Origin of the sequence: Streptomyces sp. NBC_00223, assembly GCF_036199905.1 — a bacterium.
Classification (GTDB): Bacteria; Actinomycetota; Actinomycetes; order Streptomycetales; family Streptomycetaceae; genus Actinacidiphila.
The window spans coordinates 4,587,501-5,048,873 of the sequence record NZ_CP108109.1 but is presented as its reverse complement, the minus strand read 5'-3'; the positions used below and the strand labels follow the sequence as shown (position 1 = coordinate 5,048,873).

General features: G+C 71.0%; 397 protein-coding genes, 4 tRNA genes, 5 rRNA genes, 8 pseudogenes and 1 CRISPR repeat array (1 of these 415 cut by a window edge). Of the genes and pseudogenes, 163 read left to right on the top strand and 251 right to left on the bottom strand.

Annotation, left to right across the window (positions count from 1 at the left end; translation table 11 throughout):
• Positions 1-418: 418 nt before the first annotated feature.
• From OHA30_RS21390 to OHA30_RS21330, 13 genes and pseudogenes are all read right to left on the bottom strand, one after another.
• On the bottom strand, positions 419-1,873 hold the full coding sequence (locus OHA30_RS21390) for a DHA2 family efflux MFS transporter permease subunit (RefSeq protein WP_328915467.1): 1,455 nt from the start codon (positions 1,871-1,873) through the stop codon (positions 419-421).
• An 89-nt stretch (positions 1,874-1,962) separates the two neighbouring features.
• A complete protein-coding gene (locus OHA30_RS21385; protein ID WP_328915466.1) occupies positions 1,963-2,520 on the bottom strand; it encodes a TetR/AcrR family transcriptional regulator in 558 nt (185 codons plus the stop codon).
• Positions 2,521-2,711: 191 nt separating this feature from the next.
• Positions 2,712-2,903, bottom strand: a complete 192-nt coding sequence (locus OHA30_RS21380; RefSeq protein WP_328915465.1) for an MbtH family protein — start codon at positions 2,901-2,903, stop codon at positions 2,712-2,714.
• Positions 2,900-6,181, bottom strand: coding sequence for an amino acid adenylation domain-containing protein (locus OHA30_RS21375; RefSeq protein WP_328915464.1), 3,282 nt, complete (start codon positions 6,179-6,181; stop codon positions 2,900-2,902). The genes OHA30_RS21380 and OHA30_RS21375 overlap by 4 nt, the downstream gene beginning before the upstream one ends.
• An 814-nt stretch (positions 6,182-6,995) precedes the next feature.
• On the bottom strand, positions 6,996-7,268 hold the full coding sequence (locus tag OHA30_RS21370) for an acyl carrier protein (protein WP_328915463.1): 273 nt from the start codon (positions 7,266-7,268) through the stop codon (positions 6,996-6,998).
• Positions 7,265-10,354, bottom strand: a complete 3,090-nt coding sequence (locus OHA30_RS21365; RefSeq protein WP_328915462.1) for a non-ribosomal peptide synthetase — start codon at positions 10,352-10,354, stop codon at positions 7,265-7,267. The genes OHA30_RS21370 and OHA30_RS21365 overlap by 4 nt, the downstream gene beginning before the upstream one ends.
• 149 nt (positions 10,355-10,503) lie before the next feature.
• Positions 10,504-11,988, bottom strand: a complete 1,485-nt coding sequence (locus tag OHA30_RS21360) for a class I adenylate-forming enzyme family protein (RefSeq protein WP_328915461.1) — start codon at positions 11,986-11,988, stop codon at positions 10,504-10,506.
• A gap of 80 nt (positions 11,989-12,068) precedes the next feature.
• Positions 12,069-13,463 (bottom strand): condensation domain-containing protein, encoded by a 1,395-nt coding sequence (locus OHA30_RS21355; RefSeq protein ID WP_328915460.1) that lies wholly within the window; start codon positions 13,461-13,463, stop codon positions 12,069-12,071.
• A 310-nt stretch (positions 13,464-13,773) separates the two neighbouring features.
• A complete protein-coding gene (locus tag OHA30_RS21350) occupies positions 13,774-14,202 on the bottom strand; it encodes a MaoC family dehydratase (RefSeq protein ID WP_328915459.1) in 429 nt (142 codons plus the stop codon).
• A gap of 143 nt (positions 14,203-14,345) precedes the next feature.
• Positions 14,346-14,792, bottom strand: a pseudogene (locus OHA30_RS21345) (FAS1-like dehydratase domain-containing protein); the annotation flags it as partial.
• Positions 14,793-14,948: 156 nt separating this feature from the next.
• The gene (rpmG, locus tag OHA30_RS21340; RefSeq protein WP_004571794.1) at positions 14,949-15,113 is read right to left on the bottom strand and encodes a 50S ribosomal protein L33; all 165 of its coding nucleotides are present in this window, start codon (positions 15,111-15,113) and stop codon (positions 14,949-14,951) included.
• Positions 15,114-15,196: 83 nt separating this feature from the next.
• Positions 15,197-15,269 (bottom strand) — tRNA-Met (locus tag OHA30_RS21335).
• A 47-nt stretch (positions 15,270-15,316) separates the two neighbouring features.
• Positions 15,317-15,389 (bottom strand) — tRNA-Thr (locus OHA30_RS21330).
• A gap of 217 nt (positions 15,390-15,606) precedes the next feature.
• On the opposite strand from OHA30_RS21330, the gene OHA30_RS21325 reads away from it, so the two are divergent.
• Together OHA30_RS21325 and OHA30_RS21320 are read left to right on the top strand one after the other, a co-directional pair.
• Positions 15,607-16,833 carry an amidohydrolase family protein gene (locus OHA30_RS21325; protein WP_328915458.1) on the top strand — a complete coding sequence of 409 codons (1,227 nt, stop codon included), beginning with the start codon at positions 15,607-15,609 and terminating at the stop codon, positions 16,831-16,833.
• A 9-nt stretch (positions 16,834-16,842) separates the two neighbouring features.
• Positions 16,843-17,505, top strand: a complete 663-nt coding sequence (locus OHA30_RS21320) for an NAD(P)H-binding protein (protein ID WP_328915457.1) — start codon at positions 16,843-16,845, stop codon at positions 17,503-17,505.
• Positions 17,506-17,594: 89 nt separating this feature from the next.
• Here OHA30_RS21320 and OHA30_RS21315 read toward each other — a convergent pair whose 3' ends face one another.
• Entirely contained in the window at positions 17,595-18,560 is a 966-nt protein-coding gene (locus tag OHA30_RS21315) for an aldo/keto reductase (RefSeq protein ID WP_328915456.1), read from the bottom strand.
• Between the two features lie 126 nt (positions 18,561-18,686).
• Positions 18,687-18,768, bottom strand: a tRNA-Tyr gene (locus tag OHA30_RS21310).
• 236 nt (positions 18,769-19,004) lie between these two features.
• Between OHA30_RS21310 and OHA30_RS21305 the strand changes: the two genes are divergently transcribed.
• The gene (locus OHA30_RS21305; protein WP_328915455.1) at positions 19,005-19,493 is read left to right on the top strand and encodes a YajQ family cyclic di-GMP-binding protein; all 489 of its coding nucleotides are present in this window, start codon (positions 19,005-19,007) and stop codon (positions 19,491-19,493) included.
• A 61-nt stretch (positions 19,494-19,554) separates the two neighbouring features.
• Here OHA30_RS21305 and OHA30_RS21300 read toward each other — a convergent pair whose 3' ends face one another.
• The 13 genes from OHA30_RS21300 to OHA30_RS21240 all read right to left on the bottom strand — a co-directional run bounded on the left by OHA30_RS21300 (position 19,555) and on the right by OHA30_RS21240 (position 31,850).
• On the bottom strand, positions 19,555-20,016 hold the full coding sequence (locus tag OHA30_RS21300; protein ID WP_328915454.1) for a peroxiredoxin: 462 nt from the start codon (positions 20,014-20,016) through the stop codon (positions 19,555-19,557).
• A 79-nt stretch (positions 20,017-20,095) separates the two neighbouring features.
• Positions 20,096-20,488: a YccF domain-containing protein gene (locus OHA30_RS21295; RefSeq protein ID WP_328915453.1), complete on the bottom strand. Its 393-nt coding sequence runs from the start codon at positions 20,486-20,488 to the stop codon at positions 20,096-20,098.
• The gene (gene htpX / locus OHA30_RS21290) at positions 20,488-21,348 is read right to left on the bottom strand and encodes a zinc metalloprotease HtpX (protein ID WP_328915452.1); all 861 of its coding nucleotides are present in this window, start codon (positions 21,346-21,348) and stop codon (positions 20,488-20,490) included. The genes OHA30_RS21295 and htpX overlap by 1 nt, the downstream gene beginning before the upstream one ends.
• A 151-nt stretch (positions 21,349-21,499) precedes the next feature.
• On the bottom strand, positions 21,500-23,059 hold the full coding sequence (locus OHA30_RS21285) for an NADH-quinone oxidoreductase subunit N (RefSeq protein WP_328915451.1): 1,560 nt from the start codon (positions 23,057-23,059) through the stop codon (positions 21,500-21,502).
• Complete coding sequence (locus OHA30_RS21280; protein ID WP_328915450.1) at positions 23,059-24,693, bottom strand: complex I subunit 4 family protein; 1,635 nt, start codon at positions 24,691-24,693, stop codon at positions 23,059-23,061. Before OHA30_RS21280 ends, OHA30_RS21285 begins: the two co-directional genes overlap by 1 nt.
• A 6-nt stretch (positions 24,694-24,699) precedes the next feature.
• Entirely contained in the window at positions 24,700-26,688 is a 1,989-nt protein-coding gene (locus OHA30_RS21275; RefSeq protein ID WP_328915449.1) for an NADH-quinone oxidoreductase subunit 5 family protein, read from the bottom strand.
• Positions 26,685-27,071, bottom strand: coding sequence for an NADH-quinone oxidoreductase subunit NuoK (gene nuoK, locus OHA30_RS21270; RefSeq protein WP_328915448.1), 387 nt, complete (start codon positions 27,069-27,071; stop codon positions 26,685-26,687). Before nuoK (OHA30_RS21270) ends, OHA30_RS21275 begins: the two co-directional genes overlap by 4 nt.
• Positions 27,071-27,679, bottom strand: coding sequence for an NADH-quinone oxidoreductase subunit J family protein (locus OHA30_RS21265; protein WP_328915447.1), 609 nt, complete (start codon positions 27,677-27,679; stop codon positions 27,071-27,073). The genes nuoK (OHA30_RS21270) and OHA30_RS21265 overlap by 1 nt, the downstream gene beginning before the upstream one ends.
• A complete protein-coding gene (locus tag OHA30_RS21260; protein WP_328915446.1) occupies positions 27,676-28,293 on the bottom strand; it encodes a NuoI/complex I 23 kDa subunit family protein in 618 nt (205 codons plus the stop codon). The genes OHA30_RS21265 and OHA30_RS21260 overlap by 4 nt, the downstream gene beginning before the upstream one ends.
• Positions 28,294-28,295: 2 nt before the next feature.
• Positions 28,296-29,258, bottom strand: coding sequence for an NADH-quinone oxidoreductase subunit NuoH (gene nuoH / locus OHA30_RS21255; RefSeq protein ID WP_328915445.1), 963 nt, complete (start codon positions 29,256-29,258; stop codon positions 28,296-28,298).
• A complete protein-coding gene (locus tag OHA30_RS21250) occupies positions 29,255-30,853 on the bottom strand; it encodes an NADH-quinone oxidoreductase subunit C (protein ID WP_328915444.1) in 1,599 nt (532 codons plus the stop codon). Before OHA30_RS21250 ends, nuoH (OHA30_RS21255) begins: the two co-directional genes overlap by 4 nt.
• Positions 30,850-31,470 carry an NADH-quinone oxidoreductase subunit B gene (locus OHA30_RS21245; protein WP_328915443.1) on the bottom strand — a complete coding sequence of 207 codons (621 nt, stop codon included), beginning with the start codon at positions 31,468-31,470 and terminating at the stop codon, positions 30,850-30,852. Before OHA30_RS21245 ends, OHA30_RS21250 begins: the two co-directional genes overlap by 4 nt.
• A complete protein-coding gene (locus OHA30_RS21240) occupies positions 31,461-31,850 on the bottom strand; it encodes an NADH-quinone oxidoreductase subunit A (protein WP_328915442.1) in 390 nt (129 codons plus the stop codon). The genes OHA30_RS21245 and OHA30_RS21240 overlap by 10 nt, the downstream gene beginning before the upstream one ends.
• Before the next feature lie 219 nt (positions 31,851-32,069).
• Here OHA30_RS21240 and OHA30_RS21235 point away from each other — a divergent pair, with 219 nt between their 5' ends.
• Positions 32,070-33,272 (top strand): sensor histidine kinase, encoded by a 1,203-nt coding sequence (locus tag OHA30_RS21235; RefSeq protein WP_328915441.1) that lies wholly within the window; start codon positions 32,070-32,072, stop codon positions 33,270-33,272.
• A 159-nt stretch (positions 33,273-33,431) separates the two neighbouring features.
• Positions 33,432-34,781 carry a sensor histidine kinase gene (locus OHA30_RS21230; protein ID WP_328915440.1) on the top strand — a complete coding sequence of 450 codons (1,350 nt, stop codon included), beginning with the start codon at positions 33,432-33,434 and terminating at the stop codon, positions 34,779-34,781.
• A 120-nt stretch (positions 34,782-34,901) separates the two neighbouring features.
• On the opposite strand, the gene OHA30_RS21225 is transcribed toward OHA30_RS21230, so the two are convergent.
• On the bottom strand, positions 34,902-35,858 hold the full coding sequence (locus OHA30_RS21225) for a quinone oxidoreductase family protein (protein ID WP_328915439.1): 957 nt from the start codon (positions 35,856-35,858) through the stop codon (positions 34,902-34,904).
• A gap of 155 nt (positions 35,859-36,013) precedes the next feature.
• Between OHA30_RS21225 and OHA30_RS21220 the strand changes: the two genes are divergently transcribed.
• The 3 genes from OHA30_RS21220 (at position 36,014) to OHA30_RS21210 (ending at position 39,825) form a co-directional block, all read left to right on the top strand.
• Positions 36,014-36,673, top strand: a complete 660-nt coding sequence (locus OHA30_RS21220; protein WP_328917938.1) for a response regulator transcription factor — start codon at positions 36,014-36,016, stop codon at positions 36,671-36,673.
• A 148-nt stretch (positions 36,674-36,821) separates the two neighbouring features.
• Complete coding sequence (locus OHA30_RS21215; RefSeq protein ID WP_405785484.1) at positions 36,822-38,771, top strand: 2-oxoacid:acceptor oxidoreductase subunit alpha; 1,950 nt, start codon at positions 36,822-36,824, stop codon at positions 38,769-38,771.
• Positions 38,764-39,825 carry a 2-oxoacid:ferredoxin oxidoreductase subunit beta gene (locus OHA30_RS21210; RefSeq protein ID WP_328915438.1) on the top strand — a complete coding sequence of 354 codons (1,062 nt, stop codon included), beginning with the start codon at positions 38,764-38,766 and terminating at the stop codon, positions 39,823-39,825. Before OHA30_RS21215 ends, OHA30_RS21210 begins: the two co-directional genes overlap by 8 nt.
• Before the next feature lie 128 nt (positions 39,826-39,953).
• Here the strand turns inward: OHA30_RS21210 and OHA30_RS21205 are convergent, their stop codons facing one another.
• On the bottom strand, positions 39,954-40,307 hold the full coding sequence (locus OHA30_RS21205) for a winged helix-turn-helix transcriptional regulator (RefSeq protein WP_328915437.1): 354 nt from the start codon (positions 40,305-40,307) through the stop codon (positions 39,954-39,956).
• Between the two features lie 111 nt (positions 40,308-40,418).
• Between OHA30_RS21205 and OHA30_RS21200 the strand changes: the two genes are divergently transcribed.
• Complete coding sequence (locus OHA30_RS21200) at positions 40,419-41,279, top strand: SDR family oxidoreductase (protein WP_328917936.1); 861 nt, start codon at positions 40,419-40,421, stop codon at positions 41,277-41,279.
• A gap of 114 nt (positions 41,280-41,393) precedes the next feature.
• A complete protein-coding gene (rarD, locus tag OHA30_RS21195; protein ID WP_328915436.1) occupies positions 41,394-42,416 on the top strand; it encodes an EamA family transporter RarD in 1,023 nt (340 codons plus the stop codon).
• Here rarD and OHA30_RS21190 read toward each other — a convergent pair.
• From OHA30_RS21190 to OHA30_RS21170, 5 genes are all read right to left on the bottom strand, one after another.
• Positions 42,413-42,826: an SRPBCC family protein gene (locus tag OHA30_RS21190; protein ID WP_328915435.1), complete on the bottom strand. Its 414-nt coding sequence runs from the start codon at positions 42,824-42,826 to the stop codon at positions 42,413-42,415. The two genes, rarD and OHA30_RS21190, sit on opposite strands and share 4 nt — an antisense overlap.
• A 123-nt stretch (positions 42,827-42,949) precedes the next feature.
• Positions 42,950-43,951, bottom strand: coding sequence for an ABC transporter permease (locus OHA30_RS21185; protein WP_328915434.1), 1,002 nt, complete (start codon positions 43,949-43,951; stop codon positions 42,950-42,952).
• Positions 43,938-44,903 carry an ABC transporter ATP-binding protein gene (locus tag OHA30_RS21180; RefSeq protein ID WP_328915433.1) on the bottom strand — a complete coding sequence of 322 codons (966 nt, stop codon included), beginning with the start codon at positions 44,901-44,903 and terminating at the stop codon, positions 43,938-43,940. Before OHA30_RS21180 ends, OHA30_RS21185 begins: the two co-directional genes overlap by 14 nt.
• A 54-nt stretch (positions 44,904-44,957) precedes the next feature.
• Positions 44,958-46,313, bottom strand: a complete 1,356-nt coding sequence (locus OHA30_RS21175; RefSeq protein WP_328915432.1) for a LolA family protein — start codon at positions 46,311-46,313, stop codon at positions 44,958-44,960.
• A 311-nt stretch (positions 46,314-46,624) separates the two neighbouring features.
• On the bottom strand, positions 46,625-47,644 hold the full coding sequence (locus tag OHA30_RS21170; RefSeq protein WP_328915431.1) for a polyprenyl synthetase family protein: 1,020 nt from the start codon (positions 47,642-47,644) through the stop codon (positions 46,625-46,627).
• Positions 47,645-48,017: 373 nt separating this feature from the next.
• Between OHA30_RS21170 and egtA the strand changes: the two genes are divergently transcribed.
• From egtA to OHA30_RS34070, 5 genes and pseudogenes are all read left to right on the top strand, one after another.
• Complete coding sequence (egtA, locus tag OHA30_RS21165; protein WP_328915430.1) at positions 48,018-49,313, top strand: ergothioneine biosynthesis glutamate--cysteine ligase EgtA; 1,296 nt, start codon at positions 48,018-48,020, stop codon at positions 49,311-49,313.
• Between the two features lie 63 nt (positions 49,314-49,376).
• A complete protein-coding gene (gene egtB, locus OHA30_RS21160; protein WP_328917935.1) occupies positions 49,377-50,744 on the top strand; it encodes an ergothioneine biosynthesis protein EgtB in 1,368 nt (455 codons plus the stop codon).
• Positions 50,744-51,352, top strand: a pseudogene (locus tag OHA30_RS21155) (hypothetical protein); the annotation flags it as partial. The gene egtB and the pseudogene OHA30_RS21155, both read left to right, overlap by 1 nt.
• 327 nt (positions 51,353-51,679) lie before the next feature.
• Entirely contained in the window at positions 51,680-52,657 is a 978-nt protein-coding gene (gene egtD, locus OHA30_RS21150; protein ID WP_328917934.1) for an L-histidine N(alpha)-methyltransferase, read from the top strand.
• Between the two features lie 272 nt (positions 52,658-52,929).
• Complete coding sequence (locus OHA30_RS34070; RefSeq protein WP_405785489.1) at positions 52,930-53,073, top strand: lantibiotic dehydratase; 144 nt, start codon at positions 52,930-52,932, stop codon at positions 53,071-53,073.
• Positions 53,074-53,434: 361 nt separating this feature from the next.
• On the opposite strand, the gene tgmC is transcribed toward OHA30_RS34070, so the two are convergent.
• From tgmC to OHA30_RS21135, 3 genes are read right to left on the bottom strand one after another with little or no spacing between them, the layout of a single operon-like run.
• On the bottom strand, positions 53,435-54,634 hold the full coding sequence (gene tgmC, locus OHA30_RS21145; protein ID WP_328915429.1) for an ATP-grasp peptide maturase system methyltransferase: 1,200 nt from the start codon (positions 54,632-54,634) through the stop codon (positions 53,435-53,437).
• Positions 54,612-55,610 carry an ATP-grasp ribosomal peptide maturase gene (gene tgmB, locus OHA30_RS21140; RefSeq protein ID WP_328915428.1) on the bottom strand — a complete coding sequence of 333 codons (999 nt, stop codon included), beginning with the start codon at positions 55,608-55,610 and terminating at the stop codon, positions 54,612-54,614. Before tgmB ends, tgmC begins: the two co-directional genes overlap by 23 nt.
• A gap of 3 nt (positions 55,611-55,613) precedes the next feature.
• Entirely contained in the window at positions 55,614-55,880 is a 267-nt protein-coding gene (locus OHA30_RS21135) for a putative ATP-grasp-modified RiPP (protein ID WP_328915427.1), read from the bottom strand.
• Positions 55,881-56,035: 155 nt separating this feature from the next.
• Between OHA30_RS21135 and OHA30_RS21130 the strand changes: the two genes are divergently transcribed.
• Positions 56,036-57,403 (top strand): Tat pathway signal protein, encoded by a 1,368-nt coding sequence (locus tag OHA30_RS21130; protein WP_328915426.1) that lies wholly within the window; start codon positions 56,036-56,038, stop codon positions 57,401-57,403.
• A 13-nt stretch (positions 57,404-57,416) separates the two neighbouring features.
• Entirely contained in the window at positions 57,417-57,710 is a 294-nt protein-coding gene (locus OHA30_RS21125; protein ID WP_328915425.1) for a DUF6087 family protein, read from the top strand.
• 22 nt (positions 57,711-57,732) lie between these two features.
• Here the strand turns inward: OHA30_RS21125 and OHA30_RS21120 are convergent, their stop codons facing one another.
• Complete coding sequence (locus OHA30_RS21120) at positions 57,733-57,903, bottom strand: hypothetical protein (RefSeq protein ID WP_328915424.1); 171 nt, start codon at positions 57,901-57,903, stop codon at positions 57,733-57,735.
• Positions 57,904-58,280: 377 nt separating this feature from the next.
• Between OHA30_RS21120 and fxlM the strand changes: the two genes are divergently transcribed.
• The 3 genes from fxlM (at position 58,281) to OHA30_RS21105 (ending at position 60,920) form a co-directional block, all read left to right on the top strand.
• Positions 58,281-59,504, top strand: a complete 1,224-nt coding sequence (gene fxlM, locus OHA30_RS21115) for a methyltransferase, FxLD system (RefSeq protein WP_328915423.1) — start codon at positions 58,281-58,283, stop codon at positions 59,502-59,504.
• Positions 59,505-59,625: 121 nt separating this feature from the next.
• Positions 59,626-59,895 (top strand): hypothetical protein, encoded by a 270-nt coding sequence (locus tag OHA30_RS21110; RefSeq protein WP_328915422.1) that lies wholly within the window; start codon positions 59,626-59,628, stop codon positions 59,893-59,895.
• A 218-nt stretch (positions 59,896-60,113) separates the two neighbouring features.
• Positions 60,114-60,920: a class I SAM-dependent methyltransferase gene (locus OHA30_RS21105; RefSeq protein WP_328917933.1), complete on the top strand. Its 807-nt coding sequence runs from the start codon at positions 60,114-60,116 to the stop codon at positions 60,918-60,920.
• A 49-nt stretch (positions 60,921-60,969) separates the two neighbouring features.
• Here OHA30_RS21105 and OHA30_RS21100 read toward each other — a convergent pair whose 3' ends face one another.
• Positions 60,970-61,632, bottom strand: a complete 663-nt coding sequence (locus OHA30_RS21100; protein ID WP_328915421.1) for a hypothetical protein — start codon at positions 61,630-61,632, stop codon at positions 60,970-60,972.
• Between the two features lie 58 nt (positions 61,633-61,690).
• Entirely contained in the window at positions 61,691-62,104 is a 414-nt protein-coding gene (locus tag OHA30_RS21095) for an ATP-binding protein (RefSeq protein WP_328915420.1), read from the bottom strand.
• A gap of 240 nt (positions 62,105-62,344) precedes the next feature.
• Between OHA30_RS21095 and OHA30_RS21090 the strand changes: the two genes are divergently transcribed.
• Both OHA30_RS21090 and OHA30_RS21085 read left to right on the top strand, forming a co-directional pair.
• The gene (locus OHA30_RS21090) at positions 62,345-63,217 is read left to right on the top strand and encodes a helix-turn-helix domain-containing protein (RefSeq protein WP_328915419.1); all 873 of its coding nucleotides are present in this window, start codon (positions 62,345-62,347) and stop codon (positions 63,215-63,217) included.
• Complete coding sequence (locus tag OHA30_RS21085; protein WP_328915418.1) at positions 63,214-63,453, top strand: DUF397 domain-containing protein; 240 nt, start codon at positions 63,214-63,216, stop codon at positions 63,451-63,453. Before OHA30_RS21090 ends, OHA30_RS21085 begins: the two co-directional genes overlap by 4 nt.
• A 98-nt stretch (positions 63,454-63,551) precedes the next feature.
• Here OHA30_RS21085 and OHA30_RS21080 read toward each other — a convergent pair whose 3' ends face one another.
• The 17 genes from OHA30_RS21080 to OHA30_RS20995 form a co-directional block, all read right to left on the bottom strand.
• Positions 63,552-64,748, bottom strand: a complete 1,197-nt coding sequence (locus OHA30_RS21080; protein WP_328915417.1) for an MFS transporter — start codon at positions 64,746-64,748, stop codon at positions 63,552-63,554.
• Positions 64,749-65,022: 274 nt separating this feature from the next.
• Complete coding sequence (locus OHA30_RS34065; protein WP_405785494.1) at positions 65,023-66,258, bottom strand: polysaccharide deacetylase family protein; 1,236 nt, start codon at positions 66,256-66,258, stop codon at positions 65,023-65,025.
• 112 nt (positions 66,259-66,370) lie between these two features.
• Positions 66,371-67,582 carry a glycoside hydrolase family 11 protein gene (locus OHA30_RS21065; RefSeq protein ID WP_328915416.1) on the bottom strand — a complete coding sequence of 404 codons (1,212 nt, stop codon included), beginning with the start codon at positions 67,580-67,582 and terminating at the stop codon, positions 66,371-66,373.
• 684 nt (positions 67,583-68,266) lie between these two features.
• Positions 68,267-69,913, bottom strand: coding sequence for an NADH-quinone oxidoreductase subunit NuoN (gene nuoN, locus OHA30_RS21060; RefSeq protein ID WP_328917931.1), 1,647 nt, complete (start codon positions 69,911-69,913; stop codon positions 68,267-68,269).
• Positions 69,914-69,933: 20 nt separating this feature from the next.
• Positions 69,934-71,532 (bottom strand): NADH-quinone oxidoreductase subunit M, encoded by a 1,599-nt coding sequence (locus tag OHA30_RS21055; protein ID WP_328915415.1) that lies wholly within the window; start codon positions 71,530-71,532, stop codon positions 69,934-69,936.
• 6 nt (positions 71,533-71,538) lie between these two features.
• Positions 71,539-73,443, bottom strand: coding sequence for an NADH-quinone oxidoreductase subunit L (nuoL, locus tag OHA30_RS21050; protein ID WP_328915414.1), 1,905 nt, complete (start codon positions 73,441-73,443; stop codon positions 71,539-71,541).
• Between the two features lie 13 nt (positions 73,444-73,456).
• Entirely contained in the window at positions 73,457-73,756 is a 300-nt protein-coding gene (nuoK, locus tag OHA30_RS21045) for an NADH-quinone oxidoreductase subunit NuoK (RefSeq protein ID WP_328915413.1), read from the bottom strand.
• Entirely contained in the window at positions 73,753-74,652 is a 900-nt protein-coding gene (locus OHA30_RS21040; RefSeq protein ID WP_405785498.1) for an NADH-quinone oxidoreductase subunit J, read from the bottom strand. Before OHA30_RS21040 ends, nuoK (OHA30_RS21045) begins: the two co-directional genes overlap by 4 nt.
• Positions 74,649-75,299, bottom strand: coding sequence for an NADH-quinone oxidoreductase subunit NuoI (gene nuoI, locus OHA30_RS21035; protein ID WP_328915412.1), 651 nt, complete (start codon positions 75,297-75,299; stop codon positions 74,649-74,651). The genes OHA30_RS21040 and nuoI overlap by 4 nt, the downstream gene beginning before the upstream one ends.
• Positions 75,292-76,665 carry an NADH-quinone oxidoreductase subunit NuoH gene (gene nuoH / locus OHA30_RS21030; RefSeq protein WP_328915411.1) on the bottom strand — a complete coding sequence of 458 codons (1,374 nt, stop codon included), beginning with the start codon at positions 76,663-76,665 and terminating at the stop codon, positions 75,292-75,294. Before nuoH (OHA30_RS21030) ends, nuoI begins: the two co-directional genes overlap by 8 nt.
• Positions 76,662-79,145, bottom strand: coding sequence for an NADH-quinone oxidoreductase subunit G (locus tag OHA30_RS21025; protein ID WP_328915410.1), 2,484 nt, complete (start codon positions 79,143-79,145; stop codon positions 76,662-76,664). The genes nuoH (OHA30_RS21030) and OHA30_RS21025 overlap by 4 nt, the downstream gene beginning before the upstream one ends.
• A complete protein-coding gene (nuoF, locus tag OHA30_RS21020) occupies positions 79,142-80,476 on the bottom strand; it encodes an NADH-quinone oxidoreductase subunit NuoF (RefSeq protein WP_328915409.1) in 1,335 nt (444 codons plus the stop codon). Before nuoF ends, OHA30_RS21025 begins: the two co-directional genes overlap by 4 nt.
• Positions 80,476-81,225, bottom strand: a complete 750-nt coding sequence (nuoE, locus tag OHA30_RS21015; RefSeq protein WP_328915408.1) for an NADH-quinone oxidoreductase subunit NuoE — start codon at positions 81,223-81,225, stop codon at positions 80,476-80,478. The genes nuoF and nuoE overlap by 1 nt, the downstream gene beginning before the upstream one ends.
• Complete coding sequence (locus OHA30_RS21010; RefSeq protein ID WP_328915407.1) at positions 81,222-82,556, bottom strand: NADH-quinone oxidoreductase subunit D; 1,335 nt, start codon at positions 82,554-82,556, stop codon at positions 81,222-81,224. The genes nuoE and OHA30_RS21010 overlap by 4 nt, the downstream gene beginning before the upstream one ends.
• Positions 82,556-83,278 carry an NADH-quinone oxidoreductase subunit C gene (locus OHA30_RS21005; RefSeq protein WP_328915406.1) on the bottom strand — a complete coding sequence of 241 codons (723 nt, stop codon included), beginning with the start codon at positions 83,276-83,278 and terminating at the stop codon, positions 82,556-82,558. The genes OHA30_RS21010 and OHA30_RS21005 overlap by 1 nt, the downstream gene beginning before the upstream one ends.
• A complete protein-coding gene (locus OHA30_RS21000; protein WP_328915405.1) occupies positions 83,275-83,829 on the bottom strand; it encodes a NuoB/complex I 20 kDa subunit family protein in 555 nt (184 codons plus the stop codon). The genes OHA30_RS21005 and OHA30_RS21000 overlap by 4 nt, the downstream gene beginning before the upstream one ends.
• A gap of 27 nt (positions 83,830-83,856) precedes the next feature.
• Positions 83,857-84,216, bottom strand: a complete 360-nt coding sequence (locus OHA30_RS20995; protein ID WP_103887024.1) for an NADH-quinone oxidoreductase subunit A — start codon at positions 84,214-84,216, stop codon at positions 83,857-83,859.
• Between the two features lie 596 nt (positions 84,217-84,812).
• On the opposite strand from OHA30_RS20995, the gene OHA30_RS20990 reads away from it, so the two are divergent.
• Positions 84,813-85,730, top strand: coding sequence for a C40 family peptidase (locus tag OHA30_RS20990; RefSeq protein WP_328915404.1), 918 nt, complete (start codon positions 84,813-84,815; stop codon positions 85,728-85,730).
• Positions 85,731-85,965: 235 nt separating this feature from the next.
• On the opposite strand, the gene OHA30_RS20985 is transcribed toward OHA30_RS20990, so the two are convergent.
• The 3 genes from OHA30_RS20985 to OHA30_RS20975 all read right to left on the bottom strand — a co-directional run bounded on the left by OHA30_RS20985 (position 85,966) and on the right by OHA30_RS20975 (position 89,902).
• A complete protein-coding gene (locus tag OHA30_RS20985; protein ID WP_328915403.1) occupies positions 85,966-87,252 on the bottom strand; it encodes a geranylgeranyl reductase family protein in 1,287 nt (428 codons plus the stop codon).
• A 144-nt stretch (positions 87,253-87,396) separates the two neighbouring features.
• The gene (locus OHA30_RS20980; RefSeq protein WP_328915402.1) at positions 87,397-88,836 is read right to left on the bottom strand and encodes a hypothetical protein; all 1,440 of its coding nucleotides are present in this window, start codon (positions 88,834-88,836) and stop codon (positions 87,397-87,399) included.
• Positions 88,837-89,203: 367 nt separating this feature from the next.
• Entirely contained in the window at positions 89,204-89,902 is a 699-nt protein-coding gene (locus OHA30_RS20975; RefSeq protein WP_328915401.1) for a demethylmenaquinone methyltransferase, read from the bottom strand.
• Positions 89,903-90,092: 190 nt separating this feature from the next.
• Here OHA30_RS20975 and OHA30_RS20970 point away from each other — a divergent pair, with 190 nt between their 5' ends.
• On the top strand, positions 90,093-91,484 hold the full coding sequence (locus tag OHA30_RS20970) for an IS4 family transposase (protein ID WP_328915400.1): 1,392 nt from the start codon (positions 90,093-90,095) through the stop codon (positions 91,482-91,484).
• Between the two features lie 668 nt (positions 91,485-92,152).
• Here the strand turns inward: OHA30_RS20970 and OHA30_RS20965 are convergent.
• The 6 genes from OHA30_RS20965 to OHA30_RS20940 all read right to left on the bottom strand — a co-directional run bounded on the left by OHA30_RS20965 (position 92,153) and on the right by OHA30_RS20940 (position 96,416).
• Complete coding sequence (locus OHA30_RS20965; RefSeq protein ID WP_328915399.1) at positions 92,153-92,602, bottom strand: imidazolonepropionase-like domain-containing protein; 450 nt, start codon at positions 92,600-92,602, stop codon at positions 92,153-92,155.
• 9 nt (positions 92,603-92,611) lie between these two features.
• Positions 92,612-93,802: a cyclic dehypoxanthinyl futalosine synthase gene (gene mqnC / locus OHA30_RS20960; protein WP_328915398.1), complete on the bottom strand. Its 1,191-nt coding sequence runs from the start codon at positions 93,800-93,802 to the stop codon at positions 92,612-92,614.
• Between the two features lie 222 nt (positions 93,803-94,024).
• On the bottom strand, positions 94,025-94,321 hold the full coding sequence (locus OHA30_RS20955) for a WXG100 family type VII secretion target (RefSeq protein ID WP_328915397.1): 297 nt from the start codon (positions 94,319-94,321) through the stop codon (positions 94,025-94,027).
• A gap of 86 nt (positions 94,322-94,407) precedes the next feature.
• Positions 94,408-95,061, bottom strand: a complete 654-nt coding sequence (locus OHA30_RS20950; protein WP_328917929.1) for a hypothetical protein — start codon at positions 95,059-95,061, stop codon at positions 94,408-94,410.
• A 59-nt stretch (positions 95,062-95,120) separates the two neighbouring features.
• On the bottom strand, positions 95,121-95,435 hold the full coding sequence (locus tag OHA30_RS20945) for a hypothetical protein (RefSeq protein ID WP_328915396.1): 315 nt from the start codon (positions 95,433-95,435) through the stop codon (positions 95,121-95,123).
• Between the two features lie 120 nt (positions 95,436-95,555).
• A complete protein-coding gene (locus OHA30_RS20940) occupies positions 95,556-96,416 on the bottom strand; it encodes a menaquinone biosynthetic enzyme MqnA/MqnD family protein (protein WP_328915395.1) in 861 nt (286 codons plus the stop codon).
• Positions 96,417-96,821: 405 nt separating this feature from the next.
• Here OHA30_RS20940 and OHA30_RS20935 point away from each other — a divergent pair, with 405 nt between their 5' ends.
• A complete protein-coding gene (locus tag OHA30_RS20935; protein WP_033177709.1) occupies positions 96,822-97,025 on the top strand; it encodes a cold-shock protein in 204 nt (67 codons plus the stop codon).
• A 407-nt stretch (positions 97,026-97,432) separates the two neighbouring features.
• Here the strand turns inward: OHA30_RS20935 and OHA30_RS20930 are convergent, their stop codons facing one another.
• The 5 genes from OHA30_RS20930 to OHA30_RS20910 all read right to left on the bottom strand — a co-directional run bounded on the left by OHA30_RS20930 (position 97,433) and on the right by OHA30_RS20910 (position 100,994).
• The gene (locus tag OHA30_RS20930) at positions 97,433-97,759 is read right to left on the bottom strand and encodes a DUF4229 domain-containing protein (RefSeq protein WP_328915394.1); all 327 of its coding nucleotides are present in this window, start codon (positions 97,757-97,759) and stop codon (positions 97,433-97,435) included.
• Positions 97,760-97,907: 148 nt separating this feature from the next.
• On the bottom strand, positions 97,908-98,429 hold the full coding sequence (locus OHA30_RS20925; RefSeq protein ID WP_328915393.1) for a GNAT family N-acetyltransferase: 522 nt from the start codon (positions 98,427-98,429) through the stop codon (positions 97,908-97,910).
• A 57-nt stretch (positions 98,430-98,486) separates the two neighbouring features.
• Positions 98,487-99,650 carry an aminofutalosine synthase MqnE gene (mqnE, locus tag OHA30_RS20920; RefSeq protein WP_328915392.1) on the bottom strand — a complete coding sequence of 388 codons (1,164 nt, stop codon included), beginning with the start codon at positions 99,648-99,650 and terminating at the stop codon, positions 98,487-98,489.
• 86 nt (positions 99,651-99,736) lie between these two features.
• The gene (locus tag OHA30_RS20915) at positions 99,737-100,189 is read right to left on the bottom strand and encodes an Lrp/AsnC family transcriptional regulator (protein WP_328915391.1); all 453 of its coding nucleotides are present in this window, start codon (positions 100,187-100,189) and stop codon (positions 99,737-99,739) included.
• Positions 100,190-100,274: 85 nt separating this feature from the next.
• Positions 100,275-100,994: a UbiX family flavin prenyltransferase gene (locus OHA30_RS20910; RefSeq protein WP_328915390.1), complete on the bottom strand. Its 720-nt coding sequence runs from the start codon at positions 100,992-100,994 to the stop codon at positions 100,275-100,277.
• 229 nt (positions 100,995-101,223) lie between these two features.
• Here OHA30_RS20910 and OHA30_RS20905 point away from each other — a divergent pair, with 229 nt between their 5' ends.
• Both OHA30_RS20905 and OHA30_RS20900 read left to right on the top strand, forming a co-directional pair.
• Positions 101,224-101,757: a rhomboid family intramembrane serine protease gene (locus tag OHA30_RS20905; RefSeq protein ID WP_328917928.1), complete on the top strand. Its 534-nt coding sequence runs from the start codon at positions 101,224-101,226 to the stop codon at positions 101,755-101,757.
• Positions 101,758-102,025: 268 nt separating this feature from the next.
• Positions 102,026-103,141, top strand: coding sequence for a hypothetical protein (locus OHA30_RS20900; RefSeq protein WP_328915389.1), 1,116 nt, complete (start codon positions 102,026-102,028; stop codon positions 103,139-103,141).
• A gap of 176 nt (positions 103,142-103,317) precedes the next feature.
• On the opposite strand, the gene mqnP is transcribed toward OHA30_RS20900, so the two are convergent.
• Together mqnP and OHA30_RS20890 are read right to left on the bottom strand one after the other, a co-directional pair.
• Complete coding sequence (mqnP, locus tag OHA30_RS20895; protein WP_328917927.1) at positions 103,318-104,226, bottom strand: menaquinone biosynthesis prenyltransferase MqnP; 909 nt, start codon at positions 104,224-104,226, stop codon at positions 103,318-103,320.
• Between the two features lie 85 nt (positions 104,227-104,311).
• A complete protein-coding gene (locus OHA30_RS20890) occupies positions 104,312-105,769 on the bottom strand; it encodes a menaquinone biosynthesis decarboxylase (protein WP_328915388.1) in 1,458 nt (485 codons plus the stop codon).
• A gap of 146 nt (positions 105,770-105,915) precedes the next feature.
• Between OHA30_RS20890 and OHA30_RS20885 the strand changes: the two genes are divergently transcribed.
• Positions 105,916-106,317 carry a PLD nuclease N-terminal domain-containing protein gene (locus OHA30_RS20885; protein ID WP_328915387.1) on the top strand — a complete coding sequence of 134 codons (402 nt, stop codon included), beginning with the start codon at positions 105,916-105,918 and terminating at the stop codon, positions 106,315-106,317.
• A 3-nt stretch (positions 106,318-106,320) separates the two neighbouring features.
• Here the strand turns inward: OHA30_RS20885 and ccsB are convergent, their stop codons facing one another.
• From ccsB to hemL, 7 genes are all read right to left on the bottom strand, one after another.
• Positions 106,321-107,409: a c-type cytochrome biogenesis protein CcsB gene (gene ccsB / locus OHA30_RS20880; protein ID WP_328915386.1), complete on the bottom strand. Its 1,089-nt coding sequence runs from the start codon at positions 107,407-107,409 to the stop codon at positions 106,321-106,323.
• Complete coding sequence (locus tag OHA30_RS20875) at positions 107,406-109,301, bottom strand: cytochrome c biogenesis protein ResB (RefSeq protein WP_328915385.1); 1,896 nt, start codon at positions 109,299-109,301, stop codon at positions 107,406-107,408. Before OHA30_RS20875 ends, ccsB begins: the two co-directional genes overlap by 4 nt.
• A 4-nt stretch (positions 109,302-109,305) precedes the next feature.
• Positions 109,306-110,079: a cytochrome c biogenesis CcdA family protein gene (locus OHA30_RS20870; RefSeq protein WP_328915384.1), complete on the bottom strand. Its 774-nt coding sequence runs from the start codon at positions 110,077-110,079 to the stop codon at positions 109,306-109,308.
• Between the two features lies 1 nt (position 110,080).
• Complete coding sequence (locus OHA30_RS20865) at positions 110,081-110,689, bottom strand: TlpA family protein disulfide reductase (protein ID WP_328915383.1); 609 nt, start codon at positions 110,687-110,689, stop codon at positions 110,081-110,083.
• 83 nt (positions 110,690-110,772) lie between these two features.
• Positions 110,773-112,161, bottom strand: coding sequence for a hypothetical protein (locus tag OHA30_RS20860; RefSeq protein ID WP_328917926.1), 1,389 nt, complete (start codon positions 112,159-112,161; stop codon positions 110,773-110,775).
• A 242-nt stretch (positions 112,162-112,403) separates the two neighbouring features.
• Positions 112,404-113,051, bottom strand: coding sequence for a histidine phosphatase family protein (locus OHA30_RS20855; protein WP_328917925.1), 648 nt, complete (start codon positions 113,049-113,051; stop codon positions 112,404-112,406).
• Between the two features lie 80 nt (positions 113,052-113,131).
• Positions 113,132-114,439, bottom strand: a complete 1,308-nt coding sequence (gene hemL, locus OHA30_RS20850; protein ID WP_328915382.1) for a glutamate-1-semialdehyde 2,1-aminomutase — start codon at positions 114,437-114,439, stop codon at positions 113,132-113,134.
• A 106-nt stretch (positions 114,440-114,545) separates the two neighbouring features.
• Here hemL and OHA30_RS20845 point away from each other — a divergent pair, with 106 nt between their 5' ends.
• Entirely contained in the window at positions 114,546-115,148 is a 603-nt protein-coding gene (locus OHA30_RS20845; protein WP_328915381.1) for a hypothetical protein, read from the top strand.
• Positions 115,149-115,368: 220 nt separating this feature from the next.
• On the opposite strand, the gene OHA30_RS20840 is transcribed toward OHA30_RS20845, so the two are convergent.
• Positions 115,369-117,438: a glycosyl hydrolase family 28-related protein gene (locus OHA30_RS20840; RefSeq protein ID WP_405785507.1), complete on the bottom strand. Its 2,070-nt coding sequence runs from the start codon at positions 117,436-117,438 to the stop codon at positions 115,369-115,371.
• Between the two features lie 432 nt (positions 117,439-117,870).
• Here OHA30_RS20840 and OHA30_RS20835 point away from each other — a divergent pair, with 432 nt between their 5' ends.
• The 5 genes from OHA30_RS20835 to OHA30_RS20815 all read left to right on the top strand — a co-directional run bounded on the left by OHA30_RS20835 (position 117,871) and on the right by OHA30_RS20815 (position 123,694).
• On the top strand, positions 117,871-118,539 hold the full coding sequence (locus OHA30_RS20835; protein WP_328915379.1) for a cyclodeaminase/cyclohydrolase family protein: 669 nt from the start codon (positions 117,871-117,873) through the stop codon (positions 118,537-118,539).
• Complete coding sequence (locus OHA30_RS20830) at positions 118,536-119,411, top strand: bifunctional 5,10-methylenetetrahydrofolate dehydrogenase/5,10-methenyltetrahydrofolate cyclohydrolase (protein ID WP_328915378.1); 876 nt, start codon at positions 118,536-118,538, stop codon at positions 119,409-119,411. The genes OHA30_RS20835 and OHA30_RS20830 overlap by 4 nt, the downstream gene beginning before the upstream one ends.
• Positions 119,412-120,241: 830 nt before the next feature.
• Positions 120,242-121,018 (top strand): SDR family oxidoreductase, encoded by a 777-nt coding sequence (locus OHA30_RS20825; protein ID WP_328917924.1) that lies wholly within the window; start codon positions 120,242-120,244, stop codon positions 121,016-121,018.
• The gene (locus OHA30_RS20820) at positions 121,015-121,821 is read left to right on the top strand and encodes a hypothetical protein (RefSeq protein ID WP_328915377.1); all 807 of its coding nucleotides are present in this window, start codon (positions 121,015-121,017) and stop codon (positions 121,819-121,821) included. The genes OHA30_RS20825 and OHA30_RS20820 overlap by 4 nt, the downstream gene beginning before the upstream one ends.
• 694 nt (positions 121,822-122,515) lie before the next feature.
• Positions 122,516-123,694 (top strand): methyltransferase domain-containing protein, encoded by a 1,179-nt coding sequence (locus OHA30_RS20815; protein ID WP_328915376.1) that lies wholly within the window; start codon positions 122,516-122,518, stop codon positions 123,692-123,694.
• 50 nt (positions 123,695-123,744) lie between these two features.
• Here OHA30_RS20815 and OHA30_RS20810 read toward each other — a convergent pair whose 3' ends face one another.
• Positions 123,745-124,938 carry an RtcB family protein gene (locus OHA30_RS20810; RefSeq protein WP_328915375.1) on the bottom strand — a complete coding sequence of 398 codons (1,194 nt, stop codon included), beginning with the start codon at positions 124,936-124,938 and terminating at the stop codon, positions 123,745-123,747.
• Positions 124,939-125,183: 245 nt separating this feature from the next.
• Between OHA30_RS20810 and OHA30_RS20805 the strand changes: the two genes are divergently transcribed.
• From OHA30_RS20805 to OHA30_RS20795, 3 genes are all read left to right on the top strand, one after another.
• Complete coding sequence (locus OHA30_RS20805) at positions 125,184-126,053, top strand: hypothetical protein (RefSeq protein WP_328915374.1); 870 nt, start codon at positions 125,184-125,186, stop codon at positions 126,051-126,053.
• A 167-nt stretch (positions 126,054-126,220) separates the two neighbouring features.
• Complete coding sequence (locus tag OHA30_RS20800) at positions 126,221-126,919, top strand: DUF3558 domain-containing protein (protein WP_328915373.1); 699 nt, start codon at positions 126,221-126,223, stop codon at positions 126,917-126,919.
• A gap of 119 nt (positions 126,920-127,038) precedes the next feature.
• On the top strand, positions 127,039-128,616 hold the full coding sequence (locus OHA30_RS20795; RefSeq protein WP_328915372.1) for a DUF2637 domain-containing protein: 1,578 nt from the start codon (positions 127,039-127,041) through the stop codon (positions 128,614-128,616).
• A gap of 157 nt (positions 128,617-128,773) precedes the next feature.
• Here the strand turns inward: OHA30_RS20795 and lysS are convergent, their stop codons facing one another.
• Positions 128,774-130,510, bottom strand: a complete 1,737-nt coding sequence (gene lysS / locus OHA30_RS20790; RefSeq protein ID WP_328915371.1) for a lysine--tRNA ligase — start codon at positions 130,508-130,510, stop codon at positions 128,774-128,776.
• Positions 130,511-130,726: 216 nt separating this feature from the next.
• Here lysS and argS point away from each other — a divergent pair, with 216 nt between their 5' ends.
• The 4 genes from argS (at position 130,727) to OHA30_RS20770 (ending at position 134,904) form a co-directional block, all read left to right on the top strand.
• Positions 130,727-132,496, top strand: coding sequence for an arginine--tRNA ligase (gene argS, locus OHA30_RS20785; protein ID WP_328915370.1), 1,770 nt, complete (start codon positions 130,727-130,729; stop codon positions 132,494-132,496).
• A 134-nt stretch (positions 132,497-132,630) separates the two neighbouring features.
• A complete protein-coding gene (locus tag OHA30_RS20780) occupies positions 132,631-133,086 on the top strand; it encodes a hypothetical protein (protein WP_328915369.1) in 456 nt (151 codons plus the stop codon).
• Between the two features lie 139 nt (positions 133,087-133,225).
• Complete coding sequence (locus OHA30_RS20775) at positions 133,226-133,948, top strand: SDR family NAD(P)-dependent oxidoreductase (protein ID WP_328915368.1); 723 nt, start codon at positions 133,226-133,228, stop codon at positions 133,946-133,948.
• Between the two features lie 122 nt (positions 133,949-134,070).
• On the top strand, positions 134,071-134,904 hold the full coding sequence (locus tag OHA30_RS20770; RefSeq protein WP_328915367.1) for a DUF4253 domain-containing protein: 834 nt from the start codon (positions 134,071-134,073) through the stop codon (positions 134,902-134,904).
• 43 nt (positions 134,905-134,947) lie between these two features.
• Here the strand turns inward: OHA30_RS20770 and OHA30_RS20765 are convergent, their stop codons facing one another.
• From OHA30_RS20765 to OHA30_RS20720, 10 genes are all read right to left on the bottom strand, one after another.
• The gene (locus OHA30_RS20765; RefSeq protein ID WP_328915366.1) at positions 134,948-135,493 is read right to left on the bottom strand and encodes a hypothetical protein; all 546 of its coding nucleotides are present in this window, start codon (positions 135,491-135,493) and stop codon (positions 134,948-134,950) included.
• Between the two features lie 145 nt (positions 135,494-135,638).
• Entirely contained in the window at positions 135,639-136,907 is a 1,269-nt protein-coding gene (locus OHA30_RS20760) for a type II toxin-antitoxin system HipA family toxin (protein WP_328915365.1), read from the bottom strand.
• Positions 136,894-138,621, bottom strand: a complete 1,728-nt coding sequence (locus tag OHA30_RS20755) for a DUF262 domain-containing protein (RefSeq protein WP_328915364.1) — start codon at positions 138,619-138,621, stop codon at positions 136,894-136,896. Before OHA30_RS20755 ends, OHA30_RS20760 begins: the two co-directional genes overlap by 14 nt.
• A 118-nt stretch (positions 138,622-138,739) precedes the next feature.
• Entirely contained in the window at positions 138,740-139,726 is a 987-nt protein-coding gene (hemB, locus tag OHA30_RS20750) for a porphobilinogen synthase (protein ID WP_328915363.1), read from the bottom strand.
• Positions 139,727-140,244: 518 nt separating this feature from the next.
• The gene (locus OHA30_RS20745) at positions 140,245-141,921 is read right to left on the bottom strand and encodes a bifunctional uroporphyrinogen-III C-methyltransferase/uroporphyrinogen-III synthase (protein WP_328915362.1); all 1,677 of its coding nucleotides are present in this window, start codon (positions 141,919-141,921) and stop codon (positions 140,245-140,247) included.
• On the bottom strand, positions 141,918-143,054 hold the full coding sequence (hemC, locus tag OHA30_RS20740) for a hydroxymethylbilane synthase (RefSeq protein WP_328915361.1): 1,137 nt from the start codon (positions 143,052-143,054) through the stop codon (positions 141,918-141,920). Before hemC ends, OHA30_RS20745 begins: the two co-directional genes overlap by 4 nt.
• On the bottom strand, positions 143,051-144,406 hold the full coding sequence (locus OHA30_RS20735) for a glutamyl-tRNA reductase (protein WP_328915360.1): 1,356 nt from the start codon (positions 144,404-144,406) through the stop codon (positions 143,051-143,053). Before OHA30_RS20735 ends, hemC begins: the two co-directional genes overlap by 4 nt.
• Positions 144,403-145,113, bottom strand: a complete 711-nt coding sequence (locus OHA30_RS20730; protein ID WP_328915359.1) for a redox-sensing transcriptional repressor Rex — start codon at positions 145,111-145,113, stop codon at positions 144,403-144,405. Before OHA30_RS20730 ends, OHA30_RS20735 begins: the two co-directional genes overlap by 4 nt.
• 131 nt (positions 145,114-145,244) lie before the next feature.
• The gene (locus OHA30_RS20725; protein ID WP_328915358.1) at positions 145,245-145,925 is read right to left on the bottom strand and encodes a 3'-5' exonuclease; all 681 of its coding nucleotides are present in this window, start codon (positions 145,923-145,925) and stop codon (positions 145,245-145,247) included.
• Between the two features lie 178 nt (positions 145,926-146,103).
• Positions 146,104-146,352 (bottom strand): glutaredoxin family protein, encoded by a 249-nt coding sequence (locus OHA30_RS20720; protein ID WP_328915357.1) that lies wholly within the window; start codon positions 146,350-146,352, stop codon positions 146,104-146,106.
• A gap of 83 nt (positions 146,353-146,435) precedes the next feature.
• Between OHA30_RS20720 and OHA30_RS20715 the strand changes: the two genes are divergently transcribed.
• From OHA30_RS20715 to OHA30_RS20705, 3 genes are all read left to right on the top strand, one after another.
• Positions 146,436-147,386, top strand: a complete 951-nt coding sequence (locus OHA30_RS20715; protein ID WP_328915356.1) for an HAD family hydrolase — start codon at positions 146,436-146,438, stop codon at positions 147,384-147,386.
• Positions 147,387-147,815: 429 nt separating this feature from the next.
• Positions 147,816-148,616, top strand: a complete 801-nt coding sequence (locus tag OHA30_RS20710) for an ECF subfamily RNA polymerase sigma factor, BldN family (protein ID WP_328915355.1) — start codon at positions 147,816-147,818, stop codon at positions 148,614-148,616.
• 213 nt (positions 148,617-148,829) lie between these two features.
• Positions 148,830-150,188, top strand: coding sequence for a DUF5667 domain-containing protein (locus tag OHA30_RS20705; RefSeq protein WP_328915354.1), 1,359 nt, complete (start codon positions 148,830-148,832; stop codon positions 150,186-150,188).
• A gap of 69 nt (positions 150,189-150,257) precedes the next feature.
• Here OHA30_RS20705 and OHA30_RS20700 read toward each other — a convergent pair whose 3' ends face one another.
• From OHA30_RS20700 to OHA30_RS20650, 11 genes are all read right to left on the bottom strand, one after another.
• Positions 150,258-151,514 (bottom strand): lysophospholipid acyltransferase family protein, encoded by a 1,257-nt coding sequence (locus OHA30_RS20700; RefSeq protein WP_328915353.1) that lies wholly within the window; start codon positions 151,512-151,514, stop codon positions 150,258-150,260.
• Between the two features lie 62 nt (positions 151,515-151,576).
• Positions 151,577-152,629, bottom strand: a complete 1,053-nt coding sequence (locus OHA30_RS20695; RefSeq protein WP_328915352.1) for an NAD-dependent epimerase/dehydratase family protein — start codon at positions 152,627-152,629, stop codon at positions 151,577-151,579.
• 192 nt (positions 152,630-152,821) lie between these two features.
• Positions 152,822-152,920: a 30S ribosomal protein bS22 gene (locus OHA30_RS20690; RefSeq protein ID WP_003948845.1), complete on the bottom strand. Its 99-nt coding sequence runs from the start codon at positions 152,918-152,920 to the stop codon at positions 152,822-152,824.
• Between the two features lie 150 nt (positions 152,921-153,070).
• Entirely contained in the window at positions 153,071-153,283 is a 213-nt protein-coding gene (locus OHA30_RS20685) for a helix-turn-helix domain-containing protein (RefSeq protein WP_328915351.1), read from the bottom strand.
• Positions 153,284-153,412: 129 nt separating this feature from the next.
• On the bottom strand, positions 153,413-154,246 hold the full coding sequence (locus OHA30_RS20680) for a phosphatase (RefSeq protein ID WP_328915350.1): 834 nt from the start codon (positions 154,244-154,246) through the stop codon (positions 153,413-153,415).
• A 173-nt stretch (positions 154,247-154,419) separates the two neighbouring features.
• Positions 154,420-155,592: an acetoin utilization protein AcuC gene (locus OHA30_RS20675; protein WP_328915349.1), complete on the bottom strand. Its 1,173-nt coding sequence runs from the start codon at positions 155,590-155,592 to the stop codon at positions 154,420-154,422.
• Complete coding sequence (locus OHA30_RS20670; RefSeq protein ID WP_328915348.1) at positions 155,561-156,775, bottom strand: MFS transporter; 1,215 nt, start codon at positions 156,773-156,775, stop codon at positions 155,561-155,563. The genes OHA30_RS20675 and OHA30_RS20670 overlap by 32 nt, the downstream gene beginning before the upstream one ends.
• A 111-nt stretch (positions 156,776-156,886) precedes the next feature.
• On the bottom strand, positions 156,887-157,576 hold the full coding sequence (locus OHA30_RS20665; RefSeq protein WP_328915347.1) for an HAD family hydrolase: 690 nt from the start codon (positions 157,574-157,576) through the stop codon (positions 156,887-156,889).
• Between the two features lie 73 nt (positions 157,577-157,649).
• A 5S ribosomal RNA gene (gene rrf / locus OHA30_RS20660) occupies positions 157,650-157,766 on the bottom strand.
• A gap of 89 nt (positions 157,767-157,855) precedes the next feature.
• A 23S ribosomal RNA gene (locus tag OHA30_RS20655) occupies positions 157,856-160,981 on the bottom strand.
• 246 nt (positions 160,982-161,227) lie between these two features.
• Positions 161,228-162,753: ribosomal RNA gene (locus OHA30_RS20650) — 16S ribosomal RNA — on the bottom strand.
• The 16S, 23S and 5S rRNA genes sit together here, the layout of an rRNA operon.
• A gap of 735 nt (positions 162,754-163,488) precedes the next feature.
• Between OHA30_RS20650 and trpS the strand changes: the two genes are divergently transcribed.
• On the top strand, positions 163,489-164,496 hold the full coding sequence (gene trpS, locus OHA30_RS20645; protein ID WP_328915346.1) for a tryptophan--tRNA ligase: 1,008 nt from the start codon (positions 163,489-163,491) through the stop codon (positions 164,494-164,496).
• Between the two features lie 61 nt (positions 164,497-164,557).
• On the opposite strand, the gene proC is transcribed toward trpS, so the two are convergent.
• The 3 genes from proC to OHA30_RS20630 form a co-directional block, all read right to left on the bottom strand.
• Positions 164,558-165,370: a pyrroline-5-carboxylate reductase gene (proC, locus tag OHA30_RS20640; protein ID WP_328915345.1), complete on the bottom strand. Its 813-nt coding sequence runs from the start codon at positions 165,368-165,370 to the stop codon at positions 164,558-164,560.
• A gap of 143 nt (positions 165,371-165,513) precedes the next feature.
• Positions 165,514-166,251, bottom strand: coding sequence for an ABC transporter permease (locus OHA30_RS20635; RefSeq protein WP_328915344.1), 738 nt, complete (start codon positions 166,249-166,251; stop codon positions 165,514-165,516).
• The gene (locus tag OHA30_RS20630) at positions 166,248-167,084 is read right to left on the bottom strand and encodes an ABC transporter ATP-binding protein (protein WP_328915343.1); all 837 of its coding nucleotides are present in this window, start codon (positions 167,082-167,084) and stop codon (positions 166,248-166,250) included. Before OHA30_RS20630 ends, OHA30_RS20635 begins: the two co-directional genes overlap by 4 nt.
• Positions 167,085-167,200: 116 nt before the next feature.
• Between OHA30_RS20630 and OHA30_RS20625 the strand changes: the two genes are divergently transcribed.
• Positions 167,201-167,668: a hypothetical protein gene (locus OHA30_RS20625; protein WP_328915342.1), complete on the top strand. Its 468-nt coding sequence runs from the start codon at positions 167,201-167,203 to the stop codon at positions 167,666-167,668.
• A 110-nt stretch (positions 167,669-167,778) separates the two neighbouring features.
• Here the strand turns inward: OHA30_RS20625 and dnaE are convergent, their stop codons facing one another.
• Together dnaE and OHA30_RS20615 are read right to left on the bottom strand one after the other, a co-directional pair.
• Entirely contained in the window at positions 167,779-171,336 is a 3,558-nt protein-coding gene (gene dnaE / locus OHA30_RS20620) for a DNA polymerase III subunit alpha (RefSeq protein ID WP_328915341.1), read from the bottom strand.
• A 163-nt stretch (positions 171,337-171,499) separates the two neighbouring features.
• A pseudogene (locus OHA30_RS20615) lies at positions 171,500-171,844 on the bottom strand (glycosyltransferase family 2 protein); the annotation flags it as partial.
• A gap of 218 nt (positions 171,845-172,062) precedes the next feature.
• Here OHA30_RS20615 and OHA30_RS20610 point away from each other — a divergent pair.
• Together OHA30_RS20610 and OHA30_RS20605 are read left to right on the top strand one after the other, a co-directional pair.
• Positions 172,063-172,860 (top strand): inositol monophosphatase family protein, encoded by a 798-nt coding sequence (locus tag OHA30_RS20610; RefSeq protein WP_328915340.1) that lies wholly within the window; start codon positions 172,063-172,065, stop codon positions 172,858-172,860.
• A gap of 241 nt (positions 172,861-173,101) precedes the next feature.
• Positions 173,102-173,632, top strand: coding sequence for a Uma2 family endonuclease (locus OHA30_RS20605; RefSeq protein ID WP_328917923.1), 531 nt, complete (start codon positions 173,102-173,104; stop codon positions 173,630-173,632).
• Positions 173,633-173,651: 19 nt separating this feature from the next.
• Here the strand turns inward: OHA30_RS20605 and ilvD are convergent, their stop codons facing one another.
• From ilvD to OHA30_RS20585, 4 genes and pseudogenes are all read right to left on the bottom strand, one after another.
• Positions 173,652-175,505, bottom strand: a complete 1,854-nt coding sequence (gene ilvD / locus OHA30_RS20600; RefSeq protein ID WP_328915339.1) for a dihydroxy-acid dehydratase — start codon at positions 175,503-175,505, stop codon at positions 173,652-173,654.
• Positions 175,506-175,724: 219 nt separating this feature from the next.
• Positions 175,725-176,342, bottom strand: coding sequence for a TetR/AcrR family transcriptional regulator (locus OHA30_RS20595; RefSeq protein WP_328915338.1), 618 nt, complete (start codon positions 176,340-176,342; stop codon positions 175,725-175,727).
• Complete coding sequence (locus OHA30_RS20590) at positions 176,339-177,202, bottom strand: sugar phosphate isomerase/epimerase family protein (RefSeq protein WP_405785521.1); 864 nt, start codon at positions 177,200-177,202, stop codon at positions 176,339-176,341. Before OHA30_RS20590 ends, OHA30_RS20595 begins: the two co-directional genes overlap by 4 nt.
• 157 nt (positions 177,203-177,359) lie before the next feature.
• Positions 177,360-178,280: pseudogene (locus tag OHA30_RS20585) on the bottom strand (Ppx/GppA phosphatase family protein); the annotation flags it as partial.
• 97 nt (positions 178,281-178,377) lie between these two features.
• Here OHA30_RS20585 and OHA30_RS20580 point away from each other — a divergent pair.
• Positions 178,378-179,172 carry a hypothetical protein gene (locus OHA30_RS20580; protein WP_328915337.1) on the top strand — a complete coding sequence of 265 codons (795 nt, stop codon included), beginning with the start codon at positions 178,378-178,380 and terminating at the stop codon, positions 179,170-179,172.
• A 31-nt stretch (positions 179,173-179,203) separates the two neighbouring features.
• Here OHA30_RS20580 and OHA30_RS20575 read toward each other — a convergent pair whose 3' ends face one another.
• Entirely contained in the window at positions 179,204-180,865 is a 1,662-nt protein-coding gene (locus OHA30_RS20575; protein ID WP_328915336.1) for a BACON domain-containing protein, read from the bottom strand.
• A gap of 270 nt (positions 180,866-181,135) precedes the next feature.
• On the opposite strand from OHA30_RS20575, the gene radA reads away from it, so the two are divergent.
• Complete coding sequence (radA, locus tag OHA30_RS20570) at positions 181,136-182,512, top strand: DNA repair protein RadA (RefSeq protein WP_328915335.1); 1,377 nt, start codon at positions 181,136-181,138, stop codon at positions 182,510-182,512.
• Between the two features lie 180 nt (positions 182,513-182,692).
• A complete protein-coding gene (gene disA / locus OHA30_RS20565) occupies positions 182,693-183,853 on the top strand; it encodes a DNA integrity scanning diadenylate cyclase DisA (protein ID WP_405785524.1) in 1,161 nt (386 codons plus the stop codon).
• Between the two features lie 140 nt (positions 183,854-183,993).
• On the opposite strand, the gene OHA30_RS20560 is transcribed toward disA, so the two are convergent.
• Positions 183,994-184,776 (bottom strand): hypothetical protein, encoded by a 783-nt coding sequence (locus OHA30_RS20560; protein WP_328915334.1) that lies wholly within the window; start codon positions 184,774-184,776, stop codon positions 183,994-183,996.
• Positions 184,777-185,013: 237 nt separating this feature from the next.
• Here OHA30_RS20560 and OHA30_RS20555 point away from each other — a divergent pair, with 237 nt between their 5' ends.
• From OHA30_RS20555 to OHA30_RS20535, 5 genes are all read left to right on the top strand, one after another.
• Complete coding sequence (locus OHA30_RS20555) at positions 185,014-186,066, top strand: A/G-specific adenine glycosylase (RefSeq protein WP_328915333.1); 1,053 nt, start codon at positions 185,014-185,016, stop codon at positions 186,064-186,066.
• Positions 186,067-186,409: 343 nt separating this feature from the next.
• Complete coding sequence (locus OHA30_RS20550; RefSeq protein ID WP_328915332.1) at positions 186,410-186,940, top strand: SigE family RNA polymerase sigma factor; 531 nt, start codon at positions 186,410-186,412, stop codon at positions 186,938-186,940.
• Entirely contained in the window at positions 186,928-187,701 is a 774-nt protein-coding gene (locus OHA30_RS20545) for a hypothetical protein (RefSeq protein WP_328915331.1), read from the top strand. The genes OHA30_RS20550 and OHA30_RS20545 overlap by 13 nt, the downstream gene beginning before the upstream one ends.
• A 4-nt stretch (positions 187,702-187,705) precedes the next feature.
• Complete coding sequence (gene cseB, locus OHA30_RS20540; protein WP_328915330.1) at positions 187,706-188,404, top strand: two-component system response regulator CseB; 699 nt, start codon at positions 187,706-187,708, stop codon at positions 188,402-188,404.
• A 3-nt stretch (positions 188,405-188,407) separates the two neighbouring features.
• Complete coding sequence (locus tag OHA30_RS20535) at positions 188,408-189,652, top strand: HAMP domain-containing sensor histidine kinase (protein WP_328915329.1); 1,245 nt, start codon at positions 188,408-188,410, stop codon at positions 189,650-189,652.
• 120 nt (positions 189,653-189,772) lie between these two features.
• Here OHA30_RS20535 and OHA30_RS20530 read toward each other — a convergent pair whose 3' ends face one another.
• Positions 189,773-191,338 carry an MDR family MFS transporter gene (locus OHA30_RS20530; protein ID WP_328915328.1) on the bottom strand — a complete coding sequence of 522 codons (1,566 nt, stop codon included), beginning with the start codon at positions 191,336-191,338 and terminating at the stop codon, positions 189,773-189,775.
• A gap of 213 nt (positions 191,339-191,551) precedes the next feature.
• On the opposite strand from OHA30_RS20530, the gene OHA30_RS20525 reads away from it, so the two are divergent.
• Positions 191,552-192,172, top strand: a complete 621-nt coding sequence (locus OHA30_RS20525) for a TetR/AcrR family transcriptional regulator (protein WP_328915327.1) — start codon at positions 191,552-191,554, stop codon at positions 192,170-192,172.
• Between the two features lie 19 nt (positions 192,173-192,191).
• Here the strand turns inward: OHA30_RS20525 and OHA30_RS20520 are convergent, their stop codons facing one another.
• Positions 192,192-192,920, bottom strand: coding sequence for a M23 family metallopeptidase (locus tag OHA30_RS20520; protein WP_328915326.1), 729 nt, complete (start codon positions 192,918-192,920; stop codon positions 192,192-192,194).
• Between the two features lie 363 nt (positions 192,921-193,283).
• Between OHA30_RS20520 and OHA30_RS20515 the strand changes: the two genes are divergently transcribed.
• From OHA30_RS20515 to OHA30_RS20505, 3 genes and pseudogenes are all read left to right on the top strand, one after another.
• Positions 193,284-193,634: a trypco2 family protein gene (locus OHA30_RS20515; RefSeq protein WP_328915325.1), complete on the top strand. Its 351-nt coding sequence runs from the start codon at positions 193,284-193,286 to the stop codon at positions 193,632-193,634.
• A 372-nt stretch (positions 193,635-194,006) separates the two neighbouring features.
• A pseudogene (locus tag OHA30_RS34060) lies at positions 194,007-194,121 on the top strand (NACHT domain-containing protein); the annotation flags it as partial.
• A 53-nt stretch (positions 194,122-194,174) separates the two neighbouring features.
• Positions 194,175-194,324 carry a hypothetical protein gene (locus tag OHA30_RS20505; protein WP_328915324.1) on the top strand — a complete coding sequence of 50 codons (150 nt, stop codon included), beginning with the start codon at positions 194,175-194,177 and terminating at the stop codon, positions 194,322-194,324.
• 43 nt (positions 194,325-194,367) lie between these two features.
• On the opposite strand, the gene OHA30_RS20500 is transcribed toward OHA30_RS20505, so the two are convergent.
• Positions 194,368-196,887: an ATP-dependent Clp protease ATP-binding subunit gene (locus tag OHA30_RS20500; protein WP_328915323.1), complete on the bottom strand. Its 2,520-nt coding sequence runs from the start codon at positions 196,885-196,887 to the stop codon at positions 194,368-194,370.
• A gap of 494 nt (positions 196,888-197,381) precedes the next feature.
• Here OHA30_RS20500 and OHA30_RS20495 point away from each other — a divergent pair, with 494 nt between their 5' ends.
• A complete protein-coding gene (locus OHA30_RS20495) occupies positions 197,382-197,966 on the top strand; it encodes an SCO3374 family protein (RefSeq protein WP_328915322.1) in 585 nt (194 codons plus the stop codon).
• On the opposite strand, the gene OHA30_RS20490 is transcribed toward OHA30_RS20495, so the two are convergent.
• The 4 genes from OHA30_RS20490 to OHA30_RS20475 form a co-directional block, all read right to left on the bottom strand.
• On the bottom strand, positions 197,897-198,235 hold the full coding sequence (locus tag OHA30_RS20490; protein WP_328915321.1) for a histone-like nucleoid-structuring protein Lsr2: 339 nt from the start codon (positions 198,233-198,235) through the stop codon (positions 197,897-197,899). The two genes, OHA30_RS20495 and OHA30_RS20490, sit on opposite strands and share 70 nt — an antisense overlap.
• Before the next feature lie 133 nt (positions 198,236-198,368).
• Positions 198,369-198,887: an amino-acid N-acetyltransferase gene (locus OHA30_RS20485; RefSeq protein ID WP_328915320.1), complete on the bottom strand. Its 519-nt coding sequence runs from the start codon at positions 198,885-198,887 to the stop codon at positions 198,369-198,371.
• A 9-nt stretch (positions 198,888-198,896) separates the two neighbouring features.
• Positions 198,897-199,292, bottom strand: a complete 396-nt coding sequence (locus tag OHA30_RS20480) for a BlaI/MecI/CopY family transcriptional regulator (RefSeq protein ID WP_328915319.1) — start codon at positions 199,290-199,292, stop codon at positions 198,897-198,899.
• Between the two features lie 69 nt (positions 199,293-199,361).
• Entirely contained in the window at positions 199,362-199,538 is a 177-nt protein-coding gene (locus OHA30_RS20475; protein ID WP_328915318.1) for a hypothetical protein, read from the bottom strand.
• 558 nt (positions 199,539-200,096) lie between these two features.
• Between OHA30_RS20475 and OHA30_RS20470 the strand changes: the two genes are divergently transcribed.
• Both OHA30_RS20470 and OHA30_RS20465 read left to right on the top strand, forming a co-directional pair.
• Positions 200,097-200,891, top strand: coding sequence for a hypothetical protein (locus tag OHA30_RS20470; RefSeq protein WP_328915317.1), 795 nt, complete (start codon positions 200,097-200,099; stop codon positions 200,889-200,891).
• 351 nt (positions 200,892-201,242) lie between these two features.
• Positions 201,243-201,872 (top strand): hypothetical protein, encoded by a 630-nt coding sequence (locus OHA30_RS20465; protein WP_328915316.1) that lies wholly within the window; start codon positions 201,243-201,245, stop codon positions 201,870-201,872.
• 70 nt (positions 201,873-201,942) lie between these two features.
• Here the strand turns inward: OHA30_RS20465 and OHA30_RS20460 are convergent, their stop codons facing one another.
• The 6 genes from OHA30_RS20460 to OHA30_RS20435 all read right to left on the bottom strand — a co-directional run bounded on the left by OHA30_RS20460 (position 201,943) and on the right by OHA30_RS20435 (position 208,164).
• Positions 201,943-202,620, bottom strand: a complete 678-nt coding sequence (locus OHA30_RS20460; protein ID WP_328915315.1) for a hypothetical protein — start codon at positions 202,618-202,620, stop codon at positions 201,943-201,945.
• Positions 202,621-202,755: 135 nt separating this feature from the next.
• Positions 202,756-203,550, bottom strand: a complete 795-nt coding sequence (locus OHA30_RS20455) for a type III pantothenate kinase (RefSeq protein ID WP_328915314.1) — start codon at positions 203,548-203,550, stop codon at positions 202,756-202,758.
• 6 nt (positions 203,551-203,556) lie between these two features.
• Positions 203,557-204,588 carry a carboxylating nicotinate-nucleotide diphosphorylase gene (gene nadC / locus OHA30_RS20450; protein WP_328915313.1) on the bottom strand — a complete coding sequence of 344 codons (1,032 nt, stop codon included), beginning with the start codon at positions 204,586-204,588 and terminating at the stop codon, positions 203,557-203,559.
• Positions 204,585-206,429 carry an L-aspartate oxidase gene (locus tag OHA30_RS20445; protein ID WP_405785532.1) on the bottom strand — a complete coding sequence of 615 codons (1,845 nt, stop codon included), beginning with the start codon at positions 206,427-206,429 and terminating at the stop codon, positions 204,585-204,587. The genes nadC and OHA30_RS20445 overlap by 4 nt, the downstream gene beginning before the upstream one ends.
• Positions 206,426-207,274, bottom strand: a complete 849-nt coding sequence (gene panC / locus OHA30_RS20440; protein WP_328915312.1) for a pantoate--beta-alanine ligase — start codon at positions 207,272-207,274, stop codon at positions 206,426-206,428. Before panC ends, OHA30_RS20445 begins: the two co-directional genes overlap by 4 nt.
• The gene (locus tag OHA30_RS20435; RefSeq protein WP_328915311.1) at positions 207,271-208,164 is read right to left on the bottom strand and encodes a Rossmann-like and DUF2520 domain-containing protein; all 894 of its coding nucleotides are present in this window, start codon (positions 208,162-208,164) and stop codon (positions 207,271-207,273) included. The genes panC and OHA30_RS20435 overlap by 4 nt, the downstream gene beginning before the upstream one ends.
• A gap of 1,093 nt (positions 208,165-209,257) precedes the next feature.
• Here OHA30_RS20435 and OHA30_RS20430 point away from each other — a divergent pair.
• Complete coding sequence (locus tag OHA30_RS20430) at positions 209,258-210,400, top strand: threonine aldolase family protein (protein WP_328915310.1); 1,143 nt, start codon at positions 209,258-209,260, stop codon at positions 210,398-210,400.
• 28 nt (positions 210,401-210,428) lie between these two features.
• On the opposite strand, the gene OHA30_RS20425 is transcribed toward OHA30_RS20430, so the two are convergent.
• From OHA30_RS20425 to cdgB, 4 genes are all read right to left on the bottom strand, one after another.
• Positions 210,429-211,415, bottom strand: a complete 987-nt coding sequence (locus OHA30_RS20425) for a quinone oxidoreductase family protein (protein WP_328915309.1) — start codon at positions 211,413-211,415, stop codon at positions 210,429-210,431.
• A 92-nt stretch (positions 211,416-211,507) separates the two neighbouring features.
• Complete coding sequence (locus OHA30_RS20420; protein WP_328915308.1) at positions 211,508-212,194, bottom strand: response regulator transcription factor; 687 nt, start codon at positions 212,192-212,194, stop codon at positions 211,508-211,510.
• A 136-nt stretch (positions 212,195-212,330) separates the two neighbouring features.
• Positions 212,331-213,533: a sensor histidine kinase gene (locus OHA30_RS20415; protein ID WP_328915307.1), complete on the bottom strand. Its 1,203-nt coding sequence runs from the start codon at positions 213,531-213,533 to the stop codon at positions 212,331-212,333.
• Positions 213,534-213,661: 128 nt separating this feature from the next.
• Positions 213,662-215,317: a diguanylate cyclase CdgB gene (gene cdgB, locus OHA30_RS20410; RefSeq protein ID WP_328915306.1), complete on the bottom strand. Its 1,656-nt coding sequence runs from the start codon at positions 215,315-215,317 to the stop codon at positions 213,662-213,664.
• Positions 215,318-215,659: 342 nt separating this feature from the next.
• Between cdgB and OHA30_RS20405 the strand changes: the two genes are divergently transcribed.
• Positions 215,660-216,172 (top strand): flavin reductase family protein, encoded by a 513-nt coding sequence (locus OHA30_RS20405; RefSeq protein ID WP_328915305.1) that lies wholly within the window; start codon positions 215,660-215,662, stop codon positions 216,170-216,172.
• Between the two features lie 201 nt (positions 216,173-216,373).
• Here OHA30_RS20405 and arfB read toward each other — a convergent pair whose 3' ends face one another.
• Positions 216,374-216,808 carry an alternative ribosome rescue aminoacyl-tRNA hydrolase ArfB gene (gene arfB, locus OHA30_RS20400; RefSeq protein ID WP_328915304.1) on the bottom strand — a complete coding sequence of 145 codons (435 nt, stop codon included), beginning with the start codon at positions 216,806-216,808 and terminating at the stop codon, positions 216,374-216,376.
• Positions 216,809-216,939: 131 nt separating this feature from the next.
• On the opposite strand from arfB, the gene OHA30_RS20395 reads away from it, so the two are divergent.
• The 4 genes from OHA30_RS20395 to OHA30_RS20380 all read left to right on the top strand — a co-directional run bounded on the left by OHA30_RS20395 (position 216,940) and on the right by OHA30_RS20380 (position 219,820).
• Positions 216,940-217,515 carry a TerD family protein gene (locus tag OHA30_RS20395; RefSeq protein ID WP_328915303.1) on the top strand — a complete coding sequence of 192 codons (576 nt, stop codon included), beginning with the start codon at positions 216,940-216,942 and terminating at the stop codon, positions 217,513-217,515.
• Positions 217,516-217,658: 143 nt separating this feature from the next.
• Positions 217,659-218,147: a hypothetical protein gene (locus tag OHA30_RS20390; protein ID WP_328915302.1), complete on the top strand. Its 489-nt coding sequence runs from the start codon at positions 217,659-217,661 to the stop codon at positions 218,145-218,147.
• 172 nt (positions 218,148-218,319) lie between these two features.
• A complete protein-coding gene (locus OHA30_RS20385; RefSeq protein ID WP_328915301.1) occupies positions 218,320-218,775 on the top strand; it encodes a tellurite resistance TerB family protein in 456 nt (151 codons plus the stop codon).
• 19 nt (positions 218,776-218,794) lie between these two features.
• On the top strand, positions 218,795-219,820 hold the full coding sequence (locus OHA30_RS20380; RefSeq protein ID WP_328915300.1) for a helix-turn-helix transcriptional regulator: 1,026 nt from the start codon (positions 218,795-218,797) through the stop codon (positions 219,818-219,820).
• A gap of 1,146 nt (positions 219,821-220,966) precedes the next feature.
• Here OHA30_RS20380 and OHA30_RS20375 read toward each other — a convergent pair.
• The 4 genes from OHA30_RS20375 to OHA30_RS20360 all read right to left on the bottom strand — a co-directional run bounded on the left by OHA30_RS20375 (position 220,967) and on the right by OHA30_RS20360 (position 228,178).
• On the bottom strand, positions 220,967-223,873 hold the full coding sequence (locus tag OHA30_RS20375; RefSeq protein WP_328915299.1) for a helix-turn-helix transcriptional regulator: 2,907 nt from the start codon (positions 223,871-223,873) through the stop codon (positions 220,967-220,969).
• Positions 223,874-224,191: 318 nt separating this feature from the next.
• Positions 224,192-226,366, bottom strand: coding sequence for a M4 family metallopeptidase (locus OHA30_RS20370; protein WP_328915298.1), 2,175 nt, complete (start codon positions 226,364-226,366; stop codon positions 224,192-224,194).
• Between the two features lie 395 nt (positions 226,367-226,761).
• Positions 226,762-227,727 (bottom strand): hypothetical protein, encoded by a 966-nt coding sequence (locus OHA30_RS20365; protein ID WP_328915297.1) that lies wholly within the window; start codon positions 227,725-227,727, stop codon positions 226,762-226,764.
• Positions 227,728-227,746: 19 nt separating this feature from the next.
• On the bottom strand, positions 227,747-228,178 hold the full coding sequence (locus tag OHA30_RS20360) for a hypothetical protein (RefSeq protein ID WP_328915296.1): 432 nt from the start codon (positions 228,176-228,178) through the stop codon (positions 227,747-227,749).
• 184 nt (positions 228,179-228,362) lie between these two features.
• Here OHA30_RS20360 and OHA30_RS20355 point away from each other — a divergent pair, with 184 nt between their 5' ends.
• A complete protein-coding gene (locus OHA30_RS20355) occupies positions 228,363-231,701 on the top strand; it encodes a CHAT domain-containing tetratricopeptide repeat protein (protein WP_328915295.1) in 3,339 nt (1,112 codons plus the stop codon).
• A gap of 154 nt (positions 231,702-231,855) precedes the next feature.
• Here OHA30_RS20355 and OHA30_RS20350 read toward each other — a convergent pair whose 3' ends face one another.
• A complete protein-coding gene (locus OHA30_RS20350) occupies positions 231,856-233,631 on the bottom strand; it encodes an RCC1 domain-containing protein (RefSeq protein ID WP_328915294.1) in 1,776 nt (591 codons plus the stop codon).
• A 561-nt stretch (positions 233,632-234,192) separates the two neighbouring features.
• Between OHA30_RS20350 and OHA30_RS20345 the strand changes: the two genes are divergently transcribed.
• The 4 genes from OHA30_RS20345 to OHA30_RS20330 all read left to right on the top strand — a co-directional run bounded on the left by OHA30_RS20345 (position 234,193) and on the right by OHA30_RS20330 (position 240,607).
• The gene (locus OHA30_RS20345) at positions 234,193-234,990 is read left to right on the top strand and encodes an aminoglycoside phosphotransferase (protein ID WP_328915293.1); all 798 of its coding nucleotides are present in this window, start codon (positions 234,193-234,195) and stop codon (positions 234,988-234,990) included.
• Positions 234,991-235,280: 290 nt separating this feature from the next.
• Entirely contained in the window at positions 235,281-236,174 is an 894-nt protein-coding gene (locus tag OHA30_RS20340) for a hypothetical protein (protein WP_328915292.1), read from the top strand.
• Between the two features lie 1,011 nt (positions 236,175-237,185).
• Positions 237,186-239,420 carry an MMPL family transporter gene (locus tag OHA30_RS20335; RefSeq protein ID WP_328915291.1) on the top strand — a complete coding sequence of 745 codons (2,235 nt, stop codon included), beginning with the start codon at positions 237,186-237,188 and terminating at the stop codon, positions 239,418-239,420.
• Between the two features lie 404 nt (positions 239,421-239,824).
• Positions 239,825-240,607, top strand: coding sequence for a transmembrane-type terpene cyclase (locus OHA30_RS20330; protein WP_328915290.1), 783 nt, complete (start codon positions 239,825-239,827; stop codon positions 240,605-240,607).
• A gap of 117 nt (positions 240,608-240,724) precedes the next feature.
• Here the strand turns inward: OHA30_RS20330 and OHA30_RS20325 are convergent, their stop codons facing one another.
• The 4 genes from OHA30_RS20325 to OHA30_RS20310 are packed head-to-tail and all read right to left on the bottom strand — an operon-like array spanning position 240,725 to position 244,384.
• Complete coding sequence (locus OHA30_RS20325; RefSeq protein WP_328915289.1) at positions 240,725-241,027, bottom strand: hypothetical protein; 303 nt, start codon at positions 241,025-241,027, stop codon at positions 240,725-240,727.
• A gap of 41 nt (positions 241,028-241,068) precedes the next feature.
• Entirely contained in the window at positions 241,069-243,486 is a 2,418-nt protein-coding gene (locus OHA30_RS20320; protein ID WP_328915288.1) for an ATP-binding protein, read from the bottom strand.
• A gap of 3 nt (positions 243,487-243,489) precedes the next feature.
• A complete protein-coding gene (locus tag OHA30_RS20315; protein ID WP_328915287.1) occupies positions 243,490-244,122 on the bottom strand; it encodes a DUF6879 family protein in 633 nt (210 codons plus the stop codon).
• Positions 244,115-244,384, bottom strand: coding sequence for a hypothetical protein (locus OHA30_RS20310; RefSeq protein WP_328915286.1), 270 nt, complete (start codon positions 244,382-244,384; stop codon positions 244,115-244,117). Before OHA30_RS20310 ends, OHA30_RS20315 begins: the two co-directional genes overlap by 8 nt.
• Before the next feature lie 442 nt (positions 244,385-244,826).
• Here OHA30_RS20310 and OHA30_RS20305 point away from each other — a divergent pair, with 442 nt between their 5' ends.
• The 4 genes from OHA30_RS20305 to OHA30_RS20290 all read left to right on the top strand — a co-directional run bounded on the left by OHA30_RS20305 (position 244,827) and on the right by OHA30_RS20290 (position 248,164).
• A complete protein-coding gene (locus OHA30_RS20305; RefSeq protein ID WP_328915285.1) occupies positions 244,827-246,059 on the top strand; it encodes a helix-turn-helix domain-containing protein in 1,233 nt (410 codons plus the stop codon).
• Between the two features lie 95 nt (positions 246,060-246,154).
• A complete protein-coding gene (locus OHA30_RS20300; protein ID WP_328915284.1) occupies positions 246,155-246,643 on the top strand; it encodes an ATP-binding protein in 489 nt (162 codons plus the stop codon).
• 184 nt (positions 246,644-246,827) lie between these two features.
• Positions 246,828-247,022 (top strand): hypothetical protein, encoded by a 195-nt coding sequence (locus OHA30_RS20295; protein ID WP_328915283.1) that lies wholly within the window; start codon positions 246,828-246,830, stop codon positions 247,020-247,022.
• Between the two features lie 374 nt (positions 247,023-247,396).
• Positions 247,397-248,164 (top strand): helix-turn-helix domain-containing protein, encoded by a 768-nt coding sequence (locus OHA30_RS20290; RefSeq protein WP_328915282.1) that lies wholly within the window; start codon positions 247,397-247,399, stop codon positions 248,162-248,164.
• 130 nt (positions 248,165-248,294) lie between these two features.
• Positions 248,295-248,689: a CRISPR direct-repeat array (repeat unit 29 nt; unit sequence GTGCTCCCCGCACGCGCGGGGATGGTCCC).
• A gap of 76 nt (positions 248,690-248,765) precedes the next feature.
• Here OHA30_RS20290 and OHA30_RS20285 read toward each other — a convergent pair.
• Positions 248,766-250,049, bottom strand: coding sequence for an NtaA/DmoA family FMN-dependent monooxygenase (locus tag OHA30_RS20285; RefSeq protein WP_328915281.1), 1,284 nt, complete (start codon positions 250,047-250,049; stop codon positions 248,766-248,768).
• Positions 250,050-251,207: 1,158 nt separating this feature from the next.
• On the opposite strand from OHA30_RS20285, the gene OHA30_RS20280 reads away from it, so the two are divergent.
• Positions 251,208-252,737 (top strand): SulP family inorganic anion transporter, encoded by a 1,530-nt coding sequence (locus OHA30_RS20280; protein WP_328915280.1) that lies wholly within the window; start codon positions 251,208-251,210, stop codon positions 252,735-252,737.
• Between the two features lie 144 nt (positions 252,738-252,881).
• Here OHA30_RS20280 and OHA30_RS20275 read toward each other — a convergent pair whose 3' ends face one another.
• A complete protein-coding gene (locus OHA30_RS20275; protein ID WP_328915279.1) occupies positions 252,882-254,114 on the bottom strand; it encodes an ROK family transcriptional regulator in 1,233 nt (410 codons plus the stop codon).
• Between the two features lie 201 nt (positions 254,115-254,315).
• Here OHA30_RS20275 and OHA30_RS20270 point away from each other — a divergent pair, with 201 nt between their 5' ends.
• The 15 genes from OHA30_RS20270 (at position 254,316) to ispG (ending at position 273,530) form a co-directional block, all read left to right on the top strand.
• Positions 254,316-255,335 carry a substrate-binding domain-containing protein gene (locus OHA30_RS20270; protein WP_328915278.1) on the top strand — a complete coding sequence of 340 codons (1,020 nt, stop codon included), beginning with the start codon at positions 254,316-254,318 and terminating at the stop codon, positions 255,333-255,335.
• Positions 255,332-256,339 (top strand): ABC transporter permease, encoded by a 1,008-nt coding sequence (locus OHA30_RS20265; RefSeq protein ID WP_328915277.1) that lies wholly within the window; start codon positions 255,332-255,334, stop codon positions 256,337-256,339. The genes OHA30_RS20270 and OHA30_RS20265 overlap by 4 nt, the downstream gene beginning before the upstream one ends.
• Entirely contained in the window at positions 256,336-257,190 is an 855-nt protein-coding gene (locus OHA30_RS20260) for an ATP-binding cassette domain-containing protein (protein WP_328915276.1), read from the top strand. The genes OHA30_RS20265 and OHA30_RS20260 overlap by 4 nt, the downstream gene beginning before the upstream one ends.
• Positions 257,187-257,894, top strand: coding sequence for a nucleoside/nucleotide kinase family protein (locus OHA30_RS20255; protein ID WP_328915275.1), 708 nt, complete (start codon positions 257,187-257,189; stop codon positions 257,892-257,894). Before OHA30_RS20260 ends, OHA30_RS20255 begins: the two co-directional genes overlap by 4 nt.
• The gene (locus OHA30_RS20250) at positions 257,891-258,658 is read left to right on the top strand and encodes an SDR family NAD(P)-dependent oxidoreductase (RefSeq protein ID WP_328915274.1); all 768 of its coding nucleotides are present in this window, start codon (positions 257,891-257,893) and stop codon (positions 258,656-258,658) included. Before OHA30_RS20255 ends, OHA30_RS20250 begins: the two co-directional genes overlap by 4 nt.
• A 129-nt stretch (positions 258,659-258,787) precedes the next feature.
• Positions 258,788-260,905: a transketolase gene (gene tkt / locus OHA30_RS20245; RefSeq protein WP_328915273.1), complete on the top strand. Its 2,118-nt coding sequence runs from the start codon at positions 258,788-258,790 to the stop codon at positions 260,903-260,905.
• Positions 260,906-261,582: 677 nt separating this feature from the next.
• A complete protein-coding gene (locus OHA30_RS20240; protein ID WP_328915272.1) occupies positions 261,583-262,578 on the top strand; it encodes a 4-hydroxy-3-methylbut-2-enyl diphosphate reductase in 996 nt (331 codons plus the stop codon).
• A 177-nt stretch (positions 262,579-262,755) separates the two neighbouring features.
• Positions 262,756-263,823 (top strand): polyprenyl synthetase family protein, encoded by a 1,068-nt coding sequence (locus tag OHA30_RS20235; protein WP_328915271.1) that lies wholly within the window; start codon positions 262,756-262,758, stop codon positions 263,821-263,823.
• A gap of 188 nt (positions 263,824-264,011) precedes the next feature.
• A complete protein-coding gene (locus OHA30_RS20230; protein ID WP_328915270.1) occupies positions 264,012-265,097 on the top strand; it encodes a hypothetical protein in 1,086 nt (361 codons plus the stop codon).
• Positions 265,087-266,031, top strand: a complete 945-nt coding sequence (locus OHA30_RS20225) for a sugar phosphate isomerase/epimerase family protein (RefSeq protein ID WP_328915269.1) — start codon at positions 265,087-265,089, stop codon at positions 266,029-266,031. The genes OHA30_RS20230 and OHA30_RS20225 overlap by 11 nt, the downstream gene beginning before the upstream one ends.
• A complete protein-coding gene (locus OHA30_RS20220; RefSeq protein WP_328915268.1) occupies positions 266,028-267,491 on the top strand; it encodes a M20/M25/M40 family metallo-hydrolase in 1,464 nt (487 codons plus the stop codon). Before OHA30_RS20225 ends, OHA30_RS20220 begins: the two co-directional genes overlap by 4 nt.
• Positions 267,491-268,678, top strand: a complete 1,188-nt coding sequence (locus OHA30_RS20215) for an Ldh family oxidoreductase (RefSeq protein ID WP_328915267.1) — start codon at positions 267,491-267,493, stop codon at positions 268,676-268,678. The genes OHA30_RS20220 and OHA30_RS20215 overlap by 1 nt, the downstream gene beginning before the upstream one ends.
• On the top strand, positions 268,675-269,661 hold the full coding sequence (locus OHA30_RS20210) for a Gfo/Idh/MocA family protein (RefSeq protein ID WP_328915266.1): 987 nt from the start codon (positions 268,675-268,677) through the stop codon (positions 269,659-269,661). Before OHA30_RS20215 ends, OHA30_RS20210 begins: the two co-directional genes overlap by 4 nt.
• A 162-nt stretch (positions 269,662-269,823) precedes the next feature.
• Positions 269,824-272,187 carry a 1-deoxy-D-xylulose-5-phosphate synthase gene (dxs, locus tag OHA30_RS20205; protein WP_328915265.1) on the top strand — a complete coding sequence of 788 codons (2,364 nt, stop codon included), beginning with the start codon at positions 269,824-269,826 and terminating at the stop codon, positions 272,185-272,187.
• Positions 272,188-272,372: 185 nt separating this feature from the next.
• Entirely contained in the window at positions 272,373-273,530 is a 1,158-nt protein-coding gene (gene ispG / locus OHA30_RS20200) for a flavodoxin-dependent (E)-4-hydroxy-3-methylbut-2-enyl-diphosphate synthase (protein ID WP_328915264.1), read from the top strand.
• Positions 273,531-273,836: 306 nt separating this feature from the next.
• Here the strand turns inward: ispG and OHA30_RS20195 are convergent, their stop codons facing one another.
• Positions 273,837-275,711: an AMP-binding protein gene (locus OHA30_RS20195; RefSeq protein ID WP_328915263.1), complete on the bottom strand. Its 1,875-nt coding sequence runs from the start codon at positions 275,709-275,711 to the stop codon at positions 273,837-273,839.
• Entirely contained in the window at positions 275,708-278,017 is a 2,310-nt protein-coding gene (locus OHA30_RS20190) for an ATP-binding protein (protein ID WP_328915262.1), read from the bottom strand. The genes OHA30_RS20195 and OHA30_RS20190 overlap by 4 nt, the downstream gene beginning before the upstream one ends.
• 219 nt (positions 278,018-278,236) lie before the next feature.
• Here OHA30_RS20190 and OHA30_RS20185 point away from each other — a divergent pair, with 219 nt between their 5' ends.
• Genes OHA30_RS20185 through dxr form a run of 4 tightly spaced genes read left to right on the top strand, consistent with a single transcriptional unit; the run spans position 278,237 to position 282,849 of the window.
• The gene (locus OHA30_RS20185; protein WP_328915261.1) at positions 278,237-280,207 is read left to right on the top strand and encodes a 2-oxoacid:acceptor oxidoreductase subunit alpha; all 1,971 of its coding nucleotides are present in this window, start codon (positions 278,237-278,239) and stop codon (positions 280,205-280,207) included.
• Positions 280,200-281,276 carry a 2-oxoacid:ferredoxin oxidoreductase subunit beta gene (locus tag OHA30_RS20180; protein ID WP_328915260.1) on the top strand — a complete coding sequence of 359 codons (1,077 nt, stop codon included), beginning with the start codon at positions 280,200-280,202 and terminating at the stop codon, positions 281,274-281,276. Before OHA30_RS20185 ends, OHA30_RS20180 begins: the two co-directional genes overlap by 8 nt.
• Positions 281,273-281,593, top strand: coding sequence for a ferredoxin (fdxA, locus tag OHA30_RS20175; RefSeq protein ID WP_328915259.1), 321 nt, complete (start codon positions 281,273-281,275; stop codon positions 281,591-281,593). Before OHA30_RS20180 ends, fdxA begins: the two co-directional genes overlap by 4 nt.
• Positions 281,590-282,849 carry a 1-deoxy-D-xylulose-5-phosphate reductoisomerase gene (gene dxr, locus OHA30_RS20170; RefSeq protein ID WP_405785535.1) on the top strand — a complete coding sequence of 420 codons (1,260 nt, stop codon included), beginning with the start codon at positions 281,590-281,592 and terminating at the stop codon, positions 282,847-282,849. The genes fdxA and dxr overlap by 4 nt, the downstream gene beginning before the upstream one ends.
• A gap of 231 nt (positions 282,850-283,080) precedes the next feature.
• On the opposite strand, the gene OHA30_RS20165 is transcribed toward dxr, so the two are convergent.
• Complete coding sequence (locus OHA30_RS20165) at positions 283,081-283,263, bottom strand: hypothetical protein (protein ID WP_328915258.1); 183 nt, start codon at positions 283,261-283,263, stop codon at positions 283,081-283,083.
• 855 nt (positions 283,264-284,118) lie between these two features.
• Here OHA30_RS20165 and OHA30_RS20160 point away from each other — a divergent pair.
• Positions 284,119-285,075, top strand: coding sequence for a helix-turn-helix transcriptional regulator (locus tag OHA30_RS20160; protein ID WP_328915257.1), 957 nt, complete (start codon positions 284,119-284,121; stop codon positions 285,073-285,075).
• Between the two features lie 61 nt (positions 285,076-285,136).
• Here OHA30_RS20160 and OHA30_RS20155 read toward each other — a convergent pair whose 3' ends face one another.
• From OHA30_RS20155 to OHA30_RS20050, 22 genes are all read right to left on the bottom strand, one after another.
• Positions 285,137-285,904 (bottom strand): 4'-phosphopantetheinyl transferase family protein, encoded by a 768-nt coding sequence (locus OHA30_RS20155; RefSeq protein ID WP_328915256.1) that lies wholly within the window; start codon positions 285,902-285,904, stop codon positions 285,137-285,139.
• A gap of 19 nt (positions 285,905-285,923) precedes the next feature.
• Complete coding sequence (locus OHA30_RS20150; protein WP_328915255.1) at positions 285,924-286,211, bottom strand: acyl carrier protein; 288 nt, start codon at positions 286,209-286,211, stop codon at positions 285,924-285,926.
• Between the two features lie 223 nt (positions 286,212-286,434).
• Positions 286,435-287,886, bottom strand: a complete 1,452-nt coding sequence (gene pcaB / locus OHA30_RS20145) for a 3-carboxy-cis,cis-muconate cycloisomerase (RefSeq protein ID WP_328917919.1) — start codon at positions 287,884-287,886, stop codon at positions 286,435-286,437.
• Between the two features lie 83 nt (positions 287,887-287,969).
• Positions 287,970-289,937, bottom strand: coding sequence for an FAD/NAD(P)-binding protein (locus OHA30_RS20140; protein ID WP_328915254.1), 1,968 nt, complete (start codon positions 289,935-289,937; stop codon positions 287,970-287,972).
• A gap of 318 nt (positions 289,938-290,255) precedes the next feature.
• Entirely contained in the window at positions 290,256-291,500 is a 1,245-nt protein-coding gene (locus tag OHA30_RS20135; protein WP_328915253.1) for a benzoate/H(+) symporter BenE family transporter, read from the bottom strand.
• A 518-nt stretch (positions 291,501-292,018) separates the two neighbouring features.
• On the bottom strand, positions 292,019-292,447 hold the full coding sequence (locus OHA30_RS20130) for a DUF3099 domain-containing protein (RefSeq protein WP_328915252.1): 429 nt from the start codon (positions 292,445-292,447) through the stop codon (positions 292,019-292,021).
• Positions 292,448-292,722: 275 nt separating this feature from the next.
• Positions 292,723-292,965: a DUF6059 family protein gene (locus tag OHA30_RS20125; protein WP_328915251.1), complete on the bottom strand. Its 243-nt coding sequence runs from the start codon at positions 292,963-292,965 to the stop codon at positions 292,723-292,725.
• A 297-nt stretch (positions 292,966-293,262) separates the two neighbouring features.
• The gene (gene qcrB, locus OHA30_RS20120; RefSeq protein WP_328915250.1) at positions 293,263-295,062 is read right to left on the bottom strand and encodes a cytochrome bc1 complex cytochrome b subunit; all 1,800 of its coding nucleotides are present in this window, start codon (positions 295,060-295,062) and stop codon (positions 293,263-293,265) included.
• Positions 295,059-295,685 carry a TetR/AcrR family transcriptional regulator gene (locus OHA30_RS20115; protein WP_328915249.1) on the bottom strand — a complete coding sequence of 209 codons (627 nt, stop codon included), beginning with the start codon at positions 295,683-295,685 and terminating at the stop codon, positions 295,059-295,061. The genes qcrB and OHA30_RS20115 overlap by 4 nt, the downstream gene beginning before the upstream one ends.
• Before the next feature lie 283 nt (positions 295,686-295,968).
• A complete protein-coding gene (locus tag OHA30_RS20110) occupies positions 295,969-297,303 on the bottom strand; it encodes a protoporphyrinogen/coproporphyrinogen oxidase (RefSeq protein WP_328915248.1) in 1,335 nt (444 codons plus the stop codon).
• Positions 297,304-297,325: 22 nt separating this feature from the next.
• Positions 297,326-298,951, bottom strand: a complete 1,626-nt coding sequence (locus tag OHA30_RS20105; protein WP_328915247.1) for a class I adenylate-forming enzyme family protein — start codon at positions 298,949-298,951, stop codon at positions 297,326-297,328.
• A 137-nt stretch (positions 298,952-299,088) separates the two neighbouring features.
• Positions 299,089-301,347: an MMPL family transporter gene (locus OHA30_RS20100; RefSeq protein ID WP_328915246.1), complete on the bottom strand. Its 2,259-nt coding sequence runs from the start codon at positions 301,345-301,347 to the stop codon at positions 299,089-299,091.
• 37 nt (positions 301,348-301,384) lie between these two features.
• Entirely contained in the window at positions 301,385-302,386 is a 1,002-nt protein-coding gene (locus OHA30_RS20095) for an alpha/beta hydrolase (protein ID WP_328915245.1), read from the bottom strand.
• A 77-nt stretch (positions 302,387-302,463) separates the two neighbouring features.
• A complete protein-coding gene (locus tag OHA30_RS20090; RefSeq protein WP_328915244.1) occupies positions 302,464-303,969 on the bottom strand; it encodes an FAD-dependent oxidoreductase in 1,506 nt (501 codons plus the stop codon).
• Complete coding sequence (locus OHA30_RS20085; protein WP_328915243.1) at positions 303,960-305,045, bottom strand: NAD-dependent epimerase/dehydratase family protein; 1,086 nt, start codon at positions 305,043-305,045, stop codon at positions 303,960-303,962. Before OHA30_RS20085 ends, OHA30_RS20090 begins: the two co-directional genes overlap by 10 nt.
• Positions 305,042-306,286 carry a nucleotide sugar dehydrogenase gene (locus tag OHA30_RS20080; protein ID WP_328915242.1) on the bottom strand — a complete coding sequence of 415 codons (1,245 nt, stop codon included), beginning with the start codon at positions 306,284-306,286 and terminating at the stop codon, positions 305,042-305,044. The genes OHA30_RS20085 and OHA30_RS20080 overlap by 4 nt, the downstream gene beginning before the upstream one ends.
• A gap of 125 nt (positions 306,287-306,411) precedes the next feature.
• Positions 306,412-308,028 (bottom strand): AMP-binding protein, encoded by a 1,617-nt coding sequence (locus OHA30_RS20075; RefSeq protein ID WP_328915241.1) that lies wholly within the window; start codon positions 308,026-308,028, stop codon positions 306,412-306,414.
• 90 nt (positions 308,029-308,118) lie between these two features.
• Positions 308,119-309,117 (bottom strand): UbiA family prenyltransferase, encoded by a 999-nt coding sequence (locus OHA30_RS20070; protein WP_328915240.1) that lies wholly within the window; start codon positions 309,115-309,117, stop codon positions 308,119-308,121.
• A gap of 40 nt (positions 309,118-309,157) precedes the next feature.
• Positions 309,158-310,015, bottom strand: coding sequence for a class I SAM-dependent methyltransferase (locus tag OHA30_RS20065; RefSeq protein ID WP_328915239.1), 858 nt, complete (start codon positions 310,013-310,015; stop codon positions 309,158-309,160).
• Positions 310,016-310,104: 89 nt separating this feature from the next.
• Positions 310,105-311,223 (bottom strand): DegT/DnrJ/EryC1/StrS family aminotransferase, encoded by a 1,119-nt coding sequence (locus tag OHA30_RS20060; protein ID WP_328915238.1) that lies wholly within the window; start codon positions 311,221-311,223, stop codon positions 310,105-310,107.
• Complete coding sequence (locus OHA30_RS20055; protein ID WP_328915237.1) at positions 311,220-312,494, bottom strand: DegT/DnrJ/EryC1/StrS family aminotransferase; 1,275 nt, start codon at positions 312,492-312,494, stop codon at positions 311,220-311,222. Before OHA30_RS20055 ends, OHA30_RS20060 begins: the two co-directional genes overlap by 4 nt.
• Complete coding sequence (locus OHA30_RS20050; protein WP_328917918.1) at positions 312,491-313,492, bottom strand: 4-(cytidine 5'-diphospho)-2-C-methyl-D-erythritol kinase; 1,002 nt, start codon at positions 313,490-313,492, stop codon at positions 312,491-312,493. The genes OHA30_RS20055 and OHA30_RS20050 overlap by 4 nt, the downstream gene beginning before the upstream one ends.
• Positions 313,493-313,963: 471 nt before the next feature.
• Between OHA30_RS20050 and OHA30_RS20045 the strand changes: the two genes are divergently transcribed.
• The gene (locus OHA30_RS20045) at positions 313,964-315,001 is read left to right on the top strand and encodes an AfsA-related hotdog domain-containing protein (protein ID WP_328915236.1); all 1,038 of its coding nucleotides are present in this window, start codon (positions 313,964-313,966) and stop codon (positions 314,999-315,001) included.
• A 288-nt stretch (positions 315,002-315,289) separates the two neighbouring features.
• Positions 315,290-318,490, top strand: coding sequence for an AfsR/SARP family transcriptional regulator (locus OHA30_RS20040; protein WP_328915235.1), 3,201 nt, complete (start codon positions 315,290-315,292; stop codon positions 318,488-318,490).
• Here the strand turns inward: OHA30_RS20040 and OHA30_RS20035 are convergent.
• Positions 318,459-319,013, bottom strand: a complete 555-nt coding sequence (locus tag OHA30_RS20035) for a carboxymuconolactone decarboxylase family protein (protein WP_328915234.1) — start codon at positions 319,011-319,013, stop codon at positions 318,459-318,461. The two genes, OHA30_RS20040 and OHA30_RS20035, sit on opposite strands and share 32 nt — an antisense overlap.
• Before the next feature lie 124 nt (positions 319,014-319,137).
• Here OHA30_RS20035 and OHA30_RS20030 point away from each other — a divergent pair, with 124 nt between their 5' ends.
• On the top strand, positions 319,138-319,431 hold the full coding sequence (locus OHA30_RS20030; RefSeq protein WP_328915233.1) for a hypothetical protein: 294 nt from the start codon (positions 319,138-319,140) through the stop codon (positions 319,429-319,431).
• 54 nt (positions 319,432-319,485) lie between these two features.
• On the opposite strand, the gene OHA30_RS20025 is transcribed toward OHA30_RS20030, so the two are convergent.
• Entirely contained in the window at positions 319,486-320,625 is a 1,140-nt protein-coding gene (locus OHA30_RS20025; protein ID WP_328915232.1) for a Gfo/Idh/MocA family protein, read from the bottom strand.
• 187 nt (positions 320,626-320,812) lie between these two features.
• Entirely contained in the window at positions 320,813-323,254 is a 2,442-nt protein-coding gene (locus tag OHA30_RS20020) for a carbohydrate-binding protein (protein ID WP_328915231.1), read from the bottom strand.
• A gap of 345 nt (positions 323,255-323,599) precedes the next feature.
• Here OHA30_RS20020 and OHA30_RS20015 point away from each other — a divergent pair, with 345 nt between their 5' ends.
• The 6 genes from OHA30_RS20015 (at position 323,600) to OHA30_RS19990 (ending at position 330,650) form a co-directional block, all read left to right on the top strand.
• Positions 323,600-324,535, top strand: a complete 936-nt coding sequence (locus tag OHA30_RS20015; RefSeq protein ID WP_405786073.1) for a carbohydrate ABC transporter permease — start codon at positions 323,600-323,602, stop codon at positions 324,533-324,535.
• Positions 324,536-324,583: 48 nt separating this feature from the next.
• Positions 324,584-325,435, top strand: a complete 852-nt coding sequence (locus OHA30_RS20010) for a carbohydrate ABC transporter permease (RefSeq protein WP_328915229.1) — start codon at positions 324,584-324,586, stop codon at positions 325,433-325,435.
• Between the two features lie 157 nt (positions 325,436-325,592).
• Positions 325,593-326,948, top strand: coding sequence for an ABC transporter substrate-binding protein (locus OHA30_RS20005; protein ID WP_328915228.1), 1,356 nt, complete (start codon positions 325,593-325,595; stop codon positions 326,946-326,948).
• Positions 326,949-327,095: 147 nt separating this feature from the next.
• A complete protein-coding gene (locus OHA30_RS20000) occupies positions 327,096-328,598 on the top strand; it encodes a glycoside hydrolase family 36 protein (protein ID WP_328915227.1) in 1,503 nt (500 codons plus the stop codon).
• 81 nt (positions 328,599-328,679) lie between these two features.
• A complete protein-coding gene (locus OHA30_RS19995; protein ID WP_328915226.1) occupies positions 328,680-329,840 on the top strand; it encodes an ROK family transcriptional regulator in 1,161 nt (386 codons plus the stop codon).
• 297 nt (positions 329,841-330,137) lie between these two features.
• Positions 330,138-330,650, top strand: coding sequence for a hypothetical protein (locus OHA30_RS19990; protein ID WP_328915225.1), 513 nt, complete (start codon positions 330,138-330,140; stop codon positions 330,648-330,650).
• Here the strand turns inward: OHA30_RS19990 and OHA30_RS19985 are convergent.
• Positions 330,581-330,823 carry a MazG nucleotide pyrophosphohydrolase domain-containing protein gene (locus tag OHA30_RS19985; RefSeq protein WP_328915224.1) on the bottom strand — a complete coding sequence of 81 codons (243 nt, stop codon included), beginning with the start codon at positions 330,821-330,823 and terminating at the stop codon, positions 330,581-330,583. The two genes, OHA30_RS19990 and OHA30_RS19985, sit on opposite strands and share 70 nt — an antisense overlap.
• A 197-nt stretch (positions 330,824-331,020) precedes the next feature.
• Between OHA30_RS19985 and OHA30_RS19980 the strand changes: the two genes are divergently transcribed.
• Together OHA30_RS19980 and OHA30_RS19975 are read left to right on the top strand one after the other, a co-directional pair.
• The gene (locus OHA30_RS19980) at positions 331,021-331,743 is read left to right on the top strand and encodes an SDR family NAD(P)-dependent oxidoreductase (protein ID WP_328915223.1); all 723 of its coding nucleotides are present in this window, start codon (positions 331,021-331,023) and stop codon (positions 331,741-331,743) included.
• 145 nt (positions 331,744-331,888) lie between these two features.
• Positions 331,889-332,890, top strand: coding sequence for a hypothetical protein (locus OHA30_RS19975; RefSeq protein ID WP_328915222.1), 1,002 nt, complete (start codon positions 331,889-331,891; stop codon positions 332,888-332,890).
• A 163-nt stretch (positions 332,891-333,053) separates the two neighbouring features.
• Here OHA30_RS19975 and OHA30_RS19970 read toward each other — a convergent pair whose 3' ends face one another.
• The 3 genes from OHA30_RS19970 to OHA30_RS19960 form a co-directional block, all read right to left on the bottom strand.
• Positions 333,054-333,602: a Uma2 family endonuclease gene (locus OHA30_RS19970; RefSeq protein ID WP_328915221.1), complete on the bottom strand. Its 549-nt coding sequence runs from the start codon at positions 333,600-333,602 to the stop codon at positions 333,054-333,056.
• Between the two features lie 477 nt (positions 333,603-334,079).
• Positions 334,080-335,828 carry a DUF4209 domain-containing protein gene (locus OHA30_RS19965; RefSeq protein WP_328915220.1) on the bottom strand — a complete coding sequence of 583 codons (1,749 nt, stop codon included), beginning with the start codon at positions 335,826-335,828 and terminating at the stop codon, positions 334,080-334,082.
• Between the two features lie 157 nt (positions 335,829-335,985).
• Positions 335,986-336,795 (bottom strand): class I SAM-dependent methyltransferase, encoded by an 810-nt coding sequence (locus OHA30_RS19960; protein ID WP_328915219.1) that lies wholly within the window; start codon positions 336,793-336,795, stop codon positions 335,986-335,988.
• Positions 336,796-336,852: 57 nt separating this feature from the next.
• On the opposite strand from OHA30_RS19960, the gene OHA30_RS19955 reads away from it, so the two are divergent.
• Positions 336,853-337,569 (top strand): GntR family transcriptional regulator, encoded by a 717-nt coding sequence (locus tag OHA30_RS19955; RefSeq protein ID WP_328915218.1) that lies wholly within the window; start codon positions 336,853-336,855, stop codon positions 337,567-337,569.
• Between the two features lie 219 nt (positions 337,570-337,788).
• Positions 337,789-338,721, top strand: a complete 933-nt coding sequence (locus OHA30_RS19950) for an ATP-binding protein (RefSeq protein WP_328915217.1) — start codon at positions 337,789-337,791, stop codon at positions 338,719-338,721.
• A gap of 405 nt (positions 338,722-339,126) precedes the next feature.
• On the opposite strand, the gene OHA30_RS19945 is transcribed toward OHA30_RS19950, so the two are convergent.
• Both OHA30_RS19945 and OHA30_RS19940 read right to left on the bottom strand, forming a co-directional pair.
• On the bottom strand, positions 339,127-340,557 hold the full coding sequence (locus tag OHA30_RS19945) for a DUF3631 domain-containing protein (protein WP_405786074.1): 1,431 nt from the start codon (positions 340,555-340,557) through the stop codon (positions 339,127-339,129).
• A gap of 134 nt (positions 340,558-340,691) precedes the next feature.
• The gene (locus tag OHA30_RS19940; protein WP_328915216.1) at positions 340,692-340,904 is read right to left on the bottom strand and encodes a helix-turn-helix transcriptional regulator; all 213 of its coding nucleotides are present in this window, start codon (positions 340,902-340,904) and stop codon (positions 340,692-340,694) included.
• A 483-nt stretch (positions 340,905-341,387) separates the two neighbouring features.
• Here OHA30_RS19940 and OHA30_RS19935 point away from each other — a divergent pair, with 483 nt between their 5' ends.
• Entirely contained in the window at positions 341,388-342,632 is a 1,245-nt protein-coding gene (locus OHA30_RS19935) for a tyrosine-type recombinase/integrase (RefSeq protein ID WP_328915215.1), read from the top strand.
• A gap of 131 nt (positions 342,633-342,763) precedes the next feature.
• Here OHA30_RS19935 and OHA30_RS19930 read toward each other — a convergent pair whose 3' ends face one another.
• The 3 genes from OHA30_RS19930 to OHA30_RS19920 all read right to left on the bottom strand — a co-directional run bounded on the left by OHA30_RS19930 (position 342,764) and on the right by OHA30_RS19920 (position 344,376).
• Positions 342,764-343,645, bottom strand: a complete 882-nt coding sequence (locus OHA30_RS19930; RefSeq protein WP_328915214.1) for a trypsin-like peptidase domain-containing protein — start codon at positions 343,643-343,645, stop codon at positions 342,764-342,766.
• A gap of 182 nt (positions 343,646-343,827) precedes the next feature.
• Positions 343,828-344,187: a hypothetical protein gene (locus OHA30_RS19925; RefSeq protein WP_328915213.1), complete on the bottom strand. Its 360-nt coding sequence runs from the start codon at positions 344,185-344,187 to the stop codon at positions 343,828-343,830.
• A 115-nt stretch (positions 344,188-344,302) separates the two neighbouring features.
• Positions 344,303-344,376: transfer RNA gene (locus OHA30_RS19920), tRNA-Thr, on the bottom strand.
• Between the two features lie 199 nt (positions 344,377-344,575).
• Here OHA30_RS19920 and OHA30_RS19915 point away from each other — a divergent pair.
• The 3 genes from OHA30_RS19915 (at position 344,576) to OHA30_RS19905 (ending at position 347,474) form a co-directional block, all read left to right on the top strand.
• Positions 344,576-345,697 carry an ABC transporter ATP-binding protein gene (locus tag OHA30_RS19915; RefSeq protein WP_328915212.1) on the top strand — a complete coding sequence of 374 codons (1,122 nt, stop codon included), beginning with the start codon at positions 344,576-344,578 and terminating at the stop codon, positions 345,695-345,697.
• A 417-nt stretch (positions 345,698-346,114) separates the two neighbouring features.
• Positions 346,115-346,528 carry a hypothetical protein gene (locus OHA30_RS19910; protein ID WP_328915211.1) on the top strand — a complete coding sequence of 138 codons (414 nt, stop codon included), beginning with the start codon at positions 346,115-346,117 and terminating at the stop codon, positions 346,526-346,528.
• A 190-nt stretch (positions 346,529-346,718) separates the two neighbouring features.
• Positions 346,719-347,474, top strand: coding sequence for a nucleotidyltransferase family protein (locus OHA30_RS19905; RefSeq protein ID WP_328915210.1), 756 nt, complete (start codon positions 346,719-346,721; stop codon positions 347,472-347,474).
• Positions 347,475-347,815: 341 nt separating this feature from the next.
• Here the strand turns inward: OHA30_RS19905 and OHA30_RS19900 are convergent, their stop codons facing one another.
• The 7 genes from OHA30_RS19900 to OHA30_RS19870 form a co-directional block, all read right to left on the bottom strand.
• On the bottom strand, positions 347,816-349,498 hold the full coding sequence (locus OHA30_RS19900; protein ID WP_328915209.1) for a DoxX family protein: 1,683 nt from the start codon (positions 349,496-349,498) through the stop codon (positions 347,816-347,818).
• 256 nt (positions 349,499-349,754) lie between these two features.
• Positions 349,755-350,714, bottom strand: a complete 960-nt coding sequence (gene rlmB, locus OHA30_RS19895; RefSeq protein WP_328915208.1) for a 23S rRNA (guanosine(2251)-2'-O)-methyltransferase RlmB — start codon at positions 350,712-350,714, stop codon at positions 349,755-349,757.
• 102 nt (positions 350,715-350,816) lie between these two features.
• The gene (gene cysS, locus OHA30_RS19890; RefSeq protein WP_328915207.1) at positions 350,817-352,211 is read right to left on the bottom strand and encodes a cysteine--tRNA ligase; all 1,395 of its coding nucleotides are present in this window, start codon (positions 352,209-352,211) and stop codon (positions 350,817-350,819) included.
• 93 nt (positions 352,212-352,304) lie between these two features.
• On the bottom strand, positions 352,305-352,694 hold the full coding sequence (locus OHA30_RS19885) for a PPOX class F420-dependent oxidoreductase (RefSeq protein ID WP_328915206.1): 390 nt from the start codon (positions 352,692-352,694) through the stop codon (positions 352,305-352,307).
• 70 nt (positions 352,695-352,764) lie between these two features.
• Entirely contained in the window at positions 352,765-353,232 is a 468-nt protein-coding gene (gene ispF, locus OHA30_RS19880) for a 2-C-methyl-D-erythritol 2,4-cyclodiphosphate synthase (RefSeq protein ID WP_328917916.1), read from the bottom strand.
• 256 nt (positions 353,233-353,488) lie between these two features.
• A complete protein-coding gene (gene ispD, locus OHA30_RS19875) occupies positions 353,489-354,220 on the bottom strand; it encodes a 2-C-methyl-D-erythritol 4-phosphate cytidylyltransferase (protein ID WP_328917915.1) in 732 nt (243 codons plus the stop codon).
• Between the two features lie 313 nt (positions 354,221-354,533).
• On the bottom strand, positions 354,534-355,016 hold the full coding sequence (locus tag OHA30_RS19870) for a CarD family transcriptional regulator (RefSeq protein ID WP_033174074.1): 483 nt from the start codon (positions 355,014-355,016) through the stop codon (positions 354,534-354,536).
• A gap of 578 nt (positions 355,017-355,594) precedes the next feature.
• Between OHA30_RS19870 and OHA30_RS19865 the strand changes: the two genes are divergently transcribed.
• A complete protein-coding gene (locus tag OHA30_RS19865) occupies positions 355,595-356,221 on the top strand; it encodes a DUF461 domain-containing protein (RefSeq protein ID WP_328915205.1) in 627 nt (208 codons plus the stop codon).
• A gap of 173 nt (positions 356,222-356,394) precedes the next feature.
• Here the strand turns inward: OHA30_RS19865 and OHA30_RS19860 are convergent, their stop codons facing one another.
• Both OHA30_RS19860 and OHA30_RS19855 read right to left on the bottom strand, forming a co-directional pair.
• On the bottom strand, positions 356,395-357,075 hold the full coding sequence (locus OHA30_RS19860; protein WP_328915204.1) for a response regulator transcription factor: 681 nt from the start codon (positions 357,073-357,075) through the stop codon (positions 356,395-356,397).
• Positions 357,072-358,361: a sensor histidine kinase gene (locus OHA30_RS19855; RefSeq protein ID WP_328915203.1), complete on the bottom strand. Its 1,290-nt coding sequence runs from the start codon at positions 358,359-358,361 to the stop codon at positions 357,072-357,074. The genes OHA30_RS19860 and OHA30_RS19855 overlap by 4 nt, the downstream gene beginning before the upstream one ends.
• A gap of 182 nt (positions 358,362-358,543) precedes the next feature.
• On the opposite strand from OHA30_RS19855, the gene phoU reads away from it, so the two are divergent.
• Positions 358,544-359,224, top strand: coding sequence for a phosphate signaling complex protein PhoU (phoU, locus tag OHA30_RS19850; protein ID WP_328915202.1), 681 nt, complete (start codon positions 358,544-358,546; stop codon positions 359,222-359,224).
• A gap of 256 nt (positions 359,225-359,480) precedes the next feature.
• The gene (locus OHA30_RS19845) at positions 359,481-359,675 is read left to right on the top strand and encodes a hypothetical protein (RefSeq protein ID WP_328915201.1); all 195 of its coding nucleotides are present in this window, start codon (positions 359,481-359,483) and stop codon (positions 359,673-359,675) included.
• A gap of 109 nt (positions 359,676-359,784) precedes the next feature.
• Here the strand turns inward: OHA30_RS19845 and OHA30_RS19840 are convergent, their stop codons facing one another.
• The 3 genes from OHA30_RS19840 to mshA form a co-directional block, all read right to left on the bottom strand.
• On the bottom strand, positions 359,785-360,543 hold the full coding sequence (locus OHA30_RS19840; protein ID WP_328915200.1) for a phosphoglyceromutase: 759 nt from the start codon (positions 360,541-360,543) through the stop codon (positions 359,785-359,787).
• 92 nt (positions 360,544-360,635) lie between these two features.
• Positions 360,636-361,211, bottom strand: a complete 576-nt coding sequence (locus OHA30_RS19835; RefSeq protein ID WP_328915199.1) for a YbjN domain-containing protein — start codon at positions 361,209-361,211, stop codon at positions 360,636-360,638.
• Complete coding sequence (mshA, locus tag OHA30_RS19830; RefSeq protein WP_328917914.1) at positions 361,204-362,544, bottom strand: D-inositol-3-phosphate glycosyltransferase; 1,341 nt, start codon at positions 362,542-362,544, stop codon at positions 361,204-361,206. Before mshA ends, OHA30_RS19835 begins: the two co-directional genes overlap by 8 nt.
• Before the next feature lie 259 nt (positions 362,545-362,803).
• On the opposite strand from mshA, the gene OHA30_RS19825 reads away from it, so the two are divergent.
• A complete protein-coding gene (locus OHA30_RS19825; RefSeq protein ID WP_328915198.1) occupies positions 362,804-363,670 on the top strand; it encodes a class I SAM-dependent methyltransferase in 867 nt (288 codons plus the stop codon).
• Positions 363,671-363,946: 276 nt separating this feature from the next.
• The gene (locus tag OHA30_RS19820; protein WP_328915197.1) at positions 363,947-365,314 is read left to right on the top strand and encodes a PP2C family protein-serine/threonine phosphatase; all 1,368 of its coding nucleotides are present in this window, start codon (positions 363,947-363,949) and stop codon (positions 365,312-365,314) included.
• A gap of 24 nt (positions 365,315-365,338) precedes the next feature.
• Here the strand turns inward: OHA30_RS19820 and OHA30_RS19815 are convergent, their stop codons facing one another.
• From OHA30_RS19815 to OHA30_RS19805, 3 genes are all read right to left on the bottom strand, one after another.
• Entirely contained in the window at positions 365,339-365,698 is a 360-nt protein-coding gene (locus tag OHA30_RS19815) for a DUF2516 family protein (RefSeq protein WP_328915196.1), read from the bottom strand.
• A gap of 112 nt (positions 365,699-365,810) precedes the next feature.
• Entirely contained in the window at positions 365,811-366,437 is a 627-nt protein-coding gene (locus OHA30_RS19810; protein WP_328915195.1) for a hypothetical protein, read from the bottom strand.
• A complete protein-coding gene (locus OHA30_RS19805) occupies positions 366,434-366,937 on the bottom strand; it encodes a helix-turn-helix domain-containing protein (RefSeq protein ID WP_328915194.1) in 504 nt (167 codons plus the stop codon). Before OHA30_RS19805 ends, OHA30_RS19810 begins: the two co-directional genes overlap by 4 nt.
• Before the next feature lie 153 nt (positions 366,938-367,090).
• Here OHA30_RS19805 and OHA30_RS19800 point away from each other — a divergent pair, with 153 nt between their 5' ends.
• The 3 genes from OHA30_RS19800 to OHA30_RS19790 all read left to right on the top strand — a co-directional run bounded on the left by OHA30_RS19800 (position 367,091) and on the right by OHA30_RS19790 (position 370,152).
• Positions 367,091-367,636, top strand: a complete 546-nt coding sequence (locus OHA30_RS19800; RefSeq protein ID WP_328915193.1) for a hypothetical protein — start codon at positions 367,091-367,093, stop codon at positions 367,634-367,636.
• A 147-nt stretch (positions 367,637-367,783) separates the two neighbouring features.
• Positions 367,784-369,268 carry an AAA family ATPase gene (locus tag OHA30_RS19795; protein ID WP_328915192.1) on the top strand — a complete coding sequence of 495 codons (1,485 nt, stop codon included), beginning with the start codon at positions 367,784-367,786 and terminating at the stop codon, positions 369,266-369,268.
• A complete protein-coding gene (locus OHA30_RS19790; RefSeq protein WP_328915191.1) occupies positions 369,268-370,152 on the top strand; it encodes an HNH endonuclease in 885 nt (294 codons plus the stop codon). The genes OHA30_RS19795 and OHA30_RS19790 overlap by 1 nt, the downstream gene beginning before the upstream one ends.
• A 396-nt stretch (positions 370,153-370,548) precedes the next feature.
• Here OHA30_RS19790 and OHA30_RS19785 read toward each other — a convergent pair whose 3' ends face one another.
• On the bottom strand, positions 370,549-371,301 hold the full coding sequence (locus OHA30_RS19785) for a hypothetical protein (RefSeq protein WP_328915190.1): 753 nt from the start codon (positions 371,299-371,301) through the stop codon (positions 370,549-370,551).
• 57 nt (positions 371,302-371,358) lie between these two features.
• Positions 371,359-371,826, bottom strand: a pseudogene (locus OHA30_RS34055) (TniQ family protein); the annotation flags it as partial.
• A 158-nt stretch (positions 371,827-371,984) separates the two neighbouring features.
• Between OHA30_RS34055 and OHA30_RS19780 the strand changes: the two are divergent.
• Entirely contained in the window at positions 371,985-372,356 is a 372-nt protein-coding gene (locus OHA30_RS19780) for a DUF262 domain-containing protein (protein WP_328915189.1), read from the top strand.
• Here OHA30_RS19780 and OHA30_RS19775 read toward each other — a convergent pair.
• Positions 372,349-373,449 carry an ISAs1 family transposase gene (locus OHA30_RS19775; protein ID WP_328913296.1) on the bottom strand — a complete coding sequence of 367 codons (1,101 nt, stop codon included), beginning with the start codon at positions 373,447-373,449 and terminating at the stop codon, positions 372,349-372,351. The genes OHA30_RS19780 and OHA30_RS19775 overlap by 8 nt on opposite strands.
• A 291-nt stretch (positions 373,450-373,740) precedes the next feature.
• On the opposite strand from OHA30_RS19775, the gene OHA30_RS19770 reads away from it, so the two are divergent.
• The 3 genes from OHA30_RS19770 to OHA30_RS19765 are packed head-to-tail and all read left to right on the top strand — an operon-like array spanning position 373,741 to position 375,183.
• Positions 373,741-374,538, top strand: coding sequence for a hypothetical protein (locus OHA30_RS19770; protein ID WP_328915188.1), 798 nt, complete (start codon positions 373,741-373,743; stop codon positions 374,536-374,538).
• 2 nt (positions 374,539-374,540) lie between these two features.
• Complete coding sequence (locus OHA30_RS34050; protein WP_405785538.1) at positions 374,541-374,882, top strand: MAE_28990/MAE_18760 family HEPN-like nuclease; 342 nt, start codon at positions 374,541-374,543, stop codon at positions 374,880-374,882.
• Positions 374,872-375,183 (top strand): MAE_28990/MAE_18760 family HEPN-like nuclease, encoded by a 312-nt coding sequence (locus tag OHA30_RS19765; RefSeq protein WP_328917913.1) that lies wholly within the window; start codon positions 374,872-374,874, stop codon positions 375,181-375,183. The genes OHA30_RS34050 and OHA30_RS19765 overlap by 11 nt, the downstream gene beginning before the upstream one ends.
• A gap of 71 nt (positions 375,184-375,254) precedes the next feature.
• Here the strand turns inward: OHA30_RS19765 and OHA30_RS19760 are convergent, their stop codons facing one another.
• Positions 375,255-375,776 carry a hypothetical protein gene (locus OHA30_RS19760; RefSeq protein WP_328915187.1) on the bottom strand — a complete coding sequence of 174 codons (522 nt, stop codon included), beginning with the start codon at positions 375,774-375,776 and terminating at the stop codon, positions 375,255-375,257.
• 86 nt (positions 375,777-375,862) lie between these two features.
• Here OHA30_RS19760 and OHA30_RS19750 point away from each other — a divergent pair.
• Positions 375,863-377,331 (top strand): annotated as a pseudogene (locus OHA30_RS19750) (IS3 family transposase).
• On the opposite strand, the gene OHA30_RS19745 reads toward OHA30_RS19750, so the two are convergent.
• The 11 genes and pseudogenes from OHA30_RS19745 to OHA30_RS19695 form a co-directional block, all read right to left on the bottom strand.
• Positions 377,328-378,080 carry a TniQ family protein gene (locus tag OHA30_RS19745; RefSeq protein ID WP_328915186.1) on the bottom strand — a complete coding sequence of 251 codons (753 nt, stop codon included), beginning with the start codon at positions 378,078-378,080 and terminating at the stop codon, positions 377,328-377,330. The pseudogene OHA30_RS19750 and the gene OHA30_RS19745 sit on opposite strands and share 4 nt — an antisense overlap.
• Positions 378,080-379,186, bottom strand: coding sequence for a TniB family NTP-binding protein (locus OHA30_RS19740; RefSeq protein ID WP_328915185.1), 1,107 nt, complete (start codon positions 379,184-379,186; stop codon positions 378,080-378,082). The genes OHA30_RS19745 and OHA30_RS19740 overlap by 1 nt, the downstream gene beginning before the upstream one ends.
• A 160-nt stretch (positions 379,187-379,346) precedes the next feature.
• Complete coding sequence (locus OHA30_RS19735) at positions 379,347-380,792, bottom strand: hypothetical protein (RefSeq protein ID WP_328915184.1); 1,446 nt, start codon at positions 380,790-380,792, stop codon at positions 379,347-379,349.
• A complete protein-coding gene (locus OHA30_RS19730) occupies positions 380,729-381,619 on the bottom strand; it encodes a hypothetical protein (protein WP_328915183.1) in 891 nt (296 codons plus the stop codon). Before OHA30_RS19730 ends, OHA30_RS19735 begins: the two co-directional genes overlap by 64 nt.
• Complete coding sequence (locus OHA30_RS19725; RefSeq protein WP_328915182.1) at positions 381,616-382,269, bottom strand: TnsA-like heteromeric transposase endonuclease subunit; 654 nt, start codon at positions 382,267-382,269, stop codon at positions 381,616-381,618. The genes OHA30_RS19730 and OHA30_RS19725 overlap by 4 nt, the downstream gene beginning before the upstream one ends.
• Positions 382,270-382,673: 404 nt before the next feature.
• Positions 382,674-382,982 (bottom strand): annotated as a pseudogene (locus tag OHA30_RS19720) (integrase core domain-containing protein); the annotation flags it as partial.
• 4 nt (positions 382,983-382,986) lie between these two features.
• Positions 382,987-384,336, bottom strand: coding sequence for an IS30 family transposase (locus OHA30_RS19715; RefSeq protein WP_443045133.1), 1,350 nt, complete (start codon positions 384,334-384,336; stop codon positions 382,987-382,989).
• Entirely contained in the window at positions 384,254-384,640 is a 387-nt protein-coding gene (locus OHA30_RS34045; RefSeq protein WP_405785541.1) for a DDE-type integrase/transposase/recombinase, read from the bottom strand. The genes OHA30_RS19715 and OHA30_RS34045 overlap by 83 nt, the downstream gene beginning before the upstream one ends.
• Positions 384,637-385,785 carry an ISAs1 family transposase gene (locus OHA30_RS19705; RefSeq protein ID WP_328915180.1) on the bottom strand — a complete coding sequence of 383 codons (1,149 nt, stop codon included), beginning with the start codon at positions 385,783-385,785 and terminating at the stop codon, positions 384,637-384,639. Before OHA30_RS19705 ends, OHA30_RS34045 begins: the two co-directional genes overlap by 4 nt.
• Positions 385,786-386,230: 445 nt before the next feature.
• Positions 386,231-387,151, bottom strand: coding sequence for an IS3 family transposase (locus OHA30_RS19700; RefSeq protein ID WP_328915179.1), 921 nt, complete (start codon positions 387,149-387,151; stop codon positions 386,231-386,233).
• A complete protein-coding gene (locus tag OHA30_RS19695; protein ID WP_328915178.1) occupies positions 387,148-387,456 on the bottom strand; it encodes a transposase in 309 nt (102 codons plus the stop codon). The genes OHA30_RS19700 and OHA30_RS19695 overlap by 4 nt, the downstream gene beginning before the upstream one ends.
• Before the next feature lie 121 nt (positions 387,457-387,577).
• Here OHA30_RS19695 and OHA30_RS19690 point away from each other — a divergent pair, with 121 nt between their 5' ends.
• Positions 387,578-388,105: a hypothetical protein gene (locus OHA30_RS19690; protein ID WP_328915177.1), complete on the top strand. Its 528-nt coding sequence runs from the start codon at positions 387,578-387,580 to the stop codon at positions 388,103-388,105.
• On the top strand, positions 388,098-389,204 hold the full coding sequence (locus tag OHA30_RS19685; protein WP_328915176.1) for a DUF262 domain-containing protein: 1,107 nt from the start codon (positions 388,098-388,100) through the stop codon (positions 389,202-389,204). Before OHA30_RS19690 ends, OHA30_RS19685 begins: the two co-directional genes overlap by 8 nt.
• Positions 389,205-390,019: 815 nt before the next feature.
• On the opposite strand, the gene OHA30_RS19680 is transcribed toward OHA30_RS19685, so the two are convergent.
• The 5 genes from OHA30_RS19680 to OHA30_RS19660 form a co-directional block, all read right to left on the bottom strand.
• Positions 390,020-390,349, bottom strand: a complete 330-nt coding sequence (locus OHA30_RS19680; protein ID WP_328915175.1) for a deoxyxylulose-5-phosphate synthase — start codon at positions 390,347-390,349, stop codon at positions 390,020-390,022.
• Positions 390,350-390,742: 393 nt separating this feature from the next.
• Positions 390,743-391,474, bottom strand: coding sequence for a M15 family metallopeptidase (locus OHA30_RS19675; protein WP_328915174.1), 732 nt, complete (start codon positions 391,472-391,474; stop codon positions 390,743-390,745).
• A 54-nt stretch (positions 391,475-391,528) separates the two neighbouring features.
• Positions 391,529-391,900: a hypothetical protein gene (locus OHA30_RS19670; RefSeq protein WP_328915173.1), complete on the bottom strand. Its 372-nt coding sequence runs from the start codon at positions 391,898-391,900 to the stop codon at positions 391,529-391,531.
• A gap of 7 nt (positions 391,901-391,907) precedes the next feature.
• Positions 391,908-392,813: a hypothetical protein gene (locus OHA30_RS19665; RefSeq protein WP_328915172.1), complete on the bottom strand. Its 906-nt coding sequence runs from the start codon at positions 392,811-392,813 to the stop codon at positions 391,908-391,910.
• Positions 392,810-393,910, bottom strand: a complete 1,101-nt coding sequence (locus OHA30_RS19660; RefSeq protein WP_328913296.1) for an ISAs1 family transposase — start codon at positions 393,908-393,910, stop codon at positions 392,810-392,812. Before OHA30_RS19660 ends, OHA30_RS19665 begins: the two co-directional genes overlap by 4 nt.
• A 585-nt stretch (positions 393,911-394,495) precedes the next feature.
• On the opposite strand from OHA30_RS19660, the gene OHA30_RS19655 reads away from it, so the two are divergent.
• A complete protein-coding gene (locus OHA30_RS19655) occupies positions 394,496-395,644 on the top strand; it encodes an ISAs1 family transposase (protein ID WP_328915171.1) in 1,149 nt (382 codons plus the stop codon).
• Between the two features lie 109 nt (positions 395,645-395,753).
• On the opposite strand, the gene OHA30_RS19650 is transcribed toward OHA30_RS19655, so the two are convergent.
• Positions 395,754-396,650 (bottom strand): alpha/beta hydrolase, encoded by an 897-nt coding sequence (locus tag OHA30_RS19650; protein ID WP_328915170.1) that lies wholly within the window; start codon positions 396,648-396,650, stop codon positions 395,754-395,756.
• Between the two features lie 119 nt (positions 396,651-396,769).
• Between OHA30_RS19650 and OHA30_RS19645 the strand changes: the two genes are divergently transcribed.
• Complete coding sequence (locus tag OHA30_RS19645) at positions 396,770-397,804, top strand: helix-turn-helix domain-containing protein (RefSeq protein WP_328915169.1); 1,035 nt, start codon at positions 396,770-396,772, stop codon at positions 397,802-397,804.
• 330 nt (positions 397,805-398,134) lie between these two features.
• Here OHA30_RS19645 and OHA30_RS19640 read toward each other — a convergent pair whose 3' ends face one another.
• Positions 398,135-398,500, bottom strand: a complete 366-nt coding sequence (locus OHA30_RS19640; protein ID WP_328915168.1) for a MerR family transcriptional regulator — start codon at positions 398,498-398,500, stop codon at positions 398,135-398,137.
• A gap of 23 nt (positions 398,501-398,523) precedes the next feature.
• Positions 398,524-399,561: an MDR family NADP-dependent oxidoreductase gene (locus tag OHA30_RS19635; protein WP_328915167.1), complete on the bottom strand. Its 1,038-nt coding sequence runs from the start codon at positions 399,559-399,561 to the stop codon at positions 398,524-398,526.
• A gap of 340 nt (positions 399,562-399,901) precedes the next feature.
• Between OHA30_RS19635 and OHA30_RS19630 the strand changes: the two genes are divergently transcribed.
• A complete protein-coding gene (locus OHA30_RS19630) occupies positions 399,902-401,182 on the top strand; it encodes a M14 family zinc carboxypeptidase (protein ID WP_328915166.1) in 1,281 nt (426 codons plus the stop codon).
• A 125-nt stretch (positions 401,183-401,307) separates the two neighbouring features.
• Here OHA30_RS19630 and OHA30_RS19625 read toward each other — a convergent pair whose 3' ends face one another.
• Positions 401,308-402,480: a ThiF family adenylyltransferase gene (locus OHA30_RS19625; RefSeq protein ID WP_328917912.1), complete on the bottom strand. Its 1,173-nt coding sequence runs from the start codon at positions 402,478-402,480 to the stop codon at positions 401,308-401,310.
• A gap of 308 nt (positions 402,481-402,788) precedes the next feature.
• Here OHA30_RS19625 and OHA30_RS19620 point away from each other — a divergent pair, with 308 nt between their 5' ends.
• Positions 402,789-404,105, top strand: coding sequence for a M14 family zinc carboxypeptidase (locus OHA30_RS19620; RefSeq protein WP_328915165.1), 1,317 nt, complete (start codon positions 402,789-402,791; stop codon positions 404,103-404,105).
• A 25-nt stretch (positions 404,106-404,130) separates the two neighbouring features.
• On the opposite strand, the gene OHA30_RS19615 is transcribed toward OHA30_RS19620, so the two are convergent.
• The gene (locus tag OHA30_RS19615; protein WP_328915164.1) at positions 404,131-405,207 is read right to left on the bottom strand and encodes an aspartate-semialdehyde dehydrogenase; all 1,077 of its coding nucleotides are present in this window, start codon (positions 405,205-405,207) and stop codon (positions 404,131-404,133) included.
• Between the two features lie 97 nt (positions 405,208-405,304).
• Positions 405,305-406,159 (bottom strand): dihydrodipicolinate synthase family protein, encoded by an 855-nt coding sequence (locus OHA30_RS19610; protein WP_328915163.1) that lies wholly within the window; start codon positions 406,157-406,159, stop codon positions 405,305-405,307.
• Positions 406,160-406,242: 83 nt separating this feature from the next.
• Between OHA30_RS19610 and OHA30_RS19605 the strand changes: the two genes are divergently transcribed.
• The gene (locus OHA30_RS19605) at positions 406,243-406,653 is read left to right on the top strand and encodes a GNAT family N-acetyltransferase (RefSeq protein WP_328915162.1); all 411 of its coding nucleotides are present in this window, start codon (positions 406,243-406,245) and stop codon (positions 406,651-406,653) included.
• Positions 406,654-406,720: 67 nt separating this feature from the next.
• Here the strand turns inward: OHA30_RS19605 and OHA30_RS19600 are convergent, their stop codons facing one another.
• Both OHA30_RS19600 and OHA30_RS19595 read right to left on the bottom strand, forming a co-directional pair.
• Positions 406,721-407,971: a GNAT family N-acetyltransferase gene (locus tag OHA30_RS19600; RefSeq protein ID WP_328915161.1), complete on the bottom strand. Its 1,251-nt coding sequence runs from the start codon at positions 407,969-407,971 to the stop codon at positions 406,721-406,723.
• Between the two features lie 214 nt (positions 407,972-408,185).
• Positions 408,186-408,764 (bottom strand): RsiG family protein, encoded by a 579-nt coding sequence (locus tag OHA30_RS19595; protein WP_328915160.1) that lies wholly within the window; start codon positions 408,762-408,764, stop codon positions 408,186-408,188.
• A 332-nt stretch (positions 408,765-409,096) separates the two neighbouring features.
• On the opposite strand from OHA30_RS19595, the gene dtd reads away from it, so the two are divergent.
• Positions 409,097-409,522 carry a D-aminoacyl-tRNA deacylase gene (gene dtd, locus OHA30_RS19590; RefSeq protein ID WP_328915159.1) on the top strand — a complete coding sequence of 142 codons (426 nt, stop codon included), beginning with the start codon at positions 409,097-409,099 and terminating at the stop codon, positions 409,520-409,522.
• 60 nt (positions 409,523-409,582) lie between these two features.
• On the opposite strand, the gene ygfZ is transcribed toward dtd, so the two are convergent.
• The 7 genes from ygfZ to OHA30_RS19555 form a co-directional block, all read right to left on the bottom strand.
• Positions 409,583-410,551, bottom strand: coding sequence for a CAF17-like 4Fe-4S cluster assembly/insertion protein YgfZ (gene ygfZ, locus OHA30_RS19585; protein WP_328915158.1), 969 nt, complete (start codon positions 410,549-410,551; stop codon positions 409,583-409,585).
• 25 nt (positions 410,552-410,576) lie between these two features.
• Complete coding sequence (locus tag OHA30_RS19580) at positions 410,577-411,014, bottom strand: Fur family transcriptional regulator (RefSeq protein WP_328915157.1); 438 nt, start codon at positions 411,012-411,014, stop codon at positions 410,577-410,579.
• Positions 411,015-411,218: 204 nt separating this feature from the next.
• Positions 411,219-411,782 carry an FABP family protein gene (locus OHA30_RS19575; RefSeq protein ID WP_328915156.1) on the bottom strand — a complete coding sequence of 188 codons (564 nt, stop codon included), beginning with the start codon at positions 411,780-411,782 and terminating at the stop codon, positions 411,219-411,221.
• A gap of 199 nt (positions 411,783-411,981) precedes the next feature.
• A complete protein-coding gene (locus OHA30_RS19570; RefSeq protein WP_328915155.1) occupies positions 411,982-412,917 on the bottom strand; it encodes a hypothetical protein in 936 nt (311 codons plus the stop codon).
• Complete coding sequence (locus OHA30_RS19565) at positions 412,917-413,708, bottom strand: hypothetical protein (protein WP_328915154.1); 792 nt, start codon at positions 413,706-413,708, stop codon at positions 412,917-412,919. Before OHA30_RS19565 ends, OHA30_RS19570 begins: the two co-directional genes overlap by 1 nt.
• A 113-nt stretch (positions 413,709-413,821) precedes the next feature.
• A complete protein-coding gene (locus OHA30_RS19560; protein ID WP_328915153.1) occupies positions 413,822-414,727 on the bottom strand; it encodes a hypothetical protein in 906 nt (301 codons plus the stop codon).
• A 27-nt stretch (positions 414,728-414,754) separates the two neighbouring features.
• Positions 414,755-415,501, bottom strand: a complete 747-nt coding sequence (locus tag OHA30_RS19555) for a hypothetical protein (RefSeq protein ID WP_328915152.1) — start codon at positions 415,499-415,501, stop codon at positions 414,755-414,757.
• Between the two features lie 93 nt (positions 415,502-415,594).
• Here OHA30_RS19555 and OHA30_RS19550 point away from each other — a divergent pair, with 93 nt between their 5' ends.
• Positions 415,595-415,957 (top strand): DsrE family protein, encoded by a 363-nt coding sequence (locus OHA30_RS19550; RefSeq protein WP_328915151.1) that lies wholly within the window; start codon positions 415,595-415,597, stop codon positions 415,955-415,957.
• Positions 415,958-415,975: 18 nt separating this feature from the next.
• Here the strand turns inward: OHA30_RS19550 and OHA30_RS19545 are convergent, their stop codons facing one another.
• The 8 genes from OHA30_RS19545 to OHA30_RS19515 form a co-directional block, all read right to left on the bottom strand.
• Positions 415,976-416,377 carry a DUF3099 domain-containing protein gene (locus OHA30_RS19545; RefSeq protein WP_328915150.1) on the bottom strand — a complete coding sequence of 134 codons (402 nt, stop codon included), beginning with the start codon at positions 416,375-416,377 and terminating at the stop codon, positions 415,976-415,978.
• A 163-nt stretch (positions 416,378-416,540) separates the two neighbouring features.
• Entirely contained in the window at positions 416,541-416,831 is a 291-nt protein-coding gene (locus OHA30_RS19540; RefSeq protein ID WP_328915149.1) for a DUF1416 domain-containing protein, read from the bottom strand.
• A 20-nt stretch (positions 416,832-416,851) separates the two neighbouring features.
• On the bottom strand, positions 416,852-417,688 hold the full coding sequence (locus OHA30_RS19535; RefSeq protein WP_328915148.1) for a sulfurtransferase: 837 nt from the start codon (positions 417,686-417,688) through the stop codon (positions 416,852-416,854).
• A 147-nt stretch (positions 417,689-417,835) separates the two neighbouring features.
• Complete coding sequence (locus OHA30_RS34040; protein ID WP_405786077.1) at positions 417,836-417,916, bottom strand: putative leader peptide; 81 nt, start codon at positions 417,914-417,916, stop codon at positions 417,836-417,838.
• A 170-nt stretch (positions 417,917-418,086) separates the two neighbouring features.
• Positions 418,087-418,782 (bottom strand): LmeA family phospholipid-binding protein, encoded by a 696-nt coding sequence (locus OHA30_RS19530; protein WP_328915147.1) that lies wholly within the window; start codon positions 418,780-418,782, stop codon positions 418,087-418,089.
• A 163-nt stretch (positions 418,783-418,945) separates the two neighbouring features.
• On the bottom strand, positions 418,946-420,544 hold the full coding sequence (locus OHA30_RS19525) for a hypothetical protein (RefSeq protein ID WP_328915146.1): 1,599 nt from the start codon (positions 420,542-420,544) through the stop codon (positions 418,946-418,948).
• Between the two features lie 2 nt (positions 420,545-420,546).
• The gene (locus tag OHA30_RS19520; RefSeq protein WP_328915145.1) at positions 420,547-420,831 is read right to left on the bottom strand and encodes a MoaD/ThiS family protein; all 285 of its coding nucleotides are present in this window, start codon (positions 420,829-420,831) and stop codon (positions 420,547-420,549) included.
• A 123-nt stretch (positions 420,832-420,954) separates the two neighbouring features.
• Entirely contained in the window at positions 420,955-421,815 is an 861-nt protein-coding gene (locus OHA30_RS19515) for an alpha/beta hydrolase (protein ID WP_405785543.1), read from the bottom strand.
• Between the two features lie 55 nt (positions 421,816-421,870).
• Here OHA30_RS19515 and OHA30_RS19510 point away from each other — a divergent pair, with 55 nt between their 5' ends.
• The 15 genes from OHA30_RS19510 to pstB all read left to right on the top strand — a co-directional run bounded on the left by OHA30_RS19510 (position 421,871) and on the right by pstB (position 438,630).
• Positions 421,871-422,011: a hypothetical protein gene (locus tag OHA30_RS19510; protein WP_328915144.1), complete on the top strand. Its 141-nt coding sequence runs from the start codon at positions 421,871-421,873 to the stop codon at positions 422,009-422,011.
• Positions 422,008-422,802, top strand: coding sequence for a response regulator transcription factor (locus tag OHA30_RS19505; protein ID WP_328915143.1), 795 nt, complete (start codon positions 422,008-422,010; stop codon positions 422,800-422,802). The genes OHA30_RS19510 and OHA30_RS19505 overlap by 4 nt, the downstream gene beginning before the upstream one ends.
• Positions 422,803-422,845: 43 nt before the next feature.
• Positions 422,846-423,871: a LacI family DNA-binding transcriptional regulator gene (locus OHA30_RS19500; protein WP_328915142.1), complete on the top strand. Its 1,026-nt coding sequence runs from the start codon at positions 422,846-422,848 to the stop codon at positions 423,869-423,871.
• A 261-nt stretch (positions 423,872-424,132) separates the two neighbouring features.
• Positions 424,133-425,347: a S1C family serine protease gene (locus OHA30_RS19495; RefSeq protein WP_328915141.1), complete on the top strand. Its 1,215-nt coding sequence runs from the start codon at positions 424,133-424,135 to the stop codon at positions 425,345-425,347.
• Positions 425,348-425,437: 90 nt separating this feature from the next.
• Positions 425,438-426,178, top strand: coding sequence for a response regulator transcription factor (locus OHA30_RS19490; protein ID WP_328915140.1), 741 nt, complete (start codon positions 425,438-425,440; stop codon positions 426,176-426,178).
• Entirely contained in the window at positions 426,175-427,599 is a 1,425-nt protein-coding gene (locus OHA30_RS19485) for a sensor histidine kinase (protein ID WP_328915139.1), read from the top strand. Before OHA30_RS19490 ends, OHA30_RS19485 begins: the two co-directional genes overlap by 4 nt.
• 142 nt (positions 427,600-427,741) lie before the next feature.
• Positions 427,742-428,938 carry an MFS transporter gene (locus tag OHA30_RS19480; protein WP_328915138.1) on the top strand — a complete coding sequence of 399 codons (1,197 nt, stop codon included), beginning with the start codon at positions 427,742-427,744 and terminating at the stop codon, positions 428,936-428,938.
• Positions 428,935-429,870 carry a mycothiol synthase gene (mshD, locus tag OHA30_RS19475; RefSeq protein ID WP_328915137.1) on the top strand — a complete coding sequence of 312 codons (936 nt, stop codon included), beginning with the start codon at positions 428,935-428,937 and terminating at the stop codon, positions 429,868-429,870. Before OHA30_RS19480 ends, mshD begins: the two co-directional genes overlap by 4 nt.
• A gap of 358 nt (positions 429,871-430,228) precedes the next feature.
• The gene (locus OHA30_RS19470; protein WP_328915136.1) at positions 430,229-432,448 is read left to right on the top strand and encodes an RNA degradosome polyphosphate kinase; all 2,220 of its coding nucleotides are present in this window, start codon (positions 430,229-430,231) and stop codon (positions 432,446-432,448) included.
• 4 nt (positions 432,449-432,452) lie between these two features.
• Positions 432,453-433,475 carry a CHAD domain-containing protein gene (locus tag OHA30_RS19465; RefSeq protein WP_405785544.1) on the top strand — a complete coding sequence of 341 codons (1,023 nt, stop codon included), beginning with the start codon at positions 432,453-432,455 and terminating at the stop codon, positions 433,473-433,475.
• Positions 433,472-433,900 carry an NUDIX hydrolase gene (locus tag OHA30_RS19460; RefSeq protein WP_328915135.1) on the top strand — a complete coding sequence of 143 codons (429 nt, stop codon included), beginning with the start codon at positions 433,472-433,474 and terminating at the stop codon, positions 433,898-433,900. Before OHA30_RS19465 ends, OHA30_RS19460 begins: the two co-directional genes overlap by 4 nt.
• 593 nt (positions 433,901-434,493) lie before the next feature.
• The gene (pstS, locus tag OHA30_RS19455) at positions 434,494-435,660 is read left to right on the top strand and encodes a phosphate ABC transporter substrate-binding protein PstS (protein WP_328915134.1); all 1,167 of its coding nucleotides are present in this window, start codon (positions 434,494-434,496) and stop codon (positions 435,658-435,660) included.
• 108 nt (positions 435,661-435,768) lie between these two features.
• The gene (pstC, locus tag OHA30_RS19450; protein ID WP_328915133.1) at positions 435,769-436,749 is read left to right on the top strand and encodes a phosphate ABC transporter permease subunit PstC; all 981 of its coding nucleotides are present in this window, start codon (positions 435,769-435,771) and stop codon (positions 436,747-436,749) included.
• The gene (gene pstA, locus OHA30_RS19445) at positions 436,746-437,822 is read left to right on the top strand and encodes a phosphate ABC transporter permease PstA (protein WP_405785545.1); all 1,077 of its coding nucleotides are present in this window, start codon (positions 436,746-436,748) and stop codon (positions 437,820-437,822) included. Before pstC ends, pstA begins: the two co-directional genes overlap by 4 nt.
• Positions 437,823-437,853: 31 nt before the next feature.
• Positions 437,854-438,630: a phosphate ABC transporter ATP-binding protein PstB gene (gene pstB, locus OHA30_RS19440; RefSeq protein ID WP_328915132.1), complete on the top strand. Its 777-nt coding sequence runs from the start codon at positions 437,854-437,856 to the stop codon at positions 438,628-438,630.
• Positions 438,631-438,876: 246 nt separating this feature from the next.
• Here pstB and OHA30_RS19435 read toward each other — a convergent pair whose 3' ends face one another.
• Complete coding sequence (locus OHA30_RS19435) at positions 438,877-439,872, bottom strand: inorganic phosphate transporter (RefSeq protein ID WP_328915131.1); 996 nt, start codon at positions 439,870-439,872, stop codon at positions 438,877-438,879.
• A gap of 5 nt (positions 439,873-439,877) precedes the next feature.
• Positions 439,878-440,498, bottom strand: a complete 621-nt coding sequence (locus tag OHA30_RS19430; protein ID WP_328915130.1) for a DUF47 domain-containing protein — start codon at positions 440,496-440,498, stop codon at positions 439,878-439,880.
• A 192-nt stretch (positions 440,499-440,690) separates the two neighbouring features.
• Here OHA30_RS19430 and OHA30_RS19425 point away from each other — a divergent pair, with 192 nt between their 5' ends.
• The gene (locus tag OHA30_RS19425) at positions 440,691-441,017 is read left to right on the top strand and encodes a metal-sensitive transcriptional regulator (RefSeq protein ID WP_328915129.1); all 327 of its coding nucleotides are present in this window, start codon (positions 440,691-440,693) and stop codon (positions 441,015-441,017) included.
• A gap of 31 nt (positions 441,018-441,048) precedes the next feature.
• On the opposite strand, the gene OHA30_RS19420 is transcribed toward OHA30_RS19425, so the two are convergent.
• Together OHA30_RS19420 and OHA30_RS19415 are read right to left on the bottom strand one after the other, a co-directional pair.
• A complete protein-coding gene (locus OHA30_RS19420; protein ID WP_328915128.1) occupies positions 441,049-441,216 on the bottom strand; it encodes a hypothetical protein in 168 nt (55 codons plus the stop codon).
• Between the two features lie 188 nt (positions 441,217-441,404).
• Positions 441,405-442,328, bottom strand: coding sequence for a hypothetical protein (locus OHA30_RS19415; RefSeq protein ID WP_328915127.1), 924 nt, complete (start codon positions 442,326-442,328; stop codon positions 441,405-441,407).
• Between the two features lie 96 nt (positions 442,329-442,424).
• Here OHA30_RS19415 and OHA30_RS19410 point away from each other — a divergent pair, with 96 nt between their 5' ends.
• Together OHA30_RS19410 and OHA30_RS19405 are read left to right on the top strand one after the other, a co-directional pair.
• Positions 442,425-442,577, top strand: coding sequence for a hypothetical protein (locus OHA30_RS19410; protein ID WP_328915126.1), 153 nt, complete (start codon positions 442,425-442,427; stop codon positions 442,575-442,577).
• Between the two features lie 252 nt (positions 442,578-442,829).
• A complete protein-coding gene (locus OHA30_RS19405; RefSeq protein WP_328915125.1) occupies positions 442,830-444,437 on the top strand; it encodes an FAD-binding oxidoreductase in 1,608 nt (535 codons plus the stop codon).
• Between the two features lie 311 nt (positions 444,438-444,748).
• On the opposite strand, the gene OHA30_RS19400 is transcribed toward OHA30_RS19405, so the two are convergent.
• From OHA30_RS19400 to OHA30_RS19385, 4 genes are all read right to left on the bottom strand, one after another.
• A complete protein-coding gene (locus OHA30_RS19400) occupies positions 444,749-445,774 on the bottom strand; it encodes a hypothetical protein (RefSeq protein WP_328915124.1) in 1,026 nt (341 codons plus the stop codon).
• Positions 445,759-446,427 carry a hypothetical protein gene (locus OHA30_RS19395; RefSeq protein ID WP_328915123.1) on the bottom strand — a complete coding sequence of 223 codons (669 nt, stop codon included), beginning with the start codon at positions 446,425-446,427 and terminating at the stop codon, positions 445,759-445,761. The genes OHA30_RS19400 and OHA30_RS19395 overlap by 16 nt, the downstream gene beginning before the upstream one ends.
• Positions 446,428-446,575: 148 nt before the next feature.
• Entirely contained in the window at positions 446,576-447,265 is a 690-nt protein-coding gene (locus OHA30_RS19390) for a phosphatase PAP2 family protein (RefSeq protein WP_328915122.1), read from the bottom strand.
• A 283-nt stretch (positions 447,266-447,548) separates the two neighbouring features.
• On the bottom strand, positions 447,549-448,550 hold the full coding sequence (locus OHA30_RS19385) for a C40 family peptidase (protein ID WP_328915121.1): 1,002 nt from the start codon (positions 448,548-448,550) through the stop codon (positions 447,549-447,551).
• 256 nt (positions 448,551-448,806) lie between these two features.
• Here OHA30_RS19385 and OHA30_RS19380 point away from each other — a divergent pair, with 256 nt between their 5' ends.
• The 6 genes from OHA30_RS19380 (at position 448,807) to OHA30_RS19355 (ending at position 456,403) form a co-directional block, all read left to right on the top strand.
• Positions 448,807-449,115, top strand: a complete 309-nt coding sequence (locus tag OHA30_RS19380) for a hypothetical protein (RefSeq protein ID WP_328915120.1) — start codon at positions 448,807-448,809, stop codon at positions 449,113-449,115.
• A 171-nt stretch (positions 449,116-449,286) separates the two neighbouring features.
• The gene (locus tag OHA30_RS19375) at positions 449,287-450,141 is read left to right on the top strand and encodes a hypothetical protein (protein ID WP_328915119.1); all 855 of its coding nucleotides are present in this window, start codon (positions 449,287-449,289) and stop codon (positions 450,139-450,141) included.
• 100 nt (positions 450,142-450,241) lie between these two features.
• Complete coding sequence (locus tag OHA30_RS19370) at positions 450,242-451,558, top strand: hypothetical protein (protein ID WP_405786078.1); 1,317 nt, start codon at positions 450,242-450,244, stop codon at positions 451,556-451,558.
• Positions 451,555-453,099 carry an SCO6880 family protein gene (locus OHA30_RS19365; protein ID WP_328915118.1) on the top strand — a complete coding sequence of 515 codons (1,545 nt, stop codon included), beginning with the start codon at positions 451,555-451,557 and terminating at the stop codon, positions 453,097-453,099. The genes OHA30_RS19370 and OHA30_RS19365 overlap by 4 nt, the downstream gene beginning before the upstream one ends.
• A 135-nt stretch (positions 453,100-453,234) precedes the next feature.
• Entirely contained in the window at positions 453,235-454,707 is a 1,473-nt protein-coding gene (locus tag OHA30_RS19360; protein WP_328917907.1) for an ATP/GTP-binding protein, read from the top strand.
• A 4-nt stretch (positions 454,708-454,711) separates the two neighbouring features.
• Positions 454,712-456,403, top strand: a complete 1,692-nt coding sequence (locus tag OHA30_RS19355; RefSeq protein ID WP_328915117.1) for a type IV secretory system conjugative DNA transfer family protein — start codon at positions 454,712-454,714, stop codon at positions 456,401-456,403.
• A 62-nt stretch (positions 456,404-456,465) separates the two neighbouring features.
• Here the strand turns inward: OHA30_RS19355 and OHA30_RS19350 are convergent, their stop codons facing one another.
• Positions 456,466-457,593, bottom strand: a complete 1,128-nt coding sequence (locus OHA30_RS19350) for a LacI family DNA-binding transcriptional regulator (protein ID WP_328915116.1) — start codon at positions 457,591-457,593, stop codon at positions 456,466-456,468.
• Positions 457,594-457,853: 260 nt separating this feature from the next.
• On the opposite strand from OHA30_RS19350, the gene OHA30_RS19345 reads away from it, so the two are divergent.
• Positions 457,854-458,852 carry a hydroxyacid dehydrogenase gene (locus OHA30_RS19345; RefSeq protein ID WP_328915115.1) on the top strand — a complete coding sequence of 333 codons (999 nt, stop codon included), beginning with the start codon at positions 457,854-457,856 and terminating at the stop codon, positions 458,850-458,852.
• Between the two features lie 76 nt (positions 458,853-458,928).
• On the opposite strand, the gene rrf (OHA30_RS19340) is transcribed toward OHA30_RS19345, so the two are convergent.
• Together rrf (OHA30_RS19340) and OHA30_RS19335 are read right to left on the bottom strand one after the other, a co-directional pair.
• A 5S ribosomal RNA gene (rrf, locus tag OHA30_RS19340) occupies positions 458,929-459,045 on the bottom strand.
• 89 nt (positions 459,046-459,134) lie between these two features.
• Positions 459,135-461,373, bottom strand: a 23S ribosomal RNA gene (locus OHA30_RS19335); it runs 887 nt beyond the window's last position.

Below are 461,373 nucleotides of genomic sequence, written 5' to 3'. Positions count from 1 at the left end.
GCTTCGCTCGCCCGTGCGGGCGGGATGTCGGCTTTCTGTCCTCCAGTGGGTGGCGACCTCGCCGTCGGCGGCGGTCGGTTCGTACGGGGTGGCCAACTGGCAGGTCGAGACAACGTGCGCGTTTCTCCGGTCGGACGTTTTCCATCACCCCCCGCGACCGTTCGCCGCCAACCGGCCGAAGGGGACGGGGAGGAGGTGTCCCCGCAGAACTGCGAACGCAACACCGGCGGTGAAGCCGAAAACGAATCGGAAACGTTCGCAGTTCGAGGAGATACCTCCGGACTGGCCCCGACCCGCCCACGGGTTGCACCCGCAGACGGAAACGCACTCGCACGGGTGGGCGGGCGGGTCAAAAAAGCCCCCCACGGCCAGTGGGCGCTCCCGCGCAGGGGACCCGCGGGAAGCGCCCAAAGACGTCTCACGCAACGCGTTCCAGAACCCGTTCCGGCGAAGCCACCCCCACCCCCGGAACACGGGGATAGCACGCCGCCGCAACCACCCCGGCAACCAAAACCCCCGCCCCAACCCAAAGCGCCGGCACCAACCCGTCCACGTACTGCGCCCCGGACCCGTAACCCCCACGCGCCGAGAAGATCGACCCGAGGACCGCGATACCGAGCGCCCCACCGATCTCGCGCAGCGCGTTGTTCGCGCCGGAGGCGATCCCCGTCTCCTCGCCCCGCACGGACTGCATCATCAGATTCGTCGCGGGCGCGATGAACAGCGCCATTCCCGTCCCGCTGATGACCAGCGCGGGCAGCTGGGCCACGTAGGAGACGTCCGGCGAGACGATGACCGCGAACCAGGCGAGTCCGATCGCCTGGAGCGCGAGTCCGAGGGCCGCGACCCACCGGCCGCCGATCCGGTCGGAGACGTACCCCGCGATCGGGGAGACGATCATCGGCATCCCGGTCCACGGGAGCATCCGCAGCCCCGCCTCGGTGGGGCTGTAGCCGATCACGGTCTGCAGGAACTGACTCAGCAGGAAGATCGACCCGAACATACCGACGAACATCAGCGTGCTGGCCGCGTTGACCGAGGCGAAGCCGCGGTTGGCGAAGAGCCGCATGGGCAGCATCGGCCGCCGCGCGACGAACCCGTGCCGGACGAACGCGGCCACCAGCAGCGTCCCGCCGATCAGCCCGGCCAGTACGCGTCCGCTGGTCCAGCCGTGGGAGGTCGCGTTGACCAGCGCGTAGACGACGCCGAAGAGGCCGAGGCTGATCAGCAGGGTGCCGCGGGCGTCGAGCCGGGCGCCGGGCGCGGTCGACTCGTTGAGGCGCAGGCGGGCGAGCGGGATGAGGGCGACGCCGATCGGGACGTTCAGCCAGAAGATCCAGTGCCAGGAGATGTGCTCGGTCAGGCTGCCGCCGATGAGGGGTCCGCTGGCGACGGCCAGACCGTTGACGGCGCCCCAGATCCCGTACGCCATCCCGCGGCGCTCGGCAGGCACGGCCGCGGTGAGCAGGGTGAGGGTGAGCGGCATCATGACGGCCGCCCCGACGCCCTGGACGGCACGTGCGGCGATCAGCTCGTTGATGCCGGGCGCGAGGGCCGCGGCGGCCGAGGACGCGGTGAAGATGGTCAGGCCGACCAGGAAGAGCCGCCGCCGTCCGAAGCGGTCGCCGAGCGAGGCGCCGAACATCAGGATGACGGCGAAGGTGAGCGTGTACGCGTTCACCGTCCACTCCAGGTCGGACAGCGCGCCGCCGAGGTCCTCGCGGATGGAGGGCAGCGCGGTGGTGACGACGAGGTTGTCGAGCGCCGCCATGAATCCGGCGACGCTGGTGATGATCAGCGCCCAGGCGGCGCTCGCCGGCCGCGTACTGCCCGGCCGTGCATCGCCCGGCGGCTTGGCTGATGTTCCGTTCATCGGGTCTTCCCCCTACGGATTAGTTATTGATGACTAACTTTCCTGCGCAAAACGAAGCCGACCACCCGGACGAGTGACCTCTTCGCGTCCTAGGCGGTGGGTCGGGCAACCACATAGAAACCGTTCCAGTTGGGATGCCCGGCCGGAAAACCCAGCGACACCAGGGTGTTGATGAGCATCCCGTATGCCAGGAAGGTCGTCGTCTCGTCGACATCGGCCCCCAGCTCCAGGTGCACGGTGTCCCACAGCCCCTGCCACTGCCGCCGTACGGCCTCGCCGAACTCGTGGTCCCCGGCCGCCTCCTCGGCGGCCACCGCGGCGTACGTCTGCATCTGCATCAGCAGCCGCTCGGGGTCCTCCTGGATCAGCCGCTGGTACGCGGTGGCCATCGCGGGCAGCTTGTCCTCGGCCGGCAGATCCTTCGCCGCGTCGTGGAAGACCTGGCGGGTGGTCTCCAGGCAGTAGGTCGCGGCCGCGAGGAAGATGGCCTGCTTGTTCGGGAACAGCCGGAAGAGGTAGGGCTGCGAGACGCCCACCCGGCGGGCGATCGCCTCCGTGGACGTGCCCCTGTAGCCGCCGTGGGCGAACTCGCTCATCGCCGCGCGGATGACGCTCTCGCGTCGCTCCTCTGCACTCATCCTGACCATGGAGACAAAGTTATTGGTCAATCACTTCCTCTGTCAAGACCGCCTCGGGCCCCCTCCGGATACGCGGCCAGTCGCAGGCGCGAAACGCCCACGGCCCCGGGGGGACCTTCGCGGGGTGGAGGTCGGGGGAGGGGCGCTCGTCGTGGAGGGCGGGGGCGGGCCGAAAAGCGGGGGGACGTAGCCGCCCCCGCTCAGCGGGCGCTGAGGGGGCGGAGGTCGGTCCAGATCTCGTCGATACGGGTCAGGCACTCCTCCCGGGTGCCGCGGAAGCCCTCGGGCCGCCAGCCCGGCGGCAGGTCACGGTCCGCCCACCACACCGAGTGCTGGCCCTCGTCGTTCGATACGACCAGATACACGTCGTCCGATCCGCTCATCCCGCTCATCGCCCGCTCCTGTCCGCGCCCACCGGCTCCGCGTTCAGCGCCGCGGCCGCCTCGACGTCGTCGAGCCCGTCGATCTCCTCGACGAGCAGTTCCTCGATCCGTCCGGCCAGCCCGTCCAGGCCCGGCCGGTCGAACACGTCCCGTATCTGGAGGTCCACCTCGACCAGCGCCCGGACCCGGGCCACCACCCGGGTGACCAGCAGGGAGTCCCCGCCCAGCTCGAAGAAGTCGTCGAGCGCGCCGGCCTTCTCCACGCCCAGCACCTCCTGCCAGATCTCGGCCACCAGCGCCTCGGCGTCCGTGCGCGGCGCCACGAACTCGGCCGTCCGCGCCCGCCGGGAGCGGGCCACCGCCAGCAGCACGGGGACGTCGAGCTTGCCGTTGGCGGTCAGCGGCAGCGCGGTGACCACGTCCACGGCGGCGGGCACCTGGTAGGCGGGCAGCCGCTCGGCCAGGTGGTCACGCAGGGCGGTCCCGGCGGCCGGGTCGCCGCCGCGTACCACCGCGAAGGCCAGCAGCGCGCCCTCGTGGGCGAGTACGGCGGCCCTGACCACGTCCGGGTGGCCCAGCAGCACGTTCTCGACCTCGGCGGGCTCCACCCGGTAGCCGCGGATCTTGACCTGGTCGTCGCCGCGGCCCAGGAACTCCAGCGTGCCGTCCGTACGCCACCGGGCCCGGTCGCCGGTCCGGTAGAGACGGCCGCCGGGCGCGCCGTACGGGTCGGGCAGGAAGAGGTCGGCGGTCAGGTCCGGGCGCCCGAGGTAGCCGAGGGCCAGGCCCGTACCGCCCAGGCACAGCTCCCCCGGCGACCCGGGCGGCACCGGGCGCAGCCGCTCGTCCAGCACGTAGGCCCGTACGCCCGGCAGCGGCCGGCCCAGCGGCGGACGCCGCAGGGTGTCGGCGGCGCCGAGGTCCGCCGAGGTGGCGATGACGGTGGCCTCGGTGGGGCCGTAGGTGTTGACCAGGCGTACGGCGTCCCCGTGCAGCTCCCGCCACTGGGCGACCGAGGCCGCGGTGACCTCGGAGCCGCCGAGTACGACCAGCCGCAGCGCGGGCGGCCAGGCGACCGTGTCGCCGAGCAGGCCGAGGGAGACCAGCTCCTGCCAGTGGGCGGTGGTCAGGTCGAGGACGGTGAGCGCGGCGCCGGCCGGGGTGCGCAGCAGATCGGGCAGCATCCGGCCGCCGCCGGGGACCACGACGCAGCGGGCGCCCGAGATCAGCGCGGGCCAGATCTCCTCCACGTGGGTGTCGAAGCCCGCGGAGGCGCACTGGGCGACCCGGTCGGCGGGGGCGAGCGCGTAGCCGTCGGGACCCGCCATCCAGTGCACCCGGGCGGCCACGGCCTCGTGCGGGACGACCACGGCCTTGGGTTCGCCGGTGGTGCCCGAGGTGTAGAGGACGTACGCGGGCCGGCCGGGCGCGGGGGCGGCGGGGGTGAAGCCGGGCAGCGGCTCGGCGGGCAGGCCGTCCGCGCCGACGGGCAGCTCGTCCCCGTCGCCGGCGGGCAGTTCGTCCTCGTCCCCGTCGCCCGCGCGCAGCTCGTCCGCGTCGCCGAGCGTCAGCCGCGCGCCGCCTCGGTCGAGCATGAGGCGGACGCGTTCGGCGGGCAGCGCCGGGTCGATCGGCAGGTAGGCGGCGCCGGCCTTCCAGACCGCGAGCAGGCGGACGATCAGCTCGGCGGAGGGCTCGGCGTGGACGGCGACCACGCCGTCCCTTACCCCGGCGGCGGCCAGCCGGGCGGCCAGGGCCGTGGAGCGCTCGTCCAGCTCGCGGTAGGCGATCCGGGTGTCCCGGTACTCCACCGCGCAGGCGTCCGGGGTACGGGCGGCCTGCGCGGCGAACGCCTCGGGAACGGTCGGCGCGTGCGCGGGCAGCGGTCCGCCGTCGGCGAACCCGGCCTGCTCGGCGAGGTCGTCGCCGACCGGCTCCCCGGCCGGGCGGTGCGGATCGGCGACGGCCGCGGCCAGCAGGTCGACATAGCCGCGGGCCAGCCGGTCGACGGACTCCGCCTCGAACAGCTCGCGGTCGTAGGCGAAGGAGGCCACGTACGCGTCGCCGTCCCGCCACATGTCCAGCATCAGGTCGAACTTGGCCTGGTCGTAACCCGATTCGACCGGCTCCAGGACAACGCCCTTGGGGGTGCGGCCGGTCGCGCCGGCCGTCTGCCGCTGACTCTGGAGGACCAGTACGGTCTGGAAGAGCGGTGGGCGGCTGCCGTCGCCGCGCAGCCCGAGGGCCGAGACGACCTGCTCGACGGGCAGATCCGGGTGGGCGAAGGCGCCCATGACGGCGGAGCGGACCCGGCGCAGCAGGGTGGCGAAGTCCGGACGGCCGTCGAGGTCGGCGCGGATCACGACGGTCTTGGTGAGGTAGCCGAGCACGGCTTCGTGCTCCAGCCGGTGACGGCCCGCGAGCGGGGTGCCGACGCCGAAGTCGTCCTGCCCGGTCCAGCGCGACAGCAGGGCCTGGTAGGCGGCGAGCAACACCATGAAGACGGTGGCGCGTTCGGCGCGCGCGAGCTGTTCGACCGCCGCGGTGAGGTCGGCGGGCAGCCGTACGACCGAGAACGCGGCCCGGTGCGCGGGGTCCTTGGGCCGCGGGCGGTCCAACGGCGGTTCGAGCACGGGGAGTCCGGCGAGCCTCCCGGTCCAGTACGTCAGGGCCTTCTCGCCGTCCGGTCCCGCGAGCCGGACCGTCTCGGAGACCGCGTACGGGCCGAACTGGGCTCGTTCGCCAGGAGCTTGGGGGTCCGGACGGTCGGCGAGGGCGTCCTCGTAGCACTCCATCAGCTCGTCGAGGAGCAGCCCGAGGGACCAGCCGTCGGTGACGATGTGGTGGATCGGTATCGCCAGCACATGGTGGTCGGGCGCGGCGGTGAGCAGCACCGGGCGCAGCAACGGCGGGCGGGCCAGGTCGAAGGGGGCGTTGACCCAGCGGCCGAGCAGCGCGGCGAGCGCGGCCGGGTCGTCGGCCGTGGCGGGGTCGACGTCCAGGTGCTCCAGCGGGATGCCTCGGGGCGCCAAGACGTACTGCCCGACCTCGCCGGTGCCCGGGTCGGCCGCGAAGCGGGTGCGCAGGATCTCGTGCCGTGCCTCGACACGGTCGAATGCCTGCTGGAGCGCGGGGACGGAGAGCGGGCCGCGCCAGCGCATGGCCGGGTAGACGTTGTAGCCCGCGTCGTCCGGGTGGATCTGCTGCGTCAGCCAGAGCCGTCGCTGCTCGGGGGTGACGGGGTAGTCGGCGGATACGGTGCCGCCGCCGTCCTCGGTGCCGGTCACCGGTGACCTCCTGGTGGTGTGCGGGACGCTGCGCTGGGCGGGGTGATGCGGTGCGGGTCCGGGCCCGGACCCGGGCCCGGACCGGGGCGCCGGTGGCGGGCGCGCGACGGCACGGGCACTCCGGCCCGGCGGGCCGCGCCGGCCGGGTGGTGGCGCCGGGCGGCCGGGCCACAGCCGCCAGCCACGCGGAACGCTGCTCTGAGCAGGGCGGTACACGAGTACGAGCCAGAACCTGGGCACCCATGACATGCGTGCGTCGGCACGGACACTCCGGCCAGGCGGCCTGCGCGGGACGTGCGGCCCCGCCAGACGGCCGAGCCACGGCCGCCGCACTCGCCAACCACGCGGAACGCTGCGCTGAGCGGGGTGACGCGCGGGTAGGGGCCCGAACCCGGGCGCCCATGACGTGCGCGCGTCGGCCCGGACACTCCGGCCAGGCGGCCTGCGCGGGACGGGCGGCCCCACCAGACGGCCGAGCCACGGCCGCCGCAGCCGCCGACCACGCGGAACGCTGCTCTGAGCAGGGCGGTACACGAGTACGAGCCAGAACCCGGGCGCCCATGACGTGCGCGCGTCGGCGCGGACACTCCGGGCCGACAGGCCGCGCCGGACGGGCCGGAGAGACCGGCCGGGCGGAGGCACCAGGCGGCCAGGCCGCGGTCGCCGCGGCAACCCACCACGCGGGGCAGGCAGTCGCGCGACCGTGCGGGCCACGCGGGCCGGGCCACCGGGGGCCGCATCAGGGTCCAAGGCGTCGATCGCCCGGCGGGCGGTCCCGCCGGGCGGCCAGACGGCAGGGGGCCGCGCGTCGCGGTCATCGCGCTCCCCCGGCCCGGCCGTCGAGGTACGCGGCCACCGTGGCAAGGCTCTCCAGCACGTCGTCCTCGCCGTCGAGGTCGAGCAGCACGTCGAAGTACGCCTCGACCGCGTCCACCAGCCGCAGCTTGCCCAACGAGCCGACGCCGAGCGCCTGGAGCGGCACCTCGGGCCTCGACAGCAGCTCCGCGGGCTTGACTTCACCGTCCGTGGCGGCCGCGGCCAGCTCCGCCAGTACCTCCAGCACGCCCTGCTCCTTCGCGTCGGTCACAGCGCGGCCTCCACGACCCGGGCGATGCCCGTCACGGTCGGGGTGTCGAAGAAGACGTCGAAGTCCAGCTCCACGTCGAAGCGTTCACGGATGCGCACTCCGATCTGAATGATCGTCAGAGAGTGCCCGCCCAGGTCGAACAGGTCGTCGTCCGGGCCGACATCGGGCGTCCCCAGCACCTCGGCCCAGATCGCCAGCAGTTCCCGGGTGACGTCGCTGTCAGCGCCCCCGGGCGAGGACTCGACAGGCGCCGCAGTGGCTGTCGGCAGCGCCTTGCGGTCCAGCTTCCCGTTGGGCGTCAGCGGCAGCGCGTCCAGCGGGACGAAGAGCTGCGGCACCATGGCCGCCGGCAGCCGCCGGGCCAGGAAGGCCCGTATCTCCGCGCCCTCGGGCGGCGGCGCCCCCTCGCCCACCAGGTAGGCGATCAGCCGTGCCTCGCCCTGGGGGTCGGGCTCGGCCACGACGGCCGCGCCCGCGATGTCCGGATGTTCCAGCAGGCGGGACTCGATCTCGCCCACCTCGATCCGGTGGCCGCGCATCTTCACCTGGTCGTCCATTCGTCCGAGGAAGTCCACCTCCCCGGCCGCGTTCCACGCGGCCAGATCTCCGGTGCGGTAGAGCCGAGCGCCCGGCGGCCCGAAGGGGTCGGGCACAAAGCGGTCGGCGGTCGGGCCCGGCCGCCCGAGATAGCCGTCGGCGAGGCCGTCGCCGCCGATCAGCAGCTCGCCGGGGACGCCGACGGGCGCGGGCCGCAGCCGTTCGTCGACGACATGGACCCGGGTGTTGCCGATCGGCGTCCCGATGCTCACCCGTTCCGGCCGCTCGGGGACCTCCCACCGGGTGGACCAGATCGTCGTCTCCGTGGGCCCGTAGACATTGAGCAGCCGGGCGGTCGCCGCGCGCAGCTCCCGGGCCAGCGCCAGGGGCAGCGCCTCGCCGCCGACCAATGCGGTCAGGCCGGCCGGACCGGTTGACTCCTCCAAGGCGGCCCGCCGCAGACCGCCGGCCAGCAGCACCCGCCAGCCGGACGGCGTGGCCTGCGCGTGCGTGACCCCTTCCGCCGCGATCAGCCGCAGCAGGGCGGGCCCGTTGAGCGCCATCCCGTCGGGTACGACCACCAGCCGCCCGCCGGTGATCAGCGGGAGAAACGTCTCCAGGCCGGAGATGTCGAACGACAGCGAGGTCAGCCCGAGCCATACGTGCCCGGGGCCGGAGTCCAGATCGGCCGCGAAGGAGGTGAGCAGATTGACCAGCGCGCGATGCCCGACGGCCACGCCCTTCGGGCGCCCGGTGGAGCCGGAGGTGTAGAGCACATAGGCGAGTCCGGCGGGTTCGGTCGGCGGCAGGGACGCCGAGTCGTCCGCCGAGTGCGCGGCTCCAGCACTCCCTGGGCCCGGTACGTCCAGCCGCAGCACGCCCGGCGCCCGCGCGGCCAGCCGAGGTTCCAACTCGCCGTCCGCGAGCAGCAGCGCCGCGCCCGAGTCCGCCAGCACGTAGGCCAGCCGGTCCGCCGGGTACGCCGGGTCGAGCGGCACGTACGCGGCCCCCGACCGCAGTACGCCCAGCAGCGCCACCACCGCCCGCTCGGTCCGGTGCAGATGCACCCCGACCAGCGCGCCCGGTCCGATCCCCGCCGCGCGCAGCCGTACCGCCAACTCCACCGAGCGCGCCCGCAGTTCCGCGTACGTCAGTCCGCCGCCGGGGCCCGTGACGGCGAGCGCGTCGGGGCGGGCGGCGGCCTGGGCGTCGAAGAGGTCGACCACCGTACGGTCGGCCGGGTAGTCCCGGCCTGTGGCGTTCCATTCGCGCAGCAGCAGGCGCAGTTCGGGTGCGGCGGGCAGCGGCAGGTCCGCCACCGGCAGGTCCGGGTCGGCCAGCGCGGCGCCCAGCAGCGTCTCCAGGTGCCCGGTGATCCGCAGGGCCTGCTCGCGGTCGAGCACCCCGGCCGGGTACTGGAGGCTCAGCTCGCAGCCCTCGGGGCCCTCGACCGCCTGGAGGTGAAAGGTGTTACGGGCCGTCCGGTTGAAGACCATCCAGCGCACCCGGGTCCGTACGCCGGGGAATTCGGGCGCGGCGGCACGTCTGCGGTAGCCGAGGGACGCCGGGGTGAGCCCGGTCCTGGGCGTCAGTCCGGCGACGACCGCGCCCGGCGGTACGGCCCGGTGCCGGTTGGCCTCGCGCAGTTCGGTGTGCAGGGCGTGGACGAGTACGGCGAAGCTGTGGCCGCTCCCCGCGGGCGCCCGCAGCGGCAGTTCGTTGACGAACGGGCCGATCAGAGCGCGCTGTTCGGGCCCGCGGGTGGACATGGCGACGGAGACGGCCGGATCGGTGTTGCCGTAGCGGCGCAGCAGCGCGTGTACGGCGGCGAGCAGGAGTTCGAACCGGCTCGCGGACAGCCGCCGCGCGGTCGCGGTCAGCGCGGTGTCGAGCGCGGCCGGCAGCGTCCACTCGACCTCCGCGCCCGGCGCCGCGGTCACCGATCCGTGCCGGGCGCCCGGGAGCAGCAACGGTCCTGGCTCGGTCCACCGCCGGTCGAACCACCGCCGGGCGTCGGCGAGTTGCTGTTCGGTGAGGGCCGCTTCCGGCGGAGGCGCGGCGGGCCGGGCGGGGGCCGCGGAACCGGTGAGGGCAGCGGCGTAGTGTCCCGCCAGCGCGTCGGCCAGGACGTCCTTCGACATGCCGTCGAACACCGCGTGGTGGGCGACGACCAGCAACTCCGCTCCCCCGTCGGCGAGTTCGAAGAGCGTGAACCGGATCAGCGGTCCGGCCGACAGGTCGAAGGGCACGGCGACCGCGTCCGCGATCCGCTTCTCCAGGCCCGCCGGGTCGTCCCCGGCGCAGTCCACCCGGACCGGCTCGGCCGTACGGCCGCACGGGCGCGGCACGAGGACACCTTCCACCTCGGCGAAGGCCGCGTCCAGCAGGGGGTGGTCGCGTACGACCGCCGCGCAGGCGTCCGCCAAGGCCCGCCGGTCCAGGCCGACTTCGAAGCCGATGCGCAGGGCCATGTGGTAGGCCGCGCCCACCGGGCCGCATCGCTCGGTGAACCAGATCCCCCGCTGAGCGGAGGTGGCGGTCGGTGCCATGCTGAACGCTCCTTGCTGAGCCGATCGGTACGGGGACGTGCGGTGCTCATGTGCGGGTGCATGACGGCCGGTGGCGGGCGGTGGCGACCGACGGGGCCGGCCGGCCGTCGGCGGCCGGACCAAGGACGTACGCCCCCGAAGCGGCGGCGCTACGCCGGTGCCCGCTCCAGCAGTTCGCGGACACGGTTCTTCAGCGGCTTGCCCACCTCGTTGCGCGGCAGGGCGTCGAGGGCGACCAGCCGGGACGGGATCTCGTGCGCGGCCAGCCGGTCGGCCAGGAAACGCCGCAGCGCCGCCGGGTCGAGCGCGCTCCGCGTCACCACCGCCGCCGCGACACTGCGCCCGAGCACCGGGTGCGGCAGCCCGACGACCGCCGCCTCCAGGACATCGGCGTGTTCGAGCAGCGCCGCCTCGACCTGGAGCGTCGAGACCTTGAAGGCCCCCGACTTGATGATGTCGCTCTCCCGGTCGACCAGGTGCAGATAGCCCTCCTCGTCCAGATAGCCGACGTCGCCCATCCGCACCCAGCCGGGCGCGAAGACCCCGAGCCCGGCCTGCCGGTCGCGGTAGTAACTGCGCTGCGCGCCCGGCGTCCGCAGCAGCACAAGACCCACCTCGCCGGCCGGCAGCGCCCGCCCGTCGGGGCCCGCGACCCGGACCGCTCCCCGGACCGCGCGGCCGAGAGCGTCGGGCCTGCGCGGGTCGTAGACCATCGCGGTCTGCGCGGGCGCGGCCTCGGTGGAGGTGTAGTAGTTGACCAGGGTGGCCCGGGGGAAGGCGGCCGCGAGCCGGGCGGCGAGCGCGGGCGGCAGCGCGGCGGCCGTCGAGCCGAGCAGCCGTACGCAGGACAGGTCGTGGCGGGTGTGGGCGCCGGAGTTGAGGAGTTCGGCGGCCATCGCGGGGACCAGGAAGACGCTGCCGACCTGCCGCTGCTCGATCAGGCGGGCGAACCTGCCGGGTGTGAAGCGGCCCGCGACCAGGGCGGCCGGGTGCGCGTACACCGCGTTGAGCAGCATGTTCTGCCCGGCGTTGGTGCCGACGGGGAAGGTGTGCAGAAAGTGCGCGGAGTGCGCCAGCGGGCGGTGCTTGAGGCCGGTCCGCAGACCGTAGGTGAGATTGGCGTGGGTGGCGGCAACTCCCTTGGGGCGCCCGGTGGTTCCCGAGGTGTAGAGCACCTGGGCCAGATCCTCGGGGCGGACGCACGGCAACTCGTCCACGCCGCGGCCGGCTTCCAGTTCGGCGAGCGGCAGCGCCCAGCGCCCGCCGCCGGAGACCCGCGCGTGCCGGCCGAGCAGCACCGCGGACGCGCCGCTGTGGTCGAGTACGTAGGCGACGGCCTCCGCGGGCTGGCCGTCGGAGACCGGTACGGCCACCGCGCCCGCGAGCAGGGTCCCGCAATAGGCGACGGCGTAGTCGAGCCAGTCCCGGGTGCCGAAGACGAGCGCCACCCGGTCCCCGGCGTGTACACCCTTGGCCAGAAGCGCGCCAGCCACCCTTTGGGAGCGCTCCCACCAGTCGGAGAAGCCCAGTTGGGCTCCCGTGTCGGAGCACAGGGCGATCCGGTCGGGCTGCGCGCGGACGCGGTCCCGCAGAAGGTCGCCGAGCGTGATCCCGGCGACGACAGTCGTACTCACAGCTGTGATGCCCCCTCATGCACAACCCGCATCAGCCAAGCGTTCGTCTTGCGCGGTTCCGTCCCGACCCGGGCCCGCCGTCAGAGCGGCGCGGACAGGGCCACATCGCCGTCGGCGGCCGACACGACCAGGCGCTCGACCCCGAGTGCGAAGTCCCGCATGCCCTTGACCGGCAGATAGCCGGTGTCCGCCGTGACCTGGAGGGACAGACCCCCGGGCGCGTCCGCGATGTGCAGACAGAAACGGCATCCCAGCCGTTCCAGCGGCGACAGCGGCCGCAGTCGCGTCCTGTCCAGCAGCTCGCGCGGACGCGCCCGTTCCCGGGTCGCGGCGCCCGGGCCCCGGCGTTCGGTCCGAAGGTCGTTGACACAGCAGTACGGGTGGACCGGCGCGCCGCGTACCGCCGACTCCGCCGCGACGACGCGCTCCCGGTCGCGCTCGTCGTAGTCCCCGTGCCGGTAACCGGCCAGCGTGGCCCGGCCCGCCCGGCGCTGGAGCTCGTCGAAGGTGTCGGCGCCGTCCACCTCGACCACCAGCAGGGCCTCCATGGAGAGCGTGCTGACCATTTCCCGGACCGTGGCGCCCACCCGGTTGCCGCTGATCGCCAGCAGCGCGCAGATCCGATGTCCCGTCAACTCCCGCAGTGCGGCGGCAGAGGCGGCGATCAGCGTGGTGGCCGTACTCACCGACGCCCGGGCGGCGACCCCGGGCAGCGCCTTCGCCAGCGCCGGGGAGATCAACTCAAGGCGCTGGAAGCGGGGTTGCTCCGGAGCGAAGTGCTCCTTCTCGAACATGGAGACGGGGATACGCTGATGGGAGCGCTCCCACCAGCGGGCCGACGCCTCGGCTCTCCGCCGTCCGTCGGGCGACTCCTGGTGACGGGCGAGGTCCAGCGGCTGCACGGCGCCGGGCGCGGGGGCCAATGTGCCGTCCAGCGCGGCGGCCAGGTCGCGCATCACCACACCGCTGCCCGTGTAGTCGGTGGCGACATGGCAGAAGCCCATCACCACCGCGCGCGGCAGGTTGTCGGCGCCGGCCACGATGCCGATCCGGACCGGCCACGCGTCGGTGTAGTCGTAGCCGCGGGCGCAGTAGAGAGCAGCCAGGCGCTGAGCAACCGCCGCGACGGTGTCGTTGTCCTTGTCGGCGGCCGGACCCGGCGTCCCGGTCCCCACCAGGTCGACGGTCATCTCCCCCGCCGCGTACAGCTGTTGACGGGGTTCGTCCGCGCCCGGGACCAGCCGGGTGCGCAGGGCCTCGTGCCGCTCGACCACCTGTCGCAGCGCGGCCAGCACCTGCGGCACGGTGAACGCCCGATTGCCGTCGAGCCGCAGCGTACGGCTGGAGTTGAAGTAGTGGTCGCCCGGCCGGGTCCGCTCGATCGCCCGCCAGATGGCCCGCTGACCCCAGGTGAGCGAGGCGGTTCCAGTACGGCCGCCCGCGAACTCCAGCGCGACTCGGGACCTGCTCCGCACGGCGCCACCGTGTCCCGCCCCCTGATCCGCGAGGTACTCGGCGGGCACGGCTGACTGCGCTCTCGACACGCCTTCGGCAGGAGCGGTCACCATGCCGGGGACCATACCGGAGGGCCCCACACCCGCCAAATCCGTTCCAGAACAAGGGCGTTGGCCCAGGTCAGGGCGAGTTCAGGGACATTTTCCGGCACTGGACCACCGGCGGAGCGGACGCCCTCGCCGGGGTCCGCCATCGCCTGCCGTGCCCCTGCCGCCACTGGTGTCCCAGCCGCCGCGCGGGCATCGGCCGAGCCGTACCGCAGCCCTGGCCTCAGCCGAGCTGGACCACCGCGCGGGACTTGCCGAGCACCTTCTGGCCCGCGGAGGTCGCCGTGAGGTCGACCCGGACCCGGCCGTCCTCCAGCTTCGCGCCGACCTTCGCGGTCACCTCGATGAGCGCGCCCTTGTCGTCATTGGGGACGACGACCGGCTTGGTGAACCGCACGCCGTACTCGACCACCGCCGAGGGGTCGCCGGTCCAGTCGGTGACGACCCGGATCGCCGAGGCCATGGTGAACATGCCGTGGGCGATCACATCCGGCAGACCGACCTCGCGGGCGAACTTCTCGTTCCAGTGGATCGGGTTGAAGTCGCCGGACGCGCCCGCGTAGCGGATCAGCGTGGCCCTTGTCACCGGGAAGCTGCCCGCGGGCAGTTCGGTGCCGACCTCGACGTCCTCGTAAGCGATCTTCGCCGCCATCACGCCTCCCCGCCCGCCGTGTCGCTCTTCGCCGCTGCCGCTACCGGTTCCGGTGCTGCTTCCGGTGCCGTTTCCGCCGGAGCCCTGGACTCGTCCGCCGGGTTCTCCGCCGCCGGGTTCTCCGCCGCCGGGCTGTCCGCCGGGTCTTCGGCGGGTCGTACGACCAGCTTCATCCACGTCGTCACCACGTGCTCGCCCGACGCCTCGTGGACCTCGCCGCGGATGTCCAGGATCTCGTTGCCCGCCATCGACTTGATCGCCTCGATCGTCGAGGTGACCGAGAGCCGGTCGCCGGCCCGTACCGGACGCTTGTACGCGAACGACTGGTCGCCGTGCACCATGCGGCTGTAGTCGAGACCGAGTTCGGGGTCCATCAGGACCGCGCCCGCCGCCCGGTAGGTGAGCATGAAGGCGAAGGTCGGCGGAGCGATCACATCCGGGTAACCGAGCGCCTTGGCCGCCTCCGGGTCGGTGTACACGGGACTGCCGTCGCCGATCGCCTCGGCGAATTCGCGGATCTTCTCCCGGCCGACCTCATAGGCGGGCTCGGGCGGATAAGTCCGCCCCACGAAGGACTGGTCCAGAGCCATCGGCAACCTCCGGGTACATGAACGTCGAAATATGCCACGAGGCCGTCCCCCAGTGATGACACGGGGACAGCCTCGCGATGATGTTACGGATCGTGCGGGGATGCTACGGCCTGCCGTGTACGTCTGGTGACGTACGGTGGCGTGGACTACAGAGCGTCAGCGCGTCTCGCGGTGCGCGGTGTGCGCGTTGCAACGCGGGCAGTGCTTCTTCATCTCAAGACGGTCCGGGTCGTTACGCCGGTTCTTCTTGGTGATGTAGTTCCGCTCCTTGCACTCCACGCAGGCCAGCGTGATCTTCGGGCGGACGTCGGTGGCGGCCACGTGAGTGCTCCTTGACGAACGGGGTTATGAACATAGGAATAGTAGCCGATCGAGGGACCGATCCCGCAATCGGCTACGTAGAGTAGCGGCGACCGGACTTGAACCGGTGACACAGCGATTATGAGCCGCTTGCTCTACCGACTGAGCTACGCCGCTGCGACGAACTGGCCCCCGCCGACAAAGGCGGGGAACCGATCCATCAGAGCCCCAATACGGAATCGAACCGTAGACCTTCTCCTTACCATGGAGACGCTCTACCGACTGAGCTATTGGGGCGAGCGAGGAAGACATTACACGGTCCGCGGCGATACGTGAAATCCGTATCCCCCAGGGCACATCGGGCCCCGCGGACACCTTCCCCACGACCCTCACCAGTACGACTAATGCCCTCCTGCCGAGCGTGCGCCGCGCCGACCCCTAGGCTCGGACCCCCGACCCCGTCGCCCGTGATCCTGCCTCCCACCGCCCGCCAGGCCCGCACCGGAGGAGCGCGATGACCGACAGCCCCCGCGGCACCGCCGCGGAGACCGCCACCCTGCTGCTGTGCGGCGCCCGGCTGACCGACGGCCGGACCGTCGACGTACGGCTGAGCGGCGCGCGGATCGAGGCCGTCGGCACCGCGGGCAGCCTCGCCGCCCCGGCCGCCCGGCCCTCCGACGGCACCCGCGTCGACCTGCGCGGCTATCTGCTGCTGCCCGCGCCCGTCGAGCCGCACGCCCATCTCGACCTCGCCCTCACCGCGGGCGGCCCGCCGTCAGGCGACACCGAGGACGTACAGCGCCGGGCCACCGAGGCCGCGCTGCTCCAGCTCGGCCACGGCGCCACCGCCGTGCGCAGCCACGTACGGATCGGCGACGTCCAGGGGCTGCGCGCCCTGGAGGCCGTCCTCCAGGCCCGGCAGGCGCTGCGCGGGCTGATCGACGTGCAGGCCGTCGCGGTGCCCCGGATGCTGACCGGCGTCGCCGGCGCGGACGGCCTGGCGATGCTGCGGGACGCGCTCAAGATGGGCGCCGCGGTGGTCGGCGGCTGCCCGGACCTCGACCCCGACCCGAGCGGATATGTGGAGGCCGTGCTGACGACGGCCGCCGAGTTCGGGCTGCCGGTCGATCTGCACACCGCCGCCGGTGACGCCGCGCGACTGGCCCGGCTGGCCGCGATGGCCGGGGGGCTGCGGCCCGGGGTCACCCTCGGCCCCTGCCACCGGCTCGGCACGCTGGGCCCCGACGCGGTGGCCCGTACCGCGGAACGGCTGGCGGCCGCCGGGATCTCCGTGGTCGCCCTCCCGCAGGGCGGCTGCGGGCTGATCGACCGGGGCGGCGTCGCCCCCGTGCGCCGCCTCCGCGCGGCCGGGGTACGCGTCGCCGCGGGCAGCGGCGCGCTCGGCGACCTCTCCAACCCGGTCGGGCGCGGCGACCCGCTGGAGGCGGCCTTCCTGCTGGCCTCGCACGGCGAGTGCGGGCCGCAGCGGTCGTACGGTCTGATCAGCGGTCAGGCGCGGGCCGTGCTGGGCCTTCCGGAGGTACGGGTGGAGGCCGGCTTCCCCGCCGAACTCCTCGCGGTACGCGGCGACAGCCTCGCGGGCGTGCTGTCGCTGGCGTACAGCCGTGTCGTCATCCACCGCGGCCGGGTGGTCTCCCGGACCAGCGCGGTGCGCGAATACTGCGACTCGGCGAGCGAAGTCGCCCTCGACCTCCCACGGCAGTCCCATCGCGAGGCGTAACGTCGGACCATGCGTACGGTGATCGCGGGTGGACACGGGAAGATCGCGCTGCGGCTGGAGCGGCTGCTCACCAGCCGCGGGGACACCGTGGTGGGGCTGATCCGCAACCCCGCCCAGGCCGACGACCTGCGGGCGCTGGGCGCCGAGCCGGTCGTCCTGGACCTGGAGTCGGCGACGGTGGACGAGGTGGCCGGGGTGCTGCGCGGCGCCGACGCGGCCGTCTTCGCGGCCGGCGCGGGTGCGGGCAGCGGCACCGAGCGCAAGCAGACGGTCGACCACGCGGCCGCCGTCCTGCTCGCGGACGCCGCCGAGCGCGCGGGCGTACGCCGGTTCCTCGTGATCTCCTCCATGGGCGCGAACGCCCAGGCCGAGGGCTCGGACCCGGTCTTCACGGCCTATCTGCGCGCGAAGGGCGCGGCCGACGACGCGATCCGCGCGCGTACGGGCCTGGACTGGACGATCGTGCGCCCCGGCGCCCTGACCGACGCCGACCCGACCGACCGGATCGCCCTTTCCGCCACGTCCACCGGGCGCGGTTCCGTCCCGCGCGAGGACGTGGCGACGACGCTGGTGGCGCTGCTGGACGAGCCGGGGACGGCCGGACTGACGCTGGAGCTGATCTCCGGCGGTACGGCGGTACGGGAAGCGGTGGGCGCGGTGGCGCGGGGCTGAGAGGCTCGCGGGCTTTGTGACGTACGGCTGACGGCCCGCGCCGCCGGACGCGGCGCGGGCTGTCGGGACCCCAGGACGACGCCTGGACGTCAGCTGTAGAAGTTGCGCTGCCAGCGGTGCTTGGCGAGCAGGGCCAGCCGGTCGGCGTCGAGCAGGCGCCCGTCGCTGACGGCGGCGTTGCGCTCGGCGTTGCGGACGCTGCGCATGCCGGGGATGACCGTGGAGACGGCCGGGGCGCTCAGCACGAAGCGCAGGGCGGTCTCGGCCAGTTCCTCGCGGGCGATGCCGAGTTCGGCGGTGATCGCGTCCGCATGGCGCTCGACCTCGGCGGGCCGGTCGCCCTTGAAGTAGTTGTTGCGGAAGTCGCCCTCGGGGAAGGTCGTCCCGGCGGTGACCGCTCCGGTCAGACCGCCCTCGTCCAGCGCCACCCGGACGATGACGCCGACGCCGTGCTCCTGGCAGGCGGGGAAGAGCGCGTCGGCCGGGGCCTGGTCGAAGATGTTGTGGATGACCTGGACGCTGTCCACCGCGCCGCTGCGGACCAGGGCGAGCGCGTTGTCCGGCTGGTGGTCGTTGATGGACACACCGAAGAGGCGGATCTTGCCTTCCTCCTTGAGCGCGGCGATCGTCTCCAGCCAGTCCCCGCGGCCGACCCACTCATCGCTCCACACGTGGAACTGGAGCACATCGAAGTGGTCGAGCCCGCTCGCCCGCAGGCTCGTCTCGACGCTCTGCCGGATGTGGTCGCCGGGGAAGGTCTCCGCCGGGTCGAGGCCGTCGGGCGCGGGCCACTTCCCGTTGCGCGGCGGCACCTTGGTGGCCACCAGCACCTCACCGGCCGGCCGCTCCCGTACGGCCTTGCCGACGATCCGCTCGCTCTCGCCGTAGCCGCGGGCGGTGTCGATGAAGTTCACCCCGAGGTCGAGCGCCCGGTGCAGGGCGCGCAGCGACTCGTCCTCGCTGGCCCCGATCCAGGCGGACTCGCCGATTCCCCAGGCTCCGTAACCGATCTCGGAGACGGAAAGCCCGCTTCGTCCCAGTGTTCGATACCGCACACGTCCTCCTCGAAGCCCTGTTCGGACAACCCGCCCGACCCTGACGTCCGCACCCGCCCCGGAAGGCGAGCACAGCGAAGAGGGCCCCCGCTCCGCGCTGTCGCGAATCGAGGACCCTCTCTCATGTGGCGGCACGTGGATTCGAACCACGGTAGGCATAGCCGACGGATTTACAGTCCGTTCCCATTGGCCACTCGGGCATACCGCCATGAGCTGACGCCCCGGACTTTCCGCTGTGGTGCGCGCGGTGGTCCGTGGCGACGACGTAAACGATACCCGATACGCGGGGGTGGTTCGCCACCGGATTGATCAGGGCTTCGGCGGGGTCGGGTGACTAGGCTGGACCGGCGGCGGTCCCCGGTGGGGCCGCAGGTGTCCGGAACCGATGGAACCGGCAGAACCGACAGAACAACCGACAGAACACAGCCAAGGAGCCCACTGAAGATGGCCGACTCCAGTTTCGACATCGTCTCGAAGGTCGAGCGGCAGGAGGTCGACAACGCCCTCAACCAGTCCGCCAAGGAGATCTCCCAGCGGTACGACTTCAAGAACGTCGGGGCGTCGATCTCGTGGTCGGGCGAGAAGATCCTGATGGAGGCGAACTCCGAGGAGCGCGTGAAGGCGATCCTGGACGTCTTCGAGACCAAGCTGGTCAAGCGGGGGATCTCGCTGAAGTCGCTGGACGCGGGTGAGCCGCAGCTCTCCGGCAAGGAGTACAAGATCTTCGCGACGATCGAGGAAGGCATCTCGCAGGAGAACGCCAAGAAGGTCGCGAAGATCATCCGTGACGAGGGTCCGAAGGGCGTCAAGGCCCAGGTGCAGGGCGACGAACTGCGGGTCAGCTCGAAGAGCCGGGACGACCTCCAGGCCATCCAGGCCCTCCTGAAGGGCAAGGACCTGGACTTCGCCCTCCAGTTCGTCAACTACCGCTGACGCACGGCCCGGGGCGGCGGCCGATCACCGCCGCCCCACAGGTGGCCGGTCCGCGGGATCCTCAGGACGCGGGCTGGAGCTGCTTGACGATCGTCAGGGCGTCGTCGACATGGGCGCCGATGTTCGTCATCGAGGAGAACGCGTGCCGGATGACGCCCTCCTGGTCGATCACGAAGGTGATCCGGCCGGGGACCACGCCCAGCGTGGTGGCGCCGTACTGCCGGCGCACCGCCCTGTCCCGGTCCGCCAGCAGGGTGAACGGCAGCTCGTGCCGCCCGGCGAACTTCTCGTGCGACTCGACCGAGTCCGAGCTGACGCCGATCACCTCGGCGCCGGCGTCGGTGAAGCTCTCGTAGCTGTCGCGGAAGCTGCACGCCTCGGCCGTGCAGCCGCGGGTGTTGTCCTTGGGATAGAAGTAGAGGACGACCACCTTTTCGCCCAGCCGGTCGCTGAGCGTCACCTGCTTCCCCGTCTGGTCGGGCAGTGTGAAGTCCGGTGCCTTGTCGCCGACCCGCAGGGTCATGCCCATCTCCTTGGCGTCATGAGGGACAGGGGGAACAGTGAATCAGGGGGCCGAGTGGACCCGCAGAGCGCGCGGGCCCTCAGCGCGTGGCGAACGGCTGGTCGGTCGGCACGATCTCCTTGCCCAGCGGCATCAGCGACAGCGGAATGAGCTTGAAGTTCGCGATGCCGAACGGGATGCCGATGATCGTGAGACACAGCGCCAGGCCGGTGAAGATATGGCCGAGCGCCAGCCACCAGCCGGCCAGGATCAGCCACAGCACATTGCCGACGAGCGAGCCGGCCCCGGCGTCGCGCCGCTCGACCGCGGTGTAGCCGAACGGCCAGAGGGCGTAGATCCCGATCCGGAAGGCCGCTATGCCGAAGGGGATGCCGATGATCGTGATGCACAGGACGAGCCCGGCCAGGAAGTAGCCCAGGCACATCCACAGTCCGCAGAGCACCAGCCAGATCACGTTCAGGACGGTCTTCATCAGGAGCGGCCTGCCATCTCTTCGAGACGGGCGATGCGCTCGGCCATCGGAGGATGGGTCGAGAACAGCTTCGACGCGTCGCCGGGGCGGAAGGGGTTGGCGATCATCATATGACTGGTGGTCTCCAGTCGCGGTTCGGGCGCCAGCGGCCGCTGCTTGGTCCCCACGTCGAGCTTGCGCAGCGCGGAGGCCAGCGCCAGCGGGTCGCCGGTGAGCCGGGCGCCCGAGGCGTCCGCCTCGTACTCCCGCGAGCGGGAGACGGCGAGCTGGATCAGCGAGGCGGCCAGCGGGCCGAGGATCATCAGCAGCAGGATGCCGAGGATGCCGGGGCCGTCGTCGTCGTCCGAGCGGCCGAAGGGGATCAGCCAGGCGAAGTTGGCCATGAAGACGATCGCCGAGGCGAGGGCGCCGGCCACCGACGAGATGAGGATGTCCCGGTTGTAGACGTGGCTCAGCTCGTGGCCGATGACCCCGCGCAGCTCGCGCTCGTCGAGTATCCGCATGATGCCCTCGGTGCAGCAGACCGCCGCGTTGCGCGGATTGCGGCCGGTCGCGAACGCGTTGGGCGCCTCGGTCGGCGAGATGTAGAGCCGGGGCATGGGCTGACGGGCACTCGTCGACAGCTCGCGCACGATCCGGTAGAGCGCGGGTGCCTCGAACTCGCTGACCGGCCGGGCCCGCATCGCGCGCAGGGCGAGCTTGTCGCTGTTCCAGTACGCGTACGCGTTCACGCCCAGGACGAGGACGAGCGCCACGACGAGCCCGGTCCGGCCGAAGAAGAAGCCGCCGATGACCAGGACGATCGCGGACAGACCACCGAGGAGTACGGCGGTCTTCAACCCGTTGTGCCGGCGGTGCACGGTGTGCCCTCCTAGGTGTGCGGCGGGGGGAACCTCCCCCTTCAGGAGAACCTCCTGCTCTGGTCAACGCCACCCGAGCGCCGCTGGTTCCCTCGCGCGCACACAGCGCGACCACCGCACATGCCTCGCCGGGCCCACCCGTACCACCGGATCAGAGCAGCGTGCCCTGCGCGTACCGCAACACGATCTGTGGCGCCCCGGACAGCACGAGCCCGGCGGCCGCGGTCAGCGCGATGGCCACCACCAGGCCGATGGGCGTACGGGCGGCTGACACGACCGCGCCCCCGCCGGCCGGCACGACGCCCCCGGACGGCACGGTCTGACCGCCGGTCACCGCGCCCGCCGGCTCTTGCGGCCGGGCGAAGAGCAGCGCCGTCCACCGCAGGTAGTACACGAGTGCGATCACGACGTTGACGGCCATGATCACCGCGAGCCAGCCGTGCTGGGCGCCGACCGCCGACGAGAAGACGGCGACCTTGGCGAACAGGCCGATCACGCCGGGCGGCAGCCCCGCCAGGCACAGCAGGAAGAAGCCGAGCGCGAGGGCGGCGGCCGGCCGGGACGCGTACAGGCCCCGGTAGTCGTTCAGCCGGCCCGCGGGCGCGCCGCGGGTGACCAGCGCGGCGACGGCGAAGGCCCCGAGGTTCACCACGCCGTACATCAGCGCGTACGCCACGGTGGTGCCGATCTCGTGCGCCGGGCTGTGCGCGGAGGACGCGGCGGCCATGGGCACCAGCAGATAGCCCGCCTGACCGATCGAGGACCAGGCCAGCAGGCGTACGGCGCCGCGCTCGGCGCCGGGGCTCTGCCGCAGGGCGCCAACGTTGCCGACGGTCATGGTGAGCGCGGCCAGTACGCCCAGGGCCGGGCCCCAGACGTCGTCGTACGGCCGGAAGGCGATCACCGTGACCAGGATCAGCCCGGAGAAGCCGGCCGCCTTGCCGACCACCGACAGATAGGCGGCGATGGGCAGCGGCGCGCCCGCGTAGGTGTCGGGCACCCAGAAGTGGAAGGGCGCGACGGCGAGTTTGAAGGCGAAGCCGACCAGGGTGAGGGCGGCGCCGACCTTCGCCAGGGTGTCGAGCTGCGCGGGCACGTGGGTGAGGCCGTCGGCGACGGCGTCCAGGTGGACGGTGCCGGTGGCCGCGTAGACGAAGCTGATGCCGAGCAGCGAGACGGCGGTGGCGGCCACGGAGGAGAGGAAGAACTTGAGCGCGGCCTCGCTCGCCAGCCGGTCGCCCTTGCGCATGGCGACCAGGGCGAAGGCGGGCAGCGTGGTGACCTCCAGGGCCACGATCAGGGTGATCAGGTCCCGGGAGGCGGGCAGCAGGGCGCCGCCCGCGGCCGAGGAGAGCAGCAGGAACCAGTACTCACCGGGCGGCGGGTCGTCGGTGCCGTCGGCGGCAAGGGACAGCAGGGCGGTGAGCAGCGCGCCGCCCAGTACGAGGACCTGGACGACGAGGGTGAAGTGGTCGGCGGCGTACGAGCATTCGGCGCCGGGAGTCTGGCAGAAGGTGCTGCGATGGCCGTCCCGCAGCGGGATCAGGGTGAGTCCGGCGGCGACGAACCCGGCGACGGTGAGCCATCCGAGCAGGACCTTGCGGTCCTTGGCGAGGAAGAGATCGGCGACCAGCACGGCCACCGCGAGGGCCGCGGGGATCACCACCGGGGTCAGGGCCGTCCAGTCGACGGACTGCACGAGGGACGGCATCAGTTGCCTCCGAGCAGGGTGCGTACGGCCGGATCGCTGAGGCCGAGCAGGACGGCGGGCCACAGCCCGGCGAGGACGGTGAGGACGGCGAGCGGCGTCCAGGCGGCGAACTCGAAGCCGAGGACGTCGGCGAAGACCGGCCGCGGCTCACCGGGACCGCCGGTGGTCGCCCCGGCCGACGGGCCGGACGCGTCGGCCGTCGGGTCCGCGGCGGCGCCGATGGTCTCGCGGTCGCCCATGCACACCCGCCGCACCACGGTCAGCAGATACGCGGCGGTCAGCAGCGTGCCGAAGGCGGCGACGGCGGTGAAGGTGAGGAACGCGGGCCGGCTCAGGCCCGCGCCGGGCTTGAAGGCGCCGAACATCGACAGCATCTCGCCCCAGAACCCGGCAAGACCCGGCAGTCCGAGCGAGGCGACGGCCGCGAAGGCGAGCAGCCCGCCGAGCCGCGGCGCCCGGCCGTAGAGCGCGGCCCCGGTGCGGCCCGCGAGCCGGTCGAGGTCGGTGGTGCCGTAGCGCTCCTTGACCGCGCCGATCAGGAAGAAGAGCAGTCCGGTGATGAGGCCGTGGGCGATGTTGGCGAAGAGCGCGCCGTTGACGCCCGTGCGGTTCATCGAGGCGATGCCGAGCAGCACGAAGCCCATGTGGCCGACGGAGGAGTACGCGATCAGCCGCTTGAGGTCGCCGCCGTTGCCCCGCCGCGCGAGCGAGAGGCAGGCCAGCGAGCCGTAGACGATGCCGACGACCGCGAACGCGGCGAGGTAGGGGGCGAAGGTGCGCATGCCGTCGGGCGCCATCGGCAGCACGATCCGGACCAGGCCGTACGTGCCCATCTTCAGCAGCACGCCCGCGAGCAGCACGGAACCGACGGTCGGGGCGGCGGTGTGGGCGTCGGGGAGCCAGCTGTGCAGCGGCCACATCGGGGCCTTCACGGCGAGGCCGAGACCGATGGCGAGGACCGCGATCAACTGCGTGGAGTGACTGAGCGACGACCCGTTGTCAGTGGCGAGTGCCACCATGTCGAATGTGCCCGCTTTCACGCCGATGAGAAGCAGGCCGAGCAGCATGATCACGGAGCCGAGGAGGGTGTAGAGGATGAAGCGCAGGGCCGAGCGTTCGCGGTCTCCCCCGCCCCAGCGGGCGATGAGGAAGTACATCGGGATGAGGACCATCTCGAAGGCGAGGAAGAACAGCATCAGGTCGAGCACGGCGAAGGTGGCGAGCGTGCCCGACTCCAGCAGGAGCAGCAGGGCGACGAAGGCCTTCGGGCTGCCGCCGGCCGGCGGTCGGAAGTAGGAGTGGAGCGCGCACAGGAAGGTCAGCAGCGCGGTCAGGACGAGAAGGGGGAGCGAGATGCCGTCGACACCGAGGTGGAGATGGACACGGAGTGCGGGAATCCAGTCGAGGTCGGTGCCGGCCTGCATCTTCCCGGGGTGGTCGTGGTCGAAGCCGGCCGCGAGCACGATCGAGAGGACGAGTACGGCGCCGGTGACGGTGACGCCGTGCCGCAGCACCGCCTGGCCGGGGTCACGGCCGCGCAGACCGGGCGGGGGCGGCAGCAGGGCGCCGACCGCGCCGAGCAGCGGCAGCACCACGATCGCCGCGAGGACGTACTGGAGTGCGGTGTCGTTCACTGGATCTCACGCTCCGACGGCGACAAGGACGGCGAGGACGACCGCACCGGCCAGCAGCGCGCTGAGGTAGGTCTGGACGTTTCCGGTCTGGGCCTTGCGGACGGCCTTGCCGAGCAGCTTCGGCGTGCCCGCGGCGCCCCGGACATAGGTCTCGATGACCTCGCGGTCCAGGAAGCGCACGAGGTCGGCGGCAGCGAGCACCGGCCGGACGAAGAGCGTGCCGTAGACGGCGTCGAGGTGGAAGCCGCGGGCGGCGTGCCGGTGCAGCGGGCCGAGCAGCAGCCGGCCGGGGTCGCCCAGGTCGTCGGAGCCGGCGACGCTGCCGTAGATCTCCTCGTGGGTGGCCAGGGCCTCGGCCTCGATGAGGGCGGGTTCCGCGTCGGGGTCGGTGGAGACGACGGCACCGATCGGCCGGGCGTGGCGGATGGCGGCGGTCGCCTTCCAGGCGCCGTAGGTGATCAGCACGCCGACCAGGGCGAGACCGGTACCGAGGACGGAGGTGACGAGGGTCGGGCCGAGCGAGCCGCGGTCGAACCAGTCGGGCAGCTCGCGGTAGGCGAGCCCGCCGAAGGCGATGGTCGGGACGGCCAGCACCCACAGCACGGTGGTCATCACGACCGGCTGGCGGCCGTGGTCGGCGATCTCGGGGCCGCTGCCGCGGAAGGCCAGGAGGAACAGCCGGGCGGCGTAGCCGGCGGTGAGCACGGCGGCGACCAGGCCCGCGACGAGTACGGTCCAGCCGACCGCCGACGGCACATGGGCGGTGTCGCCGGCGGAGGCGTGCTCGGCGGCGCGCAGCACGGACTCCTTGGAGAAGAAGCCGGACAGCGGAGGGAGGGCCGCGAGGGCGGCGAGGGCGATGCCCATCGTCCACATCGCGTCGGGGACGCGCTTGTTCAGCGACCCCATACGGGACATGGCGGTGAGCGAGTTGGTGCCGGCGGCGTGGATGACGACGCCCGCGCCGAGGAAGAGCAGCGCCTTGAAGGCGCCGTGCGAGAGGAGGTGGAAGACGGCGGCGTCGCGGTTGCCGACGGCCAGGGCGCCCGCCATGTAGCCGAGTTGGCCGATCGTGGAGTACGCGAGCACCCGTTTGATGTCGTCCTGCGCGAGGGCGGCCAGACCCGAGCCGACCATGGTGACGGCGGCCATCGCGGCGAGCACGGCCAGCGCGGCGGCGGACGCGGTGAACACCGGCAGCAGCCTGGCCACCAGGTAGATGCCGGCCGCGACCATGGTCGCGGCGTGGATCAGCGCGGACACCGGGGTGGGACCGGCCATCGCGTCGGGCAGCCAGGTGTGCAGCGGGAACTGCGCGGACTTGCCGGCGACCCCGGCGAGCAGCAGCAGCGCGATCACGGTCGGGTGGTGGAGCCGCCCCTGCGCGGCGGCGCCGACGATGCCGCTGATCCGGAAGGTGCCCGCGTCGGAGGCGAGCGCGAACACGCCGATCAGGAAGGGGACGTCACCGAGCTTGGTGACCAGGAACGCCTTGATCGAGGCCGCGCGCGCGGTCTCGGTCTCCCAGTAGTGCCCGACCAGGAAGTACGAGCTGATGCCCATGACCTCCCAGCCGACCAGCAGCACCATCAGGTCGCCGGAGTAGACGACCAGGAACATCGCCGCGGTGAACAGCGAGACCAGCGCGGCATACGACGGATAGCGCGGGTCGTCGCGCAGATAGGAGACGGAGTAGAGCTGCACACAGGTGGCGACCAGGCCGACCAGCACGGCGATCAGGACGGCGAAGCCGTCCAGGTGCAGGGCGAGGTCGATCGGCACGGAACCGGTGGTGGCCAGCCGGTGGGCGGCGTCGGTCGGCGTGCCGGTGCCCTGCCGGGCGGCGACGATCGCGGCGAGCACGAAGGCCGTGGCGGTCGGCAGGACGGCCAGCGGCCGTACGAAGCCGGGCGCGCGCCGGCCGAGCAGGAGTCCGGCGGCCGCGCCGAGGAAGGGCAGGAGGGGGACGAGCGCGGCAAGGGCGATCAGGGTCACGCGGCGGCCTCTGCCTTCTCGTCGTCCGCTGCCGCCGCGGGCCCGGCCGGTCCGGGGCCGGGGTCCTCGGGCTGCCCGTGGTCGGCGAGGGCGGTGAGGCGGTCGATGTCGGAGCTGCCGCGGTTGCGGTAGACGAGCAGCACGATCGCCAGGCCGAGCCCGATCTCCGCGGCGGCGATGGTGATGGTGAATAGGGTGAGCGCCTGGCCGGCGTGGAGGGTGTCGCGCAGCCAGATGTCGAAGGCGACCAGGTTGAGGTTGACGGCGTTGAGCATCAGCTCGACGGACATCAGGACCAGGATCGCGTTGCGGCGGGCGAGCACGCCGTAGACGCCGATGGAGAAGAGCAGGACGGCGAGGACGGCGGGATAGGCGAGGTGCATCAGTTCTCCTTGCCGTCGGCCGAGGCCGAGGCCGGGGGCTGGGCCTGAGCCTGGGCCTGGGCGGTCGTGCCGTCGCGCCGGGACAGCACGATCGCGCCGACCAGCGCGGCCAGCAGCAGCACCGACAGCGCCTCGAACGGCAGCACCCAGTGCCGGAACAGGCTCTCGCCGGTGGCCCGGGAGGACCCCTGGGCCACCCCGTGCAGATCGATCCAGGTCGACCGGAAGGCGTCCACGACCACCCACACCAGGGTGCCCGCGGCGGCGACGGCCACCGCCAGGGCGACCCAGCGGTTCTCCGAATCGGCGTCCGGGGAGCGGCCGATGGGCGCCCGGGTCAGCATCAGGCCGAACAGCAGGAGGACGACAACGGAACCGACGTAGATCAGCACCTGCACCCACGCGATGAACTCCGCGGTGAGCAGCAGGTATTCGACGGCCAGCCCGCCGAGGGCGACGACCAGCCACAGGGCGGCGTGCACCAGCTGACGGGTGGTGACGGTGAGGACGGCGGCGCCGAGGGCGGCGAGGCCGACCAGTACGAAGGTGATCTCCACGCCGGTCGGCGAGAGGAAGCCCGGGTGGTGGGCGGCGGCACTGAGGTTCACGCCTCCCCCTCCCCGTTCTCGCGCGGCGCCGACTCGGGCTGCGTCTGCTCGGCCGTCTCGGCCGTCTCGGACCGCGCTGCCCGCTCGGACTCCGCGGCCTTCGCCGCCTTCTCGGCGGCCTTGCGTGCCGCCGCGATCTCCTTCGGCTCCTCGGCCGCCGGGTCGAGCGCGGGCGGCGCGGGTACCGTCCACATCCACTCGCGCAGCTTGTCGCGCTCATGGGTGAGGTCGAGGATGTCCGTCTCGGCGTACTCGAACTCCGGCGACCAGAACAGCGCGTCGAAGGGGCACACCTCGATGCAGATGCCGCAGTACATGCACAGCGAGAAGTCGATGGCGAACCGGTCGAGGACATTGCGGCTGCGCTCGCGCCCGCCGGGCGCGGCGGCCGGCACCGTCTCCTTGTGGGAGTCGATGTAGATGCACCAGTCGGGGCACTCACGGGCGCACAGCATGCAGACCGTGCAGTTCTCCTCGAAGAGCGCGATCACCCCCCGGCTGCGCGGCGGGAGTTCGGGCAGCGCGTCGGGGTACTGGGCGGTGACCGTGCGCTTGGTCATCGTCCGCAGGGTGAGGGCCAGGCCCTTGGCCAGACCGGATCCGGGGATACCCATGGCTACGAGATCACCACCTTGACGACGCCGGTCAAGGCGATCTGGACGAGGGCGAGCGGGATGAGCACGGTCCAGGCGAGTTTCTGCAACTGGTCCTCGCGCAGCCGCGGGTAGGTCACCCGCAGCCAGATCACCACGAAGGCCAGCAGCCCGGTCTTCACCAGCGTCCACAGCCAGCCGACGCTGCCCGACCACGGCCCGTGCCAGCCGCCGAGGAAGAGCACGGTGGTCAGCGCGCAGAGCACGACGATCCCGGCGTACTCGGCGAGCAGGAAGAGCGCGAAGCGCAGCCCGGTGTACTCGGTGTAGGCGCCGAAGATGATCTCCGAGTCGGCGACCGGCATGTCGAACGGCGGCCGTTGCAGCTCGGCGAGCCCCGCGGTGAAGAAGACCAGGCCGCCGATCAGCTGCCACAGCGTCCACCACCAGTGGTACGACGCCACGATGCCGGGCAGCGAGAGGGTGCCGGCCGCCATCGCCACGGAGGCGGCGGCCAGCAGCAGCGGCAGCTCGTAGGCCAACAGCTGGGCTGCCGTGCGCAGGCCGCCGAGCAGCGAGTACTTGTTGGCCGACGCCCAGCCGGCCATGAGCGAGCCGAGGACGCCGACGCCCATGACGGCCAGTACGAAGATCAGCCCGGCGTCGATGGTCTGGCCCACGAAGCCATGGGGTCCGACCGGGATCGCGATCAGCACGAGGAGGTACGGCAGCAGGGCCACGGCGGGCGCGATCTGGAAGACCCGGCGGTCCGCGTCGGCCGGGACGATGTCCTCCTTCTGGGCGAACTTCACCCCGTCCGCGACGAGTTGGGCCCAGCCGTGGAAACCGCCCGCGTACATCGGGCCGAGCCGGCCCTGCATATGGGCCATGACCTTGTGCTCGGCCTGCCCGACCAGCAGCGGGAAGACCAGGAAGACGACAAGGAGGGCGACGAGCCGCAGCAGCACGTCGAGCGTGTCGTTCACTTGTCCTCGCCTCCTTCAAGGGGCTCCTCATCGGCGGACGTACCGCTACCGGCCTCGCCCCCACCGGACGACTCGGGCCGCGCTGGGGGTTCCGGAGCCGCGGACTCCTCCGAGACCTCTGCGGGTTCCGGGACCGTCGGGGTCGCGGGCTCCTCGGGGACAGCCGGGCTCCCGGCGCCCGCCGGAGGTTCGGAGGCCGCGGACTTCCCCGGGACCTCCACAGGTTCGGGGGCCGCCGGGGCCGCCGGCTCCTCCGAACCGGCCGCAGATTCCGAGGTCGCGGACTCCTCGCGGACGGCCGGGCTCCCGGCGCCCGCCGGGGGCTCGGAGGTCGCGGACTCCTCCGGAACCTCCACGGGTTCCGGGACCGCCGGGGTCGCAGACTCCTCGGGGACAGCCGGGCTCCCGGCGCCCGCCGGGGGCTCGGAGGCCGCCGTCTCCTCCGGAACCTCCGCAGGTTCGGGGGCCGCGGACTTCTCCGGGACCTCCACGGGTTCCGGGGCCGCGGACTCCTCCGGGACCTCCGCAGGTTCGGGGGTCGCCGGGGCTGCCGGCTCCTCCGAACCGACCGCAGATTCCGGGGGCGCGGGCTCCTCGCGGACGGCCGGGCTCTCCGGGGCCACGGACTCCTCGGCGGCCTGGGCGCCGGACGCTTCCGGTGTCCGCGCGGGCTGCGCGGCCGCAGGCCGCTCCGGCGCCGGGGCGTCGCCCGGCTCGGAGCGCCGTCCGCCGAACGGCTCGTCGGCTTCCCGCGCCGGAGGCGTCTCGCGGGGCTGCTCCCACGGCGCGTCCGGGGCCCGCCTGCGCGGCTCCCGGGACGGCGCCGAAGCGCCGGGCGCCGCTTCCGTACCGGCTTCCGTACCGGCGGCCTGGCTCGCCGAGCCGTCGGCCACGCTCCGGCTGCGGCGCGCCGGCCGCTCCCCCGCGGCGCCAGCCGCACCCGCACCCGCACGACCTGCGGCGCCAGCCGCACCCGCACCCGCGGCCCGCGGGGTGCGGGCCGGGCGGGCGGGGGCCGGGGGCAACTGCCCCTTGAGCGGCCCCCACTCGTTCGGGTCGGGGACGCCCGGCGGCTGCATCTGCCGCCGCTTCGGCCCGCCGTCGTGCGACTCGCCCGGCTCCTTCGCGCCGGGCCACGCCTTCGCGACCCGGGCGGCCAGCACGAAGTCCTTCCGCAGCGGATGCCCCTCGAACTCCTCGGGCAGCAGCAGCGGTACAAGCCCGGGGTGCCCGGTGAAGTCGACGCCGAACATCTCGTACGTCTCGCGCTCGTGCCAGCTCGCGCCCGGGTAGATCCCGGTCGCGGTGGGCAGCGCGGCGGCCTCGTACGGCACGGTGGTACGGATCAGCAGCCGCCGTACGCCGCCGGTCAGCCGGACGACATGGGCGCAGACCCGGAAGCCCGTGCCGGGTTCGTCGACCGCGCTGAGCCAGTCGAAGAACGTGCAGCCCAGAACGGTCCTGGCGGTCTCCAGGGCGGCGGTCCAGGAGGCGGCGGGCACGTCGACGGTCAGCAGGTCGTACGCCTGCTGAGCGCTCGCGCCCTCGCCGAACACCGCGTCAGCGCCCTCGGGCAGCTGATCGAACCCGCTCACCGCCCACCCGCTTCCGGCCCGGCCGGCGGCGTGACGAGACCGCTGGTCAGCGCGGCGGCCGAGGGCCGCGAGCCGCCCGTGGCGTAACGCTCGCCCAGCGACTCCCGGGCGATCTTCTCCTGGAGCTTGAGGATGCCCTGGAGCAGAGCCTCGGGCCGCGGCGGGCAGCCGGGCACATAGACGTCGACCGGGATGATCTGGTCGACGCCCTTGGTGACGGAGTACGAGTCCCAGTACGGGCCGCCGCAGTTGGAGCAGGCGCCGAAGGAGATGACGTACTTCGGTTCGGGCATCTGCTCGTACAGCCGCTTGACGGCCGGGGCCATCTTGTCGGTGACCGTGCCGGAGACGACCATCAGGTCGGCCTGGCGCGGGCCGGGCGCGAACGGGATGACGCCGAGCCGGATGAAGTCGTGCCGGGACATGGACGCGGCGATGAACTCGATCGCGCAGCAGGCCAGGCCGAAGTTGAAGACCCACAGGCTGTAGCGGCGGCCCCAGTTGAGGACCACCTTCATCGGCTCGGGCGCCAGCCGGGCGAGCGGCCCGAGGCGGCGCGGCTCCGGCAACGGCTCGGGGCCGGCGGCGGCTGTGAGGTCCACGGAGTTCAGGTCCATTCGAGTACGCCCTTCTTCCAGGCGTAGAGCAGCCCGACCGCGAGGAAGCCGATGAAGACGAACATCTCGACCAGCGTGGTGGCGCCGAAGCCCGGCGCGGCGAAGACCGTCGCCCACGGGAAGAGGAAGATCGCGTCCACCGCGAAGATCACATAGAGGAACGAGTACACGTAGTAGCGGATCTGGGTGTGCGCCCAGCCCTCGCCGACCGGGTCGACCCCGCACTCGTACGTGAGCATTTTCTCGCGCGTCGGCACGACGGGCCGCAGCAGTCGGCCGGCCGCGAACGCGACCGTCACGAAGAGCACACCGACGACCGCGACCAGCCCGACGACCGAGTAGCCGTGGAAGTAGTCCACGTCCGTCCGCACCTCGTTCACTCGTGTACCGGTGGTGTCCAGCGATCCGGGTGGATCTTTAGACGATTTATACGGAGGGAGTCTAGGCCCTGGCCTCACGAGCGGACGCAGGCGTCCACCGTTGGTCCCGGCGGGGGCGTACGGCGGGCGGCCGGAGAGCCCTGAGCGGGGGATAACCCCACCCCGACCCGCCCACGCACCCCATGGCGCCGTCCGCCCTCCGCCCGGCAGGCTGGGGTCATGAACACCTCGCCCCAGCCCCGGGCCTCCACCGTGTCGCCCGAGCCGCTGCCGCCGCCGCGCTTCGCGCTCGACCGTGTGACGTGGAAGGAGATCGGGTATCTGCTGCTCAATCTCCCGCTGTCGATCATCGGATTCGTCTATGTCGTGACGATGATCTCGATCGGCCTGGGACTGTCCGTCACGGTGATCGGGCTGCCGCTGCTGGCCATGGGGCTGATCGGCTGCCGGCTGCTCGGCAGGCTGGAGCGGGCGCGGGCCCGTGATCTGCTGCATGTGCACGTGGACGAGCCGCGCCCGCTGCGGCGGAGCACGCTGGGCTTCCTGCCGTGGCTGTGGACGACTTTGAAGGACCCGGTGGCGTGGCGGCACGCGCTGTACTTCGCGATCCGCCTGCCGTGGGGCATCGTGACCTTCACCATCACCCTGGTCGCGCTGTTCGTGGCGTGGCCGGTGCTGCCGTTCCTGACCCGGGGCCTGACGACCGTGGACCGGGGACTGGTCCGCGGGCTGCTCCAGCCGTCGGACGAGCTGGAGCGGCGGATCGCGGAGCTGGAGTCGGACCGCGGGGTCGTGGTCGACCACGCGGCGGCCGATCTGCGGCGGATCGAGCGCGATCTGCACGACGGCGCCCAGGCCCGGCTGGTCGCGCTCGCCATGGACCTCGGCCTGGCCAAGGAGAAACTGCTCGAAGACCCGGAGGCCGCGGCGAAGATGGTCGACGAGGCGCACGGCGAGGTGAAGGTCGCTCTCCAGGAGCTGCGCGACCTGGCCCGCGGCATCCACCCGGCGATCCTCACCGACCGGGGTCTAGACGCGGCCCTGTCGTCGGTCGCCACGCGCTGCACGGTCCCGGTCGCGGTCACCGTCGATCTGGGGGCCCGGCCGGCGGAGGCGATCGAGGGCATCGCGTACTTCACGGTCTCCGAGCTGCTGCAGAACGTCAGCAAGCACAGCGGGGCCCGTAAGGCGTCCGTGGACGTCTGGCGGGCGGACGACCGGCTGATGATCCAGGTACGGGACGACGGGCGCGGCGGGGCCGATGTCTCGGCCGGTTCGGGGCTCGCGGGTCTCGCGGAACGGCTGGGCTCGGTGGACGGGCTCTTCGTGGTCGGCTCCCCGGTCGGCGGCCCGACCGTGGTGACGGCGGAACTGCCGTGGCGGGACCGGGAGTTCCGCAAGTCCGGTGCGCCCGGCCGCTGAGGGGCCGTTGACGACGGCCAAGCGCTGACGGCCGGTCCCGGCGGGGGCCGGCCGTCGCGGCTTGCCGAGGGGCCGGGCCCAGGAGGTAGGGGTATCCCCACCCCCAAGACGCCGATCCGCACCATGGGTTCGGGGCCGCCGTACGGCCAGTGTGGAGGTATGACGAGCAGAGCGGAAAGGACGGTCCCCACCATGGCGTACGGCTTCCCGCCCGAGGAGCGCGAGCACCGGCTTCCCCTGGCGCTGCGGGCACCCTTCGAGGCGCGTACCTGGCGGGAGCTGTGCTACCTGCTGCTGAACCTGCCGATGGGGATCATCGGCTTCACCTGGACCGTCACCATGCTGTCGCTCGGCGCCGGGCTGCTGATCACCTTCATCGGACTGCCGGTGCTGGTGCTCGCGCTGGGCGGCTGCCGGGTGGTCGGCCGCGTGGAGCGGGCCCGGGCGCGCTCACTGCTGTGGATGGAGATCGACGAGCCGGGTCCCGTACGGACCAAGCGCCGCGGCTTCCTGTCGAAGGTCGGCGGCCAGCTCGGCAGCGGCGTCAACTGGCGGCACACGATCTACTGCCTGATCCACTTCCCGTGGGGCGTGTTCACCTTCTCGGTGGCGATCAGCTTCTTCGTCAACGGCTGGGTCTTCCTCACCTACCCGCTGTGGAAGTGGGTGTTCCCCGCCTACACCAGCCATGACGGCATTCAGGTGTACGGCAGCTCCGACCACCGGCACGACTGGTATCTGGACAGCCCGCTGGACCTGGCGATGTGCGCTGCCATCGGGCTGGTGCTGGTGCTGCTCACCCCGTGGCTGGTGCGGGGCATGGCCCATGTGGACCGGCTGCTGGTGTCCGGGCTGCTCGGGCCGTCGCGGCTGGACAGCCGGGTCACCGAGCTGGAGTCGGACCGCGGGGTCGTGGTCGACACGGCGGCGGCGGACCTGCGGCGGATCGAACGGGACCTGCACGACGGCGCCCAGGCCCGGCTGGTCGCGCTCGCCATGGACCTCGGCCTGGCCAAGGAGAAGCTGCTGGAGGACCCCACAGTGGGCGCGGCGATGGTCGAGGAGGCGCACGGCGAGGTGAAGATCGCGCTCCAGGAGCTGCGCGACCTGGCCCGCGGCATCCACCCGGCGATCCTCACCGACCGCGGGCTCGGCCCGGCGCTCTCGGCGGTGGCCGCGCGGTGCACGGTGCCGGTGACCGTGTCGGTGGAGCTGCTGGCCCGGCCGGTGCCGGCTATCGAGGGGATCGCGTACTTCACGGTCTCCGAGCTGCTGCAGAACATCAGCAAGCACAGCGGCGCCTCACGGGCGGGGGTCGATGTGTGGCAGGTGGAGGACCGGCTGCTCCTTCATGTCACGGACAACGGGCGCGGCGGCGCGTCGGTGGCGGCGGGATCGGGGCTGGCCGGGCTGGCCGAACGGCTCGACTCCGTCGACGGGGTGCTCGTCGTGGACTCGCCGGTGGGCGGGCCCACCCGGATCACGGCCGAGCTGCCGTGGCGGGCCTAAGGACGGGTGTACGGACGGGCGTACGGACGGGCGTACGGACGGGTGCGGGGTCGGGCGTCAAATCCTCGCGGCCGCCCGGACCGGACGCGCGCGCCTCGGGCGGCGTCCTCACCCCCGTCCTCACCCCACCGCCAGGAGCGTCTTGCCCACATTGCGGCCCGCCTGAAGGGACTCGTGGGCCTCGCGGGCGGAGGTGAGCGGGAGTTCGGCGGTGATGTCGAGGGAGATCGTGCCGGACGCGAGCAGCGAGAGGGCGGCCAGCGCGTGGGCCCGGACGGTCGCGGGGCTGCGGCGGCCCAGGTCGCCGATGTTGTAGCCGGTCAGGGAGCGGTTCTGCCTCCAGAACGGGAGCACAGGCAGCGTCAGGTCGGGGTGCCGGGCCGCTTCGCCGTAGACCGTCAGACGGCCGAAGGGCGCCAGGACCTCCAGGCTGGCCAGCCGGGTGGGGCCGCCGATCGGGTCGAGCACCACGTCCACCTCGGGCACGTGGTCCACGAAGGCGTCCCGCAGATGCACCGCGTCGTAGCCGAAGCGCTTGGCGTACGTGGCCTTCGTCGACGAGCCCACCGTGCCGTACACCGCGGCCGCGCCCAGCGCCCGGGCGATCTGGGCGGCCACCGAGCCGACCCCGCCGGCCGCCGCGTGGATCAGCACCGAGTCCCCCGCGACCAGCCGCGCCGCGCCCGCGAGGACGCCGTACGCCGTGGTCAGCACCAGCGCCGCGCCGCCGCCGTCGCGCAGCGAGATCCCGTCCAGCGGGAAGGAGAAGTCGGCGGGCGCGACCGCGTACTCCGCGTAACCGCCGCCGTCGGGGAGATAGGCGGCGACCGGGTCGCCGACGGCCAGCCCGGTGACGCCGGGCCCGAGCGCGGCGATCTCGCCGGAGACCTCATGGCCCGGTACGGCGGTCCCGCGCGGAGCCCCGAAGTCGCCGAGGCGGTGCTGCACCTCGCCGTAGTTCACCCCCGCGTAGGCGACGCGGATCAGCACCTGACCTGGGCCGGGCTCGGGTACCGGAAGCTCCACGGTCCTGAGCACTTCAGGGCCACCGTTGATGTCGAAACCGACCGCGCGCACACGCACTCCTCTCCCCTGCGGACCGCCGGATCGCGGCCTCCGCATTTTGCCGGGCGCAACCTTGCCCACCGAAACCGTATTCCCCATTCCCCCGCTGATGCTGGGATGCTGGAGGAGTCAGTCGGAAATGGGGGCGGAAAAGGGTGGAGGACAGGGTGCGGGTGGTCATCGCCGAGGACTCGGTACTGCTTCGGGAGGGCCTGACCCGGTTGCTCACCGACCGCGGCCATGACGTGGTGGCGGGTGTGGGCGACGCCGTGGGGCTGATCAAGGCGGTACGCGACCTCGCCGACCAGGGCGCGCCGCCCGATGTCGTGGTCGCCGATGTCCGGATGCCCCCGACGCACACCGACGAAGGGGTCCGCGCGGCCGTCCAGCTGCGCCGCGACCACCCGGGCGTGGGGGTGCTCGTACTGTCGCAGTACGTGGAGGAGCAGTACGCGACCGAGCTGCTGGCAGGCAGCACCCGCGGGGTGGGCTACCTCCTCAAGGACCGGGTGGCCGACGTCCGCGAGTTCGTGGACGCGGTGGTCCGGGTCGCCGAGGGCGGCACCGCGCTGGACCCCGAGGTGGTCGCGCAGCTACTGGGCCGCAGCCGAAAGCAGGACGTGCTGGCCGGGCTGACCCCGCGCGAGCGGGAGGTGCTGGGCCTGATGGCCGAGGGCCGGACGAACTCCGCGGTCGCCAAGCAGCTCGTGGTCAGCGACGGCGCCGTCGAGAAGCACGTCAGCAACATCTTCCTGAAGCTGGGCCTGGCGCCGAGTGACGGAGATCACCGCCGGGTGCTCGCGGTGCTCACGTACCTGAACTCGTAACTGTTTTCAGCCTGTCGCGCCGCGGCGGGGCCGATCGTCGGCACGCCGTCGTCCCCCTTTCCTTCCAGATAGCGGGACGTACGGGGAAGGTGACCCTTACCGACGTACGATGCAGGGTGAGCCGCCGCCTCGAAGGAGGTCCGTTTCAGTGACCAGCCAGGTCAGTCCCCTCACCGAGGGACAACCGCCCGTCGCCGCACAGGTGCTCGGCGAACAGCGCAAACCGGCCAAGGAGACCAAGCGTCTCGATCGGGTGATCATCCGGTTTGCCGGGGATTCCGGTGACGGGATGCAGCTCACCGGTGACCGCTTCACCTCGGAGACCGCGTCGTTCGGCAACGACCTGTCGACCCTGCCGAACTTCCCCGCCGAGATCCGCGCCCCCGCAGGCACCCTCCCCGGCGTGTCCTCCTTCCAGCTCCACTTCGCCGACCACGACATCCTCACCCCCGGCGACGCACCCAACGTCCTCGTCGCGATGAACCCCGCCGCCCTCAAAGCCAACCTCCACGACCTCCCCCGCGGCGCCGAGATCATCGTCAACACCGACGAGTTCACCAAACGCGCCATGACCAAAGTCGGCTACACCGCCAGCCCCCTGGACGACGGGTCCCTGGAGGCGTACTCCGTCCACCCCGTGCCGCTGACGACACTGACACTGGAAGCCCTCAAGGACAGCGGACTGGCCCGAAAAGACGCCGAACGCGCCAAGAACATGTTCGCCCTCGGCCTGCTCTCCTGGATGTACCACCGCCCCACCGACGGCACCGAAGCCTTCCTCCGCAAAAAATTCGCGAAGAAACCCGACATCGCCGAAGCGAACATCCTCGCCTACCGCGCCGGGTGGAACTTCGGCGAGACCACCGAGGACTTCGCCGTCTCCTACGAAGTCCAGCCCGCCACCAGCGCCTTCCCCGCCGGCACGTACCGCAACATCTCCGGGAACCTCGCCCTGTCCTACGGCCTCATCGCCGCCTCCACCCAGAGCGAACTGCCGCTGTATCTCGGCTCGTACCCGATCACCCCGGCCTCCGACATCCTCCACGAACTCAGCCGCCACAAGAACTTCGGCGTCAGAACGTTCCAGGCCGAGGACGAGATCGCCGCCATCGGCGCAGCCCTCGGAGCCGCCTTCGGCGGCGCCCTGGCCGTCACCACCACCTCCGGCCCCGGCGTCGCACTCAAATCCGAGACCATCGGCCTGGCCGTGTCCCTGGAGCTGCCGCTGCTGATCATCGACATCCAGCGCGGCGGCCCCTCCACCGGCCTGCCCACCAAAACCGAACAGGCCGACCTCCTCCAGGCCATGTACGGACGCAACGGCGAAGCCCCCGTCCCCATCATCGCCCCCGCAACCCCCGCCGACTGCTTCACCGCAGCGCTGGAGGCCGCCCGCATCGCCCTGGCCTACCGCACGCCGGTCTTCCTGCTCTCCGACGGCTACCTCGCCAACGGCTCCGAACCCTGGCGCATCCCCGAAGTAGCCGAACTCCCCGACCTGCGGGTGCAGTTCGCCACGACGCTGAACCACACCGAGGCGGACGGCAGCGAAACCTTCTGGCCCTACCTCCGCGACCCCGAGACCCTCGCCCGGCCCTGGGCCGTGCCCGGCACCCCCGGCCTGGAACACCGCATCGGCGGGATCGAGAAACAGGACGGCACCGGCAACATCAGCTACGACCCCGCCAACCACGACCTCATGGTCCGCACCCGCCAGGCCAAAATCGACAACATCAAAGTCCCCGACCTTGAAGTCGACGATCCCGGTGGGGAGGCCCGCACGCTGGTGCTCGGGTGGGGCTCGACCTACGGGCCGATCACCGCAGCCGTCCGCCGTATCCGCGCAGAAGGCGGCCACGTCGCCCAGGCACACCTGCGCCACCTCAACCCCTTCCCCGCCAACCTCGGCAACATCCTGGCCGCCTACGACCGCGTCCTCGTCCCCGAAATGAACCTCGGCCAGCTCGCCCACCTCATCCGGGCCAGATACCTGATCGACGCCCACTCATACACACAAGTCACCGGACTGCCCTTCAAAGCCGAACAACTGGCCCGGGCCATCACGGAACTGAGCCCCGAGGGGAGTGCGCATGTCTGAGGCACTGGCACTCGTGCCCAAAGCCGAGGCCAAACAGAGCATGAAGGACTTCAAGTCCGACCAGGAAGTCCGCTGGTGCCCCGGATGCGGCGACTACGCCATCCTCGCGGCCGTCCAGTCCTTCATGCCCGAACTGGGACTGGCCAAGGAAAACGTCGTGTTCATCTCGGGGATCGGGTGCTCGTCCCGTTTTCCCTACTACATGAACACCTACGGCATGCACTCCATCCACGGCCGCGCCCCCGCCATCGCCACCGGCCTCGCCACCTCACGCCGCGATCTGAGTGTGTGGGTCGTGACGGGAGACGGCGACGCCCTGTCCATCGGCGGCAATCATCTGATCCACGCCCTGCGGCGGAACGTCAACCTCAAGATCCTGCTCTTCAACAACCGGATCTACGGACTGACCAAAGGCCAGTACAGCCCCACCTCCGAAATCGGCAAAATCACCAAATCGACACCGATGGGCTCACTGGACGCACCCTTCAACCCGGTGTCGCTGGCGATCGGCGCGGAGGCGTCCTTCGTGGCCCGCACGCTGGACTCGGACCGCAAGCACCTCCAGTCCGTGCTGCGCGCGGCCGCCGCCCACCAGGGCACGGCACTGGTGGAGATCTACCAGAACTGCAACATCTTCAACGACGGCGCCTTCGACGCGCTGAAGGAGAAGGAGACCGCGCAGGAGGCCCTGATCCGCCTTGAGCACGGGCAGCCGATCCGCTTCGGCGCGCCCGCCGAGGACGGTCTGGGCAGCAAGGGCGTGGTACGCGACCCGGCCACCGGTGACCTGCGGGTGATCGATGTGACGGTCGAGGGCACGGCCGGGGTGCTGGTGCACGACGCGCACGCCTCCTCGCCGACGGCCGCGTTCGCGCTGTCCCGGCTGGCCGACCCGGACACCCTGCACCACACGCCGATCGGGGTGCTGCGGGACGTCGACCGGCCGGTCTACGACACGGACATGGCCGAGCAGTTGGAGCAGGCCGTGGTCCGGCAGGGCAAGGGCGACCTGTCGACGATGCTCGCCGGCAGCGACACCTGGACGGTCGTCTGACCGCGTCTCCGTGGGTGCCGTACGACGACCGACGCCCGGCCCGGGTCAGCCCCGGCCGGGCGTCGTCGTGTGCGGCGACCGGCCGCCCGTACGCGCTCAGGCCGTACGGCCTCGGGCGGCAGCCACGCTCAGGCCGTACGGGCGCGCCCCTCGTCGTACTCCCGCTGGGCCGCCGCTATCTCCGTGACGTGGGCCTCGGTCCACCGGGCGAGCGCCTGTACCCGGCCCGCGGCCTGTTCGCCGAGCGGGGTCAGGTCGTAGTCCACGTGCGGCGGGATGACCGGGCGCGCCCGGCGCCGTACGAAACCGTCCCGTTCCAGGGTGCGCAGCGTCTGGGTGAGCATCTTCTCGCTCACCCCGCCGATCCGCCGCCGCAGTTCGCCGAACCGCAGGGTGCCGTCGAGCAGTTCGCACAGCACCAGGACACCCCAGGTGCTGGTGACATGCTCAAGAACGGCCCGCTCAGGGCAGATTACCTTCATGTATGTACCCTACTTCAAAGTGGGTACTTTCCAGAAGTTAGCGCCAGGGTTACGGTGATCATGCGCGCGCCGGACAACGGCGCGATGATCCTCGTCACGGGAGTGAACACCATGAGCATCGTCGTCACCGGAGCCACCGGGCACCTGGGCCGCCTCGTCGTCGCGGACCTGCTCGCCCGCGGGGTCGCGGCCGGGGAGATCGCCGCCGTCGTACGGGACGCGGACAAGGCCGCCGACCTCGCCGCGCAGGGCGTCCAGGTGCGGGTCGCCGACTACGACCTGCCGGAGACCGTCAAGGACGCCTTCCGGGCCGGCGACCGGGTGCTGCTGATCTCGGGCAACGAGGTCGGCCGGCGCATCCCGCAGCACACCGCGGTGGTGGACGCGGCGGCCGAGGCGGGCGTGGCACTGCTCGCGTACACCGGGGTGCTCGGCGGCCCGGAGGCCGACTTCGCGCTGGCCGACGAGCACAAGGCCACCGAGGCGTACATCCTCGACTCGAAGCTGCCGTACGTCTTCCTGCGCAACGGCTGGTACACCGAGGTCTACACCGCCAACATCACCGCGGTCCTGGAGCACGGCGCCGTGATCGGCAACGCGGGGGACGGCCGGATCGCCTCGGCCGCCCGCGCCGACTACGCGGCCGCCGCGGCCGTCGTCCTGGCGGGCGAGGGCCACGAGAACACGGTGTACGAGCTGAGCGGCGACACGGCCTGGAGCCTGGCCGACTACGCGGCGGTGATCGCGGAGCTGAGCGGCCGCGAGATCACGTACCAGAACGTCTCCGCCGAGCAGCGCAAGGAGATCCTGGTCAGCGTGGGGGTGCCGGAGGACTTCGCCGCGGTCCTGGTGGACGTGGACCGGGCGATCGAGCGCGGGCTGCTGGCCGCCACCAGCGGCGACCTGGCCCGGCTGATCGGCCGGCCGACCACGCCGCTGCGCGAGACCGTGGCCGCCGCGCTCCAGGCCTGATCCGGCGCTCTCCCACGGGCTGTCATGACCGTTGTGTGGAACGGGCATGACAGCCCAGGCGTCTCCCCGGTACCGTCTGAGAGCCGCGCGCGGACGCACGGCGGGGAGGTCGGCATGGGCGAGCAGCGCGCGGGACTGGTCTACGGCTTCGTGGCCTATGGCCTGTGGGGTCTCTTCCCGCTCTTCTGGCCGTTGCTCGAACCCGCCGGCGCGCTGGAGATCCTGGCCCATCGGATGGTGTGGTCGCTGGTGGTGGTCACCGTGATCCTGCTGGTGCTGCGGCGCTGGGCGTGGATCAGGGAACTGATACGCCGGCCCCGGCGGTTCGGACTGCTGGCGGTGGCGGCCGCCCTGGTCTCGGCGAACTGGGGCATGTACATCTGGGGCGTCAACTCCGGCCATGTGGTGGAGTGCGCGCTCGGCTACTTCATCAATCCGCTGGTCACCATCGCGCTGGGTGTCCTCGTCCTGCACGAGCGGCTGCGGCCGGTGCAGTGGGCGGCGGTCGGCATCGGCGCCATGGCCGTGGTCGTGCTGGCCATCGGTTACGGGCGGCTGCCGTGGATCGCGCTGAGCCTCGCCTTCTCCTTCGGTCTCTACGGGCTGGTGAAGAAGAAGGTCGCCATGGGCGGTCTGGAGTCGCTGGCGGCGGAGACCTCGGTGCAGTTCTTCCCCGCGCTGGCCTTTCTGCTGGTGCTGGGGCTGCGCGGGAATTCGACCTTCACCCACCACGGGCCCGGGCATGCCTCGCTGCTGGCCGCGTGCGGGCTGGTCACCGCGGTGCCGCTGATCTTCTTCGGCATGTCGGCGACCCGGCTGCCGCTGTCCACGATCGGGCTGATGCAGTATCTGACGCCGGTCTTCCAGTTCCTGATCGGCGTACTGCACTTCCACGAGGCAATGCCGGCGGAACGCTGGGCGGGCTTTCTGCTGGTGTGGGCCGCGCTCGTCATACTGGCCTGGGACGCGCTGCGGTCCGCCCAGCGCTCCCGGAGCGCCCTGACCCGCACGGCGGCCGCCCCGCCGGACACGCGGTCCGAGGGGGCAGGGCCTGCCGAGGCGGCCGGGCGGTCCGAGGGGGCCGTCGAGCCCGCCGAGCCGCCGGTCGGCGGGACCGCGCGTCCGGCCGAACTCTAGGCGCGGCCCGCGGTCAGCCGGCGGGTGATCGCGTCCAGCGCGGACTTCCAGTGCTCGCGCTGCCGGGCGCGCTCCTCCGCGTCGGCCAGCCGCTCCTGGTGGAAGCGCAGCACCGTGCCCGAGCCGGAGGGGGCCATCGCGACCTGGACGGTCGTGTCGTGGGTCCAGCCGGCCGGGCGCCAGGTGAGGCGTATCCGGTCCTGCGTCTGGTAACCGCGGATCTCGCCGCGGGTGCCGTCGGCCGTCTCGTACTCCTCGCCCTTCTCGGTGGGGAGGGCGACCTTCCCCAGCCACAGGGCCAGCCCCTCGGGGCCGACGAGGAAGTCCCAGACCTCGGCGGGCGACAGCGGCAGAATCCTGGACACGCCGATTTCCCAGCCCGCGTCTCGGGTCAGCCCGGTCGGTGCCATGACTCGCTCCCTTCACTCGGTGCCACGGGCGGTGACGGGGATCACCCGTCATGTCCCTCCATCATGGGACCCACCACTGACAACGCCGCCGCGGCCGACGGCGGACCCCACCCCCCTGGGGTATCACGCGGTGATGTCCCGGGAGGTGAACCGCGCCCACGCCGCGGAACCGAACACCGCCGCGTACACCGCCTGAAGGCCCAGGTTCCTGCCGATACCGCCCCACTGCACGGGGTCACGCAGGATGTCGGCGAAGCTCAGCCAGTAGTGCGGGAAGAGATACGGCTGGACGACGTGCAACTGCGGGATGGTGTCCACGATCTGCACGGTGATCAGCAGCCCGACCGTGGTGGCCATGGCGCCGATCCCGCTGTCGGTCAGCGTGGAGACGAACAGTCCGAGGGCACCGACGCCGATCAGCGAGGCCGCGACGAGCACCGCGATCAGCAGCGCCCGCAGCAGGCCGGCGGAGAGCGGGATCGTGGTCCCCGACAAGGTGGTGACCCGGCCGACCGGGAAGAGCGCGGCGCCGACGACCAGCGCGGAGACGGCCACCACCAGCGTGGCGGCCAGACAGAAGACCAGTACGGAGGCGTACTTGGCGAGCAGCAGCCGGGTGCGGCCTGCCGGGGCGACCAGCAGATAGCGCAGGGTGCCGCCGCCTGCCTCGCCGGCCACCGAGTCCCCCGCCACCACGCCGATCGCCATCGGCAGGAAGAACGGCAAGGTCGCGGCGAGCGCGGCGAAGGTCAGGAACAGGCCGTTGTTGCTGACCTGTTCGATGAACGCGGGCCCGTCCCCGTTGCCGCCCCGGCCGGCCGAGCCGCCGCCGCGGGTCTCGATCCGCACCGCGATCCCGACCAGCAGCGGCACCCCGGCGAGCACGGCGAACAGCGCGAGGGTCCGCCACCGCCGGAAGACGGTCACCAGTTCGGAGCGGAACAGCCCCAGCGACCACAGCAGCCGGGGGGCGCGTACGGCGACGGGCGGGTTCGGGCCGCCGCGGTCCTGGTCAGCGTGGTCCTGGTCGCCGCCGTCCTCGGGCACGGCCCGGGCGCCGGGCTCCTCCGCCGTCGTACCCCCCGTCGTACCCGCCTTCGTACCCGCCGTCTCAGCCCGCGACATCGAAACCCTCTCCGGTCAGGGCCACGAACGCGTCCTCCAGCGAGGCCCGTTCGAGGCCGAAGCCGCGTACCCGCACGCCGGCCGCGACCAGGGCCGCGTTCAGTTCGGCGAGGTCCGGCGGGTCGGCGGGCAGTTCGCCCGTGACCCGCCGCTCGTCGGTGACGAGGTCCGCGACGCCGTGTTCCCCGAGCACCCGGGCCGCTTCGGACAGGTCGGGGGTGGTCACCGCGAGCCGCCCCCGGGCGCCCGCGGACAGCTCCGCGACCGGCCCCTGCGTGATCAGCCGGCCGCGGGCCATCACGGCGGCGTGGGTGCAGACCTGCTCGATCTCGTCCAGCAGGTGCGAGGACAGAAAGACCGTGATGCCGTCCCCGGCCAGCTCCCTGACCAGCGAACGGATCTCCCGCATGCCCTGCGGGTCGAGGCCGTTGGTCGGCTCGTCGAGCACCAGCAGCTCACGCGGCTGGAGCAGCGCCGAGGCCAGCCCGAGCCGCTGCTTCATGCCCAGCGAGTACGCCTTGGCCTTCTTCCCGGCCGCCGCCGTCAGCCCGACCCGGTCGAGGGCCGCGCCGACCCTGGCCTTGCGGGTACGGGGGTCAGCGGTCGGGTCGGCCGCGTCGTACCGCAGCAGGTTGTCCCGGCCGGACAGGAAGCCGTACAGCGCGGGGCCCTCGATCAGGGCGCCCACCTTGGGCAGTACGGTCCTGGCGGCGCGGGGCATCGGGCGGTCCAGCACCCGGGCGGTGCCCGCGGTGGGCTCGATCAGGCCCATCAGCATCCGGATGGTGGTGGTCTTCCCCGAACCGTTGGGCCCCAGGAAGCCGAACACGCTGCCGCGCGGCACCCGCAGATCGATGCCGGCCACGGCGAGCGTGCCCCGGTACTGCTTGGCGAGCCCGCGGGTCTCGATCACCACGTCGCCCCGCGGTGCCGCGGCGGGTGACTGTCCCATCGCACTCCCTCGCAACTCTCCCCTGCCTCGCGCACGGCTCCCCGCCGCGCCGCGCTACCGTCCCGCGTCGGCCGCGTCCGTCAGCGCGGACTGGGTGACCGCGCCGACGTAGAGCGTGCCCTTGTCGGTCAGCAGCGCGTTCACCAACCGGGTGTGGAAGAGCGTGCCGGTGCCGAAGGAGCCGCTGACCTGCTTGCCGAAGCTGTTGAGCAGGGAGTCGGCGCCGCCGCCCTTGCCGTTCTTCTCCGCGCCGGACGGCAGCCCGCCCGGAGCCTTGACGACGACGATCGAGTCCCAGCCCTGGCCGATGACCCGCGGCTGGGCGGCCGCGTCGCCCGCGAGGCCCTTCGGCCCCTTGGTGACGACGTCGCTGTCCAGGCCCTTCTGACCCTTGGTCACCACGTCACTGTCGAAACCCTTCGGACCCTTGGTGACGACATCGCTGTCCACGCCCTTCTGACCCTTGGTGACGACGCCCTCCGTCACCTTGACGCCCTTCGGCGGGGTGAAGGTGAAGGTGCTCGCGGACGGCTTGGCGAAGCTGACCCGGGTGAAGCCGATGTCGAAGACCGCCTTGCCGCCGTCCCTCGGGGTCAGGGTGAACTTCAGCGGCACGCCCGTCTTCGCGTCCACCGCGATCCGGATCGCCCCGACCGTGGTCGCGTCGGCGTGCTGCGGGCGGATCAGCAGCTGATACGCGCTGTGGCCGGCCACCCGGGCGGTGCCGTCCACGGTGATCGAGGCCGTGCCGTCGGCCGCCTTGAGTACCTGCCGGGCCGCGGCGGCCGGGGTGGTCGGGAAGTCCTCGGGCAGCTCGCGCTGCCGGTCGGCGCTTTCCGCCGCGGGCAGGGTCTCGTGGTACGCCTGGTCGGACGCGCTGTCGTACGCCCACAGCTGTGTGCCGTTGTGGATCAGGCTGTACTCGGCGGCGGGCTCGATGATCGAGACCTTCTGCCGGTCGGGTCCGTCGGCCGCGACATGGAGCTGGTGGCTGCCCGCGAGCAGTTGGGTGAGCTGTGCCTGCGGCGCCGCGGGCGAGGTCTTCCCGCCGCCAGGACCGCCGCCGTCGGAGGCCCCCGCGCCCCCGAACAGGCCGCTCGCCGCGCCGCTAGACAGCCCCGCCGGCAGCCCGAGGTCCGTGGTGATCCGCACCGAGCCGTCCACCGTTTGACTGTCGGACGCGGCGATCTTCGTCAGCAGCTGCTCCGCCGTGATCGAGGGCAGCGAGGGGTCGCCCGCGTCGGCGAGCGCGGGGACGAGGCTGATGGTCGCGGCGGCCACGCCCGCCACGGCGACGGGCACGGCATAGCGCGCGAGCCGGCGGCCGCGCGGCCCTCCCGCGCCGGGACCCGGCGCCTCTCCCCCGTCGAGCCCGGGCTCGTCGTACTGTGCCGGTTCGATCCGTGCCATGGGATGTCCACCTCCGTTGAGAGCGGCGGTCGGTTGCCTCGCACTCGCCCCACTTCCCAGGCCATTGTCGCCCGGTCCGCCGTGAAGTGGTGTTCCCCATCCCATCAAACCGGCCAACCGGACACATCAGCCGACGGACGCAACCTCGTGTACTCCCGGGGGATGACGTACCCCGAGGCGTCACCCGGGAAGGATCAGGGGCCGAGCGGGAACCCGCACCCCGAACAGCCGCGCCCCGAACAGCCGCGCGCGGAGCGACCGCGCGAGGAGCAGCGCGCGCGGAGGCCGTACGGGACCGGCCCCCGAACGGCTCAGCCCGCCCGGTGGACCACCGCGTCGCACAGCGCGGCCAGCGCGTGCTTGGCCGGGTTGTCCGGCAGCGGGGCGAGCGCGGTCCTGGCCTCGTCGGCGTAGCGCACGGTGTCGCGGCGGGCCTGCTCAAGGGCCGGGTGGGAGCGCAGCAGCTCCAGCGCCTCGGCGTGCAGCCGGTCGTCGGTGAGGTCGCCGTCGAGCAGTTCGACGAGCCGCCGGTCGACGGCCGAGACCATGCCACCGGCCTGCGCGTACCAGCGCCGTACGTGCAGGACCGGCAGGGTCGGGATGCCCTCGCGCAGGTCGGTGCCGGGGGTCTTGCCGGACTCGTGGCTGTCGCTGGCGATGTCCAGGACGTCGTCGGCGAGCTGGAAGGCGGCGCCGATCCGCTCCCCGTACTGGGTGAGGACGTCCACCACGGACTCCTCGGCGCCGGACATCATCGCGCCGAACCGCCCGGACACGGCCATCAGCGAGCTGGTCTTGCCCGCGATGACCTCCAGGTAGTGGTCGAGGGGGTCGCGGCCGTCGCGCGGGCCGACGGTCTCCATGATCTGACCGGTGACCAGGCGTTCGAAGGCCTCGGCCTGGACGCGTACGGCCTCGGGTCCCAGGTCGGCCAGGATGTGCGAGGCGCGGGAGAAGAGGAAGTCGCCGGTGAGGACGGCCACCGAGTTGCCCCAGCGGGAGTTGGCGCTCGGCACTCCGCGGCGGACATCGGCCTCGTCCATGACGTCGTCGTGGTAGAGCGTGGCCAGGTGGGTCAGCTCCACGACGACGGCGGCCGGCACCACGCCGGGCGCGTGCGGGTCGCCGAACTGTGCCCCGAGCATCACGAGCATGGGCCGGAAGCGCTTGCCCCCTGCCTGGAGGAGGTGTCTGGCGGTGTCCGTGATGAAGGGGACGTCGCTCTTGGTGGCCTCCAGCAGGCCCTCCTCGACGGCCGCGAGACCGGCCTGGACGTCCGCATCAAGGGTCTCGTCCCACACGCTCAGCCCGAAGGGCCCGACGACGGTCACGAGGGGTACTCCTGTCGCTGATCTGACATCTGGCGGTCTGAGCTTCGGCGGGGTCCGCGGCTTTTCCCTTACTGCTTACACCGGCAGAGTAGCCGGTCGGGTCTGGATCACCGCCGGGGCATGGCCCTGTACCGGGCCGTAGGCGATCACCGCACATATAATCCGTAATGACTGAATTGATGCCATATGCCCCACCCAAAAGGATGATGCGGAGGAGGAAGGGAATGAACGGCTGATTTCGAATGCTTGACCGAGATGCGTTCACCGCTACGCACGCCCGTCCGGCCCCTCGTCCAACTACACTCGCGACAGCAGCATGTGACATGTCCTCGCTTCGGGTGATTCCCGACATGAAGAGAGAGGAGGTGGATCGATGGCAACCGACCTTGGAGACCTCACAAAGGACCTCAAGGAAGACGAAGCGGAAGCCCACGTGCGCGGGGTGTGCTTCAAGACCGGTCCGCCCGCACGCACCGGGGTGGAGCTGGAGTGGCTGGTCGAAGACCGCTCCGACGCGCGAACACTGATATCAGTCGACCGGCTGGACGCGGCACTCGCGCCGGTCGAGGCCCCCGGGGCGCTCCCCCGGGGCAGCAGACTCACCCGTGAACCGGGTGGCCAGGTGGAGCTGAGCTCCCCGCCCGCGCCCACCCTCGCCGCTTGCGTCGAGGCGATGGCCGCCGATCTGGCCGTACTGCGGCAGGCCCTGGACAGCGCCGGACTCGTTCTCGTCGGCCGAGGGCTCGATCCCTACCGTGAACCGCCCCGCGTGCTCGACCATCCCCGCTACCGGGCGATGGAGGACTACTTCGACCGCGAGGGCCCCTGGGGCCGTACGATGATGCGCCGTACGGCGTCCCTCCAGATCAATCTGGACTCCGGCGACGACTCGGACGACGTGTCCGGCTACCGCCGCCGCTGGGAGCTGGCCCACCGGCTCGGCCCCGTACTCGTCGCGGCCTTCGCCAACTCCCCCTTCCAGAGCGGCCGTCCGACCGGTTGGGTCTCCACCCGGCAGGCCAACTGGTCCCTGATGGACCCCGGCCGCACCTCCCCGCCGCCGCACTCCGCCGACCCCCGTACGGCATGGGCCCGCTACGCGCTGGACGCCCGGGTGCTGTGCGTACGGCCCGACGGCGGTGACGCGGCCGGCCCGCCGGGCGACCCCGCGGCCGACTGGTCCGCGCCGCCGGGGCTGACCTTCCGCGGCTGGCTGCGCGGGGTCCAGGGGCTGCGGCCGCCGACCCTCGGCGACCTGGACTACCACCTCAGTACGCTCTTCCCGCCGGTCCGCCCGCGCGGCTGGCTGGAGCTGCGGATGATCGACGCCCAGGACGGCGACGGCTGGATCGTCCCGACCGTCCTGGCGGCCACCCTGCTGGACGACCCGGTGGCCGCCCGCACGGCCTACGCCGCGACCGCGCCCCTCTGCCAGGGCGGGCATCCGCTGCCCTCCCCGCAGATGTGGCGCCGCGCGGCCAGGCTCGGCCCTGCCGCCCCCGAGCTGGCCAAGGCGGCCCGCATCTGCTTCGCCGCGGCCGAGAACGCGCTGGCGCGCTCCGGCGCGCCCGAGGCCCTGCGCAGGGCCGTCTCCGACTTCGCCGAGCACTATCCAGAGCGAGGCCGATGTCCCGCCCACGACCAGTCCGACGCGCTCAGCCGCGCCTGACCTTCCGGAAGGCTTGTCGTGACAGACCCCCGCACCACGTACGACAGCACTGCCCGAAGCAGCATCACCCCTGACCCATCCGCAACTTCCACCCCTCGTTCACCTTCGGACCCGTCCGCGCGCGCCCTCGCCGCTCTGGAGACCGCCCGGCGCCGGACCCTCGCGCTCACCGACGCCGTGACCGACGCCGATCTCACCGCGCAGCACTCCCCGCTGATGTCCCCCCTGGTCTGGGACCTGGCCCACATCGGCAACCAGGAGGAGCTGTGGCTGGTCCGGGAGGCCGGCGGCCGCCCCGGACTGCGCCCCGACCTCGACCACCTCTACGACGCCTTCCAGCACCCGCGCGCCGACCGTCCCGCGCTGCCGCTGCTCGGCCCCGCCGACGCCCGCGCGTACGTCGCCGCCGTCCGGGCCGAGACGCTCGACGTGCTCGCGACGGCCGACACCGGCCAGGACAACCCCGAGCGGCTGCTCGCCGGGGCCTTCGTCTTCGGGATGCTCGCCCAGCACGAGCAGCAGCACGACGAGACGATGCTCGCCACCCACCAGCTGCGCCAGGGCCCTCCCGTACTGGACGCGCCCGCCCCACCACGGGCCGAGGGCGCCGCCGCGCTGCCGCGTGAAGTCCTCGTCCCCGGCGGTCCGTTCACCATGGGCACCAGCACCGATCCGTGGGCGCTGGACAACGAACTGCCCGCGCACACCGTCGACGTACCCGCCTTCTGGCTGGACACCGTGCCGGTCACCAACGCCGCCTACCAGGAGTTCATCGCCGCGGGCGGCTACCGCGACCCGAAGTGGTGGACGCCCGAGGGCTGGCGCCACGTCCAGGAGGCGGGCCTTGAGGCGCCGCTGTTCTGGTCCCGGGACGGCGGCGGCAGCGGCGACTGGGTCCGGCGGCGGTTCGGCCACGTCGAGCCCGTCCCCGGCGACGAGCCCGTGGTCCACGTGTGCTGGTACGAGGCCGACGCCTACGCCCGCTGGGCCGGCCGGCGGCTGCCGACCGAGGCCGAGTGGGAGAAGGCCGCCCGCCACGACCCCGCGACCGGCCGTTCCCGCCGCTACCCGTGGGGCGACGCCGACCCGGGACCCGAGCACGCCAATCTCGGCCAGCGCCATCTGCGGCCCGCGCCCGCGGGCGCCTATCCGGCAGGCGCGGCCCCCAGCGGCGCCCGGCAGCTCGTCGGCGACGTCTGGGAGTGGACGTCCTCGGACTTCTCCCCCTACCCGGGCTTCGCCGTCTTCCCCTACAAGGAGTACTCGGAGGTCTTCTTCGGGCCCGACTACAAGGTGCTGCGCGGCGGCGCCTTCGGAGTGGACCCGGTCGCCGCGCGCGGTACGTTCCGCAACTGGGACTACCCCATCAGGCGGCAGATCTTCTCCGGCTTCCGCACCGCGCGCGACACGGCCCCAGGGGAGGCCGGCTGATGTGCCGTCATCTCGCTTACGTGGGGCCGCCGGTCCCGCTGGCGCGGCTGCTCACCGAGCCCGAGCGCGGGCTGTACGAGCAGTCGTGGCGGCCGCGGCGGCAGCGGTACGGGACGGTGAACGCGGACGGGTTCGGCTTCGGCTGGTACCCGGTCGGCGCCGGGGCTCCGGCCGATGCCGGGGGTCCGGTCGGCGCCGGGTCTCCGGCCGGCGTAGGGGGTCCCGCCGGGGACGACGTCGGCTTTCCGCAGCCCGCCCGCTACCGGCGGGCCGTCCCCTTCTGGGCGGACGCGAACGTCCCGGATCTGGTCCGTACGATCCGCAGCGGCGCCGTACTCGCCGCCGTGCGCTCGGCCACCGAGGGCACCACGCAGGACGAGAGCGCGGCGGCGCCCTTCCGGGACGGGCGCTGGCTGTTCAGTCACAACGGCGCCGTCGCCGACTGGACCCGGCTGCCCACCCCGGGGCTGTCCTCGGCCGAAGTGCTCGCGGCCGAGGCGCGCAGCGACTCGGCGCTGCTGTGGGCGATGGTCGCGGGCCGGCTGCGGCGGGGCGAGGCGCCGGGCGGGGCGCTGGCCGCGGTGGTCCGGGAGGTCGCCGCGGCCCGCCCCACCGCCCGGCTCAACTTCCTTCTCACCGACGGCCGTACGGTCGCCGCCACGGCCTGGGGGGACACGCTCTGGTACCGGGCCGGGCCCGGGGCCGTACTGGTCGCCTCCGAGCCGGACGACGCGGCGGCACTGCCGTTCCCGTACGACCGGCCGGGCGAGGCGCCGGAGGGCGCGTACGACCGGCTGGGGGGAACGTACGGGCAGTGGCGCGAGGTGCCCGACCACTCGCTGCTGCTGGCCACCACCGGGGGCGTACGGCTCGTGCCGCTGCGCCCGCCGGTACCGCCGCGATCCCCCCGCACCCCAGGCAAGGAGCCGCTTCCCATGTCCGAGAGCCGCTTCACCCTCGACGACCGGCTGCCCGCCGGTTACTTCACCGACACCCTCCACGCCGATGTCCGCGGCGGCCTCGGCTCGGCTCCGCGCACGCTGCCGCCGAAGTGGTTCTACGACAAGCGCGGCAGCGAGCTGTTCGAGCGGATCACCGAACTGCCCGAGTACTACCCGACGCGGGCCGAGCACGAGATCCTGACCCGCCGGGCGCCCGAGATCGCCGCGCTGACCCGGGCGAGCACCCTGATCGAGCTGGGCTCGGGGTCCTCCCGCAAGACGCGGCTGCTGCTGGACGCGCTGACGGCGGGCGGCTCGCTCCGGCGGTACGCGCCGCTGGACGTGAGCGCGTCCGCGCTGGAGGAGGCGGGCCGGGCGATCTGCCGCGACTACCCCGAGCTGCGGGTGACCGCGACCGTCGCCGACTTCGAGTCCGGCATCGAGCTGTCCGACGAGCCCGGGCCGCGGGTGCTCGCCTTCCTCGGCAGCACCATCGGCAACTTCGACACCGTTCAGCGGCAGGTCTTCTACCGCACCCTGTCACTCACCCTGAGCAGCGACGACGTGCTGCTGCTCGGCGCGGACCTGGTCAAGGACCCGGACGTCCTGGTCCGCGCCTACGACGACGCGGAGGGGATCACGGCCGAGTTCAACAGAAACGTCCTGCATGTCCTCAACCACGAACTCGGCGCGGACTTCGCACCCGACGCCTACGAGCACGTCGCCCTGTGGAACGCGGACGAGGAGCGCATCGAGATGCGGCTGCGCGCCCGCGCCCCGCAGACCGTCAAGATCCCCGATCTCGATCTGTCGCTCGACATCGCGGCGGGCGAGGATCTGCGCACGGAGCTGTCCTGCAAGTTCCGGCGGGACGCGCTGACGGCGGAGCTGAAGGAGGGGGGCTTCACGGTCCGCCACTGGTGGACCGACTCCGCCTCACGCTTCGCCCTGCTCCTGGCGGTCCCCAACTAGCGGGGGCCCTTCGGCCTGGGGATACGGGAACCGTTCGCCGCAGGCGAGGCGGTTCCCCGCCCCAGCCGGGCGGCTCGCCCCCAAGGTCTGGGGCACTGGCAGCGGCGGTCGGCCCCACCACATATGGGGCCGGCCGCCACCTCTGTCCACTACCCAGCCGCCAGGCAGCGGGCGGGTCAGGAGCCGACGCTGCCCCATCCCGGCGCTCGGCACACGATGCCTCCCCTGGCGCGTCTGCTGCCGGAGATCCCCCGCTCCGCCCACCCCAGGTGATGTCCTCCGACTGGGGCGCCGCCTCCGGCCTGCCGTTCCTGCCCTCCTTGCGCTACGGCCGCAGCATCCTGGCCCCCGCCCACTGGCGCCCGCACCCGGCTGACCTGCCTGGTTCCACGGCGCCACCGGGCGACTGGGGGTAGGGCCCTGGACACAATGCGCGAACGACGGCGCCTTCCTTGCAGCATCGCGGTCGGCTCCGGTGACCAGCGCCCTCGCCTGGTCCGCACGCCACACGACGGCGCAGGAGGCGATCGACCGATGACGGTACTGAATGCCGTGCAGCAGACTGCCGGCCGCAGGCATGGCCGACCGGATCGCCGACGCCCTGACCGTGCCACCACCGTCGGAGCATGGCGACGACTACAGCTCGGGCAGCTCCCGCCGGCGCGACCAGTCACTGTCCAGGGGCGCCGCGGGCGCCGCCGTCCTGGCCTATCTCGTACGGCTGACCGATCCGGTGGCGGCCGCCGAGTGGTTGGCCTCTGAAGTGTGCGGCCCTGCTCAGGGCCTCGGCAGAGGGAGGTCGGGCATCTGTGGGTGGCGCAGGTGCTGCCCGCCGTCGTCGAGGTGCAGCCGAAACGTCTCCGGGCCCGGTCGCCCCGCCGCGTCGTAGGCACTCAAGACCGTTTCGATGCGGTCCCACAGCTTGACCGGGCCGCCTTGTCGTACCTGCCAGGTGCCGTCGCTTGGGGTGAGGGTGGCGGCGGATCCGGTGATGACGTCGACGAGGTGCACCACCTCGCCGACCGTGGTCATCTGTGCGTTCGGTGACGCGCTTTGGGCGAGGAACCGCAGATGGAAGGCTTCCTCTGTGGCGGCGGTGATCCGCTCCGGGCTGTGCTTCGACTTGCGACCGGTCTCGGGGAGGCCGGCGGCCCAGTGGGCGGGGTTCCCGAACGCCGGGGCGGCATGCGTGCGCGCGGACATGAAGGAGACGGTGCCGCTCAGCAGTGGTCCTTCAGCAGTGCCGTCGCCCCCGACGGTCAGCAGGACTCGGGCGAATCCGTAGAGCCAGCCGCTGAGGGTCAGCAAGATCTTCCCTCCGGGCCGGGTCTGGGAGATGAGGGCCGGAGGGACGGCGCGGAAGGAGCACGCGGCCACGATCCGGTCAAAGGGTGTCTCGGGCCAGTACCCGTACAGCCCGTCGGCGACAGCGAGCGTGGGGGTATAGCCCAGGCCGAACAGTGCGTTCGCCGCCGTCCCCAGGCGGTGCGGGTCCACCTCGATGCTCGTGAGGTTGGCGGAACCGAGGCGTTCGCACGCGAGCGCGGTGGAGTAGCCGGTCCCGGTGCCGATCTCCAGCACCGTGTTCCCCTCGGTGATATCCGCGTCCGCCCACATCCGCAGCACGAGCGACGGCAGGGTGGACGACGAGGTCGGGGCCCCGCCGTGTCGGACGGTCGGCTGCTTCCAGTCCACTTCGGCGCCGTCGAACTGGGTGATCAGCGTGGTGTCGGAGTATGCGGCAGCCAGCCACCGGCCGTAGTCGAGCTCGGCGGTGACCGGCTCCCACACGGTCATCCCCTGCCCGTCACGCTCGTTGGCGGGCAGGTAGAAGCCCGGCACGAACCGGTGCCGGGGCACCGTCTCGACCGCCTGGTGCCAAGCCGGATCGGCGAGAACGCCATCCGTGGCGAGGGACTTCGTCATGGCCTCGCGCAGGCGGGCCGCGTCGGTCTCAAGGTCGGCGGGCATGGTCATGGGCCGTCGCTTCCTTTTTGCTCAGGATGTCGGCGAACGCCTCGGTGATGGCCGGGGCTTCGGGCAGCCAGCCCCATTGCCCGTTCGGATTGCATTCGATGGCCGTCCAGGATTCGGGCAGCCGTTCGTCTCCGGTGAGGGCGAAGTCGAAACAGCCGAAGGCCAGGCCGAACGAGGCCAGGTAGCTGTGCAGCGCGGCCTCGATCGGCGCCGGGACGCCGACCGGTGTGTGGATGAGGTTGTTCCAGTCGCCTCGGCGCCAGTCCAGGGCGCTGTCCGGCGCCTCAATCCGGCTGGCGAACGCCTGCCGCCCGACCACGGTGACCCGTGCGTCGCCGGTCTTGGGGACCTCGGCCTGGAACAAGTGCGGCATCACGGTGAGCGAGTCGTCGAAGGTGTCCGGATCGACGCGCTGGGCCCAGATCGCTCCGGCGTGCCCGTCCTCACCTGCGGGCAGGCCGCGGAACGGTTTGTAGATGATGCGGCCGTGCTCAGCGGCGAACTTCCGCGCCTGCTCGGCGTCGTTGGTGACCAGCGTCGCCGGGATGATGAGACCGAGTTCGGCGAAGCGTCGCAGTTGGGCGGGCTTGAAGTCCGCGCGGCTGACGGCGGCCGGGTGGTTCACGTGCCGCGCGCCGCGCAGGCTGTGCAGGATGCCGCTGAGGCCGTGTCGCGCCTCGGTGGTAGCGAAGTCGCGCTGCTGGGCGGGCAGGTGTGCGAACCGGGCGGAGTACGGAGTGGGGCGGCGGTAGTACACCGCCGCCACCTCCCCCAGTTCCACCTCGCGGCTTGTCGTACGCAGCCGCCCGCCCCATGCCCGTACCCCGGCGCCGATTCGGGCGCCGAAGCTCAGTCCGGGCCCGATATCGGCCGGGTCGACCCGGGCAACGGGCACGTCGCGCTTGTTGAGTGCGGCGATGACCAGGTCTGCGGTGACGTCCTCCAGGGACGTGACGACCAGAACGAGGGGAGCCACTGGTCAGTCCGACTCGTAGTCGGTGGTGTTGTCGTCCTGGCTCTGCGGCTGCGGATTCTGCCCGTCGCCGCCGCCGGACACCGAGGCAGTGCCCTTGGTCTTGTTGGTGCCATGCCTACCCATCTCCACCACCTGGTCGGCGGCGTCGGTATAGCGGGCGGTCTGCGTGGCTCCGTCCAGGGTCACTGCCGCGTACGGCGGTGGGCCCACGGGCAGCCGGTCGGTGACCAGCCGCATCGCCCACGGAGCCTCGGGTGCAAGCGTCGCCATACGAAATCCCCTTCCTTCACATCAGGCGGGTATCCGGACGGCTCCCGCCTGAACAGAATCTGCCCACCGCACGCACTCTGACCAGTAGCGTAGGTGTCGCGAACCGTCGCGGAAAAGACACGCTCCGTGACATCACGTCGGGAGGGCGAGTACCTGTGGCCAGTAGGACCAGCAACCCGCACCTCGCCCTGTGGATCGCCGCGACCGGCCTGTCCCACGGCGAGATCGCCCGTCGGGTCGCCGCCGAAGCGGTTCGCCAAGGTCACCGCCAGATCACCCCGGACGCCACCCGCGTCCGCCGCTGGATCGACGGCGAACGCCCCCGCCCTCCGGTGTCCGCTTTGCTCGCCGCCGTGCTCTCCGAGACGGTCGGCCAGCCGCTCACTCCCGGTGATCTCGGCCTCACGGCGGCCGGAGCCGTTCTGGATACGATCCAAGTCCCGCTGCTGACCGAAGCAGCCGCCCAGACTCTGGCCGGATGGACGCAGATGGACCTGTTCATGGACCGCCGAGAAACCCTCAAGCTCGCTGTTGGAGCCCCGCTGATCCTCGCCGCCGAGCGGATGTTGGGTGGCATAGCCCGGCCCTTGAACCGGGCCCAGCAGGGATTCGGCACCGACACCGTCACCGCGCTCGAAGAGGTCACCGCGTTCTTCACCCGAGCCGACGCCACGAAGGGCGGCGGACTGTACCGCTCCGCGATCGTCGCCCAGCTCGCCGAAGTCGCCCGCCGCATTCAGGACGGCGTTCCGGCCGGCCTGCGGGCCCGGGTCTTCGCCGCGACCGCCGACCTGGCCGCGCTCGCCGGATGGGTCAGCCACGATTGCGGCCGGTATGCGACGGCACAGCGCTACTGGAGCTACGGCATCTACGCGGCGGGCGAGGCCGGGCAGCGCGACCGAGGGGTGGAGATCGTCACCCGCATGTCGCACCAGATGATCTACCTCGGTCGCCCGCGCGATGCCCTCGGCCTCCTCGAAGTGGCCGCTGCGAAGGCTGACCGACCTGCGGTGAAGGCCCTGCTCGCCTCGCAGACCGGCCGGGTGCATGCGGCCCTCGGTGATGAGCACCAGGCCGAGACGCATCTGGGCACTGCCGACGATCTTTTGGCAGACGGCCTGGGCGAGGTGCCCCCATGGGTGGCGTACTTCGACGCCGCCGAACACGCCGGCGCCCGTGCTGTCTCCGCCCGCGACCTCGCCGCACTCGGCCGTCCCCACAGTCCCGCGAGCGTCTACTTCCACGACGCGCTGGAGCTGCGGGCCCCTGGCTTCGACCGGGTCCGTGTCATGGACCGCGTCGGGCTGGCCGCCGCGCTGTTCGACGAGGGCGAGGTCGAGCAGGCCGCAACTGCTGCCCAGCGGACGCTGGACGACGCTGCCCGTATCGACTCGGCGCTCGTGGCCTCCCGGCTCAACACCCTGCTCGACGCCATCCGTCCTTACCGCAGTCCCTTGGTCGAGGAGGTCCGGGGACGGGCGAGGGACCTCACCGCCGCCAGGCCGACGACAGTCGCGGCCTGAGACCATCGGAAGCATGGGCAAGCACCGCCGACCCGGGCCACCGAACCAGCCGTCTCGCGCCACCCCGCACGTCGACCCCGCCGATCCCTTCACGCCGTACGAGAAACGGCGCCGCCCGCCCTTGGATCAATATCGCCGCGACCGACCGCTGCACGGCGGTGCCGGCCACCTCCGGCCCGACGAGCCCAGGGCCCTGGAGGAGTGGGATGGCTTCACCTACACCCCTGCCGGGACGGCGCCCGACCTCGCGACGGCCCAGGCATGGGTGCATGCGCTGGAATTCGGCACTGTGGACGGCGAGGAGTAGAGGACGCTCTGAGAGGTTCACGTCATTTGGCGTCATGATTCTGGTCGCGCATCATGTTCCGCAGGGCCTGCCGGGCCGAGATCAGGTCGTCCTGGGCCTCGGTGAGCGCGGCTTGCAGGCGGTCCCGGTCCCCCTCGGCGAGGGTCAGCTTGTGGACAAGCTCCTGGGCCGGTGGCTGGAGGACTGGCGCCAACAGGCACCGGCGGACCCCTGGTGGCCCCTGGTGGCCCGAGCGGATCAGCCTGCCCGAACTTCACGCCGTCCGACCCCGTCAGGACGGGCCGCTGCGGCCCTCGTGGTGCTACGGCACCCCGGGCCTGGCCCGCCGCATTCGAGGGCGCTGGAGCCGCGCTCGCCGATCTGGCCAGACACGGGCACCTCACCCGAGGACTGCGGGCCGTGCTCACCGATCATCTGCTGTTCACCTTCAACCGGCACGGCGTCTCCGCAACCCACCAGGGCACCCTGGCCGCCGCGGCGAGCCACGTGATCCTCCACCGGGCACCGCTACCCGGACCTCAGCTGCGGAGCGGCCACAACCACCCTGTACGCACCGCTACAGTCGGGCCCGTGACGACGCACCCCACCGACGGCGCGGCCCTCGATCCGCATGAACTGATCGAAGCCCTCATCACCAGGATCGACCGCCTCGGGAGCTTCCGCACTCCCCGGGTCAGGGACGCCTTCCGCGCCGTACCCCGGCATGTCTTCCTGCCCGGCGTGGACCTGGCAACCGCCTACGCGCCCAAGCCCGTGGTGACCAAGCGCGCCGAGGACGGCAGCGCGATCTCCTCGGCCTCCAGCCCCAGCATGGTGGCCACCATGCTCGAACAGCTCGACGTCCAGCGGGGCCACCGCGTCCTGGAGATCGGCACGGCCACCGGTATCAACGCCGCCCTCCTGGCGGAGCTGGTCGGCCCGACCGGCTCGGTGGTGACCATCGAACTCGACGACGACCTCGCCGCCGGCGCCCGCATCGGCCTGGCCTCTGCCGGATACGACCAGGTCGAAGTGATCTGCGGTGACGGTGCCCTCGGCGATCCCAGCGGCGGGATGTTCGACGGAATCATCGTCACCGCGGGAGCCTGGGACATCTCCACCGCCTGGTGGCAGCAGCTCGCGATCGGCGGACGTCTGGTCGTGCCGCTTCGCCTGCACGGCAGCGGTCTGACCCGCTCGCTCGCCTTCGACCGCACCGAAGACGCCCGAATGCTCAGCCAGAACGCCGAAGTCTGCGGATTCGTGCCCCTGCGCGGCGCCTCGGAGATGAGCGAACGCCATGTCCGCCTGGCCGACGAGGTCATCCTCAAGATCGACGCTGACGACCTGCCCGACGAGGCCGCCCTCGCCCAGGCCCTGACCCACCCCGCCCGTGATCGGTGGACCGGGATCGAAGTCCGCCACGATGAACCTGCCGCCCACCTCGACCTGTGGCTCGCCACCGTCCCCAGCGGCCTGTGTTTCGGTCGCCTGTCCGTCAGCTCCTCCGCCCGTGCCCTCGGTCTGGCCGACCCTGCCATGCGATGGGCCGGGGCGGGCCTGTACGAGGGCGGCACCCTCGTCTACATCACCGCCCGCCCCGTCAGCGCCGAGGCCAACGAACTGGGCCTCACCGCGCACGGCCCGGACAGCGGCAAGCTCATCGGCCAGGTGTCCGACCTCCTGCACCGCTGGAGCCGGGAACGGCCCGCACAACCCGTTGTCACGGCCCACCCCGCCGTAACACCCGACGACCAACTCGCCCTTGGCGCCCGCGTTACCCGGCCTGAGACCCGCCTGACCATCAACTGGTGACCGAGCGCGATGCCGCACAGCGGCTCCATTCCGGCAACTGGGGCCCAGGTCAGCCAGTCCTGGGCCCCAGGCGGCCCCAAACCCCGGAACCTGTTGTTGGAACTCTTCTTGAAGTGGTTCCGTGAACAGCTTCGACCCCGGCGGCAGGCTCACACAGTCCGTCTCCGTCTCCTTCCACGAGGAGACGCTCGCCGCCGTCCGCGACCGTGTGGGCGAGCGCGGTCTGTCCGCGTACGTCGAGAACGCGGCGCGGCGCCAGATCGAGGGTGACGCGCTCGACGCGCTCATCCGCGATCACGAGGAGCAGCACGGTGGGATCACCGAGGAGGAGATCCTGGCCGCGGAGGCCGACCTGTTCGGGCACGGCACCTCGTCCCGAGATGCCGCGTGAGCGGCAGTTGGGTCCTCGACAGCGAAGCGCTCTCCCAGGTGCTGCGGTCCGACCGGGCCATGGTCGTACGGCTCGCCGTCGCCCGTAAGCGCGACATCCGCGTGACGGCGGCGCAACCCGTCAAAGGTCCGGATCATCTCCCTCTGACCGCCCGGCCCGCCCGACGGGGCCGGGTGGGCGCCGGGAACGGCGGTGGGGTGGGTGGGAGTTGGGTGGGGGTGGCGGGTTTTGACGAGTTCGAGCGGCGGGCGTGGGGTGGGCGGGCCGAGGCGTACGGGCGGAGCTTCGGGCTGCTGTGCGCGCACACCGTGCCGAGGTTGCTGGACGTGGCGGGGGTCGGCGTGGGGGTGCGGGTGCTGGATGTCGGCACCGGTACGGGGACGGTCGCGGCCGCGGCGGGCGCGCGCGGGGCGAAGGTCACGGCGGTGGACGCGGAGCCTTCCATGGTGGTGGCGGCGGGCCGGGCCGCCCCCTCCGCCGAGGTGCGGCTCGCCGTACTGCCCGAACTCCCCTTCGCCGACGACGAGTTCGACGCTGTCGTGGGCAACTTCGTGCTCAACCACGTGGGCCGGCCCGCCGCCGCCCTCGCCGAGCTGCGCCGCGTCACCCGGCCCGGCGGCCGGATCGCCCTGACCGTCTGGGCCTCGCCGCCCGCTTCCGGTCAGGCCCTCCTCGGCCGGGCCGTCCAGGCGGCAGGCGTCACCCGGCCCGCCGACGCGCCCAGGCTCGCCGCCCAGGACGACTTCCCCCGTACGGAGACGGGCTTCGCGGCGCTGCTGGTCGACGCGGGGCTGGCCGCTCCCGCGTGCGAGACGCTGGCCTGGACACACCACGTCGACGCCGAGGCGTGGTGGTCGGGGCCGGCCGCCGGGATCGCCACCATCGGTCAGATCGTCACGGCCCAGCCCCCGGCGGTCATCGCGTCCATCCGCGCGCACTACGACGCGCTCTGCGCGCCCTTCCGCACCCCGGCCGGCCCCCTCGCCCTCCCCCACACCGCCCTCCTCGCCCACGCCACCGCCTGAGACCGCCCGCCCCGAGCCGCGCGCCCCGGTCCCAAGTCAGGCCCAGGGGCTACTGCGGAGGTGAGGTGGTGCAGCGGGTGAGGTGGAGGACGGCTTGGGAGGCGAGGAACCAGGGGGCGGTGGGGTGGCCGTAGGGGAGGTAGTCGTCGGCGGAGGGGGTGAGGCCGCCGTCCGGCGCCGGGGTGAGATAGCCGCCGAAGACGCCCCAGACCCGGGGCTTGCGGGACCGGACGAAGAGCGCGTCGGTCAGATGCGGGCAGTGGCGTAAGGCGAGAGCGGCGCAGGGGCGGCAGACCGGGGGCTTGGTGGTGAGGGCGTCCTCGTGCGCGTCCGGCGCGGGGTCGGCCGGACCGGCCGGGCGGGGGAACAGGAAGAGCCAGCCCCGGGACGTACGGTCGGCCGGTCCGCCACAGACCTGGCACAGCAGGTTCAGCATCGCGTGCCGCTGCCGATGGGAGTGCATCGCGGGGTAGTTGGGGCGGCCCTGGCCGGGTGCGTGGCGAAGGCGCGCCCAGAGCACGCCGTTGCGGTCGCGGTCGGCCGGGGTCTCGTCGCGGTACGCCAGCCCCGAGCCGTCGGGACGTACGGTCAACGCGCCCCCGACGGTGGCCTTTTCGCCGCTCCACGCGGCGGCGTACGGGACCGGCAGGTTCTTCGGTCCCCAGGACAGCGGCCCGGGCGGCGGGGCGGTGACGGTCTGGGCGTGGTGCATCGGATCGGGTTCCTTCCTATCTACGGGAGCGGACAACAGGGAGGCGAGCGGCGGCAGTTCAGCCCGTGTCCGGACGGGACAGCTCTCCCCAGACCCGTTTGCCCCGGGGCAGCGCGTCCGTTCCCCACCGGGCGGTCAGCGCCTCCACGACCAGCAGTCCGCGTCCGCACACCTCCCCGTCCCCCGCGCGTCGGGGAACGGGCCGGGCGTGAGAGCGGTCCGTCACGCAGATCCGTACGGCGCCGGGCCCGGTGCGGACGACGGCCACCCCGACATTCCGGCAGCGCGTGTGCCGTACGGCGTTGCCGGCCAACTCCGAGACCACCAGGGCGCCGTCCTCGGCGAGTTCGTCCAGCCCCCACGCCGCCAGCGCCACCCGTACGATCCCCCGGGCCTCCGCGACGCACGACGCCGTGCGTCGCAGTGTCGCGGAGTACGTCAGTAGTCTGGTCGAGTCGATCACCATGGCCATTGCCCTCACCTCTGCTCTCGGAGGCACGGAGGCCGACCCCTGGGGGCCTGCCGAATTCCTGTGTTCCACCACGGTGACTGCCCTTTATCGAGCACACAAGAGAATCAGCTCTGAATCACCCACCAATAGAAAAGTCACACTATTCAGCGCTCACACATTGACTGGCACGGTGTCCGAGATCTATGCCATGCTTCTCATATCGCCACGAAATACGGGCAGTTCAGCCGGAAGGGCATGCACATGGCCGCACAGCACAGACCAACCGCGCGTCGGATCGCACTCGGCCACGAGCTGCGCGAAATGCGTAGGCGAGCCGGGCTCAGCATCCAGGAAGCGTCGAACGGAATGGCGTTCAGCGACACCAAGTTGCAGCGGGTCGAGACCGGTCTGCAAGACCTGCGCAGCGCTGCGGACTTGCGCAAACTACTGTCCCGCTACGGCGTCACCGACGAGGAGGACGTCGAACGGCTCGTCGCGACCCAACGGGAGGCGTCCAGCCAGGAGTGGTGGACGCCGCACGTGGCCAACATGAGCCCGGGGATGCCGCGCTTCCTCGGCATCGAGTCGGCGGCGCAGGAGATCCGGGCGTACCACCCGACCATCGTCCTGGGCCTGCTCCAGACCGAGGCGTACGCCCGGGCGCGGTATCTGGCCGCCAAGCCCCTGGACGAGACGACGACCGAGTTCGTCGACGACGGCGTACAGATCCGGATGAGGCGGAAGGAGGCGTTGACCCGTGAGGAAGAGCCGCTACGGCTGTGGGCGATCCTCTACGAGCCCGCGCTGCGGCACATCATGGGCAGCACCGACATCATGCGCGAGCAGTACGACGAGATCGCCAGGCTCGCGAGCCTCGACAACGTGACCGTCCAGGTGCTCCCGCTCAGCATGCGCGGGTACCTGTTCGACCACGACTTCAGTATTCTGTTGCTTGGTGGCAGGCTGCCGACCACGATCCAGCTGGACACGGCGCTCGGAACCGTGTCGATCGCCGACAAGCCCCGTGAAGTCGGGCGGTTCTCCCGGCACTTCGAGTCAATGTCCAGGTCTGCTCTGCCGCCGGAGGACACCCCGAAGTTCCTGCATCACCTAGCGCGAGAGATCACGGAATGACGACTCACCTCCGTACTGTTGCGGCTCCGGCGCTCGCCGGTGTCGCCGACTGGTTCAGGTCCTCCTACAGCAGCGCGGGCAACAACTGCGTTGAGGCGGCGGACCTGACCCGTACCGCGTACCGCGCCGTCGCGATCCGCGACTCCAAGGACCCCGAGGGCCCGGCGCTGCTCTTCCCGGCCGACGCGTTCGCCGCTTTCGTCGCGGACACGCGCGCGGGCCGCTACGACCTCTGAGACGCACGCCAGCACCCGCACCCGCGCACCGAAACGGCCCGCTTCCGCAGCACGGAAGCGGGCCGTCAGCGATGGGCCCGGCGCTGTCGTGGGTGCCTTTACCGGGCGGCGTCGGGGTTGGTCCGGCCGAAGCGGGGGAGCGTGGTGGTGGCCGGGAGGGACGAGGCCAGTGTGGGGAGGGCCGCCGCGACGAAGCACAGCCAGAGCGGAAAGCGGCCCAGGGCCAGGCCCGCGGCTGTCGTACCGCCGGAACTGCCCGCGTTGAAGGCGCTGTTGACCCATGTGCCCGCCCGGACCCGGGTCTCCGGCGTGGCGCACTCGTCCGCGGCCATGTAGGCGGTGGACAGCGTGGGGGCGACGAAGAGGCCGGCGCACCCCACCGCGACGGCCAGCGGGAAGATGCCGGGGGCGAGCCCCGCGGCGCCCAGGGACACGGACAGGGCGACCGCCAGGAGCGGCAGGCGCTGCCGGCTCGTCAGCCGCCAGGCGCGGGCGCCGTAGGCCAGGCCGCCGACCGCGCTGCCGACGGAGAGCGCGGCCTGGATCCAGGCCACCGCCGCGATGTGGTGGTGGCGTTCGGCGAAGGCCACCACCAGCAGATCCAGCGCGCCCAGGGACACGCCGACCCCGCCTGCCACCACGGCGGGCGCGAACGGCCCCGTGGCGCCGACCGGTGCCCCCGGACCCGGCTCAGCCGGTCCGGCGGCTTCGCGGTCGGACCGGTCGCGTCGCGTGATCGGCGCGTACGCCAGGGCCAGGGAACCGGCCAGCGCCAGCAGCGCGCTGACGCCGACCCCGAGCGCCGGGTTGCCGAACGCGATGAACAGCCCCGCTACCAAGGGGCCGACGACGTAGAGCAGTTCCTCGGCGACGGTGTCCAGGGAGAAGGCACGCTGCCGCATCTCCCGGTCGGGCATCAGGTCGCTCCACAGAGCTCGCATCACGGGTCCGAGCGGCGGCGCGCAGGCCCCCGCCGAGAGCGTGAGCGCCACGAGCGCCCACACAGGGGTGCCCGGACCCCAGGTCGCGACGGTCAGCGCGGCGAGCAGCACCGCGTACGCCACGGCCATCACGGGCAGTACGCGCCGCGGCCCCCGCCGGTCGATCAGGCGGGCGCGCAGCGGGGCCAGGAAGGAGGTGCTGAGGCCGAAGCAGGCCAGCGCGGTGCCCGCCCAGGCGTAGGAGCCGGTCGCCCGGCTGAGCGCGACCACCAGGGACAGGAAGATCAGGCCGTACGAGAAGCGGCCGACCAGCGCCGCGCCGAAGGTGCGCGGCACATGCGGCTGCCGGAGCACAGCGGAATAGGAAGGTTTCCCCGAAGGAGAGGACATGCGGATTCCCTCATCGAAAGGGCCCGTTGCGGGCGCCGGGGTGAGCAGGCGTGGGAGAGGGCCACAGGGGCCGTCCACGGCCTACGCACGGATGAGGAACACACGCGCTACTTTACCTCGCACCCCCGGTCGCCGCCCTCGACGCTGTCCCGCGGCTTCGGGAACAACGGGCCCGGACGGGGAAAGCGCTGTGGCGCGGCGGCTGGGGGCCGTCGCGCCACAGGTGGTGCAGGGGAGGTCAGCTCGCGGTGCAGGTGGCGCCGTTCAGGGTGAACGAGGTCGGCTTGCTGAAGGTCGAGCCTGTCCAGGTGCCCTGGTAGCCGAAGTTGGCTGTGCCGCCGTTGGCCGGGATCTGGCCGTTGAAGGAGACGTTGGTCGCCTTCACCGCTCCACTGCTGGGCGAGATGTTCGCGTTCCAGACGTTGGAGATCGTCTGGCCGCTGGGCAGCGTGTAGCCGAGGGTCCAGCCATTGACCGCCGTCGAACCGGTGTTGGTGATCGTCACATCGGCTGTGAAGCCACCCGGCCACGAGTTCGGGTTGTACGTCACCTTGCACCCGCCCGGAGTGCCACTGCCACCAGTGGTCGAACCACCCGTGGTCGTCCCGCCGGTCGTGGAACCGCCCGTCGTGGTCCCGCCGGTGGTCGTACCACCCGTCGTGGTCCCGCCGGTCGTCGTACCGCCCGTCGTGGTGCCACCCGTGGTCGTACCGCCCGTCGTGGTGCCACCCGTGGTCGTACCGCCGGTCGTCGTACCGCCCGTGGTGGTGCTGCCACCGTCGGGGGCCACGGCGCGGCCGGTCTGCGGGGAGATCATGCCCGCGCACAGGCCGCGGTTGGCGAGCCCCTGGGCGATGCGCGGGATCGCGGTCAGCGTGTTGGCCGGCCACTCGTGCATGAGGATGATCTGGCCGTTCTGCAACTGCGCGTTGGCCTGCACGATGGCGTCGACGCTCGCGCCGTTCCAGTCCTGCGAGTCGACGTCCCAGATGATCTCGGTCAGCCCGTACTTGGACTCGACCGATTTCAGCGTGGAGTTGGTCTCGCCGTACGGCGGACGGAACAGCTTCGGCGTGCCGCCGCCCGCGTTGGCGATGGCCTGCTGCGTGGAGCCGACCTCGGAGTCGATCTGGGCCTGGCTCTCCTGGATCAGGTGCGGGTGGGTGTAGCTGTGGTTGCCGATCCACATCCCGGCGTTGAGCTCCGCCTTGACCTGGGCCGGGAACTGGGCCGCGTACTGGCCCTCGTTGAACACCGTGGCCCGCAGCCCGTTCTGCTTGAGGGCGTTGAGGATGGCCGGGGTGTGGTCGTTGGACGGGCCGTCGTCGAAGGTGAGGCCGACGTAGCCGTTGCAGGTCGCGGCGTGCGACTCGGTGGCGTTGACGTTGACGGCGACGGTGCCGGCTACCGCCAAGGCGGCGGCGGCCAGTCCCGTGACCAGGGAACGTAGCGACAGATGAGCTGTGATGGGCATAGGGGTTCCTACTCCTGGCGGCGGCAGACCGCGGTGGGGGGAAAGTCGGGCGGCCGAGGAACGGTGGTTCCTCGGCCGCCCGGGGGAAGTGCTGTTCGGAAATGACGAGCCGTCAGCCGTTGGTGCAGGTGGCGCCGTTCAGGGTGAACGAGGTGGGCTTACTGAAGGTCGACCCTGTCCAGGTGCCCTGGTAGCCGAAGTTGGCTGTGCCGCCGTTGGCCGCTACCTGGCCGTTGAAGGAGACGTTGGTCGCCTTCACCGCTCCACTGCTGGGCGAGATGTTCGCGTTCCAGACGTTGGAGATCGTCTGGCCGCTGGGCAGCGTGTAGCCGAGGGTCCAGCCATTGACCGCCGTCGAACCGGTGTTGGTGATCGTCACGTCCGCCGTGAAGCCACCCGGCCACGAGTTCGGGTTGTACGTCACCTTGCACCCGCCCGGAGTACCGCTGCCACCAGTCGTCGAACCACCCGTGGTCGTCCCGCCCGTGGTGGTGCCGCCGGTCGTGGTGCCGCCGGTGGTGGTGCCGCCGGTCGTGGTCCCGCCCGTGGTCGTCCCGCCGGTCGTCGTGCCACCGGTCGTCGTGCCGCCCGTGGTGGTCCCGCCGGTGGTGCTGCCGCTGCCTCCGGCGGTGACGGTGATGTTGGAGCTGCCGCTGCTCTGGTAGCCCTCGGTGGCCAGGATCTGGTAGTTCGGGGTGCCGAGGTTCAGGCCGGCTGTGGCCCACGCGTTGAAGAAGTTGGCCGTGGTGATCGTGCCACCCGTGCGCTTCGCCTGGCGGATCGCCCAGTACTGGTAGAACGTCGCCGTGCCCTGGATCGAGGGCTGGTTGACGCGCTGCGTCCGGTACAGGTCGTACGTACTACCGTCGCTGTTGACCGAGCCCAGCTTGGTGGCGCCGGAACTCGGGTTGTAGGTGCCGTAGTTGTCGACGATGTAGTACTCGATGAGCGGGTTCGTGGTCCAGCCGTAGAGGGCCAGGTAGCAGTTGCCGTTGCAGTTCCACGAGCCCGAGTAGGTCACCGACTGGGTCGTGCCCGGGTTCCAGCCCGTGCCGGCGACGACGTTCTGCGCGGCTGTGTTCCAGGTGAGTTGGTAGTTGCTGCCCGACCCCAGCGTCATCGTGGCGCCGCTGGCCTGCTCCCAGAACGAGTAGAAGTAGCCGTTGTTGGTGCCGGTCGCGTTCGAGGTGATGGTCGTGGCGGCGTTGGCGGTGCCGGGCACGATCGCCGCGACCACGGCCAGTGCCGCGGCGCAGGCGAAGCTGATGAGCAGCCTGATATGACGGAGCCTGCCGCTCCTGGGGTGGAACAGGGCCTTCTTCATGTGCGTGCTTCCTCCTTGTGGGGGCTGGCGTGGGGGCCAGTTGGCATGGCACGACTACGCGGGCGCTCGTCGGTGAGCGTGGGGCGGCGGCGACCGCGCAACGGTGTCGTGCGACGCGGGCGGAACGTGACCGGTCGTCGTGTGCACGACGACCGGGGAACCGGTGGAGCCGGGTCGAAGTGGCGGCCCGGATCGGCAGCCTTTTGCGGGCTACCGACGGCGAACAGTGTTGGTCCGACCCGTCGGACTGTCAACACTTTCGGCAAGAACTTCGAAAGCATCGCATGCGTCAAGATTCCGCCAAGTCGGCTTCTTACCAGGTCAGTTGGCCTTCGTGGTCGACCGGGCCAAGGACGGGCATGGAAATACCCGGGTTCCGAGACCGGAATCCGGGACAGCGTTTCCGAAAGTTTCGAAAGGATTTCGGATCATCACGGCGGCTGCGTCGGGACCGTACGCGGAGGTGCCGGGGCGGCCGTACAGACGGACCGGAGGGACCGTACGCGGAGGTGCCGGAGGGACCGTACGAGAGGCCCGGCGCCCCCGTACCGGCGGGCCGGGGCGGGGCTCCAGGAGGGCCCGTGCGGCACGTGGAACGGCCCGGACACACCGCTGCCCGGGTGCCCTCTCGGAAGAGGGCACCCGGGCAGCGGGAGGAGCGGGAGCGGGCGTACCGCCGCGGCCTCAGCGGACGAAGATGCTCGCCTTGTCCGCCAGGTCGAGGAAGTACTGCGGCGCCAGACCCAGGACGACGGTGACGGCCACGCCCAGCGCGATCGCCGTCGACGTCAGCGGGGACGGGACGGCCACCGACGGACCGTCCGCCTTCGGCTCGCTGAAGAACATCAGCACGATCACCCGGATGTAGAAGAACGCCGCGATGGCCGACGAGATCACACCGACGATGACCAGCGGCATCGCGCCGCCCTGCGCGGCCGCCTTGAAGACCGCGAACTTCCCGGCGAAGCCGGAGGTCAGCGGGATACCGGCGAAGGCCAGCAGGAAGACCGCGAAGACCGCCGCGACCAGCGGCGAGCGCCGCCCGAGCCCGGCCCACCGCGACAGGTGCGTCGCCTCGCCGCCGGCGTCGCGCACCAGCGTGACCACGGCGAACGCGCCCAGCGTGGTGAAGGAGTAGGCCGCGAGGTAGAAGAGGACCGACGAGATGCCCTGCTTGTTCGTCGCGATGACGCCCGCGAGGATGAACCCCGCGTGGGCGATGGACGAGTACGCCAGCAGCCGCTTCACATCGGTCTGCGTGACGGCGATGATCGCGCCGAGCAGCATCGTGGCGATGGCCACACCCCACATGACGGGCCGCCAGTCCCAGCGCATGCCGGGCAGCACCACGTACAGCAGCCGCAGCAGCGCCCCGAAGGCCGCCACCATCGTGCTGGTGGCCATGAAGCCGGTCACCGGCGTGGGCGCGCCCTGGTAGACGTCGGGCTTCCACATGTGGAAGGGCACCGCGCCGACCTTGAAGAGCAGTCCGGCCGCGACCATGGCGAGGCCGATCAGCAGCAGCGCGTCGTTCCCTGTGGTGTTCGCCAGGGCCGGGGTGATCTTCGCCGTGCCGTCGATCACCGAGGAGATCCCCGAGTACGAGACCGTGCCCGAGTAGCCGTAGAGCAGCGCGATGCCGAAGAGCAGGACCGCCGAGGAGAAGGCGCCCAGCAGAAAGTACTTCATGGCGGCTTCCTGCGACATCAGCCGGTTGCGGCGGGCCAGCGCGCACAGGATGTACAGCGGCAGCGAGAAGACCTCAAGGGCGACGAAGAGCGTCAGCAGGTCGTTCGCGGCCGGGAAGACCAGCATGCCGCCGACCGCGAAGAGCAGCAGCGGGAAGACCTCGGTGGAGGTGAACCCGGCCTTGACCGCGGCCTTCTCCTGGTCGCCGCCGGGGACGGCCGAGCCCTGCGCGGCGAAGGAGTCGACGTGCCGGCCGTGGGCCTTGGGGTCGAGCCGCCGTTCGGCGAAGGTGAAGACCGCCACGATCGAGACCAGCAGGATCGTGCCCTGGAGGAACAGCGCCGGGCCGTCGACCGCGACGGCCCCCATGGCCGCGATGTGCGCCTTGGTCGTGCCGTACCCCTTCTCCGCGAGAGCGACGACGGCCGCGAAGGCGGCGGCCAGGCCGATCACGGAGAGGGTGACCTGCGCGGTGTAGCGGGAGCGCCGCGGCAGGAACGCCTCGAAGAGGATGCCGAGCATCGCCGCGCCGAAGACGATCAGGACCGGCGAGAGCTGGGCGTACTCGATGTGCGGGGTGGGGATCTTGTCGACCACGGGCGCCGCTGTCGTCCACAGGCTGTGGACGGAGGCGGTGCTCACGTCGACGGATGCGGATGCGCTCACTTCTTCGCCTCCAGCGCGGGCTTGGGGTCGGTCTTGTGCACGTCGGAGAGCGTGTGCTTGACCGACGGGTTGACGATGTCCGTCACCGGCTTCGGGTACACGCCGAGGAAGAGGAGAAGCGCGATCAGCGGGGCCACCACGACCAGTTCACGTACCTTGAGGTCGCCCATGCCCTCGATCCCGGCCTTGACGGGACCGGTCATGGTCCGCTGGTAGAGCACCAGCACGTACAGCGCGGCCAGCACGATGCCCAGGGTCGCGATGATCCCGAGCACCGGGTAGTTGCTGAACGTGCCGACCAGCACCAGGAATTCGCTGACGAAGGGCGCGAGCCCCGGCAGCGAGAGGGTGGCGAGGCCGCCGATCAGGAAGGTGCCCGCGAGCACCGGGGCGACCTTCTGCACGCCGCCGAAGTCCGCGATGAGCCGCGAGCCCCGCCGGGTGATCAGGAAGCCCGCGACCAGCATCAGCGCGGCCGTCGAGATGCCGTGGTTGACCATGTAGAGGGTCGCGCCGCTCTGGCCCTGGCTCGTCATCGCGAAGATGCCGAGGATGATGAAGCCGAAGTGCGACACGGACGCGTACGCGATCAGCCGCTTGATGTCCCGCTGGCCGACGGCGAGCAGGGCGCCGTAGATGATGCTGATCACCGCGAGCACCAGGATCACCGGCGTGGCCCACTTGGACGCCTCCGGGAAGAGCTGGAGGCAGTAGCGCAGCATCGCGAAGGTGCCGACCTTGTCGACGACCGCGGTGATCAGGACGGCGACCGGCGCGGTGGACTCGCCCATCGCGTTGGGCAGCCAGGTGTGCAGCGGCCACAGCGGGGCCTTCACCGCGAAGGCGAAGAAGAAGCCGAGGAACAGCCAGCGCTCGGTGTCGTTGGCCAGGTGCAGCTTCCCGGAGGCGCGCGCGGCCAGGATGTCCTGGAGCGAGAAGGTGCCCGCGCCGAGCTGGTCGGCGGTGACCGCGTACAGCCCGATGACGGCGGCCAGCATGATCAGTCCGCCGACCAGGTTGTAGAGCAGGAACTTGACCGCGGCGTACGAACGCTGCCGGGCCGCCTCCTCCTCGCCCGCCGCGTGCGCGCGGTCGCCGAAGCCGCCGATGAGGAAGTACATCGGGATGAGCATGGCTTCGAAAAGGATGTAGAAGAGGAAGACGTCGGTGGCCTCGAAGGAGAGCACCACCATGGCCTCGACCATGAGGACCAGCGCGAAGAAGCCCTGGGTGGGCCGCCAGCGCCGGTTGGGGGCCGTGGAGTCCTCCAACGAGTCGGCGTCGTGCCAGCCGGCCAGCATCACGAACGGGATCAGCAGCGCGGTGAGCGCGACGAGGACGACCCCGATGCCGTCCACGCCCAGGTCGTAGCGCAGGCCGAAGCTCTTGACCCAGGCGTGCGACTCGGTCAGCTGGTAGCGGTCACCGCCCGGGTCGAACCGGACCAGCGCGATCGCGGCCAGCGCCAGCGTGCCCAGCGAGAAGAGCAGCGCCGAGTACTTGGCGGCGGTCTTGCGCCCCGCGGGCACGGCCGCCGTGACGACCGCGCCGACGGCCGGGAGGGCGGCGGTGACAGTAAGGAGAGGAAAGGACATCAGTTATCAGACCGCCCTCATGAGAAGGGTCGCGGCGACCACGACCGCGGCGCCACCGAGCATGGAGACGGCGTAGGACCTGACGTAGCCGTTCTGCACCTTGCGGAGGCGGCCGGACAGGCCGCCGACCGAGGCGGCGGTGCCGTTGACGACACCGTCGACCAGGGAGTGGTCCAGGTAGACCAGGGCGCGGGTGAGGTGTTCGCCGCCGCGGACCAGGACCACGTGGTTGAAGTCGTCCTGGAGCAGGTCGCGCCGGGCCGCCTTGGTCAGCAGCGAGCCGCGCGGGGCGACGGCCGGGACGGGCCTGCGCCCGTACATCAGCCAGGCGATGCCCACGCCGACGACCAGCACGACCATGGTGGCGGCCGTGACCGTACCGGCGCCGACCGGCGAGTTGCCCTCGCTGTGGCCGGTGACGGGTTCGAGCCACTTCAGGAAGCGGGAGTTGATGCTGAAGGCGGCGCCCGCGAAGACCGAGCCGACGGCCAGGATGATCATCGGGATGGTCATGGACTTCGGGGACTCGTGCGGGTGCGGCTGGTGGCCGTCCGCGTCCGGCACCCAGCGCTTCTCGCCGAAGAACGTCATCAGCATCACGCGCGTCATGTAGAACGCGGTGATCGCGGCGCCCAGCAGGGCCGCGCTGCCGAGGATCCAGCCCTCGGTGCCGCCCTTGGCGAAGGCCGCCTCGATGATCTTGTCCTTGGAGAAGAAGCCGGACAGCCCGGGGAAGCCGATGATCGCCAGGTAGCCGAGGCCGAAGGTGACGAAGGTGACCGGCATGTACTTGCGCAGGCCGCCGTAACGCCGCATGTCGACCTCGTCGTTCATGCCGTGCATCACCGAACCGGCGCCGAGGAAGAGCCCGGCCTTGAAGAAGCCGTGCGTGACCAGGTGCATGATCGCGAAGACATAGCCGATCGGGCCGAGCCCGGCCGCCATGATCATGTAGCCGATCTGCGACATCGTGGAGCCGGCCAGCGCCTTCTTGATGTCGTCCTTGGCGCAACCGACGATCGCACCGTAGAGGAGCGTGACCGCGCCGACGGTGACGACGGCGGTCTGCGCGTCCGGGGCGGCGTTGAAGATCGCGCCCGAGCGGGTGATCAGATAGACGCCCGCGGTCACCATGGTGGCGGCGTGGATCAGGGCCGAGACCGGGGTCGGGCCCTCCATCGCGTCGCCGAGCCACGACTGGAGCGGTACCTGGGCCGACTTGCCGCACGCGGCCAGCAGCAGCATGAAGCCGATGCCGGTCATGGTGGCGTGCTGCGCGGACCCGGCCTGCGCCGCCCCGGGCAGGACGTCGGAGAAGGCGAAGGAGCCGAAGGTGGTGAACATCAGCATGATGGCCACCGACAGCCCAATGTCGCCGACCCGGTTGACCAGGAACGCCTTCTTGGCCGCGGTCGCCGCGCTCGGCTTGTGCTGCCAGAAGCCGATCAGCAGGTACGAGGCCAGACCGACGCCTTCCCAGCCCGCGTAGAGCAGGAAGTAGTTGTCGGCCAGCACCAGCAGCAGCATCGCCGCGAGGAACAGATTGAGAAAGCCGAAGAAGCGGCGACGGTTCTCGTCGTGCTCCATGTAGCCGATCGAGTAGATGTGGATCAGCGTGCCCACACCGGTGATCAGCAGCACGAAGGTCATCGACAACTGGTCGAGCTGGAAGCCGACGTCGGCGCGGAAACCGCCGACCGGCACCCAGGTGAACAGATGCGAGTGCAGGGCGCGGCTGTCGGCGGCCTTGCCCAGCATGTTCGTGAACAGGGCCACGCCCAGCGCGAACGACACCAGGGCGAGCAGCGTGCCGAGCAGATGGCCGAAGCGGTCGAGCCGCCGGCCTCCGGTCAGCAGGATGCCCGCGCCCAGCAGCGGCGCCGCGACGAGCAGTCCGATCAGGGTTTCCACTGGCGCAGCCCCTCTACAGCTTCATGAGATTGGCGTCGTCGACCGAGGCCGAGTGGCGGGAACGGTACATCGACACGATGATCGCGAGTCCGACCACGACCTCGGCGGCGGCCACGACCATCGTGAAGAAGGCGATGACCTGGCCGTCGAGGTTGCCGTGCAGCCGGGAAAAGGTGACGAACGCCAGGTTGCAGGCGTTCAGCATCAGCTCGACGCACATGAAGACGACGATCGCGTTGCGCCGGATCAGCACCCCGGTCGCACCGATGGTGAACAGCAGTGCCGCCAGGTAAAGGTAGTTCGCCGGATTCACTTGGCACCCTCCTCGGCGGCGGACCGGCCGGTGTCACGCGTGGAGCCCGTGGAGCCCGGGGCGGTGGCACGCGTGGAGCCGAGCGCCTTGCGCTCCGGCTCGCGCTCCAGCCACTCCCCGGAACGCTGGTCGAGTTCGGCCAGCCGGCGCATCGCGTCCTGGGACACGTCGCGGATCTGGCCGCGCTCGCGCAGCGTGGTGCTGACCGACAGCTCCGCGATCGAACCGTCGGGCAGCAGCGCCGGGACGTCCACCGCGTTGTGCCGGGCGTACGTGCCGGGGGCCGGCAGCGGAGTGACCTGCTTGCCCTCGCGCACGCGGTCCTCGGACAGCTGCCGCTGGGTGCGGCGTTCCTCGGTGCGCTCGCGGTGGGTGAGCACCATCGCGCCGATCGCGGCGGTGATCAGCAGGGCGCCGGTGATCTCGAACGCCCAGACGTAGTTGGTGAAGACCAGCTTGGCCAGGCCCTGCACATTGCCCGCGGAGTTGGCGCCGCCGACTCCGGTGAAGGTGTGCAGCGAGGCGTTGGCGATCCCGGCGATCAGCAGGATGCCGAAGCCGAGCCCGCTCAGGGCGGCCAGCCAGCGCTGCCCCTTGATGGTCTCCTTGACCGTGTCGGCGGCGGTGATGCCGACCAGCATGACCACGAAGAGGAAGAGCATCATGATCGCGCCGGTGTAGACGATGATCTGCACCACGCCCAGGAAGTACGCGCCCTGGGCCAGGTAGAAGACCGCCAGGACGATCATGGTCCCGGCCAGCGACAGCGCGCTGTGCACCGACTTCTTCATCAGTACGGTGCCGAGCGCGCCGATCACGGCGACCGTGCCCAGGACCCAGAACTGCACGGCCTCGCCGGTGGAGGTCTGCGACGCGGCGGCGGCGAGCGACATCATGCCTCCGCCCCCGTTCCCGCGGGCGTGGAACCACCGGGGGCCACCGTCTCGGCGTCCTGCGCGGCGGCGTCCTCGGCGGGCAGCGTCTCGTCCAGCTTCTCGCCCTTGGAGACGGCGACCTGCCGTACAGTGCCGGGCGCGGCCTCGGTGACCGCGCCGCGGTAGTAGTCGCCCTCGTCCATGCCGGGGAAGATCGAGTGCGGCGACTCGACCATGCCCTCCTCAAGACCGGACAGCAGCTGTTCCTTGGTGAAGATCAGCGACTCGCGGGTCCGGTCGGCGAGTTCGTACTCGTTGGTCATCGTCAGCGCCCGGGTCGGGCACGCCTCGATGCACAGCCCGCACAGAATGCAGCGGGCGTAGTTGATCTGGTAGACGCGGCCGTAGCGCTCGCCCGGGGAGTAGCGCTCCTCCTCGGTGTTGTCCGCGCCCTCCACGTAGATCGCGTCGGCGGGACACGCCCAGGCGCACAGCTCGCAGCCGACGCACTTCTCCAGGCCGTCGGGGTGCCGGTTGAGCTGGTGGCGGCCGTGGAAGCGCGGTGCGGTCGGCTTCTTGTACTCGGGGTACTGCTCGGTCAGCCGCTTCTTGAACATGGCCTTGAAGGTCACGCCGAAGCCTGCGACCGGGTCCAGGAACTCAGGCATCGCCGTCCTCCTTGTTCTCCTGCTCCGGAGCGTCCGGGCCGGATGCGCCGACGAGTTGGGGCTGCGCCCGGCTGGGGCGCCTCGGCACCCGCTCCGCCTGCTGTCCCGGCAGCGGCGGCACGGGATAGCCGCCCGCCATCGGGTCGAACCTGTCGGGCGGTGCCAGCGGCCCGCCCGCGCCCGATGCCTTCCGCTTCTCCTCGCGGTCCCGGAAGACGTCCACGATCAGCGAAATCAGCAGCAGAGCGACCACCACACCGCCGATGTACAGCACGATCTTGGTGAAGTCGTAGTTCTCGTTGCGCATCGCGCGGACCGCGGCGACCAGCATCAGCCAGACCATCGAGACCGGGATGAGCACCTTCCAGCCGAGCTTCATCAGCTGGTCGTAGCGGACCCGGGGCAGGGTGCCGCGCAGCCAGATGAAGAAGAACAGCAGCAGCTGGACCTTGATGACGAACCAGAGCATCGGCCACCAGCCGTGGTTCGCGCCCTCCCAGAAGGTGGAGATCGGCCAGGGGGCCCGCCAGCCGCCGAGGAAGAGCGTGGTGGCGACCGCGGAGACCGTCACCATGTTCACGTACTCGGCGAGCATGAAGAGCGCGAACTTGATCGAGCTGTACTCGGTGTTGAAGCCGCCGACCAGGTCGCCCTCGGACTCGGGCATGTCGAAGGGCGCGCGGTTGGTCTCGCCGACCATCGTCGCGATGTACACCAGCAGCGAGACCGGCAGCAGGATCGCGTACCAGCGGTCGTGCTGCGCCTCGACGATCTGCGAGGTCGACATCGAGCCGGAGTAGAGGAAGACCGCCGCGAAGGACAGGCCCATCGCGATCTCGTACGAGATCATCTGCGCGGACGCGCGCAGACCGCCGAGCAGCGGATACGTGGAGCCCGACGACCAGCCGGCCAGCACGATGCCGTAGATGCCGACCGAGGCCGTGGCCAGGATGTAGAGCATGCCGATCGGCAGGTCGGTGAGCTGGAGCGCGGTGCGCCGGCCGAAGATCGACACCTCGTTGTCGGCCGGGCCGAAGGGGATCACCGCGAAGGCCATGAAGGCGGGGATCGCGGCCACGATCGGCGCGAGGACGAACACCACCTTGTCCGCGCGCTTGACGGTGATGTCCTCCTTGAGCATCAGCTTGATGCCGTCGGCGAGCGACTGGAGCATGCCCCAGGGGCCGTGCCGGTTGGGGCCGATGCGCAGCTGCATCCAGGCGACGACCTTGCGCTCCCACACAATGGAGAACAGCACGGTCAGCATCGCGAAGGCGAAGCAGAACACGGCCTTGATGACGATCAGCCACCACACGTCGTGGCCGAAGTAGGACAGGGTGCTCGCCGCGGCGAGTTGAGTGGTCATGACCGGGCCTCCGCAAGTGCCGCGCCGATGCCGACGACCTGGCCCGGGCGGGCCCCGGTGTCGGAGGTGACGCCGCCGCCGGTCGAGTTGAGCGGCAGCCACACCACCCGGTCCGGCATGGGAGTGATGGCCAGCGGCAGCGTCGTCGTCCCCTCCGGTCCGGTGACGGTGAGCGGGTCGCCGTCCGCGACCCCGGCCTCGGCGGCGGTGGCCGCGGAGAGCCGGGCGACGGCCGCGTGCCGGGTGCCGGCCAGCGCTTCGTCGCCGTCCTGGAGCCGGCCCTGGTCGAGCAGCAGCCGGTGCCCGGCGAGTACGGCCTGACCGGCCTCGGGGCGCGGCAGCGGCACCGACGTCTCCAGCGGGGAGCCGGCGTAGGGGCCGGCCCATCCGGCGAGACGGTCGAGTTCGGCGCGGGCGGACCGTACGTCCGCCAGGCCGAGCGACACGTCGAGGGCGTCGGCGAGCATGGTCAGCACCCGGGCGTCCGGGAGCTGGTGCCGGGTGACGGCCTGGTCGGGCTTGATCGCGGTCTCGAACATCCGGGCCCGGCCCTCCCAGTTGAGGAAGGTGCCCGGCTTCTCGGCGACCGCGGCGACCGGCAGCACCACGTCGGCGCGCTCGGTGACCTCGCTCGGCCGCTGCTCCAGGCTGACCAGGAAGCCGACCGCGCCGAGCGCGATCCGGGCCCTGGCCGGGTCCGGCAGGTCCGCGATCTCGACTCCGCCGATCACGAGCGCGCCCAGTTCGCCGATGGCCGCGGCCTCGACGATCTGACCGGTGTCGCGGCCGAATCCGGTGGGCAGCGTGGGCAGCCCCCAGACCCGGGCGACCTCGTCGCGGGCCCGCGGGTCGGTGACCGGACGGCCGCCGGGCAGCAGCCCGGGCAGCGCGCCGACCTCGACCGCGCCCCGCTCGCCCGCCCGGCGCGGAATCCACGCCAGGGCCGCGCCGGTGGCGGTGGCCAGCCGCAGCGCGGCGGTCAGCCCGCCGGGCACGGCCGCGAGCCGTTCGCCGACCAGGATCACGGAGCCGGGGGCGCGCAGCGCCTCGGCGGCCTGCCGTCCGGTGTCGTCCAGACCGACGCCGCCGGCCAGCGCGTCCAGCCACTCCGCCTCGGTGCCGGGGGCGGCGGGGAGCAGGATGCCGCTCGCCTTGTCCAGGCCGCGGGTGGAGTGGGTGGCGAGCGCGTAGGTCTGCTGCTTGTGCTTGCGGTGGGCCTTGCGCAGCCGCAGGAAGACCCCGGGGGCCTCCTCCTCGGCTTCGAGCCCGACAAGCAGCACCGAGGGGGCCTGCTCCAGCGAGCGGTTGGTGACGCCACTTCCGTCGAGATCGAAGCCGCGGCCCGCCACCGTGGCGGCCAGGAAGTCGGCCTCCTCGGCGGAGTGGGCGCGGGCCCGGAAGTCGACGTCGTTGGTGCCGAGCACGACCCTGGCGAACTTCGCGTAGGCGTAGGCGTCCTCGACGGTGAGCCGGCCGCCGGCCAGCACGGCCGCCCGGCCGTGGGCGGCGGAGAGCCCGGCCGCGGCGGCGGCCAGCGCCTCGGGCCAGCTCGCGGTGACCAGTTCGCCGTCGGCGTTACGGACCAGGGGGTGGGTCAGCCGCTCGGGCCGCTGTGCGTACCGGAAGCCGAAGCGGCCCTTGTCGCACATCCACTCCTCGTTGACCTCGGGGTCGTCGGCCGCCAGCCGCCGCATGACCTTGCCGCGGCGGTGGTCGGTACGGGTGGCGCAGCCGCCCGCGCAGTGCTCGCACACCGACGGCGAGGAGACCAGGTCGAACGGGCGGGAGCGGAAGCGGTAGGCGGCCGAGGTGAGCGCGCCGACCGGGCAGATCTGGATGGTGTTGCCGGAGAAGTACGACTCGAAGGGGTCGCCCTCGCCGATGCCGATCTGCTGGAGCGCGCCGCGTTCCAGCATCTCGATCATCGGGTCGCCGGCCACCTGGTTGCTGAACCGGGTGCAGCGCGCGCACAGCACACAGCGCTCACGGTCGAGCAGCACCTGGGTGGAGATCGGCAGCGGCTTCTCGTAGGTGCGCTTGCGGCCCTCGAACCGGGTGTCCGGGTCGCCGACCTGCATCGCCTGGTTCTGCAGCGGGCACTCGCCGCCCTTGTCGCAGACCGGGCAGTCCAGCGGGTGGTTGATCAGCAGCAGCTCCATCACACCGCGCTGCGCCTTCTCGGCGACCGGCGAGGTGAGCTGGGTGGAGATCACCATGCCGTCGGTGCAGGTGATGGTGCAGGACGCGACGGGCTTGCGCTGTCCCTCGATCTCGACGATGCACTGGCGGCAGGCACCGACGGGGTCGAGCAGCGGGTGGTCGCAGAACCGCGGGATCGCGATCCCGAGCAGTTCCGCGGCCCGGATCACGAGGGTGCCCTTGGGCACCGAGATCGCGATGCCGTCGATGCTCACGGAGACCAGGTCTTGGGGCGGCACCGCCTGCCCCCCTCCGGAGGGTGCGTTGGTAGTGACGGTCACGCGTGGGCCTCCGTACGGGACTTGTCGGCCCAGGCGGTGGAGCGCGCCGGGTCGAAGGGGCAGCCCTTGCGCTCGATGTGCTCCTCGTACTCCGCGCGGAAGTACTTCAGTGAGGAGAAGATCGGTGCGGCGGCGCCGTCGCCGAGCGCGCAGAAGGACTTGCCGTTGATGTTGTCGGCGATGTCGTTGAGCTTGTCGAGATCCGATTCGAGCCCGCCGCCGCTTTCGATGGACCGCAGCAACTGGACCAGCCAGTAGGTGCCCTCGCGGCACGGCGTGCACTTGCCGCACGACTCGTGTGCGTAGAACTCGGTCCACCGGGTGACGGCCCGCACCACGCAGGTCGTCTCGTCGAAGCACTGAAGTGCCTTGGTGCCGAGCATGGAACCGGCGGCGCCGACGCCCTCGTAGTCCAGGGGGACGTCGAGGTGCTCGTCGGTGAACATCGGGGTCGAGGAACCGCCCGGCGTCCAGAACTTCAGCCGGTGGCCCGGCCGCATGCCGCCGCCCATGTCGAGCAGCTGCCGCAGGGTGATGCCGAGCGGGGCCTCGTACTGGCCGGGGCGGGCGACATGGCCGGACAGCGAATAGAGCGTGAAGCCCGGGGACTTCTCGGTGCCCAGGGATTTGAACCAGTCCTTGCCCCGGTGGATGATCGCGGGAACAGAGGCGATGGACTCCACGTTGTTCACCACCGTGGGGCACGCGTAGAGCCCCTCGACGGCGGGGAAGGGCGGCCGGAGCCTCGGCTGGCCGCGCCGGCCCTCCAGGGAGTCCAGCAGCGCGGTCTCCTCACCGCAGATGTACGCGCCGGCCCCGGCGTGCACGGTGAGTTCGAGGTCGAAGCCGCTGCCCTTGATGTTCCGGCCGAGGTAGCCGGCCTCGTACGCCTCGCGGACCGCCTCGTGCAGTCGGCGCAGCACCGGGACGGTCTCACCGCGGAGGTAGATGAAGGCGTGGTTGGAGCGGATCGCGTAACAGGCGATCACCATGCCCTCGATGAGGGAGTGCGGGTTCGCGAAGAGCAGCGGGATGTCCTTGCACGTCCCGGGCTCGGACTCGTCGGCGTTGACCACCAGGTAGTGCGGCTTGCCGTCCCCCTGGGGGATGAACTGCCACTTCATGCCGGTGGGGAAGCCCGCGCCGCCGCGACCGCGCAGACCGGAGTCCTTCACATACGCGATCACGTCGTCGGGGGCCATCGCGAGGGCCTTGGTCAGGCCCTCGTACCCGTCGTGTCTGCGGTAGGTGTCCAGGGTCCATGACCGCGGATCGTCCCAGAACGCCGACAGTACGGGCGCGAGCAGCTTTTCGGCCGGTTCGACGGTCATCACTCGCCCTCCTCCTCATTGGCGTCGTCCCGGGGGGACTCGGCGCGCTGCGGTACGACCCGGGCCGGGACCTCGCCGCGGTGCAGCCGCAGGCCCGCCAGCGACGCGGGTCCCGCGCCGCCGCTCGCCTCGACGGCGCCCTCGCGCTCGTCGGGGAAGCCGGCCAGGATGCGGGCGGTCTCCTTGTACGTGCACAGGGGCGCGCCGCGGGTCGGGCGGACCTCGCGGCCGGCGATCAGGTCGTCCACCAACTGGCGGGCGGACTGCGGGGTCTGGTTGTCGAAGAACTCCCAGTTGACCATCACCACGGGGGCGAAGTCGCAGGCCGCGTTGCACTCGATGTGTTCGAGGGTGACCTTGCCGTCCTCGGTGGTCTCGTCGTTGCCGACGCCGAGGTGCTCCTTGAGGTCCTCGAAGATCGCGTCGCCGCCCATGACCGCGCAGAGCGTGTTGGTGCACACGCCGACCTGGTAGTCACCGGACGGCTTGCGCCGGTACATGGTGTAGAAGGTGGCGACCGCGGTGACCTCGGCGGTGGTGAGGTCCAGTTGCTCGGCGCAGAAGCGGATGCCGGTGCGGGTGACGTACCCCTCCTCGGACTGCACGAGATGCAGCAGCGGCAGCAGGGCGCTGCGGGCGCCGGGGTAGCGGGCGATCACCTCCTTGGCATCGCGGTCCAGCCGGGCCCGGACGTCGGCCGGGTAGTCGGGCGCGGGCAGCGCGGGGATACCGAGGGAGACCTCGTTCATCGGTCGACACCTCCCATCACGGGGTCGATGGACGCCACCGCGACGATGACGTCGGCGACCTGGCCGCCTTCGCACATCGCCGCCATGGTCTGCAGGTTGGTGAAGGAGGGGTCGCGGAAGTGGACCCGGTAGGGCCGGGTGCCGCCGTCGCTGACCACGTGCACGCCCAGCTCGCCCTTGGCGGACTCGATGGCCGTGTACGCCTGGCCGGCCGGGACCCGGAAGCCCTCGGTGACCAGCTTGAAGTGGTGGATCAGGGCCTCCATCGAGGTGCCCATGATGTTCTTGATGTGGTCGAGCGAGTTGCCCATGCCGTCCGGGCCGAGCGCGAGCTGCGCGGGCCAGGCGATCTTCTTGTCCTCGACCATCACCGGGCCCGGCGCGAGCCGGTCCAGGCACTGGTCGACGATCCGCAGGCTCTGCCGCATCTCCTCCAGGCGGACCAGGAAGCGGCCGTAGGAGTCGGCGGTGTCGGTGGTCGGCACGTCGAACTCGTAGTTCTCGTAACCGCAGTACGGGTCGGCCTTGCGCAGGTCGTGCGGGAGGCCCGCGGCGCGCAGGATCGGACCGGTGGCGCCGAGCGCCATGCAGCCGGCCAGGTCCAGGTAACCGACGTCCTGCATCCGGGCCTTGAAGATCGGGTTGCCGGTGGCGAGCTTGTCGTACTCCGGCAGGTTCTTGCGGAACGTCTTGACGAACTCGCGGACCAGATCGACGGCGCCGGGCGGCAGGTCCTGGGCCAGGCCGCCGGGCCGGACATAGGCGTGGTTCATCCGCAGGCCGGTGATCAGCTCGTAGATGTCGAGGATCATCTCGCGGTCACGGAAGCCGTAGATCATGATCGTGGTGGCGCCCAGCTCCATGCCGCCGGTCGCGATCGCGACCAGGTGCGAGGCGATCCGGTTGAGCTCCATCATCATCACCCGGATCACGGTGGCCCGCTCCGGGACACGGTCGGTGATGTCGAGCAGCTTCTCCACGGCCAGGCAGTACGCCGTCTCGTTGAACAGCGGCGTCAGATAGTCCATGCGCGTCACGAAGGTGGACCCCTGGGTCCACGTCCGGAACTCCATGTTCTTCTCGATGCCGGTGTGCAGATAGCCGATGCCGGAGCGGGCCTCGGTGACCGTCTCGCCGTCGATCTCCAGGATCAGCCGCAGCACACCGTGGGTGGACGGGTGCTGCGGGCCCATGTTGACGATGATCCGCTCGTCGTCGGCCTTGGCCACGGACTCGGCGAGTTCGTCCCAGTCGCCGCCGGTGACGGTGAAGACCCGGCCCTCGGTGGTCTCCCGCTCCTCGGCCTGCGCGGGTGCGTGTGGTGTGGACATCAGCTGTACGACCTCCGCTGGTCGGGAGCCGGGATCTGGGCGCCCTTGTACTCGACGGGGATGCCACCGAGCGGGTAGTCCTTGCGCTGCGGATGACCGGGCCAGTCGTCCGGCATCATGATCCGCGTGAGCGCCTGGTGCCCGTCGAAGACGATGCCGAAGAAGTCGTAGGTCTCGCGCTCGTGCCAGTCGTTCGTCGGGTAGACGGCGACCAGCGAGGGGATGTGCGGGTCGGCGTCGGGCGCGCCGACCTCGATCCGGATCAGCCGGCCGTGGGTGATCGACCGCAGGTGGTAGACGGCGTGCAGCTCGCGGCCGGTGTCCCCGGGGTAGTGCACCCCGCTGACGCCGGTACACAGCTCGAAGCGGAGCGCCGGGTCGTCGCGCAGGGTGCGGGCGACCCGGACCAGGTGCTCGCGCGCGATGTGGAAGGTCAGCTCGCCGCGGTCCACGACGGTCTTCTCGATCGCGTCGGCCGGGGGGAGTCCCTGCTCCTCCAGCGCGCCTTCGAGTTCGTCGGCGACCTCGTCGAAGTAGCCGCCGTACGGCCTGCTGGAGGCGCCGGGCAGCCGGACGGTGCTGACCAGGCCGCCGTAGCCGGAGGTGTCGCCGCCGTCGCCGGCGCCGAACATGCCCTTGCGGACGCCGATGACCTCACCGGAACCGCCGCGCTGGGTCGGCAGGTTCTCGGCGGAGTCAGGGGTGGCAGAAGGATCAGTCACCGCAGGAGCCCCTTCATCTCGATCGTCGGGAGCGCCTGACGAGCCGCTTCCTCCGCCTCGCGGGCGGCCTCTTCGCGGTTCACGCCGAGCTTGCCGTGCTGGATCTTCTCGTGCAGCTTCAGGATCGCGTCGAGCAGCATCTCGGGCCGCGGCGGGCAGCCGGGCAGGTAGATGTCGACGGGCACGACATGGTCGACGCCCTGCACGATCGCGTAGTTGTTGAACATCCCGCCGCTGGAGGCGCAGACGCCCATCGAGATGACCCACTTGGGGTTCGGCATCTGGTCGTAGACCTGCCGCAGCACCGGGGCCATCTTCTGGCTCACCCGGCCCGCGACGATCATCAGGTCCGCCTGCCGCGGCGAACCGCGGAAGACCTCCATGCCGAACCGGGCCATGTCGTACCGCCCGGCTCCCGTGGTCATCATCTCGATGGCGCAGCAGGCGAGGCCGAAGGTGGCCGGGAACACCGACGCCTTACGTACCCATCCCGCCGCGGTCTCCACCGATGTGAGCAGAAATCCGCTCGGCAGTTTCTCTTCGATACCCATGGGTTGTCTCCTGGTCCCCTCGGTCCCCTAGTCCCATTCCAGGCCGCCGCGCCGCCACACGTACGCGTAGGCGACGAAGACGGTGAGCACGAAGAGGAGCATCTCGACGAGCCCGAACATCCCCAGGCGGTCGAAGGTGACGGCCCAGGGATAGAGGAAGACGATCTCGATGTCGAAGACGATGAAGAGCATCGCCGTGAGGTAGTACTTGATCGGGAAGCGCCCGCCGCCTGCCGGTTGCGGAGTGGGCTCGATGCCGCACTCGTACGCTTCCAACTTGGCCCGGTTGTACCGTTTCGGCCCGATGATCGAGGCCATGAAAACGGAGAAGATCGCGAAGCCGGCCGCGAGGCCTCCCAGCACGAGGATGGGCGCGTAGGCGTTCACCGTCCCCCGCTCCTTCCAGTCGACAGTGACTGACATATACGGACCGCGACTCGGTCGGTGTCCCGCGTCACGAAAACGCGAAGATCGCGTCTATGTGAGGCAGTTCACAAGCCCAAGTCGTCTGCATCCTATGCCTCCCGGTCTGTGATCTGCGACACGGGGTACCTCCCCGTCTTTGTGATCTCCACCACCAGGCCAATGATCATGAAGTCGGATGAGCGGTGATCATGGTGCCGTTGCGTCACAAACGATCACTTCATGCCACACGCAAGGGCGTCACCGCTGGTCAGAGCGGTGGGCGCATTATCAAGCGGCCTTCCGACGAGGCAAATTGGCCCTGGACGAAATCGCGTGATAGCTCGGCCCGGCTCCGCCGAACGGGGCCGTGGGGCCCGGAATTGGCCCGCGTGAAACTGTGCACGAGCGCATAGGTAACCGGTCGGGGTAAACCCTCCCAAAGCGCCCGCCAACCATGATCAGGAAACGGTCATTTGGGCCGTGAACACGTCAACTGTGGCGCATCCCACCTTTATTGAACGGAACCATTCGTTCCTGTTATCCAGAGACGCATGTCCCCGAACACACCACGGACTCCCATGTCCGACACGCATAGCCATACCGGCCGCCGACGGCACGCGGCGCCCGGCAACCCGAACTGGGTACGCCGGGCCGGACTCGTCGGCGGCGTCGTCAGCGCGCTCGCTCTGTGCGGCGCGGCCGCTCCGGCACTGGCCGACAACGGCCACCGCTCCCCCAAGGCACACGGCTCGTCCGTCGCCTCCGCCCATACCCACGCCAAGGCCGGGATCGCCCCGCTGTCCACCGCGGTCTCCGCCCAGCGGGCCGCCGAGGCCGTGGAGCACGACTCGATACGGGCGTCCCTGGTGGCCGCCAAGGAGCGTGCCGCCACCGACGCCAGGAAGGCCGCGGCCGAGCAGAAGGCCCGCGACCTGAAGGCCGCGGCCGCCGCCAAGGCCGAGAAGGCCGCCAAGGAGCGCGCCGCGGCCGCCCGAGCCGCCGCCTCGCGCTCCGCCCAGCGGGCCCGGCTGACGGTGACGCCGGTCGCGTCCTCGTCCCCGAGCCCGACCGCCACGGTGACCCCCGCGGCCACCACCGCCCCCGCACCGACGGACACCGCCACGGCGGCGCCCGCCTCGACCGACAAGGCCGCGAGCCTCATCGCGTTCCTCAAGGCCCAGCTGGGCAAGCCGTATGTCTACGGCGCGTCCGGACCCGACTCGTACGACTGCTCCGGTCTCACCCAGACCGCGTTCGCGAGCGTCGGCGTCGACCTCCCGCGCACCTCGCAGGAGCAGTCGACGGTCGGCACCCCTGTGTCCATCAGCGCCCTCCAGGCCGGCGACCTCATCTTCTGGGGTGGCGAGGGCAGCGCCTACCACGTGGGCGTCTACATCGGTAACGGCCAGTACCTGGACGCGGCGAACCCGTCCACGCCTGTCGCCATCCACCAGTTGGCCGACTACATGCCCGACTGGGCAGTCAGGGTCCTCTGAGACCGCGTCGCACGGCAGCGGGAGGATTTCCGCACACCGGCGGACGGCCGCCGCGGCCCCGGGAGCCGCGACGGCCGTCCGCCGCTCCACGCGCGCCCGGACCGGCCCCGGAACTCCCGGCGCCTACGGCAGGGGTTCCGCCCGGGTGCGGGACTGCGGGACGGCCGACGTGCGGTGAGGGCGTCCGGGGTGGCCGGGGGGACGACCGCGAGTTCGCGCGGCAGCGAGCGGGTCCCTACGCGCGCGGGGTGATCTTGGTGAGGCCGTTGATCACCCGGTCCATCGCGTCGCCGCCCATGGGGTCGGTCAGGTTGGCCAGCAGCTTCAGCATGAACCGCATCAGCATGGGGTGGGTGAGGCCGCGCTGTGTGCACAGCTGGAGGACCTTCGGGTTGCCGATCAGCTTCACGAAGGCGCGGCCGAGCGTGTAGTAGCCGCCGTAGGTGTCCTTGAGGACGCGCGGGTAGTTGGCCAGGGCCAGTTCGCGCTGGGAGGAGGTCGCCCGGGCGTGCGCCTGGGTGATCACATCGGCGGCGATCTGCCCGGATTCCATCGCGTAGGCGATGCCCTCGCCGTTGAACGGGTTGACCAGCCCGCCCGCGTCGCCGACCAGCAGCAGCCCGCGGGTGTAGTGCGGCTGGCGGTTGAAGGCCATCGGCAGGGCGGCGCCGCGGATCGGCTGGGTCATGTTCTCCGGGGTGTAGCCCCACTCCTCGGGCATGGACCCGACCCACGCCTTGAGCACCTCGCGCCAGTCCAGCTCGCGGAAGGCCGAGGACGAGTTGAGGATGCCGAGGCCGACATTGGACGTACCGTCACCGAGGCCGAAGATCCAGCCGTAGCCCGGCAGTTGGCGCGGCTCGCTGCCCCGCCGGTCCCACAGTTCGAGCCAGGACTCCAGATAGTCGTCCTCGTGCCGGGGCGAGGTGAAGTACGTACGGACCGCGACGCCCATCGGCCGGTCCTCGCGGCGGTGCAGACCCATCGCCAGCGACAGCCGGCTGGAGTTGCCGTCCGCGGCGACCACCAGGGGCGCGGAGAAGGTGACCGGCCGCTTCTCCTCGCCGAGCTTCGTCTCGACCCCGGTGATCCGGCCGGTACGGGGTTCGACGACCGGAGCGCCGACGTTGCAGCGCTCGTACAGCCGGGCGCCGGCCTTCACCGCCTGCTGGGCGAGCAGTTCGTCGAAGTCCTCGCGCTTGCGGACGAGTCCGTAGTCCGGGTAGGAGGCCAGCTCGGGCCAGTCCATCTCCAGCCGCAGGCCGCCGCTGATGATCCGCAGGCCCTTGTTGCGCAGCCAGCCCGCTTCTTCGGAGATGTCGATGCCCATCGAGACCAGCTGCTTGGTCGCGCGCGGGGTGAGGCCGTCGCCGCACACCTTCTCGCGCGGGAACGCGGTCTTCTCCAGCAGCAGGACATCGAGGCCCGACTTGGCGAGGTAGTACGCGGTCGTCGAACCGGCGGGCCCGGCGCCCACGACGATCACGTCGGCGCTGTGCTCGGACAGGACGGTGTCGGTCACGGTGGGACTCTCCCGTTTCGGCGAGGGGCTGCGGGGTGCCAGATGCGGGCCGCGATTCGGCTCGGGTACGAGTCTATGAGGACGCCGCCCCGGGCGCGGCGGCGGCTCTCACGGAACGGCGGTCGTACCGGACCCGACGGCGGGTCACTGGTGGCGCGGGCCCTTCTTTTTGAGCCGGTCCGGCTCCACGACGCCGAGGTCGTGAACGGTGGGGCCGGGGGGCGCGGCCTGCCGCGGAGGTACGTACGGCTGGGGGCCGGGCGCGGCCTGCCGCGGAGGCATGAACGGCTGGGGGCCGCCGACCGGGGCGGGTCGAACACCCAGCACCCGGGCCACGTACGGTCCGACGAGCACACCGCCGAACGCCCACAGCAGGCAGAAGCCCAGCGCCGCGGGCAGGCTCGTCCCCAGCGTGACATGGCCGCCGCCCATCATTCCCAGGCCGCCGGAGCCGTTGCTCGACAGGCCGCCCAGCGCGACCAGCACCGTGAACAGCGCGGTGAACACCCCTGCCACCGCGAACTGTTCGCTCCGGACGCGGGAGCGCCGTACCGCCAGCACCCCGATCAGCAGCGCGCACAGAACGCCCCCGGCGACCACCGCGGCCGTCGACCAGCCGTTCCACACGTGGTCGAGTTCGGACAGACCGAAGGAGAATCGTATGGGAGGGCCCCCGATGGTGATCTCGTTCAGCTTGAACGGCGCTCCCCACGCCAGCCCCAGCCCTGACAGCCCGGCGTTGGGCAGCAGGAGCGCGGTACCGGCCAGACCCCAGCCGCCGGCCGAGTCGTAGTGGTCGGCGACCACCAGGAAGACGATCGCGCCCGCGAGGAGGACGGTGATCAGCAGGGCGAGCGAGGCCGTGCGCAGCGCGCGGTAGAAGGCCGCCAGACCCGGGCGGGTGGCGAGCCAGGTGTGCGGGGCCGGGCCGCAGAGCACCAGCAGGGCCGTCGCCAGGCTGATCAGGAAGGTCCACAGTGCCACCAGGAAGGGCCCGGAGTGCACATGGACGCGGGCGATGGTCGGCTGCCCGACCAGCGCGAGTACGAAGGCGGCCGCCGCGCTCAGCAGCGCGACCCGCACCGCCGCCTCGGGGCCCGCCTGCCGCTTGCGCATGGCCCGCAGGGCGACGACCAGGGCCACGACCCACAACAGGGTGATCGTCAGCGGCAGTACGGACAGCGTGGAGCCGGCGATCCCGTAGGAGTCGGACGAACCGGATGAACCGGAGAGGCCCGAACCGTCGTCGTAGAGGCCCGAGTCGGAGTCGTCGTAGCCGAAGTACGAGTCGTCGTTGCCGTCGTAGCCGCCGAAGTCACCGGAGTCGCCGGAGTCGCCGGGGAGGGAGGAGGTGACGTTCAGCGTGCCGCCGAGGCCCTGCACGAACAGCGCGAGGGCCAGCCGGGTGCGGCCGCCCCAGCCGACCACGTACCCGGGCAGCACGGAGCCCAGGCGGGCGCCGACCACCACTGCCAGCGCGAGGACGCTCAGCGCGGGCGCGGCGGCGACGGCCGCCGGCCTTCCCCAGTCACCGCTGACCACCCGCCGCGCGAACAGCCCGGCGGGCGAGGGACCCGTGGGCACGGGCGGCGGGGCGGGCGTGTACGGCGGGGGCGGCGCGGGGGCGTACGGCGGCGGGGTGTACGCGGCGGGTGGGGCTGTCGGCGGCCCTGCCGGTGGCGTGGTGGGCGGCGGTACGTGTCCGGCCGGAGGCACGGTGGGTGGCGACGGGGTCTGCCCCGGGAGGGCGGGCGCGGTCAGATCCCTGCCGCACCGCGAGCAGAAGCGCGTGTCCGGCGCGTCGGACACGGAATTGCCGCAGGCGGGGCAGTAGGGCATGGACGACTCCGGGGGCGGTCGGGAGACGGCTGGACCTGCCGTCCTTCCCTCAGACACCGCACCCTACGGGCCCGGCTCCCTCGCCCGCCCCCGAAATCCCTTACCCGCGCGGTCAGTCCGCGGACTTGGTGCCGCGGTGGAGGGCGACGATGCCGCCGGTCAGATTGCGCCAGGCGACTGCGGTCCAGCCCGCGCCCTGGAGCCGCGAGGCGAGACCGCGCTGGTCGGGCCAGGCGCGGATGGACTCGGCGAGGTAGACGTACGCGTCCGGATTGCTGCTCACCGCTGTGGCGACCGGCGGCAGGGCGCGCATCAGGTACTCGGTGTAGACGGTGCGGAACGGCCGGTAGGTGGGGTGGCTGAACTCGCAGATGACCAGTCGGCCGCCGGGCTTCGCGACGCGGCGCATCTCACGCAGGGCGGCGTCGGTGTCGTGGACGTTGCGCAGCGCGAAGGAGATGGTGACCGCGTCGAACACGCCGTCGGCGAACGGCAGTCGGGTCGCGTCGCCCGCGGTCAGCGGCAGCTCGGGGTTCCGCTTCTTGCCCTCGCGGAGCATGCCGAGGGAGAAGTCGCAGGGGACGACGTCCGCTCCCGCGGCGGCGAACGGCAGGGAGGAGGTGCCGGTGCCGGCGCCGAGGTCGAGCACGCGCTCGCCGGGGCGTACGGCCAGGGCCTGGGCGACGGCTTTGCGCCAGAGGCGGGCTTGGCCGAGGGAGAGCACGTCGTTGGTGAGGTCGTACTTGGCCGCCACGTCGTCGAACATGGCGGCGACTTCCTGGGGCTGCTTCTCCAAAGAGGCTCGGGTCACGTGACCCACCCTATGCGTCCCCCCGCCGCCCCGATCCCCCGCCCCAACCGGGCGCCCCCGCCTGGGGGTACCCCCAATGCCGTCAAGTTTGGGGGTTGGGTTGTTGGGGTTGGGGTGTTTGTGGGACAGCGGGGGCAGGGCCCCGCTACGGATATGGGTGTCGAGTCCGGATCCGTGGAGGGGCCCTGCTGTGTCTGAGTCTGTCATTACTCGTTCGGTGGCCGCAGGTGCCGGGTGTTTCGCGCCGGGGCATCTGGGGCCGTTGACGTGGCTGCTGCCGTTCTCCGTGGTCGATGAGGTTTTGGCGCGGACGGGCCGGGTGCAGCGGCGGGTGCGTGATCTGCCGGCCCGGGTGGTGGTCTATCTGCTGGTCGCGCAGGGGTTGTGCGGGTCGGTGTCCCTGGGGGCGGTGTACCGGATGGCGGGTGCCGCGCTCGGTGGCGCGGGGTTGCCGGACCCGACCCGGCAGGGCCTGCACGCGGCGCGGGTGCGGCTGGGGTCGCGTCCGCTGCAGTTGCTGTTGCGCGAGTTGTGCCGTCACCCGGCCGCGGTGCCGCAGCCGTGGCGGGGCCTTGAGGTCTGCGCGGTCGACGGCACGGTCCTGGCCGTCCCGGACAGTGCGGCCACCCGGGCCTGGCTGGGCAAGCACAAGCACCGCTACGGCACGGCGGGCTATCCGCTGGTGCAGGTGATCGCCTTGGTCTACTGCTCCACCCGCACCCTGGCCGATGCGGTCTTCGGCCCGGTCTCAGGCCGGGAGTTCGTTCCGGCCCGGCGGCTGCTGCGCAGCCTGCACACGGGAATGCTGGTCCTGCTCGACGCGGGGTTCGACGCGGCCGGGTTCCTGTCGGATCTGGTCGCCACCGGGGCCGACTTCACGGTGCGGCTGCCCCGCACCGCCCGCCTGCCGGCCCTTCAGCGCTACCCCGACGGCTCATGGCTGACGCTGCGGGCCGGCCGCGAAGTCCGCGCGATCGCCGTCACCGTCCAGGTCACCACCGACCAGGGCACCCGCACCAGCACATGGCTGCTGGCCACCAGCCTGCTCAACTGGCGCACCCATCCCGCCGACGCGATCGCCGCCTGTTACCACGACCGGTGGGAAGTCGAGGAAACGTTCTGCTCGGTCAAGTCCACGATGCTCGGCGGCCGGGTCCTGCACTGCACCACCCCAGCCGGCCTGGCCCAGGAGATCCATGCCCTGCTGATCAGCTACCAGCTCCTGCGCCTGGTCATGGCCCGCGCCGGGACCGCCGCAGGGCTGCCCTGCACCGCGATGGGCTTCACCCTGGCCCTGCGTGAAACCGTCAACGGCATCACCACCGCCACCGAGATCGACGGTCCCCCAGACGCCCGACTGCTCGGCGCGGTCGGCACCTACCTCCGCGACCACCCACTACCCCCACGCCGCCTGCGGATATACAACCGCCTCGTCAAACGATCCCTGTCCAAATACGCCGCCGGCAAGATCGGCAACGGCAAGAAACGCCAGACCGTCCCCACCGGCACCGCCCACATCACCGCAACCATCAACCACAACAGCCCAAACTCCCACCCCCACCAGCCCAAACGCCAAACTTGACGGCATTGGGGGTACCCCCAGCACCCCTCAGCCGAGCGGCCCCCTTAGGGGCGCGAGGAACTGCGCGGGCAACCCACCACCGGCCGATGGCCCGGCAACGACAGCAACAGCCCCTCCGGGCCGGTGGCCGAGTGCAGCCGCGCCGTGGCTGATCGCGCAGTTCCTCCCCCAGGCTCCGCCCGGGGGTACCCCCAGCGCCCCTCGGCCGAGCGGCCCCGTTAGGGGCGCGAGGAACCGCGCGAGCAACCCACCACCGGCCGGCGGCCCGGCAACGACAGCAACTGCCCCTTCGGGCCGGTGACGAACCACAGCCGCGTCGTGGCTGATCGCGCAGTTCCTCCCCCAGGCTCCGCCCGGGGGTACCCCCAGCGCCCCTCAGCCGAGCGGCCCCGTTAGGGGCGCGAGGAACTGCGCGGGCAACCCACCACCGGCCGGTGGGTCCGGATACGACAGAAACAGCCCCCTCGGGCCGGTGACGAACCACAGCCGCGTCGTGGCTGATCGCGCAGTTCCCCGCGCCCCTAAACGGAACGTCCCCAGCGCCCCCTAAACGGGACGTTTCCCTTAGGGGCGCGAGGAACTGCGCGAGCAACCCACCACCGGCCGACGGCCCGGCAACGACAGCGACTGCCCCCTCGGGGCGGTGACGGACTGCGCGCCCCTGCGGGCTAGGTGCGGCGGAAGAGGAGGCGGCCGGCCAGGACTGTGGCGACGCAGTTGCCCGCCGCGTCGAAGGCGGCGAGGTCGGCCCGGGCGGCGGGCGCGAGAGGGGGGCGGGGGCCGAGGGGCCCGACCAGGGCCACGCCCACCCGCGCGGCGGCGGCCCGTTCCGCGGGATCGGTCACGACCGCATCCCGCACCGCACAGGCGCCAAGAGCCAAAACCGCGTGCACCCGCTCCCGCGCCGTCGGCGCGTCCGGCAACGGACCTTCGTGCACCGACGCCGGCCCGAGCGTCCCGGGCCAGCGCCGCACCCGCGCCCCCGGATGCGCCGCGCTCAGCTCGGCGAAGGACCCGACCGCGGCGATCCGCTCGCCCTCCACCAGCACCGCCCCGGCGGCCACGGACGGCTGCCCGCCGCCGGGCAGCAGCACGTCCGCCGTGTGCAGCGTCAGCACGCGCGTCCCTCAGCGCTCGACGAGCAGCTTGAGCTCGGGGTGGGCCGTACCGCCCTCGATCGCGGTCGAGGACAGGTGGGAGACCACGTGGTCGTCGACCGGGTCGTTCGCCGGGTCCTCGTGCACGACCAGGTGCTCGTACGTCGTCGCGCGCTGCGCCGGCACCCGCCCGGCGGCGCGGATCAGATGGATCAGCTCCATCCGGTTGGAGCGGTGCTTCGCGCCGGCCGACGAGACCACGTTCTCCTCCAGCATCACCGAACCGAGGTCGTCCGCCCCGTAGTGCAGCGAGAGCTGGCCGACCTCCTTGCCGGTGGTGAGCCAGGAGCCCTGGATGTGGGCGACGTTGTCGAGGAAGATCCGGGCGATGGCGATCATCCGCAGGTACTCGAAGAGCGTGGCCTGCGTCTGGCCCTTCAGGTGGTTGTTCTCGGGCTGGTAGGTGTACGGGATGAAGGCCCGGAAGCCGCCCGTACGGTCCTGGACGTCACGGATCATCCGCAGGTGCTCGATGCGCTCGGCGTTGGTCTCGCCCGTGCCCATCAGCATCGTGGACGTGGACTCGACGCCCAGCCCGTGCGCGGTCTCCATGATCTCCAGCCAGCGCTCGCCCGACTCCTTGAGCGGCGCGATGGCCTTGCGCGGCCGGGCGGGCAGCAGTTCCGCGCCCGCGCCCGCGAAGGAGTCCAGGCCCGCCGCGTGGATCCGGCGGATCGCCTCCTCGACGCCGACCCCGGAGATCTTCGCCATGTGCTCGACCTCGGACGCGCCGAGGGAGTGGATCACCAGCTGCGGGAACTCCCGCTTGATCGCGGCGAAGTGCTCCTCGTAGTACTCCACCCCGTAGTCCGGGTGGTGACCGCCCTGGAACATGATCTGGGTGCCGCCCAACTCGACGGTCTCGGCGCACCGCCGCAGGATGTCGTCGAGCCCGCGGCTCCAGCCCTTCTCCGTGTCCTTGGGCGCGGCGTAGAACGCGCAGAACTTGCACGCCGTCACGCAGACGTTCGTGTAGTTGATGTTCCGCTCGATGATGTACGTCGCGATGTGCTCGGTGCCCGCGTAGCGGCGGCGCCTGATCGCGTCGGCGGCGGAGCCGAGCGCGTGCAGCGGCGCGGAGCGGTACAGGTCGAGCGCCTCTTCCGGCGTGATCCGGCCGCCGGCGGCGGCCCGGTCGAGGACGGCTGCGATGTCGCTCACCGGAGAGGTCGGAGAAGTCACCGGGGCTGTCCCTTCGGAGGGTCTGGGGTGGCGGGCCGGAGGGGCCTGAGCCGGTTCTGGTCGGACCCGGCCCAGCGTACGCCAGCGGCCGCCACCGACTACGGCCCCCCGACGGACGGGTGCGCCGCGGCGGGGACAGTGGCCGCCGCGGCGCGCACCCGTCTGCCGGGGGGCCATAAAGGAATCGGGCAGCGGCCGCTCTCAGCCGTGCAGGCCCTTGGCCAGCTGCTCGTCCGCCTGCTGGAACGCGTCGGCCGCGCTCTCCAGGAACTTCGCCATGCCGTCCAGGCCCTCGATGGTCTTGGTGGCACCGGTGTTGAACTCGCTGTAGGACTGGTCGAACTGCTTCGAGGAACGGTCCGTCACATAGCCGCCGTTGACCAGGTCCTGCACGAACTTCTGGAGCGTGCTCAGCTTCTCGGTGATCTCGTGCTGACCGCTGCGCAGCTTGGTGGCCGCGTCACGCATGTCCTGGTACGTCACATTCACGTTAGCCATGGCGGCTTGACTCCTCGTTCGACGTGCCGCAGGGCCGACCCCCGTGGCTCCTGAGTTGCAGGCTGATCCGATGGTCTGCGGATGATTTAACTTACAGGTGGGGACGTGGCGGTCGCAGCCCCCGGTTCCCGGTACCTGAAGGTCCCGGTGACGGCGTCGAAGATGTCGAAGAAGGAGTCCGCGAGGTCGATCACGGAGCTGCCGGCGGCCACCAGCGCGACCTGGTCCGCCCGTCCCGGCAGCGGGATGAACGTCTGCATCAGCACCGTACGCACGGCCCGCGCGTCGCCCGGCACGGTCACGTCCTCGACGCCGTACGTCCTGGCCGCGAGGCCGGTCTCCGGGATCTCGACGGTGGTCACCTTGCGCCAGGTGTCGCCCTCGCGCGCCGCCTCCTTGGGGCGCAGCCCGGCCACGATCGACGCCGGGTCGGCGGCCGGCAGCCGGCCCTCGGGGGTACGCGCGCCCACCAGCGAGACGGTGACGGTCGCGGTCAGCGGCAGCGCGTCGAAGTTCTGCGCCATGCAGCCGACGTAGACGGCGCCGCTCTCGTACGCGTCGCGGGCGGCCTTGCGCAGGAAGCGGCCCAGGACGTCCCGGTGCGGGGCGAGCGCGGGGTTCTCCTTGACGCGGCGGGCGAGCATCCGGCGTACGGAGTCGTCCCGGGTGGCCGGGTGCAGGTCGAACTCCCACCAGCTCATCGGCACGGTGAGCGAGAAGCCCTCCCGCTCGACGGGCATCACCCGTACGGAGGCGGGCACTTCGGGGCCGGGGCGCTCGCCGGACGGCCGGGCGGCGCTCACTTGCCGTCCCCTTCGGAGGACTTGGCGAGCTGGTCGGCGAGATCCTTGTCGGCCTTCTGGATCTCCCGCACGGCGGTGGCCGCCATCTTCGACAGACCTTCGAGCTGCCCGTCGATCTCCTTGCGGCCGTCCTTCCAGTTGTGCTCGAAGCTGTCGAGCGCGTCGGAGACCTTCGCCGAGCCGAGCTTGGCCTCATAGGCGTCGAAGAGCTTGCGGGTGCCGTTCATCGTCGTGCGCACGGTGTCCAGGTTGTGCGCGAAGTCCTCAAGTCCCGTCAGGTCGACCGCCAGCCGGTCCGGCTTCCCACCCATGGTGTCCCTCCCCCGTCCCTCGGCGGCTCCGCACGCCCGCGTGGCGGCCCGCTCCCACGACCGTACCGAAGTCCGGCCGTGAGCGTCCCGCCCCCGGGGGGAGGTCCTACGGCGGGACCGTCAGCGGCCGGGCAGGAGCTCGACGCGGGCCTGGGCGGGGAAGCCGACGCGGCGGGCGAACTCGGAGATGCCGGTCAGCTGGTCGGCGCCCAGGGAGAAGTCGAGGGTGGTGTAGTAGCGCCGCAGCAGGTCCTCGTCGAAGGACTCCCAGCGGGCGCTCTGCTCGGCGACCTTGTCGACCTCTTCGAGGGACAGGTCGCGGGAGGCGAGGAAGGCGCGGTGGACCTCGTGGACCGCCTCGGGGTGCGCGGCGAGGTAGTCGCGGCGCACGGCCCAGACGGCGAAGACGAAGGGCAGCCCGGTCCAGTCCTTCCACATCTGCCCGAGGTCGTGGACTTCGAGGCCGAGCCGCGGGGCGTCGTGCAGGGACGCGCGCAGGGCGGCGTCGCCGATCAGTACGGCGGCCTGGGCCTCGTGCATCATCAGCGCGAGGTCCGGCGGGCAGCGGTAGTAGTCGGGCGTGACGCCGTAGCGCTCGGTGAGCAGCAGCTCGGCGAGCCGGACCGACGTACGGCTGGTGGAGCCCAGGGCGACCCGCTGGCCGTCGAGCCGGTCCAGCGGCAGCTGGCTGACGATCACGCACGACATGACCGGGCCGTCGCAGCCGACGGCGATGTCGGGGAGAGCGACCAACTGGTCGGCGTGGCGCAGATACTCCATGAGGGTGACCGGGCCGATGTCCAGGTCGCCGTCGATCAGCTGGGCGCTGAGCTTCTCCGGGGTGTCCTTGGTCAGCTCCAGGTCGAGCAGGGCACCGGTTCTGGCGAGACCCCAGTAGAGGGGGACGCAGTTCAGGAACTGGATGTGGCCGACCCGGGGGCGGGTGAGGCCGGGGTCGCCGTCACGCACAGAGGTGTCCATATCGCGGACGCTACTCCTGGGGCGGGCCGCCGCCGCGCCGGGGTGTCCCGGCGTGCCGCGCGCCCGGGTATCGGGGCCGGCGTACGCCCCGCGTACTCGATCGCTCACAATCCGGCCTTCGCGCTCATTTGTGGGAGTGCGCAATCGGGTCGGGGAAACCGCTGGACAAGCCCCGCGCACCACCCGCGCAAGGCCCCTCAGGGAGGGCGCTCACGACCCGTAAAAACGGATCTTGAGGCTCTTCCCCGGCCCAGACCCCACATGCTAGGCTCATCGCAAGTTGCAGTTTGGTTTCCTTGCAGTACAAAGCCTGCGGATCATGTAACCCGCGGGCTTTTGTAGTTTTCAGACATTGCAGTAGCAGGTTCTGGAGCAGGGCAACCCTTTGGGCCCAAGGAGGGCTTTATGGCTACCGGAACCGTGAAGTGGTTCAACGCTGAAAAGGGCTTCGGCTTCATCGCCCAGGACGGCGGCGGCCCGGATGTCTTCGTTCACTACTCCGCGATCAACGCCTCCGGCTTCCGCTCCCTCGAGGAGAACCAGCCGGTGACTTTCGATGTCACTCAGGGCCCGAAGGGTCCGCAGGCGGAGAACGTCACCCCGAACTAGTCGTCGACTAGTCCGGAAGGTCGGCGCAAGCATCGCGCCCAGAACCTGCAGTACCAAGGGGCCCCGCATTTCCTTTGCGGGGCCCCTGCCTTTTGCGGTACACAGCCGCCCGTGCCGCCCGAAACCCGTCCACAACGGCGGCGGTTCGGCGGTTTTCCCGGTACGGCTCCCCGATGTCCTCCCGGCGTCCGCCCGAAGTCCGTCGCGAGGACACGGAAGCGGCCGAAAGCACCCGGAACTCACCGATCGACTCGGCACGCGGGACAGCGGAGTTGACGGCGGAGTTCGCGTCGCCCCGGGCCTTCCCGAGTTCCCCGGGCGGCCCTTGATCACGGATGCGCCGGAAGGGGCGCGCGGCGCCCTTGTGACGCCTGCGCCGCCCGCGCGGCGGGCGGTCCGGGCGGACGTCAGACGGCGTGCGGCTCGCTGTCGCGAGCGCCCCCGCGCGCGGCGTCGTCGGCCTCGTCCTCGGCGCTCGCGCTGGCGGCGAGGTTGGCCGCGAGGTTCTGCCGGGTGCGCTCCACCCGGCCGGAGACCTGGACGGCGGCCTGCTCGCGTACGCCCCGCAGCAGCACCCAGCTGAGCGGCGCGGAGACGAGGAGCGAGAGCAGCGCGACCCACAGGTAGTTCGAGTCACCCAGCCCGGCCGGCAGGACATGCAGCCGGACCAGGCCCCAGATGACCCCGAAGCTGGCGACGATGAGGCCGAAGCGCAGTGCGGTGTAACGGAGCATGCGTCCAGTGAAGCACGCCGCTCTCCCGGCCGGTCGGCCACCCCAAGGTGCGGCGGCGGCCGCGTCGCCCGGCACGGCCCCGCGGACGCCGGCGGAAGGCCGCCGGGAAGGCCCTCAAGGCGCCCTCAGGGCCTCGCCGGAAGGACGTTCAGAGCGTCAGCAGCATGTAGATGTCGTCGCGGTCGTCGCCCGGCGAGACACGGATCGCGCCCGGTACCCGGCCGACCTCCTTGTAGCCGCACGTGGCGTAGAAGAGGTCCACGCCCGTGCCGCCCCGGCAGGTGAGCCGGATCGCCTCTATGCCGTGCAGTTCCCGGGCGGCCCGCTCGACCGCGGCCATCAGCGTCCGGCCGTACCCCTGCCCCTGCCGGCCGGGGTGGACCATGACCGTGTAGAGCCAGACCCAGTGGGTCATCAGCCGGTGGCCGTTGTACGCGAGGAAGGCGGTCGCGGCGACCTCGCCGTCCTCGTCGCGCCCGACCAGCAGCCTGCGCCGCCCGGCCGTGACCTCGGCGAGCGAGCACTCCAGGTCGGGGCGGATGTCGTCCTCCGTCACCGGGGGGACGAAGCCGACGGCACCGCCCGCGTTGGACACGTCGATCCAGAGCGCGAGGATGTCGTCCTTGAGCTCGTCGTCGATCACCGGGTCCAGCTGGCACGTGAGGGACATGCCAGCATCGTAAACATCACCGATCCATACCCCGGCCCGTACGCAGTGTCACGCTGGTCACACCCGCATCGGCTGCGGCGACTCACGGCGGGCGTCGTCCGGGCCCGGGTACTCCCTGATCGTCTCGTAACGGGTGTTGCGCTCCACCGGACGGAAGCCCGCGTCGCGGATCAGTTCGAGAATGTCGTCCCTGGTCAGCTTGTTGGGCGTGCCGTAGTCGTCCGCGTCGTGGGTGATCTTGTACTCCACGACCGAGCCGTCCATGTCGTCGGCGCCGTGGTTGAGCGCGAGCTGCGCGGTGGACAGGCCGTGCATGACCCAGAACACCTTCACATGCGGCACGTTGTCGAAGAGCAGCCGGGAGACCGCGAAGGTGCGGAGCGCCTCGGCGCCGGTCGCCATCGTGGTCCGCGCCTGGAGGGTGTTGCGGACCTTGCCGTCCTTCATGTCCACGAAGTCGTGCTGGTAGCGCAGCGGGATGAAGACCTGGAACCCGCCGGTCTCGTCCTGGAGTTCGCGCAGCCGCAGTACGTGGTCCACCCGGTGCCTGGGCTCCTCGATGTGGCCGTAGAGCATGGTGGCCGGGGTCTTGAGGCCCTTGGAGTGCGCCAGCCGGTGGATCCGCGACCAGTCCTCCCAGTGCGTGCGGTGGTCCACGATGTGCTGGCGGATCTCCCAGTCGAAGATCTCGGCGCCGCCGCCGGTCAGCGACTCAAGGCCCGCGTCGATCAGCTCGTCGAGGATGTCGGAGGCCGACAGCCCGGAGATCGTCTCGAAGTGGTGGATCTCGGTGGCGGTGAATGCCTTGAGCGAGACCTCCGGCAGTGCTTCCTTGAGCGCCTTGAGCGAGCGCGGGTAGTAGCGCCACGGCAGCGTCGGGTGCAGGCCGTTGACGATGTGCAGCTCGGTGAGGTTGTCGCCCTCCATGGCCTTCGCCAGCCGGACGGCCTCCTCGATCCGCATCGTGTACGCGTCCTTCTCGCCCGGCTTGCGCTGGAACGAGCAGTACGCGCAGGACGCGGTGCACACATTGGTCATGTTGAGATGCCGGTTGACGTTGAAGTGGACGACGTCACCGTTCTTCCGCGTCCGCACATGGTGGGCGAGGCCGCCCAGCCAGGCGAGATCGTCGGACTCGTAGAGGGCGACACCGTCCTCACGGGTCAGCCGCTCACCGGCGTGGACCTTCTCCTCCAGCTCGCGCTTGAGCCCCGCGTCCATCCGCTCCTCCTCCTGCCGAACCGAACCGTTCGACAGTACGCCACCGCCGCCGGACGGGATTCCGGGGGCACGGCCCCCGGGCCCGCTCATTCGTCGGGCAGCGCGCCGACCCGGTTCTCCCACTTGGTGGAGAGCACGATGGTCGTACGGGTCCTGGCCACGCCCTTCGTACCGGACAGCCGGCGGATCGTGTGCTCAAGCCCGTCCACGTCGCCGACCCGCACCTTGAGCATGTACGAGTCGTCGCCCGCGATGAACCAGCAGTCCTCGATCTCGTCCAGGTCGCGCAGCCGGCCCGCCACGTCCTCGTGGTCGGCGGCGTCCGAGAGCTGGAGGCCGACCAGCGCGGTCACCCCGAGGCCGAGCGCGGCGGGGGCGACGGTGGCACGGTAGCCGGTGATCACCCCGGCCTGTTCCAGCCGGTTGATCCGGTCGGTGACGCTCGGGCCCGACAGTCCCACGAGCCTGCCCAGCTCCGCGTACGACGCCCGGCCGTTCTCGCGCAACGCCTGGATGAGCTGCCTGTCCACCGCGTCCATCAGTTTGGACCCTCCCGTTCGTCCCGTGACTGCGCTGTCCGGAAATGAATCTAAGGCATAAACGGGTGCATGCCCTGCACATCTATTATCCGGTGGCCGTCCGGCCGTCGCCGGACCCGTCCTGAGCGCCCTCGGGCGCCCGGCCGCCGCCCAACTCGCCCCGCCAGCGCCGGTAGAGGGTGTGCGGAACGCCCGCCGCGTCCAGCGCCCGTCCGGCCACGAAGTCCACCAGGTCCTGGATGTGCGTGGCGCCCGCGTAGAAGGCCGGTGAGGCGGGCAGTACGACCGCGCCCGCGTCGTCCAGCGCCACCAGATGCCGCAGCGTCTGGCCGCCGAGCGGGGTCTCGCGCACCGCCACGACCAGCGGCCGGCGCTCCTTGAGGGTCACGCTCGCCGCGCGCTGCAACAGGTCCTTGGACAGCCCCAGCGCCACCCCGGCCACGCACGCCGTGCTCGCCGGCACGATCAGCATGCCCTTGGCCGGATAGGAGCCGGAGGACGGACCCGCCGCCAGATCGCCGGCCGGCCAGAACCGTACGGACCCCAGCGCGCCCGGGGCATGACGGAAGGCGTCCGGGGAGCCGTCTGCGCCGCGGGCCAGCCAGCGGGCCAGATCCTCGGCCCAGTGGGCGTCGCGGAAGGCGGCGCCGGTCTCGTCCAGCAGCGTGAGGCGGGCCGCCCGGCTGATCACGAGGTCGACGGCCTCGCCCGCGTCGAGCAGCGCGCGCAGCACCGCGGCCGCGTACGGCGTGCCCGAGGCGCCGGAAACTCCCACGACCCAGGGCCTGCGCTTGGTGTCCTCCACGCGGTCGAGCGTAACGGCGTGGCCGAACGCCCGCCGATCCGGGCGCCGGAGCGGGAACCGAACCGGGGTCCACGCGCGTTGTTGACATTGAGGCCACTGGACCGCCAGGGGGGATTCGGTGACATACGGACAGACCGCTCGACGATCCACCGGGCCGGGGGATCGGTTCACCGACGTCCTGCTCTCCCCGCTGCGCGCGGGGGGCCGGGCCACGGCGGCCGCGGCGCTGATGCTGTCGTGGGTGGCGCTGCTGTGGGTGCTCGAAGCGATCGACGTGATCGCCGGGCACCGGCTGGACACCTTCGGCATCGTGCCGCGCAAGGGCAGCGAGCTGCTGGACATCGTGCCGTCCGCGTTCACCCATTTCGGCTTCGGCCATGTGGCCTCCAACAGCCTGCCGTTGCTGGTGCTCGGCTTCATCGCCGCGCTGCGCGGCATCGGCCGCTTCCTCGCGGTGGCCTTCGTCATCATCGTGATCGGCGGATTCGGGGTGTGGCTGATCTCACCGGCGCACACCAACACCGCCGGCGCCTCCGGGCTGATCTTCGGCCTCTTCGGCTATCTGCTGGTCCGCGGCTTCGTGGACCGGCGGGCGCTGGACATCGTGGTGGGCCTGGCGGTCGGCGCGCTCTACGGGTCGATCCTGTGGGGGGTCCTGCCGACCGCCCAAGGGGTGTCCTGGCAGGGCCACTTGTGCGGGCTGATCGGCGGGGTGGCCGCCGCCTTCCTCTTCCGTGAGCGCACGGTGGCCGTCTCGCCCTGACCGTCCGCGCTCCCCCATCCCGGCCGTCCGCGGCCCCGAACCCCGATCCGTACACACCCCGGACCCCGACCGTCCGCGCCCTTTGCGGGCCGACTCCGAGCGGGGGCGTTTCCGCGCCTTCCGGGTCCCGGCAGCCAACCCGCCGGAAAACCACCACGAAAACCCCCGTGAGTTCACAGACCGTGCACAGCTACCCTCAGAGCGAGGGTGGTCCAGACCCATCGTCACCATTTTTCCGTAAGCGTCCAAGGAGTTCGTCATCATCACCATGCGCAAGGGCCTCGCTGCCGCCGGAGTGGTCGCCCTGATAGCCACAGGGTCCGCCGCTTGTGGTGCGGACACCCCGACCACGCCGCAGGGCAAGGTCACGAACGCGTTCGAGAAGCTCAGCAACCAGAAGTCGCTCACCCTGGAGCTGGCCTTCGACGGGTCGGCCGAGCAGATCTACTCGGCCATGAAGGACGAGGACGACTTCACCAAGGACGACGCGAAGGTCCTGTCCGACCTGCGGCTGTCACTGGCCGTCAGCTCCGGGAAGTCGTTCAACCTCCTCAAGGGCACCGAGAAGGGCAGCTCGGGCTACTTCAAGCTGGCCACCGACGAGTCGCGCGACAAGGGCCTGTTCGAGGTCAAGGTCGTGGACGAGAAGGTGTACCTGCGGGTCGACATCAAGGGTCTGGAGAATCTGAGCCCCAGCGCCGCCAACTCCTCCGGCGTCAAGGAGTTCAACGAGTTCCTGGACGGCGCCGACGACCTGCCCTCCTCGCTGGCCTCCGTCAAGGCCGCCCTCAAGGGCGAGTGGATCAGCATCGACCCCAAGGCCTTCGCCGAGTTCGCCAAGAGCATGAGCAAGGACATGGGCGACGGTGCGGACTCGCCGCTCGCCGGACTCCCGGACACCAAGGCGCTGGACGCCAAGAGCCAGAAGAAGGCCGTGGCCGCGCTCCGGGCGGCCTTCGCGCACAACGCCACGTTCGCCGACCTCGGCAAGCGCGACGGCGCCGACCATGTGAAGGTCACCGTGCCCGCGCGGCAGTTCGCCAAGGAGTTCGTGAACGGTCTCGGTTCGCTCACCGACCAGATCCACGACTTCAAGCTGTCGGACGTGGACAAGGTGCCGAACAAGTCGTTCTCGGTCGACGTGGCCATCAAGAACGGCATCGTCACCGGGCTCACCTTCGACATCGCCCAGCTGGACACGGAGGCCACCGGCAAGCTGCCGCTGACGCTGTCCCTGGACAACAACGTCGCTCCGATCGCCGCCCCCGAGGGCGCCAAGCTGCTCAACCCGCAGGACCTGCTCGGCCTGGCGATGTCGGGCTTCAGCAGCTCGGAGGACAGCGACTCGGGCTCGGGCTCGGACTCGGACTCGATCTTCGGCTGAGCCGGGCCCGTGGTACCGCCACCCTGACATGGGCGCGGCCCCGGCGGGAGATTCCGCCGGGGCCGCGCCCTTGCCGTATACGGCCCGCGGGGGCCGCCTGTGCTCCGTACGGCCCGCGGGGGCCGCCTGTGCTCCGTACGGCCCGTGGGGGCCGCCCTGCCGCGTACGACCGCCCGCTACCAGCCCAGCCCGCGCGCGACCAGATCGAGCAGCGCGAAGACGAAGAGCGTGATGCCGATGATCCCGTTCACCGTGAAGAACGCCCGGTTGAGCCGGCTCAGGTCGTGCGGCTTCACGATCGAGTGCTCGTAGAGGAAGGCCCCGGCCACCACCGCCAGGCCCACCCACCAGAAGGCGCCCGCGTCCGTCGCCAGCCCGTACCAGACGAGCAGTCCGGTGGTGACGACATGGCAGACCCGGGCGCCGTACAGCGCGGCCGGGATGCCGAAGCGCGCGGGCACCGACTTCACTCCGTGCGCCCGGTCGGCGGCCACGTCCTGGCAGCCGAAGATCAGGTCGAACCCGCCGATCCACACGCCCACCGCGAGCCCGAGGATCACCGCGTCCCACGACCAGGTACCGGTCACCGCGAGCCAGGCCCCGATCGGGCCCATCGCCTGCGCCACCCCGAGGATCGCGTGCGGGAAGTGGGTGAACCGCTTGCCGTACGGATAGACCACCATCGGCACCACCGCGACCGGCGCGAGCGCCAGGCACAGCGGGTTGAGCAGCGCGGCCGCGCCCAGGAACACCACGACGGCGACCAGCGCGCCCGTCCACGCCGACCGTACGGACAGCGCCCCGGTGACCAGCTCACGGGTCGCGGTACGGGGGTTGCGGGCGTCGATCTCGCGGTCGATGATCCGGTTGCACGCCATGGCGAAGGTCCGCAGACCCACCATCGCGACGGTGACCAGCAGCAGATCGGCCCACCGCACCGAGCCGCTGTCCCGGAACATCGCGGTGAGCGCCGCGATGTACGCGAACGGCAGCGCGAACACGGAGTGCTCGATCATCACCAGCCGCAGGAACGCGGACACGCCGCCGTTCACCGGCCGCGGCCCGGGTCGGCCGCTCTCAAGAATCGCCTCGCCGCTCACAGCCCCGGATCATCCCCGTACGCACGGGGAGCAGGTGCGGCGTGTCCTGTCCTCATCATCGGCTCTTGCCTCACAGCCCGTATTCCTTCCAGCGTTTGGTCACCCGATCGTGGGTCTCCGGGTCGGAGACCACCATCTCCGGCCAGCCGCCGTCACGCGTGTAGCCCTCCTCGGGCAGTTTGCGCGTCGCGTCGATGCCCGCCTTGCCGCCCCAGAACTGCTGGTACGACGAGTGGTCCAGGTGGTCGACCGGGCCCTCGACGACGGTCAGGTCCCGGGCGTAGTCGGTGTTGCCCAGCGCCCGCCAGGCCACCTCGTGCAGATCGTGCACATCGCAGTCCGCGTCCACCACGACGATCAGCTTGGTAAGCGACATCATGTGGGCGCCCCAGATCGCGTGCATCGTCTTCTGCGCGTGCTTGGGGTACTTCTTGTCGATCGAGACGATCGCGCAGTTGTGGAAGCCGCCCGCCTCCGGCAGGTGGTAGTCCACGATGTCCGGCACGATGATCTTGAGCAGCGGCAGGAAGAACCGCTCGGTGGCCCGGCCCAGCGGCCCGTCCTCGGTCGGCGGCCGGCCGACCACGATCGACTGGAAGAGCGGGCGCCTGCGCATCGTCACGCAGTCGACGGTCAGCGCGGGGAAGGGCTCCTGCGGGGTGTAGAAGCCGGTGTGGTCGCCGAACGGCCCCTCCGGCAGCGTCTTCCCGGGCTCCAGCCACCCTTCGAGCACCACCTCGGCCGCGGCCGGCACCTGGAGCGGCACGGTCTTGCAGTCCACCATCTCCACCCGCTTGCCCTGCACGAACCCGGCGAAGAGATATTCGTCGATGTCCCCGGGCAGCGGCGCGGTCGAGGCGTACGTCACGGCGGGCGGGCAGCCGAAGGCGATGGCGACCGGCAGCCGCTCCCCGCGGCGCTGGGCGACCTGGTAGTGGTTGCGGCTGTCCTTGTGGATCTGCCAGTGCATGCCGATCGTGCGGCGGTCGTGCCGCTGGAGCCGGTAGAGGCCGAGGTTGCGCACTCCGGACTCGGGGTCCTTGGTGTGCGTCAGCCCGAGGTTGAAGAAGGACCCGCCGTCCTGCGGCCAGGTGAAGAGCGCGGGCAGCGTCTCCAGGTCCACGTCGTCCCCGGTGAGCACGACCTCCTGGACGGGCGCGTCCCCTGACTTCACCTTCTTCGGCGGCACGTGCATCATCCCGGCGAGCTTGCCGAACGCCTCGCGCACCCCGACGAAGCCGTGCGGGAGTTCGGGCTTGAGCAGCCCGGCGATCTTGTCGCTGATGTCGGAGTACGCGGTCAGACCGAGCGCCTTGAGCAGCCGGCGGTCGGTGCCGTAGACGTTCATCGCCAGGGGCGCGACCGAGCCGCGGACGTTCTCGAAGAGCAGCGCGGGGCCGCCGGCCTTGTTGACCCGGTCGGTGATCTCCCCGACCTCCAGATACGGGTCGACCTCGGCGGTGATCCGCTTGAGGTCGCCGTCCTTCTCCAGGGCCCGGAGGAACGAGCGGAGATCGTCGTAAGCCATGCGCCACAGTCTTCCATCCCGCCCGAGCGGCCGACGCCCGGGCCGTCCGTGCCCCGCGCGGCGGGCCGGTCGTACCGGCTGGCTACCCTGGTGCACTGTCGTGGGGGCGGTCGGCGCCCCCGAATTCCCGGGGGGAATCCCAACTCATGCTGCGGTACACGCCGTACCTGCTGGTCCTCGCACTATGGATCTACGCCTTCGTGGACTGCCTCAACACCCCCGAGCGGGAGGTGCGCGGGCTGCCGAAGGTGGTGTGGGTGCTCATCATCCTGTTCTTCGGCGAGGTCCTGATCGGGCCCATAGCCTGGCTGGTCGCGGGCAAGCGGCGGGCCGGACAACCCGCGCCCGCCGGTGCCACCCCGTCCGAGTGGCACCGCGAGCACCGCCAGGAATGGATCGCGCCGGACGACAACCCGGAGTTCCTGCGCTCCCTCAAGGAGGAGAACCGCAAGGACGAGGCCATGCTCAAGGACTGGGAGGCCGATCTGCGCCGCCGCGAGGAGGAGCTGCGGCGGCGCGAGGGCGGTCCCTCCTCCGACGGCGAGTAGGGCTCAGACCCCGGCGTAGGAGTGCTTGCCGGTGACGAAGATGTTCACGCCGTAGTAGTTGAACAGGAAGCACGCGAAGGCGATCAGCGCCAGGTACGCGGCCTTGCGGCCCTTCCACCCGGCGGTCGCGCGGGCGTGCAGATAACCGGCGTACGCGACCCAGGTGATGAACGACCAGGTCTCCTTGGGGTCCCACTCCCAGTAGTGGCCCCACGCGGCCTGCGCCCAGATCGCGCCCGCGATGATGGTGAACGTCCACAGCGGGAAGACCAGGGCGTTCATCCGGTAGGAGAACTTGTCCAGGGTCGCGGCGGCCGGCAGCCGCCGCAGCACGTCGCCCCAGCGGCCGTTCTGCTCGCCGCCCTCGGTCAGCGCCACCTCGTAGCGGTCACGGACCAGGTAGAGCACCGAGCCGACGGCCGCCAGATAGAAGACCGCGCCGGAGATGATCGCGCACGATACGTGGATCCACAGCCAGTACGAGTGCAGCGCGGGCACCAGCTGGTCGCTGGAGGTGTAGAGCACCGACAGCGCCAGGCCCAGGTCGAGCAGGACCGAGGTGGTCAGGAAGAGCCCGATCCAGCGGACGTCCTTCTTCAGGGCGAGCAGCACCAGATACGCGCCGACGGCGACCATGCCGAACGTCGTCGAGAACTCGTACATGTTGCCCCAGGGGGCGCGCTGCACGGAGGCCGCGCGGAAGACGACGCCGCCCAGGTGCAGCAGCCAGGCCAGCACGGTGAAGGAGACCGCGATCCGGCCGTACAGATCGCCCTTCTCGGTGCCGCCGGCCGCGCCCGGGCCGTCCGCGATGCCGCGGTCGCTCGCCGAGGCGCGGGTGATGACCTTGGGCCGCTCCAGGGTGGTGGTGCCGCCGCCGCGGGCGTCCTTCACCGTGACCGAGGGGACCGCGCCGCCCGCCGCCGCCTGGGTGACGAGGGCGGCCGACTGGACGGCGACCTTGCTGCGACCGCCGAAGACCCACTCGGCCAGATGCCCGAGGAAGGCGAGCGCGTAGACGAACATCGCCGAGCGGATCAGATAGTTGCTGTAGTTCGCGAAGTTCTCGTTGACCGCGGCCGCGATGTTCACGCGCGGGCTCCTTCGTCGTCTGTCAGGGAAGTGGGGTCTGCCGCGCCTTCGGGGGTGCGCGGGCCGGGATCACCGTCGTGCTCCGCCGGGTCCGGTTCCGGTTTCAGGGGGGCGTCGGGCACGAGCTGCATGGCCACGTCGCCGATCTCGTCGGCGATCCGCGCCGACTCGCTGCGGCCGAGACCGCCCAGCTCGACCAGGGTGTCGCCGTCGGCGCCGCGGACCGCGCGCACCCAGATCCGGCGGCGCTGGATGAACAGCGACATCGCCAGGCCCAGGATCGCGCAGGCACCGCTGATCAGCGCCGACTCATTGCCCGCCTGGTGGGAGATGGTGAAGCTGGCCCAGGTCTTGACGCCGTCGAAGGTCAGCGAGCCCTCCCCGTTCGGCAGGGGGATGACTCCGCCCGGCTTGATGACGAGGGCGTTGACGCCGGTCTTCGTGCCGAGCTGGTACTGCTTCATGCCCGTCAGGTCGAGCTGGTAGACGTTCTGCGCGACGCCCGTCTCCATGCCGAGGTCACCGTGGTAGGCGGTGAGCCACAGCAGCGGCTGGGCCAGGTCGGGGAAGAGCGAGATCGGGCCTCGGCTGGGGTCGCCGGTCGGGGTGAAGAAGCCCTTGAACGCGATCTGGTCGGGCTTGCCGTTCTTGTCGATCGCGTCCGGGACCTTGACGACTCCGGTCGACGTCAGATTGCTGTCCTGCGGCAGGAAGGGCACCGGGCCCTTGTAGGCGACCTGGCCCGACCCGTCGCGGACGGTCACCACGGGCGCGTATCCGTGCGCGATCAGATAAACCTTCTCGCCGCCGATGCTCAGCGGGTGGTTGACCTCGATCGAGCCCTTGACGGGCTTGCCGTCGACACCGTTCCAGTAGTGGATGTTGGCCCGGAACGTCCGGGCGGTGCCCTTCTCCGGACCGGAGGTGGCGTAGGAGGCGGAGAAGCTCTCCAGGTCGAAGCCGAACGGCTGGAGGTCGTCGGCGTCGTAGAGCGTGCCGGGCGCGAAGTCGTCGTAGAGCGTCACGTTGTTGACGAAGCTCTCGCCCTCGACGAGCAGCCGGCCGCCCTCGGCCTTGTTGAGCGAGGTGACCGCGAAGGAGATCAGCAGGCCGAAGAGCGCCACATGGAAGAGCAGATTGCCGGCCTCGCGCAGATAGCCCTTCTCGGCGGCCACCGAGCCGCCGTCCTCGGCCAGGCTGGTACGGAACCTGCGCCCGCGCAGCGCCTTGCGGGCCGCCTCGGTGACCTGCTCCGGGCTCGCGTCGGTGCGCCAGGTGCTGTACGCGGGCAGCCGGGTCAGATGGCGGGGGGCGGCCGGCGGCCTGGCCCGCAGCTGTCCGACGAACTGCCAGGTGCGCGGGACGATGCAGCCCGCGAGCGAGACGAACAGCAGGATGTAGATCGCCGAGAACCACGGCGAGCTGTACACGTGGAACAGGCCCAGCCGGTCGTACAGCGGGCTGACGTCGGGGTGCGCCTTCCGGAACGCCTCGACCTTGAGCGCGTTGCTGTTCTGCGGGATCAGCGAGCCGGGGATCGCGGCCAGCGACAGCAGGAAGAGCAGGATCAGGGCGATCCGCATCGAGGTGAGCTGCCGCCACATCCAGCGCGTCCAGCCCAGTACACCGAGGCCGGGGGTGCTGTTCAGGGTGTCGACGGGCTGGGTGCTGAGCTGCGCGCCCGCGGCGCCGAGGCCGTCGGCGGGCTCGGCGTCCACGCCCGTACCGCCGCCGGTCGCCGGGCCGCCGACGGCCCCGGCGGCACCGGCGGCACCGGCGGCACCGGTGGCCGCAGCGGTCTCAGCCGTCTCGGCGGCCCCTGTGTCCCTGGCGTCCCTGGTGTCCTCAGGGGCAGGCCCTTCGTCACGGCCCGGCTTGTGCGTGATGCTCATGGGTTCAGATCCCTGGGGAGAAGCCGGTTGACCAGACCTGCATCTGGTTGGTGATGTGGTCCCAGACGCCGGTGACGAGCAGGACGCCCACCGCGACGAGCATGCTGCCGCCGATCCGCGTGACCCACGCGTAGTGGCGCTTGACCCACCCGAAGGCGCCCAGCGTACGGCGGAAGGCGACGGCGGCCACGATGAACGGCACACCGAGGCCGAGGCAGTAGAAGACCATCAGCAGCGCGCCCCGCCCGGCGCTGGCGTTGGTGAACGACAGGCTCTGCACGGCGGCGAGGGTCGGCCCGACGCAGGGCGTCCAGCCCAGGCCGAACAGCACGCCCAGCAGCGGCGCCCCGGCCAGGCCCATCGCGGGCTTGAAGTGGAAGCGGAACTCGCGCTGGGTGAGGCCGCCCACGAATCCCATGAAGGCCAGGCCGAGCACTATGGTGATCGCGCCGAAGATCCGGGTGAGGACCAGCCGGTGCACCTGGAGTTCCCAGCCGAAGTTGCCGAAGAGCGCGCCCCCGGAGACGAACACCGCGCTGAAGCCGATGACGAACAGCAGCGCGCCCGCGACCATCCGGCCCCGCTTGGCCTCGGCCAGATCGGTGCCGGTCATCCCGGTCACGTACGACAGATAGCCCGGCACCAGGGGCAGGACGCACGGCGAGAAGAAGGAGATCAGCCCGGCCAACATGGCGACCGGTACCGCGGCCAGCAGGGCTCCGTTGAGCACCGTGTGCGTGGGGTCGACCGCGAGGACGGTCAGCGCGCTGTCCGGCACGTCACTTCTCCGCGGCGATCGGGTCGATCAGCTGGTTCAGCTCGTCCACGCTGAGGGCCTTGAGCGCCCGGGCCGCGAGCCGCCCCTGCCGGTCGACGACGAGGGTCGCGGGCAGCGACTGCGGGTTGAGGCTGCCCTTGGGGAAGCGCAGGATCTGCTTGCCGTACGGGTCGTACAGACTCGGGTACGGGATCTTGAAGCGGCTGTCGAAGCGGGCGCCGTTGGAGGGGCTGTCGTCGCGGGTGTTGATGCCGAGGAACTGCACGCCCTTGGCGACGTCGGCATTGGCCACCTGGGCCAGGTTGGGCGCCTCGGCGCGGCAGGGGGCGCACCAGGAGCCCCAGATGTTGATGACGACGACCTTGCCCCTGTAGGCCGCCAGGCTGTCCTGGCCGCCGGCCACGGTCGGGCCCGACAGATCGGGGGCCGGCTTGCGGTCGGCGGGCTTGATGAAGCTGATCTGGCCGCTGCCGCCGACGAAGTTGGAGTTGTCGGCCCCGGACGACATGCCGGTCGAGCAGGCCGCGATCGTGAGCGCCAGCGCCGCGGCCCCGACCAGCGCCGCCGCGCTGCGGAGAGAACGGCGTCGGAGGGCGCGCGTAGGACTCATGTGAAAAGTTTCGCATGGGTCTTCGGGCGATCTTTCCCGCCCCCGACGCCAACACCAAAAACGGCAATTGCCCCAAGTAAGGATCAGGTAGCCGCGGTGGCCCCGGCCGTCGCGGTCCCGGTGGCGCCCTGGGTGACCGTGCCCTGGTCGGGGGCGTCACCCGAGCCCGAACCGCCGCCCGTGGCGCCGGGGCCGGTGCCCGGGGCCACGGTGGGCGCGCCCAGGAACTGCGCCCAGCCGGCGCTCGGCTTCTGGCCGACCTCCAGCGTGCGCAGCTTGTCGAGCACCGCCGGGTCCTGCGCGTCCAGCCAGTCCACGAACTGCCGGAAGGAGACCATCCGGACGTCCTGGTGGCCCTGCGAGGCGATGTGCTTAAGCGTTTCTTCAACGGCGTCCATATAGATGCCGCCGTTCCACTGCTCGAAGTGGTTGCCGATGTAGAAGGGCGCGCGGTTGGTCTCGTAGGCCCGCTGGAAGCCCGCGATGTACGAGGCGGTGGCCTGCGAGCGCCAGCCGGGGTAGTTGCGCGGGTCGGAGGAGGTGGCCGCGTGGGACTGGTTGGCCAGCATGTTGTAGTCCATCGAGAGCACTTCGAACTTGTGCCCGGGGAACGGGATCAGCTGGAGCGGCAGGTCCCACACGCCCTGGCGCTTGGCGGGCCAGATCTGGTCGCCGCCCGGGGAGCTGCAGTCGTACCGCCAGCCCAGCGCCGAGGCGGTCGGCAGCAGGTTGTCCTGGCCGAGCAGGCACGGGGTGCGGCCGCCGACCAGCTCATGCGCGTAGTCGAAGGGCAGCGGCTCCTCGTCGTGCCAGCCGGTGTTCGTCTTCCACTGGGTGACGAAGGACACGGCCTGGTCGATCTCGCTCTTCCAGTCCTCGGGCGTCCAGCGGCCGACGCTGCCGCTGCCCGCGCAGAAGTGGCCGTTGAAGTGGGTGCCGATCTCATGGCCCTCCGCCCACGCCTGGCGGAGGTTGTCCAGCGTCATCCGGATGTGCTCGTCCTTGAGGTATCCGATGTCGGAGGCGCCGAGCGGGCTGTTCGGGGGCGCGTACCGGAGCTTCTTGTCCTCGGGCAGCAGATAGAGGCCGGACAGGAAGAAGCTCATCTTGGCGCCGTGGTCGTTGGCGAGCTTGCGGAAGCGGGGGAAGAGGCCGTTGCCGATCTCGCCCGCGCCGTCCCAGGAGAAGATCACGAACTGCGGGGGCGTCTGGCCGGGCTCCAGCCGGTCGATCGCCGGCTGGCCGTTCTGCGGGCCGGTGTCGGCGGTCGAGCCGTCACCGATCAGCCGGATCTCCGCGGGGGCGGGCGCGGGGGCCTTGCGGCCGGTGCCGCCGGAGTGCCGGCCGGCCGCGGACCCGCTCGGCGACGGGCCGGACAGTCCCCCGGTGTGCGAGCCGCAGCCCGTGACGGCCAGCGCGGCGGCCGCTCCCGCGGTGGTGGTCAGCAGAGTTCTTCGGCTCATGGCACCCATGTGCAGTCCCCGTCTCTCGGCTTCTCCGGCGTACTCGGTGGAGAGCGGTGTGGTGGTCACCCCCCATGACGTTCACAGGTTCCTCATGGTTACGACCCACTCGGCAAAACTTCGCAGACTGCCCCCTAACGGCCCACCGACGTCACCGCATCGCCCGTCCGTACTCCCCCTTTCAGGTGAAAACCCCCTCCCTGAAGAGGGAGGGGGTCGCGGTAGTCGCTTCCGGAACGCGGGGGCCGCCGCTATGCTCCGGCCGCCTTCTGGCCGCCCTTGACCGGCTTCGCGCCCGCCCGCAGATGCGCCGGTACCAGATCGATGGCCGGTTCGCTGTAGCCGACCGAGACGATCCGGTTGCCCTGGAAGGTGAAGCTGGTGAGGCTGGCCAGCGTGCACTGCCGCCGCCGCGGGTCGTGCCACAGCCGGCGCCGCTCGGCGAAGGACCGGACGACCCAGATCGGCAGCTGGTGGCTGACGCACACCGCCTCGTGCCCGCGGGCCGCGTCCCGGGCCGCGCCGAGCGCGCCCATCATCCGTACGACCTGCTCGACATAGGGCTCGCCCCAGCTGGGCTTGAACGGGTTGACCAGGTACTTCCAGTTCGCGGGCTTGCGCAGCGCGCCGTCGCCGACGCCGAAGGTCTTGCCCTCGAAGATGTTCGCGGCCTCGATCAGCCGGTCGTCGGTGGCCAGGTCGAGGCCGTGCGACTTGGCGATCGGCGTGGCCGTCTCCTGGGCGCGCTCCAGCGGCGACGCGACGACATGGGTGATGTCCCGCCCGGCCAGGTGCTCGGCGACCCGGTCGGCCATCTGCCGGCCCAGCTCGGACAGGTGATAGCCGGGGCTGCGGCCGTAGAGCACACCGCCGGGGTTGTGCACCTCGCCGTGCCGCATCAGATGGACGACGGTCAGTTCCGCGTGCTGTTCCGCGTTCTGTTCCGCGTTCAGTTCTGCGTTCTGCTCTGCGTTGCTGCTCATGCGGTGGCCTCCGCTGCGGCACGTGCGGCGGCGGGCAGCGCGGCGGCGATCCGCTCCACGGCCCGCTCGTCGTGTGCGGTCGACACGAACCAGGACTCGAACGCGGACGGCGGCAGGTACACGCCCCGCGCCAGCATCGCGTGGAAGAACGCGGTGAAGCGGAAGGCCTGCTGCCGTTTCGCGTCCTCGAAGTCACGGACCTCGTCGTCCGTGAAGAAGACGGAGAACATATTGCCCGCCGTCTGCACCCGGTGGGCGACCCCCTCCTTGCCGAGCGCCTCGCTCACCAGCCCGCGGACCTCGGCGGACACCGCGTCGACGGTCGCGTACGCCGCCGCGTCCAGCAGCCGCAGCTGGGCGAGGCCCGCGGCGGTGGCGATCGGATTGCCCGACAGCGTGCCCGCCTGGTAGACGGGCCCGGCCGGCGCGAGCAGCGCCATCACGTCCGCGCGGCCGCCGAACGCCGCCGCGGGGAAGCCGCCGCCCATGACCTTGCCGAAGGTCATCAGATCGGGGCGCACCCCGTCGATCCCGTACCAGCCCGCCGCGCTGACCCGGAAGCCGGTCATCACCTCGTCGGAGATGTAGAGCGCGCCCGCGTCCGCGCACGCCTGCTTGAGCAGCGCGTTGAAGTCGTCACGCGGCGGCACGACACCCATGTTGCCCGGCGACGCCTCCGTGATGACGCAGGCGATCTCCCCGGGGTTCGCGGCGAACGCGGCCCGTACCGCCTCGATGTCGTTGTACGGCAATACGATCGTGTCCCCGGCCTGGGCGCCCGTCACCCCAGGGGTGTCAGGCAACCCGAAAGTGGCAACCCCGGAACCCGCGGCGGCCAGCAGCGCGTCCACATGACCGTGATAGCAGCCCGCGAACTTCACCACCTTCGCCCGCCCGGTGAATCCACGGGCCAGCCGGATCGCCGACATGGTCGCCTCGGTGCCGGACGACACCAGCCTTACCCGGTCCAGCGGCTCGACCCGGGCCACCATCGCCTCGGCGAGCGCCACTTCACCCTCACTGGGCGTGCCGAAGGAGGTACCCTTGGTCACGGCGGCCTGTACGGCCGCGATCACCTCGGGGTGCGCGTGGCCGAGGATCATCGGCCCCCACGAGCACACGAGGTCGACGTACTCCCGCCCGTCGGCGTCGGTCAGCCAGGGGCCGGCACCGGAGACCATGAACCGGGGCGTGCCGCCCACGGCACGGAACGCCCGTACCGGAGAGTTCACGCCTCCTGGCGTCACGGCCGCCGCGCGGTCGAAGAGTTCCTGGGACACTGGTGCTTCGTACGGATAGCTCACAGGCACACTCTCTCAAACGCCGGGCGTTGCGCGGCAACGTCTCAACACGGCATCTGAGACGATGATCGGGTTGCATGGTTGGGTCAGCGGATGGTCGGGTAGTGGAATGCAGCAGCGTGGTGGCGGACCGGGCGAAGGGTCGGGCGATCGCGAACCCGAGCACACCCGCCCGACCGGCAGGCGTCGCCGTCCCGCCGACCACGCACCAGACAATCGTTCATACGAAGCGGCCGAGCGTCGTTCAACCGCAGAGGGCAGGAGCAGGGGTGGCCGAGTGGGGGTGACCTACAAGTACTTCGGCGCACCCGACGGTGCCACCGCGGCACGCGTTCCGATCTCCATGCGCCCCGAGGAACTCGGCGGCGACGAACTCGGCCACGGCATGTACACCAAGGTCAAGCCGGAGACGATGGCCGCGATGGTCCTCACCGGCATCGAGGGCATACCTCCGTCGAAGGTCCCCCCGCTCGAACTCGTCGTGCTGCACCCCGACTACGCGGTGGTCCGGCTGCCGGCCTCCGTCGTCGACCCGCTGCGGACCGCCAACGAGGAGTCCCTCGGCGCCGCCGCCTTCATCTGGTCGACCGTCCCCGACCGGCGCGGGCCGCGCGACGCGTTCGTCATCTACCAGATGCTGCACGAGTGGCAGGACTTCGCCCGCCGCTGCGAGGAGTCCGGCCACCAGCTCTACTGCCTGGTCTGGCCGTAGCGTTCTGCGGCTTCCGCCCCTTTCGCCACTGGCGGGTCACCGCAGCGTCTCATAGACGCACGAGCGCCCCTTCCCTACGGTCGGTGTGCCGCCGCGCGCAGGTCCCGTACGACCCCGTCCCGCCCTCGTACGCCCCCGTTCACACGTGCGGCCGCCCGGGGAACTGGGTTCCCCGGGCGGCCGGTTGGGATCACACGTCGGTTTTCAGCTCAGGACGGGGTCACCAGGCCGTGGGGGCCGGAGGGACCACCACCGGCGGGCGGTCGTCGCAGGTGATCGTGTTGGGCAGCTCCCACGAGGCCAGCCACGGGCCGGTGGTGCCGCCGCCGTCGTTGCCGCCGAGGTCGGTCACCCCGAACTCCGAGCCGGAGGGCGCGAAGTTGAACGAGCCGCAGTTGTTGACGCCGACCGCGCCGACGTTGCGCGCGTCCACGTTCTGGAAGGTGGCGCCGCCCGCGGTCCGGGCGCTGAGCACCGACGTCCCCGTGCCGTCGACCTTGATGTCCTTGAAGTGGACATTGGTGATCGAGTACTGGTCCTTCACCGGGAAGTCGGAGACCAGCATGATCGCGTTGTAGGTGTTGTCGAGGAAGTTGTCCCCGGTCACCTGGATGTCCGCGTCGATGTTCTTCTCCAGCGCGTAGAACCAGATGGCCCCGAGGCCGATGTTCCAGTTCAGCTCGTAAGTGCCCGCGCGGACCGTGGTGTTGTTGGTGATCCACAGATGTCCGGTGAACGCCTCGGCGCCGAAGCGCGAGCCGACCTGGATCGCGCTGCCCTCCCTGATCGGGTCGGCGATCAGGTTGTTGGAGATCGTGTTGTCCGTACCGCCGTAGACGGCGACGCCGTTGGCGAGCACGGGCGTCTGCACGGTGTTGTGGTCGATCGTGTTGTTCGCGTCCTCGGTCTTCTCCGACCACAGCGCGATGCCGTCGTCACCCGAGTTGCGGACGAAGTTGTTCGAGATGGCCGAATTGGTCACGCCGGTGTGGAAGTTGATGCCGTCGGCGATCTGGTCGACGATCTCGTTGTCGGTGATCTTGAGGTTCTTCATCGGGCCGTCGAACCACATGCCGACCTTGGTGTGCTGGATGTACAGGCCGTCGATGGTCGAGTTGCTCAGCGAGCCGCCGATGCCGTTCACCTGGTCGGTGTCGATGCGCTCGCGCACATCGCCCTGGATGGCGAAGCCGGACAGGTGGACGTTCGAACTGCCGCCCGCAGAGGCGTCCTTGCCGTAGAAGCCGACACCGGTGTGCACCGAGCCGTCGGCGGCCGGCTTGCTCAGCGTGACCTGGTGGCCCTTGATGATCGTGTACCAGTTGCCCGCGCCCTCGATCGTCACGTTGTCGACGACGATGTGCCGGTTCACCTGGTACGTGCCCGGCGGGATGTAGACCTTGAGGTGGGTGAGCTTGGCGAAGGCGATGGCCTTGTCGATCGCGTCCGCGGAGTCACGGCGGCCGGTCGGGTCGGCGCCGAAGGCCAGCACGTTCGCGGCGATGAGGTCGATCTTCGGGGCGCCGACGAGCTGCGAGTCGAGCAGGTCGACGGTGGTCGTCGCCGCGCCCGCCGGGACGGTGAGCCGCACCTTGTCGCCCGCGCGGTACGTACGGCCGAGCAGCAGCCGCTGCTCGTCGTAGAAGTGGTTCGGGCGGTACGGCTTGGCGAACGTCGGGGTGGGCGTGGTGTCCTGCGGGACGCAGGCGCACTCGGTGACCCAGTAGTCGGGGTGCAGGATGTCGGCGCTCGGGTCGTTCGAGAACGGGTACAGGTTGTACAGCCACGCGTACTGCGAGGTGAGCGTCAGGGACTGCTTGGCGCCGCCGTTCACCGTCACGTTCAGCGGCGAGGTGATGCCGCCGCCGTTCGCCGCGTCCGGGATGCTGTAGCGGACGTTGATCGCGTTGGCCGCGCTCGGCAGGGTGAACTCGACGTACTGACCGGCCTTCAGGGTGACCGCCTTGCGGCCGGACGCCTCCGCGGGGAGCGTGTACGCGTCCCGGCCGGAGATCACCGTGCCGTTGGTCGCCGCGTTCTCCGCCTCCTGCTCGGCGAAGTCGACGTTCGCGCCCCGGCCCGTGACGAGCGACGGGGCGAGTGCCGCGCGGGTGACCGCGGTGGCCGAACCGGCGCCCTGCGAACCGCTGGTGCCCGTGGCGAAGGCCGGGCCGCCGGCCAGGACGCCGAGACCGGAGGCGACCGCCGTCACCGTCGCGACCACCATCGCGGCTCTTCGGCGCGGCCGGCCGGACCGACTGGTCACAGCACCTGTGATGCTCCGTGACATCGAATGCTCGATTCTCTCGGGAGGGTGAACGCCTGAGGCGCTCAACGCGGAGCGACGCCTTCAGGGTGAGGTGACATTAGGGCGCGCGCGGGCCGTTCCACAAGATTGCTGCGAGATGATTTCGCGCGTTTGACGATTAAGTTCGTTGGTCCGTCGGAATCTTTCATCCCAACCGTCAGTCGTTGCGAATCGGGCCCCAGGGGACCCAGGAGTCAGTCGGGTACGGGGCCGGATGGAGCAGGGCGGGTGAGCGGCGGTCGTCGTGGAGTCCGGCCCGCGGTCGTGGTGGAGCCCGGCCCGCGATTGCCGTGGAGTCGGGCCCGCGGTCGTCGTGGAGTCCGACCCGCGGTCGTCGTTGGGTCCGGCCCGGCGCGGCGGCCGCGCCCGTGGGTCCTCACGCCCGTAACTGGCCCGCGCCCGTAGGATCTTGGCGTGAACAGCCACGACGGTGACACGGCGGAAGGCGGCCCCGGGGTGCAGGTGCATGACGAGACGGTCGGCGGCTATCTGGAGCGGCTCGCCTCCCGCGAACCGGCGCCGGGAGGCGGCGCGGCGGCCGCCCTGCACGCGGCGCAGGGCGCGGCGCTGCTCGGGATGGTCGCCCGCTACACGACCGGCGAGAAGTACGCGGCCCACGCCGGGAAGGTCGCCGCGATCACGGCGGAGAGCGACGAACTCCGCGGCCGGGCACTGGAGTTGGTGCAGGAGGACGCCGAGGCGTTCACGGCCGTGACGGACGCGTACAAGCTGCCGCGGGCCGACGACGACCAGAAGGCCGCCCGCTCCCGGGCCATCGCGGCGGCCCTCGCCGGGGCCGCGCGCCCGCCCGCCGAGGTGATCGCGGTCGCGGCCCGGATCGTGGCGCTCGCCGAGGAGTTGCTGCCCGTCGGCAACCCGAACGTCGTGACCGATGTCGCCGCCGCCACGGAGGCGGCCCGCGCCGCGGCCACCACCGCCCGGGTGAACGTCGAGATCAACCTCGGCGGTATCAAGGACGAGACGGTACAGAGCGAACTGGCCGCCGCCGTCGCCGAAGTGGACACGCTCGCGGCCCGCGCGCAGGCCGTGACCGAGGCCGTACGCAAGGAGATCACCCGATGAGCGGGACGACCGGTTCCACCGGGGCCGCTTCGGCTGGGGCCACGCTTCTCAAGGGCGCCGCGCGCGCCGAGTCCCTGCGCGCCGAAACCCTCCGCGTCGCCAAGGAGTTGGCCGACCTCGGCGTCCAGCCCCGGCTGGCCGTGGTCGTGGCCACGGACGACGAGTCGTCGGCCTGGTACGTACGGTCCATCGCCCGGGCCGCGGCCAAGGTCGGCATCGAGTGCGACACCGTACGGCTGCCGTCGGACGCCGAACCGGCCGCGATCCGGGCCGAGTTGGTACGGCTCAGCGCGGACGCCTCGGTGCACGGGATCATCCTCCAGACGCCGTTGCCGCCGGGTGCCGTCGCCGCCGAACTGGCCGACGCCATCGCCCCGGAGAAGGACGTGGACGGCGCCAACCCGCTGAGTCTCGGCCGGTTGGCGGCGGGCCTGCCCGCCTTCGCGCCCGCGACCGCCGAGGCCGTCGTCAGCCTGCTGGACGCGCACGGGATCGAGTTGTCCGGCCGCCGGGTGGCCGTCGTCGGGCGTTCCACGGTGGTCGGCAAGCCGCTCGCCCACCTGCTGCTCGACCGCGACGCGACCGTCACCGTCTGCCACTCCCGTACGACCGACCTCGCGGCCGTGACCTCCGCCGCGGACATCGTGGTCGCGGCGGTCGGCCGGGCCGGGCTGATCCGCGCGGAGCATGTACGGCCGGGCGCGGTCGTGGTGGACGTCGGCACGAACCCCACGCCGGAGGGCGGCCTGACCGGCGACGTGGACGCGGCCTCGGTGGGCCCCAAGGCGGCGGCCCTGTCCCCCGTCCCCGGCGGCGTCGGCCCGATCACGACGGCTCTCCTCCTCCACCACACGGCCTCGGCGGCCCGCTGACCACCACCCCGGCCCTGGCGGGCCGGCCCGCCTTCCGCGCGGGGGCGGTGCGGTTCGCTTCCGCGGGAGACCGTACGCGGCACGAGGTCGATCGCCACGGCGGGCGACGGACCGCCCCTTGACGCGGGCGAAGGCACCTCGCTGTCCGCACGGACAGCGCGCGGGCGCCGGGCCTGCGGTTCACCCCTGCGCGGAAGGCGCTTCCCCCGGAGGCCGTACGCGGCACGGCATCGAACAGCACGGCGGTCAGCGCACCGCCCGTTGACGCGGGCGGAGGCGCGTCGCCGTCCCCACGGACAGCGCGCGGGCGCCGGGCCTGCGGTTCGTCCCCTGCGCCGAAGGCGCTTCCCCGGAGGCCGTACGCAGCACGACGTCGATCGCCACGGCGGGCGACGCACCGCCCCTTGACGCGGGCGGAGGCACCTCGCTGTCCGCACGGACAGCGCGCGGGCGCCGGGCCTGCGGTTCACTCCTGCGCGGAAGGCGCTTCCCCGGGCAGGCCGTACGCGGCACGGCATCGATCAGCACGGCGGCCAGCGCACCGCCCCTTGACGCGGGCGGAGGCGCGTCGCCGTCCGCACGGACAGCGCGCGGGCGCCGGGCCTGCGGTTCGCCCCCGCGCGGAGGGCGCCTCCCCCGAGGCCGTACGCGCACGGCGTCGATCGCCACGGCGGGCGACGCACCGCCGCGTCGTGCTGCGGGCTTTGAGCGTCTGGCGGACCCCTACTGTCCGCGGACGCCCCCTCCGACCGGCGGGAACGCCGCATATGCTGGCCGTCGAGGCCGTCATGGCCACCAGAGCCGTCGAGGTTCCCGAAAGGCAGCGCGACATGAGCCCCCGCCCCCGTACCGCAGTGGTGACCGGCGCGAGCAGCGGCATCGGTGCCGCGACCGCCCGCGAACTCGCCGAAGCCGGCTTCCACGTCGTGCTGACCGCCCGCCGCGTCGACCGCCTGGACGCCGTCGCGAAGGAACTGCGGGCCGGCGGCCACAGCGTCGACGTCCACCCGCTGGACGTCACCGACCGGGCGGCCGTGGACGCGTTCGCCGCCGCCCTGGACGGTCACCCGCCGCTGCACGTCCTGGTGAACAACGCGGGCGGCGCCATCGGCACCGAGCCGGTCGCCACCGCGGACCCCGCCGACTGGCGCACGATGTACGAGGTCAACGTCCTCGGCGTTCTGAACGTCACCCAGGCCCTGTTGCCCGCGCTGACCGCGTCCGGCGACGGCACGGTCGTCGTCCTGTCCTCGACCGCGGGCCTGGCCACGTACGAGGGCGGCGGCGGCTACGTGGCCGCCAAGCACGGCGCGCACGTCATCGCGGAGACGCTGCGGCTCGAGCTCAACGGGAAGCCGGTCCGGGTGATCGAGATCGCCCCGGGCATGGTGAAGACGGAGGAGTTCGCCCTGACCCGGTTCCGCGGCGACGCCGAGCGGGCCGCCTCCGTCTACGCGGGCGTGGCCGAACCGCTCACCGCGGACGACGTGGCGGAAACCGTCGCGTGGGCCGTGTCCCGCCCCGCCCACGTCAACGTCGACCTCCTCGTCCTGCGCCCGCGCGCCCAGGCGTCGAACTCCAAGGTCCACCGCGAGCCCACGCCTTGATATCCGACCCGGAGGAGGGGGACGGCCTCGACGGCCCCGGTCCCGGTCCCGGTCCCGGTCCCGGGGAGCCCGGCGTTCCGGCCACGCACGGCGGCGCCGCCGACGCCCAAGTCCCTTACGCCTCCGACGTGGTGGCCGACTCGCGGGCGGAGCCCCGCCCGCCCCGCCCGTGGAGGTGGGCGCTGGGCGGCGCGGCCGTCGCGGCGGCGCTCTGCGCGGGCGTCCTGTCCCTCGCCCCCGACGGCTGGCGCGACAGTACGCCCGACCTGCACGGTTACCGGCTGGAGGCGAACCCGTGCGGCGGCACCAAGGTGTTCGTCCCGCTGGCCCGCGCGGTCAAGGCCCAGGACACCACCTCGGGCGTCGCCTCCATCGCGCGCGGCACCGTACTGGACCGCGCCCGCTGCGTCTGGTCGGCCTCGGTGCCGGGCAAGGACTGGTCCTCGACCTTCACGGCCGTCGTCGGCGTCGAACTGCACCGGAAGACCGATCCGCGGGCCGAGTTCGAGGACCAGCGGTACTGGGACGCGGCGTCGCTCGACCGCGCCGAGCGGATCACCCCGGCCAAGGGCGTGGGCGACGAGGCGTATCTGCTCGTCCTGCCCAGCGGGGCACAGCAGTTGAAGGTCCTGCACGGCGGCGCGGTCCTCACCGTCACACTCTCCGTGACCACGATCTGGAGCAACCCCGAGTTGGCGGACCCGGACTTGATCCTGAACGGCACCCCCACCCCCGCGCTGACCCCCCTGCGGCCCGCGCTCATCGCCTCGGCCCGTACGGTCCTCGCCGCCCTCCGCGCCTGACGCCCGCCATCACCGCTGCCCGGCCGACCGGGCAGCGGCAAGGGGACCGGGTCGTACGCAGTGGGCGGTGTCCGGGGCCCGCCGCTGGGCCATCTCGCCGGCCTGATCGTCCTCGTGCCTCGCCTGTCCGGAGGGCACGACGGGCCAGATCCCGGGCAAGAAGATCGTCGGCACCCGAACCGTGCGCGAGGGCAACCCATAACCAGCGGCCAGAGCCCCCACCCGCCGCCCGCCTGCCGAGGCCGTGAACGAGCTCTTGCGGACGCGTCAGTCAGCGCGTCTTTTCAGCCGAAATGCTCTGCATGACCGTCCCGCTTGGCACTGTCGGTCAATGTGCCACGTAACGTGATAGTTCACCGACCGCATAGGGCGAAGTCCGGTGCGGAAGACTCGATGTGATGCCACGACACCCGGTCGCGGTCGCCGCGAGCCGTACGACTCGGGGCCGGGCGCACCAGAGCCTCGCTGCGCGGAAGCTCCTGTCCCGGTCGGTGTCAGGCCGCAGCACCCCGTCCGGCGCTCCGCCCGGCGGGTCCATATTTCCACGACGGGAGGGCCCGGGGATGGTCGGACCGACGTGCTGGAACGGGGGTGACGGGGACGGCGCGGACAACCTGCCGGGCCAGCCCTGGACGCCGCCCCCACCGCCACCCCCGGACGGTGAATCACCGCCCGGGGACGGAACGCACCGCAAGTGACGCTCTCCTCTGAGCAGGAAAACCGCGCCGGCGACGAACTGGCGCGGTTCCTCCTCGAAGCCGGAGCTCTGACGCCCGAATGGGCCGAGACGTTCAGGGCCGTACCGCGCTCCCTGTTCCTGCCCGACCTGATGTGGGCTTACGACATGGCCGCCGGCCGGAGTGAGCCGGTCATCCGCGGTGACGACCCCGAGGCATGGCACCGGGCCGCGTACGCGAACATTCCGCTCGTCACCCAGTGGGACGACGGACAGCACACCGGCACCGAGCCGGGGACCGTACCGACCAGCTCGGCGAGTATGCCGTCCGTCGTGGCCGCCATGCTGCGTGAGCTGGACGTGCGCGACGGCATGCGGGTGCTCGAAGTCGGCACCGGAACCGGATGGAACGCCGCCCTGCTCGCCCGGCGCTTGGGCGGGTCCCGTGTGGTCAGCGTCGAAATCGACCCCACCGTCGCCGGACAGGCCCGGGAAGCGCTGAAACGCGTCGGCCTCAACCCCGAAGTGATCCACGGCGACGGCGAGGACGGGTGGCCGGACGGGGCACCGTACGACCGCGTGGTCGCCACAGCCGGGGTCCGGGCCGTACCACCGCGCTGGTTGGAACAGACCCGGCCGGGCGGCACCGTTCTCGTCCCCTGGGGCACCCACTACAGCGACCAGGACGCGCTTGTCCGGCTCACCGTGGACGAGCGCGGCCAGGCGTCCGGCCCGTTCCTGCGGATGGTCGAGTTCATGAAGCTGCGGGCGCAGCGCCTCGACTGGGCCCGCTTCCGCGCGTACGTCCCCGCCTTCCCCGGCGACGCCGACGAGTCCCGTACCCGCCTCACGCTGTCATCTCTGGGCGGCCGCTACGAGCCCGCGTGGTTCGTGGCAGGACTGTGCGTGCCCGACTGCGCCCACGTCGTCAACCCGTCCGGCGAAGGGGCGGGGCGGGCCTGGTTCTTCGACCTGACAAGCCGGTCGTGGGCCGCCGTCGAATTCCGCGGCGGTGAGCCGGACGCCACGGTCCACCAGTCCGGGCCGCGGCGTCTGTGGGACGAGGTCGAGCGCGCCCTGACGTGGTGGGCCGGGCGGGGCAGTCCCGGCATCGACCGGTTCGGCCTCACGGTCGGCCAGGACGGGACCGCTCGCCCCTGGCTCGACCGTCCGGCGCAGACGCTGGCGTTCGCCTGATCCCGCCGGGCCCCCGGCGCGGGGGCGCGGCGGGGGCGCGGCGGGCGGGGTCAGCCCTTGACGCAGACGATTTGCTTGAGCTTCGCGACCACCTGGACCAGGTCGCTCTGCTGGGCGATGACCTTCTCGATCGGCTTGTACGCGCCCGGGATCTCGTCCACCACGCCGGAGTCCTTGCGGCACTCGACGCCCCGCGTCTGCTCCTCCAGGTCCCGCGTCGTGAACCGCTTCTTCGCCGCGTTGCGGCTCATCTTGCGGCCCGCGCCGTGGGAGGCGGAGTTGAAGGCGGCCGCGTTGCCCAGACCGCGGACGATGTACGAACCCGTACCCATCGAACCCGGGATAATCCCGAGGTCACCGCTGCCCGCGCGGATCGCGCCCTTGCGGGTGACCAGCAGGTCCATCCCGTCGTAGCGCTCCTCGCTCACGTAGTTGTGATGGCACGAGATGACCTGGTCGAAGGTCACCTTCGCCTTCCGGAACTCACGGCGCAGCACATCCTGCAGCAGCGCCATCATGATCGCCCGGTTGTACTTCGCGTACTCCTGCGCCCAGAAGAGGTCGTTGCGGTAGGCGGCCATCTGCGGGGTGTCGGCGATGAAGACGGCGAGGTCGCGGTCGACCAGGCCCTGGTTGTGCGGAAGGCGCTGGGCCTCGCCGATGTGGAAGTCGGCCAGCTCCTTGCCGATGTTCCGCGAGCCGGAGTGCAGCATCAGCCACACGGCGTCGGACTCGTCCAGGCACACCTCGACGAAGTGGTTCCCCGAGCCGAGCGTGCCCATCTGCTTGACCGCCCGCTCCTCGCGGAACTTCACCGCGTCCGCCACGCCGGCGAACCGGTCCCAGAAGTCGGACCAGCCGGCCGTCGCCATGCCGTGGAAGGAGCCGGGCTCCACCGGCTCGTCGTGCATTCCTCGGCCCACCGGGATGGCCTCTTCGACCTTGGCGCGCAGCCGGGTGAGGTCGGCCGGCAGATCGGCCGCGCGCAGCGAGGTCTTCACCGCGCTCATCCCGCAGCCGATGTCGACGCCGACCGCCGCCGGGCAGACCGCGCCCTGCATGGCGATGACGGAGCCGACCGTGGCCCCCTTGCCGTAGTGGACGTCGGGCATGACGGCCAGGCCCCTGATCCAGGGCAGCGTGGAGACGTTGCGCAGCTGCTGCATCGCGACGCCCTCGACCGTGGCCGGGTCGGCCCACATACGGATGGGCACCCGGTCGCCCGGTACCTCGGTGTACGGCATGAGTTTCCCCCAGTGATGATCCGGCGGTGACGGCCGGCAACGACGGTCCGGCGGCAAACGGCGGGGTTCCGTATACGTCCTTTACGCCGGAACCACCGGAATCACCGGATACGTGAATGCGTCACCCGATAAACCGCCCCGACGGGCGGATTCGGTACGACGTGCGGTAGACATTGTGTCCACGGCTCGCTCATATGCGCCAAAGATTTTGTGAAACCCTGTGGAACGAGAGAGGGGCCCGCCCAGTGCGGTCTACGCGAAGACTGCCGGCCGCCGCCGGCGCGGCCCTGGTGGCCCTGGCCATCGCCGCCCTCGGCGCCTGCACCGGTTCCGGTTCCCCGGACAGCTCCGCGCCCGACGGCAAGGCCGCGACGATCGACGGCGCCACCGTCTCGCCCGCGCCCCCCGGCAAGTACCAGACGCTCCCCCAGCCGTGCATCGCCGTCGATCTCGACGCGCTGAAGAAGCTGGTCCCGGGCGCGGCGGACTACGCGGGCAGGGAGTCGCTGACGTACGACACCGACCGCCGGGTGGGCTGCACCTGGAAGGGCACGGACAGCGACGGCACGTCCCGCTCGCTGACGATCGACTTCGAGCGCGTGGTGTCGTACGACCCCGCGGTGAGCGACGAGGTGCAGGCGGAGTCGGACTTCGACCGGCAGGCCGCGGCGGCCTCCATCTCGCTGACCCCGGCGGGCGGCAATCCCGAGACGACCCCGCCGACCACCCCGGTGAACACTCCGCCCACGAATCCGGCGGACAACGCGACCGCCGACGCGGCCGGCTCCGACAGCGGCCCGACGACCGACGACGCGGTCACCGACCCGGCGACGGCTGGCCCCGACGGTCCTGACGGCGCCGACGCCAACAGCCCAGACCTGGCCCCGCGGCTCCTGACGGATGTGGGAAACGCCGCATTCATCAATGACGTCCTCAAGGCCCGCACGGCCGCCTCCCACCGCGATGTGACGCTGGTTTTCCGCACGGCGAACGTCCTTGCGACCGTCAGCTACTCGGCGTCATCAGCTCATGACGTGCAGCGATTGAGTAGCGCTGACCTGCAGAAAGGCGCCAAGCAGGTCGCGGAGCAGCTGGAGCACCGGGTCGAGCAGTAGTCGGGGGCCCGGCGCCGGACCCCGTAGGCTGGACGGCCGAGCGTACGGAAGCCGCGTACAACCGCCCACAGCCGCGTACGCACCGGCACCGCGCGCCGGGCACCGGAAGAAGAGCGCGTCACCGCGGCAGGCCGGTGGGCGCGCGCACAGAGGCAGGTAAAGGACCCATGGAACGACGTCGACGCACCGTCCCGCGCCCCGCCGTGCTGCTCGCCTGCGCGGCGGCCGTGCCCGCGCTGCTGATCGCCGGGTGCTCCTCCGGCTCCGGTTCCGGCTCGAAGGACGCCACCGCGTCCGCGTCGGGAAGCGCCTCGCCGACCCCGACGCTCGCCCCGGAGCGGTTCACGACGCTGCCCGACGCCTGCAAGACGGTCACCAAGGCCACCGTGACCGCGCTGGTGCCGAAGACCAAGAGCCTCAGCGGCACCGAGACCCAGACCTCGGACATCAAGGCGCGCGGCGGCTGCTCCTGGACCGGCAACGGCAAGGACGGCTACCAGTACCGCTGGCTGTCGGTCAGCATGGAGCGCTACTCCTCCTCGACCGCGCTGGGGTCCGCCGAGGACCAGGCCAAGAAGCGGTACGCCGCCGAGGTCGCCTCCCTCGGCAAGGCGCCGGGCTTCACCGCCGCCCCGGTCACCGGCGTCGGCGACGAGGCCAGTTCGGTCGGCGGCAAGGCCACCGTCGCCAAGGTCACCTCGCAGAACGGCACGGTGGTGACTCGTACCGGCAATGTCGTGCTCATCGTCGAATTCAACGGCGCCGGCCTCGAAGGCAAGAAGAACCCGACCGCCCAGACCGTACAGAGCGGCGCACAACGGGCGGCCAAGGACGCGCTCTCGGCGGTCGCGGCGGCGAACGCGTAACGACTCACCGCTCAGCTACCCCGCTATCCGTCCGTTTGTCCGACGAACGGGTGGTCGTATCTTCACCCCCGTATGGCAGTCTGGGGCCGCCAGTTGCCAAGGGGCAGGAGGGGTCGCGGGTGGCCGCGATACGTTTGACCAGGACTCACCGGATACTGATCGGTGTGGTCATCACCGGCGCGGTGGTGATCGCGGGGATCGGTTTCGCCGGTTCGTACGCCGCGGTGCGTACGCTCGCCCTGCACAAGGGCTTCGGCTGGTTCGCGAACGTCTTCCCGATCGGTGTGGACGCCGGCATCGTCGTGCTGCTCGCACTCGACCTGCTGCTGACCTGGCTGCGCATCCCGTTCCCGCTGCTGCGGCAGACCGCCTGGCTGCTCACGGCCGCGACCATCGCCTTCAACGGCGCCGCCGCCTGGCCCGACCCGCTCGGCGTCGGCATGCACGCGATCATCCCGGTGCTCTTCGTCGTCTCGGTCGAGGCGGCCCGGCACGCGATCGGCCGGATCGCCGACATCACCGCCGACAAGCACATGGAGTCGGTCCGCATCACCCGCTGGCTCCTCGCGCCCCTGCCCACCTTCCGGCTGTGGCGGCGGATGAAGCTGTGGGAGCTGCGGTCGTACGAGGAGGTCATCCGGCGCGAGCAGGACCGGCTGGTCTACCGGGCCCGGCTGCGCGCGCGGTACGGCGTCGCGTGGCGGCGCAAGGCCCCCATCGAGGCGATCATGCCGCTGCGGCTGGCCCGCTACGGGGTGCCGCTGTCGGAGACGGCGGCTGACGGGCTCTTGGCGGCGGGCATCGAGATCAGCGGGCCGGTCAAGCAGCTGGAGGCGGCGCCGGTGGCGGAGGCCGCGTCGGTGGCCGAGCAGGCGAACGCGGTGGCCGAGGCCGCGCAGGTGGCCGAACCCGCAGCTCCCGCTGCCGCGCCGGAGCCCACCCGGGCGCAGGTGCCGCCCGCGCAGGGGCAGGCGCCCGAAGCCGTAGCCGGACCCGTGCCCGTGCCCGTGGAGCAGCAGGGGCCGTACGAGCAGTACGGACCGTACGGGCCGGAGGAGCAGCACGAGCCGCCGTACGACGAGTTCGACCAGTACGCGGCCTACACCTATGAGCAGCAGCAGGCGTACGCCGAGCAGTGGCAGGGCGCGCCGCACGACAGCCCCTGGTTCGCGGCACAGCAGCACGCTCGGATGGAGGCGCAGTTGCAGGCGCAGCGGATGGAGGCGGAGTTCCAGCAGCCGGTGATGGTGCCCAACGGCCCCAACCGCACCCGCCCGCTGGGCAGCGTCGGCCTCAACGGCGTGAACGGCAACGGGGTGCCGGGGCCCGGGGTGAACGGCCACTTCGCCGACCCCGGACCCGGGTACGAGCCGGGCCCCGCCTACGAGCCCGCGCCCGAGCAGCTGCGGCAGCCGGAGCCGCTGCCCGAGCCGGAACCCGAACCGGAGCCGGAGCCGGAGTCCGGGCCCGAACACGGCCTCAACCTGCCGGAGGGCATCTCGGAGACCGAGGCGTTCTACGGGGCCTACCGCAACTACGTCCGCGAGCAGGGCAACTTCCCCAACGCCCGCCAGTTCGCGCGCTGCCTCTCGGCCACGTACGGCGGCACGCCCCCGGAGGAGCGCAACCTCGTCGCCTCCATCCGCGACTTCCGCTACCGCTTCCAGTCCGAGTCGGACACCGAGCAGATCCCGTAACGCCGGACGGGCACGGAACCGAGCCCGCCCGGCGCCTGAGGGCAAAACAGGCCGCCCGGCGCTTGGGGGAAATCAGCCCGCCCGGCGCTTGAGGGCAGAATCAGCCTGCCCGGCGCTTGAGGGCGGACCGAACCAGGTCCGCCCTGCGTCGGAGGGCCTACAGCCCGGCCCCCAACAGCTGACGCACCCGCTCCTCCCCCACCGCGAGCAGCAACGTCGGCAGCCTCGGCCCCGTGTCCCGCCCGACCAGCAGTTCGTACAGCAGCGCGAAGAACGCCCGCTGCGCCACCTTCAGCTCGGGCGTCGGCTTCGCGTCGGGCGCCAGCCCGGCCTGCACCTTCGGCACGGCGTACACCAGCGTCGTCAGCCCGTCCAGCGACCAGTGCGAGTCCAGTCCGTCGACCAGGAGCTTGAGCGCGCCCCGGTCGGACTCCTCCAGCGCCTCCAGCCGGGCGACGTCCGGCTCGGCCCGCACCACGGTCCGCTGCTCCGCGGGGATCTGCGTCGAGATCCAGTTCTCCGCGCGGTCGAGACGCGGCCGCACCTCGTCCAGCGACGACAGCGGGTTGGCAGGGTCCAGCTCGGAGAGGATCCGCAGGGTCTGCGCCTCGGCGCCCGCCGTGACATCGGCGACGGAGGCGAGCGTGCGGTAGGGCAACGGCCGCGGTGTGGACGGCAGTTCACCGGCCGAGGTGCGTACCGCCCGGCCGTACGCCGCCGCGTCGGCGGGCAGCGCGGAGCCCTCCGCGACCTTGCGGGACAGCGCGTCCCACTCGTCGTAGAGCCGCTGGATCTCCTGGTCGAAGGCGATCTTGAACGACTGGTTCGGCCGGCGGCGTGCGTAGAGCCAGCGCAGGATCTGCGGCTCCATGATCCTCAACGCGTCCCCGGGGGTCGGCACACCGCCCTTGGACGAGGACATCTTCGCCATCCCGGAGATGCCCACGAACGCGTACATCGGCCCGATCGGCTGCTTGCCGCCGAAGATCGGCCCGACGATCTGCCCGCCGACCTGGAAGGACGAGCCCGGCGAGGAGTGGTCGACGCCGGACGGCTCGAAGATCACGCCCTCGTACGCCCAGCGCATCGGCCAGTCGACCTTCCACACCAGCTTGCCGCGGTTGAACTGGGAGAGCAGGACCGTCTCCCCGTGCCCGCAGGCACAGGTGTACGTCAGCTCGGTGGTCTCGTCGTCGTACGCGGTGACCGTGGTGAGGTCCTTGCCGCAGGCGGCGCAGTAGGGCTTGTACGGGAAGTAGCCCGCGCCGCCGCCGCTGCCGTCGTCCTCCTCGGCGGCCCCGGAACCCTCTTCCGCCTCCAACTCGGCGGCGTCCACCGGCTTCTGGCCCTGCTTCTTGGCGCCGGGGCCGGCGGTCTTCTTCGTGCGGTACTGGGCGAGGATCGCGTCGATGTCGGCGCGGTGCCGCATTGCGTGCAGCACCTGGTCCCGGTACACCCCCGAGGTGTACTGCGCGGTCTGGCTGATCCCCTCGTACACGACGCCGAGTTCGGAGAGGGCGTCGATCATCTGGGCCTTGAAGTGCTCGGCCCAGTTCGGGAACGGGGAGCCCTCCGGGGCGGGCACCGAGGTCAGCGGGCGGCCGATGTGCTCGGCCCAGGACTCGTCCACGCCCGGCACGCCCGCCGGGACCTTGCGGAAGCGGTCGTAGTCGTCCCAGGAGATGAGGTGGCGGACCGCGTGGCCGCGCCGCCGCACCTCGTCGGCGACCAGGTGCGGGGTCATGACCTCGCGGAGGTTGCCGAGGTGGATGGGCCCGGAAGGGCTGAGGCCGGAGGCGACGACGACAGGTTTGCCCGGGGCACGTCGCTCCGACTCGGCGATCACGTCGTCGGCGAAACGGGAGACCCAGTCGGTCTCGGTGCTCTGAGCCACGGTCCTCTTCTTCCTGGGGCTTCGTACAGGGGGGCGCCGGGAAGGCCCGGCACAGCCTTCATTCTCCCAGACCGGCCGCCCGCGCTCGTCCACCCCTGTGGACAAACTCCGCCCTGTGGATAACTTGAGCGGCCACCGCGAGGCCCGTGGGACACTGGGATCTCGCCTCGTCGTGAGGCGAAGCCCGGCGTTCCCGACACACGAAACGGCACCTCCATGGCCTCGGTCCCGACCCTCTCCGCTTCGCTCCAGCAGCGCGTCTCCGCCGCCCTCACGGCCGCGGTGCCGTCGGCCGACGGTGCCGACCCGCTGCTGCGCCGAAGCGACCGGGCCGACTTCCAGGCCAACGGTGTGCTGGGCCTGGCCAAGCGGGCGAAGGCCAACCCGCGGGAGCTGGCGGCCGCCGTGCTCGCCGCCCTGCCCACCGACGACCTGATCGCGGAGGTCGAGGTCTCCGGCCCCGGCTTCCTCAACATCTCGGTCGCGGACGCGGCGATCACCGCGAATCTGGCCAGGCGCGCCGAGGACGACCGGCTCGGGGTGCCGCTGAAGGCCGACCCCGGCGTCACCGTCATCGACTACGCGCAGCCGAACGTCGCCAAGGAGATGCACGTCGGCCATCTGCGGTCGTCCGTGATCGGTGACGCGATCGTGAAGATCCTGCGGTTCGGCGGCGAGACGGTGATCCCGCGCCACCACATCGGCGACTGGGGCACCCAGTTCGGCATGCTCGTCCAGTATCTGATCGAGCACCCGCACGAGCTGGACCACACCGAGGACAAGGCCAGCGGTGAGGAGTCGATGTCCCGGCTCAACCGGCTCTACAAGGCGTCGCGGACCCTCTTCGACTCCGACGAGGAGTTCAAGGGCCGGGCCCGGCGCCGGGTGGTCGACCTCCAGGCGGGCGACCCGGAGACCCTCGCCCTGTGGCAGCGGTTCGTGGACGAGTCGAAGATCTACTTCTACTCGGTGTACGACAAGCTGGACATCCCGATCGTGGACGAGGACATCGTCGGCGAGTCCGGTTACAACGACATGCTGGTGGAGACCTGCGAGCTGCTGGAGAAGGCCGGCGTCGCGGTGCACTCGCACGGCGCGCTGTGCGTCTTCTTCGACGACATCAAGGGCAAGGACGGCGAGCCGGTCCCGCTGATCGTCCGCAAGGCCGACGGTGGTTTCGGCTACGCGGCCACCGACCTGTCCGCGGTCCGCAACCGCACGGCCGATCTGCACGCCTCCACCCTGCTGTACGTGGTGGACGCCCGGCAGTCGCTGCACTTCCGGATGGTCTTCGAGACCGCCCGGCGGGCGGGCTGGCTCACCGACGACGTGACGGTCAGGCACCTGCCGTTCGGCACCGTGCTCGGCAAGGACGGCAAGCCGTTCAAGACGCGTGAGGGCGAGAGCGTCCGGCTGGAGGACCTGCTGGACGAGGCGGTCGAGCGGGCGACGGCCGTGGTCCGGGAGAAGGGCGAGAAGATCGGCCTGACCGAGGAGGAGATCGTCGACAACGGCCGGCAGGTCGGCATCGGCGCGGTCAAGTACGCGGACCTGTCCACGTCACTCGGCCGGGACTACACCTTCGACCTCGACCGGATGGTCTCGCTCAACGGCGACACGAGTGTGTACCTCCAGTACGCCTACGCCCGTACGCGGTCGATCTTCCGCAAGGCCGGGGCCGACCAGCTCCCGGCCGCGCACCCGGAGCTGGCCCTCGCGCCGGCCGAGCGGGCGCTCGGGCTGCACCTGGACGCCTTCTCGGACACGCTCGCCGAGATCGCCACGACGTACGAGCCGCACCGGCTGGCCTCGTACCTCTTCCAGCTGGCGTCGCTGTTCACCACGTTCTACGAGCAGTGCCCGGTCCTCACGGCGGACGGCGGCGCGGACCAGGTCGCCAACCGGCTCTTCCTGTGCGACCTCACCGCCCGTACCCTCCATCAGGGCCTCGCCCTCCTCGGCATCCGCACCCCCGAACGGCTGTGAACGCCGACCCGCCCCCGGCTGAGGCCGGGGGCGGGTCGTGGGCCGGGGGTCGTGGGCCGGAGTCAGCTGCGGCGGGGGCCGCGGCTGGTGAAGAGGGCGGCGCCCGCCGTGAGGACCAGGGTCGCGCACAGGTCGTGCGGGGGCGGGCGGGCCAGAGCCAGGGCGTGGTCGAGGTGCCGGTGAGGGCGACCTCGAAGAGCACCGTGCAGGCCAGCGGCCCGAGCCCGGCCGTCGCCCCGCCGACCAGGGCCGCGCAGAGCAGCCCGGCGCCGGTCAGCCCGGCCACGTTGCGCGCCACCGCCGCCGTACCGCCGGGCAGATCCGCGCCGACGGACGCGGCGAGAAGGACGCCGACCGCCACGGCCGTCACCACCAGCACGGTCAGCAGCCGCAGCCACGGCAGCCGCCGGCCACGGCGCGTGTCGGGAGAACAGCTCCCGCAGCGCACCGTCATCGCCCTCCGCCATCAGGGCGATCAGCTCGTCGTCGTCCATCACCACGTCTATTGCACCCCGGACACCCCGGGCCGATCCGGTTCACCCGGCCCCGGAACAGAGCGTTTTCGCACACCCCGGCGCCCGCGGCGGTGACGCGCGGGCCGCCGTACGCGCTGGGGAGCGTGGCCTCGGCCAACTGGGCTGTCTACTCTGAGTCCATGAACAGACAGACCGGTCTGTTCATCACATGAACCGCCCCAACAGGCCCCGCCCCCAGCCAAGGAGCACCCCCATGTCGGAGCAGTCCCCCACCGCCCTCGTCACCGGCGCCACCTCCGGCATCGGCCGCGCCGTCGCCGTACGCCTCGCGAAGGACGGCTTCACCGTGATCGCCGTCGGCCGTGACGCCGAACGCGGCGCCGCCACCGTCGACACGATCACCGGCGCCGGCGGCCGCGCCCGCTTCGTCGCCGCCGACCTCACCTCGCCCGACGACATCACGCGCCTGGCCCGCGACGCCGGCGACATCGACGTCCTGGTCAACAACGCAGGGAAATCCGTCTGGGCCCCGACCGAGGAGCTGTCGGTCGAGGACTTCGACGCGATGTTCGCGGGCAACGTCCGCGCGCCCTTCCTCCTCGTGGCCGCCTTCGCGCCCGCGATGGCCGCCAAGGGCGCCGGCAGCATCGTGAACATCAGCAGCATGGCGGGCAGCTTCGGACTCACCGCGGGCGCCGCGTACGGCGCCACCAAGGCCGCCGTCAACTCGCTGACGCAGGCGTGGACCGCCGAGTACAGCCCACGGGGTGTCCGGGTGAACTCGGTCGCGCCCGGGCCCGTCTACACCCGCCCGGAGGGACGCGCCCTGTTCGACGCGCTGGGAGCCACCACGGCGATGGGCCGGGCCGCCCAGCCGGAGGAGATCGCCGAGGTCGTGGCCTTCCTGGCGTCACCCGCGGCCGGGTACGTCACGGGCGCGATCGTGGCGGTGGACGGCGGCCGTACGGCGATCTGACCGCCGCGGGGCACGGCTTCATGACGCGGACCCGCCGCGCGGCACGGGCGGGCACGGGCGAGTACGGGCGAGTACGGGCCCAACTCGCCGCGCTGTCAGTGCTTACGGCTACCGTCACCACCATGGCGATGCTCCCCAACCCCCTGCCCCGCCTCGCGGACGACCCGACCGGCGCGACGCTCGGCCTGGACCTGCCCCCGGGTACCCTGATCGACGCCACGGAGGACGGGCCCCGGCCCGAAACCGTCCTGTGGCACGCCAACGGCCCTGCGGCGCCCGGCGCGTGGTCGGAGCTGCTGGCCGCGCGGTCGGTCGGCCTCCTGCCCGTCCTCGTCGAGAGCGACAAGCAGCTCGGCGGGAAGTTCTCCGACTGGGACCTCGAACCCGGGATGATGTCGTATCCGGGCGACCACGACCCCGAGGAGGTCCTCGCGGGCTTCTGGACCTGCTACACGGGTGACGAGGACGTCGAGGACGAGAACACAGGCGAGTTGCTCGCCCCTTACGGCCAGGAGTGGCCGGGCCTCGCCGAGGAACCGGAGACCTTCGACGCCGAACCGGACGACCGGGCCGCGGAGATCACCGCCTCGATGGTCGAGACCGGCTGGCTGGACGACCCCCGGATCGCCCTCGTCCACGCCCGCCGCAGCGCCGACATCCCGGCCGCGATCGGCTGGACCGGCCCGCTCAACCACGAGAACGACGTGGCCCGCCTCTGCGCCGTCCTGCGCTCCTGGGAGGACCGCTACGGCATACGCGTCATCGCGCTGTCCGTCGACCGCCTCACCGTCTCGGTCGCGGCCCCGCCCGCCACCCTGGAGGAGGCCGAGGCCCTGGCCGCCGAGCACTTCGCCTTCTGCCCCGACAACATCACCCAGGGCAACCAGGAATCACTGCGCGAGTACGCCCGCAAGGCCGTACTCGGCATGCACGCCTGGAACTTCTGGTGGGACTGAGCCGCACCCCGCACTGACCCGCGCCCCTGACGCCGAGGGCGGCTCAGTGGACGACGACGACCGTGGAGCCGTTGACCGTGTTCTTCCAGATCGCGGTCGCGGCGTCACGGTGGACGCGCAGAGCGCCGGTGTGCAGGGAGGGGTCGGGCGCGGCGATCTTGTCACTGACCGGCGCGGAGAAGGCGACCCAGGTCTCGGCGGTGTACTCGAAGTACACGATGTGCTCGACGGCCACCCCGTCGCCGCCGACCCCGGTCGGGTGCCGGCCGGTGACGTAGTGCGTACCGATCTTCGCGGGGACCGTGCCCGCCTGGACGGGGAAGGTGGTGATCTTCCCGGTCGGCGGCACGACCCACACCCGGTGCTGGCCCAGCGAGTAGACGATCCGCTTGCCCGTCCCGGAGTGCGCGGGGACGGCGGGCGGGGGCGGCGGGGTGTGCGGATGGGTCATGGTGGGCCGGGGCGTGGGAGCCGCCACCGGGGGCTTGGCCGGGACACCGCTGGCCTGGAGCGCGAGGACGGACACCCCGACCATCGCGGCCGCGGTCAGACCCGACACCACGGCCCAGGAGGGTATGCCACGGCTCATCAGAAGACCCCACTACTCGCTCTACAGCCGCTGGGCGACTTCGGTGGCCCAGTACGTCAGGTTCGTCAGGTCCGGGAGGACATCGAATATCCCTGTCATCGTACGACCCCGGTTGGTCCGGTCGTTCGCTTCTCCCGTGCGGAGTTCAGCCGGAGGCCAGGAGAATGCCCACCCGCGTGGTGATCCACCGATCGATCGATTCCAGCAGACCAGGGGTGGCTGCGAGGATATCCCGATGCTCCGGCCAGTGGGCCCGCACCCGCTCCGTCACCTCGACGGCCACGTCGGAGAGATGCGCTCCGGTCACTCCGAGTCGCTGGTCGAGACGTGCTTCAAGTCGGGAGAAGGAAGCCCTGCGCACGGTCTCGAAGCGTTTGCTTCCGTCCAGCTTCAGCCCCAGGTTCTCGGGCTCGTCCGCAGGCGCGTAGCCGACGGTCGAAACCAGGTCGTACACAGGTGAGAGCGTCGGCACCCGCTGATCGGGATAGATCAGCGACCAGTTCTTGAGGTGAGCGTCACCGTTTCCGATCACCACCGAGAAAGCGATACGGCGTACGGCCTCGCGCAGTGCCTCCAGATCGCTCCCGCGATACGCGATGGCCGCGACCGTTTCGAAGCTGCTCCGGTACTTCTCCACCGGCCCCGGATATTTGTTCCGCACCTGTGCGAAGTCCTCAATGTGCACAGCGGTACGGTGGTCGTCCGGCAGCCGGTCGAAACGGCGGACGCCGTAGGCCCATACCTCGCCGTTCGGCCACATGCGGTCCGGTACATGACCGAGTTCGTCGCGGTGGACAAGGCGTACCTCGGGCGCCCGAATGCCCACGGAACGGGCCAGCGACATCATGGCGAACTCGTTGCGGGGAACGTCGGGGTGCCGGTAGTCCGGGAACTTGACCAGCCAGTCCCCGTGCTCGGCGCCCGCCGGCACGGTCAGACGGTCGCCCTGCGCGAGCATGGACAGCTTCAGCGCCACTCCGGCAAGGGAGAAACGCCACGGGGTGTCCTGGTGAAGTGCGCTCCGGGCGCCGGACCCGCCGGACCGTTCACCGTCCGGCCAGTGCCATTCCTCGTCGGGACCCTCAGCGGGCATGACCTGGACCGCGCCGGGAAGATCGTGGCCGACCTGGGCGAGGAGCTCCATCTCCCGGTCCAGGGAGACCTCGCGGTCGTGCGCGATCCACTCGCGCAGCGGCCCCTCGGGGAGCAGGTTGGAGAACCACGGCGGCAGACGGAGCGCCGACGCGTACGGCTTGCCCAGGTTCTCCTCGAAGTAGAGCCCGAGAACAGGTCGGCGACTGTCGTTGAGGTAGGCGTCGTTGAGCACGAACCGGGTGTAGTCGCCTTTCTGGCAGAGCGTCCCGATGCGCTTGCCGTGAAGCAGCACGGCATGGAACTTCTCATCCGGTGGCATCGGGCAGCTCGGTCCATTCGTCGGCGTCGTCCGCGTCACTGTCGAAGTCCAGTTCCTGGAGCGCGGGGGTGTCCTCGTACTCCCACTCCGCCATGCGCGACAGGAAGTTCTCCAGCTGGGCCTCGACGATCTGCTGCCGCTTCCGCAGAAACCCTTCGGCGTCACCGGCTCTGAGATGTCGGACAGCCTCGTCGTCGAGGCAGTAGGAGTGAAGGACGGCGTCCCAGGCAGTGTCGTCGAGGGCAAGCGGCCGCTGAGTGAATCGCGCCGGGAATTCCTGCGCGGGATCGGTGGCGCTGGGCAAGAACAGTCGGTTCGCGGCCCAGAATCTGAGCGAGGGGTCGATACCGCGGGGGAAGATCCGATACACCAGATCGGCTGCCGTCGTCCGGTCGACGAGCGCGCCGGCGAGGTCCCCGAAGTCGTACGCCTCTCCGGTGAACGGCGAACGCGGACGAAGCTCCCACCACGAGCACAGAATGATCTTCGACACCGCCTCATTGGTACGGAACCGCTGCGCACTCGGGACATAGGGCGTCGCGTCCTTCATCGAATGCAGCAGATCCCGCACCGAACGCTGCTCGTCCTGCGGATAAATGCAGGAACACAGCACACGGGCGAGGGATGTGAAGCTCCCCTTGAAGACCGCCGGTCCGGCCAGCACCACGCGCCAGTAAAGGCGGCGCAGCAGTTGCAGATGCCGCTCTTCCGGCTCGGGAAAATGCGCGAAGAACCGCGCGAATACAACAATCAGCGCCTTGTACGGCACCATGGAGAGGTGCGGAACCCCGCCGGTCTCCTGCAGAAAAGTGACAGCGCGGAGGAGCGCCTTCATTCCCTCGGCATACGCGGTGTCCCGGCTCTCCCCCGGGAAGTCCGACTTCGTACGGCGTCGCGTGTCGTCGAACTCCAGCCGGATCTCACGGGAGGGGTCGGGTCCGCGGCGAGCCAGCATCGCGTGCAGCACGGTGTCGTCGTCGATAATGCCGAAGCCGGTGAGCCCGTCAACTTGCGCGGCGATACTGGCGATGGTGAGCCGGTCGTCGGCCCCCTCCTCGTCACCGGCGAACAGCGAGGAGAAGATCTCCGCCCGGCTCAGCCGCTTTCCGAAGTTGTTCATCCGGTCGAAGATGTCGGTGAGGACGTCCTGGTCCTCCTGCTTGACCAGATACACCGGGATCTTGAACTGCCGCAGCCGCTTGGCGATCTGTCGGGCGACCGGGAAATACTCCTTGGCGCTCTTGCCCGTGGTGTCGAAGTAATCGAGGAGCGCGTCGAGGTCGAAAAGAACATGTACAGCGATCTGATGGGGCTGCGGATGCGCCGGACGCGCGATGAAGCTCTTCTCCGCCAGGTCGTAGAAGACATTGAACGGCGCGTGGAGATTTCCCTCGGGGTGGAGGGCGTTGGCGAGGCTGGTGATGCGCTGCTGTCCGTCCACCACCCACAGTGCGTTCTCGGACTCCTGGGCGTCGATGGACAGCGCGCCGAGCGTAATGCGCCCGGCGGGGGAATGCCGCACCCAAAGAAGAAGGCTGCCGATCGGATAGCCCCGGACGATGCTGTCGAAAAGTCGCAGCACATCGTCGGTCCCCCAGCGGAAGCTCCGCTGAAAATGCGGCACCCGCACCTGGCCGGCCCACGCACGCGGAATCAGGTCATCGAGTTCATATGTGTCAGCGCTGGGCTGGGTGTCGAGACCCGCAGTATTCATGGACATCGCCTTGAGGAGGAGACTGGGCCGTAAGGTACACATTGGCAGGCCCATGGGGAGCTATCAATATATTTCCCCGGGCTCCGTCAGCCAGCGGTCACCCGGCCTCCCGGCGCGGCTAAAGCCGCTGGGCGACTTCGGTGGCCCAGTACGTCAGGATCATGTTCGCACCGGCGCGGCGGATGGACGTCAGGGTCTCCATGATCGTACGGTCACGGTCGATCCAGCCGTTCGCGGCGGCGGCCTCGACCATCGCGTACTCCCCCGAGATCTGGTAGGCGGCCACCGGTACGTCCACAGCGTCGGCGACCTTCCGGAGTACGTCAAGATACGGCAGCGCCGGCTTGACCATCACCATGTCGGCGCCCTCGTCCAGGTCGAGGGCGAGTTCGCGCATCGACTCACGGAAGTTCGCGGGGTTCTGCTGATACGTGTTGCGGTCGCCCTCGAGCGAGGAGTTGACCGCCTCCCGGAAGGGACCGTAGAAGGACGAGGCGTACTTCGCGGTGTACGCCAGGATCGCCACGTCCTCGCGGCCGATCTCGTCCAGTGCGTCGCGGATCACACCGACCTGGCCGTCCATCATGCCCGACGGGCCCACGACATGGACGCCCGCGTCGGCCTGGACCTGGGCCATCTCGGCGTAACGCTCCAGCGTCGCGTCGTTGTCCACCCGGCCGGCCTCGTCGAGCACGCCGCAGTGACCGTGGTCGGTGTACTCGTCCAGGCACAGGTCCGACATCACCACGAGCGCGTCGCCGACCTCGGCGACGACGTCCCGGATGGCGACCTGAAGGATCCCCTCCGGGTCGGTGCCCTGGCTGCCGACGGCGTCCTTGACCTCGGGCACGCCGAAGAGCATCAGGCCGCCGACGCCGGCTTCGGCCGCCTCGGAGGCGGCCTTGCGCAGGGTGTCGCGGGTGTGCTGGAACACACCGGGCATGGAGGAGATCGCGACGGGCTCGCGGATGCCCTCGCGGACGAACATCGGGAGGATCAGCTCGGCGGCGTTCAGCCGGGTCTCCGCGACGAGGCGGCGCATGGCGGGGGTCGTACGGAGGCGCCTCGGGCGCGCGACGGGGAATTCGCCGTAGCGGCTGCTCATGGCTGCGCCCTGCCTTTCGTCGGTTTCAGGGGGCACTTCACGGTACGCCCGTGCGGGCGGTGCGGATTCCGACGGGGCGTCGGTTCAGGGGGCCGCGGGGGCCCTCCGGGCGGGGGTTCGGTACGTTGCCGGGTGCCGGTCCGTCGGGGCTTGTCGCGCAGTTCCCCGCGCCCCTGGCGGGGCCTGCCCCGGGCGGGTTCGGTGCGTTGCCGGGTGACCGCGCGTCGTGGCTTGTCGCGCAGTTCCCCGCGCCCCTGGCGGGGGCCGCCCCGGACGGGTTCGGTGCGTTGCCGAGGGACCGCACATCGTGGCTCATCGCGCAGTTCCCCGCGCCCCTGACGGGGGCCGCCCCGGACGGATCCGGTGCGTTGCCGAGGGACCGCACATCGTGGCTCATCGCGCAGTTCCCCGCGCCCCTAAGGCTCGCGCCCGTTCGGCCTCGCGGCCCACCGGGCCCCCGCGCCCCTATGGCTCGCGGCCCCGGTGGGGCCCCGCGCCCCTGGCGGGGCGCGGGGGGGTCAGACGCGGGGGCGGCGGCGGGCGCCGGGGCGGCGCTCGCTGGGGCGGGTGACGGCGTCGCCCGCCGCCTCCGCCGCCTCACGGCGGGCGGTGCCGAAGTCGGCCAGCGCCTGCGCCAACGCGTGGACCGACGGCTCCGGCGCCATCACGTCCACCCGCAGCCCGTGCTCCTCGGCCGTCTTGGCCGTGGCCGGCCCGATGCACGCGATGACCGTCACGTTGTGCGGCTTCCCGGCGATCCCGACCAGATTCCGCACCGTCGAGGACGACGTGAAGAGCACCGCGTCGAAGCCGCCTCCCTTGATCGCCTCCCGGGTGTCCGCCGGCGGCGGCGACGCCCGGACCGTCCGGTAGGCGGTCACGTCGTCGACCTCCCAGCCCAGCTCCACCAGACCGGCGACCAGCGTCTCCGTGGCGATGTCGGCCCGCGGCAGGAACACCCGGTCGATCGGGTCGAAGACCGGGTCGTACGGCGGCCAGTCCTCCAGCAGCCCGGCCGCCGACTGCTCACCGCTGGGCACGAGATCGGGCTTCACCCCGAACTCGACCAGCGCCTGGGCGGTCTGCTCGCCGACCGCCGCGACCTTGATCCCGGCGAAGGCCCGCGCGTCGAGCCCGTACTCCTCGAACTTCTCGCGCACCGCCTTGACCGCGTTGGCCGAGGTGAAGGCGATCCACTCGTAACGGCCGGTGACCAGGCCCTTGACGGCGCGTTCCATCTGCTGCGGGGTGCGCGGCGGCTCGACCGCGATGGTCGGCACCTCGTGCGGCACGGCCCCGTACGAACGCAGCTGGTCGGAGAGCGAGGCGGCCTGCTCCTTCGTCCGGGGGACGAGCACCCGCCAGCCGAAGAGCGGCTTCGTCTCGAACCACGACAGGTGCTCGCGCTGGGCCGTCCGCTCGCCGACGACGGCTATCGCCGAGATCGGCCCCTCGGGCGTCGGCAGCGCCTTGGTGGCCTTGAGCTCGGCGGCGATCGTGCCGAGCGTCGCGGTCCAGGTGCGCTGCCGGGTGGTCGTACCGGCGACGGTGACCGTCAGCAGGGTGTCGGGCTTGCGCCCGGAGGCGATCAGCTCGGCGGCGGTGACGGCCACGGTCTGGAGGGTCGTGGAGACCACCAGGGTCGTGTCGCTCGCGCCGACCTCGGTCCAGCACCGGTCGGAGGCCGTGGCGGCGTCCACGAACCGTACGTCCCCGCTGAGCGGCACCCCCGCGTACGCGGGCACGCCGAGCGCCGCGGCGACGCCGGGCACCACCTCGAAGGGGATGCCCGCACGGGCGCAGGCCAGCATCTCGCCGGCGGCCGAGGCGTCAAGTCCGGGGTCGCCCGAGACGGCACGTACCACCCGCTTACCGGTCCGCGCGGACGCCATGACAAGCTGTGAGGCAGCAGTGGAAAGATCCGCCGACGGGTCCAACAGCCCACCGTCCGCGGTCGGTTCGGCCATGCCCACGTCCGCCCTGGCGTGCGTGCGCACGACGTCGAGCACGTGGCTGTCCCCGACCAGCACGTCGGCGAGGCCGAGCGCCTCCACGGCGCGCAGGGTCAGCAGCCCGGGATCTCCGGGCCCGGCGCCGAGGAAGGTGACGTGACCGGTTACGGGTCCGGCCGCCTTCCCCGCTGTGCCGGCGGCGGGGCCGGCGGTGTTCGTAGTGACGACGGCGGCGGGGTTCAAGGTGTGCGCTCCCCCATAAGACCGGCCGCACCCTTGGCGAGCATCTCGACGGCGAGTTCGCGGCCCAGGGCTCGCGCATCGTCGTCCGATGCCGGTACGGAACCGGTGATGGACATCTGCACCAGCGAGGTGCCGTCGATCGTGCCGACGACGCCGCGCAGACGCAGCTCGGTAGTCTGCCCGTCGGCCACGAGGTCGGCGAGCGCGCCCACAGGCGCGGAACAGCCGGCCTCAAGGGCGGCGAGCAGGGATCGCTCGGCGGTCACGGCGACCCGGGTGAACGGGTCGTCCAGTTCGGCGAGCTGTGCGGCCAACTCCGGTTGGGAGGCGGCGCATTCAACGGCGAGTGCCCCCTGCCCCGGGGCGGGCAGCACTACGTCGGCGGCGATCAGCTCGCTCGCCTCGGCAAGCCTGCCGATACGGTTCAGCCCGGCGGCGGCAAGCACGACCGCGTCGAGTTCACCGGAAGTAACGTACCCGATGCGGGTGTCAACGTTGCCACGGATCGGGACCGTCTCGATCCTCAGACCGTGTGACCGTGCCCACGCGTTGAGCTGCGCCATGCGGCGCGGCGAGCCGGTGCCGACGCGGGCGCCGTCCGGGAGCGCGGCCAGGGCCAGGCCGTCGCGGGCGACCAGCGCGTCCCTGGGGTCCTCACGGACCGGGACGGCGGCCAGCACCAGGTCCTCGGGGGCCGCGGTCGGCAGGTCCTTGAGGCTGTGCACGGCGAAGTCGATGTCGCCGGCGAGCAGCGCGTCGCGCAGGGCGGAGACGAAGACGCCGGTGCCGCCGATCTGCGCGAGGCTTTCCCGCGAGACGTCCCCGTACGTGGTGATCTCGACCAGTTCGACCGGTCGGCCGGTCACCTGCCGTACCTGCTCGGCGACCATGCCGGACTGCGCCATGGCGAGCTTGCTGCGCCGGGTGCCCAGGCGCAGCGCGCGCGGCGCGGCGGAGCCGCCGGCGACGGACCGGCCGGCGGACGCCGTCGGGCCGTCCGGCGACGAGGAGCCGTCGGGTCCTGCCGCGGGCACCGGCCCGGCGACCTCGGGTGCGTGCTCGCTCCCCAAGGCTGCGAAGGTCTCGGTGGCGGTCGCGGGAATGTGCCCGCGGGCCGCAGGCTCAGTGGTCATGCCCGGCCTCGATTCGGTTCTGCGGTGCCCGGGATGGAACCCGGTGCGTCGGCCCGGCTGACGGCGGCGACCGCCTGCGGGTCGAGGTCGAAGAGTTCACGCAGCGCGTCGGCGTACCCGGCGCCGCCGGGCTCGCCCGCGAGCTGCTTGACCCGCACGGTGGGCGCGTGCAGGAGCTTGTCGACGACGCGGCGCACGGTCTGGGCGATCTCCGCGCGCTGCTTGCCGTCCAGATCGGGCAGCCTACCGTCGAGCCGGGAAAGTTCACCCGATACGACATCGGCGGCCATCGCCCGCAGGGCCACCACGGTGGGGGTGATCCGGGCCGCACGCTGGGCGGCTCCGAAGGCGGCGACCTCTTCCGAGACGATCGCCCGCACCTGGTCGACGTCGGCGGCCATGGGCGCGTCGGCGGAAGCGGCGGCGAGCGACTCGATGTCCACGAACCGCACCCCGTCCAGACCGTGGACGGCGGCGTCGACGTCACGCGGCATGGCGAGGTCGAGCACAGCGAGGGGTACGTCACCGGTACGGCGGGCGAGGGCCGCGCGCAGTTCCTCGGCGGTCAGCACCAGGCCGGTGGCACCCGTGCAGGACACCAGGAGGTCGGCGTCGGCGAGCGCGCCGGGGACCTCGGCGATGGTGATCGCGCGGGCCGGCGTGCCCTGTTCGGTGAGCAGCCCTGCCAGCCGCTCGGCGCGCTCGACCGTACGGTTGGCGATGGTCAGCGACGCGACTCCGGCCCTGGCCAGGGTCGCGGCGGCCAGCGAGGACATGGACCCGGCGCCGACCACCACCGCGTGCTTCCCGGCCGGCGGGCCGGTGACGGGGGCGAGCTGGTCCAGGCCGAAGGTGACCAGGGACTGCCCGGCGCGGTCGATGCCGGTCTCGGAGTGGGCCCGCTTGCCGACCCGCAGCGCCTGCTGGAACAGGTCGTTGAGCAGCCGGCCGGCGGTGTGCATCTCCTGGCCGACGGCGAGCGCGTCCTTGATCTGGCCGAGGATCTGCCCCTCGCCGACGACCATCGAGTCCAGGCCGCAGGCCACGGAGAGCAGATGGTGGACGGCCCGGTCCTCGTAGTGCACATAGAGGTGGGGCGTCAGCTCGTCCAGGCCGGCTCCGCTGTGCTGGGCCAGCAGCGTGGTCATCTCGGCGACGCCGGCATGGAACTTGTCGACGTCCGCGTACAGCTCGATGCGGTTGCAGGTGGCCAGCGCGACGGCCTCGGTGGCCGGTTCCGCGGCCAGGGCGTCCTGGAGCAGCTTGGCCCGCGCGTCCCCGGTCAGCGTGGCCTTTTCCAGCACGCTGACGGGCGCGGTGCGATGACTCAGCCCGACGACAAGAAGGCTCATGCCGGCATCACGGCGGGGACGTCCCCGTCCGGGTCCTGACGGCCTTCACCGGCCTTGCGCTGCTCGTGGAAGGCGAGGATCTGCAGCTCGATGGAGAGGTCGACCTTGCGGACGTCCACGCCCTCGGGCACCGTCAGCACGGTGGGGGCGAAGTTGAGGATGGACGTGACGCCCGCGGCCACCAGGCGTTCGGTGACCTCCTGGGCGGCGCCCGCCGGGGTCGCGATCACACCGATGGACACCTGGTTGTCCGCGACGATCGCCTCCAGCTCGTCGATGTGCCGTACGGGCAGGCCCGCGACGAGACGTCCGGCCAGCGCCGGGTCCGCGTCGAGCAGGGCGGCCACCCGGAAGCCGCGCGAGGCGAACCCGCCGTAATTGGCGAGGGCCGCGCCGAGGTTGCCGATACCGACGATGACGACGGGCCAGTCCTGGGTAAGCCCGAGTTCACGGCTGATCTGGTAGACGAGGTACTCCACGTCGTAGCCGACGCCCCGTGTCCCGTAGGAGCCGAGGTAGGAGAAGTCCTTGCGCAGCTTCGCGGAGTTGACGCCCGCGGCCGTGGCGAGTTCCTCCGACGACACAGTGGGCACCGAGCGCTCGGAGAGCGCTGTCAGTGCCCGCAGATACAGCGGGAGCCTGGCGACGGTGGCCTCGGGAATTCCTCGGCCACGGGTCGCCGGTCGGTGAGATCGGCCAGTTGCCACGGTGCTCCTGCGGGTAGAGCTGGGCTGAAGACGACCACGGTCTTTGGGGCCGCCCCGTGGACGCCAGGCTATGTCTTTGTGAACGCGTGCACAAAGATGGTGTCCGATTTGCCCGTCGGAAGTGATGGGCATCACGCACTCCCATGTCGGACATTCGGTACGGATCGCCGCGCCGAATCGTTGCTGCGGCGCACCCAGAGGGCGTCCACGGCCGCCGATGTCCCGGTCGGCTCGGGCCAGCGCAGAGCCGAGGCCCTGGTCAGAAGCCCGGACAGCCCCTCGACACGCGGCGCGTGATGGGAGAAGAGCCGCGCGGTGGCCTGGGCGTCACCGAGCGCGGTGTGCGGACGCCAGTCCGTGATCCCGATCGCCGCCGCACAGGCCCGAAGCGACAGCCCGTACGGCGCCGGGCCGCTCGCCTCGGCCATCCGCATCGTGCACAACTCCGGCACGGCGGGCAGCCGCAGGCCCACCCGCGCGTACTCGGCGACCAGGAACGCCCGGTCGCCGCCCACGTTGTGGCCGACGAGCACCCGGCCGCGCAGCAGCGTCAGCAGCCTGGCGGCGATCCCGGCGAAGCGCGGCGCCCCGCCCAGGTGCCCGGGCTCGATGCCGTGGATATGGGTGGGCCCGACCGGGCCCTGCGGGTCGACCAGGGTCGTGAACTCGCCCTGCGGCTCCAGATCGCGGTCCAGCAGGACGACGGCCAGCTCCACCACCCGGTGCCGCCGCGAGGACGCGCCGGTGGCCTCAAGGTCCACGACGGCATAGCCGGACGGACCCGCACCGGGGCCCGATACCACCGAGAGCACGCGGCACACTCCTCACGCATCGCCCCCGGATGTACAAATCGCCCTCGATGGTAATCGAAGGTGTACGAGTACGCGTAACGCTCTCAAAACGCCCAGGCGTTCACACGCGCGATCCAGGCGCTCGTGCACGGATTCACGTGGATCCACACGGAATCACGCGTGACTCACGTGGCCGGTCTCACACCCCGGACAGCGCGGTCCGCAGCCGCTTCTCGTCCACCCGCCAGAAGGTGTGCTGCTCGCCGTCGACCAGGACCACCGGGATCTGCTCCCAGTACCGGTCGTACAACTCCGCGTCCTGGGTGATGTCCTGCTCGCGCACGGTGGCGCCGGTCTCGGCCGCGACCTTCTCGATCACCGTCCTGGCGTCGTCGCAGAGGTGGCAGCCGGGCTTGCCGATCAGGGTCACGGTCCTCGCACTCGTCATGGCCGCCATTGTGACGCGTGACGTTCACGCGCCCGCATCCCAGGCGCACCTGACGTTCCCCCGGGCATGGTTATGCTCGCGGCATGGCCGCACTCAGATGGCTCACCCCCCGTAAGCAGTCCGCGACCGAGCGGAGCGTACAGGCCGGCGAGGCCGCAGCGGAGGCCGCGCTCACGACCGGCCCCGAGCCGGAGAACGTACGGGCGGACGCACGCGGCGAAGCCGAGGCAGCCCGGGCCGAACCGCAGTTCCCGGTGGCCGGCGACCCGCGCGCCGCCGCCTTCTTCGACCTCGACAACACCGTGATGCAGGGCGCCGCGCTCTTCCACTTCGGCCGCGGCCTGTACAAGCGGAAGTTCTTCGACAAGCGGGACCTGCTCCGATTCGCCTGGCAGCAGGCGTACTTCCGGCTCGCGGGCGCCGAGGACCCGGCGCACATGCAGGACGCCAGGGACAGCGCGCTGTCCATCGTCAAGGGCCACCGCGTCGAGGAACTGATGTCCATCGGCGAGGAGATCTACGACGAGTACATGGCCGGGAAGATCTGGCCGGGCACCCGCGCCATGGCCCAGGCGCACCTCGACGCCGGGCAGCGGGTCTGGCTGGTGACCGCCGCGCCGCTGGAGACCGCCACGATCATCGCCCGGCGGCTCGGCCTGACGGGCGCGCTCGGCACGGTCGCGGAGTCCGTCGACGGCGTCTACACCGGCCGGCTCGTCGGCGAACCGCTGCACGGGCCCGCGAAGGCCGAGGCGGTACGGGCGCTGGCCACGGCCGAGGACCTGGATCTGTCGCGCTGCGCCGCGTACAGCGACTCCGCCAACGACATCCCGATGCTCTCCCTGGTCGGCCACCCCTACGCGGTGAACCCCGACAGCGGGCTGCGCAGGCACGCGCGCGCCGAGGGCTGGCGGCTGCGCGACTACCGTACGGGCCGCAAGGCGGCGAAGATCGGCATCCCCGCGGCGGCGGGCACGGGCGCACTCGCGGGCGGCGTCCTCGCGGCGGTCGCGATCCACCGCCGCCGGCGCTGAGCCCCGAGGCACATCCCGGCGGCCGCTGAGCCGTATGCCAGCGGCCGCCGAGCCGCGCGGGGTCCCAGTGGCCGCCGAGCCGCGCGGCGGACCCTTCCACGGGCGCCGGACCCGGTACACCGCCGGACGCGTTCCCCACCGGTCGCCGACCGGTCCCGAGCGGTCTCCGACCGCCGGGCACACGGGCACAACACGCACTCCACGCGACCACTTCACAAGCAGAAACGGTCAACTCAGGTCGCTCGTTCGATAATTACTCGATCAGCATTCCGCCCAGGAAGTGGCGGAAACGGCGATTTGAGCAACTCGGTGTAGCGTCGCCTGTACGAAGCGTTATTCTCCTCAGACGCAATCCGGTACCCACGCGTCGCCACGACGGGTGAACGGTCCCGTACTGCACGTGATGGAAGTTCTGCCTCTGGGAGTCCCGTGTACCCACACGACGGGGTTGACACCTCCGGCCTGGCTGCGTTGCGCGCACTGGTGCTCGACCGCCTGATGCGCACAGTCCCCGCGTATGCCGTGCCCGCCCTCGCCACGTCCGGTCCCACCGTCCCCGGCCCGGCGTACGCCCTGGCCGAAGTCAGCACAGCCGCAGGCAGACGCACCCGCAACAGCTCCTCCCGCGACAAGTCCCCCGCCGAACGGGGAGCACACGCCCGCAGGCCACCCTCCGACACCGACAGCGGCCGCATGATGGACCTGGTCGAAGCCGCGCAGGGCGGCGAGACCGAGGCGTTCGGCCGGCTCTACGACCACTACAGCGACACCGTGTACCGGTACATCTACTACCGGGTGGGCTCCAAGGCCACCGCCGAGGACCTGACCAGCGAGACGTTTCTGCGGGCCCTGCGCAGGATCGGCACCTTCACCTGGCAGGGGCGCGACTTCGGCGCCTGGCTGGTCACGATCGCGCGCAATCTGGTCGCCGACCACTTCAAGTCGAGCCGTTTCCGCCTCGAAGTGACCACAGGCGAAATGCTCGACGCCAACGAGGTCGAGCGCAGCCCCGAGGACTCGGTGCTGGAACGGCTCTCCAACCAGGCGCTGATCCAGGCCGTGGACAAGCTCAACCCGCAGCAGAAGGAGTGCGTCACGCTGCGCTTTCTGCAGGGACTGTCCGTGGCCGAGACCGCCCGGGTCATGGGCAAGAACGAGGGCGCCATCAAGACCCTCCAGTACCGGGCGGTCCGTACGCTGGCGCGCCTGCTGCCGGAAGACGCCAGGTGACGATGTGCGTCCCCGCCTGTTCACCCGGCAGCCCCGGCACGATGATCGGACCTGCGTAACCCAACTGGACCGGCACTCGTTGCATCACGTGCAGACACTTCTGTGCCGTGCGCCGCTCACCGCTTTTCACTCGATCGGGTGGACGGAGAAGGGGAACACAACCTTCCGGGCGGCACGGGGAGTCGAGTGTGGAGACGAGAGGAGGTGCCGCCCGTGATCGGACAGGCGACGGCACACCGCCGGGCGAACGCCTTCGCCCAGGCCCTGGAAGACGCTGCCCTGGAGGACGCCGCCGTCCCCGGGGAGAGCACCGGCGCGCCCGATGCCGGCGCGGCCGGCGCCGACGACCCGGGCGCGGGCGAGCGGCACGGCCCGGGCAGGCACGGCTCGGGAACGCACGACTCGGGGGCCCACGGCTCGTCCTCGCACGGCTCCCACGCCGCCGCGCGGCGCGCCGACCCCGAGCGCGCCACGATGCTCGCGCTGGCGGCCGCCCTCAGCGACCACCCCCGCCCGGTCATGGACGCGGAGACGAAGACCGTCCAGCGCGCCCAGCTGATCGCCGCGATGGAGCAGGCGATCGCCGACGGCAGCTTCCGCGCCACGGCGGGCCGCGTCCCCGAGCAGCGCACCGAGCGCGGCAGCCACCGCGCCACCGGTCTGCGCAAGTTCGCGCCGCGCTCCCGGCTCTCGCGGCGGCTCGCCGTCGGCGGTCTCACCATGGGCGTCGCCGCGGGCGCGCTCGGCGGTGTGGCGGCGGCCAGTACGAACGCGCTGCCCGGCGACACCCTCTACGGCCTCAAGCGCAGCATGGAGGACATCAAGCTGGACATGGCGGGCAGCGACACCTCCCGCGGCAAGGTCTATCTCGACATGGCCGCCACCCGTATGCAGGAGGCCCGCCGGCTGATGGACCGGGGCCGCGGCGGCCACCTCGACGACGAGTCGGTCGGTGACGTCCGCAAGGCGCTGTCCGGCATGCACCAGGAGGCGTCCGAGGGCCACCGTCTGCTCACCCAGGCGTACGAGAGGGACGGCTCGCTCCAGCCGATGGAGACGCTCAACTCCTTCGCGGAGTCCCACCGGCAGAGCTGGAGCGATCTGCGCGGCAAGCTGCCCACCCAGCTCACCGATGTCTCCGACCAGGTCACATCGATCTTCGACGCCATAGACCATGAGGTCGCTCCGCTGGCACTGCCCAAGAAGCAGGACGGTGACGGATCCTCGTCCTCGTCCTCGCAGGACGACGACGGCGGCACCTCGGGCTCGCGCCGCACCGGCGGGCAGTCGGGCAGCGCCACGGCCGGCCCGTCCCCCTCCGCGACGGCCGTCGGCCGGACCGGGCAGGACGGCGGGCCGACACCGACCCCGACGGCCTCCAGCGCGGCGCCCAACGGGTTGATCGGCGGCCCCGGCTCCCTGCTGCCCCCGCCCGCCACGGGCGCGGGCACCCCCGGCTCGACCCCGACCAGCACCCCCACCCCGACCCACCACTCGGTGGTCCTTCCCCCGCTGCTCCCGGGCCTCCTGCCGGGCCTCGGTCTCAGCTCGGACGACGACCCGGAGGGTTAGGACACAGCACCCGGCCCGGCGGTCGGTGTTCTTCCGACCTGACGTGTGCGTCATCCGACCCGCACGGCGTCAGAAGAACACCGACCGCCGTTCCACGAGGAGTTCGTACAGCGTGTGCTGGATGGTCTCGCGCACCTGGTCGGTCAGGTTGAAGACCAGCATCGGGTCGTCCGCGGCCTCCGGCGGATAGTCGTCCGTGGGGATCGGCTCGCCGAACTGAATGGTCCACTTCGTCGGAAGCGGAATCATGCCGAGCGGCCCCAGCCAGGGGAACGTCGGGGTCAGCGGGAAGTACGGGATGCCGAGGACACGCGCGAGGGTACGGGAGTTGCCGATCATCGGATAGATCTCCTCCGCGCCCACGACCGAACATGGAATGATCGGCACCTTCGTCCTGAGCGCGGTCGCCACGAAGCCCCCGCGGCCGAAGCGTTGCAGCTTGTAGCGCTCGGCGAAGGGCTTCCCGAGGCCCTTGAAGCCCTCGGGCATCACCCCGACGACCTCCCCGCGCTCCAGCAGCAGTTGGGCGTCCTCCGCGCACGCCAGGGTGTGCCCGGCCTTTCTGGCCAGGTCGTTGACCAGCGGCAGCATGAACACCAGGTCCGCGCCGAGCAGGCGCAGATGCCGTCCGGCCGGGTGGTGGTCGTGCACGGCGACCTGGGTCATCAGCGCGTCGATCGGCAGCGTCCCGGAGTGGTTGGACACCACCAGGGCGCCGCCCTCGGCCGGGATGTTCTCGACGCCCTTCACCTCGACCCGGAAGTACGTCTCGTACAGCGGGCGCAGCAGCGACATCAGCACCTGGTCGGTCAGCTCGGCGTCGTACCCGAACTCGTCGACCTCGTACTCCCCGGTCACCCGGCGGCGCAGAAAGGCCAGCCCCGAGGCGACCTTCCGCTCCCAGGACCCGCCGAGCAGCCTGTCCGCGACGCCGCCGAGCGCGTCGGCGAGGGAAGGCGAGGAGGACGCTGAGGGCGGCTCAGGAGCCGGCGGACCCTCCCCGGGGGCCTCAGAGGGCGTGTCAGAGGGCTTGGCGGGCCCCTCTGAGCCCGTTTCCGGAGTACGGTCCTCCGCTGCCGCCTCGTCCTCCGCCGGCGCCTGCGCGGCCTCGGGCACGGACGACAGCGGCCCGTGCTCCCCGGCCCGCCCCGAAGCCGAAGCGCCCGAACCGGAACCCGTACCGGTACCGGAAGCGGAATCCGCGCCCGGCCCCGAACCGGAAGCACCGGCCGGGCCCTGCTTGCGGCCGCGCGGCCGGGCCCGTCCCGCGCCCGCGCGCCGCCCCCGCGCGTCGTCGTCGAAGGGAATGACCTTGGCGTCCCCCATGGCTCCTGCTCCTTCCGCCGCTGCTCCCTTCGCCGAGGCCCGCCCCCGGCCGTGCACGGCGGTCACCCGCGCTCTCCCGCGTCACCGTCGTGCGGCACCAGCGCCGCGAGCCGGTCCACGGCCCGGCCCATCCGGGCCAGCGGCAGCAGCCCGGGGCCGCGGCTGCGGGCGAAGTCGTGAAAGGTCTCCGCCGTGGTGTACTCCGGCGTGAATCCGAGCGTCTCACGCATCTGGCGGGTGTCCACCACCCTGCCGTGCGTGAGCAGCCGGATCTGCTCCCGGGAGAAGTCCGTGACGCCCGCCGTGCGCAGCAGTTGCCCGACCCAGGTGACGGCCGGCAGCAGTACGGGCACGGTCGGCTTGCCCAGCCGCCGGGCGCTCTGCGACAGCAACAGCACACCGTCGCCCGCGATGTTGAACGTGCCGCTGTTCAGCGTTCCGCGCCGGGCCTCGGTCGACGCGACGACCAGCACCTCGACCACGTCGTCCTCGTGGACGAACTGCAGCCGGGGGTCGTAGCCGAAGACCGTCGGCAGCACCGGCAGGTCGAAGTACTCCACGAGCGGGGTGTCCGCGCGCGGCCCGAGGATGTTGGCGAACCGCAGCACCGCGACCGCGACATCCGGCCGCCGCCGCGCGAAGCCGCGCACATAGCCCTCGACCTCGACCGCGTCCTTCGCGAAACCGCCGCTGGGCAGGGACTTCACCGGGGTCGTCTCGGTGAGCACCGCGGGGTCGCGCGGCGCCGAACCGTAGACGCTGGTGGTCGACTTCACCACCAGCCGCCGTACGGTGGGCGCCTTCTGGCACGCGCCGAGCAGCTGCATCGTGCCGATGACGTTGGTCTCCTTGGCCTGCGTACGGCCGCCGGTGCCCGGGGTGGTGCCGCTGACGTCGAGATGGACCACCGTGTCGACGGAGTGCTGCGCGAGCACCTTGCCGATCAGCGGCTGTCTGATGTCCGCGCGGACGAACTCCGCGTCGCCCAGGTCGTGCTCCGGCGGCACCGCGTCGACCGCGATCACCCGCCCGACCTCGGGCTCCCGCTGCACCCGCCGGACATAGCGGCCGACGAGCTGCCGCGCCGCGCCCGTGACCAGGACCACCTTGCCCACGTTCAGCGCCTTCCTCGGGGGGACGCGGTCACCGTACCTCTACGGTGTTGCGCCGCGATGACGAAACGCCCGCCGTCAGGGGCCGCCGGGTCCGGGGCGCGCGCCCCGGAAAACGTACCCCGGAAACGCCACTGCCCCCTTCGTCCGACCTGAGTCGGAGGAAGGGGGCAGGGAGAGCGGCGTACAGCTCGCTTACTTCTTGTTACGGCGCTGAACTCGCGTCCGCTTCAGAAGCTTGCGGTGCTTCTTCTTGGCCATACGCTTGCGCCGCTTCTTGATGACAGAGCCCACGACTACCCTCGCTTCGGTTTCACTCGGTGCGGGGCGTCCGAGCCCACACGACCTACGTCGGCCAAGCCTACCCGCCCGGAGCGGACGAGCGTAACCGAGGCCCACGCTGTCGGTCACCAGCCCGTTACCGGGCCTTTGGAGCGGGCCTTCTCAGGCAGATTCCACCCCCACGTAGGACTCGCGGAGGTAGTCGTGGACGGCCTGCTCCGGAACCCGGAAGGACCGACCCACGCGAATCGCCGGCAGATGACCGCTGTGCACCAGCCGGTACACCGTCATCTTCGACACTCGCATCACCGCCGCCACTTCGGCGACGGTAAGGAATACGACCTCGTTGAGAGGCCGACTTTCAGTTACGGACATGACACACCTGAACCTTCCGCACATGACGGCCACCGGCTTCCCCTCCGGCGACTCCAAACAGGCATGTGCGCTCCCCCACAGATTAGGGGCGCATGATGCAAGTGGGGAAGAGGAGTTGCGAACGGTTCATTACTGTGCGAGCCACGCCTGATGGAGTACATACCGGGTCAGTGGCCGGTAGTAATCGGACCGCACGGTGTCGTCCAGGGGCACCGCCACCGAGACCCTTCCCTCGGCCTCCGCGACGAAGACGGCGGGGTCGTCGGAGTCCGCCAGACCGATGGCCTCAATCCCCAACTGACCTGCTCCGCAGACGAATCCATGATCTCCGACGACCAGTTTCGGCAGCACTCCGCCCTGCTCCGCGGCGGCTCCCAGCGCCGCCCTGACCGGCAGCGGCGAGTGGGTGTGAGCCCCCAGTTCGGTGCTCTCCTCCGCGCTGCGGGGACCCCCTTCGGCCCCCACCTGCCGGACGACCGCGACCCCGCCGACGTACCTGAGATGGTGTCGACGTACGCCGAACTGAGTGGGCATGTCCATACAGCGGCCGTACGACGGTGTGAGGACAGCGCAGCCCGCCGCCGACAGAGCGGCGGCCAAAGATGCGTAGAAACCGAGGAGACGGTGTGGATGTCCTGTGCCCAAGAGGACAGGAATACGGTCGTGCGCCGCCCGGGCCAGGCGTTCCGCGAAGGCGTCCAGCGCGGCCACCGTGCAGTCCGGATCGATGACGTCCTGCCCCGACGTCTGGGCCGGGTCCGGGGAGACCCCGCAGCGGTCGGCCATGAGCCGCAGCAGCTCGGCGGGGGTCCAGGTGCCCTCCGGGTCCAGGCCGAGGGTCTGGCGGGGGTCGCGGGCGGCGAACGCGCGGTAGCTGCGCAGGCTGTGCTCGCGGGACGTGGAGACGGGGCCGGCGAGCCTGGCGGCTACGAGGTGGGCGCGGAGGGCGCTGACGCTTAGCACGGAGGTGATCCTTGCGGGGATCTTCCGGAAGCGGGGGCCGAACCGGCGGAATTCACTCCGCCGGGACTGCCGGGACCTCCTGGACGGGCGGGTACGCGGGTCGTACGCGCTGTGTACGCGGTGTGTACGCGGTGTGCGCGCCCCCGGCCCGTACGAGTACGCCCCCGCCGGGGCTACGGCAGGAGGCCGTGCAGCGGGAAGGCGGCCCGGCGGGTCGCGAGGATGGCCTGGTCGATCCGGTCCGCGGGGTCGTACCCGGCGTCGTCGAAACCGGCCCAGACCGGCGTACGCCCGTCCGTCATGCGCAGCGGAGCCGTCGCCCGGGTCCTGGCGTAGACCTGGTGCCGCCACTCCTCGGGGATCAGCGTCTCCGGCGCCACCGGCACCCCGGCCGCGATGGCGACCAGGTGGGTCCAGGTGCGCGGTACGACGTCGGTGACCGCGTAGCCGCCACCGCCGAGGGCAAGCCAGCGGCCCTCCGCGTGCTCGTGGGCCAGCGTGTGGCACGTCTCCGCCACCAGCCGCTGCGAGTCCAGCGACACCGCGAAGTGGCCGAGCGGGTCCTCGAAGTGGGTGTCGGCCCCGTGCTGGCTGACCAGGACCTGCGGCCGGAAGGCCGCGACCAGCTCCGGCACCACCGCGTGGAAGGCCCGCAGCCACCCCGCGTCCCCGGTGCCGGCGGGCAGCGCGATGTTGACGGCGCCGCCCTCCGCCGCGGGCCCGCCCGTCTCCTCCGGCCAGCCTGTGTAGGGGAAGAGCGTCCCCGGGTGTTCGTGCAGGGAGATCGTCAGCACCCGGGGGTCGTCCCAGAAGGCCGTCTGCACGCCGTCGCCGTGGTGCACGTCCACATCGACGTACACCACCCGTTCGGCCCCCAGCTCCAGCAGCCGTGCCACGGCGAGCGCCGCGTCGTTGTAGACGCAGAACCCCGCGGCGGCGGCGGGCATCGCGTGGTGCAGCCCGCCCGCGAAGTTCACCGCGTGCGAGACGTCCCCCCGCCACACCGCCTCGGCCGCGGCCACCGACTGACCGGCGATCAGCGCCGAGACCTCGTGCATCCCGGCGAAGGCCGGATTGTCCTCGGTGCCGATCCCGTACGCCGTGTCCGCGGCGCGCGGGTGCTGCGACGCCTGCCGTACCGCGGCCAGATAGTCCGCCCGGTGCACCAGGGCCAGGGTCGAGTCCCCGGCCGGCGGGGCCGCGACCACCGAGAGCGCGCCGTCGAGCCCGAAGGCCCGGATCAGGCTCCGGGTCAGCTCCAGCCGCACCGGGTCCATCGGGTGTCTGGACCCGAAGTCGTACTTGGTTACCTGCTCATCCCACATCAGCTGTGCGCGGCCGCTCATGACCGACACCGTACCCGCCGGGCCCCGCCTCGAAGGACTTGGCGTACAGCAGCGTCGCGCCCACCAGCACCATCGGGACGACCATCGCCCCCCGGTAGCTCCAGGCGTCCCCGAGGGCCCCCACCAGCGGCGAACCGACGAGGAAGCCCACGTAGTTGAAGATGTTCAGCCGGGCGATCGCCGAGTCCGACGCCCCCGGGAAGAGCCGCCCGGCCGCCGCGAAGGTCTGCGGCACGATCACACACAGCCCGAGCCCCAGCAGAGTGAATCCGAGCATGCCGAACCAGGCCCCCGGCGCCGTCGCGACCACCGCGAACCCGGCCATCGCGACCACCGTCCCCAGCCGTACGACCGCCGCGGCGCCGAACCGCCGCACCCCGAAGTCCCCCACCGAGCGTCCGATGAGCGTCGTCACCATGTAGACGGCGTAGGGCACGGTCGACAGCTGCTCGGAGCTGTGCAGCGTGTCCTCCAGGTACTTCGCGCTCCAGTTGGAGACCGTCGAGTCCCCGATGTACGCGAAGGCCATCACCAGGCAGAGCGGCATCAGCAGCCGCATCACGACCGGCTGGGTCTCCCTCGGCTGCCCGGCCGGAGTCCGCTCCTGGTCGGTGTACCAGCGGCTGGCCGCCAGCGTCAGGGGGATGAGGGCGGCGACCGCGGGCCCGTAGAGGGCGAAGAGCGAGATGTGCCAGTGCGCCCCCGACCACGCCAGCGAGGCACCGACGATCCCGCCGAGGCTGTAGGCGGCGTGGAAGCCGAGCATGATGCTCTGCCCGTAGGCCCGCTGGAGGCTCACCCCGAGCATGTTCATCGACGCGTCAAGCCCGCCGACGCACACCCCGAACAGCGCCAGCATGACCGCCGCCACCCACAGCCGGTTCCCGGCCCCCAGGCCGACCAGCACCAGCCCCACCACCGGCTGTGTCCAGCGCAGTACGACGCTCGGCCGCACCCGCTTGACCAGGTGCTCGGTGACGACGCTGCCGGCCCCGGCCAGGATCGGCACGGCGGCCAGGAAGACCGGAAGCAGCCCGTCGCCGATGCCGTAGCGGTCCTGGATCGCCGGGATACGGGTCACGAGCAGCGCGAAGAGCGCTCCCTGCGCGAAGAAGCTGACCGCGAGGGCGGCGCGGCCGTACCGCAGAGAGCGCGGGCGGGTCGCCGGGTGAGCGTCGTCCATGAGCGAGCAGCGTAGGCGCGGAAGCTACGGATGAGTAGGTCCCCGCCAGTCACAATCGCGATCAGGGACGAGCCGGGTCAGCTTTGCTCCGTCGGCGGCTGTCGTGGGCGGCTATGAGCCGGGCGTCCCCGGACGGTCTGCCAGGTCCCCGTCGGCCCGGAACAGCAGATCGGGCAGCTCGGTCATGCTGCCGAAGAGCGCGGTGGCGGCCGCCAGCTTGGCCGCCGGGGTCATCGCGGTGAATCCGTAGACATCCATCCCGGCCGCCCGTGCCGCCTGGACGCCCAGCGGGCTGTCCTCCACCACCGCGCACCGCTCGGGCGCGACGCCCATGGTCCGCGCGGCGTGCAGGAAAAGGTCCGGCGCCGGCTTGCCCCGGCCCACATCCTGGGAGGAGAAGATCCGGCTCTCGTCGAACCTGTCGTAGAGCCCGGTCGTCCGCAGCGCCACCCGAATCCGGTCGTGGTTCCCGGACGACGCCAGGCAGTACGGCACCCCGCTCGCGGCCAGCTTCTCCAGGACGACGTCCACGCCGTCCACCGGCTTCAGCTCACGCTCGAAGGCCGCGAACACCCGTGCGTGAAAAGCGTCGTTGAAGCCCTCGGGCAGCGTCTGCCCCGACCGCTCCAGGACGACGTCATGGACACGGTGGACGGCGGCGCCCATGAAGTCGCGGATCGAGTCCTCATAGGTCGTGGGGTGGCCGACCTCGGTCAGACAGTCGGCCAGGATCTGGTTGGAGATCGGCTCGCTGTCGACGAGGACGCCGTCGTTGTCGAAGATGACCAGTTCGTACCGCACACGAGTACGGTACACAACGCAAAAATGCCTCAACCCCCGGGCATCAGCTCGGGGGTTGAGGCAATCAATAATTGTTCGGCGGTGTCCTACTCTCCCACAGGGTCCCCCCTGCAGTACCATCGGCGCTGAAAGGCTTAGCTTCCGGGTTCGGAATGTAACCGGGCGTTTCCCTAACGCTATGACCACCGAAACACCATGAAACACACACCACACACCCCGAATATGGGAATGTGTGTGATGGCTGATTGTTTCAGAACCACACAGTGGACGCGAGCAACTGAGGACAAGCCCTCGGCCTATTAGTACCGGTCAGCTCCACCCCTTACAGGGCTTCCACATCCGGCCTATCAACCCAGTCGTCTACTGGGAGCCTTACCCCATCAAGTGGGTGGGAGCCCTCATCTCGAAGCAGGCTTCCCGCTTAGATGCTTTCAGCGGTTATCCCTCCCGAACGTAGCCAACCAGCCATGCCCTTGGCAGGACAACTGGCACACCAGAGGTTCGTCCGTCCCGGTCCTCTCGTACTAGGGACAGCCCTTCTCAAGACTCCAACGCGCACAGCGGATAGGGACCGAACTGTCTCACGACGTTCTAAACCCAGCTCGCGTACCGCTTTAATGGGCGAACAGCCCAACCCTTGGGACCGACTCCAGCCCCAGGATGCGACGAGCCGACATCGAGGTGCCAAACCATCCCGTCGATATGGACTCTTGGGGAAGATCAGCCTGTTATCCCCGGGGTACCTTTTATCCGTTGAGCGACGGCGCTTCCACAAGCCACCGCCGGATCACTAGTCCCTACTTTCGTACCTGCTCGACCCGTCAGTCTCACAGTCAAGCTCCCTTGTGCACTTACACTCAACACCTGATTGCCAACCAGGCTGAGGGAACCTTTGGGCGCCTCCGTTACCCTTTAGGAGGCAACCGCCCCAGTTAAACTACCCACCAGACACTGTCCCTGATCCGGATCACGGACCGAGGTTAGACATCCAGCACGACCAGAGTGGTATTTCAACGACGACTCCACCACGGCTGGCGCCGCGATATCAAAGTCTCCCACCTATCCTACACAAGCCGAACCGAACACCAATATCAAGCTATAGTAAAGGTCCCGGGGTCTTTCCGTCCTGCTGCGCGAAACGAGCATCTTTACTCGTAATGCAATTTCACCGGGCCTATGGTTGAGACAGTCGAGAAGTCGTTACGCCATTCGTGCAGGTCGGAACTTACCCGACAAGGAATTTCGCTACCTTAGGATGGTTATAGTTACCACCGCCGTTTACTGGCGCTTAAGTTCTCAGCTTCGCCACACCGAAATGTGACTAACCGGTCCCCTTAACGTTCCAGCACCGGGCAGGCGTCAGTCCGTATACATCGCCTTACGGCTTCGCACGGACCTGTGTTTTTAGTAAACAGTCGCTTCTCGCTGGTCTCTGCGGCCACACCCAGCTCACACAGCAAGTGTGCTCACCAGACGTGGCCCCCCTTCTCCCGAAGTTACGGGGGCATTTTGCCGAGTTCCTTAACCATAGTTCACCCGAACGCCTCGGTATTCTCTACCTGACCACCTGAGTCGGTTTAGGGTACGGGCCGCCATGAAACTCGCTAGAGGCTTTTCTCGACAGCATAGGATCATCCACTTCACCACAATCGGCTCGGCATCAGGTCTCAGGCACAAGTGTGACGGATTTACCTACCACACGCCCTACACCCTTACCCCGGGACAACCACCGCCCGGGCTGGACTACCTTCCTGCGTCACCCCATCGCTTACCTACTACCACCTCGGTTCAGCGGCTCCACCACTCCCCATCACTCCGAAGAGATCAAAGGCGGCTTCACGGCCTTAGCATTAATGGGCTCGATACTGGGCGTTTCAAAGCAGGTACCGGAATATCAACCGGTTGTCCATCGACTACGCCTGTCGGCCTCGCCTTAGGTCCCGACTTACCCTGGGCAGATCAGCTTGACCCAGGAACCCTTAGTCAATCGGCGCAAGAGTTTCCCACTCTTGTATCGCTACTCATGCCTGCATTCTCACTCGTGAACCGTCCACCACTGCCTTCCGGCGCAGCTTCACCCGGCACACGACGCTCCCCTACCCATCACAGCCTCCGTTGGGAGTACATGCTGCAATGACACGACTTCGGCGGTACGCTTGAGCCCCGCTACATTGTCGGCGCGGAATCACTTGACCAGTGAGCTATTACGCACTCTTTCAAGGATGGCTGCTTCTAAGCCAACCTCCTGGTTGTCTCTGCGACTCCACATCCTTTCCCACTTAGCGTACGCTTAGGGGCCTTAGTCGATGCTCTGGGCTGTTTCCCTCTCGACCATGGAGCTTATCCCCCACAGTCTCACTGCCGCGCTCTCACTTACCGGCATTCGGAGTTTGGCTAAGGTCAGTAACCCGGCAGGGCCCATCGCCTATCCAGTGCTCTACCTCCGGCAAGAAACACACGACGCTGCACCTAAATGCATTTCGGGGAGAACCAGCTATCACGGAGTTTGATTGGCCTTTCACCCCTAACCACAGGTCATCCCCCAGGTTTTCAACCCTGGTGGGTTCGGTCCTCCACGACCTCTTACAGCCGCTTCAACCTGCCCATGGCTAGATCACTCCGCTTCGGGTCTTGAGCGTGCTACTCAACCGCCCTATTCGGACTCGCTTTCGCTACGGCTACCCCACACGGGTTAACCTCGCAACACACCGCAAACTCGCAGGCTCATTCTTCAAAAGGCACGCAGTCACGACAGCAACGTGCAAGCACGCACTGCGACGCTCCCACGGCTTGTAGGCACACGGTTTCAGGTACTATTTCACTCCGCTCCCGCGGTACTTTTCACCATTCCCTCACGGTACTATCCGCTATCGGTCACCAGGGAATATTTAGGCTTAACGGGTGGTCCCGCCAGATTCACACAGGATTTCTCGGGCCCTGTGCTACTTGGGTGTCGTACAAGCAAGCCGTACAGATTTCAGCTACGGGGGTCTTACCCTCTACGCCGGACCTTTCGCATGTCCTTCGCCTACCCATACGGTTTCTGACTCGCCTCACTGCCGGCAGACAATGAAAGTACGATCCCACAACCCCGCCCACGCAACCCCTGCCGGGTATCACACGTAAACGGTTTGGCCTCATCCGGTTTCGCTCGCCACTACTCCCGGAATCACGGTTGTTTTCTCTTCCTGCGGGTACTGAGATGTTTCACTTCCCCGCGTTCCCTCCACATGCCCTATGTGTTCAGGCATGGGTGACAGCCCATGACGACTGCCGGGTTTCCCCATTCGGACACCCCCGGATCAAAGCTCGGTTGACAGCTCCCCGGGGCCTATCGTGGCCTCCCACGTCCTTCATCGGTTCCTGGTGCCAAGGCATCCACCGTGCGCCCTTAAAAACTTGGCCACAGATGCTCGCGTCCACTATGCAGTTCTCAAACAACCAACACTCAAGGAAACACGAAACCATTCCCTGAGAACCCAACAGCGCGCCCAACCCGGCCCTCCACACTCACGTTCCACGCCGAAGCAGTACTAGTGACCCCACAGAGCCGTGCCGAATAGTCAACGTTCCACCCATGAGCAACCAGCACCGGACACTCGCCGATGAACTGGCCCTGGACTGCCCTGCGGCAGCCAAGATGCTCCTTAGAAAGGAGGTGATCCAGCCGCACCTTCCGGTACGGCTACCTTGTTACGACTTCGTCCCAATCGCCAGTCCCACCTTCGACGACTCCCTCCCACAAGAGGTTGGGCCACCGGCTTCGGGTGTTACCGACTTTCGTGACGTGACGGGCGGTGTGTACAAGGCCCGGGAACGTATTCACCGCAGCAATGCTGATCTGCGATTACTAGCAACTCCGACTTCATGGGGTCGAGTTGCAGACCCCAATCCGAACTGAGACCGGCTTTTTGAGATTCGCTCCACCTCACGGTATCGCAGCTCATTGTACCGGCCATTGTAGCACGTGTGCAGCCCAAGACATAAGGGGCATGATGACTTGACGTCGTCCCCACCTTCCTCCGAGTTGACCCCGGCGGTCTCCTGTGAGTCCCCATCACCCCGAAAGGCATGCTGGCAACACAGAACAGGGGTTGCGCTCGTTGCGGGACTTAACCCAACATCTCACGACACGAGCTGACGACAGCCATGCACCACCTGTACACCAGCCACAAGGGGGCACCCATCTCTGGATGTTTCTGGTGTATGTCAAGCCTTGGTAAGGTTCTTCGCGTTGCGTCGAATTAAGCCACATGCTCCGCTGCTTGTGCGGGCCCCCGTCAATTCCTTTGAGTTTTAGCCTTGCGGCCGTACTCCCCAGGCGGGGAACTTAATGCGTTAGCTGCGGCACGGACGACGTGGAATGTCGCCCACACCTAGTTCCCAACGTTTACGGCGTGGACTACCAGGGTATCTAATCCTGTTCGCTCCCCACGCTTTCGCTCCTCAGCGTCAGTATCGGCCCAGAGATCCGCCTTCGCCACCGGTGTTCCTCCTGATATCTGCGCATTTCACCGCTACACCAGGAATTCCGATCTCCCCTACCGAACTCTAGCCTGCCCGTATCGAATGCAGACCCGGAGTTAAGCCCCGGGCTTTCACATCCGACGCGACAAGCCGCCTACGAGCTCTTTACGCCCAATAATTCCGGACAACGCTCGCACCCTACGTATTACCGCGGCTGCTGGCACGTAGTTAGCCGGTGCTTCTTCTGCAGGTACCGTCACTTGCGCTTCTTCCCTGCTGAAAGAGGTTTACAACCCGAAGGCCGTCATCCCTCACGCGGCGTCGCTGCATCAGGCTTCCGCCCATTGTGCAATATTCCCCACTGCTGCCTCCCGTAGGAGTCTGGGCCGTGTCTCAGTCCCAGTGTGGCCGGTCGCCCTCTCAGGCCGGCTACCCGTCGTCGCCTTGGTAGGCCATCACCCCACCAACAAGCTGATAGGCCGCGGGCTCATCCTGCACCGCCGAAGCTTTCCACCCACCCCCATGCGAGAGCAGGTCATATCCGGTATTAGACCCCGTTTCCAGGGCTTGTCCCAGAGTGCAGGGCAGATTGCCCACGTGTTACTCACCCGTTCGCCACTGATCCACCCCGAAAGGCTTCACCGTTCGACTTGCATGTGTTAAGCACGCCGCCAGCGTTCGTCCTGAGCCAGGATCAAACTCTCCGTGAATGCTTCCGGGATATCCCGGTCACACACGAAAGAGCGGCACCACAGGGAGGAATAATCCCCGGATGCTCAGCGTCCTCGCTGTGTTTTTTCTTCAAAGGAACCTCATCCCCAGTAAACCAGGGACGGGGTATCAACATATCTGGCGTTGACTTTTGGCACGCTGTTGAGTTCTCAAGGAACGGAAGCTGCCATCAGGACCGTTTCACCGGCCCTTCCGGGCTTTCCCTTCGTTGTGTCTCCGACTCTATCAGACGCTTTCCAGTGCCTGACCCCCAGTCAGCGGGGCTTGTCTTTCCGGCCCTTCGGCCGTTCCGACGAGTGAAACATTAGCCGAACTCCACCGGCCGAACCAAATCGGCCGCTTTCCGTTCCGCATTCCCCATTCCAAAAGCACACACGAGGACGCACACGACGGCACGCCGTCGACGTCCAAGAGATAGCTTGCGGAATGGCTGCCCGGGGACCGACCGGAGTCGGCGCTCACGTCGGACAGCCCGGGGTACGTTACGCACACCGCATGGGCGTGTCAACTCGGCGTCGGCTCTCCCGTTCCCCCGGCGGGCGCGCTACCCTCGCTGCCATGACCACGCATACGCGCAGCACCCAGTGGTGGGCCGCCTAGAGGCGGCCCGGACTGACGTATGCATCCACACGGCCGCCGCCTTCGGCGGCCGTTTGCGTTGTCCCCGGCCGTGGAGCGCGGCGGTCTCCGGCGAGACACAGGAGACAGCAGCGATGAGCAGCAACGCCCGCATCTTGAGCGGTATCAAACCCACCGGGCATCTGACCCTGGGGAACTACCTCGGGGCGCTCCGGCGCTGGGTCGAAGAGGACCAGCACCGGGCGGAGGCGTACTTCTGCGTGGTGGATCTGCACGCGCTCACCGTCGAGCACGACCCCGCGCGGGTTCGCCGGCTGAGTCGGCAGGCGGCGAGTGTGATGCTCGCGGCCGGGCTCGACCCTCAGGTGTGCTCGGTGTTCGTGCAGAGCCATGTGGACGAGCACGCGCGGCTGAGTTACGTGCTGGAGTGCGTGGCGTCCGACGGGGAGATGCGGCGGATGATCCAGTACAAGGAGAAGTCGGCGCGGGCCCAGGCCGCCGGGCAGAGCGTACGGCTGTCGCTGCTGACGTACCCCGTGCTGATGGCGGCGGACATCCTGGCGTACGGCGCCACCGAGGTGCCGGTCGGCGACGACCAGGCCCAGCATGTGGAGCTGACCCGGGATCTGGCCGAGCGGTTCAACCAGCGCTACGGGCACACCTTCGTGATCCCGAGGGCCACCCTTCCCGCGGTGGCCGCGCGGGTGATGGATCTGCAGGACCCCACCACGAAGATGGGCAAGTCGCACGACGCGACCTCCGGGATCATCTATCTGCTCGACGAGCCCGAGGTGATCACGAAGAAGGTGCGGCGGGCGGTGACCGACAGCGAGCCGGGGGTCTCGTACGACCGGCAGGCGCGGCCCGGGGTGGCGAATCTGCTGGAGATCCTGTCCGCCTGTACAGGCAAGGAGCCGGCCGTGCTCGCGGAGTCCTACGACGGGAGCGGTGTGCTCAAGCAGGACACGGCGGAGGCGGTGGTGGAGCTGCTGCGGCCGCTGCGTACCCGGCACGCGGAGATCAGCGCGGACCAGGGATACCTGGACGGGGTGCTGCGGGAGGGGGCGGCGCGGGCCCGGGCCCTCGCCCGGCCGACCGTGGACGCGGCCTACCGGGCGATCGGGCTGCTGCCGCCTGCGTGAGGCGGCCCCCCGGCGGGGGCTGCCCGCCGGGGACTCGCCGAAGGGGCTGCTGCCGGAGGGTCTACTTGCCGGAGGCCAGCTCGCGGCTGCGGTCGCGGGCGGCCTCCAGTGCGGCGATCAGGGCCGCGCGGACGCCGTGGTTCTCCAGTTCGCGGATGGCGCTGATGGTGGTGCCGGCCGGGGAGGTGACGGCCTCGCGCAGCTTGACCGGGTGTTCGCCGCTGTCGCGGAGCATCACGGCGGCGCCGATCGCGGACTGGACGATGAGGTCGTGGGCCTGGGCGCGCGGCAGGCCGAGCAGGATGCCGGCGTCGGTCATGGCCTCGACCAGGTAGTAGAAGTACGCGGGCCCGGAGCCGGACAGCGCGGTGGCGGCGTCCTGCTGCTTCTCGGGCACCCGGAGGGTCTTGCCGACCGGCTGGAAGATCGCCTCCGTGCGCACGAGGTGGGTCTCGTCCGCGTGCTGTCCGGCGGAGATGACGGACATGCCCTCGTCCACCAGGACGGGGGTGTTCGGCATGACCCGGACCACCGCGATGCCGTCGGCGAGGCGGTCTTCGAAGAAGCCGGTCGGGATACCGGCGGCGGCGCTGATGACGAGCCGGTCGGCGCCGAGGTGGGGCGCGAGTTCGTCCAGGAGGGTGCCCATGTCCTGCGGCTTGACCGCGAGGATCAGGGTGTCGGCGCTCTTGGCGGCCTCGGCGTTGGTGACGGCCTCGACGCCGTAGCGGTCGCGCAGTTCGGCGGCGCGTTCCGGGCGGCGGGCGGTGACGAGGAGGTCGGCGGGGGCCCAGCCGGCCCGGATCATGCCGGAGAGCAGGGCCTCGCCGATCTTCCCGGTGCCGAGGACGGCGACTTTCTGCTGCTGGCTCATGGCGGCTCACCTCTTGCGGGACGGAGGGCGTTGGCGGTCATCCTCGCAGGGGCTGGCCGTCCGGCGGTGCCGCGTCCGCCTGCCGATACGGGCGCGCCGGGCCGACGCCGAACGCACCCCCGTACCCCGGGCCGGCCCCCGCCTCAGGCCGTACGGCGCCGCAGGGTCGCGGCTCCCAGGCCCAGCGCGAGCAGCGCGCAGCCCGCGACGACGGCCAGGTCGCGGACGAAGTCGCCGGTCACGCCGGTGTGCCGGACGACCTGGCTCATGCCGTCCACGGCGTACGACATCGGCAGCACGTCGGACAGTCCGCTGAGGACCGGCTGCATCGAGCCGCGCGGGACGAACAGTCCGCAGAGCAGGGTCTGCGGGAGCACCACTGCGGGCATGAACTGCACGGCCTGGAACTCGCTGGCCGCGAAGGCGCTGACGAACAGGCCGAGGGCGATGCCGAGGAAGGCGTCGGCGAGGCAGACCAGGAGCAGCAGCCAGGCGGAGCCCGCGACGTCGAGGCCGAGGACCAGGACGCTCAGACCGGTGGCGAGGGCGGCCTGGGCGATGGCGACGGTCCCGAAGGCGAGGGCGTACCCGGCGAGCAGATCGGCCTTGGCCAGCGGCATGCTGAGCAGGCGTTCCAGGGTGCCCGAGGTGCGTTCGCGCAGGGTGGCGATGGACGTGACCAGGAACATCGTGACGAGCGGGAAGATCCCCAGCAGCGAGGCGCCCGCGGAGTCGAAGGTACGGGGGCTGTCGTCGAACACGTACTTGAGCAGGGTCAGCAGGACGCAGGGGACGACGAGCATCAGGGCGATCGTGCGCGGGTCGTGGCGGAGCTGGCGCAGGACGCGGCGGGCGGTGGCGAGGGTGCGGTCGAGGTTCATCGGGAGGTTCCTTCCTCGGACTGACCGGCCTGACCGGACCGACCGGCTTGTTCGGCCCGTTCGGCCCGTTCCGCCTGTTCCGCCTGTTCTGCCTGGTCCGCCTGGTCCACGAGGTGCAGGAAGGCGTCCTCCACGGTGGCGGCGCCGGTACGGGTGCGCAGGTCGTCGGGGGTGTCGTCGGCGAGGAGGCGTCCGTCGCGCAACAGGAGCAGGCGGTGGCAGCGTTCGGCCTCGTCCATGACGTGGGAGGAGACCAGCAGCGTGGTGCCGCGTTCCTCGGCGAGGCGGTGGAAGAGCTGCCACAGATCGCGGCGCAGCACGGGGTCGAGGCCGACGGTCGGCTCGTCCAGGACGAGGAGTTCGGGCGCGCCGAGCAGGGCGACGGCGAGGGAGACCCGCCCGCGCTGACCGCCGGAGAGCGAGCCGGCGAGCACGTCGGCGTGGGAGACGAGGTCCACGTCGTGCAGGGTCGCGGCGACACTGTCGGCGCGGTCGCGGCGGGGGATGCCGAGTACGGCGGCGTAGTAGTCGAGGTTCTGCCGGGCGGTGAGGTCGCCGTAGACGGAGGGCGACTGGGTGACGTAGCCGACGCGGGGGCGCAGTTCACGGTGGCCCGCGGGCCGGCCGAGGACGTCGAGGGTGCCGCTGACATGGGCCTGCGAGCCGACGACCGCCCGCATGAGGGTGGACTTTCCGCAGCCGCTGGGCCCGAGGAGGCCGGTGATACGGGCTCGGGGGACGGTGAAGGCGAGGTCGTCGAGCACCGTACGGCCGCCGCGTACGACCCGGAGGCCGGCCGCCTCGACCGCGGGCCCGGAGGCATTATTCATCATATGATGAATAAACACCCGCGGGTGGGTACGCGTCAACATCCCGGAGCGAGTGGTGAGGGGCGGGTCAGGGTCATCCCCTATGGCGTTCCGACGGCGGTGGGTGTGACCGTTGCGGTATGAGGCGTTCATCCCGTGAAATCGCTGTTTCCGGCACCGACAAGCGGCAGCTCGCCGTGGCTTCGGCGACCCTCGGACCGTGGCGGCCGGCCGCCGTCGTCGGCGCGCTCGGCGGCGGAGTGTCGCTGGCGCTGCATCTGGTGCACGGCCACTTCGGGCTCGGCATCCTGACCGGCTCGCTGTCCGTGGCCGCGCTGCTCTTCTTCTGCGTGGGCGGCTCGGGCGCCGTCCTCGGCTACAACTCCCGGGGCTCGCGGCGGGATCACCGCATCCGCCGCTGGGCGCGGTCGCACCCCTGGCAGGTGGCGGTGGTGCCGGCCGGGCTGATGTTCTTCACGGACCTGGTGCTGCGGCAGGTGCTGACCAGCCAGGGCTTCTTCAGCACGATCCTGACCGGCCTGTGGCACGCGGCACTGGTCGCGGCGGTCGTGGGTGTGGTCGGGTCGGTGGCGGCGGCCCGGGACTGAGGGGGCCGGCCCGGGCGGGCGGCACGGCTGACCCGTAAAGAGCAGACGCACCCCGCCGGACAGCACGATGTCCCCGCGCCCGGGCGCGGGGACATCGTCGGGTTCTCGGGTCAGACCAGGCCGAGCCAGGACTCCGCGCCGAAGCTGCCCTTGATCTCCGAGGCGATCGTCTCGTGGTTGACCAGGAAGCCCAGCTCGTACACGGTCGTCTTCTGCGGGCCGCGCACTCGTACCCGGACCGGGCTCTCACCGGGGTGCGAGGCCAGGATGCGCTTGAGTTCGGCGACCGCGGGCTGGTTGAGCCTGTGGGACCGCATGAAGAGCTGCACGGGGGGCCGGCCGCCGTGCTCCGCCGAGGAGATGTCCAGTTCGAGCAGTTCCTGACCGGCGATGTTGATCGAGCCGTCGCGGTCGTTGATCCGCCCGGTGACCGCGACCACGCTGTCTTCGAGCAGGGCGTGCTGCACCAGCTGGTACGAGGCCGGGAAGAAGCACACCTCGATCGACGCGTCACGGTCGGAGAGGTAGACGATCGCCCAGGCGTTGCCCTGCTTGGTCATCCGCCGCTCGACCCCGGTGATCAGGCCGGAGAGCTTGACCACGCCCTGGGTCTGGCCCGAGCCGAGCAGCTCCGCGATGGAGGTGTCCCGGTTGCGGGTCAGGATGTGCTCGGCGCCGTCCAGCGGGTGCGCGGAGACATACAGGCCGAGCATCTCCCGTTCGATGGCGAGGAGTTGCTTGCGCGGCCACTCGCCCTCGCCGATGGCGACGTCCAGGCCGAAGCCCGGCGCCGCCGCGTCGCCGCCGCCGTCGAGCGAGCCGAAGAGGTCGTCCTGCCCGTACGCCTCGGCCTTCTTCACCGGGATGATCGCGTCGATCGCGGTGTCGTGGGCGGCGGACAGACCCATCCTGGTGTGGCCGAGGCTGTCGAAGGCGCCGGCCTTGATCAGGGATTCCACGGCACGCTTGTTGAGCGCGTTGATCTCGGACTTCTGCAGGAAGTCGGTGAAGGACGCGTACTTGCCCTTGGACTTGCGGCTCTGGACCATCGACTCGATGACGCTGGTGCCCACGTTCCGGACGGACTTCAGACCGAAGCGCACGTCCTCGCCGACGGCGGTGAAGTCGGCCACCGACTCGTTCACGTCCGGCGGCAGCACCTTGATGCCGAGCTTGCGGGCGTCGGCCAGATAGACGGCCGCCTTGTCCTTGTCGTCGTCCACGGAGGTGAGCAGGGCGGCCATGTACTCGGCGGGGTAGTTCGCCTTGAGGTACGCCGTCCAGTAGGAGACGAGCCCGTAGCCGGCGGTGTGGGACTTGTTGAACGCGTAGCCGGAGAACGGGAGCATGACGTCCCAGAGGGCCTTGATGGCCTCCTCCGAGTAGTTGTTGCCCAGCATGCCGTCGTGGAACTTCTGCCACTGCGCGGCCAGTTCGGCCGGCTTCTTCTTGCCCATCGCGCGGCGCAGCACGTCGGCGCCGCCGAGGGTGTAGCCGGCCAGCTGGCGGGCGATGGCCATGATCTGCTCTTGGTAGACCAGCAGATGGAAGGTCGTACCGAGGATTGGCTCCAGCGGGTCCTTGAGCTCGGGGTGGATCGGCTCGATGGCCTGGCGGCCGTTCTTGCGGTGGGCGTAGTTGGTGTGCGCGTTGGCCGCCATCGGGCCGGGCCGGTAGAGGGCCAGCACCGCGGCGATGTCCTCGAATCGGGTGGGCTCCATCAGCTTCAGCAGCTGCCGCATGGGCCCGCCGTCGAGCTGGAAGACGCCCAGGGTGTCACCGCGGGCCAGCAGCTCGTAGGTCTTGGTGTCGTCCAGCGGAATGGACTCGGTGGTCAGCTCGATGCCGCGGTTGTCCTTGATGACCTTCATCGCGTGGTCGATGATGCCCAGGTTGCGCAGGCCCAGGAAGTCCATCTTGATCATGCCCATGGCTTCGCAACTGGGGTAGTCGAAGCCGGTGATGATCACGCCGTCCTTGTCCCGCCGGTGCAGCGGGATCAGGTCGAGCAGTGGGGTCTTGGACAGGATGACCGCGCAGGCGTGCACGCCGGTGGTGCGGACCAGGCCCTCGATGCCCTTCGCGGTGTCGATGACCTTCTTGACGTCCGGCTCGTTCTCGTACATCTGCCGGACCTCGCCCGCCTCGCCGTAGCGGGGGTGCCCGGAGTCGAAGATGCCGTCGAGCGGGATGCCCTTGCCCATCACGTCGGGCGGCAGCGCCTTGGTGATCCGGTCGCCCATCGAGAAGGGGTAGCCCAGCACCCGGGAGGAGTCCTTGATCGCGGCCTTGGCCTTGATGGTGCCGAAGGTGTTGACCTGGGCGGTGTACTCCTCGCCGTACTTCTCGGTGACGTAGCGGACCATCCGGTCGCGCTGGCGGTCGTCGAAGTCGAGGTCGACGTCGGGGGGGCTGATCCGCTCGGGGTTGAGGAACCGCTCGAAGAGCAGACCGTGCTCCAGCGGGTCCAGCTCGGTGATACGGGTGGCGTAGGCGACCAGCGAGCCGGTCGCCGAGCCGCGGCCGGGGCCGACGGGTACGCCGTTGTCGCGCGCGTACTTGCAGATGTCGGCGACCACGAGGAAGTACGACGAGAAGCCCATCGGACCGATGACCTTCATCTCGATCTCGAAGCGCTCGATCACCTCGTCCGGGAGCGGGGTGCCGTAGCGCCGCTCCAGGCCGATCATGCACTCCTTGCGCAGCCAGGACTCCTGCGTCTCGCCCTCGGGGACGTCGAACTGCGGCATCTGGTCGACGTAGGAGAAGACCTCGTCGTACGGCTGGATACGCTCGGCGATCAGCAGGGTGTTGTCGCAGCCCTCGGGCAGTTCGGAGAAGAGCCGGCGCATCTCGGCGGCGGTCTTGATGTAGTAGCCCGAGCCGTTGAACCGGAAGCGGTTGGGGTCGTCCTTGTTCTTGCCCACGCCGATGCACAGCAGGGTGTCGTGGGCGTCGGACTCGCTCTCGTGCACGTAGTGCGAGTCGTTGGTGACCAGCGGGGGGATGCCGAGCTGCTTGGCGATCCGCATCAGGTTCTCGCGGACGTTGCGCTCCAGGTCCAGGCCGTGGTCCATCAGCTCAAGGAAGTAGTTCTCCTTGCCGAAGATGTCCTGGTACTCGGCGGCGGCCTTCAGGGCCTCGTCGTACTGGTTCAGCCGGAGCCGGGTCTGCACCTCGCCCGAGGGGCAGCCGGTGGTGGCGATGATGCCGCCGGCGTGCTCGGAGATCAGCTCCTTGTCCATGCGGGGCTTGCTGTAGTAGCCCTCGTAGGAGGCGAGCGAGGAGAGCCGGAAGAGGTTGCGCAGCCCGTCGGGGTTCTCGGCCCACATCGTCATGTGGGTGAAGCGGCCGCCGCCGCTGACGTCCTTGCTGCCCTCGCCGTCGTCCCCGACGGCCCGCTGTCCGCCCGGGCCCCAGAAGACGGGCTTCTTGTAGCGCCGCGACTCGGGGGCGAGATACGCCTCGATGCCGATGATCGGTTTGACCGGGGTCTTCTTCGCCACCTGGAAGAACTCGTAGGCGCCGAACATGTTTCCGTGGTCGCTCATCGCGACCGCGGGCATGCCCTCCTCCTCGATCTTCTTGAAGAGGATGGGCAGCTTCTGGGCACCGTCCAGAAGCGAGAACTGGGTGTGATTGTGCAGGTGGACGAAGCTGTCGGACATCCGGACAGGCACCTCCGGGGCTGGTCGCGGGAAGACTCCACCCTAACGCTCCCGGACCTCCGGGGTGCGGCCCGGGAGGACATCGCGCGGCGGTTCGGCGGACGGTGGGGGCATGGCCCCCAGGACGCTTCGGACGGTCCGGGCGTGGTCCGGCCCGCGCGCCTCAGAGGATCGGCGGGCGGCCCAGCCGGGTCATGTGCCACACCGTGCGCCACTTCATCGGCCGACGCGGGCCGCACGGCTTCCGCGCGCCCTCGAAGAAGCCACCCCACCACGCTCTCAGCCCCGTCAGGGACCGCACCCGCGCCATGGCGAGCACGATCCACACGCCGAGATAGACGGGGATCAGCGGCAGCGGCAGTCGGCGGTGGGCCAGCCAGACCCGGTTCCGGGCGGTGAACCGGTAGTGGCCGGCGTGCCGGGCGGGAGAGGTCTTCGGATGCTGGAGGACCAGCTCGGGTTCGTAGCGGATCTTCCATCCGGCGTCGAGCGCGCGCCAGGCGAGATCGTGAGCGGTGTCGCGTTGCCCACCAGCACCACGCGCGCCGCGGGCACGTCCTGCTTCTCCACGGAGGCGAGCAGCGCCTCCAGCTCCCTCGGGCGGTTGCCCATCGTGACGATGACAACTCCGAGGCGCGGTAATGACATGGGGACGAACTCCAGCGGTCGGCGAGGATGCAGATCGTAGTGCCTTGATCGCTTCGGCTCGCCGTTACTGTGCGAGTCATGACCGACGCATACGCGAGCCCTGAGGACGTCGAGGTCGCGACAGCCGCCGCCCAGGCCGGCGCGGAGGTGGTACGCGAGCTGTACGGGCGGCGGCTCACCCGGATCGACAAGGGCGGCGGCGACTTCGCCACCGAGGCCGATGTGGCGGCCGAGAAGGCGATCCTCGGTGTCATCCGCGCCGCGCGGCCCGATGACGCGGTGCTCGGCGAGGAGGGCGGGCAGCGGGGTGCCGCCGACGCCTCACGCCAGTGGTTGGTCGATCCCCTGTGCGGCACGCTCAACTACGCCGTCGGCAACATGCTCGTGGCCGTGAACGTGGCGCTGGCCGGCGGGCCCGCGGCGGTGGCCGACCCCTTCAGCGGCGAGGTCTTCTGCACGGACGGGAAGGCCGCGTGGGTGCGCCGGGACGGGACGGACACACCGCTGGCGCCGACGGCGGCGTCGCGGCTCGTGGACGTCAACCTGGATCCGCCGTTTCCGAGCGCGCCCGCGTTCCGGGCCACGGACCTGCTGGGGCACCCCGCGTTCGTCGAACGGTTCCGGCCGCGCGTCGTGTCCACGACGCTCGCGCTGGCCTGGGTCGCGGCGGGCAAGCGCGCGGCCTACGTCACCGACGGCGACGACTTCTCCCGAAGCGTGCACTTCGCCGCCGGCATCGCCCTGTGCCGGGCGGCGGGCTGCGTGATCACCGGCATCAACGGCGCCCCCATCGGCCCGAACGCCCACGGCATCCTGGCCGCGTCCGACCCCGAAACCCACGCCACCCTGCTCGCGCTCACCCACCCGCACGCCTAGGCCCGCCGTACCTGTGGACGGCGCCGCACCGACTCGGTGTCTGCCGGTAGCCGTCCAGCAGCAGCATCACTCAATAGGGTGATCAGCGGCGCGATACGCCCTGACCCGCGCAGGAGCCCGGTCAGACTCCCGGACCGTGGGAGAAGACGCGACCGCCGAGGCCGTCGATCGGGACGAGCCGCCGCTGTACGCCCAGCCGGACGGCTCCCGGTGGCCCGTGCCGCCGTAGCGGGGCTATCGACTGGCCGACCTGTACCGGCTCGACCTGCCGCCGCATACACAACTGATCGACGGCAGCCTCGTGTTCCCCTGTCCGCAGCAGGTGTTCCACTCCGTCGGCGGGTGTCTTGTCGAGCGCGGGCTGCGCGACGGCCTGCCGGACCACCTGCGCGTGCGTCGGCAGATGTGCGTCGTGATCGACGACCGCAACGTGCCCGAGCCGGACGTGATCGTCGTCAGGGCGGGTTCGGTCCGCGGCCCCGGTCAGACGCTGTACGACGCCGCGAATGTGCTGCTCGCCGTTGAGGTGGTGTCGCCGGAGTCGGAGTCACGTGACCGGGACACCAAGCCGCACAAGTACGCGGCGGCGGGCATCGCGCACTACTGGCGGGTGGAGCGGGCGGACGCCAAGGACCGTCGGCTGGTGGTCTATGTGTACGAGCTGGACCCGGCGAGCAGGGTGTACGCGCTCACCGGGATCCATCGGGGACAGCTCAAGGTCGAGGTGCCGTACCCGATCTCCGTCGATCTGACGGAGATCGATCACCTCTGACGTACACCGTGGAACCGGGTCAGGATTCGAGTTTGGTGATGTCGCGGACCGCGCCGCGGTCCGCGCTCGTGGCCATGGCGGCGTAGGCCCGCAGCGCGGCGGAGACCTTGCGCTCGCGGGCCTTCGGGGCGTAGACGCCGTTCAGGGCCGCGCGGCGGGTGGCCAGTTCCTCGTCGGGGACGAGGAGTTCCATCGTGCGGTTCGGGATGTCGATCCGGATCCGGTCGCCGTCCTCGACCAGGGCGATCGTGCCGCCCGAGGCCGCCTCGGGCGAGGCGTGCCCGATGGAGAGACCCGAGGTCCCGCCGGAGAAGCGGCCGTCGGTGATCAGCGCGCAGGACTTGCCGAGGCCGCGGCCCTTGAGGAACGACGTCGGGTAGAGCATCTCCTGCATGCCCGGCCCGCCGCGCGGCCCCTCGTAGCGGATGACGACGACATCACCGTGGGTGACCTCCTTGCGGAGGATCTTGTCGACGGCCTCCTCCTGGGACTCGCAGACGACCGCCGGGCCCTCGAAGGTCCAGACCGACTCGTCGACGCCCGCGGTCTTCACGACCGCGCCGTCCACCGCGAGGTTGCCGCGGAGCACGGCCAGCCCGCCGTCCTTGGAGTACGCGTGCTCGACGTCGCGGATGCAGCCGCCGGCCGCGTCCGTGTCGAGGGTGTCCCACCGCTCGGACTGCGAGAACGCCTCGGCCGACCGCACGCACCCGGGAGCCGCGTGCCACAGCTCGACGGCCTCCTCGGACGGGGAGCCGCCGCGGACGTCCCAGGTGTCCAGCCACTGCTTGATGGACGGCGAGTGGACGGTGTGCACGTCCTCGTTGAGCAGCCCGCCGCGGTACAGCTCGCCGAGGATCGCGGGGATGCCGCCGGCCCGGTGCACGTCCTCCATGTAGTACGTGCCGCCCGGCGCCACGTTCGGGGCGACCTTGGCCAGGCACGGCACCCGGCGGGAGACCGCGTCCATCTCGGCGAGGCCGTACGGCACCTCGGCCTCCTGGGCTGCGGCCAGCAGGTGCAGGATCGTGTTGGTGGAGCCGCCCATGGAGATGTCCAGGGCCATGGCGTTCTCGAAGGCCGCCTCGGTGGCGATGCTGCGCGGCAGCACGGAGTCGTCGTCCTGCTCGTAGTACCGCTTGGCGAGGTCCACGACGGTGGCGCCGGCCCGCTCGTACAGCGCCCTGCGGGCGGTGTGCGTGGCCAGCACCGAGCCGTTGCCGGGCAGGGCCAGGCCGATCGCCTCGGTGAGGCAGTTCATCGAGTTGGCGGTGAACATGCCGGAACACGAGCCGCAGGTCGGGCAGGCGTTCTCCTCGATCCGGAGGATGTCCTCGTCGGAGACGCTCTCGTTGACCGCGTCGGAGATCGCGTTGATCAGGTCGAGCTTGCGGACCGTGCCGTCGACCAGGGTGGCCCGGCCGGCCTCCATCGGGCCGCCGGAGACGAAGACCGTCGGGATGTTCAGCCGCAGCGCGGCCATCAGCATGCCGGGGGTGATCTTGTCGCAGTTGGAGATGCAGATCAGCGCGTCCGCGCAGTGCGCCTCGACCATGTACTCGACCGAGTCGGCGATCAGGTCGCGGGACGGCAGGGAGTAGAGCATGCCGCCGTGGCCCATCGCGATGCCGTCGTCGACCGCGATCGTGTTGAACTCGCGCGGCACCGCGCCCGCCGCCTTGATCGCCTCGGAGACGATCCGGCCGACCGGCTGGAGGTGGGTGTGTCCGGGTACGAACTCGGTGAAGCTGTTGGCGACCGCGACGATCGGCTTGCCGATGTCCTCGTTCGCGACGCCGGAGGCGCGCATGAGCGCGCGTGCGCCCGCCATGTTGCGGCCGTGGGTGACCGTACGTGACCTCAGCTCGGGCACGGTGTCCACTCCTTGCTTCCCTGGTTCGTACGACGCTGTCCGCGGTGCCGTGCGACGGCTTCCGGGGGCAGTGCGGCTGTGCCGTCGAGGGTACGCCCGTCGCCCAGGATTCGGACCCGTGGTCCGGCATGCGAAACGCTTCCGGCGGGCGGCGGGAACGGCCGTGCGAAGGCCGCACCGACTCGCGACGCCGCCGCCGGCCCGCGCGCACGGCCCCGCTCAGACCCGCGGGTCCGGCGCCGTCAGATAGCGCTGGATCGTCGGCGCGACCATCGCGACCAGCTCCTCCGGCTCAGCGGACGCCAGCGGCTCCACCTTGACGACGTACCTCAGCATCATCATGCCGACCAGCTGCGCGGCGGCCAGCTGCACCCGGATCTCGCGGTCCGGCAGGTCCAGCTCGCCCGCGATCCGCCCCAGCAGCCGCCGGCTGATCAGGCCGCGGAAGACACCGGCCGCGGTCTCGTTGCTGACCGCCGAGCGCATGATGGCCAGCAGCGGCCCGCGCGTGGCCGGGTTCTCCCAGACGCCGAACATGAAGCGGGCCACCCGCTCCCCCATGCCGTCCACCCCTCCGCCGATCGCCTCGGGCGCGGCCAGCGCGGGCGCGAAGGACAGCTCGATCGCGGCGGCGAAGATCTGCTCCTTCGTACCGAAGTAGTGGTGGACCAGGGCGGCGTCCACGCCCGCGGCCCGGCCGATCGAGCGGACCGAGGTCTTGTCGTACCCGCGGGCCGAGAACTCCTCACGGGCCGCGGCGAGGATACGGTCCTTCGTCTCGCCGCTGGGCGGGCCGGACGGCCGGCCCCTGCGGCGGGGCTCCCCGGCAGGGCTCACCGGCCGCCCACCCGCGCGGACGCGCCCAGGTGCAGCCGGGTGAAGGCCAGCGCCTCCGCCAGGTCACCCTCCCGCTCGGCCGCCGACATCGCCCGCCGGGTGTTGACCTCGATCACCACATGCCCGTCGAAGCCGTTCGCGGCCAGCGCCGCCAGCACCTCAGCGCACGGCTGCTTGCCGCGTCCCGGCACCAGGTGCTCGTCCTTCGCGGACCCGCTGCCGTCGGCGAGGTGGACATGGGAGAGCCGGTCGCCCATCCGCCCGACCATGTCGAGCGCGCCGGTACGGGAGGTGGCCGCGTGCGAGAGGTCCACCGTGAAGTGGCGGTAGTCCTCCTTGGTGACGTCCCAGTCGGGGGCGTACGCCAGCATCTCGCGGTCCCGGTAGCGCCACGGGTACATGTTCTCGACCGCGAACCGCACATCCGTCTCGTCGGCCATCCGCCAGAGGCCGCGGACGAAGTCCCTGGCGTAGTTGCGCTGCCACCGGAAGGGCGGGTGGACGACGACCGTGGACGCGCCGAGCCGCTGGGCCGCCGACCGGGCCCGCTGGAGCTTGACCCACGGGTCGGTGGACCACACCCGCTGGGTGATCAGCAGACAGGGCGCGTGGACCGCGAGGATCGGCACCTGGTGGTAGTCGGAGAGCCGCCGCAGCGCCTCCACGTCCTGGCTGACCGGGTCGGTCCACACCATGACCTCGACCCCGTCGTACCCCAGCCGGGCGGCGATCTCGAACGCCGTCGCCGTGGACTCCGGGTAGACCGAGGCGGTGGAAAGCGCGACCTTCGCCCCTGGCACGGTGACGGCACGCCCCGCGCGGGCTTCGTGCGGCTGAGGGCGGTCCACTGGTTCTGCCACGGGAGCTAGCGTACGGCGGCCGCTCGCGCGTACGGCACCGTCATACGCGCCACTGGGCGACCACACTGGCGGGGCCCTCGCGGCCGGGGCGGCCGTTCGAACCCGCCCTGCCGGTGAAACCACCGGCCCCGGGGGACCCGTTCGCCGGGTCGGTGACCATCACGTCGAGCTTGCGCAAAATCACACCCTCCCGCAGCGCCCACGGGCACATCTCCAGCTCCTCGACCCCGAACAGGTCCATCGCGCCCTCCGCGACGAGCGCGCCTGCGAGCAGCTGCGGGGCCCGGCCCTCCGACACGCCCGGCAGCGCGGCGCGCCGCTCCGCGGTCATCTCGGCCAGCCGCGGCACCCACTCCTCCAGGTCGTCGCGCCGCAGCACACGCTGGACGTAGAGGCCGTCCGCGCTGCGCGCCGCGCCGGTGATCCGGGCGAGCTGGCGGAACGTCTTGGAGGTGCCGACCACATGGTCGGGCTTGCCCAGCCGGGTGAACTCGGCGACCGTACGGGCGATCTCGGCCCGCACATGGCGGCGCAGGGCCCGTACCTCGTCGGCCGGGGGCGGGTCGCCGGGCAGCCAGGCGCCGGTCAGCCGGCCCGCGCCCAGCGGCAGCGACACGGCGGCGTCCGGGTACTCGTCCATCCCGAAGCCGACCTCCAGGGAGCCGCCGCCGATGTCCAGGACCAGCAGCCGGCCCGCGGACCAGCCGAACCAGCGGCGTACGGCGAGAAATGTGAGCCTCGACTCGTCCTCGCCGGACAGCACGGTCAGCCGGACGCCGGTCTCGCGCTCGACCCGGGCGAGCACGTCCTCGGCGTTGGGGGCCTCGCGCACGGCGGAGGTGGCGAACGGCAGCACGTCCTCGACGCCCTTGTCCTCGGCCACGCGCACGGCGTCGGCGACCGTACCGACCAGGCGGTCGACGCCGGGGTCGCTGATCGCGCCGTGCTCGTCGAGGAGTTCGGCCAGCCGCAGCTCGGCCTTGTGGGAGTACGCGGGCAGCGGGCGCGCGCCCGGGTGCGCGTCCACCACCAGCAGGTGGACGGTGTTGGAACCCACGTCGAGCACTCCGAGTCGCATGCGCTGACGCTAGCGCGCCGCGGGCCGGGCCGGATACGGCGGTCGACCGGGGCCGCAGTGGCGACCATTCACCGCATTCCGGTCTTACGCTTGGCGCGTGGCGAAGCCGAAGACCCCCAAGGGCAAGAAGAGCGACGAGACCGGGCTGGACTTTGCGCGGGCGTGGGTGGAGTTCGTCGACCCGTCCGACGAGGAACAGGTCTTCCGATGTGATCTGACCTGGCTCACCTCACGCTGGACGTGTGTCTTCGGCAGCGGCTGCCAGGGGATCGTGGCCGGCCGGGCCGACGACGGGTGCTGCTCGCTGGGCGCGCACTTCTCCGATGACGACGACGAGAAGCGGGTCGCCTCGCATGTGGCGAGGCTCACGCCGGAGACCTGGCAGTTCCACGGCATCGGGACCGGGTCCGACGGCTCCTGGGCCGAGGAGAACGAGGACGGCGAGCGGCAGACGCGGGTCGTCGACGGGGCGTGCGTGTTCTCGAACCGGGCCGGGTTCGCCGGCGGGCAGGGGTGCGCGCTGCACGCGCTGGCCCTGCGCGAGGGCCGCGAGCCCCTGGAGACCAAGCCGGACGTGTGCTGGCAGCTGCCGATCCGGCGGACCTTCGACTGGGTGGACCGGCCGGACGAGACGCGGGTGCTGGTCGTGTCGATCGGCGAGTACGACCGGCGGGGGTGGGGGCCCGGGGGCCACGATCTGCACTGGTGGTGCACGTCGGCGCGGTCCGCGCACGGTGCGGGGGAGCCGGTGTACGTCTCCTACCGGGCGGAGCTGACGGAGCTGATGGGCCCCGCGGCCTACGCGGAACTCTCGGCGCTGTGCGCCGCGCGCACAGCCCCGGCGACCCTCCCCCTCGTGGCCCCCCACCCCGCGGACCCCGTCCGGCGGTAACGCCCGCACCTTGGGCCTTCGCCGATCCGGATCATGTGGTGGTCGGCGACGGGGAATCGGTGGGCGGGTCGGTGGGGGGCGCCGACGTGGGGGGTGGGGTGGTGGTCGGGGGCGGGGGCGACGTGGAGGGCGCCGAGGTCGGGGAGGGGGGAGGCGTCGGCACCGACCGGGCGGACGCGCCGCGCAGCCTGACCTCCCCGTCCCCCGGCGAGAAGCCGATCTCCGCCGTCCACTCCCCCACCGGTTCGAGCGACCGGTCCACCACCACCGTGAGAGTGATCGATTCTCCGGGCCGCAGCACCCCGGACCGCGCCGACAGCTCCAGCCAGTACGCCGTGGTGACGGCCGCCCACCGCACCGGCCCCCCTCCCCCGGCCGTCAGCGTCACATAGGTACGCCCGTGCCCCGCCCGCGCGGTGACCGCGAGCCACCCGGCCGCCGAGTGGGCCGACGGCGGCCCGGAGGGCGCGGAGACGCCCACCGAGACGGCGGGCGCGGCCGTCACCGGGGCGGTCGTGCCCAGCTCGCCGGGCGCCCGGGCCGGCGCCGAGGTCGAAGGCCGCGCGCCGCCCTCCTTCTCGTAGGGCACCCCGCCGATCCCGTCGGGCGCCGCCGCGGGCGGTCCGGCACCGGGCGCGTGCCCGTCGGACCCGAGCGGTCCGGCCCGGTACGCCGCCCACAGCGCCAGCACGGGCGCGGCCACGACGGCCGCGACGACCGTCGTCGTGACGGCCCGGTGCCGCAACTTCGCCCGCCGCGCGGCCCGTTCGACCAGGTCCACCGGAAACCCGCGCCGGTCGAACCGCGGTGTCGTGTCCCGCGCCCGCCCGAACCCCGCGTCCATGGCGTACAGCAGCGCCGCGTACGCCGACGACCTCGGCGCCTCGATCAGCGCGAGCACGGCCGTGGCGTCGGAGACCCCGGGCCACGGCCCGGCGGCCACCACCCGCTCGGCCGTGCGCCGGCACAGCCCGCAGTCGTCCACGTGCCGGACGAGTTCGGCGCGCAGCGCCGGGCCGAGCAGCACCCGGGTCTCCCCCGCGAGCCGGGCGATCTCCGGACAGCGCCCGGTGTCGACGACGGCCAGCGCCGTACGGGTGCGCTCGACCTCGCAGGCGGCCCGCGCGAGCCGCTGCCGGGCGGTGTCGGGGTCGAGCCCGAGGACATGCGCGACGTCCTGGGCGGAGAGCTGATGGCGTACGGCCAGTTCCAGCGCCTCGCGCTGCTCGGGCGTGGTGCCGGCCGCCTCCGGCCAGGAGAGCGCGGCGAGTTGGGCGCGGCGCTGCTCGGCGACCTCCGCGGACATCCGCGGCGCGCCCGGCAGTCCGGCCGCGAGCCTCCGCAGACAGGCCCACCGGGCGAGCGCGTAGAGCCAGGGCAGCCGCAGTCCGGAGTCGCGCAGCTTCATCCGCTGCCGCTCGGCGAGCGCGAGCACCTCACCGAGCGCGCCCGCGGCGGCGTCGTGCTCGCAGAGGATGGACAGGCAGTACGTGAACAGGCCGTCGAGATACGGCTCGTAGTGCCCGGGCGGCTGCATGGGCAGCGTGCCCTGCGGTCGCTGACCGCACTCCCGGTCGGGGGACCGGCCGCCGTGGCCCCGCTCCGACTCCCGTTCCGCGCGTGCCCGCCCGGCCGGCGCACGGTGCTTGCGGTGGGCGCCGGGGCTCGGGGCGGGGGTCTCCTGCCTGCTCATCACCGGGCGACGGTAGGCCCGTTACAGGGTCCACTTCAGCACTACTGGCCCCTTTTAATCCTTATGGGTAAGGATCTTCCACGAAAGGGGACAGATCACCCGCTCGTACGAGTGAATACACGCCCGCGCACTCGTCCCCGCTTCCCGTGCGCCCCCTAAGCGCTCCCCCTGAACTTCCCCCTGAAAGCGCGCCCCCGTGAACACCTGCCCGAGACCGTCCCGGCCGGTACCGGCGGCCCGCTGTCGTACCCGCCCGCTAACGTGGCCCGCATGGCTTCCGCCCGTAAACCCGCGTCCAAGGACCGTCCCTCCTACCGCTGCACCGAATGCGGCTGGACCGCGGTCAAGTGGCTCGGCCGGTGCGGCGAGTGCCAGGCGTGGGGCACGGTCGAGGCGTACGGCGGCGCGCCCGCCGTACGGACCACCGCCCCCGGCCGGGTGACCAGCGCCGCCCGTCCCATCGGCCAGGTGGACGGGCGCACGGCCACCGCGCGCAGCACCGGCGTCCCCGAGCTGGACCGGGTGCTCGGCGGCGGCCTCGTGCCCGGCGCGGTGGTGCTGCTCGCGGGCGAGCCCGGCGTCGGCAAGTCCACGCTGCTGCTGGACGTGGCGGCGAAGGCGTCCAGCGAGGGGGGCCCGACGCTGTACGTGACCGCCGAGGAGTCCGCCTCCCAGGTGCGGCTGCGGGCCGACCGGATCGGCGCGGTCGCCGATCACCTCTACCTCGCCGCCGAGACCGATCTGTCCGCGGTCCTCGGGCACCTGGACGACGTGAAGCCGTCCCTGCTCGTGCTGGACTCGGTGCAGACCGTCGCCTCGCCCGAGATCGACGGCGCGCCCGGCGGCATGGCGCAGGTCCGCGAGGTCGCGGGCGCCCTGATCCGCGCCTCCAAGGAGCGCGGGATGTCGACGCTGCTGGTCGGCCACGTGACGAAGGACGGCGCCATCGCCGGGCCCCGGCTGCTGGAGCACCTGGTGGACGTCGTGCTGAGCTTCGAGGGCGACCGGCACGCGCGGCTGCGGCTGATCCGCGGGGTGAAGAACCGCTACGGGGCCACGGACGAGGTCGGCTGCTTCGAACTGCACGACGAGGGCATCACCGGACTCGCCGACCCGTCCGGGCTGTTCCTGACCCGGCGGGACGAGCCGGTGCCGGGCACCTGTCTGACCGTGACACTCGAAGGGCGCCGGCCGCTGGTCGCGGAGGTGCAGGCGCTGACCGTGGACACCCAGATCCCCTCGCCCCGGCGTACGACCTCGGGCCTGGAGACCTCGCGGGTGTCGATGATGCTCGCGGTGCTCGAACAGCGCGGACGTATCAAGTCGATCGGCAAGCAGGACATCTACACGGCGACCGTCGGCGGGGTGAAGCTCACCGAGCCCGCGGCCGACCTCGCGGTGGCGCTGGCGCTGGCCAGCGCGGCGATCGACACCCCGCTGCCGCAGAATCTGGTCGCGATCGGCGAGGTCGGGCTCGCGGGCGAGGTCAGACGCGTCACCGGGGTGCAGCGGCGGCTGTCCGAGGCGCACCGGCTGGGCTTCACCCACGCGCTGGTCCCGCCGGACCCGGGGAAGGTGCCCGCGGGGATGAAGGTGATCGAGGTCGCCGACATCGGGGACGCGCTGCGCACACTGCCCCGACGCTAGCCCGCGCAACCGGTCGGCCGGACCGTACCCGCCCAGGTGAGGACCCCTGCGGGGGCCTCCCGTTCCCGCCCGGCGATCGGAGTCAGCCGCGGGGTTCGGCGGGAAAGACGTAAACTTTGCCCTGGTCTCACCTCTCGCCCAGTGGGCAGTGGGCATCCGTAGCTACCGGAGGATTGCAGAGTGGCAGCCAATGACCGGGCAGGGGGCACCACCCCGGCCCGCAAGGCGGCGGGGGACTCTGCCGGCAGGACCGGCGGGGGCACCGGCGCCGACGGCGGGCTGATGCGCGCCGCGCTGAGCGCCGTCGCGCCCGGCACCTCCCTGCGGGACGGCCTGGAGCGCATCGTCCGCGGCAACACCGGCGGACTCATCGTGCTGGGCATGGACAAGACCGTCGAGTCGCTGTGCACCGGCGGTTTCGTGCTGGACGTGGAGTTCACCGCGACCCGGCTGCGCGAGCTGTGCAAGCTGGACGGCGCGCTGATCCTCGACAAGGACATCACCAAGATCCTGCGGGCCGGGGTCCAGCTCGTGCCGGACCCGACCATCCCGACCGAGGAGACCGGCACCCGGCACCGCACCGCGGACCGGGTCAGCCGGCAGGTCAACTTCCCCGTGGTGTCGGTCAGCCAGTCGATGCGGCTGATCGCGCTGTACGTCGACGGTCAGCGCCGTGTGCTGGAGGACTCCGCCGCGATCCTGTCCCGCGCCAACCAGGCGCTGGCCACACTTGAGCGCTACAAGCTGCGGCTCGACGAGGTGGCGGGCACGCTGTCCGCGCTGGAGATCGAGGACCTGGTCACCGTACGGGACGTCAGCGCGGTCGCCCAGCGGCTGGAGATGGTCCGCCGGATCGCCACGGAGATCGCCGAGTACGTGGTGGAGTTGGGCACCGACGGACGGCTGCTCACGCTTCAGCTGGACGAGCTGATCGCGGGCGTCGAGCCCGAACGCGAGCTGGTCGCCCGGGACTACGTGCCGGAGCCGACGGCCAAGCGCAGCCGTACGGTGCCGGAGGCGCTGGCCGAGCTGGACGCGCTGCCGCAGGGCGATCTGATCGAACTCGTCACGGTGGCAAAGGCGTTGGGCTACACGGGTTCGCCCGAGTCGCTGGACTCCGCGGTGTCGCCGCGTGGTTACCGGCTGCTGGCGAAGGTGCCGAGGCTGCCGAACACGGTGATAGAGCGGTTGGTCGAGCACTTCGGGGGGCTGCAAAAGCTGCTTGCCGCGAGTGTGGACGATCTGCAGACGGTCGACGGGGTCGGGGAGGCGCGAGCCCGCTCCGTGCGAGAGGGGCTCTCGCGGCTGGCCGAGTCCTCCATCCTGGAGCGCTACGTCTAGCCGCTTTTGCGGCAGGCCCGGCAGGTTCACCCCCAGCCCGCCCGGCGATTGAGGGCAGAAAAGCCCGCGCGGCGTTTGAGCGCAGAAGAGCCCGCCCGGCGTTTGAGGGCAGGCTCTGAGCCCACAAGCCGAGCCGGAGGCTAATCCGCGGCGACGTAGAAGGAGAGCTGCTTGGCCGGGTAGCCCGGAAGCTGGGCCTGGATGAGATAGGTGCCGGGGGCGGTCTGCTGCCCCTTGGGCTTGCCGCACTGCGGGGAACTCGTCTTGCCGTCCCAGCGGAGCGTGTACGTGGTGGAGCCGTGCGCGGGCACCTGGAGCAGATTCGCGCCCGTGGCCGGACAGTCGTTCGACGCCCATACGTGGCCGCTGTCCGCCGCCTTGGTGACCGTGAACACCGCGCTCTTCGGCCCGAAGTCGACCTTGCAGGTCACGCCGCCCGCGTTGGTCGCCCGCAGCAGGAAGGTCGGGGTGTCGCCGGGCGAGTACGAGTTCTTGGCGCTGGCCAGCGAGAGCGTGACGGAACCGGGGGCGCACGTGGGCAGCGAGGCGTCGGCGGGCACCGGCCGGGCGGGGGTCGGTGTACCGGCGGCGCCGCCCACCGAGGTGCCGGACGACGTACCCGTGCCGGCGCCGTCCGACGGATCGCCACTCGGTGTCGAACCGGCGGTCCCGGAGGAGCCCGAGGACCCCGCGGTGTCCGCCGTACCGGTCGAACCGCCGTCGCCCGCGCCGCCGTTGGCGGCGCCGTCGTCACCGGGCTCGGTGTCCCGGCCGCCGGGCCGGCCGCTGAAGTGCGTACCGGACGGGTCGGGGCCCGGGGTGATCGAGGCGACCGGGGTGTGGGAGCCGGCGGGCGCGCCCGAGTCCTGACCACCGCCCCCGCCACGGGAGTTGAGCAGCCAGATCGCGATCAGGGCGGCCACTGCGAGCAGGCACAGCGCAACGACCCGCCGTCGCCAGTAAATAGAGGACGGCAGAGGTCCCACGGGATTGCGCATCGAGCCCACAGACGAACTCTATGGGAGATCACCCGCGTGTCGCCGCATCACCCGCCCGCTCTTTGCCGATCATCACGTTTACGGTGGGCACGATCATGGACAAAGGGCGCGCGGTCGCTGTCCGCGACCGTTGTCGGTGCCGTGTGCGAGGATCGGAAGGCCATGAGCACAGACCTCCCCCAAGCCCCCGCGACCACCCGCCCGCCCACCGCCCCGACGGTCGCGGCCACCACGCCCGTCACCGTCACGCCCGTCACCGCCGCGCCAGAGGCCGCCTCACCCGCGGCCGCCGCGCCCGCGGCCGCCGGCGGGTCCGCCGCGCCGGCCACGCCGCCGGCCGCCGCCGTGACCGAGCTGCACGACCTGGTGATCGACTGGTTCGACGACCACGCCCGCGATCTGCCGTGGCGGCGCCCGGACGCCGGTCCCTGGTCGGTGATGGTCAGCGAGTTCATGCTCCAGCAGACCCCGGTCAGCCGAGTGCTGCCGGTGCACGAGGAGTGGCTGACCCGCTGGCCCCGCCCGGCCGATCTGGCCGCCGAGTCCCCCGGTGAGGCGGTGCGCGCCTGGGGCCGGCTCGGTTATCCGCGCAGAGCGCTGCGGCTGCACGCGGCCGCGACCGCCATAGCGCAGCAGCACGGCGGCGAAGTCCCGCGCGACCACGCGGAGTTGCTGGCGCTGCCGGGCATCGGCGAGTACACGGCGGCGGCCGTGGCCTCCTTCGCGTACGGGCGGCGGCACATCGTGCTCGACACCAATGTGCGGCGGGTCTTCGCGCGGCTCGTGGCGGGCGTCGAATACCCGCCGAACGCGACGACGGCCGCCGAGCGCCGGATGGCCGACGCGCTGCTGCCGCTCGACGAGGCGACGGCCGCGCGCTGGGCGGCGGCCACCATGGAGCTGGGCGCCCTGGTGTGCGGCGCCCGCTCCCCCGAGTGCGGGGCCTGCCCGGTGGCGGCGCGCTGCACCTGGCGGCTGGCGGGCTCGCCCGCCCACGACGGTCCGCCGCGCCGCGGTCAGACGTACGCGGGCACCGACCGGCAGGTGCGCGGCAGGCTGCTGGCCGTGCTGCGGGCGACGACCGGGCCCGTACCGCAGGCCGCCCTCGACGCCGTCTGGCACGAGCCGGTGCAGCGGGCCCGCGCGCTGGACGGACTGGTCGAGGACGGATTGGTGGAACCGCTCGCCGACGGCTTCTACCGTCTGCCCGCGTAAGCCGGTCGCCCACGTACCCGTGCCGGCCGCGCAACCCCGCGCGCCCGCACCCCGGTTGCCGCGCGATCGGTCCGCGCGGCCGCGTCGCCCGCCCGGCCGCGCAAGCCCGTCAGTCGGCCGCGCAGGCCCATCTGCCGTCCGCCGCGCCCGGATTCGCCCCGCGCATACCCTTCGGCGCATTCGTCCGGCACCCGCGCCCGGCTCTGTTACACAACCGATGGATTGCTGTGCGGCCACCGAGCGTTGGCGGTGGCCAAAGCCCAACATCCGCTCCGTAGCGTCGAGATCGGCCGGTGGGAGATCTTCCCGCCCGGCCGCTCGGGCAAACGGGGTGGAGGCGCACATGGCTGCGGACGGCGCGGTACTGGACTTCGAGGAGTACGTACGGACCCGTCAGGACGCCCTGTTGCGCAGCGCCCGCCGGCTGGTGCCGAACCCCATCGACGCCCAGGACCTCGTACAGACCGCGCTCGTACGCACCTACCCGCGCTGGCACGGCATCGCGGACAAGACCCTCGCGGACGCGTACATGCGCCGGGTCATGATCAACACCCGGACCGAGTGGTGGCGCAACCGCAAGCTGGAGGAGGTCCCGACCGTCGAGCTGCCGGACGCCACCGTGGACGACGGCGCCGAGCAGCGCGCCGACCGCGAGATGCTGCGCGACGTCATGCGGGTGCTCGCGCCCAAGCAGCGGCAGGTCGTCATGTTGCGGCACTACGGCCAGTTGAGCACCGAGGAGACGGCTCTTGCCCTCGGGATGTCCACCGGTACGGTGAAGAGCACGCTGCACCGGGCACTGGCCCGGCTGCGGTACGAGCTGGAGCACGGCCGATACGGCTACACACGCAGGGAGGACCGGTGCGCGGCGTAGCCCCGATCGCCACGATGAGCGTGCTCTGCGCGTGTGCCGTGGTCGCGGGCTGCGGTACGACGGCCACCGGGGCCCGCAGGGAGGGGCCAGCGCCGACCGCGACCATGAAGACGCCCTCCACCGCGGCGCCCGCCATCGCCGCCGACCCGGCCGCGCTGGCGGTCATGGTCCGCAAGGACACCGGGGTCAGCGCGGACGTGCGCGAGGACCTCACCCCGTGCGTGGGCGACCGCTACCCGATGGACACCGACGCGGGCGACCTCACCGAGGGCGACGGCCCGGACCTGGTCGTCAATGTGACGACCTGCGGTGACGGGCTCGGCATCGCGTCCTACGTCTACCGGATGATCAACGGCAAGTACCTGAACGTGTTCGCCGACGAGCGGCCTCCGGTCTACGCCAGCGTCGAGGACGGCCGGCTCCAGATCGTCCACGAGGTCTACCGGACCGACGACCCGGTGGCGTACCCGACCGGCGAGGAGGCCGTGACCTACGTGTGGCGTGCCAATCGGTTCGTCCAGGTCGCGCGCTCGTTCTCGGACTTCGACGCGAAGACGCCCAGCGCCTCGCCCGAGCCGACCTCCACCGATCCGGCGCCGCTGCCGAGGTCCGTCCTGCTCGACCCCGGGCTGCCCAGTGCCGCCGCGCCCGGCACCGCCGCCGAGACCGCCACCGCTCCGGGCACCGGGGCGACCCCGACCGCTCCCTCGACGGCCACTGCCCCCGCCCCGACGGCCACCGTCCCGGTCGGGGGACGATAGGGCCATGGCCGCCACCCACGCACCCCATGTCACCCATGTCCTCTTCGTCGAGGACGACGACGTCATCCGTGAGGCGACCACCCTCGCCCTCGAACGGGACGGCTTCCAGGTCACCGCCGCCCCCGACGGCGTGACCGGGCTGACGGCCTTCCGCGCCGACCGGCCCGACCTCGCCCTGCTCGACGTGATGGTGCCGGGCCTGGACGGGGTGAGCCTGTGCCGCCGGATCAGGGACGAGTCGACCGTGCCCGTGATCATGGTGTCCGCGCGGGCCGACGCGATCGATGTCGTGCTCGGCCTGGAGGCGGGCGCCGACGACTACGTGACCAAGCCGTTCGACGGCGCCGTGCTGGTGGCCAGGATCAGGGCCGTACTGCGCCGTTTCCGGGCCTCTTCCGCCGAGGACACGGACGAGGTCACGCTGCTGTCCTTCGGCGACATCGAGATCGACCCCGAGGGCATGGAGGTCACCCGGGGCGGCGAGCGGCTGGCCCTGACCCCGACCGAGATGCGGCTGCTGCTGGAGTTCGCGGGCGCGCCGGGCACCGTACTGTCCCGCGACCGGCTGCTGGAGCGGGTCTGGGACTACGAGTGGGGCGGCGACACCCGGGTGGTGGACGTCCATGTCCAGCGGCTGCGGGCGAAGATCGGCCAGGAGCGGCTGGAGACCGTCCGCGGCTTCGGTTACAAGCTGCGGGCCTGAGCGATGCGTGCCTTCTTCCGCAGCGGACTGCGCTGGAAACTCAGCGTGGCCATCGCCGGGGTGTCCGCGCTGGTCGCTGTCGCGCTGAGCCTGGTCGTGCACAACGCGGCCCAGGTCAGCATGATCAACAGCACCCGTGACGTCCAGGACGAGCGGGTGCAGTCGGCGCTGCGGATCTACGAGACCACCGGCCGGCTGGTCTTCTACGCCCGGCTGGACGACCCCGACCTGCCCAAGGCGCTCAAGGACTACGCCGCCAAGGGCCAGCGCGCCACCTACGTCGAGAACAGCGGCGACGGCACCCCCACGGTCTGGGCCGAGACCCCCGCGAACGACGGCGGGGTGCTCTCGTTGAAGAGCACCTTCACCGACCGCTACTCGGTGCTGGTCGACCTGGACCGGGCGCTGATGGTCGGCGCGCTCGCGGTCGTCGTCGGCGGTACGGCGATCGGCGTGCTGATCGGCGGCCGGATGTCGCGGCGGCTGCGCAAGGCGGCCACGGCGGCCCGCAAGGTCGCCGACGGCGACACCGACGTACGGGTGCGCGAGGCCATCGGCGGCCGCCGGGTGCGGGACGAGACCGATGAGCTGGCCCGGGCCGTGGACGCCATGGCCGACGCCCTCCAGCTGCGGCTCGAAGCCGAGCGCCGGGTCACCGCCGACATCGCGCACGAGCTGCGCACCCCCGTCACCGGCCTGGTCACCGCCGCCGAGCTGCTGCCGCCGGGCCGCCCCTCGGAGCTGGTACGGGACCGGGTGCACGCGCTGCGCACCCTGGTCGAGGACGTGCTGGAGGTGGCCAGGCTGGACGGCGCCGCCGAGCACGCCGACCTCCAGGACGTGGCGCTGGGCGAGTTCGTCCGCCGCCGGGTGCCCGCCTTCGCGCCCGACGCCAAGGTCCTGGTGACGGAGGACGCGGTCGTGCAGACCGATCCCCGGCGCCTTGAGCGCATCCTCGGCAACCTGCTGGCGAACGCCAACCGGCACGGCGAGCCGCAGATCGAGGTGGTGGTCGACGGCCCCTACGTACGGGTGCGCGACCACGGCCCCGGCTTCGCCCCCGCGCTGCTGCGGGAGGGGCCGAGCCGCTTCCGCACCGGCAGCTCGGACCGCTCCGGCAGCGGGCACGGGCTGGGGCTGACCATCGCCGCCGGGCAGGCCCGGGTGCTGGGCGCCCGGCTGACCTTCCGCAACGCCCCCGAGGAGGACGGCGGAGGCGCGGTGGCCCAGCTGCTGCTGCCGCGCTGAGGCCGCCCGCCCCCACGGCGTATGACGAGGACGCACGACGACATACGACGACGGCGGCGCGGGGGTTTCCCGCGCCGCCGTCGTACCTGCTGTGCTGTGGTGGCGGCTACCGCCGCCCGGTCAGATCGCCTCGGCCAGCTCGGCGGGCTGACCGTCGTCGGTGGCGGGCTTGCCGGCCGAGCCCCGCAGCGGGATCTCGACGATGAACCAGGCCGCGATGAAGCCGACGACGCTGACCACCGCGCCCCACAGGAAGACGGTGTGGGTGCCGGAGGCGACCGCGTGGAAGTAGGCGTCCTTCACGGTGTCCGGCAGCTTGGCGATGGTCGCCGGGTCCAGCTGGGCCCCGCTCTTGGTGGCCGACGAGCCGGCGGCCGCGCCGCTGTCCATGGCGTTCTGCACCTTGTGCGCGAACAGCGCGCCGAAGAGCGACACACCGAAGGAGCCGCCGATCGTACGGAACAGGGTGGACGACGAGGAGCCGACACCCATGTCCTTCATCTCCACGCTGTTCTGAGCGATCAGCATGGTGATCTGCATGATGAAGCCCATGCCCATGCCGAGCACGGCCATGAAGATGCCCGAGGTCACCCGGCTGGTGTGCACGTCCATGGTGGACAGCAGATAGAGGCCGACGGTGATCAGGGCGCCGCCGATGATCGGGAAGATCTTGTAGCGGCCGCTGGAGCTGGTGACCCGGCCGGCCACCATCGACACGACCATCATGGCGAGCAGCAGCGGGAGCAGCAGCAGTCCGGAGTTGGTCGCGGAGGCGCCCTGGACGGTCTGCTGGTAGAGCGGCAGGAAGGTCATCGAGCCGAACATCGTGAAGCCGACCAGGAAGCCGATCAGCGAGATCAGCGAGAAGTTGCCGTTGCGGAAGATCCGCAGCGGCAGCACGGGCTCGGCGGCTCGGGTCTCGGCGTAGAGGAACGCGCCCAGCGCGGCGAGGCCGAGGATCAGCAGCCCGATGATCATCCCGGAGCCCCAGGCGTACTGGGTCCCGCCCCACGTGGTGAGCAGCACCAGCGAGGTGATGGCCACGGTGAGCAGCGCCGCGCCCAGGTAGTCGATCCGGCTCTCGGCCCGCTTCTTGGGCAGGTGCAGCACGATGGTGACCATGGCGAGGGCGACCGCGCCGATGGGCAGGTTGATGTAGAAGCTCCAGCGCCAGCCCCAGTTGTCGGTGATGGAGCCGCCGACCAGCGGGCCGCCGATCATGGCGATGGCCATCACACCGGCGATCAGACCCTGGTACTTGCCGCGCTCGCGGGGCGGGATCAGCTCGCCGATGATCGCCATCACGCCGACCATCAGACCGCCTGCGCCCAGACCCTGGACGGCGCGGAAACTGATCAGCTGGTCCATCGACTGCGACATTCCGGAGAGCACGGAGCCGAGCAGGAAGAGCACGATCGAGGTGAGGAAGATGCCCTTGCGGCCGTACATGTCGCCGAGCTTGCCCCAGATGGGGGTCGAGGCGGCTGTGGCCAGGGTGTAGGAGGTGACCACCCACGAGAGGTGGCTGAGGCCGCCGAGTTCGCCGACGATCGTCGGCATCGCGGTGCCGACGATCATGTTGTCGAGCATCGCGAGCAGCATCGCGATCATCAGGCCGACCATGACCACGCGCACACTGCGCTCGCGCGGTTCCTTGGTGGCGGGCGGCGCATCGGTCTGGGACATGACCGTGGTTCCTTCCCCCGGGAGAGGGCGGTCGTTCAGAGGATGCTTACTTGCCGCCCGGCTAGTATATCTACCTGCGACAAGCTACGGTCCTTACTAGCCGGGCGTCAAGTAAGTGCGTAGGGTCGAAGAAAGGCCGTACGGTGGGCCCGTCGGGCCCGTCACTCCGTGTTCGCGGGGTGACGCGTAGTGCACAGCAGGAGAGCGACAGCCATGGCCACACCGCAGCAGCCGCGCCGCGGCGACACGCGCCGCCGCATCCAGGACGTCGCCCTGGAACTCTTCGCCCGCCACGGGTACGAGAAGACCTCGCTGCGGGAGATCGCCGAGCACCTCGACGTCACCAAGGCCGCGCTGTACTACCACTTCAAGACCAAGGAAGACATCCTCATCAGCATCGCCGACGATCTGGCCAAGCCGATCGACGAGCTGATCGTCTGGGCCGAGTCACAGCCCCGCACGCTGGCCACCAAGCAGGAGATGCTGCGCCGCTACAGCGTCGCGCTGTGGAATGCCGAGGACCTTTTCCGCTTCATCCAGGAGAACCAGGCCACGGTCCGCGACCTGGCCATCGGCCAGACCTTCAAGACCAGGCTCGCCGCCCTGAACGGGCTGCTCAAGGAGTCCGACGCCCCCATGACCGCGCAGGTGCGCAGCATCACCGCGCTCTTCGCGATGCACGCCGGCATGTTCGCGATGCAGAACATCGAGGGCGACCCCGAGGAGAAGCGCGCGGCCATCCTCGAAGTCGCCCTCGATCTTGTCGCCCAGTCGGAGCCGGGCGGTGCTCATGGGGTGAACTCCCCGGCGGATGCCTTGACACCTACCGGGTGACGTTCCCTGTTTTCCCGCCTTACGGGTTGACGCCGTGCGTCCGCAGGAAGTGCAGCGGCTCGACGGAGGAGCCGTAGTACGGCGTCGTACGGACCTCGAAGTGCAGGTGCGGGCCGGTCGAGTTGCCGGTGGAACCGGACTTGCCGATCGTCTCGCCGGTGTTCACGTGCTCGCCGACCGTGACACCTATCTTCGACAGGTGGCCGTACTGCGAGTACAGGTGGTCGGCGTGCTTGATCACGATGTTGTTGCCGTACGCGCCACCCCAGCCCGCCGTCACGACGGTGCCGCTGTGGACGGCCCGGACGGTGGTGCCGGTGGGCACGACGAAGTCCTGACCGGAGTGGGTGTGGGCCCAGTGCGGGCCGGCCTGGGCGTAGCCCGCGCCGAGCACGTAACCGGTGGTCGGGGTGACCCAGCCCTTGGCACGGGCCTTGCGGTCGGCGGCGGCCTTCGCCTCGGCGCGCTTCTTGGCGTCGGCCTCGGCCTTGCGGTGCTCGGCGTCGGTCTGCTTCTTCGCCTCGGCCTTCGTGGCGGCGGCCTTCTGGTCGGTCGCCTGCTTCTGCACCGTCTGGGAGACACTGCTCGCGGATCCCGCGGCGAGGAAGCCCTCGTGCTGGCCGTCGGCGGCCAGCGCCGCCGTGGAGCCGAGCGCGATTGCCGCGACCAGTCCTCCGGTCACCACGGCGACACGGCCGCGGGTGATGGACTTGTGGCTGCGGTTCTTCTTCGTCGTGTTCATACGCATGGAGAGAATGACCTCCTGGGTGGGGGAGCGACGTTCCGGCTGCGGCCCGTCGCAGATCCTTGGTAACCCGGGCTCCCACCCGCCGACAAGGACCCCCCTTACTAGGCGAGGTCGTAGCCGGAACGGCTCGGACTTCCCCGATCCACCCCGCGAAAACATCCCTGAAGTCCGATATGCGAATCGGTGCAGGTGGGCTCAAGTCGGACATACGGCGCAGTCGGCCCGCGCCTCCGCCATGCGCCGCGCACCCCCCGCCGCAACCCCGGGGGCCGTCCACTATTCCGGTTAGTAAGTGGTCCGCGTCACGTGGGACACCTCACCCGGGTACGGTGGGATGCCCTGACTCAGAGGGGGGCCACGGCCATGCCGGCACACGACGACGCGCTCGCCGACATCACCGGAATCGAGCTGGCCGACGCGGTCGAGGCCGTCCGCCAGGGCCTGATCACGGGCGCGGCCCGCGGCGTCGGCCAGGCCGTACGGTTCGAGGTCGGCGAGATCCACATGGAGTTCGCCGTGCAGCTCCAGCGGACCAGGACCGGGAGCGGGGGCGTCAAGGCGTGGGTCGTGGAGGTGGGCGGCGAGGCGGAGCGCAGCTCCGGCCGCACCCACACGGTCTCCTTCACGCTCCGCCCCAAGGACGCGGCCACCGGCACCTACCTGGAGATCGGCGCCCCCCGCGACGGCGGCGGCGCCGCGCTGAGCTACGAGTGAGCCCGACACCGCGCCCGCGGGGTGGGCCGGCGGGCCGCCCGCGACGGCGGACGAAAGCCGGGGCGGGCCGCCCACGACCTGCGGGTCCCCCGGCTGACCAGCCCGCCCGGACAGCTCACGGACGAGACGGCCGAGTTCGAGCACCGCTACGGCACCTACCTCGCCACACGGCACGGCACCCTGCGGATCTTCGGCCTCGACCTCACCGACCGCAAGCGGGCCACCTGGCCGCTGGACGCCGCGTACTACAGCCTGGAGGCCGCGCCGACCGGCCGGTCCGGGACGATCGAGGAGGCGGTGGCCGCCGGGGTGCTCGCCGGTTTCCTGCCCGGCGCGGGGGACGCCGCTCTGGGCCTGCGAAGGCCCCCTTCCGGCCCGCTAGCCGGCCGAGCAGGCGCTCGCCGGGCACGACCGGGTGCTGCTGCGCGGGGTCGCCGGGTCGGGCAAGACCACGCTCGTCCAGTGGCTCGCGGTCACCACGGCACGGTGGCCCGGCTTTTCCCCTCACTGAGCCAGCTGTCTTTGCTGCCGACCGGCGCCATGTCCGTCGACCTCGCGCCGCTGGCCGGGCTGACCCGGCTCACCAAGGTGGCGTTGCCCTCGTCTGTCGCGGTCCTCAACGCGGACCGCATCCCGCACGTCACGGTGACCGTCCTGGACGAAGAAACGGGCTCGGCCCCGGACCTGTAGGTCCGGGGCCGAGCCCGTGGTCGTGCTTACCGCGCCGGAGGCGTTACGCCTCCTTGGAGAGGTTCGGTCCGCCCGCCGTCTCGACCGGCGGGGTGTCGGCCACAGTGACCTTCTCCTCGCCGCGGAAGGTGAACTTCGCGTTCTCCCCCTCGCCCTCGACGTCCACGACGACGATGTGACCGGGACGCAGCTCGCCGAAGAGGATCTTCTCGGAGAGCGAGTCCTCGATCTCGCGCTGGATCGTCCGACGCAGCGGCCGGGCGCCGAGCACCGGGTCGTAGCCGTGCTTGGAGAGCAGCACCTTGGCCTCGGAGCTGAGTTCGATGCCCATGTCGCGGTCGCGGAGCCGCTCGTCCACCCGGCCGATCATCAGGTCGACGATCTGAAGGATGTCGTCCTGGGTCAGCTGCGGGAAGACGATGACGTCGTCCACACGGTTGAGGAACTCCGGCCGGAAGTGCTGCTTGAGCTCGTCGCTGACCTTGTTCTTCATCCGCTCGTACCCGGTCTTGGTGTCGCCCTGGGCGGCGAAGCCGAGGTTGAACCCCTTGGAGATGTCCCGGGTGCCGAGGTTGGTGGTCATGATGATCACCGTGTTCTTGAAGTCCACGACCCGGCCTTGGGAGTCGGTCAGCCGACCGTCCTCCAGGATCTGCAACAGGCTGTTGAAGATGTCGGGGTGGGCCTTCTCGACCTCGTCGAAGAGCACGACGGAGAACGGCTTGCGGCGCACCTTCTCGGTGAGCTGGCCGCCCTCCTCGTAGCCGACGTAGCCGGGCGGGGAGCCGAAGAGCCGGGAGACGGTGTGCTTCTCGCTGAACTCCGACATGTCGAGGGAGATCAGCGCGTCCTCGTCGCCGAACAGGAACTCGGCGAGCGCCTTGGACAGCTCGGTCTTACCGACGCCGGACGGGCCGGCGAAGATGAACGAGCCACCGGGACGCTTGGGGTCCTTCAGACCCGCACGGGTGCGGCGGATGGCCTTGGAGAGCGCCTTGACGGCGTCCTTCTGGCCGATGACGCGCTTGTGGAGCTCGTCCTCCATGCGCAGCAGCCGGGAGGACTCCTCCTCGGTCAGCTTGAAGACCGGGATGCCGGTGGCGGTGGCCAGGACTTCGGCGATCAGCTCGCCGTCGACCTCGGCGACGACGTCCATGTCGCCGGCCTTCCACTCCTTCTCCCGCTTGGCCTTCGCGGCGAGCAGCTGCTTCTCGTTGTCCCGCAGGGAGGCGGCCTTCTCGAAGTCCTGCGAGTCGATCGCGGACTCCTTCTCGCGGCGCACGTCGGCGATCTTCTCGTCGAACTCGCGGAGGTCCGGCGGCGCGGTCATCCGGCGGATGCGCATCCGGGAGCCGGCCTCGTCGATCAGGTCGATCGCCTTGTCCGGCAGGAAGCGGTCCGAGATGTAGCGGTCGGCCAGCGTGGCCGCCTGCACCAGGGCCTCGTCGGTGATGGACACCCGGTGGTGCGCCTCGTAGCGGTCCCGCAGGCCCTTGAGGATCTCGATGGTGTGCGGCAGCGACGGCTCGGCGACCTGGATGGGCTGGAAGCGGCGCTCAAGGGCCGCGTCCTTCTCCAGGTACTTGCGGTACTCGTCGAGCGTGGTGGCGCCGATGGTCTGGAGCTCACCCCGGGCCAGCATCGGCTTGAGGATCGAGGCCGCGTCGATCGCACCCTCGGCGGCGCCCGCGCCGACCAGGGTGTGCAGCTCGTCGATGAACAGGATGATGTCGCCGCGGGTGCGGATCTCCTTGAGCACCTTCTTCAGGCGCTCCTCGAAGTCACCGCGGTACCGGGAGCCGGCCACCAGGGCGCCGAGGTCAAGGGTGTAGAGCTGCTTGTCCTTGAGCGTCTCGGGCACCTCGCCCTTGACGATCGCCTGGGCCAGGCCCTCGACGACGGCGGTCTTGCCGACGCCGGGCTCGCCGATCAGGACGGGGTTGTTCTTGGTACGGCGGGACAGCACCTGCATGACCCGCTCGATCTCCTTCTCGCGCCCGATCACCGGGTCGAGCTTGGTCTCACGAGCGGCCTGGGTGAGGTTGCGGCCGAACTGGTCCAGGACGAGCGAGGTCGAGGGGGTGCCCTCGGCCGGCCCGCCGGCCGTGGCCGACTCCTTCCCGCCGGAGTAACCGGAGAGCAGCTGGATGACCTGCTGCCTGACCCGGTTGAGATCGGCGCCCAGCTTCACCAGGACCTGGGCGGCGACGCCCTCGCCCTCGCGGATCAGGCCGAGCAGGATGTGCTCGGTGCCGATGTAGTTGTGGCCGAGCTGAAGGGCCTCGCGGAGCGACAGCTCCAGGACCTTCTTGGCCCGGGGGGTGAAGGGGATGTGCCCGGACGGGGCCTGCTGGCCCTGACCGATGATCTCCTCCACCTGCTGACGGACCGCCTCGAGCGAAATCCCGAGGCTCTCCAGGGCCTTAGCGGCGACACCCTCACCCTCGTGGATCAGGCCCAGGAGGATGTGCTCGGTGCCGATGTAGTTGTGGTTGAGCATCCGGGCTTCTTCCTGAGCCAGGACGACAACCCGCCGCGCGCGGTCGGTGAACCTCTCGAACATCGTTAATCGCTCCTCAGAGCGGTCGGGCAGTGAGGGGGCGGTCCCCTCCCTGTCCTTCCGCATGCTAGTCCCGCACAGCGGCGCCGCTCACGTATCACTCCTCGCTCTCGCGGGGAAAGCTGCGCTACCGGCTGACGTCACTCCCACAACCTCGATGGTGCGAGACGATGTTCCCCCAGGCCAGGCAAACGCCCCTTTATCAAGTACGCCCGTGGCGAACGCCCGCCCCGCCTGATCGAACACCAGCCCTTCCCACTAGGTACTTCTTACCCTCGGTCGCCGACAATCCACCCCCCGGAGGACTTCCGGAGTGCGCTAAGGGCGAACAACTTCACGCGAGGGTCGCGGGGGTCCTCCCGCGTGCGGTGCCGCGCCCGTACGGCCGTCCGTGCCGGTGCCGCCGGCCGGGTGCCGGGGTCCGGCCGTCCGGTGACATGACGTATTCATCACCCAACCGTCCGTAACCCTTGCCCCGTCCGGCAGTTGCACTCGACATGGGCTGGTACGAGCACGAGCTGGGGTGGCCGGTCACGGGATCGCTGCCCCCGGGTCTGGTCACAGGGGTGCGGTTCGACGCACTGGACGTTCCCGCGGAGGCCGGGTTCGCGATGCTGAGCCGGTTCTCCCGGCCGGACCAGCTGGGGCCGGTGGCCCTGGACGGCCATCGCATCCGGCTGCTGGTCGCCGCCGGCTCCGCGGAGGAGTTGCCGGGGCTGCTCGAATGGCTGGAGTGGGGCGGTATCCCACTGGATCTGTCCGCCCTCGGCTCCGGACAGCACATGCGCGCCCCGGCCCACCCCGAGTGGGGCCGCCGGGAGGCCGCGTACGACCGGTCGGCACCGGTGTGGCTGCGGCCGCCCCGGCCGGGTTTCGACGTGGAGTCCGCCGTGCCCGCGCTGCGTGTGGCGGGCCAGGCCGATGGAACGGGGGTCACCATCGGTCTGCCGGCGCTGGTGGCAGCCCTGGCAACGGCATGCCATCGGATCACCCTGCGGGCCCGTGGCCAGAATCAGCCGTGGGCCTTCTCGTACGCCTCACGGATGGTCGCGGGGACGCGGCCGCGGTCGTTGACCTCGTAGCCCTTCTCCTTCGCCCAGGCGCGGATCTTCGCCGTGTCGGGACCGGAGCCGCCACTGCCGCGGACGGCCTTGGTACGCCCGCGCCCGGCGCGCCCGCCGGTGCGGCGGCCACTGTCCGTGTACGGGTTGAGCAACCCGCGCAGCTTGTCGGCATTCTCCGTGGTGAGGTCGATCTCATACGTCACACCGTCGAGTGCGAACGTCACGGTCTCGTCGGCCTCGCCACCGTCGAGGTCGTCAACAAGAAGGACCTGAACCTTCTGTGCCACCGGCTTCCCTTTCATCGAAAACGGATTAACGGTAAAAGCAAAGCGTCTTTCCCCGGAAAACACAAACCCCTTGCGCGAAGAGGTGCGCGAAGAGGATCGTACGAGGTAGCGCGATCCGGACAAACCGGATCACTCAGAGTTGCAGTAGCATGCGACTGTTACCCAAGGTGTTGGGTTTCACTCGCTCCAGGTCGAGGAACTCCGCGACACCCTCGTCATTGGAACGCAGCAGCTCCCCGAAGACATCGCCGTCCACCGGGGTCTCGCCGATCTCGACGAAGCCGTGCTTGGCGAAGAAGTCCACTTCGAAGGTGAGGCAGAAAATACGCCTGACGCCGAGCCAGCGGGCGGTCTGCAGCAACTTCGCGAGCAACTGGTGGCCGACCCCCTTGCCGCGCATCGCGGGGTCCACCGCGAGCGTTCTGACCTCGGCCAGGTCCTCCCACATCACATGCAGCGCGCCGCAAGCGACGACACTCGCGTCCTCGTCGCGTTCCGCCACCCAGAACTCCTGGATGTCCTCATAAAGCGTCACGGTCGCCTTGTCGAGCAGGATGCCGTCGCGGACATAGGAGTCCAGCAGCCGCCGTAGGGCGATCACATCGCCCGTGCGGGCCCTGCGGATGGTGACGTCATTCGACATGAGGGGCATGGGCGGACGCTATCGCCCTTCGGGTTCCTCCGACCCGGAGGGGTCCACGGACTGGATGATGCGCAATGCGTCGCGCACCGCTTCCCGCTGTTCCGGGGTCATCATGCCGAAGAAGTGCACGAGGGCCGCCGCGGGGTTGTCGCTCGCGGCCCATCCCTCGTTCATCAGTGCGGCCGAGTATGCCGCTCTCGTCGAAACCGCCTCATAGCGATAAGCGCGGCCTTCCGCCGTGCGGCGCAGCCAGCCCTTCTGCCGCAGGTTGTCCATTACGGTCATCACCGTTGTGTACGCGATGGAACGATCCTGCGCGAGATCCTCCAGAACCTCACGAACGGTGACCGGGCGGTTCCACTCCCACACCCGGGTCATCACGGCGTCTTCGAGCTCTCCCAGTGGTCGGGGCACACCGGAAATACTACGGGCCCACAATGATAAATGCCCGAATTGCCGCTTTCCGGAGTTGCGCGGTCCTGCTCAGCTCTCCTCGACGGCCGACCGATTCGCCGCTTCGGCACGGGCGAACGCGGCGTCGACGGCCGCGTCCTCCTTCGCCTTGTTGGCACCGCCCTGATTCTTGATGATGGTCACGATGAGGCCGATGAAGAAGACCGCCATCACCAGCGGCGGCACGATCGCGGAAACGTAGTCCATACCGCCCAGCGTAGCCACGCCGTCGAAGACGCTTTTGCCCGCCCCTGTTGTCCGTCCCCGCGCGGGCGGTTCACACTCTCGGGTCATGGGAGATCACCTGAATGTGTCCGAGCCGATGCCGGCGGATGTCGGCGTCGGTACCGGGACGGGCCGGTGCCGGGTGAACCCTACGAGGTCGCTGTGCTCCGCACGCAACCGTGTGACACCACCGCGCTGATCGGGAACCGGGCCGGGAATCCGCGCAATGCGGTGTACGGCGACGGCCCCGGATTCCGACGCCGGGCGAGTTGCCGGGCACGGGTCACGGAAGAAAGCCGGACGCCGATGAGAAGCCCGACAGGCCCCGCCCGAGAGCGTGCGCCCGCTACACACAGTCGGCGCGACGCGGTTCAGGACCGTGGCGATCGGTGGGTGCGCGCCGCTCACGGCACGTCAGACGCTGCCGTCGGCGGCCCGGTGGTCCAATCTGGCCAGGGCGGCCGTCATCGGCTGAGCGGGGCCGCCGGACACGCCGGTACCGGATCCGGGGACACGTAGGTTCGAAAGGGCGTCTGCACCATGGCGGAACGGGACCAGGAGCCGGTCGGGGCGCTGCTCGACGGGCTCTCCGCGAAGGCCCGCAAGTCGCTCGCGGCGGCGGGCTTCGACCTGCCGAGGCTGCGCGGGCTGGCCTCGACCGAGCAGGGCGAGCGGCAGGTCCGGCACATCGTCACCGAGTTCGGGGTCGTACCGGCCGAGGGCAGACTCACCACCGACAGCTCCCCCTCGCTCCGCAAGGAGGTCGCCACGGGGTGGGGGCTGGTCGTGCTGGGCGCGGTCGTGGGACTGGCGGCCGTGCTGGCCACCACGGTGCTGGTCGACCGGCCGCTCGGCCTGCTGATCGCCGCCCTGGGCGCGGGCGGGATGGTGTTCCTGGTGATCAGGACCCCGCAGTCGCGCGGCCGGGAGGCCGCCGTCCTGCTGAGCCTGTCCGCGGTGGCCGTGCTGTACTTCACCTCGTTCCTGAGCGCCCCGCAGTGGTATCTCGCGGCCCGCGGCAAGCAGGTCGCCGCCACGCTGGAGCCGCCGTCCCCGGCGTGGGCGGCGCGCGGCAGCCGGGTGGCCTACTGCCGGGTGCGGCTGCCGGACGGCTCCACGCGGCAGGTGGACCAGGACGACCGGACGTGCGCGGGCGACACGGGCGCGACCGTCCAGGTCGTATACGACCCCGGAGGCCGTCTGGCGCCCGTCCTCGGCGCCAAACGGACCCTGGGCCGGATCAGCCGCCTCGTCGCGGCCGGGGCGGGGATCGCCCTGCTCGCCACGGCGGCGGGGGCGGTGGCGGCCGCGGGCCGCCGCAAGGACGAGCCCTGAGCGACGGCGGCGGAGCCGGCCCGGTCGCCCGGTGGCCGGATCTCGCCGCCCGCCGGTCGCGCGGGACCGAACCGGCCGCCGTACCCATCGGCGCCGGTCCCGCCCGCCGGTCGCGCGGAACCGGCGTCGTGTGGGGGCGGAGGCGGGCCTTCCGGCCGGGCCGGCGCCGCGGGGCCACTACCGTGAGCAGTCGGTGACGCCCTGCCGATGGGCTCGCCTCGACTTCGCACGCGCGATCGCGAACCGCCCGCCGCGCCCGCCGCCGACGTTCTCCGCCCCCTGGAGCAACCGGCGGCGGCGCCGGTCGGGCGGCTTCGACACGGTCGCCACGACCCCGCAGTGGATGGCGTGATGGTGACAGGGCATGACGACTGGACGGTGTACTTCGGCGTTCCGCGCGGGGCGGTCGTCCTGCCGGTGCACGACGAGCCCGACCCCGGGCCGTGGGCGCGGAAGGCGGCGCGGGGGCAGCTGGGCCCGGAAACGCCCGACGAGTTGGTGGACGACCTGGCCGACGCGCTGACGGAGGCGACGCTGGACGCGCGTATGCGCAACCCGGTCAGCGCGTTCTTCTTCTGCCCCGACCCGACGCTCGGCGAGCTGGCCCGGATCGAGGTGTCGAACCTCGACCCGGACGACGAGCTGCCCGAGGTGACCGTCGAGCGGATGGCCGAATTCCTGGCCACGCCCACCGAGCGTTCGGTGAACCGGCCCGAGACGGAGTACGGCGACCTGCCGATCGGGCCCGCCGTCCGGGTCTGCCACCAGTACGTGGACCGGGGCATGGGCCCTGGCGCGGACGTCGCCGGGCCCGGCACGATCCTCCAGACCTGCGCGTACGCGGCCCGGCCGCCGGAGATCGGCTCCGCGGTGCTGCTGATGGTCAGCTGGCGGGCGCTGGCCTACTCCGACGAGCTCTTCGACCTCACCGACCGGCTGGCCCAGGCGCTGCGGCTGGTCAGAGGGTCGGTGACGGACTGACCGGCCCGAAAGCGGGCCGAGCCGCCGGGGGCGTCCCCGGCGGCTCGGGCACTGCGGACGGTCGCCCGTCTCAGGCGCTGCGGGCGGTCTCCTCGGGCTTGGGGGCGGTCCGCTTGCGGCGGTGCGGGGGCCAGATCTCGCCGGGGGTGGGAATCGGGCGGCTCGGGGTCTCGGGAGTCGCCGGGGTGCCGGGCTTCGGCGCGGGCTTGTCCGGCTTCTCCTCCGGCTTCGGCTCGTCGGCGAGCCCGGGCAGGGTCAGCAGGCGGCGCGGCGCGGACATATGGGCCTCCAGGCGCAGTCGGACGTCGTTCTCCGCGAGGGTTTCGCAGCGGCGCAGCAGTCGGGTGCGCCGGTGGTACTCCGGGCCGGTGCAGGGCAGCGCGCGCAGGCGGCGCAACGCGGCCAGGTCGTCCGGCCCGGGTGGGTAGCCGTCGGCGAGCGCGGCGGTCAGGCGTTCCAGGTAGCCGCTCGCGGTGCCGGGCAGCGCCTGTCGGTAGCGGCGCAGCTCGTCCAGGAGGAAGGCGTGCAGCCGGCCCGCCTCCCGTACCGCCTCGTCGACCGCCTCCGTGAGCCGGAGACAGTCCCGAACGTACTCGGCCGAGCGGGGTGCGACGACGGCGGCGACCGTGGCCGCGGCGGCGTCTGCGGTACGGCTGGGGTGCAGCACCTCCGCGAGCGCGCGTCGCAGCACGCGCAGTTCGTCCGCGCTGAACGCCATTCCGCCGCGGGTTCCGTGGGGCGTGGGCATGCATGGACTTTAAGTGCTAAGAGGACAAACATCGCGTAACGCGATATACGCGGTGCGTCGGGCCTGTCCGTACGCCCTCACGACCGGGCGCCCCGCCCTCTCCCGGTGATCCGGGCCCCCGGGAGGGGCAGGGGCTCAGGACGGGGAGACGTTGCGTTCGTAGACCAGGCGGAGGCCGATCAGCGTCAGCCAGGGCTCGTGCGCGTCGATGATGGACGCCTCGCCCAGCACCAGCGGGGCCAGACCGCCCGTGGCGATGACCGTCACGTCGTCGGGGTCGTCGGCCAGCTCGCGGGCCATCCGCTCGGCGATGCCGTCGGCCTGGCCGGCGAAACCGTAGAGGATGCCGGACTGCATCGCCTCGATCGTGTTCTTGCCGATGACGCTGCGCGGCCGGGCCAGCTCGATCTTGCGCAGCTGGGCGCCGCGCACCCCGAGCGCGTCCACCGAGATCTCGATGCCGGGGGCGATCGCGCCGCCCACGTACTCCCCGCGCGCCGAGACCGCGTCGAAGGTCGTCGCCGTGCCGAAGTCGACCACGATGCACGGCCCGTTGTAGAGGTGCACGGCGGCCAGCGAGTTGATGATCCGGTCGGAGCCGACCTCCTTGGGGTGGTCGACCAGGATCGGCACGCCCGTCTTGACGCCCGGCTCGACCAGGACCGACGGGACGTCGCCGTAGTAGCGGCGGGTCACCTCGCGCAGCTCGTGCAGCACCGAGGGCACCGTCGAGCAGATCGAGATGCCGTCGATGCCGTCCCCGAGGTCGCCCAGCAGCGGATGCATGCCCATCAGCCCCTGGAGCAGGACCGCCAGCTCGTCCGCCGTGCGGCGCGGGTCCGTGGAGATCCGCCAGTGCTCGACGATCTCGTCGCCGTCGAAAAGACCGAGGACGGTGTGGGTGTTGCCGACGTCGATGGTGAGCAGCATCCGCCTCTACGCTTCCGCTCGCAGGTCGAGGCCGATGTCCAGGATCGGGGAGGAGTGGGTGAGCGCGCCCACCGCCAGGAAGTTCACCCCGGTGTCCGCGTAGGCGCGGGCGGTCTCCAGGGTGAGCCGGCCGGAGGACTCCAGGAAGGCCCGGCCGCCGACGACCGCGACGGCCTCGGCGGTCTCGGCCGGGGTGAAGTTGTCCAGCAGGATCAGGTCGGCCCCGGCCTCCAGCACCTCGCGCACCTGGTGCAGGGTGTCCACCTCGACCTCGATGGGCACGTCGGGGAACTCCTCGCGGACCAGCTTGAACGCCTGCGCGACACCGCCCGCCGCGATCACGTGGTTGTCCTTGACCAGCGCCGCGTCCGACAGCGACATCCGGTGGTTGATCCCGCCGCCGCAGCGCACCGCGTACTTCTCCAGCGCGCGCAGCCCCGGCGTGGTCTTGCGGGTGTCGCGCACCACGGTGGTGGTGCCCTCCAGGACGTCCGCCCAGGCCCGGGTGGCCGTGGCGATCCCGGACAGCCGGCACAGCAGGTTGAGCGCGCTGCGCTCGCCGGTGAGCAGGTCGCGGGTGCGGGTCCGTACGGTCAGCAGCTTCTGCCCGGCCACCACCCGGTCGCCGTCCTCGACGTGCCGCTCGACCTCGAACTCGTCGGTGCAGACCACCGACAGCACCGCCTCGGCGATCCGCAGCCCGGCGACCGTACCGGCGTCGCGCGCGACGAAGTCGCCGACCGAGCGGGCGTCCTCGGGAACGGTCGCCACGGTGGTGACGTCCACGCCCTGGTCGAGGTCCTCCTCGATGGCCAGGTGCGCGATGTCCTCGACCTGTACGGGGTCGAGACCGGCGTCGGCGAGCAGCTGGGCGAGGTCCGGGTCGAGACCGCACTCCAGCGGGTCGAGGCCGTACTCCTCGTCGAAGTGTCCGTCGCCGCAGCCGCAGCCGTCCCCGCAGCCTCCGCCGGTCTCAGCGGGCGGGCCGATCTGCGGCAGTGGGAGCGAGACGGGCTGGGGTCGGTCGGGGCTGGTCACTGCTGCTCCTTCAAAGCGGGTGCGGCGCGGTCGCGGTCGTGGGGGGCGGGCGGGGCGGTGCGCGGCGCCGGCCGCGCGGCGCTGCCCGGCCCGGTGTGCGGCGCGGCCCCATCATCCCCGATCCGGACCCCCTCCACGGCACGGGTGCCCGGGAAATCGGGCCCGTCGGTGGTGCGGACGGCGAGCGTACGGTGCGGGGTCAGACGTACGACCAGGTGGCGGCGCCAGCGCGGGTCGTCGCGGTCCGGGCGGTCCTCGCGCCAGTGGCAGCCGCGGGTCTCCTCGCGGCGCCGGGCGGCGGCCACCAGCACCCGCGCGACCAGGCCCAGGTTGGTCGCCTCCCAGGTCTCCACGCACGGCTCGGCGGTCTTGCCGTCCCGGTCGTACGCCTCCACCGCCGCGGTGTGCAGCCGCTCCAGCGCGCCCGCCGCCTCGGTCAGGCTGTCGGCGCTGCGCAGCACCCCGGCGCCGGCGGTCATGATCCGCTGGATCCGGTAGCGCGCCTCGGAGGCCAGCAGCGGGGTGCCCGCCGGGTCGGGGACGACCGGCTCGCCGGGGCTCGCGGGAGCCGCCAGGATGTCGGCGGCGATCCGCTCGGCGAAGACCAGGCCCTCCAGCAGGGAGTTCGAGGCGAGCCGGTTGGCGCCGTGCACACCCGTGCAGGCGACCTCGCCGCACGCGTACAGGCCCGGCACGGTCGTACGGCCGCTGAGGTCGGTACGGACCCCGCCGGAGGCGTAGTGGGCGGCGGGCGCGACCGGGATCGGCCCGGTCACCGGGTCGATGCCGTGGCTCCGGCAGGCGGCGAGGATCGTCGGGAAACGCTGCTCCCACATCTCGGCGCCGAAGTGCCGGGCGTCGAGGTACATGTGCTCGGCGCCGGTCTCCTGCATCCGGCGCGTGATGCCCTTGGCGACGATGTCGCGGGGGGCCAGCTCGGCCAGCTCGTGCTGTCCGACCATGAACCGCGTCCCGTCGGCGTCCACCAGGTGGGCGCCCTCGCCCCGGACCGCCTCGGACACCAGCGGCTGCTGACCCTCCGCGTCGGGGCCGAGCCACAGCACGGTCGGGTGGAACTGCACGAACTCCAGGTCGCTGACCTCGGCCCCCGCGCGCAGCGCCAGCGCCACGCCGTCGCCGGTCGACACCGAGGGGTTGGTGGTCGCGGAGAAGACCTGGCCCATGCCGCCGGTGGCCAGGACGACCGCGCGGGCCCGTACCGCGCCCACCCCGTCCCGCCGGCCCTCGCCCATCACATGCAGGGTGACGCCCGCGCTGCGGCCCTCGGCGTCGGTGAGCAGGTCGAGCACGAGGGCGTTCTCGACGAAGTCGATGCCGGCCGCGCGGACCGCCTCGATCAGCGCGCGGGAGATCTCGGCGCCGGTCGCGTCACCACCCGCGTGGGCGATACGGCGTCGGTGGTGGCCACCCTCGCGGGTGAGCAGGATCTCGCCGCTGTCCGCGTCGGTGTCGAAGTGCGCGCCGGTCGAGATCAGCCGGCGGACGGCGGCCGGGCCCTCGGTGACCAGGGCGCGTACGGCCGGCTCGTCGCACAGGCCCGCGCCCGCGACAAGGGTGTCGTCCAGGTGCTGGGCCGGGGTGTCGCCCTCGCCGAGGGCCGCGGCGATGCCGCCCTGCGCCCAGCGGGTGGAGCCGTCGTCCAGATGCGCCTTCGTGACCACCGTGACCTTGGCGCCGGACGCGGCACACCGCAGCGCGACCGTCAGCCCCGCCACGCCGGAGCCGACCACCACGACGTCGGCGTCGAGGGTCCAGCCGGGGGCGGGGGCGTGCAGGCGTATGCCGGTGCTGTCGCCGGGGGCGGCGGGGGTCGCGGTCATTCGGGGGCTCCGAACTCCAGGGGAAGGTTGTCGATCAGACGGGTGCCGCCCACCTTGGCGGCGACCGCGAGGACGGCCGGGCCGGTGTGGTCCGGCGCGGCCTCGGTGAAGTCGGCGGGGTCGATCAGGGCGAGGTAGTCGACGGCGACGGGGGGCTCGGCGTCTGCGGCCGCGTCCAGCACGGCGCGGGCGGCCCGTACGGCGGCGGCCGGGCCGCGGGGGGCGGCCTCGCGGCCGGTGAACAGGGCCCGGGACAGCTCGCGGGCGGAGATACGTTCCGCCTCCGACAGGTAGCGGTTGCGGCTGGACAGCGCGAGGCCGTCGCCCTCCCTGACCGTCGGTACGGCGACGATCTCGACGCCGAAGTTCAGGTCGGTGACCATGCGGCGGATCAGCGCGAGCTGCTGGGCGTCCTTCTGGCCGTAGAACGCGGCCGCGGGCCGGGTCAGGTGCAGCAGCTTGGCGACGACGGTGAGCATGCCGTCGAAGTGGCCGGGCCGGGACGCGCCCTCGAAGCGCTCGCCCATGGGGCCGGCGGCTATGCGCACCTCGGGCTGTCCGCCCGGGTACACCTCGTCGGCGGGCGGCGCGAAGACGGTGTCGGCCCCGGCCGCCGTCGCGAGCTCCAGGTCGGCGTCCAGGGTGCGGGGATAGCGGTCGAGGTCTTCGTTCGGGCCGAACTGGAGCGGGTTGACGAAGACGGTCACGGTGACGCGGCCGCTGTCGCCCGCGTGGGCGCGGGCCGCCCGGATCAGGGCGGCGTGGCCCTCGTGGAGCGCGCCCATCGTCATCACGACGGCGTCGGCCGGGGCGAGTTCGTCCGCGCGGTGGACGAGCAGGGTCATCGGGTCCCTCCGTCGGCGAGGGCGTCGAGCAGCGCCTCGGCGTATTCGGCTTTGAGCATTCCGTTGGCCAGGGCGCGGTCCGCGGTGGCGCGGGCCATGGCCACGTACGAGGGAACGTTCTCGGGGGCGTGCGCGCGCAGCTCCGCGAGGTGGGCGGCGACGGTGCCGGCGTCGCCGCGGGCCACCGGGCCGGTGAGGGCGGCGTCGCCGGAGCGCAGCGCGTTGTCGAGGGCGGCGCCGAGCAGGGGGCCGAGCATCCGGCCGGGTTCGCCGACGCCGGCGGTGCGGAGCAGGTCCATCGCCTGGGCCACCAGGGTGACGAGGTGGTTCGCGCCGATCGCGAGGGCGGCGTGGTAGAGCGGGCGGGCGGCCTCCTCGATCCACTGCGGCTCGGCGCCCATCTCGATGACGAGGACTTCGGCGGCCATCCGCAGTTCCGCCGGGGCGGTGACGCCGAAGCAGCAGCCGACCAGGCGCTCGACGTCGACGGCCGTGCCGGTGAAGGTCATCGCGGGGTGCAGCGCGAGGGGCAGGGCCCCGGCGCGGCGGGCGGGGTCGAGTACGGCGGCGCCGTAGCGGCCGGAGGTGTGCACGAGGAGTTGGCCGGGGCGTACGGCGCCGGTGCGGGCGAGGCCCGCGACCAGGTCGGGGAGCGCGTCGTCGGGGACGGTGAGCAGGACGAGGTCGGCGCGGGCCAGTACGGCGGCGGGTTCCATCAGCGGGACGCCGGGGAGCAGCGCTTCGGCTCTGCGGCGGGAGGCGTCGGACACGCCGGAGGCGGCGACGGGGCGGTGGCCGGCGAGTTTCAGCGCGGCGGCGAGTGCGGGGCCTACGCGGCCGGTTCCGACGACTCCGACGGTCAGTCGGGCCGGCTTTTCGTCAACGACCACTGTTTTTTGCGCCTCCCGTTCCAGTCCTGCCCCGAGGTACCGGACGCCTTCTCGTCAATCCTACGCGAACGCCTGCGCGGCGGGCGTTCCCGGGGCCCCTGGCGCGCCCCACCCCGCCGCCGCGGCGGGAAGCGGACTCGGGCGGACCGGCGGTCCCAAACCCGCCCCAGGCGGGGGCAGGGGTGTCCGGTGAGTTCGGCACCGCCGAAACGCCACATCCCGCGTCCCACCGCCGCGGCGGAATCTGGAGGCGCCATCGCCCCCAGAACCCCGGGCCCAGGGCCCGAAAGCCCGCCGCCGGACCGGCGCGGATCCGGGGGCGCCGCCCCCAAGACCCCCACCCGGGCTCGGGGCGAGCACCGAAAAACCCTCCGCCGCCGCGGCGGGAAGCGGACTCGGGCGGACCGGCGGTCCCAAACCCGCCCCCGGCCGGGGCAGGGGCGTGCGGTGAGTTCGGCACCGCCGAAACGGCACATCCCGCGTCCCACCGCCGCGGCGGAGATTGGGGGCGGCGCCGCCCCCAGAACCCCGGCCCGGGCTCGGGGCGAGCACCGAAAACCCCCGCCGCTGCGGCGGGAAGCGAACTCAGCCAGACCGGCGGTGCCAAACCCGCCCCCGGCCGGGGCAGGGGCGTGCGGTGAGTTCGGCACCGCCGAAACGCCACATCCCGCGTCCCGCCGTTGCGGCGGGGATTTGGGGTGCGGCCATCCCCCGAAGGCCCCGGCCCACGGCACGTGGGTGGTGAGTTCGGCACCGCCGAAACGGCACATCCCGCGTCCCGCCGTTGCGGCGGGGATTGGGGGGTGCCGCCGCCCCCAGAGCCCCGGGCCCGGGGCCCGAAAGCCCGCCGCCGGACCGGCGGATCCGGGGGCACCGCCCCCAGAGGCCCGGCCCGGGCTCGGGGCGAGCCCGAAAGACCCCCGCCGCCGCGGCGGGAAGCGGACTCAACCGGCCCGGCGGTCCCAAACCCGCCCCAGGCGGGGGCAGGGGTGCGGTGAGTTCGGCACCGCCGAAACGGCACATCCCGCGTCCCGCCGTTGCGGCGGGGGCTGGGGGCGGGCGCCGGAGGCGAGGTGTGGGGGAGGATGGGGGGATGGGTGATGACGGAGGCAAGGTACGGCGGCGGGACGCGGTGCGGGGCTGCGCGCGGGTGCTGTCGAGACCCGCGCCGACGAAGCTGGGGGAAAAGCTCGCGCAGCTCAGTGCCGACGCGGACGGCGTCCACGACCTGGACGCCGAAGCCGACTTCTACGGTGACGGCGTCGTCGCCGCCGTAGAAGCGAAGGTCGCCGAACTGCTCGGCACAGAGGACGCCGCCTTCTTCCCGACCGGCACCATGGCCCAGCAAGCCGCCCTGCGCGCCTGGGCCGGCCGTACCGGCAACCCCACGGTCGCCCTCCACCCCCTCGCCCACCCCGAAGTGCACGAGCGCGACGCCCTCCGCACCGTCAGCGGCCTGCGCACCGTCCACCCGACCACCGCACCGCGCCTGCCGACCGCGGCGGACATCCGCGACTTCGAGGAGCCCTTCGGCACCCTGATGCTCGAACTGCCGCTGCGCGACGCCGGCTTCGTACTCCCGACGTGGGAAGAGCTGACGCAGACCGTCGCCGCCGCCCGCGAGCGCGACGCGGTCGTGCACTTCGACGGCGCCCGCCTGTGGGAGTGCCCGCCGCACTTCGGCCACTCGCTCCAGGAGATCGCCGGCCTCGCGGACAGCGTCTACGTGAGCTTCTACAAGTCGCTCGGCGGCATCTCCGGCGCCGCCCTGGCCGCCTCCGGCGATCTGATCGCGGAGGCGAAGGCCTGGCGGCACCGCTACGGCGGCCTGCTCTTCCAGCAGTTCCCCGCGGCCCTGTCCGCCCTCGCGGGGCTGCGGAACGAGCTGCCGCGACTGCCCTCCTACGTCGCGCACGCCAAGACCGTCGCCACCGCCCTGCGCGACGGCCTCGCGGACGCGGGCCTGACCTGGCCCCGGGTGCATCCGGAGCCGCCGCACACCCACCAGTTCCAGCTGTGGCTGCCCTACCCGGCCGACGCGCTCAACGACGCGTCGCTGCGCCAGGCCGAACAGACCGGCGTCAGCCTCTTCGGCACCGGCCTCTTCCACGAGCCCGGGCTGCCGGGCCTGTCCACGACCGAGGTGACGGTCGCCGCCTCCGCCCTGGAGTGGACGGCGCCCGACATCCACGCGGCGGCCGCGTCCTTCGCCCACTGCCTGGACAGCCTCGACTGAGCCCCGTCGACCGGCCGGGGCCCGCCGGCTACTCGGCCCCGCCCGCGACCCGCAGCAGCAGCTTCCCCGTACTCGTACGGGACTCCACCAGCTCATGCGCCCGCGCCGCGTCCTCCAGCGCGAACTCCGCGCTGACCGGCAGCTCCACCCCGCCCTCGGTGACCGCGTGGAAGGCGCGGTCGGCGAGCGACCGCAGCGCCGCAGGATCGTCCGCAGCCATCGTGAGGATGGAGAACCCGGCGACCGACACGCCCAGCGGATACGTCTGGGCGGGCCCGACCTGCCAGGGCTCCTCGTTGCCCGCGTTGCCGAAGGAGACCAGCCGCCCGAAACGCCCGACGACCGCGAGCGTACGGCGGAACGTCTCGCCGCCGACCGGGTCGAGCGCGATGTCCACACCCCGCCCGCCGGTCGCCGCGCGCACATCCGCGTCGAAGGTGGTCGCCTCGAACACCTGGTCGTAGCCGGACTTGAGGGCGTGCTCGGCCTTGTCGAGGCTGGAGACGACCCCGTAGACCGCCGACGCGCCGCCCATCCGGGCGAGCTGGCCCGCGACCGTGCCGACCCCGCCGGCCGCGCCCTGGACGAGTACGGTGTCGCCCTCGCGCAGCCTGCCGACCTCGTGCAGCAGGGCGTACGCGGTGGGCAGCACGCTGGGCAGGGTCGCGCCGGTGCGCAGCGAGAGCCCGGCGGGGACCGGGAAGACCGTGGCGGCGGGCGCGACGGCGACCTCCGCGTACCCGCCGCCGCCGATGAACGCGGCGACCTCCTGGCCGGGGACGAAGTCGGTCACGCCCTCGCCGACCTCCCGGACCAGCCCGGAGACCTCAAGGCCGGGGCGGAAGGGCAGGCCGGGTATGCGGTAGCCCTCCGCGCGGGCCTTGATGTCGGCGAAGTTCACCCCCGCGTAGGCGACGTCGATGGTGACCTCGCCGGGGCCGGGCACGGGTACCGGCACCTCGGCGACCGTGAGTACCTCAGGACCGCCGAGTTCTTCGAAGACGATGGCGCGCATGTCGTACTCCCCCTGACACGGTTCGAACTGGTCGGGGCTCAGTCTGCCCTGCCGGTCCGGTAGTGGTCCTACCTTTTCCGACACCGCATGGACTAGTACGCGCCACCGCCCGCCCTGACCAGGCCGGACTCATAGGCCAGCACCACCGCCTGCACCCGGTCGCGCAGGTCCAGTTTGGTGAGAATGCGGCCGACATGTGTCTTGACCGTCGCCTCGGAGAGCACGAGCTTCGCGGCGATCTCCCCGTTCGACAGGCCCTGGGCGACCAGCAGCAGCACCTCGCGCTCGCGGTCGGTCAGCCGGTCGATCTCCTTGTGCTGATCGGCGGCGCCGGAGCTGGGCAGCATCGGGGTGAAGCGGTCGAGCAGCCGCCGGGTGGTGCTCGGGGCGACCACCGCGTCACCGCTGTGGACCAGCCGGATCGCGGTGAGCAGTTCGTCCGGCGGCACGTCCTTGAGCATGAAGCCGCTCGCGCCCGCCTTGAGCGCGGCGAAGGCGTACTCGTCGAGGTCGAAGGTGGTCAGGATGAGTACGCGCGGGCCGCCGGGCTCGCCGCGGTCGCCTCCGCGGATCTTCCGGGTCGCCTCCACACCGTCCATCCGCGGCATCCGGACGTCCATCAGCACGACGTCCACCCGGGTGTGCCGCAGCACCTCAAGCGCCTCGGCGCCGTCGCCCGCCTCGGCGACGACCTCCATGTCCGGCTGGGCGGCGAGCACCATCCGGAAGCCGGTGCGCAGCAGCACCTGGTCGTCGACGAGCATGACGCGGATCGCCATTACGTGGTCCTTCCCGAGAGGGTCAGTGGGGGGCTGTGAGGACGGTGAGGGCAGTACGGTCGGCGGGCTCACCGCGGCGGGCCGCCGCGACGGCAAGGGGTACCGCCCGGCAGGCGGCCCCGGGGCGTACGGTCTCTCACCGCACCGCCCGGAGGGGCAGCACCGCGCTGATCCGGAAGCCGCCGCCCGGCCGGGGCCCGGCGTCCAGCGTGCCCCCGATCATCCCGATGCGTTCCCGCATGCCGATCAGGCCCTGGCCGAGTCCGTCCCGGCCGCCCTGCTCGTACACCTCGTGCCGCGCGCCCCGGCCGTCGTCCTCGATCAGCAGGTCGAGCGCGGAGTCGCCGAAGCCCAGCTGGACCTTGGCGCTCACCCCGTCGCCGCCGTGCTTGCGCACATTGGTCAGCGCCTCCTGCACGATCCGGTACGCGGTCAGCTCGATGCCGCTGGACAGCGGCCGGGCCTCACCGGCCACCTCGAACCGTACGGGCAGGCCCGCGCCGCGCACCTGGTCGATGAGGTCGGCGAGCTGGTCGACGCCGGGCTGCGGCACGTACTCGCCGCCCGCGTCGTCCCCGGCCCGCAGCAGGCCGAGCAGCCGGCGCATCTCGGCGAGGGCCTGGCGGCCGGTGCTGGAGATCGTGCTGAGGGCCTGCTTGGCCTGGTCGGGCGCCGCGTCCAGGACGTACGCGGCCCCGTCGGCCTGGACGACCATCACCGAGACGTTGTGGGCGACCACGTCGTGCAGCTCGCGGGCGATCCGGGCCCGCTCGGCGGCGACCGCGGCCTTGGACTGCGCCTCGCGCTCCCGGTGGAGGCGGGCGGCCCGCTCCTCCAGCTCCGCGTAGTACGCCCGCCGGGTGCGCAGCCGGTCGCCGACCACCCAGGACAGCGCGAAGATCACGGCCAGGAAGAAGGTCTGGAGCAGTGTCGTCCAGACCGTCGCGTACGGCTCGTCCGGCGGCCAGCGGAGCATCGACACCGGGGCCGCGGCCAGGCCCGCGATCAGGGCCAGCCGCGAGGACCAGCGCTGCCCGTTGGAGGCGCAGGTGTAGATGATGACGAGGAAGGCGGCGTCGCCCGGATTCGTCCGCACGTCGCACGCGAGCTGGGCGAGTCCGGCGGCGAGGGCGAGCAGCAGCATCTTCTCCGGCGCGCGCCGCCGCAGGGTCACGACCAGCGCGAGGGCGATCGACAGGGGGATCGCCGCGAGCCGGGAGGTCAGGGACTTGTCGTGGCTCGCCGCGACCCACACCGCGCACACCGCGAGGAGGACGAGGGCCCAGAAGCCGTCGACCCACGTGGGGTGTCTGCGGAAAAAGTCGTAGATGCGCTGCACATCACCCAGCGTAGGCACGGGAACCCGTCACGGGGTCACCCCGCAGAGCGATCTCCCCTACGCCCCAAGGTGGACCCCGGCCCCTACCGCCTTGGGGCGGCCCGGCCGGGGGGCGGGTGTGACACGGATCATCCGGCGCGGCGGTGCGCGTTGCGCGAGGAGGCGGCGCGGGACCGCTTCTCGACGTACATCCGCTGGTCGGCGGAGTGCAGCACCTCTTCGGCTGTCATACCGCAGCCGGCCCAGCCGATGCCGAAGCTCGCGCCGACCCGTACCGCCCGGCCGTCGACACGGATCGGGGGCGTGATCGCGTTGCGCAGCCGGACCGCGAGGTCGGTCGCGTCGGCCGGGGCGAGGCCGTCGGCGAGGACGACGAACTCGTCGCCGCCGAGCCGGGCGACGGTGTCGCCGTCGCGCACGGCCCCGGTCAGCCGCCGGGCCACCTCGATCAGTACGGCGTCGCCGGTGTGGTGGCCGAAGCGGTCGTTGATGGACTTGAAGCCGTCGAGGTCGCAGAAGAGGACCGCGAGGCCCTTGCCGCTCTGCTCGTCGTCGCTCTCGTCGGGGGCGACGGTATGGGTGTGGGAGTCCAGCGTGCCCAGCGGCTCGGCCATCTCGTCGGGGCCGTAGCCGTAGCTGAAGGCGAAGTCGTCCGGGCCCTCGGCCTCGGCGGCCAGCGCGGCCGAGTCCTTGTCCAGGGGGCGCGAACACAGCCGGGCGGACAGCCGGGCCCGCAGTTCGGCGCTGTTGGGCAGGCCGGTGAGCGAGTCGTGGCTGGCCCGGTGGGCGAGCTGGAGTTCGCGGCTCTTGCGCTCCTCGATGTCCTCGACGTGGGTGAGCAGGAAGCGCGGCCCGTCGGTGGTGTCGGCGACGACCGAATTGCGCAGCGAGACCCACACATAGGTGCCGTCGCGGCGGGCCAGGCGCAGTTCGGCCCGGCCGCCCTCGGCGGAGGTGCGCAGCAGCAGGCCGACGTCCTCGGGGTGGACGAGGTCGGAGAAGGAGTAGCGCCGCATGGTGGACGCCGAGCGGCCGAGCAGCCGGCACAGCGCGTCGTTGGCCCGCAGCAGCTTGCCGTGCTGGTCGCCGCCCATCTCGGCGATGGCCATGCCGCTGGGCGCGTACTCGAACGCCTGCCGGAAGCTCTCCTCGCTGGCCCGCAGCGCCTGCTGGTCGCGTTCCAGTCGGACCAGGGCACGCTGCATATTGGCGCGCATCCGGGCGTTGCTGATCGCGATGCCGGCCTGGAAGGCGTACATCTGGAGCGCTTCGCAGCCCCAGGGGCCGGGGTGGCGGCCGCTGGTCGGGCGGTCGACGGAGATGATGCCGATCAGTTCGCTGCCGACGGTCTGCGAGGAGTACATGGGCGCGTAGAGCCGGTCGCCGGGATGCCACTCGTCCGGGAAGCGCGGCAGCGGGCCCTCGGTGTGCCACTGCGGGACGTCGTCGTCGATGAGCACCCAGCCCTCGGTGTGCGGGATGAACCGCAGCGAGCCCCAGCGCTCCCCCATGGTGAGCCTTCGCTCCCAGGAGGCGCGGGAGCCGACCCGCCCGGCGAGCAGCGCCTCTCCGGCGGCGCTGCCGGCGAAGGCGGCCACCACGAGGTCACCGTCCGGCCGTACCAGGTTGACGGCGGCGAGTTCGTATCCCAGGCCCCGCACCACCCCGTCGGCCACGGCTTGCAGGGTGTCGGCGAGGCTCCGTGCCGCATTGAGGTCCGCCACGACCTGATGCACCTGACGCAGGGTCGCGAGGCGGACATACGGCTCCGACTCGGTGTCCATGCCCCTCTCCACGCCCTCGACAGCGACTCCAGTGAAATCCGTTTCCGGTCGTCGTTCCGCCCGGTCGCCCGGGCCTGCGCTGCTACGCACTCACACTCGTCCGATTACACCGGCAACTGAATCACAGCGAGCTGTACGGTCGGTACACAGGGTCAACAATTCCTGCTCCTTGTGACTCAAGTCACATCATCACGTAAGCAGTTGAACACGCAACGTAGAGCTCTGGTCCTAGGACCAGGGCCGATGCGGATTACAACCACCGCCCGATGCCCATGTTTTCCACCGCCCCGTAACGTGAGGAGCGTGCTTCACACTTCGCCTGGCAGGCATTCTGGGACCACCATGGGTCAGATCGCCAATACCGATGAGTTCCGCGCCGCCATGACCCGCCTCGCCGCGGGCGTGGTGCTCCTCAGCGCGCACGACGCCGAGGACGGCCCGCGCGGCGAGGACGTCGGCATGACCGCGACGGCCTTCATGTCGGTGTCCCTGGAGCCGCCGCTGGTGCTGGCGAGTGTACGGGCCGGCTCCCGAATGGACGAGTTGCTGGAACGGCAACCTCGCTGGGCCGCCTCCGTGCTGAGCGAGAGCCAGCGGCACATCGCCGGGCGGTTCGCGATGCGCGGGCGGATCAGCGACCGGCTGCTCTTCGAGGACATCTCGTACTACCGGGGTCAGGAGTCGGGCGCGCCCGTGCTCGGCGGGGCGCTGGCGACAGTCGAGTGCGAGACCGAGCAGCGGGTGGAGGCGGGCGACCACACGCTCGTGATCGGCCGGGTGCTGACCGCGCGGACGCCCAGCGCGGACGGCGGACCGCTGACGTACTTCCGGGGGCGGTACCGCTTCCTGGCGTGAGCAGGCCCGGTCCCAGGCGGGGCCTGCCGGGGGTACGGGCGCGCGGTCGTGGCTCTGCCGGGGTACGGCCGTACGGGTGCGCGGGCCCTCGCGGGGACTTCGGCGGGTGCGGGCACGCAGGGGCTTTCGCGGGTGCGGCCGACCGGGCGCGGTTCATTGGATACGGCCGTACGGGTGTACCGGCTGCACGGCCGCGCGGGCTCAGTCCCAGCCGCCGCCGCGGTCCCGCTTGGTCTGGCTGCGCTGCTTCTTCACTCTCAGCCGCCGCTCATTGATCCCCCGGGGGATCTTCGTGGGGCGGCGGGCCCGGGGCGGCGGGGCGGTCGCCTGGGCGAGGATCGCGGCCAGCCGGGCCGCGGCCGTCTCCCGGTTGCGCCACTGCGAGCGGTGCTCGGACGCCTTCACCGACAGCACACCGCCGGTCAGCCGGCCCGCGAGCCGTTCCAGCGCGCGTTCCTTCCACACCGGCGGCAGCGAAGAAGTGTTCGCCAGGTCGAAGCGCAACTCCACCTGACTGTCGCTGGTGTTCACATGCTGGCCGCCGGGCCCGGACGAACGCGAGAAACGCCACATCAGCTCGGCCTCCGGCACGGAGACCGAACCGCGTATGACGAGTGGTCCGGACATGTGTCCCATGATCCCGCGTCCGGGCCGGTCCGTCACGCCGATTTCCGCTCCCGCGCGGAACCGTACGATCCCCGCTTCGCGTTTTGACGGATGACGGTAGTTTCGTCGGCAACACCTACGACCACAAAAGGGGACTTCCCATGGCGGTAAGCCTGTCCAAGGGCGGCAACGTCTCGCTGACCAAAGAAGCGCCCGGCCTGACGGCCGTGACGGTCGGCCTCGGCTGGGACGCCAGGACCACCACCGGTACGGAGTTCGACCTCGACGCGAGCGCCATCGCGGTCAACGCGGGCGGCAAGGTCTACTCGGACGGCCACTTCGTTTTCTTCAACAACAAGCAGAGCCCGGACCAGACCATCGTGCACACCGGTGACAACCGCACCGGTGAGGGCGAGGGCGACGACGAGCAGATCAACGTCAACCTCGCGGCCCTGCCCGCCGACATCGAGAAGATCGTCTTCCCGGTCTCGATCTACGACGCCGAGACCCGCAGCCAGAACTTCGGCCAGGTCCGCAACGCCTACATCCGCATCCTCAACCAGGCCGGTGGCGCCGAGATCGCCCGCTACGACCTGAGCGAGGACGCGGCCACCGAGACCGCCATGGTCTTCGGCGAGCTGTACCGCAATGGCGCCGAGTGGAAGTTCCGCGCGGTCGGCCAGGGTTACGCCTCGGGTCTGGTCGGCATCGCGACCGACTTCGGCGTCACGCTCTGACGCACACGACGGCGGCTCCGGCCGCCACCCGGCACGCGACCGGCGCGTGTCCGCACGGGCGGCCCCGTATCCCCGGAGCACTTCGGGGGGTACGGGGCCGCCCGTCGGCGTGGGGGACCCGGGCGCATGGCACGATCAGCCGCGTGATCGACCTCGGATACGCCCTCTCCCGCCGCTTCCCCGACCCGCCGCAGACCGAGTACCGGACGGCGGACGTCCACGCGCTGCGGCACGACCTGTTCTGCGGGGACGTGTATCTGGCCGAGGGCGAGCGGGAGTTGTCCACAGCCTGGGGATGGGTGCCGGTGCTGGACTTCGCGTGGGCGCTGTGCGACATCGTGGAACGGCTCGACCGCGACCCGCGCGGCAGCCGGGCGGCCCGCCCGCAGTACGCCGAACTGGACTTCACCGAGTCCACCGACCGGCTGCGCTTCGTGCGGCGGTTCGGGCATGTGGACGTGACCGCCGACTGGGCGGAGGACGAGCCGCCGCTGTCCCTCCAGCACACCGCCCTGCGCCGGGAGGCCCGGGACTTCCTGCACGATGTGGTGGCCGATCTGACGGACATGCACGAGGGGCTGGACGGCAATCCGATCATCTGGGAGCTGCTGGCCCGCTTCCCCCGGGTGTGAGGGCGCCGCGTTCCCGTCCTCCCCGTCTCATGTTCGCCGAGGGCGAACACGGCCCACTCGACTGACCCCACTTGGGAACTCCTTGACGATCCCCAAGAGTTCTCCCCATGCACAGCCCACTCACGTACGACCGCTTCGCGGTCCCGTACCGAACCGCTCAGGAGTGACCGTCATGGCCCTGTGGGACCGCTTCAAAGAGTCCGCCCAGTCGATGCAGACCCAGCTCGTCGCCAAGAAGAACGACCTGAAGAGCGGCGCTTTCCGCGACGCCAGCATGGCGATGTGCGCGCTGGTGTCCGCCGCCGACGGCACCATCGACCCCGCGGAGCGCCAGCGGGTCGCGTCGCTGATCGCCACCAACGAGGTGCTCCAGAACTTCCCGGGCCCCGACCTCCAGCGCCGCTTCGACGACTACCTCGGCAAGCTCACCGCGGACTTCGCCCTGGGCAAGGTCAGCGTGCTCCAGGAGATCGCCAAGGTCCAGAAGAAGCCGGCCGAGGCCCGCGCCGTCATCCAGATCGGTATCGTCATCGGCGGCGCGGACGGCGTCTTCGACAAGTCCGAGCAGGCTGTGGTGCGCGAGGCGTGCTTCGCGGTGGGCCTCAACCCCGCGGAGTTCGACCTCTGAGTTCGGAGGGGCCGTCTGAATGCCGGGTGACGAGGAGTTCGCGCTCTCGATCTACCAGGCGCTGCGCGCGCAGGGCGGCGGAGCCGCCGAGGAGATCAGCGCGGCGGCCGGGCTGGACGCCGAGCAGTCCGAGCGGGGCTGGCGGCGGCTGCGCGCACTCGGCCTGGTCCAGGACCACGGCGGCTCCGTCGAGCCGGTCGAGCCGGACACCGCGCTGATCAGGACGATGGACGCGTTCCACGCCAACGCGGCCGAGCGGGTGCGTACCGCCGCCACGTTGCAGAACGCGACGCAGACCCTGATGACGGTGTACCGGCCGGCCGTCGCCCGCGAGGCGTCACAGGTCGAGGTCGAATTCCTCGTCGACCGGCGCCGCAAGGACCGCGCCCTCCAGGAACTCAACGGCACCACCCGGAAGTTCGCGGACTCGCTGCACCCGGGCCCGATGCCGCCGGCCCAGGTGCTGGAGGACTCGCTCGGCCGCGACGCGGAGATGATCGCCCGGGGCGTACGGGTCCGGGCGATCTACCCGCAGTCGCTCCTCCAGAGCACCCGCTCGGCCCGCTACCTCAGCGATCTGTCCGAACTGGGCGCCGAGGTGCGGCTCGTCGACCACGCGCCCTTCGACCTGCTGATCATGGACCACATGGTGGCCTGTCTGCCGGCCAACCCCGACGACCCGCCGCGCTCGATGATCCTGATCCGGGGGGCCGCCCTGATCAGGACCTACGTCGCGATGTACGAGGACTACTGGCTGCGGTCCACCCCGTACGAGCACGGGCTCTCCGGCCAGGGCGACGGCGAGAGCGACCTCACTCCGCAGGAGCGGGTGGTCATCCGGCTGATGTCGGACGGCCTGAGCGACGATCAGATCGCCCGGAAGATGGGCGTGCACCGCCGTACGGTCCAGCGGGCCGTCGCCAAGCTGATGGAACGGCTCCAGGCGTCCAGCCGGTTCGAGGCGGGCCTGAAGCTGGCGCAGGACCGCGAGTACGCTCGCGCGCTGCGTCCTCCCGTGACGCGTCCGTCCGCTCCGGTACGGTGAGTCGCCCGCTCCCGCGCAGTGGACGCGCGGGAGCGGGCGACTCCCTGTAGTGGGGACCGTTGGGCCGGTCGACCCCCACCCCCTCCGCCGAGGACTCCCCCCCGGGGCGACCGGGCGAGCAGTCCGGTCGCGCCCTCGGCGGCTTCGGCCGCGGCGGATTTGGGGAAAGCCGCGGTCGGCGGCACTCTCGGGAGACGGGGAGTCACGCCGCGAGGTGCCGTAACTGATTGGTACCCGATCGCGGCACTCGGTGACTACTGCCGATTTGTCCCTCCACGTGTCCGAACGGCCGGTGAAAGCGCTTCCCACCTGCGGATTAGTCGCGAACTGGGGGGTCATGTCCAAAAAGCGACACGTACCAAAGTGGACACCTCCGAGCGCCGCTCGAAGCGCGCGCCGCTCGCCCCGGGCCGGCACGGCCCGCCCCCCGGCCCCGGCGTCCCGTCCCGGGCCGACGCCCGACCCCCGTCTCGGGGCGAGGCCCCGGCCCCGTTCGCAGGGCGACGCCCAGCCCGGAGGGCGACTGGCACCGCCGGGCAGGTCGAATCCGCGTCCCGCCGTCGCGGCGGGGATGCGGTGGGCGCCAGCCCACAGACCGTGCCCCCGGCCCGGAGGGCGACTGGCACCGCCGGGCAGGTCGAATCCGCGTCCCGCCGTCGCGGCGGGGATGCGGTGGGCGCCAGCCCGCAGACCGTGCCCCCGGCCCGGAGGGCGACTGGCACCGCCGGGCAGGTCGAATCCGCGTCCCGCCGTCGCGGCGGGGATGCGGTGGGCGCCAGCCCACAGACCGTGCCCCAGGCAGGGGCTCCCGAGAGGCAACCGGGTTGCCAATTGCCGCCGCAGCGGCCGGAAGCGAGACGTAGCCAGCCCGGCGGTACCAAACCCGCCCAGGAAACCCAGATGCCGACCCGAGACCGCCACACACGGCACCCCGGCCCGGAGGGCGACTGGCACCGCCGGGCAGGTCGAATCCGCGTCCCGCCGTCGCGCCGGGGATGCGGCGGGCGCCAGCCCACAGACCGTGCCCCCGGCAGGGGCTCCCGAGAGGCAACCGGGTTGCCAATTGCCGCCGCGGCGGCGGGAAGCGGGGCGGGGCGGCTCGGCGGTGCCGAACCGGCCGGAGGGGGGCCGTTCCGGCGCGGAGCGTCAGGGGCGCGTGAGGATGATGCGGGTGATGTCCACGCGGGACTTCGCGCCGAGTTTGCGGTACGCGCGGGTCAGCGCCGCCTCGACCGTCTTCACGCTGACCACCAGGCCCGCCGCGATCTCGCGGTTCGTCGCGCCCTGAGCGACGCGGACCACGACGCTGCGCTCGGTCGTCGTGAGCCGCTCCGACCACGGACCCTCCGCGGCCGGCCGCACGGCCCCCGTCTCCGCCCGGTCCCGTTCGGCCCGCGCCACCGAGACCATCGCCTTGGCGCCCGCCCTGGTGAAGATCCGCAGCGCCTCGGCGAAGGCCGCGCGGGAGGACTCCTCGTCCCCGAGGCGGCGGTGCACCCGCCCGAGCGCCAGCCGCGTACGGGCCTCCTCCAGCGGGTAGCGCACCGCGCCGAGCCGCGCGGCGGCGTCGTCGAGTCCGGCGGCCGCCAGGTCGAGTTCGCCCCGGGCCTCGTGGACCAGCGCGGCCGCCCGGTCCAGGGTGGCCAGGACGCCGACCCGCCCCAGGTGCTCGGCCTGGCAGCGGGCCCGCGCGAGCACCGCCTCCGCCTCGTCAGGCGCGCCGCTGCGCGCCAGCGCCTCGGCGAGGTCCGCGTGCCAGCGCCGGGTCGCCGGGTCCCGCTGGCCCTGGGCGGTCTCCATCTCCCCCGTCCGCCGCAGGAGTTGGGCCGCCTGCGCGCTCTGATCGCCGAACAGCCGGATCCGCGCCTCGGCGTGCAGGGCCCTCGGCAGGAACAGCCGGTCGTCGTCGTCCTCGCTGTGCCGCCGGGCCGCCTCGGCCGCCGCCAACGCCTGGCCCAGGCTGCCGCCCTCGGTCTCGGCGAGCGCCACCGTGTACCAGGCCGGCCCCTGGCTCAGCCCCGCCTGTTCGGCGATCCGCAGGCTCTGCCGGGCGACGGTCAGCGCCTGCCGGCAGCGGCCGCGCTGGATCTCGACCTGCGCGAGGCCGATCAGACACTGGCTCAGGCTCTCGGCCGAACCGCGCTGCCGCAGCCGGTACACCAGGGAGCGCAGCTCGGTCCTGGCCTCGTCCAGCCGGTCGTGCGCCAGATGGAAGCGGTGCTTGAGGTAGATCGGCCCGTTGTGGTCGGTCATCACCCGGGCATCGTGCGGCGCGGCCAGCGCGAGCGCGAGGGTGGCCTCCGCCTCGGGCAGGCCGAGGAAGAGTTCGAGCGCCGACCGCTGGGTCAGCGCCAGGAGTTCGGTGCGCCGGTCACCCGCGCGCCGGGCGAGATCGGCGGACCGTACGGCGTAGTCGTGCGCGCGGGCCGCCGAGCCGCCGACCATCCACTCGCGCCAGCTCATCCGGTAGTGGAGCTGGGCCAGCAGCCCGGGATCGCCGCCCGCGTCCCGTACGGCCTCCGGGAGCACGTCCGCGATCTCGGCCATGGCCTGGCCGCAGGAGTCGATGACGACGTTCCAGGCGCGTACCCGGGTGGCCGGGTCCGCGAGGTCGCCGAGCACTTCGTGGGCGAGCCGCCGGGCGAAGGCGAAGTCCCCGGCGGCCACCGCGTCCTCCGCCGCCGTGAGCCGCCGCTCGATGTCGACGGTCCGCTCGGCCGCCGGGGTGTGCTCGGCGGCCAGGCGCCCGAGCCGCGCCGCGGTCCCCGGCGCACCGCGGCGCCGCGCGGCCGTGGCGGCGTCGGCGAGCCGGCCGGCGATCTCCGCGTCCGGGCCCGCGGTGAGCAGGGCGAGATGGCGTACGCGCTCGACCGGGTCGTCGGTCGCCGCGGCCAGGGCGCGGTGCGCGCCCACCCTGGCGTCGTGCGTGGCCTCGGCCTGGAGCACGGCCGTGGTCAGCGGGTCGAGGAAGCGGATGACGCCCTGCGCCGGCGACTCCAGGAAGCCCCGCCGTACGCACAGGTCGACATCGGCCGAGGCGTCGCGGCAGCCGGCCCGGTACAGCAGTTCCACGGTGGGGCCCGTGGCGGCGCTCGCGGTGAGCAGGGTGCGGCGGGCGCCCGCCGGTAGGGCGTCGAGCCGGGCCCGGATCGGACCGCGCAGGCTCTCCGGGACCGGCAACGGCTCGGTGGGGTCGGGCAGTTCGCCCCCGGCCGCCTGGACCCGTTCGCCGAGCCCCCGGCTGAGGGCCAGCACCGTACGGGGGTTGCCGCCGCCCGCCAGGTGCAGCCGGGAGAGCAGCGGACGCGGCCAGGCGGGTTCGTCGTGGGCGTCGAGCATTTCGGCGACCTCGTGGACGGTCATGGGCGGCACCGGCACTCTGCGCACCGGGCGCGGACACATCGCCTCGGCCTCGAAGGCGCCCAGGTGCGCGGGGCCTTCCGGTGAACGGCCGCCGGGGTCGGCCGAGTCGTACGGCGAGGCTCCCTCGCACCGGGCGACCAGTACGGCCGGGCCGTCCCCGGCGGCGCGTCCGGCGACGAACGCCAGCGCCTGGGCCGTCGGTGTGTCGAGCCACTGCGCGTCGTCGACGACCAGCAGCACCGGGCCGGTCCTGGCCAGGTGGGTCAGGACGCCGCGGACGGCGATCCGCAGGATGAGCTGGTCGCGGCCGCCGTCCCCGCCGCTGCCCGCGGGCAGCGGCGAGCGCAGCAACGCCCCTTCCAGCAGGGCGCGTTCATGGTCGCCGAGCGTGCGGAAGGTCTCCTCGCCGACGTCGGCGAGCAGGTCGATGAGGCCGAGGTACGGGCTGTGGCGTTCCGAGGGCGACGGCGAGCAGCGCAGGACCCGGTGGCCGAGGGCGGCGTGCTCCCGTGCCACCTCGGAGAGCAGCGTGGTCCTGCCGATGCCCGCGGGCCCGGTGACCAGGACCCCGCCGCCGTCCGCGAGGCGTGTCCCGACGGCGTCGACCAGCGCGTTCCGTGCGGCGGCAGGTCTGCGTCCGGCCCGCGGACCCACCCGGGTCCTCACCGATGGAACGCTCGGCTCGGTCATCGCAAGCCCTCCGGACGCAGCCTCGTTCACCTACCGACGTGGATCATGAACTGGTCACTCCTCGTGCGGCGCCGAATGTAGGACTGTCCTGTGCGCGGGTCAACACCCGCGCGCGGAGCCCCTGGTGGGCCTGCCGGACAGGCAGACGACCGAGCCGGCGGTGGGGAGATCGCCGGCTCGGTCGGGTCGTGGTGTGCGGTCTGGGATGGACGGTCCGAGGTACCCGGAAGGGGATGGACCGGTGGGCGGCGCGGTCGCACCGCCCACCGGGTCACCGGGTCACCGGGTCGTCAGGTCACGGGCTCGTCAGGCACCGGTTCAGCAGGCGCCCTTGTCCGTCCAGACCGCCCAGGAGGCCGGGGCGTCCGGCGTGGCACCGGTGGAGTACCAGGTGGAGAGCCACTTGTGGCCGCTGTACGAGACCTGGTCGCCCGGTACGTAGGCGGTGGTCGCGCTCCAGGCCGGCAGGTTGCCGCAGCCCTGCGGCGGGTTGCCGCCTCCGGTGACGGTCCAGGTGAAGGTCGCGGAGCCGGTGGCGTTGTCCGTGTTCTTCGCCGTGACGGTCACCGAGGAGGTGCCGGCCGTGGTCGGGGTGCCCGAGATCAGGCCGCTGGTGGCGTTGACGGACAGCCCGGCCGGAAGTCCGGTCGCGCTGTAGCCGAGCGTCTTGCCCCCGGGGTCGGACGCCTGGATCTGGAGGCTGACCGCGGTGCCGACGGTGCTGTTCTGATTGCCGGGGCTGGTGACCGACGGGCTGCCGGGCTGGCTGTTGCAGGTCCCGGGTACGGGGTCGGAGCCGGTGACGCTCACCGCCGCCCAGGCGGCGTTGATGGTGTTGTACTCGGTGCAGTGCGCGCCGTAGAGGTCGGCGGCGGCCTTCAGCGAGTCGATCCGGGCCTGGGCGTAGTTCTCCCGGCTGTTGGCGTAGGAGGCCAGCGCCTTGTACCAGATCTTGCCGGCCTTGTCGTTGCCGATGCCGGTGACCGTGCTGTTGTTGCAGGTCGGGCTGTTGCCGTAACCGTGGTTGCCGCTGCCGACGGCGGCGAGGAAGAACCAGTGGTTGAGCGGGCCCATCGAGTAGTGCGGGTCCAGGCTGCCGTTGCCGCTGGTGTAGCAGTCGGGCGAGTGGCCGTCGAGCGAGGGCTGGTACATCCAGCGCAGCGGCTGGTTGTTGCCGTTGATGTTGATCAGCTCGCCCATGGTGTAGTCGGGCGTGTCCACGGGGTTGTTGGCGTAGAACTCGACCAGCGTGCCGAAGATGTCGCTGGTGCCCTCGTTCATGCCGCCGGTCTCGCCGGTCTCGTCCCAGCCGGTGAGCGCGCCGCTGACGCCGTGGCTCATCTCGTGCCCGGCGACGTCGAGTTCGACCAGCGGGCGGGCGTTGCCCTGGCCGTCGCCGTACGTCATCTGGCTGCCGTCCCAGAAGGCGTTCACATACGCGTTGCCGTAGTGGGTGCGGGACGGGACGCCCTGGCCGTTGCCGAAGATGCCGTTGCGGCCCTGGACGTTCTTGTAGTAGTCGAAGGTCTCCGCGGCGCCGTAGTGGGCGTCGACCCCGGCGGAGGAGGCGTCGCTGTTGGTGCCGTTGCCGAAGCGCCCGGTGGAGCTGGTGAAGACGCTGCCGGTGCCGCTGGTCGCGTGGTTGAGGTTGGTGGTGTAGCCGTTGCCGTGCGACGGGTCCTGCATCGTGTAGCCGCTGCCGGACTGCGAGACGTCGATGGAGACCTGGCCGCTGTAGATCGACTGGCCGGTGGCCGCGACGTTGGGGGTGACGGCGCCTTGCGGAGCGGCGGAGAGCGGGCCGCTCACGGGGTGGACGTCACCGGGTGCCGCGAAGGTGTCGATCTCGTCGCTGGTGCTGACGACGCTTCCCGTACGGGCGTCCACCTGTACGTGCAGCCGGCTCGGGGTCTGGTCGGCGCGCGTACCGCTGACGACCGTCTCCCAGACCAGGGCGGCGCTGCTGCCGCTCATCCGCACGGCGAGGGAGGGGGTGGAGACCGCGTCGACGCGGCCCTGGAAGGCGCCCTTCGACACGGCGGCGGCCCGGGCCGAGGTCAGCCGGGGGGTGGTGGAGACCTCGCCGGTCGTCCTGGCGCCGGTGGCCAGCGAGTCGAACGTCCCGTCCTTCTTCAGGTGCACGACGACGTCGCCGCCGTAGGTGGGCAGGCCCTTGTACGTGCGGTCGAAGCGGACGTCGGCCGAACCGTCCCGGTCGACCACCAGGTTCCGGACGGTGAAGGCGTCGCCGCCGGTCTTGTGCGCGGCGCTCGCGTGGGCGGACAGCGCCTTGCGCGCGTTGTCGGTGACGCGACTGCGGACGGCGGCCGAGGGGTCGGCCGTGAAGGGGGCCGCCGAGAAGGCCGTGTGACCGGCCGGCTGGGGCCGCGAGTGCGGCGCGGGAGCCGCCGTCGCCGCGGGTAGGGCGACGGCGGCGGCGGTCACGCAGGCCAGCGTGACCGTCGAGAGTCTCGCGATTGTTCGTATGCGCATGGGACCGGGGTTTCCTTTCACCTCATGCATGGGGGGACCGCAGAATCGCGTCGCGGTACGGGAGACCTCGGACGGGTGCGGTCTCGTACCGGCGGACACCGCTCGCGGGTGGAGCGGCGCCGCCGCATGAGTGTGGGGAACGCGGGATGGCGGCAGGGAGGCACTGGGTCAACGCGTAGGGGTATCCCTATACGGGCCTGTGGGCGCGGCACTTGGGCTTTCGGCCGGTCCGCGTCCGCCTGACCAGGTCGGATGTCGGCGCTGCGGTGTAGACCTGTCCCAGTGGTCTACACCGCGGAGACGGCCGGTCCGGCGGGCTCGCGGTCGCGGTCTCGCGGCCGACCGCATGGCGACGCCCCGGCCACCGGCGGGTGGGCGGGCCGGCCGGGGTGGCGTCAGTGGGTGCCGGGTGGCGGGGGCTGGGTGTGGAGGTGGTGGGTGAGGGTGTCGCCGAGTGCGGTGGTGGGGGCGCCGGTGTGGGGGATGCCGAGCTGGGTGGCGAGGGTGACGACGTGCAGGCGGGTGGTGGCTTCGAGGAGTTGGGCGTAGGTGTCGGTGGTGGTGCGGACGCGCCGCCGGCCGGTGAGGGCGATGGCGACGGACAGGGGGAGGGCGGGCCACCACCACAGGGTGAGGGGGAGGTAGAGCAGGGCCCAGGCGGTGAGGGTGGTGGCTTTGGTGAGGGCGGTGCGGGCGGTGGTCACGTCGTCGCGGGCGGGTTCGGGCAGGGTGGTCCACAGGTAGGGCCAGACGATCGGCAGGTGGAGGTGCAGGTCGCGGTCCAGGCGCACGGTGACGGCGTGGAGGCGGTCGCCACTCCAGGTCGGCCGGTCGGGTTGCTCCAGGCTGATACGGGACCACTTCCGGTAATCGGCGTGGCGCGCGTCGCGGGCGGCGCTGAGTTCGGCCTCGGTCTGCGGAGGTTGAGTACGGTCGCGGGCGCGGGCCTCAGCAGCGGTGAGGAGTTGGTGGTAGGCGGTGTGGGCCTCGGTCCACGTCTGCCGGCGCCGGTCGGTCCGCTGCTCGGCGAGGGTGCGCAGGGGGTGCGGCCAGGTTCGCCAGTCGGGGGCGAGGGTGAGGCGTTCCACCGCGGAGGCGAGGGCTTGGGCGGCCAGGCCGGCGGCTGCGGCGCCGGCGAGGGCGGCGGACAGGAGGACGATCTGTCCGCCGGTGGTGTTCGCGGTGGGGTTCTTCGTCTGGTGGGTGACGGCGGTGGTGAGCCGGTGCAGGTCCAGTGCGTGTGTCCAGCCCAGGGTGTGGGCGGTGGCGGCCGCGGCGAGATAGAAGGCTCCGGGAAGGACGAGCAGGGTGAGCCAGCGTTCGGCGAGTTTGCCGGTGAGTCCGGACCAGAACCCGTTCACCTGGCAGGCCGAGGTGCGGTCACAGGATGGTCCTTTCCAGTTCCCGGCCGGTGATCGCGCAGGTCAGGGGGAACACGGTGGACTGATCGGGGTGCCGTCCCGCGCAACTGCCCATCGGACACAGGTAGAGCGCCTCGAACGGGGAGCCGCCGGGGATGCCGGGGATGCCGGGCAGATGAAAGCCCCGCCCGGCGGACGCCTGCCACACGCCCAGCGGGTCTCCCGCGGCCTGGACCACGCGGTGGAGTTCCTGGAGGAGGTCGCGCAGTTCGCCGTGGCCGGGGCGCCGAGCGGCAGTGACAGCGGTGGTGAGGGCGCGCAGCTCGGGCGGGTCGCCTCCGCCGACCTGACCCGGAGTCAGAAGGCGGCGCAGATAGTCCAGCCGCCGGCACACATAGGCCAGCGCCTCGTCGGTGCCGTCGTCGGACTGGTCGGTGGCTGCGCCCGCCATGGTCCCCCCATGTGTGCTTCGCGGCGTCGGTGTCGCGCTGGACCCTGGTGATGACCCGCCGAGCGGCGCGCCGGTCAGATCAGGTCAGCGAGCAGTGGCGACGATATCGGCAGAACACACCCCGCACCCGAAGAAGCCGGTAATAACCTCAACACACCGGAAAGACAAAGGGGTTGGGGGACAGGTGGCTGAGCGCGATGTACTCCTGGCAGCGATGGTGGCACGCCTGCGGTACGCCCAGGACAGCCAGGATTTCTCCCCGCTGCTGGAACGGGCCGCTGTGGCCGAGGCGGAACACCTTGCCCGGCTCCTTGACGACCAGGACAGCGAAGCCCGGTACTACCTGGGCTGGCTGCACTGGTACCGCTACCGCTCACTGCCCCGATTCCGAGGCCGCAAGGATCTCAGAACCGCACGGGCCATGCTCACCTACTGCTTCGTCCATGGCTTTCCCGATGAAGCGCTGCCCGATCCCCTGCTTCCCACTCTCGCCGGCGGCGCCGTCTCCACCGCCATCGCCATGCTTCACCGAACGCTCAACTCAGCCGAACCCGCCGTCATCACCGCCACCGTTCATCTGTGGCAACGCATCCTGACCCACACCCCCGCCGGCCACCCCAACCGCGCCATGTACCTCAACAACCTGGGGGGCGCGCTACAGGCGCGGTTCGAAGGGTCCGGCACCCTGACCGACCTCGACGAAGCCATCACCGCCGGCCGCCAAGCCGTCGAAACCACCCCCACCAAACACCGCGACCGGGCCATGTACCTCAACAACCTGGGGGGCAAGCTGTGGGCCCGGTTCGAAAGATCCGGCGCGCTGACCGACCTCGACGAGGCCATCACCGCCGGCCGCCAAGCCGTGAAGGCCACCTCCACCAGACACCCCCACTACGCCGGATACCTCAGCAACCTGGGCAACATACTGCGGACCCGGTCCGAGAGGTCCGGCGCCCTGACCGACCTCGACGAGGCCATCACCGTCGTCCGCCAAGCCGTCGAAGCCACCCCCACCGACCACCCCAACCGCGCCGGACGTCTCAACAACCTGGGGATCGCGCTGCGGGCCCGGTTCGAAAGATCCGGCGCCCTGACCGACCTCGACGAAGCCATCACCGCCGGTCGCCAAGCCGTCGAAGCCGCCCACACCGACGACCGCGACCAGGCCATGTACGTCACCAACCTGGGGATCGCGCTGCGGGCCCGGTTCGAAAGGTCCGGCGCCCTGGCCGACCTCGACGAGGCCATCACCGTCGTCCGCCAGGCCGTGAAGACCACCCCCACCCAACACCGCCATCGCGCCGCTTACCTCAGCAACCTGGGCAACGCGCTGCGGACCCGGTTCGAAAGATCCGGTGCCGTGGCCGACCTCAACGAGGCCATCACCGCCGGCCGCCAAGCCGTCGAAACCACCCCCACCGAACACCCCAACCACACCGCCTACCTCAGCAACCTGGGGATCTCGCTGCGGACCCGGTTCGAAAGTTCCGGCGTCCTGACCGACCTCGACGAGGCCATCACCGTCGTCCGCCAGGCCGTGAAGATCACCCCCACCGACCACCCCGACCGGGGCATGTACCTCAGCAACCTGGGCAACGCGCTGCGGGCCCGGTTCGAAAGCTCCGGCGCCCTGACCGACCTCAACGAGGCCATCACCATCGGCCGCCAAGCCGTCGAAACCACCCCCACCGACCACCCCAATCACGCGGGCTACCTCAGTAACCTGGGGATCTCGCTGCGGACCCGGTTCGAAAGGTTCGGCACCACGGCCGACCTCAACGAGGCCGTGCGGGTGCGGGCGGCGGCCGCGGAGGTGGATTCGGCCGCGCCGCTGCTGCGTGTCCAGGAGGGGCGTGCCGCGGGTGTTCTGCTGGCCGGGTCGGATCCGGGGCGTGCCGCACGGTTGTTGGAGAGTGCGGTGCGGTTGCTGCCGGAGGTGGCGCCACGAGGGCTGGACCGGCGGGATCAGCAGGAACTGCTGGGCGGGTTGGCGGGGCTGGCCGGGGACGCGGCGGCGCTGGTGCTGGCCGACCGGTCCGTTCCGGAGGCCGAACGGGCGTCCAGAGCACTGGGGTTGCTGGAGTCGGGGCGGGGGTTGCTGCTGGCGCAGGTGATGGAGGTCCGGGGTGATCTGACGGACCTGCGTGCTCTGCGTCCGGATCTGGCGCAACGGTTCACCGAGCTGCGCGACCTGCTCGACCAGCCACCATCCGGCTCGACGTGGTTCGCCACAGCCAACGCCGGGCCGGGTTCCGTTCAGGACCGGGAGACACAGGACCGGCGGAGAGTGGCAGCTGAGCTGCGCAAACTGCTGGAGGAAATTCGCCTCCTGGAGGGGTTCACCTCCTTCGCGCTCCCGCCGACGGTGAAGGACCTGCTCAGGCAGGCAGGGCAGGGACCGGTGGTGACGTTCAACGTCAACGGATTCCGCAGCGACGCCCTGCTCCTCACCGAACAGGGCATCACGGCCGTGCCGCTTCGCGGTCTGACACCCGACGGGGTCATCGCCCGTATCAACGCCTTCCACCGGGCCCTGGCCGACAGCGGCGACCCCGATCCCGAAGCCGACCGGGCCGCCGCGCAGCAGCAGGTCCGCGACATCCTGGCCTGGCTGTGGGACACCGCCGTCGGCCCGGTCCTGGACGCCCTCGGCTTCAACGAGTCCCCCGCCGACGGGCAGGAGTGGCCGCACGTGTGGTGGGCGCCCGGCGGACTGCTCAGCCTCCTGCCCCTGCACGCCGCCGGCCACCACACCTCCCCCGGCGACCCGGGCCACCGAGCCCGGACGGCCCTGGACCGGGTCGTCTCCTCCTACACCCCCACCATCGCCGCCCTCGGCTACGCCCGGCAGCACACCGCACCGCCACCCGCCCGGGCCCGGACACTCATCGTCGCGATGCCCACCACTCCCGGCCTGCCACGCCAAGGCCGACTGTCGGCAGTGACCCGCGAAGCCGCCCGACTCCAGGCCCGGCTGCCCCGCCCGGTCCTGCTCACGGAACCCGACGCCGACACCGGCAGCACCGGGACGGAGGATCGGATCCCGACAAGAGCAACGGTCTTCGCCCACCTCGCCGAGGCCACGATCGCGCACTTCGCCTGCCACGGCGCCAGCCATCCCACCGACCCCTCCCAGAGCCTGCTGCTCCTGCACGACTGGGAGCAGGACCCGCTCAGCGTCGCCAGCCTCGCCCCGGTCAACCTCGACCACGCCCGCCTGGCCTACCTGTCGGCCTGCTCCACCACCCTCGCCCTCAACCAGCAGTTGCTCGACGAGTCGATCCACCTGACGGCCGCATTCCAGCTCGCCGGATTCCCCCACGTCATCGGCACCCTCTGGGAGATCGACGACTCACACGCCGCCGACATCGCCGACACCTTCTACACCCGCCTCACCGACAGCGAGAAGAACGTCGACACCGACCGGGCCGCACACGCGCTGCACAGCACCATCCGCGCCCAGCGCGATCAACTGCCCCTCACCCCCTCGCTGTGGGCCGCCCACGTGCACGCCGGCACCTGACACCCCCTGCGGCCCGCACACCGCGGAGACGGCCGGTCCGGCGGGCTCGCGGTCGCGGTCTCGCGGGGGCGGCACGGCGATGCCCCGGCCACCGGGCGGTGGGCGAGGCATCGTCGGGGCGGGCCGGTTGGGGCGGGCCGGTTGGGGCCGGGCGCTACTTCTTCTTGATCGCGGTGGTCACCGCGGAGTGGGCGGTGGCGTGTCCGTCCGTGTTGGTGGCGGTGACGTTGACGCGCAGCCGCTTGCCGACGTCGGCCGCCGCGAGACGGTAGGTGGTGTGGATGGCGCCGTGGATCGAGGCGCAGCCCGTTCCCCTGGAGTTGCAGCGCTGCCACTGGTAGGCGTAGTGGATCGGGGTGACGCCGGTCCAGGTGCCGGCGTGCGCGGTGAGCAGCTTGCCCTTGGCCTTGGTGCCCGTGACGGTCGGGGCCTTGGTCTTCACCGGGGGCGCCTTCTTGACCACGGCGGTGACCTTGGAGGCGACCGGTCCCGCCGTCCCGCCGATGTTGTCGGCGTAGACGCGGACGCGGACACGGCTGCCGATGTCCTTGTGCGTGAGGCGGTAGGTGGTCGAGGTCGCCCCGGAGAGGTTCACGCACGACGACGAGTCGGCGGTGCAGCGCTGCCACTGGTAGGCGTAACTGATCGGCCCCTTGCCGGTCCAGGTGCCGCGGGCGGCGGTCAGCACGCGGCCGTTGGCCGCGGTGCCGCTCACGGTGGGCAGCGCGTGGTCGACCGGCTTGAGGGCCTGGACCGCCACGGTGTGGACCCCACCGACGGCCACCTGGGTGATCCCGCCGGCGGAAACGGCCACGGGGGTCGTGCTGTCGGTCGTGGTGCCGTCGCCCAACTCCCCGTACCCGTTGTAACCCCAGGCCCACGCGGAGCCGTCCGACCGGACGGCCGCGTCGTGGGAGTAGCCGGTCGAGACCTGCACCACGCCGGACAGCCCGGTCACCCGGACCGGAGTGGTGCGGCTGGTGTTGGTGCCGTCGCCCAGCTCCCCGAACTGGTTGTCGCCCCAGGTCCACACAGTGCCGTCCGACCGCACGGCCGCGCTGCTGAGGTAGCCGGCGGAGACCGATACCGCCTTCGACAGCCCGGTCACCCGGGCCGGAGTGGCGTGGTTGGTGTTGGTGCCGTCGCCCAACTGCCCGTACCCGTTGTATCCCCAGCCCCACACGGAGCCGTCCGACCGCAAGGCGAGGGTGAACCAGGCACCCGCCGCCACCTCGACCACGCCCGTGAGCCCCGGCACCTGCACCGGGGTGCTGCGCTTGGTGGTGGTGCCGTCGCCCAGCTCCCCGAACTGGTTGTCGCCCCAGGTCCACACGGTCCCGTCCGACCGCAGGGCCACGGTGTGCACGGTGTTCACCGAAACCTGCTTGACCTGGGCCAGGTTGAGCACCTGTACCGGCTCGCTCCGGTCGGTGGTGGTGCCGTCGCCCAACTGCCCGTACTGGTTGTAACCCCAGGTCCACAGGGTGCCGTCCGACCGCACGGCCGCGGTGTCGGAACTCCCGGCCGCCACCTGCACGAACTTCCCGGTCAGTCCGCTCACTGGCGCCGGAGTGGGCCGGTCGGTCTTGGTCCCGTCGCCCAACTGGCCGTTCCCGTTGGCGCCCCAGGTCCGGACCTCGCCGTTCCACAGCAGCGCGGCAGTGTGGTAATTGCCCGCGGCCACCTGGGTCACTCCGCCCCCCGGCATCACCGCCACAGGTGCGCTGCGGCTGATGTTGGTGCTGTCGCCCAGCTCCCCGTAATTGTTGTAACCCCAGGCCAGCCCTCTCGAGTCGGTGGCCGTGGCAGCCGTGGCGGCCTGGGCGGTCGACGGTACGGCGGCCAGGGCGGCGGTCGCCGCAAGGGCCACTGATACGACCGGCGCGAGCAGCCGGGAGAACGTACGGCGGCCATCGCTCGCGGCGGCCATGGGTCTCTCTGCCTGTGGTCCCTGATGCATGTCCCCACCCCTTCACTCGCCGGCCCCCGGAAGGGGACCGGAACAGTCAGCTGTCCGCTGTGCATCGGAGGACGAGGACCGCGCGGAGTCGGTTCCGCTTTCCCGGCGGGCGCGGGATCGACACAAGTCCCTCACGGATGGCGGCCGTTCGGACCTGCGCCGATATACGGAACGCGTAGCCCGAACGGTCCACCGCGCGCGCCCGAACAACCGCCCATGTCGCAGACGACGTACGGCCGCCAGGCGCCCAACGCCGCCCCGGGCCCGGCACCGACGAACCACCGCGGGACGTCGGCCGTAACGGGCTCCGCTTGCGTAACTGTGGTCGTGGTTACGGGCGCTGCCGCGGCGGCGGCTTCGGCACCGACCCATCCGGACAGATCGCACTGTCCGAATATCACTACTTTTCAATTCACGTGTTCCCGATCATGCTCTTCGCGTGAAAACCGAAATCCGCCTGCCTGGGGCGTCCCGCTGACCGGCACCGGACGCGGTGACACCGCTGAAGCCGACCGCCGCTTCCGGGTCTGGATGCGCGGGAATCTGGATCGCGCGGCCGCCCATTTCGTCCTCGCGGTCGCAGCCGAGCCCGTCTTCGGCTGGCGCGACCGTTCCGTCGGCGCGCCTGCGGACGGCCCTCATGGCCGTCGCTGGCTACGCGTCGTCTCCGAGCAACCGCAGTGGGCGCGGGGGCCCGGCTGGACGGGCAACACCGACGCGAACGTCCTCCTCGGCCTGCCCAAGCCACGGGTGCTCGCCACGCACGAATGGGCCGAGGGCGAGTGGCGCCACCAGCGTGCCGAGGTCATGACCTTCATGCCCGGAACACCCGTCTCACCCAGCGATGCCGCTCCGCCGGGCCTCGGCCAAGACCTTTCCCCCGCCTGGTGGACGGGCCTGCGGAACGCTCTGGCCCGACTGGCCCCCACCGTCACCGACCGGGTGAACGCCGATCAGGCCAAGGTCGACCGCCGCGTCGAGGCGGCCTTCGGCACCGGTGTCCGCGTCCGCGTCCGGCGATGGGAGACCGTTCACGGGGACCTCCACTGGGCCAACCTGCTCAACCCGCTGGGCATCCTGGACTGGGAACTGTGGGGACGCGGGCCCGTCGGCACCGACGCCGCCACGCTGTACTGCTACAGCCTCACCGCCCCGGCGCTGGCCCAGAAGGTCCGCGACACCTTCCCCGTGCTGGACACCCCGGACGGCCGTCTCGCGCAACTGCACGTCGCCGCACGTCTCCTGCATCGGATCGGCCTGGGGGACCACCCCCAACTTGCCGCGCCCCTTGGCCGACTGGTGAACGGGCTTCTGGGCGCGGGTCGGTGACCGTCACGACTCGCGCGGAGCGTGACTGGCTGCGGGCTGCCGGGGGCTACGCCGGGGTGCCGTGGTCCGCGTCCCGGTCGGGCGCGAGGTCCTTTAAAGGAACGGGAAAGAACCCCACCCGACCAAAACCCGGGTGAGCCAAGGGCGCTGTCGCTCGATCGGGTGATGAAACGTCCGTATATCGGAGCGGTGCGGTACGTTCGGCCGCAGCAACCGCACATACGACGGCCCCCGGTGGGACTGGCATCCACGCCGAGGGCCTGACCGTTCAGGAAGAAATCCGCTTCCCAATGGCTGACACGCATTCTAACGCGGGCCTGTCCGCGTACCCGCTCCCCGAAGGCGCGCCCCGCGCCGGGGTGATCCACGTACGGCACCCGCACACCGACCGTTTCACCGTGGTCGGCAACCATCTGGCCCAGCACCCGGACCTGTCCGCCGTGGCGATCGGGCTCGCCGTGCACATCCTGTCGCTGCCGGACGGGGCATCGGTCACCGTCAAGGCGCTGACGCTGCGCTTCCGCGAAGGCGAGACGACGGTCCGGCGGGCGCTGAACGAGCTGGTGGCGGCCGGCTATCTGGAGCGGCGCCGGGTCCCACTGGGCGGCGGCCGGTTCGCCACCCGCACGTTCGCGTACGACCGGCCCGGCCATGGGACCACTGACCCGCCGCCGGACCGTCCCGCAGGGCCCGGCGGCGGGCGCGCACGGCCCACGAACGCCCCGGCGGCTCCCGTACCCCTGCGGCGGAGGACGCCCACCGCGTCCGCGAGGCCGGCCACGACACTCGCGCACTCCCACCCCGTGCCCGTAAGCGGCCCCGCCGCCGACATCCTCGCCCGGTTACGTCTCGCCGACCCGCGACTGCTGCTGTCCGCACGCGATGTGCTCGCCCTCGCCCCGGCCGTCGACACCTGGCTGGCCCGCGCGGCCACTCCCGCGCAGATCGTCCGCACCCTGACCGCGAACCTGCCACCGCAGCAGGTACCGATCCACCACCCCGCCCGCTTCCTGGAGTACCGCCTCACCACCCACCTCCCACCACCGCTCCCGGCCACGCCGAGAGCCATGGCCGCCGACCGCCCACCGCCCCTGATCACCTGCGACGGCTGCGACCGCGCGATCCGCTCCCACGACCCCACCGCCCACTGCGCCGACTGCCGCACCGGCGACCGGGCCGGGTGACGGCGGCGTCGTCCCTCCGGGGGGCTGGTAGCGGTCTGTTCGAGTTGGGGAGAAACCGCTCCGGGACCAGTTCGGTGCGGGCACAATGTCGCTTGCCGTGGCGCAGATCCGGCCGATGCCCCAGGTGGCCCGGTGACTGCCGGCCGGGTTCGAGCGGCTTAAGCGCGCCTAAAGCGAGGAAGCGCCAGACTGCCGACGGCCGCGTTTCGCAGATGGTAAGGGCCCAATGGGGTCCGGCGAGTCGTCCGGTCGCGGTCACCACACCAGGACTGCCACGAGGGGGACGAAACGTGAGACCACTGCGCCGGGCCCCCCAGCGGACGAGGACGGTCCTGATCACCGGAGCCGGACCGGGAGCCGGAGCCGGACCGAGCCTGAGCGAGGGCGTGCGCGGCCGACGCCGCGGTCTGATCGCCTCGCCGGAGGTTGGGCGTCCAGTGGTCGTCGATCCGTCGTGAGTACGTGGGGAAGTTCGGGGGATCTGGACACGCCGGTTGTTACGGCGGGCAGGTGGGCCGGGACCGCCCAATCGGTCGCGGCCGGGCCGGTCACCGCCGTCAAGAGGTTTCGCGCCCGGCGTCGACCTGCATTACCCGTGGGCGGCCGAGGTGTGCCCGCCGGGCCTGGCCACTCGTCCCGGTCAGCGGTACGCCGACCGCCTTGCCGCCGCCTTGCCGACCAGTCGCACGGCCTCACAGGCATCGCTGGAACCGACCCGGCCGGTCGCCGCGCCGAGTGCGACGTTCCGGCCCGCGGTGATCGCTGCGGCGCTGCGCGGCCCCCGTGCGTCCACGCTTTCGAGAAGCACTCCTACGGGGCCTGTGGCCGAACCGGAGATGTACGTCATTCCCGGGGCGGGCCACTCACTCAATGTCCATCGCAGTGCTTCGGCTTGGTTTTCACCAGCACGCATGTGATCGGCGTATCAAGCAATGAGCTGTGCGATACAGCCGGGGCCGCGCGGAAGAGGCTGGCCGCCAGGGCCGCCGCCGACAGAAGGAACGGAAAACGATGTTGAATAGGCTGGCAAATTCAGTCCTGGCCAAGCCCAAACGGATCCTGCTGGTCACCCTGCTTGTGGTCCTGTGTGCCGGGAGCGTCGCAGGGGGCCTGACGTCCCGGCTGACGATGGGCGGTTACGAGAGCAGCAGCACTCAGTCGGCGAAGGCCGCCACCGTTTTGCAGGACACCTTCAAGCAGGGCGAGCCCAATCTGACGCTGCTGGTCACCGACCCGCGGGGGATCGACGACCCTGCCGTAGCGGAGGCCGGGCAGGCTCTGACCCAGCAGCTGGCAGGTGAGAAGGACGTCACCAACGTGGTGTCCTACTGGAGTTCGGGCAAGGCCACGGCCCTACGGGGCACCGCGGGCAAGCAGGCGCTCGTCCTCGCGCGGATCAACGGAGACTTCAACCACGTCGTCGACCGGGCCGACCAGCTCCGCAAGTCGTACACCGGCAAGGTCCAGGGCCTTCACGTGGAGCTCGGCGGTAACGCGCTGATGTGGAAGGAGAACACCAGCCAGGCCACCAAGGACTCGACGAAGGCGGAATCCATCGTCTTCCCCGTGGTCATGATCGTGCTCGTGCTCATCTTCGGCAGCCTCGTCGCGGCAGCGTTCCCGCTGGCGGTGGCCTTCGCCACCATGCTGTTGGTGATGGGCCTGCTGTGGGCGCTGACCTTCTTCATGGAAGCGTCCAACTTCGTCAGCAATGTCACCACGTTCCTCGGTCTCGGCCTCGCCATCGACTACAGCCTGCTGTTCATGACCCGATACCGCGAAGAGCGGGGGCTGGGTGCCGAACTGCCCGAGGCCATCCGGACGACCATACGTACCGTGGGGCGGACGGTGATCTTCTCCGCGACCACCCTGGCCGTGTCGTTCGCCGCGCTGCTGGCCCTGCCGTTCACCATGTTCAGGTCGCTCGCGGTGGGAGCTCTGCTGACCGCTCTGGCGGCGGCCGCCGGCACGCTGATCATCGTGCCGTCGCTGCTTGTCTGGGCCGGCCCGCGGGTCGAGAAGTTCCGGCTCGTCCGCCGCCGGGCCCGTCCGGTACAGGACGGGGAGGGCTTCTGGCACCGGCTCGCCGTCTTCGTCATGCGCAGGCCCGTCCCGGTACTGCTCGTGGTCCTCGCCTTCCTCACGCTGCTGGGTTCGCCGGTCTTCGGCATGAAGCTACGGCTGCCGGACGAGCAGGTGCTGCCCAAGTCGGCCCAGTCGGCCACCGTGTTGCAGGAGATCCACAAGGGGTTCAACACCCAGGAGCAGCAGGCCATCCAGGTCGTGGCGACCGGCATCGGGTCGCCGTCCTCCCGTACCGCTGACATCGACGCGTACGCCCAGAGGCTCTCCGGGATACCCGGAGTCGCCCGCGTCGACGCGCTGACCGGCAGCTATGCCCGAAGTGTGCTGGTGGCGCCGCCGACGGCCGGGTCGCAGCAGTTCGCCGCGGCCGACGCCACGTATCTGTCAGTGGTGCCGTCGGTGGACGGGTACTCCCAGCAGGGCAAGGCACTGGTCGGGCGGCTGCACGCCGCGAAGGCGCCCTTCAAGGTGATCCTCGGAGGCGCACCCGCCGTCTCCGTCGATACCTTCCGCATCCTGGCCGACCGTCTTCCGATCTCGCTGGCCATCCTGGTCATCGGAAGCTTCATCCTGCTCTTCCTGCTGACGGGGAGTGTCCTCCTGCCGCTGAAGGCGATCGTGCTCAGCACGCTGAGCCTGGCCGCGACCTTCGGCGCCCTCGTCTTCATCTTCCAGAACGGCCATCTCCAGTGGCTCGTGGGCGGCTTCATCGTGACGGGGGCGATCACCTGGACGGTCCCGGTGCTGGTCTTCGCCATCTCGTTCGGTCTGTCCATGGACTACGAGGTCTTCATGCTGTCCCGGATCAAGGAGGAGTACGACCGGACCGGGAACAATGAGCAGGCGGTCGCGGTCGGCCTGGAACGGGTCGGCAAGGTGGTGACCTACGCGGCCCTGCTGCTCTCCATCGTCTTCGTGGCTCTGGCCACGTCGAGCATCAGCTACTTGAAGGCCATCGGCATCGGTCTTCCGCTGGCCGTTCTCATGGATGCCACCCTGATCCGCGGCGCGATGCTCCCGGCGCTCATGCGGTTGATGGGACGCGCCAACTGGTGGGCGCCCGGTCCGCTCCGACGGTTCCACCAGCGGTTCGGCATCAGCGAGGAGCCGGCCGTGCGGGCGGCACCGGCCGACGAGCCGGCACTCGAGTCCCAGGGGTAGGCCGGCTCCGTACAGCTGTGATTTCCCCGGCCGGGGCGGCTCCCGCCCCGGCCTCTGCCGAGAGGGGGGATCGAACTGGAGGGCATCCTGCTGGACCGCTTGGAGCGGGCCTCGGAGGTGACCGTACTCGGTGTCCCCGGACAACTGCCCGTACCCGTCCTGTGCATGCGCGAGAACCAGCTCGACCCGGCGGAGTGGCAACGGGCCGTCAAGGGGCTGCCGGAACTGGCCGCACCGCACCTCGTCCCTTGGGAGGAGTCCCTTGGGAGGAGGTGCCTCGCACCGCCACTTGGAAGGTGCGTCGGCTCGAACTGCGGGAGCAGGTTCTGGGTTCCCAGGAGGTCATCGGCACCGGCCGTTGGACCTGACGATACCTACCGAGAGGAGAGAAGGGCGATGCCAAGATGGACGGACTCGTACTGATCCACCTGATGGGACATCCACCGGTGTCCCTGAAGGCCCACACCCTGGCGTCCTGGGCCTACTGGCCCCTGGAAGTCGTCCAGGGGATTGCCTGGAGCTACACCTACGCGGCGCTGATCAGACGCGGTGCCCTCGACAAGTACCTCGGGATGCCGCTCATCGCGATGGTGCTCAACCTCGCGTGGGAGTTCACCTACGCCTTCGTGCTGCCCACCCCGCCTGCCCAGAAGGCGGTGAACGTGGTGTGGGTGGCGCTCGACGTCATCATCCTCTATCAGGCGCTCAAGTACGGGCGGAAGGACTACTCGTGGGTGCCTGCGCGAGTCTTTCCCTGGGTGGTGGCGGCCCTGCTCGGCTATGCCACGGTCTTCCACATCCTGCTGGGGCGTGAGTTCGCCGACTACTACGGCATCTACGGGGCTCAGGGCATCAACGTCTACATGAGCGGGGCTTACATCGGCCTGCTCCGCAGCAGGGGTTCCTCCGCCGGGCAGTCGATGCATGTGGCGGTCGCCAAGTGCGCCGGGACGTTCAGCGTCACGCTGATGTTCCTCGCGATGTTCCCCGGACGGTGGCTGCTGCTCTTCTTCGGCCTGACGGTCTTCGTGCTGGACCTTGGGTACTGCACGCTGCTTTACCGGCGGATCAAGGCCGAGGGCGCGAACCCGTGGACGGGATCCTGGCGACGCCCCGCCGGAACGACAGCGGACCTGCCCGAGGCGGCGCTCCAGGGGACGGACCTGACGAAGAGCGCTGCCGGCTGATCCCGATGTCGCGGCGGTCGGCGCGGGGATCGCCGGCCTGGCGGCCGTGCGATCTCTACGACCAGTGCGGCGTTGTGCAGCTGATGCACGCCCGGCTGGTTGACCTCGTACTCCTCGCTATGGAGGCGGAACCGCATCGGCTCGCCGTCGATGAGCTCCGGCTCCACCACCTCCGGCCTGGGCGGAGACGATCGCCACCTGGGCGTTCGTGGCGAACTCTCCCAGCACCTTGGCCACGTCGGTGACGTCCTGGTAGGCGCCGCCGTCCCCGACGTGGTCAAGGTCGACGTTCGTGACGACGGCAGTGTGCGCCCGGCAGTTCAGCAGGCTCTTGTCGGACTCGTCCGCCTCGATCACCAAGGCGCCGCCGAAGCCGGCCGCCGCGTGGACGCCGGGCGTCCGCAGCAGCGCGACGTCCAAGCGCCACAGGGTGGCTGTCTGATTCTCCGCGCGCCCCGGCCTCAGTCCCCGTTCGCGGCCAACCGCCGGGCAATACGGTCGCGGGTCTGTGTGGCTCGGGGGTCGTCGTATTCGGTGAGGTGGGTGAGGGCTTGGGTCCAGTGGTGGTGGGCGGTGGTGGGGTCGGTGGGGTGGAGTGCGGTGGCGAGGCAGTCGAGTTCGAGTGCGTGTTGCCAGGTGTCGCCGAGGTGGTGGTGGGCGGTGGCGGCTTGGCGGTGGAAGTCGGCGGCTTCCTGGGCGCGGTTGAGGTGGAGGTAGGTCTGTCCGGTGCCGCGCCAGGCGAGTGCTTCGCGGCTGTGGTCGCCGAGGCGGCGGTGGAGCATCGCGGACCGCTGGTAGGAGGTCAGTGCGTCGCCGTACTGGCCGGCGGCCTGCTGGGCGTTGCCGAGGGTGATCAGCCAGAAGCCTTCCAGGCGGTGGTTGCGGAGGGCGAGCGCGATGTCGAGCGCTTCGTGCGCACACCGTAGTGCTTCCTCGATCTCGGCCTGCTCCCGGTGGAGTTCGGCGGCGAGAAAGAGGATCTCGCCCTCGCCACTGCGATCGTGGAGGGACCGGTGGGCGGCCAGGGCCTGCTGGATGACGGCGGCGGCTTCGGTGAGGTGGCCGGCGCTCAGGTGTGCGCCTGCGAGGTTGGTCAGGGCGGTCGCGGCCCAGTGTGCACTGCCCAGTTGTCGGAAAAGGTCGAGGGCTTCCACGAAATCGTGTGTGGCGTCGTCAAGTTGTCGAGTGCGCAGGTGTGTGAGGCCGATGAGGTTGAGCGCGTGGGCCTCTTCCAGTCGGTTGCCGGAGGCACGGGAGATCTCCAGTGCCCGGTTGAGGCAGTCAAGGGCGTCGTCGTGACGGTTCGCCCCTCGGTAGCCCATACCGAGGAAGGTGAGGAGAAGAAGCTGAGCGCTCTGCTCACCCGCACGCTCGGCGGCTTCCAGGCCGGTGAGCCCCGAATCGATCCAGTCGGTGACGGGGGCGGAGGGCGGCAGGGCGTTCCACAGGACGGTGGCGAGTTGCCAGGTGAGGTGGTCGAGTCCGGCTGCTGCGGCGGCCCGGACCGCGTGTAGGGCGTTGGTGTGCTCGCGTTCGGTCCAGTCGACGGCGGTGTCGTAGTCGGTGAACGTCAGCGGCCTTGTGTCAGGCCCGGGGTCGGGGAGCGGCAGATGTTCCTCGGCCGGTCTGATCCAGGTCTGGGCGGCGTCGGCGGTGTGGAGGTACCAGTGCAGGGCCCGGCGCAGGGCGGCTTCGCGTTGGTCGGGGGGTTCGTCGTGGTGGGCCTGGTCGGTGGCGTAGGCGCGGAGCAGGTCGTGGAACTGGTAGCGGTCGGGGGCGGTCTGCTCCAGTAGGTGGGCTCCGGTGAGGTTGTCGAGGAGTTGGCGGGTGCGGGTGGGGCTGTGTCCGGTCAGGGCTGAGGCTGCGTGGAGGCTGAAGTCGGGGCCGGGGTGCAGGCCCAGGAGGCGGAAGAGGCGGGCGGTGGGGGCGGGCAGGGCGCGGTAGGACCAGGTGAAGACGGTGCGGACGGCGTCGGCTTCTTCGTCGTCTCCGGTGCTGAGGGTGTCCCAGAGTGCGGATTCGTCGCGCAGGTCGGTGATGAGGTCGTCCAGGCGCAGGTGGGGGTGGGTGGCGGCGCGTTCGGCGGCGATCCGCAGAGCAAGGGGGAGGCGGGCGCACAGCCGGGCGAGTTCGGTCAGCTTGTCCTGGTCGTCCTCGGGCCGGTACCCGGCGGTCACGGCCCGCAGCAGCGCGACGGCCTCGGGTTCGGGGAGGGTGCCCAGGGTGAGGCGGCGGGCTCCGTCGCGTATGGCCAGGCCGGTCAGGCGGCTGCGGCTGGTGACCACGACAAGGCTGTCCCCGGTGCCGGGCAGCAGCGGGCGGACCTGGGCTGCGGTGGCCGCGTTGTCCAGGAGGACCAGCATCCGGCGCCCGGCCAGCAGCGAACGGTACAGCCCCGCGGCGTCGTCCACATCCTGCGGCACCTCGGCGGCCGGTACGCCCAGCGCGCGCAGGAAGCCGCGTAACGCCTGTGCGGGAGTGACGGGCTCGCCCGGGTCGTAGCCGCGCAGGTTCACATACAGCTGCCCGTCGGGGAAACGGTCACTGACCTGATGCGCCCAGCGCAACGCCAGGGAGGTTTTACCCGCACCGGCCGTACCGGCGATCACGTACACCGACAGCACCAGCGCACTGCCGTCCCGGCCCGCCAGCACCGCATCCAGCTCACCCAACTCACCCGACCTGTTGACGAAACCGTGCACATCGGCCGGCAACTGGCGCGGGGTGGGTCCGGGGGCGCCGGGCCGCCCGGAACTGTCCGGCCCGTGGAAGTGGATGTCCCCGGTGACGTTCCCGGCCTGCACTACATCACGCGAGGTCCCCGACAGGTCGTTGGACGAAACCGAAGGGCGGCCGTCACCGTCACGGGGGGTGCTCAACCTTCACTCAGCTCTGCTCAGCACCGGCGGCGGGAGAGGTGCCACCACACGGTCGAAGTACGAGGCCACGTCCTCACCGACCGCGTACAACTCCCTGACGTACGCCACCCACGGGCCGACAACTGCGGGATCGACGTGGCGGATTGCGCCGTCCGGCACCCCGGCGTCGGTGTACAGCACCCGATACAGCGTGCGCTCGCCGACGATCGTCAACTCCGGCAGCAAGGCCGCGGACTCCGCAGCGGCGACGACCGACGAAGGCAGCACACGGATCTTCTCCCCGTACCGCGCGCGCTGCTGAAGCGAGTGCAACTCCCATTGCACATACGGCGTCAGCGGCTCTTCGACCACACGCACCCGGTGGAAGACCGAGCCCCGACGCTCGTCGTCCAGGGCGATGGCCCGCAGGGAATCGTGCCGCTCTTCGAGAAGAAGAAGGGCGTCGTGCCAGTCGCCCCTCCGCAGTGCGTCCCGGCTGGGACTGCCCATCTCCTCGAAGTGCTGGAGCCGTTCGAGCTTCCACGAGTCGCAGTCGCGGACCGCCTCTTCCCGTTCCGCGAAGTCGCTGTTGTAGGCGTCGTTGGTGAGCCGTTCGCCCTGTCCGGCAGGCAGTGCGGGGGCATGGAGGTCAGGCATCCGGGATGTCCGCCTTCGCCGCGCTGAGCATGTTGCCGGGAATGACGACCAGCCGTTCGCCCTCACCCAATGCCACGCCCTCCGGCAAGCCGGCGGCGTATGCGGCAGTGAGATCCCGGCCAATGACGGCGACATCACCGTTGCTGAGCTGCCAGATGTCCGGGCACTGAGTCCTGCCGTCGGAGTTGCCCAGTTCTTCCGCCGACTTGCCCAGCCTGCGTTCGAATAACGCGGCCGGATCGGCTTCCCACGCCTGTGCCATTCCCGCCCCCTGGATCGCTACGGACCGTCGCTCCAACAATACTTGGAGTACCGAACGCCTCCCAGGTCCCCGCACGGCCTTCATACGCCCAGTTGGCGCCGGCCGAGCACGGCCCCTCGGTCGTCTTCGCCCAAGGGAGGCTGGGTTCGTCAGCGCTACAGCGGGCTTTCCACCCACGACGTCGTCTTCAGCGGGCGCGTACAACTCCCTGACGTACGCCACCCGCAGGCCAACAACTGCGGGATGGGTGTGGCGGATCGCGTGGGCTCCCCGCGCCCGCGGGGGTGGTCTCGTAGTCACCCGCCCGGGCGCTGCAACGAGCGCCCGGGGACCGATCCCGTGCCACGCCGACAGGGCAGCCCACTCAAGCCCGCTCAGCCCGCAAGATTCAACTGGGGCTTTCTTCCTTACCGTTGGTACGCTGAGGATGAGGTGATGCGCAATGCCGCTGCCAGAGAACGTCCGGAATTATCGTCGCCGCGCCGGCCTGACCCAGGAAGAACTAGCCGATGCTGCGGGGCATTCGGTCGGCGTCGTACGGAAGATCGAGCAGGGCGGGAGCGCTCGGGTCGAGACCCTGCACGATCTGGCGCGCGCCCTGGGCGTTCCCACCTCCGCCCTCTTTGAGACGGCGGCCCCGGAGCCTGTACGGGCCCGTGAGGGTGACACGGTCCGCCTTGCTGAGCTTCGGAAGGCATTGATGCCGCCTGTAGGGCTGGTGGACATCTTCGTGGAACCGATTCCGGTGGACCTCATCGCGCTTCAACGGCACATTGACGATGCCCACGCCCTTTATCACGTGGACCGGTACGACTCAGTCGCGCGGACCCTGCCCGGCATCTTGCGGGAATCCGAGAGCGCCGTGGCAATCAGCGATCCGGGCAGCAGGACGAGACGGAAGGCTCTTGCCGTACGTGCCGGGGCTCTCCTGGTGACGGGCAAGTATCTGACTCAGGTGCGGCGTTACGATCTCGCCTATCACGCGCTCTCGCGCGGCATCGTGGATGCCAGGGAGGCTGAGCAGACCTTGACGGCCGCCACGGGCGTCGTGGGCCTGAGTTGGCTCCTGCTTCGTCAGGACCGTTTTGACGAAGCCGAAAGCCTGGCGGCTTCCACGGCCGCCGAGATCGAGCCACGCATGTCCCAGGCAACACCCGGGCAACTCGCAGCCTGGGGGGAGCTGTGCCAGCGAGTGGCATCGGCGGCCCTGCGCAACAACCGCCCCGAAGTGGCCAAGGATGCTCGCCGGATGGCTGCCACAGCCGCCAGCGCGCTCGACATGGAGCACGTCAACTTCCGGGAGCACTGGACGACCTTTGGACCGGCAACCGCGGAAGCGAAGGCGATTGAGGACCTTTCGCTGGCCGGGGATGCCCGTGGCGTGCTCCGCCGTGCCGACGACGGACCTGTGAATGCCAGAGCCCTGAAGCGACTTGGCAGGCCAAGTCCGAACAATTGGTTCCGTCATCGCCTCGATGTGGCGAAGGCGCATGCCACTCTTGGCAGTCATCAGGACGCCATTGACGAGCTTGTCGTCATCAAGGCGCAGGCTCCGGAGTGGTTGAGTCACCAGAGGATGGCCGGGTACATCGTCCGCGATGTCCTGTCGAAGAGGAAGCGTACGCTGACTCGTGAAATGCGGGACATGGCGTCCCATCTGGACGTTTCCGGTTAGCTGCAACGAAACGTGATAGCTGGGCAACGCTTGGCCGAGAACTGCATCATTACGTGTCTGGGCTCGCAGATCTGACCGTATGTAACTTCATCGTCATGGCAGGCAACGAACAGCAGGCGCAAACGATTATCGGACCGGTAGTCGAAGAAAGTGCCGGCTTACTTCCGGAATCCAACCCCTTGGGTCAGGTCGTGAAGCGCTGGCCCCAGTCGTCACGATCGGTGGGGCGAGCCCGCGCCTGCCTTTACGACACGTTGCGGGACTGGGGCCTTCTCAGCCTTTCCGGAGCGGCCGCACTTGTGCTCTCCGAGTTGGTGACGAATGCCATCGCGCACGGCAAGGTGGACGGCCGTTACATCGAGACGTGGTTTGTCTGGGACCGCGATGGTGTTCGTATTGAGGTGCACGACGCGGGCGACCAGTGGCCGGAAGTGCGGAATGCTGCCGAGGACGATGAGCGTGGGCGCGGGCTCGCGCTCGTGGACGCGCTGGTTGGGACCGGGGGTTGGGGCGTGAGCAAGCGCGAGGGCGTGGGCAAACGCGTATGGGCGAGGCTGACTTTGGGCCACTGCGGCGGTGAGTAGCCCGCACGTGCATTGGCATGCGGCGGTGGCGACGGGAACAGCCCTCCCCCTGGCGGTGTCCGCGGTTTCTCCGTTGGTGGTGCGGGAGTGGGTGTTCCGGCCGCGGGGTGTGTACGCGGCTACGTTCGACCGGCCCGAGGACGCGTTGTCGTGGCTCGGGGTGACGTTGGAGGGTGTTGCGCCGATGCCGGGGGATCTGTCGCCCGACGACCGGATCGCGTACGCCCGCGAACACCTGGCCCTCCACCCGGCGCAGGCCGATCCCGTGTATTCGGCGAGCGGCTACCTCGTACAGGACCTGGTCGCCTGCCGGGTTGACCACGAGGTGTACCGGAGTTCCTTGTCTGTGCGGGAGAAGAGGTTCGCCCCGCACGGGTGAGGGGGTCTGATTCCGGCTTGACTCTGCGCTCACCGACTGCGAGCGCATTGCGGACAGACCCACATGGTGGGGGCTGCACGTCCGGACGTGCAGCCCCCCCCAGAACACACCACCCCAGACCCCTCGGCCCTGACCTTCTCCCCGGGGCCGAGGCCGGTGAAGGACTCCCCGACCGGATGCCGGCAGGCGCGCGGGGGGCCGCACGGCCGGGTCCACCCCCGTGCAGGCCCCTACTGCCACGCGCGCCCGCGCCCGGTCCCCGGCCTGGCGCCACAGGCGGGGTCAGCGGGAGACCTTCGCCCCGGGGGTCACGCCGGACACAGACGGCGTGACCCCCACCCCCACCCCATCTCGTTGGAGAGGACCGTCCGGTCATGACCCGCACCCGCCCCCGTACCCGGCCCCGCACGCTGCACCAGGAACCCCGGGCCGTCACCTGGGCCCGCGAGAAGGCCGGACTGACCAAACGCGCCCTCGCCCAGGAGATCGGGATCTCCGAAGTGCTCATGGGCGAGATCGAATCCGGCTGGCGCAGCGCCACCCCCGCCAACCTCGCCAGAATCGCCCGCGCTCTCAACTGCCCCCTGGTCGTCCTCGAACGCGCACGCGCAGCCGCCACGGCACAGCACCCGGCCACCTCCGATCTTCCCGACCCCGGAGCCGAAACCATGACTGCGCCGACCACCGCCGAGCAGGCTCAGGCCCCCGCCGGGACCTGGACCCTGACCACGACCAACGGCTACACCGCCACCGGTCACCTGCCCGGCTGGGCCGAGGACGACCCGAGCGCGGACGGCGTACCGCTGGACCGGCTGTCCGCGCAGCTCGCGGACATCACCCACCGCGCCCCCTTCGACGGCCTCTGCGTCCAGGCCGTCCACGGCGCCGGCCCCGCCGAACCCAACGAAATCCTCAGCGGCAGCATCGAATGCGTCCCCTACGCCGACCACCCCGAACCCAACATCCCCGTCGTCAACCTCCGCATCATCGACGACCACTGGATCACCAGCCTCGGCCCCACCCAACTCGCCGACCTCGCCACCGCGTTACGCACCCACGCCGACCACCTCGACCACCACGTCGCTCCTGCCCTCACCGCCGCCCGCGACGACTGGGCCGCCCGTCGCGGCGGCAAGCCATAGGCTGACGGGGACGGTTGGCGTAGACATGGGCGTGGAGGTGCGGGCGATGGGCGATTCGTTCCGTACGTCGGTTTCAGTGAAAGTGACGGAATCCGCCACCTGCGCGCGGTAAACACCCAGGTCATCTAGGGTGCTCCCCGCACGCGCGGGGATGGTCCCTTCGGATTCATATAAAGATGAGTATGAATCCGGTGCTCCCCGCACGCGCGGGGATGGTCCCTTCCACGCCCGCCACATCGGGTCATCCGAGTGGTGCTCCCCGCACGCGCGGGGATGGTCCCTCCGCGCCCCACCATCCACCGCGCCCCCGTTCGTGCTCCCCGCACGCGCGGGGATGGTCCCCCGCCCAAGTAGCCGGTGATCATGCCGCCGAGGTGCTCCCCGCACGCGCGGGGTTGGTCCCATCCCCGCAGCCGTCGCCCAGACCGTCGCGCGGTGCTCCCCGCATGTGCGGGGATGGTCCCGCGGGCGCGCACGACGTGGCCACGACCAGCCAGTGCTCCCCGCACGCGCGGGGATGGTCCCCCCTTCGTCCTCCAGTGCTGGGCCGAAGACCCGTGCTCCCCGCCTTCGCGGGGTTGGCGTGTGGACGGGGGCGAGGTCAGAGGGTGGTGGGGGTCGGGGCGGCGGCGACGGACGTGGCCGGGCGGGGTGGGAGGTCGAGGCCGAGGTTTTCGCGCAACGTGTCGCCCTCGTAGTCCTCGGCGACGATCTTCCGCTTGCGCAGCTCGCTCAGCAGGCCGTTGACGACGAAGTCGTGCTGGCGCGGGTCCGCGAAGCCGCCGAGTGTGATGACGTCCAGGACGCCCGCCCGGAAGCGTTCCTCGACGGCGTCGGCGAGCTGTTCGGGCGTACCGGCGACGGCCCAGTGCCCGGTGTCCTGGGCCGCGATCACGAGTTCCCGCAGTGTGTAGCCCTGTCGCGCGTAGCCGGTGAAGATGTCGACCCGGCCGCGGCGGCGGTTGACCGACGTGATGTCCGGCAGCAGGCTCTCCGGCAGCTTCGAGTCGAGCGGGACCTCCGAGAGATCGACCCCGCCGCCGAGCATGTCGGCCACCAGGGCGCGGCCGCCTTCGAAGTCGATCGACTCGCGCTTCTCGCGCACGAGCCGCCGTACCTCCTCCTCGGTGGCGCCGTACGTGGCGTGGAACGAGCTGAAGATCAGCGGCAGTCCGCCGGCCCGGCCGAGCTGTTCGGCCTGGGCGCGGATCTTCCGGGTGAAGTCCAACGCGATGTCGAGGGTGGGCAGCGAGGTGAAGACGACCTCGGCGTAACGGGCGCCCAGGGCTGTACCCGCCTCGGACTGACCGGCCTGGAACTGCACCGGGCGCCGCTGCGGCAACGGCGGGATGTTCAGCGGACCGGCCACCGAGAAGAACTTGCCGGAGTGGTCGATGGGGTGCACCCGCTCCGGGTGCAGCACCGCCTTCCCGTCCGGGCCGACGGTCAGCGCGCCCGGCTCCCAGCTGTCCCACAGCGCGTTGACGACCTCCAGCGTCTCCGCGGCCCTCGCGTAGCGCTCCTCGGGGCTGGGCAGGTCGCCGGGGCCGAAGTTCTCCTCGCCGATCGAGGACGTCACCAGATTCCAGGCGGCCCGCCCGTTGCTGACGTGGTCGAGGGTCCCGAACAGCCGGGCCAGGTTGTACGGGTGGTGGAAGGTGGTCGAGACCGTGGCGATCAGCCCGATCCGCGAGGTCACCTGGCTCAGCGCCGAGACGAAGACCAACGGCTCCTGCGAGCCGATCGCGCCCTGCGCGCCGAAGCTGAGCAGGTCGGCGGTGAACAGCGCGTCGATCCGCGCGGCCTCGGCGAGTTTCGCCACGCGGACGGCGGTGTCCAGCGTGGACCGGGTGGGGTCGACCGCCAGGTCGTAGGTCTCCGACACACCGCCGGCTCCGGTTACGGTCTTCAGTGTCCTGGGCCGCTTCGCGCTCACAACTCGTCCATTCTCACCGACGTCGGTGACGTCTCGGGGCAGCGGAATCTTCGGGGGGAACGGGCACCGGGCGCGTACCGGACCTGGTCCGGGCGCGCGTCTTCTCGGGTGCGCGCGGGCACGCGGAGGCGCGTGGGCCCGCAGGGGGAGGTGGAGCGGATCGTCAGCGACAGAGCGCGGCGTGGGTACGGCAGAGGTCCACGTGCCGGCGCTTCGTCCCGATCGGCAGCGGAACCGTGGTTCCGACCGACCCGACGTGCGATGCGCTCACGGTGACTCCCGTCGGCCGGGCGTCGACGCCCGGCGGCGCCGCGGAACGCGACGCGTGGTGACCGCGGCCTCGACGAATCGGATCGCTCGGCCGCTCTTGTTTCTTATTGGTGCGGAACGAACGTACGTGGCGGGTGGGCGCACTTGTCAAGAGCGGATGCCCTTCGGGCGGAGGTTGGGGGTCGGCGCGCGCGCCGCGGCGGGCGCGTCCCCGCGCCGGCGGGCGGCGGTGTACCGCGCGGGCCGACGACGGCGTTTCGGGCCGATCGACGGCAGCGTTCCGCGCCGGACGGCGCCCATGTTCCGGACCGGTCACGGCTACGTCCTGCGCCGGACGGCCACGGCGCCCCCGACCAACCGACGGCCACGTTCCGCGCCGGACGGTGGCCCCGCTCTCGACCAGACGGCGAGACGGCGTTCTCGACCGGTCGGCGGCAGGATTCGGGACCGGCCTAAACCCGTATATACAGGACCTTTTGGACAGAGTCCGTGCGCGGGTCAGGGTAGAGTCGTCGCGGTGACGGCGGCCCTGGGCCGCGTCCCAGCCGTGCGGGCGGGCACCGATGGCCGTCCGCCGCCGTGTCGGGGCCGACGACGCCCCCGCAGAAACCCGCGAGCAGGAGAGACGAAGCGTGCGCATGATTCTGTCGCCCGCCGCCGCCTGCTGCCCGCCCTGATGTCACCCACGCGCTGAGCCGTACCGCCCGTCACCGGCGGTACGGCCCCCGCGACCGGACCTCCGCCCGCGACGCCGGGCGATCCGCGCACCGCCGCCCAGGCCCTGCGCGTCCCCCGCGCGGCCCTCCTCGGCCGCGCCCGAGCACGAACAGGTCTCCCGTGCAGTCCCCCGCCAAGCCGCCGTCCCCGTCCCCGTCTCCCTCCCCGTCCCCGTCCGCGCGCCTCCGCGGCCTGCCCCGGCCCGTCTGGCTCTCACCGAAGGTCTTCCGTGTCGAGGTCCTGGCCGGCCTCGTGGTGGGCCTGGCGCTGATTCCCGAGGCGATCTCGTTCTCCGTCATCGCCGGAGTCGACCCCAAGGTGGGCCTGTTCGCCGCGTGCACGATGGCGATGGTCATCGCCTTCGTCGGCGGCCGCCCGGCGATGATCTCCGCCTCCACCGGCGCCGTCGCCCTGGTCGTGGCGCCCGTCACCCGCCAGCACGGTCTGGGCTATCTGATCGCCACGGTCATCCTCGCCGGGATCTTCCAGATCGTGCTGGGCTCGCTCGGGGTGGCCAAGCTGATGCGGTTCGTGCCGCGTTCGGTGATGGTCGGCTTCGTCAACGCGCTGGGCATCCTGCTGTTCACCGCGCAGATCCCCAACCTCCACGACGTGCCCTGGGCGGTCTATCCGCTGGTCGTCGCGGGCCTGGCGATGATGGTGTTCTTTCCCCGGATCACCAAGGCGGTGCCCGCGCCGCTGGTGTCGATCGTGATCCTGACCGTGATCACGGTGGCGGCCGGGATCGCGGTGCCCACGGTCGGCGACAAGGGCAAGCTGCCGTCGTCACTGCCGGTGCCGGGGCTGCCCGACGTCCCGTTCACCGTCCACACGCTCACCGTCATCGCGCCCTACGCGCTGGCGATGGCGCTGGTCGGGCTGATGGAGTCGCTGATGACCGCCAAGCTGGTGGACGACATCACCGACACCGACTCCAACAAGACCCGGGAGTGCGTCGGCCAGGGTGTCGCCAACATCGTCACCGGGTTCTTCGGCGGCATGGGCGGCTGCGCGATGATCGGCCAGACCATGATCAACGTCAAGAACGGCGCCCGCACCCGGCTCTCGACGTTCCTGGCCGGGTTCTTCCTGCTGATCCTGTGCATCGCGCTCGGGCCGATAGTCTCCGACATCCCGATGGCCGCCCTGGTCGCGGTCATGGTCCTGGTCTCGGTCGGCACCTTCGACTGGCACTCGGTCAGGCCCGCCACGCTCAAGCGGATGCCGGTCGGCGAGACCGCCGTCATGGTCGTCACCGTGGCCGTCGTGGTCGTGACCCGCAACCTGTCGATCGGTGTCGTGGTCGGGACCGTCACCGCCATGGTGATCTTCGCCCGCCGGGTCGCCCACCACGCCGACGTCACGGCCTCCACCGATCCCGACGGAGGGACAGTCGTCTACGCCGTCACCGGCGAGCTGTTCTTCGCCTCCTCCAACGACCTGGTCAACCGGTTCGACTACGCGGGCGACCCCGGCCGGGTCGTCATCGACCTCACCGACGCCCATGTCTGGGACGCCTCCTCGGTGGCCGCCCTCGACGCGATCACCGGCAAGTACGCCGGGCGCGGCAAGAACGTCGAGATCGTCGGCCTCAACGAGGCCAGCGCGAAGATGCACGGCAACCTCAGCGGCGAACTCACCAGCCACTGACCCGCCCCCGCTCCACGACCGCCGCCCGTACCCGAGAGGCGGCGCTCGTGGGGCGGCCGGTGCCCCACACCAGGACATGCCAATACGTACTAAAGCGTGCCAAAGCGGGCAGCCCCGGCTACGGCGAAAGCGGCGACCCCGGGGTCAGAGCGTCGCGAAGGGGGACCCGCCCGCGGCGAGCGTGGCGTCGAGCGTCGCCGGGTGGAGGACGTGGTCGCGTACGAGGTAGGTGGCTCCGGCGATCCCGGCCCGGGACTTGAACTTGGTCGGCACGATCTGCAACTGCCGTGTGGCAAGCGGCAGTGAGCGCTGGTAGATGACCTCGCGGACGCCCGCCATCAGATGGTCGCCGACGGTGTTGAGCCGACCGCCGAGGACGATGATGTCCGGGTTGAGCAGGCTGGTCGCGTAGGCGACGGCCTCGCCGAGGATCCGGCCCGCGGTCCGCAGGGCGGCGACGGCGGCGCTGTCCCCGCGCTTGACCTGGTCGACGACATCGCGCGCGTCGTGGCCGTCGTTCTGGTGACGGCCGCGCAGATCGCGGGCCAGCGCCCAGCCGCCGATGAGGGATTCCAGGCAGCCCCGGTTGCCGCAGCGGCACTGCGGGTCGCCGAAGCCGGTGATGTGGGCGTGGCCGATGTCGCCCGCCGCCCCCTGGGCGCCCCGGTTGACGCGTCCGCCGATGACCATTCCGCTGCCGACGCCGGTGCCGGCCTTGATGTAGAGCAGATGCGGCTGGTCGCGCCAGAACCGCCGGTGCTCGGCGAGGGTGAGCAGATTGACGTCGTTGTCGATGAGGATCGGGACCTGCCAAGTCCGGCGCAAATGTCCGCGAATGTCGTAATCGTCCCACCCGGACATGATGGACCAGCCGAGTACGCGGCCGGCCTCGTAGTCGACGGGCGCGGGCAGTCCCAGTCCGATGCCGGCGACCGCCTTGTCGGCGAGGCCGGCGTTGCCGATCATCTCCCGTACGGTCGCCGTGATCTTGTCGAGGAGCACATCGGGGCCCTCCCCGAGGACGAGCCGCTCGACGCGTTCGGTGAGGATGCCCGCGCTGAGGTCCGTGACGGCGACCCGAGTCCGCTCCTCCCCGACGTCCACGCTGATGATCAGCCCCGCGGAGGGGTCGAGTTGCAGCGTCCGGGACGGCCGGCCGCGCGAGGGCACGCTCTGGTCGCTCTCCCGGATCAGGCCGGCGGCGAACAGCACGTCGAGCCGCTGACCGACCGTCGACCGGGACAGGCCGGTCAGCTGGGAGATGGCGGTCCGGGTCCGGGCCTGGCCCGTGGTGATCAGTTCCAGGATGCGTCCGGGGCCCTCGTCCGCGCGCCAGGGAACCGGGCCGGCCGGGGCCGTACTTGTCGTATCGGTCATCTCGCTCCGCTCTCGGGAAGTCGCGCGTCACTGTAGTGAACCACCGATTTACGTCGGCCACCATACATAAGAAGGTTCTTTCTGCTTGACAGGCGATAGAACGATACGCAATATCGACGTAACAACCCGGTCATGTCGACGCCCGAAGCGAATAAACCCGCTGCGGGGCCGAGATGACGGCCCTGCGTCCAGGAGGACTCAATGAAGATCGTCCGACGTGTTCCCACCCCGGCCCGGATCGCGGCCCTCACCATCGCCTGTGCCGTCGCCGCCGTGGGATGCGGCTCGGGCGGCGGGTCCGGCGGTGGCTCGGGCGGCGCCCCCACCCTCGGGATCGTCGAACTGAACCTGAGCAACCCGTTCTTCAACACCCTGGAAAAGGGGACCGAGGCCGCAGCGAAGGCCAAGGGCTGGAAGGTCATGAAGGCCGAGGCCAAGACTCCGGGCGACTCGGCGACGCAGGTGACCGCCATCGAGAACATGATCGCCAACAAGGTGAAGGCGATCGTCGTCACCCCGGCCAACGCGACCGCGCTCAACGGCGTACTGAAGAAGGCCCAGGACAAGGGCATTCTCGTGCTCACCGTCAACGCGGCCCTCGACCCGACCGACGCCGCGGACGCGACCTACGCCACCGACAACGTCACGGCGGGCAAGCTCATCGGCGAGTGGGCCAAGGCGTCCTCCCCGAGCGACCCGCATGTCGCGCTGCTGGACTTCGACCTCTCGGACAAGCCGGCCGCCGACCGTCACAACGGATTCCTCAGCGGCTACGGCATCACCGCCAAGTCCCCGGTCGTGGCGGGCAGCGCGCTGACCCAGGGCACGGTGGACACCGGCCAGTCCCAGATGGAGAACCTGCTGTCGGCCCACCCCGACATCAATGTCGTCTACACGATCAACGAGCCCGTCGCGCACGGCGCCTACACCGCCCTCAAGAACAAGGGCCTGGCCGCGAAGACCGTCCTGGTCTCGGTCGACGGCGCGTGCAGCGGTGTCGAGGACGTGAAGAAGGGCATCATCGGCGCCACCGCGATGCAGTTCCCCGACAAGATGGGTGAGATGGCCGTCGCCGCCGCCGATCAGTACGTCAAGGACGGCACCAAGCCCAAGGGCGGCATCATCGACTCGGGCACGGTCCTCATCACCGACCACCCGGTGGCCGGCGTCGACTCCCAGTCCTCCGATTGGGGCCTGAGCCACTGCTGGGGTCCCAAGTGACCACCGCTCATGACGTCGACGTCGCGGCCCTCGAAAGGGGCCTCGGCCCCCGCCGGGACCTCCGCGGCCTGGCGTCCCATCAGATCGCCGGGCCGCTCGCGGCCCTGATCGTCGCGATCGTCGTGTTCGCCCTGTCGACGAGCACGTTCTTCAACTCCGAGAACCTGTCGCTGATCGCCCAGCAGTCCGTCGTGGTGGGCACCCTGGCGCTCGGTCAGACCCTGATCATCCTGACGTCGGGCATCGACCTGGCGAACGGCGCGATCATGGTCCTCGGATCGGTCGTCATCGGGAAGATGGCCGTCCACGGCAACCCGGTCCTGGCCGCGCTGGTCGGTCTGGTGATCTGTGTGGCGGTCGGCTCGGTCAACGGCATGCTGGTGTCGTTCCTGAAGCTGCCACCCTTCATCGTCACCCTCGGTGTCATGTCGGTGGTCGCCGCGTCGGCCCGGCTCTACACCTCCTCGCAGAGCTACACCATCGGATCCGACTTCCTGACCGTGCTCAACGAGGGGCCGACGGTCGGCGGGGTGACCATCACCTACGGGGTCATGCTGTGGATCGCCCTCACCGCGGTGCTGGGCTACGCCCTCAGCCAGACCTCCTGGGGGGTGCGGGTCTACGCCGTCGGTGACAACGACAAGGCGGCGGCGCTCGCCGGGATCAAGGTCAAGCGGGTCCTGCTGAGCGTGTACGTGGTCGCGGCGGTCATCTACTTCTTCGCCGCCTGGCAGGCACTCGGCCGCACCCCGACCGCCGACCCCAGCGGGTACGCCAACGGCAACCTCGACAGCATCACCGCGGTCGTCATCGGAGGCACCAGCCTCTTCGGCGGCCGGGGCGGGGTCCTCGGCACGTTCATCGGCGCGCTCATCGTGACCGTGCTCCAGAACGGGCTCACCCAGGCCGGTATCGACTCGCTCTACCAGCAGGTCGCCACCGGGGTCCTGGTGGTCATCGCCGTCGGTGTCGACCACCTCGTCCGAAGGAGGCAGACACGATGACCGGCTCCGACTCCGTACCGAACGTGATGGAGGCCCGCGGCCTGACCAAGCGTTACGGCCATGTGGTCGCCATGGACAACAGCGACTTCGATCTGCGCCCGGGGGAGATTCTCGCCGTCATCGGCGACAACGGGGCCGGCAAGTCCACCCTGATCAAGTCGCTGACCGGAGCGGTCATCCCCGACGAGGGCACCTTGCTCCTCGACGGGGAGCCCGTACAGTTCCGCAACCCCCTCGACGCCCGCAACGCCGGCATCGAGACCGTGTACCAGGAGCTGGGCGTCGCGCCGGCGCTCGACATCTCCCAGAACCTGTACCTGGGCCGGGAGCAGCGCCGTAAGGGAATTCTCGGCACCGTCTTCCGGCAGCTGGACAAGGGCGCCATGCGGCACGGCTCGGCACGGCACATGGTCGACCTGGGCATCCGTATCCAGTCCATCGGCCAGAAGGTCGAGACCCTGTCCGGCGGGCAGCGCCAGGCCGTCGCCGTCGCGCGGGTCGCCGCCTGGGCGACCCGGGTCGTGGTCATGGACGAGCCGACCGCGGCCCTGGGTGTCCGCGAGACCAACCAGGTCCTCGACCTGATCCTCCGGGTCCGTGACAGGGGGCTGCCCGTGGTGCTCATCAGCCACAACATGCCCAATGTCTTCCAGGTCGCCGACCGTATCCACATTCACCGGCTGGGACGCCGTATCGCGCTGGTCGACCCGAAGAACACCTCCATGGAGGAGGCCGTCGCCCTCATGACCGGTGCCAAGTCGCCCGAGGCGGCCGAGCAGTCCGAACCGCCGCCGCGGCACCCGAGCGACCAGGCGGTACTCACGCAACTGACGAAGGGCGAGCAGCGATGAACCCCCAACCGACCATCGGCACCGAGCGGACGAGGGAGGCCGAGGCCGTCCGCATCGAGGATCTGGTCGCGGCGGCCCGCGCACTGATCGTCCCGGGCGGGCGGCGGGTTCTCGGCATCACCGGCGCCCCCGGTTCGGGCAAGTCCACCCTCGGCGAGACCATCGTGTCCGCCCTCGGCGACCAGGCGGTGCTTGTCGGGCTCGACGGCTTCCACCTGGCCAACGCCGAGCTGGACCGGCTGGGACGGCGGGCCCGCAAGGGAGCCGCCGACACCTTCGACGCCGCCGGGTACGTCAACCTTCTGCGCCGGCTGCGCGCGCAGGAGGACGAGACCGTCTACACCTCGTTCTTCGACCGGAGCATGGAGGAGTCCATCTCCTGCGCGGTGCCCATCGCGCGCGACGTGCCCCTGATCGTCACCGAGGGCAATTACCTGCTGGTCGACGAGGGCCCCTGGGGTCCGGTGCGCGGACTGCTCGACCAGTGCTGGTACCTGGACCCGGGCGACGGCGTCCGCTTCGACCGGCTGATCGCCCGCCACATCTCCTTCGGACGCTCCGCCGAGGAGGCGTACGAGCGCTCGCACGGCTCGGACCAGCGCAACGCGGAGCTCATCGAGAGCACTCGCCCGCACGCGGACCGGATCGTCCGGGTGCCGGCCGTGACATCACAGACCCCGTTCATCGAGGAGGCAACCGCATGAGCGTCCTGGACCAGTTCCGGCTCGACGGGAAGGTAGCCGTCGTCACCGGCGGAAACCGCGGCATCGGCAAGGCCATCGCGACCGCGCTGGCCGAGGCGGGCGCCTCGGTCGCGATCGCCAGCCGGGACGAGGCGCGCAACGGCGAGGCCGTGGCCGAACTGGCGGCCCTCGGCGGCACCGTGATCTCCACGCGGACCGACGTCACCAGCCGCGAAGCCCTCGTCGCCATGCGCGACCAGGTCACCGAGCAGCTGGGCCCGATCGACATTCTCGTCAACAACGCCGGCGTGGGCATCCACGGCGAGTCGCTGACCATCGACGACGAGAACTGGGACCGGGTCATGGCCACCAACCTCAACGCGGTCTGGAAGGCCAGCCAGGTGGTCGGCGAGTCCATGGTCGAGCGCGGCACCGGTTCCATCGTCAACGTCGGATCGATGTCCGGCATGATCATCAACCGTCCGCAGTGGCACGCCCCTTACGCCGTCTCCAAGGCCGGGGTCCACCACATGACCCGGTCGCTGGCCGCGGAGTGGGCACCCCGCTCGGTACGGGTGAACGCGATCGCCCCCGGCTACACCAAGACCGAGATCTCCGACATCGACCTCCCCGAGTACAAGCACTACTGGATCGACGAAGTCCCGATGCAGCGGTACGCGCAGGCCTCGGAGATCGCCCCGGCCGCCCTCTACCTGGCCAGCCCGGCGTCGTCCTTCGTCACCGGATCGGTCCTCGTCATCGACGGCGGCTACACCCTGTGGTGAACCGACCCCCGGTGCGGCCGGCGCCCTCCGCGGCGCCCTGCGGACCACCGGACAGGCCCCTCCCGTACGCGACATCCCGTACACCGTGTCCCGTATGCACCCATCTCGTCGAAGTCGAAGGAGCGCTCGGTGACGAGCACTGACACCTCTCGTCCCGCCCGCTTCGAGTGGACCGAGGACGACGCGCGGGCCGTCGTCACCGCGCGCGTCCTGGCCATGGACGCGGTGGAGGAGGCGGGCCACGGCCATCCCGGCACGGCCGTCAGCCTCGCCCCCGCGGCCCATCTGATCTTCCAGCGCTTTCTGCGGCACGACCCCGCCGACCCGGCCTGGCCCGGCCGGGACCGCTTCGTCCTGTCCTGCGGGCACTCCAGCCTGACCCTCTACATCCAGCTCCACCTCACCGGTTACCCGCTGACGCTGGACGACCTGCGCGCGTACCGGAAGAGGGGCAGCCTCACCCCGGCCCACCCCGAGTGGGGCCACACGCCGGGTGTGGAGACCACGACCGGGCCGCTCGGCCAGGGCATCGCCACCGCGGTGGGCATGGCCATGGGCGCCCGCCGTGAGCGGGGGCTGTTCGACCCGGACGCGCCGGAGGGCACGAGCCCGTTCGACCACCGTGTCTTCGTGCTGTGCTCCGACGGCGACATCCAGGAGGGCATCAGCGCGGAGGCGAGCGCCTTCGCCGGCCATCAGAAGCTGGGCAACCTCGTCGTGGTCTACGACGACAACCGCATCTCCATCGAGGGCAGCACCGAACTCGCGGCGAGCGAGGACGTGGCCGCCCGCTACGCCGCCTACGGGTGGCACGTGCAGACGGTGGACCTGGCCGCCGACGGCGACATCGACCTCGCCGGGCTGTCCCGGGCGCTGGAGGAGGCGACGGCCGAGACGGACCGCCCCTCGATCGTCGTGATGCGCAGTGTCATCGCCTGGTCCGTTCCCGGCGCGCAGAACACGCCCGGGTCCCATGGCTCCGCGCTCGGCGCCGAGGCCATCCGCGCGGCGAAGACCGTCCTGGGCGTGGACCCGGACACGGCCTTCGACGTACCGGCGGAGGTCCACGAGCGCACCGCGTCGGCGGCGCGCGAGGCCGGGGCCCGCGCGCACAGTGCCTGGGACAAGGACTTCGCCGCGTGGGCGAACGAGCACCCCGACGCGCACGAGCTGCTGCTGCGGCTGGAGAGCGGGCGGACGCCCGCCGGGTTCGAGGACGCGCGGCCGACGTTCGAGGCCGGTGCACCGGTCGCCACCCGCAAGGCGTTCGGCCGGGCGCTGAAGGCCGCGGCGGCGGAGCTGCCCGAGCTGTGGGGCGGCTCGGCCGACCTCGGCGAGTCCAACAACACGACGGTCGACGGCACCTCGTCGTTCCTGCCCGCGTCGAGTGACCTGCCCGGCGCGGACCCGGCCGGCCGGACGATCCACTGGGGCATCCGCGAGCACTTCATGGCCGCGGCCATGAACGGCATCGCGCTCTCCGGCCTCAGCCGGCCGTACGGCGGCACGTTCCTCGTGTTCAGCGACTACATGAAGCCAGCGGTACGGCTCGCGGCGCTGATGCGGCTGCCGGCCGTCTACGTCTGGACCCACGACTCGATCGGGCTCGGCGAGGACGGGCCCACGCATCAGCCGATCGAGCACCTGGCCTCGCTGCGCGCCCTTCCCGGACTGGACGTGGTGCGGCCCGGTGACGCCAACGAGACGGCGATCACGCTGTGGAAGGTGCTCTCCGGGCGCGGCAGGCCGACGGGGTTCAGCCTCAGCCGGCAGGATCTGCCGGTGTTCCCGGACAGCGGGGACGGGTTCCGGCCGGCCGCCGACGCCGTTCGGGGCGGGTACGTCCGCTGGGAGGCGCCCGCTTCGGACGCCTCGGCCGAACCGGACGTGGTCGTCATCGCCACCGGGTCCGAGGTGGCCGTGGCGGTCACGGCGGCGCGCGCGCTCGCCGACGAGGGAATCCGGGCGCGGGTCGTCTCCATGCCGTGCCGTGAGTGGTTCGACGAGCAGCCGTCGTCGTACCGGGACAGCGTGATCCCGCCGGCCGTGCGCCGCCGGATCACCGTGGAGGCGGGCGTCAGTCAGAGCTGGCACGATCTGCTGGGCCTGGACGGGCGGGCGGTGAGCGTCGAGGAGTTCGGCGCGTCGGCGTCGGCCGCGGAGCTCTTCGAGCACTTCGGCATCACCCCGGAAGCGGTCGCCGGGGCCGCCCGCTCCCTGATCGGCGGTACCGCCCCCGACGCGTGACCCGCGCTCACGGGCGGAAGCCGAGGGCCCTGGGGGGAGGGCCCTTGCGAGGGGGAGGGACGTGCACACCACGTCCCTCCCCGTCCGCACGAGCGAGCCGCAGAGGCCGGCCGACCGATGAAGGTCGCCGGCGTTCGACCTGTCGGGGGTCAGCGTTGGCCGCGGAAGAGGCGGGTGACGACCAGTGCGGCGAACGCGATGACGGCGATCACCATGAGGACGAGCAGGCCGTCGAAGACGTGGGCGTACATGGGGAGTCGCTCCTCGGTCGTGGGGGACGCACAGCAAGGCCCGCGCGGTCGTACCGACCTACTGACGGACTGTCGGATCACCCTAGTGTCGTGGCGATCAATCCCGCGCGGGTTCGCGGAAGTTCACCGCGCCCGTTCCGCGCCCCGGTTCGGCGCCCCCGTTACGTACCCGTTCCGCGCCTGTCATCGGCGCGTGTAGCAGGGGTATGACAAGAACCCGGACTCTTGCCGCGGGTTCGATGACAAGTATTCACGCGCGCCCGCCGGACATGGCAGTGAGCGGGCGGAAATCCTCGAACTCCCGCTGTGCCGGGCGGCCGTCCGCCGATTTCGTTGACACCGTCCGACGGCGGACAGCAACATCGGGGTCCAGTCGACGTGTAAATCACAGACGGCCCCGGACCGGGAGTGGCAGGGATGGAATCCATGGCGAATGTGGAACCTTCGGGTCATCGGCCCCTCACCCGTAAGAAGGTGATTCTGGCCGAACCGAGAGGTTTCTGCGCGGGAGTTCGCCGCGCCATCTCGATCGTCGAGGAGTCCCTGCTCAAGTACGGCGCCCCTGTCTATGTGCGCAAGGAGATCGTCCACAACCACTACGTGGTGCGCTCCCTCCAGCAGCGCGGCGCCGTCTTCGTCGACTCGGAGGAGGACGTGCCCGAGGGCGCGGTCTGCGTGTTCTCCGCGCACGGCGTCTCCCCGGCGGTGCGCGGCAACGCCCAGGACCGGCAGTTGGAGGTCATCGACGCCACCTGCCCGCTGGTGTCCAAGGTGCACCAGGAGGCCCGGCGGTTCGCCCGCGACGGCAAGACGATCCTGCTGATCGGCCACGCGGACCACGAGGAGGTGGAGGGCACCTTCGGCGAGGCGCCGGACCGCACGGTCATCGTGGAATCGGTCGAGGCGGTCAGGGAACTGCCGTTCCCCGCCGACCATCCGGTGGGTTATCTCACCCAGACGACACTTTCCCTGGACGAGACCGCCGATATCATCGACGCGCTCAGCGAGCGTTTTCCCTCGCTCAACAAGCCCGCCAAGGACGACATCTGCTACGCCAGCCAGAACCGGCAGAACGCGGTCAAGGCAATTGCCGAGCGCAGCGACCTCATTCTGGTGGTGGGTTCCGCGAATTCCAGTAATTCCATTCGTATGGTCGAAGTGGCCGCCGGCCTGGGAACGCGTGCCTATCTGGTGCCCGAGGTGGGCGACCTCAGGGAGGAATGGCTGACCGGGGTCGACACGGTCGGCGTCAGCGCCGGCGCCAGCGCTCCCGAGATCCTGGTGGAGCAGGTCGTCGACCGGCTCGGCGAACTCGGCTACGAGGACATCGAATTGGCGCAGGTCGCGGTCGAGAACGTGGTCTTCGGTCTGCCGGCCAGTCTGTCCGGCGCCACCGGCGACACCCGGCCCGTCGCGCCCTGACCCTCCGTACGCCGCCACCGCGGACCTCTCGTACGTGGTCGCGTCCCGGCCACCCCTGCCCGTGCACCGGCCGCCCCGGCCTGCCCGTACGCCGTCCCGGCCCCTTCCGTACGCCGTCGCGTCCCGACCCTTCCGTACGTCGCCAGCAGCGCAGACCTCCAAGGAGAAGGCAACGCCGTGTCCATCATCAGCACCCGTCCGGTCTCGGCCTCGGTCATCACCCAGACCCGCGCGCAGATGCTCACCCGTGTCGAGTCGCGGCTCAACACGTTCGTCCGGGAACAGCGTGAGCGCTGGCACAGCGTCAACCCGCGTGCCGCGCAGCCCATCGACGCGATCTCCGCGCTGGTCCGCAGTGGCGGCAAGCGGCTGCGGCCGGTGTTCTGTCTGAGCGGCTATCTGTCCGCCGGCGGTGATCCGCGCTCGCAGATGGCCGTGGACGCCTCCGCGGCCCTGGAGCTGCTCCAGGCGTTCGCGCTCATCCACGACGACGTCGTGGACAACTCCGCGCTGCGCCGCGGCACCCCCACCGTCCATGTGGCGCAGGCCGCCGAGCACACGGCCCGCGGCTGGCAGGGCGAGGCCCGCCGGTTCGGCGAGGGCGTGGCGGTGCTCGCCGGCGACCTGGCGTTCGTCTACGCCGACCAGATGGCCGCGCGCTTCTCGGTCCCGGCCCGCCGGGTGTGGGACGAGCTGCGCGCCGAGATGATCATCGGCCAGCACCTGGACATCGCGGTCGCGGCCGAAGCCGTCGTGGACCCCTCGCTCTCCCGCTGGATCGCGGTCTGCAAGTCGGGCCGCTACACGATCCACCGCCCGCTGGTGCTGGGCGCCACCCTCGCCGGCCGGCCCGACCTCGCCGACGCCTTCGAGGGCTACGGACTGGCGCTCGGCGAGGCGTTCCAGCTGCGTGACGACCTCATCGACGCCTTCGGCGACACCGACGCCGCCGGCAAGCCGACCGGCCTGGACTTCTCCGAGCACAAGATGACGCTGCTGCTGGCCCTGGCCGCCGAGACCGATCCGCAGGTGCAGCGCCTGCTCGAACAGGGCGGGGCCACCCCCTGGGACGCGGACGAGCTGCGCCGGGTGCTGGAGGAGACCGGCGTACGCCGCCAGGTCGAGCAGACCATCGCCCAGCTCGTCGACCGGGCGTGCCAGTCCCTCGCCGACTGCGACCTCGCGCCGGAGTGGCGTCAGGAGTTCTCCCGCCTGGCCACCCAGGTCGCCTACCGCAACAGCTGACCGGCCGGACAGCCGGGACCACGACCACGGCCGACAGGCAGTCCGTCGGCCGGCCGCCGTACCCGCCGCCGACCCACCGCCGGCCCGACACCGGTCCACCTCCGACTCATCTCCGACTCACCTGCGAATCCTGACCGGCTCCCACCGGCCCACTACCGGACATCGACTGGAAGAGAACGGACCCCAACATGCCCCGAACACTCATCGTCGGCTTCGGAAGGGCCGGGCACGACCTGCACTGGCAGGTGCTGAACCGGCTGCGCGGCACCGAGCCAGGCCGTGCCGCCATCAGCGCCGAGCCACCCGTCGTCGTGGACCCCGCGGTGGACGACCGGACCGTTCGGGACGCCTGCTGTCTGCCGACACCCGACCTGGCCCGCGCGGCCGAGCTGCTGGACCCCGCCGACACGGTCGTCCATCTGTGCACGCCGCCGACGGACCGGCTTGAGGTGCTGCGGGAGCTGGCCACGCTCGGCTTCCGGCAGATCCTCGTGGAGAAGCCGCTGATCAGCACCCCGGAGGAGCTGGCGCCGATCGACGCGCTGCGACGGGCGTACGGGCTGCGGCTGATCGTGGTGGCGCCCTGGCTGCACAGCACGCTCACCGAGCGGCTGCACGACCTGGTCCGGCAGCGCACGCTCGGCGACCTGGAGAGCGTCTTCGTCGCGCAGCTCAAGCCGCGCATGACGCGGACGCTGCGGACGCAGGGCCACCCCACCGCGTTCGACGTCGAACTGCCGCACTCCGTGGGCCTGGTGCTGAAGCTGGCCGGTGACGGCGACGTCGCCGGCGCCGAGCTCCACGACATGCGGCTCGGCAACGTGGTGGTCCGCGACATGGGCGCCGCCCGGCTCCATCTGACCCACCACTCCTCGGTCAGCACGGAGATCTTCACCGATCTGGCCTCGCCGATCCGGGAACGGGTGATCCGGCTCGGCTTCAGCCGGGGCTGGGCGGTGGGGCACTTCCCGATCAGCGAGGCCGACGACCACGCCCATCTCTCCACCTCCCTCGACCAGGGCGACTTCCCCGCCGCCGTCTTCCGCGACGACTCGCTCGGCCGCTTCCTGCTCAGCGCCTACCAGCGGCTGGCCGGCGGCGCCGACCTCGAAGCCGACTTCGCCCTCAACAGCCGGGTCAGCGCGATCCTCAGCGAGGCCAAGGAGCAGTCCCGGCTCGGCCGGGCCGCCGACGCCGCCGTCGAACCGCTGTTCACCGCCGACATCCCCCGCTTCCCCCAGATCCCTACCGAGGCCGTTCCCCATGCTTCATGACCACCAATCACAGCTCGTCGCCGCGCCGACCGGCCACGGCGAGGCCGTCGGCGGCGTGCTCTTCGCCGGAGTCGGCGACGAGGCCGCCTCCGACCTGGCCGGACAGATCGACGCGGTGGGAAGGCAGTTGGGCTGGCAGCTCATCGAACTGCGCACCGTGGACGGGGTGCCGCTCGCCGAACTGGACGATCGGGCCTTCGACCGCTGCGTGGCCTCGCTGGCCGCCGCCGGACTGTCCACCGCCTGTGTCGACTCCCGGATCGCCGGCTGGTCGCGGCCGGTGAGCGGCAGCCTCGCGGACGACCTCGCCGAACTGGACGTGCTGGCCGCCCGCTGCGCCGCCCTGGGCACCCGCTATGTCCGGATCATGTCCTATCCCAACGACGGTCTGTCGGAGCAGGACTGGGTGGCCGAGGTGCTGCGCAGGACCAAGCTGCTCGCGCGGCGCGCCGAGGACTCGGGCCTGGTGCTGCTGCACGAGAACTGCTCCGGGTGGGCCGGCACCAGCGCGGAGCGGATGCTGCGCCTGGTCGAGGAGACCGACTCCCCCGCGCTGCGGCTGATGTTCGACACCGGCAACGGCGCCGCCTACGGCTACCCCAGCCTCCCCATGCTGACCGAACTCCTGGACCGGGCACCCGAACTGGTCGCCCACGTGCACGTCAAGGACGCGGTCGGCGCGGGTGACGACGCCTCCTACACCATGCCGGGCGACGGCGAGAGCGATGTCGCGGCCTGCCTGCGGCTGCTGGTGGAGCACGACTTCACCGGCGTGTGGTCCATCGAGCCGCATGTGAACGTGCAGCCGCACAAGGGCCTGTTCACGGAGGGACGCAAGGGCGTACCGGCCTTCGTGGAGTACGGCAGGCGGCTGGAGTCCCTGGTGTGGGACGAGGTACTGGGCTCGCGGCGACCGGGCGGAGGGCCACGATGACCACGGCCACCGTCACAGCGCCTGATGCGGCCCCCGCGAGCGACCGGGCCTCCTTCGACGGCACCGAACACGCCCTGCTCCTCGACCTGTTGGCCCTGCCGACCGCCGGCCCACTGGAAGGCGTGCCCGCCGACCGGGTCCGGCTGTGGGAGGTCCAGCGGAGATACGCCGACGCCGCGGCGCGGCTGGGCTTCGTGACCGTCTCCCACAGCGCGCCCGACCCGTCGTGGGCGCACGACGCCCTGACGCCCGCGAGCGTCGTCCGCGCCGCCGACGCCGACCCGGGGTTCCTCGCGTGCCAGCCGAGCCTGGTCCTGCGCCTGGGGCCGGAACGCGGCCGCGCGCGCACGGTGATGTTCAACGTCCACCTCGACACGGTGGCCGGTGACCAGCCCGCGGGCTTCGTGGACGGCCGGTTCCTCGGCCGGGGCGCCATCGACGCCAAGGGGCCGGCCGTGGCCCTGCTGTCCGGGATACGCGCCGCGCTGGCCGCCGACCCGCTGCTCACCCGGAGGATCACGGTGCTGATCCAGGCCGTCTCCGGCGAAGAGGGCGGCGCCATGGGCGTGTTCGGCACCCGCCCGCTGATCGCCGCCGGCCACTACGGGCGGCTGAACATCTTCTGCGAGCCCACCGGCCGCCGTGTGCTCACCCGCTCGACGGCCGCCACGACCGCCCGTATCACCGTGTCCGGCGAGGACGCCATCGACGACGCCCCCGCCGCCGGCCACAACGCCGGGGTACTGCTCGGCCACCTCGGCGCGCACCTGGCCCGCGACCTGCCCGCCGCCACCGCCGAGGGCCAGGTGTGCGTGGCCGGCCTTCAGACCGGGCCCCTGCACAACAAGGTCTACGGCACCGGGCAGTTGCTGGTGAACTGCTCCTACGGCCGGTCCGACGACGGCACCCGGCTGCGTACCGCGCTGGAGAACGTGGTCCGCGCGGGTGCGGCCGACTTCCGCCGGCGGTACGCGGACGTACCGCTGCTGCGGCGGACCGCCGCGGACGCGGAACGCCTTGTCGGGGTCGAGTGGCTGAAGACCGGGCTCCCGGTGCTGCGGTCCGACGACCACTGGGCGGAGGCCCTGCTCACCGAGCGGGTCGGGCTGGCCCGCTGGCCTTCGGACGAACCGGCCTTCACCTGTGACGCGATCTGGGCCGACGGCCTGCCGGGCGCGTTCACCGCGGTGTACGGACCGGGCGCGCTCGACACCAACAACGCGCACGCCGAGGGCGAGTTCGCGGACCTCGCCGAACTGGAGGGCTACGCGGCGGACATCGGCCGCCTGCTGACCGTCTTCGCGGACGCCACCGCCGACTTCACGTCCGACCTCCCGACTGATTTCTCGTCCGGCCCCTTGTCCGATTCCTTGTCCGGCCCCTTGTCCGACCTTTCCGCCGCCGCGGCCGCCCGTACGGCCGCCTGTGACCATCTTCCTGTTGACGAAGAGGACTCGTGATGACCACCGTCGTCGATCCGATCAACGACCGCACCACCGCAGATTCCGCCACCGCCCTCGCCGACGCGTCCAGTTGGGACCGCGAGCAGAGCGTGCGGGTGGACTACCGGGAACTGGTGTCCTTCGCCGCCGAGGTGTTCACCGCCCGCGGTCTGTCGCCCGAGCGCAGCGCCAAGGCGGCCGCCGCCCTGGTGCACGGCGACCTCACCGGCGTCACCTCGCACGGGCTGACCAACCTCACCCGCCTCTACCTCCCGCTGCTGGACGAGGGCCGGGCCGACCCCGCCGCCGATCTGGAGGTCGTCGCCGACCGAGGCGCGGCAGTGCTGGTCGACTCCCACAACGCGCTGGGCCTGTGGTCGGCGGGCGCGGCCATGGACCTGGCGCTGGAGCGGGCCGAGGAGCACGGCATCGGCCTGGTCTCCCTCTACAACGGCACCCACTTCGGCTGCGCGGGCCACTTCACCGGCCTGGTCGCCGAGGCGGGCGCGATCGCCCTGCTGGCGGGCAACTGCGGCGGCCAGCGGATCATCCGCCCGCCGGGCGGCGCGGTGCCGCTGCTGGGCACCAACCCGTTCAGCATCGCCTCGCCCGGCGGCGAACACCCGCCGTACGTCCTGGACATGAGCACCTCGGTGGTGCCGACCGGCCGGGTCCGGCAGGCCGCGCGGGCCGGGCAGCAGGTGCCCGAGGGCTGGCTGGTCGACGACCACGGCGCCCCGGTCACCGACCCGGCGGCGTTCGACCGCGGCGAGGCGCACCTGGCGTGGCTGGGCGGCACGCCGGAGAACGGCGCGTTCAAGGGCTACGGGCTGAGCCTGATGGTCGAGACGCTGGCCGCGCTGCTGCCGGGCGCCGGACTGGGCCCGACCGCCGGGGCGCTGGCCGATCCGGGCTCGGGCCGTGACGACAACATCGGCTTCTGCGCCCTGGTGATCGCCCCGGGCCGGCTGCGCGACCCCGAGCGCTTCCAGCAGGACGCGGCCGGCCTGTTCGGCACGCTGCTGGCCAGCCCTTCCGTGAACCCCGACGTGCCCGTCAGCTACCCCGGGGTCCCGGAGTACCACCGGGCCGCGCGGCACCGCGCGGACGGTGTGCCGCTCGCGCCCGCCCTCTACGCCGAACTCGCCGACCTGGCGGGCACGTTGAACCTGACCTCGCCCGCGCTGCTGGGAGGGACCCGGTGAGCACCGACACCACGAAGACCCCGGCCGGGACGTCCGGCGACGGCGCCCGCGGCCCCGTCAGGATCGGCATCATCGGCCTCGGCGTCATCTCCCGCTTCTACATCGAGGCGCTGCCGCAGCTGCCGCAGGTGGAGCTGGTGGCCGTGTGCGACCTCAACCCCGAGGTGCTGGAACCGTTCCGCGACCGGACGCCGGTCTACCTCGACCACCGGGACCTGCTCGCCAGGACCGACCTCGACGCGGTCGTCGTCAACGTCCCCAACGACGCCCACCACGCGATCTGCCGCGACGCGCTCGCCGCCGGGGTGTCGGTGTGCGTGGAGAAGCCGCTGGCCATCACCCTCGACGAGGGCCGTGAGCTGCGCGCGCTGGCCGACCGGGGCGGCAAGGTGCTCTTCACCGCCTACCACCGGCGCTACAACAGCAATGTCCTCGACCTGCTGGCCGCCCTGCCCCAGGACAGCCCGATCGCGGATGTCACCGTCCGCTACTGGGAGAAGATCGAGGAGCACGTCGGCCGGGACCGCTGGTACCTGGACCCGAAGCGCTGCGGCGGCGGCTGCGTCGCCGACAACGGCCCCAACGCCATCGACCTGGTGCACCTCTTCCTCGGCCCGGTCGACCTGGCCGCCGCCAAGGTGACCAGGACCGACGACGGTGTGGACCGGCAGGCCGTCATCGACCTGGCCGCCCCCGGCGGCGCCCGCGCGGTGGTGGACCTGGACTGGGCGTACGAGGACGGCGAGGTGAAGGACGTCGTGGTGCGGCTCGCCGACGGCCGTACCTTCGCCGCCGACATGCTCGCGGGCTACCCGGCCTTCAAGAGTTCCCTCGGCCACGAGTACGTGGGTGTCCTCGCGGAGTTCGCCGGGCTGCTCGACGGCACCGGCGGCGGCGGGCCCGACGGCCTGGAGACCCTGGAACTCGTGCACGCCGTCTACGGGACGGAGGCCGCCGGGGCCGGGACCGCGCTGCCCGTCTGACCGCCGCGGCCCGGCAACCGCCCCGCCCTCGCGCCGGCCCGTCCCCGGGCCGGCGCCCCGCGCCCGTACCCCCTCGCACGTACTCCCGCGCCCGTACCCCCGCGCACGTCACCGGCCGACCGGTCTCAACGGAGAGAACCCGTCCCAAAGGAGAGAACTGCCATGGCACACCCTGAGAACGGCCTGAAGAACGGCGTCAACGGCGTGATCGTGAAGGTGCTCAAGCACCGCAGGGACGATCGCGGCATGACCCTGGAGCCGTTCGCCAGCCGGTGCGTGCGCGAGGGGGAGATCCACGAGCTGGTGACGACCGACCAGACCGACACGCGGCCCGGCGCGACCGTCGACCGGGTCGGCTTCCTGGGGTTCGTGGAGCTGACCAGCGGCGGGGTCCTCGACCGCGGTGACGAGGTGTGGGTCGGCGACCAGCTGATCGGCACGGTGCTTGGCTACGACGCCTGTCACTACCCCAACCACTACAACGTGCTGATCGCCACCGACGGGCCGCGTACCGGGCCGGAGATCGGCCTTGAGCCGGCCTCGCGGATCCACTTCGTGCCCGCCGAGGGCCACCGCGCCCCGGCCGCCGCACCCACGGAAACCGACGCCGCGGCCGCCGGCGCTCCCCTGCTCGCCGACCTCCGCGGCCCGCGCGACCTGCGTGTCCTGGACCACGACCAACTGGACTCGCTGGCCGCGGAGATCCGCCGCACCCTGGTGGAGAAGGTCTCCAGGACCGGCGGCCACCTGGGCCCGAACCTGGGCGTGGTCGAGCTGACCATCGCGCTGCACCGGGTCTTCGACTCCCCCCGCGACCGGCTGCTCTTCGACACCGGCCACCAGGCGTACGTCCACAAGATGCTCACCGGGCGCGCCGACGGCTTCGACGACCTGCGGCAGGAGGGCGGCCTGTCCGGCTACCCCTCGCGCACCGAGTCCGAGCACGACCTCGTCGAGAACTCGCACGCCTCCACCGCCCTCTCCTACGCCGACGGGCTGGCCAAGGCCCACCAGCTGACCGGCGACACCCACCGATCCGTGGTCGCGGTGGTCGGCGACGGCGCCCTGACCGGCGGTATGTGCTGGGAGGCCATCAACAACATCGCCGCGGCCAAGGACCGCCCGGTGATCATCGTCGTCAACGACAACGGCCGCTCCTACGCCCCGACCATCGGCGGCCTCGCCGAGCATCTGTACACGCTGCGCACCTCGCACAAGTACGAGCGGTTCATGGAGTGGGGCAAGACCGCGGCCCGCCGCACCCCCGTCATCGGCGAGGGTCTTTACGGCGCGCTGCACGGCGCCAAGGCCGGGCTGAAGGACATCGTCACGCCGCGCAACATGTTCGACGGCCTGGGCCTGAAGTACATCGGCCCGGTCGACGGGCACGACATCGAGGCCGTCGAGCACGCGCTGCGCCGGGCCCGGCACTTCGAGGGACCCGTCCTCGTGCACTGCGTCACCGTCAAGGGCGCCGGCTACGCGCCCGCGGAGGGCAATGAACTGGACCGCTGCCACGCGGTCGGCAGCATCGACCCGCTGACCGGCAAGTCCACCGCGAAGCCCACCGGGCGGTCCTGGACCTCGGTGTTCTCCGCCGCGCTGGTCGCGGCCGGGCACCGCAGACGGGACGTGGTCGCCATCACCGCGGCGATGCTGGAGCCCACCGGGCTGCGGGACTTCTCGCTCGCCTTCCCGCAGCGCACCTTCGACGTCGGGATCGCCGAGCAGCACGCGGTGACCTCGGCCGCCGGGCTGGCGATGGGCGGACTGCACCCGGTGGTGGCGATGTACGCCACGTTCTTCGGCCGGGCCTTCGACCAGGCCCTCATGGACGCGGCGCTGCACCGCCTGCCGATCACCTTCGTACTCGACCGGGCGGGCGTCACCGGGGACGACGGCGCCAGCCACAACGGCATGTGGGATCTGTCGCTGCTCCAGATCGTCCCCGGTATGAGGATCGCCGTACCGCGCGACGGCACCCGGCTGACCGAGCTGTTCGACCAGGCGCTGGCCGTCGAGGACGGCCCGACCGCCGTCCGCTTCCCGAAGGGCCCGGTGCAGAGCGACATCGCGGCCGTCGACCAGGCCGGCGGCATGGACGTGCTGCACCGCGGTACGACCGAGGACGTGCTGATCGTCGCGGTCGGCGCGATGGCGCAGACCTGCCTCGACGCGGCCTCGCTGCTGGCCACCGAGGGCATCGGCAGCACCGTCGTCGACCCGCGCTGGATCAAGCCGGTCGACGAGGCGCTGGCCCCGCTGGCCGCGCGCCACCGGCTGGTCGTCACCGTCGAGGACAACGGCCTGACCGGCGGCGCCGGTTCGTCGGTCGCCCAGGCCCTGCACACCGCCGGGGTCGAGACGCCGGTACGGATGCTGGGCATCCCGCAGGAGTTCCTCGACCACGCCAAGCGCGCCGACATCCTGCGCGCGATCGGACTGACGTCGAGCGACATCGCCGCCACGATCTCGGGCGCCCTGACCCGGGCGGAAAGGACGCGGACCGCCGAGCACCTTGTCTAGGGCCGCCGGCCGGCGAGTGCGTGGCGCCCGTACGTCATGAACGTCCGCGCGCCACGTACCCCCGCCGCTCGCCGTACCTCCCGCGTGCCCCTTGCTCCCGTACTGCCGTACGCCATGAACGCCGCACCGCCCCGTACGCCCGCCCCGCCTCGGCCCGTCCCCACCGCACCGGAAGGACCACCGCCATGACCGTGCTGCTCAACACCCCCGTCCTGCCGCCCAGACCGATCGCCGAGCGCCGCAAGTCCCGTCAGGTCATGGTGGGCGACGTGCCCGTCGGCGGAGACGCCCCCGTCTCCGTGCAGTCCATGACCACGACGGTGACAGCCGACGTCAACGCCACGCTCCAGCAGATCGCCGAGCTGACCGCCTCCGGCTGCCAGATCGTCCGCGTCGCCGTCCCCACCCAGGACGACGCCGACGCGCTCTCGGAGATCGCCCGCAAGTCCAAGATCCCGGTCATCGCCGACATCCACTTCCAGCCCAAGTACGTCTTCGCCGCGATCGACGCGGGCTGCGCGGCGGTGCGGGTCAACCCGGGGAACATCAAGCAGTTCGACGACAAGGTCAAGGAGATCGCCAAGGCCGCCTCGGCCGCGGGCATCCCGATCCGGATCGGCGTCAACGCGGGCTCGCTCGACAAGCGGCTGCTGGCGAAGTACGGCAAGGCCACCCCCGAGGCGCTGGTGGAGTCCGCGCTGTGGGAGTGCTCGCTCTTCGAGGAGCACGACTTCCGGGACATCAAGATCTCCGTCAAGCACAACGACCCGGTCGTGATGGTCAACGCCTACCGGCTGCTGGCCGCGTCCTGCGACTACCCCCTGCACCTCGGCGTCACCGAGGCCGGCCCGGCCTTCCAGGGCACGATCAAGTCCGCGGTGGCCTTCGGCTCGCTGCTCGGCGACGGCATCGGGGACACCATCCGGGTGTCGCTGTCCACGCCGCCGGTCGAGGAGGTCAAGGTCGGGCTCCAGATCCTGGAGTCGCTCAACCTCAAGCAGCGCGGCCTCGAAATCGTCTCCTGCCCCGGCTGCGGCCGCGCCCAGGTCGACGTGTGGAAGCTGGCCGAGGAGGTCACCGCCGGCCTCGACGGTCTCGACGCCCCGCTGCGGGTCGCGGTGATGGGCTGCGTCGTCAACGGCCCCGGCGAGGCGCGCGAGGCCGACCTCGGTGTGGCGTCGGGCAATGGCAAGGGCCAGATCTTCATCAAGGGCCGGCCGGTCAAGACCGTGCCCGAGTCCAAGATCGTGGAGACGCTCATCGAGGAGGCCATGAAGATCGTCGAGGCCATGCCGGCGGAGGAGCGCGACGGCACGGGGAAGCCCTCGGTCGCGGTCCTGTGAGCCGGGTGGTGGCGCCACGTGCGGCGGCCCCGGGGAGTGGTCCACTCCCCGGGGGCCCGCCGACCCGGTCCGCGGACCGGGGGCCACGGGACGGGGGCCGCGGGACGGGGGCCGCGGGACCGGCCCCGCCGGACCGGGGTCCTCACGCGGGCGTTCGCCGAACCGGCGTCGACACAGCGGGCGTTCGCCGAACCGGCGTCGACGGACCGGTGCCCGCCCGAGCGGCCCCGGCGGACCGGGGGCGGCCCGAAGCAGCGCTCCCATGACGGGCGTTCGCCGAACCTGTGCTCGCCCGCCCGCCGGGCGCTACGCCGAGGGCTCGGGGGGCTCCGTGGGGGCCTGGCGCTGGGGCCTCGCGCGGGGCGGGGGACGGCGGTTGAGGCGGTCGCTCAACTCGCCGCGTCTGACCTCGCCATGGTCGCTGCGCGGCAGGCCGCCCACGAGTTCGAGCCGCGTCGGCAGATGGGCCTCGGTCACCCCGAGGTCGGCCAGGTGCCGGCGGACGCTGTTGAGGTCGGGCGGGGCGCCCTCGGGGACGACGACGGCGCAGGCGAGTTCGCCGTAACGCGGGTCGTTGTAGGCGACGACGGCGGCCTCGCGGACGGCCGGATGCCGCAGCAGCCGGTCCTCGATCTCCACGACCGGCAGCAGGAACAGCCCGCCGACCTCGCCGATGTCCCGCGAGACGACCCGCAGTTCACCGTGTTCGTCCACGCTGACCAGCTCGCCGGTCTCCCGCCAGCCGTTCTCGTGCTCCCAGGTCAGGGACAGCCCGTCCCGGCCGCGCCCCCAGACCGCCAGGCAGGAGGACGGGCCGCGCATCCGCAGCCGGTACAGGTCCCCGTCCCCGCCTGTACCCGGGCCGTCGTTCCCGACCGGGTCGAGCGCGGTCTCCACGCCCCACGGCGTACGGTCGGCGGCCGGGTCGGAGGTGCCGGCCGGCGTGGCCGCGGCGGTGTCCTCGGGCGGGCCGGCGGCGAGGCCGAGTTCGGGGGTGCCCCACGACACCTGCAACGGCACGTGCAGCGCGTCGTGCACCTGGCGGACCAGCCGGGTCGTGGTGGACGCCGGGTCGGCGGACAGCGCCCGGCGCAGGGCGGTGGGCTCCGGCCCGCCGCGCCGCTGCCGCTCGGCGGCCAGCTCCGACCAGTGCAGCGGCATGGCGTACGCGTGCCCGACCCCGCCGTCCGCGAGCAGGTCGAGGGCGGTGGCGGGGTCCCAGACGTCCTGGAGCACGCAGGTGCCGCCGGAGACGATCGGGGCGATCACCGCGTGCAGGAAGGACGGCAGGGAGGCCACGGGCAGCGCGGTGTAACAGACCCGCGCGTCCCCCGGGCCGCCGTCCCCGGCACCGCTCACGGCACCGGCCGGGGCACCGCCCGAGCCGCCGCCGACGCCCCCGCTCGTACTCCCGCCGACCGTACTGAGCGACGCGTAGAGCGTGTTCGGGGAGTGCATGAACATCGCGTGGCTCTCCCGCAGCCCCACCGTGGAGACGATCAGGCAGGTACGGTCCGCCGCGCCGGACGGCAGCGGCAGCCAGCCGGTGCTGCGGCGGCGCTCGTGCGGGGTGTGCACAAAGTACGAGTCGAAGTCGGTCGCCCGCGTCGCGGCGGCGTCCCCGATGACCACCCGGTGCCGCAGATAGGGCAGGTGCGGCACGAGGTCGGCCAGGGCCTCGGCCAGCGGCGCGCCGCCCCACAGATCGGGCACGACGCACAACCGGGGCTGCGCCGCGGTCAGTACGGCCTGCATGTCCTTGGTGCCGTAGGTCGGCAGGAGGGGCACGGCGATCGACCCGACCCGCAGGCACGCGAAGAACAGCGCGGTGGACTCCCACCAGTTGGGCAGCTGGTAGGCGACGGGGTCACCGGGCCGGATACCGAGCGAGGCCAGTGCGTACGCGAACCGGTCGACGTATCCGGCCAGTTGGGCGTACGACAGCCGCACCGTCCGCGCGGTGGGCGGACGGTGGGCCCGGTGGGCGATGACGGCGGGCCGGTCCGGGTGGGCGGCGGCTCCCCGGTAGAGGTCGTGCAGCACCGTGTCCGTACGCCACCAGCCCTGCTGCCGGAAACGCTCGGCGAGGTCGGCGGGCGGTCGTACGGCGGCGAGCAGATCGGCCAGCGGCACACCGCCGTCCAGCGCCGCCGGGCCGGGACCGTCGGGCTCGGTGTTCACTCCCGCCTGCCCACGGCCCAGGCCACCTGTATCCGTGAGTGGCATCCGAGTTTGCGCATGATGTGCCTCACATGGTTGACGACGGTCCACTCCGCGATGCAGAGCTGGGTGGCGACCTGGCGGTTGGTCATGCCCTCCGCGACCAGCAGCGCCACCTGGAGCTGACGGGGAGTCAGCACGGACGCCTCCGGACGGGCGCCGCCCTGCGCGTTCGCGGGCTCCAGCGCGGCCAGCGCCTCGGCGACCAGCGCGGCCGGCCACAGCCTGGCCCCCTCCTGCCAGGCGGCGGCGAAGACCGTCCAGCCCAGTTGGCGGCGCAGTCCGTACACGGCCTCGCGCACGCGGTGCCACAGCGCGTCGGGCCCCTTGCTGCCGCACTGCCGCCGCAGCGCGTCGGCGCCCGCCAACAGCCTTGCGGCGCGCTGGGGTTGGCCTGCGGTGTCATGGATGACGAGCGCGAACGCCTCGACGGCCGCCGGGAGGTCGGTGCGCTCGCCGATGGCGTCGTACAGACCGAGGCTTTCCCGCAGGGCGGCGCGCGCGGCGGCCTGGTCGTCGCTGTGCAGATGCAGCCCGGCCTGGAGGACGAGGGCCGAGGCCAGATCCCGGGTCTCGCCGTTCTGCCGGTAGATACGGATCGCGCGGGAGAGGAGTTCACCGGCGTGCTGGGCCTGGCCGCCGTCGTGCAGCGCCTCCGCGAGCGCGACCCCGGCGCCGGCGGTGCCGGTCGTGTCGCCCAGGGACTCCAGCGTCGTACGCGCGGCTCCGAGCAGCGACTGGCCGACCGCGCGGTCACCGCAACGGAACAGCGCCAGACCCATCCGGGCCGACGCGCGGGCTCCGGCCTGCGCGTCGCGTAACTGCTTGAACAGGGCGACGGCCCTGCGGTGGCGGTGGGAGGCGCCGTCGTGGTCGCCGCGCGCCGCCGCGAACCGCCCGGCGCCGTCGCACAGCCGGGCCCGCAGGCGTACGGCGGTCTCGCCGTCCCAGCCCCGCAGTTCCTCGGCGGCGGCGTCGAACTCCCGCAGCGCGTCCTCGACACAGCCGCGGATCAGCCACGGCCGCAGGCACGCGGCCAGCAGGGCGGCGTGTTCGAGCCGGTCGCCGGTACGTTCCAGGTGGCCGAGCGCGGCTCGGATGTTGTCGTGCTCGGCCGCCGCCACCTGGAGCCAGCGCTGCTGCTCCGAGCCGGTGAAGCGGCCCTCGACGGTGTGCATCAGCTTCTGGAAGTAGCGGGCGTGGACATCCCGGATCTCCTGCGCCGCCTCCTCCTCCAACTGCTGCAAGGCGTGGCAGCGGATGGTCCGGGGCATCGCGAGGCGGCTGTCGCCGTGTGCCTGCTCGTCCAGTTGGAGTATGTGACGGTCGAGCAGGGCCTCGATGGCCTCGGACGTGGCCCGGGGCGGCAGCGGGGAGACCCGCTCGGCGGCGGCCAGCGTCATTCCGCCCTCGAAAACGGCCAGTTGACGCAGCAGTTGCAGCTGTCCCGGGTCGAGGCCGCGGCAGCTCCACATGGCCATGTCGTGCAGGGAGCGCTGCCGCAGAGGGGCGTCGACCGGGCCCAGGATGTGGCTGTCGCCGCCGCGCTCCAGCCAGGACGGCAGCTCGTTCAGCGGGAACAACCGCAGCCGGGTGGCCACCAGTTCCAGCACCAGCGGGACTCCCTCCAGCGCGTTGCAGACGTCGATGACCGCGTCGAGGTTCTCGGCCGTCAGACAGAAGTGCGGATTGGCCCGGCGGGCCCGCTGCACGAACAGCTTCACCGCCGGGTTCTCCTGGACCTCGACGACATCGGGCTCCGTCAGGCGGCCGGGGACGGCGAGCGGCAGTACCGGCAGCAGATGCTCCCCGTAAACGCCCAGCGCCTGCTGGCCGGTGGCGAGCACGGTCAACCGTCCCTCCTGGTCGAGGAGTTCGGCGACCCGGGTGGCCATCACCCCGATCGCGGCCTCCACGCCGTCGAGGACGAGCAGCGCGCGCCCGGGTCCGCCCAGCCCGGCGACCGCGCGGTCCAGCCGGTCGAGCAGTTCGGCGGGGGCGGCGTACGCGGGGACGTCCAGGACGGCGACGCGGTGTCCGAAGAGGCCGCCGGAGGTACGGACGGCCGCGTGGGCGAGGCTGCTCTTGCCGACCCCGGCGGCACCGGTCAGGGTGATCAACCGCGCCGTGGCGTCCTGCAACCTCCCCTGGACGGCGATCAGTTCAAGCTCCCGCCCGATGAGCGCGGCTTCCCGCCGGCCGGCGGGAGAAGCGCCGGCTTCCGCGGTGACAGCTGGATTCGGCGGCGGCCGTAGTTCAGTCGTCATGTTCCCCCTTCGAAGGCCAGACCGGAATCTCGTCCTTCGTACACCGAGCCGCACCACGGAAATCATGCGGCGGGCTCACCGGACTGGGGGTCACGGTACGAATCAGCCACTTAAGCGCCTCTGAAAGGAGGACCGCGGGCCGCGGCAGCCGACTTCGCCGCCCTCGTGGCGGGTTCGGCGCCGCGATCTTTAGTCGACGTAAAGGCGGCGACTGCCAGCATGCGCGGCACGCCCTCGGCACTCCGCCGGGGTGCGCAAGCAAGGACGGCCCTCACATCGGCGAGGTCTTTCAGGAGGACCAGGACAGTGCTCACTCACAGCAAGAGGGTGACTCGTCTCGATCGGGTGATCATCCGGTTTGCCGGGGATTCCGGTGACGGGATGCAGCTCACCGGTGACCGCTTCACCTCGGAGACCGCGTCGTTCGGCAACGACCTGTCGACCCTGCCGAACTTCCCCGCCGAGATCCGCGCCCCCGCAGGCACCCTCCCCGGCGTGTCCTCCTTCCAGCTCCACTTCGCCGACCACGACATCCTCACCCCCGGCGACGCACCCAACGTCCTCGTCGCGATGAACCCCGCCGCCCTCAAAGCCAACCTCCACGACCTCCCCCGCGGCGCCGAGATCATCGTCAACACCGACGAGTTCACCAAACGCGCCATGACGAAGGTCGGGTACGCGGCCAGTCCGCTGGACGACGGGTCCCTGGAGGCGTACTCGGTCCACCCGGTGCCGCTGACGACACTGACACTGGAAGCCCTCAAGGACAGCGGACTGGCCCGAAAAGACGCCGAACGCGCCAAGAACATGTTCGCCCTCGGCCTGCTCTCCTGGATGTACCACCGCCCCACCGACGGCACCGAAGCCTTCCTCCGCAAAAAATTCGCGAAGAAACCCGACATCGCCGAAGCGAACATCCTCGCCTACCGCGCCGGGTGGAACTTCGGCGAGACCACCGAGGACTTCGCCGTCTCCTACGAAGTCCAGCCCGCCACCAGCGCCTTCCCCGCCGGCACGTACCGCAACATCTCCGGGAACCTCGCCCTGTCCTACGGCCTCATCGCCGCCTCCACCCAGAGCGAACTGCCGCTGTATCTCGGCTCGTACCCGATCACCCCGGCCTCCGACATCCTCCACGAACTCAGCCGCCACAAGAACTTCGGCGTCAGAACGTTCCAGGCCGAGGACGAGATCGCCGCCATCGGCGCAGCCCTCGGAGCCGCCTTCGGCGGCGCCCTGGCCGTCACCACCACCTCCGGCCCCGGCGTCGCACTCAAATCCGAGACCATCGGCCTGGCCGTGTCCCTGGAGCTGCCGCTGCTGATCATCGACATCCAGCGCGGCGGCCCCTCCACCGGCCTGCCCACCAAAACCGAACAGGCCGACCTCCTCCAGGCCATGTACGGACGCAACGGCGAAGCCCCCGTCCCCATCATCGCCCCCGCAACCCCCGCCGACTGCTTCACCGCAGCGCTGGAGGCCGCCCGCATCGCCCTGGCCTACCGCACGCCGGTCTTCCTGCTCTCCGACGGCTACCTCGCCAACGGCTCCGAACCCTGGCGCATCCCCGAAGTAGCCGAACTCCCCGACCTGCGGGTGCAGTTCGCCACGACGCTGAACCACACCGAGGCGGACGGCAGCGAAACCTTCTGGCCCTACCTCCGCGACCCCGAGACCCTCGCCCGGCCCTGGGCCGTGCCCGGCACCCCCGGCCTGGAACACCGCATCGGCGGGATCGAGAAACAGGACGGCACCGGCAACATCAGCTACGACCCCGCCAACCACGACCTCATGGTCCGCACCCGCCAGGCCAAAATCGACAACATCAAAGTCCCCGACCTTGAAGTCGACGATCCCGGTGGGGAGGCCCGCACGCTGGTGCTCGGGTGGGGCTCGACCTACGGGCCGATCACCGCAGCCGTCCGCCGTATCCGCGCAGAAGGCGGCCACGTCGCCCAGGCACACCTGCGCCACCTCAACCCCTTCCCCGCCAACCTCGGCAACATCCTGGCCGCCTACGACCGCGTCCTCGTCCCCGAAATGAACCTCGGCCAGCTCGCCCACCTCATCCGGGCCAGATACCTGATCGACGCCCACTCATACACACAAGTCACCGGACTGCCCTTCAAAGCCGAACAACTGGCCCGGGCCATCACGGAACTGAGCCCCGAGGGGAGTGCGCATGTCTGAGGCACTGGCACTCGTGCCCAAAGCCGAGGCCAAACAGAGCATGAAGGACTTCAAGTCCGACCAGGAAGTCCGCTGGTGCCCCGGATGCGGCGACTACGCCATCCTCGCGGCCGTCCAGTCCTTCATGCCCGAACTCGGCCTCGCCAAGGAAAACGTCGTGTTCATCTCGGGGATCGGGTGCTCGTCCCGTTTTCCCTACTACATGAACACCTACGGCATGCACTCCATCCACGGCCGCGCCCCCGCCATCGCCACCGGCCTCGCCACCTCACGCCGCGATCTGAGTGTGTGGGTCGTGACGGGAGACGGCGACGCCCTGTCCATCGGCGGCAATCATCTGATCCACGCCCTGCGGCGGAACGTCAACCTCAAGATCCTGCTCTTCAACAACCGGATCTACGGACTGACCAAAGGCCAGTACAGCCCCACCTCCGAAATCGGCAAAATCACCAAATCGACACCGATGGGCTCACTGGACGCACCCTTCAACCCCCTCGCCCTGGCGATCGGCGCCGAAGCCTCCTTCGTCGCCCGGACCATCGACTCCGACCGCGCCCATCTCCAGTCCGTACTGCGCGCGGCCGCCGCCCACCAGGGCACGGCACTGGTGGAGATCTACCAGAACTGCAACATCTTCAACGACGGCGCCTTCGACGCGCTCAAGGACCGGACCACCGCCGAGAGCGCGCTGATCCGCCTTGAGCACGGCGAACCCGTCCTGTTCGGGACCCCGGACCACCGACTGGGCATGTTCTGCAACGAGTCCGGCCGCCTCCACACCGCGCCGGTCACCGCCGACAACGCGTCCCGCGTCGTCGTCCACGACGCCCGTACCGACGACCCCGCGCGGGCGTTCGCGCTCGCCCGTCAGCAGGTCCCCGTACCGATCGGGGTGCTGCGGGACATCGACCGGCCGGTCTACGACACGCAGATGGCCGAGCAGTTGGAGCAGGCCGTGGTCCGGCAGGGCAAGGGCGACCTGTCCACGATGCTCGCCGGCAGCGACACCTGGACCGTACGCCCCGCCGCCGCCAGCCCCGCGAGTCCCCACTCCAGGAGCACCGTATGACCTACGTGATCGCCGAGCCCTGTGTCGACGTCAAGGACCGGGCCTGCGTCGAGGAGTGCCCGGTCGACTGCATCTACGAGGGCCCGCGGATGCTCTATGTGCACCCCGACGAGTGCGTGGACTGCGGGGCGTGCGAGCCGGTCTGTCCGGTCGAGGCCATCTTCTACGAGGACGACGTGCCGACCGAGTGGGCGCCGTTCCAGCGGGCGAACGCGGAGTTCTTCGACGCGGTCGGCTCCCCGGGCGGGGCGTCGGGCCACGGGCCGCTCGCCGCCGACCACCCGGTCGTGGCCGAGTCGGCGGGCGGTGTCGTATGAGGGACACGGCCGGCACTGACACGACCGCCACCACGACGACGCGCGGCCCGATGGCCGATCCGCTGGCCGCCGTACCGCCGGACAGCGGCCCGCGCGAGCTGGTCGTCCTGGGCGCGACCGGGTCGATCGGCACCCAGGCGGTCGACGTGGTGACCCGTAACCCCGACCGCTTCCGAGTGGTCGCGCTGGCGGCGGGCACAGGGAATCTGGCGCTGCTGGCCCGGCAGGCGCTGGACCTGGGCGTTTCCCAGGTGGGCACCTCACGGGCCGAGGCCGGGCCCGCGCTGGCGGAGGAGCTGCGGCGGTACGCGGACGGCCGGCCGCTGCCGCGGATCGTGGCGGGGCCGGACGCCGCCACCGAACTGGCGGGCGCCGAGTGCCACACGGTCCTCAACGCCGTGACCGGTTCGGTCGGCCTTGCCCCGACGCTGGCCGCGCTGGAGGCGGGCAGGACGCTGGCGCTGGCGAACAAGGAGTCGCTGGTCGCCGGCGGGCCGCTGGTCGAGCGGCTGGCCCGGCGCGGACAGGTCGTACCCGTCGACTCCGAGCACTCGGCGCTCTTCCAGTGCCTGGCGGGCAACTCCCGCGCCGAGGTCCGCCGGCTGGTGCTGACCGCGAGCGGCGGGCCGTTCCGCGGCCGCGACCGCGCCTCGCTCGACCGGGTCACCCCGGCCGAGGCCCTGGCGCACCCGACCTGGTCCATGGGTCCGCTGGTGACGGTGAACTCGGCGACGATGGTGAACAAGGGCCTTGAGGTGATCGAGGCCGGGCTGCTCTTCGGCATCGGGCTCGACCGGATCGACGTCGTGGTCCATCCGCAGTCGGTGGTGCACTCGATGGTCGAGTACACCGACGGCTCGACGCTGGCCCAGGTCAGCCCGCCCGACATGCGCGTCCCGATCGCGCTCGGTCTCGGCTGGCCCGGGCGCGTCGAGGACGCGGCACCCGCCTGCGACTGGTCCACCGCGGGAACCTGGCAGTTCTTCCCGCTCGACGGGGAGGCGTTCCCCGCGGTGGACCTGGCGCGGCGGGCGGGCCGGGCCGGCGGCGTGGCCCCGGCGGTCTTCAACGCCGCCAACGAGGAGTGCGTGCGGCTCTTCCTCGACGGCGCCGTACCGTTCACCGGCATCGTGGACACGGTGGCGAAGGTGCTCGACGACGTCGCGGCCGCCGCGCCCTCGACTCCCCTCGCCCTGGCCGACATTCAGACCGCGGAGCGCCGCGCCCGTGAGCGCGTGCGGAGCCTGGCGGCCTGAGGCCGGGACCGGCCTGTCGCGGACGGCCCGGCGCCGACGTACCCGACGGGCGTGATCACCGCCTCGCCGGCCCGCGTCGCGCCGGTCGTCCCAGCTGTCCCGGGCGGCGCGAGGCCGGTCATGAGCTCCGGCGGCCGCCGCCACGCCGCCGTACCGGAAGGAGCGGCACCGGGCATCGTCCGCGGGACACGGGCGAGGGGTGCCCGGGCCGGCTCCGGCCCGGGCTACCGGTCAGCCCCAGCCGATGTCGTCGGGGCCGTAGCCGGTCGGCTTCACGGTCGGGTGCGGCGTGGGCACGGCCGGGCCGCCGCCGGCGGCGTGGGCCGGAATCTGCACGCCCGCTATGACGGCCGAGACGGCCAGCACGGGCAGGAGTCTGCCGATGACTTTGTCCTTGATCTGCACAAACTGCATTTCAGCCCCCTGTTGGTGAGACAACTCTCCACGAAACGACTTTGCGTAAAGCCGATACCGCCCGTCCGGAGATCGATCGGGCCGCGGAATCAGAGTGCTCCCGGCCGGACGGCAGAGCTACGCCAGCCGAGCGCAGAAAAGTTGCATGGCATCAAGTTCGAGGGGCCCCGGGGCCAATGCCGCACGTCATGAGTTGATCACGCCGACGCTGGGATCGGGGTGGCGGGAGTGGCGCTGGATAATGGTGTGACGTGCTCCCCGGGTCGTTTGACGGAGAAGGGGGAATTCGGCCGCATTTCATATCGCCGGGGTAACTGCGGCCCTGACAGGTCGGGTTGAGGTGATTTCGCTTGATCGCGATTCGCCGATTCCGCTCCCGCGCCGCGCGCCCCTTGCGCACGGGGGGCGTTGCCGCGCGAGGGCGCCCGCGGCGACCGGGCGGGTCGGCCCGCGCGGTACGGGGACTCGGGGCCCGGCGGGACTGACCGATCGGTAGGCACGCCGCGCCCGCGGGCCCGGCGAGTGCTCACTCCGCGTACACCGCACGCCCGTTGGGGCGGCGAGGGGCCATGACGACCGGCGCGACGCGGGCCGGCGAGGCGGTGATCACGCCCGCCGGGTACGCCGGCCGCGGCGGCGGCCGCCGGAGCTCATGACCGGCCTCGCGCCGCCCGCAACAGCTGAGATGAATCGCGGGTAAGTCATATACCTTACCCAGGCGCTCTTGTGTATAGTCACCCACGAACAGTGCACCTCACGAAAGGAATTGCATCGCGCATGCTATCGGGGGACTATCACAATGAGAATGGATTTACGGAATTAGACGACGCAAGCGTTCTCGCATACCGACACGCGGTGCGGCTCGGCAGATTTTCAGCCGAGGCCCTGAGCACTGAGCTGAAGCTCGATACGGCCGATATCGACCGTATCGAGCGGGTACTGCGCAACCTGCGCCTCATCCACCCGATGCCGGGTTTTCCGGACATACTCGTACCGGTGGGGCCCGCGACGGCCACCTCGGAGCTGGTCGGGCCGACGGAGGAGCAGATCCGCAACCTTCAGTTCGCGGTCATGGAGATACGCACCCGATTGATGTCGCTCGCCCCCACGTATTTCGAGGACCGGCGGGAGCGCAATCGGGTCGAGGCCTTCGACGTCATATCCGATGTCTCGATGGTGCAGGCGATGCTCAACGACTACGCGCACCGCTGCACGTCGGAGTTAATGACCGTGCAGCCCGGCGGCGCGCGGCCCGCGGCCCTGCTCTCCGCGGTCCGCAGCCCGCTGAGCGCGGCCCTGGAACGCGGCGTCAAGATGCGGACGATCTACCAGCACCCGGCCCGCAGCGACCTCGCCACCCGGGCGTACGTCGCCGACGCCACCGCACTGGGCGCCGAGATCCGGACCACGGACGAGGTGATCGACCGGATGATCATCTACGATCACGAAGTCGCTTTCCTGCCCGAGCGGAATGTGGTCGGCCGTGCCCCCGGCGCGGTCATCGTTCGGGAACCGACGCTCGTGGGGTATCTGTGCGCCGTTTTAGAACATCTCTGGAATTCGGCAATGCCCTTCAACCCCAACACGGAGGTCAGCGACTCGATCAACGAGGACATGAAGCTGGCGATAATCCGGCTCATGGCCAAGGGGTTCAAGGACGAAATGATAGCCAGGCGGCTCGGCATGTCCGTGCGCACGTGCCGTCGGCACATCGCCGAGATCATGGAGAAATTCGAAACGTCGAGCCGTTTCCAGGCCGGGGTGGAAATCACCCGGGCCGGACTGCTGGACACGCTCGCCCACGACGAGTGAACGCGCACACCCGGTAGGCACCGCGCCCCCGTCCGGGCGCCGGTACCCACCGGTCTGCGGTCTACGACGCGGTGAGTCCCGCGTCGTAGACCGCGACACTGATCCGGTGCGGACCGTCCACCAGGAACGAGCGGAACGCCCACTCAGTACCGGGGCCGGATGTCCCGTCGGGCCGGTGCATTCGTACGGGTTCACCGTCCGGCCCGAAGCCGAACTCGTTGAAGCGGAACCGCGCCGACTGGCCGACCGCCTTCCTGTACGCCTCTTTCAGTGTCAGCAACTGGAGCAGGGTGGCGTTCCGTTCGGCCGCGGGCAGCGCCGTCAGCGACATCAGCTCGTACGGGGTGCAGACGTGGGAGGCGAGCCTGCTCTCGTCCAGCGGGTGGTCGGCCCGTCGGACGTCCACGCCGACCAGGCCCCGGGTGGTCATCCCGACCACCGTCAGCCCGTCGGTGTGGCTGACGCTGATGTCGATGTCCTCGCGGCCGCGCAAGTACGGCCGCCCGGTGGGCCCGTAGCGCACTTCCAGCGCCTCCGGACTGCCGCCGACCACCTCGGCGCCGACCGAGGTCAGCAGCCGGCGCGAGAACAGAAAGCGCAGCGCGACCTCCGGGTGCGCCAACTCCAGGTAGCGCGACCAGTCCTGGCCCAGCCGCTCCCTGACCGGCCGCTCGTCGTCGGGCTCGGCCGCCCAGTCGGACGGCCGCGCGTAGAGCACGACGGTGCCCCGGGCGGACAGCTCGGCGCGCGCCAGGGCCCAGTCGGCCGGGGTGGCGCGGACAGCCAGCGGCTCGTCCTGGCAATGGGGGAATTCGCGGCGTCCGCTCACCGAAGCCGTCCTTCACCCATCAGCACTCTCCGTCACTTACGAGGGCCAGCAGCGGCGTGAGGTGGCGTACGAGAGCGGCGACCGTGGGGTGGTCCCCCACCAGGGTGGGCCCCACAGACAGGCGCAGTTCGTCCTCCAGGTCGCCGCACAGGATCAGCGCGAACACCGAGTCGACGCCGTAGTCGACGAGCGGCACCGACTCCTCGATGGAGGCGGCGGTCCGCCCCACGTAGGCCGCGATGCGGTCGGTGAGCCAGCCCCGCAGCTCGGCGGCGAGCTGATCGGTCCCGACGTGGCGATCGGTCATGGCGTGACTCCTTGGTCGGTGCGGTGACCGGGCCCGAAGTGCGCGCGGGAGCGGCGGAGCCGGGTGCGCGGGCGACCGGACCGGGACCGGGCTCAGCGGTGTGCCGCGGCCGGCCCGGGGCTCGGTGCGGTCCGGCGGAAGGGGGTGCCGGGGCACCTCCGCGCCCGCCTGCGCGGTCCGCCCGGTCGTGGTCGTGGCCATCGCGTGGTGCCGTCCGTTCCGGTCAGGCCGCGCCGCAGGGCCGGGTGCGCGCGAAGCGGTCGAGCACCCGGTCCACGAGCCGTCCGGCGACACCGGTGTACGCGGCGGGCGCGCACAGTTCGGCCAGTTCGTCGGGGGTGCGCACACCTTTGAGCGCGTCGTGGTCGGCGAGCGTTTCTGCGAGCGGGCGGCCGGCCGTGGCGGCGGCCGCCGACGCCTCGCTCACCACGGCCTTGGCGCGGACCCGGCCCAGGTCGGTGGAGAGCACGGCGGCGAGCCGTTCGGAGACCACCAGGCCGCCGCTCAACTCCAGGTTGGCGCCCATGCGTTCGGAGTGGACGACCAGGCCCTCGGTGAGTTCGGCCGCGGTGTGCGCGGCGCCGCCGGCCAGCCGCAGGCTGTCGCGCAGCGGCTGCCACTCGGCGTGCCAGGCCCCCGCGGGCCGCTCGTCGTCGTGCACGGCGACCTGGAACAACGTGGCCGCGAGGGACGGCAGTTGATACGACGCCGAGCGGATCAGCGCGGACAGCGCCGGGTTGCGCTTGTGCGGCATCGCGGAGGACGTGCCGCGGCCGTCCGCCGCCGGTTCGGCCAACTCGCCCGTCTCGGTGCGGGACAGCAGCTGGACGTCGGCGGCGATCGTGCCGAGCGCGGCACCGAGCCGGGCGAGCGCGGAGCCCAGGGCGGTGAGCGGGGTACGGACGGTGTGCCAGGGCACGAGTGGCTCGGCCAGGCCGAGTTCGGCGGCGAGCAGTCCTGGCAGCTGCTCCACGCAGCGGTCGGCCTCGGCCGGGGAGGGCGCGTGCAGCCGGGCGTACTCCAGATAGCCCGCCAAGGTGCCCGCCGCTCCCCCGAGCTGGACCGGCAGCCGGTCCTGGAGGAGCAGCAGTTCCTCCTCCGCGTCGAGGACGCCCTGCAACCAGCCGGCCGCCTTGAGGCCGAAGGTGGAGGGCACGGCGTGCTGTCCCAGCGTGCGGGCCGCCATGGGGGTGTCGCGGTGCCGGCGGGCGAGCGCCGCCAGGGCGGCGGCGGTCCGGGACACATCGGCCAGGACGAGGGCGAGCGTGCGCGACGCGACCAGCATCAGCCCGGTGTCGAGCACGTCCTGACTGGTGGACCCCTGGTGGACGTAGTGCGCCGCGTCGGGGTCCTCGGCGGCGACCAGCCGGGTCAGCGCGCGCACCAGCGGTACGACGGGGTTGGCGGCGTCGCGGCCCGCGACGGCCAGGGCGGCCAGGTCGAACCGCTCGGCGCGGGCGAGTGCGGTGATCACGCGGGCGGCGCTTTCCGGTACGACACCGAGCACGGCCTGACTGCGGGCAAGCGCCGCCTCGGTGTCGAGCATGGCCTGCAAGCAGGCCAGGTCCCCGGTGGCGGCCTCGGTCGGGACACCGGCCCGCACGGGGGCGAACAGACCGGTGTCCAGGGCGGCTTCGGCTTCGGCTTCGGCGACCGCGTCCGGCCGGTCGGGCACGGCGGGTTCGGAAAGCCCGGCCCCCGGCACAGGGTCGAGGACGTACTCCTCCGTGCTCTGGCGTGACGTGGTCACCGGTGCTCCTAGCGGATGGGCAGGGGTCGGACCCGCGCGGTGTCGGACCCGGCCACCGCGGCGGCGAGGCCCAGCACGGCGAGCGCGATGGCGTCGGAATCGCCCAGCGTCACCGAGTTGACGCCGGGACGCACCCCCGCGGCGGTCACCCAGTGCACGGACTCGGTGGGGACGCCGTAGGCGAACCGGCGCGGATGAGGCGTGCCGTCGCCGCGTATCACCTGGTACGGCCGCTCGGTGACCGCCAGGCCGCCGGTCTGGTAGTCGCCCAGCTCGGGGTCCGGGATCGTGTACGGGCGGCACTGCCCGGTGTCGAGCAGGTCGCGCAGCAGCGGGTCGGTGGTCCGGCGCAGGTCGATGTCCGGCAGCCGCGCCTCGATGAGCGCGGTGACCCGGACCATCGAACCCGGCACGGCCCTCGACTCGACGGTGAAGACGCCCTGTTCCTCGTCGGGCGTGACCCGCATGTCGGGCCCGAGCACGTCCAGCACGCCCGCCTCCATCAGCGCGATCATCTGCTCGACGCGCAGGGCGGGCGGCCCGATGGACAGGAAGGCGTTGAGCGGGGTGTACCAGCGCTCCAGGTCGTCCCGGTGCGAGCGCCCGGTGAGGCCGCCGTGGTCGACCACGAGCCGCACCTCGTTGCGCAGGTCGCGCAGCACGTCCAGGGCCGCCTTGACCGGGCCGTCGATGTTTCCCTCCTCGGCGGCGACGAGGTCGTCCCGCAGCAGGCCGAGCAGCCAACCGCGGTAGTCCGCCGGGGAGTCGAAGGTACGGCCGGCGTACGGCCGGGCGATCCGGTCCCAGTCCCACCGGTCGTCCGCGCCGATACCGAAGGCGTCGAGCACCCCCGTCTCCTCGGCCGAACCGCCGGGAGCGTCCAGATAGCGCGTACGGAACCGGTCCACCTCGCAGGTGCACTCACGCCGGGCCAGCAGCGCGCTGTAGTAGACCGTCTCGGCCTCCTTGGCGACGATCGGCCACAGGTCCCGGCGGAAGTCCAGCCCGCCGTCGGTCTTGCGCAGCGTCTCGATCGTCGCGGGGTTGAGGATCAGCGGCTCGTGCCGCCCGTGCGCGCCCTTCTGGTTGCGGCCGCGCGACTGGTACGGCAGGCCGCGCCGCGACGACGCGTACAGCCGCGGCTCCAGGCCGGAGGGCCGGTAGCGCAGGGTGCCGTCGTCGGCGCGGACGAAGGCGCCGCCGCGGCCGAGGGTGAGCAGCGCCAGGTGGTCGAAGAAGTTGAGGCCGAGGCCGCGCAGCGCGACCGGCTGTCCGGGGGTCAGCGCGGACAGATCGGTGTCGGCGGGGTTCTCCGGGCGCAGATACGTCAGTCCGCGGGCGACGGCGAAGGCCGCGAGCGCGCGCTCGTCGGCGCCGGGTTCGACCGGCAGGTGGCCCTGGGCGAGCACGACGGCGTGCAGGCCCGGAATCGAGGTGCCGTCGTCGAGCGTGACGACCTGCCGGCCGTCGCCCTCGTCGCGCAGCCGCGCGGCCCGGCAGGGGTGCACCTCCACCCGGATGTTCGCGGGCGCGTCGCGTACCACCCGGCGGAACGCCCAGTGCAGGTAGTGACCGTAGAAGCCCCTGGTGGGGTACGAGTCGGGGGTCAGCGCGCAGGCTTCGGTGTAGACCTCTTCCGGGTACTCCCAGCCGTGGTCCAGCAGGCCGAGCGGGCCCATCAGCCGCAGGAACGACGCCCATTCGTACAGGCTCGGCCCCGGCCTGAGCACGCCGGCCATCTCGACGGTCGTGTCGGTGAAGATCGTCACCTGCGAGCTGACGGTGTTCATCAGCAGCTGGGGAGGCTGGTCGGTGCGCCACACCGCGCCGGCGCCGGGGGGCCGGTCGTCCACCACGTGGACGACCAGTTCGGTGCCGGCCAGTTGCTCGTATCCGTTCGCGCACAGCCGCTCCAGGACGGAGAGGCCACGCGGGCCGGCGCCGATGATGCAGACCTCGATTGTTCCTTCGCTCACGTGAATGTCTCCGTCTCCGGTTCCACGGTGCCGTCGGGATCGGTCAGACGCCCAGGTCCTCGCGGTCGGGGTGGCGCGGCCGGCGCGGCCCGCCGGCCGTCGCGGCCGCCGGCGGTCGGGAGGCCAGGGGCGCCGGCGTCGCCGCGCTCCGGCGCCGGGGCGCGCGGCAGCGGGATGAACGTCGTGTGGCGCGGCATGGTCGTCCCTCGGTAGCGTCCGGCCACCGTGCGGCAGCGGCTGCGCCCAGCATCGTCGGTGGGTGCTAAAGCGGTGCTTGCAGCAGGTCCGGGCGCCGGGGCGGGCCCCGGCGGGGTGCGGTCAGCGCCGGTCCGCGGCGGGCGGCTCCGGTACGGACGGCTGCCGGGCGGCGGGCTGCCGGGCGGACGGCGTTACGGCGGGTGCGGGCGCCGGTACGGGCACGGGCGCCCGGGGCAGCAGGAAGTGGACCGCCAGGCCCACCAGCAGGCCCCAGAACGGCGAGCCGATCTGCCAGGCGCTCACGCCCGACGCGGTGGTCAGGAAGGCCGCCACACCGGCGGTCGCGTCGGCGGAACCGGTCAGCGTCGTGGTCATCGCCGAGGCGAAGGTGCCGAGCAGCGCCAGACCGGCCACCGCCTGGAAGAGCAGCGCGGGCGCGGCCCCCAGCAGGACGGCGAACATCCCGGCGGCGGCGCCGAACACCAGATAGGCCGCGCCCGCGCTGAGCGAGGCGATCCAGCGTTTGCGGGGGTCGGCGTGGCTGCCGGGGCCGACCATCAGCGCGGCCGTGCTCGCGGCGAGGTTGAGGCTGAACGCCCCGCTGAACGAGCCCAGCGCGGTGGCCGTCCCGCCGGCCAGCAGGACCGACCGGGTGGGCGGCCGGTAGCCGTAGTGGGCGAGCACGGCCAGGCCCGGTACGTTCTGGGACGCCATGGTGACGATGTACAGCGGCAGGGCGAGTCCGACGAGCGCGCCGACACTGAACGCGGGCAGGGTGAACGTCGGTTCCGGCAGTACGGTGGCGGCCGTCAGGTGCGGCAGCGGGCGTTCGACGAGCACGACGGCGATCGCGGTGAGCAGCGCCAGCGGGACCTGCCAGCGGCGGGCCCAGCGCAGCGCCAGCGCCCACACGACGAGTACGGGTCCGGCCAGGTCGGGCATCGTCGCCACGGCCCGGATCGGCGCGAGGCACAGCGGGAGCAGGATGCCGGCCAGGATCGCGGTCGCCACGCCCGGGGGAATCGCGGCCAGCGCGCGCCGGACCCGTTCGGACGCGCCGCTCACCGCGTAGCTGACGCCCGCGACGGCGAATGCGCCGACCGCGTACCGGTATCCGCCGGAGTGCCCGCCCACCGCGGCGAGCATGGCCGCGCCCGGGGTGGACCAGGCGATGCTGATCGGCTGGCGGTGGCGCACGGCGAACCACGCGGACAGCAGGCCCATCGCGACGCACAGCGTCAGCAGCGCGGACACCGCCTGCCGGCTGTCGGCCCCCACCGCGTGCAGCCCGGTGAGCACGAGCGCGAACGATCCGGCGAAGCCGACCACCGCGGCCACCACCCCAGCACTGACCGCCTGCGCCACCCCACCGCCATCGCCCCCGGCAGGGTCGGCGGTCGGTGCCAGGCCCGGGGCCCCGGCCGGCCCCGAACTCGGAACCGCGGAGTTGGCGGCCTCAACGGCCCCCGCCGGGGCCCGGCCTGCGGCCGGGGTCGGGCCCTGCGTCGGGGCCGGGGACGCGATCGGGCCCGGGCCAGCAGGCGTGGCCTGAGAGATACCAGGCGGCTCAGCCGAACTCCGTTCCGGCACGCCGAGGTTGCCAGGACCGACAGCCCGTGCCGGGTCAACGGCCTCCGCCGGGCCCGCGACCGCGACCGGTGTCGGGCTCGGCCCCGCAGGTACGACCTGCGGCGAATCCGGGGGCAGGGCCCGGCTCGGAGCCACTGGGCAGCCAGGGCCCACGGCCTGTACCGGGTCAACGGCCCCCGCTGGGGCCGGGCCTGCGGCCTGGGTCGGGGGCCTGATCGAGACCGCGTCCGCGGCCGGGTCTGGGGCCTGTGTCCGAGGCGTGGGGGGTGGCGGGGTTGGGGGCGGGCCGGAGGTCAGCATGCTTCGTCCCAGCGGATGACGCGGCCCTCCAACGGCGCCGCCGGCGGGACCTGGGCCTCGGGGTCGGGCGACGGGGGCGGGCCCGGCACGACGGCGGTCGGGGTGTGCACGACCACCTCGGTCGACGCGGCCCGGGGGCCACCTGCGGACGCCGGGACGGCGGCCGGTCCCGAAGAGGGCCTCGCGCGACCGCCGTTGGCGAACACCACCGCGACGAACGGAATGACCGCACCGCCCGCCAGCATGATCAGCGCGAGCACCCGCAGACTGTGCCAGCACGCCACTCCGGCGGCCAGACACGCCACCCGCACCACCATGGCGAACATATAGCGCCGCTGACGGCCGTGCACATCCTCGCTCAGACTCGGCCGCGCGCTGGTGATGCGCTCCACGGCTCGGCGCGAGGGGAGGTGTCTGCGCATGGGATCACCTTTCGCGGTCCCCTCGGGCGCCGTCCCGTCGGGCGCCGCGCCGAAGGGAGTCGGTTGCGGGAGCGGTCGAGCCGGCCGGATGCGACCCGGACCGTCCCCGGAGGTCCGGCCCCCTCGACCCGCGTGGGCGACCCGTCGAGCCGACGGCGACCGGACGGCCGTCCGGTCGCCTTCCGTACCCGCGCCGCCGGACCACCCGGCGGGGGTCCGGCCGATCCGGCGGCGGAGGCTGCGGAAGGGGCACGAGAAGTCTGCGCGGTCCCCCCTTAAGCCCGGCTAAGGCGCGGAGTGTCCTCCTGGTCGGCGGCCAGCTGCCGCCACAGCGCCCGCTGCTTTCTGGGCATGCGCGCGTCCGGGTTCCAGCGCTCGGGGTGGCCGGGGGCCGGGCCGCCCGACGCGGCGGCGACCGCCTCCGCGATCGGCAGGTCCGGCGTGGGGACGGGCACCCAGATCCTGCCGACCGCCGCCAGCCCGTCGACAAACTGCCAGTACCTGCTCGCTTTGCTCATCGTGGCCCTCCACAATCCTGGGCGGTGCTCCTCACCGCATGCGGAGTGTGCGGCCCGGCGGCCGGACGGGTGTTATAGCAACGCCCCTGACAGCCCTATGGCAAAGGCCCGTCGACCGGCTGCCCGCGGGCCGCCCGAAGCCGTACGGCCGCCCGCAGAGGCCGGAACGCCGCGGGCCCGGTGGCCGCCCCGCAGACGCGGGGACCACCGGGCCCGGACACGGCGGCACCCGGACCCGCTCACCGGGCCCGGGTGCCGCCGAGCGTGCTGCCACGCAAGGCGTCCAGAAGGAGACGGCTACTCGGGCGACCCCGACTCCCGGCCGTGCTCCGCGGGAACGCCGCTCTCCTCGCGCGCCGCGGGGACCACCGCCACGGCGGTCGGCGAACCGCCGTCCGTCCCCTGGCCGTTCAGAGCCGCGTGACCGTTCGCGTGGCCGTTCACCTGACCGTTCCCATGACCGTTGAGGTGCCCGTTCGCGTGCCCGTTGTGGGACAGGGCCTCGTGGTACTCCGCCCGGGTCGGCGGCTCGACCTGGTTGCCGTACAGCCAGCGGCTGAGCCGGTACCGTACGCGGTCGCGCCGCAGATTCGGGTTGCGGACGCCGTCGATCTCGGCGACCGGCTTCGGCAGCGGCTTGACGACCTCGCGGGAGACCAGGGTGAAGACGGACTGGGTCGGCAGCGGCGCGTGGATCTCGATGTACTCGCCGTGCGGCAGCCGGTGGATCATGCCGGTCTCCCGGCCGTGCAGGACCTTGTCGCGGTCGCGCCGCTGGAGGCCCAGGCAGATCCGCCGGGTGGCGATGTACACCAGCGGCGGCACCACGAAGACGGTGACCCGGACCACGTTGGTGATCTCGTTGATGGACAGGTGGAAGCGGTCGGCGAGAATGTCGTTGGCACCGCCGAAGAGCAACAGCAGATACAGCGCGCACCAGGCGACGCCGAACGCGGTCCGCGTCGGGTGGTCGCGCGGCCGGTCCAGCAGGTGGTGCTCACGGCGGTCCCCGGTGACCCAGGACTCCAGGAACGGCCACAGCAGCAGCACACCGGCCATCAGGCCCGGCACCACCATGGCGGGCACCAGGATGTTCAGGGCGAGGGTATGGCCGAACGCCTCGATCTCCCAGTTCGGGAAGATGCGCAGCGCGCCTTCGAGGAAGCCCATGTACCAGTCGGGCTGCGAACCGGCCGAGATCTGGTCCGGGCGATAAGGGCCGAACAACCAGATCGGGTTGATCTGGACCAGCGCCGCGCTGGCCACGATGACACCCAGCACCAGGAAGAAGAAGCCGCCCGCCTTCGCCACGTACACCGGCAGCAGAGGCTGGCCCACCACGTTCTTCTCGGTGTGGCCCGGGCCGGGGAACTGCGTGTGCTTGTGGACACCGACCATCACGACGTGCACCACGACCATGCCGAGCAGGATGCCGGGCACCAGCAGGATGTGCACGGAGTAGAGCCGGCCGATCACGTCGTGGCCTGGGAACTCCCCGCCGAACATGAAGGACGACAGATACGAGCCGACCAGCGGCATGGCGAGCACGACGCCTTCGGCGATCCGCAGACCCGTACCGGAGAGCAGGTCGTCCGGCAGCGAGTAGCCGGCGAAGCCCTCAAGAATGAGCAGGATCAGCATCACGAAGCCGATGACCCAGTTCAGCTCACGGGGGCGGCGGAACGAGCCGGTGAAGAAGTGCCGCAGCAGATGGCAGCAGGTGGCCCCGATCATGATCAGGGCGGCCCAGTGGTGGATCTGGCGGACCATCAGGCCGGCCCGGACGTCGAAGCTGATCCGCAGGGTCGACTCGTACGCCTCGGACATGTGCACGTTGTGCATGGGCAGGTACGAGCCGTGGTAGACGACCTCGTTCATGCCCGGCTTGAAGAACAGCGTGAGGTAGATGCCCGTGAGGATCAGGATGATGAAGCTGTAGAGGGCCATCTCGCCGAACATGAAGGACCAGTGTTCGGGGAAGACCTTGCGGATCAGACCCTTGGCCTTGTAGATGCCGAGGCGCCCGTCGAGGTATTCGGCGACTTTCTCGCCGCCGGACACCGAGGACCTGGACGCGCTGGATTCGAGGTTGCTCATGCCGGGCTGCTTCCGGAGGGCGCGCCGGTCTCCGGTCGGGGAGCCAGACCGCGCAGGGCGTGTTCGGTGAGCGAGTCCGCCAGATCGGCGGTGAGCGGACCGGTGTTGAGAAGCAACCGGAACCAGATCGGGCCGAAGACCATGTCGACGGCCGTGTTCAGGTCCAGGTCCGTCCTCAACTGGCCCTGCTCCTGAGCCAGTTCGAAACGGGCGCGGGCGGCGGCGCGGTTGGGGCCGAAGACGTGCTTGAGGAAGAAGCCGGCCAGCCGCTGGTCACGCGACGCCTCGGCGGTCAGCGCCACCAGATGCGGTCCGATGTGCGGGTCGGCGAACACCTCGATCGTGGCGGCCAGTTGCGCGCGGAGGTCCACGGTCAGATCGCCGGTGGCGCCGAAGGTCATCCGGGGTGCGACCGAACCCAGCAGCGCCTCGGCGACCAGCAGCTTCCGGTCCGGCCACCGACTGTGCAGGGTCTCCACGTCCACCCCGGCTCGGGCGGCGATGTCGGAGATGTCGAACTCGTGGAAAGCCCTCTCACGGCACAGTGCCAGCGCCGCGTCGACGGCCGACTCCCGCCATCGCCCCGAATCCGTGGCCGTGGGGGCCTGCTCCAGATTGGTCATGCCATCGAATATAGGAAGGCCCCGCACCAGCGACGGCAGTCCGCCGATGGCAACATCTTGCCATGCAGGAACTCTCCTCAGTGGATGCTTAGCCCGACATTTCCCACACCGCACCGACATCACCCGGTCCGTCAACGCCGAACGCCCCGGCCGGAGTTCGGCGCGGGGCGTTCAGGCAGGGCGAAGCGGCGCCCGTCACGGCGGCGCCGGCATCGGGCGGGGCCGGGTCGGGTCGGGAAGGGTCGGGAAGGGTCGGGAAGAGCGGGGCCGGGAAGGATACGCGTCAGCGTTCCAGCAGCGCCCTCACCCTCGGCACCGCGAGGTCGGCGGAGGCGATCGCGGCCTCGCTGCTCGGCCGCAGATAGACCCAGTCTCCGGCGTACTCGATCGGGCTGGGGTCGCGCCGGACGAACGCCCCGCGCAGCGCGAGCGACTTGGGCGGCGCCTCCGGCAGCGCGTCGCGCCAGCGGATGACGTCGGTGCCCACGCACGCCTCCCGCAGTCCGTCGACGAGCTGCCGCTCACCCTCCTCCAGCACCATCCGGGAGACCTCCTCGTCACTGGCGTCGAGGAGTTCCGGCACCCGGTGCGGCGCGATCAGCAGCGAGATCAGTCCCTTGCCCGCGGGGGCGCGCTCCGGGCACTTGTTGTGCTCCACCGTGCAGCCGACCAGCAGCGGACTCTCGCCGCGGGCCAGCAGCGCCGCGTACAGCTTCGGACCCATCCGGCGGCGGCGCGGTTCGAGCGGCCGGTCGAGCATGCAGGCCACCCGCATCACGGAGGAGAACGTCGAGGAGTGCAGGAAGTCGCTCTCCACGGCGGGCGCGTCCGGGTACACGTCGGGGATCTGCGGCGACGGCAGGGTCAGCACCGCGGCGCGCGCGGTCACCTCGCTGCCGTCGGCGCAGCTGATCCGGGCGCCGGCGCCGTCCCGCCGTACGTTGACCACCCGCCGGCCGAGGTGGACCGTCAGGTTCTTCGCCAGCGTGCGGGCCATCGTGTCCTGGCCGTGGCGGTAGGTGCGCCAGCGCAGGATGCCACGGGTGCCCTGCACGATGGCCATCAGCGGCGCGGCGCCCGAGCGTTCGGGTATCCAGCCGAACGCCGAGGCGGAGATCGGCTCCAGCATGTGGTCGACGAGATCGGGGTGGTACTTCTGGCCCAGTTCGGTGACGGTCATCGTGCCGAGGACCGACTCCTCGATCCGCTCGGGGTCCAGGGCGCCGGGCTTGCCGGTGTGCGCCATCATCCGCAGCATCTGGAACCAGGCGCCCGGGGACAGACCCGCGCGGGTCAGCACGGACTTCGGGTGACCCATCCACGGATACGCCCGGCCGCCGCGCCACAGCGCCACCGGAGGGCGGATCCGGTGCACGTCGCCGGACTCCTCCAGGCCCAGTTCACGGATCATCCGCCAGGTGGCGGGATAGCCGTACGGGGCCAGGGTCTCGGCGCCGCGGTCGATGACGTATCCGTCGATACGGCCGCAGCGCATCCGGCCGCCGGCCTCGGACTCGGACTCGAAGAGTTCGACCCGGTAACCGGCCTGTGCCAGCTTGTGGGCGGTGACCAGTCCGGCGATGCCGGCGCCGATCACCGCGACGTCCAGATCTGTCATGATCGTCTCCCCTTTCGGCGGGTCATGTCCACCGGCCGGTGCCGACCGCGGCGCTGGTGCCCAGCAGTTGTTCACGGAGTTCCAGCCGGCGCACCTTCCAGGTGGCGGTACGCGGCACCTGCTCCCACGGGACCAGCAGCGGCTCGGCGAGCGGCGGCAGGTCCTCGGTGGCGCGCTTCCAGTCCGCCGGGTCCAGCTCGTTGTCGCGCATGCACAGCACCGGGATCGGGTCCTGGTCGGGAACGCCGAGCAGGGTCACGTCGATCGCCCGCTCCAGCCGGTCGAGCAGGACGCTCTCCAGCTCGATGCTGCTGCCGCCGGGGATGGTGTCGACCTCCCGGTCCTCCAGCCGCATCCGGCCCAGCCAGCCGCGGGTGCCGACGTCACCGGTGTTCCACCACTCGCCGTCGACCTTCTCGGTGTGCCGGTCCTCCTCGCCCAGGTAGGTGATGCAGCGCGCCCGGGTGGAGACCATCAGGATGCCGGGCTTCCCGCGCGGCTGGCGCCGCCCGGTCAGCGGGTCGACGACCCGGACCTTGGCCAGGAAGGGCACGGTCCAGCCGATGTCGTTGGTGACGGAGGTCGGCTTGTCGGTCTTGGCGATGCTGCGGCGGGTGAAGAAGGCCGCGCACACGGGACCGACCTCGCTCTGCCCCCAACTCTGGCCCCAGATCGGGTGCTTGGTCTTGCTCGCGCCGAGGAACTTGCGCACGGTACGGGGGTGCACCGCGTCGAAGGTGCCCACGTACAGCCGTACCTGCTCGAAGAGTTCGGGGCGGTTGTCGGCCAACTCCTCCCAGCGCTGGAAGATGTTGGGGCACGCCTCCAGGGTGGTCGGGCGGTGCTCGGCCAGGGCGCGGGCGGCGTTGTCCAGGCTCGGGTCGGAGATGATCGACAGCGCGGTGGGCGCCAGCGTGAGCTGTCCTGCGGTCCAGGAGACCGAGCGGGCGTGGGCGTAGGTGAAGGACGTGCCGACCACGTCGGTACGGCGGCTGGCGACCACGGGGAAGCGGATGGTCTCCATGCGGGCGCCGGCACCGAGGATGGTGGAGCCGGAGTTGACCACGAGCTTGGGCACACCGGTGGTGCCCGAGCTGTGGGTGATGATCATCGGCTCGTCGTCGGGGCGGAAGTTCACCGGGGCGGTGGGCGAGCCGAGCAGATCGCTCAGCGGGATCGTGCCCTCGGGCGCCTCCGGGGCCGTGGGGTCGAGGCTGGGGACGGCGATCGTACGGATGCCGGGCTCGGCGAGGGTGGTGCCGGCCTTCGCGGCCCGCTGGAGCATGGTGGTGCTCGCCACCAGCAGGTCGGGGCGGAGGTTGCGGAGCATCCCCTGCACCGAGGCGAGCGAGGCCAGCGGGGCCAGTTCGGCCGGCAGCGCCCCGATCCTGGCCGCCGCCGCGGTCAGGATGAGCATGTCGAAGTGGTTGTCCTTGACGATGCCGACCTTCTGGCCGCGCCGCAGACCGGCCGCGTAGAGCCAGTTGCTGGCCTGGTGGACCAGGTCGGCCAGGGCGGCGCCGTCGTAGCGGGTGCCGCCGTCGGGGGCGATGTCGAAGGGGCGGTCCAGGAGCATGACCGTCTGGCGGCGCGCTTCGGCGTGCCGGTCGAAGACAAGGCCGATATTGGTCGGCCGTGATGCACCCATGAGGTCTCCCTATGGTGTGTGGGCGGCCCGTCGGGCCGTTCTGTAGGCGTTGCAAGACCAGAAGGGGTGCGGACCGCGCGTCCCGCGGTGCTGGTCCGCGGGACGCGCGGTCCGCCGGGTACCGGCCGACCGGAGTGCTACCGCAGGCTGCTCTGGGCCCGCGCGGCCGGGGCGGGAGCGGCGCCCTGCGCCGCGGCGGGTTCGAAGCTGTCCGGACCGTCGCTCTCGTGCAGACCGAACTTCTGGTGAAGGGCGCGCAGCGGCTTGGGCGCCCACCAGTTGGCCCGGCCCATCAGCTTCATCAGCGCGGGCAGCAGAACGCCGCGGATGAGCGTGGCGTCCATGAGGATCGCCAGCGGCAGACCGACGCCGATCGCCTTCATGTAGCTGATGCCGGAGGTGACGAGCACCAGGAAGACGATCGACAGCAGCAGCGCCGCGTAGGTGATGATCTTGCCGACCCGGCCGAGGCCCGCCACGACGGCCTGTTCGTTGTCGCCGGTGCGGTCGTACTCCTCCTTGATCCGGGCGAGCATGAAGACCTCGTAGTCCATCGACAGCGCGAAGGCGACTCCGAAGATCAGTACGGGCACGGTCCAGGTGATACCGCCGGTGACGATGAAGTCGCCGACCAGGCCCTTGAGATGGCCCTGCTGGAAGATGAAGACCAGGGCGCCGAAGGTGGCCGTCAGACTGCACCCGGTCAGCACCATCGCCTTGATCGGCAGCAGCACGCTCCCGGTGAGCAGGAACAGCAGCACGAACATCCCGACGAACAGGATGGCCGCCGCGATCGGCAGCCGGTGGGCCAGTGTGTGGAAGGTGTCGACGCTGGTCGCCGCCATACCGCCGACGATCACCTGGAACGGCGCCTTGGTGCCGCGCACGTGCGACACCAGCCGCTTGCCCTGGTCGGAGTACGGGTCCACCGTCGGCACGATCGACAGGTAGGTCGCCCGGCCGCTGGTGAAGCGGGCGTTGGCGTCCGTGGCGGGCGCCACCAGCCGGCCCTTGGCGTAGCTGCCGGTCGAGGCGTCGACCCGGGCCACGTCGGGCAGCGCGGACAGCCGCTGGGCGTAGTCGCCGACCGCGTCCGCGGAGGCGCCGCCGGTGTTGAGGGCGACGGCCTGGAGCGCCTGCTGCTCGTGGGTGTCGAAGTTCGTGGCGAGGACCTTGGCGACCGCGGCGGACTGCGAGGACGCGGGCAGCACGCTCTCGTCCGGCAGCCGCAGCTTCATCTGGAAGGCGGGCAGGCCCAGGACGACCACGACGATCACCGCGAGCAGCGCGGCGCCGACCGGGCGGCGCATCACTCCGCCGGCCACCCCGTGCCAGAACTTGCTGCCGTCGAGCGACGCCTCGGCCCGGCGGCGGCTCAGCCGCCCCTTGTCGACGCGCGGGCCGAGCCACTTCAGCAGCGCCGGGACCAGGACCACCGTGCACAGCGCGGCCAGCAGGGAGGTGGTGACGCAGCCGATCGCGAGCGAGGTGAACATCGTGAACGGCAGCACCAGCAGGCCGAGGAAGGCCACGGCCACGGTCAGCGCCGAGAACAGCGCGGTACGGCCGGCGGTCCGCATGGTGCGCCGCAGCGCGTCGTCGACGTCCCGGCCGCGCCGCAACTCCTCCCGGTAGCGGCTGACGAACAGCAGGCTGTAGTCGATGCCGAGACCGATGCCGAGGAATGTCGTGGTGTTGACGACCACGTTGGAGGTGTCCACGGCGAAGGTGAGGCCGAAGAGCACGCCCATCGACAGCAGCATCGCGCTGATCGCGACCGACAGCGGCAGCAGCGCGGCGACCGCGCTGCCGAAGACGATCATCAGGACGATCAGCACCAGCGGGAAGACGGTGCCGTCCGCCTTGGTGGCGTCCTTCGCGGACTGGGAGGTGTTCTCCTTCCACATCATCGCCGAGCCGCCGACCTTGACCTGAAGGCCGTCGACCGTGCCGTGGTAGTGGGAGTCGACGGTCTTGACCCGGTCGATGGCGTCGTCGAAGTCCCCGGTGATGCGGCCCAGGATCAGCGCCTGGTTGCCGTCCTTGCTGCGCAGCGCGGCCGCGTGGCCGGCCGTCCAGTAGGAGGTGACGTTGGTGACGTGCGCCTCGGCGGCGACCTTGTCGGCCAGGCGGGCACCGGCCGCCTCGGCGGTGGCGGAGTCCACGCCGCCGGGCGCGGTGACCACCATCACCAGATTCGGCTCGCCCTGCTTGAAGACCTTCTGCAGGGCGTCGGCGGCCTTCGACGACGCGGTCGTGGAGGACTCGTAGCCGCCCATGGTCAAGTGCTTCTGCAGTCCGCCGGCGGCGCCACCGGCCATGAAGACCAGCAGCAGCGTCACCAGGACCACGGCGCGCGGCTTACGGATGATCAGGCGTGCCCACCTGTCCAGCATGGGGGGTCCCTTCAACTCAACTTCAACGGCGGATCGGTCAGGCGGCGAGGTGCGCCCGGAGCCAGTCGTGGATCAACTGGTAGGTCCGCGGCGCGGTGCGGTGCAGGTTCAGCGAGTGGCCGGTGCCCGGCAGGACGTGCGTGGTCAGGCTCGCGCTGGAGGTGTAGAAGTCCTTCTCGAACTCCTCCACCGCCTCGGAGGTGGCCGCGAAGCCGACGTCGGCGCTGCTGAACAGGGCGTCGTGCTCGCCGACCACCAGCAGCACATGCGCGGTGATCGCGTTGGAGAACTCGCTGAGGTAGGTCTGCGGAAGGGACTCGCCCTCGCCGATGGTGGCCGTCGACTTCATCTGCTCGTTGTGCAGCGACAGTTCCTCGTCGATGCCCTCGGCGTACTCCAGCATCTTCGCCCGCAGGCCGGGCCGCTGGGTCATGTACCACTGCGGGAGGGAGGGGTCGGCCAGGACCGGGTCCTCACTGCCGGGGTGGAAGAAGTTGATCACCTCGTCGTACATCGGCGAGGTGGTGTGCAGCATGCCGGTGACCACCACGCCGTCGACGTCGGCGTGCCGGGCGGCGGCGACGATCGCCAGGCCGGCGCCGTAGGAGTGGCCGACGGACACCACGCGGGCGAAGGAGTGCCCGCCCGGGGTGCCCTCGCGCAGCGCGGCGACGATGGGCTTGAGGGTCTCCACATGGGTGTCGGCGGTGACCTCGTTGGCGGGCGGCCTGCTGCTGGCGCCGGTGCCGATCCGGTCGAGCAGCAGCACCGCGTACCCGGCGCGGACCATGTGGGCGGCGTAGTCGTACTCGCCGGGCACCTGCCAGTAGCGCCGGTCGTAGGTCAGGCCGGGGAGCAGCAGCTGTACGGTGTCGGCGCCGCCGGCCGGGATCAGCAGCTGGGCGCTGATCTTCCAGCGGGCCGACGGGTCGACGGAGGGGACCACCTCGAAGGTGATGTCCTCACGGACGATGTCCTGCCCGCTCCCGGTCGGGTCGGAGGCGGCGGGGGCGGAGCCGGGCGGCGGGTGGAGCGACATGGTGACGGTTCTCCTTCACACAGCGGTGGTACGGGGTCGGGTCGGTCGGCGGACGGGGTACGGCGGCGGGCCGGGCGTCAGCCGCCGGTCACGGAGGGGTGCTGGGTCGTCGGGGCCGGGTCGGCGGGCGCGGTCCCGGTCGTCGTGGTCCGGCGGGCGCGGGTCGCGTTCGCGCCGTGCGTGGTGCTGGGCGGCGCGGTGGGCGCCTGGCCCCGCGGGCCCCTGACGGCGGCGGCGATGACGCCCGGCCGGAAGACCGCGGTGGGCGCCGCGGTGAGCTGGGTGAGTTCGAGCAGGACCCGCGCGGCGGTGGGGTTGGTCGGGGCGGTCGCCGCGATCCGGCTGATGTAGCGCTGGCTCAGCCGGGTCACCAGGTCGGGCGGGCACGGTTCGGCGGCCCACGGGTACTGGAGGTCGACGCCGGTGGCGATCTGCCAGGCGGCCAGGATGTGCCGGGCCTGGGCGCGGCGCAGCCCGTAGGTGAGGGCGCGCGTGGTGCCGTGCCGGCCCAGGGCGTCGTCCAGCAGCAGCGCGCACTGCACGGCGACCGACATGCCCTGCCCGTAGGAGGGGTTGAAGCCCGCGGCGGCGTCGCCGAGGACGAGGAAGCCGTCGGGCCAGCGCCGCATCTTCTCGTAGTGGTGCCAGCGGTTCTCGGTGCGCCCGGAGCCGTGCACGGGGCCGAGCGGGGTGGCGTGCTCGATCGCCTCGTGCAGCACCGGGGAGCGCAGCGTCTTGGCGTACTCCAGGAAGCCCGCGTGGTCGGTGGGCGGGCGCTCGCCGCCGCTGGCGGAGAGCGACACCATCCACTTGCCGCCCTCGATGGGGTTGAGGATGCCCTGGCGCGGGGTGTCGGGGGTGGCCAGGATGAGCATGCACTTCCAGTCCGCGACGTGTCCCAGCGGCGGCGCGAACACCGTGGTGGCGTAGGCCGTCCTGGCGTCGACCACGGTCTCCGGCGCGGTGCCGTAGCCGAGTTCCTCCAGCCACTGCGGGGCCCGGGACTTGCGCCCGGCGGCGTCGACCACGAAGCCGGCCGGCAGGATCTCGGGGCGGGTCCACCCGGTCTCGGAGTCGGGCTCGCGGCGGCGCACCCACACACCGCTGACGGTGTCGTCGCGGCCGGCCCGCAGGGACACCGCCTCGGTCTGCTCCATGAAGGTGACCTTGGGGTGGTCCCGCAGCCGGGCGCGGAGCACCGAGTCGAGGGTGTCGCGGCTGCCGGTGAGCATCGTCAGGTCCGAGTCGAACCGCGGTATCCAGCCGCCCGGTCCGAACATCAGCATGTCCTGCGGCATGCGCACGGTCACCATGCCGTGGGTGTCCAGCTCCCGGGTGATGCCGGGCAGCAGCCGCTCAAGTCCCCGGTGCCCGGCGGCCATCAGATTGTGGGCGTGCCGGGACTGGGCGACACCGCGCCGCCAGACCGGGCCGTGCGGCAGCCGGTCGCGCTCGATGACGGTGACGTGGTCGAGGTGGTGGGCGAGTGCCGCCGCCGCGGCCATGCCGGCGAGGCTGGCGCCGATGACAACGGCCCGGCGCTCGCTGCCGTGTTCGTCGGCGGAACCTGAGATCAGTCGCATGGGTCGATGCCTCCTTGGTTCGGCGGGTGCGGAGCGGGCACCCGTCGCGCCGCCCCGGTCCGGGCGCGGTCGCCGTCCTGGGCGCCGTCGCCGGTGCGGGATCGGCCGGGCGCGGGCAGGCGCCCGCCCGAGCCGGTACGGCCCGGGGCCGTCTCGTCGAGCGCGGCGACGACGCCGGGCACGGCCTCCGTCAGACGGTGGCGCGGCCGCCACCCCAGCTCGGTGCGCGCGGCGCCGTTCGCGACGCGGTAGGACGTGGTCAGCGAAGCGGTCAGCGGCGCGCCCAGGGCCAGCTTCGCGGCGAGGGACGGCACCGAGCCGGTACGGGCGCCCGGCACATGGCGGGCGACCTCCTCGGCCAGTTCGCGCCAGGTCAGCGGGGTGTCGTCGACGAGGTTGTAGTGCCGGCCGGCCCGGCCGTGCTCCAGCGCCGCCAGATACCCGGCGGCCAGGTCCTCAAGGTGGACACAGCTGAAGTAGTTGCGCCCGCCGGCCACGTACCGCACGGTTCCCGACCGCGCCTGGTCGTAGAACGCGGTGCGGAAGTTGCCGCCCGGCCCGTAGACGAAGCCGACGACGACGGTCACCGCGTCCAGGCCGTGTTGTGCGGCGCCCTGCGCCAACTCGGCCATTCCGGCGGCGTGTTCACGGCCGACCGGGGACGGATTGAGCGGGGTGGCCTCGGTGATCCACTCCTCGCCGTGGTCGCCGTAGACGAAGGCGCCCGATGTGTAGACCAGCCGGGTGCCGCCGTCCCGGCAGGCGGCGGCCAGCGCGGTGCGCGCCACCCGCTCGGCCCGGTGCATCCGGGCCAGCGGGCGCGCGCCGAGCCGGGCCGGGGCGCGCAGTTGGGCGGTGTGCACCACGGCGTCGGCCCGCCGGGCCAGGTCGGTGTACGTCGGCGGGTCGGTGATGTCGCCGACCGCGACCCGCGCGCCCGCGCCGGCCGCCGCGATGGCCCGGTCGGGTGAGCGCACCAGCGCGGTGACGTCGTGGCCGGCCTCCAGCAGCGCGCGGCAGACGGCGCCGCCGACGAAGCCGTTGCCGCCGGTGACCAGAACTCGCCGCCCGGTCACAGCAGTTCCACATTCGCGGCGACCGGGAGCCGGCGGCGGCAGTCCAGTACGTAGGCGGCGTGCTCGGCGACCATGTCGTAGTCGAAGGCGTCGTGGTCGGTGAGCAGCACCACCGCGTCGGCCGCGGCGACCTCCTCGACGGTCAGGTCCACCCGGATCAGGCGTTCGCCCGTCGGCGTGTCCTCCACGACGTGCGGGTCGACCGCCCGTACCTCGGCGCCCAGCGCGAGCAGCGCCTCGGTGGCGCGCAGCGCGGGCGACTCCCGTGCGTCGCCGGTGTTGGCCTTGTAGGCGAGGCCCAGGACGAGGATGCGCGAGCCGTTGACCGCGAGACGGCGCTTGTTGAGGGCGGAGACCACCCGCTGGGTCACGTAGGTGGGCATGTGGTCGTTGACGTCGTTGGCCAGCTCCACAAAGCGGAAGCGGCGGCCGAGCGCCCGGTTGACCCGCCAGGACAGATAGACCGGGTCGACCGGCAGGCAGTGGCCGCCGACGCCGGGGCCGGGGGTGAAGCGCATGAATCCGAAGGGCTTGGAGGAGGCGGCGTCGATGGCCTCCCACACGTCGATGCCCAAGTCGCGGGCGAAGACCGCCAGTTCGTTGATGAGCGCGACATTCACATGGCGGAAGGTGTTCTCGACCAGCTTGGTCAGCTCGGCGGTCTTCGGCGAGGCCACCGGCACCGTGGTGTCGATGATCCCGCCGTAGAACTCGTCGACGGCCTTCAGCGAGTCGGGGTCGATGCCGGAGACGACCTTGGGCGTGTTCTTGAGCGTCCACGTGGTGTTGCCGGGGTCGATGCGCTCGGGGCTGTAGCCGAGGTGGAAGTCGCTGCCCGCGATGAGCCCCGAGTGCTCCTCCAGCAGCGGCGCGACCAGTTCCTCGGTGGTGCCGGGATAGGTGGTCGACTCCAGGACGACCGTGGAGCCCGGGCGGAGGTAGCGGGCCAGGATACGGGTGGCGGACTCGATGTGGCTGAGGTCGGGAACGCCCTCGCGCAGCGGCGTGGGCACGCTGATCACAGCCACGTCGAAGCCGTCCAACGCGCCCTCGTCCGTGGTCGGTTCATAGGTGCCGGCGGCCAGCACCCGGCTCAGGGCGTGCGAGGAAACGTCTTCCACGAACGACTCCGCCGCGCAGAGGCGCTTGATCCGGTCGGCGTCGACGTCGAATCCGACGACGTTGTGCCCCTGATCCGCGGCCAGCACGGCCAGCGGCAGGCCGACGTATCCCTGCCCCATTACGACGATCTTTGCCATCACCGATGTCCGTTCCGTGAGGAGTGCCAATGAGGAGGTGGAGTGTGGGGAGCCGTCGAGCTGCGGGCGGTGGTCGGCGTGCGGCGGCGCGGGTCGGCGGCGTCCGGTCAGGTCCAGCGGCCGGTGCCGTAGGTGGCCTGGGAGTGCAGCACCCGCTCGCGCAGATCGGCGCGGCGGACCTTCCAGGTGCCGGTGCGCGGGAAGTCCTCCCACGCGATGACGTGCGGGCGGGCGAGTTCGGGCAGGCCCGCGCTCGCGGTGCGCCACTCGTCCTCGGTCAGATCGGGCCCGGTCAGGCTGATCACGGGCACCGGCAGCCCGCCCGGGTCACCGAGCACGATCACCTCGGTGGCCCGCTCCAGCCGTTCCAGCAGCAGCGACTCCAGTTCGATACCGCTGGTGCCGGGGATGATGTCGACCTCGCGGTCGACGATGCGCAGCACACCGGTGCGCGAACGCACCCCGATGTCACCGGTGTTCCACCAGCCGTCCCACTTCTTCTCGCCGTGCCGGTCGTCCTCGCCCAGGTACGTCAGGCAGAGGCCCTTGGTGCGGACCAGGACGACGCCCTGCTGCCCGGACGGCACGGCGGCCCGGCTCTCCGGGTCCACCAGACTGACCTTGGTGACGAACGGGATCGGCCGGCCCACCGTGCTGGTGACCGGGTGCTCGGCCTTGGCCCCGCGCTCCAGCTTGCCGCGGGTGTAGAGCGCCATGGCGACGGGCCCGGTCTCGCTCTGCCCCCACACCTGGCCCCAGACCGGCATCCGCCGGCTGCTCACGCCCAGGAACTTGCGGACGGTCCGCGGGTGGATCGCGTCGAAGGTGTTGAGATACGCCCGCACGCCACTGAACAGGTGCGCGTGGGTGTCGACCAGCGGCTCCCAGCGCTGGTAGATGTTCGGGCACGCCTCGACGATGGTCGGCCGGTGCTCCTCCAGCGTCGCCTGCACGGTCTCCGGCTCGGAGCCGGAGAGCACCACCACCTTGCGCGGCGGCCGGGCGAGTTGGGCGAAGGTCCAGGTGATGGCGCGGCCGTGCACGAAGGCGATGGAGGACGCGAAGGTGTCCGAGGGCCGCACCGACAGACCCGGCAGCGGCATCGTCTCCATCTTGGTGAGCGCGCCGATCAGGGTGTCGGGCGAGTGCACGACCAGCTTGGGCACACCGGTCGTACCCGAGGTGTGGGTGCAGATCATCGGCTCGTCGTTGCCGCGCAGATCCATCACGGGCACATCGGCGCCGGCCAGGTCGCCCAGGCCGATCACGCCGGGGAACCGCGCCGGGTCGCCGTCCACCGCGATCACCGCGGTGTCGGGACCGGTCAGCTTGACCTGCTCCGCCGCCGCGGCGGCCAGCACCTCGGCGGACGCCACCAGCACCTTCGGCTCGAACCTGGCCATCATCGTGGCGAGCACCCCGGGGGCGTTGGTGGCCGAGATCATCGCCGGCAGGGCGCCGATCCGGGCCGCCGCGGCGGCGAGCAGCACCACGTCGTGGTGGTTCTGCTTGACGATCGCCAGCCGCTCGCCGCGGCGCAGCCCCGCCGCGTACAGCCGGCCGGACATGTCCGCCACGAGGCGGGCCAGCGCGCCCACGTCGTAGCTGCGGCCGGACTCAGGGGCGATGTCGAAGGGGCGGTCGAGGTGCCAGGTGGGGGTGGTGGCCCCGGCGTAGGTCTCGAACAGGCCACCGAGGTTCTTGTGCCGTTCGGAAGTGCTCATGGCAAGCCCTGTCTGTAGGTGGGGAACATGGACCCCGGCGGGAGGTCGGCGAAGGCGGGCGGGAGGGCGGGCGGGCACGGTGCGGCCGGATCAGTGGAAGGCGACGAGGTTGGCGGCGAGCAGCGCGACCACACCGAGCCGGTGTGCCTTGCCGCCCCAGCGGCGGGCGGTCAGCGGGTCGTCGAGCAGCAGGCCCTCGATGAGCTGACGCAGCCGCAGCGCGACGACGGGGAGCAGGAAGAGCGGGAACCACCAGGGGACGGCGCCGGTGACCGCGCCGACCACCAGGACGACGGTCTCGGCGGCGCTGACGGCGGCGATCACCTTCCGGTAGATCCGCCACGGCAGCATGACCGCCCAGGTGCGGCGGCCCGCCGCCCGGTCGCCTTCGATGTCCTTGATGTTGGAGTAGAGCGACACCAGCACGCTCCACAGACCGAAGAGCACCGCCTGTACGATCGCGGGCCCGGTGGCGTGCCCGGTGATCAGCGGCACCGGCACGAAGACCACCAGCGCGGTGCTGGTGAAGAGCACCAGCTCCTGGCAGCCGTGGTAGCTCAGCCGCAGCCCGTAGGAGTACTGGACGCTGATGAAGACCAGCAGCGCCATGAGCCCGAGGTCCCACGGCGGCCGGTGCGGCGCGATCGTCAGCACGGTGACGGCCAGGGCCAGCAGCCCGACGCCCAGGGCCCCGTAGCCGAAGCCGAGTGCCTGACGCAGTGTCAGGGTGCCGTCGAGCAGCGGCTTGAGGTCACGGCGGCGCAACTGCTGTGCCGGGTCGTAGTTGACGTGGTCGCTGCCGTCGCGGAAGCCGGTGATGTCGTCGAAGGCGACCGTGGCCGCGCACACCCCGATCCAGCCGACGGTGACCACCAGCAGCGTGCCGATGGTGCCCGCCGACCACCGGTACGAGCCGGGCAGCATGGTCCACACCACCAGGGCCGACAGGTAGTAGTCGAAGAACGACAGCTTCCCGAGTTTGGCGTAGGCCCGCCACCGGGGCTGCTTCGGCCGGCCGGGCCCATCGGTGGGCGCGGGGCTTCCGGGCGCCCCTGGAGTCCCGGGGACCCGCGCTACGGTCTGGCTCACGACTCGTCGTCTCCTTCCGTTGGTGCGCTCGCGGCCGGCCCTACCGCGCGGCGGCGGGCGCGGCGGCGCCCCCGGGCAGCGGCTTGCGGGCCGTGGTGGATATCAGGACCTGGCTGAGCCAGGTGTGCTCCGGGTCGCCCATCTCGGCGACGGCCCGGTCGATACGGCCCCGGTCGACCAGCCCGGCGGCGACGATCTCGGGAGCCATGAACTCCAGCCAGAGCTGGTAGTGCCGGGCCTGCGGCGAACCGCCGTGCACCATGACGACCCGGCCCTCGGCGGCGACCTCGTCGAGCCCCGCGGCCCGGGCCAGGGCGTAGTCGACATGCCCGCCGCGCGGGTCGTGCCCGGCAGCGCGCATCAGCCCGTACCCGGCGGCGCGCACGTCCTGGAGGAAGTCCTCGGAGACGACGCTGCGGAAGAGCGTGGAGGAGTCGGTGTCCTCCAGGAAGAGGATGCCGCCGGGCTTGAGGGCGGAAACCAGTTTGGCGATCACGCCCGCGCGGTCGGGAAGGTGCTGGACGAGCATGCGGGCGTGCACGAGGTCGAAGGCGTCGGCGGGCAGTTCGTCGGTACGGATGTCCGTGCGCCACACCTCGACGCCGTCGTCGGCGAGCACGCCGAGCCGTTCCGTCTGGAGGTCGGCGGCGACCACCCGGCCGGTGGGACCGGCCAGTCCGGCCAGGTGGCGGGCCGCGGAGCCGGAGCCGGCGCCCACCTCCAAGCAGTGCCAGCCCTCGGCCACACCGAGCGCGGCGAAGCGCTCGAAGGTGCCGGGGTCCCAGATGGCCTCGTTGGTGTGGAGGCGCTCGGTCTCCTTGTCCCAGGTCGGGTCGAAGACGTACTCCTGCCCCGCACCGCCCGGCGCGGCGGTGGCGGACGCCGTGGTGATGGTCATGATCGGTGGGTCCCTTCGAACTCGGTCGCGGACACGGGCGGTACGGGCGAGGCTGATCCCGATCGGCTCGGGTCGGGTCGGGTGCCCGGTCAGGCGTAGAACTCGCAGACGGTGTCGGCGACGCGCTCGACGTCGGCGTCGGTCATGTGCGGCCAGATCGGGATGGCGAGGTTGGTGGCGCTGGCGTGCCGGGAGTTGGGCCAGTCCGCGCCCTCGGGCGCGTACGCGGAGAAGGCCGGTTGCAGCGGCAGCGGCCGCGGGTAGTAGACGTGGCTGCCGATGGAGTTCTCGTTGAGGTAGGCACGCAGGTCGTCGCGGCGCTGCACCTGGATCGAGTAGACGTAGTAGCAGCGGCCGTTGCGGCCGGCCGGCGGCGCCTTCACGTCGTCGTCGGACAGCTCCGCGAACCGCTCGGTGTAGTAGTCGGCGATCTTGGCGCGCCGCTCCAGCCGGTCGGCGAAGGTGGGCAGCCGGTGCAGCTGGAAGGCGGCCAGCACCTCGTCGAAGCGGCTGTTGCGGCCGATCCGGTGGTGCAGGAAGCGGTTGACGCCGTCCTGGCCGTGGTTGCGCAGCATCCGCACCGCGCGGTCGAGTGCGGCGTCGTCGGTGAGCACCACACCGCCCTCACCGGCCGTGCCGAGCGCCTTCACCTGGAAGAAGGAGAAGACACCGAGCGTCCCCCAGCGGCCGGCCGGCACCCCGTCGAGCACCGCGCCCTGGGCCACCGCAGCGTCCTCGATCACCGGGATGCCGTACTCGGCCGCGATCTGGGTGATCTTGGGCATGTCGGCCATGATCGAGAAGACATGGGCGGGCATCAGCGCCTTGGTCCGCTCGGTGATCAGACCCGGCAGCACATCGGGGTCCATGACCATCGTCCACGGGTCGATGTCGGCGAAGACCGGGGTGGCACCGGCGTTGACGACCGCGCTGGCCACCGGCTGGCAGCAGAACGCGGGCACGATCACCTCGTCGCCCTCGCCGATGTCGAGCGCGGCCACGGACAGTTCCAGGGCGCCGGTGCCGCTGGCGCAGGCGGCCACGTGGGCCGCGCCGGTGTCGGCGGCGATCTCCTGCTCCAACTGCTGGGTGCGCCGGCCGAGGATGAACCGCTGCTCGGGGTCGACACCCACGTCGTACAGCGCTTGCAGCAGGGCGTCCCGGTCGGCCTCGAAGAGGTCGGGCGGGAAGAACGGCAGGATGCTCATGAGGCGCTCCCGGAGAAGAAGTCCCGTATCGCGTCCACGACGCGGTCCATGGCGTCCTGGCTCAGGTCGGGGTAGAACGGCAGCGCCAGCGCCCGCCGGCAGGCCGCCTCGGCGTGCGGGAAGTCGCCCGGCTCATAACCGAGTTCGGCGAAGCAGGGCTGGACGTGCAGCGGGATCGGGTAGTACGTCTCGGTGCCGATGCCGCGCCGGGTGAGGGCCGCGGCCAGCTCGTCCCGGCGGTCCGCCTCGATCTGGTAGACGTAGAACACCGGCTCGTGGCCCGCCGGATGGTCGACGACCGTGGGCAGCCGGGTGATGCCCTCGATACCGGAGAGCCGCTCGGTGTACGCGTCCGCCAGTTCGCGGCGGCGGGCGATGTCGGCCGGCAGCCGGTCGAGCTTGGCCATCAGGACGGCCGCCTGGAGGTCGTCCATCTTGCTGTTGGTCCCGGACACACCCGACAGGTTCGAGATGCCCATGATGTGGTCGATGGTCTTGCCCATCCGGCCGTGGTGCCGCAGGATCGCCGCCTGCTCGGCCACGGCGGGGTCGTCGGTGAGGATCATCCCGGCGTCGCCGACCGCGCCCAGCGTCTTGGTGGGGAAGAACGACAGCACACCGCCGCTGCCGAGCAGTCCGGCGTGCCGGCCGCCCTGCCACATGCCGATGCCCTCGGCGCTGTCCTCCAGCACCGTCAGTCCGTGCCGTCCGGCCACCTCGCCGATCGCCGTCATGTCGGCCATCTGACAGAACAGATGGGCGGGCATCACGGCCACGCTGCCCTCGGTGACCGCGGACTCCAGCGACTCCGGGTCCATCGCGTACGTGACCGGGTCGATGTCGGTGAACACCGGCCGGGCGCCGATCAGCGAGACCGCGGTGGCGGTGGCGGCGAAGGTGAACGCCGGGACCAGCACCTCGTCGCCGCGCCGCACTCCGGCCGCGCGCAGCAGCAGCACCAGCGCGTCGGTGCCGTTGTTGACGGCGATGGCGTGCCGCGCGCCGGTGTAGGCCGCCACGGCCCGCTCCAGCTCGGCGACCTTGCGGCCGTGCGAGTACTTGCCGCGGTCGAGCACCTGCCCGGCGTGCGCGGCGATCGACGGCCACAGCTCGCGGAAGGTGCGGGCCTGGGTGAAGAACGGTACGGCCGTGTCGTCGTCGGGCGGTGCGCCGCCGGCGGGGTCCTGCGCGGCGGCGGCCGTCGCGTCGGCGTCGGTCGGGCCCGGGTCGGCCGTCTTCGCGGGCGCCCCGGAAGCCACTGAGGTGTTCACGCTGCTCCTCGCTTTCTGGTTCTGGTCCTTCCGCGGACGGCAGCGCCGCGGTGCGGGCAGTCGGCGATGTTCGTCACCCGGGCGCCCGGCACGGGCCCGTACGCGGTCGTCGCCGTCAGCCCGGCGCTCCGCAGGCTCGCGGCGACCGCGCCGGCGCCCGCCGCGTCACGGGCGAGGAACGCCACGGTCGGGCCGGAGCCGCTGACCATCGCCCGTAGCGCGCCGGCCGCCATCCCGTGGCGCATGACGTCGCCGAGCGCGGGGCGCAGGCTCACGGCCGCGGCCTCCAGGTCGTTGCGCAGGGCGCGGCCGGCCGATTCGGCGTCACCGGCCATGACCGCCGCCGCCAGTTCCGGCGCGGCCGCCGTCAGCGGGCCGGCCGGCACGTCGCCGATCCGGTGCCGGGCGCCGCGCAGCCGGTCCAGCTCGGCGAAGACCGCGGGTGTGCTCAGTCCCTCGTCGACGGTCGCGAACGCCCAGTGCAGGGGCCGCCGTACCGCCCATGAGGTCAGCAACTCCCCCCGGCCGCGCCCCATCGCGACGCCTCCGGCCAGGGCGAACGGCACGTCGCTGCCGAGTTGGGCGGCGACATGGCGCAGCGTCGTGAACTGGGTCGGGCCGCCCCACAGCGCTCCGCAGCCGACCAGCGCGGCGGCCGCGTCGGCGCTGCCGCCGGCCATTCCGCCGGCCACCGGGATGCACTTGTCGATGTGCACGTGCACCGCGGGCGCGATTCCCCACCGGGCGGCCAGCGCGGTCGCCGCGCGCCACACCAGGTTCGAGGAGTCGAGCGGTACCCGGTCGGTGCCCGTCCCGGACACGGTCACCCGCAGACGGTCGGACCGGGACACGGTCACCTCGTCGAAGAGCGAGACCGCCTGGAAGACGTTCACCAGTTCGTGGAAGCCGTCCGGTCGCAGTCCCGCCACACCCAGGTGGAGATTGACCTTCGCCGGCGCGCGGACCGTCACACTCGCCACCTGCCGGTCCCGTATCACCGAAATCACCCGCCTTCCCCGGATCGATCCGTACCTCCGCGGTCGGGCAATTCGCCGTCACACGTGGCCTGTTGTGATCGCACGGAGGCAGTGTGCAGAAGCGGGGCATGGAGGCCGCTAAAGCCGTTCGCGCGGTCCTCGGGGGTGGGCGGAGGCGGTCCAGGACGGTCCGCCGAGGCCCTGGCGGGCATGGTGTGGACAACGCCCGGAGCGGCAACGACAGTGGTGGAAGGGGCGGTTGAGGCGACCACGGCGGGGCGTTGGCGAAGGCGGTCCGCGCGCCCCCGGCACCGGCGGCCCCGACCCCGGCGGTCGTAACAACTTGCCGTGCAACATGTAGCCATCGAGCTTGACTTGGCCACCCATCCCTGCGTCGTCAAGGTGGGCCATGAGTCCTTCCCCCGCGTCGAGTGCTCGCCGCCGCGGTCGCCTTCGCAAGGACTCGCACGCCCACCACAACCGGGGGACCTGATGCCATTCAGCGGTACGTTCACCGATCCCGATCCCGATCTCCATTCGGACATCGACATCGGTCTGGTCACCCGGAACCTCATCCACCGCCCGACCGGGATCCGCGCCCCGCTGCCGGGCACCGCGCTGCCGGAGGCCGAGTACTTCCTGATCGCCGGACCGGTGCCGGACCGGCGGCCGTTCGCCCTCGGCGGTCCGGGGACGCTGCACGACAGCCATGTCTTCGTACAGGTCGCCCAGCAGGTCGGCGTTTTCATCGCCAACCACTACTTCCAGGTGCCGGCCGACCGCCCGGGCGTCCTCTACAAGGTGGACCTCGGCGCACCCCATCGCGCCGAGCGCGGCGGCCCCGGGGACATGGACCTCATGGGCCTGGGCGACCGTGCGCAGATGTCGATGGACATCTGCGCCCGGCCCCGCCACACCGTCAACCAGGTGCCCAGGGGCCTGCGGTTCGAGGCGAATCTGCACATCGACGGCGCCGAGAGCTGTGTCGGAGCCGCCGACCTGGTGTTCCTGACCCCGAATGTGCACCGCGGCCACCGCGCCTCCAGCCGGCTGGCGACCGTCGCGGCCCTTACGCCGGAGCAGGACGCCCGGGAGCGCGAACTGCCGCACCGGCCGTGCGAACCCGAGGCGGTGGCGCGCGAGGACCCGGGCGACGTGCTGGTGGCCGACCCGCACACCGACGGCGACACGCTGACCAGCCGCGTCCTCGTGGACACCGCGCACCCGGTGTACTACGCGGAGACCAGCGACAGCGTGCCGGGACCGCTCCAGATCGAGGCGCTGCGCCAGATGGCGCTGCTGGCCGCCGCGCACTTCCACGGCTTCCACCCGCTGCGCACCGACCTGATCCGTACCACCGTCCACTTCCGGGCCTACGCCGAGAACGACCTGCCGCTGAGCTGCCACGCCACCGTCGAACCGCTGTGGGCGCGACAGGGCGGGCCGGCCGCCACGCGGGTCGCCCTCAGCCTCGTCCAACAGGGCCGCACCGTCGCGGACGCCACCGTCACCGCCGCTCGGGCGTACTGACCGGGCGGCTCGCAGCGGTTCTCATCCGCACATCCGCGTGATCGATCGGGGGAGCATCATGCACACCATTTCCGTACGGGCCGCCGTCCGGACCACAGGCGCGCCCGCGGCCGGGGCGGCGTACGCGTCGGGGGCCGCGTCCGGCGGCGCATCGGCGTCCGGCCTCGCGTCGGCGTCCGGCGTCAGGGCCGCGTCGAGTGTCCGGTCCGTGGCGAGCGTCCGGTCCGTGGCGAGCGTCCGGTCCGTGGCGAGCGGGAAGTCCGCCGCCCGTGCCTTCCGGGACCGGCCATGAGATACCGGGTGCTCGGCCCGCTGACGGTCGACGGCGCCGCCGGCCCCGCCACGCCCGGCGCCGAGAAGCTCCGGGTGGTGCTCGCCACCCTCGTCCTGCACACCAACTCCGTGGTGTCGGTACAGACGTTGATGGACGAGCTGTGGCCGGAGCACGCGCCCCGCACCGCGACCACGACCCTCCAGGTCTATGTCTCGCAACTGCGCAAGATCCTCGACACCGCCGACCCCGTGCACGGCCGCCGGCTGCTCGTCACCCAACCGCCCGGCTACCAGCTCCAGGTGGACCCGCCGAGCCTGGACATCTCGCTCTTCACCGCGCTGCACGCCCAGGGCCACGAGGCCATCCACGCGCATCAGTACCGCCGCGCCTCCGGTCTGCTGCGCGAGGCGCTCAACGTCTGGCGCGCGCCCGTGATGCTGCCCGACCTCCCGCACGGCCCCTCCCTGCACACGGCGGCCACCCACTGGGGGGAGGTGCGGCTGGCCGCGTTGGAGGCCCGGATCCGCGCGGATCTGCGCATGGGCCAACATCACGCGCTTGTCGGTGAGTTGCGCAGCCTCAGCGACGAACACCCGCTCAACGAGGACCTGCACGCCCAGCTCATGGTCGCCCTTTACCGCACCGGCCGGCACGCCGACGCCCTGCTGGCCTACGGGCGGCTGCGCGAGAACAAGGTCAACGAGCTGGGCATCGAGCCCGGCGCCAATCTGCGCCGGCTCCATCAGCGCATCCTCAAGGGCGACTCCGAACTGCTCCGCCCGGCGCCGGGCGCGGCGGACGAGCCCGGCCCGCCCGTCCGGAGAGCGCTGCCGCCGGGCCCCACGGAATCGCGTACGGACGCCCGGCCGGCCGCCGACGCCGAGGCGCCCACTGTAGGGCCGGTGGCGGCGGCAAAGGACGCGGACGACCGCTCCGAAGCGGCGCCCGACCCCTGGCCGCACCTGCCGCCCGGCGGCATCACCCGGCTGCCCCCGAAGCCGGCCCGCCTGCTCGGGCGCGGGCCGGAGACCGACGCGCTGCACCACTTCCTCGACCGCGCGATTCCGCTGGTCACGATCCACGGGCGGCCCGGCACCGGCAGGACCGCGCTGGCCGTGCTCGCCGCGCACTCCCGCCGGGACACCCACCCGCACGCGCAGGTGCTGATCGACCTCCACCCGGGGCCGCACCGTCGGCTGTCCGCCCAGGAGGCCGTCGCCCTGTTCCTGGCCACCACGCGCACCCCGCTCCCCCCGGACGCGCCCGTCGATCAACTCACCGCCACCACACAGGACATCCTCAACACCCACAAGGTCGTGCTCGTCCTCGACAACGCCACCGCCGTGGAGCAGATCGCGCCGTTCATCCCGTCCCGGCCCGGCAGCACCGTCCTGGTGACGGCCCTCCACCCGCTGATCCCCCACACCCCCCACATTCGCCTCGGCCCACTGGACACGGCACACGCGGTCCAATTGCTCACCGACGAGGCCGCGTTGGGCGGGACGAAGGGGTACGAGCCCTGGTACGGCCACGGGTTGGGGTACGGCGACGGGCCGGCCGGGTGTCCCGCGGGTAAGCGCGGCTCCGGCGCACCCGCGTCCGTATCCGCGTCGACCGCCACCGCTTCCGGGCCCGACGCCCTGACCGGCGCCGCCTTCGCGGGAATCGTCGGCGCCGAACTGGACGCCCTGATCGACGCCGACTACCGGACCGCGCCGCCGCAGCCGGTGTCCCGTTACGCCGCCTCCGTCGTCCGGTGGTGCGACAACCTGCCCCTCGCGCTGCACGCCGTCGCGGCCCAACTCCACGCCAACCAGCACCTGACGGTCCAGGACGTCTACCACCGGCTGCGCGACCCGGAGCACCGGCTGAACCGTCTCACGGCCGACGAGCCCGGCGTCCGTACGGCGCTCGACCTGCCGTACCACCACCTCACGCCCGAGCAGCGGCACCACTACCGGCTGCTCGCGCTGCTGCCGGCCGGGCCGGTGCCGCAGTGGACGGCGCGGGCGCTGTTCCGTACCTCCGCGCACGAGGCCACGGAGACCCTGGACACGCTGACCCGCGAGCAACTCCTCCTGGCGGTGCACCAGCACGGCCACCTCGCCTACCGCCTCCCCGGCCTGCACCATCTGCACGCGGCTCAACTGCTCGGGGCCGAGGAGACACCCGACGGCATCCGCTCTCATCTGGCCCAACTCGCCCACGCGTACCTGCCGTTGGTACGGCAGGCGGGTCGCCGACTGGTGAGCCGGACGGTACCGCCGTGGGGCGGGGTCGGGGCTGCGACGCGGCGCCAGGACGCGGGCCCCGGCCCGGACGGGGGCTGCTGGACGTGGAACCCCAAGGAGCACACCTGGGCGTGGGGGCCGGACGAGCCGACGCCCGGGGCCCGCGTACCGTCCGACGCCGCTCGGCCCGACGCCGCCGTGTCCGTACCGGTCCGTCCCGCCGCCACCCGGTGGGCGCCCGTCGAGTGGGTCGCGGAACCGTCGTATCCGTGGGGGCCCGCGCCCGCTTCGGCCACGCACCCCGCGTACGCGCTCGACGAGACCGCGTCGGCCTGTCCCGGCTTCGCGCTCCACCCGTTCACCGGGGCCGCCGCTCTGGCACCGCCGCCGGACCCGGGCACGTGCGGCGATCCGCTGCCGCCGCTTGAGCAGGTGCCGTCCGACGCGTGCGGGTACCGTGCGACCGCGGACCGCGCGGGCGGATCGGCGGACGGGGACCCGGACTCGGTCATGGGCGATCTCGTCGGCGACCAGCCCCTCCAGTGGTTCGCCGACCACCACGCCGTGCTGGTGGGCCTCGTGCACAGCCTCACCCATCGCGGGCTGCCGCAGTTGGCATGGCATCTCGCGCAGCACCTCACCCCGTACCTCGCGCTCACCGCGAACTGGTACGACTGGCTGGCCCTGCAACGCCACACCCTCTACCACCTGCCGCAGCCGCCGCACCCCGCGCAGGTGCGGACCGCACTGGCCTCGCTGGACGAGCTGCGCCGCCGGCAGAACCCGGACGCGCCCGAACTCCCCCCGGGCGAGGGTCCGTGCCCGCCGCAGCCCCGAACACACCGGCTCCGTATGCCCGTTCCGATGTCGCGGCCGGGAGGCGCGGGTACGGGGACGGGCGCGGGTGCGGTACGGGCCCGGCAGGTCACGGCCGCTACGGGTGCCACGGCCGCTACGGGTGCCGGACCTCGCAGCGATCCTTGAACCCCTGCCCGACCAGGCCGAAGGCGCTGTTCGCCCGCGAGCGGTAGTTCTCCACCGCGATCATCGCGGTGAGCTCCACGAAGGCCGGTTCGCCGAGTTCGCCGATCAGGCGCTGTGTCATCTCGTCCGTGACGGTCGGCACGGTCTGCGTCATCGCCTCGGCGAACTCCATCACCCGGCGTTCCAGATCGGTGTACACGCCCTCGGTCGTACGCCAGTCGGGAACGTGGCGCAGCTTCTCGGGGGCGACGCCGCGCTCGTGGTTCTCCCAGTAGCCGAAGTCCATGCACCAGGAGCAGCCCACGACCCCGGCCGAGGCCAGCACGGCGAGTGCCTTGAGCCCGGGGTCGAGCTTGTTCCACTTGCCGATCCGCATCTCGAACCGGCTGGTGGCCATCAGCACCTTGGTGTTGTGCGCGAACGCCTTCCCGGGATCGAGCACCTTCCCGTACGCGCGCTTGGAGTACCAGGCGCCGATCCGGTACGCGAGACTACGGGGAGGGGTGAGCGAAATACGGGCCATGACTACTGCCTCCTTGTTCAGGGTCTTCCCCGAGAAGACAACCCAGCCCCGCCGGACATAACACGTCCCCGCCGCGAGCGCCCCGCGCGCAGGCGCCGGCAGCAGAGAGGAACCCGAGCGGCCCATGGACCCTTCGCACGATGCCGACATCCACCGGATCGTCGACTCCCTCACCCGCAGAGCCGCCGCCCGCGGCCTGCCGCACCTCAACTTCCTCGGTTCGGTCCGGGAACTCGTCGGCACCGGGGAACCCGATACGGCGATCGACTGGCTGATCAACGGCGTCAACGCGTTCCGGCTCCCCATGCGGCACGCCGAATACGCGCGACTTCTCGCGATCGCCGAGCTGCTGGACGGGCCGGACAGCGTCACCGACATCGATCCGGACCTCCTCATCGAGGACACGGACGACGCGTAGCCCCCCAACGGGACGCGAGGCGGCGGTCGCCGACGCCTGCGTGGGCCCGAGGGCTCACGGCGCGGGCGGCACGCGGACGACCGTGCCGCCCGCGCGCAGGGAGGCCGTCGCCGCGTAGCCGGCGGCGACCGCGTCGCGCGCGGCGACCGGCGAGGTCAGCGTCTCCCCGCCGTCGCGGGCGTACCGCAGGAACTCCTCGACGACGGCCGGGTCGGCGCCGCCGTGGTCGGTGTCGTCCGCCGGTATCTCGACGGTCAGGTCCGCCTCTGCGCGGTAGCCGGAACGCCGGGCGTTCCACACCTTGATCGTGGCGCCGTCGAGGTCGCCGAAGTTCTCCAGGCGTCCGTGGGTGCCGATGACGGTGTAGTTGCGCCAGTAGTCGGGCGTGTAGTGGCACTGCTGGTACGTGGCCAGGACGCCGTTGGCCAGCCGGAGGTTGACGACGCTCAGGTCCTCGACGTCGATGACGGGGTGCAGCCCGCGCTGGGTGTCCGGCGGCCAGTTCGTCGCCGGGTCGAACCACTCGGGCATGAGCTGGTCGCCCCGGTCCGCCCGGTCGGGGTTGCCGCCGTAGACACCGAGTGCGCCGAACGCGCTGACGTGCGTGGCCGGCGCGCCGCCGAGCCAGTGGATGACGTCGAGGTCGTGAGCGCCCTTCTGCAGCAGGAGCCCGGTGCTGCGGGCCCGGTCGGCGTGCCAGTCCTTGAAGTAGTAGTCACCGCCGTGCCCGACGAAGTGACGGCACCAGATGGAGGTGACCCTGCCGATGCGGCCGTCGGTGATGAGTTCGCGCATCGCGGTGACGAAGGGCGCGTGGCGCAGGTTGTGGCCGACGTAGAGGCGGGCGCCGCCGGCCCGGGCAGCGGCGAGGATCCGGTCGCAGCCGTCGGTGGTGATGGCGAGCGGCTTCTCGACGAAGGTGGCGACGCCGGCGTTGAGGAGATCGACGGTGATCGGTTCGTGGAGGTCGTCGGGGGCCAGGACGAGCGCCGCGTCGATCCCCGTGAGGTCGAGTTCGCGGTGGTCGGCGTACCGGGCGACGCCGGGACCGAAACGCCGCCGCGCGTCCTCGTGGGCCGCCGGCCGCGGATCGACGCAGGCCACGACGCGGGCACCGCGGCCGGGCCGGTGTGCGAGATCGGCGAGGTGGCCGCGGGCACCGAGGCCGACGATCGCGAGACGGAGGTCGGTCACCGCGCCACCCCGGTGCGGCGGAGGGCGGCCGTGGCGGCGGGCGTTCGGTGCCGGCTGCCTCCGGTCGGCGTGCTGCGGTCGCGGCGGAACATGCGCGGTCCTTCCGTGGGAGTGTGCGGGGGTCGGGGAGGGGCACGACGGTCCGGCCGGGGGCGCGACCCGAGCGCCGCGCCCCCGGCCGGGTGGGTCAGGAGACGGTGATCCGGTCGATGTCGGGTGCCCAGTCCGACGCGTTGGCGAGGGTGACGGTGTTGGCCGTACCGGCGGGCAGGGTCACGGTCACCGGGACCGAACCGACGGTGTTCCAGTCGGCGGTGGCCGGGAAGTTCACCGTGACGGCCGGCGCGGAGTCGATCTGGACGGTGGCGCTGCGGCTCACGGAGGAGACGTAGTACACGGTGAGGGTCTTCGTCCCGCCGCTGCCGCCGTCGACCCCGGTGAGGGTGAGCTTCGCGCCCTTTCCGACGTAGCCGACCTTGGCGCCGCCGGAGCATCCGGAGCAGCTCGCGACGACGGCTCCGCCGGTCAGGGTGTTCGCCGGGGCCTCGGCCTCGTAACTGCCCGGCGCCGGCGGGGCGGTGGTGCCGCCGACGACGATCCGGTCGATGTCCGGCGCCCAGCCGGAGGGGTTGGCGATCCTGATCGTGTTGCCGGCGCCGGCCGCGAGCGTCAGCGTCACCGACGCCGTGCCGAGCGTGTTCCAGTCCCCGGTGGACGGGAAGGTGACGGTCGTGGCGGCGCCGCCGTTGACGCTGATCGTCGCGGTCCGGGTCTCGGCGGTGGCGTAGTGCACGGTCACGGTCTTCGTCCCGCCGCTGCCGCCGTCGACCCCGGTGAACGTCAGGGCGCCGCCGTTGCCGAGGTAGCCGACCTTCGCGCCGCCCGAGCAGACCGCGCACGCGGCGACCGCGGCCGTACCGGTCAGGGTGTTGCCGGGTGCCTCCGCCTCGTAACTGCCGCCGGATCCGCCCCCGGTACCGCCGGTGTCACCGCCTGTGTCACCGCCCGATCCGCCGACCCCCATCGTCCCCAGGCCCAGCCAGCCGTCGGCGTTCTGCGTGGCGTTGGCGAAGCGGAGCTTCTTGGCGTTCGCGCTGACGGCCTCCAGCGGGTTCTTCACCCGCAGCACGAGCTGGTAGTCGCCGGTGGCCACCGAGGACAGGTCGACGGCGGTCTGGAAGTACTGCGGGTAGCCGTAGTCGAGGTAGGTGGGGTCGGGGCCGAGACCCCAGTCGGGGAACGCCCGGATCTTCCCCGGCATGACGGTCCGCAGGTCCCAGGGGGTGTCCCAGGTCTTGACGACGTGCCCGGCGCCGTCCTTGAGCCCGAGCGTGACCGTCCACGGGTAGTAGAAGGGCGCGACGCCGTCGTTGGTCATCCGCACGCCGACCGTCGCCGTGCCGCTCGCGGAGTTCTTGAAGTAGGCGTCGGTGACGCCGAGGTCGTAGCCCATCAGCCGGACCGCGGCGCCGACATTGGGGTCGGTGGGCGAGTAGCTCTGGCTGGTCTCGTCGATCTTCCAGGTGGTGTGCTCCAGCTCGATGCAGGCCTTGATGTTGTCGGCCTGACCCGAGCCGCCCGGCCAGGACGAGAAGACCGACGACTGGATCTCCGGGCGGACCTCACCGCCCATCGAGTCGGTGATCCACTTGTTCTCGGTGCCCTCGTTCAGTTCGAGCTGCAACTGCGCGTAGTCGGCGCCGCCGAGTGACTGCGGCAGGGTGACCCCGGCGAGCGGGCTGCCCTCGCGGTAGCAGAACGAGTCGTCGTGGTAGCCGATATCGAGGTTGTTCGCGGCGCCGCCGCCGGAGGTCGGATAGCGCACCTCCAGCTTGGTCCTGCTGAAGGCGTTGTCGTAGTCCTGGATGATCTGGGCGGCGTGCGCGTCGGTGGGCATGAAGTTCGGGTAGCTGTCACCGGTCGTGTCGGTGTCGTACGGCCAGGTGTGCCACTCCCCCCACAGGCCGACCAGGCCCAGGTTGATGAACCCGATACGGGGGTCGCCGTCGTAGCGGGCGCCGTAGGCGGCGATGAACGCGCCGAGGGCGTTGAGCAGGTACGGGCTGTCGTAGTCGGGGCTGGTCGTTCCCCAGTACGTGTTGGTGCGGTAGGCGACCTTCCCGTCGAAGCAGTGCGGGACGGCGTCGGCGGGGTGGCTGCCGGTGCCGCCCGGATACTCCATGTAGAAGCGGATCGCCGCCTGGTTGCCGTAGGACGCGATCTCGTTGAGCGCGTTGTCCACGATGCTCCAGTCGAAGCTGCCGCAGTTGTTCGGGTCGGTCATCACCTCGGACAGCCCGAAGTAGCTCCATTGCAGCGAGCGCGGGTATCCCGCGTTCTCGTCGCCGCCCGGGGAGTAGAAGGTCGCGAAGCCCTTGAGCGGGTTGTCCAGCGGGCCGGGCGCGGACGCCAGGGGGTGCGCCTGGAGGGACGGGTGGGGGGCGGCGGGCGCCGCCGGTCGCGCCGGGGCGCCGTGCGGCACCGCGACGAAGGCGGGAGCGGGGCCGGCGGCGTTCGCGGCGTTGGCGGCCGCGGTGTTCACGGGGAGCACGGCGAACGCGACGGCGAATACGGCGGTGCAGAGGGCGATCAGTGCGGTCAGACCGCGTGGGGGTGCGAGGGTGCGCATGAACCAACCTCCTGTGGAAGGCCGTGGGGGACCTGTGTTCCGGCCCGCGCGTGCGGCGCGCGCCGGAACACCTACGGGATGAGATGGCGCTGTTCGCGCGGGTGGAGTCGATCGGCGGTCGGAGGACGAGGACCCGGCCGAGGAGGAGCCGCCACGCGCCGCCGGCGGACCCCGGCCGCGTGTGCCCACAGGTCGTACCTCCCTTCCGTTGCCCTTCTGATACGAAGAGGTGTTGACAAAATTACGAAGGGCTTCATCATTATTGAAGTACGGATCAGCCTGTGGCAAGAGTCACATCCAAGATCGACATCGACGGACGGAAGAGGAGGTCAGATGACCGCTCTGATGGGCCGGGCATCGCGCCGAGCGATAGCCGTGGGCCGTGACGGGCGACCTGCCCCGGAGGCCCGAAGACGCCCCCGCGATGACCGACGGGTGGCGCCGCTGTTCATCGCGCCGGTCCTGATCGGCTTCGCGGTCTTCTACGTGTACCCGACGGTCCGCGGCGTGTGGTTCTCGCTGACCGACTACAGCCTTCTCAACACGCCGTCCTACGTCGGTGCCGACAACTACAAGCACCTGCTGCACGATGAGCAGTTCTGGAACGCGCTGAGGGTCACCGCCTACTACGTCGTCATCAACATCGTCTCGCAGACCGTGCTCGCCCTCGGGCTCGCGGCGCTGATGCACCGGCTGACGCGCTCAGCCGTACTGCGCGCGACCCTCCTTCTGCCGTGGCTGGTCCCGAACGTCACCGTCGGCCTGCTGTGGGCGTGGCTGCTCGACGCCAATCTGGGGTTCGCCAACCACCTGCTGCACTCGATGGGCTTCGGCGGCGTCTCGTTCTACTCGCCGACCTGGGCGATGCCGTCGGTGGCACTGGTCAACACCTGGGCGTACACCGGATACACCGCGCTGCTGTTCTACGCCGGCATGCTCCAGATCCCGCAGGAGCTCTACGAGAGCGCGCTGGTCGACGGCGCCGGGGAGATCAGGATGTTCCGGCGGATCACCCTGCCGCTGCTGCGCCCGATCCTCGCGCTCGTCCTGGTCGTCTCGCTGATCGGTTCGTTCCAGATCTTCGACACCGTGGCCGTGGTCTACCAGGGCTCGCCCATCCCGGCGACCCGGGTCATCTACTTCTACATCTACCAACAGGCGTTCGGCTTCTTCCACATGGGATACGCCTCCGCCGTGGCCATGGTCCTCGTCGTCATTCTCGGGCTGCTCACCTTTGTGCAACTGCGGCTGCTGCGCGCCTCGCGCTCGGACCTCGCCTAACCAGGAGTTCTGATGTCAATTTCCCGAGGCAGACGCATGGGGCGCGGCATGGCGTGGGCGATCCTGATCGCCGCGGTGCTGGTGACCGTCTTCCCGTTCTACTGGATGCTGCGCACCGCGCTGACACCGTCGGCGGACCTCTTCTCCGACGCCGGATCGCTGTGGCCGCGCCACCCCACACTGATCAACTTCGAACGGGTGCTGGGGATGACCAGCCCGGAGGAGGCCCGTGCCGCCGGCGGCTCCGGCGCGCAGATCAACTTCCTCTGGTACACGCTGAACTCGGTCATCTACAGCGGGGTGATCGCGATCGTGCAGACCTTCTTCTGCGCGATGGCCGGCTACGCGTTCGCCCGGCTGCGGTTCCCCGGCCGTGACCTGATCTTCGGCGTACTGGTCGCCGCGCTGATGGTCCCGCCGATCTTCACGCTGCTGCCCAACTTCGCGCTCGTCAAGAACCTCGGCCTGATGAACACCTTCGCCGGACTCGTCGCGCCGAGCGTGCTGATGACGCCGTTCGCGGTGTTCTTCCTGCGCCAGTTCTTCCTGTCCATCCCCAAGGAGGTGGAGGAGGCGGCCGTGCTCGACGGCGTGAACCGGTGGGGCGCGTTCTGGCGCATCATCGTGCCGATGAGCCGGGGCCCGCTCATCACCATCGGGCTGACCACCACCGTCTGGGCGTGGAAGGACTTCCTCTGGCCGCTGCTGGTCGGCCGGGCGGAGGACACCCGCGTACTCACCGTCGCCCTCGGGGTGTTCCTCCAGCAGTCGCCCAACACCCAGCCGGACTGGACCGGTCTGATGGCCGGCTCGACGCTGTCCGTCCTGCCGGTCCTGATCCTGCTGATCTTCCTGGGGAAGCGGCTGGTCCAGTCGCTCAACTTCACCGGAATCAAGTAACTCCCCTCCGCCGAACCACTCTTCGCCAATCCCCCCTCCACCACATCGCCCTTCACCAACTCCCTTCGCCAACCCCCCTCGCCAATCCCCCCTCCGCCGACCTCCGTTCGTCACCCCCACCCTCCGCTCCACCGATCCGAACCCGAGAGGACACCCCATGAGACATTCCGCGCAGGTCGCGGCGGCCACGCTGGTCGCCGTCGCGCTCGTCGGCACCATGGCCTCGTGCAGCGGCAAGAACTCCGACAGCGCGTCCGACGGCAAGGTGACCGTCAACTACTGGCTGTGGGACGACAACCAGACCGCCTCCTACCAGGAGTGCGCGGACGCCTTCCACACCGCGAACCCGAACATCACGGTCAAGATCACCCAGACGGCGTGGGCCCAGTACTGGCAGAACCTGACCACCCAGCTCGCCTCCGGAGACGCCCCCGACGTCTGGACCGACCACGTCTCCTACTATCCGCAGCTCGTCAGCAACAACCAGATCCTCGACATCCAGCCCTACGTCGAGCGGGACAAGGTCGACCTGGCGCAGTACCAGAGCGGCCTCGCCGACCTGTTCGTCAAGGACGGCAAGCGCTACGGCCTGCCGAAGGACTGGGACACGATGGCCCTGGTCTACAACACCGACCTGCTGTCCAAGCAGGGCGTCGACACGGCCGCGCTGTCCGACCTGACGTGGAACCCGAAGGACGGCGGCACCCTGGAGCAGGTCATCGCCAAGGCCACCGTCGACAAGAACGGCCACAACGGCCTGGACCCGGCCTTCGACAAGAACAACGTCAAGGTCTTCGGCTTCCTGCCCGAGTGGGCCGACGGTTCGCAGGGCCAGAACGGCTGGGGCGACTTCGCGGTGAGCGACGGCTTCACCTTCCTGGACAAGAACCCGTGGGGCAGCCACTACAACTACGACGACCCCAAGCTCGCCGACACGATCGACTGGTACAAGCAGCTGATCGCCAAGGGCTACACGCCGAAGTTCGACAAGCAGTCCACCCTCGGCCGTGACGCCGTGATGGACGCAGGACAGGGCGCGATCACCATCACCGGCTCATGGACGATCAACTCGTATCTGTCGGCGACCGCGAAGCAGAAGTACGCGTTCGCGCCACTGCCCACCGGCCCGGCCGGCCGCAAGACCGCGATCAACGGGCTGTCCGACGCGATCTTCGCCGGCACCAAGCACAAGGAACAGGCCTGGCAGTGGGTCAAGTTCCTCGGCTCCAGCGCCTGCCAGGACCTCGTCGCCAAGAACGCCGTCGTCTTCCCGGCGATCAAGGAGGCCAGCGCCAAGTCCCTCGCCGCGCACCAGGCCAAGGGCCAGGACGTGCATGTCTTCACCGACGAGGCCGCGGCGCCCGACGGCACCTTCTTCCTGCCGGTCACCGATCACGGCAACGAGATCAGCCAGGCCGTCCAGGACGCCGTCCAGTCGGCCATCCTCGGCCAGAGCGACGCCGCCTCCGCGCTGAAGAAGGCGAACGACACGGTCAACGCGATGTTCAAGTAGCCGACCCCGTAAGGCGACGGGACACCGATCGGCGGCGGAGCGCAGTACGGGGGCGCTCCGCGGCGCCGCAGACCGCATCTCTCGTACGGGGGCCCATCGCGGCGCCGTACACCGTATTTCTCATCCACCTCATTTCTAAGGAGAGTCATGGCGCTGCTCGTGGAGCTGGCCGGGCGCACTTTCGCCCTGGAGTTGGGCGGTCCCGGCGCGCCGCAGCCGGTCGAGGGAGGCGTCGTCCTCCCACCCGGCCGGGCGGCCGTGCTGCACAACCTGGGCGACTCGCTGTTCTACCGGCACGGCCAGAACTCGTGGAGCCCGTGCGGATGGCGGCACCTGTCCGAACCTCCGCTGCGCATCGCCGACCCCCGCAGACGCGTCACCGCCGACGACCCCCGGTGGGACGACCCGTACCGCCACCACTCCTCGGCGGTCGCCGCCCTTCAGGGCCCCGACGGAAACGTCCTGCTCCTCGGCTCCCTCGGCCTGGGCACCCCGCGACTGTCCGCCGACCTCGACACCCTGGCCGGCTGGTACGAGACCGCCGGGGCGCCGTGGTTCCTGGCCTACGGACCGGAACAGCAGGTGTTCGCCGACTACACCCGCCACCTCGGGCAGCGGCTCGGGGCCCGGGACCGCAAGGCCGGCAACGTGTGGTGCAGTTGGTACGCGTACTACGAGGGCATCACCGAGGCGCAACTCGCCGTGGACATCGCCTCACTGCGCGGACTGCCCTTCGACGTCGTCCAGATCGACGACGGCTGGGAGACGAAGGTCGGCGACTGGTATCCGAACGCCAAGTTCCCCTCCGGCATGGCCGCGCTGGCCGGGCGCGTCACCGACGTGGGCATGGTCCCCGGTCTGTGGCTGGCGCCGTTCATCGCGCTGCCCGACTCCGACACGGCGAGGCAGCGCCCCGAGCTGCTGCTCCGCGACGAGACCGGCCGACCGGCCGTCGCCGGGTACAACTGGGGCGCCGAATACTGGGCCCTGGACCTCACCAAGCAGGCCGCCCGCGACCATGTCGCCGAGATGATCCACCGCATCGTGCACGAGTGGGGCTTCCGCTATCTCAAGCTCGACTTCATCAACGGCGCGCTCGCGCCCGCGGCCCGCGCCGAAGGAGTCGACCGCGAACAGGTCTACCGCGACGCCCTCGCGCTGGTCCGCTCGGTGGCCGGCGACGATGTCTATCTGCTCGGCAGCGGCGCCGTCCTGCTGCCTTCGCTCGGCCTCCTCGACGGGCTGCGCAGCGGCCCCGACGTGGCACCGATGTGGCAGAACTACGCGACCGACGACCCGTCCGACGCCATGGCCCGCAACGCGGTGGCCAACTCCGTGCACCGGCTGTGGCAGGCACCGCTGGCCGAGGTCGACCCCGATGTCGTGTACTTCCGCAGCCGCCTCAATCTGCTCACCGAGCAGCAGCTCGGATGGCTGCGCGACCTCGCCGACATCTGCGGATTCCGGGGCGTGTCCGACCCGCCCGGCTGGCTCAGCCCCGATGAACTCGACGCCATGACCGCCTACATGGCGCGTCGCCCGCGGATCGAGCACCTGGACCGTTACCGGTACGCCATCGACGGTCGTGAGGTCGATTTCGGGCCCGCTGTCAACCCCTCGGCAACTGACGGGTTGTACCCGATCTCATGAGATACGGATAGGATTCGTAAAGACCCCAGCATTATTCGCGGGGCCGGACACAGAGCGAAAAGGGGTTGTGCGTTGACCGACATGGCAGCCACCGGTACCGACCTGAACCGGCTCCGCGAACTCAACTCGCTGAGCATCGTTCGGGCGCTGCGGGGCAATCCACCATCGACGGTCACCGAACTCGCCGCCCGTACCGGACTGTCCCGTCCGTCCGCCGATGTCATCGTCCAGGCACTCGTCGCGGACGGCTGGGCCGCCGTCGTCGAACCGAGCGGGAACAGCATCGTCGGAAGGCCGGCCCGCCGCTACCAGTTCCGCGCGGACACCGGTCATGTCCTCGGTATCGACGTCGGCGGCCACAAGATCCTGGCCATGATCGCCGACCTCGACGGCACCGTCGTCCACAGCACCCGTATCGCGGTCGCCCCGGAGGCCGACCCGGCGACCCGGCTGGCGGCGATGGACACCGTCATCGCGGACTGCCTGGCCGGGGCCGGGATGAGCGGCGACGACCTGTGGGCCGTCACCGTGGGCGTCACCGGTCCCGTCGACGCGACCGGCCGCACCACCTTGTTCACGCCCCTGCCCGGATGGACGAGCGTCAACCCGGCGGAGCACCTCGGCGCCCGGTTCGCGGCGCCGATCCGGGTCGAGAACGACTGCAAGCTCGCCGCCGTCGCCGAGCGCTGGCACGGTGTGGCCCGCGACGCCGACGACATCGTCTACCTGCTGGCGGGCATGCGTACGGGCGCCGGACTGATCATCGACGGCACCCTGCGGCGCGGCTACGGCGGCGCCGCCGGCGAGATCGGCGCCCTGCGCCAGGTCCGCTGGCTCGACGCCCCCGCCCATCTCCAGAACTGCCCCGGCCTGCCGGAGACCGTCGCCCCCGACGACGCCGCCGGCTGGGTGTTCTCCGCCGCCCGCGCCGGCGACAAGGCGGCCAGGACCGCGGTCCGCCGCTACGTACGCGATCTCGCGGTCGGCACGGCGGCGCTGGTGCTCACACTCGACCCGCAGATCGTGGTCGTCGGCGGCGGGTACTCCCGGTCCGCGGACATCCTCCTCGAACCTCTGGAACGCGAGCTTCAGCGGCTGTGCCTGCGGGTGCCCGAGATCCGCGCGTCGACCCTCGGCGACGAGGGGGTCGCCCTCGGCGCTCTCCGTCTCGCCCTCGACGAGGTCGACAACCGCCTCTTCGGCACGGGCCTCTCCGCCCCCCTCCCCCCACGCCGCCAGTAACCGGGGCCCGGCGGGCTCACGCGGCGAGCGCGGAGACGGCGGTGAGCGCGGAGACGGCGGTGACCGTTCTCGCCCGTCCGCCGGAGAGCCGCGCAGTGGTGCGCGCCGCGGTGCGCCGTACTGCCGGATCGTCGCGGGTGGGTGCGGCGGCCGGGGGCGGGGGCGGTGAATGTCCCGGGGCTCCCGTCGCTCAGGCCGCCCATATCCCGGCCCACGCGCCTGGGCGCACGGGTCCGGCGCTCGGCCGAGTATGAGGACATGGCATTCGAGACGTCCCGACGACAGGGAAAAGAGAGCATGACGACGCCCGCTGTGGAGGCTCAGCCGAGCCGACGGTCCCGTTCCGGGCAGGTGCGGAAGCGCGGCGCCGGGCGGCGGGTTCTGCTGTTCACGCTGACCGCGCTCGTCGCCGGAGCCACGGGAGTGGCCGGCGCCTTGCTCTGTCAGAGGATCAACGCTCCGGACACGTCCGCCGTCGACGCACAGGCCGCGGAACTCGCCCAGGATCTGCGCCGAGACCTGACCGTGGGCTTCACCTCGCCGGGGCACACCTTCGGGGGGCAGTTCACCGAGGGCACGCTCGTCGACCAGGCCCAGGCACACGGCGGAGTGCTGCTGAGCGCCGGCCCGGCACAGCGGCAGACCGGGGGCGCCGTCCACACGGCAACGGTCATGTTGGGGCTGGTGCCCCCCGCCACGGAGACCGTATCCGCGGACGCCTACCCCGTCCGCTGCTACCGCTACACGATCTTCCGGGCGACTTCGGAGTCGAGGTCCACGCCGTTCATCTCCGCCAGGGCCACGACGTAGAGCAGCACGTCGGCCAGTTCCTCCCCGAGGTCGGGCAGACCCTTTCGCCAGGCAGTGAACGCCTCGCCGACCTCAGCGGTCAGGAGCCCGAACTCCAAAGCCGTATCCGTGGTGTTGAACCCCTTGAGGCTCTTGTTCTCCCAGGCGAGCCTCTGGGCGGATGCGATGTCCACGACCCCTCCGGCGGCGATACAGCGAATGCTGCCGCAGCCTAACGGGAGCGACGGCTCCCCGTGCCGGCTCCGATCCCCCTCACCCTGTTGACCGGAGTTCAAAGGCCGTGGTTCAGCAGGGCGGTTGACACACGACCGTTCCCCACCCGCGCCACGCGTGGTGGACGAGCACGTGCGCGATCTGATCGCATGAGGTGGTGGAGACCACCCCCAACCCCCGGCCCCGTATCGCCGTCGTCACCGGAGCAAACCGCGGCCTGGGGTACGCCCTGGCCTCCAAGCTCGCCCATCAGGGCCTGACCGTCGTCCTCACCGCACGCCGCCTTTCCGACGCCGAGGCCGCCGTTGCCACGTTGATGGACGACAACGTGCATGTCCGCCCCGGCGAACTGGACATCGTCGCTCCCGCCAGCGTCAATCGTCTGTTCTCCGACATCGAACGGGAATACGGCCGGCTGGATGTACTGATCAACAACGCTGCCATTGCCATCGATCGCGGTCAGAAACCCTCGCAGGCCGACATCGAAACCGTCGCGGCCACCCTGGACGTCAATGTGCTGGGCACCTGGCGGTGCTGCAAACAGGCCGTCCGGCTCATGCGCAAGGGCGGATACGGGCGGATCACGAACGTCAGCAGTCACATGGGCAGCCTGGCCGGGACCCACGATCCGGGTAGCGCCGCCTACCGTGTCTCCAAGACCGCCGTGAACGAGCTCACCCGGATCTTCGCAGCCGAGACCCGAGGCGAGAACATCCTCGTCAACTCCGCATCACCGGGCACGGTCGAGACCCGTATGAGCTACGGCACCTCTCGCTATACCGCCGCAGAGGCCGCCGAGGAGATGCTGTGGCTCAGCCTGCTACCCGACGACGGGCCCACCGGCGGCTTCTTCCACGGCCGCGAAACCCTGGACTGGTGAAGTCCTGGAAGCCGCAGGCTCGCTGTTGCGGATGGACGGGCAACCGTACGATGCCGCCTGTGATCAAGGAAATGGCCGCGTGCCGAGTCGAGACGCCAGGGCAGTCCGATGGTCTGCCTGCCGGCGGCGCGGGGAGCCGGCGGCGATGAACGACGCCGTCACACCGCCACGGTCGATGGACGTCACCTCGGTCTTTCCCGAACTGGCCGCCCACGCGAGGACAACGGTTCGGCTGCACCCTGTACCGGCGAATCCCGGCCCACGTGAAAGCTCCGTGGGAGGACCGCCGGCCTGGCCGGAAAACGAGGCATGGCCGACCTGCCCGGGCGGCCGTCACCCGAGGCACGGTCCGCCGCACCGCCCCGTCAACGTCCGGGGCGAGCGATCGACGGTGTTCGCTTACCACGGCGAGATCACCTGGGACGGGATTCCACCGGACACGTCATGGCCCTTGCTGCCCGTCCTGCAGGTGTTCGCGCGTGACGTGCCCTGGTATGACGGGTTTCCGGAGGGCATGGATGTCCTCCAGATCCTGTGGTGTCCGTTTCAGCACTTCTACGACGATCCGACGGTGCCCTACAACGGAATCGCCGGACCGTGGGTCCAGATCCGCTACCGCAACACGGGCGACCTGGGCGACCGGTTCCTGACGCCGCCCGAGCCGGTGGCCGTCGGCGAGCCCGGCTATCTGCCCACCCCGTGCCTGCTGCGGCCGGAGCCAGTGACCGAGTACCCCCATCCGGGCGTCCTGGGAGAGGAGTTCGAAGCCAGGGTCGAGGAGTGGGAGCAGGCGACCTTCGCGGACCCGGAGTGGCCCGAGGATGGGGAACCCCGCTACTCCTGGGATCTCTCAACAGCCCCGGGCTGGAAACTGGGTGGCCATGAGCCCTGGAACTACCACGGCTACGACGGGCCGGTGCGGTGCGGAACGTGCGGCAGCGCGATGCGCTTCGTGGCGGCGATCGCCAGCATCGAATGGGACGGCGGCACGGAAAGCTGGGCGCCTGTTGCCTTCCTCGAAGGGAGTCCGACCGCCCAGCTTCGCCGCCAACAGGCAACCCATGTCAGCCTCGGGAAGCAGGAAACCATGCGCGTCTTCGCCTGCCCCCTGTCCACGGACCACCCGGTCATCAGCGACCTGATGTAGGGCCCGCAGCATCCACTCTCATCGCGGCCCGCTCAGGTCACGACCGTCCCTGCCCCCTCGACCAGCGGCCCGCGCAATGCGGCTCCCCCGGCCGTTCAAGGCCGGGGCCGGCCCTGAACGGGCAGACTCCTCCGCGCGCACCTCCTCGGAGCGGACGAGACACTCAGGAGTAGGGCAGCAGCGCCGCGGTGTCCAAGTCGAAGTCGAACGGCTGGGGGATGCTCAGCTTTTCACCGAAGTCGGCGTCCTCGCGGCGGTGATACTTCCTGCCGTCGGGGAGGCTGAAGAGAGTGACGGTCTTCAGCCTGGCATCGACCACCAGGTACAGCGGGATTCCCATGATGGGGTAGTCCCTGACCTTGCCCACCCAGTCGTTCTCGGGGTTCGAGGGCGAGACCAACTCGACAGCGATGACCGCGGTCTCCGCCGGGACCTGGTTGTCCGTGGTCTCCAGGACGTCAGCCGGCAGGTACGTCAGGTCAGGATTACGGCTCTTGCCCACGCCGGGAGAGACGAGGTCGGTGTTCTCGCTCGGCACCAGGTCACCCGGGCTGTGCGCGTCGAACTGGCGCCTGACCACCAGGAGATTGCGCTGATGGATACCGGAGGGGCCGACCATCATGACGATGCTGTCGCCCGAGATCTCTGCCTTGAACCCCTCCGGCAGACTCCTGCGGGCCTCTTCGAGGAGTGCGAAGTGCTGCGGGTCCATGCTGCCGTGCCTCCCGAGGACGAGCCGACCGGTCTCCCACACTAACGGTGACCTGCCACCCGGGACCTGCGGCCGCTCGTGGACGCTCTCGGCAGACCGGCATCCTCCACTGAGACCAGAATCGAGACCCGCCGACACCAAGGCGGCCCCGTGCCCGCCGACGCCGCCGTATCCACTGACAGGAAAACCCCAGCTCAGACACCGTCTGGGCTGGGGTTCAGGAGAGCCCCCTGTCGGGTTCGAACCGACGACCTACGCTTTACAAGATCTTCCGGGGTGGGTGGCTGACCTGCGGAGACGCAACAATCGCACCGCTGACCAGCGGAAATGGTGCTCGCCTCTTGCCAGTGGTGCGCACGGGCTTCCGGCCCCATGTGTGCTGAATCCGTGCTCGCTGCCCCATCGATTGGGGCGACCTGCTACCGCTCCCGGCCGCCTGTAGGCACCACCAATGCCTCGGTGCCGCGGGGAAAATAGTCAGCTCTCTGCTGGGCTCGCGCCGCCCTCGTTGGTGGTGGTCCTGTGCCACAAGGCGACAGTGGCGGCAGCGTGCAGCGCGAGCGCGGCGTCCTGCTTGGATACCTGCTGCATGAGACCGTGCAGCGCACTGTTGCGCAGGTTCAGGCTCAACGGGTCCGACAGCAGCAGCGTAAGGTAGGCCCGCTCGGCATCCGGTGTAAGCCCCTTGAGTCCGGCAAGCAATTCGCCGAGGCCGACGAAGGTTCCCAGGCCGTTTCGCGCGGCGGCCGGTTCCGTGTAGACGACCAAGCCCAGTTCCATCGACGCTGACCGAAGCGCCGTTTCCAGGCGCGGAACGGCGCACAGGAGTGCCTCTTCATACCAGCCTGCGGCAAAGTGGCCGAAGGCGCGCACCAGGCCGTCGGAGACCTGTTCGTCGAATATACCCTCGGTCAGGAAGCCAGCAATCGCTTCCGGCGTCGTCCGGGGGTCGGCCAGGATCCGGCCGAGGATCTCGGCTGCGAACACGCCCCAAAACGTGATGCCGCGCGTGTCGTGATCGATGACAGCCTGGGCGAAGCGAGCGTCGTCTCCGGAGAGGATCTTGACGGGCAGTCCCTGCACGTTGAGCTTGACGAGCGTGGTCAGATAGTAAATCGGCGATTCGCGCATCGCGGCGCGCACCTGCTCGGCGACTGCATCGCGATCGGCCTGGACAGGGCAGTAGCTGCCGAACCTGGCGAGCCATGCGCGTGGATCGTCTCCCGCGAGGAACTGGCCAATGAACGCCTCAACGTGCTCGGACGGAAGGTTTACCTCTGCGGAGAACTCGACGAGACCCTGGTCGCCGCGGCTAATTTCCTGCAAGCGCACCAGCAGGCGCTGCGTGTCCTCGCGTAGACCCACGGTGCGCGCCACCGCCAGGGCCTGCTCAAGGTGGCGAATCGCGACCAGCGGCGCGGCGGCGTCTTCCGCTGCCCGCTCCCACAACTCCACGATGTCGGTGGCGACGGTCCGGCGCGCCTCGGGATCTGCCCCTGCCAACTGCAGGCGCAACTGCATGACCGCATCGAGGTTGAAGGGATCCGCGCTGAACGCAGTACCGGCGGCGTCTAGGAGGCCAGCCAGCTCCACGGGACGTTGCTTGGCCGAAAGCGCGGCCAACCGGGTCAGTAGCCGCAGGCACGGTCCCGGCATCGGTTCGGGATTCACCAGGACTTGCTTCGCCGCTGAAACGAGCTCTCCAACGGTCTCGACAGTATGCTTCTTCATCCCCGCCTCGGCGGTGATGTCAAGCGCACGAGTCAGACAGTCTGCTCGATACACTTCCGCGATACTCGGGTAGGCCCACAGTGCGCGCAGAGCCTGCTGTGCGGCCTGGGCGTACACGTACGGCTTGGTACCAAACCGGCGCAACCACAGCAGATCCGCGAGCCGTGCGACCACCAGCGGGTATGCGGCAAGAAGATCAAGGGCGTCCGCCCAGGCCGAGAGCGTTTCCTCCGTCGCCTCACCCAGCGGCTCAGGATGGCAGCTTCCACCGATCTCGAACATCGGAGCGTAGATTCGCGAACCCGGATCCTTGAGATGCGGTCGTGGCACTGGGTGGTACTGCAACGCTCGAACGACGGAGGCGGCGTGCGCCTGCGGTTCGGGTCCGAGTAGCGCGATCATGCGCGCAGCCGTCTCGTGCTGATCCAGACCCTCGTCAAGGGCCATCTTCAGTGCGGCGATCGTCCCGTCGTGCCACTCGTGCGCCAGCGCCATTGTCCATGCCCCCGCTGTAGCCGCCCCTCGCAAGGCTTTGACGGATCGTACGCCGCCTCCTGCGGTCACCCGGGCGATTTTCTGTAGGCGCCGCTTCGGAGGCGTACCTGCGATGGATCGCCGCCGCGGTCTCGGGAGGAGCAGGGGTGCCGGCCGGTCATTCGCCCGCGTAGCCGATGGCCAGGAGGTGGGAGCTGGCCGCGAGGAGTTCAGGGTAGGGCTCGGCCAGACGGGCCGCGGTCAGGGCGGACTCGAAGAGTTCCTCGCTCGGCGGGGCGCCGGTGCTCTGCTCGACGGCTTTGAGGAGCGACCAAGTGGGGCCTTCGACGCCGAAGACCTGGACATCGCGCAGTCCCGCGGCCTCCAGCTCGGCGACCAGCTCCTCCCCACGATGGAAGTAGGAGACGGTGAAGCCGCGTCGGCCGTCGTAGGTGGCGGTGGCGAGGATGTCCGCGATCGACCTCCGTAGACGCTCGGTGTGAAGGTGGGCCAGTGCTGTGTGTTCGAAGACGGAGGCGTAGCGGTTGATGGCCGCCGCCGCGACGAGTCCGCCGGGGCGGGCCACGCGGGCCACCTCGCGGAGGGCCTGGAGCCGTTCGTCGCGGTCGGGCAGGTGGTACAACGGGCCGAGCAGAGTCACCACGTCGTACGAGGCGTCCTCGGAGGCGAGGCTGCGCGCGTCCCCGATGGAGGCCGCACAGACGTGGCGTGCCTGCTCGACATGGCGGGCGACGGGATCGACGAGGTCCACCTCGTAGCCGTCCTCGACCAACCACCGCGCGTGCACACCGGTACCGCCACCGACATCGAGCACGCGGGCGGGCGCCTTCGGTAGGAAGCGGCGCAACAGCTCCTGCGTGCGCAGCAGTTCCAGCCGCCCATCGGCGGAAGAGGTCAGTCGGCTCCCTTCGTCGAAGACGTGGGTGTAGAAGGTGATGACCTCGGGCGCCAGCTCGGGGGACGACATGACGGCAGTATCCTCTGCACCGGTGGACCAGTCCAGCCCACGACCTCACGAGGAGCCATGGCACTACTGAAGTACGAAGAGATCGCAGAGTCGCTACGCGTCCGCATGGCCAGCGGCGAGTTTCCGCCCGGAGCGACGCTCCCGTCGGGTCGAGACCTCGCCGAGCAGTGGCAGGTGGCGCGGGCAACGGTGGTCAAGGCGATGGACGTACTCCGCAATGACGGCGTGGTCGAGGCGCGGCAGGGCGCCGGCTTCGTCGTGACCGAGACGGCGATCGGGCGGCCCGCCGGCAACAGGAAGTCGGGCAGCGCACGGGTGACCGGCGGCATGCCGTTCACGCGGATCGGCGACCCCGAGCACACCATCCCGCCCGCTCACATCGCCACCGCGCTCGGCCTGCCCGAAGGCATGACCGCGCTGCGTCGCGCACGGCTGATGCAGCTGCCAGACGGCACGCCGCACAGCTACGTCGAAGCGTGGTTCCCACCGGACGTGGTCGACAAGGCACCGCGCCTGGAACAACGCGCGCCGATCGCCGAGGGGACCACGAGGTACGTCACCCGACAGACCGGACGCACTCCTGCCGAGGGCGTGGACGTGACGACTGCTCGCCTGGCCACTGAGCAGGAGGCACGCCACCTGCACCTCGACACCCCGGCGGCGGTGGCCGTCGTGCTCCATATCGCGTACGACCGGGAAGGCCACCCCTTGGCGTGCGAGGAAGGCGTCACACCGGGGTCACTCTGGGAGCAGACGGACACCTATCCGATGTGACCGACCGACCGTTGAGGGCACGGTCCGCCACCACCTCGCTCCAACCTTCGGCGCACAAGCGCACACGCTGACCTGACCTTTCGTCCTGGGCAATGACCAAGACACCAGCAGGACTTGACTGGACTGGTCCACCGGTCCAGTCTGTTCATGGTGGTTAGTCACCTCGGCATCCGCAAGGTGCCGTGTTCCGCGATGTGTTGATGAAGGGGTGGGATTGGGATGCCCAGTCGTAGTTCTCCGCAGTTGGCGCCGCCACGCGTTGGCCTGCTGGCAACAGCCAAAGGGGCGTGGCGGCGTGTCACCTCACCCGAATTCTCGGTGGCCCCGGAGGAGGCAGACGTCGTGACTGCACGGCGAGCGGTCACGCGGATCGTCCAGGAATGGCAGCTGCCGTTGGCGGAAGAACGGCTCGAAGACCTGCAACTGCTGTCCGGCGAGGTGATCGCCAACGCCATCCGCCACACCCAGGCAGCATGTTCTGTGCGAGTGCGGTGGACCGGAGTCCGGGTACGGGTTGAGGTCACCGACTCCAGCCCCGTACGCCCGAAGCCGCGCAGCAGTTCGCCGGACGCCGAGGACGGGCGGGGGCTACTGCTCGTGGACGCGCTCGCCGCCGACTGGGGCAGCTTCTACGATCCGGTCGGGAAAGTGGTCTGGTTCGAGGTCGCGTCCAGCATCCGGCCTGCGAGGCGGGAGCAGCCGCCACCGTGGAGTACGCCAGGGTCGTGGGCGATCACGACCACAGACAATGCCGTCGCGGCCGGGTACCTGCCGGCCTGGGCCGAGGACGACCCGACTGAGGTCGGCGTGCCCACGGAGGAGCTGCCGCAGCGGCTGGCAGAGGTCAACCACCGCGCCTTCTTCGAGGGCCCGATGGTGCCGCTCACCGCTCCAGACCTGTGGAACGGTGTCGAGGAGGACTCGGTCTTCGAGGGCAGCATCGACTGCAATCCCTACGACCCCGACCAGCGTCTGCGCGTACCCGTGGTCAATCTTCAGGTCAGCGTCGGACGCTGGATTCTCGGCCTCGGCCCGGACGGCCTCGCTGACATCGCCGTCAAGCTCCGAGCCCACGCCGACCTACTCGACCACAAGGTCCGCCCCGCCCTCATCGCCGCCCGCAACGACTGGGCCGCACACCACCAAGGGTGAGCAGGTGGTCGAGGCCAGCAGCCTCGTGAGACGGACCCCCGGCCATGTGCCCTCGTCCCCCGGCGAGGGCACACGCGTTGGACGGGCCATCGGACCGTCCAACGCGACAACTTGCTCTGCTGGGGCAAGGAGTCCTTACCCCACAACTTGCTCTTCCGGGGTAAGCGCTGCTTACCCCACAACTTGCTCGCGGCCTCTCCGCCTCGCTCAGCACTCGCCTGGTCCGGCGTCCTTCACTTCCATCGGCTGCGACATCGGCCGGGGCCGTGTGCGACCCGTCCCACCCGTTGCGGTCCTGGTCAGCACAGGTACGGGTGGATGGCCCGATGCGGGTCGACCCGTCACAGGCGCATCACCCGCCCCGCGCTGACCTGCGCCGGGACGGGTGATGCGGGTCAGTGAGGGTCACCCGCTGGCCGGGGCGGGAGGCTCAAGCTGGGGGCAATAGCGCGCCCAGGCGTCGGTGAACTGGTTGCGGGCGAAGCCCCGACGCTGGCTACCGTCACGGAACCGACGGTTGGACGCGCTGATCCCGAAGTCCTTGAGCAGCAACTGCAGTGCGCGTGCGGTCAGCCCGCTCACGCCGTACTCGCCCCACGGGGCCTCGGTGTCGGCTTTCAGCCCCGCAAGGATCTGTCCGGTGGCCAGCGCCTCGGGATCGCCACACGCGGCGAACACCGCCCGGATATCTGCCAGCAACCGGGTCGGCAGACCCACCTCCTGGTCGTTGCCCTCCTCGTGCGAGGTCATCACCCGGCAGGCGTGGCGTGCCCGCTGCGGCCATTGGCCACCGGCGAGGTCTGCGACCGCCACCAGCGGCTCCCAGGTATCCGCAGCCCGGTCCTCCACCGGCATCACCGGCTCCATACATGCTGCCGTGTCGGTCAACGGCGCGGTCCACGCTGCCAATCGGGCACGCAGCTCGTGCAGGATCGGGGTGTCCCGGCGGGCACGGAATGGCCGGACCGTCTCCCCAGGGCCGCGCCTGCGCATCCGGATCACGACTGCCCGATCCATGATCGTGTCGGGCAGGTCACCGATGCCCGCGAGTGCCGCCATCGCGAAGGTCCGGAACTTCGTCGGCTTGTGCTCCGGCCCGACCACCCGGGTCGTGGGGCGGTTGCGCTGGTGGCCGGAGTTGAGCAGGCCGCGCATCTCCTCGTTCTTCTCCGCGACCTTGGCGCTGCCGAAGATCGTGTCGGCCTCGTCCACCAGCAGCGTCGGCGGCTGCTCGGTGATCGACCGGAAGATCGCCGCCGGGGTCGAGTTCACCGTGATGAACGGGTCGTGGACCGTGTCGTGCAGCACGTCCAGCAGCCGCGACTTGCCGCACCGCTTCGCCGGACCCACCACCGCCAACCGCGGTGCATGCTGCCAGGCCACCTGGAGATGGCTCGCCGCGATCCACAACGTCACCGCGTCCAGTGCTTCCTCGCTCGGCATGACCACGTAGCGGGCCACCGCTGACCGCACCTCGGTCAGCAGGTCAGCGCCTTCTGCCGTCGCGTCGTGACCGGTCGGGACGCCCGGCCCGGTCGGCTGACCGGCCGTATCGACCGGCGGCCGGTCAGCGACCGCGGTCACCCGGTCAGTGACCGACCCCGAGTCACGGGTCACCCGGTCACCGACCGGATTTCGGTCAGATCCAGCCGCAACCCGGTCAGCAGCGGACAGGGCACGCGCGGTCAACCGATCGGCCACCACCGCTATCGGTGCCTGGGCGACGTCACGGGTTGGCGGCGGGGAGGTCTCGCCGCCGGGCTGACCGGGTATCGCCACCGGCGGCCATACCGGCTTCTCGGGTGCGCCGCTCGGGCGCGGAGTCGTACGCTGCATGGGTATCTCCTCCACCGGCGGCACCGGGCTGGCAGGCCCGCACCGCCTGGTTGATCGTTCAGACGCGGTTCAGGGGAGTTCGCGGCCTCCGGCGTTGACGCGCTGGAGGCCGCTCTGCGTTGACGGGTGTTCGGTCAGGCCACGAGGTCGACGGCCTGCTGGTCGACCCATGCCTCGACCTCCACCCAGCGGTAGCGGAGGTGCCGGCCCACCTTGTGGGCCTTCGGGCCGAGGCCCCGGTGCCGCCACTGGTAGAGCGTGGCGACGGGGACGCCGAGGTACGCCGACAGTTCGGCGGGGGTGGCCAGCGGGCGTCGCTCATTCGAGGTTTTCTGTCCGGTCGGCATTGCGCGATTCCTTTCACCAGTGCGGATGGCTGTGCTCGGCCAACATAGCCACGCGGTGGGCGAGCCATCCAGCGAGATTGTGACCGGAAAAGACGGACCGACCAAATGAGCTGTGTCCGGCCGGAGCACCAGTCGGAAAGGGGTCGCGATGAAGGTCCGGACGGTTCCAAGAGCGCCGGAAAGCAGCACCCAACGCACCAGAGTTGCCTGTTCATCAGCCATGATCGCCCTGTGGACAGCGCAGCACGTGGCATCACCAGTCAGCATTGGGAAAGCGCCGGACCATATCACCGCGACGACCACAAGGGAACCGAAAGCCGTAAGACGCGGAAGTGGCCTCTATCACAGAATTACGGCTTGCCCAAACCTCGAACTCCAAGGGAATCTCCCACGTCACCAATCGAGCGCGCCGCAAAGGCACGCGGAAAAGGGAGATCCCGTGGAGGACAAGCTCAGCCTTCGACGGCACCGGACCGGTGCGTGATGGCGCGCGTCTGGGTCGAGGACCGCGCTGGCCACACCGCCTACGTCCAGGCCGCCGCCAAGGCCAAGAAGGCGGGCCGCACACCGCCCGGCCGCTGGCGCCTGCGGTGGTACGGCCCTGACGGCAGCCCCAAGATGAAGACGTTCAGCCGACGGGTCGACGCCGACACGGAACGGTCCCGCCTTGAGGCCCGGCTCGGTGACGGCTCCTACCGCGACCCCGCCGCCGCACGCGCGAAGTTCGGCGAGATAGCCGAGGCATGGCTGGCGGCGCAGGCGCACCTCAAGCGGTCGACCAGGAACCGGTACCGGGGCATGCTCGACCTTCATGTCCTGCCGAGGTGGGGCACGACACCGTTGGACCGCGTCCGGTACGACGACGTGGCGCAGTGGCTGGCCGACCTGTCGGCCGGGCGGACGGCCACCGGCCACGAGCTGAGCGCGCGGAGCGTACGGAAGGCGTATGTCGTGCTCAGCAGCGTCCTCGGCTACGCGGTCAAGTCGCAGCGGCTGAGCCACAACCCGGCGGTCGACATCCCGTTGCCGAGGCCAGCTCAGCCCGAACAGGTCTACCTCGACGTGGTCCAGGTGGAAGCACTCGCCGAAGCGGCAGGCCCGTACGGGCTGTTCATCCGGCTGCTCGGCTACACCGGACTGCGCTGGGGCGAGGCGTCGGCCCTCACTGTGGGCCGAGTGGACCTCGATGCGCGACGGGCTCACGTGGTGCAGGCGTATGTCGACGAGAAGGGCGCCCTCCACCTGGACACCCCCAAGAACCACGAGCGCCGCTCAGTGCCACTCCCCCGGTTCCTCCTCGCTGAACTGGCCGCCCACATCAACGGCCGCACGCCGGACCAGCTCCTCTTCACCGCACCCCAGGGCGGCCCCTTGCGGATCAGCAACTTCCGCAGCCGCTTCTTCGACCCGGCGGTCCGTGCGGCCGGACTCGGCCACCTCCACCTGACCCCGCACAAGCTGCGCCACAGCGCCGCCTCGCTCGCCATCGCCAGCGGCGCCGACGTGAACGTCATCCAGACGATGCTCGGCCACAAGTCCGCGACACTCACCCTCGACGTCTACGGGCACCTCTTCCCCGACCGCCTTGACGAGGTCTCCGACAAGATGGACGAACGCCGGACCATGTTGCTCGCCAAGGCCCGAGCAGGCACTGTCACAACTATGACGGACACGCCGCCTGTCAAAAATCCCATCGTCCAGCACCGAAAGCGTTCAACGACTGCCTGATCACGCAACACACCACCGGCGGCAGTGAACGGCGCCCCGTTCCAGGGCTAGGTCTGCGCCCATTGCCCTGGAACGGGATAGGCCCCGGACATATCACCTCTCGGCAGTGATCGACCGGAAGACAGTGTCCGTCAGGTCAGGGGGGTAGACGAGTCGTTCGTCGGATCGATCGCGACGGGAGCGTCTCCCGCAGTATTCCGAAGTTTCAGGCCCGCGACCGCGGCAAATGCTTCAACCGTCTGCTTGATCGCGCGAGAGTTGAAAGCGACCCCAAGATTCAACTCCTTCGCGATTTTTACATGCGGTGCCGCCACCTCGACAGGGAACGCGTCCCCCCGCACCCACGTCTGCGCAATGATGCCGATGAGGGCTACCCGAGTGCCGATCTGCAGTCCTCCGGGACCGCGATACGCCCCCTCATTGAAGAGGAATACCGGACTGCCGCTGCTGCCGCCAAACACCGATCCATCGACGAGGAACGTAGGGGTTCCCCCCATATCTAGGTCCAGCGGGGTCGCCGTGATTCCTCGGCGCACGATGGGTGTCAGGTGCTTGGGATCGTGGCGGCCATCAGGATATCCAACGAAGGTGATCTCTTCGATGGCGTCGGTGTATAGGTTCGGTATCTCAGTGGCAAGCACCGACATGGGCAGAGCCCTGGTGAACAGGAGACCCCCGTGTTGCTCGAAGATCGGGGCCAACGGTACGACCGCTACGTCGACGCTCGCGTCGGGGTGCCCAATCCAATTGGCCGGAGCGAGAGTCACATCTACGCCCTGCCCGAGGTCTGGCTCGTCTACGTCATCCTTTCGCTTGATGAAGTGTGCTGTGAGCCGCGCCGAGTTAGCTACGACGTGCTTGTTGGTGACCAGGAGCGGACTGATGCGTCCTTCCTCCACTAGATCCACGAAGAGCAAAAATCCTGTCCCGCTGGTCGTTATGCCCGATTTCAGGACGTTGGTGATACGGACCGTGGAGAAGAGGAGCTGCCGGCCGGGGGTGTCTACGTTCACCGATGAAGCATCCCACCACTACAGCGAGATTGTGCGCCTAATCCGAATTATCCCGAATGAAGTCGATCTACTGGGCCTGCTCTTCGTTGACTTCACGCCTGGCCTTCCGGCAGTGCCCCTTCGCGGCGGAGTTAGAAAGGTCTGCAACGACCTGACCTCGCCCGGCAGAAAGGATGCCGCTTTCACACCGGTCGAGGGCGGGGTCCTCGGCGCACGTCCTTCATGAGGGCCGCCACCGCGTCGGCAGACCGCTGCATCGCCAGGTCCCGTACCGCCTGCGGCGCCTCGCGGTCGTCCGCGATGAAGATGCGCCCGTCGATCTCCCGGGTCACGGTCTTCCAGCCAAGGTGCCGGCCCGCCGCGCGGGCAGCCCGGCGGATCTCGCCCGCGTCACCGCCCAGTTCTTCAATGTCGGCCTCGGCCAGCGTCACGCTGCCGTAGAAGCCTTCGTACTCCGGCTTCAGCGATCCGCGCATCAGGCTCTCGACGCGCGCCACAAGCTTGTCGTACCGCCGCTGCGCCAACTCGTCCGTGCTCGCCATCCCAACCGCCTCCCTCGCGCCGCGTACCGGCGCGATGTGTGTCGAATGTGTGCCGGACACCTTGAGCCCGGCACACCATTACCAAGGAGACAGCTGCTGACCTGCGGAAACTCAGAGCCCCCTGTCGGGTTCGAACCGACGACCTACGCTTTACAAGAGCGTCGCTCTGGCCAGCTGAGCTAAGGAGGCGCACCAGCAGTGTAGCGGGCGCCGCGCGGGGGCAGGGTGACGAAAATCCCGTACCGGTGGCTGGTGACAAGGGTCGATCCGGCAGGTAGCGTCACGGGAAGTCCGTGTATGACGGACTAGACCAATCCGGATCACCTCCGGAGTCTTCCTTTACTCGGATCGTCCGGCACGTTCCTGCCGGTGAAGGGACTGCACAGTCATGGCTACTGTTACGTTCGACAAGGCGACCCGGATCTACCCCGGTGGCGACAAGCCCGCGGTGGACGGGCTCGAGATCGAGGTCGGGGACGGCGAGTTCCTCGTGCTGGTCGGCCCCTCGGGCTGCGGCAAGTCGACCTCCCTGCGCATGCTCGCGGGTCTGGAGGACGTCAACGCCGGCGCCATCCGCATCGGTGAGCGCGACGTCACGCACCTGCCGCCGAAGGACCGGGACATCGCGATGGTGTTCCAGAACTACGCGCTCTACCCGCACATGACCGTCGCGGACAACATGGGCTTCGCCCTCAAGATCGCCGGCATCAACAAGACCGAGATCCGCCGCCGGGTCGAGGAAGCCGCCAAGATCCTCGACCTCACCGAGTACCTGGCCCGCAAGCCGAAGGCGCTCTCCGGTGGTCAGCGCCAGCGTGTCGCGATGGGCCGCGCGATCGTCCGTGAGCCGCAGGTCTTCCTCATGGACGAGCCGCTGTCGAACCTCGACGCCAAGCTCCGTGTGCAGACCCGTACGCAGATCGCCAGCCTCCAGCGCCGCCTGGGCGTCACCACCGTCTACGTCACCCACGACCAGGTCGAGGCCATGACGATGGGCGACCGCGTGGCGGTGCTCAAGGACGGTCTGCTCCAGCAGGTCGACAGCCCGCGCAACATGTACGACCGCCCGGCCAACCTCTTCGTCGCGGGCTTCATCGGCTCCCCGGCGATGAACCTGGTCGAGGTCCCGATCACCGACGGCGGCGTGCGCTTCGGCAACGCGGTCGTGAACGTCGCGCGTGACGCGGTGCAGGCGGCGGCCGACAAGGGTGACCGTACGGTCACCGTCGGCGTCCGTCCCGAGCACTTCGACATCGTGAGCGCCGAGAACGGCGGCGGCCTGTCCAAGGGCGCCCCCGCGGGCCTGGCCGTGACCGTCAACGTGGTCGAGGAGCTCGGCGCCGACGGCTTCGTCTACGGCTCCGCGGACGTCGAGGGCGAGCACAAGGAGGTCGTCATCCGTGTCGGCGGCCGCCAGATCCCGGACAAGGGTTCCGTGCTGCACGTCGTGCCGCGCGCGGGCGAGACCCACGTGTTCGCCACCTCCACCGGCGAGCGCCTGAGCGACTGACGACTGACGGCGGCCGCACCACGGCCGCCGTAGCCGCAGCCTTACGAGGGCGGTCGGCCGGTACGTATCCGCGTACCGGCCGGCCGCCCTTCGCCGTACCCGGACGGCGGCCACCGGACCCCGGACGCAACGCACCCGCACCCGCACCCGCACCCATGGACGCGAACCCCCAGCCCCGCGCCCAAGGACGCGCAACCGAATCGCACCCTTAGCGCGAAAACCGAACCCCACCCAAGGACGCGAAAACCGCCGCCCGAGGCCCCGCCGCCAAGGCGCCCGCAACCCCCGCCCATAGATACGCATATGAGGCCTTTCGGGTCCGTTCGTCAACACTCGAACACCCCGCGCGGAGATTTCACTCCCCCGGGAGGGTGACTAAATGTCGCCAAATCATCACCAGTCGCTACCATCCGATGCGTGAACCAGGTAGCTCGCCGTCTCGGCAAGACATTCGCGCTCGTTCTTCCGGTCGTTCTCGTGCTGTCGGGAACGCTCGCCGTCACCCGCGTCCCGTGGGCGGTCTCCTCGGCGGACGCGCAGGTACTGACCGCCGCCGCCAAGAGCCCGCAGAACGCGGCCAAGGCGCCCCAGGAGGCGCTGCGCAGCCGTCTGCTGGCCGAACTCCAGGAGAAGGACCCCGGGGTGGCCCTGACCGATCTCCAGGTCGCCATGGCCAAGCAGCCGTCCCTCGCCCGCTACTGCGTCTCCATCGCCCGCTCGCTGGGCCGCGCGGCGGTCGCCAAGTACGACGGCGCCACGCAGCGCGCCCAGGCGTGGTCCCGCCCGGTGTGCGACACGGCCTTCGCCACCGGAGTCGCTTCGGTCGGCTGACCCCGCGAGCACCCCGCACGCACCCGCACCGCACCGCGGCGCACGCACCCGCACCCCGCACGCACCCGCACCGCGAGCACGACCCCCCGCCCGCGACAGCCCCTCGACAGGCACCCCGACGCATCGGACGCATCAGGCGTACGGCCCTCCCTCCAAGGGCCGTACGCCGCCGTCGCATAGGGTGCGCTGCATGACGCGCGCCCACCACGGACCCCCACCCGTCCCCCAAGTCGTCACCCCTGTCACGCAGGCCGTACTCCTGGCCGGCGGGCAGGGCTCACGGCTGCGCCCGTACACCGACGACCGGCCGAAGCCGATGGTCGAGATCCCGGGCACGGGGACGCCGATCATCGGCCATCAGCTCGCCTGGCTGGCCGCCGAGGGGGTCACCGACGCCGTGGTCTCCTGCGGCCATCTCGCCGAGGTGCTCCAGGAGTGGCTGAACGCCACGCCGTTGCCGCTGAACGTCACCACCGTCGTCGAGCGCGAGCCGCTCGGCCGCGGCGGCGGTCTGAAGTACGCGGCCGCGTCCCTGCCCCGCCCGGACGAGCCCTGGTACGCCACCAACGGCGACATCTGGACGCGTTTCTCGCTGCGCGAGATGGCTGCCTTCCACGAGGAACGGGACGCCGTCGCGACCCTGGCGCTGGCCCGGCCGCGCATCCCCTGGGGCGCCGTGGAGACCAACGAGTTCGGCCAGGTGCTGGACTTCATCGAGTCGCCGCCGTCGCCGTATCTGATCAACGCCGGTGTCTACGTCTTCGCGCCCGAGTTCACCGAACTGCTGCCGGACCTGGGCGACCACGAGCGGACGACCTTCCCACGGCTGGCCCGCGAACGGCGGCTGGCCGGCTTCCAGATCCCGCAGGGCGCCTACTGGCGGGCGATCGACACCGCGAAGGACCTCAGCGAGGCGGCGAAGGAGTTGGGCGCCCACAAGGTGTGAGCGCCGCGGTGTACGCCCACGGAGGCGTCCACCCGCGCCGGGAGCCCTCAGGGGCCACCAACGGCCGTCAGAGGCCGCGAGAGGGCCGAGCACCGGCCCCGCGCACACAGTGAACACAGGACGGCGGCCCGTACCGGGGAGGGATCGGTACGGGCCGCCGCCGTCTTGCGGTTGGCTCTGCGTCCAGGTGCGTCCAGGTGCGTCCAGGTGCGTCCAGGTGCGTCCGGGCGCCTCACGTACGTCCAGGCACCTCAAGCGCGAGGCAGGTCAGGCGCGTTCAGTCACGCCCACCCGCACCCGGCCACGTCCCCCCGCGCTCACCACACCCCCAAAGCAGCACCTCACGCCATCCCCCGCGGAGCACCATGCCGCCCGCCGGAGTTCATGCCCAGCAGCAGCCCGGTCGGCGAGTGACTGCCCAGCAGCCCCCCGATCGCGCCCTGCGAGGGCTTCGTCTCCGGCTGCGGCGGCTCGGGCGCGGGCGGAGCCGGAGGCGCGGGCGGGGCGGGCGGCGGATCAGCGGCGCCGCCACCGGCACCACCGGCGGACCCGCCGCTCGATCCCGAGCCCGATCCCCCGGCGCCCGGCGCCGTACCCGTACCGCCGCCGGCGCCCGTCCCGCTCGTACCGCTGGTGGCCGTGCCGCCCGCGGCCTGCGTGTGCCCGGGCTCGGTGGTCGGCGCCTGGGTGGCGGTCTCCTTGCGCGCTTCCCCGGTGGACGACGCGGAGCCGGTCGGGGCCGGGGAGGAGCCCTCGTCGCCCGCGCCTCCGCTCACCTCGGGCAGCGGAGCGCCCGGCAGGTTGTTGGTCGGCGTCACCATGGGGGCCGGCCCGTCCTGGTGCGTGCTGCTGGCCCGTACGGCCGCGCCGAGGACCGAGCCGATCAGCAGGGTGAGACCGATGACGACCGTGGCCATGACGGTCCCGCGGCGCAGCACCCGGCGGCGCAGGTCCCACAGGGAGACCCGGGGGCCGAGCCGGCGCCAGGCGTCACCGGCGAGGTGGCCGTCGATCGAGTAGACCGGGGCGCCCGCGATGACCAGCGGGCTCCAGGCAGCCAGGAAGATGAAGTCGGGGGCGTCGTAGACCGGGACGGTCCGCCAGCTCACGGTGACGAGCAGGGCGATCGACAGGGCCGCGCCGAAGGCGGCCGCGACACGCTGCCAGAGGCCGAAGACGGTCAGCACGCCCACCACGACCTGGAGGAAGGCGATGCTCAGACCCGCGCCCACCGGGTGGTTGAGCGCGGCGTCGCGCAGCGGCTCGGCGGCCGCCCACGGGTGCAGCGAGGACAGCCACTTGACCATCGAGCCGCGCTCGCCGCCGTCGAAGTAGACGCGGTCGCAGAGCTTGCCCATGCCGGCGTAGATGGAGATGAAGCCGAGGAAGACGCGCAGCGGCAGCAGCACGATGCCGAGGTTCATCCGGCGGCCCGGGTACCAGGCGTGCCGCACCCGACGGCCGCTGCGGTCGCGCGGGCGGCGCTCGGCCTCCCGCTCGTCCTCGTACCCGTCGTATCCCTCGTAGCCGTCGTACCCGTCCGCGGCGCCGCCGACGTAGCCGACCGAGGGCTCGTCCGGGTCGTACGCGCCGCGCGCCGGGCGTACGCCGTCGAGAAGGCCGGTGGGCGAGTGCGGGGAGCGCTGGCCCACGACGGTCGGCCTGACGGTCGTCTCGTCGATCCGCGGCAGCACCTGGGTGCCGCCGCCCGTACCGGCCCGCCGGACCGCCTGCATCAGCTCACCGGCCAGCGGGTCGCCGGGCGCGGCCTGCCCGGACCACACCACGGGCGCCAGCCGACGCCGTCCGGCGGTCGCGTTGCGGGATCCGACCGGAATCCTCGCCGTGTCGTCAAGGCTGAGGGCACGCGCCGAGGTCGCGCCGAGCTGCACCCGGAAGCTCGCGTGGTTGACGATGACCTGGGCGGGATCGCTCGGAACCCGTGCCATGGTCATCACACGCTCGTCGAATCCGGGCGACCCTCCCCCCGTGGGAGTGCGGGGTGTTCTGGTGTCCACACTCATCTAACCGAGTGACGCACCTTTAGGACACTGCCCGGGCGCCGTTGATGTCCGAGACCCGACAAGCCGGACCAAAGGCGCGAGTCCACCCGTACGGCTGAGCGAAGCCCGCCCGTACGGCCACCCGCGGCCCGACCTGGGCCTTCGCCACACCCGCCGGCCGACCGACCGGCCGACCGCCTCGTACAGCGCCTACGCCCGCCGGCCGACCGCCTCGTGAAGCGACCACGCCCACCGGCCGGTCACGTCCGTACGGCGACTACGCCCGGCGGCGGGACGCCTCGTACAGCACCACGCCCGCGGCGACGCCGGCGTTCAGCGACTCCGCCGCGCCGCCCGGCATGGGAATCCGGACCAGCAGGTCGCAGGTCTCGCCGACCAGTCGGGAGAGCCCCTTGCCCTCGCTGCCCGCGACGATCACGACCGGGCCGGAGAGCGCTTCGAGGTCCTGGAGTTCGACATCGCCGTCGGCCGCGAGACCGACCACGAGCAGCCCGGCCTTCTGGTACGCCTCAAGGGTGCGGGTGAGGTTGGTGGCGCGGGCCACCGACACCCGGGCCGCGGTCCCGGCCGAGGTCTTCCAGGCGCCCGCGGTCATCCCGGCGGCGCGCCGCTCGGGCACCACGACGCCGTGGCCGCCGAAGGCGGCGACGGAACGGACGACCGCGCCCAGGTTGCGCGGGTCGGTGACGCCGTCGAGCGCGACGATCAGCGGGTCGGCGCCCTCGTCGTGCGCGGCGGCCACCAGGTCCTCGGGGTGCGCGTACTCGTACGGCGGGATCTGCAGCACCAGGCCCTGGTGGTTCAGGCCCGAGGTGATCCGGTCGAGTTCGGGCCTGGCCGCCTCCATCAGCGGCACCCCGCGGTCCGTGGCGAGCTTGAGCGCCTCACGGACCCGGTCGTCGTTGTCGATGAACTGCTGGACGTAGACGGCGGTCGCCGGGATGTCCGCGCGCAGCGCCTCGACGACGGGGTTGCGGCCGACCACCATCTCGGAGGTGGACTTGGCGCCGCGGCCCGAGGGGCGGCGGGACTGGCCGGAGACCGTCCGCTTGGCCGCGGCGTTGGCGACCCGGTTCTTCTTGTGGCCCTTGCGCGCCTCGGCGGGCGGTGTCGGGCCCTTGCCCTCAAGGCCCCTGCGCCGCTGCCCGCCGCTGCCGACCGTGGCGCCCTTCTTGTTGCTGGTACGGCGGTTCTTGCGCTGGCTGTTCCCGGCCATGGGGCACTCTCACTTCTTCGGTCGTGCTCGTCAGACGTAAAACGTACAAAGTCCTCTGGGCGGACGGTCAGGCGGTCGGTCGGCCGCGCGGGCGCCGGGCGGTCAGCCGCGCAGCGTCCAGCGCGAACCCGTCGGCGTGTCCTCGATCTCCAGGCCCGCCTGGACGAGCTGGTCGCGGATCGCGTCGGCGGTGCCGTAGTCCTTGCGGGACCGGGCGGACTGCCGCTGCTCCAGCACGAGCCTGACCAGGGAGTCCACGACGCCGTGCAGATCGTCGCCGCGGTCCGCGCCCGCCCAGTGCGGATCGAGCGGGTCGAGGCCCAGCACTCCGAGCATCGCACGGACCTCGGCGAGCCGCGCGACCGCCGTCTCCTTGTCGTCGGCGGTGAGCGCGCTGTTGCCCTGCCGGACGGTGGTGTGGACGACGGCGAGCGCCTGCGGGACGCCCAGGTCGTCGTCCATCGCCTCGGCGAAGGCGGGCGGCACCTCGGCGGCGGGGGGGACGACCTTGCCCGCCTTCTCGGTGACCCGCTGGACGAAGCCCTCGATCCGCGCGAACGCCGACTCGGCCTCGCGCAGGGCCTCCTCGCTGTACTCGATCATCGACCGGTAGTGCGGGGTGCCCAGGTAGTAACGCAGCACGATCGGCCGCCAGCGCTGGACCATGTCGGAGACCAGCACCGAGTTGTCGAGCGACTTGCTCATCTTCTCGCCGCTCATGGTGACCCACGCGTTGTGCACCCAGTAGCGGGCGAACTCGTCGCCGTACGCCTTGGCCTGGGCGATCTCGTTCTCGTGGTGCGGGAAGATCAGGTCGATGCCGCCGCCGTGGATGTCGAAGACACCGCCGAGGTACTTGTGGGCCATCGCCGAGCACTCCAGGTGCCAGCCGGGCCGGCCGCGACCCCAGGGCGTGTCCCAGGACGGCTCGCCGGGCTTGGCCGACTTCCACATGGCGAAGTCCCGCTGGTCGCGCTTGCCGGTCTCGCCGTCGCCCTCGGGCTGCCTGAGGTTGTCCAACTCCTGGTTGGACAGCTCCAGATAGCCCTCGTACGACCGCACGTCGAAGTAGACGTTGCCGTCCGAGACATAGGCGTGGCCGCGCTCGATGAGCCCCTGCATCATCTCGATCATCTCGGGCACATGACCGGTCGCCCGGGGCTCGTACGAGGGCGGCTGGCAGCCCAGCGCGTCGTAGCCGGCGGTGAAGGCGCGCTCGTTCTCGTACCCGATGGACCACCAGGGACGGCCCTGGTCGGCGGCCTTGCGGATGATCTTGTCGTCGATGTCCGTGACGTTGCGGACGAAGGTGACCTCGTACCCGCGGTGGCGGAACCACCGTTGCAGGATGTCGAAGTTGAGCCCCGACCTGATGTGTCCGATGTGCGGGGCCGCCTGCACCGTCGCACCACACAGGTAGATCGAGACACAGCCCGGCTTGAGCGGGGTGAAATCACGGACCTGGCGCGCGTTGGTGTCGTACAGGCGAATAGTCACGCCTCAAGGGTAGTGGGCCGAGGCGTGTGCCTTGTGCCCCCCGGCACAGGGCACACACAACGGTGACAATTCACGGTGCCGCGGCGCCCTTGATCAGTTGCGCTCGACGACCCGCTCGGGGGTGACCCGGACGACCACCCGGACGTCACCGGGCTTGTCCGCGGAGTACGGCTCACCGGTGTACTTCACGCTCAGCGCGTCGATCAGCTCGCGCCCGCCCTCGGGGCTCTGGGTGGCGGTGCCGCGGATCTCCAGGTACGAGTACGCGTTGCCCAGCGGGTGGATGAGCAGGGTGACGCGGGGGTCCCGGGCCACGTTCAGGTGCTTGCGGCGGCCTTCGAGGGTGGAGATGAGCACGTCGTCGCCTTCGCGCGTCACCCACACCACGGACAGCTGCGGCTGCCCGTCGGGCTGGATCGTGGCGAGGGTCGCGAAGTTCGTGCCGTCGATCAGCTCGTGGGCGGAGGCGGACAGGGCTGCCATGACGGTCCTTTCATCGAGTAAGTGATCTTCCGGCTACGCAACGTTCGTCCGTCGCGGGGAATTCCCTCGATCACTCGTTCGAGTGAGCACGGATCACCAGGGCCGTGGCGATCGCCGCCAGACCCTCGCCGCGCCCGGTGAAACCGAGCCCGTCACTGGTGGCCGCGCTGACCGCGACGGGCGCGCCGACGGCGGCGGACAGCACCCGCTGGGCCTCGTCCCGCCGCTTGCCGATCTTCGGGCGCAGGCCCACCACCTGCACGGCCACGTTGCCGATCACGAAGCCCGCCTCGCGGACGATCCGGGCCGCCTCGGTGAGCAGCGCGACGCCCGAGGCGCCGGACCACTCCGGGCGGCCGGTGCCGAAGTGCGCGCCGAGGTCGCCGAGGCCGGCCGCGGAGAAGAGCGCGTTGCAGGCGGCGTGCGCCACCACGTCGGCGTCGGAGTGCCCGGCCAGGCCCGTCCCCTCGCCCTCCCAGAGCAGGCCCGCGCACCACAGCTCGCGGCCCTCCTCGAAGGCGTGGATGTCGGTGCCGATGCCGACCTGGGGAAGCGCGAAGCCGGGCGGCGGCGGGGGTACGGGGAGGTCGGCGCGCGGCTCGGGCTCGGACGGCTCCACGCCGGGCGGCTCGACGGCCGAGACGTCGGCGCCCAGCACCTCGGCGCTCTCGGCGCCCTGCTCAAGCGCGGCCTGCTCAAGGGCGCTCCGCTCCGCGGCGGAAGGCTGTCCCGGCTCCCTGCCCGACGGCTCGGTGCCGGACGGCTCCACCCCCGGCGGCTCGGCGCCCAGTGGCTCAGTACCCATCGGTGGCCCTCCTGCGGGCGAGTACGGCCTCGGCGAGCACGAGGTCCAGCGGACGGGTCACCTTGAACGCCTCCTCGTGGCCGGGCACCACCAGCACCGGCACCCCGAGCTGCTCGACCATGCTCGCGTCGTCCGTGACGTCCTGGGTGACACTGGCGTGCGCCTTGGCGAGGGTGGCCCGGTCGAAGCCCTGCGGGGTCTGTACGGCCCTCAGCAGCGCGCGCTGAGGGGTGCCGGTGACCACGCCGGTGGCCGGGTCGACGCTCTTGACGGTGTCGGCGAGCGGCAGCCCCGGTACGACGGCGGGCGCGCCGCCGCGTACCGCCTCGGCCACGGCCTCGACGGTCTCCACCGGGACCAGCGGGCGGGCCGCGTCGTGGACCAGCACCACGTCGACGTCGTCGGGCAGCGCGGCCAGGCCGAGCCGTACCGAGTCCTGGCGGGCCTCACCGCCGGGCACGACCCTGACTTCGGTGTTCGCGGGCAGGCCGTGGGCGTCGAGCAGCGCCCTGACCTCGTCGGCGCCCTCCGGGGGCGCGACCACGACGATCACCTGGACGGCGCGGGCGCGGGCCATCGCGCGCACCGCGTGGACGAGGATCGGGACCCCGCCGAGGGTGCGCAGCGCCTTGGGCGCGCCGGGGCCGAGCCGGACACCACGTCCGGCGGCGGGGATGACGGCTGCGGTACGCAGGTTTGTGTCCTTGGATGAGATGGGTATCGCCTGGGGGTACCCCCGGCGACGCGCCGGGGAGTGCCGGCCACGGAGTTCTTCCTCCGGACCCCTTCCGTGAAGTCGGGGGGAAGAACTCTCGCCGGCACGCCCGGCTGACGGCACAGGCGTACGCGCACGGGTGCACAGGCACAAGTGCGCGCGGACAAGCATGCCGCAGCACCCGGTCATCGCGCTCAACCGGGTGCCGCGGCAAAGTCCCTCGGTGGTGACCGGGGGTGCGTCTACGTAGGTCGGGACATCACATCGACGTGTGGGGCACGCCGCCAGGACTCGACACGAGAGCGTCCGGAGGACGGTCTTACGACGCGAGAACCTCGTCGAGCAGCGCCTCGGCCTTGTCCTCGTTGGTGTTCTCCGCGAGTGCCAGTTCGCTGACCAGGATCTGCCGGGCCTTGGCGAGCATGCGCTTCTCGCCGGCCGACAGGCCGCGCTCACGCTCACGACGCCACAGGTCGCGAACGACTTCCGCGACCTTGATGACATCACCGGACGCGAGCTTCTCCAGATTTGCCTTGTATCGCCGGGACCAGTTGGTGGGCTCCTCGGTGTACGGCGCGCGCAGCACCTCGAAGACTCGGTCCAGACCTTCCTGACCGACCACGTCGCGTACGCCGACGAACTCCGCATTGTCCGCGGGCACACGTACCGTCAAGTCGCCCTGGGCGACCTTGAGCACCAAGTAGGTCTTGTCCACGCCTTTGATCTGGCGAATTTCGATAGCCTCGATCAGCGCGGCCCCGTGATGGGGATAGACCACGGTGTCGCCAACCTTGAACGTCATGTGACAGGTACCCCTTCCGTGGCTATCCAGAGTAACACGGGAACGGCCTCATCTGAATGGCGTTTTCGCAGGTCAGGGCGTATCTCAGGGCTTGACAAGGGCCCCCGCGACGTGCTGGAGGGTGCCCCATTGGCGAGGTATTCGCAGGTCGGAGCGGGTATACGGCGAGGGCGAAACGTGCCCGTTACAGGCCCGGAAGACCCCGAACTCGGGGTGATACGTCCGGATTTGTCCCTCCCGGATGAGTGGATCGTCGCTACTCCGTTCGGGTTCGTGACGGCTTCCCACCAGGTGAAGATCGAATTTTGCACTCCCGTGGAAGAGCGCGGGAAAACCGATCGCGGCTGATCATGCGCGGCATGGCGTACGGCTTGTGCGCGCGCTTGTCCGGGAACTCGTCGGTGAGCTTGCACGGAAGCTTGTGCACAGGCTTGTGGACGACCTTGTGCGTGGCCTTGCGGGCGAGGCCGGTAAACGCCGCGCGGTAATGCGGGACCCGGTGCGCGGGCGCGGGGACGGCTCGGTAATCTAAGGCCGCTAGAAGATCTTCCACACCTGCCCAAGGAGATGCCGCCGCCGTGGTCCGCAGCTTCCGTCGCGGCGCCCTCGCCGCCGTACTCGTGCTCTCGCTCGCACCCCTCGCCGCCTGCGCCGCAGGGGACGACGCGCAGACGCTGGAGGTTCACCCGGACAGCGCGTCCGCCACGGTCGGCGTCATCAAGGTGCAGAACGCCTACGTGCTCACCGACCCGAACGGCCCCGCCTCGGTCACCGCCCGGCTCTTCAACAACGGCTCGTCGGAGCAGACGCTGCAGGCCGTCCAGCTGGGCTCCTCGCTCTCCGCGCGGCTGTCCGGCCCGCACGGCGCCGGCGCCGTCACCGTCCCGCCGCACGGCAGCGTGCTGCTGGGCGGCAAGGGCAACCCGGCCGCCGTCATCGACTCCGGCAACGAGTCGCTGCGCGACGGCGACGTGCAGAAGGCGATCTTCGTCTTCAGCGGCACCGGGCCGGTCGCGCTCCCGATCAATGTGACGCCGGCCACCGGCTACTTCGCGCCCTACGGTCCCGGCTCGGCGCCGACCACGGCTCCCCCGTCGCCGACCGACACCCCCTCGGACACCGCGACCGGCTCGGCCTCGGACACGTCGACCCCGACGGACACCGCCACCCCCGACGGCAAGGACACGTCTCCCGCCACGCCGTAAGCGCCGGGTCGCCGCCTTGGCGGTCACAGGGCGTACGGCGGAGGGGTCCGGCCATGTGTGGCCGGACCCCTCCGCCGTGTCTTCCCCACCCGTCCCCCACGACCGGTTTCGGACCCTGTTCGCGTCCTGGGCGCGAATCCCGGGACCGCGACCCTTACGGGCCCTCACACCGCTTACGGCTCGAACTTGTAGCCAAGGCCGCGAACCGTCACCAGGAAGCGCGGCGCGCCCGGGTCCGGCTCGATCTTGGCCCGCAGCCGCTTGACGTGGACATCGAGGGTCTTGGTGTCGCCGACGTAGTCCGCGCCCCACACCCGGTCGATGAGCTGCATCCGGGTGAGCACCCGGCCCGCGTTGCGCAGCAGCATCTCCAGCAGGTCGAACTCCTTGAGCGGCAGATCCACCTTGCCGCCCGCGACCGTGACGACGTGCCGGTCCACGTCCATCCGTACCGGACCGGCCTCGAGTGCGGCCGGGGAGATCTCCTCGGGCTCACCGCGGCGGCGGAGCACCGCGCGGATGCGGGCGACCAGCTCCCGCGAGGAGAAGGGCTTGGTCACATAGTCGTCCGCGCCGATTTCCAGGCCGACGACCTTGTCGATCTCGCTGTCCTTGGCGGTCACCATGATCACCGGGACATTGGACTTGAGCCGCAGCTGGCGGCAGACCTCGGTGCCGGGCAGGCCCGGCAGCATCAGGTCGAGCAGTACCAGATCGGCACCGTTGCGCTCGAACTCGTCCAGCGCGTCGGGCCCGGTCGCGGATATCGCGACCTCGAAGCCCTCCTTGCGGAGCATGTACGACAGCGCGTCGCTGAAGGACTCTTCGTCCTCGACGACGAGTACGCGTGTCACGGAAGGACCTCCGGGGCGGGGATGTGTTCGGGGAGGGACGGGAAAAGCTTGTCGTCCGACGGCTCGTCGGCCGGTTCTGCGTCCGCTTCGGCATCCGGGTCGGTGCCGGGCGGAAGCGCGCGGTCGCGGGCGATCCCTGCCTCGGGAAGCCGCAGTGTGAAGGTGGAGCCCTGTCCCTCGGCGCTCCACACCGTGACCTCTCCGCCGTGCGAGGCGGCCACGTGCTTGACGATGGACAGGCCGAGCCCGGTGCCGCCGGTCGCCCGCGAGCGCGCCGGGTCGACCCGGTAGAAGCGCTCGAAGACCCGGTCGCGGTCCTTCTCGGAGATGCCGATGCCCTGGTCGGTCACGGAGATCTCGATCAGATCCCCGCCGGACGCCTTGATCCGGCGCCCGGCGATACCGACCCGGGTACGGGCGGGGCTGTAGTTGACGGCGTTCTCGACGAGATTGCCGAGAGCCGCGGCAAGCTGGCCCCGGTTCCCCCAAATGTACAGGTCAGGGGTGGTGCCGGTGGCCATGGTGATCTGTTTGGTGTTGGCCTGGTGACGGCAGCGGTCGACGGCCTCGGCGACGAGATCGTCCACCGCGACCGGCTCGGCGTCGTCCAGCAGGTCGTCGTCCTGGACCCGGGAGAGGTCGATGATCTCCTGGACCAGGCTGGTCAGCCGGGTGGCCTCGATCTGCATCCGCCCGGCGAAGCGGTTGACCGCCTCGGGGTCGTCGGCCGCGTCCATCACGGCCTCGGACAGCAGCGAGAGCGCGCCGACCGGGGTCTTGAGCTCATGGCTGACGTTCGCCACGAAGTCGCGGCGTACGGCCTCGATCCGCCGGGCCTCGGTGAGGTCCTCGACCAGCAGCAGCACCAGCCGCGAGCCCAGGGGCGCGACCCGGGCGGAGACCGCCAGGCCCTCGCCCCGGCCCGCGCCGCGGCGCGGCAGGTCCAGCTCCACCTGGCGTATCTCCCCGTCCCGCCGGGTCTCTCGGGCCATCTGCAGCATCTGGTCGACGGCCAGCCGGCCGCCGCGTACCAGACCGAGCGCGTACGCCGCCGAGCTGGCCTTGACCACGACGTCGCCCTCGTCCAGGACGACCGCCGAGGAGCGGAGCACGGACAGCACGGTGTCCACGCCCGGCGGCAGTACGGCGCTCGCGTGCGGCCGCAGTGCGGTGCGGGTGGGGCGGGCGAGCTCGCGCTCGCTCCAGCGGAACGCGAGCACGGCGATCACACCGGTCAGCAGACCGGCGATCGCACTGGCTGCGGCGACTGCCGCGTTCACGTCCATGCGTCCAGGTTAGGTGGCTCGCTCAAGCAATCCACAAGCCTGAGACGTACCTCTCGGACGCACGTTGCCAAGAGTTCACCTTGACGTGGGTGCCGGTTCATCCGGGAGGCGCGGCCGGTACGCGTAGGGCCATCAGCGTGGCAGCGTGGAGGAGACGCCTCTGTACCCACGGAAGGACAGCGATGCGCGACGCATATCACGAGGAGCTCGACTCGATCGGTGACGGGCTGGTCGAGATGGCCCGGCTGGTCGGCTCCGCGATCGGCCGGGCCACCACCGCGCTGCTCGACGCCGACCTGAACATCGCGGAGAGCGTCATCGCCGCGGACGAGAAGGTCGACGACCTCCAGCGCGAGCTGGAGAACCGGGCGATCACCCTGCTGGCCCGGCAGCAGCCGGTCGCGACCGACCTGCGGATCGTCGTCACGTCGCTGCGGATGAGCGCGGACCTGGAGCGGTCGGGCGACCTCGCCCGGCATGTGGCCAAGCTCGCCCGGCTGCGCTTCCCGGTGTCGGCGGTGCCGCGCGACCTGCACACCACGATCCTGGAGATGGGTCAGCTCGCCCAGCGGCTGGTGGCCAAGGCGGGCGAGGTCATCGTCAGCAAGGACGTGGACGACGCGCTGCAGCTCGAAGCGGACGACGACCGGATGGACGAGCTGCACCGCACGCTCTTCCAGCACCTGCTGGACGACCGCTGGAAGCACGGCATCGAGACGGCGGTCGACGTCACGCTGGTCGGACGGTATTACGAGCGGTTCGCGGACCACGCGGTGTCGGTGGCCAAGCGGGTCGTCTACCTGGTGACGGGCGAGCACGCGGACGAGCTGAGCGCGGGGCCGACGCAGGTGGAGGGGGCGTAAGGGGCTTTCCGCCGGGTGGGGGCCGGCCTCCGGCGGGTGGGGGCGCCGGGTTCGCGGGGACGGGGGCGGCCGGGCGTACGGCTTGGGTGCGTACGTCCGGGTGGCTCACCGGCCACGCGGGGGCGGCGCTCCGGCTGTCCGGCCGGTCCGCGGGCGCGGGGGCGTGCGCGGAGCCGGCTCGGCGTACCGGGTGATCGGGTTCGGGCGTTATGCCCTTGTGCGCCGTTGATGCGCCGGAACGTGGCGAGGTTCACTGATGACGACGAAGCCTGAGGAGGGTGAACTGATGCCGGAATCCCCGATGCCGTCCCCCGTACGCCACCAGCCCACGCCCGACGCCGCGCCACTGCGCATCCCGCTCCCGCTGGTCGCCGCGTGCGGCTGCGGCTCGGGCTGCGGCTGCGGCTGCCAGTCCGGCAACCCCTGCCAGTGCAGCGGCTGCACCCACTAGCTCCCCGCCCCGCCCGCCCACGCGAAAGCCCCCTCCCCACGGAAACCCGCGGGTCGGGGGCTCTTCCACGCCCGGCGTCGAAGCCCTGCTTCCCGACCTGCCTCGCGCCTTACTTCTTGCCCTGGTTCTTGACCGCCTCTATGGCCGCCGCGGCCGCGTCCGGGTCGAGGTAGCGGCCGCCCGGGGTGAGGGGGCGGAAGTCGGCGTCGAGGTCGTAGGAGAGCGGGATGCCCGTGGGGATGTTCAGGCCCGCGATGTCCGCGTCGGAGACGCCGTCGAGGTGCTTGACCAGGGCCCGCAGCGAGTTGCCGTGCGCCGCGACCAGGACCGTACGGCCGGTGAGCAGGTCCGGCACGATGCCGTCGTACCAGTACGGCAGCATCCGCGTGACGACGTCCTTGAGGCACTCCGTGCGCGGCCGCAGCTCCGGCGGGATCGTCGCGTAGCGCGGGTCGTCGGACTGCGAGTAGTCGGCGCCGTCGGCCAGCGGCGGCGGGGGGGTGTCGTACGAGCGGCGCCACAGCATGAACTGCTCCTCGCCGAACTCCGCGAGGGTCTGCGCCTTGTCCTTGCCCTGGAGCGCGCCGTAGTGCCGCTCGTTCAGCCGCCAGGAGCGGTGCACCGGAATCCAGTGCCGGTCGGCGGCCTCCAGCGCGAGCTGCGCGGTGCGGATCGCGCGCTTCTGCAGCGAGGTGTGCACCACGTCGGGGAGCAGGCCGGCGTCCTTGAGCAGCTCACCGCCCCGGACCGCCTCCTTCTCGCCCTTGTCGTTGAGATCGACGTCCACCCAGCCGGTGAACAGGTTCTTCGCGTTCCACTCGCTCTCGCCGTGGCGGAGCAGAATCAGCTTGTACGCAGCAGCAGCCATACCCCTGAGCGTAATGGAGGTGCCCGCCCGCCCCTCAGCCGCCCTCGCTCACCGCCCGCCCCTCCCGCCGCCGGCCCTCCCCCCGGGGACGGTCAGCCGTCCTCGCCCGTCAGGCGGGCGAAGGCCGCCAGATTGCGGGTGGACTCGCCGCGCGACACCCGCCACGCGTACTCCTTGCGGATCGCGGACGCGAAGCCCAGTTCGAGCAGCACATTGAAGGAGCCGTCCGCGTTCTCCACCACCGCGCCGAGCAGCCGGTCGATCTCCTCGGCGGTCACCGCGGCCAGCGGCAGCCGTCCGGAGAGATAAACGTCGCCGAGCCGGTCGACGCCGTAACTCACGCCGTACAGACGGAGGTTGCGCTCCAGCAGCCAGCGGTAGAAGGCCTCGTGGTTCTCGTCGGGCCGGCGCACCACGAAGGCGTTGACCGACAGGGTGTGCCGCCCGACGATCAGCTGGCAGGTCGTGGACAGCTTGCGGGTGCCGGGCAGTTGGACGACGTACGCGCCCTCGTTCGGCGACTCCCAGGGCAATTCCGCTTCCCGCAGGGCCTGTTCGATCGCCCGCCTGGCCGCCGCGACGCCAGGCGTCCCGTCGGCGCCGCCCGTCTCGTTCACCGGACTCACCGCGTCACCCACCGCGCCGTTCACCCCGCCGTCCTCAGCCATGGGCCGATCGTAGGTGACGGCGGTGCTCCTGCTGCGCTGCCGCGTACACCTCGGCCGTGTCCGCCGCCGCCGTGTCCCAGCCGAAGTCGCGCGCGTGCCGGGCCGCCTCCTCGCCGAGCACCGTGCCCAGCCCCGGCTGGTCGACGAAGCGCCGCAGCACCCTCGCGTAGTCGCGCGGATCGTGTCCGGGGACGAGGAAGCCGGTGCGCTCGTCGCTCACCGCGACCGGCAGCCCGCCGACCGCCGCCGCGACCACGGGCGTCCCGCACGCCTGCGCCTCTATGGCGACCAGGCCGAAGGACTCGTTGTACGACGGCATGACCAGCACGGTCGCCGCCCGGTACCAGTCCGCGAGCCGTTCCTGGTCCACCGGCGGCTGGAACCGTACGACATCGGACACCCCGAGCCGCGCGGCCAGCTTGTGCAGCGCCTCGGGCTTGGCCAGGCCGGTGCCGCTCGGGCCGCCGACGATCGGTACGACGATACGTTCGCGCAGTGTCGGGTCCTCGTCCAGCAGCACGGCGACGGCGCGAATCAGCACGTCAGGGGCCTTGAGCGGCTGAATCCGGCCGGCGAAGAGCGGGATCACCGCGTCCTGCGGCAGCCCGAGCCTGGCCCGGGCGGCGGCGCGGCCGGGCGCGGGCCGGAAACGGTCGAGGTTGACGCCCGGATGGACGACGGCGACCTTGCCGGGCGCCGCGTCGTAGTGCCGTACGAGCTCGCCGGCCTCCTCGTCCGTGTTCGCTATCAGCCGGTCTGCGGCCGAGACCACCTGGGTCTCGCCGATGACGCGGGCGACGGGCTCGGGGCAGTCGTCCTCGGCGAGGGCGGCGTTCTTCACCTTGGCCATGGTGTGCATCGCGTGCACCAGCGGGACGCCCCAGCGCTGGGCGGCCAGCCAGCCGACATGGCCGGACAGCCAGTAGTGCGAGTGCACGAGGTCGTAGTGGCCCGGGCGGTGCACGGCCCACGCCTGCATCACGCCGTGGGTGAAGGCGCACAACTGCGCGGGCAGCTCCTCCTTGGCGAGCCCTTCGTAGGGCCCGGCGTCCACATGCCGTACGGTCACGCCCGGCGCCAGCTCCACCGTGCAGGGCAGGCCGCCCGTGGTCGCCCGGGTGAAGATCTCGACCTCGATGTCCCGCTCGGCGAGGCGCTTGGCCAGCTCCACGATGTAGACGTTCATCCCGCCGGCGTCACCCGTGCCCGGCTGGTGGAGTGGCGAGGTGTGCACGCTCAGCATGGCCACCCGGCGTACGCGCCGCCCGGCGCCCCACCGCTTGTGCGGGCCATTGCCACGCAGCGCGCCGAGCCGGGACGTGTACTGGGTCACCATGCGTTCCTTCCGCCGGACCGAGGCCGAGAACCCCCGTGACAACCTTGCTCAACATGGGAATCGTTCATTCCATTTCCTGTTGCACCGATATTTGCCGAACCAATAGCTTCCGGGGCCGGTACGGGTGCCGGGCCCGGGTGTTCGCTCGGACACCTGTTCGGGTGATGGTCCGCGGGCGGGCGCGTTCCTCTCCGGGTGCCCGGTCCGCCGGGGCCCACGCCTCCGCCACCCCCGTACCGCCGTCTACGCTCGTCGTATGAACGGCGTGCGCGCGGTCGGCGTGGTGACCAGGGGGACCACGAACCCGAACCGGCTGCGCCGCATGGACCGCTGGATCGCCGCCACCCACGCCCATGAGCTGCGGCGTACGGCCGATCCGGTCGCCGTCGACCTCGGTTACGGCGCCGCGCCCTGGACCGCCGTCGAACTGCTCGGCCGGCTGAGGGACGTACGGCCGGACGCGGCGGTGGTCGGCGTCGAGATCGATCCGGCGCGGGTCGCGGCGGCGGGGCCGTACGCACGCGACGGGCTGACCTTCGTGCACGGCGGCTTCGAGGTGCCGCTGCCCGGGGGGCCGGGCGGCCCTGATGGACATGGCAGACCGGGCGTACCTGGCGGGCCGGGTGGGCCGGGTGGGCCTGGTGGCCGCCGCCCGGTGCTGATCCGCGCGGCGAACGTGCTGCGGCAGTACGACGAGGCCGAGGTCGCCGCCGTCTGGGCGCGGCTGCGGGCCCGGCTGGCGCCCGGCGGGCTGCTGGTGGAGGGCACCTGCGACGAGATCGGACGGCGGCACGTCTGGGTGGCGCTCGGCCCCGAGGGCCCTCGCACGGTCACCTTCGCCACCCGGCTCGCCTCCCTCGACCGCCCGTCCGACCTGGCCGAACGCCTGCCCAAGGCGCTGATCCACCGCAATGTGCCGGGCGAGCCGGTGCACGCGTTCCTCACCGCCTTCGACCGCGCGTGGGCGAGCGCGGCGCCGCTGTCGTCGCTGGGCGCGCGGCAGCGGTGGATCCGGGCGGTACGGGATCTGCGGGACGGCGGCTGGCCGGTGGTGGACGGGCCGGGGCGGTGGCGGCAGGGAGAGGTCACGGTGGCGTGGGCGGCGCTGGCGCCGAAGGGGTGAGGGGTTTCGCGGGGGCGGCGCGGGGCTGTCGCGGGTGGCCTCACGCGGTCCGGCCGCCGCGCGCGGAGGGGGCCTGAGGCAGTCCGGAGGCGGGCCTCGCGGGGTCCGAGGGCCGCGTGATGTTCGTCATGCGCGGATACCCACATCGACGGCGAAATCCCCCTCTGGCCACCGCGTATGGCCCTGAGCGGCCGGAGTCCGCCCTCCCGCGTCGCCGTCTCCAGCCACTAGGGTCGCCTGACTGACGACCCTCGGGGGGAGGGAAGGAGTCCCGTGATGTCCGCTGCGAAGCGCGGCGCGGAACGACCCTCAGCCACCGCGTCCGGGGCCGAGGGCGACACGGCCGCGCCCGAGGACGATTCCGGCTCCTCAACGCCCCCGCGTGTTCCCGTCACCCTGCCCCGCCAGCGCCAGGACACCGCGGGCCCGGCCTCGTTCACCCTGCTGGTGATCGGCGACGACCCGACCGGGGCCTTCACCGCGCCCCACTTCCAGGACGGCGGCGGCCCGCGCATCCGCGTCCTGAGGGCCCGTAACCTCACCGCCGCCGGCCGGCTGCTCACCGACGACGTGCACTGCGTGCTGCTCGATCTGCCCGATGTGCTGGAGGGGCTGCGCCAGGTGACGCGGCTCGCGCCCGGCACCGCGGTGCTCGTCCTGACCGACGGCGGGGAGGACGGCGAAGGGGACGGCAGCGGGGACGGCAGCGGGGACGGCAGCGGCTGGGACAGCGCGGAGAGCCGGCTCGCCGCCGCCGAGGCCGTACGCGCCGGCGCGCAGGACCATCTCTCCCGGCACGAGATCAGCGCCGCGACGATCACCCGGGCGGTCCGCTACGCCGTCGAACGCAAACGGGCCGATCTCGCACAGCGCCAGCTCACCGAGACCCGGCTGCTCGCGCAGGGGAACGCCCGGTTGGAGCGCGGGCTGCTGCCGACGCCGCTGCTCGAAGGGGCCGACGGGCTGCGGTTCACGGCGCGCTACCGTCCCGGCCGCAGCCGCGCGCTGCTCGGCGGCGACTTCTACGACACCGTGCGCACCGCGGACGGCACCGTGCACGCGATGATCGGCGACGTCTGCGGGCACGGCCCGGACGCGGCCGCCCTCGGGGTCGAACTGCGCATCGCCTGGCGGGCGCTGACCTTCGCCGGGCTCGGCGGCGCCACCCTGCTGCGTACGCTCCAGCAGGTGCTGATCCACGAACGCGCCGACGACGAGATCTTCGCGACCCTGTGCGCCGTGGACATCGCACCCGACGGCCGTAGCGCGGACCTCCATCTCGCCGGGCACCCGGCCCCGCTGCTGACCGGTCCCGGCCTGGCGCCCGCGCTGCTGCCGTACGAGGACGGCGGCCCGGCGCTGGGGCTGCTGCCGGACGCCGAGTGGGAGCGTGTCCCGGTCCGGCTCGACGGCGACTGGAGTCTGATGCTCTACACCGACGGCCTGATCGAGGGCCGGGTGCCGGGCGAGGGCAGACCGCGGCTGGGCCAGGACGGGATGGTCGACATCACGGCGCGGCTGCTGGCGGCCGGTCTGGGCGGCGAGGAGCTGCTGGACGCGGTCGTGACGGAAGTGCGGGGGCTCAACGGCGGGGAGCTGACGGACGACGTGGCCGTCGTACTGCTGGAACGGCGCGGGGCGTAGGCGCGGGTCCGGCTGCCGGCGCGCTCAGCCGTTGTACGGGCCGTAGGGGCCGTCGCTGCTGCTGCCGCCGTTACGGCGCCGGGGGCCACGAGGGCCGCGGCCGGCCACCTCACGCAGCGCGGGCCGTACGTCGACCATGTACACGATCACCGCGATGAGCCCGATCACGGGCAGGAACGACATCACCGAGAACAGCTTCATCACCGCGGCCGCGATGCCGAGGATGATCAGCCAGAACGCCTTGGTGTTCTTGTCCGCCGCCCGGTACGCGTCCTCGCGGTGGATCGCCGCGTCGATGAACGCGAAGAGCGCGAAGAGGAAAAGCGCCCAGGAGAGGAGGGCGATCACCCCGAAGAAGCCCAAGATCAGCACGCCGTCCACCACCCTGTTCGCTGTTTGCCGACTGCCACCGTACCGTTCCTGTCCAAAGAACGGGCCGGGCACGCGATGCGTGCCCGGCCCGTTCGGCCTGTTCGCCATGCGCGTACAACAGACGTCACTCGGCGGACTTCTTCGGCGTGCTCCGGCGCGCGCCGGACTTCTTCGGGGCCGCGGACTCGTCCTCGGCCCAGGAGTCGTCGGCGCGGGAGTCGTCGGCCCGGGAGTCCTCGGCCCGGGAGTCCTCGGCCGCGTCGGCCTTCTCGGACTTCTCGGTCTTCACCTCCACCACGGAGGGGATCTCCATGACGTGGTCGGTGCTGTCCCCGCGCCAGGTGGCGACGGCGCCCTTGCCGCGTACGGCCAGGTCGTCGTACGTCTCGCGGGCCTTGACGGCGTACTCGGCGGCGCGGCCGACGCCCTGGAGGGCCAGGCCCTGCACGGACTCGCCCAGCTTCTTGAGGTCCAACTCGCCGATCCGCTCGTTGAGCTTGGCCTGCGCGTCCTTCGCCTGCGCCGTGACCCGCTCCTGCACGGCCCTGGGGTCGGTGGCCCGCAGCTTCTCGATCCGCTCCGGCGCGCGCTCGCGGATCTGCTCGAAGCGCTCCGGCGCCCGCTCGCGGATCTTCTCGATCAGCCCCGGCACCTCGCGCAGCTTCTCGGCGGCGAGGTCCGCGGTGCCGGCGACCGCGTAGAGCGGGGTCGGGTTGCGGAGGCTCTTCACGATGTCATCGGTGATCGTCATTGCTCGGTTTCCTCCCGGGCGGGGACGGGCGCCTGGGGGGTGCCCGTCTCCTGCGTGTCGTGTGCGTCTGCTTGTCGGGCCGGTGGTGCCTGTTCGGCTTGTGCGGCTTGCGCGGTGTCGGTGGCGTCGGCGGGGGGTGCGGAGGCCGCGACCGCGGCGGCGTTCTCCTTGCGGAAGGACTCGTAGATCTGGATGAGCACCTGCTTCTGGCGCTCGTTGATCGACGGGTCGGTGAGGATCGCGGCCGGCACTTCCAGCTCGTCCCGCTCCCGGGCGTCGAGCATCCCCGCCTGCACGTAGAGCGTCTCGGCGGAGATCCGCAGCGCCTTCGCGAGCTGCTGCAGAATGTCCGCGCTGGGCTTGCGCAGCCCGCGCTCGATCTGGCTGAGGTACGGGTTCGACACCCCCGCGGCGTCGGCCAGCTGCCGCAGGCTCAACTGCGCGCTGCGCCGCTGCTCCCGCAGAAACTCACCGACGTTGCCCACCTTGAGAGCACCCATGCCTCCACCATGCTCCCCGCCGCTAACTTTTGCAAGCACCTCGCTTGCAACTGTGCCCCTCGCATACGACTGGGCGCGTGTGGCTGAGCGCGCTGGTTGTCACTTGAGCAGGGCAACTGTCACTGTCCGGGCCTTCCTCTCCGAGGAGCACCAGTGACATTCGCCATGCGCATCACCTGGACGCTTGCGGGATCCGGGTGGGTCGACTGCACCCTTGAAGATCGCCAGGAAAAAGTCGAGCTCACCACGTCCTACATCACCAGTGCGTCCGAAGAGCTCCTGACCGCGGTGGCCCGGCTCGTCGCCGGCGAGACAGAAATTCGTGCCCAGTTCGATGCCGAGCCGACTGCCTACCGGTGGATCTTCTACCGCGAAGGCGAGGACATCTGGCTCCGCGTGCTGGAGCTACGTCACGGCAGCGATCACGACAACAAGGGAACCGAGATCTGGTCCAGCCAGCTCAGCATGGACCAGCTCGCCCGCACCGTGATCCGCTGCTTCGACGAGGTCGCGCAGACTTACGGCGAGAGCGGCTATCGAGGCAGGTGGGGCGAACACTTCCCACGAACCGAGCTCGAAGCCCTCAGACGCCTCGGGCACGCCCCCACCGCAGCGACAACACATAGCCGCACCGGCCCGCGGCAAAGCAACGGCGGCCCTACTCCAGACTCCAGCGTCGCACTCCAGCCGGGCCGCTGAGTTCGCGACGTCCGCCCCCGCACACCCGTGCGCGCCGCCGCCTAAGATCGCACATCACGACGGAGCACAGTAAGCAGGGGGAGGGCCAGGAAAACCGTGCGATTCGGCGTATTTTATGACGACCGTCGCTTGGCCGAAGGTGGCGCCATGGCGGAGGATCTTTTCGATGCGCTCCTCGTCCACGACACCTGGGACGACGACGGATACCGCACCATGTTCACGTTGCGCGTTGTGACCAGGGAGGGCTGGATCGAGGTCGGCACAGTGAAGATTGGCCACGTGGCGACGGATGGCGAGAAAGTTCCCGCCAACTATCTGCTCCCGGAGCGCTTCAGCCGCCTGGACAGCTCGCGCTATTTCTCGGTAGGCCAGGATGAAAGCTATTACTACACGCTGAGCGAGATACCCAGCGCCATCCGGGAGGAAGTACTCACCGCGCTCCGGGATATCGCCTATGACGAGGACTCCTTCCGCCTCGCGCGGAACCAAGATGTGACCCGCACTTCGCTACTGCGCTTCGTCAAGATGTCGACCGTGCGCGGGCAGCTGCGGCGCATCGCACGCGGCGGAGCGCGCCGGGTAAGTTTCGATATCGCCTACGAGCCGCCGCTGCCACCGGCAATGGATTCCGTGCGGTTCGAATTCAAGGTCGAACCAGGCTCCCGGCCAGCCAGCAACGTGCACGCCCTGACCGGACGGAACGGCGTGGGGAAGTCATATGTACTTTCCCACTTGGCCCGCGCCGTCGCTGCGGTCGAGCCGCAGATATATGAGCTCGGGCGGATTATCGAGTACGGCCGCGAGGGCCGATCCTTCAACAACCTGGTGACTGTCTCGTTCAGCGCCTTTGACGACTTCCCGCTCGTCGAGGGCGACGAAATGTTCGTCGCTTCCTATGTGGGCCTGCGTGTTCAGGGTTCACGATCCCCCAGGTTCAAGACCCCTGGCGGGCTCAGGAAGGACTTCGCGCAGGCCATGAAGGCATGTCTGACGCGCGAGCGCAGCCCACAATGGATCAGGGCATTGCGCACCCTCGACTATCCCGGGAGCGGACTCCTGGAGGAGGGATGGCTGGAGAACTTCGAGAACACCGCAAGCCTGAACAGCCGCGAGAATAAGGCCCGGCAGCTCTTCCGCCGCCTCAGCGCCGGCCACCGGCTCGTTCTGCTCACCATGACCCGGCTCATCGAGCACGTGAGTGAGCGGACCCTCGTCATCATCGATGAGCCGGAAACCCACCTCCATCCGCCCCTGCTGTCCGCGTTCATGCGGGCGCTGTCCGATCTGCTCGCCGAGCGCAACGGGCTGGCCATCGTCGCCACACACTCTCCGGTTGTACTCCAAGAGATTCCTGCCCACTGCGTCTGGAAGCTCTGGCGCTACGGCGGGCAACTCGGAGCCGCGCAGCCCCGCATCGAAACGTACGGCGAGAACGTCGGCGTGCTGACTCACGAGGTCTTCGGTCTGGAACTCACCGAAGCCGGCTTTCTGCACGAACTACGACGTCTGGTCGACGTCGGCTACTCCTACGACGCTGTCCTGGAACACTTCAGTGGACGGCTTGGCAGTGAGGCACAGTTGGTGCTCAGCGCCTTGCTCGGCCAGCGCGACGACGTGGAGGGACACGGCTGATGCAGCACATAGATCCTCCGACCTTCGACGCACGCGACGTCTACACCACCTGCATCGCCAACGCCCGCCCAAATAGCCGAAAACGGCTGGAGTCGTTCACCGACGCGGTGGCCGATGCGGCAAGTGCGTACGAGGCAGCCGCTCAGGGCCAGGCTCTTCACACCCTCACCGGCCTCGCCGCCAAGCCTGGCACCCGTCGCGACCGCAAGGCACTGGAGGGGGTCTACACCGACCGGTTGGCCAAGGACCGTGCTCCGGGCCGCCGCATCTACGAGGCGCTCAAAGGTACGACCGACCAAGAAGGCCGTCGACGGGATAACCGGTGTCCCCTGTGCGGGGAGGGCCTGGTAACCACGCTCGATCACCACCTACCCAAGAACACGTACCCGCTGCTCAGCGTGGTACCGGTTAACCTCATCCCGGCTTGCCGCGACTGCAACACCGGCAAGCGCGCGACAGTCCCCGTCAATGCTGGTGACCAGACCCTGCACCCCTACTTCGACGACTTCTCCCACCACTCCTGGCTTCGAGCTCGTCTCAGGAGGCCACGCGGCAATGAGCAGCCGTCGATGAAGTTCTTCGTTTCCCCCCACCCTGATTGGAGCGACACACTCACAGAACGCCTCCAGAAACACCTGAAGGTGTTCGACTTGGACTACCGGTACAGCCTTCTGGTGAGTAGCCACATCGCATCCACCAACCACGACCTCACGATGATGCCCACTAACTCCGTCGCCCCCTGGCTTGAGCACAAGGCCGAGGGCTGGCGCTACCGGGGTAACCCCAACACGATGGGCTATGCCCTGTTCAAGGCCCTGGCGGCCGACAAGTGGTACGTCAACGGCGGCTGGCGCGGCTCAAGCCCGGAGACAAACCTCGACTAATCGGCCCGACAGCCACTCTCCGAGAAGGCCGATTTGAGGACACGCCACGACTTCGGAGAAGAGGGTGCAACAGCTCACTAGGGGCTGGACGTGACGCCGCAGTCAGTCCGCCGCGGGACCGACCGATGGCGTGGTCATCGGGTTCGCCGACCGGGCCCCCTTCTACGGCCCCCGGCCAAGCGCAGAGCCGACGGGCTTGCCGTCGGTTCTCTCTCGTGTCGTGGTTTGGGCGCACCAAACGCGGCACGACTCCGCTCGACGGCAGAGCTACTGGGTTCGATGTCAACGGACAGCTGCTCAGGTTGAGTGAGACAGGCCAGCCACTGCCGTCTCGCTCAACCTGAGCCACCCCAGGTCACCGCCTCACGATGGCCCACTTCCATTGAGACGGGACAGTCACCACGGGTCGCGTCGCCGATACCCCTCCGAGCGTGCCCCGTTGCCACCGCCCTTGGGGATCGGTCCGCGGGCGATGATGTCGCCCATGGCCATCATGCTCTTGGAGCGGTTCATGCTGACGATCCGCAGTGGGAACGAGACCCACGCCTCGCGCCGAAGATAGATCGACAGGGCTTGATCGACGCGACTGGCCTGGTGGATGAGCGGCAGCATGAGCTCCCGCGCCTGTTCCTCGTCCGGGGCGTCAAGCAGCCGCTCGGCGATTCCGAGCACCGCGCCCATGAGAAGCGGGTCCAGCGGTGGGTCGGTGAAGGGACGCGAGCTGTGCTTCTTTCCGGGCCGGTCACGAAGGGCTGCTGCTCGAGTAAGGCGCTCTTCGGCTTCCCGGTCAAGGGCCTTCGCGAGCGCCGGGGTCGCGGCGAAGGAGCGAGCCGCAGGCCAGGAGAGGAATACGAGGCCGAGCAGGGCCCTCAGATCGGCGAAGTAGTCGGCGGCGGGGACCAGCCAGCCTACGCTCGGGGTCACGGCCGGGCCGGTGGGGTCGAGGAGCTTCAGGAGCCGTCGCTGGAGGTCGAGGAGATGTTCCAGCGTCTGCGGATCGGGGGCAGTCTTGGGGCCAGTCCCGACTGGTTCCGAGAGCTGTGCGCCACAGGCCGGCTGGAGGCGCCCGACGGTGCGCGGCGCGATCGTGGTCCGGCACTGCGTCGGGTGGAGATCCTCGTCCCAGGGGCGGGCGATGATGCTGTTCATCTCGACCGCATGGACGGGCTGACGGCAGGCCGGGCAGTCGGTCCGCAGGAGGCGACGGTGCCGAGGGCAGGCAAAGACCGGCGGAAGACGCCAGGAAAGCCGCCAGGCCCCGCCGTGGCGCCGTTGGATCTCGCTCCCGTCCCCGGTGAGGCACTGCGGGCAGTACCGAGTCGCCCGTGTCAGCAGCCATGAGTTGCTGTTGACCATCCTCGCGGCACTGCTGCGCGGAGTGAACCTCCCGTTCAGCGGCCCATACCTGTCGGTGAGTGAGGAGGTCAGCAGTCGGCTAACCTCCCCAGGGACAAGCCGAGTGGTCCGAGCGAAGGTCTGGAGCTGTTCGGGTTCCAAGTTGTGCAACAACCGGATGGGAACGCGGAAGAACACATTCTCCTTGCGTTCGCCGGTGAGCCCAGTGCGGACGGCGACCGCTCCGGGAGACGTCCCAGCCCGGTGCGCAAGGCGCAGGATGTAGCCGGTCAGCGTCTCGTCGGACAGTGGGTCAAGACTGCGAGGCAACGGGCGCATGGCCACATGATGCTTCGTCTCACGGCGCAGCACATGCCCCCACTGATCCTGATCTGGCGGGGGAAGACCATCCCAGCCCACTGCGCCCGACCTCGAAACATGGCCATGCTCGCCGATACACTCGCAGCACTCATTGGCAGCCCTCGGAGCGTGTACAAGTGCCGCACAGCCTGCAGGAAGAGATCGATGACCGATCTCGCGAGATTCACACCGATCGCTATAGCATGTCGATCAATGAGGTCGCGGCCATGTACTTGGACGGAGACCTTGAGACACACCCGGAGTTTCAGCGAATTTTTCGTTGGACTCTGGAGCAACAATCTCGCTTGATCGAGAGCGTGTTTCTCGGGATTCCGGTTCCTCCAATCTTCGTTGCCCAGAGGGCGGACGGTGTATGGGACGTCGTCGACGGAGTCCAGCGACTTTCCACGATTTTCCGCTTCATGGGCGTACTAAAGGATGACGAAGGGCAGCTCGACGTCCCCCCAGGGCGGTGTCGTTCAGTCGCTTGGTCCGGTTTGATCACGTGATGCCGAGGGTGGCGAGCGGGCGGGTGGCGTCGCGTGCGTGGTGGCGGAGACTGGCGGCGATGCCGGTGTGTCCGGCGAGGCGGAGGGCTCCGATGGCGAGGTTGCGGAGGCTGGCCATGGCTCGTGGGGCTGTGCCGGTGCGGACGCGGGAGGCGTCCTCGGCGTAGGTGGTGTCGCGTATGTGGTGGAGTTGGTTCTCGATGCCCCAGTGTCCGCGGACGTGGTGCGCGATTTCGTCGGCCTGTGCTTGCTCGGCGGCCAGGTCGGTGACCGCGTAGACGCGTTCGAGAGTGACCTTGCCAGTGGCGACGATGCGGCGGCGGCGCACGATCTGGACGGCCTGCGCGGCGTGCGGGAAGTCCAGGTCGGCGACGGTGGCGGTCTTGACCCGGCGGATCTCGTTGCGGCCGTGCGCGGTGGCGCGGGTCTTGTCCAGCAACGGCACGTCTCGCCAGGGCAGGTGCTTGAGGCGTTTGTGCAGCAACGGCTGGTTCCCCTTGATCACGGCGATGTAGTGGGCTTTCTTGTCCTCGACGAGGAAGCGGGCGTGCGCGGTCTGGGAGTGCAGGGCGTCGAAGGTGACCACGGTGTCGGTCAGGTCGAGCTCTGCGAGCAGGGGCCGGAAGACGGTGATTTCGTTGGTCTTGCCGTCCACCTCGCGCTGGGCGGTGACCAGGCCGGTGCCGGTCATCGCGGCAAGGAGGTGGACTTGGCTGCCGTCCGCGCGGCGGGCGCCCCGCACCGTCTTTCCGTCCACGGCCAGGGAACGCCGGGACTGCTTGAACAGGTCCTGGTCCCTCGGTGTGCGGCCGGGGTCCCGAGCGGCGAGCCAGGTGCCGATCGCGTTGTCGAGTGCGTTGCCGTCGATGCGTTGCAGGATTCGGCGCACGGTGGCCTCGGCCGGAGCGGTCGGGCCGCTGGGTTCCCGGTTCGGGCCGCCGAGGGCGGCAAGCACGGTGGCCGGGGCGTCTGCGGCCCACTCCGCGATCGCGGTCAGGGATCTCGCGCCGGCCAGCACCGCGCAGGCGGTCAGCGCGAGGACGAAGGCGAGGGGATGGCGGCGGCCCTTGGCCCGGCGCGGATCGGGTACCACGGCGAGACAGTCCAGCAGTTCCGGATGTTCCTCGGGCGCGGGAGGCCGGGCGGTAGTGAGCTGGCCCAGACTGGCAGGGATGGGCGATGATGAGCGGCCAGGCACGGTCTTCCGTTGCGGTGATCAGGGACTCGACACCTCATGATCACCCGGAGGCCGTGCCTGCCTCCGTTCCGGCCCGGTCTACGGATATGGCGGCCAGCCGAGCCACATGAATCGCCATCAAGCCGGTCAGACCGTCTGAACGACGCCGCCCTGGACGTCCCCCTCCCACTGACAAGCGGAGAGTACTTGACATCACTCTCTGGCGTCGTCTGGGACGCGGATGCCGTCTCGCCAGACTCGGAAATCCCCGCATCCGCCGTCAGGGAAATCTCGGAATCCCAGCGCCGAGTCTTCAAGCGCGCACGCCTCGATTTCCAGATCGTACAAAAAGAAAGTGACGATCAGGCAAAGTTTGACCTGTTTCAGCGCTTGAACAGTGGAACTCGGCTTTCGGAACAGGAGGCACGAAACTGCCTTGCCGTAATGCTGGATCCAAGCTTCTCGAAGTGGCTCGACAACCTCGCAGCACAAGATTACTACACGACCGTTGTTGACATCACGGAAAGAAAAGAGCGGGAATCGTACGGGACCGAGAACGTCCTGCGCTACCTAGCGTGCGCCCGCACCTCCATTCAGGAACTGCGAAAAATGGGAGACTTTGGCGAGTTCCTCACGGACCGCATGAGGGAATTTGTCACCGATTCCAGTTTCGACAGAGACCAGGAAGCGGAACGGTTCCGATTCGTCTTCGCCATCCTGAAAGAAGCCTTGGGCGATAAATCGTTCCGCCGCTACTACAGCGACGGCGATCGATTCACTGGAGCATTCAGCGTCTCCGCATTCGAGGCCATCACCAGCGGAATCGCGAGGAACTACGACTTTTGGAAGAGTGTCAGCGAAGAAGATCGCCCTTCGATTATTCGCGGCCGCGTGAAGGATGTCTGGCAAGACGAGACCTTCGGACTCCGAAGCGGCGGAGGAAAGAGCGCCAATAGGCGCATTCCATACATGGTGGAGGTAGGCGAGCGAATCTTTCAGGGCTAATAATGCGGACGTCTGGAGAGCTCGAAGACGCACTGGATGAGGACCTCGCGTGGCGCAGAGTTGAGATGCAGAGCATCCTCGGCCATATTCGTGCAGCACGAGGCCCAAGCAGAAATGGACTTTGTCGCGCCGGCGTCGCCCTCCTCTATGCTCACCGGGAGGGGTACGCAAAGAGATCGCTCTCGAATTATCTACAGTATGTCGCTCGTCGAAAACTGAAGACCTCGGAGCTGCAAGACTGCTTTGTCGCGCTTGCGATGGAGGCGACCATCGCCAAGGAGCAAAACCTCACGGCCTCCAAGAAGTCCATTAGGCGAATCGCACTGCTGAGATATAAAAGATGACCGCCCATTCATCCCATCAAAGGATGGCATCGACACCCAGTCGAACCTGAATAGCGACCTACTCTTCGATGTATTGGGGTCGCTAGGGTTGAACGCGGCACCCTTCGAAACAAAGAGAATGCTGATCGACCACTCGCTTCTCGCCGCCCGCAACAAGATCGCCCACGGGGAGTTTCTGGCACTCGATCGCGAAGGCTACGAAGAACTACACGCCGAGGTGATCTTGATAATTGAGACAATTCGAAATCTGGTAGTTGACGCTGTAGGCAATCAGCTCTACAGGAAGAGCAGCACTGGTTGATGGGTCACCGGGAATAGCGCCTTCCGCTCGTTCACGGCGCATGGTGCCGCTGTAGGTGCTTAACCCTCGGTTCAGGCCACTCGGCTGAAGCCCTGATTCGCGATCCGCTGGCCCATCCGCTGGAACGCGCCACGGTCCTGGCGCGAGGTCAGGAGGATGGCCCGGAGCGGGTAGGAGGTCCCGCTGAGGCGCCGGAACTGGTAACTCATCGAAAAGTTCAGCTCCTTGGCTCCATCAATGATCGGCGCCATCAACTCGTGCGTCTCGTTCTCGTCCGGAGCCGACAGGAGCCGTGCGGCGATGCCCAGCACCGCGCCTGCGACGGCGGGATCCGCCGCCGGATCGCTGTAGTGGTGCGAGGCCTGAAGCCGTCGGCCGGCCTCAGCCTCAGCACGGGACTTGGCGAACTCAGCGTGCCGTTTCTCTGCCTCCCGGTCGACCAGCACGGCCAGGGCCTCCGTGTCGGCGAGTTCCCTGGGGCGGGGCCACGTCATGAAGATCAACGCACTCAGGGCGCGTAGATCAATGAAATACTGGGCCGCTGGAATCAGCCATCCGAAGCTGCCCACTTCCTTCGGCCCATTGGGGTCCAAGAGCCTGTCCCTCTCTGTCAAAGTAGATCGAGTCGGGCATACTGGATGATTCATTGAGTCGAGGGCGGAGAAGGAGTAGTGCCCGGGTGGCCAGCACGAATGACCACGGGACCCCTGATCCGCAGGTGGAAGCCCGCTCGACCGGCCCGCGCCGGTATACCGCGGAGTACAAGGCGAGGATCCTCGCCTTGTACGAGACGTTGGACAAGAAGGGCAAAGGTGCCCTGCTGCGGCGGGAGGGCCTGTACTCGTCGTTGATCACAACGTGGCGGCAGCAGCGGGACAAGGGCGCCCTGGACGCGCTCGCCGCGCCGGCCGGACGGCCGAAGGCGGACCCGCGGGACAGGGAGATCGCGAAGCTGAAGGCGGAGAGGGACCGGCTGGAGGCCGATCTCGCCAAGGCCCGCACCGTGATCGAGGTTCAGGGAAAACTCTCCGCGCTGCTCGACCAGTTCGCCACGGACAGCGCCCCGAACCAGAACGGCGAGAAGGACCAGTGACCGGGGCCGACCCCGCGGCCGGGTTCGACGCTGCCCGCTACCAGGCCCTCGAAGAGCTCACCGGGCTGGTCGGACGCGTCCAGGCATGCGCCGCGCTCGGCGTGAGCCGGGCCACCTACTACCGCCACCACCGCCAGAGCCCCGCCCCGGCCAGGCCGCGGCAAAAACGACGCCGGCACCCCCGCGCGCTCACCCCGGAGGAGGAGATACGGGTCCTCGACGTGCTCCACTGCCCGGAGTTCGCCGACATGGCGCCCGCCGAGATCTACGCCATCCTTCTGGACCGGGGTGTCTACCTGTGCTCGGAGTCGACGATGTATCGGCTCCTGCGACGCCGTGGCGAGGTCCGTGAACGCCGCCGCCAGGCCGTCCACCCGCCCCGGGCGGTGCCCGAGCTGATCGCCGAGGGCCCGAACCGGGTCTGGAGCTGGGACATCACGAAGCTGAAGGGGCCGGTCAAGGGCGTCTACTACTGCCTCTACACGATCATCGACATCTTCAGCCGCTACACGGTCGGCTGGATGATCGCCGACCGGGAGAACAAGGACCTCGCCGGGCGGTTCCTGTCCGAGACGATCGCCAAGTACGGCATCGGGCCAGGCCGGTTGACGATCCACTCGGACCGCGGGTCCCCGATGGTCGCGCAGAACGTCGCCCAGATGATGGCCGCTCTCGGCGTCACCAAGTCGCATTCGCGGCCGAAGACGTCGAACGACAACCCGTACAGCGAGAGCCAGTACAAGACCCTGAAATACCGGCACGACTTCCCGGACCGTTTCGGCTCCCTCGAGGACGCCCGGGCATGGTGCACCCATTTCTTCACCTGGTACAACGAGGAGCACCGGCACTCCGGGATCGGCCTGCACACCCCCTACGACATGCACTTCGGCCTCGCCGAGCAGCTCCGCGAGATGCGTGCCGACGTCCTCCAGGCGGTCTACGCGAAGCACCCCGAGCGCTTCGTCCGCAAGCCGCCGGAGCCGCCGAAACTCCCCGCAGCAGCCTGGATCAACAAACCGGCACAAGACGGCCCACTGATCCCGGCACAGCGTTAGAACGATCTACCTGCCTTGATCGCTTTGACAGGTTCCGTGTCGAAGTAGTGCTGAAGCCTCAGCAACGCGGCGACCGCGGAGGGAGCGTGAGGAAGTCGGTCCGCCTCGGCGCCGGCCAGACCCGCACCGCAGATCACTCGTGTGCCAGGGAGGGTGGCTCTGCACTGAGCGGGGTGCAGGCCCGCTTCGGAGGCTCGGGCGATCAGGCTGCCGGCGCGTGCTGCGTTGATGTCCTGCCCGCAGCGAGGGCAGCCGTACAGCAGCGGGCGCTGATGACGTAGACAGGCGAAGACAGGAGGCAATCTCCAGGACCGGTGCCAACGCCCTCCATGACGCTCTTCGATCTCGGTTCCGTCACCGGAGAGGCATCGCGGGCAGTACCGGGTCACCCTGGTGAGAATCCAGCGGTTGTTGTGGACCATTCCCGTGGGCGTACGGAACTCGGCCAGCAGACGTGCGTTCAACGGACCGTAGCGCTCGCCCAACGGAGAGATCAGCAGCGCCCGGGCCTCGTCATGCGTGAGGCGAGTCGCGCGGGCGAACGCGTCGAGCCGCTGCTCGTCCAGGTCGTGCAGAAGGCGTACGGGAATGCCGTTTCGACCGCGTCCCTGAACGACGAGCCCTGTCCGGACGGCGATCTCCAAAGGTGCGGCGCCGAACTGGTTCGCGAGCCGGAGAAGGTAGCCGTGGATCGATTCGTCTTCCAGCGGGTCGAGGCTCCGGGGCAGAGGACGTAGTCGGTCCGCCATCAGGCATCGGCGGCGGGGAGGCCGCCCTGGTCGTCGAAGACGGTGTTCCGGCCGCGCTTGCGCCGCTTGGGCGGTGCTCCTCTTCCTTCGTCCTTGAGCACGGGGACCTCGCCGGAGCCCGGGTCCCGCCCGGGGACGTTGCCGAGGTTGATGGGGATCTCCTGGAGCAGATCGATGGTCAGGTTCTCCTGGCCGTTCTCCATAGCCTTGGTGCAGCCGTCCTCGATAAGGCGTTTCAGCAGCCCGACGATCCCCTCGGTGCGGCGGAACAGGTACTCGGGCATCGTGCCGTCGGTGAGCATGCCCGGCGTCGCCCGAAAGAGCCGTAGTTGGTCTTCGACGCCGGCGAGGTGGTTGACCCAGGCGGCGATGCCGTCGGTGGTGTCGTAGTGGAACGGGTCGAGGTTGATCATGTCGAAGCGGCGTTCGGTCTGGGTGGCTGCCTCGTCGTTGTGGCTTCTGCCGCGTTTGACGGGCGACAGCACCGTCTGGCCGGTGCGCGGGTCGTGACGTCCTTCCCGTAGCAGCCCGGAGCCGGGGATGTTGACGCCGATGAGGACGAGCGTGACGTTCAGGCTCATCAGGTCCCGGATGAGATCGAGGGTGTCCTGGTCGTCCTCCCGGTGCATCTTCAGCCGGGTGATGTCGTCGAGCAGCAGCGCTGTGGTGCAGTGCGCGTGCAGGGACTCGCGGACGTTGCGGATCAGCCCCCGCAGGGTCTTGGCGTGCGGGGCTCCGTAGAAGTCCAGGATCGCCTCGCACAGTCCCTTCGGCGTGGCCTTGACCGGCGTCTGGCAGTAGGCCACCGGCAGGAAGAGGTCCCGGGTGCCGGGAATCGCGTTCGGGTTGAGCTGGTGGTGCAGGTCGCGCCAGAAGTCCTCGAACTCGGCGGCGGTCTCGCACGCCGTCTCCGTCTTTCCCTGGTAGCCGCCACCGTTGATCATCAGTCCGTCGCGGGTGCCGGGTGTCTGCTTCAGCGCGTTGTTCTGGAGTCTGGCTCGCATCAGCGCGGTGACCTGCGCGCTCATCGGGGTTTCCTGCATCCGCAGGTTCACATGGGTCGCCGCTCGGTGCAGGTCGTGCAGCCCGCGCTTTCGGGGGCTCATGGCCCGGTACTGGTCCAGCGTCAGTCTCGGGGCCGGAATGAAGGCTCCTCGTGTCCGCCGCCACTGTTGGTATCCCTCGTGGGTGACCCGGTTCGGTGAGGGACCGATCCGGAGGAACGGGACCACACCGTCCTGTGGTCCACTCTGGCCGTCTGCCACGTCATTCCCCTCCGGCCGGGAGCGAACCGCCGCCCGGCTCAACCTCGCCGTTCTCGTCCCCGTCGGGCAGGATGAACAAGTTCCTCTTGCGGTAGCTGGCGCCCAGCGGGGGCGGCAGCGCGGGCCGGGTCGGCCCGGCTTCTTCTCTGCGTCGGCGGCGCTCAGCGTCCAGGCTCTCCTCGGCTCTGCGCGCCTGCTCCGGCCAGTGCAGGTGAACGACGGTGTCTCCTGCCGCCCGGGCGGCAGGCTCCTCCTCGGCCCGCGGCGCCGGGCGGTCGGCGGCAGCGGTATTGGCCTGGATGACATCGCGGGCGTATTCGGTGCGCTGGGACTTCTTCAGGCGCGTCGGCCAGTGCGCGACCGGTGTGTGCAGGCCGATCATGTCGAGGAGAAGCGGCAGGAGTTCGGCGTCCGTCTTCGGTTTCAGTCCCGCCTTCTGGGCCCGCTGCAAGAGGTCGCGCACCCGTGCGTCGCCGAAGGCCGGCGTCCTGCCCTCCGGCGGGAGCCCGGTCCAGCGCAGCGGGTGCCATGCGTGGGTGAGCGGGTCCTGGAAGAACACGGTGCGGCGGTCACGGGGCTCGCGGTGGACGATCCACTGCCCCTTGCGTCTGCCGCCGCGGGTTGACCGCTGGTCACGGTAGGGATCCAGAGCCGGACCGTCGTAGCAGAGCCCACGGATCTTCACTCCGCGGCGGCCGTGAATCTTCGTCACCGAGTGCTGCGGCAGCAGCTGGTAGTAGAGCTCGGGCGAGGGGATCTCCATCGCGAAGCCATCCTGGGCGAACGAGGCCGCGAAGAGCGAGTTCGGGCTGTGGTCGCCGCCCGGGTCCCAGCTCGGCGCGTACTCGCCCAGGCGGCGCTGTTGCCACACCTTCACGATCCACGTCGCGATCATGTGCTCCATCTGCTCGATGGTCCACGTCGCGTCGCCCTCCGGGTCGGCCCCGCGGTCGGCAACATCGACCCCGGTGTAGCCCAGCAGATGCTCGAACAGCAGAGACCGGATGCTACCGAAGGCCCTCTCCACGACCTGCTTGTCCGTGGGACGCAGGACCCTGGAGGGAAGGAGGTTGCAGCCGAGCACGCGCTGAACGTCAACGAGATGGTGATTGCGGTAGACCGACCCATGGTCGGTGGTCACGGTCTCCGGGGCGAAGAACGGCAACCCGGCAACCTCATGCCCGGCGAACTCGGCGACCACGGCGGCAGGCAACCCCGGGTAAGGCCACTCCATCTCCTCGCCCCAGTCCGCCCGCATCGGCAGCGGCAGCATCACGTCCCGCAGCAGCATCGCCACGTCCACCGAGGTGTCGGAGACGAGCGTGAGACGGAAGGCGCATAGCGAGTGCGTGTAGACATCCATGGCGAGAGTCAGGTGGACCTTCACCGGATCGCCGAACACACCCTCACGGACCATGATGGGCAGCACCGTGCTGTCCAGCGCCACCACCTGCCAGGGCGGTGGACCACCACATGACCGGCCTTGGTGGGCAGCTGGGCCGAGCGCTCATAGCGCTGACGTGCCCCGCTCGGGCCGAACCACTCCTTCCAGACCCTCAGCAGGGTGTGATAGCCCGGGACAGCGGTGTCCGGGCCGAAGGTCTCTCGTACGTACTGGTGGATCATGGCCTCGCGGGTGCGGCCGTCCACCCGGGAGCGGTGCAGCGTCTCCGCCCGCACCGCGAAGATCGCCTCCCGGACCTCCTCACTGATGCTCGGATGCCCGCCGCTCTCCCGCAGCCATCGGTCGTCCGCGCAGCCGATCAGCCCGAAGCGGCTGCGGTTCTTCTCCCAGCGGATCAGCGTGCGGTAGCCCACCTCCGCGAGGCCAAGCAGCTTCGCTTCCTCACGGTTCAGGGCTTTGAGTTCGGCGACCTTCGCCAAGCGCCGTTCGGTCAGCGTGGTCATCTCCGGGTCGTACTCGGGCTTCGGTTCCCCCAGCCCCGGCCGCAGTGGATCGCCGCTGCGGAACCCCGTCTTCACTTCCAGCAGATGAGCCACACGCAGGTCGGCCAGCCGGCGCCTGTCCGGCTTCAAGTCCCCCACCGAAGCGGGCTGCCGACCACGGCCCGCCCCCGAGCCCGACGTCCGGGACGAAGGTCGGCAGTGCTGGTGATTGGCCAGGAATCGGAACGTCAAGCGCTGCCTTGACCCGTCGGGTCCCACCAACTGGACCCGCCCGAGATGCGGTTCACGCCGCTCGACGATCCATTCGACGTCATCGAGCACCACCCCGGCACCCACGGACAGGTCCAGCGCGTGAGCGGTACTCACGACGACTCCGATCCGAGAACGACCGTGGAACTGTCCCCGAGAGGCCGGCCCAGATCGATGCCGACCCGGCGGTGCCACAGCAGATGCAGCAGATGGGCCCGGGCGACCGGCTCGAACGCGCTTCCCGCCGCGATCTCCCCGAAAGTCATAGCCACACCGGCCCCGGCGAGCAGGCCCGGCCTGACACCCAGCGGATCCGCGAGCGGCCGACGCCTGGCCGACATGGCATCCACCGCCATCAGCACGTACGGCTTCCACCGCGCAGCCACCGTGTAGTGCCAGCCGCAGGCCAACGCAGCCTCAGCCGCCGCGGCGAAGGACTCCCGGTCCTCATCTCCGATCAGATCAGCAGGGCGGACGTCGATCAACCAGATGCCCAGGCGGCTTACCACAAGGAAATCGGGGGTGTGCCTGCGCCATCCGACGGCTGTAAGGAACCTCAGCCGAAGCGGCTGCGAGAGGACCTCGACCACGCCACCGGCGAAATCCAGAACCAGCAGCAGCCCGGCCTCCTCCAGACTCTCGAAGCCGTGCAGACGACCGGTACTGACCATGTACTCAAGCCCGGGACGATGACGCTGATCACGCCGCCACGTGAAACCCCGCATCGGCCCCAGCCCGGTGACTGGAACGGCTGCCAGATCAGCCACCGCGCTTGTGACCTCACCCCCTGCGTATCGCCAGGTAGCCGTCCACGACCGCGTCCACCCCTCGCCCAGATCGAGCGCCTGACGCCCTGCGCCGACGGAGACCGGCACGAGCAGGTCGTCCCACCTGCACGCATGCGACCACAGGGGCTCGTACGCCGCACCGTCAGCCGTCCGGACGTGTACCCCGCCAGATCCTTGAACCTCCGCCACGTCTCCAGGGAAGCGAAGCCCGGCGCACGCCGTAGGCGATCTTCGGTACTGGTGACAACAAGACCGCAAACGATCTCAGCGTGACAAAAATCCTGCACTTCCGGTGACAACAATCCCGCTCACGCCGTCGCGGGGGCTGACGTCGGGACGACTCCCAGGTGACAACCTGAACCGTTCCGGGTCCGGTGGAGACTCTAGATCTTGACTGTGACCTGGTGTTTCTTGTCGGTCTGGTGGTAGTTGGCTTCGTATTCTGCGGGCGGGATGTGGCCTATTTCACCGTGCAGGCGGTGGTGGTTGTACCAGTCGACCCATTCGGCGGTGGCCAGTTCGACGTCGGACAGGGTTCGCCATGGCCGGCGGGGCTTGATCAGTTCGGTCTTGAACAGGCCGATCGTGGATTCCATCAGGGCGTTGTCGTATGCGTCGCCGACGGATCCGATGGAGGCGGCGATGCCCTCCCGCTGAAGGTGTTCAGCGAGGGCGAAAGAGGTGTATTGGCTGGACTCAACCGGTTGTTGCAACACCGGCTTTTTGAAGCAAGAGTAGCTGCTCGCTGAACGCCTCGGCGGGGGTCCTCCAACCAAGTGTCTTGCGCGGTCTGGTGTTCAGCGTGTGAGCAATGGCTGCGATTTCTTCGGCGGACCAGCGCGAGAGATCGGTGCCCTTCGGAAAATACTGGCGCAGGAGTCCGTTGGTGTTCTCGTTCGTGCCGCGCTGCCATGGGCTGTGCGGATCGGCGAAGAACACGGGGATGCCGGTTTCGACCTGGAACAGCGTGTGCGCCGACATTTCCTTGCCGCGGTCCCACGTCAGCGACCGCCTCAGCTGCCCGGGGAGCATCGACATCGTGTTGGCGAGTGCCTTCTTCATGGAGATCGCTCCGTAGCCGGCCAGTGCGGGGCCGTTCTTCGTTCGGGGGATCGTGCCGTATCCCTCTTCGCGGGGCAGGTGAACCAGCATGGTGAACCGGGTCGACCGCTCGACAACGGTGCCGATCGCGGAACGCTCCAGCCCGATGATCAAATCCCCTTCCCAGTGGCCGGAGACAGCACGGTCCTCGGCCTCGGCGGGTCTCTCGCTGATCAACGCTTCTGGTGTGACGTGCGCCCAGGTCTTCCGCCGTGACCGCGCCCGCGGCGCACGCAGAGCGCGGCCGGTCCGAAGGCATAGGATGAGTTCGCGTTTCAGCGCCCCGCGGCCCTGGATGTAGAGGGCCTGGTAGATCGCCTCGTGACTGATGCGCATGGATTTATCATCCGGGAAATCAAGCCTGATCCGGTTCGCGATCTGCTCTGGGCTCCATGCCCGAACCCAAGCACGATCCTGGCGATGTGGCTTGTTCCGCCCCGTCCACGAGCCCGTCACCGGTCCCGCGATCGGCATGCCGCCAGAGGTGGTGATCTGGCCGGACAGCCTCTCCTGGACATAGGCGTGCAACCGCGGATTGGCGACCAGTTTTGCTGTCTTCGGACGCCGGGCCGCCATATCTGCTTTCCACTGTGCCACCGACGCCCGGTAGTCGAGCTTCCCGCTTCTTGTGGCGGCATTGCGTCGCAGCTCACGGGAGATCGTGCCTGGATCACGACCGACGTCCCGGGCGATCTCGCGTACTCCCTTGCCCCGCGCCCTGAGCAACGCGATCTCCTCCCGCTCGCAAAACGACAGGTATCTGCCCGAGGGCGGCTTCGGATCGAACGGTCGCATGCCGCCACACTGTCGGTACCAGCGCGTTGCGACCGCCGGCGCCACGCCAACGACGGCGGCGGCCTCCTCAGGCAGAAGACCCTTGGCGATCTCCGTCCAAAACGCCCCCTCGACATGACGCTGATACTTCGGATGCCCCGGAGACCTCAGCTTCGGACGCAGCGCCCGGTCCGCTGCCTGCTGACGACGCACCATCCAACACCTCCACGAACACGAGGTGTTGCGACCACCAGTTGAATCCGCCTTGCGACCCGGCGTCGCTGTGGTGTACCAGTTGGCCGTGCTGGTGGCGGCTGCCTTCCCGGTCGCGCTGCCACAGGCCCATTTCCACCGCGGCCAGGACGAGTTCGGTGTGTTTGGTGGTAGCCGCGGACCAGCCGACGATGCGGCGGGAGAAAGTGTCGACGACGAAAGCGACATAGACCGTGCCTGCCCACTCCCAGGGCTTGATCAAGTTCCGGTGAGGTCGGGCTTGGGGGTGATGCCCAGGATGGGGAGGGCTCGTTGTGGTTGGTCGCGGATGGCGCGGGTGGTCTTGGCGATGTTGGTCGCTCCGAGGGTTTTGAGGGCTCCGATGGCGAGGTTGCGGAAGGCGGCCATGGTGCGGGGTGCGTTGCCGGCGTGGACGGTGGAGGCGTCCTCGGCGAAGGTGCGGTCGCGGATGTGGTGCTGAGCCTCCACGATCCAGTGTCCGCGCAGGTAGGAGGCGAGTTCGGCCGGTTTTGCCTGGTGGGCGTCGAGACTGGTGACCGCATAGACGGTCTCGCGGGTCTCCTTCGCGCCGGCCGCCTTGCGGCGGCGGTGGACGCGGATGGCGAGCTTCGCGTAAGGGAAGGCGATGCCGCCGAGGTTGTCGGCGATGGCGAGGGTCTTGATCGACCGGGACTCCCGGCGGCCGTGCCCTGTGTTCGAGTTGGTGTGCTGGACCGCCACCGCGTTCCAGTCCAGACCGTCCAACTGCGTCCAGACGATGGGCTGGTTGGGCTTGACGACCGCGACGTAGTGCGCCTTCTTGACCTCGACCAGCCAGGTGACGTTGGCCTTCACGGTGTGCAGCGCGTCGAAGGTGACCACCTCCCCGTCCAGGTCGAGCGGTGCGAGCAGGGGCCGGAAGTGCCGCACCTCGTTGGTCTTGGACCCGACCTCGGCCTGGGCGAGGGTGACCGGGCGGCCGTGGGTGACGGCGGACAGCAGGTGCCGGCGGGGCTGGTCCAGGCGGGCGGAGCCGCGCAGTGCCTTGCCGTCCACGGCGATCACCCGCCGTCCACCCGGGGCATCTGCGGTCGCAGCGGCGTGGCGGTGGACCAGCCAGGCGCCCACAGCCGCGTCGAGTGCGTCGGCGTCGAGGCGTTCGAGGAGCCGCCCGATCGCCGACCTGGACGGCGCGTGCCGCCGGCGCAGCAGGTGACGGCGGACACCGAGGGTGGCGAGCAGTCGGGCGTCAGCGCGGGCGCCCCACTCGGCGAGTTCGTCGATGGTCCGGGCTCCGGAGACCGCGGCTGCCGCGCAGACCAGCAAGATCGAGGCCAGCGAGTACCAGCGGTCCCGCCGGGAACGCGGATCAGGAACCGCTTCCAGGCAGACGCGCAGGTCAGGCACATCGTTTGGCTCAAGAGGACCCAACTTGGCCAACACAGCAGGGATCGAGGAAGATGAGACAGCGGACACGGGAACCTCTTTGATCACTCGGCTTCGACACCTGAATGATCACGGACCCCGTGTCCGCTCCCTCATCCACCCCAACCCGCCCCAACCTCAGACGGGTTGGACGATCCCGGGAACTTGCACAAGCCCTGCACCCAACCCCCACCACCAGCCGCCGAACCTTAACTACCCGGCATTGCCACTAGCCCCCGCCCGTCCCCGAACCGAGCGAAGTAGTCCGGAGCGTGCGAGATGCGCTTACCCCGCTCGTCCTTCCAGAACAGCCACAGAGGCTGTGACAGCAGCCCCGTCACCTCCGGCGTGAAGTCCACAGCATCGCGTGATCCCGCTCCAGCCACGATTCGAACCTGAGGTTCCCCCGGTGTGCGGGTGTGGCTGACTAGCTGGTCGGGGCGGGTTGACGTGGTTTCAGGTTCGTTGGTTCGGTCGTCGCCCGGTTGGCGTAGTGCTTCTCTTCGTACTCGATCGGGCTGAGGTAGCCGAGCCGTTTTTGGATGCGGCGGGGGTTGTAGAAGCCGTCGATGTACTCGAAGAGCGCGAGGTTTGCTTCGGCTCTGGTGGCGAAGACGCGGCCGCGGATGCACTCGGTCTTGACCAGCATCCACAGGTTCTCCGCGAGGGCATTGTCGAACGAGTCGCCGACCGAGCCCATGGATGCCTGGATCCCGGCCCTGACCAGGCGTGTTGTGAGTTTCACCGAGGTGTATTGGGTGCCGTGGTCCGCGTGGTGGACGAGTTCGCCGGGCGCGACTTCGGGGCTGGCCAGGGCGTATTCCAGCGAGGTCAGGACCAGGTCGGCGTCCGCGCGGGCGGAGGTCTCCCATGCCACGACCCGGCGGGAGAACGCGTCCCGGATCGCCGATAGCCACAAAGGCCCCTCCTGGGTGGAGATCATGGTGAGGTCGGTGACCCACAATCGGTTCGGCCCGTTCGCGGTGAAGTCGCGTTGCACCAGGTCAGGAGCGAGTTCGGCGTCGGGGTCCCGGCGGGTGAAACTCTTGCCCCGGCGGGGGCTGATCCCGGCCAGGCCGGCCTGGCGCATGAGCCGCTCGACGCGCTTGCGGCCGACATGGACACCCTCGCGCTTGAGGACGGCGTGCACGCGGGGTGAGCCGTAGATCCCGCCGGACTCGTCGTGGATCTGGCGGATCCTGCTGGTCAGCCCGGCGTCCTGGCGGCGCCGTTCGCACGGCTCGGTCACGGCTTGGCGCCAGCGGTAGTAGGTGGAGGAGGGGATGTCCAGTTCCCGGAGTACGGGCTCGGCCCCCAGGTGCGAGTGCTCATCGAGGAGCGCGGTCATCGGGGCCGGGTCGGGTCGAGCTGGGCCGCGAAAAAAGCCGAGGCCGTCCGCAGGACCTCATTGGCACGCTTGAGCTGGGCATTCTCCTTGCGCAGGGCGGCCAGCTCCTCCCGCTCGGCAGTGGTCAGCACATCGTCCCGTTCGCCGGCGTCCGCCTCGGCCTGGCGGATCCAGTTGCGCAGGGCCTCGTGGTGCACGCCGAGTTCCTCGGCCATGCGACGGATCACGGGCTTCGGCTCGGCCGCCCGGTACATCCGCACCGCACGCTCACGCAACTCCAGCGGGTACTTCCTCGGGGCAGGCATCGTCAGGGCCCCTCTCATGAAACCCATCTGACCTGCTGTCACCATTCCCCGCATCTCGGGGGAACCTCAACCCGAATTCTGGAAGGAGTTCAGTTCTCTGGGGCAGGAAGTTGACTACTTTGTGACCGCCCGGCTGTTCGACGGAACGCCCGCGGTATGGCCTCAAGAAATCAACTACATCAAATGGCGACATCTGGTTGCAACCGAGCTAGGCGTGGACCCGATGGCCGTCCAGCTAGTCGGAAGCGCACGCCTGGGATACTCCATAAACCCGAGGAAGAACTTTAGGAAGTTCCAGGAAGACTCGGACTTGGACATCGCGGTGATCTCTCCAGAGCTGTTCGATAGGGCATGGGCTGAGCTCCGAGAAATCATAGAGGACGAGCTCTTCTCTCAGAAGAAGAACTACCTGCGCAAGCTGGTTTTCGAGGAGTGCATCGCCCTAGACATCGTGCTGCCACGGCTTTCCTTTGGCGAGCAGTGGTCACGGTCCAGAGATCTCTTCATCCAGGATCTCGGTAGCGCCTTCAGGAACTGTGAGGTCAATTACCGCCTGTACCGCAACCACAGGTCACTCAGAAGCTATCAGGTGAAAAGTGTGAACATTGCGCGCGATCGCGCTATCGAGGAGGGCGTACACCATGGCTGATCACGGACTCAAGTTCGAGATCGAGTCGAAAACGGTAGCGGAGTTTCGGTCGCTGGACAAGTCCGGCGAGCTAATCCTCCAGCCCGAGTACCAGCGCCAGGCCGTTTGGCCCGAACGTGCCAAGGTCTCTTTGATGGAGACCATCCTCCTCGGGTATCCGATCCCGGAGATCTACCTCGCGTACGAGACATCGCCGGAAAGGGAACAGACCGCTTCCGTTGTCGACGGTCAGCAGCGACTCACCTCCTTGCTTGATTTTCTGAAAAATAAGTTCCCTCTGGACGGGCTAGAGGACGAGACACTAAGCGAGAAGTTCGAGGGAAAGCTCTTCAAAGAGCTACCCGACGATGTGCGTCAAGAGTTCTTCCAATACCGATTCCCGATTCGGCGCCTTTCTAACCTTGCCGACGAGTTTGTGCGCGCAGTTTTTGCTCGCGTCAACAGGGTCAACATGGTACTGACGGAACAAGAGCTAAGAAATGCTTTGCTACCTGGCCCGTTCAACGACTTCCTCAAAGACTGCGCGGCTCATCAGCTAAGCACAGAATCCGGCGTCTTCAGTGGTGAGCGACGTAAACGAGGCGGCGATCTGGAGTTCTACGCCGAGGTCTTCGGCACCTGCATCTTCGGACTGTCCAATAAAAAGACCGAACTCAACGAACGCTATGACGAGATTTCCACAGATTTCGAAGACTATCAGCGTCGTTCAGTGGAATTTCTAGAACTACTGACGCTCCTCAGCAGTACCATCAAGTGGGTCGGCCGAACCAGATGGTCGAACATCGTCGACATGTTCACGCTTCTACATGTCGCCTGGGGACTGCGCAAGGAACTAGGAAACGCCGGCCCGGACCAGAAAAAACAGATTCGGGACCTTCTGGACCTGTTCCAGCGCGCAGTCTCAGACAAAAAGCGCAATGGCGGTAACGAAGAAACTGCTGGCCTTTTGGCATCTCTTGCAGCCATGGCCAACATGACGACCGAGCAGGTCAAAAATATCGTCGAAGAGTACACTTCGGGGATCCGGAACTCGTCCGACCTGGGCTCACGCCGAGTCCGCTCTCAGCAGCTGACATTGATTCTTTCAAAGAAGCTCTAGAGCGACCAAATTAAGCTTGCCCTTTAGGCCCTGACCTCGAACGATGCCTGAATTGGATCACTCGGACGGGGGTACGTCGGGTACGAGGACGGCCTTCGTCTAATCTTTCACTCCGCCACAGGTGCAATATGACTTCGGCGTATTCTGCTGATGCCTGGTTGCTGACGTCTCAGCGCGGGCGGGCCCGCTGCAGAGCAGGCACGGACGTCCGTGATCATCGAGTTCTTTACGCTCTGTGACCTTGGACTGCCCGTGCCCGCCTGTGGGGGCCAGCCGGACCCCGTTGTCGTCGATCACCTCGGTGACGAGCTGCTGAGGCCAATCCACATACCGGCCTACGGGTTGGCACAACGCCTGTCTCCATCGCGCATATCAGGGCCGGTTCGGAAGCTGCGGCCGGTCAGGTAGAGAGGGAGGAAACGGCGCTTGGCATGAAGTTCCCAAGGCTCCCATCCGTCGCCGGCCCGCCCGCATGCCCTTCGAGTGGTCTGGCGTCGCGCTGGATCTGACCGAGCACGACGCACCACGTCTCCCCTTCGTCTTTCGGGCGCCACGCGGCAACGACACTGCCGTCCCAGGAGAACTGAACAGGGCCAGGTCACGGTCGCCGCCAAATACCAGAACATATAGGCCTCCTGAGAGCGCAACAGGAGATCAGAGTCGTCCCGACAACTTTGGTGGGACGCCCCGGCCTGGGACCGTCCCACCGAAAACGACAACTCCCTGATCAGAACAGGCCCGTCTGCTCACTTCTGCTGGGAACGGACAGTGAGTAGCCGAGTTGGCCGACTGAGCTTTCCGCGGTCAGCGCGCCGTCACGGGACATCCCGTCGTGTGAGCGCCTTCGTGACCGGCTCGCCACTACGCCGCGCGTACGTCATCCGTTCACGCACCTCGCGCAGGGTCCGAGGGCGGTACCCGGGTCCGGCGCAGCAGCTCTTGTGGAAGCCCACGCCCGCGTTGAAGAGAACCGTGAGGGTTCGCCACGCGGCGGAGTCCCGCCGCCGGGGCGCGGCGAACGCCGAACCGGCATGGATCATCGGCTCCGCACAGCGCGGACAGACTCGCTGCCTCGTCCTGTCGTACGGCTGCTTGTAGGAGACCCGGCAGGAGAGGCAGACGTACGAGGTCTTCGCATGGGCCATGAGGTCAGCCTAGAGATGGTCCCGGAAGCCAGCCAACGGATTCACGTACGAAAGGGCCGGAGGTCGGCGGCGCGCGGGCTGCCCCGGCTCAACTGGCCAACAGAAGGGCTCAGTCACACCTCCTGGCAGGTGCGTGCGCTTCGTCACCGGACCGGTATCACGCTCGACCGGGTCCGCGGGATCGCTGAAGCCGTGCTTCATCCCAAGGGGGACAAGGGCGCCTGAGCTCTGATCGGTCCGGAGCGCCGAACCGATCGCGCGCCCGGCCCGCGGGCCTTCCCGCGCGCCGACACGCAGAACGCCGCAGTCCCCCGCTCGGGGAAACTGCGGCGAACCGCCGTACGAAACCGGCTGTGTACGACGTACGGACCCGTGCCGGCGCCGCTGGGATCGTCAGGCGGCCTGCGTCCGTGCCAATGTCAGCGCGGCGGCACGGCGTGCGGCGTTCATCGGGTCGACCAGGACACCCGCTCCCTGCCCGGGCCGGTTGATCCGCCAGTCACGGAGCTTGTCCGCCAGCCGGTGGACGCGCGGATCGGCCGGGGCGAGACCGATCTCGAAGTGGGCCTCGTCGGGGATCCTGAAGTCCCCGCCCCAGGTCACGACGCCGTCGCACTCGGCCAGGATGTCCCGGATGACATCGACCTGGTACGGGTGGAAGCCGCCGCGGACTCCCGGCGGATAGCTTCCGGGCCGGATGTCGAGCGCGGTGCCGGAAGCATGGTTGGACGCGTGGCCCTTCACCGTGCCGGGGCTCTTGAAGCCGACGACGTCGCCAGGGCGCAGGGACTCGATCTCGTAGTGGAAACGGCGGACGCAGTGCACGAGGATGATCTCCACGTCCCCGATCGCCACCTGGACCTCGCAGCCGGTCCCGGGTATCGGACGCGTCCACACGCTGCCCCCGGCGTCGGAGGCGGTGTTGACGGTCCAGCCGTTGGCGGACCGCGCGCCGGGCTGGACCCGCGCCGCGTCCCGCTGGGCGCGGGCGGCGCCGGCCGTACTCAGCCGGCCGGGCGGAGGCGGGGTGTCCGCGAACGCGGTATCGGTCAGCAGCGACCCCGCCGTCGCGGCCGCGGCGACACCGATCGCTGAGCGCACGAACATGCGCCGGGTTGATGTCATCGGCACGATTCCTCTTTCATCGGGTTTCGTCGGGTTTCGTCGGGCCTGTGGCGGTCAGGACCGCTCCAGGGCTTGCCACAGGTCGGGGAAGATCGCGAACACGGTGGCGGGAACGAGCGTGACGATCACGGTGAACACCCAGTAGGGACGCCCCGGGAGCCTGGTCCACCTGCGTACGGCGATGTTCGCCGCCGCCCACAGCGCGCAGTAGACCCCCACCACGAGGATCAGCAGCACCAGCCACGGAAGGACTCCGTCGTTGTCGGTCGGATCACGGTGGGTCAGCCCGATCGACGCCAGCGGGTGGTCCGCCAGAAATGTCCAGAGCAGGCCCAGCGGAAAGGTCCCGACGCAACCGAGCACGGTGTTGACGGCAGCGGGCACCGCCCAGGCGGCGCGGGAGGCGGAGGCGGTCGTATCACTCACCGGTTCATCATGCGGTGTTGCGAAGAGGTGCTTCGTACTTCTCGAACACCCGGTACAGGCCGATGAGCTGCTGACCGTAGTCCGCCGCGTCGAGCCGGCTCCGCTGAGCCTTGATGGCCTGGTTCTGCAACTGGGTCTCGACCGAGAAGTAGACCGTGACCAGACCGGTGCTCGTCTTGCAGGCGACGTCGGCCACGGCCATGGAGATCTCGCGCGAGAGCTGGATTCCCTGGGAGGAGAACGCGAGGTTGAGCGCGTCATACGGATTGCCGACGGCGTAGCCCTTGGTCTTCATGCACGCCGACCAGGACCGGTCGGCGGCGAGCACGCGCGGGTCCTTCTTCATCCGCTCCCAGTTCTGTGTGTCGATCCGGCCGGCCGGCGTCTCGTCGAAGGTGCCGACCACTCGGTCGGACTCTCCTACGCAACCGCCTTCCGGTATCGGCACACCGTGGTATGTCGCGGGAAGTTTCGCGCCCTTCGGAACGAAAAGGTCGTACACCATGTCGGCGTTGACGTCGTAGAAGTCGTACGACGTCACCTTGCGGTTCTGTGACGCCGGCAGCTGATAGCCATCGCGCTGTGCCAGTCGCGGATCGCTGACACCGTACCTACGCGCCAGATTTGCCGAGTCGTAGGAGATCGGGGGGACCTGGTCCGCGGGTGGAGGGTTGAAATCGAATCCGAAGCGGGCCATACAGGTTCTTTGGACCGCGTTCTTCGCCTCCTGGATCGAGACGAGATCCGGATACGTCTCCAGACAGGACTCGATGGGCAGCCGGAGCCCTTTGACCAGTCCGCTGGAAACGGTGGGCGTCGGCCAGTTCGCCGTATGTGCGGTTGCCGTCGGATAACAGCGATCCCATATGGGGCCAGGGCGGTGTCGTTCAGTCGCTTGGTCCGGTTTGATCACGTGATGCCGAGGGTGGCGAGCGGGCGGGTGGCGTCGCGTGCGTGGTGGCGGAGACTGGCGGCGATGCCGGTGTGTCCGGCGAGGCGGAGGGCTCCGATGGCGAGGTTGCGGAGGCTGGCCATGGCTCGTGGGGCTGTGCCGGTGCGGACGCGGGAGGCGTCCTCGGCGTAGGTGGTGTCGCGTATGTGGTGGAGTTGGTTCTCGATGCCCCAGTGTCCGCGGACGTGGTGCGCGATTTCGTCGGCCTGTGCTTGCTCGGCGGCCAGGTCGGTGACCGCGTAGACGCGTTCGAGAGTGACCTTGCCAGTGGCGACGATGCGGCGGCGGCGCACGATCTGGACGGCCTGCGCGGCGTGCGGGAAGTCCAGGTCGGCGACGGTGGCGGTCTTGACCCGGCGGATCTCGTTGCGGCCGTGCGCGGTGGCGCGGGTCTTGTCCAGCAACGGCACGTCTCGCCAGGGCAGGTGCTTGAGGCGTTTGTGCAGCAACGGCTGGTTCCCCTTGATCACGGCGATGTAGTGGGCTTTCTTGTCCTCGACGAGGAAGCGGGCGTGCGCGGTCTGGGAGTGCAGGGCGTCGAAGGTGACCACGGTGTCGGTCAGGTCGAGCTCTGCGAGCAGGGGCCGGAAGACGGTGATTTCGTTGGTCTTGCCGTCCACCTCGCGCTGGGCGGTGACCAGGCCGGTGCCGGTCATCGCGGCAAGGAGGTGGACTTGGCTGCCGTCCGCGCGGCGGGCGCCCCGCACCGTCTTTCCGTCCACGGCCAGGGAACGCCGGGACTGCTTGAACAGGTCCTGGTCCCTCGGTGTGCGGCCGGGGTCCCGAGCGGCGAGCCAGGTGCCGATCGCGTTGTCGAGTGCGTTGCCGTCGATGCGTTGCAGGATTCGGCGCACGGTGGCCTCGGCCGGAGCGGTCGGGCCGCTGGGTTCCCGGTTCGGGCCGCCGAGGGCGGCAAGCACGGTGGCCGGGGCGTCTGCGGCCCACTCCGCGATCGCGGTCAGGGATCTCGCGCCGGCCAGCACCGCGCAGGCGGTCAGCGCGAGGACGAAGGCGAGGGGATGGCGGCGGCCCTTGGCCCGGCGCGGATCGGGTACCACGGCGAGACAGTCCAGCAGTTCCGGATGTTCCTCGGGCGCGGGAGGCCGGGCGGTAGTGAGCTGGCCCAGACTGGCAGGGATGGGCGATGATGAGCGGCCAGGCACGGTCTTCCGTTGCGGTGATCAGGGACTCGACACCTCATGATCACCCGGAGGCCGTGCCTGCCTCCGTTCCGGCCCGGTCTACGGATATGGCGGCCAGCCGAGCCACATGAATCGCCATCAAGCCGGTCAGACCGTCTGAACGACGCCGCCCTGCCATATGGGGCACGATGGTTTATCCGGGTCGCGATGAATGTGTTCTTGCGATAGAGAGCCATGTCATGTGTTCGGACCATCTTTCAGACAATCCCGTATGGTCGACGCACATCGCGGCCGGCCGGCTGACCAGGGCTTGTGCAAGTTCCCGGGATCGTCCAACCCGTCTGAGGTTGGGGCGGGTTGGGGTGGATGAGGGAGCGGACACGGGGTCCGTGATCATTCAGGTGTCGAAGCCGAGTGATCAAAGAGGTTCCCGTGTCCGCTGTCTCATCTTCCTCGATCCCTGCTGTGTTGGCCAAGTTGGGTCCTCTTGAGCCAAACGATGTGCCTGACCTGCGCGTCTGCCTGGAAGCGGTTCCTGATCCGCGTTCCCGGCGGGGCCGCTGGTACTCGCTGGCCTCGATCTTGCTGGTCTGCGCGGCAGCCGCGGTCTCCGGAGCCCGGACCATCGACGAACTCGCCGAGTGGGGCGCCCGCGCTGACGCCCGACTGCTCGCCACCCTCGGTGTCCGCCGTCACCTGCTGCGCCGGCGGCACGCGCCGTCCAGGTCGGCGATCGGGCGGCTCCTCGAACGCCTCGACGCCGACGCACTCGACGCGGCTGTGGGCGCCTGGCTGGTCCACCGCCACGCCGCTGCGACCGCAGATGCCCCGGGTGGACGGCGGGTGATCGCCGTGGACGGCAAGGCACTGCGCGGCTCCGCCCGCCTGGACCAGCCCCGCCGGCACCTGCTGTCCGCCGTCACCCACGGCCGCCCGGTCACCCTCGCCCAGGCCGAGGTCGGGTCCAAGACCAACGAGGTGCGGCACTTCCGGCCCCTGCTCGCACCGCTCGACCTGGACGGGGAGGTGGTCACCTTCGACGCACTGCACACCGTGAAGGCCAACGTCACCTGGCTGGTCGAGGTCAAGAAGGCGCACTACGTCGCGGTCGTCAAGCCCAACCAGCCCATCGTCTGGACGCAGTTGGACGGTCTGGACTGGAACGCGGTGGCGGTCCAGCACACCAACTCGAACACAGGGCACGGCCGCCGCGAGTCCCGCTCGATCAAGACCCTCGCCATCGCCGACAACCTCGGCGGCATCGCCTTCCCCCACGCCAAGCTCGCCATCCGCGTCCACCGCCGCCGCAAGGCGGCCGGCGCGAAGGAGACCCGCGAGACCGTCTACGCGGTCACCAGTCTCGACGCCCACCAGGCAAAACCGGCCGAACTCGCCTCCTACCTGCGCGGACACTGGATCGTGGAGGCTCAGCACCACATCCGCGACCGCACCTTCGCCGAGGACGCCTCCACCGTCCACGCCGGCAACGCACCCCGCACCATGGCCGCCTTCCGCAACCTCGCCATCGGAGCCCTCAAAACCCTCGGAGCGACCAACATCGCCAAGACCACCCGCGCCATCCGCGACCAACCACAACGAGCCCTCCCCATCCTGGGCATCACCCCCAAGCCCGACCTCACCGGAACTTGATCAAGCCCTGCCGGCTGACCGGACGACCGACTGACCGGACGACCGAACGACCGGCCGACTGACCGGCTGACCGGCGGGTCGTGGCCGGCCGCCGGCCGGGGGCGGACGGTCAGTCGGCCATCGCGCGGCGTACGGCCGCGGCGAGTTCGGCGATCTGCCGCTGGGAGATGTCCGCGGACAGGATCGCCTGCGAGCCGTGGAAGGCGCCGGGCCACTGGTGCAGTTCGACCGACACGCCCGCCTCCAGCAGGCGCCGCGCGTAGTCGATGTCCTCGTCCCGGTTCGGGTCGAACTCCGAGGCGGAGACGTAGGCGGGCGGCAGGCCGGACAGGTCGGCCGCCCGCGCCGGAGCCGCGTACGGAGTGGCCGGCGCGGAACCCAGGTAGTGCCCCCACGCCTCGGAGACCCGGTCGCGATTCGACCAGGGCGTATCGGTGAAGTTCCGCGCCGACCACGTCTGTTGCCGGTCGTCGAGCGGGGGCTCGTTGAGCAGCTGGAAGCGGATCGACGGCCCCTGCTCGTCCCGCGCCCGCAACGCCACCGCGGCCGCGAGCGACGAGCCGGAGCTGTGACCGCCGATCGCGATCCGCTCCGGGTCGACGCCGAGTTCGGCCGCGTGCTCGGCCGTCCACGTCAGCACGGCGTAGGAGTCGTCCAGAGCGGCCGGGAACCGGTGCTCGGGCGCCAGCCGGTAGTCCACCGAGATCACCACCGCTCCGGAGGCGGAGGCGATCCGGGCGGCCCACGGGTGTTCGCTGTCCAGGCCGCCGCAGACCCATCCGCCGCCGTGCAGCCAGATGAGGACGCCGCGCGCCTCGTGCGGCCGGTAGATCCGTACCGGCACGTCCGGATCGCCGGGCACGGTGAGGGAGTTGATCTCCAGGCCGGAGGTGTCCGGCGCCGGCCGAGAGGAGGCCAGGTCGGCGAAGATCTTGCGCGCGGCGACCGGGTCGTTCAGGTCGAGCTTGGGCAACAGCGGGATGAACGCTTCGAGTTCGGGATTCATGACGCCCATCCTCACGGCCGTCGCCCCACACGGTCATCCGCCGTCCGTCGGGCATCCCGCCCGGATCGCGCACCGATCGGCGCCTCTCCTCCCCGCGCGTGCCGCCCTATCCTCCTGGTATGGAGGCACTGGCCGTACGGTTGTCGGGGCTGGACTCGTACGTCGGAGGCGCGATCTGCGTCGTCGCGTTCTACGACACGCTGATGCGCAGACGGGTCGACCTCCCGGCACTCGCCCGGGCCTCGGCGGGGCTGGCCGAGTGCGTGGCCGGGCTTCGACTCCACGGCACAGGGCGGGCGATCCGCGTCCTGCCCGACGGCGGGGAAGCACCCGCCCCGCCGTCACCCGCGTCCAGCACGGCGCCGATCACCCTCGACGACGAGGAGATCGGCACGGTGTGGCTGGAACGCCCCGGGCCGGCGAGTCCGCTCGACGACGTGCTGCTCGACCGGCTCGCGATCGCCGCCGCGGCCGCCGTCGAGCGGTACGGTCCGGCCCGTACCACCATGGCCGACCCCGCCCTCGTCGAGCTGGTGATCAGCTCCGACAGCGACGAGGCGGCGCGGGCCCGGGCGCTGCGGCTGCTGGGCTTCGCCGTCGATCTGCCGGTCCGCGTCGTGGCCGTACGCTCGCGACTGCCGCTCGACCGGGTCGGCGGCATCATCTGCCCGGGCCGCCCGGTGAAGGCGGCGCTGCTCGCCGACGTGGGTGTCATCCTGGCGACCACCGTGGACCCCGCCCGTTTTCCCGCGGGTGTACGCGCGGGCGTCGGCGCCGCCGCGAGCCCCGACCGGTCCTGGCGGCAGGCCCGCACCGCGCTCCGCTTCACCTCCTCACGCGAACCGGTCATCCGCTACGCCGATCTGGGCGCGCTGGCGCTCCTCGCCGAGATCCCGCAGGACGCCGTACGGGACAACGCGGACGTGGCGGCGATCGTCCGCGTGGCCGGCAACCCGGAGGATCTGGAGACGCTGGACGCCTACTGCGCCACCGGCTCCCTGCGTCAGGCCGCCGACCTTCTCCATCTGCACCACAGCAGCGTGGCCCGCCGCCTCGACCAGATCGGCAAGGCCCTCGCCATCGAACTCACCGGGCCGACCGGCCTCACCCGCGCCAGACTCGCCCTCACCGCCTGGCGCCTCCTCCCCGACTGAAAGGACCCCGCCCCGACGACGGACTAAGTCGAACGTCCGGAAGCGGCCCGCCGCGGGCTCCGCTCCGACCCGGTCCCTTCACCGGGAGCAGCGGTCGCCGCCCAGGCCGCGGCGACCAGAGGGCGGTGCAGGTCCTGGACCGCGCGTGGGGTCACGAACGCTCGCGCGGTGTCAGCCCGGTGAGCGCGCGGTGGGCGGCGGGCATCGCGGATCGCCGTCCTGGGCGCACTGATCCCCGGCACGTTCGGCGGCCCGCCTCCCGATCGCGAAGGTGCTCCACAACGAACAGCCGGTCAGCCCGCGGCCGCGAAGCCCACAACGAACAGCCAGTCAGCCCCCCGCGTGTTCGGCCAGGGCCTCGCGCAGCGCCGTCAGCCGGGTGATCTCCGCGTCCAGCGCCGCCAGTCTGCGCGCGACCACATCCGTGAACGCGCCCGCGTGCTCGCCCGAGCCGCACCGGGGGCGGGGGTCCGCCGCGAGCAGGTGCAGCCGGTGCGCCCGCTCGCGCAGGTCCTCGACGGTGAGCCCGAGGGCCAGCAGCTCCCGGATCAGCCGCACCCTGGCGACCTCGGCGGGCCCGTACCGCCGCTGGCCGGACGCCGTACGGGACGGCGGCGGCAGCAGCCCGCGCTGCTCGTAGAACCTCAGCGCCCGAGGGGTCGTGCCCGCCGCTGCCGCCGCGTCCCCGATCCGCATCCGCCGCCGCCTCCCGCCATGAGCTACAGCTCCACCACGACGGCCCCGAAGTGCCGCCCCGCCATCAGTTCGGGCAACGCCGACGGAGCCCGATCGATGCCCGCGATCGTCGAATACGGGAAACGGATGTCGCCGGAGCGCAGCCAGCCGCCGAAGCGTTCGAGCCATTCGGCGTGTACGTCGGGGTGGTCGGCGCCGGAGTAGCCGCGCAGCGAGATCCCCTTGACGACGATCCGGTAGGAGTCGATCTCCACGGGTGAGCTGCCGCCGGCCCGCCCGGCGGACAACTGCCCTGACAGGGCGCCGACCAGGGCGAACCGTGCCCCCGGGCGGGCCGCGTCGACGGCGGCGGTCAGCTGTTCGCCGCCGACCGTGTCCAGCAGGACGTCGATGCCGTCGGGCGCCGCCTCGGCGAGCTGCGCGGCGACGCCGCGGTCGGTTCCGCGCAGCACCACGGCGTCGTAGCCCAGCTCGGCGGTCAGCCGTTCGGCCTTCGCCGGCGAGGAGGTGCTGCCGATCACCCGCCCGGCACCCAGTAGCCGGGCGATCTGGCCCGCCAGCGTGCCCACCGCGCCCGCCGCCCCGGTGACGAAGACGGTGTCGCCCTCGCGCACCTGCGCGAGCCGGGTCAGCGCGCCGTACGCGGACGACCCCTGGGCGAGGTACGCGACCGGATCGGGCAACTCCCCCCGGAGCGGGCCGCATTCGGCGACGGCCACCCGCGCGTACTCCCGCCAGCCGCGCAGGTGCGTGACGGTGTCGCCGGGCCGCAGCGGGCTGTCGTCGGGCGCGGCCACGACCTCGCCGACGGCGGGCCCGAAGAGCGTGTCCCCGCCGTGCACCGGGGGCAGCGGCACGCCCTCGACCTCGCCCCCGATCAGGGTCCGCAGGCCGGGGAAGACCAGGGTGTAACGGTTTCTGACGAGCACATGGCCCGGTCCGGCCTCGGGCAGCGGTGTCTCCACGACGGCGAAGTGCTCGGGCGCGGGCAGCCCCTCGGGGACGGCGACAAGTTGGACTTCGCGCACGGTACGCGGCAGGGCGGCGGGGGCTGACGTCATGGTCGTACTCCTCTGCGGCTCGGGGACGGCGGCACGCCCGCCGTCCGGCCGCGGCGACGCTAACCCCTGACGCGCGGGTCAGGGTCAAGCCGACTTCAGGCCCCGGCCCGGCCGTGCCGGAAACCGGCCCGCCCACGTCCGGCACCCCCGCCGCCGACCGGCCCCCGCCCGGCCCCGACCGAGCCCCGACCGCGCCGCCGTTCACTCCCGCTGGGCGCTCTTGACACCCGGGACCCACCCGCAGAGTCTGGGCAGGCGTGCGCCGGAGCACCCTCGGCGCCGCCGATTCCGCACTGCGCGAGCCGAGTTGAGCCGGTACGTACGCCGAGGAGGAGCCGTCATGCGCGGGCCAGACGCGTACCCGACCGTGTCAGGCGTCGCGGCGGCGGCCCGCGTACTGACCCGGCGCCACCCCGACCTGTGCCGGATGCGACTGGCCGGGGAGTCCCGGGCCGGACGGCCGCTGTGGCTGCTGTCGGTCGGGCACGGCAGCCGGCATGTCCTGGTCGTCGCGGGCCCCCACCCGGACGAGCAGGCGGGCGGCGCGACCGTGCTGTGGCTGGCCGAGCAGGCGGTGCACGACCGGCGGCGTACCGCGCAGGCCGATCTGACCTGGGACTTCCTGCTCTGCCTCGACCCGGACGGCGCCGTGCTCAACGAGACGGGCCCGGCCGGACCGCGCCCGCCCGCCGTCCACTACCGGCACACCTACCGGCCCGCGCCGACCGAACACCCCGAACACTCGGGCCACTTCTGCCTTCCGGGTGACGAACTCCCCGAGACCCGCGCCCTGTTGGCCGCGATCGACGAGCTGCGGCCGGTGTTGCAGTGCTCACTGCACGGTACGGACGTCGGCGGCGGTTGGGTGCGGCTGACGGCCGATCTCCCGGGCCTGGCGGAGCCGTTCGGAAAGTACGCGGCCGAACTCGACATACCCGTGCAGACCGGTACGTACGACGCGCTGTTCTGGCCCAGCTCCGGACCCGGGGTGTACGTGATGCCGCCCGCCGGGGCGCCGGAGGGGTTCGCGAGCGGTCCTGAGCACTCGCCGGGGTCCACCTGGACCCGCCCGCAGCGGTACGGCGGCCTCACGGCGCTGGTCGAGACGCCGATGTGGGCGACCCGCCGGGTGGCCGACCCCGAGCCGCACCCCGACCCGGCGCACGCGGTGTCCGTGCTGGCCGCGCGGCTGCGCAAGGACGGGGTGACCGCGGCGGGCTCGCTCGAACGGGCGCTGCCGCTTCTCGACGCCGCCGACGGCCCGCTGCGGCGCGGGGTCGAGCAGACGGTCGGCGCGTTCCCCGGCCTCGCGGACGACTACGAACGCCTCGCGGAGCACACCCCGGCCGGGCTGACCGCGGCGCATGTCGCCGCCCTGGACATCGCCGCGCGGCGCCTCCCGCTGGGGGCCGCCGGGATGCTGCTGCGGCTGCTGGACGAGCAGCGGCTCGACCAGGACCCGCACAGCGAACCGGCCCGGCTGCGCTCCCGGCTGGAACGGCGGCTCGACGCGGGCGCCCGCGACCTGTTGGGCACGGCGGACGCCCGCTGGGTGCCGGTCTACGACCAGGTGGAACTCCAGGCCAGAACGGTGCTCGCGGCGGTCGACCTGCTGCCCTGAGACCCCCCTCCGGCGCGGTACCCCACCCCCGACCGCGGCCGTTCGCCGCATTGCGCACGGCCCGCTGTGTCCTCAATCGCCGGACGGGCTGAAAATCAGCCCGTCCGGCGATCGAGGTCCGTTGCTCAGCCGGTCACGCCCGGCGGGCTCCCACTGCCGCACGCCGGGCAGTCCGCCCTCCTCGGATGCCGCTGGAGCACCGGATCGCCGAGCGCCATCAGATTCAGCCCGTACCGGAAGCCCGGTTCCATCGGCGGGACCCCGCTGAGCAGCGCCAGTGCCGCGTGCGCGACCAGCGTTCCGGACAGTTCAGCGGTGACCGCGCTCGCCGGGTTCCACGGCATCCGCGGCGACGCCGCGTCCTCGCTCTGGCCCGGCCGCAGCCGCAGATCGCGCCGCTCGACCTCGCCCGCCCGCTGGCACTCCCAGCAGGGCCCGGCCCCGGGTACATGCACCCCTGCGGTCACCAGCGGTCCGCGGTAACCGCCCTCCACCCAGGGCACGTTGAGCGCCAGGCAGACCCGGTTGGCCCAGCGTCTGATCTCGGCCGGCCGGTCGGCGCCCAGCACCAGCAGGTCGTACCGGCTGCGGCCGAGCGCGCCGCCGGCCGGCCCGCCGCTGACACCGCACCCGACCCGCGGTGTCCCGCCCTCCAGGAGCGCGGCCAGATCCTCCGGCCCCCGTACCTCACGGCGCTCCCCGGTGACCGTCACATCGGAGTTGAGCGCCCGCAGCGCGACCAGCGCGGCTTCCGCCTTCGGGTGGCCGATGTCGGCCTCGCGGTAGAGCAACTGACGGTTGAGATTGGACAGTTCGACCACATCGGGGTCCACGGCGTGGAGATGGCCCACGCCGGAGGCGACCAGGATCTGCGCGGCCGCGCCTCCCGTGCCGCCCACTCCGAGCACCAGCACCCTGGCCCGCCGTAATCGCAGTTGCGCGTTCCAGGCACTGGCCCGCGGGCTGAGGTCCATCCAGCGCAGCAGCGCCACCCCGCGGGCATGCCGTACCCGGTCCCGGTCGCCGAGTTCGGCCGGGAGCGGGGCCGCGGCGTCGTCGACATAACCGGCCTCCCGCAGATCCGCCATGGCCGACCACACCGTGGCCCGGGTGACGCCCGGATGGCCGGCCGTCACCTCCTCGGCGATCTGGGCCGCCGTACGGCTGCCGTCCATCACCTCCGTCAACGTCCAGACCCATCCGTCCGGGTCCTCGATCTCCGCACCGATCCCGTAAATGACGCTGCCGATACGGACGTTGCCATCGGCTGTGCGATAGGCGCGGTGCTCGGGTTTGATCCGCGGCCGGTGCAGTCCACCGGCCGCGGAAGTACCCGCCACCCCTCCCGTTTCCGCCGGTGCCGTCACGTGACCCCCTTGTCTCGCGTAGCAGCCTCGCACTGGCGGCCCTCTCGTAGCAGCCATGCCCCTTGACACTCTCGCCGGGTCGCCGCAGCCTTGGCAAGGCATCGGGCAACCGGCGGTAACTCGCCAACTCCCGTGTGCAGAAACCGACTTGGACAGAGAGGAGAACTCGTGGCCGCCGCGATCGTCATCCGCCCACTGGACAAGAGGGAGACCACAGGCGACAGCAACTCCAACGGCACGTGACGTCGGCGATGGCCGACGCGTATCCGAGCGTCGCGGGGGTCGCTGCTGCGGCCTCCGCGTTCGCGCGCTTCCACCCGCGACTGTCCGCCCTGCGGGAGTTCGGGCGTTCCCGCGAGGGCCGGCCGCTGCATCTGCTCACCGCGGGGCACGGCCGGCGCAACGTCCTGGTGGTGGCGGGACCGCACTCGGACGAACGGATCGGCTCGGCGACCGCGCTGCGGCTGGCCGAACGCGTCGCCCGCGACCCGCGGTTGCACGCGGGCGCGGACGCGGCGTGGCACTTCGTGCTCTGTCTCGACCCGGACGGCACCATGCGCAGTGAGGCCGGGCCGGCCGTCCGGCGCACTCCCGCCGAGCACTTCCGGCACGCCTACCGGCCGCCCGCCGACGAACAGCCCGAGTGGGCGCCCTCGATCCGCCCGGCGGGCGATCAACTGCCCGAGTCCCAGGCGCTGATGGACCTCATCGACGAGCTGCGGCCGTTTCTCCAGTGCTCGTTGCACGGCAACGACCTCGGCGGCTCCTGGGTCCAGCTGACCCGGGACATCCCCGGCCTGGCCGAGCCGCTGGGCAAGCTCTCCGCCGAGCGGGACGTGCCCGTGCAGACCGGCACGTACGACGCCCTGTACTGGACGGTGTCGGGCCCCGGCGTCTATGTGCTGCCGCAGCCGGGCAGCCGCGCGCAGTTCGACAGCCTCCCGGAGGACGTCAACGGCTCCACCTGGATCCGCCCCCACCGCTACGGCGGGATGACCGCGCTGTTCGAGGTCCCGATGTGGGCCAGCCGCAAGGTCGCCGACACCGCTCCCCACCCGGACCCGGCACACGCGCTGGCGGAGCTGGCCGGGCTGCTGCGGCGCCAGTCGGACCGTACGGGCGCGCTGCTCGGCGACGTACGGCCGCTGCTGCCGGCGGACCACCGTACGGGCAGCTCGGGGCAGGCGTACGGGTCACTGCTGCGGGTCGCCGAGGGGCTGGTGGCCATCTGCCCGAACGTCGCGGACGACTGGGAGCGGCTGCACCCCTCCCCCGTGCCGCTGACCCGGGCCCATCTGACCGCCCTGGACATCGCGGCCCGGCGGATCTCGCTGCGGGCGGTCGGAACGCTGCTGCGGCTGCTCGACGGCCTGCCGGGCGCGGCCGAGGCGCGGGTGCGGGCGGCCTGCGAGGAGCAGCTCGACCAGTGGGCGGGCGAGCTGGAGACCGGGCACGAGCTGGTGTGGGTGCCGGTCTCCGACCAGGTGGAACTCCAGTCGGAGACCGTGCTCGCCGCTTTCCGGCTGCTCAGCGAGGGATCCCGGCCGCCCTGCTGAGCCGGCCGGGACCCGATACGGGCGGCTACGCCGGGACGCCCGCCGACAGCTCGGCCGCCACCAGCTCCGCCACCTGTACGGCGTTGAGCGCGGCGCCCTTGCGCAGGTTGTCGTTGGACAGGAAGAGCGCGAGGCCGTGCTCGACGGTCTCGTCCACCCGGATCCGGCCCACGTAGGACGGGTCGCGGCCCGCCGCCTGGAGCGGGGTGGGGATCTCGGACAGCTCCACGCCGGGCGCGGCGCCCAGCAGCTCGTACGCCCGCTCGACGCTGATCGGCCGCGCGAACCGGGCGTTGACCTGCAAGGAGTGTCCGGAGAAGACGGGCACGCGCACGCAGGTGCCGGAGACCTTGAGGTCCGGGATCTCCAGGATCTTGCGGGACTCGTGGCGGAGCTTCTGCTCCTCGTCGGTCTCGAAGCTGCCGTCGTCGACCAGGTTTCCGGCCAGCGGCACGACGTTGTAGGCGATCGGGCGGGCGTACACGGCGGGCTCGGGGAACTCCAGGGCCGCGCCGTCGAAGGTCAGCCGGTCGGCGTGCTCGGTGACCTGGGACGCCTGGCCGTGCAGCTCGGCCACGCCGGACAGACCGGAGCCGGACACCGCCTGGTAGGTCGTGGCGACCAGCGCGGTCAGCCCGGCCTCGTCGTGCAGCGGGCGCAGCACGGGCATGGCGGCCATCGTGGTGCAGTTCGGGTTGGCGATGATGCCCTTGGGACGCTTGGCGATCGCGTGCGGATTGACCTCGGAGACCACCAACGGCACCTCGGGGTCGCGGCGCCAGGCGGAGGAGTTGTCGATCACGACCGCGCCCTGGGCCGCGACCTTCTCGGCCAGCGCCCGGGAGGTGGCGCCGCCCGCCGAGAACAGCACGATGTCCAGGCCGCTGTAGTCCGCGGTGGCCGCGTCCTCGACGGTGATGTCACCCGCGGGCACACCCGGACCGCCGGGGCCGTCGGGGGAGCCGTCCCAGGGCAGGGTGCGCCCGGCGGAACGGGCCGACGCGAACAGCCGCAGCTGTGTCACGGGAAACTTCCGCTCGGCCAGCACCTTGCGCATGACCCCGCCGACCTGTCCGGTCGCTCCGACGATTCCGATCCTCATTGCCGCCTTCTCTCCGATCTGGTCGAGTCTTCCGGTGGCGCCGTGGATGCCCGCCGGTTCGAGTATCCCCCGGCGCGGGCTCGGGGGAGGAGCGGTTTCAGGTGACGAGACGGACCCTGGTCAGGGCCTCCGCCAGCGCCTGCGGGCTCGCGGGCAGCAGCGGCAGCCGTACGTCCGGGGTGGGGATACGGCCCTGGGCGTGCAGCACGGCCTTCACGACCGCCGGATTCGGCTCGCTGAACACCGCGGCGGCCAGCGCGGACAGCCGGTGGCCGAGCGCGCGGTCGCCGGTCTCGGCCAGTTCGGCCCACCGCCCGGTGACCAGGTGCGCGCTGGCGAGGATGCCGCCCTGGGCGCCGAGGGCGAACAGCGCGGGCGCGAAGGCATCGTCCCCGGCCAGCACCTCGAAGCCCTCGGGGCGCTCGCCGAGCAGCGCGACCGCCCCGGCGTCGATGCCGCCGGCCGCGTACTTCACCCCGGTGACACCGTCGATCCCGGCCAGCTCGCGCAGCGCGCGGGCGGTCAGCTGCTGCCCGGTGCGCACCGGGATGTGGTAGACGAGCAGCGGTACGGGGCTGCTCGTGGCCAGCGCCCGGAAGTGGGCGAGCACGCCCGCCTCGCCGGGGCGGGTGAAGGACGGCACGGTCACCAGGGCGGCGTCGGGGACGTCGGGCAGCGTGGCGAGCGCGGCCAGGTCGGCGGCGGCCCGGCGGGTGTCGCCCGCGCCGACCCCGACGACGAAGCGCGCCCCGCGCTCGCGGCAGGCCCGGCCCACGGCGGCGATCACCGCGGCCCGCTCCTCCGTGTCGAGGGCCGCCGCCTCCCCGGTGGTCCCGAGCGCGACGAGGCCGGCGGCGCCGTCCCGCAGCACCTCGCGCGCGAGCTCTTCCAGGGCGTCGAGCGCCACCTGTCCATCCGGCCCGAACGGCGTGATCAGCGGTACGAGGATCATGTCCGCGAGTCTCGCCCGCCGTTGTCCGCAAGGTCCAGTTAATTGTCGTGCAGGGAACTCTTAAGCAGTTCTACCCTTCCCGCATGTACGAGATCTCCGCCGATCCGGCCCGCCTCGATGTCCCCCGCGTCCACAAGTGGCTGTCCACCGACGCCTACTGGGCGCTCGACCGCCCGCTCGCCAAGCAGGAGGCCGCGATAGCGGGCTCGCTCAACTTCGGCGCCTACGACACCGTGACCGGCGAGCAGCACGGCTACGCCCGGGTGGTCACCGACTTCGCCACCTTCGCGTGGCTCTGCGACGTGTACGTCGCACCCGAGGCCCGCGGCCAGGGCCTGGGCACCACCCTGGTCGCCGCCGTCCGCGACCACCTGAAGCCGCACGGGCTGCGGCGCATCGTACTGGTGACGTCCGACGCGCACGGGGTGTACGGGAAGGTCGGCTTCGAGGTGGTGGACGACCCGGAGAAGTGGATGACGCTGCTGCTCCAGTGAGCGGGTCCGCGCCGAGCGGCGCTCCACCGCTCAGCGGTGGGGGGCGCCGCCCGGCGGGTCGGAAGGCTCAGAAGATGTCGGGGCACCAGGGGCGGCGGGCGGTGCGGAAGAGGCTGTCCGCGGTCCTGGCCGCCTCCGGGCTGTGGGCGGTGACGCGGCCGAGAGCGGCCAGCCGGGCGGGCGACTCGTCGCCGAGGTAGAGGCAGGCCAGGTCGGCGACGGACAGCGAAAGATCCGCGTCGGCGGTCGTGGGGCCGCAGACGGCCGCGCCCGAGGCGTCGGTCTCCAGCAGGAAACGGCCGCCGGTCAGCTGCGCGGGGTCGTGCACGTCCAGGACCAGCGCGGCCGGACCGCCGCCGTAGGTGCGCGCGGACAGCGCGGCGGGCACGTCGAGGAGGCGCAGCCACACGAAGTCCGCGTACGTCTCGGTCCGCGCGGCCCGCGGGTCACCGAGCAGCAGCGGCAGGACGTCGTCGGGGGCACGGTGGCCGGTCCGCAGCAGGGTCACCCAGTCGAGCGACAGCAGAAACCGCCACAGCGCGGCCTCGGCCGCCGGGGTCGCGGCGATCAACTGCTTGATGCAGGCGTCGGTCCGGGGCAGCTTGCCGGGCCAGGGGTGGTCGACCGTGGAGTACGCGACCAGGCCGTCGACCCGGCCGTCCGCGTCGCGGTACACGGCGTGGAAGGGCTCCACCCACGGCTGGCCGGGCAACACCCGCTGCCCGGTGGCGGTCTCCCACCAGTCGGCGGGGCGGTCGATCGCGCCGGGCGTCAGCGCGCGGACCCGCTCGTGCAGGCCCGGGCCCTCCTTCGCCACCTCCGCGAGGGACGCGAAGTCCACCCGGCCGCCGTCCGTCGGGCCGCCGTAACGGGGGTCGGCCGCGGCGCGCGGCACGTCGATCTCCCAGTCGGTGATCCAGGTCGCCGGGCCGAAGCCGTACCGCCCGTAGATCGGGTACTCGGCCGCGACGAGGATCGACACGGCGTCCCCGCGCTCCTTGGCCGCGCCCAGGTCGGCGGCCATCATCCCGCTGGCCAGGCCCCGGCGGCGGTGGGTCGCGGTGACGGAGACGTTGGTTATCGCGTTGGCCACGAGTCCTGCGCCGCCGGGCACGGTCAGTGTGCGCGGCATGCTACGGAAGGTCGCCACGCAGCGGCCCCGGTCGAAGGCGCCACGGGTACGGTCCAGGTCCATCACGGTCCCGCGCAGCGCGACCTCGTCGTCCGGCGCGATGGCCGCACGGTGGAAGCCGGTGTTCAAGGCCCTCACCCAGTCGGCGACGTCGGACTCGTCCAGGGTGCGGATCTCAGCGCTCATCCCCGCACGCTATTGGCCCCACCCCCCACCCCGCACCCCAATATCGCCCCGCCCGCCGGGGACCAGGGCCCGCGGCCCCAAAGGAGGGCGCTGGGGGCACCCCCGGGCAAAGCCTGGGGGAGGAACTGCGCGAGCAACCACACACCGGCCGGCGCCCCGGAAAGCAACCGCAAGGGGCTCGGGCCGGCGACCACGTACAGCAGCGCGCAGCGCATTACTCGGTCAGAAGATCCTCCACGTGCGCCTCCCCCTCGCGGTAGCGCCTCGTGATCTCCGCCGAGCACCCGTCCACCGTCTGCTGAAGCGCCTGGCGCCTGCGCGACACCTGCTGCTCGTACTGCGCGAGCCGGCCCTTCGCCGCGTGCAGCTCCGGGTCGGTACGGGCTTCGAGGTCGGACAGCTCCACCTCGGAGAGCATGTCCTCGGCGAGCCGCCGTACCCGCTCGGTCAGCGGGGTGCCGAGCGTGACATGGCGAGCCGAGGACTTCACCCGCGAAGGGCCGTCCGTGAGGATCTCGGAGAGCCGGTCCACGACCGGCGCCTCCGTGTCGAACCCGCCGAGCGGCGTACGCGCACCGCCCCCTCGGCGGCCCAGCTCCGCCTGGAGGATGTCGATCCTGCCGTGCAGCATCCGCCGCAGATACGACAGGTCCGCCTCCTCCTGCTGGGCGTCCCGGCGCAGCGCGCGCAGCGCCACCAGGTCCAGCGTGCCCAGCTCGGGCGTCGGGGTGTCCACGAGCGGGCTGCGAGGCGCGGGCGGCCGCAGCGGGCCCAGAGCGTCGGCCTTCAGCATGCGATGGCCCTTCCTGGTGGGCGCCGTCGGTACGGCGGCCGTGGATACGGCACTGCCGGACGCCGCCGTCGACGGTCGTACGGCGGTGCCCGGAGTCTGTCCAGCGCCGGATGTGATCATGCCTGTCGTCCCCTCCTCGCGGCGCGTCGCACCGCCCGGCTTCCGATGCTGCCACCTGCCCGCGGCACAACGCAGCGAGACTGCACCCGAACGGCCGTCGCAACAGGTGTACGAGACCGCCGATCTGGCGTACGCGCGGGCGCACGCACTCATGGCCGTGCGCCCCCTCACCCGTGTGCCACGCGCCCCTCGGGACCCGCCACAATGGCGGTATGCGAGCAGTGGCCCAACGGGTGAGCGAGGCGAAAGTCGTGGTCGACGGGAAGACCGTCGGCGCCGTCGAAGGACCGGGGCTGTGCGTCCTGATCGGGGTCACGCACGACGACACGAAGGAGAAGGCCGCCGCGCTGGCCCGCAAGCTGTGGACGCTGCGGGTGCTGCCCGACGAGCAGTCCTGCTCGGACGTCGACGGACCGCTGCTGGTGATCAGTCAGTTCACGCTCTACGGTGACGCCCGCAAGGGGCGGCGCCCGACCTGGAACGCGGCGGCTCCCGGACAGATCGCCGAGCCGCTGGTGGCCGAGGTCGTCGCCCAACTGCGCGCGCTGGGCGCGACGGTCGAGACCGGTGTGTTCGGCGCGGACATGAAGGTGTCGCTGACGAACGACGGCCCGTTCACCGTCGTCGTCGAGATATAGGCACAACGTTTGTTAGAGGGTGTCACGCCCGCGAGAAGCCCTCACGCACGTGACACCGTCTCACGGAGCGACCACCGTCTCCTGCGCCGCCGCCGTGTCCTCCGCGATCAGCGTCGCCTTCTCCGGCGTGTTGCGCTTCACCAGCGCGAGCGCGATCGGCCCCAGCTCCCAGTGCCGCGCCGAGGACGTGATGAAGCCGACCGCCCGGCCGTCCTCCCCGTCCTCCGCCACCCGCACCGGAGCCCCGTGCGCCGGCAGCCGCACCTCGCTGCCGTCCAGGTGCAGAAAGACCAGCCGCCGCGGCGGCCGCCCCAGGTTGTGCACCCGGGCCACCGTCTCCTGCCCCCGGTAACACCCCTTCTGCAGATGCACCGCGCTTTCCAGCCACCCCAGCTCGTGCGGGATCGTCCGATGATCGGTCTCCAGCCCGAGCCGCGGCCGGTGCGCCTCGATCCGCAGCGCCTCGTACGCCAGCACGCCGATCGCCGGGGCGGCCCGGTCCGCGAAGGACGCCAGTTCCTCGCGCGGCACGAACACATCGCGCCCGTACGCCGTCTCGCGCACCGGCCACTCGACCGGCACCGCGGTGATCGACCCCGCCGGCAGATGGACCACGCCCCACGCGTCGCCGACGTCGGCGGCCTCCACCCGGTAGAAGAACTTCATGCTCTCCAGGTAGGCCAGCAGCGCGCCCTGGGTGCCGGGTTCGACATGGATCCAGGTCGTGGTGCCGTCGTCCACGAGGTAGAGAGCGTGTTCGATATGGCCGTGCGCGGACAGGACCAGCGCTTCGGTGGCCTGGTGGGGAGGCAGGTTCTCCACATGCTGGGTGAGCAGCAGATGCAGCCAGGACAACCGGTCCTCGCCGCTCACCGCCACCACACCGCGATGGGAGAGGTCCACGAATCCGGCGCCCCCCGCGAGCGAGCGCTGCTCGCGGAAGAGGTCGCCGTAGTGCGCGGCCACGCCTTCGTCAGGGCCTTCTGCGGGTACGGCGCCGGGCAGCGACAGCAAAGGGCTCTTCGTCATGCCGTCCAGCGTACGGCCGCGGCGGCTAAGCGTCCGGGCCGGCGGCCTTGCGCGCGCAGTCCCGGCAGCGGCCGTAGATCGCGAAGTGCCGCATATCGGTCTCGAAGCCGAACCGTTCCCGCATCCCGTCGGTGAGCGGCGCCGCCAGCTCGACGTCCGCCTCGGTGACCGAGTCGCAGTCCCGGCACACCAGATGCATATGGTCGTACCGGTCGGCGAGGTGGTACGTGGGCGCGCCGTGGCCGAGGTGGGCATGGCTGACCAGGCCCAGTTCCTCCAGCAGCTCAAGCGTCCGGTAGACCGTCGAGATGTTCACGCCGGAGGCGGTCTTGCGCACTTCGCACAGGATGCCGTCGGGCGTCGCGTGTTCGAGGGAGTCGACCGCCTCCAGGACAAGCTCGCGCTGCGGGGTCAGCCGGTAGCCGCGCTGCCGCAGATCGCTCTTCCAGTCCGTGGTCGCCACACGGCCAGTGTAGGACCGTGGCGCGCGACCGGTATTTCGGCGTGAAAAGATCTCGCGCCATCCCCTCGGGACCGCTTCACCCGTGGGACGCGAGGGGCGCACGACACCAGAGGGAGGCCCGGACGCCGGCCGGAGCGACACACCACCGGCCGACAGACCGCCGGCCGACCCCCGTCGACCCCGGCCCCTGGAGGACGACCCGGCTCACTTGAAGAACGCGATCCCGTCGTCCGGCAGGTCCTTGAGGTCCGCGACCCACTCGCGCGGATCCACCACCCGCTTCAGATGCGCCGACATGTACGCCCGCAGCGGCACCGACGGCGTGGCCTTCTCGCCGACCCACATCAGATCGCCGTTCACATACCCGTAGAGCCGCTTGCCGCCGGTGTACTCGGGGGCGACGGACAGCCGGGCCACCGCGTCGGTGACGAGGTCGACCTGCGGCTTGCCCTCGGCCAGTTCGCCGGTCCAGATCTCGACGACACCCTCGTCACGGGTGGTCGTCACATCGACCTTGCGCTCGTCGTCGATCCGCCAGTAGCCGCTCTCGGTCTCCAGCGGCCGTACCTTCTCGCCCTTCTCGTCCAGCACCCAGGTGTGCGAGGCGTACTCCAGGAACGGCCGGCCGTCGTGCGAGAAGGTGACCTCCTGCCCGAAATTGCACTTCTCCGCGCCCGGGAAGTCATGGACGCCCGCACCCGTCCAGCGGCCGAGCAGGAAGGCCAGGGGTACGAGCGAGGGGTGCAGGTCGGAAGGGATCTCGATCATGTCAGCGCTGGCCCTGGTAGAGCTTCTTCACCGCGTAGAGCGTGAACGCGGCGACGCCCAGGCAGATCAGGACGAGCAGGGCGTCGAAATAGTACTGAATCTGCACGGACGTGCTCCTCGGGCGGCGGACGATCAGGGCCGCGCACGAGTCTAGTGCGCGGCCCCGGCGGCGGCGCGGGCAGGCGCCGTGACGTGCGGCTCAGCCCAGCAGCTGGGCCTGGAGTCCGACCGTCTGGCGGAACGGCACCTCCGCCACGGACCCCTTCCGGGTCTGTACCACGAGGGCGACCGTGTCGCCGTAGTAGATGTACGCGTAACGGGCCGCCGTGGGCCCGTACGGCGGCCGCTCGCCGAATGCCTTCACCGCCTCGAACCGTACGGTCTTGTCCGGCTCGCTGTCCTTCGCGACCCGCGGCCGCAGCGCCTCCAGATTGCTCGTGTACGAGTCGACGTAGCCCACGCTGATGAACTGCAGCAGGTAGATGTCCGTCCTGGTGCCGTCCGGCGTTGTCCAGGACCGCGCCGCGATGTGCCGCAGACCGTCCTTCCTGAGCAGTTCCACCTGGTTCTCGACGAGATCGGGGTCGCCGATGTCGTAGAGGTCCACGAAGGCGGCCGGCGACAGCCAGCCCTCCTTGCCCGGGACCGCGGGGTCGGCCTCGGTCCCCACCGGTGGGGGCAGCAGCAGCGACCGTACGTCGGCGTAGTGCCGCCCGGCGAGGTTGGCGTCGGCCAGCGGGCGCGGCCTTCCCTCGGGGAGCTTCGGGAGCGAGTACGGGGGGTATGTCCAGCGGCCGTCGTCGGGGGTCTTCAGCCCGGGGATTCTGGTGCGCTCGGGCTGCGTCACTGCGTACGCCGTCGCGCCGCCGAGCGCGGCGAAGACCAGGACGGCCGAGGTCCACCGCAACGCGGCCCGCAGCTTCCGCCGCGGCGGCCTGGACCCGGCGACGGGTACGGCCCCGGGCACAGCCCCGGCCTCCGGCTCCGGTACGGCGTCCGGTACGACGGCCTCCTCGGCCACGGCACCCGGTACGGTTTCCGGCTCACGCTCGGCCTCCGACACGGCGACCGGCTCGCGTACGGTTTCCGGCTCGCGTACGGCGTCCGGTGCCGCCTCCGGCTCGATGTCCGGCATCAGACCGCCTCCCCCGGGTCCTGTATCCGGTCCAGCTGCTCGGCCAGCAGCTTGACCGCCTCGTCCTTCTCCAGCGGCACCGTGCCGTTCGCGGTCATCGTCACCATCAGATCGCCCTCGGTGGCCAGGCAGGTCATCGTGTCGAGCTTCTCGCCGGACTCGGTCGGCGGCAGCACACAGGTCGCGTGCGGATGGCCCTTGACCTTCGGCCCGTGGCGGAAGCTGCCCATCGCGTCGGTGAGCTCGCCGAAGAACCGGCTCCCGGCCCGCGCCGCCGCCTTGTTCCTCATCTGCACGATCTCCATCTGCACGACGAGGCCCCCGTCGCGCTCGGTGTACGTGCGCAGGCCGACACCTTCGATGTGCAGTGCGTCGACGGCCGTCTCGACGCGCTTGCGCTGCTTCTTCGGCAGGGCGCTGACATCGCCCTTGACCAGCTTTTCCGCCTGCCCGCCACTCAGCACGACATCGTTGCCGAACTCGTTGACGTCCGGGCCCGGGGTGTAGTGCTCGGGCATCGGAAGAAGCAGCAGGCCGAGGCTGCCGTAGTGGCTGCCGCCGGACTTCACGCCGAAGGCCCTGGTCGCGGTCGGGCTCGGCGGCGTCCACGGAGTGGCGGTGGGGGTGGCCGAGGGCTTGCCGTCCTGGTGCCGGAGCACGGCGTATCCGATGCCGCCGCCCGCGGCGACCACGATCAGCGCGATCGTCACCGCGAGCGCGAGCCCGCGCCGGGAGCGCCGGGCGGCAGGAGCGGAAGCGGGAGCGGCGCCCTCGGCCCCGGTAGGCGGCACCTCCGGGACAGGAACCGCCGGCGGAGGGGGTACCGCCGGCGGAAGAAGCGGAGCCGCGGGCACCTCCGGCACCGGCGGCCCGTCCGGCACGGACGAAGGAGGAGTCTCGTCGGTCACAGCCGCTCCAGTTGCTTCTTCATCACGGACATGACGGTCGAGTACGGCACCGGGTGCGGCGAGTTCACAAACACCTCGACGTAGATGTTGCCGATCTGGGCCAGGCCGCGAGCCTCGTATTCAGGCAGATAGCCGGCTTCCTTGTGCGCCTTGGCCGAGCCCCAAACGTAGCCGCTCGACACGCCCGGGACCGCGTGGCTCGGGCCGTCCTCCGGGTCGTCGTCCGCGAGTTCCTGCTGTTCGATGAAGAATTCCGGGGCGTAGGGCGCGGCCTCGTCCCGGAACTGGGTGAGGCTGACGATGACGTACGCCTTGTGCGGGTCCGTCCACTCCGCGCGGACCCCGCGCTGGTAGTCGTTGGTCGCGAAGGTGCGGAACATGTAGTCGGTGCCGTTGTAGCTGTCCGCGTAGTCGCTCAGCGACATCCAGTCGTGGAACTGCTCCTTGGCGCCCTTGGGGGTGGGCATGAGCAGTTTCAACAGATTGGCCTGGTAGACCACGTCGCGGTCCTGCCCGGCCGGCCGCGCGGGCTCCGGGCCCACACCCTTGGGCTGGGCGAGCATCGGGCCGATCAGCGGCGGCAGCGGAGTCGGCTCGCGGTTCTGCTGGACGCGGTAGCCGAGCCCGCCGCCCGCCAGCACCCCGAGCACCGCGGCGCTCGCGATCAACAGCGTCGTACGTCCCCGCCGTCGCGGCTTGTACGAGGGCAGCGGGGGCGCGTCGGCGGGCACGGGTACGGCTGCGGCATCGGCGTCCGGTACGAGCGCGGGCGTGGGCGCGTCGGCCGGTACGGCCTCTGCCCCGGGCTCCGCAGGAGCCGAAACAGCGGTGGGAACCGGTTCCACCGCGGGCTCAGGGACCGGCTCGCGCTCCGGTTCCGGATCAGGGGTGTCGTGAGACAAGGGGTCACTCCACGGGGTGGGAGGGGGTCAGCGACCCGTGCTCAGCCGCTGGTACTGGGCGTCGAGCAGGTGCTCCAGCAGCGCACTGGACGGGGTCCTGCCGCCGGTCACCGTGATGGTGATGTGCACATCGCCCTGGTACGAGGTGGCCAGCAGGGTGTCCGTGGACTCGGCGGAGCCGGACGCCATGTTGTACGCGCGGGCCGGGAAGCTCCCGTCGAGCGCGATCGTGGCGCCTTGGTAGGACTGTGCGGAGTAGTAGCCGGCGGCCTGGTCCGGCCCGGCGAACCGGACCAGCCGGACGGTGACCTCGGAGACACCGTCGGCGGTCAGATACGTACGGTAGGCGCCGGCCCGGAAGCCGTACGCCGTGAGGGAGCGCTTGGCCGCGGCCTGGTCGGGGGACTGCGCGGCAATGTCGTCGGCGGAGAGCGGGGAGCCGGCCGGTTCGCCGGACACATCGGCTTCCGCGGGCGCGGGCACCAGGAAGAAGCGCAGGTCACCGCTGTGCACACCGTGCTTGACCTGGCCGGTGACGTGCCGGTCGGCCCCGGCGGACGGGGACGCCTCGGCTGCTTCGTCGGAAGGTGCGGGGGACGCCTCGGAGCCCGCGGACGTGCCAGTGCGGGAGGCCGTCGCCGAGGCGTCCGGAGCCCCCGGGGACGAGCCACCGCACGCGGCCACCGCCCCGACCGCCACGGCCACCAGCGCGACCGGACCGGCCGCGGCGGAGAGCAGCCGACCACGCCGGCGTCCGCCGTCGTCGATTCCCAACTGAGCCCCCCCCGGGCACATAAAAGTACGTGCGTGCCATGCACGCGGATCTGTTTTATATCACCACCACAGCGGCCCCTTAGGCTGCTGTCCATGGCGAAGAAGCTTGTGATCAAGGTGACGGCGGGGGCCGACGCACCCGAGCGGTGCTCGCAGGCGTTCACGGTGGCCGCGGTCGCGGTGGCCAGCGGGGTCGAGGTCTCGCTCTGGCTGACCGGCGAGTCCGCGTGGTTCGCGCTGCCGGAACGGGCGGCCGAGTTCGAACTGCCGCACTCCGCGCCGCTGCCCGATCTGCTGGCGGCGGTCCTCGCGGGCGGCCGGGTCACCCTGTGCACCCAGTGCGCGGCCCGCCGCGACATCACGGAGAAGGATGTCATCGACGGGGTGCGGATCGCGGGCGCTCAGCTCTTCGTCAGCGAGATCATGCCGGAGGGCGTCCAGGCCCTCGTCTACTGAGCGCCGGGCGTCCGCCGCCTACTCTCGGCGGTCCTGGCGGCTCCCGCCGTCCAGTTCCGCCCACCAGGCGTCGGACTCCGGGTCCCCGCAACTGTTGAAGGCGCTCGCCTTCCCCAATCGGTGGGGCCTCCCGGACTTGGCCGACCGGGCGGAGTGCCGCTCCCGGCTTCTGGTGGCCCTGCCGTGCGGGGGTTTCGTTTCCGTGTCGTCCGGGGGATCGCGCTGTTCGTCCCACCAGCGGTCCTCGGGGCCGCGCCGGTTCGCCACGATCGCGGCGACCGGCGGGATCACCATCGCCACCAGACACATGCCGATGGCGGCCGGAACCGACCAAATACGCACGACCGCCCACGCCAGGACGAAGAGCACTACGCAAGTGCCCATCATGGCGAAGTACCAGTGACGTCGGCGTGCGTACACAGTTCCAAGGTACGTCCGCCCGGCCGATACCGGAACAGCACGGACGGTTCCGCGGACACCACGCGAGGGCCCGACAACAAGCCCGGCCCCGGACGGCACGGAGGGCCGCACCCCCTTGCGCGGGGTGCGGCCCTCCGTCATCCGTGGGCCGGGGCCGACGGCCTCAGACCGCGATGGCCACCTCGGCCGCGGCGCCCTGCTGGGCCACGACCGTACGGTCCACCGTGGCGCCCGGGACGAGGGCGCGCAGCGTCCAGGTGCCCGGCGCCGCGAAGAAGCGGAACTGTCCGGTCGCCGAGGTGGGCACCTCGGCGGTGAACTCGCCGCCGCCGTCGAGCAGCCGTACGTAGCCGCTGACCGGCTCACCGTCCCGGGTCACCGAACCCTGGATGATCGTCTCGGTCGCCACATTGATTCCTGCCAGGTCGGGCCCGCCGGCCTTCGCTCCACACATGGGGTGTCTACCTTCCTGGTTCAGTTGGCGCCGAGCTCGATCGGGACGCCGACGAGCGAGCCGTACTCGGTCCACGAGCCGTCGTAGTTCTTGACGTTCGGCTGGCCGAGCAGCTCGTGCAGCACGAACCAGGTGAGCGCGGAGCGCTCGCCGATACGGCAGTAGGCGATGGTGTCCTTCGCCAGGTCGACCTGCTCCGCCGCGTAGAGCTCGGTGAGCTCCTCGTCGGACTTGAAGGTGCCGTCGTCGTTGGCGTTCTTCGACCACGGGATGTTGCGCGCGGAGGGCACGTGGCCGGGGCGCTGCGACTGCTCCTGCGGGAGGTGCGCCGGGGCGAGCAGCTTGCCGGAGAACTCGTCGGGCGAACGGACGTCGACCAGGTTCAGGTTGCCGATCGCGGCGACCACGTCGTCGCGGTAGGCGCGGATCGCGTTGTTCTGCGCCTTGGCCTTGTACTCGGTGGCCGCGCGCTCGGGGACGGCCACGACCAGGTCGCGGGAGTCCAGCTCCCACTTCTTGCGGCCGCCGTCGAGGAGCTTCACGGCGTCGTGGCCGTAGAGCTTGAAGTACCAGTACGCGTAGGAGGCGAACCAGTTGTTGTTGCCGCCGTAGAGCACGACGGTGTGGTCGTTGCCGATGCCCTTGGCGGACAGCAGCGCCTCGAAGCCGGCCTGGTCCACGAAGTCACGGCGGACCGGGTCCTGGAGGTCGGTCTTCCAGTCGATACGGACGGCGTTCTTGATGTGGTTCTTCTCGTAGGCCGAGGTGTCCTCGTCCACCTCCACGATGACCACGTTGGGGTCGTCGATGTGGGCCTCGACCCAGTCGGCGTCGACCAGGACGTCACTGCGGCTCATGCTGTTCTCCTCCGGGGCAGTACGGATGTGCGGTGGCGCGGTGTTGCGCGAGTGCGCAACAGTGCGCGGGAAGTGCCGGTACGGCGGGGGCGGGCAGGCGGCGCCGGGGGCCCGGGGCCCGCATCGGCACAGGGGACGCTGCCGCCCCTAGGTCGCGCGACAGAGCATGGCGGCGACGCGGCACAGGTCTACTGCCCGCCGCTTCGTGAGATCCGCCTGTCGCGTCATGGTCCCGATCGTAGGGAAATGAACGGGTGAGTGTCACCGCTGTTTCACATACCGAGACAAGATTGTCCGTATAATGATACGGACATGCGATCGAGGCCGTGTTCCAGCGCCCGCGGGCCTCCCGAACGCATCCGGGGACCACGGCGACTTACGGTACGGACAGGGCCGTCTCAGTTGGCGAGAACCACATTTCTGCCCGCGGCGGCCACGGATATGCCGTCCGGCGTGGCCGTCACCGAGGTGAGCGAGATGTTCGCCGGCATGTGCGAGAGCTGGAGGGTGAAGTCGATCTTCTGCCGCACGTCGTTCTCCAGGCCCAGCTCGGTGAACGCCTTGGGGATCGACTGCGCGCGCAGCCCGATCGTGTCCGGCCCACGCACGGTGACCTGGCTCAGCACGCTCAGCCGCGCGCTCAGGATCTCGCCGGAGAGCTTCACCAGCGGCTTGCCGTTGGCGGCCGTGCCCGCGTAGGAGACCTTGATGCCGTCGGGCGCGGCCTTGGTCAGGTCCTCGTAGGTGAGGAACGCCAGCCCGTCGGCGTTGTCGGCGACCGCCCGGTGGTAGTTGTCGGAGAGCTTCACGCCGTGCAGATCGGCGTGGAAGCTGTCGACGCGCACCTGCTGCCCGCCGTCGCCCGCCGCGATGTCGTTCGCGGAGATCTTCACGTCGTCCAGCTTGCCGGAAAGGGCCTGGGTGAGGAACGGAAAGCCCTCGATCGACACCTTCGGCTTCACCGTCAGGCCCTCGGTGGCCTGGGCCCGCTCGGCGACCTTCTTCTCGGCCACCGACACCGCGATCCGGTCGGCCGCGACGAAGAGACCGCCGAGGATCACCACGACGATCAGGACTATCCGCGCCACTCGCATGCGCCCGCACTCCCCGCTCGTTCCACGTTCGACATCCCCCCAGCCCTGACGGGTGGCGGGGGCGCCACGGTTCCCGGCCCGGCCGATCCGTTGTCCGGGCCGTTGTCCGACCGCGCTGTCCGCGCTGTCCGATGGCGTTCCCCGGGCCGGGCACCGGGTTCGCTCAGTTCAGGGCCGTGCCCAGGATGTAGACGATCGGCGCCGCCGCGGTCAGCGGCAGCGCCACGCCCGCGGTGAAGTGCACGAAGCGGGACGGGAAGTCGTAACTGGCGACCCGCAGGCCGATCACCGCGCACAGCCCGGCGGCCAGGGCGAGCAGCACCCCGTCGAACGAGCCGAAGTCGGTGGCCCCTCCGGTCAGATAGCCGCTGGCGCCCGCCGCCAGCAGTGACAGCACCACCGAGAAGCCTCCGCCGCCGGGCAGCCGCAGGGCGCGGACCACCGTGGCGGCCGCGACCGCGATCACGCCGACCGCCACCGGGTCGCTGCCCGCGTGCGAGGTCGCCGTGGCGAGATAGCCCGCGGCGACCACGGTGAGCAGGGTGGACGCGGAGGTCGCGGTCAGCGAGGAGAGCCGTTCGTCGGCCGAGCCGTGGTGGCGCAGCTGGAGCACGAGGACCAGCAGCAGCCACACACCGAGCGTGCCGAGCAGTACGGCGGGCCCGTGGGAGCCGTCCGCGGCGAGCAGGGCGATGTCGGCGGTCACCCCGGCGAGGAAGGCCAGCACGATGCCCTGCCGGGCGGGCCACATACCGTTGAGCCGGAACCACCCGGCGGCGGTGACGGCCTCAAGCACCACCAGGATCACGGCGAGACCGGGCTTGCCGACCGCGGCGCCGCCCGCCAGCAGCAGCCCGAGGGCGGCGGTGAGGGCCGCGGGCTGGATGCCCGGCGGGATGATCGGCGAGCCGGTCCGGGGAGCGGGGGCGGGCTGCGGCGTCCCGGCCTCGGGCCCGGACGCCTCGGCTTCCCTGACGTCCCGGAACTCCTCCAGCACGGGCAGCAGGGCGGTGTGCTCGTAGGACTGCGGCAGGGCGGTGTGGTCCTGCGTCTGCGGCAGGGCCGTGTGCTCATACGCCCGGGGCTGGGCCTGCTGGGCCTCGTACGCGTGGTCGGGCTGCGCGGCCCACGGGTGGGCGGCGGCCGGCGCCGGGCTCCAGCCGTCCCCGGAGGGCACCGGGGGCGCGTACGGGTCCTGGGCGGACGAGTGCCCCCACGCCTGGGCGTCGGACGGGCCGCCGTAGCCGCCGACGGCTCCGGGCAGCGGGTCGCCGTAACCGCCGGGCGCGCCAGGAGGGTGCTCGCCGTACGTCCGGGGCAAGTGCTCGCCGTGGTTCCCGGGCGGCTCGGGGCGGTAGGCGCCGTCGTCGTAGGGAGCGCCGTAGACATAGTCGCCGGACTGCTGCCCGCCCTGATCGATCCCGTATGCCCGCCGCGGGTCGGCGTAGGGGCCGTCCGGGGCCGGGGTGGGGCCGGGGGTCGTCTCGGCCCTGCCGCGGTGGGAGCCCCCGCCGGGCCCGCCGGGGGCCTGACCGTACGGGCCGGCCGCCGGGTGGCCGGGCCTGTGGCCGGGCCCCTCACCGTAGCCGGGCGCCTGGTCGTACGCCGGGTAGCCGGGGGCCGCCTCGCTCGCGCCGCGGTGGGAGCGGCGGGCGCCGCCCGGGAGGGGGCCCTGCTCCCGGTCCGCGTCCCTCGGCGGGTGGCCGGGGGCCGAGCCGTACTCCTCACCGGCGCCGGAGGCGAAGTCTTCGTGGTTCGTCATGTTCATCCTCCCGCGAACGGTGGGAGGACCTCCACCGTGCCGCCGTCGGGCAGAGGGACCGCGGTGTGGTCGCGGGTGCCGACGGGGTCGCCGTCGATCAGGAAGGAGCAGCGCAGCAGGACGCGGGCGAACTCCGGTTCACGGGCGTGACGGGCACGGGCGGCGGCGAGGGCGTCGGCGAGGTTCGCCGCCCGGTACGGCTCCTCCGCCGTGCCCGCGGCGGCCTTCGCGGCCGCCCAGTAGCGGATCGTGCCCGCCGGGCCCGTGGCCGGGTGGGGTGCAGCCATCGCGCTCCGCTCCGTCCCTCGTCATCGCGTCGTACGCATGTCTCATGTGTCTTGTGTGCTCACGCCGTGCGCCTCGCGTCCTTCGGCGCACGCCGTGCCGGCGTCCATCATGGCCCGTCCGCGTCACCGGGCGGGAACACGGGCGGTCAGCCAGTCGCCGATCCGGCCCAGCAGCGCGGGCTCGGCCGCGTTCTCCGCGTGGCCGAAGCCGCGCTCGATCCACAGCTCCGCGTTGCCCTCCCCCGCCGCGGCGGCCAGCGAGCGCGGATGGTCGAGCGGGAAGTACGTGTCCCGGTCGCCGTGCACGATCAGCAGCGGGGTGGGCGCGATGTACGGCACGGACTCGACCGGCGAGGGCGGCACCGGGTCCCACTCCTCGGGGTCGATACGGGTGCGCAGGCCCAGCCGGGAGACCAGCCGCCCGGTCGGCCGGGTCACCACCCAGTGCAGCCGCCGCATGGGCGCGGTCCCCCGGTAGTACCAGCGCGCGGGAGAGCTGACCGCGACCACGGCGTCGACCGCCTCCGCCGGGGACGTGTCCCCGGCCCCGGGTCGCGGCGGACGTCCGCCGCCCGCCGCCCCGGCGTGCCGCAGCACCACCGAGCCGCCCATCGAGAAGCCGACCGTGGCCACCCGGGCGTACCCCAGCCGCCGCGCCCACCGAACGGCCGCGTCCAAGTCGAGGATTTCCAGGTCACCGACCGTGGACCGGCCGCCGGAGCGGCCGTGGCCGCGGAAGGAGAAGGTCACCACACCGCCGAAGCGGCGGAAGGTCTCCGCCGCGCGCCGCACCGCGGGCCGCTCCAGCGCGCCCGTGAAGCCGTGGGCCAGCACGATCGCCGTCCGGTCGGACCCGCCCTCGGCCGGGCGGTGCTCGGCCTCGATCGGCACCCCGTCGGACGTCAACAACACCGCGCGGTGACCACTCGAAGTGATCGGCGTGACACGCATACGTGTGTCATCGGTCTCGGCAGGGCTGTCCATGTGGGCTATTCTTCCTTGGAACAGGACCTGGGCAATGTCGCCTCCAGGTCCTTTCGTGCTTTCCGGCACACGGTACGTCGTCCTCGCACGGACCGAGGAGGGGTTCACTTTGAGCCAGCTCGACCAGCTCGACCCGATCAGCAAGCGCGCGGTGCGCTGTCCCGCGCAGACCCACGTCGACGGGAGCGTCCGGTGAGTTCTCTCCTGCTTCTGACCAACGCCCTCCAGCCGTCCACCGAGGTACTGCCCGCGCTGGGGCTGCTGCTGCACAGCGTGCGTGTGGCGCCCGCCGAGGGCCCTGCCCTGGTGGACACCCCCGGCGCCGATGTCATCCTGATCGACGGCAGGCGCGATCTGCCGCAGGTGCGCAGCCTGTGCCAACTGCTGCGTTCCACCGGGCCCGGGTGCCCGCTGCTGCTGGTGGTCACCGAGGGCGGGCTCGCCGCGGTGACCGCGGACTGGGGAATCGACGACGTGCTGCTCGACACCGCGGGGCCCGCCGAGGTCGAGGCCCGGCTGCGACTGGCGACCGGACGCCAGCAGATCACCACCGAGGACAGTCCGATGGAGATCCGCAACGGCGACCTGTCGGTCGACGAGGCCACGTACAGCGCGAAGCTCAAGGGCCGGGTGCTCGACCTGACCTTCAAGGAGTTCGAGCTGCTCAAGTACCTCGCGCAGCACCCGGGCAGGGTCTTCACCCGCGCCCAGCTCCTCCAGGAGGTGTGGGGCTACGACTACTTCGGCGGCACCCGCACGGTGGATGTGCACGTCCGGCGGCTGCGGGCCAAGCTCGGCGTGGAGCACGAGTCGCTGATCGGTACGGTACGCAATGTCGGTTATCGGTTCGTGACTCCGGAGAAGGTCGAGCGGGCCGCCGAGGAGGCCGCCAGGAGCGAGGCGGCGCAGGGCCGGGGCGAGCGTCCGGCCGACCGAACAGGCAGTGAACCGACCACTCGTCGCAAATCTGCCGAACAGACCGTATGACGATCTATGTGACGAGCGTTTAGACACGCGTAGACTGCGCGACGTGCCCAAGGTGACGCGTGACGACGTGGCGAGACTGGCGGGGACCTCGACCGCGGTCGTCAGCTACGTCATCAACAACGGACCCCGGCCGGTAGCCCCGGCCACCCGCGAGCGAGTGCTCGCGGCCATCAAGCAGCTCGGCTACCGGCCCGACCGGGTCGCTCAGGCGATGGCCAGCCGCCGTACCGACCTGATCGGCCTGATCGTGCCCGACGCGCGCCAGCCGTTCTTCGCGGAGATGGCGCACGCGGTCGAACAGGCCGCCGCCGAGCGCGGAAAGATGGTGCTGGTCGGCAACTCCGACTACCTCGACGAGCGCGAGGTGCACTATCTGCGGGCCTTCCTCGGCATGCGCGTCTCCGGGCTGATCCTGATCAGCCAGGGCACCAGCGAGAACGCCGCCGCCGAGATCGAGGCGTGGGACGCCCGGGTGGTGCTGCTCCAGGAACGCCCCGAGGGCATCGACGACATCGCGGTCGTCACCGATGACATCGGCGGCGCCCAGCTCGCCACCCGGCATCTGCTGGAGCACGGCCACCCGTACGTCGCCTGCCTCGGCGGCACCGAGACCACCCCGGTGGTCGGCGACCCGGTCACCGACCACGTGGTCGGCTGGCAGCGGGCCATGCAGGAGGCCGGGAAGTCCACGGAGGGGCGGCTCTTCCACGCCCCCTACAACCGTTACGACGCCTACCAGGTCGCGCTCAAGCTGCTCGCGGGCCCCGACCGGCCGCCGGCCATCTTCTGCGCGACCGACGACCAGGCGATCGGCGTCCTGCGGGCCGCCCGAGAACTGCGGCTCGACGTGCCGGGGGAGCTGGCGGTGGCCGGCTTCGACGACGTGAAGGAGGCCGGGCTCTCCGACCCGCCGCTGACCACGGTCGCCTCCGACCGGCAGGCGATGGCCAGGGCGGCGGTGGACGCGGTGCTCGACGACTCGCTGCGGGTACCGGGTTCGCGCCGGGAGCGGCTGCGCACGTTCCCGTCCCGGCTGGTGGTGCGGAACTCCTGCGGGTGCCACTCCTGAGCCGTCCGGGATCGTTTCCGAACGGCGTCCGGTGAGGCGTCGGCTCACGCCCGCGGACCGTCCGGTGAACGGTTTCTGACGGTGTTTCGGAACTGACGCGAGCGGGGCTTCCGGCGGGTCACGGGGGCGGGTGCGGTACGGCTTTCCCGCCCCTGGGGGGCGGCTCCCGGCGATCTTCCTTACATGGGGCATACCTGCTTCTGTCGGGCTTCTCAGCGTGTGCTCAGGCGGCTCTCATGATCCGGGCACACAGTCATAGACATGACCGAGAGCAGCCGCAACGGCGGCGAACCCCAGTACCCGCACGACCCGTCGCTTCCGCTCTACTTCGGCCCGCGAGTCCCGGCCCCCGAACCGGCCGCGACCCCGGGCCCCGAAGGCTACGAGGCACCGCTCCACGAGAGCGCGCCCGCCGGTGACGCCGGCACGTCCACCGACTTCCCCGCGTCCGCCGACCTCCCCGCGTGCGGCGACCCCGCCGGCACCTACGGCGACTACCCGCCGCCGCCCGCCTTCCCGCCGCCCCCGGCCGGGCCCGGCTACGCGGCGCTCGCCGCCGGCCCCGCCCCGCACGCGCGGCGCAAGGCCCGCGGACCGGTCGCCCTGCTCGCGGCCGTGGCCGTCGCGGCCGGTGTGATCGGCGGCGGCGCGGGCGCCCTGATCGGCAACGGAACCGACCACTCCGGCAGCGTCGCCACGGCCAGCGCGATCAACGCCAGCTCGGTCGACGGCAGCATCGCGGGCGTGGCCAAGGCGGTCAGCCCCAGCGTGGTCGAGATCAACGCGACCTCCAACAGCGGCAAGTCCACCGGCGCCGGCATCATCATCACCGCCAACGGGCAGATCGTCACCAACAACCACGTCATCGCGGGCGCGGACTCCGTGTCCGTGCGCTACAGCAACGGCAAGACCGCCACCGCGTCGGTGGTCGGCACCGACCCGGCCAAGGACCTCGCGCTGATCAAGGTCCAGGGCGCCAGTGGCCTGCCCGCGGTGACCCTCGGCGACTCTTCCAGGCTGGTCGTCGGCGACCAGGTCGTGGCCATCGGCTCCCCCGAGGGCCTGGCCGGCACGGTCACCAGCGGCATCGTCTCCGCGCTCAACCGCGATGTGACGGTCTCCACCGACGAGAGCCAGGGCCAGCAGCAACAGCAGCAGTACGGCGGCGGCTACGGCGGTGGTGGCGGTGACCAGTGGCCGTTCTCCTTCGGCGGCAACCAGTACAACGGCAGCACCGGCAACTCCACCACCACGTACAAGGCGATCCAGACCGACGCCTCGCTCAACCCGGGCAACTCCGGCGGCGCCCTGATCAACATGAGCGGCCAGATCGTGGGCATCAACTCGGCGATGTACGCCGACTCCTCGTCCTCGGGCGGCTCGTCGAGCGCCGGCAGCGTCGGCCTCGGATTCGCGATCCCGATCAACACCGTCAAGGCCGACCTCGCGCACCTGCGGGCCGGTGGCGGCAACTAGGCTCCGGCGGTTGCGGCGCCCCGCACCGCCACCGTGCGACGCTGAGAGACAGACCCGAACCCCCGACGACCCGCAGAGGTACCCGACACCATGAGCCCCGGCGACAGCGGCGAGGCCCCCGCTCGCATCCTGATCGTGGACGACGAGCCCGCCGTACGGGAGGCGCTGCGCCGCAGCCTGGCCTTCGAGGGATACGACACCGCGCTGGCGGCCGACGGCATCGGCGCCCTGGAGCAGGCCGAGACGTACCGGCCCGACGCCATCGTGCTCGACGTCCTCATGCCGCGCATGGACGGGCTCACCACCGCACGGCGGCTGCGCGCCACCGGGGTGATGACGCCGATCCTCATGCTCACCGCGCGCGACACCGTCGGCGACCGCGTCACCGGGCTCGACGCGGGCGCCGACGACTACCTCGTCAAGCCCTTCGAGCTCGACGAACTCCTCGCCCGGCTGCGGGCCCTGCTGCGCCGCAGCCACTACGCCTCCCACCCCGGCCAGGGCGAGGACACCCACCACACCCTGGCCTTCGCCGACCTGCGGATGGACACCACCACCCGCGAGGTCACCCGGGCCGGCCGCCCGGTCGAACTCACCCGCACCGAGTACACCCTGCTGGAGCTCTTCCTCGCCCACCCCCGCCAGGTCCTCACCCGCGAGCAGATCCTCAAGTCCGTGTGGGGCTTCGACTTCGAGCCGTCGTCCAACTCCCTGGACGTGTACGTGATGTACCTGCGCCGCAAGACCGAGGCGGGCGGCATGCCCCGGGTCGTGCACACGGTCCGGGGGGTCGGGTACGTACTGCGCGCCCCGGACGGCGGGCACGCGTGAGCACGCTCCCCCTGCGCACCCGGCTGACCCTGCTGACCGCCGTGGCGGTCACCATCGCGGTCGCGGCGGCGGCGCTGGCCTGCTGGCTGATCACCCGGGACCAGCTGGGCCGGCAGCTCGACGCGACCCTGCACGGCACCCGGGTCCCGCAGATCTTCCTCAACTCCCTGGTCAACAGCTGCGACGAGAACGGCCCGGGCGTGGGCAACGACGACGCCCCCAGCTCCGACACCGGCTACCAGGTGGTCAAGTCCAACGGCTCCCGGTGCGTCGCGCAGAACTCGGTGCCGGTCAAGGTGCAGACCGTCGACACCCAGGTGGCCCTCGGCCAGCGGAAGGCGGCCACCCACAACGCGACGACCGTCACCGGCCAGTCCGTACGCGTCTACACCCAGCAGATCGTGGTCCAGGGCCCCGGCATCACCCGGCCCACCGATCTGGCCGTGATGGTCTCCCGGCCGCTGACCGAGATCGACAAGACCCTCACCACCCTGGCCTGGGTGCTGCTGGCCGTCGCCGGGATCGGTGTCGTCGGCGCGGCGAGCGCGGGCATGTGGATCGCCCGTACCGGCCTGCGGCCCGTGGACGCGCTCACCGAGACCGTCGAGCACATCACCCGCACCGAGGATCTGAACGTCCGCATCCCGGTGGCCGGGGAGGACGAGATCGCCCGGCTGAGCGAGTCGTTCAACGCGATGACGGCCGCGCTCGCCTCCTCCAGGGACCGGCAGCAGCAGCTGATCGCGGACGCGGGGCACGAGTTGCGCACCCCGCTGACCTCGCTGCGCACCAACATCGAGCTGCTGGAACGCAGCGAGGCCACCGGCCGGGCGATCCCGCCGGAGGACCGCGCGGAGCTGCTGGCCTCGGTGAAGGCCCAGATGACCGAACTGGCCGCGCTGATCGGCGATCTGCAGGAGCTCTCCCGGCCCGACGCGACACCGACCCTCCAGGTCGTGGCGCTGCACGAGGTCACCGAGACCGCCCTGCGGCGGGCCCGGCTGCGCGGCCCCGATCTGAAGATCGTGGCGGACGTGACGCCCTGGTTCGTGCGGGGCGAGGCGTCGGCGCTGGAGCGGGCGATCGTCAACCTGATGGACAACGCGGTGAAGTTCAGCCCGCCCGGCGGCGAGATCGAGGTGCGGCTGCGCGGCGGGCAGCTGACCGTACGGGACCACGGGCCCGGTATCGCGACGGAGGAACTGCCGCACGTCTTCGAGCGGTTCTGGCGGTCGCCGTCCGCGCGGTCGCTGCCCGGCAGCGGTCTCGGTCTGTCCATCGTGGCCCGTACGGTCCAGCAGGCCGGGGGCGAGGTCTCGCTCTCCCCGGCGCCCGGCGGCGGCACGCTGGCCGCGCTGCGGCTTCCGGGGGCGGCGACGGCTCCGCCGGAGGGCCCGCCGGAGGAGCCGCCGGCTTCCTGAGTCCGGGGCCGCGGTCGACGGTGGCGAGCCCGGTCTTCCCGCGCGGGCCGGCGGGTCAGCCGTCCCACCATGCGAAACAGACTGTCTCACCCCTCGGCGTGGCCTCATAGTTGGACGCACCACCTACCCAAGGAGGTGCCCCATGCGCCGCTGGCTGATGCTGGCCCTGGGCACCGCGGCCCAAACGGCCGCCTGCGCCTTCGTGTACGGAATCCCGTACCTCGCCGACACCCTGCGCGGCCACCAGCATCTCAGCCTCACCCAGGTCGGCCTGCTCGTCGCCTGTCCCGCCGCCGGGCTCGTGGTCGCCCTCTACGCCTGGGGAGCCGCCGCCGACCGCTGGGGCGAGCGCGTGGTGATCGCCCTCGGCCTGGGCGCGGCGGCCGCCGCCCTCGCGGGCGCCGCCTGGGCCGCCCACGGCATGGTCGCCCTGGGCCTGCTGCTGATCACGGCGGGCGCGGCCGGCGCCTCCGTCTACTCGGCCAGCGGCCGCCTGGTGATGGGCTGGTTCTCCGCCGGGGAACGCGGCCTCGCGATGGGCATCCGCCAGACCTCGACCCCGCTGGGCATGGGCCTGGCCGCGCTGGCCATGCCGCCGCTCGCCGACGCGCACGGTCTGCCCGGCGCCATCGGCTTCCTCGCCGTGATCTGCGGTGTGATCGCCGTACTGATCGCGGTCTTCGCCGCCGACCCGGCCCGCCCGGCCAAGGCCGCCGCCGAGCCCGCGCCGAACCCGTACCGCGGCTCGCGCCTGCTGTGGCGCATCCACGGCTCGGCCGCGCTGCTGGTGATCCCGCAGTTCACCGCGGGTGCGTTCGCGCTGGTGCTGCTGGTCGACGTACGCGGCTGGTCGCCCGTGCACGCCGGACAGCTGATCGCCGTCGCCCAAGGGATGGGCGCGCTGTCCCGTATTCTGGTCGGCCGCTGGTCCGACCGGGTCGGCAACCGGCTGCGGCCCATGCGTCAGCTCGCCGTGGTCACCGCGGCCGTGGTCGCCGCGACGACCCTGAGCACCGCCTTCCCCTCGCCGCTCACCCCGGTGCTGCTGGTGGCCGCCATCGCGATCACCTCGAGCACCAACGGGCTGTCCTTCACCTCCACCGCCGAGTACGCGGGTCCGGCGTGGTCCGGGCGGGCCCTCGGCGTCCACAACACCGGCCAGAACCTCACCGCGGCCGCCGTCCCGCCGGTCATGGCCGCGATCATCTCGGCCACCGCGTACTGGCCCGGCTTCGCGCTCGCCGCTCTCACCGCGTGCCTGTCCGCCGTACTCGTCCCGACACCGCGTAGGGCGACCGCTCCCACCGCGGCCGGGCGGACCCGTACGATTTCGGCATGAGCGAGCGGCGCATCGAGGAACTGGGCGAACTGAGCGCGGAGACCGCCGAGGCGGTGCTCGGCCTGATCGGGACGGCTGCGACGGCCGACGGCCAGCCCGCGGTGTCCGAGCAGGGCAGGCTGCACCTGCGGCGGGGGGGCCGGGCGGGCGTACGGCATCTGCTGCTCTGGACGCCCGGCCGCGACAGCGACCCCGACGGTTCAGAGCTGCTGACCGGCTACGGTCAGATCGACGGCTCCGACCCGGTCGAGGCGCCCTCGGCGGAGTTCGTGGTGCACCCCGAACACCGTTCGTACGGGCACGGCAGGGCGCTCGGCGAGGCGCTGCTGACGGCCACCGGCAAGCGGCTGCGGGTCTGGGCGCACGGCGGACACCCGGCGGCCCGGCACCTCGCGGTGCAGCTGGGCCTCAAGCTCTTCCGCGAGCTGCGGCAGCTGCGGCGGCCGCTCGACCCCGAGCCGGCGGGCCTGCCGGAGCCGGTGCTGCCCGAGGGCGTGACCGTGAGGACCTTCGTGCCCGGCCAGGACGACGCGGCGTGGCTCGCGGTCAACGCGGCGGCCTTCGCCCACCACCCCGAGCAGGGCGGCCTCACGCAGAGTGATCTGGACGACCGCAAGGCCGAGCCGTGGTTCGACCCCGAGGGCTTCTTCCTGGCCTTCCGCGGCTCCGCACTGGCCGGGTTCCACTGGACGAAGGTGCACGAGGACGAGGGCGCCGGCGAGGTCTACGTCGTCGGCATCGCCCCCGGCGCGCAGGGCGGCGGCCTGGGCAAAGCGCTCACCGCGATCGGCCTGCGTTACCTGGCGCGGGAGCGGGGCATACGGAACGCGATGCTGTATGTGGACGCGGACAACGCGGCCGCTGTCGCGGTGTACGAGGGGCTGGGGTTCAGCACGTACGAGGTGGACCTCATGTTCCGCACGGAGAGCTAGGCGTTCTCCCGCCGACCCGCCCGTACAAGGGGAAGCCGCCGACAGCGGGTCACCCCGCCGGAGGACGGAGAGCCGAAATCCGACTCGCCCCGCACGGGTGATGCGGGCGGGAACCACCCCGCGCCGCCGGGCGCGGGCACGCCGCACGAGCGAATCCTCGCGTCCATCCCGTTGTCACCCCCGGTTCAATCGGCCTTGCGAGGATCGCGGAGTGCCGCACCCCGCCCCGACCTCCACTCCCCCGCCCGACCTGCCGGAATCCCCGCGCAGACGGGACAATGGAGTGACGGCTGACAGCCGCCTCAAGAGGGCCGCCCGCCGGGCATGTGCGCCGCGACCGGAGGAGGGCTCGTAGACCATGGCCCAGACGAATCACCCGAGTGTGCCGTCCCAGCCCCTGCTGGGGCCCGGCGACAGCACCGACGGCACCTTCCGCCCGCGGGTCGTGCCCGACCTGGAACCGGAACCGCCGGGCCTGGACGCGGCCAGCGAGGAGTTCGGCGAGGAGCTGCCCCAGGGCCGCTTCCTCGACCGTGAACGCAGTTGGCTGGCGTTCAACGAGCGGGTGCTCGAACTCGCCGAGGACCCTACGACCCCGCTCCTCGAACGGGCGAATTTCCTGGCGATATTCGCCAGCAACCTGGACGAGTTCTTCATGGTCCGCGTCGCGGGCCTCAAACGCCGGATGGCCACCGGCGTGGCCACCCGCGCCGCCTCCGGCCTCCAGCCGCGGGACGTACTGGACCTGATACTGACCCGGTCCCGCGAACTCATGGCCCGGCACGCCGCCTGCTTCCAGAACGACGTGGCCCCGCAGCTCGCCGACGAGGGCATCCACGTCATCCGCTGGGCGGAGCTGACCGGCAAGGAGCAGGCGCGGCTGGCGACGCTGTTCCGGCAGCAGATCTTCCCGGTGCTGACCCCGCTGGCCGTCGACCCCGCGCACCCCTTCCCGTACATCTCCGGCCTGTCGCTGAATCTGGCCGTCGTCGTACGGAACCCGGTCTCCGGGCACGAGCACTTCGCACGGGTCAAGGTGCCGCCGATCCTGTCCCGCTTCCTGGAGGCCGGCCCGCAGCGGTACGTGCCGCTTGAGGACGTGATCGCCGCGCACCTTGACGAGCTGTTCCCCGGGATGGAAGTGCTCGACCACCACATGTTCCGGGTCACCCGCAACGAGGACCTGGAGGTCGAGGAGGACGACGCCGAGAATCTGCTCCAGGCGCTGGAGAAGGAGCTGATGCGCCGCCGCTTCGGGCCGCCGGTACGGCTGGAGGTCGAGGAGTCCATCGCGCCGCGCGTGCTGGACCTCCTCGTCCACGAGCTGAAGATGAAGGACACCGAGGTCTACCCGCTGCCCGGCCCACTGGACCTGACCGGTCTGTTCGCCATCGCGGGCCTGGACCGCGAGGAGCTGAAGTACCGCCCTTACGTGGCCGGCACCCACCGGGACCTGGCCGAGGTCGAGTCCGCCTCGCCCCCGGACATCTTCGCGGCGATGCGCGAGCGGGACGTACTGCTGCACCACCCGTACGACTCGTTCTCCACGTCCGTGCAGGCGTTCCTGGACCAGGCCGCCGCCGACCCGGACGTGCTGGCCATCAAGCAGACGCTCTACCGCACCTCGGGCGACTCACCGATCGTGGACGCGCTGATAGACGCCGCCGAGGCGGGCAAGCAGGTGCTGGTCCTGGTCGAGATCAAGGCCCGCTTCGACGAGCAGGCCAACATCAAGTGGGCCCGCAAGCTGGAGGAGGCCGGCTGCCATGTGGTGTACGGACTGGTCGGCCTCAAGACGCACTGCAAGCTCTCCCTCGTGGTCCGCCAGGAGGGCGACACGCTGCGCCGCTACAGCCACGTCGGCACCGGCAACTACCACCCCAAGACGGCCCGGCTCTACGAGGACCTCGGCCTGCTGACCGTCGACCCGCAGGTCGGCGCGGATCTCTCGCACCTGTTCAACCGGCTGTCCGGCTACTCCCGGCGCGAGGCGTACAACCGGCTGCTGGTCGCCCCGCGCAGCCTGCGCGACGGGCTGATCCAGCGGATCGTCGCCGAGATCGACCACCACCGGGCCGGACGGCCCGCGTACGTCCGGCTCAAGGTCAACTCGATCGTGGACGAGGTGATCATCGACGCGCTCTACCGCGCCTCGCAGGCCGGTGTGCCGGTCGACGTCTGGGTGCGCGGGATCTGCGCGCTGCGGCCCGGTGTGGAAGGGCTCTCCGAGAACATCCGGGTCCGCAGTGTGCTCGGCCGCTTCCTCGAACACTCGCGGGTGTTCATCTTCGGCAACGGCGGTGAGCCCGAGGTGTGGCTGGGCAGCGCCGACATGATGCACCGCAACCTCGACCGCCGGATCGAGGCGCTGGTACGGGTCACCGACCCGACCCAGCGCGCCACCCTCAACCGCCTTCTGGAGACCGGAATGTCCGACGCCACGGCCTCCTGGCACCTGGCGGCCGACGGCAACTGGACCCGGCACAGCACCGATCCCGAGGGCCGGCCGCTGGTCAACGTCCAGGAGATGCTCATCGACGCCCGGAGGCGCCGGCGTGGCCCGTCAGCAGCAACGTGATCCCGTGCGGCCGCCCGCACCCGTCGGCGCCCCGGCCACCGGAAGCATTCCGGCGGCCAGGGACGTCCCGGCCGCCGGCGACCTCCCCGTACCCGGAGGTGTGACCGCCGGGGCGGCGCTCACGTACTACCTCCAGGCCCAGGCCACCGCCTTCCTGCGCGGGCTCGGCCTGCGCGGCGACGAGGAGGCCGACGCCGACACCCTGCTGCGGCGCAGCGCCCAGCGCATCGCGGGCGTACTGCACACCTACGCGCCCCTGACCGAGCCGGCCTGGGCCGAGGGCCTGCGCGGCGAACTGGGCTGGCTGTCGGCCACGCTGGGCCGCGAGCCGCAGTACGTGGCGCGGCTCGGGCGGCTGCTCGACGCGCTGCGCCGGCTGTCGGCCGCCGACGCCGCAGAGGCGCCGCTCGCGATCGGGGCCGGGCGGGCCGCCGCGCTGCTCGAACGGCAGCTGACCCTCGTCCGGACCCGGGCGCACTCGGCGACGCTCCAGGCGATGGGCTCCTCCCGCTTCCACGGGCTGGCCGACGCGCTCGCCGTCCTGGCCTCCGAGGTGCCGCTGACCGCGTCCGCCGCGGAACCGGCCGCCGCCGTACTGCCGCCGCTGGCCGCGCAGGCGCACGCCCGCCTGGCCGAGGCCGCCGCCGCGCTGCCGCTGCACCGGGCAGGGCACCCGTACAACTCGCGGGCCGTACAGGCGTCGCTGGGCGCCGAGCTGTCCGCGGACCTCCAGGACGCGCCCTGGCACCAGGTCCGCATACTGCTGCGGCTGAGCCGTTACGCCGCGGAGGTGCCGGGGGCCGGCGGCCACGGCGAGCAGCGGATGCTCGGTGAGGCGGCCGTACTGCTGCAACGCCACCACGAGGCCGCGGAGTCCGCCTCCGCGGTCGCCGCGGCGGCCCGCACCCCGCGGATCGCCCCCGCGACCGCCTACGCGCTGGGCGTGCTGCACGCCGACCAGCGGCACGAGGTCGAGGCCGCCCGCTTCGCCTTCTCCCGGCTGTGGCAGCCGAGGGGGTCCGAATGACGCACGTCAGCGGTGGTACGACGACGGTCCGCGCGGCGGGCACGGTCCTGTGGCGTCGCTCGCCGTACGGGGGCGGCGGCGTCGAGATCGCGCTGATCCACCGGCCGCGCTACGACGACTGGAGCCTGCCCAAGGGGAAGCTCAAGCGGGACGAGGAGTTCGCGGCGGCGGCGGTGCGGGAGACCCGGGAGGAGACCGGGCTGGAGTGCGCGCTGGGCGCCGCGCTGGGCCTGACGCGGTACTGGGTGGAGGGGCGGGCCAAGGAGGTCCGCTACTGGGCGGCCGAGGCCGTGGGCGGGGTTTTCGCGGCCAACCGCGAGGTCGACCGGATGATCTGGCTGCCGCCGGTCTCCGCGCGCCACCGCCTCACCCACGACCGCGACCGCCCCCTCATCCCGGCCCTCCTCCTCACCCTGACCCCATAACGACCCCTTCCCCCGCCGCCGCGGCGGGACGCGGGACGACGCAGCCCGGCGGTGCCCAACCCGCCGACACCTGGGCCCTGCGCGGTGACCCGCAAATTCTTCCCGCCCCCGCGCCGGAACGCGAAACAACGCACCCCGGCGGTGCCAACCCGCCGACACCGATGCACGGCGCGGTGACCCGCAAATTCTTCCCGCCGCCGCGGCGGGACGCGGAACGGCGCAGCCCGGCGGTGCCAACCCGCCGAAGCTGTCCGCAGGACAGTGCCCGCCGCCAGGCGCAAGGCCCCCGGCCTCCGGAGCCCAGGCTGCGGACCGAGCCGCAATCCCTTCCCCGCCGCCGCGGCGGGACGCGGAACGGCGCAGCCCGGCGGTGCCCAACCCGCCGAACCCGCTGAAATCGTCCGCAGGACACCAGCCAAAGCGCAGCCCGCCGCAGGCGACACCACACCGACGGGGGAGGTTCACCCCTCGTTCACCCCGCCCCGCCGGGCCCTTCATCTCATCTGCCTAATTTCGGCCTTACCGGCGCGCATCACGCCGCCGAGCGTCTCGTTCGCCGAACCACGGCGGGCAATCGGAAGGAACACACGAAGGTGAAGCTTCAGCGTAAGAGCGGGCTGCGGGCCCTGACCGTCGGCGCGGTCGCGATTACCGGCGCGCTGGTCCTGACCGCCTGCGGTTCGGACGACAACAGCGACAGCAACGCCACCCCGAGCGCCAGCGGCAGCAGCGCCCAGTCCAGCACGGGCAGCACCGACACCAACGCTTCCGGCATCTCCTGTGAGAAGGGCCAGATACTGGCCTCCGGCTCCTCCGCCCAGCAGAACGCCATCGAGTCCTGGGTGAAGAACTACCAGGAGGCGTGCGCCGGTGCCACGATCAACTACAAGACGTCGTCCTCCGGTGAGGGCATCGTCGACTTCAACCAGGGCACGGACGCCTTCGCCGGCTCCGACTCCCCGCTGAAGCCCGAAGAGGTCACCGCCTCCCAGAAGGTCTGCACCAACGGCCAGGGCATCAGCATCCCGATGGTCGGCGGCCCGATCGCGATCGGCTACAACCTCCCGGGCGTCGACAACCTCGTCCTGGACGCGCCCACCCTGGCGAAGATCTTCAACTCGAAGATCACCACCTGGAACGACGCCGCGATCAAGAAGCTCAACCCGGGCGCCAAGCTGCCCAGCACCAAGATCCAGTCGGTCCACCGCCAGGACGAGTCCGGCACCACGGACAACCTGACCAAGTACCTCAAGGGCGCCGCCCCGGCCGACTGGCCGTACGAGCACGCCAAGGCGTGGGCGGGCAAGGGCGGCCAGGCCGCCGCCAAGTCCGCGGGCGTGGCCGGCCTGGTCAAGCAGACCTCCGGCTCCATCGGCTACTTCGAGCTGTCCTACGCCTCCGCGAGCGACATCAGCACCGTCAAGATCGCGACGGGTGCGGCGCAGCCGGTCGAGGCCACCTCCGACAACGCCTCCGCGGGCATCGCCTCCGCGAAGGTCGTCGGCACCGGCGCCGACCTCTCGCTCGACCTGAGCGGCGCGTACGTCACCAAGGCGGACAACGCGTACCCGATCGTCCTGGTGACGTACGAGATCGCCTGCGACAAGGGCAACAAGGCCGACACCCTGCCGCTGACCAAGTCCTTCCTGAACTACATCGCGAGCGAGGACGGCCAGTCCCAGCTCACGGCCGCGGGCTACGCGCCGCTGCCGACCGAGATCGCCACGAAGGTCCGGGCCACCGTCTCCGCCCTGTCCTGATCGAAGCGGGGGTCCCGCGGCCCGGGAGAGGGCCGCGGGACCCCCGCACATCCGGTGCACCGCCGCCGGGGGAGCCGGGGCTCCCCCACCCCAGACCGGAGAAATCTCATGACAACCACCGCACCACCCCCCACCGCACCACCGGACCGGGCACGGACCGTGACCCGGCCGGGCGACCGGATCTTCTCCGGTCTTTCCCGTGGCTCGGGCATCCTCCTCCTCGTGGTCATGGCCGCCATCGCGGTCTTCCTCACCGTCCGCGCGGTCAGCGCGATCTCCAAGGACCACGGCAACTTCCTGACCACCTTCGAGTGGAACGCCAGTCTGAACCCACCGGTCTTCGGTGTCGCGGTCCTGGCGTACGGCACGGTCGTCAGCTCGATCATCGCGATGGCCATCGCGGTCCCGATCGCGGTCGGCATCGCCCTGTTCATCACCCACTACGCCCCGCGCCGCCTCGGCGGCCCCGTCGCGTACGTGATCGACCTGCTCGCCGCCGTGCCCAGCATCATCTACGGCCTGTGGGGCGCGCTCTTCCTCGTACCGCACCTCCAGGGCCTCAATCTGTGGCTCAGCACCTACTTCGGCTGGACGGTGATCTTCCACAAGGAGGACCCGAACTCCGCGGCCCGCTCGCTGTTCACCGTCGGCATCCTGCTGGCGATCATGGTCCTGCCGATCATCACGAATGTGAGCCGCGAGGTGATCCGGCAGGTGCCCCGGATGCACGAGGAGGCCGCGATCGCGCTCGGCGCGACCCGCTGGGAGGTGATCCGGCTGTCGGTGCTGCCCTTCGCCCGCTCCGGCATCATCAGCGCCTCCATGCTGGGCCTGGGCCGCGCGCTCGGCGAGACGATGGCGGTGGCCACCGTGCTGTCCGCCTCGCCGCAGCTGTCCGCGCACATCCTGGACCCGCTGGGCGGCACCTTCTCGCAGAACATCGTCGCGAAATTCGGCGAGGCCGACGAATTCGGCCGTGACGCGCTGATCGCCTCCGGCCTGGTGCTCTTCTTCATCACCCTGCTGGTCAACGGCGCCGCCCGGCTGATCATCGCCCGCCGCAAGGAGTACTCGGGGGCCGACGCATGACCGACACCGTGATGGACGCGGCGCCCTCCGCCGCCCCGGCCCTCCCGCTGCTGGCCACCCGCAGGCTGCCGCGCTGGACCTCGCCGGCCGTCGCCGGGGGCTCGATCGTGGCGGCCGCCGCCATCGGCGCGGGCGCCGGCCTCGACAGCCACATCCAGTGGGGCCTGATCGCCCTCGCGCTCTTCGTCGGCGGCTCGTACGTGATCACCGCCCGGGTCGAGGGCCGCCGTCAGGCCAAGGACCGGGTGGCCACCAGCCTCGTCTGGTCCAGCTTCATCCTCGCCGTCGTGCCGCTCTACTCGCTGATCGAGACCACGGTCGGCAAGGGCGCGAAGGTCATCGACGGCACCTTCCTCACCCACTCGATGAACAACGTGCTGACCATCCAGCCCGGCGGCGGCGTCTACCACGCCATCATCGGCACCCTGGAACAGGTCGGCATCGCCACCCTGATCGCCGCGCCGCTGGGCATCCTCACCGCGATCTACCTGGTCGAGTACGGCCGGGGCCCGCTGGCCAAGGCGGTCACCTTCTTCGTCGACGTCATGACCGGCGTCCCGTCGATCGTGGCCGGTCTGTTCATCCTGTCGGTCTGGTTCGTGCTCACCGACGCGGCCCCGCGCTCGGGCATCGCCGGCGCGCTCGCCCTGGCGATCCTGATGCTGCCGGTCGTGGTCCGCTCCACCGAGGAAATGCTCAAGCTCGTCCCCAACGAGCTGCGCGAAGCCTCCCTGGCCCTGGGCATCCCGAAGTGGCGCACGATCCTCAAGGTGGTCGTCCCCACCGCGATCGGCGGCATCACCACCGGTGTGATGCTCGCCGTCTCCCGCATCGCGGGCGAGACCGCGCCGATCGCGCTGCTGGTCTTCGGCAGCCCCAAGATCAACACGAACCCCTTCAAGGACCCGCAGTCGTCGCTGCCGTTCTACATCTACCAGCAGTACGGCGACGGCAACAGCGCTTCGTTCGACCGCGCCTGGGGCGCGGCCCTGGTCCTGATCGCCTTCGTGATGATCCTCAACCTCGCGGCCCGCGGCATCGCCCGCTGGAAGGCGCCCAAGTCGAGCCGCTGACGAGGCCGTCAGCAGAAGAGAAGTGATCCCCATGGCCAAGCGAATAGACGTCAGCGGCCTGTCCGCCTTCTACGGCGACCACAAAGCGATCGACGACATCTCGATGACCGTCGAACCCCGCTCGGTGACCGCCTTCATCGGCCCCTCCGGCTGCGGCAAGTCCACCTTCCTGCGCACCCTGAACCGGATGCACGAGGTCACCCCCGGCGGCCGGGTCGAGGGCAAGGTACTGCTCGACGACGAGAACCTGTACGGCTCCGGGGTCGACCCGGTGACCGTCCGCCGTACGGTCGGCATGGTCTTCCAGCGGCCGAACCCGTTCCCCACCATGTCGATCTACGACAACGTGGCGGCCGGCCTGCGGCTCAACGGTGTGCGCAGGAAGAGCGAACTCGACGTGATCGTCGAGAAGTCCCTCAAGGGCGCCAACCTCTGGAACGAGGTCAAGGACCGCCTCAACAAGCCCGGCTCGGGCCTGTCCGGCGGTCAGCAGCAGCGGCTGTGCATCGCCCGCGCGATCGCGGTCGAGCCGCAGGTGCTGCTGATGGACGAGCCGTGCTCCGCGCTGGACCCGATCTCCACGCTCGCGATCGAGGACCTGATCGGCGAGCTGAAGACCCGGTTCACCATCGTGATCGTCACCCACAACATGCAGCAGGCCGCGCGCGTGTCGGACCGTACCGCCTTCTTCAACCTGGCGGCGGTCGGCAAGCCCGGCAAGCTCATCGAGATCGACGACACCGAGCGCATCTTCGCGAACCCGTCCGTGCAGGCCACCGAGGATTACATCTCCGGCCGCTTCGGATGACAGACCGCCGTGCGGTGCTGCATGGCGGTGCCACCGCAGGGCGAAGGCCCCGGCCCCTCCAGGGGGGCCGGGGCCGTGACTTCCACAGAGCCGGACGCGCTGCCAATTCAGCCCGGCCGTGTCCAGGCCCAGGGCCGGACGCGCTGCCAATTTCAGCCCGGCCGTGTCCAAGCGCAGGGCCAGGCGCGCTGCCAATTCAGCCCGGCCGGCGTTTGAGGCCCGGGGTCCGGGGCGGAGCCCCGGGGGTCAGCCGAACGCGAGCCGCACGATGTAGTAGCTGACGGCCGCCACCACCGCGGCAGCGGGCATCGTGATGAACCACCCCGCGACGATGTTCTTGGCCACCCCCCACCGCACCGCCTTGACCCGCTTCGTCGCCCCGACACCCATGATCGCCGAGGTCATCACATGCGTCGTGGACACCGGCGCCTGGAACACGTACGCCGTGGTGTAGAGGATCGACGACGCCGTGATCTCCGCCGCGAACCCCTGCGGCGGGTCCACCTCGATGATCCGCCGGCCGAGCGTCCGCATGATCCGCCAGCCGCCCGCGTACGTCCCCAGGGACAGCATCAGCGCGCAGACGACCTTCACCCAGATCGGGATGCCCGACCCGGTGGTCGAGCCGTGGATGGTGAGCGCCATCAGCACGATGCCCATCGCCTTCTGGGCGTCCTGGAGGCCGTGTCCGAGCGCCATCGACGCCGCCGACACGGTCTGCGCTATCCGGAAGCCGCGCTTCACCTTGTGCGGGTTGGACCTGCGGAAGAACCACAGAATCGCCAGCATGACCCCGTAGCCGACGACGATGCCGATCAGCGGCGAGGCGAACATCGGGATGACGACCTTGTCGACCACCCCGGACCAGTGGACCTTGACCCCGCCGGCCAGTGCCGCGCCGACCAGACCGCCGAACAGGGCGTGGCTGGAACTCGACGGTAGACCGAAGTACCAAGTGACCAAATTCCAGACAATCGCACCGACGAGCGCCGCGAAGAGGACCCCCATGCCCGACCGGCCGTGCGGTGTCGAGATCAGGCCCTCGCTCACGGTGTGCGCCACCCCGCTGCCCAGGAAGGCGCCGGCCATGTTCATCACGGCGGCCATCGACAGCGCCGCCTTGGGGGTGAGCGCCCGGGTGGAGACCGAGGTGGCGATGGCGTTGGCGGAGTCGTGGAAACCGTTGGTGTACGTGAAGAAGAGCGCGACCGCGATGGTCACGATCAGAACGAAGGTGTCCACGTAGGTCAGGACTCCTTGACCGCGATGGTCTCCACCGTGTTCGCCACGTGCTCGAAAGCGTCCGCCGCCTCTTCCAGTACGTCCACGATCTGCTTGAGCTTGAGCACCTCGATGGCGTCGTACTTGCCGTTGAACAGATGGGCCAGCAGCTTGCGGTGGATCTGGTCCGCCTGGTTCTCCAGCCGGTTGATCTCGATCCAGTACTCCGTCAGGTTGGCCATCGTGCGCAGATTGGGCATCGCCTCCGCGGTCAGCTCCGCGGCCCGCGACAGCACCTCGACCTGCTGCTCGACACCCTTGGGAAGCTCCTCCACCTTGTAGAGGACGACCAGGTCAACGGCCTCTTCCATGTAGTCCATGATGTCGTCGAGCGAACCCGCCAGCGTGTAGATGTCCTCGCGGTCGAAGGGGGTGATGAAGGAGGAGTTGAGCTGGTGGAAGATCGCGTGTGTCGCGTCGTCCCCGGCGTGCTCCGCCGCCCGCATCCTTTCGGCGATCTCGCTCCGGGTAGCCGAATCGGCCCCGAGCAGTTCCATGAGGAGCTTCGAACCGGTGACGATGTTGTCCGCGGACGCGGCGAACATGTCGTAGAAGCTCGTCTCCCTGGGGGTCAGACGAAAGCGCACGTTGGGGTCCTCAGTGTGCATCGGATTCGGTCTCGTTGATGCTAGGCGCATCATCCGGCCACGGCTAACCGGCGTCATCCAGTGTCGCCCATCGGACGAAGCCCCCCTCACGGGGGATGCCTCGCACGAATGATCGATTCGGTAGGATATACCCATCAGGGGTATAAGGGGACAGAAAGGCGGACAGGCGGGATGACCACAGAAGGCGTCGCGGGGGAGATTGTGAAGCCGCACGGGCCGCATGGCTACAGCCATGACAAAGAGTCCCATCTGAAGCGGCTCAGGAGGATCGAGGGACAGATCCGCGGCCTGCAGCGGATGGTCGAGGAGGACGTCTACTGCATCGACATCCTCACCCAGGTCTCGGCGAGCACGAAGGGCCTCCAGTCCTTCGCGCTGCAACTGCTCGAGGAGCATCTGCGGCACTGCGTGGCCGCGGCCGCCGTCGGCGGCGGGCCGGAGATCGACGAGAAGGTGGCCGAGGCGACGGCGGCGATAGCCCGGCTGCTGCGCACCTGACCTTCCGGGCGGCCCGGTCGCGCCGCCCGGTTCAGCTCGCGGCCTCGACGGGGGCGACCTCCAGCACCTCGTCGATCCGGGCGAAGCTCAGCCGCTCCTCCGCGGCGGCGGACGCGGCGATCATCAGCTCACCGCACAGCTCGATCTCGGCGAGAGCCACCGGATCGTCCTGCACCGACATCACGGGCGACGGCGCCATGCGCGCATCACCTCCTCGCTCACGACTCCACGCGGTCAACGGGGTCTACGTGGCCGACGCGGTCTGCGACTGGTAGGCGTACGCGTCCCGGTACGCCTGCGACGGCCGTCATCAAGCGTAGGGACCATACGTGCTCCGGCGCATGGCACGGATGGACCATTTCGGCGAGACCCGATCCGGCGCGGCCCCTATCGCTTCGGCGCAGAAACGATCTTTCCGGACCAGATGTCCGCAGGTCGTGGCAGGGTCACCGGCGCCGGAGTGCCGAAACCGCCGTAATCCGTAGTGGAAATCACCGTCACTTCCTGGCCGGGGGAGCCCGGTCGCGCACCCGCCGCGTCGAAAGTGAACCGCTGAGTGAGCCGGCGCAAGCGCCCGCGCGCGTCCAGCCACGCGTCGAACGGCACCCGTGTCACCGGGAAGCCCTTCGCGGCGGCCTCCAGGGGCCCGCGGCCCGCGGCCGGGGTCGCCGCCGCGGCCCGGGCGATGTCGCAGCTGCCCCGGAAGTGCCGCACCTTCACGCCGTCCAGTGTCTCGTCACTGACGAAGGTCACATCCTGGGCGCCGCGCAGCAGCTCGGCCGCGGCCAGCGGCTCGGTGGCGCCGCCGGTGACCAGATTGCCGTCCGGGAGCCGGGTGGTGTCCATCCGCACCCACTTGCCTGCCGGTACGCCCTCGCCGCGGTCCTTCATGTACAGCGCGCCCGGCGTGAGCAGTTCGGTGAGCGGCTTGTGCTCCTCGGTGCCCGTCGCGTCCTTGGGCAGGACCAGCCGCAGCCGGCCCTGGCGTCTGGCGTAGTCGAAGCCGCCGGTGCCGGTGATGGTCAGCCAGGTGCCGCCACTGGCCATCCGCATCGACGTGGTGACCCGGGAGCTGCCCGCCCGGACCAGGGCGTCGGCCGCCCCCGAGACGACCGGGTCCACCCGGGCGCGGCCGGCGTCGTCGCGCGCGGGGTCGCCCGCGGCCTGTCCGCCGCACCCCGCGAGAGCCGCGGTGGCGCAGGCCAGCCCGATCGCGGCGACGGCCGTCACCGTACGGCGGCGCGGGCCCGTACGGCCGCGCCGCCGCCGTACCGCCATCGCCCGTACCTTCGTGGACACCGTCGCCACCATCACCCGTCCATCCCTGCACCGTCGTGTCGTACCGGCTGGGCCTCACCCCGATAACGACGGTCTCGACGCGCCCGTCACGCCCGATACCGTGGTGTCGTGCTCAATGTTTCCGACACCCGTCACGAGGCGTCCGTCGTCGAGCGCGGCGCCTTCGCGCTCGCGCGCTGCACCTGCGGGTGGCAGGGTCCGGCGCGCCGGGCAAGGGACCGCGCGCGGCGGGACGCCCACGAGCACGCCACCTCGGGCTGAGCTCGGCGAAGAGCGCGCGAACCGGCCCGGGAGCGACCGGCGTACGCGGGCGGGCCGCCGGCCGACCGCGGCGACCGGCATACCACCGCCCGCTGTGGGCAACCGCAACCGGAACGAGCCCTTCGACGTCTTGGGCTACCGAAGGTGCGTGTGTGACCGTGGGCGCCTGCCCGCGGGCCCCCGGCCCGGTGAGCGGATACGGCGGTGGAACGAGTGGACGAACGGACGGCGGCCCGGGCGACGGTGGCACCCGTGGCGGACGGGCAACCGGCCGCCCCGGCCCGGCCGGTGGAGCGACGCAGGGCCCTGCTGGCCGGCGGCGGACTGCTCGCCGCCGCGCTGCTGAGCGGCTGCACGGGTGACGGGGACGCCGACGCGAAGGGCGGCGCTCAGGGCAGCGCTGCCGGCGGCGCCAAGGGCGGCGGCCTCTCCTCCCCCACCGCCACGGCCACCCGGACCCCCTCCCCCGCCGCACCGGTCAAGCCCGACTGGCCCGCGCTCGCCTCCACCCTCGACGGCGACCTCGTACGCCCCACCGACAGCGCGTACGCCACCGACCGTCTCCTCTACAACACCCGCTTCGACCACCTGCGTCCGGCCGCCATCGCCTATGTCACCGGCACCGACGACATCCGCGCCTGCCTGGACTTCGCCCGCCGTACGGCCACCCCGCCCGCCATCCGCAGCGGCGGCCACACGTACGCGGGCTGGTCGAGCGGCGACGGGCGGCTGATCATCGACGTCTCGCGGCTCAACGCGATACGCCTCGACGGCACGGTCGCCACGGTCGGCGCGGGCGTACGGCTGATCGACCTCTACAACACCCTCGGCCGGTACGGCCGTACGGTCCCGGGCGGCTCCTGCCCCTCGGTCGCGATCTCCGGGCTCACGCTGGGCGGCGGGCACGGGGTGATGAGCCGTTCCATGGGTCTGACCTGTGACAATCTGATCGGCGCCACCCTCGTCACCGCCGACGGACGTACCCACGAGGTCTCCGCCGAGGCCGAGCCCGATGTCTTCTGGGCGCTGCGCGGCGCGGGCAACGGCAACTTCGGGGTCGTCACCGAACTTCGGTTCACCACGCACCCCATACCCCAGGTCGTCAGCGGCTACCTCACCTGGCCGTGGAGCCGGGCGGCCGCCGTGGTCACCGCCTGGCAGCGCTGGGGCCCGGACCAGCCCGACCACATCTGGTCCGCGCTGCACCTGGACTGCACGGGCGGCGGCTCCCCCACGGTCTCCGTCGCGATGCTCTCCACCGGCTCCCGCGACGACCTGGCCGCCGCGTCGGACACGCTCGCCGCCGCGGTGGGATCGGACGCGGCCTCGGTCTCGCTGCGCCCGCACGCGTATGTCGACGCGATGTTCTCGTACGCGGGCTGCGCGGGCCTGTCCGCGGCCCAGTGCCACCTCGCGCCCAACGGGCACCTGGAGCGCGAGACGTACACCGCGCGGTCCGACTTCTACGACGCCGATCTGTCCGCGGCGGGCGTCGACGCGATGGTCTCCCAGGTCCAGCGGCTGGCGGGCGGGTCGAGCGGGGGCGACGGCAGCATCGCGCTGACCGCCCTCGGCGGCGCGGTCAACCGCCCCTCGCCCACGGCCACCGCCTTCGCCCACCGCGGCTCGCGCTTCCTGGCGCAGTACATCGCCTCGGACACGCTGTCCACCACGTCCTGGCTCGACACGACGCACACCGCCCTGCGCCGCTACGCCTCCGGCGCGGCCTACCAGAACTACGCGGACCCGTCGCTGACGAACTGGCGCAGCGCGTACTACGGTCCGAACGCCGCGAAGCTGGCGAACGTCAAGGCCCGCCTGGATCCCACGCGGATGTTCACCTTTCCGCAGGCGCTGTAGCTCCGGGGCGTGCGGCCTACCATCCGGTCAGGGGATCGACGAGCGACGCCACCGCGGCGGTGCGGGCGTCGCCCGCGTGCCTGGTCCCGCCCGGGGTGTTCCCCGAGCGGGCGTCGCCCCTCGGTAAGGACCGGGCCGACGCCGCCGGATCCGTGAGCGCAAGGTCCGCCATGCTGGATTCCCCCCGGGACACTCCGTGTTGGGCCGACCCCTTTAGGTGACGGCGTTTCACGACGCTAGTCATGGGGCCGGAGCGGCACAAGTGGGCCTCCCCGCCGGCCGGTTCCCCCGCGGGCCCGCGCCCGGGGCGATCACCGGTTGACGGCTTGGATCTCCTGCACACGCACGGGCTGGGGATACGTCGAATATCCGTCGTCCAGCGGAGTGCCGCCGGGCTGGGGCTCCGCGGTCGGCGTCCAGGACACCCGCCAGGTGATCCGGGCCTGGAGTTCGTATGTGCTGTCACCGGCGGTGGCCTTGCGGTACGTGACGTTGCAACCCGCGTCCGAACTGTCGACCGTGTATCCGTCCCCGGAATCCGTGAAGGTGTAGTCGCAACTCGTCGGCGAGGCATAGGTCGTACCCGCGTCGATGTGCAGGCTGTACGGCACGGCCACGACCGTCGCCGACACGCCGTCGAGCGACGCGGTGACCGACACCTCCGGAATGGCCTCCGCGAACTTCACATACGTGGCCAGATTGACCTTCTGGTTGTCCGCCCGCGGGCTGAGCACCACCGTTCGCGTCGGCAGCCTCGTCTCCCCATAGGCGGCCTGCGCCAGCATTTCCGGGGTCACGGGCGCGGGGGGCGCGGGATCGGCGGGACCTTGCCACAGCCACCCGGTGTCGTACGGGCAGATCGAGTCGGGACTGATCTCCACCGAGGGATTCCACTCGAGCACCCACCAACTGCCGTGGTCGCCTTTGTGGTAGTCGATCTCGTTCATCTGGGACTGGATCTCGTAGTAATAGTTGTAGACCGTGCCCGCGTTCGCCTGCCCCGCCTCGATGTACCGCCGCTCGATCTCCGCCTCGAACTCCGCCGGAGTAAAGCTCTTGTACCAGCACACCGGGGGTGACCAGTTCGCATTGGACGAGGTGATCGGCTGGGAGCCGCCGCCCTTCGGAATACCGCGCTTGGTCCAGTGCACGTCGGCGTAGAGCCTGCTGGAGTCGCTGCCGGCGCCGACGCTGGTCGTCGCGCTGGGCTGCGCGCTGATGTCCGCGACCGCCGGACCGGTACCCAGCCCGAACACCGCGGCCGCACCCATGACCGACAGGCAGGCCACCGCCACGACGGAGCGGCGCGCGAGGCGGAAATTCAGGCCACCTGACACTTCTTCACCCCGTGGATCCAGCTGTAGTTGAAGACCTTCCACTCTCCCGTCGCGCCCTTGTCCATGACGTACGTCCAGGAATTGAAGCTGTTGAGCGTCGGGGCCGTCACATTCACTTTCCCCGTCTTGACGTCCTTGTCGTACGCCTTGCGCTGGTCCTCACAGAACGCGACGGTCACCGAATTCGCCTGCTTGTTGACCGTCACCTTCGGCTGGTAATAACGGAACGTGCCGGTCGCGACCTTGCCGGATTTTCCGTAGGAGATCAGCTGATCGGCGAGTTCCGCGCCGTGCACCCCGGTGAAGTACCGCTTGAGGTTCGGCGTCTCCTGCGGCTTCCCCAGCGCCTCCGTCTCCACCACCGCCGTGGCGGCGTAGGTGGCGTCACGCAGGACCGCCTTCTCCGTCGGGTCGGTGCTGGTGAATGCGACGAAGTCGATCTTCACGTCCGACGGGAGGGCGAAGTCGGGGGCGGCGGGGCCCTCGGCTGCCGTGGGAGAGGGCGACGCCGTGGTCGTCGTGCTCGACGCCGTGTCGGTCGCCGCCGACTGGATCGTGTCCGAGCTGTCGGAACCGCCGCCGCCGCAAGCGGTCAGCAGCAGAGCCGCCGACGCGGCGAGGGCGACAGCGACGGGCAGGGTAGAGCGGATCACGTTGGAGCCCCCGTGAGTCATCCGGTTCCAGACGGTTGCGAGCAGATCCAGACACTACCGGCGCGCGTGATGGGGCTGTAGGGGCGTTCCGTGATCGGTACGTGTTCGGGGCACACTTCACATCCCCTTCACGCCCGGGGCAAGTACCCTACGCCGCCAGGCCCTTGTCCGCCGCGCTCTGCTGCGAGGCCGGGTGATCGTCGCGCGCGGCGGCCGGGTGACGGCGGGTCCGGACGAGGAACTGGACACGGGAGGAGCCGATGGCGCGGGTGAGGGCGGTCAGCAGGGTCAGGGCGAGGGGGGCGAACAGCAGGGCCGTCGCGGTGCCGAGGGCGAAGCCGCCGATCACGTCGGTGGGGTAGTGGACCCCCATGAAGACCCGGCAGAAGCCTTCGCAGAGCGCGAGGAAGAGAGCCAGCGCGCCGACCTTGCGGCTGACCATGAAGAGCCCGACGGCCACCGCGGCGGTCAGTGTGGCGTGGTCGCTGACGAAGGAGTAGTCGTTCTTGCCGCTGATCAGGACGTCGAGACCGTCGTGTTCGACAAAGGGCCGGGGGCGCTGGACCAGGGCGCGGACGGGAATGTTGATCAGCAGGGCGATCCCGGCGGCGAGCACGGCCCAGAGCACCCCGGCGACCGCGGCGGGCGCGTCCTCGGAGCGGCGGGCGACCCGCCACCAGCACCAGCCGGCCAGCAGCAGCATGAGCGCGATCAGCCCGTACTCGCCCATGAACTCCATCGCGTGGTCGACCCCGCGCGGCGCCTGCTTGGCAAGGCCGTTGATGTCACGGAGCAGGCTGATGTCGGGGTTCACGCTGTCGTTAGCGACCTCTGCCATAGCGGTGGTGCCCCTTAACTAGCAAATGACCGGCAACTGGCTGTATGTCCCGGCTCGGCTCGTGCGCAACCCCCGTCGCTTGCGTCCCGCGCCATTCTCCCCCGTACAACGCCCGACACGGTATGTAGCGTTCCGGTCTTCGCCAGAAGATCACCAGGCTGTTACACAAGGGTGACCAGGGGACACGGACAAAACGGCATCGCAGGCCAACCCTCTGGGCACGACCTCACCCTGCGCGCTTGTCACATGGGTCACAATGACAACTGCTCCGCGATGAGGACAGTCACGCCGCGGTCGGCAGCGCCTGGGCCCCGGCCTCGGTGACGCGGGTCGCCCCGATGTAGTCGGGACTGTCGATCGGGTCGAACCGGATGACGGCCCCGGTGTGCGGAGCGTCGATCATGTAGCCGCCGCCCACGTAGATGCCCACATGGTGGATGGACCGCGGGTCGTTCAGGTCGTACGCGAAGAAGACGAGGTCGCCGGGGAGGAGTTCGGCGCGGCTCGGGTGCGCCCCCGCGTTCCACTGGTCGTTCGCCACACGCGGCAGCGAGATCCCGACCGAATGGTACGCGGCCTGCGTCAGACCCGAGCAGTCGAACCGGCCGCCCTGCTCCGCCGTGCCCTCACCGCCCCACAGATACTTCGTGCCGAGCTGCTGCTGCGCGTAGTAGATCGCCGCGGCCGCCTGCTGCGACGGCTGGAGCTGACCGACCGGCGCGGCGAAGCTCTTCTCCAAGGTACGGATGATCTTCACATAATTCTGCGTCTCCGCGTACGGCGGCACGCCGCCGGCCTGGATCACCGCGTACGCGCCCGCGTTGTACGAGGCGAGCATGTTGTCCGTGTTGTCGCCGGGCACGTTCTTCACATACGACGCCAGCTCGCAGTCGTACGAGGCCGCCGACGGAATCGCGTCCTGCGGGTCCCAGATGTCCCGCTTGCCGTCCCCGTTGCCGTCCACCCCGTGGGTCGCCCAGGTGCCCGGGATGAACTGGGCGATACCCTGCGCCTGCGCCGAACTCTGGGCGCGCGGGTTCCAGCCGCTCTCCTGGTAGAGCTGGGCGGCGAGCAGCGCCGGATTGAGCGCGGGGCACAGATTGCCCCATTTGAGTACGATCGGCTGATATTCCGCCGGCACCGCGCCTTTGGCCAGGGTTACAGTCCCGCCGCCGTTGTTCGAAAGCCCCGCGGCGGCCGAGTACGTACCGACGACGAGCAGGGCGAGGAACGAAAAGCTCAGGCCCGCACCGATAATGACGGTGAGCCAGACCTTGCGCGCCACGGCAGGACACCCCTTCCGTTCACCCTTGTTCCCGTCGTTGCCCTACGGTGATGCTCGTGATACACAGAGTAGTCGTCCCTGTTCTTCGAACACCGGTCCACGCACCAGTCTGACGGCTGGGAGCCGGATCACACGGAGGTTCCGCCGAGAAAGTCGCCGAGTCGACATGCAACAGCGGCATCCTCCGTCAAGATAGATCCTGGCCCCCTTGCGCCCCGGCAAGGGAGTCAACTGATCGAGCGGGGTGGTGAGTTACATGTTCCTGGCAGCCGAGAAGGGCGACATCAACACCATCATCGGTGGCATCGCCCCAGACTGGGGACCCTTCGGGTCCCTGGGCAACGAAGCACGTGTGATGATCGAAGTGGTCATGGCGGTGGCGATCCTGCTGTGCCTGGCCATCTCGATCTGGGGCGCGGCGAAACAGAGGATCGGCGCGACGGCACTGCGCGACACCTTCAGCGCGGAGCAGGGCAAGGGATTGATCATCGCCGGGCTGACCGGCGTGTTCATCATCGGATCACTCGGCACCCTGTTCACCATCGTGTACGGGATGGCCGTCTGAGCCGCGGCCCCCCGCAGGTACTCCGCGTACCCGCTCACTTCCCGGAGCCCGTCCCCGGCTCCACCGTACCGACCGAGGCTGCGTGCTGATGCCCACTCAACCGTGCAGCGGAGCCGTCCGCGCCAAGTGCCGCCCCGGCGTGCCCGCGGCGCCCCAGGGGGCGACCGCACCATGAGCCTCGGCCAGGACGGACCCCCGACCCGGACCAGGATGCCCGAGGGCACGCACAGCGGCGCCGTCCGGCGGCCGCAGCCCCGGCGCGCCCTGGTGACCGTCGTCGGCGTCGTCGTCCTCCTGATCGCCGCGCTGGCCTTCGCCAACCGCGGCGGCGACTCGTCCTCGGACACGAAGGACACCGCCGGATCGGGCGCCCCCGCCGCGGGCTCCGGTGGTTCCGGCGGCTCCAGTGGCTCCGGCGGCACCAAGTCCGGGGCGTCCACCGCGACGGCCCCCACCGGCGAGCGGCCGGTCGGCGGGAAGAACGCGGGCATCCCTGCGGGCTTCGCCCACACCGGCCAGGGCGCCCAGTCGGCGGCGGCCAACTACGCGGTGGCGCTGGGCTCGGTGGACATGTTCAACGCGGCGCGGCGGCACGAGATCGTGGCGGCCGTGCACGACCCGGCGGTCACCGACGCGCTCCAGACCCAGCTCGACCAGGCGTACTCCGGCGCCTCACTGCAAGCACTCGGACTCAACGCGGACGGCACCGCGCCCAGCGGCCTCACCTTCGTCTCGCGCACCGTGCCGGTCGGCACGAAGATCACCGCGAACGCGGCCGACGCGATGACCGTCGAGGTGTGGTGCACGGACCTGGTCGGCCTGGCCGGCCAGGGGTCGACGAAGCCGGTCAGCGCCTCCTGGTTCACCATCACCGAGAAGCTCGTGTGGGTCGGCGGTGACTGGAAGATCGAGTCCTCCTCGCAGAAGGACGGACCCGCTCCCGTCAACGGCGACAACCGGGCCGCCACGGCGGACGAGATCGCGGGCGCCGTACGGGAGTACGGAGGGTTCACTTATGCGAGGTAGAGCCGGCGGCAGCGGTGGCAGTGGCGGCGGCGACCGCCGCCTGCGCTGGTTGGTGATGGCCGTACTCGCCCTCGTGCTGGCCGCGCTGCCCCTCCAGGCGATGGCGGACACGCCGTCGCCTGGGGCGCCGGCCACGGCGACGGCGACGGATCCGGGCGCGGGCACACCCACCGGCACCGCCTCGGCCCCCCCGACGCACAATCCGTGCGACGACCTGGTCGGCGCGGCCAAGGACTACTGCACCAAGGGCGATCCCTCGGCCCCCGCCAAGGGCACCACCAACCCCGCCGACTCCCTCGACCCCCTCACCTCCCTCGGCAAGGGCTGCGCCGAAGCCGCCTCCTGGACCATCGGCAAGCTCTCCACCGCCGTCACCAAGACCACCCAGGTGGACTTCACCAACACCTCCTTCCTGCGCCAGTACGCCGTCGTCTTCGCCGCCTCCACGATCCTCACCCTCGTGCTGTGGCTGCTGGCCGTCGCCAAACGCGCGGTGCGCGGGGTGCCGCTGACCGAGGCACTGACCGAGGCCGTCGGATTCCTCTGGCTCACCGTGCTGGCCTCCGCCTTCACCCCGCTGATCCTCTACACCGTGGTCTCGGCGACGGACGCGGTGACCGATGTCATCTCCTCGGGCACGAAGTCGAACACCAATGTGTTCTTCGGGTCCTTCTCCGGCGCGCTCACCAAGGGCACCGACATCGGCGGCGGCCCGATCATGCTGATCGTCGTCTCCCTGGTCTCCGTGCTCGCCGCCGGCGTGCTCTGGCTCGAACTGGTGATCAGGGCCGCGCTGCTGTACGTCGGCGCGCTGCTGGGCACGGCGGTGTACGCGGGCCTGGTGGACAAGAACATGTGGCACCACGTCAGACGCTGGGCCGGGATCATGATCGCCGTGATCATGGTCAAGCCCGTGATCGTGATCGTGCTGGGCCTGGCCGGAGCGCTGTCCTCCTCCGACGACGGGCCCAACGCGTTCTCGGCGGTCGTGTCCGGACTGGCCATCATCCTGCTGGCGATCTTCGCGAGCTTCATGATCTACCGCTTCGTCCCCGGCTTCGGCGACGACGTGGTGAATCTGCGCAACGGCCGCAAGGCCAGCGGCCAGAGCCAGGCCGCGGCCGTGATCTCCTCGCCCGCCGCGCTGGTCCGCCAGGGCATCAACACCCACAGCGCCCGCGGCGGCGCCCAGGAACAGGCGCAGGGCGGCGGCCAGCCCGCCAACCCGATGTCCGGCGGAATGGCGGCGCACAGCAGCCGCGGCGGCGGCTCGGGTACGGGCGGCTCCGGTACGGGTACGGGCTCGGGAGGGGCCGGTCCGCTCGGCGGCTCGCCCTTCCGGTCGGGCCCCGGCCCCAATCGCGCACCGGGCTCCGGACCGAACAACAGCTCTTCGCAGGGAGGTGAGCGCCGGTGACGACCCAGCCCTTCACCCAGCCGCGGCGCACGTATCTGATCGGCAAGGCGCGGCCCAACGCCATCGTGGGCAAGAACCGGGAGACCGGCGAGATCGCCCTGATCATCGTCGGCGCCGGCCTGGGCATGCTCTTCGGCCTCCTGGTGCCGATCCTCCTGCTGCGGATCATCGGCCTGGTCGGCTGGCCGCTGCTGGCCCTGGCCGCGGTCTACATGCCCTACCGGCGGCGTACGTTCTACCGCTGGTTCGAGATCAACCGCACCTACCGCCGTACCCTCCGGGTCTCCCCCGCCTACCGCTCGAACGTGCAGGAGGCGGGCACGGCCCTGGACGGGCGCGAGGTCGAGGTCGGGCCGCCGCCCGGGATCGGGCGGATCACCTGGCTCGCGGCACCCTTCGGGCCCGACGAGATCGCCGTGCTGCTGCACGTGGACCGGCGTACGGTCACCGCGGCCATCGAGATCGAGGGCCCGGGTGTGGGCCTGCGCGACAGCGAGGACCAGGAAGCCCTGGTGGAACGCTTCGGCACCCTCCTCAAGCACGTGGCCAACGGCGACGGCTTCGTGACCCGCCTTCAGATGCTGGCCCGTACCCTGCCCGCCGACCCCGACGCGCACGCCAAGGACGTGGCCCAGCGCGGCGACCCAGGAGCCGAGCGCTGGCTCAAGGACTCCTACGACCAGCTCCAGTCCATGGTGTCCACCTCCTCCGAGCAGCACCGCGCCTACCTCGTGGCCTGCATGCACTTCACCCGCGAACTGGCCGCCGAGGGCAACGCGATGGCCCGGGCCACCGTCTCCCGCGGCACCAAGGTCGACAAGGACGCGGGCCTGGCCGCGGTGATGGCCCGTGAGCTCAACGACATCTGCGCGCGGCTGGCCGAAGCCGACATCCGGGTGCGGCAGCCGCTCGGGCAGGCCCGGCTCGCCTCGCTGGTCCACTCGATGTACGACCCCGACCACCCGATAGACCACATCCAGGCGATGACCCGGCGCAACACCTGGCCGGCCGAACTCGACGCCACCGAGCCGACGTTCCTCCAGGCCAAGACCCGTGAGTCGGCCACCCGCGCGCCCTGGCACCACTCCACCGCGTGGGTCAAGGAGTGGCCGATGACCCCGGTGGGCGTGAACTTCCTGGCGCCGCTGCTCGTGCACACCCCCGATGTGATCCGTACGGTCGCGGTCTGCATGGACCTGGAGCCCACGGACGTGGCGATCGAGCGGATGCTGACCGAGAAGACCAACGACGACGCCGAGGCCAGTCGCGCCGCGAAGATGAACCGGGTGGTGGACCCGCGCGACGTGGCCCACCACGGCCGGATCGACCAGCGCGGTGAGGATCTGGCCAGCGGCGCGGCGGGGGTGAACCTGGTCGGCTACATCACGGTCTCCGCGCGCTCCCCGGAAGCGCTGGCGCGCGACAAGCGGACCATCCGCGCTTCCGCCGGTAAGTCGTATTTGAAGCTTGAGTGGTGCGATCGTGAGCACCACCGGGCATTTGTGAATACGTTGCCGTTCGCGACCGGCATCCGCCGCTGAGCCCCGCCCCTCCGACCGTCCGACCACCCGACCGACCTCCGAGCGTCCGACCCCCCGTCCGTACCCTCCGCACCGCCCCCACTTGTCCGCCCTGTCCGCCCTGTCCGCCCGTACGAGGAGGCCATCGCCATGCCCATGCTGGACCCTCTTGCCGCGGTCACGGACGCCTTCACCAGCTTCCTGTTCGGCCGGGTCGAGACGACCAGGCTGCCGGTCCGCACCTCCACCGGCCAGGCCCAGGCCGTCTATCTGCCGACCGCCGCGCCCGGCCTCGGCGACTCCGGTGTGATCATCGGCCGGGAGGTGTACTCCGGCAAGGGCTACATCTACGACCCCTTCCAGCTCTACGGCCAGCAGTTGCCCGCCCCGCACTGGCTGGTGCTCGGCGAGTCCGGCAACGGCAAGTCCGCGCTGGAGAAGACCTACGTCCTGCGGCAGTTGCGCTTCCGCGACCGGCAGGTCGTGGTGCTGGACGCGCAGGGCGAGGACGGCGTCGGCGAGTGGAACCTCATCGCCAGGGCCATGGGCCTGACCCCCATCCGGCTCGACCCGATGGCCGCCCTGGACGGCGGTATCAAGCTCAACCCGCTGGACCCCGCGATCACCGTCACCGGCCAGCTGGCCCTGCTCCGTACGATCATCGAGGTCGCGATGGGCCGCGGACTCGACGAGCGGTCCGGCTTCGCGCTCAAGGTCGCGCACGCCGCCGTACGCGACCAGTTCGCCGCCTCCGCCGGACAGACCGCGGCAGGCGCTCCCGGTACGGCGCCGGGCCGGCAGCCGATCCTCACCGACATCGTGGAGCGGCTGCGGCACCCCCTCGCGGAGTCCGCCGAGGCGATGAACGTCGAGGTGGAGGACGTACGCGCCTGGGGCCTCGATGTGGCTCTGGTGCTCGACCGGCTGGTCGACGGCGACCTGCGCGGCATGTTCGACGGCCCCACGAGCAACGGCATCGACCTGGACTCGCCGCTGATCGTCTTCGACCTCTCCCACATCGACCGCAACTCGATCGCGATGCCGATCCTGATGGCGATCGTCGGGGTGTGGCTGGAGCATACCTGGATCAGACCCGACCGCAGGAAGCGCATCTTCCTGGTCGAGGAGGCCTGGCACATCATCAACTCGCCCTTCGTGGCCCAGCTCTTCCAGCGGCTGCTGAAGTTCGGCCGCCGACTCGGTCTGTCCTTCGTCGCCGTCGTCCACCACTTGTCCGACGTCGTGGACGGCGCCGCCGCGAAGGAGGCCGCCGCGATCCTCAAGATGGCCTCCACCCGGACGATCTACGCCCAGAAGGCCGACGAGGCCCGGGCCACCGGGCGGGTGCTCGGCCTGCCACGGTGGGCGGTGGAGATCATCCCCACCCTCACCCCCGGTATCGCGGTCTGGGACGTCAACGGCAATGTGCAGGTCGTCAAGCACCTGATCACCGAGGCCGAACGGCCGCTGGTCTTCACCGACCGCGCGATGACCGAGACCTCGCTTGAACACGCCGCGGAGATCGAGGCGGAGGCCGAGGCCGAAGCGGAGGCGGAAGCCCGGGCGGAGGCGCACGCGGCCGCCCAGGTCGCACTCGCCAAGCAGTTGGCCGACGACGCGGTGGCGTGACGACATGGCGGACCGCAAGAAGCAGTCCTCGCAGGGCCTGCCCGACGGGCTGATCCTCGGCATCATCGCCTTCCTGCTCGGCGTGACCCTGCTGGTGTGGACGGCGACCGGCATCGCCGCCCTGCTCTCCCACAGCTCCTGGCCCGGCCAGGTGCACTTCACCCGCACCCCGCAGGCCATGCGCGCGCTCGTCCGCGACCCGCACGACATCGCCGCCGCCTGGCCGGGCGCGGAGGTGGACGAACTGCCCGGCCCCGGGCTGTTCTGGGGCATCCTCATCGGCCAGTTCATGGTGCTGTTCGTACTCGCGGTGTGGGTGATGAACATCGTGGCCCGGCTGCGGACCCGGGACACCCGCAGGACCGTACGCCGGGCCGCGCCCGCCCCGCCGGAACCGGAGCCCGTCCCGTACGAACCCGCCGCGCCGCCCGTGCCGGCACCCCGCCGCCGCGACCCGTACCAGCCCTACGCCAAGTCCGGCGGCGACACCCTGGACGCCTGGTTCCGTACGGTGCCGGGGGCCGCGCCGTTCGGCCACGACGACGCGCCGACCTCGCAACTGCCGCCCGTGGCGGCGGAGTCGGAGCCCGGCGGCCCGGCCGCCACCTTCCCGACAGCGCCCCCGGACGAGCCGCCGCCGGCCTTCGGCCGTCTGGACGCCCACCTCGCCGCGCTCGCCGACGGCGAGGTCAACCGCACCTACGCGCTCTTCGCGAGCCCACGCGGCGACAAGGGCAAGCGCGTCGTCCAGCCCGCCGTCCTCGCCGCCGCGGGACCGGTCGTCGTCACCACCGCGGACCCCGACACCTACCACCAGACGGTCGGCAACCGCGCCAAGCTCGGCCCCGTCCACGTCTACGACCCCGCGCATCTGCTCGACATCCCCGGACGGCTGCGGTGGGCCCCGCACGGCGGCTGCGAACGGCCGGAGGCCGCGCGGACCCGGGCCGCCGCGCTGCTCGCCCCGCTGCGCACGGCCCGCGCCGACGAGGCCATCGTCCACGACACGGCGGTCACGCTGCTGCGCTGCTGGCTGCACGCGGCCGCGGTCGACGGCCGCCCCTTCCGCCAGGTCCAGCGATGGGCCTCCGGCGGCACGGCGGCCGGCGAGGCGGTACGCATCCTGCGTACGGACACCGGCGCCGTCTCCGGCTGGAGCGGCGAGCTGGAGTCCGTACTGCACGCGCACACCGAACGCCGGGACGCGGCACAGGCGTTGATCCGGCGCACGCTGGAACCGCTCAACTCCGTGCACATCCGCGACGCCTGCAATCCGGGTCGGACCGGTGGGCTCGACCTGGAGTCATTCACCGCCGAACGGGGAACGCTCTACGTGGTGGGCGAGCGGGTCGAGGACCCGCGCACCCGCCTGAGTGCGATGCCGCTGCTCACCGCACTCCTCTCCAGCGTGGTCGAGCACGGCCGGCGCGTGGCCGCAGGGTCATCCGCCGGTCGGCTCGACCCACCAATGACGTTCGTCCTCGACGACGTCGCCGCGGTGGCTCCCGTCCCTGAGCTGGCCGCGCTGCTCGACTCGGGCCGCGAGGCCGGCCTCCCCACCCTGGCGGTCTTCCGCTCCCCCGAACAGGTGCTGGCCCGCTGGCGCGTGGGCCTGTGGGGCTCAGCGGACGTACGGCTGATCCTGGGCGACGGCGAAGTGGGAACGTCCGTGCCGGACGCTGTCCGCTTGGGATGAGGGGGAAGGGGCGGACAGCCGCCAACGGCGGCGCACCCCCGCAGGGGCGGGCCGACGTGGGCCTACGCCCGAGCCCGCCCCACAGACCCGCGCAACACCGTATGCGTCCCCAGCACATGCCGGACCTGCCCGGCCCTCCGCCCGCGGCCCGCGGCCTCGACCCCCTCGGCCAGAGCCAACCGCACCGCCTCCCGCCCGAGCTCATACGCGGGAATATTGACCGTGGTCAGCGGCGGATACAGATCCCGCGCCACCGCGTCGTTGTTGTAGCCGACGAATGACACGTCCTCCGGCACCCGCAACCCCCCTTCCCGCATCGCGGCCATCGCCCCCGCCGCCACCATGTCGTCCCCGGCGAAGACCGCCGTGAAGTCCGGCCGTCCCCCGCACTCCGCGAGAATCCGCCGCATGGAGTCGTACCCGTTGTCGCGCCCGAGCCCCGCACCCGCGATCCGTACCGCGTCGGGACCGAGGCCGTGGTCGGCGAGCGCCCTGCGGTACCCGGCGATCCGCGGCTCCACCGTGGAGTGCCCGGGGACCGCCCCGAGGTAGACGATGTCGCGGTGCCCGGCGGCCAGCAGATGGCTGACGACGGCGTACGCGCCCGCCTCGTTGTCGTACTCGACGACGAGTACGGGCATGTCGGGGCTCGGCGCCGGCCGCCCGCACAGGACGAGCCGTGAGCCCGCGGCGGCGAGCCACTGGGCGTACTCCGTCAGCCGCGTCCGGTACCGCTCGTCCTCGACGGCCCCGCCGACCAGGACCACGAACTCCGCCCGCTGCTCCCGCATCATCTGCACCAGCGCCAGTTCGCGTGCCTCGTCGCCGCCGTGGCTGCACACCATGCACAGCCGGCCGCGCGCGGCGGCCTCCTGCTCGACGCCCTGGGCGACGGTGGCGTAGAAGGAACTGTCGACGGACTTCACGATGACCGCCACCGTCTTGGGCCCGGTCCCGGCCAGTGCCCGCGCGCGCCCGTCGATGACGTAGTCCAGGTCCTTGACCGCCCGCAGCACCTTCCCGCGCGCGGCCGCGGAGGTCGGATAGTTCCCGGCCAGGACCCGGGAGACCGTGGCGACCGAGACACCCGCCCGCTCGGCGACATCGCGGATCGTGACGCGTCCGGTACGACCCCCGGAACCCGTACGTCCACGGCCCGTCCTGCCCGACCCCGGTGAAGTGTCCGCCATCCCCGCCATCCGATGTCCCGTTGCGAACGCGATCTGTCCACCGCGTCGCCGCCCAGCGTAGCCACGTCGCCGGACGGCCGAGCCGGAGAGCGGATACGTGCGCACCTCGGTCCGCCCGCGACGGGAGGCGATCTCAACCGCTTACTAGACGGAGGCCGGTGTCAGGGCATCCTGATCAACGGGAGGCGGCGTTGACGGCCCCGGGATGCGGACCTAGCCTCTTCGTTTGGGGAGTAACCGCTTACAGACAAGGGGCAGACATGGCGGAGCGTCCGAAGCTGGTGCTGGCGATGCGCCCGGACATCGTGGACCTGATCCTCCCCACCGCACTGCGTGCCCGACTCGACTCCCTCGCGAACGTCCATCCGACGCTGCTCACCGAGACGACCGTCGATCCGGCGCCCGTACTCGCCGACGCCGAACTGCTCCTCACCGGCTGGGGCTGCCCGCCCCTGGACGCCGCCTTCCTCGCCCATGCCCCGCATCTGGCCGCCGTCCTCCACGCCGCCGGCAGCGTCAAGGAACATGTGGGGCCCGAGGTCTGGCGGCGCGGTATCGCCGTATCCTCCGCGGCCGACGCGAACGCCGCGCCCGTCGTCGAGTTCACCATGGCCACCGTCTGGCTCGCCGCCCGCCGCACCCTGGGCGCCACCGCCGACTACACCCGCGGTCTGCTGCCCACCTACGGCAACCGGCGAGGCGCCGACGGAGCCGTGGTGGGAGTCATCGGCGCCTCACGGATCGGACGCGGCGTCATCTCCCGACTGTGTACGGCCTCTGCCGGCTTCCGCGTCCTGCTCGCCGATCCCTATGTCTCCCCCGACCAGGCCGCCGTGCTCGGCGTCGAACTGGTCGACCTCGACGAGCTCTGTCGCGCCTCCGACGTCGTCACCATCCACGCCCCCGATCTCCCGGAGACCCACCATCTGCTCGACGCCCGACGGCTAGGGCTGCTCAGGGACGGTGCCGCGATCGTCAACACCGCGCGCGGCCGCCTGATCGACACGGAAGCGCTCACCCGCGAGTGCGCGGCCGGCCGGATCGACGCCTATCTCGACGTCACAGAGCCCGAGCCCCTGCCGCAGGACCACCCGCTCCACTTCCTGCCGAATGTCCTGCTCACTCCGCATATCGCCGGCTGCCAGGGCACGGAGGTCCAGCGCCTGGGCGCCTACGCGGTGGACGAGGTGGAGCGCTGGATCGATGGCAAGCCGCTGCTCGGCGCCGTCCACGAGGACGACCTCACGCGCATCGCCTAGCTCCGGCTTTTGGTCCTCCAACGCAAAAAAAGGCCCGGCCTCGGATACGAAATCCGAGGCCGGGCCTCCAATAATTGTTCGGCGGTGTCCTACTCTCCCACAGGGTCCCCCCTGCAGTACCATCGGCGCTGAAAGGCTTAGCTTCCGGGTTCGGAATGTAACCGGGCGTTTCCCTAACGCTATGACCACCGAAACACCATGAAACACACACCACACACCCCGAATATGGGAATGTGTGTGGTGGCTGGTTGTTTCAGAACCACACAGTGGACGCGAGCAACTGAGGACAAGCCCTCGGCCTATTAGTACCGGTCAGCTCCACCCCTTACAGGGCTTCCACATCCGGCCTATCAACCCAGTCGTCTACTGGGAGCCTTACCCCATCAAGTGGGTGGGAGCCCTCATCTCGAAGCAGGCTTCCCGCTTAGATGCTTTCAGCGGTTATCCCTCCCGAACGTAGCCAACCAGCCATGCCCTTGGCAGGACAACTGGCACACCAGAGGTTCGTCCGTCCCGGTCCTCTCGTACTAGGGACAGCCCTTCTCAAGACTCCAACGCGCACAGCGGATAGGGACCGAACTGTCTCACGACGTTCTAAACCCAGCTCGCGTACCGCTTTAATGGGCGAACAGCCCAACCCTTGGGACCGACTCCAGCCCCAGGATGCGACGAGCCGACATCGAGGTGCCAAACCATCCCGTCGATATGGACTCTTGGGGAAGATCAGCCTGTTATCCCCGGGGTACCTTTTATCCGTTGAGCGACGGCGCTTCCACAAGCCACCGCCGGATCACTAGTCCCTACTTTCGTACCTGCTCGACCCGTCAGTCTCACAGTCAAGCTCCCTTGTGCACTTACACTCAACACCTGATTGCCAACCAGGCTGAGGGAACCTTTGGGCGCCTCCGTTACCCTTTAGGAGGCAACCGCCCCAGTTAAACTACCCACCAGACACTGTCCCTGATCCGGATCACGGACCGAGGTTAGACATCCAGCACGACCAGAGTGGTATTTCAACGACGACTCCACCACGGCTGGCGCCGCGATATCAAAGTCTCCCACCTATCCTACACAAGCCGAACCGAACACCAATATCAAGCTATAGTAAAGGTCCCGGGGTCTTTCCGTCCTGCTGCGCGAAACGAGCATCTTTACTCGTAATGCAATTTCACCGGGCCTATGGTTGAGACAGTCGAGAAGTCGTTACGCCATTCGTGCAGGTCGGAACTTACCCGACAAGGAATTTCGCTACCTTAGGATGGTTATAGTTACCACCGCCGTTTACTGGCGCTTAAGTTCTCAGCTTCGCCACACCGAAATATGACTAACCGGTCCCCTTAACGTTCCAGCACCGGGCAGGCGTCAGTCCGTATACATCGCCTTACGGCTTCGCACGGACCTGTGTTTTTAGTAAACAGTCGCTTCTCGCTGGTCTCTGCGGCCACCCCCAGCTCAGAGAGTAAATCCCCTCACCAGACGTGGCCCCCCTTCTCCCGAAGTTACGGGGGCATTTTGCCGAGTTCCTTAACCATAGTTCACCCGAACGCCTCGGTATTCTCTACCTGACCACCTGAGTCGGTTTAGGGTACGGGCCGCCATGAAACTCGCTAGAGGCTTTTCTCGACAGCATAGGATCATCCACTTCACCACAATCGGCTCGGCATCAGGTCTCACCCTCATAAGAGACGGATTTGCCTATCTCTCGGGCTACACCCTTACCCCGGGACAACCACCGCCCGGGCTGGACTACCTTCCTGCGTCACCCCATCGCTTACCTACTACCACCTCGGTTCAGCGGCTCCACCACTCCCACCTCATCCGAAGACTCAGCAGGCGGCTTCACGGCCTTAGCATTAATGGGCTCGATACTGGGCGTTTCAAAGCGGGTACCGGAATATCAACCGGTTGTCCATCGACTACGCCTGTCGGCCTCGCCTTAGGTCCCGACTTACCCTGGGCAGATCAGCTTGACCCAGGAACCCTTAGTCAATCGGCGCAAGAGTTTCCCACTCTTGTATCGCTACTCATGCCTGCATTCTCACTCGTGAACCGTCCACCACTGCCTTCCGGCGCAGCTTCACCCGGCACACGACGCTCCCCTACCCATCACAGCCTCCGTTGGGAGTACATGCTGCAATGACACGACTTCGGCGGTACGCTTGAGCCCCGCTACATTGTCGGCGCGGAATCACTTGACCAGTGAGCTATTACGCACTCTTTCAAGGATGGCTGCTTCTAAGCCAACCTCCTGGTTGTCTCTGCGACTCCACATCCTTTCCCACTTAGCGTACGCTTAGGGGCCTTAGTCGATGCTCTGGGCTGTTTCCCTCTCGACCATGGAGCTTATCCCCCACAGTCTCACTGCCGCGCTCTCACTTACCGGCATTCGGAGTTTGGCTAAGGTCAGTAACCCGGCAGGGCCCATCGCCTATCCAGTGCTCTACCTCCGGCAAGAAACACACGACGCTGCACCTAAATGCATTTCGGGGAGAACCAGCTATCACGGAGTTTGATTGGCCTT

Excerpts from the sequence above, each read along its gene's own strand:
- OHA30_RS20610 (WP_328915340.1), top strand. The coding sequence starts at position 172,063 with ATGACCGACGCATACGCGAGCCCTGAGGACGTCGAGGTCGCGACAGCC.
- OHA30_RS20840 (WP_405785507.1), bottom strand. The coding sequence starts at position 117,438 with ATGTCACGGAGCATCACAGGTGCTGTGACCAGTCGGTCCGGCCGGCCG.
- cdgB (WP_328915306.1), bottom strand. The coding sequence starts at position 215,317 with ATGGACACCGAGTCGGAGCCGTATGTCCGCCTCGCGACCCTGCGTCAG.
- OHA30_RS21085 (WP_328915418.1), top strand. The coding sequence starts at position 63,214 with ATGACGACTCACCTCCGTACTGTTGCGGCTCCGGCGCTCGCCGGTGTC.
- OHA30_RS20430 (WP_328915310.1), top strand. The coding sequence starts at position 209,258 with ATGGGTGATGACGGAGGCAAGGTACGGCGGCGGGACGCGGTGCGGGGC.
- OHA30_RS21230 (WP_328915440.1), top strand. The coding sequence starts at position 33,432 with ATGACGAGCAGAGCGGAAAGGACGGTCCCCACCATGGCGTACGGCTTC.
- OHA30_RS21180 (WP_328915433.1), bottom strand. The coding sequence starts at position 44,903 with ATGGGACAGTCACCCGCCGCGGCACCGCGGGGCGACGTGGTGATCGAG.
- OHA30_RS20260 (WP_328915276.1), top strand. The coding sequence starts at position 256,336 with ATGACCGGCTCCGACTCCGTACCGAACGTGATGGAGGCCCGCGGCCTG.
- pstC (WP_328915133.1), top strand. The coding sequence starts at position 435,769 with ATGACAACCACCGCACCACCCCCCACCGCACCACCGGACCGGGCACGG.
- OHA30_RS34065 (WP_405785494.1), bottom strand. The coding sequence starts at position 66,258 with ATGCCCATCACAGCTCATCTGTCGCTACGTTCCCTGGTCACGGGACTG.
- OHA30_RS19995 (WP_328915226.1), top strand. The coding sequence starts at position 328,680 with ATGGCAGCCACCGGTACCGACCTGAACCGGCTCCGCGAACTCAACTCG.
- OHA30_RS19570 (WP_328915155.1), bottom strand. The coding sequence starts at position 412,917 with ATGCCGGACATCGAGCCGGAGGCGGCACCGGACGCCGTACGCGAGCCG.
- nuoE (WP_328915408.1), bottom strand. The coding sequence starts at position 81,225 with ATGAACGAGGTCTCCCTCGGTATCCCCGCGCTGCCCGCGCCCGACTAC.
- mqnE (WP_328915392.1), bottom strand. The coding sequence starts at position 99,650 with ATGGACGCGGGGCTCAAGCGCGAGCTGGAGGAGAAGGTCCACGCCGGT.
- OHA30_RS19525 (WP_328915146.1), bottom strand. The coding sequence starts at position 420,544 with ATGACGAACCACGAAGACTTCGCCTCCGGCGCCGGTGAGGAGTACGGC.
- OHA30_RS21175 (WP_328915432.1), bottom strand. The coding sequence starts at position 46,313 with ATGGCACGGATCGAACCGGCACAGTACGACGAGCCCGGGCTCGACGGG.
- OHA30_RS19490 (WP_328915140.1), top strand. The coding sequence starts at position 425,438 with ATGAGCCCCGGCGACAGCGGCGAGGCCCCCGCTCGCATCCTGATCGTG.
- OHA30_RS19785 (WP_328915190.1), bottom strand. The coding sequence starts at position 371,301 with ATGAACAGCATCATCGCCCGCCCCTGGGACGAGGATCTCCACCCGACG.
- OHA30_RS19635 (WP_328915167.1), bottom strand. The coding sequence starts at position 399,561 with ATGACGTCAGCCCCCGCCGCCCTGCCGCGTACCGTGCGCGAAGTCCAA.
- OHA30_RS19870 (WP_033174074.1), bottom strand. The coding sequence starts at position 355,016 with ATGACGTTCAAGGTTGGCGACACCGTGGTCTATCCCCATCACGGGGCC.
- OHA30_RS19805 (WP_328915194.1), bottom strand. The coding sequence starts at position 366,937 with ATGGGTGCTCTCAAGGTGGGCAACGTCGGTGAGTTTCTGCGGGAGCAG.
- OHA30_RS34040 (WP_405786077.1), bottom strand. The coding sequence starts at position 417,916 with ATGACGCGACAGGCGGATCTCACGAAGCGGCGGGCAGTAGACCTGTGC.
- dxr (WP_405785535.1), top strand. The coding sequence starts at position 281,590 with ATGAGGGACACGGCCGGCACTGACACGACCGCCACCACGACGACGCGC.
- nuoH (WP_328915411.1), bottom strand. The coding sequence starts at position 76,665 with ATGACCACTCAACTCGCCGCGGCGAGCACCCTGTCCTACTTCGGCCAC.
- OHA30_RS21090 (WP_328915419.1), top strand. The coding sequence starts at position 62,345 with ATGGCCGCACAGCACAGACCAACCGCGCGTCGGATCGCACTCGGCCAC.
- OHA30_RS21190 (WP_328915435.1), bottom strand. The coding sequence starts at position 42,826 with ATGGCACCGACCGGGCTGACCCGAGACGCGGGCTGGGAAATCGGCGTG.
- dtd (WP_328915159.1), top strand. The coding sequence starts at position 409,097 with ATGCGAGCAGTGGCCCAACGGGTGAGCGAGGCGAAAGTCGTGGTCGAC.
- OHA30_RS21295 (WP_328915453.1), bottom strand. The coding sequence starts at position 20,488 with ATGAAGACCGTCCTGAACGTGATCTGGCTGGTGCTCTGCGGACTGTGG.
- OHA30_RS20315 (WP_328915287.1), bottom strand. The coding sequence starts at position 244,122 with ATGCCTGACCTCCATGCCCCCGCACTGCCTGCCGGACAGGGCGAACGG.
- OHA30_RS19960 (WP_328915219.1), bottom strand. The coding sequence starts at position 336,795 with ATGTCGTCCCCCGAGCTGGCGCCCGAGGTCATCACCTTCTACACCCAC.
- hemB (WP_328915363.1), bottom strand. The coding sequence starts at position 139,726 with ATGAGCAGCCGCTACGGCGAATTCCCCGTCGCGCGCCCGAGGCGCCTC.
- OHA30_RS19350 (WP_328915116.1), bottom strand. The coding sequence starts at position 457,593 with ATGGCGGACACTTCACCGGGGTCGGGCAGGACGGGCCGTGGACGTACG.
- OHA30_RS21325 (WP_328915458.1), top strand. The coding sequence starts at position 15,607 with ATGACCGACAGCCCCCGCGGCACCGCCGCGGAGACCGCCACCCTGCTG.
- OHA30_RS20735 (WP_328915360.1), bottom strand. The coding sequence starts at position 144,406 with ATGAGCCTTCTTGTCGTCGGGCTGAGTCATCGCACCGCGCCCGTCAGC.
- OHA30_RS20290 (WP_328915282.1), top strand. The coding sequence starts at position 247,397 with ATGACCCGCACCCGCCCCCGTACCCGGCCCCGCACGCTGCACCAGGAA.
- OHA30_RS20395 (WP_328915303.1), top strand. The coding sequence starts at position 216,940 with ATGGCGGTAAGCCTGTCCAAGGGCGGCAACGTCTCGCTGACCAAAGAA.
- OHA30_RS20010 (WP_328915229.1), top strand. The coding sequence starts at position 324,584 with ATGGCGTGGGCGATCCTGATCGCCGCGGTGCTGGTGACCGTCTTCCCG.
- OHA30_RS20340 (WP_328915292.1), top strand. The coding sequence starts at position 235,281 with ATGGCTGACACGCATTCTAACGCGGGCCTGTCCGCGTACCCGCTCCCC.
- OHA30_RS21135 (WP_328915427.1), bottom strand. The coding sequence starts at position 55,880 with ATGGCGACGCTTGCACCCGAGGCTCCGTGGGCGATGCGGCTGGTCACC.
- nuoK (WP_328915448.1), bottom strand. The coding sequence starts at position 27,071 with ATGCACCTCGCCTATCCCGCCGTCCTCGCCGTCCTGCTCTTCTCCATC.
- OHA30_RS20555 (WP_328915333.1), top strand. The coding sequence starts at position 185,014 with ATGAGCACAGACCTCCCCCAAGCCCCCGCGACCACCCGCCCGCCCACC.
- OHA30_RS19380 (WP_328915120.1), top strand. The coding sequence starts at position 448,807 with ATGTTCCTGGCAGCCGAGAAGGGCGACATCAACACCATCATCGGTGGC.
- OHA30_RS21100 (WP_328915421.1), bottom strand. The coding sequence starts at position 61,632 with ATGCACCACGCCCAGACCGTCACCGCCCCGCCGCCCGGGCCGCTGTCC.
- OHA30_RS19700 (WP_328915179.1), bottom strand. The coding sequence starts at position 387,151 with ATGACCGCGCTCCTCGATGAGCACTCGCACCTGGGGGCCGAGCCCGTA.
- mshD (WP_328915137.1), top strand. The coding sequence starts at position 428,935 with ATGAGCGAGCGGCGCATCGAGGAACTGGGCGAACTGAGCGCGGAGACC.
- OHA30_RS20080 (WP_328915242.1), bottom strand. The coding sequence starts at position 306,286 with ATGGGGCAGGGATACGTCGGCCTGCCGCTGGCCGTGCTGGCCGCGGAT.
- OHA30_RS20060 (WP_328915238.1), bottom strand. The coding sequence starts at position 311,223 with ATGAGCATCCTGCCGTTCTTCCCGCCCGACCTCTTCGAGGCCGACCGG.
- OHA30_RS19825 (WP_328915198.1), top strand. The coding sequence starts at position 362,804 with ATGAACGGCGTGCGCGCGGTCGGCGTGGTGACCAGGGGGACCACGAAC.
- OHA30_RS20515 (WP_328915325.1), top strand. The coding sequence starts at position 193,284 with ATGCCGGCACACGACGACGCGCTCGCCGACATCACCGGAATCGAGCTG.
- OHA30_RS20225 (WP_328915269.1), top strand. The coding sequence starts at position 265,087 with ATGCTTCATGACCACCAATCACAGCTCGTCGCCGCGCCGACCGGCCAC.
- OHA30_RS19680 (WP_328915175.1), bottom strand. The coding sequence starts at position 390,349 with ATGGCCCATGCGAAGACCTCGTACGTCTGCCTCTCCTGCCGGGTCTCC.
- OHA30_RS19595 (WP_328915160.1), bottom strand. The coding sequence starts at position 408,764 with ATGCTGAAGGCCGACGCTCTGGGCCCGCTGCGGCCGCCCGCGCCTCGC.
- OHA30_RS21385 (WP_328915466.1), bottom strand. The coding sequence starts at position 2,520 with ATGGTCAGGATGAGTGCAGAGGAGCGACGCGAGAGCGTCATCCGCGCG.
- OHA30_RS20990 (WP_328915404.1), top strand. The coding sequence starts at position 84,813 with ATGTCCGACACGCATAGCCATACCGGCCGCCGACGGCACGCGGCGCCC.
- OHA30_RS20090 (WP_328915244.1), bottom strand. The coding sequence starts at position 303,969 with ATGCGACTGATCTCAGGTTCCGCCGACGAACACGGCAGCGAGCGCCGG.
- OHA30_RS20485 (WP_328915320.1), bottom strand. The coding sequence starts at position 198,887 with ATGCCCCTCATGTCGAATGACGTCACCATCCGCAGGGCCCGCACGGGC.
- OHA30_RS19425 (WP_328915129.1), top strand. The coding sequence starts at position 440,691 with ATGACCACAGAAGGCGTCGCGGGGGAGATTGTGAAGCCGCACGGGCCG.
- OHA30_RS19480 (WP_328915138.1), top strand. The coding sequence starts at position 427,742 with ATGCGCCGCTGGCTGATGCTGGCCCTGGGCACCGCGGCCCAAACGGCC.
- OHA30_RS20755 (WP_328915364.1), bottom strand. The coding sequence starts at position 138,621 with ATGAATACTGCGGGTCTCGACACCCAGCCCAGCGCTGACACATATGAA.
- OHA30_RS19370 (WP_405786078.1), top strand. The coding sequence starts at position 450,242 with ATGGCGGACACGCCGTCGCCTGGGGCGCCGGCCACGGCGACGGCGACG.
- OHA30_RS20890 (WP_328915388.1), bottom strand. The coding sequence starts at position 105,769 with ATGGCTTACGACGATCTCCGCTCGTTCCTCCGGGCCCTGGAGAAGGAC.
- OHA30_RS20575 (WP_328915336.1), bottom strand. The coding sequence starts at position 180,865 with ATGAGCAGGCAGGAGACCCCCGCCCCGAGCCCCGGCGCCCACCGCAAG.
- OHA30_RS20525 (WP_328915327.1), top strand. The coding sequence starts at position 191,552 with ATGGCCACACCGCAGCAGCCGCGCCGCGGCGACACGCGCCGCCGCATC.
- OHA30_RS21320 (WP_328915457.1), top strand. The coding sequence starts at position 16,843 with ATGCGTACGGTGATCGCGGGTGGACACGGGAAGATCGCGCTGCGGCTG.
- OHA30_RS21350 (WP_328915459.1), bottom strand. The coding sequence starts at position 14,202 with ATGGCGGCGAAGATCGCTTACGAGGACGTCGAGGTCGGCACCGAACTG.
- OHA30_RS20500 (WP_328915323.1), bottom strand. The coding sequence starts at position 196,887 with ATGTTCGAGAGGTTCACCGACCGCGCGCGGCGGGTTGTCGTCCTGGCT.
- OHA30_RS19795 (WP_328915192.1), top strand. The coding sequence starts at position 367,784 with ATGGCGGAGGATCTTTTCGATGCGCTCCTCGTCCACGACACCTGGGAC.
- ispG (WP_328915264.1), top strand. The coding sequence starts at position 272,373 with ATGACCGTGCTGCTCAACACCCCCGTCCTGCCGCCCAGACCGATCGCC.
- OHA30_RS19855 (WP_328915203.1), bottom strand. The coding sequence starts at position 358,361 with ATGGACGTGAACGCGGCAGTCGCCGCAGCCAGTGCGATCGCCGGTCTG.
- OHA30_RS19835 (WP_328915199.1), bottom strand. The coding sequence starts at position 361,211 with ATGGCTGAGGACGGCGGGGTGAACGGCGCGGTGGGTGACGCGGTGAGT.
- pstB (WP_328915132.1), top strand. The coding sequence starts at position 437,854 with ATGGCCAAGCGAATAGACGTCAGCGGCCTGTCCGCCTTCTACGGCGAC.
- OHA30_RS21300 (WP_328915454.1), bottom strand. The coding sequence starts at position 20,016 with ATGACCCTGCGGGTCGGCGACAAGGCACCGGACTTCACACTGCCCGAC.
- OHA30_RS20950 (WP_328917929.1), bottom strand. The coding sequence starts at position 95,061 with ATGCCCGTCGAGCGGGAGGGCTTCTCGCTCACCGTGCCGATGAGCTGG.
- OHA30_RS19740 (WP_328915185.1), bottom strand. The coding sequence starts at position 379,186 with ATGAGCCCCCGAAAGCGCGGGCTGCACGACCTGCACCGAGCGGCGACC.
- OHA30_RS20930 (WP_328915394.1), bottom strand. The coding sequence starts at position 97,759 with ATGCTCCGTTACACCGCACTGCGCTTCGGCCTCATCGTCGCCAGCTTC.
- OHA30_RS20100 (WP_328915246.1), bottom strand. The coding sequence starts at position 301,347 with ATGCTGGACAGGTGGGCACGCCTGATCATCCGTAAGCCGCGCGCCGTG.
- OHA30_RS19940 (WP_328915216.1), bottom strand. The coding sequence starts at position 340,904 with ATGCCGACCGGACAGAAAACCTCGAATGAGCGACGCCCGCTGGCCACC.
- OHA30_RS20305 (WP_328915285.1), top strand. The coding sequence starts at position 244,827 with ATGCCGCTGCCAGAGAACGTCCGGAATTATCGTCGCCGCGCCGGCCTG.
- qcrB (WP_328915250.1), bottom strand. The coding sequence starts at position 295,062 with ATGAGCAACCTCGAATCCAGCGCGTCCAGGTCCTCGGTGTCCGGCGGC.
- OHA30_RS19915 (WP_328915212.1), top strand. The coding sequence starts at position 344,576 with ATGGCTACTGTTACGTTCGACAAGGCGACCCGGATCTACCCCGGTGGC.
- OHA30_RS20185 (WP_328915261.1), top strand. The coding sequence starts at position 278,237 with ATGCGCGGCACGCCCTCGGCACTCCGCCGGGGTGCGCAAGCAAGGACG.
- nuoF (WP_328915409.1), bottom strand. The coding sequence starts at position 80,476 with ATGACCGTCGAACCGGCCGAAAAGCTGCTCGCGCCCGTACTGTCGGCG.
- OHA30_RS20625 (WP_328915342.1), top strand. The coding sequence starts at position 167,201 with ATGAGGCGTTCATCCCGTGAAATCGCTGTTTCCGGCACCGACAAGCGG.
- OHA30_RS20925 (WP_328915393.1), bottom strand. The coding sequence starts at position 98,429 with ATGTCCCTCACGTGCCAGCTGGACCCGGTGATCGACGACGAGCTCAAG.
- OHA30_RS20635 (WP_328915344.1), bottom strand. The coding sequence starts at position 166,251 with ATGAACCTCGACCGCACCCTCGCCACCGCCCGCCGCGTCCTGCGCCAG.
- OHA30_RS19470 (WP_328915136.1), top strand. The coding sequence starts at position 430,229 with ATGGCCCAGACGAATCACCCGAGTGTGCCGTCCCAGCCCCTGCTGGGG.
- OHA30_RS19905 (WP_328915210.1), top strand. The coding sequence starts at position 346,719 with ATGACGCGCGCCCACCACGGACCCCCACCCGTCCCCCAAGTCGTCACC.
- OHA30_RS20760 (WP_328915365.1), bottom strand. The coding sequence starts at position 136,907 with ATGCCACCGGATGAGAAGTTCCATGCCGTGCTGCTTCACGGCAAGCGC.
- arfB (WP_328915304.1), bottom strand. The coding sequence starts at position 216,808 with ATGGGACACATGTCCGGACCACTCGTCATACGCGGTTCGGTCTCCGTG.
- OHA30_RS19355 (WP_328915117.1), top strand. The coding sequence starts at position 454,712 with ATGGCGGACCGCAAGAAGCAGTCCTCGCAGGGCCTGCCCGACGGGCTG.
- OHA30_RS20445 (WP_405785532.1), bottom strand. The coding sequence starts at position 206,429 with ATGACCGCGACCCCCGCCGCCCCCGGCGACAGCACCGGCATACGCCTG.
- OHA30_RS19965 (WP_328915220.1), bottom strand. The coding sequence starts at position 335,828 with ATGGCGCTGGCGCACGAGTGGCACGACGGGACGATCGCCGCACTGAAG.
- OHA30_RS19530 (WP_328915147.1), bottom strand. The coding sequence starts at position 418,782 with ATGCGAGTGGCGCGGATAGTCCTGATCGTCGTGGTGATCCTCGGCGGT.
- OHA30_RS20905 (WP_328917928.1), top strand. The coding sequence starts at position 101,224 with ATGCTGTCGTGGGTGGCGCTGCTGTGGGTGCTCGAAGCGATCGACGTG.
- dxs (WP_328915265.1), top strand. The coding sequence starts at position 269,824 with ATGGCACACCCTGAGAACGGCCTGAAGAACGGCGTCAACGGCGTGATC.
- OHA30_RS21390 (WP_328915467.1), bottom strand. The coding sequence starts at position 1,873 with ATGAACGGAACATCAGCCAAGCCGCCGGGCGATGCACGGCCGGGCAGT.
- OHA30_RS19955 (WP_328915218.1), top strand. The coding sequence starts at position 336,853 with ATGGCACTACTGAAGTACGAAGAGATCGCAGAGTCGCTACGCGTCCGC.
- OHA30_RS20075 (WP_328915241.1), bottom strand. The coding sequence starts at position 308,028 with ATGAGCACTTCCGAACGGCACAAGAACCTCGGTGGCCTGTTCGAGACC.
- OHA30_RS20670 (WP_328915348.1), bottom strand. The coding sequence starts at position 156,775 with ATGGACGACGCTCACCCGGCGACCCGCCCGCGCTCTCTGCGGTACGGC.
- OHA30_RS20065 (WP_328915239.1), bottom strand. The coding sequence starts at position 310,015 with ATGACCATCACCACGGCGTCCGCCACCGCCGCGCCGGGCGGTGCGGGG.
- OHA30_RS20335 (WP_328915291.1), top strand. The coding sequence starts at position 237,186 with ATGTTGAATAGGCTGGCAAATTCAGTCCTGGCCAAGCCCAAACGGATC.
- OHA30_RS20495 (WP_328915322.1), top strand. The coding sequence starts at position 197,382 with ATGGGCTGGTACGAGCACGAGCTGGGGTGGCCGGTCACGGGATCGCTG.
- OHA30_RS19630 (WP_328915166.1), top strand. The coding sequence starts at position 399,902 with ATGCGCGGGCCAGACGCGTACCCGACCGTGTCAGGCGTCGCGGCGGCG.
- pstA (WP_405785545.1), top strand. The coding sequence starts at position 436,746 with ATGACCGACACCGTGATGGACGCGGCGCCCTCCGCCGCCCCGGCCCTC.
- OHA30_RS20045 (WP_328915236.1), top strand. The coding sequence starts at position 313,964 with ATGCCATTCAGCGGTACGTTCACCGATCCCGATCCCGATCTCCATTCG.
- OHA30_RS19900 (WP_328915209.1), bottom strand. The coding sequence starts at position 349,498 with ATGAGTGTGGACACCAGAACACCCCGCACTCCCACGGGGGGAGGGTCG.
- trpS (WP_328915346.1), top strand. The coding sequence starts at position 163,489 with ATGAGCAGCAACGCCCGCATCTTGAGCGGTATCAAACCCACCGGGCAT.
- OHA30_RS21200 (WP_328917936.1), top strand. The coding sequence starts at position 40,419 with ATGAGCATCGTCGTCACCGGAGCCACCGGGCACCTGGGCCGCCTCGTC.
- OHA30_RS20015 (WP_405786073.1), top strand. The coding sequence starts at position 323,600 with ATGGGCCGGGCATCGCGCCGAGCGATAGCCGTGGGCCGTGACGGGCGA.
- OHA30_RS21095 (WP_328915420.1), bottom strand. The coding sequence starts at position 62,104 with ATGGCCATGGTGATCGACTCGACCAGACTACTGACGTACTCCGCGACA.
- OHA30_RS20330 (WP_328915290.1), top strand. The coding sequence starts at position 239,825 with ATGGACGGACTCGTACTGATCCACCTGATGGGACATCCACCGGTGTCC.
- OHA30_RS20215 (WP_328915267.1), top strand. The coding sequence starts at position 267,491 with ATGACCACCGTCGTCGATCCGATCAACGACCGCACCACCGCAGATTCC.
- OHA30_RS20350 (WP_328915294.1), bottom strand. The coding sequence starts at position 233,631 with ATGGCCGCCGCGAGCGATGGCCGCCGTACGTTCTCCCGGCTGCTCGCG.
- OHA30_RS20875 (WP_328915385.1), bottom strand. The coding sequence starts at position 109,301 with ATGAGCATCACGCACAAGCCGGGCCGTGACGAAGGGCCTGCCCCTGAG.
- radA (WP_328915335.1), top strand. The coding sequence starts at position 181,136 with ATGGCTTCCGCCCGTAAACCCGCGTCCAAGGACCGTCCCTCCTACCGC.
- OHA30_RS20110 (WP_328915248.1), bottom strand. The coding sequence starts at position 297,303 with ATGACAGATCTGGACGTCGCGGTGATCGGCGCCGGCATCGCCGGACTG.
- OHA30_RS20860 (WP_328917926.1), bottom strand. The coding sequence starts at position 112,161 with ATGGGTGCCATGAGCCGAAGAACTCTGCTGACCACCACCGCGGGAGCG.
- OHA30_RS21205 (WP_328915437.1), bottom strand. The coding sequence starts at position 40,307 with ATGAAGGTAATCTGCCCTGAGCGGGCCGTTCTTGAGCATGTCACCAGC.
- OHA30_RS20470 (WP_328915317.1), top strand. The coding sequence starts at position 200,097 with ATGGCGGAACGGGACCAGGAGCCGGTCGGGGCGCTGCTCGACGGGCTC.
- OHA30_RS20865 (WP_328915383.1), bottom strand. The coding sequence starts at position 110,689 with ATGAGTCCTACGCGCGCCCTCCGACGCCGTTCTCTCCGCAGCGCGGCG.
- OHA30_RS19950 (WP_328915217.1), top strand. The coding sequence starts at position 337,789 with ATGCCCAGTCGTAGTTCTCCGCAGTTGGCGCCGCCACGCGTTGGCCTG.
- OHA30_RS20940 (WP_328915395.1), bottom strand. The coding sequence starts at position 96,416 with ATGGACACCTCTGTGCGTGACGGCGACCCCGGCCTCACCCGCCCCCGG.
- OHA30_RS20230 (WP_328915270.1), top strand. The coding sequence starts at position 264,012 with ATGCCCCGAACACTCATCGTCGGCTTCGGAAGGGCCGGGCACGACCTG.
- OHA30_RS21010 (WP_328915407.1), bottom strand. The coding sequence starts at position 82,556 with ATGTCCACACCACACGCACCCGCGCAGGCCGAGGAGCGGGAGACCACC.
- OHA30_RS19535 (WP_328915148.1), bottom strand. The coding sequence starts at position 417,688 with ATGAGCCGCAGTGACGTCCTGGTCGACGCCGACTGGGTCGAGGCCCAC.
- OHA30_RS20520 (WP_328915326.1), bottom strand. The coding sequence starts at position 192,920 with ATGCGTATGAACACGACGAAGAAGAACCGCAGCCACAAGTCCATCACC.
- OHA30_RS20770 (WP_328915367.1), top strand. The coding sequence starts at position 134,071 with ATGGCGATGCTCCCCAACCCCCTGCCCCGCCTCGCGGACGACCCGACC.
- OHA30_RS20685 (WP_328915351.1), bottom strand. The coding sequence starts at position 153,283 with ATGTCCGTAACTGAAAGTCGGCCTCTCAACGAGGTCGTATTCCTTACC.
- OHA30_RS20130 (WP_328915252.1), bottom strand. The coding sequence starts at position 292,447 with ATGCGCAGACACCTCCCCTCGCGCCGAGCCGTGGAGCGCATCACCAGC.
- argS (WP_328915370.1), top strand. The coding sequence starts at position 130,727 with ATGGCCTCGGTCCCGACCCTCTCCGCTTCGCTCCAGCAGCGCGTCTCC.
- OHA30_RS21055 (WP_328915415.1), bottom strand. The coding sequence starts at position 71,532 with ATGTCCTTTCCTCTCCTTACTGTCACCGCCGCCCTCCCGGCCGTCGGC.
- OHA30_RS20250 (WP_328915274.1), top strand. The coding sequence starts at position 257,891 with ATGAGCGTCCTGGACCAGTTCCGGCTCGACGGGAAGGTAGCCGTCGTC.
- OHA30_RS19615 (WP_328915164.1), bottom strand. The coding sequence starts at position 405,207 with ATGAGGATCGGAATCGTCGGAGCGACCGGACAGGTCGGCGGGGTCATG.
- OHA30_RS19695 (WP_328915178.1), bottom strand. The coding sequence starts at position 387,456 with ATGCCTGCCCCGAGGAAGTACCCGCTGGAGTTGCGTGAGCGTGCGGTG.
- OHA30_RS21185 (WP_328915434.1), bottom strand. The coding sequence starts at position 43,951 with ATGTCGCGGGCTGAGACGGCGGGTACGAAGGCGGGTACGACGGGGGGT.
- OHA30_RS20095 (WP_328915245.1), bottom strand. The coding sequence starts at position 302,386 with ATGTCGCTCCACCCGCCGCCCGGCTCCGCCCCCGCCGCCTCCGACCCG.
- OHA30_RS20030 (WP_328915233.1), top strand. The coding sequence starts at position 319,138 with ATGGACCCTTCGCACGATGCCGACATCCACCGGATCGTCGACTCCCTC.
- OHA30_RS20425 (WP_328915309.1), bottom strand. The coding sequence starts at position 211,415 with ATGCGCGCCATCGTCTTCGAAGAACTCGGCGGTCCTGAGGTACTCACG.
- OHA30_RS21285 (WP_328915451.1), bottom strand. The coding sequence starts at position 23,059 with ATGCCGTCCCTCGTGCAGTCCGTCGACTGGACGGCCCTGACCCCGGTG.
- OHA30_RS20220 (WP_328915268.1), top strand. The coding sequence starts at position 266,028 with ATGACCACGGCCACCGTCACAGCGCCTGATGCGGCCCCCGCGAGCGAC.
- OHA30_RS20810 (WP_328915375.1), bottom strand. The coding sequence starts at position 124,938 with ATGCCGTACACCGAGGTACCGGGCGACCGGGTGCCCATCCGTATGTGG.
- OHA30_RS20040 (WP_328915235.1), top strand. The coding sequence starts at position 315,290 with ATGAGATACCGGGTGCTCGGCCCGCTGACGGTCGACGGCGCCGCCGGC.
- OHA30_RS20005 (WP_328915228.1), top strand. The coding sequence starts at position 325,593 with ATGAGACATTCCGCGCAGGTCGCGGCGGCCACGCTGGTCGCCGTCGCG.
- OHA30_RS19515 (WP_405785543.1), bottom strand. The coding sequence starts at position 421,815 with ATGGACAGCCCTGCCGAGACCGATGACACACGTATGCGTGTCACGCCG.
- OHA30_RS20310 (WP_328915286.1), bottom strand. The coding sequence starts at position 244,384 with ATGGCACAGGCGTGGGAAGCCGATCCGGCCGCGTTATTCGAACGCAGG.
- OHA30_RS20945 (WP_328915396.1), bottom strand. The coding sequence starts at position 95,435 with ATGGGTGGGAAGCCGGACCGGCTGGCGGTCGACCTGACGGGACTTGAG.
- dnaE (WP_328915341.1), bottom strand. The coding sequence starts at position 171,336 with ATGTCCGACAGCTTCGTCCACCTGCACAATCACACCCAGTTCTCGCTT.
- OHA30_RS20190 (WP_328915262.1), bottom strand. The coding sequence starts at position 278,017 with ATGACGACTGAACTACGGCCGCCGCCGAATCCAGCTGTCACCGCGGAA.
- OHA30_RS20855 (WP_328917925.1), bottom strand. The coding sequence starts at position 113,051 with ATGCGGCACGGCGAGGTGCACAACCCCGGCGGTGTGCTCTACGGCCGC.
- OHA30_RS20955 (WP_328915397.1), bottom strand. The coding sequence starts at position 94,321 with ATGGCTAACGTGAATGTGACGTACCAGGACATGCGTGACGCGGCCACC.
- OHA30_RS19460 (WP_328915135.1), top strand. The coding sequence starts at position 433,472 with ATGACGCACGTCAGCGGTGGTACGACGACGGTCCGCGCGGCGGGCACG.
- OHA30_RS20460 (WP_328915315.1), bottom strand. The coding sequence starts at position 202,620 with ATGCCCACGCCCCACGGAACCCGCGGCGGAATGGCGTTCAGCGCGGAC.
- OHA30_RS21000 (WP_328915405.1), bottom strand. The coding sequence starts at position 83,829 with ATGGGTATCGAAGAGAAACTGCCGAGCGGATTTCTGCTCACATCGGTG.
- OHA30_RS21260 (WP_328915446.1), bottom strand. The coding sequence starts at position 28,293 with ATGGGTATCCCCGGATCCGGTCTGGCCAAGGGCCTGGCCCTCACCCTG.
- tgmC (WP_328915429.1), bottom strand. The coding sequence starts at position 54,634 with ATGACCATGCCCGCCGACCTTGAGACCGACGCGGCCCGCCTGCGCGAG.
- phoU (WP_328915202.1), top strand. The coding sequence starts at position 358,544 with ATGCGCGACGCATATCACGAGGAGCTCGACTCGATCGGTGACGGGCTG.
- OHA30_RS19600 (WP_328915161.1), bottom strand. The coding sequence starts at position 407,971 with ATGAGCGCTGAGATCCGCACCCTGGACGAGTCCGACGTCGCCGACTGG.
- OHA30_RS19420 (WP_328915128.1), bottom strand. The coding sequence starts at position 441,216 with ATGGCGCCGTCGCCCGTGATGTCGGTGCAGGACGATCCGGTGGCTCTC.
- panC (WP_328915312.1), bottom strand. The coding sequence starts at position 207,274 with ATGACCCTGCTCGTCCACCGCGCGGACGAACTCGCCCCGGCCGACGCC.
- OHA30_RS19605 (WP_328915162.1), top strand. The coding sequence starts at position 406,243 with ATGTACGAGATCTCCGCCGATCCGGCCCGCCTCGATGTCCCCCGCGTC.
- OHA30_RS20720 (WP_328915357.1), bottom strand. The coding sequence starts at position 146,352 with ATGACGAGTGCGAGGACCGTGACCCTGATCGGCAAGCCCGGCTGCCAC.
- OHA30_RS19925 (WP_328915213.1), bottom strand. The coding sequence starts at position 344,187 with ATGGCGAGCACGGACGAGTTGGCGCAGCGGCGGTACGACAAGCTTGTG.
- OHA30_RS19415 (WP_328915127.1), bottom strand. The coding sequence starts at position 442,328 with ATGGTGGCGACGGTGTCCACGAAGGTACGGGCGATGGCGGTACGGCGG.
- OHA30_RS21380 (WP_328915465.1), bottom strand. The coding sequence starts at position 2,903 with ATGAGCGGGATGAGCGGATCGGACGACGTGTATCTGGTCGTATCGAAC.
- OHA30_RS20715 (WP_328915356.1), top strand. The coding sequence starts at position 146,436 with ATGGCCGCACTCAGATGGCTCACCCCCCGTAAGCAGTCCGCGACCGAG.
- OHA30_RS20300 (WP_328915284.1), top strand. The coding sequence starts at position 246,155 with ATGGCAGGCAACGAACAGCAGGCGCAAACGATTATCGGACCGGTAGTC.
- OHA30_RS20375 (WP_328915299.1), bottom strand. The coding sequence starts at position 223,873 with ATGACCGAGCCGAGCGTTCCATCGGTGAGGACCCGGGTGGGTCCGCGG.
- OHA30_RS20530 (WP_328915328.1), bottom strand. The coding sequence starts at position 191,338 with ATGTCCCAGACCGATGCGCCGCCCGCCACCAAGGAACCGCGCGAGCGC.
- OHA30_RS20465 (WP_328915316.1), top strand. The coding sequence starts at position 201,243 with ATGGTGACAGGGCATGACGACTGGACGGTGTACTTCGGCGTTCCGCGC.
- cseB (WP_328915330.1), top strand. The coding sequence starts at position 187,706 with ATGGCCGCCACCCACGCACCCCATGTCACCCATGTCCTCTTCGTCGAG.
- OHA30_RS19390 (WP_328915122.1), bottom strand. The coding sequence starts at position 447,265 with ATGGCAGAGGTCGCTAACGACAGCGTGAACCCCGACATCAGCCTGCTC.
- OHA30_RS20020 (WP_328915231.1), bottom strand. The coding sequence starts at position 323,254 with ATGCGCACCCTCGCACCCCCACGCGGTCTGACCGCACTGATCGCCCTC.
- OHA30_RS20345 (WP_328915293.1), top strand. The coding sequence starts at position 234,193 with ATGCGCGGGAATCTGGATCGCGCGGCCGCCCATTTCGTCCTCGCGGTC.
- OHA30_RS20360 (WP_328915296.1), bottom strand. The coding sequence starts at position 228,178 with ATGGCGGGCGCAGCCACCGACCAGTCCGACGACGGCACCGACGAGGCG.
- OHA30_RS20255 (WP_328915275.1), top strand. The coding sequence starts at position 257,187 with ATGAACCCCCAACCGACCATCGGCACCGAGCGGACGAGGGAGGCCGAG.
- OHA30_RS20270 (WP_328915278.1), top strand. The coding sequence starts at position 254,316 with ATGAAGATCGTCCGACGTGTTCCCACCCCGGCCCGGATCGCGGCCCTC.
- egtD (WP_328917934.1), top strand. The coding sequence starts at position 51,680 with ATGTCCGAGAGCCGCTTCACCCTCGACGACCGGCTGCCCGCCGGTTAC.
- OHA30_RS20455 (WP_328915314.1), bottom strand. The coding sequence starts at position 203,550 with ATGCTGCTCACCATCGACGTCGGCAACACCCACACCGTCCTCGGTCTT.
- rlmB (WP_328915208.1), bottom strand. The coding sequence starts at position 350,714 with ATGGCCGGGAACAGCCAGCGCAAGAACCGCCGTACCAGCAACAAGAAG.
- OHA30_RS19935 (WP_328915215.1), top strand. The coding sequence starts at position 341,388 with ATGGCGCGCGTCTGGGTCGAGGACCGCGCTGGCCACACCGCCTACGTC.
- OHA30_RS21365 (WP_328915462.1), bottom strand. The coding sequence starts at position 10,354 with ATGGCACCGACCGCCACCTCCGCTCAGCGGGGGATCTGGTTCACCGAG.
- OHA30_RS19990 (WP_328915225.1), top strand. The coding sequence starts at position 330,138 with ATGACGACGCCCGCTGTGGAGGCTCAGCCGAGCCGACGGTCCCGTTCC.
- OHA30_RS20105 (WP_328915247.1), bottom strand. The coding sequence starts at position 298,951 with ATGGGTGCATCACGGCCGACCAATATCGGCCTTGTCTTCGACCGGCAC.
- OHA30_RS21235 (WP_328915441.1), top strand. The coding sequence starts at position 32,070 with ATGAACACCTCGCCCCAGCCCCGGGCCTCCACCGTGTCGCCCGAGCCG.
- OHA30_RS20825 (WP_328917924.1), top strand. The coding sequence starts at position 120,242 with ATGAGCCCCCGCCCCCGTACCGCAGTGGTGACCGGCGCGAGCAGCGGC.
- OHA30_RS19790 (WP_328915191.1), top strand. The coding sequence starts at position 369,268 with ATGCAGCACATAGATCCTCCGACCTTCGACGCACGCGACGTCTACACC.
- OHA30_RS21125 (WP_328915425.1), top strand. The coding sequence starts at position 57,417 with ATGGGCAAGCACCGCCGACCCGGGCCACCGAACCAGCCGTCTCGCGCC.
- OHA30_RS19610 (WP_328915163.1), bottom strand. The coding sequence starts at position 406,159 with ATGATCCTCGTACCGCTGATCACGCCGTTCGGGCCGGATGGACAGGTG.
- OHA30_RS20900 (WP_328915389.1), top strand. The coding sequence starts at position 102,026 with ATGCGCAAGGGCCTCGCTGCCGCCGGAGTGGTCGCCCTGATAGCCACA.
- OHA30_RS19820 (WP_328915197.1), top strand. The coding sequence starts at position 363,947 with ATGTCCGCTGCGAAGCGCGGCGCGGAACGACCCTCAGCCACCGCGTCC.
- rarD (WP_328915436.1), top strand. The coding sequence starts at position 41,394 with ATGGGCGAGCAGCGCGCGGGACTGGTCTACGGCTTCGTGGCCTATGGC.
- OHA30_RS19945 (WP_405786074.1), bottom strand. The coding sequence starts at position 340,557 with ATGCAGCGTACGACTCCGCGCCCGAGCGGCGCACCCGAGAAGCCGGTA.
- OHA30_RS20125 (WP_328915251.1), bottom strand. The coding sequence starts at position 292,965 with ATGAGCAAAGCGAGCAGGTACTGGCAGTTTGTCGACGGGCTGGCGGCG.
- OHA30_RS19745 (WP_328915186.1), bottom strand. The coding sequence starts at position 378,080 with ATGGCGGACCGACTACGTCCTCTGCCCCGGAGCCTCGACCCGCTGGAA.
- OHA30_RS19575 (WP_328915156.1), bottom strand. The coding sequence starts at position 411,782 with ATGATCGAGATCCCTTCCGACCTGCACCCCTCGCTCGTACCCCTGGCC.
- OHA30_RS20700 (WP_328915353.1), bottom strand. The coding sequence starts at position 151,514 with ATGGGGGACGCCAAGGTCATTCCCTTCGACGACGACGCGCGGGGGCGG.
- fdxA (WP_328915259.1), top strand. The coding sequence starts at position 281,273 with ATGACCTACGTGATCGCCGAGCCCTGTGTCGACGTCAAGGACCGGGCC.
- OHA30_RS20420 (WP_328915308.1), bottom strand. The coding sequence starts at position 212,194 with ATGGCGATCCGCGTCATGCTCGTCGACGACCAGGTGCTGCTGCGCACC.
- OHA30_RS20275 (WP_328915279.1), bottom strand. The coding sequence starts at position 254,114 with ATGACCGATACGACAAGTACGGCCCCGGCCGGCCCGGTTCCCTGGCGC.
- OHA30_RS20830 (WP_328915378.1), top strand. The coding sequence starts at position 118,536 with ATGAGCGGGACGACCGGTTCCACCGGGGCCGCTTCGGCTGGGGCCACG.
- OHA30_RS20845 (WP_328915381.1), top strand. The coding sequence starts at position 114,546 with ATGCAGCAGCGTGGTGGCGGACCGGGCGAAGGGTCGGGCGATCGCGAA.
- OHA30_RS20935 (WP_033177709.1), top strand. The coding sequence starts at position 96,822 with ATGGCTACCGGAACCGTGAAGTGGTTCAACGCTGAAAAGGGCTTCGGC.
- OHA30_RS20295 (WP_328915283.1), top strand. The coding sequence starts at position 246,828 with ATGCCGGGGGATCTGTCGCCCGACGACCGGATCGCGTACGCCCGCGAA.
- OHA30_RS20765 (WP_328915366.1), bottom strand. The coding sequence starts at position 135,493 with ATGAGCCGTGGCATACCCTCCTGGGCCGTGGTGTCGGGTCTGACCGCG.
- OHA30_RS19675 (WP_328915174.1), bottom strand. The coding sequence starts at position 391,474 with ATGACATCAACCCGGCGCATGTTCGTGCGCTCAGCGATCGGTGTCGCC.
- nuoI (WP_328915412.1), bottom strand. The coding sequence starts at position 75,299 with ATGCCTGAGTTCCTGGACCCGGTCGCAGGCTTCGGCGTGACCTTCAAG.
- OHA30_RS20380 (WP_328915300.1), top strand. The coding sequence starts at position 218,795 with ATGCCGGGTGACGAGGAGTTCGCGCTCTCGATCTACCAGGCGCTGCGC.
- OHA30_RS20630 (WP_328915343.1), bottom strand. The coding sequence starts at position 167,084 with ATGATGAATAATGCCTCCGGGCCCGCGGTCGAGGCGGCCGGCCTCCGG.
- OHA30_RS19645 (WP_328915169.1), top strand. The coding sequence starts at position 396,770 with ATGGAGGCACTGGCCGTACGGTTGTCGGGGCTGGACTCGTACGTCGGA.
- OHA30_RS19375 (WP_328915119.1), top strand. The coding sequence starts at position 449,287 with ATGAGCCTCGGCCAGGACGGACCCCCGACCCGGACCAGGATGCCCGAG.
- OHA30_RS20165 (WP_328915258.1), bottom strand. The coding sequence starts at position 283,263 with ATGCAGTTTGTGCAGATCAAGGACAAAGTCATCGGCAGACTCCTGCCC.
- OHA30_RS19685 (WP_328915176.1), top strand. The coding sequence starts at position 388,098 with ATGGCTGATCACGGACTCAAGTTCGAGATCGAGTCGAAAACGGTAGCG.
- OHA30_RS19845 (WP_328915201.1), top strand. The coding sequence starts at position 359,481 with ATGACGACGAAGCCTGAGGAGGGTGAACTGATGCCGGAATCCCCGATG.
- OHA30_RS21065 (WP_328915416.1), bottom strand. The coding sequence starts at position 67,582 with ATGAAGAAGGCCCTGTTCCACCCCAGGAGCGGCAGGCTCCGTCATATC.
- OHA30_RS34050 (WP_405785538.1), top strand. The coding sequence starts at position 374,541 with ATGCGGACGTCTGGAGAGCTCGAAGACGCACTGGATGAGGACCTCGCG.
- OHA30_RS20150 (WP_328915255.1), bottom strand. The coding sequence starts at position 286,211 with ATGACCGATCGCCACGTCGGGACCGATCAGCTCGCCGCCGAGCTGCGG.
- ygfZ (WP_328915158.1), bottom strand. The coding sequence starts at position 410,551 with ATGACGAAGAGCCCTTTGCTGTCGCTGCCCGGCGCCGTACCCGCAGAA.
- OHA30_RS20180 (WP_328915260.1), top strand. The coding sequence starts at position 280,200 with ATGTCTGAGGCACTGGCACTCGTGCCCAAAGCCGAGGCCAAACAGAGC.
- OHA30_RS20475 (WP_328915318.1), bottom strand. The coding sequence starts at position 199,538 with ATGGACTACGTTTCCGCGATCGTGCCGCCGCTGGTGATGGCGGTCTTC.
- OHA30_RS19540 (WP_328915149.1), bottom strand. The coding sequence starts at position 416,831 with ATGTGTGGAGCGAAGGCCGGCGGGCCCGACCTGGCAGGAATCAATGTG.
- proC (WP_328915345.1), bottom strand. The coding sequence starts at position 165,370 with ATGAGCCAGCAGCAGAAAGTCGCCGTCCTCGGCACCGGGAAGATCGGC.
- OHA30_RS20405 (WP_328915305.1), top strand. The coding sequence starts at position 215,660 with ATGGGTCAGATCGCCAATACCGATGAGTTCCGCGCCGCCATGACCCGC.
- OHA30_RS21245 (WP_328915443.1), bottom strand. The coding sequence starts at position 31,470 with ATGGACCTGAACTCCGTGGACCTCACAGCCGCCGCCGGCCCCGAGCCG.
- OHA30_RS19360 (WP_328917907.1), top strand. The coding sequence starts at position 453,235 with ATGCTGGACCCTCTTGCCGCGGTCACGGACGCCTTCACCAGCTTCCTG.
- OHA30_RS20800 (WP_328915373.1), top strand. The coding sequence starts at position 126,221 with ATGGAACGACGTCGACGCACCGTCCCGCGCCCCGCCGTGCTGCTCGCC.
- OHA30_RS20370 (WP_328915298.1), bottom strand. The coding sequence starts at position 226,366 with ATGCGCATACGAACAATCGCGAGACTCTCGACGGTCACGCTGGCCTGC.
- OHA30_RS21305 (WP_328915455.1), top strand. The coding sequence starts at position 19,005 with ATGGCCGACTCCAGTTTCGACATCGTCTCGAAGGTCGAGCGGCAGGAG.
- OHA30_RS19840 (WP_328915200.1), bottom strand. The coding sequence starts at position 360,543 with ATGGCTGCTGCTGCGTACAAGCTGATTCTGCTCCGCCACGGCGAGAGC.
- OHA30_RS20385 (WP_328915301.1), top strand. The coding sequence starts at position 218,320 with ATGGCCCTGTGGGACCGCTTCAAAGAGTCCGCCCAGTCGATGCAGACC.
- OHA30_RS19975 (WP_328915222.1), top strand. The coding sequence starts at position 331,889 with ATGAACGACGCCGTCACACCGCCACGGTCGATGGACGTCACCTCGGTC.
- OHA30_RS19495 (WP_328915141.1), top strand. The coding sequence starts at position 424,133 with ATGACCGAGAGCAGCCGCAACGGCGGCGAACCCCAGTACCCGCACGAC.
- OHA30_RS19885 (WP_328915206.1), bottom strand. The coding sequence starts at position 352,694 with ATGGCAGCCCTGTCCGCCTCCGCCCACGAGCTGATCGACGGCACGAAC.
- egtA (WP_328915430.1), top strand. The coding sequence starts at position 48,018 with ATGGCAACCGACCTTGGAGACCTCACAAAGGACCTCAAGGAAGACGAA.
- hemC (WP_328915361.1), bottom strand. The coding sequence starts at position 143,054 with ATGACCACTGAGCCTGCGGCCCGCGGGCACATTCCCGCGACCGCCACC.
- OHA30_RS20915 (WP_328915391.1), bottom strand. The coding sequence starts at position 100,189 with ATGGACGCGGTGGACAGGCAGCTCATCCAGGCGTTGCGCGAGAACGGC.
- OHA30_RS20115 (WP_328915249.1), bottom strand. The coding sequence starts at position 295,685 with ATGACCAATCTGGAGCAGGCCCCCACGGCCACGGATTCGGGGCGATGG.
- OHA30_RS20000 (WP_328915227.1), top strand. The coding sequence starts at position 327,096 with ATGGCGCTGCTCGTGGAGCTGGCCGGGCGCACTTTCGCCCTGGAGTTG.
- OHA30_RS19970 (WP_328915221.1), bottom strand. The coding sequence starts at position 333,602 with ATGGACCCGCAGCACTTCGCACTCCTCGAAGAGGCCCGCAGGAGTCTG.
- OHA30_RS21040 (WP_405785498.1), bottom strand. The coding sequence starts at position 74,652 with ATGATGTCGCTCGCCGCCGCCGCGTCGCAGACCTCCACCGGCGAGGCC.
- OHA30_RS20675 (WP_328915349.1), bottom strand. The coding sequence starts at position 155,592 with ATGAGCGGCCGCGCACAGCTGATGTGGGATGAGCAGGTAACCAAGTAC.
- OHA30_RS19520 (WP_328915145.1), bottom strand. The coding sequence starts at position 420,831 with ATGGCTGCACCCCACCCGGCCACGGGCCCGGCGGGCACGATCCGCTAC.
- OHA30_RS34070 (WP_405785489.1), top strand. The coding sequence starts at position 52,930 with ATGTCCTCCGACTGGGGCGCCGCCTCCGGCCTGCCGTTCCTGCCCTCC.
- OHA30_RS19650 (WP_328915170.1), bottom strand. The coding sequence starts at position 396,650 with ATGAATCCCGAACTCGAAGCGTTCATCCCGCTGTTGCCCAAGCTCGAC.
- OHA30_RS20505 (WP_328915324.1), top strand. The coding sequence starts at position 194,175 with ATGTCCGTCGACCTCGCGCCGCTGGCCGGGCTGACCCGGCTCACCAAG.
- OHA30_RS19550 (WP_328915151.1), top strand. The coding sequence starts at position 415,595 with ATGGCGAAGAAGCTTGTGATCAAGGTGACGGCGGGGGCCGACGCACCC.
- OHA30_RS20550 (WP_328915332.1), top strand. The coding sequence starts at position 186,410 with ATGGCTGCGGACGGCGCGGTACTGGACTTCGAGGAGTACGTACGGACC.
- OHA30_RS19810 (WP_328915195.1), bottom strand. The coding sequence starts at position 366,437 with ATGACGATCACCGATGACATCGTGAAGAGCCTCCGCAACCCGACCCCG.
- OHA30_RS20775 (WP_328915368.1), top strand. The coding sequence starts at position 133,226 with ATGTCGGAGCAGTCCCCCACCGCCCTCGTCACCGGCGCCACCTCCGGC.
- OHA30_RS20885 (WP_328915387.1), top strand. The coding sequence starts at position 105,916 with ATGCTGCGGTACACGCCGTACCTGCTGGTCCTCGCACTATGGATCTAC.
- OHA30_RS20240 (WP_328915272.1), top strand. The coding sequence starts at position 261,583 with ATGGCGAATGTGGAACCTTCGGGTCATCGGCCCCTCACCCGTAAGAAG.
- OHA30_RS20035 (WP_328915234.1), bottom strand. The coding sequence starts at position 319,013 with ATGGCCCGTATTTCGCTCACCCCTCCCCGTAGTCTCGCGTACCGGATC.
- OHA30_RS20535 (WP_328915329.1), top strand. The coding sequence starts at position 188,408 with ATGCGTGCCTTCTTCCGCAGCGGACTGCGCTGGAAACTCAGCGTGGCC.
- OHA30_RS21210 (WP_328915438.1), top strand. The coding sequence starts at position 38,764 with ATGTCTGAGGCACTGGCACTCGTGCCCAAAGCCGAGGCCAAACAGAGC.
- OHA30_RS19345 (WP_328915115.1), top strand. The coding sequence starts at position 457,854 with ATGGCGGAGCGTCCGAAGCTGGTGCTGGCGATGCGCCCGGACATCGTG.
- OHA30_RS19640 (WP_328915168.1), bottom strand. The coding sequence starts at position 398,500 with ATGCGGATCGGGGACGCGGCGGCAGCGGCGGGCACGACCCCTCGGGCG.